We start from the raw sequence: 352,721 nt of genomic DNA, 5'->3' as shown, positions 1-352,721 counted from the left end.
GCTACATTGGCTACTATATTGTCAAACTCTGTTACAGAATAGTTGTATGTGTTGTTGCCATCTGTTAATTCGATATCACCATCTACCCATGCTCCAATTATTGGATTGCTTGATGTTGATACAAATACATTGGCTGATGTTTGGTCTTCAGAGAAAATTGGTAAAAATACATTGCCTGATTGAGCTTCTATTGTACTACAGTTTACATCTACTGTTCCAGTTACATCACATGCGCCTGGTCGTGTAAAGGTATAGTTGTATGTTCCAAAGGCTACATTGGCTACTATATTGTCAAACTCTGTTACAGAATAGTTGTATGTGTTGTTGCCATCTGTTAATTCGATATCACCATCTACCCATGCTCCAATTATTGGATTGCTTGATGTTGATACAAATACATTGGCTGATGTTTGGTCTTCAGAGAAAATTGGTAAAAATACATTGCCTGATTGTGCCTCTATCGTGCTACAGTCTATTACTACCGTACCTGTTGTATCACATGCGCCTGGTCGTGTAAAGGTATAGTTGTACGTTCCAAAGGCTACATTGGCTACTATATTGTCAAACTCCGTTACAGAATAATTGTACGTGTTGTTGCCATCTGTTAATTCAATATCACCATCTACCCATGATCCTATTATTGGATTGTTTGATGTCGATACAAAGACATTGGCTGATGTCTGGTCTTCAGAGAAAATTGGTAAAAATACATTGCCTGATTGTGCCTCTATTGTACTACAGTCTACTACTACCGTACCTGTTGTATCACATGCGCCTGGTCGTGTAAATGTATAGTTGTACGTTCCAAAGGCTACATTGGCTACTATATTGTCAAACTCCGTTACAGAATAATTGTACGTGTTGTTGCCATCTGTTAATTCAATATCACCATCTACCCATGATCCGATAATTGGATTGTTTGATGTCGATACAAATACTGGTGCATCAGTTTGACCGCATTGTCCATAACCAATAAAGGCTAAAAGGGAAAACACTATTACAAAGTAAAATTTTTTCATAATTAATTATTTAGGATTGTTGTTAGTATTATTTTTCTTTTCTATTTCTTCAAAAATTTTTGTCATCCCCACTTTTAAGGATTCATTTTTTTTGATTAAATCTTTTAATTCATTATCAAGATTTTTAAGCTCCTCTGATTCCTGTTTAGAAATCTTGGAATTTTTTGAGTTGTTTGATTTATCCAATTTGATTGTTGTTTTGAGTAAAACTATTTTAATCAATTGATAATGGAAGGGTAAAGGCTATTACAAAAAAGCTACAATTTGAAAAAAGTGTACTACAAAATCACTACAAGTAGTCGCAACTAATTGTTTTACAGATTTTTAAATCGTAATTTTTTTAATTAGAAAAGTGAGTAAAGTTTAAAGATTTAGAGTCTATTTTAGACTTTTTAGATAGGCAATAAGATTTTCATCTCTATCAATATGTAGCTTTTTACGTAATCTAAATCGAGCCATATTGATGCTTTTAACAGATTGATGTGTAATGGCTGATATTTCTTTTGTAGACATATTTAACCTTAAAAAAGCACAGATTTTTACTTCGTTCAATGTTAGGTCTGGGTGATTTTTATGTAGTTCATTATAAAAATCTTTATGCACTTCCTTAAATCGAATTTCAAATTCCTCCCACATTTTTGTAGAAGAATTTTGTCTTATTTCATTTATAATTTGTTGAATTAAATCTTTATTATCTTTTTTTGCATCAGGTTTTAGTTCAATAAGTTTTTTGGAAATAGAAGTTATGAATTCGTTCTTTTCCATGAGATACATCATATTAGAAACTAATTCTTTCTTTTTATATTCAAGATCCTGATTTAATTTTTTTCGTTCTAATAATAGATTTTCTTCTTTTAATTTAAGTTTGGCATTTCTGTTTCTCTGATTAATATACAATAGTATAAGAATTACTGCCAGTAAAACGGCAAATCCTGCAACTGCAATATATCGCAACTCTCGGTTCTTGTATTCTGCTTCTTTATAAATGCGTTCAATTTCATTCTGCTTTAGAATCTCATCGAATTCATTTTGCATTTTAAGCTTGGTTAGCTGTTTTACATCGTATTCGTCTTGATATTGCTCATTAAAATCTATATAAGTTTTATAATACACCAATGAAGAATCTACTTGCTTGGCTTTATCATAAATTTCAGCTAATATTTTAGCACTCTTGAAAATATTTATTTTGTACGAATTAGCTTTAGAGAGTTTTATTCCTTTTAAAGCATATTTTTTAGCTAAATTTAATTCGCCTTCCTTAAAATATAATTCAGCTGCATTAGTATATATTGAGGCTTCATAAAATGATGACGGTCCTGTATTAAAAGAATCACTTTTATCTTCAATAGCATTTAAGGCCATTTCCAAATATTCACGAGCCCTATTCGTATCATCGCTTTTTAAGTATATTTCAGAAATTGAGTTATAAACAGAAGCTAAACTAACCCAGTTTTCAGTTTTCAAATGATAAGTTGTTAAATTTAAATAGCGATTAATAGCATCTTCATCATTCCCTACTATACTTTGAATTAATGCTACATTATAAAGTGGATATACTGAATTGGCTTCATCGTTATTTTCTAAAAACAATTTGTAAGCCTCTTCAAAGCTATTTTTTGCATCATCAAAATCTTCAATTTGTTTATATACCAATCCAATATTATTATATAAATGAGGAATTAGAGATTTAAATTCGTTTTCTCTCGAAAGTTTTAAGCACTCTTGATATAATTTTAAAGCATCTATGTGATTATTCTGCGCAAGATTAATGTTGCCCAATCGCATAGTATTTTGCGTGTATGCAAATAAACTATCTGTTTGTTGGAAAATATTTCGAGCTTGATTGTAGTATACTTTTGCTGAATCTAAATTATTCTGCATTATATAATAGCGACCTAATTCAGCTGATTGCTGACCTTTTTCAACAGAACTTTTGGCTTTATACAATAGCGTGTGCAAACTATCTATCTGATTACCTTGGGCAAAAGTCAACAAACAATTTAACAGAAATAATAGACGAACAGTTTTCTTCATTATTTCAAATATAAAAAAAGAGCAGCTTTTGGCTGCTCTTTTATAACTGAATTAAAGTAAATCTATTTACTCAACATCAATAACTCGTTACAAATTATTTCTGTCATATAACGTTTATTACCTTCCTTATCTTCCCAAGAGCGGTTAGTTAATTTACCTTCTATGGCAATTTCTTGACCTTTAGTCACGTAGTTTTCAACCACTTTTACCAAGCCACCTTTTACTACGATATTGTGCCAATAAGCACGTTCTACTTTTTGGCCATTTTTATCCTTATAGCTATCATCTGTAGCTAAAGAGAATTTGGCCATTTTGTTTCCGTCTTGAAAGTTTACAATTTCTGGATCTTGTCCTAATCTACCAATCAACTGTACTTTGTTTCGTAATGCGTTCATAATTTTAAATTTTAATGTTAAACAGTTAATACTATTGAACCTTTATTGATTCAACACTGCAAATATGAGACAGCTTACAAGTTTTATTCGGTTGTTACCTATTTAAATTCGTTTGTAAATGTTTGTTGTCGTTTGTAAATGATTAATTTATTATATTTACTTTTTGTAGGTAATTTAACACATCTGCAATTTTACGTGTTTACTCAATCAAATGGACTATTTACTCATTCCGATTTTTTTTTGCTAAAACACCTGAATTAGATTTGATAAAGAATTATAGTAAATGAAAAAAACAGTCTTTATCTTTTTTTTGATAATTACCTCATTCTCATTTGGACAAAACCTTACCGAAAAAGTTGGAGAAATTGAAGTACAATTAATTTATCATTACTTCAAGACAGATTCATATGGCAAACCAACAAAGAAAAAAACAAATAGAAAAAACCGACCTCACACAAAAATGTATTTTGATTCAAACGGTATTTTATTGAAAAAAATTGGTTTTGGAAAACACCACAATACTGATATAAGATTAACCGATTTTATTGAAGTTTATAAATATGACAATAAAAAACTAACTCAAACAATTGAATATGAATCTGATTATCAAAAGCATATTTACCCTTATTGGAAAACGGAATATATTTATAATGAAAAAGGACAGTTAATAGATGACTCTATGTTTTATTATAAAACAGATTCTCTTTTTCATAAGACAACCTATGAATATGATTTAAATTCAAATAAAATCAAATCAATTTTCAATCCAACTTATTATTATCAAAGAGATTTTGACTCAATAAATAGAATAATTTCTTGTAAACAAATTTATGACAGTAAATTAAGGTGGGAATGGAACTATACATATTCTGACAATCAACGAATCGGAATTTTCCAAACCCATTATAATGACGGAAAAGATTACTCTAAAAAAGAAATCCAGACTTTTAATGAAAATGGACAGCTAATTGAAACACAAGAAAAATATATCTCAAAAAGTGGACTTGAAGAGAAAGTGAAGATTTTCTACGACAAAAATGGAATAATATCTAAAATTGAGCAATACGAAACATACGGAAGTGAATATGTATTTGTTTCTTATACAGATATTAAGATTAAGTCAAAATTAGAATTGAATTCAAATATTGCAGAAAAGATAAATGAACAAATTGAAATCGAATAAAAAACACTTACAACAATAACTATAATTCATCGCTTCGGTTTTTCACGCAACGAAATCATAGTCGAGACCGTATTTGCATTATATACAGGCTTTGGTTTTTACTAAAAAACTAAAAGCATCTTATGGATTAAAAGCATTTCTCTTAATCTATTAGTCACGTAAAGCCCTTAAATACAAATCATATTTCCAAGACATATATAGAAAATACGCAATAGCAATAACTATAAGTGCTATTACAAACCATTTGAGTAGCCAAAAGAAAATATCTATCAGTTTTTTACCGAGTTGCTTCATTGCGTTACTTATGGTATAAATTTATGATTTTTAATTTTTGTGGTAAATTGTATATAGATGCCTATATTTAGGCATCTAAACGTATAAAAAATGAAAAACCATCTTTTAATAGTACTCCTTTTTGTAAGTATTTCGTTTGGATACTCGCAAATCACTGAAAAAGTTGTACTAAACGACTCTGTAAAAACACTATTAAATGCTACGGTAAAAAATGGGCAAATTCCTGGCATAAGCTTTTCAATTATTGATAGTGATGGCAACATCAAAAACTATACTGCTGGTTTTTCTGATGTTGAAACCCAAACAGAGCTTACTTCACAAAAAACTTTTTTATCAGGCAGTATTGGTAAAACCTATGCGGCCACTTTAGTATTTAGATTGGTGGAATCTGGTAAAATTGATTTATTTAAAAAATATATAGATTACTTTCCGGGTACCAAATGGTTATCAGAACTACCAAACATAAACGACATTACGGTTGAAATGTTATTACAACACACCAGTGGCTTGCCACGCTACGTGTTAAAGCCCGAAATTTGGAATGCTTTACATGAAGACCCCAATAAGGTTTGGACATATGAAGAGCGTTTAAAAGTTATTTTTAAGGATCAACCTGTTCATGACGCTGGAAAAGGTTGGGCGTATTCAGACACCAATTACATTCTGTTGGGAATGTTAATAGAACATGTTACCGGCAACACTTATTACGATTTAGTACAAGATGTTATTTTAAAACCTTTGCAATTAACACACACTTATCCGTCAAACCAAAGGTATATTGAAAATTTAGCACAAGGGTATTCTAAATTACCACCTAGTTTTCATGTGCCACCAAAAACGGTAAAAGATAAAACCTATTACATGAATCCACAGTTGGAATGGACAGGTGGTGGTATGGCTTCAACTACTGAAGATTTAGCCAAATGGGCAAAAGATTATTACGAAGGCAAGCTGGTTTCTAAAACCAGTTTAAAAAGCATTACAACACCAAACCCAAACGGCAAAAATATAGAAGGCACCAGTTCTTATGGCATGGGAAGTTTTATTTACAAAACAAAACATGGCGAAGCCTTTGGACATAGTGGTTTTATGCCAGGCTTTAATGCGCTTTTTATTTACTACCCTAAATTGGGTATAGCTGCTGCCTTGAATATTAATTGCGATTACGCAGTAGGTGTTTTGAATATGAATACGTTAATGGATACTTTAGTTTCGATAAGCACTTCAGAGTGATAAAATGACTTTTAATTTAGAAAAATCGATAGAAGTTTTAGAGCGAACACCCAAAGCATTGCATATGTTACTAATAGGACTATCTGATGATTGGATTTACAGTAATGAAGGCGAAAATACTTGGAGTCCATTTGATGTTGTTGGTCATTTGATTCATGGCGAAAAAACCGATTGGGTCCCTAGAATAAAAACTATTCTAAACATATCTGAAAATAAAATGTTTGAACCCTTCGACAGGTTTGCACAATTTGAGGATTCTAAAAATAAACCCTTACATACTTTGTTAGGTGAATTTGAAATGTTACGATACCAAAATTTAACCTATTTAAAAACATTAAACATTTCTAACGACCAGTTGTGTTTAAAAGGGCAGCATCCCGAATTAGGTCAAGTGACTCTTGAGCAATTAATTGCAACTTGGGTAACTCACGATTTAGGTCACATAACCCAAATATCTCGCGTAATGGCTAAACAGTACAAAAATAATGTTGGCCCTTGGATACAATATATCTCCATCTTAAATAACTAATTATGCAAAAACAATGTCTTGAATGTGGTGAAAAAATTGTAGGACGAATTGACAAAAAATTCTGCAGTGATGGTTGTCGCAATACCTATAATAACCGTATAAATAAGGATAGTAAAAACCTGATTAGAAACACCAACAATTGGCTTCGTAAAAACTATCGTATTCTTGAAGAGCTTAATCCAGATAAAAAAACAAAAACGTCAAGAGCTAAACTTATTGAAAAAGGATTTGACTTTAATTATATAACAAGCATATATACCACAAAAGCTGGAACCGTTTATTACTTTGTGTACGATCAAGGTTATTTACCTTTAGAAAATGATTTTTATGCTTTAGTAAAACGCGAGTAATAAGCTACTATTTCCAGTTTTGACCTTTAAGTTCTAAAGCTGCTTTTAAAATATCTTTTTGGCTAATCTGCCCAACCAATTTACCTTCTTCAACAATTGGGAAACGGCGTCTTTTAGAGTCTAAAAATTTTTTGGCAGCATCAAAAACATTCATGTTACCATCAATGGTTTCTACATCCTTAATCATTCGTTTTTCAACATTGTCACTTTCCATTGGCATGTTGTAATAACGGCTATCACTAATTTGTTTTAAACAATCACCCTCTGAAATTATTCCTATCAGCTCATTCTTTTCATTAACAACTGGTCCACCAGAAATTTTGTTCTTAATAAGTATATCAATAACCTCTTCTACAGATTGTTCTGCTTTAAAAGTTATTAAATCGCGTGTCATATAATCGCAAACTCGTAATGGTTTCTCTATAGTATCATTATTTTGTTGCTTTCTTGCTCCTTGAAAACTTTTTATACCCATAATCTTAAATTTACTTGTAGTCAATATACCAATTTTTAGACTGTTTTCCTATTGCAAGTTTTCAACACAACAAGCCATGTTAAAATTGTTTACTTTTATATCAAACTAATGCGCTAATAACATGTCTAAACGAATTATAGCTTTTTTGTTAATTGCTCTAGCCGTATACTGGAGTTTTTCGGTATTACTCCCAAATACCATTTCAGATATTGACACACCAGACTCAAAATTTTCTACACACCGCGCTTTGGTACATTTAAAAGCAATTTCAAAGCAACCTCATTATGTTGGTAACGCCAATCACAGTGAAGTTAGAAATTACCTCATTTCAGAATTGGAAAAATTGGGTTTAAAAACACAAGTGAAAGAAGGGTATTCCATGGGACCTTGGGGAAATCTATCAAAAGCAAAAAATATTTTAGCGCGTATTAAAGGAAATGATTCCGAAAAAGCCCTACTCTTATTATCACATTATGACAGTAACCCACACTCTTCTTTTGGAGCCAGTGATGCAGGTTCAGGTATTGTTACCATTTTAGAAGGTGTTCGTGCTTTTTTGGCTGAAAACAAAACTCCAAAAAACGATATTATTATTTTATTTAGTGATGCTGAAGAGTTAGGATTAAATGGTGCTGATATTTTTGTAAATCAACATCCCTGGGCAAAAGATGTTGGGCTCGTTCTAAATTTTGAAGCTCGTGGAAGTGGTGGCCCAAGCTATATGCTTATTGAAACCAATCAAGGTAATGCTAGTCTCATGAAACATTTTGTTGAAGCCCATCCTGAATATCCTGTGGCTAATTCGTTGGCATATAGTATTTACAAAATGCTACCAAACGACACCGATTTAACACGGTTTCGTGAAGATGGGGATATTGACGGTTTTAATTTTGCTTTTATAGATGATCATTTTGACTACCATACGGCTTTAGACACCTATGAAAGACTGGATAGGAACACATTGGAACATCAAGGTAGTTACTTGATGCCTTTACTATATTATTTTGCTGATGCCGACTTAACCAATATAAAAAACAACGAAGATTATATCTATTTTAACGTGCCTCTGTTTAAAACAGTAATCTATCCATTTTCATGGATTATGCCCATGCTTATTTTGTCTATTGTACTATTTGTTGGCCTATTAGTTTACGGACTCAAAAAAGAAAGCTTGTCATTAAACCAAATTGGCAAAGGGTTTATTGCCTTTTTTACTGCCTTAATTCTTTCTGCTGCTAGTGGGTTTGTATTATGGAAATTACTTTTAAAACTTTACCCACAATACCAAGATATGCTTCATGGGTTTACCTATAACGGCCACACCTATATTGCTGCATTTACATGTTTGGCATTGGCCATATGTTTTATGGTTTACCATAAGTTTTATGCTTCAGAAAACACAGCCAGTTTATTAATTGCACCTCTTGCTTTCTGGATAGTAATATGCGGTATAGTCGCTTTTGCGTTAAAAGGTGCTAGCTTTTTTATCATTCCAGTTTTATTTGGCTTATTAAGCCTGCTTGTTTTAATTAGGCAAAAAGAACCCAATATATATGTATTGGTGTTTTTAAGCCTACCTGTAATTACTATTATGGCTCCTTTGGTTAAAATGTTTCCGGTAGGATTAGGCCTTAAAATTTTATTTGTATCCTGTATTTTAGTTGTGCTGATTTTTGGGTTGTCAATAAGTGTTTTTGGGTCTTTCCCAAAGAAAAATAGGTTAGCCTATCTGTTTTTAAGCCTAACTATTGCCTGTTTGGCTGTATCGCATGGTCGAGCTTCTTTTTCAGAAGACAGACCCAAACCTAACAGTTTGCTATACGTACTCAATAGTGATGATAAAACTGCTGTTTGGGCAACCTATGATAATGTGTTAGACGATTGGACGAAGATACATCTAACCGATAGTCCTGAACCGGCTTCAGAATTACAAGAAAACACAATTGGCAGTAAATATAAAACTGGTTTTACATTTACCAACAAAGCCGAATTAAAATCTCTTCCAGAACCTTCCATCACTATTTTGCAAGACACGGTTATTGGAGACAATCGTGAAGTTGCCGTTCAAATAAAATCTAATCGTCAAGCAGAACGTTTTGAAGTATTTTCAGATTCAACCAATATGTTTAAACGATTTACAGTTAATGGTGTGTCTGCAAAACGGGAAAATAATTCTGATTATGTTTTTGAAAAACGATGGCAAAATAGGCTCTTTAGTTATTACGTTTCAGATAATGAACCGCTTGAGATGTATTTTGTTGTACCCAAAAATCAGCAGACTCGTTTCACGATTTACGAAGCTACTTTTAATTTGCTGGAAGATCGAAATTTTAGAGTTTCAAAGAGAAAGCCTAATATGATTCCAAAACCTTTTGTACTAAACGATGCCGTTGTTGTCAAAAAACAATTGACCATTAAATAATTAACCCGGTTTTAAGAGATTGATTGGCTATTTTTTATAGTTTTGGGGCAAGATTAAAAAACAGATACCTCATGAAGAAACTAGTAGTCATTCTTTTACTTTTTATAACAGCTAATACCGTAGGACAAACCAATCAGGAATTGCTGAAACACTACGAAGCTTATTATAAACAAATGAAGCAACAAGGTGATGTGCAAGGCGTAATAAATGGCCTAACCCATTTAGCAGTTTTGGAACCCAATCAAGCCAGAAAAGATACTTTGGCATTAATTTACATGAGCGAAGGCATGCATGTGCAAGCCTTAAACACCGTAGGTATAGAAAACAATGCAGCCGATTCTGAAATAGCTATCGAGGTAAAAGCCGTATCGTTAAAAGCCCTAAATGAAACCGAACGTGCTTTGGTGTTTTTTGAAAAACTGTTTAACAGAAATCCTAATGTTTCTGTGGCTTATGAATTGGCAGAATCGTATTTACAGACCAATCAATTGGAAAAGGCAAAAACCTATGCCGATTATGGTGCTGAAAATTCTACTGACAAAATGGGCAAAACCTTTTACGAATCGCAACAACCCTATCAAGTACCTTTGAAAGCCGCTTTTATGTATTTACAAGGTTTAATTACGTTTAACCAAGATAAAACTGCCAATATTGACGCTGCTGCTTCCATTTTAGAAGAAGCTATAAAATTGGCACCTAACTTTAATTTAGCACGATTAAGCAAAAACGCTATTTTAAACCAAAAGCCCAAACCAAAAGAAGATTAAAAAGACTTTTAAATAATAAAAAAAAGCAGCTTTAAAAGCTGCTTTTTTTATTGTAAAGAAATCACAATTTACCAAATTCGTACGCGCTTCTCTGGAGCAATATACATGCTATCGCCTTCTTTAATATCAAAGGCCTCATAAAACGCATCAACATTTAAAAGTGGCTGCACTGCTCTATTCATTCCTGGCGAGTGTGGGTCGGTTTTAATTCGAGTCTTCAAGGCATCGTCACGCATTTTAATACGCCAAACAGTTGCCCAGCTCATAAAGAAACGTTGCTCTGGTGTTAAACCATCAATATTCTCTGGCCTACCATTTTTTTCAAAGCTCATTTGCAAGGCATCATAAGCTGCTAAAACACCACCTAAATCACCAATATTTTCTCCTAAAGTAAATTTACCGTTAATGTTTACATCTGGTAATACTTCAATAGCACTATATTGGTCTGCCAACGCAGCTCCTAAAGCCTCAAATTGCTCTAAATCCTCATCGGTCCACCAGTTATTCAAATTTCCATCTTTATCATAACGTGCTCCAGAATCATCAAAACTATGCGATATTTCATGACCAATAACCGCTCCTATTCCACCGTAATTTACGGCGTCGTCTGCTTTATAATTGTAAAATGGTGGCTGTAAAATAGCTGCTGGAAAAACAATTTCGTTAAAAGCAGGATTGAAATAAGCATTCACAACTTGTGGTGCCATGTACCATTCGCTTTTATCTACTGGTTTTCCTAATTTATCTAAATCCTTTTTAAAGTTCCACTCTCTGGCATTCATATTGTTTTGTAGATATGAACCACCTTCTTCAACACTTTTTATTTCTAATGCCGAATAGTCTTTCCACTTATCTGGATAGGCTATTTTAATTTTTGTCGCTCTTAATTTTTCAATGGCTTTAGCTTTGGTTTCTTCGCTCATCCAATCCAGATTATTAATACGATGTTCGAAAGCTAAAATCACATTTTTAATCATGTTTTCTGCTTTTACCTTCGCTTCAGGCGGGAACATTTTGTCCACGTATAATTTACCTAAAGCCTCACCAATTGTACCATTTAATGCTGCCAAAGCACGCTCGTCTCTTGCACGTTGCTTTTTGGCACCATTCAAATCACGGCCATAAAACTCCCAATTGGCCTTTTCTATATCGGTACTTAAAAATCCTGCTGAACCTCTAAAACCGTTCCAGCGCAAATAAGCTTTCCAATCGGATACATTGTTTTCAGCAAGGATAGTTTGCAGCGTCTTAAAGTAATTGATATCACCTATAATAACCGTATCGATTTCTTTTACGCCAATACCGTTAAAAAACTTGTTCCAATCTACAGCCGGAACCATATCTTGAACTTGCTCAATAGATCTTGGGTTATAACGCTTACGCGCATCACGACGATCTACTTTATCCATTTTAGCTTCTGCAATTCGAGTTTCAAAAGCTAATATTTGTTCTGCTTCTTGTTTTGCACTCGTTTCATCTTCACCTAAAAACTGCAACATACGTGTAATATGATCGACATACATTTTGCGCTTTTCTTTAGAGTCTTCATCATCTTTTATATAATAATCTCTATCTGGCAAACCTGTACTACCACCTCCTAAATAACCAACATTCCTGTTACTATCTTTAGGGTCTGCTCCAACTCCAAAACCATAAAGGCCTCCACCTCCAACGGGTTCCATTTCTATCATATAATTTTGAAGGTCTTCAATATTCTGGATGGCTTCAATTTTGGCTAAATAAGGTTTAATTGGGTCCAAACCTTGTTCGTTTCTGCCAACAGTATCCATTATGGTTTGGTAGTAGTGTACTGCTTTTTCTTGATCTGAACCTGGTAAGATTTGAATTTTCTCGAGGTCTTTGTTGTCAGACATTGCTGACTCAAGAATACTTAATGCGTCGGCATCTGTTTTTTTGCGTAACTCGGCAAAGCTTCCCCAAGATGTTCTATCGTCTGGAATTTCATTGGTTTCCAACCATTTTCCGTTTACGTATTTAAAGAAGTCTTCGCTAGGCTTTACTGAAGTATCTACATAATCCATGTTAATTCCTGGAATAGCCTCTTCTTCAACAATAGCTGTTTCTTCTTTAGCATCATTTTTACAAGCTACCAAGCCCAAAAAGACTACAGCACTTAAAAATGACATGTTTTTTAAATTAGTTCTCATAAGTTTGTGTTTAATTTTCGAACCCTAATTTACTATTATTTAGGTCTTGAAAACCATGTTTTATAGCAGATTAACAAAACATTAAGATAAAAAAAGCGTCTTCTGAATTAGAAGACGCTTATGAGCAAATATAAAAGTATATTTTTAATTCAAAATAAGCTTTTTAGTTACTGTTGCTTTGTTAGACGTTAGTCTCAAGAAATAAACGCCGGAAGCATAATTACTCATGTCTAAAGCATAGCTGTCCCCTGATGGATTTATATTTCTATTTTGCATAATGCGTTGCCCTGAAATATTATACACTTCAAAATCAAACGTATTAGCTTGTTTCATTTTAATATTAAATACGCTACTTGATGGGTTTGGATAAATGCTGAATGCATCTGCAGAAAACTCATCTGTACTTAACGTACCGCGAACCACAAAATCATCTACTATAGCACCTTCTTCAACAACAGCAGCATCAGAATGGAACACAATTCTAAACATAATATTAGACTCATTTGTAAAGTTGGTTAAACTATAAACATACTCCTGCATTTGGAAACTTATTCCTGTCCATTGTGCTCCAGGACAGTTAAAACATGTATTGTTCTCTCCGGCTGTAGTATCGCTATTGTACCAATTTGGATCGTTTGCCGACCCTAAAAGATTCCAAGATATTCCTGAATCGGTTGAATACTCAACATAAACAATATCCCAATCTTCTTCCAATTCGTAAGCCATATAAAATGATAATTCTGGGCTAGATATATTGGTTAAATCGTAACAGTTGGAAATTAAATAGCTTTTAATACCATTGTCATGGTCGCCAGATAAGTTAGTGCCATATACTTTAGTTCCTGAATTTGTGGAACTTAAAAACCGGCCTGTTGGCACACCTTTTTCCCAGTATTGTCCCGAGGTGCCTTCATCGATTACCAATAATTGTTCTTCAGGTGTTTCAAATTCGTTTACTTGATTAGGTGTACCCAATTCATTGGCATAAATTAAAAACTGTTCTGAATTGTTGTTTAATTCATAAGCGTCATTTACAACAGTAGTACTTACATAAAAATCATGTGAACCACTACTTACTGTAAATTCTGGGATGTCAATTAGTTGGGTATTTCCTGGAACAATAGTCCCTGTCCAATCAAAACTTGTTGGTGTGTTATCAACAAAATAAGTAACCGAAACGGTATTAATGGTATTTTGCCCATTGTTTTCAACATTTACTTGAGCCATAATTGAACTATCACAACTTACAGATGATGTTAATCCTGTAACCTCAAGCAACTTCACATCGTCTGATGGGATTTCAACTGGAATTGGTGATTGCCAAATTCCACGACCATAGGTAGATGCTGTAATGGTATCATCAAACACATTGATTTCGAGATCAGTAACTGTAACATTAGGCAGATTGTTATTAAACAATTCCCAATCTCCAGAAGTGTCGTCATAACGATAAACTCCTAAACTTGTAGCTAAATACAAAGGGTTTTGAGAATGTAAATTTTGATGTTTAATACAATTCTTTGTTACGCTTGGTAAGCTACCTGTAATATTAGCGAAATTATTTCCACCATCTATCGATTTATAAACACGACCTGTAGATGTACCACTAGTGGTAACATAAACAATACTGCTATCATTTGTATTAACCTCAATTGACGTAATATTTGAAGAAAACGTTTCAACATTAGTAAAACTCAACCCTCTATTGGTGCTTTTACGCAGTGTATTATTAGTAGCCACATATATATTGTCTGGGTTTAAATCGTCTATTTCCAGCTGATCAATATTAGTCCCTAAACTTGATGAGACTGCCTGCCAACTTGAACCGTTTAACTTATATAGACTTGAAAAACCAGCATATAATTCACTATTACTGTTCATAACCAATGGTGTAACCCAATTCCCTTGCTCGCCACTTGGTGAACTAACTTGACTACTTAATTCACCACCAGCAGAAGTTGAAATATTTAACGAGCCTCCAAATTGGGTGAATCCGTAATAGGCATTTGAATCATTAGGGTCTATTGCTGTATCCATTCCGTCTGCACCATAGTAATTCTGCCATTGATTATTGTTAAAAGCATGACCACCATTATCTTGTAAACCTCCTACCATTTTATCTGATGATTGTTTTGAAACAGCAATTTTATAAAACTGACTAATTTGCATACCAGCGGTTAAATCAGAAAAACTGGCAGCGGAGTCTGTAGATTTATAGAATCCACCATCTGACCCAACAAATAGATTTCCATTATAAAAACGCAGTAAATGAATATCGGCATGAGTATAAGTTGAAGTAAATGGCGCATTCCAGTTATTAATTTTAGTAAAGGTTAATCCGCTATTACCTGTTTTCCAAACATTTAATACCCCAACATAAACTTCATCTTCATCAATATCAGATACAGCTAGAGCCATGTCATACCAAGCTTGTGTGCTCTCAAAAATATCGCCAACAGTACCTTGACTGGCAACAACAGTAAAATCTGCCCCCTCGTTAGAAGATTTATATAAGCCTTGAAAACCCCAAGAGTTATTCGCAGCTAAAAGATAAACCACAGCTGGATTGTCCGGTGTTATGTCAATAACCATTCTAGCAGAAGAAGTAGGTAGACCATGGCCTATAATAACATTAAAGGTATCTCCTCCATTAGTTGATTTGTAAAAACGATTAGTTGTTACCGCATAAATAATGTTAGGATTCGTTGGATGAATTTTTATGTCCTTAATATTTAAATTAGCTGTTCCATTAGAATTTGACCAAGTTGTCCCAGCATTAGTCGTTTTGTAAACACCACCACTTGTAGCAACCCATAATATATTTGAGTTAGTAGGATGAATATAAATATCGTTCATTGAACCTGGTGTGTTAACAGGGCTCAATCCTGTTGTATTCCATGTCATTCCACCATCAGTAGATTTCATAACACCAACACAAGAAGAATCTCCTGCATCATCATCACCAGTAGCAATATAAATAGTATTAGAATCATTATAATCTACAGCAATTCCAGATACACCTATTTGAGGTAGAGCATCTGTTGTTGTGCTCCATGTTGTTCCAGCATCTGTTGATTTCCACAAACCACCTGCTGGTGCACCACTATAGTAAGTGTTAGGGTTGTTGGGATCTACAATTATGGAGTTAACACGACCTTGACCAGATGACCACGATCCAGTATTGGTATGAGTAAAGGGGCCAACAGGTTGCCAATCACTTTCGTCAACAATTCTTCTGTTTTGGTTTTCATTCTGAAAATCTTGCCATGTATTCCACAACGCTTCTTCTGTTGGCAATACACCATTTTCATCTACAAAATTTTTCCAATAATTTTCCCAACGTTTAAAAGGTTTAAACCCACTGCCTTTTACATTGGGATCTCTAGTTTCCCAATACGTATTAAAAGCATCAACAATTTCTTGAAAAGTAACAGGGTTAGAGTTTCGCCTTTGCTCCACATTTAAATCTTTCATCCAAGGTGCATCTTGATTGAATTGGGCAAAAGTTATACTAAATGATAGCGCAAAAATTAGAAGTAGTGTCTTTTTCATTTTTAATTTTTTTAACTGAAGCAAGCCTTAAAAACTAAAAATGAAAATTTAGGACTTGATTCAAAATAAATTTGGTTTCCAAAAATAGCACAAATTGATATAAATAACAGCAGATAATCGTAAAAAAATGCTTTTAAACTTGCTAATTATTAAATGTTTACTGCGGTCTTTGGATATTTTGCGATTCTTTTTCCAGCTTTTTGTTCATTTGTAGATTAAAATTAGAAAAGGCAACCAGAACTTCTTTTATAGCATAAAGCACATTTTCTTTGTTGGCATTTGAAAGGTTAACATTGCTTTCTAATTTAAAAATTTTAGTTTCCAGAGCTATAATTCTAGCCATAACATGAGGAGAATTTACTTTTTCTGGAATAGTGGATTTTAACTCTTGAATTAAGGCAACAACAATTTCATTATTATCCCTTAAAAAGGTTAAGTTCCCTTCTTTAATATCAACTATTACTTTTTGAAGCTCATTGTATTTTTCCCAACCGCTAATAGCACGTTCTACTTTGGCATCTATTACAAACTCCGTATAATTCAAAGATTGGACATCGTCTTTAGAAACAACTTCAACTGTTGAGCTTAATGAAGTTTCTTCAACACTATCACTTTTAGAATCTTGGCATGAACAAAGTAGTATTATAATTAGAAAAGAAATAAATCGCATAAAAACTTAAATTTTCAATACAAATATATTGTATTAAGAGCTTTCATTTTAGAATAATAACAATACTTTAATTTTTGGTTCTTTTTTTACGTTAAAATTAGGGAAACATCATGAAAATCTTATTATTTTTGAAGTCCCTTTAATATTCAATTAATGAATCCGAAAATTTTAATCATTGGAGCTTGTGGTCAAATAGGTTCTGAATTAACCACAAAATTACGACATATCTATGGCGACAATCAAGTGGTTGCAAGCGATATAAGCTATAATAATTTAGATATTGTTAATTCTGGTTTATTCGAAATTTTAGATGCCCAAGACTATGCCAGCCTTAAAATATGTATTGAAAAATACGAAATCAATACCGTTTATTTAATGGCTGCCATGTTAAGTGCAACAGGAGAAAAATATCCAATGAAAGCGTGGGATTTAAACATGAATTCATTATTTCATGTTTTAAACTTGGCAAAAGAAGGATTTATTAAAAAAGTATTCTGGCCGTCAAGTATAGCCGTTTTCGGCCCAACCACTCCAAAGGTTAATACACCACAATATACTGTTATGGAACCCTCAACAGTTTATGGCATAACTAAACAAGTAGGCGAGCGTTGGTGTGAATATTATTTTAACAAGTATAATGTTGATGTAAGAAGCATTCGTTATCCAGGTATTATTAGCCACAAGACACTTCCTGGTGGTGGCACAACAGATTATGCTGTTGATATTTATCATAAAGCCCTTTCTGATGGCCATTATGAATGTTTTTTAACTGAAGAAACTGAACTCCCTATGATGTTTATGGATGATGCCATAAAAGCAACAGTGGACATTATGCAAGCACCTACTGAATCTATTAAAATTAGATCGGCTTACAATCTAGCTGCTATTAGTTTTACACCTAGAGAAGTTGCTGAATCTATTAAAAAACAGCTCTCAGATTTCACAATTTCCTACGCTCCTGATTTTCGTCAAGATATTGCAGATTCGTGGCCTAAAAGTATAGACGATAATGAAGCCAGAAAACACTGGAATTGGAGCCATGAATTCGACTTGGATGCCATTACCAATGAAATGTTAACTAATCTGGAAAAGAAAACACTTCAGAATTCTTAAGGCTAATTAGTTATTACCTGTTTTCCATTATTTTAAAAATACGTAGTTCGTCGTATATATTTAAAACTAAAGTTATTTTATATTGCAGTGCTTAATCAAATAACTATTATCATGAAAAACATTTTTTTTATTACAGTATTACTCGTTACTACATCACTAGCAGCCCAAAAATCTAAAGTCACTAAAGGTGACTGGATGGATTTAAAAGGTATAACAGAATACACTCTTGAATTTGACTATTCAGATTTAGAAATTCCAAAATATGATTCTGAAGAAGCCTTTTTAGAAGATAAAATGGCTGACAGAAATGAAAAAGAACCTGGTTCAGGTGAGAAATTCAAAGCCTCTTGGTTTTCAGATAGAGAAGAGTATTATGAGCCAAGATTTATAGAAACATTTAACGACAGGTATAAAGATGGTGCTGTAAAAGTTGACAGAGATTTAGGAAGTGCTGAATATACTATGAGAATTCACACAACATTTATTTATCCTGGTTATAATGTAGGTGTAGTTAGAAAGAATTCTAAAATTGAGGTTACTATAGATGTGTTTAAAAACGATAGCCCTGACGACATTATTTTTTCGGTAGATTATACTAAAGTAGAAGGCGCTGGAAATGGTGGTTACGATTTTAACTCTGGACAGCGTATTGCAGATGCCTACATTATTTTAGCACGAAAAGTAGTGAAAGATATGTATAAAAACACGAAATAAGACCTTTTATTTAGTGTCTTTATAAAGAAAGCGAGTACTAAACAGACTCGCTTTTTTCTTGCTCCATGTTGATGATATGTGCCATAGTTTTAACTAAACGGTCATGTTTAGTAACAAAAGGATTTGTTTTATCCCATACATAGCCTGCTAAAACGGCACAAATTTGTCTTTTAACTTCTGGGTTTTCTGGTCTATGAAAAAATAATGTTTGCAAATTACCTGTGTACCATTCCTTTACATAAGTTGCAAAAACATCAACTCCATATTTAATATAATTAGTATAGTCCTCCTCCCAATCTACTGTTTCTCCATTAAGCTGTTTTGATATTAATTTTGATGCTTGTAAAGCAGATTCTGTTGCAAAAGTAACACCTGACGAAAACACAGGATCTAAAAATTCAGCACTATTCCCAGTTAAAGCAAAACCTTTACCATAGAATTGCTTTACCGCAGAAGAATAATTTCTAATACTCTTTGGTTCGAATAAAAAAGGGGCGTCTTTAAAACGTTCGTGGTAATAATCAGATTCTTTAAGCATAGCTTTCAAACGCTCTTCTGTTGTGCCCTCAAAAGAGTCTATAAATTCATTTTTACCAACAAATCCAATACTTGTATCGCCATTAGAAAATGGTATAACCCATAACCAAGTGTCTTTACTCAATACATCAAAAGTAATAAGTGTACCTTCCTCACCTTCTGGCCTATTGATATCTTTTACATGACCAAAAATAGATGAATGCTCTGGAATTGTTGATGGCTTGTCTAAATCTAACAATCGAGGTAGAACACGTCCCCAACCACTAGAATCAACAATAAACTTTGCATGAATATTATAGCTATTTCCATGTTCGTCTTTCACTTCAGTTTTTGAATTTCCAGTTTCATCAAAATCAACAGCAACTACCTCATGTTCAAACGAAATATCTACACCTTTTCTAATTAATTCTTCAACTAATAAATTGTCAAAATCAGCTCTTGGAACTTGCCACGTCCAATCCCAACCTTTGGTATGTTTTTTACTAAAGTCGAAATTACATACAATATCATCTCTTAAAAAACGTGCACCTCTTTTAATTTCAAATCCACCGGCTTTCAGCGCACTTAATAAACCAACTTCTTCAAAATGGTCCATGCATCTTGGCAACAGACTTTCACCAATAACAAAACGTGGAAATTTACTTTTTTCAACTACTTTAATATCTAACCCTTTGTTATGCAAATAGGCTGAAGCAACAGAACCTGAAGGACCAGCTCCTATTATTAAAACATCTGTATTTACATCCTGCATAGTATAGTAGTATAAATTGATTTATTATTATAAATTTGCAATCGGAAATAACTGAATGAGTTTCAGTTGTTCAAATATAATACTAAAAACATACATGTTAAAATTTAAGGGCAAATTAGGAATAGAGGATTTTTACAAAGTAATTTTTGAAAACCAATCTATTCAAATTGAGGATGAAATTATTGAGCGTGTCAATAAAAGTTTTAACTTTCTTAAAGAATTTTCTGAAAACAAAGTTATATATGGTGTCAATACTGGGTTTGGCCCAATGGCACAATACAAAATTAAGGATTCAGAACGTATTCAACTTCAGTATAATTTAATACGAAGTCATGCCTCTGGAACTGGCAATCCAATTGACCCTATTTACGTTAAAGCAGCCATGCTTGCGCGATTAAACACCTTGTCATTAGGTCATTCAGGAGTGCATTCTTCAGTTATTAAATTAATGGCTGAACTTATTAATAGAGATATTACTCCGCTTATTTATGAACATGGTGGTGTTGGTGCTAGTGGTGATTTGGTACAATTAGCGCATTTAGCTTTGGTTTTAATTGGCGAGGGTGAGGTATTTTACAAGGGAGAAAGGCTAGAAACTAAAACCGTATTTGAAAAAGAAGGTTTAAAACCTATTTCTGTTGAGTTACGTGAAGGTTTAGCGTTGATGAACGGTACATCTGTAATGACAGGTATTGGTATTGTAAATGCTATTTATTCAAGACGTTTGTTAAATTGGATGACAGCTAGTTCGGCTTCTATTAATGAAATCGTAAAAGCTTATGATGACCATTTATCTTATGAGTTAAATCAATCCAAAAAACATTTAGGTCAGCGTGCTATTGCAGAAAGTATGAGAGAACATTTAAAAGACAGCTCATTAACCAGGAAACGTGAGCATCATTTATATTCTAACAACGATAATGTTTCAGTGTTTGAAGATAAAGTTCAAGAATATTATTCATTACGATGTGTGCCTCAAATTCTAGGTCCAGTATTAGATACTTTAAATAATATTGAAAGAATTTTAATTGAAGAAGTAAATTCAGCTAACGATAATCCTATAGTAGATGTGGATAAAAAGCATGTCTATCATGGTGGAAATTTCCATGGCGATTATGTTTCACTTGAAATGGATAAATTAAAGACTATAGTTACAAAATTAAGTATGCTTTCTGAAAGACAACTTAACTACTTACTCAATGCGCGTTTGAATGACATGTTACCTCCTTTCGTTAATTTAGGTAAATTAGGTTTGAATTTTGGAATGCAAGGTGTACAGTTTACGGCTACTTCTACAACAGCAGAAAATCAAATGCTGTCTAACCCAATGTACATACACAGTATCCCAAATAACAACGACAATCAAGACATTGTAAGTATGGGAACCAATGCCGCCTTAATTACCAAAAAAGTAATTGAAAACGCTTTTGAAGTACTAGCGATAGAGCTCATAACAATAGTACAAGCCATTGAACATCTTGAAGTTCAAGATCAAGTATCTTCAAAAACTAAAAAGATGTATAATGAAATTAGAAATATAGTTCCTATATTTACTGAAGATGTAGTTATGTATCCTTATGTCAATAAGGTTAAAGACTACATAATTAACCATTAAATGCTATTAATCATGAAAACAAAATGTCTGTTACTAATATGTTTAGTTACGGTAATAACTAGCTTTGCCCAAGAATTAGCTCTTGCTAATGCAGATGGAAAGTTTGGTTACATCAACTCAACTGGAAAATGGGAAATCGAACCACAATTTAAAGTCGCTAAAAACTTTTCGGGTGATTTGGCTGAAGCCATGAACGATAATAAAAAATGGGGCTATATCAACCGTAAAGGTGAGTGGGTAATTGAACCTCAATTTGATAAAACAAAAGAATTTAATTCTGGAATAGCACTTGTACATAACAATAAAAACTGGGGCTATATTAACACTAACGGAGAACCTATTCTTACCAACATATCATCAGATAAACTTTATGACTTTGAAAACGGCTACGCTATTTATAGAAAAGATGATGGTGTAGGGTTTATAGACACTAACGGCAAAGTAGTTGTAGAGCCTAAATTTAAAAAAGTTTTCAATTTTGAAAATGGATATGCCAAAGTACTTGAAGGAGAAAAATGGGGATTAATAGATGCTTCAGGAAATTATTTTGTTAAAACAGAATATGACGGTGTAAGCAACTATTATAATGGTAATGTTGTTGCCAATAAAGGTGAGTCTTATGGCTTAATTATAAATGGTGAGTTTAAAGAAATACCTGGAGCTGAAAAAATCTGGGATTTTTCTGTAAACGGCACCAATACTTATGCAAAAAAGAATGATAAAATAGGTTTTATAGATAACAAAGGCAATTGGATTGTTGAACCGCAGTACGATAAAGCAAGGGCTTTTATTAACGGTTTAGCTCCCGTTTTAAAAGGTAAAGAATGGGGCTATATAAATGCTTCTGGAGAAGTTGTTATTCCATTTCAATATCGTGACGCAGAAATATTTAGTGAAGATGGTTTAGCACCAGTTAAAGTCTCTAAACTTTGGGGTTTTATAAACGATAAGGGCGAAATGGTTATTGAAGACAAATACGATATTACAGCTGGTGGGTTTTCAATCTTTCAAAAAAATAATCAAAAAGGGTTTTATAATGGTTTAGCTCGTGTAAAAGACAAGAAGTCTTGGGTTTATATCAATACAAAAGGTGAAGTTCTCAATAATATGACTTTTGAAAATTTAGAACTTTTTAAATAACCCGTAATCAAAAATTACTTTTTTACATGAAATGCGCACTAGTAACTGGTGGATCTAGAGGAATTGGCAAGGCAATATGCGAACAGTTAGCAAAAGATACAGATTATCATATTTTAATTAATTATAATTCAAACGAGCAGGCCGCTTTAGACACTCTTAAAAATGTTGAAGCCCATGGTAATTCTGCTGAAATTATTAAATTCAACGTTTCAAATTCTGACGAGGTAAATTCGGCCTTAAACACCTGGCAAGAAAACAACAAAGATGCTGTAGTTGAAGCGATAATTAATAATGCCGGAATTACTAAAGATGGTTTGTTTATGTGGATGCCACAACAAGATTGGCAAGATGTCATAAATACTTCGTTAAACGGATTCTACAACGTTACCAATAATCTCATTCAAAAAATGTTACGTAACCGCTACGGAAGGATAGTTAATATTGCTTCTGTTTCGGGCGTTAAGGGAACAGCAGGACAAACCAATTATTCAGCTGCAAAAGGCGCATTGGTTGCAGCCACAAAAGCACTTGCGCAAGAAGTTGCCAAACGAAAAATAACTGTAAACGCTGTTGCTCCTGGTTTTATAAAATCGGATATGACAGCTGAATTAGATGAAGCTGAACTTAAAAACCTAATCCCAATTAATAGGTTTGGAGAGCCTGAAGAGGTTGCTCATGCCGTTTCGTTTTTAGTTTCAAAAAAAGCTTCTTATATTACTGGAGAGGTTATTAATATTAATGGAGGAATCTACTCTTAACTCAATGAATAGGGTTGTTATTACAGGAATGGGAATTTACTCGTGCATAGGTAAGAACCTCGCCGAAGTAAAGGAATCATTATATCAAGGTAAATCTGGTATTGTTATAGACAAAGAACGTATAGATTTTGGGTATCGTTCACCATTAACCGGTATGGTAGAGCCACTTAATTTAAAATCAATGCTTTCTAGAAGAGAAAGAATAAGTTTAGGACAAGAGGGTGAGTACGCTTATGTTGCTACAATTGAAGCATTAGAAAATGCTAAAATTTCACAAGAATTTCTAGATGCTAATGAGGTGGGTATTCTCTATGGCAATGATAGTACCGCACAATCTGTTGTTGATTCAGTTGATATTATTAAAGCCAAAAAAGATACAACACTTGTAGGTTCAGGTGGTGTTTTTAAAAGTATGAATTCATCGGTTACCATGAATTTATCCACCATTTTTAGACTTAAAGGTGTAAATTTTACTATAAGTGCTGCCTGTGCTAGCGGTTCTCATGCTATTGGTATGGGGTATTACCTTATAAAAAGTGGCTTACAAGATTGCATTATTTGCGGAGGAGCTCAAGAAATCAATCCCGTATCAATGGGCAGTTTTGATGGTCTAGGTGTATTTTCAACACACACTGAAAACCCGAAAGAAGCTTCCAGGCCTTTTGATATGAATAGAGATGGTTTAGTGCCTAGTGGTGGAGCGGCCAGTTTAGTTTTAGAATCTTATGAAAGTGCCATAAAGAGAGGTGCACCTATTTTAGGCGAGATTGTTGGTTATGGGTTTTCATCAAATGGTGAGCATATTTCAACACCAAATGTAGATGGTCCTACAAGAGCTATGAAAATGGCACTCAAACAAGCGCAAATAAGCCCTTCAGACGTTCAATATGTCAATGCCCATGCCACATCAACTCCAGTTGGAGATGCTAATGAGGCAAAAGCAATTTTTGAAGTATTTGGAAAAAACGGCCCTTATGTGAGCTCAACAAAATCTATGACAGGTCATGAGTGTTGGATGGCTGGTGCTAGCGAGGTAATCTACTCTATGCTCATGATGCAGCATGATTTTATTGCGCCTAACATTAATTTAGAGAATCCAGATGAAGATTCATCGAAATTAAATTTAGTTAGTAAAACAATAGATAAAAAAATTGATGTATTTTTGTCCAATTCGTTTGGATTTGGCGGAACAAATTCGGCGTTAATAATCAAAAAACAATCTGATGGTAATGGATAAAGAGGTTATTATTGAAAAAATAAACGACTTTCTTATTGATGAGTTTGAAGTTGAAGAAGAGAATATTGCTCCCGAAGCAAATTTGAAAGAAGCCCTTGAACTTGACAGTTTAGACTTTGTTGATTTAGTTGTTGCTGTAGAATCAAATTTCGGAGTAAAATTGGTTGGCGAGGACTTTGTTAATGTAAATACACTTCAAGATTTTTACAACCTTATCGAAAATAAATTAAGCTAAAAAGAGCACTAAATATGTATGGCTGCTGAATGGCAAGGAAAATCTAGAGGAACTGTTCTAGGATACAAGATTTTTGTATTTTCCATGAAGCATTTAGGTTTAAGAGCCGTATATTTTATCCTGTATTTTGTTGCCGCTTATTTCTGTTTTTTTTCTAAAAATAGTTCTAAATCAATCTACTATTATTTCCGGCATCGCTTACAATATTCCAAATTCAAAAGCCTTGTAAGTATTTACAGAAGTTATTATATTTTCGGACAAACCATACTAGATAAAATTGCCATCAATTCTGGTTTAAGTCATAAATTCACTTATGTTTCTTATGTTTCCAATTTAATAAATGAAGCCCTTAAAGAAAATAAAGGCGGCATTTTAATAAGTGCTCATGTTGGAAACTTTGAAGTGTCTGAATATTTCTTGAGCAATTTAGAAGTAAACACATCTGTTAGCATACTTACAACAGATGTGGAACATACAGCTATAAAAGAATATTTAGATAGTGTAAAGGAAAAATCTAGAGTTAACCTCATAATAATAAAAGAAGACTTATCTCATATTTTTGAAATAAATGCAGCGTTAGCACGAAACGAAATTGTTTGCATTACAGGAGATCGCTATGTTAAAGGATCTAAATATTTAACAGAAGAATTATTAGGAAAGACTGCTAAATTTCCTGCTGGCCCTTTTATGTTGGCCTCTAGACTTAAAGCACCTGTTATGTTTGTCTACGCTATGAAAGAAAACAATAGGCACTACCAATTATACGCCAGAAAATCGGAAGCTAAACATAGGGACGCACAAGCCTTATTAAAAGAATATACTGAAAGTGTTACATGGATGTTAGAAAAATATCCTTTACAGTGGTTTAATTATTTTGATTTTTGGGACGACTTAAAATAAGTTTTTAGAAGATGAAAGAAGTTTTAATTATTCATTACTCGCAATCCGGGCAATTAACTGAGATCTTAAACAATATAACCTCTCCTTTAAACGCTAAAGAAGTTAATATAACCCATTTAGAAATTGAAATGGAAAACCCCTTTCCATTTCCTTGGCCTAAAGCTGAATTTTACGGTGCCTTTCCAAAAACGTTTAAACAGGAAGCTCAAAAAATTAAGCCCATTCCAGAAAACATATTAAATAAAAAATACGATTTAATTATTTTCGGATACACCATATGGTACTTAACACCATCGTTACCCACAACATCTTTTCTAAAAACTCCAGAAGCCAAACAACTACTTAATAACACTTCTGTAATAACTGTTATTGGCTGTAGAAATATGTGGATAATGGCCCAAGAAAAAATGAAACGCCAACTTAAAGAGTTAGGAGCCAATTTAGTTGGCAATATTGCTTTGGTAGACAGACACATAAACCATATAAGTGTGATAACCATAGCACAGTGGATGTTCTCCGGAAAAAAGAAACGCTTTTTAGGCATTTTTCCAAAACCAGGAGTATCTCAAAAAGACATTAATGATTCTACTAAATTCGGGAATATTATTGCTAAACATTTGCACAGTAATGACTACCAAACACTTCAAAATGAGCTTTTAAAAGAAGGCGCTGTTAAAATAAAGCCTTTTTTAATTACTGTTGACAAAAGAGCTAATGTCATTTTCTCAAAATGGGCCCATTTAATCACCACTAAAAGTGAGGAAAACTCATCAAAAAGGGCTTTTTTAGTTAAAATGTTTAAATATTACCTATTATTTGCCATTTGGCTTATTGCTCCTATAGTTTTTATCTTATTTTTGTTGACTTATTTACCTTTGTATCGTCAAATACAAAAAGATAAAGTATATTACGCATCTGTTGCATTAAAAGAGTAGGCATTTTAAAATGAAGGAAGTTTATATTACTAAAATATCAAAATTTTTACCTAATCGTCCCATTAGTAATGATGAGATGGAAGAAAAGTTAGGTGTAATTAATGGGAAATCTTCAAAAGGGCGTCGTATTGTTTTGCGTAACAATCAAATAAAAACACGGTACTATGCTATTGATGATGATGGAAATATAACTCACAACAATGCGCAACTTACAAAAGAAGCAATTGCAAATTTATGCGAAGGTACTTTAGAGCCTTCAGAAATAGAACTATTGTCCTGCGGAACATCTAGTCCAGACCAAATATTACCATCGCATGCAGCAATGGTTCATGGGTTTCTTAAAAATGGAAACACAGAAATTAATTCGCCTTCTGGCGCATGCTGTTCTGGAATGAATGCTTTAAAATTTGGATATCTTTCTGTCAAGTCTGAACAAACAAAAAATGCTGTTTGTACTGGTTCTGAACGCACCTCTTCATGGATGAAATCTGATACTTTTGAAGAGGAACTAAAATATCTTGAAACATTAGAAGAAAACCCTATCCTGGCTTTTAATAAGGATTTTCTGCGTTGGATGCTTTCTGATGGTGCTGGGGCTTTTCTATTGGAAAGTGAGCCAAAAGGCAAGCAGCCTCTTAAAATTGAATGGATGGAAGGCTACTCTTACGCACACGAATTAGAAGCTTGTATGTATGCTGGTGCTGATAAGTTGGAAAATGGTTTTTTAAAACCTTGGAGCGAATATCCATCTGATCAATGGAGTAAAAAATCACTATTCGCCATGAAACAAGATGTAAAACTTTTGGGCGAAAACATCCTTAAAAAAGGTGTGGATAGTTTAAAACAAGCCTTAAACAAACACCATCTTAAGAGTACAGATATTGATTATTACCTACCTCATATTTCTTCAAATTTCTTTAAAGAAAAGCTCTATCAAGAAATGGTAGACCAAGGAACCGAAATTCCTTGGGAAAATTGGTTTATGAACTTAAGTAAAGTTGGTAATGTTGGAGCCGCTTCAATTTATATCATGTTAGACGAACTTGTTGATTCAGGTAAGTTGAAAAAAGGCGATAAAATATTGTTATCTGTTCCAGAAAGTGCTCGTTTTGCATATGCCTATGCACTTTTAACTGTTTGTTAAAATGGCATCACAAGTGTTTCCTATAAACGATATTTCTAATTTAATCCCACAAAAATCGCCGTTTGTAATGGTCGATTCATTATTGGATTTTTCTGGCAATTCCGTGGTGTCTTCCTTTAAAATATTAGAAAACAATCTGTTTGTAGAAAATGATTATTTGCTTGAACCTGGCTTAATAGAAAATATGGCGCAAACAGTAGCGTTACATACAGGCTATGATTTTTTTGTAAAAGGAGAAGTTCCCCCAACAGGTTACATTGGATCGATTAAAAAAGTTGAAATTTTCAACCTCCCTTTTTTAAACGACACTATAACAACTAAAGCTAACATCCTACACGAATTTAATGGTGTAACAATGGTTTCAATTCAGGTTTTTGATTCTGATGATAAAGAAATTGCCTCTGGAGAAATGAAAACCGTTATAGCTAATTAATGAATTTATCGTATCTAGATATTACCCGTTTTTTACCTCACAGACCGCCCTTTTTAATGGTCGACAACGTATTATCTATAGATAACGAACATGTTTCAACATCATTTAAGATTGAAACCGATTGTATTTTCAACGACAATGGTTTTTTTAACGAAGCCGGTTTAGTGGAAAATGCCGCTCAAACCTGTTCTTCTATTGTTGGAAAAAGTTATTTTAAAGAAGATGACTTTGAAGGGAAAGGCATTAAACTAATTGGTTTTATTAGTGCGATAAAAAAAGTAACCGTTTTTAGTTGCCCTAAAGTTGGAAGTACCATCATTACAAATGCCAAATTAAAATCTAGGTTTGATACCGATGAATATAGTATTTGCACTATAAATTGCTCAATAACTTCAGACGATAAAGAATTATTATCTTGTGAATTAAATTTGGTGATACAGGAACTCAAATAAATTCAGCATGAAAAAAGACGAAGTCCCTCAAGATAAAAGTAATTTAGAATCCGCTAATTTTAAGGAATTATGTTATGCTGTTGATGAAAATGGCGAGTACACAACTGTTAACAGCTCGGGTTGGGATCCTAAAACCATAGCTTTAAATAAGGCTATTGAAGAAATTAAAGAACGTGTGGAAAATGCCAAACAACGCGTTTTAAACAATAAAACAAGTCCTATTGAATACTATATGGAATTTCACAAAATGGACCTCCCAATTTTAGCAAGCTATGTTGGGCTATGGAAATGGCGAGTAAAAAGACATTTTAAACCTAGTGTCTTCAACAAATTATCAAATAAAACACTTGAAAAGTATGCTGATGTATTTGACATTAGTATTGAACAACTAAAAAACATAGAGCTTCATGCAGATTAATTTTACACACCACCAATCAGCTCATTGCGAAAACGGTGTGATTTCCAATTTAATGAAACACCATGGCTTTAATGTTAGCGAGCCTATGGCATTTGGCATTGGTTCAGGTCTTTTGTTTTGTTATATCCCGTTCTTAATGGTAAACCATGCACCTGCTTTTACATACAGAGCATTGCCTGGAATTATATTCAAGCGTTTTGCTAAACGTGTTGGTATAAAAATTAAACGCGAAAAATTTAAAAATCCACAGCTAGCAAAAGCACGACTAGATGAGAATTTAAAAAACAATAATCCGGTAGGTTTACAAGTAGGAGTCTATAATTTAGTTTATTTTCCAGATGAGTATCGTTTCCATTTTAATGCCCATAATTTAGTTGTTTATGGAAAAGAGGGCGACACCTATTTAATTAGTGACCCTGTTATGGAAACCGTAACCACCTTAACAGATAAGCAACTAGAAAAAGTACGTTTTGCTAAAGGCGCATTTGCGCCTAAAGGTCATATTTACTACCCTATTGATTTTCCCAAAGAATTAAACCTGGAAAAAGCGATAATAAAAGGAATAAAGCACACATGTCGAGATATGTTAGCTCCTATGCCGGTTTTAGGTGTAAAAGGAATACGTCATACAGCTAAACTCATAAGAAAATGGCCCAAGAAAAAAGGTATTAAAAAAGCCAATCATTATTTAGGGCAAATAGTTAGGATGCAAGAAGAGATTGGTACAGGTGGTGGAGGCTTCAGATATATTTTTGCTGCCTTTTTACAAGAGTCAAGTAAGGTTTTAAGCAAACCCGAACTATCTGAACTATCAAAAGAAATGACCGATATTGGAGATCTATGGCGTGATTTTGCTGTTGATGCCTCTAGAATTTATAAAAACCGGAGTGCTAAAGACGATGCCTACAACAATGTTGCCTCGCAACTTGAAGTTATTGCAGATAAAGAAGAGGTGTTCTTTAAAAAACTAAAGAAAGCTATAAAATAAGAATGATAAAAATTGAACAAGTTTCTAAAAAATATAAAGGTTCCGAGAATTTTTCGGTGTCTAATATAGACTTGTTGATTCATGAAAAAGAAATCTTTGGTTTACTAGGCCCTAATGGCGCAGGAAAAACCACATTAATCTCTATGTTATGTGCGCTTATCAAACCCACCTCGGGTACTTTTTCCATAGATGGTTTAACTTATCAAAAAAATAAAAACCAGCTTAAACAGCATATTGGTATTGTTCCTCAAGAATATGCATTATACCCTTCATTAACCGCTTTTGAAAACTTAAAATATTTTGGAAGCATGTATGGTTTAAAAGGAAAAGAATTAGACACTAAAATTAACCATACCCTCGAACATTTAGGCTTGCTTCATTTTGCCCATAAAAAAATAGATGCATTTTCAGGAGGCATGAAACGACGTGTAAATTTAATTGCAAGCATACTGCATGAACCTAAGGTTTTATTTTTAGATGAACCAACTGTTGGCGTAGACGTACAATCCAAGAATGTTATTATTGAGTTTCTTCAAGAGCTTAATAAAAATGGAACAACAATAATTTACACTTCGCATCATTTAAATGAAGCAGAAACATTTTGTACTCGAGTTGCTATTATAGATCATGGAAAAATAATTATTAAAGGACATCCCAAAGATTTAATTAAAAACAATGATGGTGCTCATAATCTCGAAGATGTTTTTATTAATTTAACCGGAAAAGCCTTAAGAGATCATGCATAAATTAATAGCTTCTACATATAAGGAATTTTTATTGCTCACACGTGATATAGGTGGTATTGCTATCCTATTTATTATGCCTCTTGTGCTTATTATTACTATTACTTTAATTCAGGATAGCACATTTAAAACAGTTACTGATTACAAGATTCCCATTTTAATTGTCAATAACGATAATGGCCATGTGTCAAAAACCATTTTAAAAGGCCTAAACGAGTCTAATACTTTTGAAATAAACTTAAAAGAAACCGAAAGTACAGCAAGAGATTTAGTGTTTAAAGGCAAATACCAGCTCGCCATTATAATTCCTGAAAACTTAAGCTCCGGTTTAGATAAAAAGGTATCACAAAATGTAGATGGCATTATTGAAAAATTCGGATTGGAAGAAACCACCGATAACCTTCAACAAGAAGTAATAAAAGGTAAAGAAGTTAAATTATACTTTGATCCAGCAACCCAATTAACCTTTAAGAATTCCGTTAAGAATGGTATTGACAAAATGGTTGCAAAGATTGAAACAGAATCCATTTACAAAGCATTTCAAGAACAGCTAACTGACGACCCATCAGAAGTTATTTTTGATACCGAAAGCTATATCACTTTTAACGAAATACTTCCTCAAAAAGACAATGAAGAATATATCCCAAATTCTGTCCAACATAATGTACCTGCCTGGACACTGTTTGCCATATTCTTTATAATTGTTCCGCTCTCAATAAATATTGTTAAAGAAAAAAGCCAAGGTACTTTTGTTAGACTCCGAACAAATCCCGTTTCCTATGCTATAGTATTAGGTGGGAAAACATTGGTTTATTTAATGGTTTGTCTAATACAATTTATTCTAATGCTTTTGGTAGGTTTATATGTTTTCCCAGCCATTGGTTTACCAAATCTAGATGTTTCAGGTCGACTGCCACTTCTTTTTGTGGTAGCCGTTTTTGCGGGACTGGCAGCAATAGGTTTAGGTTTATTACTGGGCACAATTGCTAAAACCCAAGAGCAATCGGCTCCATTTGGCGCAACCTTTGTTGTAATTTTAGCAGCTTTAGGTGGTGTTTGGGTTCCTGTTTTTGTTATGCCAAAAATCATGCAAACCCTATCTCAAATTTCACCAATGAATTGGGGTTTAAATGCTTTTTACGATGTATTTTTACGAAATGGGTCGCTATTAGATATTTTACCAGAAATTAGTCTGTTGTTACTCTTTTTTTTAGCAACCACTTTAATTGCAATAGTTTATAATGAAAAGAAAAATGCCTTATAACCCAAAAGAAATTACACACATTAGTGAAGTACGCGTTCGCTTTGTTGAAACAGATCCATTGGGAATTGTTTGGCATGGTAACTATATACAGTATTTTGAAGATGGCCGTGAGGCTTTTGGCAGACATCATGGTATTTCATATTTAGACCAAAAGAAGTTTGGGTTTGCAACACCTATTGTCAAATCGAGTACAGATCATAAACTACCATTGCGCTATGGTGATATTGCAACCATTAAAACAATTTATGTAGACAGTCCTTCTGCCAAAATGGTTTTTAGATACGAAATTTACAACCAAAACAATCAGCTCGTTTGTACTGGTGAAACCATTCAAGTATTTGTTGATAAAATAGGGGAAGGCGAATTGTGGTTAACTATTCCACCCTTTTTTAAAAATTGGAAACAAAAAGTAGGCTTACTAGATGAATAAAACCTATGTGTCATATAATAACATTATCTCATCACTGGGTTTTGATAGTGAGACTGTTGTTCAAAACATTCACAATGAAATTTCAGGCTTAAAACTGATAGATAATAAAACTTTTCTGCCAGAGTCGTTTTATTCTGCCTTAATCAATACTGAAGATTTAGAAAACGCTTTTCAAAAACTGAAGCCTAACCAAGATTATACTCGTCTCGAAAAAATGATGATAACCGCTTTACAAAAGGTTATTACCAAATCTGGCATAGAGTTAAACAAACGTGTCGGGTTAATAATTTCAACTACAAAGGGTAATATAGATGCTCTGGACGAAAACAATCCTTTTTCGAAAGAACGTGCATATTTAGATGAACTTGGAAAGTCTATCAAAACCTTTTTCAATTTTGAAAATGATGCCATTATCGTTTCTAATGCATGTGTTTCTGGAGTTTTAGCAGTAGCCATTGCAAAACGCTTTATCTTACAAGATGTTTACGACCATGTTTTTATAGTAAGTGGCGATGTTGTTTCAGAGTTTATATTATCTGGATTCAATTCATTTCAGGCCTTAAGCAATGAGCCTTGTAAGCCCTATGATAAAAACAGAACAGGTATTAATATTGGTGAAGTAGCTGCAAGTGCTTTGGTAACTAATAACAATACTAATCTTGCTGAAGAGGCTGTTGAAATTCTTGGTGAAAGTTCATGTAATGATGCCAATCATATTTCAGGACCATCCCGAACTGGAGAAGGACTCTATAGAAGTATTCAATCTGCCATAAAACAGGCAAAAATAAGACCATCTGAAATCGATTTTATTTCAGCTCATGGTACAGCAACAATGTTTAACGATGAAATGGAAGCTATCGCCATTAATCGTAGTAACATTCAAAGTGTCCCTTTAAATAGCTTAAAAGGTTATTTTGGACATACATTAGGCGCATCTGGATTGCTAGAAACTATTATCGGGATGCATTCATTAAAAAACAATGTGCTTTATTCATCAAAAGGTTTTGAAACGTTAGGAGTTTCAAAACCTTTAAATATTATAAAACAAACGACAAAACCAACCAAACCGTTACAAACGTTCCTTAAAACCGCTTCTGGCTTTGGAGGATGTAATACGGCTATAATTTATAAAACGCTAACATAAAATGACGACAATGACAAAAAAACCAATTAGGGCTATTGATGCCGTTGAAGAAGCTGAAAGAATTGCCTTTGCTCCATTCGTATTTCAAGCTGTAGTAGCCCTACGTAAACTAGGTATTTTTAATTTAATTTTTCAGTATAGAAAAAAAGGCGGTATTACTATAGAGAAATTAGCAGAAGAATTAGAACTCAGTGTTTATGGTATTGGTGTTTTATTAGAAATAGCTGAAAGCTATAGAATAGTAGACCAAGATGATTCTGGTAATTTTGAATTAACAACAACAGGTTACTTTTTAGCTTTTGATAGAACAGTTGATGTCAACATTAACTTCACCCAAGATGTATGTTATAAAGGTCTTTTTCATTTAACCGATGCCATTAAAACAGGTAAACCTTCAGGTTTAAAGGAACTTGGTAACTGGAATACTATTTATGAAGGCCTTTCTGTGCTTCCTAAAGATGTTCAAAAAGCTTGGTTTGAATTTGATCATCATTATTCAGACGATGTGTTTCAGGAAGCTTTAGAATTTGTGTTTAGAAACAACCCAAAAACTATTTATGATGTTGGCGCAAACACAGGTAAGTTTGCCATTAGTGGTAGTAAATATAATGACTCGGTTACTATTAAAATGATTGATCTGCCTGGCCAATTAAAAATAGCACGTGCCAATGTTGAAGCGGCCGGTTTCGGAAATCGCGTAACACATCATGAAATAGATTGGCTGTCTGAAAACCCACAATTACCTCAAGGTGCAGACGCCATTTGGATGAGTCAGTTTTTAGATTGTTTCTCTGAAGATGAAATATTAACCATTTTAAAAGCTTGTGCCAATGCTGTAAATGAGGATGGCGAAGTGTTAATCATGGAAACATTTACAGATAGACAACGTTTTGACAATGCTAAATTTGTTTTAGAAGCTACATCATTATACTTTACGGTTATGGCAAATGGAAACAGTAAAATGTATCCATCAAAAGTGTTAATTAGACTAATAGACGAAGCAGGTTTGGCACTAATAGAAGATATTCAGGTTGGGGAATATCACACCATTTTAGCATGTAAGAAAAAATAAAATTGAAAAACAACTATTACATATCTTCGTATTGTCATATCAAAAACAATTCTGTTTGGCTAGATGGAAATGATGTTTATCAGGATAGTTCGGAAACCTTTTCAGAGTTTATTAAGAACCTATATCGAGCAGAAAACACCAAATATGCCAAGTTTTTTAAAATGGATAACTTAAGCAAGTTGGCATTTATGGCGGCAGATATACTATTAAAAAATGAAAACCTCAACACGAGTACTGACAATGATATAGCATTGGTTTTTTCAAATAAAGCTGCTAGTTTAGATACGGATCGTAAGCATCAAACTTCCATACAAGATAAACTAGACTACTACCCTAGCCCTGCGGTATTTGTATACACGTTACCAAATATTTGTTTAGGCGAGATTAGTATTAAATATAAGCTGTTTTCTGAAAATAGTTTTTTTATCTTTGACAGCTTTAATGCAGACCATTTATTTAACTATTCAAATAGTTTATTAGATTTAAATAAATCTGAAGCTGTATTAAGCGGGTGGGTTGATTTTGATGATACTAATTATGAAGCATTTTTATATTTAGTATCTAAAACAGGAGATACAATACATAACAAACAAAACATAATAACATTATATAACGGATAATATGGATGCTTTAAAACAGGAATTAAAAGAAAACATCATAGAACAATTAAACCTTGAAGACATGACACCAGCTGATATTGCTGATGATGACATGCTTTTTGGTGATGGTTTAGGTTTAGACTCTATTGATGCCTTAGAACTTATTGTAATGCTTGATAAAAACTATGGTATTAAATTAACAGATCCTAAAGAAGGGCGCACCATTTTTGAATCAATAAATACAATGGCAGCTTATATTACTGAACACAGATCTAAATAAGCTTTATTCACTGGTGCAGGGAATGTTATGAGTAAAGGAGTCGCAATAACTGGAATGGGTATAATTTCTGCCATTGGAAACAATGTCGCAGAAAATTATCAATCTCTCATTTCAGAAACTAAAGGAATTTCAAGAATCTCAAAGATTGAAACTACGCACCAAAATGATATTATGGTTGGCGAAATAGACTATACCAATCAAGAACTTGAAGATCTTTTAGGCCTTACTCCAGACAACAACTATTCTAGAACCGCATTCCTTGGTGCCATTGCAGCTAAAGAAGCGCTTAATAACGCTAATATTTCTGATATCAACAAATACAAAACGGGTTTGGTTTCGGCTACTAGTGTTGGTGGAATGGATATGACTGAAAAGTATTATTATGAGTATCTAGAGAATAAAGCACATAGAAAATATATTGCTGGTCACAACGCAGGAGATTCTTCTCAAAAAATTGCAGAACAACTAGGTATTGAGCAAAGTTTAGTTACCACAATAAGTACCGCTTGCTCTTCAGCTGCGAACGCTATCATGTTAGGTGCTAGGCTCATTAAATCAGGACAATTAGATCGTGTTATTGTTGGTGGATCAGACTGCTTATCAAAGTTTACCATAAACGGTTTTAAAACTTTAATGATCTTATCAGACACTTACAATACACCTTTTGATGATAATAGAAAAGGATTGAATTTAGGTGAAGCTGCAGCATTTCTGGTTTTAGAATCTGATGCTGTTGTTAATTCAGAAAACAAAAAGGTGCTAGCATATGTAAAAGGTTATGGTAACGCTAATGATGCTTTCCATCAAACAGCATCGTCAGATAATGGTGATGGCGCCACTTTAGCCATGGAAAAAGCATTACAAGTTGCTAATTATTCACCAAAAGATATAGACTATATTAATGCGCATGGTACTGCAACCGGTAATAACGATTTATCCGAAGGGCGTGCAATAATTCGTGTGTTTGGAGAGGACGTTCCAGATTTCAGTTCTACTAAAGCTTATACAGGACATACGCTTGCAGCTGCTGGAGCTGTTGAAGCTGTGTATTCCGTTTTAGCGCTTCAAAATAATGTTATATTTCCTAATTTGAATTTCAAAACCCAAATGCAGGAATTTTCTATAACACCTCAACTCACACCAAAAGAAAAACCGTTACAAACCGTAATGTCCAATTCATTTGGGTTTGGAGGAAACTGTTCAACCGTTATATTTTCAAAAGTAGGGTGATGAAACGTGTTTATATAAATAGTGTTGGGTCAATTTCAGCTCAAAAAACGTATGAAAATAATAATTTCCTTTCGGAAATAATTGAATATAACGATACCGTAATACCTGCTCTAGATCCTAATTACAAAGATTATATTCCTCCTGCTGCAGCCAGACGTATGGCCAAGGGTATAAAAATGAGTATTGTAGCATCAAAAATAGCACTTCAAGATGCCGGTTTAGAACAAGTTGATGCCATAATAACTGGAACAGGCATGGGTTGCTTACGTGATTCAGAAAAGTTTTTGAGTAATATTTTAGATAATGACGAACAATATTTAACACCTACACCATTTATTCAATCAACACATAATACTGTTGGCGGCCAAATAGCTTTGGAGTTGCAATGTAAAGGATACAATTTCACATACGTACATGGTAGCAGTTCATTTGAGTCTTGTTTAATAGATGCTAAACTACAACTCGAACAAAACGAAGCTCAAAATATTTTAGTTGGTGGTGTAGACGAAATTGGCGAACATACTGTTAAGCTATTAAAATTAGTTGATCAAATAAAAACAGAACCTGTTAAAAGTAGCGAGCTACTACTGTCTAATACTAAAGGTGTTGTTTTTAGTGAAGGCGCTAATTTCTTTGTGTTCTCAAACCAACAACAATCATCTACTTATGCCGAAATTGTAGGTGTCAATATTTATAATACACTACCTAAAGATGGTATTTCGTATACTGCGGAAAACTTTTTAAAGGACTATAATTTAAGTGTTGATGACATTGATTTAGTTGTTCTTGGAAATAATGGCGATGTAAGATATGATGATTATTACAGCACATTAACTTCTGGCATTTTTAAGGAAATACTACAAGCTTATTACAAACATTTAAGCGGTGAATTTCATACGGCTTCCTCTTTTGGGTTCTGGTTGGCTGCTAACATTTTAAAAGCACAATCGCTTCCAGATTTGGTGAAACTGAATGACAAAAACATTTCTCAATTTAAAAACATACTTTTATACAACCAGTATTGTGGAGAAAATCATAGTTTCACTTTACTTCGTAAATGCTAAATTTTAAATCAATAAACATAACCGCAATAGTTATCTTTATAGGTTTACTAGTATTGTTTCTGTTTTACCACATATCACTTTGGTGGTTTGGCCTACTACTTTTAATTTGGTTTAGTATTACTGCATTAGGTTCAGCTATTATAGGCTGGAACTACCATGTCAAGAGTTTAAACAATAATCCCGAAACACTTAAAAATCATATTGCTATTACTTTTGATGACGGCCCTCATCCAGAATTTACTCCCCAAGTTTTAGCCCTATTAAAACAGTATAATGCAAAAGCTACGTTTTTCTGTATTGGAAAACATGTAAAAACCTACCCTAATGTTTTTAAACAAATTCTAGCTGAAGGGCATACCGTTGGAAACCATACATATTCCCATAATAATTTGTTTGGCTTTTTTAGCACTAAAAAAGTAGTTGACGAACTGCAACAAACTAATAGAACTGTTAAAAATCTAACTGGATTGTCACTACAGCTTTATAGACCTGCCTTTGGAGTAACCAACCCAAGAATTAAAAAAGCAGTTAAAGCATTAACATTATATTCTATTGGGTGGAATAAACGATCGTTTGATACGACTTCCATTAGTAAACAGCAAATACTAAATAGAATTACCAAAAACTTAAAGAAGGGCGATGTTATTCTGCTACACGACTCTAGTTTAAAAACTGTAGAAGTTTTGGAACAGTTATTGTTATTTTTACAACATAAAAATTTAAAAGCGGTTACAATTAATGAACTTTTTAACATTAAAGCTTATGCATAGATTATGCTTTATTTTAATTCTATTCAGTACGACAATAATGGCTCAAACCCCATTAAACGATTCTGAATCCAAAACGCTAATAAAGCGTGTTAAGGATAAAGCTTTAACAACAAAAACCATATTAAGCAATTTTACCCAATACAAGCATTTAGATTTTTTAACCAACGATATTATTACTAATGGTAAACTTTCATTTAAAGCTCCAGATTTAGTTAAATGGGAATATACCAATCCTTATAGCTATTCGGTTATTTTTAAAAACGAAACACTATATATTAATGATGAAGGTAATAAAAGTGAGGTCAACATCGGGTCAAGCAAACTATTTAAACAATTAAATAACCTTATAATAAAAAGTGTAAAAGGTGATATGTTTGATGACTCAGAATTTAATATTTTCTACTTTAAAAATGACAATCAATTTATTGTGCATTTCAAACCCAAGGATAAAAAATTTGCTAAATATATAAGTGATTTTCATATTTCCTATAATCAAGATGGCGATGTAGAAGAAGTAAAAATGATTGAAGCTTCAGGCGATTATACTAAAATTGTTTTTAGCAAAAAAGTTTTAAATAAGCCAATTGATAATGCGGTATTTAATAATTAGTTTGCTCGTGTGCTTTGCAAGCTGCGCATCGTATTCAAAAAAACAAGGCTTCACTCCAATTACAAATTCAACACAAACTGTAACAAATCCTTATTTTTCTGACTCAACCAAAGATTATGTTTACAAAGCCAATATAATGGTTTACGATCGTGATTTTAGCGGGTTACTTATTGTAAAAAAAATAAATTCTAATTCCCATCGTGTAGCTTTTACAACAGAAATGGGAAATAAATTGTTTGATTTCTCATTCACAGAATCAGATTTTAAGGTTAATTACATTCTTGATGAGTTAAATAAAAAAATGTTGATTAACATTTTAAAATCGGACTTTCAAACACTTACAGACGAAAACTTTAAGGTTAGTCAAGTATTTACTAAACAAGACGATTTAGTGTTCAATAGCGTGGTGAACAACAAACATTACTACCTTTATAAAAAAAATGATATATATAAAATTATTAGAACAAATAAATCAAAAGAAAAAGTCGTATTTACGTATTCAGAAATAAATAATAGCTTTGCAAACAACATAACAATCGAACACAAAAACATAAAACTCAACATCACCCTTAAATCAATTTCGCAATGAAAAAACTCATTTTATCTTTTGCAGTAATTATGATAACAGCTGCATCATTCTCTCAAGTAAAAGTTCGTCCAGGAATTAGAACTGGAATAAACGCATCAACTATAACCGATTTGAATAATTCATCTAGAAAAATAGGTGTTAACGGAGCTATTTTCGTGAACTTAAGATTAGGTGGTTTTTATGAATTACAGCCTGAATTCACTTACTCAAATCAAGGTTGGTCCCAAGATTTTCCAAATGTTGAACCCTATAACGATCCTGTTTATCAAAATAATAATGATGGTGATGTAAATGTTCATTATATTGGAATGGCGATAACTAACAAATTCTATTTCGTACCAAATTTAGGGCTTCATTTTATAATTGGCCCTAGTGTTGAAGTTAACATATCTGACAACTTGTATTATGATGACCTTACACCAATTGACTTTGCTCTATTTGGTGGACTAGGTTACGAATTCCCTATAGGGCTTGGTATAGAAGCACGTTATAAGCAAGGGCTTATTGACGTTAGAGATGGTTATTATGACTATTACTTTGATGACAACAACAACGATTATTATAACGGAAGCAATAAACTAAATTCTGTGTTTCAGTTTAATGTCTATTATAAATTTGGTTGGTAATGCTTTTAAAAGATTTCTACAAAGTAAATGAATTAAATTTTTCTGATGGCCAGGCCAATGCTAGCATAACCATTAATAAAAATCATGACGTTTTTAAAGGGCATTTCCCTGGAAACCCTGTAACACCAGGTGTTTGCATGATGCAAATCATCAAGGAATTATCAGAGCAGGTCCTAAACAAAAAATTATTTATGGAATCGGCTAGTAATGTAAAATTTATGGCCATTATTAACCCAGAAAAAACACCAGATTTACAGTTAACTTTAAACATAAGCGAAACCGATTCTGGCTATCGTGTAAAAAACAGTACCGCTTTTGGAGACACTATGGCATTAAAATTGACAACTAATTATAGAGTCCTTTAATAATGTTATGAAACACTTTTTTTTAATACTAATAGCTTATTCCTTTATATCTTATAATATATCCTTACCCGAAGTACGTGAGGCTTATAAGGCGGCTGCCAACGACAAAACTAAAGTTGAAGGGTTTTTTAACATGTTGTCTGAGATAACAAAAAAAGACAAAAGCACTTTAGTTGCCTACAAAGGGGCTTCAATAGCTTTGCAAGCAAAATATGCTAAAACTATTAAAGAAAAAAAAGAAGGGTTTATCAATGGTGTTAGTTATATAGAATACGCTATAAAAACCGACCCTAATAATATTGAGCCACGTTTTGTACGTCTAGGCATACAAGAAAATACCCCTAAATTACTAAAGTATAAAGACGCCATAGATGAAGACAAACAATTTATTCTCAAACAGTTTCAATATATTAAATCTAACAATCTAAAAGAACATATTCGCGATTACATCTTGCAATCCAGTATCTTTTCATCAGAAGAAAAAAAACTAATTAAAAATCAATAATTAAAAATGAAACAACTAACCACCCTAATTCTTTTCTTATTTAACCTATCATTATACGCACAAGATATTATTGTAACCTCGAATAATGAAGAGGTTTCTGCTAAAGTTGAAGAAATTCACATAGAAACCATTTCATATAAGAAACCAAATAATTTAACAGGCCCTTCTTACCATATAAAGAAATCTGAAGTTTCAAAAATTATTTTTGAAAATGGTACTGTTGAAACTTTTGATGTAAAGCCAACAAACAATAAGAGTGATGTTACTTATGAAGAAACACAAGCTTTTTTAGTTGATTACATTGGCAAATACTGTTATGACGACAACGGCTATTTAAAGAACAAATATGTTGCAAAGTTTGAAGGTGATTATTTACGATTAATAGTCATGAATAAAAACCAAACAAAAGAAATAAGTTCTATTCTATACGATTTTAAAAGTGTTTATTCCTTTAGAATGCCTGATAAAAGAGATAAAGAATTAGCTTTTATTAACATACATGCTCCTTATTTAGCTAATGAGAAAAAAGACAAATGGGAACGCCACAAATTAGTTATGAGCGTTAAAGGCCACGAGAATGCAGAATCTATTGTAAACGCCTTAAAACATTACAACTATCTTCTAAAACAGAAAAGTAAAAAACCTGGCCAAAAATTTTAGGCGTTTTTATTTCACAATCCCTTTAATTAAGCAGAAAAATCAGTATTTTCGAAACTATAACATTTTAAGGCTCTTTTAGTTGAATACTGAACTTATTAGACAAAAAATTTCGGATTTAAACGTATGTGTAATCGTTCCCACATACAATAATCAACATACCTTAAATCGTGTTTTAAATGGTGTTTTAGAGTACACCTCAAATATTATTGTAGTAAATGACGGTTCAACAGATTCTACCTCAACCATTCTAAAAGAATATGAAGGTATTGAACTAATCCATTTCCCAAAAAACAGGGGAAAAGGAATGGCCCTTCGTGAGGGCTTTAAACATGCTATAACATTACATTACGACTTTGCACTTACAATAGATTCAGATGGTCAACATTTTGCCAGCGATATTCCAGCCTTTATAAAAACACTGGATGAACACAATGCAACCGATATTTTAATTATTGGAGCCCGAAATATGGATCAAGAAGGCATTCCTGGCAAAAGCAGTTTTGGTAATAAATTTTCAAATTTTTGGTTCAAGTTTGAAACTGGCATTAAACTACAAGACACACAATCGGGTTTTCGGCTATATCCCTTACGGATTATAAAAAACATGACCTTTTTTACTACTAAATTCGAATTTGAAATTGAGGTTATCGTTAAATCGGCTTGGCGAGATGTTCCTGTACTAAATATTCCTATTCAAGTATTATATGACGAATCTGAACGCGTATCGCATTTCAGACCATTTAAAGATTTTACCCGAATTAGCATATTGAATACCTGGTTAGTAATTTTGGCGTTGTTGTATTATAAGCCAAGACAAGTTTTTAGGGATTTTAAAAAAAAAGGGGTTAAACGTTTCTTTAAAGAGGATGTATTAGGTAGTAACGACTCTCCCAGAAAAAAAGCCTTGTCCATTGCTCTTGGTACATTTATTGGCTTTTCTCCCCTTTGGGGTTTTCATACTTTTTTGGCAATTACTTTGGCTATTTTTTTTAAGCTTAATAAAACCATATCATTTGCATTCTCAAATGTTAGTTTCCCGCCTTTTGTGCCTTTTGTTGTTCTTATGAGTTTAGAATTAGGACAGCTAATTTTTAATGAGCCTCTAACATATTCCATAACTGAAGCATTGGAAAACTTTGAGGCCTTAAAAAATATAAAACTTTACATTGTTGGTAGCTTTGCATTGGCGATAATTGGCGCTGTTTTATTTGGTGGAATAAGCTATATTATTCTTGAATACCTGCAGAACAAAAAACAAGCTACTGTAAATGGTTGATTTATTCTACAGGACATATCAATTCATTAAATCTAACACACTAGTGAGTCTTTTGGGTTTTATGGTAATCCTTTTAGGTTTAATATTTTTAGCTACAAGAATTGAATTTGAAGAGGATATTACGAAACTTATACCAACTTCTGAACAAAATGCAGATGCACAAAAAGTTCTTAAGACCGCCAATTTTGCTGATAAGATAATAGTTAACATAAGTCGCGAATCTCATGCTTCGGTTGAAGACTTAACGGCTTATGCCTCTCAATTTATTGATAGCTTAAATAAAAACTCCAGTAACTATTATACCCAAATTCAAGGTCAAATTCCTGAAGAAACAGTTTCTGATGTTCTCAATTTTATTTATGAAAATTTACCACTGTTTTTAGATACTTCTGATTATGAAACTATTCAAAGGAAACTCAATAAAGACAGTCTTGAAGCAATAACCAGAGCCAACTATAAAGCATTAATATCTCCTTCGGGCATTATAGCCAAAGAAACCCTTTTAAAAGATCCATTAGGGTTATCTTTTATGGCTTTAAAAAAACTTCAACAATTAAGTTTTGGAGATGATTTTATTTTAGAAAATGGCTATCTCTTAAGCAAGGATAAAAATCATATTCTACTATTTATTACACCCAAACACAAATCAAGTGAAACAGCACAAAATGCTGTTTTTGCCGAACAACTTTACAAGTTAAATAGCGATTTAAATACCAGCTTTAATGGTAAGGTTTCCAGTGAATACTTTGGAGGTGTTCTAATAGCGGTTGCCAATGCCAAGCAAATTAAGCAGGACATCCAGATTACGGTTGGCATAGCCATGAGTATCTTATTGCTCATACTTATAGTGTTCTATAAAAAATTGAGTATTCCATTAATACTATTTACACCAACTGCTTTTGGGGCTTTATTGGCAGTAGCCTTACTTTTTGTAATTCGTACAAAAATATCAGCCATTTCATTAGGAATAGGTTCAGTACTATTGGGTATTACTTTAGATTATGCCTTGCATATTTTAACTCACATTAGGAGTAATAACAATCCTAAAACCTTATATACCGATATAACAAAGCCTATTCTAATGAGTAGTTTAACAACTGCCCTGGCATTTTTGTGCTTGTTATTCTTGAAATCGCAGGCCTTGCAGGATTTAGGCATTTTTGCTGCTATAAGCGTATTAGGCGCATCGGTATTTTCATTAATTTTTATTCCGCTTGTTTATAAAACAAAAGTGGTTGTTTCTAGTAAACAAACACTGTTAGATAAAGTCGCTCTTTATCCTTTTCATAAAAACAAATGGTTCATACTCGGTGTTGTAGCACTGTTAATATTAAGTGCCTTCACTTATAATAAGACGCAATTTAATAACGATATCTCTCAATTAAACTACGAACCTCAAGAATTACTTGATGCACAAAACAGGTTAGATGCGCTAACAAATATCAGTTCAAAGTCTATTTATTTGGCAGCTTATGGCAATAGTGTTCAAGAAGCTATTTCAAATAATGATAGTATATTTTCTAAATTGCAAAGTCTAAAACAGAGTAATGAAATTATAGATTTTAGTTCAATAGGTGCTTTAATTCAATCTCATAAAAAACAAGAAAACGATATTAAGGCTTGGCAAAATTTTTGGTCAGATGTTACTATTCAAAAAACAAAACTTCAACTTATTGAAAGTGGCGAAACCCTTGGTTTTAAACCAAATACCCATCAAAGTTTTTACAATCTTTTAAATACAGATTTTAAACCATTGTCCTTAAATGAGTACAGTGCCATTAATACCATTTCCATTGATGACTATATCAGTACTCAACCAGACTTTACTACAGTTACATCATTGGTTAAGGTGAAAGACAATCAAATCGAGAATCTGTTGCAACATTTTGAGGGTTTTCCAAAAACATTGGCCATAGACAGAAAGCAAATGAACGAAACCTTTTTAGGTGGCCTAAAAACCGATTTTAACCGGTTAGTAATGTATTCCCTCATTGTTGTTTTACTACTCCTATTATTGTTTTATAGAAGCGTATCATTAACATTGGTTACGAGTTTACCCATAGCTTTAACCTGGCTTGTAACTATAGGTTTAATGGGTGTTTTACAGGTTCAGTTCAATATTTTCAATATTATTATTTCTACTTTTATTTTTGGTTTGGGAATAGATTACAGCATATTTATAACAAACGGGTTGCTGCACGAATTAAAAACAGGAGAACGCGTTTTACCAACTCATAAAACCTCAATAATATTATCGGTAATCACAACAATACTAGGTGTTGGCGTTTTAATATTTGCCAAGCATCCAGCTTTGTATAGTATTTCATTAGTTTCTCTAATTGGCATATTATCGGCCGTCTGTCTGTCTTTTATTATTCAACCTATCATATTCAAATTTTTTATTGGAAGTAAATCTAACAGGCCTTCGCCAATTTTAATGTTTATCCTCTCTAGTATTTCGTTTACTTATTATGGTTTAGGCGGATTAATATTATCCTTTTTAGGAATTGTTTGTATGAAAATCATTCCGTTGAGCATGAAAATTAAGATGAAATGGTTTCACAAAATTATGTCTCGATTTATGAAATCGGTTTTAGACTCATACCCGTTTTTTAAAACGCGTGTTCTAAACCCACATAACGAAACCTTTGAAAAACAAGCCGTAATTATAGCTAACCATACATCATTTTTAGACATTTTAGCCATAGGAATGTTGCACCCAAAAATAATTTTCTTGGTTAATGATTGGGTCTATAACTCCCCTTTCTTTGGAAAAGCCGTAAAACTTGCTGGATTTTACCCTGTTTCAAGCGGAATAGAAAAAGGTATCGATCACTTACAAAAAAAAGTAGAACAAGGGTACAGTTTAATGGCATTTCCAGAAGGTACTCGATCGTATACCAATAAGATGAAGCGGTTCCATAAAGGTGCTTTCTTTTTGGCAGAACAGTTCAATTTAGATATCGTTCCTGTAATTATTCACGGTAATTCTGAAATTCTACCAAAAGGGAATTTTGTTATAAAATCTGGAATTCTATCTATAAAAATCCTCGAAAGAATTGCCATTAATAACCCTAAATTAGGCACAACTACCCGAGATAAAACCAAATACATTAGTCAAGCGTTTAAAAAACAGTTTAAAACTTTTAGACAAGAACATGAAAGCGAAACGTACTTCCACAAGGTTGTGTTAGAAGAATACCGATACAAAGGCGACCTTTTATATAAAACTGTTAAGCACGATTTAAAAGCCAACAAAACCGTATATAAAACGGTTATGGAATCCATAGGCGAAAAGGAGAGCATTACGCATTTATCTAAAGATCAAGGTCAATTAACTTTTTTATTGGCGTTAGATAGCCCGAGTAGACGAATAACAACATGGCTAGAAAATGATAGCAACCGAAAGCTTGTAAAAAGCAGTTATATTACTAATAACCACTACAAAATTACGGTTACAGATACTATTGAAGAATCGTTAAACTCAATTTCAGATGTATTGATAATCGACTTCAATTTAACATCAAACCATCAACTTGAGTCTATTTACAGCCTGGACTATTCTAAAATAATACTTTTAAAATCCAGTCTACATTTAGAAACAGCTTTTGTTTCTAGCAATTACAAAATTGTACAAAAAAGTACAGCTATAACTTGTCTCATTAAAACGGATAACACTTGAAACCTAAATCTAAATACGATATTGTAATTGTTGGCAGTGGTCTTGGCGGACTTGTTTCTGCAGTTATTCTTGCAAAAGAAGGGTATAGCGTATGTGTTTTAGAAAAAAATCAGCAGTTTGGCGGTAACCTTCAAACATTTTCTAGAGACAAATCTATTTTTGACACTGGCGTGCACTACATTGGCAGTTTGAGCAAGGGCCAAAACTTATATCAATATTTTAAATATTTAGGTATAATGGATAGCCTTTCACTCAAAAAAATGGATGAAGACGGATTTGATATTATATCTTTTGACGATGACAAAAAGGAATACGCTTATGCGCAAGGGTATAAGAATTTTAAGGCTCAACTAATCCAAGACTTTCCAGCTGAAGCTAATGCGATACATGCTTATTGTGAAGAAATGCAGAAAACCTGCGACAAGTTTCCATTATATCGTTTACAGTCTGGCATACCATATGCCGATGGCGTTTTTAGGCTTCAAGTAAAATCTTTTTTGGAATCCATAACGTCTAACAAACGTCTTCAAGCGGTTCTTGCAGGAACTAATTTCCTATATGCAGGAGATGGTTATAGAACACCTTTTTATGTCCATTCCCTTTCAGTAAATTCATATATCCAAAGCGCTTATCGCTGTGTAAATGGCGGCAGTCAGATTACAAAACTACTCATAAAACGACTTAAGGAACATGGCGGCGAAGTTTTTAAATACCATGACGTTATTAATTTGGAATGTCAAGACAACGAGATAAAATCAGCTATATGTAAAAATGGGAATCGTATAAAAGGCGATATTTTTATTTCTAATATTGAACCAAAAGTTACATTGGATTTAGTAGGGAAAGAACATTTTAGAAAGTCTTACACCAATAGGATAGATCGTATAGAAAGTACTGTTGCGTGTTTTAGTTTATATCTGGTATTAAAACCAGGTTGTTTTAAATATTTGAACAAAAACTATTACCACTTTAAAACCAAAGATGCGGTTTGGAACGCGCAACACTATACCCAAAATAGTTGGCCAGAAAGCTATATGCTTTCTATGGGAGTTAAAAAAAATCAAAACGAATATGCCGATAATTTAACCGTTATGACCTATATGCGGTATGAAGAAGTAAAGCCTTGGGCAAACACATTTAATACCACTGCCCATAAAAATGACCGTGGTCAGTCGTATGAAGAATTTAAACAGGAAAAAGCAGAAAAAATCATTCAAGAACTGGAAAAAAAATTTCCTAATATTCGGGAATGTATTGAAAACTATTATACCTCATCACCGCTGTCCTATCGCGATTATATTGCCACAAACAAAGGTTCCATGTATGGTTACGTGAAAGACGTCAATAAATCTATGCAGTCGTTTATTCCTCCTCAAACAAAAATTCCTAACTTGCTTTTTACTGGGCAAAGTTTAAATATGCACGGCATTTTAGGTGTAACCATAAGTGGTGTGGTTACCTGTTCAGAAATTTTAGGACAAGAGTATCTATTAAATAAAATTCTTGATGCAAATAAGTAAGGTATATATTTTAGTAGTTTTCGTTCTCGTTTTAACATCATGTGGTGTTAAACCATCTCTTCTTGATACACCTGATGTGAGTGCCTATAACCAGAACACACCAGAACGCCAAAAAATTACAGATTCCTCATATACTACCAAAAACGGATATTTGTCAAAAAACCAATACGGACAATGGGAATTGTACGTCTCTGGAGATCCTTATCAAATAGGCTTGCAAACAGGCAGTCTAACTCAAGAACTCTTTCTTAAGCAAGAAGATGCTTTTTTGGGAAAAGTAAATGAGTTGGTCCCTTCGGAAACCAAACAAAAAATACTACGAAAATTATTGGCTTGGTACAACCGCAAAATGTATTTACACATTCCCGAAGAGTATAAATCTGAAATTTTAGGCGTATCGCAATATGCTGGTGATAAATACGATTATGTTGCTGATGACTACTTACGCATATTATATTTCCATAGTGCTCACGATATTGGTCATGCCTTGCAAGACCTTATGCTAGTTGGTTGTTCGTCATTTGCAGCTTGGGGAAACAAAACCGAAGATGGTGATTTAATTATTGGAAGAAATTTTGACTTTTATGCAGGTGATGACTTCGCAGAAGATAAAATAATAGCCTTTTTAAAACCCACAGAGGGGCATAAATTTATGTCAGTTACTTGGGCTGGAATGATGGGTGTGGTTTCTGGTATGAACGACCAAGGACTTACAGTTACTATTAATGCAGGAAAATCCAGTATTCCGTGGGTAGCCAAAACGCCCATTTCCATTTTAACGCGTGAAATATTGCAATATGCTTCCAATATTGATGAAGCCATTGCCATAGCCAAAAAACGTCAGGTTTTTGTATCAGAATCTATTTTTATAGGCAGTGCAAAAGACAATCGTGCCATTACTATTGAGGTATCTCCAAAGAATTTTGGTGTTTATGAGGTTGAAAATTCTAATCAACTCATCTGTTCCAACCATTTTCAAAGTGAAGCATATGCCGATGATGAAAAAAACCTAAAGCATAAAGCTGAAAGCCACTCGCAATATCGTTACAAGCGTATGGAAGAGCTTTTAAGCGAATCGACGAAAGTTACACCTAAAATTGCCGTAGATATTTTACGAAACAAAGAGGGATTGCACGACAAAGCCATTGGTTATGGTAATGAGAAGGCATTAAACCAACTCTTAGCGCATCATGGCATTGTTTTTAAACCTAAAGATGGCTTAGTTTGGGTTTCGGCCAATCCGTATCAACTTGGTGAATTTGTGGCTTATAACTTAAATACCGTTTTTAGTGAAGCGCCAGAAAACAGTAAAGCAATGTCTCTACACAATGGCAATTTAACCATTGAAAAGGACCCGTTTCAATTTACAGAAGCTTACAAAAACTATGAAGACTACCGTATTTTAAGACGAGAAGTGATTGCTGCAATAAATAATGATATGCATTTGTTACCTTTAACACTTCAAAAGCTTCAAGATTCCAATCCTGAATATTGGGAAGCTTATTATTTAGTTGGAAAATACTATTACGAAAGAAAGTATTATACAGCAGCATATAATGCATTTGAAATTTCAAAAACAAAAGAAATTACAACCGTTACTGACCAAGAACAAGTAGATTTGTACCTAAAGAAAATTAAAAGGAAATTAAACCAATGATTCCTGAAATAGAAAAAGCATCAGCTTCAGAAATTAAAGCTTTTCAAGAAAAAAAACTTAAAACCCTATTGACGTATTTAAACACCAATTCTAAATACTATAAACAGATATTTAAAAGGCACACCATCGATGTGAATAGTGTTAATACTCTAGAAGATTTAACTAAAATTCCACCAACCACTAAAGATCACCTCCAACAGTTTAATGATGATTTTCTATGTGTTGAAAAGTCAAAAATTATTGATTATGTCACGACCTCTGGAACGCTTGGAGATCCGGTTACCTTTGCCTTGACGGATAACGATTTGGACCGATTGGCTTATAACGAAGCTATTTCATTTGCCTGTTCTGGGGTAACAGATCAGGATGTCATGCAACTCATGACCACAATAGACAGGCGTTTTATGGCTGGACTAGCCTACTTTTTAGGTGCTAGAAAATTAGGAGCTGGTATTATTCGTGTTGGTGCTGGAATTCCAGAATTGCAATGGGATTCCATTCTGAAATTTAAGCCGACCTACTTAATAGCTGTTCCTTCCTTTTTATTAAAACTCATTGAGTATGCCAGACAGCATGATATTGATATCAATCAATCGGGTGTAAAAGGTGCCATCTGCATTGGTGAACCTTTACGCAATCAGGATTTTTCATTAAATGCCTTGGCCAAAAAAATTACGCCTGATTGGGATATTGAACTGTTTTCCACTTACGCATCAACCGAAATGAATACGGCATTTAACGAGTGTGAAGCACAGCAAGGTGGTCACCATCATCCAGAACTCATTATTGCTGAAATTTTAGATGAAAACGACAATCCTGTTAAACCTAATACGGTAGGCGAACTAACTATAACAACGCTAGGTGTTGAAGGTATGCCTTTATTGCGTTTTAAGACTGGAGATATGGTTATGGCTCATACAGAACCTTGCATATGCGGTAGAAATACTATGCGTTTAGGTCCTGTTGTGGGCAGAAGAAAACAGATGATAAAATACAAAGGCACCACATTATATCCACCTGCAATGGATAATATTCTAAATGATTTTAACCAAGTGGAAAGCTATATTATTGAAATATCTACCAACGACATAGGGACCGATGAAATTTGCTTAAAAATCGCTTCAAAAGAACAATCAACAAAATTACTTCAACAAATAAAAGATCATTTTAGAGCTAAACTTCGTGTGACACCTAAAATTGAATTTCATGATAAAAAAACCATACAAAAACTACAGTTTCCTGCTATGAGCAGAAAACCTATTAAGGTTATTGATAAGCGGAAAACAGAGTAATCCAATACGTTAACAGCTGTTAAAAAAGTAGCTTAAAATAGTTTTTTTACGTAATTTAAAAGCATGAAGCTGTTTAAAGTATTAATCGTTTTATCTTTTGTCTTTGTATCAACCTGGCAAGTACAGTCTCACCCGTCATGGGGAATTGTTGTTGATGAAAACGGTTGCATTTATTTTGCCGATGTTATGCACAATGGCGATGGTACCCTTTGGAGGCTAGACCCAACAACCAATGAATTGGAAGCTGTTTTTACCAATTTTCATGCCCATCATATCTATTTACATAGTCCAAACGAAATCATTGCGGGAATAGCCAAATGGCGATCAGGTGAGATTGAAGGCGAAGGCCATAACTATTTATTCAAATATGACACCCAATTAAAGAAATTAGATACACTATTGTTTACTGATGATTGGGACGAATATCATGGTCAGGTATTTTCAATGTCAAAAAATTTAAAAAACGTGTATTTTGCCATGAACAAGCAAATACACACAAAGCCACTTGATGGTTCTGTAAAACCATTGCTTGACAGAAAATTCGAGCGAATATGTACATTAGCTTCAGATACATCAGGTAACCTCTACATTTCTGATGCCAATTACAAACAAGGGACTCTTTTTAAATGGAATGAAACTCAAGGATTGGTTGAACTAGCCAACAACCTGATAGAACAAAACCCAAAACACCCCATATTTGAAGAAAAAAGATTCCAATTATTTTACGGTATTGCGTTCTCAAAATATAATAATCCGCTTATTACTGAATGTGCTGGCAGAACAATAAAAGAAATTTCAAACAAAGGCTCTAGTCTAATTAGGTACACTTCTAAAAAAAATTGGACTCCTAATGGCGTATATTATTACAAGGATAGATATTATATTATGGAAACCGGTTATGACAGTCAACACTTGGGTCCTCGCATCATAGTAACGGACTCTAATTTCAAAGTATTAAAAACATTAGAAATAAATTTCAATTCAAAAAAAGTTAAATAATTTAGAACTTGACCTCTTGTCACTTTTAATGTTATTTAACTTTTTGACGACTCTTTTTTTTACCGTAAGTTTATATGGTTATTGGTAATAATTAATGAGCTTCAAAAAACATCTTTTTTTGGTCATAGTATATGCGTCATGTTTTGGTTATGCGCAACAAGGTAATTACAAGTTTAATAATTTTGGTAATCGTTCAATATTATTAACCGGAAATGTTACTGGTAGTGTGTCTGATTTAGGACTAACGTATTACAATCCCTCATTCTTGGCAAAGGCAGAAAATGTGGGGTTTTCGTTAAATGCTAAAGCTTATCAGTTAGTAGATATAAAAATAGAAAATGTATTAAACGAAAATTCAAAATTAACAAGCTCACGCTTTAATGGCGCTTCAACCATGGCTGGTGGTATTTTTAACTTGTTGGGTACACGGTTTGCCTACTCTTACCTTACAAGGTCTAATTTTAATTTCAATGTTAATTATGGCAGCTATTATTTAAACGATAATATACTAGCATTATTTCCTGATGCAGAAAGACATTATGCCAACATTGGTTTAAACTCTAGAACAAAAGATGATTGGACAGGGTTAACCTGGGCCTATGCCTTTGATGATAAATTCAGTGTGGGAATTTCTGGTTTTGCCTCGATATACAGTTATAGTGGTGGTTCAGATTTAAGCCATACTGTTGAATCTACAGGTAACGAAGTTGCGTTTTACCAAAACACTATTAGCTTTAGACAAAAATCCTATGGGTTGTTTCTAAAAATCGGGGCAAGTTATGTGCTTAAAAACATTGAATTGGGTTTAAATATTAACCTGCCCTTCATTGAAGTTTACAATGAAGGTACTTATAGCTACAACGAGGTTGTTGCAGGTATGGGGCCTAATTACAATAATTTTGTAGATAATTACTTTGATGACCTTTCCGGTAAACGCAAAGAACCTTTTGGTATTTCTTTAGGAGCAGGAATACCTATCAAAAAAAGTAAATTACACCTCAATGTCGATTATTATAGCGGATTGGGTGAATATAAACGATTGGACATTCCTGATATCGATACTGGAGACACAAGTTTAACTCCTGTAAGTTTTAATGAAGAGCGTCGTGCTGTATTTAACTTTGGTGCAGGTATTGAATTTTACTTGTCGGAACAATTTAAGGCTTATGGTGGTTTTTCTACTGATTATAGTGCTTTTAAAAGCAGTGCCAATGTTTTTAATCTATCATCAACAGATAATAAAGATATAAATATTGGCTCTAATTTTTTTCACATGAGTTTAGGTGTTGACTGGAAGTTATCGTGGTCTAGTATAGTTGTGGGTGCAACCTACTCTAGCAGTTCAGACAGTTTTGCCAATCCCTATACCCTAAATGTTGATGGTTTTGAAATAGAGAATACCCTAAACCCTGAATTAAAATATACACGTTGGCAATTTGTAATTGGAATCGATATCCCTATTCTAGGTAAAAAAGTAAGCAACATATTTAGTAAGGATGACAATGAAGAGGAAAACTAATTACATAATATCTAAATAAATAGACAATAAAATAAAGTTGTCTACCTTTTTAGCTTGCTAAAACAATCTAACCTACAGAAAATTTCAAATTAAAAAATTGTACCCTATTTGAACCCTGCCTTTGTTTTATATCTAACAAATTTTAGTTTTATTTGTGAAGAGACTTGTCATGACCCCAACGTTGCTTAAAAAAGATATTTTATTATTTGCACTACTCTATTTTTGTAGTTACTTGTGTATTAGCGCTCAAAACTATGATTTTGATAAAGATAGTTTAGATTTTGAAGCGTTTTATAAAAATGGGCGTAGTTTTTCGCAAGATTACGAGAAAACAAAAGAATTTTTTGAAGTAGCTATTAGAAAGCTTGATACCCTACAAAATAAATATCCGAATAAAGAATTTATATTAAGACGTCGTGCAGACGTATTTCATAAGTTAGCCATTCCTGAAATTAATTCAGGAAACTTTGCAGAGGCTTTAAATTACCTTGAAGAATCTATTGAATCGAGAAAGCAAACCAAAAACCCTGACGATGCCGCATTTGCATATTATCTTAAGGGTATAGTTTGGGTAAGGCAAGATAGATATAGCAAAGTAAAGACAGCTTATGATTCGGCTTATGCTATGACAGAACGCCTTATAAAATCTGGAAAGAATCGTCATGCATTTAAAGCCAACTTGTTGAGCGCATATGCAGGGCATTATGCCAATGTAGATAGTATAGATAAAGCGGAGTTCTATTTTAAAAAAGCCATTAGTTATGCCGATTCTATAAACGATAAAAATGCGAGCGCTACTAATCGTATTCAATATGCAGAAGTGCTAATTGGTGAGCAACAAAACTATAGCGAGGCTCTTAAATTACAATCCAAGGCAATGGATCTCTATAGAGAATTGGGATATAAAGATGATCAGATGAATACGGCATCTGAAATGGCAAGAAGTTATAATGGTCTTGGAAATTACAAAAAAGCACTCCAACTAAAACAAGAGTTTATCGATCATTTGCGTGAAACTGGACGTAAAGATCGACTACTACTAGAGCTTGATAATTATGTTATTATCCTTGAAAACAATAAACTATTTAAGGAGGCACTTATACACCAACGAGAGCTAACAAACCTTAGAGACTCTCTTCGCAATGAAAAAAACTATAAAGAATTAGCTGACTTAGATGCCAAACTAAAATACGAATCCAAAAAGTCTTTAGATAGTTTGAATATCATTTCAGAACGTAAGCTTATTGAAGCTGAAAACGAAAAGAAAGCCAGTGTGCAATTTTGGATAGTAGTAACTATATTATTGACCATTCTTGGCGGCATAGCTTTTTTCTACTTAAAAAATAGACAGAAAATAAAAGAGCAGGCCTATCAAAATATTTTGCTTAATAATAAAGTTGCAACCAAAACTGAAGAAATTAACGAACTTCTTACTGAAACCATTCAGCATATAAAATCTAAAGAACGCATTGCTGAAAACCTTCAAAAATTGTCAAACGAAAATGAAGGCATCACGTTAAAAAGCATTATAGCAGATTTAAAAGCTAGTAAAGCAGATAATGCGAAATTAATGTTGATTAAACAAAATATTGAGCAGGTCAATTTTGAATTCATAAAACATTTAAAAAACCGACATCCAGAACTTACCAAAACCGATGTAGAAATTTGTTCCTTAATCCGAATTGGTTTAAGCCGAAAAGAGGTAGCAAATCTTCGTAATACATCGCTAGAAGCTGTAAAAACATCCCGTTTTCGTATTAAAAAGAAACTCAATCTCTCCGCAGAACAAAGTCTTGACGACTACATTAACTGCTTGTAATACAATTAAATAAAGTTTTGAACCCTATTTTGAACCCTATCCTTTTTAGGTTTTTAGGTTCCCCGTTCAATAGATTTGTTTTCAGAATCAATAAATACGTATTTGGAAAACAGCATCAAATTGAAACCACAAAAAAGAGATAAGCATAAACCTAATCAAGATGTTTTTGAAAAGGATATATCCTGTATTAAAATAATGCAAAACCAAGCCGATTTTTTAAAACAACATTTAGCCGAGTTAAAAAAGTTAAATAATAAAATAAAGGGAATAAAATAGTGTCCCATCAAACTTAAAATACAATAAAACCAAACCTAAATAAAACCCAAATGAAAACAAAACTACTTATTCTGGCCTTTCTAATTTTTTCATTTAAAAATTTTGCACAGCAATGTGGTGCCTTAATGGAACCTGTATCGCTTTCGCAGCGTGTTACAGAATCTACCCTTGTTATTGAAGGAGAAGTAATCAATAGCCAAGGCTATTGGGATGTCAATAATAAGAACATCTACACAGTGTACACTATAAATGTTTACACCAATATGAAGGGAAACAGTTCAACAACGGTGAAAATTGTCACATTAGGGGGGCAAGTTGGTGATGCAATCCAGGTAACTTCAAGTGAAGCCAATTTACAAGTTGGCACCATTGGAACCTTTTTCCTTAAGGAGTTTACGGGTAACTTAAATGTTTCGGGCACATTATACCAAATGGTAGCAGCCGCTCAAGGTATAGTTAAATACAGTAGTCACTCAGAAAAAGCTTCTGATGTTTTCAATACGTATAATTCTATTGAAAATGAATTATACAATAGCATTCAACTAACAACTGGAAGACGTTTTCAAACTATACAAGAACGACCTGCACTATCCAATACTAACAGAAGTCAGAGGGCAACACCTATTGTCTACAGTTTTTCGCCACTAACGGCAACAGCAGGCACTGAAACTGTGTTTACCATTACTGGAGTGAATTTTGGATCTAGTATGGGTAGTGTTGGTTTTTCCAATGCATCAGATGGTGGTGCAAGCCATATTAACGCTGCAGATTCACAAATATTAAATTGGTCTGATACCGAGATACAAGTAGAAATACCCTATTCTGCAGGTACAGGAAGTATTTTGGTAACCAATACCGATAACCAAAGTCATGAAACAACAGTTCCGCTTACTATAACGTATAGCCACCTTAATGCTTCTGGCAGTAGCGCTGTTTATCCATCCGTTTTGCAGGATGATGATGACAATGGTGGATATACATTTCAATACCACACAGATTTTAATACCAGCAGTGCCAAAACATATTTTGAGGCAGCTTTTGAGCTTTGGAACTGCGAATCAGATGTAAATTTTACGTTCAGTGGTACAACCACTACAGACGAATCTATAAATGACGGCATTAATATTGTTCGATTTGATAACGGTAGCGAATTGCCAACCGGAGTACTTGGGCAAGTAACCACTCGTTTTCTAGGAACGTGCCCAACGACCAACAGAGCCATTGTAAACGAAATGGATATTACCTGGAATGATAGCACGAATTGGTATTATGGTTCTGGAACACCTTCCATTTCACAATACGATTTTAAAAGCGTTGCCTTACACGAATTGGGTCATGCTCATCAATTAGGTCATGTTATAGATTCTGATGTCATTATGCATTACAGTATTAGTAATGGCGAAAGCAAGTATTCTTTGGACCAAAATGATATTGACGGTGCCGTTTACACAATGGGGCTTTTTACACAATCAGTAGGTTGTGGTATTTCGCCAATGACAGAAAACATACAATGTTGCGATGATATTGTTATAACAACACAACCACAACATACTACTGTAGAAGCAAACAACGGTACAGCTCAATTTACAATTGTAGCTGAAAATTATGATACAGTGCAATGGGAAGAGTCTATAGATGGAGGCGACACTTGGCTCACAGTAAATGATGGAAATGCTGATGGCACAACTTATTCAGGAAGTGAAACGACTACCCTTTCGATTACAAATGTTCCTGAAACCACAGACTTGTATTATCGTGCCATTTTAACAAATGCATGCAGCGATAGCCTAACTTCAGATGAAGCTAATCTAATGTCAATAATATATACTCAAATTCCAGATTCAAATTTTGAATCTGCACTGGAGGCTTTGGGCTATGACGATATTTCTGGTGATGGACAGGTGCCAACAGCATTAATTGAAGTGGTAACCTCATTAAACGTAAACAGTCAAAGTATATCTGATGCTACAGGATTAGAAGATTTTGTGGCTTTAGAAGAACTCTACATAAAAAGCAACAATTTAACAAATCTTGATCTTTCTACTTTGGTAAATCTTGAGCGTATTTGGGCGCTAAATAACAGCTTAATATCTCTTGACCTATCAAACAATCCATTAGTTAGAGATATACGTGTAGAAAACAATGTTTTAACCTCAGTAGATTTTAGCACCTTAACCCAATTGACCATTCTTCAAATAAATAGTAATGAATTAAATGAAATTGATTTAAGTAACAATACCTTGCTAGAGCGCGTTCGATTACAAGACAATAATCTTGAAGAGCTTGATTTTTCCAACCATCCAAACATTAATGAATTAAAAGTTAATAATAATAATTTAACTTCATTTAATGCCCAAAACGGCAACAATACCAATATTTCAAATTTCTCTGCATTTAGCAACCCGAACTTAAAATGTATTTTAGTAGACGATGCTTCCTACAGTACAGTAAATTGGACTAGTATAGATGCTCAAACTAGCTTTAATGAAACATCTTGCAATTATGTAATGGTTGATATCGATGTCCTTTTGCAAGGCGCTTTACTAAATCCTTATACTGGTGAAGAAACTTTAATGCGTGATGATTTAAGAGCTAATGGAATAATTGATAACGATTCTCCATACTCCGATGGTCAGGTCATTACCGAAACCATTAACCAAGATGATAATGGTGAAGATTCTATGGTAGACTGGATTTGGGTTGAATTGCGAGATGCTACAGATCCAACAATAGTTATAGCGGGACAATCAGCCATTTTACAACGAGATGGAGATGTTGTATCTAACGTGAATGATTTGTCAACTGCGCTAACATTCAACGTTAACCCAGATAATTATTATGTGGCTATATCGCACAGAAATCACTTGGGTATTATGACAGCGAGTGCTATAGCTTTAAATCAGTCTGAAACAACAATCGATTTTACCGATGCTAACAACCAAATCACTCAAGGTAACAACGCTCAAACTACCTTTGGCATGCCTAATAATGTGGTAGCCATGTGGGCTGGAGATGTAAATGGCGATGGAATTATTCAATATTCTGGAACAGAACCTGATACGCCTAGCATTTTATCTGAAGTACTAAACGATTCGGGTAATTTCTTAAGTTTTCCAACCTACACCATAAACGGATATAATAATTATGATACTAATATGGATGGTGAAACCCAATACTCTGGAACCAATCCTGATGTACCCTATATTTTACAGAACGTATTAGCGCACCCGAGCAATTTCTTGGGCTTCAGCACTTACCAAATAACAGAACAACTACCTTAAAAAAATGATACCTAATCTATTAAAAACAATAACAATGAAAACAATTACTTTACCTACAATTTTTCTAATAAAATTGAGCCTTTACACAATAAATATTAAGGCTCAAGATGGATATACATACACGTTACTCCATAATGGCGGATATGATTTTATTGTACAGGCTGTACCAAATAGTAGTTCCAATAATTTTGCTACTTCGGTGCAGAGTTATGGTTTTACTATTATTTTACCAGATGGTGTTACCATTACACAAACGTCTTCTTTAGGTAATGGTGCTGATACTACTTTTTTTGATGGCACAAACGTTGGAATGTCTTCAATTGACGGTTATTTAATAACTGAAACCTTAAGCAGTCCTATTGCATTATTGCCACCATCTTCCGCGACTAATTCTGATGTGTTCAGCTTTACGGTAAATGGTAACCCATCGAGTGGCGAATTATATATCCTGGAGAACAATTCCACGCTAGCCACAACAGTGACACCTTTAAAATCCTTTATGCAAGCCGACATGGTTGACGATAGTGTAACTATTTATACCAATGTTGTTGATGCTAATGGTTCTGCCGTATCTGGGATGAGCTCTTTTAGTTTTGATACACTAGGAATAAACACACATGTAGTTTTTGATGTGTCTATATCACCAAACCCAACAACAGGAATCGTAAATATTAAAGGTGTAGAAAACTTAAAAAAAGTAACGGTTTACACAATAAATGGCCAATTAATAAAATCTTTTACCAATAATCATAATATTCAACGTATTGATATTGGCACATTACCGTTAGGTATTTATGTATTGAATATCCACACAGAATCTGGCATCAAGAACATAAAACTTATTAAACGCTAGCTTGAAGCTTTCTATTTATTATGGGAAATTTATTAAGGAGTGGAAACACTCCTTTTTAATTGATTTAATTCCTATTAAAATTGGATAAAATCGTTTATTCTTGTTGTTTCATTTCCAACTGTTTTGAGTTAAACAATTGGCATACAAATCAGCTTAAAAATGGGATACCCAGCCTTTTGGAATGGGATACCTATAGGGATACCTTTTTTAGAAAAAAAGTTGGCAAGTTGACTGTTTGAGTAGTTTTGCATATAATGCAGTAAATGCAAGTATATCAAGCATTTAACTAAAAAAGCCTCTACATTTCTGTAAAGGCTTTCTGTTGTTAAGCTCCCCCTCTTGGGCTCGAACCAAGGACCCTTTGATTAACAGTCAAATGCTCTAACCAACTGAGCTAAGGAGGAGTGTTATTCGCTTTTGCGAGCGCAAATATAAAGTATTTATTATTTACTACAAATATATTAATTAAAAAATCTACTTAAAATTTTAATTAAATATAGCTTTATAAATATCATTGCCATTAGCAAATAATACCAATGCTATTAAAAGAATAAACCCAATAAGCTGAGCGTATTCTAAAAACTTATCGCCAGGTTTACGCCCAGAAATCATTTCATATAATAAAAACATAACATGACCACCATCTAACGCTGGAATTGGCAACAGATTTAAAACACCCAACATAATAGATAAAAAGGCTGTAATGGCCCAAAAAGCTTTCCAATCCCAACTAGGTGGGAACATATTCCCAATGGCGGCAAAACCTCCAACTTGTGAAGCGCCTTTTTTTGTGAAAATATATTTAAACTGCGCCAAATAATCTTTAATAGTCCAATAGCCTAATGAGGTGCCCTGAAATATGGCCTCACCAAACGAATAGTCCTTGTGATTGGTAACTATACGTTCTGTCTCCAAACTTACAATTCCGATGGTGGCATCTTCGGTTGGCTTAATCTCTAAATTTACAATCTTATTATTTCTTTCAACTCCAAGATTTAATGTGTTGTTGCCATTGCGTTTTAAGCCGTATTTCAAATCGGTAAAATAATTAACAGCCTCTCCATTTAAACTCACAATTTTGTCTGTAGGCAACAATCCAGCTTTATCAGCAGGAGAATCAGATGCAACCGAATCTAATTTAAATGGTAAACGAGGTGACATTGCAGGTAAATCACCAGCTTCAAATAATTGTGTGCCAATATCTTCAGGAACACTTAAATCTTCTATTTCTCCTGATTCGCGTTCTACTTGTATCGTATTAATATCTCTAAATAACAAATACGAATTAATATCTGTAACTTCATTAAAAGGCTTACCATCTACAGACACTATTTTATCACCTTGCTGAAAACCATATTTTTCCATAGTTTCCGATACACCAAACCCATAGGTAATATCATCTTTATTGGAGTAATCGGTTCCCCAAACAAATAATATCATCATATAAATTAAAAAGCCTAGAATAAAATTCACAATTACACCACCAAGCATGATAATTAATCGCTGCCATGCTGGTTTGGTTCGAAACTCCCAAGGTTGCGGTGGTTGTGCCATTTGCTCTTTATCCATACTTTCATCAATCATTCCGGCTATTTTCACATAACCGCCTAACGGCAACCAACCAATACCATAAACGGTTTCGCCAATTTTCTTTTTAAACAATGAAAATTTTATATCGAAAAACAGATAGAATTTCTCTACACGTGTTTTAAAAAGTTTAGCGGGAATAAAATGTCCTAATTCATGAAGGACTATAAGGATAGACAAGCTTAAAAATAATTGCGCTGCCTTAATTAATATAACGGTCATAAAATCTGTCTTCTTTTAAATAACGCACAAAAGTAGTGTTTTTTAACTCAAGAATAAAACATGAATCAAAGCACATTGGCATTTAACATATAATTATAGTCCTGAATTGTTTATTGGCTTCAAAAATCAATGTATTTTTGCAAAAGCAATGCCAACAATACTGCCTTATGCTATCGTTTTTTAAAGACTACAAATATTTCGCCATTGTATTTGCTATTATTTCAATTATAATAATTTCAATAATTTTTAATATTCTAAATGTTGATAAACCACTTCCTATTTATCAACCTACAATGGTAAACTCTGAATTGGTTGACAGCACACTTTTAGATGTAAAGAAATATCATAAAATTGCTGATTTCAGTCTCTTAAATCAAAATGGCGAAATTGTAAACCAAGACAACTATAAAGACAAGATTTATGTTGCCGATTTCTTTTTTACCACATGTCAAACCATTTGCCCAATAATGACCAATCATATGGTAGACATTCAAAATGAAATTTTGGATGATACTGATGTCATGCTACTTTCACATTCTGTAACTCCAGAAATAGACTCTGTGGCGCAATTAAAAAAATATGCTTTAAAAAAAGGAGTTAACGATAGTAAGTGGAATTTAGTTACGGGTGACAAAAAACAAATCTACGATTTGGCTCGCAAAAGCTATCTAGCTGTTAAAGATCAAGGAAATGGTGATCAATATGATATGATTCATACCGAGAATTTCATGCTTATTGATAAAAAACGGCAAATTCGTGGTTTTTACGACGGAACCAATCCTGAAGATATTGAGCGTTTGCTAAACGACATTGAAACCCTAAAAAAAGAATATTAATAGTTTTTCTACGCAAAGTTTTTGCCTTATTTTTGCTTCTTTAAAATCAATCTAAATAAGCTTGAAGGTGACTTTAGCAGATATTAAACGTGGTGAAAAAGGTATTATTACTGATGTTTCATCTATTCATATCCCTCTTAAATTATTAGAAATGGGTTGTCTTCCCGGTAATTCAGTTGAACTGGTCCAGGTTGCTCCTTTTGCAGATCCCATGTATCTAAACATTAATGGAAGTCATCTTGCTATTCGTAAAGAAACAGCTATTCACATTTTAATAGAGATTTCCAATGGGTAAACAAATTAATGTTGCACTTATAGGAAATCCAAATACAGGAAAAACTTCGGTATTTAATGCTTTAACCGGCTTAAATCAAAAAGTAGGAAATTATCCTGGTATAACAGTTGAAAAAAAAGAAGGTATATGTAAGTTACCTCGTGGAGTAAAAGCACATATCATAGATTTGCCTGGCACCTATAGTTTAAATGCTTCATCTCTTGATGAAAACGTCGTTATAGAACTGCTATTAAATAAAAAGGACAAAGATTTTCCCGATGTGGCTGTAGTGGTTAGCGATGTTGAAAACCTTAAGCGCAACCTTCTTTTATTTACACAAATAAAAGACCTTCAAATCCCTACAATATTAGTCATTAACATGGCCGACAGAATGGCCTATAAGGGTATTTCGTTGGACATTCCGTATTTAGAACAACAACTTGAAACGAAAATTGCTTTAATAAGCACAAGAAAAAACCAAGGTATTTCAGCCCTCAAAGATCTTATAGCAAATTTTAAAGAGCTATCTGTTAAGCCTTGTTTAAATGCTTCTGAAATTGATACCGAGTATTTCGATAACTTAAAAAAAGCTTTTCCTAATCAGTTATTATATAAACTTTGGTTGGTAATTACTCAAGATGTTAACTTCGGAAAAACAGACAGAAATGAAATTGATGCCGTAGCCGATTTTAAAACCAAATCTAAAGCCGATTTAAAACGTCTGCAGCAAAAAGAAACCATTAAACGCTATCAATTTATTAATGATACGCTAAAAAAGGGGCAGACTATAGATTTAAGTACGGCTAAAGATTTAAGAATAAAACTAGATAGGATAGTAACTCACAAAGTTTGGGGTTATTTAATTTTCGGTATTATATTATTGACCATTTTTCAAGCTATTTACGATTGGTCTAGCGTACCAATGGACTTTATTGATAGTACTTTTGCATCGTTTAGTGAATGGACAAAAAACGTCATGCCTGAAGGTGCTTTTACCAATTTAATTGCCGAAGGCATTATTCCTGGCCTTGGAGGTATTGTTATATTTATTCCGCAAATTGCCTTTTTATTCCTTTTTATTTCTGTTTTAGAAGAAAGTGGTTATATGAGTCGTGTGGTTTTCCTAATGGATCGCATAATGCGTCGTTTTGGTTTAAGCGGAAAAAGTGTTGTACCTCTTATTTCTGGAACTGCATGTGCAATACCAGCCATTATGGCTACTCGAAATATAGAAAGTTGGAAAGAACGCCTCATTACGATACTTGTTACACCGTTTACAACGTGCTCTGCTAGGCTTCCTGTTTATCTTATTATAATTGCATTAGTTATTCCTGAAGGGCGTGTTTTAGGATTGAGCTATCAAGCATTAACGTTAATGCTGCTGTATTTAATTGGTTTTGGAGCTGCTGTAGGTTCAGCTTATATTTTAAATAAAGTTCTTAAAATAAAAAGTAAAACCTTTTTCGTAGTTGAAATGCCTAACTACAAGTTACCGCTGTTTAAAAATGTTGCTTTAACCGTTATTGAAAAAACCAAGTCGTTTGTTTTTGGGGCTGGTAAAATTATTTTAGCTATCTCTATTGTGTTATGGTTTTTAGCATCCTATGGTCCAGGGGATAATTTTAATAATGCCGAAACTATAATTACCGAGCAATATGCTTCACAAAATATTTCTCAAGAAGATTTACAACAAGAAATAGCTTCATATAAATTAGAACACTCCTTTATTGGTATTACTGGAAGAGCCATTGAACCGCTTATCAGACCTTTAGGATACGACTGGAAGATTGGTATTGCCATTGTAAGTTCATTTGCAGCACGAGAAGTATTTGTTGGTACCCTTGCCACTATTTACAGTGTTGGTAGCGACGAAGAAGAAACTATTAAAAATAGAATGGCTGGAGAGGTTAATCCAATTTTAGGTGGTCCCTTGTTTAATTTCGCTTCAGGTATTTCTTTATTGCTCTTTTATGCGTTTGCTATGCAATGCATGAGCACTCTGGCCATTGTTAAACGGGAAACTAATAGCTGGAAATGGCCTACCTTACAATTAGTAATAATGAGTAGTTTTGCTTACATTGTAGCTTTAATTGCCTTTCAATTATTAAAATAATGAACATTGTTATTCAAAACATATTGGCCATTACAACACTTTGCATAGCCCTTGTATATCTGGTAACTAAATTCTTTTGGAGACCAAAACAATCTAAATCAAAACATTGCAGTTCAGGCGATTGTGGCTGTCATTAATCAGTTATAATTATTAATTGAAGATAATAATCAGCTTTATTAATCTTAAAAGTATATTCGGGATACGGTAAAACATTATAGATTTCTACTGTTAGGCTTTCGCATTCTAGAATAACTGGATAGTCATTTTGAAGATAAGTGCTAGGCGTAATAGTAGCTACTTCATTTTTAATTGTTTCACCATTTTTAGCGACTTGATATTTTACTTTAGCTTCTCCTGCCCTGACACAGTTAACATATTTTGGGCAACGTGAATCATTTGATACATCTTTAAACTCAATATCAAATTCTCCAAGCTGTATTTTATTACCTAATAAAAGTTTAGTAACAATTTTAGGGCTTTCAACATGAACATTTATAGTGTCTTGAGCACTTATAGCCACAGAAAGCATTAACATTAGTGTAAATAATTGGTACTTCACAATTCCATTTATAAGGTATTATACCAAAGTAATAAAAATTTGCAACTAAATTTAATTTAATTATATTTGAAAATATTTTTAAGTATACTTAAATTTTATTTAAAGCAAATATAAATGTCTATAGCTATTGAAAATTTCGTTAAAGCAATTTATAAAAATGATAAAAACGACAGCAATAATACAAAGCCTGGTAACATTGCAAAAAAACTAGGCATATCTAATGCAGCTGCAACGGATATGGCAAAAAAACTAGCTTCAAAAGATTTGCTTCACTATGAAAAGTATCAGGAACTTCAGCTTACCGACAAGGGAACGCAAATGGCCTTGAATATCGTAAGAAAGCATAGACTTTGGGAAGCGCTTTTATTCAAACTATTTGACATGTCATTACATGAAATTCATAAAGAAGCCGAATTACTTGAGCATCAGACATCAGATTTTTTGGCCGATAAGATTAGTGCTTATTTAGGTAATCCTAAATTTGACCCTCATGGTGATCCTATTCCTAATGCTCAGGGTGAAATTACAACTGTGGATAATTCAGTAGCCTTATCGCAAACAAAGGCTGGCGAAACCTACATCATTTCTAGATTAATGAGCGACGATAAGGAATTCTTTGATTTCTGTGCACTACATGGCCTAAAGTACGGCAATAGGATAATGGTTACCAACCAATTCCAAAACAATAAAATGACTCAAATTTCAATTAACCACAATACCATTTTACTAAATGAAGATTTCACTAATATTATCTATGTCAACGAGATTAATTAAAATTAAATATCAAATTATACTTGGGCTTTTACTATGTTCCTATTCTGTATCTTTTGCCCAAGAGGAAAAAAATTTAGGCGCTTTGGAAACTGACAGACCTGATGCGACCGAAGCCTCAAGCACAGTCCCTAAAGGCTTTTTACAGGTTGAAACTGGTGCCTTTTTTGAAACTTTTGAGCGTAACCAAATAAAGACCGAAAACTTTACCTATAATACTACATTAGTTCGCTATGGTTTGTCAGACAATTTCGAATTGCGTTTAGGATGGGATTTACAAGAAGATGTCACTCACAAAAACGGTCAGAAATTAGAAGATGTTTCAAGTGGATTTAGTCCCTTGTTGCTAGGAATGAAAGTTTATATTACTGAAGAAAAAGGGTGGATTCCAGAAATCAGTTTAATAGGACATGTTTTTCTACCATTTACTGCAAGCACAGATTACAGACCTGAAACTACAGGTGTAGATTTTAGATTTTCGTTAGCACATACATTAAGTGAGAAATCCAGTTTAGGATACAATTTAGGTATGGCTTGGGGAAATGATTCACCAGAAGCCAATTACATTTATACAATTGCTTATGGTTATAGTATTTCTGAAAAGTTTGGTGCCTATGTTGAATTATATGGTGACCTTCCAGAAGATAGTAAAGCAAATCATTTATGGGATGCTGGTATGACTTATCTGGTTTCAAATGATCTACAATTAGATATGTCCTTTGGAACTAGTATAACAGAAGGTCAAGATATATTATTAAGCGCAGGATTAAGTTTTAGAATTCCAGTAAATAACAATTAAAAATGAAAAAATTAACATTACTTATATTAACACTTTTATTCAGTATTTTAAGCTGTAAAACCGATGTTAAAGAGAATGAAAAGCTCAATATAGTTACTACAACAACCATGATAACAGATCTGGTTAAAAATATTGGAGGTGATGCCATTAACGTAAAAGGTTTGATGGGAAGTGGTGTCGATCCGCATTTATACAAAGCCAGTGAAGGAGACGTTTCAAAACTAGCAAATGCCGATTTAATTTTTTACAACGGATTGCATTTAGAAGGTAAATTAGTTGAAGTATTTGAAAAAATGGGCAGTCAAAACATTAAAACAATTGCTGTTTCTGATGCAATAGACAAAAGCACTCTAATTGGTTCAGAATATTTTGCTTCAAATTACGATCCGCATATTTGGTTTGACATTACGTATTGGGAGCAAGTCACGCAATTTGTTGTTGATAAACTATCTGAAGCTCTACCATCAGAAGAAAATACGTTTCAAGAAAACGGAAATCGATATCTTAAGGAGTTAAGTGATTTAAAAGCTGAAATCAATACAACAATCAATACGTTACCAGAAGATAAACGTATATTAGTAACGGCACATGATGCCTTCAACTATTTTGGAAAATCCTTTGGCTTTGAAGTTGTTGGATTACAAGGCTTATCAACGGCTACTGAAGCTGGTGTTCAAGATGTGCAAAAATTAGCAGCATTTATCATTGAGAAAAAAGTAAAAGCAATTTTTGTTGAAAGTTCAGTGCCAAAACGAACCATTGAAGCCTTGCAAGCTGCTGTAAAATCCAAAGGTCATGATGTTAAGATTGGCGGAACACTATATTCTGATGCTTTAGGTGATGCCGGAACCATTGAAGGCACGTATATTGGCATGTTTAAATATAACGTAAACACTATAGTTAACGCTTTAAAATAATGAGCAAAAAAACAGCAGTCCAAATAGACGATTTAACTGTAGCCTATAACTATAAGCCAGTGCTTTGGGATATTGATTTAGAAATTCCAGAAGGGGTACTAATGGCTATTGTTGGCCCAAATGGTGCTGGAAAATCTACACTTATAAAATCTGTTCTAGGTATTTTAAAACCAATTGCTGGAAGTGTTAGTATCTATGGTAAATCATATGAAAAACAACGTTCTCTTGTGGCTTATGTACCACAAAAAGGTAGTGTAGATTGGGATTTCCCAACAACAGCTTTAGATGTTGTTATGATGGGAACCTATGGCAGTTTAGGATGGGTAAAACGTCCTCGACAAAAAGAAAAAAAGGCTGCTCTTGAAGCGTTAGAGCAAGTAGGCATGTTACCTTTTAAAAATAGGCAAATAAGTCAATTATCTGGCGGACAGCAACAACGTATATTTTTGGCACGTGCTTTGGTACAAGATGCATCTATTTACTTTATGGATGAACCCTTTCAAGGTGTTGATGCAACCACTGAAATTGCCATCATCAATATTTTAAAAGCATTACGAAAAGCCAATAAAACGGTAATCGTTGTGCATCATGACCTACAAACAGTTCCCGAATATTTTGATTGGGTAACCTTTTTGAACGTAAAAAAAATAGCCACAGGGCCTGTAAAGGATATTTTTAATGATGACAATCTAACCAAAACCTATGGTATTAATTATAAAGTGAGTATACAAAAATAGAATTCCTGTGAAAGCAGGAATCTCCAATCTATAAACTAAAATAAACATAATAGATTCCGCATCAAGTGCGGAATGACAAAATGGACTTACTAGAATACATAGAACTCGTAATTAACGATTACACCTTAAGAACCATAACGCTTGGTACTGCTATACTCGGTGCTGTAACTGGAATGCTAGGAAGTTTTGCTGTACTACGTAAACAAAGTTTATTGGGAGATGCCATTTCACATGCCGCTTTACCTGGCATTGCTTTAGCGTTCTTACTAACTGGAGCAAAAGAAAGCAATACATTACTTCTTGGTGCGTTAATAAGTGGATTAATAGGGACGTTTTGGATAAGAGGTATTATTACTAAAACACATTTAAAATCTGATACCGCTTTAGGGTTAATTTTGTCTTTATTTTTTGGTTTCGGAATCTTATTATTAACCTTTATTCAAAAACAACCCAATGCTAATCAAGCTGGATTAGACAAATACCTATTTGGACAAGCTGCAACATTAGTGGAAAGTGATGTTTGGCTTATGGCAATTGTAACAGGTTTATGCCTAATTGTTTTACTCCTATTCTGGAAAGAATTCAAAATTTTATTGTTTGATAAAGATTATGCCAATACCCTTGGGTTTAACACCAAAACTATAGACATTTTAATTACCTCTTTTATTGTTTTGGCTATTGTTTTAGGCCTACAAACAGTTGGTGTGGTTTTAATGAGCGCCATGCTTTTGGCTCCTGCCGCTGCTGCAAGACAGTGGACAAACAGCTTGAGTATGATGGTGTTTTTGGCAGCGCTTTTTGGTGCTTTTTCGGGAGTTTTCGGCACGGCAATTAGTGCCACTCAAAATAACCTATCAACTGGGCCAGTAATAGTTATTGTGGCTTCAGTTTTTGTGATTTTTTCTTTTATTTTTTCACCCAATCGTGGTTTGTTGTTTCGCCAAATTCGGTTTATAAAAAATCGTCGTGATTTAGAATTGCATAAGACCCTATCCTTTATGTTCAATATTGCGAAAACACACGAAAATATTTCGCATCCACATACCATAAAAATCCTTAATAATTTTCAAGGGTACACCAAAGGCACGCTTAAAAAACTGGTTGATAAAAACTATGTGACATTAAATGGAAACATGTGGAGCTTGACTCAAGAAGGATTTGAAACGGCGTCTAATTTATATAACCAACAACTAAAAAAAGATGAGTAGCGCACAACTTGAAATACAACTCATTGCTAGTTTGGTTGCCATAGCCTGTGCTATTCCAGGAACGTTTCTGGTATTGCGCAAAATGGCTATGATAAGTGATGCCATTAGTCATTCCATTTTACCGGGAATTGTTGTTGGATTCTTTATCACACAAGACCTCAACTCGCCATTATTGATTGTTTTAGCCGCACTAACAGGTGTAATAACCGTGGTATTGGTAGAACAAATTCAAAAAACAGGATTGGTAAAAGAGGATACTGCCATAGGATTGGTTTTTCCTGCTCTGTTCAGTATTGGTGTCATTATGATTGCTAAAAATGCTAATGATGTGCATCTGGATGTTGATGCGGTTCTTTTAGGTGAATTAGCTTTTGCGCCTTTTGATAGACTACTCATTTCAGGAGTTGATGTCGGACCAAAATCATTATGGATAATAGGTAGTATTCTTGTGATTACTGTTGCGCTTCTATTCGCATTTTTTAAAGAATTAAAATTAAGTACTTTTGATGCTGGCCTGGCTGCTTCTCTAGGATTTTCACCAGTTATTATTCATTATGGATTAATGACTGTTGCATCTGTTACAACTGTTGGTGCTTTTGATGCCGTTGGAGCTATTTTGGTGGTTGCACTTATGATTACACCTGCAGCTAGCGCCTACCTTTTAACAACAGATTTAAAAAAGATGCTTTTCCTCTCTATATTTTTTGGTGTGTTTAGTGCTATTTCTGGGTATTGGGTTGCGCATTGGTTGGATGCTTCCATTGCTGGTTCAATAACCACTATTTTAGGTTTACTGTTTTTAGTTGTTTATTTATTTGCACCTAGCAAAGGTTTGATAGCCGTAATGTATCGTGAAAAACAGCAAAAAATTGAGGTGTCTCTATTGACCTTCCTGCTTCATTTAAAAAATCATACCGAAGAAAACGAACGCCATGTTAATCATTTACGCGAGCATATCAATTGGCAAAAGATAAGAGCCAAGACAGTTGTAGATTTAGCATTAAAAAACAATATGATTACCATAGATAAGCATATTGTTTCTTTAACTGAAAAAGGTGATGACTTTACCTCTCAAGCCATTGACTATATCATTACTAATGAAGATGCCCAAATTGAAGACATGAAAGATGACTTCTTTTTGTTTAGGGGTTAATCAAAAAAATCATTCAGTTTAACCATTTCATGTTTCAATTCTTCAATTGTAAGGGGCTTAAACTCAAAATCCAGTTCTGATATATCTTCAATTTTTGTTTCTTTAATACCCAAGTAAAAGGTGTCGTTTTCCTTTTTAATGGCAACCAAAACAATTTCTTCATCTTTAGGGACTAGTCCAAAATCTACTTGATTATTTACTGTCTTACTAGGCAAGATTGAGTTTAAAGATTTAAAGACCATTTTTACGTTTGCCCCTTCAGCATTCTTGATTTTAAACTTATATTTTATTTTATTTTTCCAACCGTTCACAAATCGGTCGCAATTAATCCAGCCTAAATTAGTATTAGAAAATGCATAAGAAGACATATCTGAAGAGCTGACTCTTACACTATCTTTGCTAACTATACGTTCTTCAATACCATTAATGTCGTTAATAATCACACTTGCCCTAGGCCTTGTTTTACCTTCCATCATCGTTTCAAATGGAAAGAAATAAGGGACAGTTACTACTTGGCCTCTTTGTAAAGCGGGTTGCATTTTAGGAAACGTTTTTAACACACGTATAGCTTCTCTTCCTAATGCAGCGTCACTAGCTCGTGTTCTAATATCGGTAATTTGCCCTTCTTCATTAATCTTGAAAAAACTGTTTACGAATACCTTTCCTGTTAAATTTAAATCTTCGGCGATTTTCAAATTGAACTTCTTGAAAAATTCCTCTTGAATTTTATCGTTAAAGCATTGCTTCCGTTCGGCATTGGTAGAAAATTCTTCACAACCAGGAAATAATGGTACATTTTCAACAATGTTAAATGGTACTTCAACATTAAAATCTAATGACTCTAGAGTCTCGGCTGTAATTTTTCTATTACCATTAGGAATCCAATTAATGTTACCATCGTTTTTTTTGCCCGAAAACAACTGCATATCTGGTTTGGGCTTGGTAAACGGAAAGGCTAACGAAATCTGTTTTTGCAGTTTTAGCTTTTTACCGTTTTTGGTAGCATTAATATAAAGCATTCCCCCTGTTTCCAAAGCTTCGCCATTTGATGTGGTTGATAAATTTCCTAAAAGCATATCAGAAAGCTTATAGTACTCTGTAACCTCTAATTGAACCCTGCCACGAACTAACCGATTTGTTTTCTCGTCAACAAAAGCATGTTTTGGTATTGTAATTGTCGTTCCCTCATCAAGGGTAAGGGATGTTTTCTCTTCAACATGTATTTCAATAACCTGTGGTTTCTTTTTAACAGCTTCAAAAAATGAATTCAGGGATTGATGTCTTGTGTTGACTGCATCTACAGGCTCATTTTCAATTAAAGAATCGTTTAGAATTGTGGCCATTTCTTCTGTTTCTTCAACTTCTTTTTTTATTGGATTTTGTTCTACCTCATTTGCTAAATCACTAGATTTCATATTGGAGATAGTAGGCTCGTCACTTTTTATCGTATCTGTTTGAACATTTAAAACTTCAATTTCTGGCGCAGAGGAAGTTTCTATTTTGGGCGCTTCTTCTATTTCTAAACTTATGTTGTCTTGAATAGGTGTGGGTTCGGAATTTGGTTTGTTGAACCATAAAGCTCCTACTACAATTAAAGCCAGAATAACGGTTCCTGAAACACCAATAATTTTCAACCATTTCGCCGTAAAATAACGTTGCCTAGCAATAGCGATATCTTCTTTTAATCCGGCACGCTTAATACCTTGAATTATTGTTTTCTGTTCGTTAAACAATTGCTTGAAATCGATATCCGTACGCAAACGTTCTTCAAAAGCTTGTGATTCGGAAAGGGTAAGCTCTCCGTTTAAATATCTTGTAATTAGCTCAATATGTTTTATATCTGTTTTCATGATTTCTGGAATTTAGGATTGGACGGTTTGTTGTTTATTCTTGTAAATACCTCGAGCTTTAGATAAGCACTTATACTTCTGGTTTTTGGCAATTTTTTCAGTAGAAAATTGCATAACATTGGCGATGTCTTTAAAAGACATCCGCTTGTGATAAAACAGCAGCAAGAGTTTTTTACAGCGTTCTCCTAATTCAGAAAAAGCTTGTTCGGCTAATTGAAATTGTTTGTCTTCATGAATAGTTTTTGTAATGGTTGCTTCGTTTTCATTCAGTTGGTTAGAAAGTAGTTTAGATTCCTTTTTTTGCACATCGCTCCAAACAAATCTTGAAACAGAATACAAGTAGGTGTAGAATGATGACGTAAGCTTGAAGTTCGATTTTTCTAAATTCCGATACAGAATTATAAGGGATTCCTGAAAAACATCAGATGCATCCTGTTTTTGACCTCCTTTAGACAATACCAGTCGTTCAATTTTAGGATACAGCTGGTACAACTTCTTAAAAGCCTTTTCGCGTTGACCATTTTTAAAACACTGTAAGATTTTTTGATCGTTCATAAAACGTTTTATTACTTAATGGTCAAATTTTAAAAAGGTCACCTGAAAAATTTCTGTTTTTTTATCGCGCACAATTCACGCACAAAAAACTTTCAGGACGAATAAGTATTCTTCCAACGGGAATTGGGTTTTGACATTTTAAGCAAATGCCAAAATCGTCATCCTCAACTTTTGATAAGGCTCGTTTAAGATTTGTAAGTTTGGTTTCGGCCTGTCTCAATGAGGCTTCATTAACACTTCGGTTGTTAATGGCGTCCATTCGGCTTACCCTACCAATAGCATTATTTGGCGAAATGGGTTTGGTCAATTCTTTGTAGCCTACAATAGCTTTTTCTGTTTTCGCAATTTCATCTATTATAGTTTGCTTTATCTGCTCTTTATCCATAAAGATTAAAATTTACGCTCTTTTTGTATTTGTTCGTAAGCCTGTTGCACCTGTCTAAACTTTTCTTCTGCTCCTTCTTGGTGCTCCTTACCCAAATGAACCACTCGATCAGGATGATATTTTTTAGCCATTTTTCGGTAAGCCGCTTTTATTTCAGTTACTGAAGCGCTTTTGTCTATTTCTAAAATCTTATAAGCATTATCACTGCTATTGTAAAACATAGCTTTAATGCTTTCGTAGTCACGCGAACTGATTCCTAAATACCCTGAAATAGTATAAATTTGCTTAACCTCATCTTCCGTAACATGCCCGTCAGCTTTAGCAATTCCGAACAAAAAATGAAGCAATTGCAAACGCGATGGGTGATCCATCATCTGCCGGATTTGCAAACAAACCTGACGTACAGGAATTTGTTGCTTATTAATGTTTTTAAATAGCTTAAAGGCATGGTTGGCACGTTCTTTACCATACATACCAGCAAATTGTTGCCTTACAAAATCCAATTCTCTTTGATCTTGCTTACCATCAGCCTTTATAACAATTGAAGCTAATATTAATAAACTCACTTCAAAATCACCCGATTGGGTTCTTACACTGCTTCTGCCTCTGTCTTGTGCTCTTCTATACTGTTCTTGACCAAAAATGGTTTCATTTCCATTACCAGATACAGCATCAACAACACCTCCCAATGCCATTCCTATTATGGCTCCTATTGGACCACCAAATGACCATCCTAATGCTGCTCCAATCCATTTTGAAAAACTCATGTACCTATCAATTTTATTTATGGGTAAATATACTATTTGTTAGTAGATTGCCTGCTTAAATTGTTACACAATTGGTATCTTTGCACCATCTAAATATTAATCTTAAAATTTAAAATATATGTATCCAGCGGAATTAGTAAAACCCATGCGAGAAGATTTAACCAATGTTGGTTTTGAAGAATTACAAACTGCAGAAGCTGTTGATGCCGCTTTAGCAAAAGAAGGCACTACATTGGTTGTCGTAAATTCGGTTTGTGGTTGTGCTGCAGCCAATGCACGTCCAGGTGCTAGAATGAGTTTGCAGAATGCCAAAAAGCCAGACCATATTGTGACTGTTTTTGCAGGCGTCGATAAAGAAGCCGTAGATAAAGCTCGTGAACATATGATACCATTTCCACCGAGTTCACCTTGTATGGCTTTATTTAAAGATGGTGAATTGGTGCACATGTTAGAGCGTCATCATATTGAAGGTCGTCCTGCTGAATTGATTGCTGAAAATTTAGTTGATGCTTACAACGAACATTGCTAAAAAAACGCAACCCTTAAATTATAACCACGATTCTATCGTGGTTTTTTTGTGCTTTAATCTTATTGGTTAATTTTGTTTATTAATTCATTTTCATGCGAAAATTACTAGCTTACATACTAACCTCAATTTATGCGTTTTTTTTCTTACTCACGCTAGTGGTCTTTCAACCTATTCAATGGTTTTGTTTTAATGTTTTGGGTTATCAGGCACATAAAATAAGTGTAGATTGGTTACAGTTTTTTATCATGAGGTGTTTGAACTTACTAGGCACACGGTTTTCTTTTGAAAACAACTTTGATATACCCATTAATAAGCCTTTGATAATTGTTGCCAACCATCAAAGCATGTATGATATTCCACCCATTATTTGGTATATGCGAAAACATCATCCGAAATTTATCAGTAAAAAGGAATTGGGAAAAGGTATTCCTAGCGTCTCCTACAATTTACGACATGGCGGCTCGGTATTAATTGATAGAAAAAATCCGAAACAAGCATTACCTGCCATTATGAAGTTTGGTGAATATATTGAAGAAAACAATCGTACCGCAGTTATTTTTCCTGAAGGAACCCGAAGTAAGAATGGTGAACCCAAACCTTTTCAAACTAAAGGGTTGGATATGTTGTTCAAAAAAATACCATCAGCAATAGTAGTTCCTATAACAATTAACAATTCATGGAAAATGTTGCGTTACGGAAAATTTCCTATGGGAATAGGTAATCATTTAACTTTTAAAGTTCAAGAGCCCATTTCTTTAAAAGATTATAAAGGCGATAATTTGATTTCAAAAATCGAAAATGACATAGTTAAAGATATTGTAAATGACTGATGTTAAACTCATAGAAAACACTATAGCTTTTGTAAAAAAAGAATTAAAAGATGCTGAAGGTGGACACGATTGGTTTCATATTGAGCGCGTCTATAAAAACACAATTAATATTGCTAAACAGGAATCTGTTAATTTAGAAGTTGTTCAACTTGGTGCTTTACTTCATGATATAGCTGATAGTAAGTTTCATAATGGCGATGAAACTATTGGACCCAAAAAAGCACGTGAGTTTCTATTCAGTCAAAATGTATCATCCGAGGTCATTGAACATGTGGTTAGCATTATAGCCAATATGTCTTTTAGTAAATCATTGGGTAAGGGTGGTTTATTTACATCACCCGAACTGGAAGTGGTTCAAGATGCCGATCGTTTAGACGCCATTGGCGCCATTGGTATTGCAAGAGCTTTTAATTATGGTGGTTTTAAAAACAGAGCGCTTTATAATCCAGATATAAAACCAAATCTGAATATGAGTAAAGCCGAATATAAAACCTCGACAGCTCCAACCATCAATCATTTTTACGAGAAGTTGTTACTTTTAAAAGACAATATGAATACTAAAACGGGTAAGCGTTTAGCTGAAAAGCGACACAAATTTATGTTGCAATATCTCGATCAATTCTATGCGGAATGGGATGGAAAAAAATAATATAACATATACTCCTCTAAAAGGCTCACTAAACGACGGCTTACTAAATTCGGTTTTAGACTTGTATAAAGACCTCTTTATTGATGCTGACTGTGATTTTTTTAAGGAAAGGATACAAACTCAAACACACGTGTTTTCTGTTTTAGCATTTAGTAATGATGAACTTATTGGTTTTAAAATTGGTTATCCTAAAAACATGGAAACCTTTTACAGCTGGATTGGTGGAGTAAAACAAAAATATAGAAATCAAGGTATTGGTAAAGAGCTAGCCCAACTCCAAGAAATACATGCTAAAGAAACGGGTTACAAAATTCTTCAGACAAAATCCATGAATCGTTTTAAACCTATGATGATATTAAACTTAAAAAACGGGTTCAACATCACTAAAGTTTACACAAACGAAAAAAGGCAAGCCAAAATTATTTTTGAAAAAAATCTGGGTTAAAACAACCGTAACTGACCATCTTTATACGCTTCATGAAGTTGGGTGTTTAATCTAGGCATCTCTTTATCCTTAAAATATTTTTGTCTGGCCAGTTTTATCAAATCATTGATTTGTTTGGCAATCTGACCCTCACCTCGCATACGTGTTCCATAACGCGAATCGTTAAGTGTTCCGCCATGGCAGTTTTCTATTTGATGAATAACCTTATCGGCTCTGTCTGGTAATGCTTTTTTAATCCATTCTGTAAAAATTTCACCAATAGCACCATTTAATCGTACAATGGTATGCGCTATGGACAATGCACCTGCTTGATCAGCGGCTTTAGACAAAGGCAAAATTTCATGACTGTTAATTGATGGAATAATGGGCGCCAACATCACATTGACCGGAATTCCGTTTTCAGAAAGTACTTTCACCGTTTCTAAACGCTTTTTAATACTTGCAGTTCGAGGTTCTAAAATACGTCTGGTATCTTCTGATAATGATGTTATGGAAATATTGACAGCAACTAAATTGTCTTTTGCCAGTTCCTTTAATACATCCAAATCACGAAGTATTAATGCATTCTTGGTAATAATTCCAACTGGATGTTTATATTTTAAAAACATCTTTAAACATTCCCTTGTTATCTTAAATTGTTTTTCAGCTGGTTGATAACAATCGGTATTCCCAGACATGACAATTGGGTAAGCTTGCCAAGACTTCTTTTTAAGTAACACTTCCAATAATTTTGGCGCATCCTTTTTTACTAAAATACGGCGCTCAAAATCCAACCCAGCACTGTAACCCCAATATTCGTGGCTATTTCTGGCATAGCAATAAACACAACCATGCTCGCAACCTTGGTACATGTTCATGGAATATCCCATACCCACATCTGGGCTTGTAACTTTATTGACTATAGTTTTAGGAAAAACAGGTAAATACAGTGTTTTATTTTTGTCGGCTTCTTCTCCTTCTTTAGCACAGTACTCTAAAAAATCGTTTCGTTGTTCATGGCTCAATTCAAAAAAACGGTTAGGCACGTTGTGTTGGGCACCACGCCCTTTTATAAAAGACTTAGGGTTCATATAGCTAAAACTTGTGTGAATGGAAAAACCTGACACCTTAAAATTAGCTTATTTTTTAGCCTAAAAGTGTTAAATCAAAAACGGGTTATTAACAAAAAATTTAGTCATTAATTTTAAAAAGACTAAACTTGTCATTATTCCTGGCAATTAACAAATGGCTTTTATCGCCTATGTTTATAGGTAATATTTGACATACATGTCCCGGTATTTTAAAGCCACTTTTGTAAGCTGGAACAACCTCTAGGTTATTATCCCCTTTATTGAGTATAACATCTCCTATTGAAGCATCATAACGTCCAAACTCGGCATCTGTTTCATAAAAATTACCACCAGATACAACATCCATATTACCATCATTATTAATGTCTAACGCACTACAGGATTGTAAAACGGATGTTTGTACATTTCTAGGGAGTTCTTTGGCCATAAAGCCTTTACCTTTTTCATTGGTATACAGAGTGTGGGACAAATGGTTTGCTTTTAAGACCTTTACATCTTTAAGCTCTTCTGAAGTGAAAATATCATTTACAGTTGCCCTAGCATAGGGATCATAACGCGTAAAACGCTTTTTAAGCATTACCATTTGGTTTAACAATCTATCCCTACCGTCAACTGGATAACTCACGCCATCAATATATGAACAAAGAATAGCATCAAGACTGCCATTACGGTCAAAATCTTTGTAATATAGTTCCAACGGTTCTTTTGTAGAAGCTTTAAGAAACGAATTTAGTCCTAAATTCCCTCCAATAATATCTGCATATCCATCATTATTTAAGTCTTCAACCGTTAGCGAATTCCACCAGCCAATCTTGCTATCCAAACCATAGTCATGGGTTTTGTTTTTAAAAATACTTTCCTCAAATTTAAAAACAGAAATTGGCATCCACTCTCCACATAAAATTAGTTCATTAACACCATCATTATCTATATCATTAAACGCAGCATCAGTAATCATTCCAATTTTTTGTAAGTCTTTAGACCATTCTAATGTTACGTCTGTATAAACACCGTTATTGTTTTTTAACAAATAACTTTTTGGTGCCTCTGGATATCGGCCAGGAACAACTCTTCCTCCAACAAACAAATCCATCTGCCCATCACCATCAATGTCGTTAGCTTTTACTACTGAACCACTTGAGCTTATTTTAGGTATGGCTTTGTGATCTCTTTTAAAGTTTCCTTTTCCATTATTTATATAGAGTCTATCTTGGTATAATGAGCTATTACTATCAAATTCGCTTCCACCACTCACCACATAGAGATCCAAACTTCCATCTCCATTGGCGTCAAACAGCAATGCAGAAACATCCTCATGGTCCTTATCCTTTTCAAAATCTAAAATTTCGTTGGCATTAAACCTTCCTTTATTGTCTTGAACAAATAGTTTAGCTGCAAATCCCGATGCACCTCCAACATAAATATCATCCAACCCGTCACCATTTACATCTCCAACCGCTAAACCAGGTCCTTCAACACTAATTTTATGGTGAAGCAAAACTTCTCTTTTGAAATCTATATACGTATTTTCCTCATGCCGCATATTTTTTGGCAGCTTATCTGAAACATCTGTCAATAGTGTTTTTGGTTTTGACGACTCTTTAAATTTACCATTAGGGTTTTTGACAACATTCATGATTTGATTTGGAATCGGATTTTCAAAAGTTTGCATATTTCTATCTGGCCAAATAATTTCTAGCTTATCAATAGTGAGATCATTAGAAAACCCAAAATGTAATCGATGTTGGGATGATGACAAAAATCCTCTTGTAGGGTAAAGGACTTCTGTTTGAACTGTACCATTAGACAAATACAACTTGGCTTTTGTACCTAATTGTGTTTCGTTTGGTATGGGTTCAAACTTTATGGATAAGTAGTTATTGTTTGTAGAATTTGCTCCAGTATTTTTCATTATAAATGGATGATCGTTTATATTGCTAACAACCAAATCTAAATACCCATCATTATCTAAATCGCCATAGGCTGAACCATTTGAAAATGCTGGTGGTCCACTATTCCATGTTTTTGAAGCATCCTTGAATGTAACTTGACCTTCATTTTTAAACAAAAACGATGATACTGGTACACTTGGAATATTTTCTATCCAATCTTTTAATGTAATTTCCTTTGCATTAAACTTCTTTTGAAGAATATCCATATCATAACGTGCGTAATCATTGTTTGTTACATCGCGTTTATAGCCATTTGTAATATGAATATCCTTTAGCCCATTGTTATCAAAATCAGCCATTAAAGCACTCCAACTCCAGTCTGTTTGAGCTAGGTTATCTAAAAAAGCAACGTCAGTATAAAACCCAGTCCCTGAATTAAGCTGCAAGGCATTTACAGAGTATTGCGCACCATAGTCAAACAACTTCATCTTTTCGAACTTATCATAGTTTTGAGCCATCATAAGCATTTTTCTTCTGTAATTATCTCTTGGAGACATATCAAGAGTTATTAAATCTGGGTGTTCATCATTGTTTATGTCTGCATAATCAGAACCCATTGAAGAAAATGAAGTGTGGTTAAAATAATCATAGATATGATCTTCAAAAGTGTTATTTCCAGTGTTTAACAACAATCTATCTGGTTTAATATAATCGTTACAAACATAGATGTCGGGTAAAAAATCATTATTAAAGTCGGCAATCACAGCACTCAAACCAAAAGCGATATCTAAAACACCGGCTTTTTCAGATATGTCAACAAATTTACCTCCTTTATTTTCATAGAGTCTATCGGCAATATGCTCGAAGTTTTTAGGTTTAGCAACCTCTAATTCCCCTTTATCATTTTGTGTGACTTTTATAGAATTAGCTTCACGCATATCACTAGGATGATTCAATACGTAAACATCTAAATCCTTATCTCCATCCATATCAAAAAAATAGGCTTGAACAGAAAACCCTGAATCGTTCAATCCCAATTGTTGAGCACTCTCTGTAAATGTTAAATCTCCATTATTGATATAAAGCATATTCTGTCTATAAGAAGCATCGGCAATTGCAGATTTACAAACATAAATGTCCAACAGGCCATCATTGTTAACGTCTGTCATGTTTACTCCCGTTTTAAACCCTTGACCTCCTGATACACCAGCGCTTTCACTAATATCTTCAAATTTAAAATCGCCCTTGTTTAAATATAACCTGTTAGAAACTGTATTCCCAGAAAAGTAAATATCCAATAACCCATCATTATTAATATCGCCTAAAGCTACACCTCCACCATTATATAAATACTCATATAGAAGCATATTAAAGGTATCTGTCTCGTTGATACTATTTTGGAAGGTAATATTGGTCTCACTTGGAGTTAAAAATTCAAAAAGTTTGTTTTCTGTTTCTACTTTACTTTTTGAAGCATCGTTTTCTTCCGAAGATATTGTTTTCTCTTCTTTTTTTGCACATTGAAAGAAGCAAATAAAAATTAACAGAATACTTATGCTATATTTATTCATTGTATATTTTCTTTAAAATAGCACTTGCAACAAAAGCACCTTGTTTTGCACCTTCTTCTACACCTTGCATATAATGAATACCTCCATAGAAACGACTTAAATTCACTTGATCCGCCGCTTCTTTAAACGATGAGAAAGAGCGTTGTTCTAACCCAAACCGCAATTGTGTATTATCGGTAAATGCGTAATTATCGCCATAAATAGACGTTAGTATTTCTGCCGCTGAAGCCGATGTAGCACTATGTCCACTTGTATATTCTGGGAAAGGCGGTGTTTGCAATACAGGTTCCCAATCTGGATCAATAAATTCTTGGATATATGTTATTGGCCTTACAAGATCGGTAGTATATTTTATATGCCAAGAACATATTATGGCATCAAACATAGCCATAGAAGTTAGAGTATATGCTTTTGTGGTTGTAAAATAATCAGATGCTTCCTTCTGTGAAACTTGAGTTATGATATTCATCCAATGTCCAGGTGGTGGATATTTATGAATAGTTGTCATCATATGCCCTTTATGTACGGTAAGTATAGGGTTACAATCCCAAAACCAAGCAATTTTACCTTTCTCTTCGGTGGTGTTTAAAGATTCATCATAAACTTCTTTTACCATTTTAAAGAAATCAGAATCTTCAGCCGTATCGTATACTGGTAAAGGTTTTGGTTTATAGATATCTGGATTGTCTATAACCAATGGTCTAATCTTATTCCAATGCGGCTCTAATGCCGTAGCATAATCTGGAGGTGTTTCTCTCCAGTTCTCTGGCTTTTTAGTACTGGTAAATCTATCGTAAGTTCGCGTCTCAATATACATATCCTTATCTATCCAAGCACTTAATTGTTTAGATACTTTATTGGCATATTCTAAAGAGGCATCTATGGTTTCTTGAGATAACCCATAATTTAAGGCTTTAATCTGCAAGGTGTCGATGTGGTCATTAAAAAAATGCTCTGCATAAATTAATTTTTTACCGATATTGGAAAAAGCCAATAAGCCTGCTAACTCTGGATTTACATTCTCTTTATTTTCCGGTATGTCTAGCTTGAGTCCGTTTAATTTTGAACTTATATCTACTAAACTGTCTTTATAAAAAGATTGGGTTATAATATAATTAGCTAGATGGCTATAGGCATAAATCCTACTTGCTACAGGTGGCGAAAATGCTCCATCCATAACACCTTCAAGTAGTACCGTATTGGTTTGTCTTAAATCTTGAGATGTAAAAACTTGTTCTGTTGATGTTGATGTCTTTTGGCATGCTGTTACCATTAACACCAAAATAACGGCTATGGCTCTGAATTTCATAATTTGGAAGTTAGGGGGATAAAATTAATCAATTTTATTAATTAGAAAAATTACAACTTTAAAACACAGTAACCTTTTCAATAGCAGGAATAACATGCTTGGTTATATTAAAAGATAAAGTAGTAATTCGTTTAACCTTAATACCTAAACCTAATTTTAAAAATAATCTAGAAACAGATTGATTGAACAATTCAATACTTACTAACATATTGTACATGAAGATATTAAGGTTGATTAAACTTCAATTACAAATTGTTTATAAGATAAATTAACTATTGTCTATAAAAACAAGTTCAAAATCACAGCTAATCAGCAGTTTAAAAAATTCTTATTTAGATTTATTATAAATAATTTGGCTGTTTCAAGTCGCCTAAATATTTTTGTCGAAAATAATTATTTGTATTAAGTCTAAATAAAAATAAATGAAAAACATATTTCCTTTTTTAACACTTTTGATACTAACAAATTTAACATTAGCACAAAACTCTACCATAACCGGAAACATCACAGACAATAACCTAAAGCCTCTTGTTGGTGTAAATATTTCAATAAAAAAACTCTCTAAAGGAACACAAACAAATGAGAGTGGTTTTTTTGAAATAACAGATCTAACAGAAGGTAATTATACACTTCTTGTATCTTATTTAGGATTTAAATCTAAAGAAATACCCGTTTCAACTTTCAATAACCAAAATACCGATTTAGGAACCGTATTACTTTATGAAGGAAACGAAATTTTGAGTGAAGTGGTTATTCAAAGTGAACGTCGAAATAAATTTTCAAGAAGAAAAACGGCCTATGTCTCCAAGCTACCGCTAAAAGATATTGAAAACGCACAAGTTTATAGTACAGTTACCAACGAGCTTTTAGAATCCCAAGTTGTTATCAATTTTGATGATGCCTTAAAAAATGCCACGGGAGTAGAACAGTTATGGACATCTACTGGTCGTGGAGGCGACGGCGCTGGGTACTATTCACTTCGTGGGTTTTCAGTACAACCGCAATTGGTAAATGGCTTACCAGGATTAACCAACGGAACCATTAACCCTGCAAATATTGAACGTATTGAAGTACTTAAAGGTCCATCGGCAACTCTTTTTGGAAATGCAGTGAGTTCTTATGGTGGTCTTATAAATGTGGTTACCAAAAAGCCTTTTGTTGGAACAGGAGGTCAATTGTCTTATACAACAGGTAGTTATGGTCTCAATCAAATTGTTGGCGATTTCAATACAGCCTTAAGCGTTGAAAGCAACCTATATTTTAGGTTAAATACGGCCTACACTACAGAGCAAAGCTTTCAGGATGCAGGTTTTAGAAAATCGTTTTTTATTGCACCTTCATTATCTTATAAGGTAAATAACCGATTATCTTTCTCTTTCTATGGCGAAATTACACAGGCAGAGCAAACCAATCCAACCTTTTTATTCTTAAATCGTAGCGCACCAACCGAAGCATCAAACCTTGAGGAACTAGGGTATAACAACAAACTATCTTTTACCAGCAACGATTTATCCCTGAAAAACCCTACACAAAATTACAGGGTTGAAATGGATTATAAACTATCCGATACTTGGCAATCGCAAACCCTACTCTCTAGAAGCACCACATCAACCAAAGGTTATTATTCCTACTTGTTTGACTATGGCATTTTAGAAGGTAATACTTATTCGCGTTTTATCAATAAGCAAAATGCCAACACACAAACAACTGATATTCAACAAAACTTTATTGGCGATTTCAAAATTGCAAGCTTAAGAAACAGAGTTGTTATTGGGCTTGACTATTTTAACGAAACACAAACCAACAATAGTACAGGTTATACTTTCTACGGAAACATTACACCAAATGGTGGATCAAATGGCGACAATCCATTTACACCTGAAATAGAAGATGATGCCTATCCGCTTTCAACATCTGGCGTCGATGCTGCTTTGGCCACTCAAGGTGTCAGCAATGTAAAATCTAAATATCATATTTATAGTTTGTACGCTTCAGATGTTATTAATCTCACCGAAACCCTTTCTGCTATGGTAGGTTTACGATTAGATCATTTTGACAACGAAGGCAATTTGACAAATCCTGATGATGATTACAAACAAACAACTCTCTCTCCTAAATTTGGTATTGTTTATCAACCCATAAAAGATAAGCTGTCGGTTTTTGCAAACTACCAAAACGGATTTACAAACGTAGCACCACAATTGGTAGGGAATCCTGATGATGGCCCACAAACTTTAAAAACTTTTGATCCAGAGCAGGCTAACCAGTTAGAATTTGGTATTAAAACCAATTTGTTTAACAACCGATTGAATGCCACCATTAGTTACTACGATATTAAAGTGAAAGACCGTGTAATTACCGACCCTTCTTCTCCATTTAATAAAATTCAAGGTGGTGAGGTTGTCAGTAAAGGATTTGAAATTGAAATCAATGTCAATCCATTAAACGGGTTAAACATTAGAGCAGGTTTTAGCAACAACGATAGCAAAACAACAAAATCTGATAATACCGAAATTTTGAATCGAAGACCCCTAGAAGCAGGACCTGAAACCTTGTATAACTTTTGGGCAAACTATGAATTTCAAAGCGGTAAATTAAACGGCTTTGGTCTTGGCTTGGGTTTTAATGGTGCCAGCGAGCGTTTTGCCATAAACTACGAATCAACAGGCGAATTTATACTACCAAGTTATACCATTTTTAATGCCTCTGTGTTCTATCAAGCCAACAAATACAGAATAGGATTAAAACTTAACAATGCATTCAACAAAGAATACTACAAAGGGTGGTCTACTACCAATCCACAACAACCTAGAGCTTTGTTAGCTAATATTTCTTATCAATTTTAATTAGTCAAAAAAAGGGTGGTTTTTCTAAAAACCACCCTTTATCAAGTAGTATCATGACCTTTAAAAAATTTATATTTCAGCTTCATAAAATTTTAGGCCTCACCACAGGTTTGGTTGTCTTTATTGTTGCCATAACGGGCTGTTGTTGGGCTTTTAGAGATGAAATTGAAAGTACCTATGACGATTACAAAAAGGTACAACCTCAAGACCTGTCTATTTTAACACCAACCCAAGTAAAAGAACTTGCCAAAGCTGTTTTTCCAAACAATACCATCCATGGAACTGTTTTTAAAAAAGCAGATGATGCCATTGAGGTCATTTTTTATGATGCCGAACCCGAATTTTATCAAAGTGTGTTTTTAAACCCTTATTCTGGAAACGTCATAAAAGTAGACAACCATTTATCCGGATTTTTCGCGTTTATTTTAAAAGGCCACATGCGTTTATGGTTGCCCAAAGCTATTGGTGAGCAGGTTGTAGGTGCTTCCATTTTAATCTTTATCCTTATAATTATTTCTGGGTTTATATTGTGGATGCCTAAAAAGCGTAAAAACATAAAACAGCGCTTAAAGTTTGATTGGAAAAAAACTACCCGTTGGAAACGCAAAAACTTTGACTTGCATACTGTTGTTGGGTTCTATGTTTGTTCGCTGGCTCTATTATTGGCTTTTACAGGTTCCATAATTTCCTATAATTGGTTAAAATATGTTGTCTACAAATCTGCTGGTGGCGATAAGGTTCCTGCTTTTGTCATTCCAGAAAACAATAGTACACCTACTGAAAATGACAGCATTATCCCAATGGATTACCTAATTGTAAAACTACAGAAGGAAAACCCAAATGCTGAAGCTTTTGAGCTGCATTACCCAAAAACAAAAGAAGAAAGTGTATATGTTGAAGTTTCAAACAGCAAAGGTTTATATTACGATGCCGACTACCGCTTTTTTGACCAAAACACTTTAGAGGAAATAGAAACACCTGGTGTTTACGGAAAATATAAAGACACCCAATTGGCCGAAAAAATTCTACGAATGAATTATGATATCCATATTGGAGCCATAGGTGGATTGGCTGGAAAAATTATTGCTTTTTTGGTCAGTCTGCTAACAGCAAGTTTACCCGTAACAGGAATCTTACTGTGGTACGGTAGAACCTACAAGAAAAAGCAGAAAGCACAGAAGCAATAACAGCTTCCTTTGTTGATTAAACACTTGACTATGTAAAATAAAAAGCCGAACTTCGTTTAACTGCTTATATAAACAATTGAAACGGTTCATATCAAAACATTCCTACAATTAAAAAATGAACGCACTTAAACCAACTTGGAAAGTATCTGAAAAAGAGATTTTAAAAAACTTCTCTTTTCTGCAATCTGAATTCGGTTTTCCCAAGTTTAAGAAAAAATGGGTAAAGGACGAATATTTGATTACTACGAGAAAAGCTGACATCGAATTCTCTTGTTTGATTTTTAAATTTGACTCAAGCACTCCATCTATCGGAATTATAAACCATTCAGAGCCCGTAAATTTTAAACATGAAATTTATCCGACAAATTTTTATTGGATTCATAATCTAGACGAAACTGGTGAACTCAAAATGATGACGGAAAATGGACGAGATTTTGTTGAGATTTATATTTCTGAATGCGCTGACCTTTTAAAAACTAAACCGTGCATATTGAACGGCATTACAACTGATTTCAAAGAATAAAAACTGTAGGAAAAACAGTAAAAAATAATTCAAACTTGAAAAATCACTCCCCCGGAAAATCAGCTTGGCGCTTTTCTAAAAATGCGGTAGTACCTTCTTTAAAATCGGCTGTACCAAAACAGTTTCCAAACTCGGTGATTTCTACATTAAAGCCATTTACACCATCTTGATAATTGGCATTAACGGCTTTGATAGCGCCTTTAATGGCAACCGAGGAGTTTCGCATAATTTTACCAGCTATTTTTTCAGCCAATGGAATCAATTCTTCTTGAGTAGTAACATGGTTAACCAATCCGTAATTATGGGCAGTTTGGGCATCTATCATGCCAGCTGTCATGACCATTTCCATAGCGCGACCCTTACCTATCAACTGTGGTAAACGTTGGGTGCCACCATAACCAGGAATAACACCCAATGATACTTCGGGTAATCCCATTCTGGCATTGTCGCTAGCCACTCTAAAATGACAAGCCATGGCCAATTCCAATCCGCCGCCCAATGCAAAGCCATTTACTGCTGCAATAACAGGTGTGCCTAAATTTTCCACAAAATTAAATAACAGCTCCTGACCTTTGGCCGCCAAGTTCTCACCTTGTTTTACATCGAAATCGGCAAATTCAGAAATATCTGCACCAGCAACAAACGCTTTTTCACCGCTACCCGTTACAATAATAACTTTAGTGTCTTTATCGGTATCTGCTGCTTCAAAAGCATCATGCAATTCTTGAATGGTCGCCTTATTTAAGGCATTCAATTTACTCGGTCTGTTAATGGTAATATATGTGATTCCGTTTTCTGTTTTAGATAAGATATTTTCGTAAGTCATTTTGGTTTTTTTTAGATCCCTGTATTCATTTCGACAAGCTCAATGTGACACACAGGAATGACAATTATATTATTCTTTAGGAAATGTCACTTTAAAAGTTGTACCCACTCCTTCTTGAGATGTAAAGGTAATGTTTCCGTTATAAGTTTCCACAATATTTTTTACCATAGCTAGTCCCAATCCCATACCACTGGTTTTAGTGGTAAACTTGGGTTCAAAAACTTTTGGTTTATTTTCATCTGAAATACCTTTCCCGTTATCAGAAACAATTATATTAACCGCTCCATCACTGCTTGTAACCTCAACTATAATTTCTGGTACTCTTTGTACATTTTCTGGAATTGCCTGAATGCCATTTTTCACCAAATTGGTAACAACCCTAATTAGTTGTGTTCTATCGAACTTGGCAATAATTTCGTCTTCTTCAGCCTTAAACATAATATAGTCTTCATTGAAAATGTCTAATGCCAATTTCACAATTTTTACCACATTAAGCGTTTCGTTTTGTTGAGCCGGCATTTTCGCAAAATTTGAAAAAGCCGATGCTATAGAGCTCATGGTATCAATTTGCTGAATAAGTGTTTTACTAAACTCGTCTACCTTTTGATTAATTTCTGAGTCTTCAGGGTTAAATTTCATCTGAAAACTCTGAACACTCAAACGCATTGGTGTAAGCGGATTTTTAATTTCATGGGCTACCTGTTTTGCCATTTCACGCCATGCTTGTTCACGCTCGCTAGTAGCTAATTTTACAGCACTTTCTTCTAGCTCATCAATCATACTATTATAGGCTTGAACCAATACCGATATTTCTTCGCTGGTTTTATCTAGATCAATTTTTTTATTGCGTTTTTCCAAACGTGTTTCGTTCATTTTATCACTAATAGTTTTTAGCGATTTGGTAATGTACTTCGACAGAAAATAAGCCATAGCTACTGCTATAAGCAGCATAATAAAATAAGCATAACCCAAGCGTTCTAGAAATTCGTTTAACTCTTTATTTAAGAAATCGTCATTTTCTAAATAGTGTAAATGTAGAATGGCTAAAGGTTTAAATTTATGGTCTGTTATTACCGAATACGACGATAAATAACCTTCTCCGTTTTCAATGGTTTTGGTAACGTACCGCTTTTCCAGCGTATTGGATAGGGTATTTAATATATTGGCATCTAAACATTTTGGTATAGAATCTGCAGCAAAACTGGCCTTTGATGATTTAAGTAAACTGCCTTCTAAATCATATAAATTAATTTCCATGTTGTGAATGGTTGCAATCTCATAAATCTCATCTTTAAAAATAAGTGCTACATTCTCTCTTATAACTGGATACGTTGTTTCCTTTATGGTATACTCGACACTGGCTTTTATGTTTTCCTCTTTACGGTTTAACCTATCTTGATGATAATCATGCGCTTCTTCGTTATATTGATAAATGGTAACTCCTGCAATTAATATGGAAGCCAATAGAACCAGGAGGATCATGGCTAGGAATATGCGAAGTCTTAAAGAAAGTTTAGCTAATTTCATTTAATCTATAAAGTCCACTAAATATAACAATAATCAAGCCAAATGGTTTAGACATTAGGATTTTTACTGCGAATGTTTTTATAGATTTTGAAACCTAGCATAATTAGTAATCCCAATACAAAAATTCCTATGACCCCAAAAATCCAGTTGAAAGCACTTTTCAATATCACCAAGAATACCACAGCAAACAGAATAAAGGTGGCGCCTTCATTCCAAAGCCTCATGAAGTTAGATGTTTTGCGAACATCATCGTTTTGCAGCTGTTTATAAAACTGATGCGTTTTCAGATGGTAAACAATCAATAAAACCACAAAACCTAACTTAACGTGCATCCAGGGTTGTTGTAACCAAGACGGCATTAAAATTAACAACCAAACAGCAAACAGGGTTGCTAATATTGCCGATGGCCAAGTGATAATATTCCATAAGCGCTTTGCCATAAGCTTTAATTGCTTACCTAAAATTTCTTTTTCAGGTGAAGGTTTATGATAGGCTTCTATTTGATAAACAAATAGCCTAGGAATATAAAACAAGCCTGCAAACCAGGTTATGACAAAAATGAGGTGTAAGGATTTAATATAATTGTAATACTCCATTAGTCTTCAAGGAATAAATAGTTTAACTGTTTATTATTGAATGCTGTGTTAAACGCTTTAATTTCTTCTGAAACCAATAAATTAAAAGCTTGTAATTGTTTGTCAATTTTTTCTGTTAATTCATTTTTTACAGCAATATCTTGATCTGTTGGCCCAAAATCTCCCATACCAACCAATGCGTTTAAATGGCCCAATTTGTTAGTTAAACGAATTGGGAAATTCAATGGATCTTGACCACTTCTATTTTTGGTTTGATATAAAGCTTTTTCAATTTCAGAAAATTGTTCACGAAGTGTTTTTGACTTTTCAATTAAATCTGAAACGCGATCATCATCTTTGTATTGTGATTCAAAGGCTGACAACTGTTTATCTATTTTACGAATTTTTTTTATGGTCTTGTGTGCTTCGTCCATAGTTTTATTCACGTCTGTTATGAACTCGAATTGCGCTTTCATATCTTCCAATGAGCTTTCAGAGCGTGGATCTGCTAAAATTGTGAATGGTTTTGACAATACCTCATCATTAACTTTCAATTCTACCCTATAATTTCCTGGTACGGCTTGAGGTCCGCTTAAACTTGCCCACCATAAAATCATTCCATCTAACTTTTCTGCGCCATCATACGTCATATTCCAGTTAAATTGATTCATACCTTTTTTAACTTCAAGTTTATCTTTCTTTTGATTTGTTGTGCTAAAGGTCTTAATGGTATCACCTTTCTGGTCGAAATAGGTTAAACTAACCACATCGTCTTCGTTGTAATCTTTCAAATTGAAATACGTCATTACACCTTTTGGATGATTGGTTCCTGATGTTTTACTTCCAGATCGTCCGTTGCCATCCATGCGATAGGTGTCTTTTGGTTTAAAAAGCATGCTTTCATTTGTGTTGGAATTATACAGTTGATGGAGAACCGTTAAATCATCAATAATCCAAAGACTTCTACCTTGTGTTGCGACAATTAAATTATTATCCTTAATTGTTAAATCGGTTATGGGAACTATTGGTAAATTCAACTGAAATGGTTGCCAATTTTTACCATCGTTAAACGAAATATACATACCTGTTTCGGTTCCTGCATATAACAAGCCTTTTTGTTTAGGGTCTTCACGAACAACTCTTGTAAAATGTTCTGGATTTATACCATTGGTGATTTTTGTCCATGATTTGCCATAGTCGGTTGTTTTGTATAAATACGGCTGAAAATCGCCAGTTTTATATTTAGTTCCTGCCACATAGCAAGTCCCTTCATCAAAAGCACTTGGTTCAATACTATTAATCATCATCCATTCAGGCATACCTTTTGGTGTAATGTTTTCCCACGTTTCGCCTCCATTTTTGGTAATGTGAATTAATCCGTCGTCACTACCAACCCAAAGCAAGCCTTCTTTTAAAGGTGATTCTTGCGCAGCAAAAATAGTACAGTAATACTCAACACCTGTATTATCTTGTGTAATTGGCCCTCCAGACGATTTCATCTTTTCAGGATCACTTTTGGTTAAATCTGGGCTTATAATTTCCCAAGATTGTCCTTCGTTTTCAGTAACATGAACATATTGAGAAAAGGTATATAATCTATCAGAATTATGCTTTGAAAAAATAATAGGAAAATTCCATTGAAAACGATATTTCATACCTTCAGCTCCATAACCCATAGGATTATCTGGCCAAACATTTATAGCTCTAACCGTTCCTTTTTTGTGATTTACACGCGTTAGAAATCCGCCATAACTTCCACCATACACGATATCACTGTCATCTGGATCGATAGCAATATGCGCCGATTCTCCTCCAGCAGTGCTTTCCCAATCGTCTTCGGTTATAGACCATCCATCTGTGCGATGTGGAATTCTTATTGTTGAATTATCTTGTTGAGCAGCATAAATACGATAAGGAAAATGATTATCAGTAGTTACGCGATAAAATTGAGAAGTTGGTTGGTTATGATAAGTGCTCCAAGTTTCGCCACCATCGTAAGTTACTTGAGCGCCACCATCGTCTCCAATAATCATCCGATTTGGGTTTTCTGGTGCTATCCATAAATCGTGATGATCACCATGAGGTGCATTATAGGTATCGAAAGATTTTCCGCCATCTGTACTTTTATGATAACGTACATTTAAAACGTAAACCACATCTACATCTTTAGTATCGGCATAAACTCGTGTATAATACCAAGCACGTTGTCTTAATTTACGTTCACTATTGACTTGATTCCATGTTTCGCCACCATCATCACTTCGGTATAAACCACCTTTATCTTTGTTTTCAACCATAGCCCAAACACGTTGATTATTTACTGGAGACACGGTTACACCAATAATGCCGAGTGTGTCTGTTGGGAATCCTTTGTTTGCTGAAATCTCTTTCCAGGTTTCACCTTTATCGGTACTTTTCCAAAGGGCTGATCCTTCACCTCCAGAACTTAAACTATAGGGTGTACGTTGTACGCGCCATGTTGACGCATATAAAATTCTTGGGTTAGTTGGGTCGACCAATAGGTCAACTACACCTGCATGCTCATTTACAAATAGTGTTTTGCGCCATGTTTTTCCGCCATCTTCACTTTTATAAACACCTCTCTCTTGTGTCGGTTTATAGATATTTCCTAAAACACCTGCGTAAACCACATTATGGTTGGTTTGATCTATTGCGATTCGAGGAATATGTCTTGACTTTTCCAGTCCAGACTGTTCCCAAGTTTTTCCAGCATCAACACTTTTCCATATCCCATATCCAGATGACACGTTGCCGCGAACAGTTTTCTCTCCACCTCCGGCATACAAGACATTTGGATCGCTTTTTGAAACTGAAATGGCACCAATACTTCCACCAAAAAAGCCATCTGAAATATTTTCCCAAGTTCTACCGCCATCTGTTGTTTTCCAAATTCCACCACCTGTTGCTCCAAAATAAAACAAGTTGGGTTTATTGGGAACACCAGTAACGGCTGCGCTTCTTCCACCACGAAAAGGGCCTAACAATCGATACTCTAAAGCATCGTATTTTGACTCTTCAAAAGTTTGAGCTGCAATATTAAAAGGTAATAACAGTATGCATAAAAGAAATAATAACAGTCGCATAATTTTTTGGGTTTTGGTTAATGAGGACTAAAAATACGGATTATTAAGCACTATTCTTTTTCAATTTTAAATTCATTTTAATTTCTCTGTTTAAGAAATATGCCGTCACAATAGTTGCTAAAACATCAGCTATTGGGAAGGACATCCATACACCTAATTCGTTATAAAATATTGGCAAAATGAAAATGAGTGGAATAAAGAAAAATCCTTGTCGTGTTAATGTGAGTAGAAGCGCAGGTGTTGCTTTACCAACAGCTTGAAAATAAGCCGCTCCAATAAGTTGTAAGGCAATTATTGGTGTAGCCGCAAATACCCAGCGCATAGCACTTGGGGTTTCTGCAATTACATCTGGATTTGTGGTAAATAATTTTGTAATCCCTTCAGGAAATATCATCAATAAAACAAATACCAATGTAGCTAAAGCCATAGCATACTTAATGGCTGTATTGATGCTTTCTCGAACGCGGCCATATTTTTGCGCACCATAATTATAACCTGCAATAGGCAAAAACCCTTGCGTAATACCATAAACTGGAAATAATGCAAACATGAGCATGCGCCCAACTATGGCATAAGCTGTTACTGATGTTTCGCCACCCAACTCAAATAGAATATTATTCATAAATAGGTAGGTTATACTAACTACGGCTTGTCTTGCCAAGGTTACAAAACCAAGCGAGCTAATCTCTTTTATAATAGAAAGATTCAGTCCAAAGTGATGCCATTTTATTTTTAACTCTGAATTTTCAGAAAGGAAAAACCATAAAATAAAGGCAAAGCATAACAAATACGATCCAGTAGTTGCCCAAGCTGCTCCAACCATTCCGTAGTCTAAAACATTGATAAATAAATAATCTAAAAGCAGATTACCAACAGATGGAATCATCATAGCATACATAGCAAACTTTGGCTTGCCTTCTGCTCTAATAACCGTATTTCCCATCATGCATAAGGCAAGAAAAGGAACACCATACAATACAATTTTATAATAGATTTTTGCAGGCTCAAAAATATTCCCTTTTCCACCAAACGCAGGAATAATATCATTAACATAATACAATCCGAAAGTAATCATGGTAACTGTTAACAGGAGTGTTAGAGTTAACTGATTACCAAATGTTTTTAAGGCCTTGTTAGAGTTATTTGCACCTAATGCACGTGAGATTATTGAAGAACCTCCAATACCAATACTCATTCCTAAAGCTGCAATAAAAAAGGAAACAGGCAACACCACGTTAATGGCAGCAATGGCTGCGGAGCCTATCCAGTTACCCACAAAAATGGTGTCCACTAAAATGTTCAAGGACATCACCAATATTCCAATAGAAGCTGGTACAGCCTGTTTAATAAGTAATTTGCCTATGGGCTGTGTTCCTAAATCAACTGATGAAGATTTTTTCATTCAGATAATACAGTTTGGGAATCTGCCCATTCGTTTATCCAATCAGCTAGAATACGAACCCATGCATCGTCATCATTTAAACATGGTACGGTTGTAAACTCATTCCCACCTATTTCATGAAATATTTCTTGTCCTTCCATAGCAATCTCCTCTAAGGTTTCCAGACAATCACTAACAAAAGCTGGTGTTACAATAGCCATGTTTTTTATACCATCTTTTCCTAAACGTTCAATAGTTCTATCTGTGTAGGGTTGCAACCAAGGGTCAAATCCTAATCGCGATTGAAAGCTGGTTGAATAGGTTCCATCCTCAAGGTTTAATTTTTCAGCAACTAAACGAGTTACCTCAAAACATTGATGCCTATAACAAAACTCATGAGCACTTGATGGTGTTTTACAACAACTGCCATCTATTTTACAATGCGATTTAGTAATATCACTTTTTCGAATATGACGCTCTGGAACACCATGATAAGAAAATAACAAGTGGTCCATGTCTTTTCCTTCCAAATGACGTTTTATAGAGTTAGACAATACTTCAATATATTCGGGTTTGTTGTAAAAAGCTGGTAAATCTGAAATAGTTAAGTTTGGAAAATATTGCTTTCTAACCTCTTCGGCTAAAACCAAAATGGTTTCGGTTGTTGCCATGGCAAATTGCGGATATAATGGAATTAGCAGAACTTCTTCAACGCCTTTATCAACTAATTCTTGCAAGCCATTCTTTATGGTCATACTGCCATAACGCATGGCCAAAGCAACTGGAAAATCGACTTTTTCTTGAACCTTTTTCTTTAAACGTTCTGACAAAACAATTAAAGGCGAGCCTTCTTTCCACCATATTTTTTTATAGGCTGCCGCTGATGCTTTAGGTCTAGTGTTTAAAATGATTCCTTTTACCAAAAGGTTTCTGGCCCAAAGCGGTACGTCAATTACACGTTCATCCATTAAAAATTCACCTAAATACCTTTTTACATCTTTAGGATTGGGACTATCTGGAGAACCCAGATTTACTAATAATATTCCTTTTTTCATATCAATTATTTGCCCTGAAATTAATTCAAAGACATCACATATTTTTTTGGTGTGGTACCATATTTCTTTTTAAATGCCGCTATAAAATGACTCGCTGTACTATAACCTACTCGCAAACCAACCTCATTTACATTGTGGTCACCTGATTCTAATAGTTTTCGGGCAACTTCCATTTTATAATCAAATAAAAAACTGAATACAGAATCGCCATAAATTTCCTTGAAACCTTCTTTTAATTTTTTCAAGCTCAACTGAATTTCATCTGCCAGTTCTTGAAGAGTTGGTGGTTCAGCCATTCTAGAAATAATTATATCTTTTGCTTTACGAATTTTTATAACGTTGGTTTCATCGGCTAAAAACGGACATTGCTCAATATTGGCATCTTCACTTCTATTAAAATATAGGCTTAACAACTCATAAGCTTTCCCTTTAAAATAAAGATTCTTGATAGACTGATTTAAATTATAATTCACCAATTGATTGAGAACGATTGCCATAGACGGTGTAATGCTTCCATCTTTGTAATATTTTTTATGGCGATTATCTTCACTTAAAAACGTAATGTAGTCAGCTTCTAGTGAAAATAGGCGGTGGAACTTTTTTATGGAAATTAAAACGGAAACCAACCAAGAATTTGGGTTAACATCCATATAAATTGGTAAATCACGTTCAGGATTATATAATAGCAATGACGTTTCTTCCTGAATATTTAGGGTGTAAGTTCCGTTATTGAACTGAAACGCGCTAGAACCCTTAATGCAAAAGTGAAATTGTATATAACTGCTATCTATCTCACGTTCAACCGTTTTAATTTCGTTTGAATTATTTTGAAATGTTAAAACTATAAAACCATCGTCAATAAATGATTCCTCAAAAGATCCTTTAGCGATACTTTTAGGCTGGCTATTTTCTTGCATAATATTGTTTTTATTTAGAATGGTTCTAAACTAAATTAATCAAAAGTATTGATATTACAGCAAAAGTATGACAATTATCATATTATTTAATATTTATTGATTAAAAAACTACAAGCGATACTAAAAGTTCTTTTGGCGTTATTTTTATTAATATATCCATTCTATTTTTGCTTGGTAAATTCCAAGTCAGGTAATGGAGCGCTACAATATTTCAAAAGGAAATTCTTTTTATGCTATTGGTTTAAGTTATAAAAAAGCCGATGCAGAAATTCGTGGTCACTTTAGCCTGGATGCTGAAGCCAAATCCAAATTATTGGAACAGGCCAAAAATGAAGGCGTTGAGAGTTTAATAGTAACTTCTACTTGTAATCGTACAGAGATTTACGGCTTTGCGCAACATCCTTTTCAGCTTATCAAATTGCTTTGTGATAATACTGTTGGAACCGTTGAAGAATTTCAAAAAGTGGCTTTCGTTTACAAAAACAGCGAAGCCATTTCGCATTTATTTCGAGTAGGTTCAGGGCTTGATAGTCAAATATTAGGTGATTTTGAAATTATAGGTCAGTTAAAACAGGCTACAATAGCTTCTAAACAAAAAGGGTTGTTGAATGCTTTTTTAGAGCGCCTTATTAACGCTGTAATACAAGCCAGTAAACGCATTAAGACAGAAACAAATATTTCAACTGGTGCTACTTCTGTTTCATTTGCATCGGTTCAGTATATATTGAATACTGTTAAAAATATCTCAAGCAAGAATATTTTACTTTTTGGCACAGGAAAAATTGGTAGAAATACCTGTGAAAACTTAATAAAGCATACACAGAATCCGCATATTACACTTATAAATCGTACCAAAACGAAAGCTGAAGCTATTGCGGGAAAATTCAACTTAACTGTAAAGGATTATGCCAATTTACAAGAGGAAATAAACGCTTGTGATATATTAATAGTGGCTACTGGAGCTCAACATCCTACAGTTGATAAAGACATTATTCAAAGCAATAAGGAGTTACTTATTTTAGATTTATCTATTCCCAAAAACGTGAATGAAAATGTTTCGGATTTAGATACCGTTAAGCTTATTCATTTGGATTATCTTTCAAAAATTACCGATGATACATTAGAAAAACGCAAACAGGACATTCCGTTAGCTGAAAAAATAATTCAAGACGTTGAATCTGATTTTAATGCATGGTTGGAAACACGTAAATTTGCACCTACCATTAAAGCACTAAAAAATAAACTTCAGGATTTTAAAGTTGCTGAATTGGATTCTCAACGTAAGAAATTAGCTAACTTTAATGAAGAGCAAGCCGAAATTATTAGCAATAATATCATTCAAAAAATAACCAATCATTTTGCCCATCATTTAAAAGATGATGCTATTTCTACTAATGATAGTTTAGAGCTTATAAAAAAAGTGTTTCAATTAGAAGAAACTACCCACCATGTCTAGAACCATCCGAATAGGTACCCGCGATAGTGAGTTAGCCTTATATCAAGCCAATATTGTAAAAAGTCAATTAGAGCATTTAGGTCATAAAACCGAATTAGTACCTGTTAAATCAACAGGTGATGTTGTTTTAAACAAGCCGCTTTACGAGTTGGGCATTACAGGTATATTTACAAAAACGCTTGATATTGCCATGCTCAACAACGATATCGATATTGCTGTGCATTCCTTAAAAGATGTACCAACGCTTTTACCTAAAGGTATAGTTCAAGTCGCTGTTTTAAAGCGTGGGAATGTTCGTGACACCTTGGTTTTTAAAAACAATGAAGAATTTTTAGGTGCCAAAAATGCTGTTATTGCTACAGGTAGTTTAAGACGTCGCGCACAGTGGCTTAACCGCTATCCTACCCATACCGTTGAAAATTTAAGAGGTAACGTTAATTCCCGTTTACAAAAATTGGAAGAAAACGAACATTGGAACGCTGCTATTTTTGCCGCGGCAGGTATTGGTCGTATAGGACTACGCCCAGCTAATGCCATTAACTTAAATTGGATGATTCCTGCTCCTGCCCAAGGCGCCATAATGATTACTGCTCTTGAAGAAGATGAGGACATTAAGGCAATCTGTTCCGAATTAAACCACGAGGAAACTGAAATATGCACAACCATTGAGCGTGAGTTTTTAAATAAACTGGAAGGTGGTTGTACAGCTCCAATTGGTGCTTTGGCATTTATTAAAGATGAAGAAATTACACTTGAAGGCGTTTTATTGAGTACAGATGGTAGTAAGAAAATTGAAGTTAAACGTTCTGAAAAATTAGGACATCATCACGATTTGGCTAATTTTTGTGCTAATTATATTATTGAACGTGGTGGAAAGCGCTTAATGGATACTATTAAACGTTCTTCGGTTGGGACTAAAGTGTATTCTACCAAATCGCTTACTGAAGATCAGTTACAATTATTTAATGAAAATATAGGTGTCGATAGTTCCGATTTTGTAAAAATTAGTCTCAACAGAATAAAGCCACAAGTTGTTAGAAAACCGATTCAAAATGTAGTTATAACTAGCAAAAATGCTGTGGAAGCTTTATTACATAATTTTTCGGCCACTGAATTACAGTTTCAGAACATTTATTGCGTAGGCAGACGAACCAAAAAACTTATTGAAAACCGTATAGGCCCTGTTAAGCACAGTGAAAAAAACGCCCAAAAATTAGCTGAATATTTAGTTGATTATATTGAAGGAACCGAAGTAACCTACTTCTGTAGCGATATCCGGTTAGATGCCTTGCCTTCCATTTTAGAAGAAAACAATATATCGGTTACTGAAGTAGAAGCCTATCAAACGAAATTCGATGCTGTGAAACTCAAAGATTCAGTTGAAGGGGTTATGCTCTATAGTCCATCAACGGTACAAAGCTACAGACAAGAAAACAATGCTGAAATTATTGCCTTTTGCATAGGCGAAACAACCGCCAAAGAAGCTAAAAAACATTTTAAGGATATACGCATTGCAAAAGTCCCTACAGTTGAAAGTGTTATAGAATTGGTAAACGAAAATTATATTTAAAATCTCACGACTTCGCTCGAGGTGACAAAAATTGTCCGGTCGAGCGGAGTCGAGACCTAATTACATAAAAGTCAAATTAGTTGTCATTCCTGCGAAGGCAGGAATCCAGTAAAAGCTATAATAATTTAAAAAGATTCCTGCCTTCGCAGGAATGACAAAATATGATAAAAAACGATTTATTTTTAAAAGCCCTAAAAGGAGAAACTGTTGAAAGACCTCCTGTATGGATGATGCGACAAGCTGGTCGCTACCTTCCAGAATTCATGGAAATTAAAGCCAAGTACGATTTCTTTACGCGCTGTCAAACGCCAGAATTAGCCAGTGAAATAACGGTTCAGCCAATAAGAAGATTTGGTATGGATGCGGCCATTTTGTTTAGTGATATTTTGGTTATACCTCAAGCCATGAACATTGAGGTACAAATGAAACCTAATTTTGGGCCTTATCTACCGAATCCAATACGCTCTCAAAAAGATGTGGACAACGTTATTGTTCCTGATGCTAAAGACGCACTTAATTATGTGTATCAAGCTATAAAAGCAACCAAAGAAAAATTAAATGATGAGATTCCTTTAATTGGTTTTGCAGGTTCACCCTGGACTATTTTATGCTATTGTGTTCAGGGACAAGGGAGCAAGAATTTTGATAAAGCCAAAGAATTTTGTTTTACAAACCCAATAGCTGCACACCAACTATTACAGAAAATTACAGATACTACTATAGCTTATTTAAAAGAAAAAGTAAAAGCAGGTTGTAATGCTGTTCAGGTATTTGATTCTTGGGGAGGTATGTTATCGCCAACCGATTATCAAGAGTTTTCTTGGCAGTATATCAACCAAATTATTGAGGCATTGCATGAGGATGCTCCAGTTATAGCCTTTGGAAAAGGGTGTTGGTTTGCCCTAAACGAGATGTCTAAAAGTAAGGCATCGGCTTTAGGTGTTGATTGGACCTGTTCTCCAAGAAATGCGCGCTATTTAACTGGTGGAAAAATTACACTACAAGGAAACTTTGATCCTACCAGATTGTTTTCTCCGCCTTCAGAAATTAAGAAGATGGTAACCCAAATGATCAATGAGTTTGGGAAAGATAAATACATTGTAAACTTGGGTCACGGTATTTTGCCTAACATTCCGTTAGATCATGCTAAAGCCTTTATTGATGCTGTAAAAGAATATAAAAGTTAAGTTTGAAGCCTGCGAGACCTGTCAGGTTTAAAAAACCTGACAGGTCTCGCAAAACTCGCAAAAAAAAGAAATCACTGTAATCTTATTAAATGAAACTTGAAAAAATAGAAAAAGACCATTACTATCATATTTTCAATAGAGGAATAAACAGCTCTGTTCTTTTTGAATCTGAAGATAATATGACTTATTTTCTAAAACTCATAGACAAACATCTTAAAGATAAGGTTAGTATTGCTGCCTATTGTTTACTGAACAATCATTTTCATTTAGTTGTTAAAATTATTTCTGAAGAAAAAATAGCTATTCAAGCATTTTCAAACCTTTTTAATGCCTATGCGAAAGCATTCAATAAACAAAAAAATAGAACTGGTACTTTATTTGAAAGACCTTTTAAGCGTATCAAAATCAATGATGAATCTTACTTAAAGAACCTCATCTTATATGTTCATAAAAATCCTGAAAATCATAAATTGACTAATAAGTTTTATGAGTATAAATTTACATCCTACAACAATTACTTTTTAAACGAAAAAACTCTTATCAGTAATGATAAACCCTATATCTTAACACTTTTTAATGATTTAGACAATTTTAAACACGCTCACCAATTAGACCTGTCAGGTTTCAAAAACCTGACAGGTCTAGGGCCAACCTCCAAATACAATTCAGATATCAAAGACACATTCTATCAATACATACAAGATTTACAAGATACCATCACTTCTAAATTAGAAACTGTTGATGGCAAAGCACAATTTCAAGAAGATATTTGGAAACGCCCTGAAGGTGGTGGTGGAAGAACACGCGTGATTGAAAATGGTAATGTTTTTGAAAAAGGCGGTGTGAATATTTCGGCAGTTCATGGCGAACTGCCCGAAACCATGCGTAAGCATTTTGGTGTTTCTGAAGCGGACTTTTTTGCCTGTGGTTTGAGTCTGGTTTTACATCCAAAAAACCCATTTGTTCCGACTGTTCATGCCAATTGGCGTTACTTTGAAATGTACAATCAAAATGGCGACATTGTTGACCAATGGTTTGGCGGCGGACAAGATTTAACTCCATATTACTTATTTGAAGAAGATGCCAAACATTTTCATCAAGTTTGTAAAACAGCTTGTGATAAGCATAATCCAGATTTTTACGAAACCTACAAAGCTAGGTGCGATGAATACTTTTACAATTCGCACCGAAATGAAGCGCGAGGCATTGGTGGTTTGTTTTTTGATTATTGCAAGACTACCGATACTATGTCTATGGAAAAATGGTTTAACTTTGTTACTGAAATTGGTGATAGTTTTTTAGAAGCTTATATTCCAATAGTTAAAAAACGAAAGGATTTACCTTTTTCTAAAGAACAGCGCGATTGGCAAGAAATACGTCGTGGTCGTTATGTGGAATTTAATCTAGTTCACGATAAAGGCACCTTGTTTGGCTTAAAAACCAACGGCCGCATTGAAAGTATTTTAATGAGTTTACCGCCTCATGTACAATGGGTTTACGACCATCATCCAGAAGTTGGTAGTAAAGAAGAAAAACTTTTAAGTGTTTTAAAACAACCAAAATCATGGGTCTAAAAAATAGTTTGCTTTCTATTCTTTTATCTACATTACCATTATTGTGCTTTTCTCAAGAAACTAATGAAGAAATTATTTACAAAGAAGAAACTGAATACAAGGTTTCTTATCCTAACAGAATAACGGCTAGGGCTTACTATGTTAATACTTCTAATTCGCTTATACTTAAAGATCGTAATTCTGATACTTTCTTTAATCTTGAACCTAACAAACAAAACCGTATTGGTGCTTCAATCTCTTTTAGAGGCATAACAGCTTCCTATTCATTTGCCCCGGATTTCTTGGCTAAAAATGAAGACAATAAAGATTCTAAACTTTTTAACCTTAACTTAAGAACCTTTTTTGGGAAGCACTTTATGCAAACCTTTGATCTTTTCAACGAAAAAGGTTTCTATTTAAGGGATGATAATATTTCGGTCTATTTACCAAAAACCAGAAATTTTAAAATTGGTGGTGCAACATCCTATATCTGGAATGAGAATTTTTCTTTTCGTGCTATAACGTCCCAAGACGAAAAACAGCTTAAAAGTGCAGGAAGCTTTATTCCAAGCATTATATATTACTACTCTAAATTCAATTTTAGAACAGATTTGGTGAACCCTCCAATTGATGATGATTATAAGTCTTTCGATATTGCTTTTGCACCTTCCTATTATTACAATTTTGTTCCTACAAAAAACATATTACTTTCGGCAGGGGTTTCTGCCGGAATTGGGCTGAATTATTCAAAATACGATGGTGAAGACTCATTAACTACATTATTGACCGAATTGAACTTTAGGGCTTCGGCTACCTATGATATTGATAATTTATATTTAGGTACACACTATAGCTACCTAATTTTGAATCATAATGCAGACAGATCAACACGAGTAAATGATAACATCCCTTACTTTCAAATATTTGTAGGCTATCGCTTTAGGGCGCCGAAATCTTTGGTCGCTTTTGCTGATAAGATGCAAAACAAATTGAATGAAGAAATTGAAAAAATAAAAAACTAAACATGTATCCTTTAAGAAGAAATAGACGCTTAAGAACCAGTGAAGCCATCAGAGGTTTAGTTCGTGAAACCATTATAACTCCAAACGATTTTTTAGTACCATTATTTGTTGTAGAAGGTAAAGGTGTAAAAGCGGAAATCGCTTCCATGCCAAGCTACTTTCGCTACAGTTTGGATTTATTGGAGCAAGAAGTAAAAGAACTTTGGAATCTTGGTCTAAAGTCAGTTCTGCTTTTTGTAAAAGTTCCAGACAATCTAAAAGACAACCAAGGAAAAGAGGCCTTAAACCCAGATGGTCTTATGCAACGTGCTATAAAAACAGTTAAAAATGTTTGTCCCGAGATGTTGGTCATGACTGACGTCGCTTTGGATCCTTACTCGGTTTATGGTCATGACGGTATTATTGAAAACGGTGTAATTGTTAATGATATTACCATTGATTTTTTAGCCGAAATGAGTGTGTCTCATGCTCAAGCTGGTGCGAATTTTGTTGCGCCAAGTGATATGATGGATGGTCGTATTTTATCCATTCGCGAAGCCTTGGAAGATGAAGGATTTACTGATACTGGAATCATGAGTTATTCGGCAAAATATGCTTCTGCATTTTATGGACCGTTTCGTGATGCTTTAGATTCAGCCCCTGTTGACATGGTTAATATTCCGAAGGACAAAAAAACTTATCAAATGGATCCTTCCAATCGATTCGAAGCTATTCGTGAAACCGAAATGGATATCGATGAAGGCGCCGATATTGTGATGGTAAAACCAGGGTTATGCTATTTGGATATTGTCCGTGAAATTAAAAACGAAGTGGATGTTCCGGTTGCTGTATATCAAGTTTCTGGTGAATATGCTATGCTTAAAGCTGCTGCCGAAAAAGGTTGGTTAGACCATGACGCCGTTATGATGGAACAAGTAACTGCCATAAAGCGAGCAGGTGCGGACATTATAGCATCGTATTTTGCCAAGGATATTGTGAAATTGATTTCGTAAATTAGCTCCAACTTAATTTAACATTAATGAGTGCATTAATTTTCTGGGCAACCATTTCCATTTTCTTTTCTTTTTTATGTTCTATTCTTGAAGCTGTGCTTTTAAGTGTTACGCCAACTTTTATAAACGTCAAAAAACAAGAGGGCAAAGATTATGCAATAACGCTTGAAAATCTAAAAAAGGATGTTGACCAACCGCTGATTGCTATTCTTACTTTGAATACTATTGCACACACTTTAGGCGCTATGATGGTTGGTATAGAGGCTGAAAAATTACCCTATAAAGTTGAGGTATTCGGCATTAATACAGTCGGTATTGTTTCTGCAATTATGACACTTTTGATTTTAATTGCTTCAGAAATAATACCCAAAACCATTGGTGCCACCTATTGGAAACAATTGGCCAATTTTACCTCAAAGGCCTTAACTATTTTAATCTTTCCTCTAAAATGGACAGGTATTTTATGGTTACTACGTCTGACTACAAAACTTATTGGAGGTAGTGCACATGGCAGTGTGTTAAGCCGTGAAGGCTTTATGGTAATGACAGATATGGCTCACGAAGAAGGTGTTTTTCAAGAAAACGAAAGTAAGGTTATAAAAAACTTGTTAACGTTTAAGGATGTCCGTGCTAAAGACGTTATGACGCCCAGAACAGTTATGAAAACCGAAAACGAAAACTCTACCGTTGAAGAATTTTTCAATAAAAATCTCAATTTACGCTTTTCGAGAATACCTATTTATGTGGATACGGAAGACAATATTAAAGGACTTGTTTTAAAAGATGATGTTTTTAAAGAAATGGCGCTTGATAACAATTCCAAAAAATTATCTGAATTAAAACGAGAAATCATAATTGTTGATAGAGACTTGTCTATTCCAATATTATTTGAAAAACTTGTTGAAAGCCGAAATCATATGGCTTTAGTTGTAGACGAATACGGCTCTGTAAGTGGTTTGGTGACCATGGAAGATGTCATTGAAACATTACTAGGGCTTGAAATTATGGATGAAAGTGATAACGTTTCTGACTTACAATTACAAGCCCGTAAAAACTGGGAAGCTCGTGCAAAGAAACTTGGTATTTTAAATAATCCTGAAACTGAAGAATAATGGAATCCTGTATCATTCAATCGCCTCTTGGGTATACTAAAATTATTGGTGATGAAAATGGTATACAAACTGTTACAGTTTTAAATTCAGACGAAATGTTTTCTGATATTATTCCAGAAACTTTAGAGGACTGTGCCTACCAACTAAATGAGTATTTTAATGGTAAACGCCAATCATTCGACTTAAAATTAAATCCCCAAGGTACCGATTTTCAAAAACAGGTGTGGAACGAACTATTAAAAATTCCTTTTGGCAAAACGGCATCTTATCTAGACCTTTCTAAAAAGCTAGGTGATGTAAAAGCTATAAGAGCGGTAGCAAATGCTAATGGGAAAAATCCTATTTGGATTATTATTCCGTGTCATCGTATTATCGGCAGCGATGGTAGTTTGACTGGATATGCTGGCGGTTTACACAGAAAACAGTGGTTATTGGAGCATGAAAGTCCTTTTAAGCAACAGCGTTTGTTTTAAACTTTGATAATCATATCAAAATCGGCTGCTCTTTCAATTACTGTGTTTATTTTTTCTTCAGTTATAGATTCTTTTTGAGCATTGTTATCACTTACAGGAACACCTACAAACTCAAAAAAACCTCGAAATCCTTTAGGGCTGTGTACATTGATCCACTTACATGTTGAATCGCTTCTGTTTGTAAATGTATGAAGGGTTTTCGGAGGTAAATCAACCAAATCGCCAGCTTTAACGTTTTTTATTTCACCATTTACCATAAACTCCATTTCACCTTCAGTTATTAAAAACGTTTCGGAAAGTTCGTTGTGTAGATGTGGTGGTGGCCCTTGTGTATGCGCTGGTGTTTCTCCCAAAGCAAAATCATAATCGCCTGTTGTACTATAATTTGTAACCTTATGTCCTAGTACCCAAAAAGTTTCTGCTGTTTTCATTTCGTGAGATTTTTGTCTCACAAATGTATTTGTTTTTTTTGAGCTTTCAAAATTTTATGAGATATTTGTCTCATGAAAAATATATCACTAGATACAGGTAGAAAAACTCAAAAGAAGAAAACACGTCAAAAGCTTCTTGAAACTACCCAAAAGTTACTCTCTACAGGTAAATCTTTTACTCTTGAAGACGTTGCGAAGCACTCAAAAACCTCAAGAGCTACTGTGTATCGCTACTTCTCAAATATTGATATTTTATGTTCCGAAGCAGGAATAGATATCAATACAAAGTCTCCAGAGTCTTTAGTTGAAGCATGTAAAGACCTGCCCATTATTGACCAAATACTTTTTATACAGGATTATTACAATCGACTATCCATTAACAACGAAGCTGCTTTTAGAAAATATTTAAGCGTATATCTAAAAGAAGATTTTTCTGTTTCAAAAAAATCTGTTCGAGGAGCAAGGCGAACAGCCACACTAAAACTAGCTTTACAACCATATAAAAGTCAACTTGGAGAAAATTATCAAAATATAATTGCTTCAGCAACTGCTTTAATGGGAATTGAACCAATGATTACTGCAAAAGACGTGTGTAAACTAAATAACACTCAAGCTCAAAAATCTTTGTCCTGGGCTTTAAAAACATTACTGCAAAATTGTGGTCTTAAAAATTAAAAATAAATTCATTTTAGTATATTTAGTCTTCTAAAACTACTACATGAAATTTTTAAAGAAAATTCTTAAATGGGTAATCATTATTTTTGGACTACTCATAATAACACTCTACTTAACGGATACGGATTATTTACTTAAAGCAGTAAGGACCATATATTTTAAAGGTTATACTACAGCATATCTTGAAGATTATAAAGAATTTGATAATGCTGTTATTGAAAACAACATGCCTCAACCTTGGCCAAATCACAAAGACTACAACACCGTTGAAGCAACAGAAACTTTAAAAGAAATCCATAAACAAAACGGCACTATCGCCTATGTCATCATAAAGAATGATAGCATATGGTATGAATCATATTATGATGGTTTTGACGAAAATGCAAAATCAAACTCCTTCTCCATGGCAAAAAGTTACGTGTCTGCCTTGTTAGGAAAAGCTATCATGGATGGCTATATAAAAAATTTGGACCAACCGGTTTGCGATTTTATTCCAGAATTTTGCGAAGGCAAAGATGATAAAGCTAAAAAAATGACCGTTGGTGATTTGTCTTCCATGGCATCAGGCACCAATTGGGATGAACGCTATTATTCGCCATTTTCAATCACTACACGTGCTTATTTTGATGACGATTTAGACAAAGTAATGTTAGGTCTTGATGTGGTTCGTGAACCTGGAACGAGTTATAAATATGCCAGTGGTGATACACAAATGCTAGCCATGGTATTAGAACGCGCTACTGGTAAAAAGTTATATGATTATTTAACTGAGAGTTTCTGGAAGCCTTTAAATTCAGAAAACGCCACGTTATGGCAAGTTGATAGTGAAGATCATGACATGGTTAAAGCCTATTGTTGTATAGCCAGTAATGCTAAAGATTTTGCGAGAATGGGTAAGCTCTATAAAGATTATGGTAAGAGGAATGGTCAGCAACTTTTAGATTCTTCATTTATAGCTAAATCCATTAAACCAAGGTTCCCAGAAAGCCCAGAATATGGCTATGGTTGGTGGCTAAAAAAGATGAATGGTAAATCCTTTTTTATGATGCGTGGCCATTTAGGGCAATATGTAATTGTAGAGCCAAATGATAATGTTATAATTGTTAGACTTGGTCATTCAAAAGGACCAGGAGATGCCATAGCTACATTTACACCAGACATTACAACATATATTGAAGAAGCTTATACCATGCTGAATAAAACAGAATAAACAATGATTAGTAAACTAAATCTTGAAAACATACTTTTTTTGGACATTGAAACCGTTCCAGAGACACAGCATTTTTCAGATTTAGACAACACCAAACAAGCCCTTTGGGAAGCCAAGTCGCAATACCAACGTAAAGACGATTTTACAGCCGAAGAATTTTACGATCGTGCTGGAATCTGGGCTGAATTTGGCAAAATAATCTGCATTTCTGTTGGATATTTTAAAATGCAAGGTGATGTTAGAACATTTCGGGTCACATCATTTTATGGTGACGAAGTAAAAATATTGAAGGACTTTAAAAATCTTCTTATAACGCATTTTAGTCAAAACAAGCATTTATTATGTGCGCATAATGGTAAGGAATTTGACTTTCCTTATATAGCCAGACGTATGATAATTCATAATATTGAATTACCTTATAAATTAAATCTCTTTGGTAAAAAACCTTGGGAAGTACCACATTTGGATACATTAGAACTTTGGAAATTTGGAGATTATAAAACCTTTACCTCTTTAAAGCTATTGACGAATGTTTTAGGAATCCCTTCCCCAAAAGACGATATTGATGGTAGTGAAGTTTATAGGGTATATTACGAAGAAAATAACATTGACCGTATTATTACCTATTGCGAAAAAGACACTGTAGCGGTTGCGCAAATATTTTTACGATTGCGAGGTGATGAACTACTCCACGATAGCGAAATTGTTCACATATAAAAAAGTCCAGATTTTTAATCTGGACTTTTTCAAATAGTATAACAAATACTTACTGTTTGATGAACTTTTTAGTAATAACTTCCTCACCTTCATTCACTTTAATAAAGTAAACACCAGCTTCCAGGGTACTCACATCTACATTTGAAATGGAGTTACCCTTCGAAACCGTTTGACCTAACATATTAACTATTGTATAAGTCGCATCTTGATTTCCTGGTAGCTTTACATTAAGCACATTTCCTTTTACTGGATTTGGATACACCATAATTTCTTGATCTCCAAAATCATCATCAACATCTAAAGTATTTAACGCAATTAGTTGATTAATTTCACCTCTACTAGAGTTAGTACCAGTTATAGTAACTTGATCTATGTAAATCTGATCATTATTACCTGAAGCATCACATTGGAATCTAAATCCAGCATTAGATACAAATGCATATTGAGAAGGCGTAATTGTAATTGTACCTTGATAGAACGTGTTGTTATTAATACCTGAACCACTAACATAAGTTGCTACTGTATTCCACGATGACCCGTCAAAATAACGAAGCCAAAAATCCTCTCCATTTTCCATACTTCTGACGTAGAAGTAAAAATCTATGACAACTTGAGAAAAAGAAGTGACATCTATATTTGATAAGGTCATAGCTGAAGCAGTTCCAGAATTATCTCTAATTCTTATAGAGTAACTTCCTTCATATGAATAAGAACCTGAATATCTGGCACAATCACTTCCTCCATCTGCCCAGCCATCCCAGCCAGTTTCAAAATAACCTTCATTTAAAACAACATCTGTAACTTGACATGGTGCACAAAATGATCCGCCACAATCTACACCAGTTTCATCGCCATTCTGGATACCGTCGTTACACGTTGGCGCAGCTAGTGTTGTTACATTTACGCTATTACTTGCAGATGAACTATTTCCAGCTGCATCATTAGCAATCACATAAAATATATAATTTGTACTTTCAGAAAGTCCCGTAACCTGATACGTTGTTCCTGTTACATTTGTAATAAAACTTCCATCCTGATACACATCATAATCCGTAACTCCAACATTATCAGTTGCACCAGACCAAGATAAATCGGTTGTTGTTTCGGTAGTGTTTGAAGCTGAAAGAGTTGGTGCAATTGGAGCTTCAGTATCTGGTCCAGCTGGTCCTGAAATGCTCACGCCATCGATTGCAATATCGGCTTGCCAAGTGCTTCCAACAAATCTGTTAAAACGCAATTGTATTCCTTTACCTACATAAGTATTTAAATTAATATTTACATCTAACCAAGCATTACCCTGATTACCTGTTTGGTTCCAAATACTTGTCCAAGTTGCACCATCATCATCACTAATTTCTAAATCAATTGTACCCATGTCTGAAGCTCCATACATATGATATGAGAAACTAAATGTAGCTTCTGTCATGCTTGATAAATCAAAACATGGTGAATTAATAATAGCGCGTTTATCTGGATAACCTGTACCATTTCCAGAAGCTTCAACATAAATATAATATGTGCCATCGTTTGCGCTCGAAGGTCCTGTATTGGATGATGGTGTTCCATTAGAATTTATAGACCAATTCAAATCATCAGCAGATGATTGCGACCATGCTCCTAAAGTGTTTTCAAAACTTTCATTGTAAGGGAAAGATGAAATACCGCCTGAACAACCATTAGATGGTTCAGAAACATTTACTGTTCTTATTACTTCATCGGCTGCATTTCCAGACGAATCACTTACATTATAAGTAATTACATAAGTTCCAGCAGTATTTGTATCTACTGAATCTCCACCAACGACAATGTTGGCTGAAATATCACCATCCAAATTATCGGTTGCTGTTGCTCCCAATTCAGTATAAGAATCTCCTACTGTTAAGTTAACTATAGAAGAACCGTTTAGGCTAATTACTGGAGCTGTTGTGTCAGGATTTACATTAACAGTACGTGTTACTTCAACAGCATTATTCCCAGCTACATCACTAACATTATAAGTAACCAAATAAGTCCCAACAGTATTTGAATCTACTGTATCTCCACCAATTACAATATTTGCTGAAATATCGCCATCCACATTATCAGTTGCAGTAGCACCAAGTTCTGTATAACCCTCTCCTAATTCTAAATCTATTGTTGAAGCTCCATTTAATGTTATTACTGGTGGTGTTGTATCTGGACCGCTTCCCTCAATAATTACAGTATAATCTTCTACTTCACCATACTGGAACGTTTCGCATGAACTAGGAGTTCCATTATACTTCATTGAAACACGCATTCTTGTTGCATTTTCAACAGCATTGGATGGAATAGTAAAACTACCACTAACAGGTGTTGACTGCGTAGCCGATTGTGTCCAAACCTGTTCGCCGGCATCATTAAAATCTCCATCTCGGTTATAGTCAATCCAAACTGCATAGCCTTCAGAATAAACTGTACCAGTCCAAGTTGGTGTAACTGTAATTGTGTATTGGGTGTCTTTTGTTAAAGTAGTTGAAATACTTGTGAAATCTGTATAAAACTGTCCGCCAGATGAATTATCTATAGTATTTAATTGCACTCTACCTATGTATTCATCATTGATGTTTGTACTTGCTGAACTGCAGTAATTCAATTGTACATCTGTAGTTGTGAAATTAATTGTGCTACTATAAGCTGAAGTTGATGTATCTGGACAAACACTCTGAACTTGAGCTTCATATTGTGTTAAAGCACTTAATCCTGAAAGTTGAGTTGATACACCTGCAACATTTACCGTTGTCCAAGAACCTGAACCCACTTCACGATATTGTAAATTGTACGTTGCTCCAGGAACAGCATCCCAACTTAAGGTTGCTGAACTATCTGTTAAACCAGAAGCATTTAACCCATTAGGAACTGTGGCATTACACACTACTTGTCCAGCAATCGTAAAGTTTGTGTTAGAAATATCAAAGAAAATATTATTCGATCCTCTTACCATTACACGGTTTTGAGTTCCTTGATTATTAGGAACAATTATATCATGGGAACCATCATTAGGAACACCTGCTGCTAAAGCTATTGGGTATGTGTCTCCACCATCTGTTGATAAGAAAATGTCAACATTTGCTGCATTAACACCATTCCCTGTTGTTCCTGCTACATTCCAAGTAACTGTTTGCGTTGACCCAGCATTCCAAGTCACATTTGTGTTAGGCGAATTCACAACAAATGGTCCAGCTGTACCATTTACAGTAACGACCATATCGTCACTATTATTAGTTCCTCCTCCAGCAACATTATCTCTTACCGTTAATCTAAAATTTAACGTTCTTGCCACATTAGGAACGGCTTCCCACTGCCAAGACGTAGCACCAGATTTTATAGTTGATAATCTTGGAAAATAACGCTTACTATCAGATGTTGGCTCATAAGCCCTAAACGCAACTCCAGAAGTAGCCGTCGTGCTTGGGTAGGTAGTAGATGCGTTGTTTTCATCCATTTGTTCCCAGGAGTAAGACAATACGCCTCCATCAGCATCTGAAGCAGAACCTTCAAGAACAAACGCTGTCCCTTTTGGAATTGTATAATTTGCTCCTGCATTTACAGTAGGAACTGAATTTCCTGTATTGGTATTTGTTTGGCAACTTGTTGTTTTTATATAATCTGTTACTTGTTCAATTGAAACAGCATGAAAATTTGGATGCACATTATTCTGAACATCAGTAGCCCCAGTAATTCCTGCATAACTCATTATGGTAGAACCACTGCCTGGTTCTACTTGTACATTAGTCCCCTCGTTACCATTAAATGTCCATGTATGATTAGCTCCGAATTGGTGACCCATTTCATGAGCCACATAATCAACGTCAAAAAAATCACCTTCTGGAACAGTAGCTGAAGTCCAACCACTACCTTTTTGTCCATTAACACATACACAACCTATACAACCAGCATTTCCGTTATTCTGTAAGTTTGCGAATAAATGTCCTATGTCGTAATTTGATTCTCCAATTACTGAAGTTAAAGTGTTTTGTAAAGCAGAATTATAACCACTTGTAGTATTACCGTAAGGATCAGAATTTGTACTTGTGTAAATCACATCATCTGTATTAGCAATAAGTATCATAGTGACATTAAAATCAACTTCAAAAATTCCATTTACACGTGTCATTGTATTATTGATAGCAGCCAAAGCTTGGGCTTTAGTGCCGCCATGATATTGTGTGTACTCACCTGTAGCAGAAACTGCTAACCTATAGGTTCTTAATATGCTGTCGTCAGCATTGCGCATCATTGATGAACCATGAACTTGCTGATTTAAACTTTCCGAAATTTCGCATTCAAACTGATTCTGCCTATTTATGCGTTCAGCACGAGTGAAGGCAGTATATAATTGCCCATCTTCAGAAATAGATTCAATAAAAGTCGCAGGACTATTTGCTGACAATCTCATACTTTGGAAGCCCAGAGACGACATACTAAATCTTATAACAGCAGACGGATCATCAATACCTTGACCAGCATAGGAACGGATATCTGGATATCTAGCCTGTAAATCTGGATGGAGATTTGATGCTTCAAATATTCTGAAGCGTTCCATTACGCCTTCTGAATTGGGGAAAGACAAAATAACATTTGATTGCCTTCTAAATTCTTCCCGTTTAGGGGATTGAAGTAGTGCTTGTTTCAATCCTTCTATGTCTAAAGTAAAGGTTTGGGCTTTAGGCAAAGCTTGTTTGCTTTCCTTAATTGAAACCGTAGGTTTTACAGTCTCTCTCTTCCAAAAAGATTTGTTTTGAGAAAAAACAAACCCTGTACTCATTAAGATAATGAATAGTAGTATTTTTTTCATGATTGTTTAGAATTTTGGTGATTTTATTGAATAATTGATTGTGAAAATATTAATAAATTATTAATATGAAAATTTTTACGGGCTATTTTCGATTAAAAACTATTAAAAAAAAATAAGTACGGAAAAACCGTAAAATAAAATGTGAAAATAGCTACATTTACTCATGCAAATGGAACCTGTACTCACCGTAAAAAATTTATCCATTTCTTTTTTCAGCAATCAAATTGAAAAGGAAATTATTCACAATATTTCATACGCTTTAAATCCTAACGAAATTCTTGGGATTGTTGGTGAATCGGGTTCAGGAAAATCTGTTTCTACATTGGCTATTTTAGGATTGCTTCCAAAAAACATTTCTAAAATTAAGAATGGTGAGATAAACTTTAGAGGTGAAAATTTAACGAAACTATCTCCAAAAGCATTTCAATCAATTAGAGGGAATGACATTGCGATGATTTTTCAAGAACCTATGAGTTCCTTGAATCCATCCATGAGATGTGGAGAACAAGTTCAAGAAATTTTACAGCTACATACATCACTTTCTAAACAAGAAATAAAAGTAGAAACACTACAGTTGTTTCAAAAAGTAAAATTGCCAGACCATAATCGTGTTTTTAAAGCGTATCCGCATGAAATTTCTGGAGGACAAAAGCAACGGGTTATGATTGCTATGGCCATTGCTTGTAAACCAAAAATTTTAATAGCCGATGAGCCAACTACTGCTTTAGATGTAACCGTTCAAAAAGAAATAATATTGCTGCTAAAGCAACTTCAACGGGAGGAACAAATGAGTGTTTTATTTATATCTCATGATCTTGCTTTGGTTTCCGAGATTTCTGATCGTGTTCTAGTTATGTATCAAGGTCAAGTAGTTGAGCAAGGCCCAGTAACTGAAATCTTTAATAACCCCAAACATACGTATACTAAAGCGCTTATTAATTCAAGACCACCTTTGGATGTTAGATACAAGCGATTGGCGACCATAAAAGATTTTATGGATGAAACAGTTGATAAAACTATTGTCACCAAAACACAACGCGAAGTAAATCATGAAACGTTATATTCTAAACCGCCACTTCTTGAGGTTATCAACCTAGAAAAGGAATATCTATCAAAATCTGGTTGGTTTTCTAAACCTGAAAGTTTTAAAGCCGTTAACAGAGTTAGCTTTAAATTATATGAAGGCGAAACCTTAGGACTTGTTGGTGAATCTGGTTGTGGTAAATCTACGTTATCAAATGCTGTTTTGTTGTTGGATAAAGCAACTAGTGGTACAATTTTGTACAAAGGGGCTAACATTACTAATTTATCAAAAAAAGCCATCAGAAACTTAAGAAAGGATATTCAGATTATATTTCAAGATCCTTTTGCTTCCTTAAATCCGCGAATTCCTATTGGAAAAGCTATTCTAGAGCCTATGAGAGTTCATAATATTGGAACTTCGGATAAAGAAAGAAAAAATCTAGTTTACGAATTACTGAAAAAAGTTGGATTGGATTCAAGTTTTTTCAATAGATATCCGCATGAATTTTCTGGCGGTCAAAGGCAACGTATAGGTATTGCTAGAGCTATAGCCTTGCAGCCTAAACTAATTATTTGCGACGAATCAGTTTCTGCATTAGACATTTCGGTTCAAGCCCAAGTTTTAAACTTATTAAATGACTTGAAAGAAAATTATGGGTTTACCTACATATTTATTTCACACGATTTAGCTATTGTAAAATATATGTCAGACAATTTAATTGTAATGAATAAAGGAGAAATAGAGGAAATGGGCGATGCTGATGTAATTTATGACCATCCTAAAAACGATTATACCAAAAAACTTATTCATGCTATTCCAAAAGGACTATAGCATGAACAACTTTTTAGTAAGATACATCAAGCTCTTAATGAATCGTTTGGTCTGTTGTACTTTCACATGCAAACCATTTTCATAAGTAGGTTGTTCTGGTAGATTTGATGCAAAATTCATAACGTAGGTTTTTGGTAGATTTGGGTTTCTTTCTTCTATATGAATTATAATAGATTTGGGGAAAATTATAATCCAAATTTCCAAAAGAAATAGGTTAATCTGTTCAATAAATTTGGGACTGCTAATATGAAACTTATTTTCAATAAACCAGTTTAAAAGCATTATTTTTCGATGAAACGCATGTTTTTTTAACATTTAACACGATTTTAAATCTTTTTTCTTACAATTTTCATGTTCCTAATTTTATTTTTTTACATTTAAATAAAAATTGTGATGAAAAAAATATTCTTTTTTGCATTAGGTCTGTTATGCCTAAACTGCACTACTATACAATATGATGTATCTACTCGACTGGTATTTGAAGGTCAGGTTAACGACAGACAAGGTAATCCAATATCAAATAACGACATAGAGGCATGGATTAAGAACGCTAGTGATATTGACCTTATTGGGTTTACAACAACAAACTCTGATGGACATTTTGAATTGGTAATTCCAAGTCCGAAAAACGAAACTGATTTTGAAATTACAGTAAAAGGTAATTCAATATACAGAGGAAAAAAATACATAAATATATACCGTACAGATTTCCAAGATTATTATTTTAACGTTGGCGAAATTACACTTCTTGAGCTTGAAGATATTTCAGAATTAAGAATAACGCTTAACCAAACAAATCAAGAAAACACCATTACCGACATTCAAGTTTCTGGTGTTTTGGCAGATCAGACCATATGGGTAAATCCAGTGCAAGAAGAATATCCAGAACACTACCATGATAGTTATTACAAACAAGTGGCCAAAAATCAGGCACTTAACTTACTTTACGAAGTGCGTAACAACACAAGTGGACAAACCAATCAATTTAATGAAATTATAAATGTAGGATCTGACGATACTACACCATATGTTATTAATTATTAAGCATGAAAAAAGTTCTTTTTTTATTAATCGTTTTACCTCATTTATTGTTTTCTCAATCAAAAAATGATAATGCAGATCAGGAAGTAGAACAAACTTTCTTTCATAAACCACAATTTTATTTTTATATCAGTCATCATATTAACAAAGGTGAACATTTTTTAGCAGATGGACATAAACCTGATTTTTTTGGAGGAGGAATTCAAATTAATTTTATAAAGTATCACAACGTAAAATTTGGTCTAGGTTGGGAATATCATGAATATAATGTAACTGATAAAAGCACTATTGGAAATATTAACAGTTCATTTTACCACGCTGCATTTGCTAAATTTCAGTATCAATGGGATATTTTAAAAAGGTGGTCTATCGAACCTTATCTAGGTTTAGGAGCGACGCGAATTCAACAGCGATATATTAATTCTGCCAGAGATGATTTTTATGGTATGAATTTTTACGCAGGAGGTAATTTTACTTTTAAGTTAACCAAATATCTATCTGTTTTTACAGGAATTAATTATAATAATATCCGATTTAATATCAATACTAATAGCAATTGGAAAGATTACTTTAATAAAGTCAATCAAATACAAATGCAGTTTGGAATTATATTAACAGTTGATGGTAATAAAGGGTTATAGTTTCATTTCTGGAATATCCCCTTCAACTATCAAGGTGCCTTCTGTTGCTTTTTGAATGTCTTCTACTGAAACATCTGGAGCACGTTCCAATAGTTTAAAACCTGAATCGGTAACTTCCAAAACTGCTAAATTGGTAACTATCTTTTTAACGCAGCCCACACCTGTCAGAGGGAGTGAGCAACGCTTTAATAGTTTAGACTCGCCTGCTTTGTTGGTGTGCATCATGGCCACAATAATATTTTCAGCACTGGCTACCAAATCCATGGCGCCACCCATACCTTTTACCATGCGCCCTGGAATTTTCCAATTGGCTATATCGCCATTTTCAGCAACTTCCATTGCCCCTAAAATAGTAAGGTGTACATGTTGGCCTCGAATCATAGAAAAGCTCATAGCCGAATCAAAAAAACTAGCTCCAGGTAAAGTTGTTATGGTTTGTTTTCCTGCATTTATAATATCGGCATCTTCTTCACCGTCAAAAGGAAATGGCCCCATTCCCAAAACCCCATTCTCACTTTGAAATTCTACTTCTATATCATCTCGAACATAATTGGCAACTAATGTGGGAATACCTATGCCTAAATTTACGTAGTAACCGTCTTGGACTTCTTTTGCTATACGTTTAGCGATTCCGTTTTTATCTAAAGCCATGTCTATTCTCTTTTTCTTACAGTTCGTTGTTCAATACGTTTCTCATACTTTTCACCTTGGAAAATGCGCTGTACAAATATTCCTGGAATATGAATTTGGTTAGGATCTAGTTCACCAACTTGAACTAATTCTTCAACTTCTGCAACTGTAATTTTTGCAGCACCACACATATTAGGGTTAAAATTTCGGGCAGTTCCCTTAAAAATTAAATTTCCTGCAGCATCACCTTTCCAAGCTTTTACAAATGCAAAATCAGCTTTAAAAGCATGTTCCAATACATACATTTTACCATCAAACTCACGGGTTTCCTTACCTTCTGCAACTTCAGTCCCGTAACCTGCAGGTGTATAAACAGCCGGGAAACCAGCTTGCGCAGCACGACAGCGTTCGGCTAAAGTACCTTGTGGAATAAGCTCTACATCCAATTCACCACTTAACATTTGGCGTTCAAATTCATCATTCTCACCCACATATGATGATACCATTTTTTTTATTTGATGTTGATGTAATAATAAACCTAAACCAAAGTCATCTACTCCTGCATTATTAGAAATGCATGTTAGACCTGTTACACCAGATTTCACTAATGCTGCTATGGCATTTTCAGGTATGCCACTTAAGCCAAAACCACCAAACATGCAGGTCATATTATCTGAAACACCTGCGATGGCTTCTTGTACACCCGATACTTGTTTATTAATCATTTTTATTCTGTTTTTGCTGTGGAAAATTACAAAATAAAAAAGCCATTCGGAAGAGAATGGCTCTGATTTTAATTGCTATATAACTAAAAATCCAACTCGTCTGGAATTTCTTCATCTGGTAGGGAATCATTAACTTCTTGTTCGTAAACTTCGCAATCAACTTCGATGGTTAAGTCCTTGGGCTTTACAAATTCTTCTTGAGAAATATCCAACGTTTCGTCAGCATAGCAAGCTTTCATATACAATCCCCAAATTGGCAGTGCCATAGCTGCACCTTGTCCATAAGTTATGCTTCTAAAATGAGCTGCCCGATCTTCTGCACCAACCCAAACACCTGTTACCAAATTAGGCACCATACCCATAAACCAACCGTCACTTTGGTTTTGTGTGGTTCCTGTTTTTCCTGCAATTGGGTTTTTAAATTCGTAAGGATATCCTGTAACGACTTCTCTATAATCTGCTCTGTATTTATCTGCTCCTTTAGTGCGCAATCGAACACCTGACCCTCCATCTGTAACACCTTCCATAAGTTTAACGGTTACATAGGCTGTTTCTTCACTTATGACATCACGAGATTCTGGTGTAAATTGATACAATATTGTTCCGTTTTTATCTTCAATATGTGTTACCATTACAGGTTTTGTATACACACCTTGATTAGCAAAAGTGGCATATGCCGCAACCATTTCGTAAACACTTAAATCGGGTGTTCCTAATGCAATGGATGGCACAGCTGGAATATTAGATTCTACACCAAGTTTCTCAACTAAATCAATAACTGGTTGTGGTCCAACCTTATCCATTAATCGTGCTGAAATGGTATTAACCGAACTCGCTAATGCTGCTTTTAAAGTTAACTCTCCTGCATAATCACCATCATCATTTGATGGTGTCCAAGACTCCATTGCACCATGCCTTCCTGCTTCAATGGTAATTTGAGAGCGTGGCATTTTATAGCATGGTGATAAATGCAATTGATCTATAGCTGTAGCATAAACAAATGGTTTGAAAGTTGAACCTACTTGACGCTTACCTTGCTTAACATGGTCATACTGAAAATGTTTATAGTTCATGCCGCCAACCCAAGCTTTTACATGACCTGTTTGAGGATCCATAGACATCATACCAGGATGTAAAAAGGACTTATAATACCTCATAGAATCTATGGGCTTCATTACGGTATCTATTTCTCCTTTCCAAGAAAAAACAGTCATACTCGTAGGCTTATCAAAAGAGGAAATAATTTCTTCATCTGTTTTTCCCTCGTTTTTCATGACTCGCCAACGTTCAGATTGACGCATGCCACGTTTCATTAAAGCATCTATTTCACTTTGACTCAGCTCTAAAAATGGTGCTGTTGGATTTCTATCTGGTGTGTTTTGATGGTCAAACTCCGCTTGCAACCTTGGCATGTGTTGTTGTATGGCGTCCTCGGCATATTGCTGCATACGCGAATCTATGGTTGTATAAACTTTTAAGCCATCGCCATACAAATTATACTTTTCGCCATCTGGTTTTGGATTGTTCTTAATCCAATCTTTCATAAAGCCGTCTAAATAGGCTCTAAAATAAGTAGCAATGCCATCGCGATGCGATTGTGGTGAATAACGCAAACCTAAATCCAAACCTTGGAGCGAGTCTTTGGTTTCCTCTGAAATATAATCGTACTTCTCCATTTGAGATAGCACTACATTTCTTCTATTACGCGTACCAACTGGGTTACGATGTTCTCTTGGGTTATACAACGATGAATTCTTGAACATTCCAACCAACATGGCTGATTCCTTCACATCCAATTCATGCGGTTCCTTATCAAAATAGATACTAGCGGCAGAACGGATACCATCGGCATTGTTACCAAAATCATAAATATTGAAATACATCGCTATGATTTCTTCTTTGGTATATTGACGTTCTAAACGAATGGCAATAATCCATTCTTTGGCTTTTTGTAAAACACGTTCAATTATGTTAGACGAGCCTTCTCCATGGAATAATTGCTTGGCCAATTGTTGGGAAATGGTACTTGCTCCTCCGCCACTTCCTAGTTTTACCACCGCTCTTAAAGTTCCTCGTGCGTCAATTCCTGAATGTTCAAAAAAACGAGCATCTTCGGTTGCAACCAATGCATCTACTAAATGCTTTGGCAGCTCGTCATAACCTACGGGAGTTCGGTTATCATTAAAATAAAATTTACCAAGTGTTTTGCCATCTGAAGAAATAATTTCGGTAGCTAAATTAGTTTTTGGATTTTCTAGAACCGTGTGGTCTGGCATTTCTCCAAAAACACCCCATGAAGCCAATAAAAATAATAGCACAATAAATAAAATACCTCCTAAAAACAATTTCCAAAACCATCGTACATAGGTCTGGAAATCTTGAGCTTGTTTTACTTGTTTCTTTTTAGCCATAAATTATTGCTCTAATGGTTTTTCAATTCTAAATCCAACATCCGTAATACCTTGTAAATTGACAACTCCGTTTACTTTGCCATTTTCTCGCATGGCGTGTTGGATATTAATAGTATATTCTCCAGACTCGTTAAAAACAACGCCTTCTTTATACCATAGTTTATTTTCTTTAACATCGGTAAAACCTGTTCCTAGCAATTCGCCATTTGGTTTTGCCATGCGATATTGTAAGGTGTCTTTAATGGTTTTTCCGTGAGGAAAATTCATTTCAACAATTAAATACAGGTTGTTGTATTTGTAATCGTCGTTATTTCTCAAATTCACAAACAAGTTATACGGTTTTATGGAATCTGGCGGATTAATTTTAAAACTTACCACAGAATCTTTATGCCACTGATTTGGAATAGATTTATATACATCGTAAACCCGATTAGAATCGCAGGACACTAACAGTAAACAGCTTAAAATTAGGGCTACAAAAAATTTATTTCGCATTATTTTTCTTGCTTTGCGGTTTACGACGACGTTTGTTTTTATTTCCCCTATTACTTTTACGTTTATTTTTACGTTTTGGACTATCAAATCGCGTTAAACTATCTTGACCAACAACGTTTTCAAATTCAGTTTTAGTATCTTCAACCAAATCTGCTGCATATTCTTCAAGGCTCGCTACCTTTTTCTTTTGTTTATTTAATGCCAGTATTTCGTTGGCTTGGTCTTTGGTTATTTTGTGCCAATTCATCCATTCGCCTTCATAAGCAAACCACATATGACCTTTAAAAATATCTGTTTTTTGGCAAACTGCAGTTCCTTTTTCCGTATAGAGTTTAACATCAGATTTTGGAAAATCTTTTAAGGCATCTAAATAGGTGTCTAATTCGTAGTTTAAACAGCATTTTAATTTACCACATTGCCCAGCTAACTTGAGTGGGTTTAACGATAATTGTTGATATCGCGCAGCAGAAGTACTAACAGATCGAAAATCTGTTAGCCAAGTAGAACAGCATAATTCACGACCACAAGAACCTATTCCTCCTAAACGGGCGGCTTCTTGGCGAAAACCAACCTGTCGCATTTCAATTCGTGTTTTAAATTCTTTAGCGAATAGCTTAATAAGCTCGCGAAAATCTACACGCTCTTCTGCTGTGTAATAAAATGTTGCCTTACTGGCATCGCCTTGATATTCGATATCAGAAATCTTCATTTGAAGTTTCAAGTCAATAGCAAATTGTCTTGCTTTAACTTTCATAGGCTCTTCCTTATCTCGAGCAGCAGACCATACATCAATATCTTTTTGACTGGCTTTTCGATATATTTTAAAAGCTTCAGGATCATCTTCAGATAATTTTTTACGCTTCATTTGAACACGAACAAGTTCACCTGTTAAGGTAACCATTCCTATATCATGACCATATTCGGCTTGTGTTGCCACAACATCGCCTATACTTAAAGTTAAATTTTCGATATTTTTATAGTAGTGCTTTCTACCGTTTTTAAATCGGACCTCAACCCAGTTGAAAGGCTCTACTCCGTTGGGTAATTCCATATTGGCTAACCAATCAAAAACAGTTAGTTTGTTACAACTATCGGTACCACAAGTTCCATTATTCTTGCATCCTTTTGGCTGACCATCTTTTCCTGTTGAACATGTTCCACAAGCCATAAATTAAAGATATATATAGATTCTGAACGTAAATTCAGAAGACGATTAATACTAAAAATAAAACGTAAAGATAAGATTATTCTAATGACTTTAAAAAGCTATTATTTAATTGAATTCTATTTCGTAATTCAATCGGTTTGACAGCGATTTAAGAGTCGCTTTAGACTTAAAAGCATTCTTAAATAAGGTATTGCTCCATCCTATTTTTTTTGAATAGGCATTAAAGCTTTCATTTTTCCAATCGAAACCATCTTTCCAGAATTTTTGAGGCGAAATGTAGCAAAAGGTATAATCAAAAATTAGACTGGATTCGTTGGTTTCGTCTTTTGTTGGAATTTCTTCTGAAGCTAACAGCATAATATTATTGGCCTTACAACTTGCCTTAATATTTTGAATGAGCTTCGGATAATCATCTCTAATGGATTCTAAATCGAAATCGTTATACTCGGTATTACCAATTTTTTGAATAGGTCGAATTTGAAGAATGTCAAAGCTATTCCCATCAAAATGCTGAAAAAACTCTTGAAGTTCGTAAAAGTTATCTTTATTAAATGTGTAATTGATACGTACTTTAAAATTGTATTTTGATTTTAGTTTTGCAAAAGCCTTAAAGGCGTTATGAAACTTTTCATAACTCGCTTTCTTCATGAAGCTTTCATAGCTTTCTTTAGTGACTCCATGAAGAGAAATGGTGAACTCGTTTAAACCTGCTTTGAGTAGCTTTTCAATTTTTTCTTCGTCCAGTAAATTGGCATTAGTTGTTATGGAAATATAGGGTACATTATACATTTTACCCAATGCCACAACTTTCTCCAAGTCTTTATATAATGTAGGCTCTGTACCGCAGCCTATTTGAAGTTTTAAAGCACGATTAAAAATGGTTTTAGCTACTTGATTAAGTTCTTCCTCTTTAAACTGCCCTCTTAATGTTTTTACGTAATCTGCATCTGTAAAGTAGCACATCTTGCATCGTAAATTACAAGCCATAACCGGATCTAAGTTTACAGCTAAATAGCGTTTGTTGAATTTATGCAGTAAGTATAACCCTAGAAATTTAATTCTATGGCTCTTAATACGTCTGTTTAATTTTAGAAGTTTGTAAATGTTCATTAATTCAACTTTACACTAATAATTTTTACCGGACAAGCTTTAGCAGCGTTATCACAAGCATTGTAAATTTCATTATCATTAGATTTTACGGTATAAAATCCTTTTTTGTCTTTAGCGTGTAGCAATACTGTTTTACCGTCTTTTTTTGACATTTGAAACATTTCTGGTGCCATTTCCACACAGTAGTTGCACCCAATACACTTATTACGTTGCAAGGTAACAATAACCATTAGGCTTCTACTTTATTTTCAACAATTTTATAAAGCTTATCTGAAGGTCGAATTCTAAAGTCTAGAGGTATTGTTACTAAATCGCCTTTTTGACCTTTGTTGTTTTTGGCATCATTGACCATTAAATCTGAAACCTCACATTCTTTGGCGCCTGTGGTTGGCCCTGTGACCAAAATAGTGTCTCCAATGGCTACATCAAATGCTTCAATTTTAAATTCTCCTATTTTAGCTTTAGGATAAAAATGTGTGCCTTTACCAATATAAACTTTCTTTTGGGTGGCATGAGATCCTGAACCTTTACTCCATTCGCCTAATTTCTGTCCTAAATAGTAACCGCTCCAAAATCCGCGATTATAGACTTTTTCCAATTCCTGCATCCAAGCAATAACTTTTTCTTTATCATATGTACCATTTGCAACACTATCTATTGCATCACGATAGCATTTAATGACTTTGGCTACATATTCTGGAGCTCTTCCACGACCTTCGATTTTTAAAACTTTAATACCTGAATCTGCAATTTGGTCAAGGAAATCAATAGTACATAAGTCTTTAGGAGACATAATGTACTCGTTATCCAATTCCATTTCAATACCAGTTTCTTGATCGATTACCGTGTATTTTTTTCTACAGTTTTGCTTACACGCTCCCCTATTTGCAGAAGAATTATAGGCATGCAAACTCATATAGCACTTACCTGAAACTGCCATACATAATGCCCCATGACCAAATATTTCTATCTCTACCAGCTTGCCTGAAGGGCCTTTTATTTGTTCTTTTTCTATCTGTTCAGTTATTTTCTTTACCTGACGTAAACTCAATTCACGACTCAACACCATGGTATCTGCAAACATGGTATAAAACTTAACCGTTTCAATATTTGTGATATTGATTTGAGTGGAAATGTGTACTTCCATATCAAATTCACGAGCAATGGCTATCACGGCTTGGTCCATTGCAATTACTGCAGTAATGCTTGCCTCTTTAGCTTTTTTCACTAGAGTTTTTACAATAGACAAATCATGGTCATAAATTATAGTGTTCAAAGTTAAATAGGTTCGAACACCTTTTTCTTGGCAACGTTTAGATATTTCAGGTAAATCATCTAATGTAAAATTAATAGATGCTCTTGCTCGCATATTCAATTGTTCAACTCCAAAATACACTGAATCTGCACCATTATCTAAAGCTGCCTGAAGTGATTCAAAATTCCCGGCTGGCGCCATCAATTCAATTTTTTGCATGATATCAACTTTTAGATTCCTCAGGTTTCTTTAGCACCTCAAATATGTTACGCAAGTCTTTTTTATAGGGTAAATGGTCTGCACGACCTTTCTTAAAAATGTCGTTGCTGTTACCTTGTCCTTTACGTAAAGCTTTTTGCTCATGGTAAGGTAAGTGAATTATTTCCTTGCAATTGGTTGAACAACAATTCTCCATTTTCTCTTTACATGCCTCACACTGAATAAACAATAAATGGCAGGCATCGTTTGCACAGTTGGTGTGTAAATCTGCAGGTTCTCCACATTGGTGGCATTGTGCTATAATATCGTCTGTAATACGTTCTGAACGCCTTTCGTCAAAAACAAAGTTTTTACCAATAAACTTATTCTCCAAGCCTTTTTCTTCAACTTGACGTGTATAATTAATTATACCGCCTTCTAATTGAAATACTTGTTTAAAGCCTTTATGTTTGTAATAAGCACTTGCTTTTTCACAACGAATGCCACCTGTACAGTACATAACAAGCTTCTTATCTTCTTTATGGTCTTTTAAATCTTCTTCAATAATATCAAGAGACTCTCTAAATGTATCAACATCTGGTGTTACGGCGTTTTTAAAATGTCCTATTTCACTTTCGTAATGGTTACGCATATCTACCAAAACCACATCAGGGTCTTCTATAAGTTCATTAAATTGCTCGGCTTGAACATGGATGCCTTTATTTGTTACATCAAAGGTTTCATCGTTTAAACCATCGGCTACAATTTTATCACGTACTTTTACTTTTAATTTAAGAAATGCAAAGTTGTCGTGCTCTATGGCAATGTTTAACCGAACGTTTTCTAAAAATGAAATGGTATCTAAATGCTTCTTAAAGGTCTTAAAGTTTTCTGCTGGCACTGAAAGTTGCGCATTTATACCTTCGTTGGCGACATAAATTCTACCTAAAACATCTAGCTTATTCCATTCAATGAATAAACTGTTCCTGAAATCTAAAGGGTTTTCAATTTTGGCGTATTTATAGAAAGAGATGGTAAGCCTGTCTTTTCCGGCTTTTTCAATTAATGCAGCTCTTTCTTTAGCGCTTAAGTTATTGTACAGTTGCATGCTATACTAATGTGTTAAGGTTAAAGATATATTTTGCGCAAAAGTACAACTTTTATAATGAATGTATGTTTTCTATTAAAAATCATAAAAAAAAGCGTCCTGTTTTTCAGGACGCTTTTAGTAGACTAACTCGTTATTAATATTTTTTTCATTCTTCTAAATCAAAAAATACAATAAGAGCTAACCTCCATCGGCTTTACAGCTGCTGTTTATAAATACAACCGCTGAAACGCCTAACGCGTTAATTAATAATGTTTTTTTAATAAATCTCATCTGTTCAATTTTTAGTTATTAAAAAGGGCAGATGGAATTAATGCAATGGAATTACAATCGATTTCATAGCAAAAGTTTCCCACTTTATATAGTAGATGCAAAAAGTGCAAAAAGGTTGCGTCAGAAAATTGTAATATGATAAAAGTTGTAGTATTTTAGCTGTCCATTCAGCAAAATTTAAGAGAAAATGAGCAACGAAAAAGACGCAAAATTAAAAGCACTAAAACTTACTTTAGATAAATTAGATAAAGCCTACGGAAAAGGAACTGTAATGAAAATGAGCGATCAAGCAGTGGTTGATGTCGATTCAATCCCTTCTGGTTCATTGGGACTAGACATCGCTCTTGGTGTGGGAGGCTATCCTAGAGGTCGGGTAATTGAAATTTACGGACCAGAATCGTCTGGTAAAACAACCTTAACGCTTCACGCCATAGCTGAAGCCCAAAAAGCTGGAGGTATTGCAGCTTTTATTGATGCAGAGCATGCTTTTGACAGGTTTTATGCTGAAAAACTTGGCGTCGATATTGACAACTTAATTATATCGCAACCTGATAATGGTGAACAGGCATTGGAAATTGCAGATAACTTAATACGTTCAGGTGCTATTGATATAGTAGTTATTGACTCCGTAGCAGCTTTAACCCCAAAAAGTGAGATAGAGGGCGAAATGGGAGACTCTAAAATGGGTTTACATGCTCGATTAATGTCTCAAGCTTTAAGAAAATTAACAGCGTCAATTAGTAAAACAAATTGTACTGTTATTTTTATTAATCAGTTACGTGAAAAAATTGGTGTTATGTTTGGCAACCCTGAAACCACAACTGGAGGTAATGCCCTTAAGTTTTATGCTTCTGTGCGTTTAGACATCAGACGCTCTACGCAGATTAAAGAAACCGATGGGAATGTAGCCGGAAATAAAACACGTGTTAAAGTGGTTAAAAACAAAGTAGCGCCTCCTTTTAAAACAGCAGAGTTTGATATTATGTATGGGGAAGGTGTTTCTAAAGTTGGTGAAATTTTAGATATCGCCGTTGAACATGAAATAGTTAAGAAAAGTGGTTCGTGGTTTAGCTACGAAGACACCAAACTTGGACAAGGTCGTGATGCTGTAAAAGCTTTAATTAAAGACAATCCAGAACTAATGGATGAACTTGAAGGAAAAATTCGAGCCATTTTAAACGAATCCAAATAAAAAAAATCCCGAAGCTTCGGGATTTTTTTTGCTTTTAGACGCAACCTTTTTAAACTTTGTGCATCTAAAGAGTAAACATGTATATAAAACATTTGAATTTAACCATGAGAAAGCTTGTTGTTTTACTCTTTTCCCTCTTTGTATTATCGTGTAGTGTAGATGATGGCAATGAAAGGATCTACAATGTAATACTTCCTGTTGAAGAGGCAGTTGTCCCAACAGAATTTGAGCGCGGTGAAGTTTATGATATTTATCTAAAGTACCTTCGCCCAACATCCTGTTACGCTTACAATGATGTATATTATGTAAGAGAAGGTAATGAAAGAATGGTGGCTGTTGTTAATACTGTATTTGAAGGCGATTATGAATGTGTTGACGTAAATGAACTACTTGACGCTTCTTTTTCCTTTAAAGCAGGCGAGGAAGACTCTTATGTGTTTAAGTTCTGGCAAGGGGAAGATGATAATGGAGACAGTCAGTATTTAATTATTGAAGTTCCCGTTGTAGATTAGTAAATGTTTAATTAATAGGTGTGTCATGTGAGTTTAAAACAACTCATAAAAAAATGTAGTAAAAATGATACTCAAGCTCAAAGCGAATTATACCACCTCTTTTCGAGTAAATTATTTTCGGTATGCTTGAAGTATTCAAGAAACTATGCTGAAGCAGAAGATAATCTGCAAGATGCATTTTTGACTATATTTAGTAAAATTGCACAGTATAGAGATAAAGGTTCTTTTGAAGGTTGGCTTAAACGTATTACAATCAATACCGCCTTACAGCGATATAGAAGTCAAGGTGTTTTTGAAATTGTAAACGAAGATTTTATTGAAGATGTTGAATTAGATATTGACGACGATGATATTTCAATTGATTTTTTGTTGAAAATTATTCAAGAATTACCTGATCGGTATAGATTGATATTTAATATGTATGTTTTAGATGGGTATTCCCATAATGAGATTGCAGAAATGCTATCAATAAGTCCCGGAACATCTAAATCTAATTTAGCTAGAGCCAGAAAGATACTAATAGAGAAAATTGAAGATTATAAAACGCGTTTGAACTCGCAATCATTATAAATGAGTGATAAAAAACATATAGATAGAGTTTTTCAAGAAAAGTTAAAGGACTTTGAGGTTTCTCCTAATCCTGAACTTTGGACAAAAATTCAAAACGAACTTAAGTTAGAAGATAGCCAACCTAAAAAGGTATTCCCTATTTGGTTGCGTTTAGCTAGTATTGCTGCTGTTTTAGCGGTACTATTTACTATTGGCTCTTTTATTTTTGATAACAATGAACCAAAAAGTGATGAGCCAACAACCAAATCAGTAGAAAACAACACTACGCCTTCTTTAGAAAACAATTTAAAGGAATCAAACAATAAGCTACTAAAGAGTCCAGAAACATCAACAGCAAATATAGATGATAATAAAGGCAATAATAGCGATATAAATAGTTTAGAAAGCTATCCTAAAAATTCCAACACGTCTATTTTAGATAATGATAATACCGCAAACAAAGTCGCTTCAAAAAATAACAATAGTAGCCTCAATAAGCCATACAAAAACAACAAAAATGAGCTTTTAAACGCCGAAACAAAATCGGCTCAAGTTTCAAATGTTAGCTCACCCAATAACAATAATCAGAATGGTGAATCATCTGAACTAAACAATGCTGTTTCTGATACCAGAACAGCTTTAAGTGACCCAAATTCTACCAATATCAATACTATAAATAATGTGTCTTCAAATCCTGAAGCAAATAAAACTCAAACAGCACAAGCAAAAAACAATTCTAATCCTGAATTAGATACAGATGCTGCCAATCGTGCTTTAGGAAAAGAAAACACTCAAGATGCAATTGCCTTAAATGCTATGAAAGGCAATAACCCTCATAATGAAAAAGAAAAAGAGGAATCCTTAAAAGTAGGTGATTCATTAAACAATGAGTCACCTTCTATAGAGGAAGCAATAGCGCTAGCTGAAGAATTAAATGAAAAAGAAGAAGAAAAAGAAAAATTAGTAAACAGGTGGCAAGTTTACGCAAATGTTGCGCCTGTTTACTATAACTCTTTTGGTGAAGGTTCTCATATTGATGAACAGTTTGTTTCTAATTCAAAAAGTGGTGAGGTAAATATGAGCTACGGTGTTAACGTTAGTTATGCTTTAAGTAAGAAGCTAGCCGTTCGATCAGGAATAAGTTCTTTAAATTTAAGCTACGATACTGATAATGTTATTTTATATGAGAGCCCTAGTAGTAGTACTGGAAATCCTATAAACCCAATGCGAAATATTAATTTGGCCCCAGGAAGTCAGTCGTTAAATGCCTTTAGCGGTGAAAATTTAGGCTTTCAGCAAATAATAAGCGATTTATCTAATGCAGCCATTAGCCAGCGCTTAAGCTATTATGAAGTTCCTGTTGAGCTTGAATATAAATTGGTTAACAACCGTTTTAGCCTTGGTGTAATTGGCGGTGTAAGTACGTTCTTCTTAGACGATAATGAAGTTTATTCAGAATTTGAAGAATACACAACTTATATTGGCGAAGCCAACAATGTAAACAGTGTTAGTTTTAGTACCAACTTAGGCATTGGAATGAATTATAATTTTTCAGAAAAGTTTAGATTTAACTTAGAACCTACTTTTAAATACCATTTAAATGCGTTTAATAATACCTCTGGTAGTTTTAGACCGTACATAATTGGTCTTTATACAGGTTTTAGTTATAAATTTTAGTTTTTTAGTTGGTTAGATTGATTGCCTTTCCAAGTCTTAATGGAAAGCAATGATGAACAAAAAGTCGCTCTTCTGCAGAGCGACTTTTTAATTTAAATCATCCTGTAATGTCTTTAAAATTACTTCTCGAGACTGGTTATTAAGCTGTTTAGTATCGGCTATGGTCAATCCTTTAGTCTGAATATGTGAATGCCCAATTACACGCATTTTTCCAGGGCCACCACTAAAAAACGTATAACTAAATCGTTTTTTATTATCAAGAAAAACTAGAGGCACAATAGGAACCTGATGATTAATGGCCAGCCTAAATGCACCATCTTTAAAATCGTCAAGAATTATATGTTCTTCTGGCACGCCTCCTTCTGGAAAAATACATATACTCAAGCCCTGTTTTAAACGCTTTTGAGCTCTTAAAAAAACAGCCTTTCTGCTCTTTTCCGAACTTCTGTCGACTAATATACAGGTACGCTTATAAAAAAATCCAAACAAAGGTATCTTTGCCAATTCTTTCTTGCCTACAAACACAAAAGGGTTTTTACTAGTAACAAGCATAAGCATAATATCTGCCATAGAGGTGTGATTGGCAATAAACATATAGCTCGCTTTTTTTTGAGGCTCCTGTTTCAAATTAATCTTCACTCGAAAGCCCATGCCTATTAAAATAATGTAAGCCCAAAAACGTGCGAGCTTAAAAAAAAAGGGATACCAGGATTCTCTAGAAATTGAAACCAATAATATTGGGAACAAAATAACAATTGGTATAGCTACCAAAATATAAAACCATATACGATATAAAATCCAGAATAGGTATTTGAACATAATCATAAGTGCCAAAAATAATGATATATATTTATTATCTTTAGAAATACTAACTTTTAAAATTAAACTATTATGAGTTTACTTTATGCATTACTTATTGGCGCTATAGCTGGATGGCTGGGCGGAAAATTAATGAAAGGTGGTGGGTTTGGATTACTAATAAATATCATTTTAGGTATTATTGGTGGGATTGTAGGGAATTGGGCTTTTGGAGCGTTGGGAATTTCAATTTCCGATGGTGTTTTAGGCGATATTATTACAGGTGCCGTTGGTGCTGTAATTGTACTTTTTGTAGCTGGGTTATTTAAAAAATAACCTTGCTAATAAAAAAACTTTAATATATAAAGTGGTTAAAAGCCACTTTTTTTTGTTCACAACTATAAGTACATTTGTCCTATTGATAATCTAAAAAGATTTCTGCTTTCGCAGAAAATGTTATGGCAAGAATATTAACAGGAATACAAAGTACAGGAACACCGCATTTAGGAAATATTTTAGGCGCTATTATGCCTGCAATTGAAATGGCGAATAACCCAGAAAACGATTCGTTTCTCTTTATCGCTAATTTACACACGCTTACACAAATAAAAAATGCTGAAGAGTTAAGACACAACACTTACTCTGTAGCAGCTACATGGTTAGCTTTTGGATTAGATATAGAAAAAACAGTATTTTACAGACAAAGCGATGTGCCTCAAGTTACAGAACTTGCTTGGTATTTAAATTGTTTTTTTCCGTTTAAAAGATTGCAATTAGCTCATGGATTTAAAGATAAAGCCGATAGATTAGACGATGTAAACTCTGGCTTATTTATGTATCCTATGTTAATGGCTGCAGATATTCTGTTGTATGATGCCAACCTTGTTCCTGTTGGAAAAGACCAGTTACAGCATATTGAGATGACACGTGATGTAGCTTCACGTTTTCATGCCAAAATGGGAGAAACCTTTGTTTTACCAGAAGGAAAAATACAGGAGAACACCATGCTTATTCCAGGAACCGACGGTGAAAAGATGAGCAAGAGTCGTGGTAATATTATCAATATATTTTTAGATGATAAGAAGCTGCGTAAACAAATCATGTCTATTAAAACCGATAGTACACCTTTAGAGGATCCTAAAGATTGGAAAACCTGTAATTGTTTTGCGTTATACAACATTTTGGCTTCAGATGATGAGGTCGCTAAAATGAAAGCCAATTATGAAGCAGGTGGTTATGGTTATGGGCATGCCAAACAAGCCCTTTTTGAATTAATAGCTGAAAAGTTTGCCGAACCTCGCGAACGCTATAATCATTACATGGCGAACCTAAACGAAATAGATAAAGCTTTACAGATTGGTGCTGAAAAAGCAAAAATTGTGGCTGATAATGTGCTTAACCGTGTTCGAGAAAAGGCTGGATATTAAATAACCTCAAAATATTTCCCTGGCAACGGTCTAACAACACCTTTTAGTTCTAGATTAAGTAACACACTTGCGACTTTAAAAATAGGCATGTTGCAGTCTAATGCTATGATATCCAACTGTTGTTTTTCTTCAGTTTTTAAGTAATTGTAGATAATCTTTTCCTCATCAATTAGTTCAACAAACAGCTGCTTTTGAATAGTTGGTTTTTCTTTTGTTTCCAACTCCCAATTTAACATATATGGGATATCCACGGAGTTTGACAATAAATGCGCTTTTTGAAATTTAATCAAGTTATTGCAGCCCACGCTTTGTGTGTCAGTCGTTCGACCAGGCACAGCAAACACATCGCGATTGTATGAGTTGGCTATATCAGCAGTAACCAAACTACCTCCTTTTTCAGCAGATTCTATGACTATAGTAGCTTCACTTAAACCAGCAATAATTCGGTTTCGTTTTAAAAAATTATTCCGGTCAAAAGGATCACTGCTCCAAAAATCGGTAAAAAACCCACCATGCTTTTCAATATCGGCAACATACTTTTTATGCGTTTTAGGATATATTTGGTTTAGACCATGGGCCAAACACCCAATGGTTTGTAAATTGTGTTTCAATGCAGCTTTTTGTGCTGTAATATCTGTACCATAAGCGAACCCAGAAACAATAACAGGATTAAAAACTGCTAACTCTTCAACCAACCTCTTACAAAAATCCACACCACTACTCGTAATTTTTCGCGTGCCAACAATACTTATTATACGTTTGTTTTTTAGGTTTATATTACCAGTCTGAAACAATAAAATAGGGCTATCTATACAGTGCTTTAAACGTTCAGGGTAATTGCTATCAGTAAAATACAAATAAGCAATATTATTTTCTTTAATAAAACGTAACTCTTCTTCAGCCGCTGTAAAATGTTGTTTGTTAAATACATCACGCATCACAACACTTCCAATACCATCAATTTTTAAGAGGTTTTGTTTTTTCTCTTTAAAAATGGCTTCGGCAGACCCACAATGATTAATCAGTTTTTTAGCAGTAATGTCTCCAATATTAGGTATATGCTGTAAGGCTAAAATAGATAGCAACTGATTTTCTGTCATGGTATTTACTTGATTTCTAAACTACAAGAAAAGAAATTTTAGGATGTTAATAAATACTTAAGTGCTGTTTTTGTTCGCATTTAAATTTTTTTAACTTTGTTTTTATGCAATTAGAACCTTACATCAGCGATTTATTGTACCGTTACGAATGTGTTACCATTCCTGAATTCGGCTCGTTTTTAACGCGTCGTGTTTCGGCTACCATTCATGAATCTACTCATGCGTTTTATCCGCCAAAAAAGATATTGTCGTTTAACGAGCAGATTCAAAAAAATGACGGCTTACTAACGCATTATATTGCAGATGTTGAAAAGATACCTTACGAAGAAGCTTCTCAACGAATTAAAAAACGTGTTAAGTATTTAAAATCGTATTTAGTTGAAGGCGAAACTTTAGATTTTCAAAACATAGGCAGTTTATCGTTAAATACCGAAGGTAAAATATTATTTGAGCCATCATATCATCTTAATTATTTAACTGATGCTTTTGGGTTATCACAGTTTGTCTCTCATGAAGTGACTCGTGAAACGTATAAAGAATCGGTTGAAGACATAGAAAAAGTAGTTCCTATTGCTGTGACTCCTGAAAGACGTAAATCGCGTCCTTATTTAAAATATGCGGCTGTAGCACTAATAGCATTAACAGTTGGTGGTTTAGGTGCTTCTAAATTTTATGTAGACAACATAAATGAGCACAATAAATTGGCTCAAGAACAAGCTAATGAAGCGTTAGAGAATAAAATTCAAGAGGCGACTTTTGTAATTGATAATCCGCTTCCAGCTGTTACCCTAAATATTACCAAACAATCTGGCAACTATCATATTATTGCTGGTGCTTTTCGTATAGAAGAAAATAGCGACAAAAAAGTTTCACAATTAAAAGACCAAGGTTTTAAGGCCCGTAAAATTGGTGTGAACAAATATGGCTTGCATGAAGTCGTGTATGCAAGTTATGAAGATAGACTTGAGGCGCTAGCCGCTTTACGAGATATAAAACGCACCCATAATTCTGATGCTTGGCTTTTAGTTAAGGAATTAGATTAAACTCAAAATTTCACTTGTCCTGCTGAATTTAGTTCAGCATTTAATAATTATTCCGCTTTCAAAGATTCTTCGCTACACGTTGTTGCGCTCTGAATGACAGACAATATTTTATAGCATAAAGCTATAACCATAAGCTTTTTTCGTCTTACCTTTGCAGCTCAAAACAAGAGCTATGCAAGCAAAAACACCAGAACAAACTAAAACCATAATGACCGACTTGGTTTTGCCAAGTGAGACCAACCCGTTAAATAATTTATTTGGAGGTGAACTATTGGCCAGAATGGATCGCTGCGCCAGTATTGCTGCCAGACGTCACAGTCGCCGTATTGTGGTAACAGCTTCGGTAAACCATGTGGCTTTTAACCGTTCTGTACCATTGGGAAGTGTGGTGACCGTTGAAGCCAAAGTATCACGTGCTTTTAAAACCTCTATGGAAGTGTTTTTGGATGTTTGGATAGAAGACCGCGAATCTGGACAACGCACCAAAGCCAATGAGGCTATTTATACTTTTGTAGCTGTTGATGAAACAGGGCGCCCTGTTGAAATTCCTGAAATTACGCCTGAAACCGACTTGGAAAAAGAGCGCTTTGCAGCAGCTTTAAGACGTAAGCAATTAAGCTTGGTATTGGCGGGCAAAATGAAGCCTAAAGAAGCTACGGAATTAAAGGCGTTGTTTGAATAAGGCTTTTTTGAATTATTATTAATTATTCTTGATAGGTATAAGTTACTTCAACTAATAAATTACCGTTTGAGTATTCTTTTGATGTTAAAGGATAACCTGCTTCGTTATATGTATATTCAATATTGATTTCACTTGTTGAAAATTCATCTGTACGACTCCTTCTTATTATGTTATTAAAGTTATGTCCTACAACTTTATTCATTTCTTGATTTTCAAAAACGGTTTTAAGCGGATTATTATAGGTATCATAATCAAAAGCATAGTCTATAATCTCTGTTCCAAAATCGCGTTCGTCATGCTGACTTTCAATATTACCATTTGCATCGAATAAAAAATCTGATGTTGAAGATTCTTCATTATTTGAATTAAAAAACTGCTTGTTTATTAGTTGGTTGTTGTTATTATAATTATAAACTGTACGTAAAACATTCCCATTAATAGTATGTCTCAATGAAGAAGTAATTAAACCGCTAGTAAAGTTAAATTCAGTATATTCTGTACTATTGTCTACAGCAATGGTAACCTTCCAAATTTGCCCTTCAGAATTATAAGAATATGTATAGGTGGCTTGTAAGTATTGTGAAGTAGTCCATCCTTCTTCAAGTGCACTTTCAACTTTCCCATCTGAATTAAAAAAATATGAAGTACTAGTACGTACATCTTCTTCTGGGCGAAAAATTTCTATTTTAACTAAAGTCCCAACATGCACATTGTTTTGAGATGGATTATCGGAATCATCACTATTACAAGCTGTCACAAACAATATAAGGGTTACAATAATAAAAAGATTTTTCATTGGTAAATTTTTCACCAATATAAAACTTTTAAACAAGACTTTACATCCTATAAATCCATTCGGCTGGATTAACCGTTTTGGTTTCTTTAAAAATGGAGAAATTTAAAATAGTTTCACCATTTGAAGGATTGGTAAAAACTTGACCAATAACTTCTTTTGTAGAAACCTTATCGCCTTTTTTGACATATATTTTTGCCATGTTGGAATAGGCGGTTATATAGTTACCATGCTGTATTAACACCGTTGGATTACCATTTTTTGAGGTGATGATGCGCATAACTTCACCGTTAAAAATGGCACGAACATCAGCATTTTTTTCGGTGGCTATACGTACACCATTACTTTGTATGGTAACCGTTTTAACCACTGGATGTGGTTGTTTACCGTAACGTACTTTAACAACACCTTTTTCCACTGGCCATAATAATTTACCTTTATTAGACACAAAATCTTTAGCCAATGCTTTAGCTTCAGGTGTAAGCGCAAAGCTTGTAGATGTAGCAGTCGATTTTCCTGCCTTTTTGTTTGATGCTGCTATGGCCTCACGAATTATTTTTTCAATCTCGCGATCAATTTTATCGGCTTCGCGTTGCTTCTCTCGAATTTGAGCGGTGTAATTATTTAAATTTTTATTAATAGCAGCCATCAACTCTTGCTGTTGGGCTAATTCGGTTTCGAGTTCGCGCTGTGCAATACGGTTTTCTTCAATAAGTTTTTGCTTATCGGCTTTTTGTCTTAATAAATCTTTATTGGTTTCTTGCAGTTCAGCTGTTTTAGTTTTTATAGCTTCGCCTTGTTCCTTTTGATAATTGGCATACTGATTTAAGTACTGGATACGCTTGTAGGCTTGTTTAAAATTAGTTGAGGACAATAAAAACATCACGCGACTTTGTTCACTTTTACTTTTATAAGACGTAACAATCATTTTGGCATAATTCTCTTTTAAAACTTCTAGCTCATCACGTAATTCGGTTATTTTATTTTGGTTATCGTTAATCTCTCGTGTCAATAAATTGGCTTGTTGGTTGGTAACCATAATCAAGTTTTTACGCACGCTAACCTTGTAGTTTAAATCTTCTATTAAAGTAGTTTGCGATTTTTTCTTCGATTTATCCTTGAATAGTAATTCATTGATTTGCTTAATCTCATTACGCAATTCTTGACGACGTTCTTCTAATTCTAATTGTTTTTTGCTTTGTGAAAAAGACAATGTTGTTGTTAAAAACAACACCAGGAATACGCATACTATTTGGGTTGGTCTATGCATGGTTATTCTAGAATTATTTCTTCAAATCCTGAAGGTATTTTAAACGGATACCGTAAGTTTTCGTTTAAACTAACCGATTTAAAACCTATTTCAATAGTGGTTTCTTCATCGCCTTCCAATACAAATATTTTTAAGTTTTCAGGAACGCTCTGTTTGTCTACCATTTGATAAGATAAATAGTCTATTTCCAAAAAGCGTGCTTCTTTGGATTGTGAAAGTTGCTGCGAATCCATTTTAAAGTGTGCAGGGTTTATTATATAAAACAGCTCAAAAATACGCATTTGGTTTTTAGGCTGAAATAGATAAGCTTCGTTATGAACAGACATGTTGTACGTTGTTTTATCTAACTCAAACAAGGCATCGCCCAACAACAAATTTTGTACTTTTTTAAAATCCAGTTCTGTTCCCAATAACTGGCTTAAATATCCGAAATCGCCATCAAAATAGGTGTTGTCCAGTTTATTATAAAAGCTCACTTTTTCAGGAGTAATTTTCGCCCGAATTAGGTTTAAAGCCGAATTTAGCCAAATAACCTCATCTTTTTGCATACGCATAGTAATGGTATGCGATTGTGATTTGTTGTCTTGTGTATAAACTACCTTTATTTTGCACTGTAAGGTTTTAAAATTTGGCGATTGCTTGGTATGGGCTTTAATGACCTCTTTTGTAGATAGTGATAAATCACTAGCCCCTGGAGCTGTAACAGATTTTGTTGATTTACAACCTACAATAGCTAAAAAACAGAGCGCAATTGTACTTTTAAAAAAGGTGGTCTTATTCATTAATTTGAGGATTCCAATTGTTTTGCTTTATCACTAAACGTTTTTGCTTTGCTTGTATTGTTCAGCAAGGTATAGGCTGTACTTAATTGATTATAAAATTGTGCTTGCATTTTAGGGTCTTCAATTATATAATCCTGTCCCATTTCTAAAGCATCAATAGCATCTTTTGGTTTGTTTAGTTTGTTAAGAGCCACTCCGTTTATTAAATAAAATAAGGGTTGCGAAGGAAACTTTTCAAGTGCATCACGACTTTGTATTTCGGCTTGTTCGTAATTCTCCAAATCTATTTGCAGCAATAATATATTTCTTAAAATACCATAACTATCGCTATTTAACGCTAATGCTTTATTATAATACTCAAGTGCTTTGACTTTATCATCTTTCTTTAAAAAATACTGAGCAACTTCTAAATATGAGGTTTCTGAATTTTCATCGGTTATCATGGCTGTTGCCTCAACTAAATCAGCTTCATATTGCGGATTTTGAGAAACAAAATTTACAAAATCAACTAGAACCAATGTTTTTGCTTCAGGTTTGATATGCGAACTTTGCAATACAATTTTCATAGATTCGATAGCCTTTTCAGGATCATTGTCGTCTAAATAAAACTTATATAAAGCCAAATGAACCAATTGAGAATTGGGCTTAATTTCCAAAAGCTTTTTAGCTGTTTCAAAAGCTTTTTCTTTTTCATCATTCTCGCTGTAACGATAGATAAGCGCTAAATAATTTGACTCCTCATCAGGGTTGTCTTCAACACGGTCTTCAAGGTTTTCAATTTGCTCTTTTTTGCGGCCAGTGAGCTCATAAATTTGATTTCTCAATAAATCGCGTGTTGGTGATAGTCCGTGTTCTTCATCCATTTCGTCTAGAATTTCTAGAGCATCATCATATTTTTTAATTCGAACATAGAGCGTAGCCAAATCTTCTTTGTAATCTGGATGGTATTTAACCAATTGCTTAACTGTTTTTATCGCTTTATCATATTCATTCTGCTGGGCATAAATATCATAGAGCTCATCTAAATACCATTCGTTATCAGGCTCCATTTTTACGGCTTTCTTTAAAGCGTCTTCTGCAGCTCCAAAATTTTTAAGCTTATTGTAATTTTTACCTAATTCAAAGTAAAAAACCGATTTGGAGTCGTCTAAATCTATACATTTTAGCAAAGCCGTTACTGCACGATCATAATTTTCAATACCTTTTTGTTTTAGGGCTTCAAAAAAATATTCTTGCTCTAAATCTTCTACTTCTCCTAAATCGTCATCTGGTGTTTTGTTATAATCTATTTGGGCATAACCCATTTGAGAACAGAAAACTATTCCTAGCAGTAATAGCGTTATGTAGATTTTTTGTTTCATTTTTTAGGGCTTCATTAAGCTCGACAGGCAAGGGTATATCAACTTTTATTCCAATGTGGTATAATCGCCTAAACTCACTTTAGTAAAGTTACCATCGAAAGTCGCATGATTCCCAATCATTGCTTCGTCTAAATTAGCATTTTTGATGGAGCTATGACTTTGTATTAAGCTATTTTTAACGGTTGAAGCCTCAATTGTAGTATTATTCCCAATAGATACATGAGGACCAATTGTAGCATCATTAAGCACAACATTTTCACCAATAAAACATGGTTGAATAATTTTTGAGTTTTTTATCTCTACGGAATCAGCAATTAGCTTTTCATTATCTTCAAACAAGAAGTTAAGCATTCTAGCATTTGTTTCTACAGTTACTGTTTTGTTTCCGCAATCCATCCACTCATCAACCTTTCCGGTCTTAAAAACTTTGCCTTTAGCCATCATGCCCTTTATACCATCATTTATTTGATATTCGCCACCATTGACAATATTGTTATCTAAAACATGTTGCAATTCATCTTTTAAAACGGAAACATCTTTAAAGTAGTATATACCGATAACGGCTAAATCACTTACAAAGAATTTGGATTTTTCAACTAATTCAACAATTTCATTGTTATCGTTAAGTTTTACAACACCATATGCTTCTGGGTTATCTACTTGCTTTACCCAAATTACAGAATCGGCTTCCTCATCTAAATTAAAGTCGGCTCTAATCAACGTATCGGCATAGGCGATGACTGCAGGACCTGATAACGAGTCTTTGGCGCACATAATGGCATGGCCTGTCCCTAATGGTTGGTCTTGTCTATAAATAGTTGGTTTAGCGCCAAGGGATTTAGCTAAATTTTCGAGACTTTCAACAACGTCATCACCAAAAAAAGCGGGATCGCCTAAAACAAACGCTATTTCTTCAATAGGTTGGTTTAAAACTTTTGCTATGTCTTTTACCAATCTATGGACAATAGGTTCTCCTGCAACAGGTATTAACGGTTTTGGTACAGTTAAACTATGAGGCCTTAAACGAGAACCTCGTCCTGCCATGGGTACTATTATTTTCATATTTATTAAGATGTTAGACCGCTTTGCTATTAGATATTAGAGTTTAGACGGTCTTGTTTTGTACTCTATTTAATTTATTTGATTGATTTTCAGACATTCAGTTTCCCATTGAATGAGGTTCCTGCTTTCGCAGGAATTTGTCACTTTACTCCTGTACTACCAAATCCACCTTCACCACGCGAAGTTTCTGATAAACTCTCCACTTCTTGCCACTCGGCACGTTCGTGTTTGGCTATAACCAATTGGGCGATACGTTCACCATTGTTTATTACAAAATCTTCATTTGATAAATTTACTAATATAACACCTACCTCACCACGATAATCGGCATCAATAGTACCAGGTGCGTTAAGTACTGTGATTCCTTTTTTTGCTGCCAACCCACTTCTTGGTCTTACTTGTGCCTCTATGCCAACTGGAAGTTCAATAAACAAGCCTGTGCCAACGATGCTTCTTTCAAGTGGTTTCAGAATTCTAGGTTCTGAAAGGTTAGCCCGTAAATCCATACCAGCAGAAGCAATGGTTTCATAGTGTGGTAAATCGTGATTGGATTTGTTTATGATTTTTATTTTCATGATTCTTTGTTCAATAACTTTTTTAATTGGTTTCTTTCAAGCAAATATACTATAGTTAAAAATACAATTAACAGCGAAAAGCCAATGATATAGTTATCTTTAAATTTATAAAAACTTATAAATGAGAATAAAACTGACACTACCATATACAAACTTATTTTTTTTAGATTGTACGGTATTGGATAGTATTTTCTACCAAAGTAATAGGACAACAACATCATTGCAGCATAAGCAGATAAGGTAGCAATTGCTGAAGCTTTATAGCTAAATGCTTTAATAAACAGTAGGTTTATAGCCAGTGTAATTAATGCGCCTACAACGGAAATATAAGCGCCAAATTTTGTTCTATCGGTTATTTTATACCAAACCGATAAGTTGTGATAAATCCCTAAACAAAAATTAGCCAAAAGGATGATAGGCACAACCCACATGGCTTCCCAATAAGCTTCACTTCTTACAATAAATGGTTTAATTAAATCGGCAAAGACTACAACAGCTAAAAATATTACAGAACCCGCAGCAACAAAGAACTCTAAAATTCGAGCATAGTTTTTTTGAGGGTTTTCTGAACTGGCATGACTAAAGAAGAAGGGCTCGATACCTAGTCTATAAGCCGTTGCAAAAAGTGTCATAAACAAAGCTAATTTATAACAGGCAGAGTACATACCTATTTCTGTTTCTGCTATATCATCAGGCAATAGTTCTTTTAACAAAATACGATCAAAAGTTTCATTAATGGAAAAAGCCACACCTGCAATTAACACAGGATAGGCATAACGCATCATTTGCTGCCATAGTTTTTTGTCAAAAATAAATTTGACCTTAACATAAAAAGAGGCCATTAACACCAAGGTTAATGCGCTTGCTATTAAATTGGCTATAAATATATAACTGATTTCAAAGTTAGGTTTATAAATCGTTGACAATATATTATTTCCTTGAGCCAGATCTTTCAATACCAATAAGAAAAACAGATTAAGGCCAAGATTAACTGCGACATTCAATATTTTAATAATAGCATAACGCATGGGTTTTTGCGTGGCACGTAACCAAGCAAAAGGAATAATAACCAAAGCATCCAACAAAAGAATCCAAATAACAAGTTTTATGTATTTAACATCGATGTCAATAAAATTGGCTATCTGATTTTGAAACAACATAGCCACTATAAAGAAGCCCAAAGAGGAGACTATTAGGGATATTGTTGAGGTACCAATAACCTTTTCTTTGTCTTGCTCTTTGTTGTAATACCTGAAAAATGCTGTTTCCATACCATAGGCCAACACGACATTAAAGAGCACAAACCATGAAAAAATAACATTAACTTGACCGTATTCAGCAACAGAAGACAATACGCCTTCAGTGGTATAAAGAGGTACTAACAGAAAACTTAACATTCTAGGTAATACAGTTGCTAAACCATATATGAACGTTTGCTTGAAAAGTAATTTGAGTCCGCTCAAAGTTTCCTTAATTATGACTCTAAATGTATTGAATTACCAACACCTATAAAAGTATTTAACTATTGTTTTTGGTTGTCGCTAGGAGCGTTTGGGTAATATTCCGCTTGTTTTTCAACAATGTCTTTTACTTTATAATACTTGGTATTACCATTCTCTGTATATTGAATAACACATTCATTATCTTGTAATACAAACGGAAAGTGATTGTCATTTTTAGGTAATTTATTTCCATATTCTTGTTTAGAATCACCATCCATAACCATATTTTCTTTTTGGTTTAAAGGTGTTATAAAACTTGCTAGATATCCCATTTTTCCCAATTGCATTTTGGCTTGCATACCACGAAAGTAAACAGTGTCAAAAACAACATGATTTTTATTTGTTTTTACTATAACGTACATATGAATTCCCGAACCTCCCCCTTGAAATCCTGCTACCCATTTTAGAAAATATACTTGCTCTAATTCAAACGATGATTTTTCTTCTAAAATAATGGTATTGGTCTTAAAAGCCTCTTTCGTGCTTTTGCAACTATAAAGCATTACAGCTGTAATAAAAACAGCAAAAACGGTTAGTGTCCTCATGATATGAATTGTTCCTGTAAAGATAACCATTCAAATTTGATGCCATGTATATCAATCGTATGATGTAATGACCTCTGGCGGACCATCTTCGTAGTAAATTCCCTCTTTTTCGGCAATATTAGAAACTTTAAAGTATTTCTTTATCCCGTTTTCATAATAACTTATAACACATTCGTTATCTAAAAGTTTAAAGGGTATATCAACAACAGTTTTTGAAGTATCGTATGGCGATTTGTTTTTTAGCGAGGCTACGTATGAAGCCCTATCCTTTACTAACTTCCCTTTCAAGTTTCTGAAATAAACACTATCGATAACTACGCTGTTGGCACTGTTTAAATTGGGGAAGAATAAATTAATTCCTGTTCCTCCAACATGTATACCAGCAAACCATTCTTGGTAATAGCTTCTATCGAATTGAAAAGATACTGAATCTTCTAAACTGTATTTATTGCTAGCGCAATTAAAAATTATAGTCAGAAAAAGGCACGATATACATGCAATGCATATTCTTTTTAAGAGTTTCATGACATTGTAGGTTAAGATTTGGGCTACTAAATATAAAGATAAATTTTTAAGTGCATAAAAAAGCCTCACTTTTCAGTGAGGCTTATATTATTTTGTTGAGATAATGAAAGACCTTTCGACTCCGCTCAAAGTGACAATTTCACTTGTTTAAAGATTAGCTACGCCTAATTATTAAGCGCTTCAGCTCCTCCAACAATCTCTAAAATCTCATTAGTAATGGCTGCTTGACGTGCTTTATTGTATGTTAATTTCAACTGATCTCTTAATTCAGTGGCATTATCAGTTGCTTTATGCATTGCTGTCATACGTGCACCATGCTCACTTGCAAAAGAATCTCTAATGGCTTTAAATAACTGTGTTTTTAAAGATTTAGGAATTAACTGCTCCACAATTTCTACTTTTGATGGCTCAAAAATGTAATCTAAATTTACATTAGCATCGCCTTCAACAGGAACAATTGGTAAAAACTGTTCTCTAGTAACAATTTGCGTAGCCGCATTTTTAAATCGATTATAAACAATCTCAATTTTATCAAACTCGCCTTCAACAAATTTATCCATGATCATTTGAGCAATTTCTGCTACATTATCAAAAGTTAAATCGTCAAAAATTTCGCTATTGTTGGCAATAACTTTATTTGATTTCTTAAAAGCATCATTAGCTTTTTTACCTATTGCCAAATACGACACATTCTTGTTGGCATAAGTTTCTGAAGTCAATTTTGTTACTTCCTTGATGATGTTAGAGTTAAATGCTCCAGCTAAACCTCTGTTAGACGTTATTGCAACGATAAGTACATTGTTAACCTCACGTTGTTCGGAGAATTTACTTCCAGAATCTGCATCTAAAGTTGCACTTAAGCTTTGTAAAAGTTCAGTTAACTTATCTGCATAAGGACGCATGGCAGTAATAGCATCTTGAGCCTTCTTTAGCTTTGCAGCCGATACCATTTTCATGGCACTGGTAATCTGCATGGTAGAAGATACCGATGATATTCTGTTACGTATTTCTTTTAAATTTGCCATATTAGTCTTTAGTTAATAGTCTATAGCCTTAGTTGACTAACGACCAAAGTCTAGTTATGCTCTATATTTACCTGATAAATCTTTTGCTACAGCTGTTAATGTATCTGTAACCTCATCAGTTAATTTTCCTGATTTTAAAGTATCTAAAATACCTCTGTGTTTAGCATTCATGAATTCAATAAAATCACGCTCAAATTCTTTTACTTTTTCAACAGGCACATCTCTTAATAAGTTTTTAGAACCTGCGTAAATAATGGCGATTTGGTCTTCAACTGTATAAGGATCGTTTTGTGCTTGTTTTAAGATTTCAACATTACGTTTACCTTTTTCAATTACATTTAATGTAGCCGAATCTAAATCTGAACCAAACTTCGCAAACGCTTCCAGTTCACGGAACTGTGCTTGGTCTAATTTTAAGGTACCTGCAACTTTTTTCATAGACTTAATCTGTGCATTACCACCAACACGCGATACAGAAATACCTACGTTAATAGCTGGACGTACACCTGAATTGAATAAATCTCCATCTAAAAAGATCTGTCCATCAGTAATAGAAATTACGTTTGTTGGAATATATGCTGATACGTCACCTGCTTGTGTTTCAATAATTGGTAAAGCTGTTAACGAACCTCCACCTTTTACCATTGGTCTCAATGTGTCTGGTAAATCGTTCATTTCTTTAGCAATACTATCATCGTTAATTACTTTTGCAGAACGCTCTAATAAACGAGAGTGTAAGTAGAAAACGTCTCCAGGATACGCCTCACGTCCTGGCGGGCGACGTAATAATAATGATACTTCACGATACGCTACCGCTTGTTTAGATAAATCATCATAAATAATTAAAGCTGGACGACCAGTATCTCTAAAATACTCACCAATTGCAGCACCTGCCATAGGCGCATATACTTGCATTGGAGCAGGATCTGATGCGTTTGCCGCAACAATAGTAGTATAAGCTAATGCGCCTTTTTCTTCTAATGTTTTAGCAATGTTTGCTACTGTAGATGCTTTTTGACCTACGGCAACATATATACAATATACAGGCTCGCCTGCATCATAAAACTCTTTTTGATTGATAATGGTATCGATACAAACTGTTGTCTTACCAGTTTGACGGTCACCAATTACCAACTCACGTTGTCCACGACCAACAGGAATCATTGCGTCAATAGACTTAATACCTGTTTGTAATGGCTCGGTTACTGGCTCACGGTAAATAACACCAGGAGCTTTACGCTCTAATGGCATTTCATAAGTTTCACCAGTAATAGGACCTTTACCATCAATTGGGTTACCTAAAGTATCTACTACACGACCAACAATACCTTCACCTACGTTAATAGATGCAATACGGTTAGTACGCTTTACTGTAGATCCTTCTTTAATTTCCTTTGAAGGGCCTAATAATACGATACCAACATTATCTTCTTCTAGATTAAGTACAATTCCTTCTAATCCGCCTTCAAATTCTACTAACTCACCATATTGTGCGTTAGATAATCCGTAAGCACGTACAATACCATCACCAACAGTTAATACTGTTCCTACTTCGTCTAGAGAAGCTCCTGCTTCAAAACCCGAAAGTTGTTGTTTTAAGATTGCTGATATTTCAGCTGGTTTTACTTCTGCCATCTTTATTTAGATATTAGACGTTAGAGGTTAGATGTTAGACACCTATTCTAACTATTTTTAATTTAATGTAAATTCTCTTTTTAACTTATTTAATTTATTTTGAATACTTGCATTGTACTCAACGTCACCAACACGTAAAATGAAGCCTCCTAATATATCTTCATCTATAATGTTTTCTACGGTAACCGCTTTATTAGTTAGCTCTTTAATTTTAGCCAACACTTTCATTTCAATATCACTTGTCATTGGAATGGCTGTTGTTACAACTGCTTTTTCCTGACCGTTTTGTATATCGAATAACTCTGAATATTTTGCAGCAACTTGCTCAATTAACTCCATGCGCTTATTATCCATAAGCACATTAAAAAGTTCTTGAGTAATTGTGTTTGCGTTTGGGAAAGCTTCTAAAAGAATTGTTTTCTTTACTTCAGCCTTTACAATTTCACTTTTTAGTGCGTTGCTTAACTCATTATTTTCTGAAATGGCATTTGCTATAGCTTGCATATCACCATTAACAGCATCAGCAGACTGCTTATCAGTTGCTAAACTTAAAACCGCTTTCGCGTATCGTATTGCTGCTCTTGTTCCTGCCATTATACTTTAGTTTAAAGTTGCTTCACTTAACATAGACTCTACCAATTTCATTTGCTTGTCTTTGTTAGATAATTCTTCGCGAACTACTTTTTCAGCAATTTCAATTGATAAACTTGCCACTTGAGATTTTAACTCTGCTATAGCAGCCTTCTTTTCAGTTTCTATAGATGCTTGAGCTGCTGCAATTAATTTGTTAGCTTCTTCTTTAGCATCTGTTTTAGCATCTTCAATCATTTTAGCTTTCATTTCACGTGCTTCTTTTAACATGGCTTCACGTTCCAATCTAGCTTCTTTTAATAACTTCTCGTTGTCAGCTTGAAGGTTTTGCATTTCCAATTTGGCCTTCTCTGCAGAATCCAAGGCGTTTTTAATACCTTCTTCTCTACTATTAACTGAATCTAAAATAGGTTTCCAAGCAAATTTCTTTAGTAATAAAATAAGTGCTATAAACAACACTGCTTGCCAAAAAAACAACCCTAACGAAAAGTCTTCAAATAATTTTTCCATAATATATTATCTCTAAAATATTTCTGTTTAATTTTTAAGGAACAGCTATAACCAACCGTTATAGCTGTTTCCTTTTTTGTGTTGTTAAACTGCGAATAACGCAGCAAATCCAATACCTTCAATTAAAGCGGCTGCAATAAGCATCGCTGTTTGAATTTTTCCTGTAGCTTCTGGTTGACGTGCAATTGCTTCCATTGCAGAACCACCGATCTTACCGATACCGATACCTGCTCCAATTACTACTAAACCTGCTCCTACGATAGCTGGAATTTCCATAAAATATATAATTAAAAATTAAACATTCAATTTAAAAATCACTTGCTAGTGATGGTCATGCTCTTCAACAGCCATACCAAAGTATAATGCCGAAAGCACAGTAAATATATACGCCTGTAATGCCGCTACCAATAATTCTAGAATAGCTAAAACAAACGCCAACAAAAATGACAATCCGCTTCCTAACCAATTTTGGAATAAGAAAATCATACCTATAATACTCATTATAACAACGTGACCTGCTGTAATGTTAGCATACAAACGAATCATTAGTGCAAACGGTTTAATAAATGTCCCTAACAATTCAATAGGTGCTAAAATTATTTTCATTGGTACTGGTACACCAGGCATCCAGAAAATATGCTTCCAGTAATTCTTGTTACCAGAAACTGTTGTTATGATATATGTAATTAATGCCAAACACAGTGTAACAGCAATATTATTAGTTACATTCATACCAATTGGTGTTAAACCAAATAAGTTTACAATCCACACGAAAAAGAATACGGTTAACAAGTAACTCATGTATCTTTTGTAATGTTTTTCTCCAATGTTTGGTCGAGCAATTTCATCGCGAACGTAAAGTACTATCGGCTCTAAAAAGCGCCCCATACCTTTTGGCATGCCACCATTTTTCTTGTAAGATTTTGCCATGCGGCTAAACATGAAAAACATGATAGCAAACACCATCATAATCAACAAAACATTCTTGGTAATTGAAAAATCTAATGGTTTTTCATTCGTAGCGTGATGCTCATTATCATAAGTAATTGTGCCTTCGGCATCTGTCTTATAAATCTTACCGTGGTAATTTTTATAGTAATTCCCGTCTACTTCTGCAACGGTCTCACCATGGTGAAATTTAGATGATGAAAACACCTTTAATCCGCCATCCCATAAAATTACAGGCAATGGAAATCCAAAATGCTTTTCTTCGCCAGAATCTGCTGTCCAAGAAAATAAATTAAAGTCGTAAGAATCTTTTAAGTGATGCTGAATGTAAGCTTTTACTTCAGACGCTCTATCACTACCAGAATCGGCATGTCCATGCTCTTCTTGTCCATAAGTAACAAACGATACTAAAAGTAGTAATAGGGTAATTGTTTTTACAGTTATTTTTCTTCGCATATCAAGCTTTCTAATAGTGGCTTAAAAATCGCTGCAAAGGTAGGTTTTTATCTCAAAAACAAAAACTATTTTTTATTTTATTTTAAGTGTTGATTTTTAAGGGTTTTTACCCGACTTATTTAACCATTTTGAAAGGCTTGATATTTCCATAATTAAACACAACGCATAAGGAATAAAAAACACTGCAAATTCAGTTTTGGTAATGTTACCATCAATTTTAAAAAACGGATAAAAGACTATAAAGAAAACTATAAATTTTAGGAAACTTCCAAACATAAAAATGAAACCTAACTGGTTAAGGTACTTATGTCGTAAACCGAGCATTACAACATAAATAACGAACGCCAAAACATAATTTACAAGGTAGCAGGCAATTATTCTGTCTGCAAATAAAGGTAAGTCTAAAACGTATAACACCAGAATATGCAATGTAAAAACAGAACATAATACAACTAATAGTAATACTGAAAATTTTAAAACAGCCTGTAGCATTAATTTTTAAGTCTGTTAACTTGCTTTAGCACTACATAAAACGAAATGGCAACACCAAGCAAGGTTAAAATAATTGTGTAGAGTTTTTCGCCATTATTATATTCGGCATCTAGCCATTTACCTAAAAGTGCAAACAGGTAAATCGTTATACCCATTTGAAAGGCAATTCCAGATAATATAGCCAAATTTTTAAGCTGTTCTTTCGGACCCTTCTGACTGTTTTGTTTGTGAGGTTTGTCGGTCACCTGGTTTTATATCTTTTACTGCGCCTTTCATAGCACAATTAACATTAAAGGTTGCTCCTGGCTCTACTGCTAACTTACCTAAAATAACTTCGCCTTCAATATGTGCTGATGATTTTAAAGTAAGTGTTCCTGACAATGTGAGCTTTCCTGAAAATTTTCCTTCAAAATAAGCATCTGTTCCCACTAAAGTTCCTTTAATAAACCCTGATTTGCCTACAACAATTTTTCCAGGAGAACGTAAGTTACCCTCTACTTGACCATCAATTCTAAAATCGCCTTCACTAACTAAATCGCCAGTTACTTTTGTACCTTGAGCAATTATATTTTGATTTGAATTTGTTTCCATAGGTGATTTATCTTTTTTGCTGTCTGAAAACATAATTTACTGTTTTAAACTCGTTATTCAATATTTAAATACGCATCCATGTTTTTATGAACCTGAATGGTTTTATAATTAGAAGATGAAATGGAAAAATGAGGGTTGGTTATTTTGTTCTTTTTCTTTTCTTCTAAAGATTGTGCATATCCTAAAGCACCATTTTTACTAACAAACCCATGGACAATAACAAAGGTTGTTGTTGGGTTATAAACATCAACAGAAATAGACAAATCATATACACGCACTTCCTTGATTTGATTCTCTAATTTCTCCTTAAACTCCGAAATGGCTTCAGTAGTTGGTTTGTCAAAATAGTAAACCAACTTGTAATTGTTTTCATTTGGGTCGGTTGTAAATTCTTTAGAACTTAATTTAGATAAGGTTTCATTGATAATACGTTGAGCTTGTTCCCCTTCTGGCGTATTGGCATAGTTATATGCCACAAAGTTTAAAGCTTTTGTGTAAGCTTCATAACCGTACAATCTACCTGTTGCGGTTGCTTTAAGTAATTCGAATTTTGGAACCATTGGCTCCCCTTCAAACATGGTAATGTATTTTTCCGTATTTGTTATAACCTCCTGAAATTGCTGATTTTCCAATTTTACATACAACTGCTCGTAAATACTTTCAGGGCTATTTTCATCTTTGGTCAACCCTACTTCTGGATTATTCAAAATAGCTGCATAACGTGAATCCGGATAATTATTAATTATCTCATTTTTAGCAATTAGGGCTTCATCGTTTTCGTTTTGCAAAACATAAATTTTATACAAATTATATTTAGTAGGTAGGATTAATTTTTCGTCTGGATTCATAGTCAATAAGGTTTGAAACCTATCTTTTGACAAATCGTACTCTTTAAACTTTTCCTTATAAATAACTCCCAATTGATAATAAGCATAGTTGCGCTCTTTAGCTATACTATCTATTTGCTCTTGTTCTGTAGGTATTTGAGCCATATAAAACTCTGGGTCAAACAATTCGTTTTCGTCTACTGTTTCAGCTACCAATTCTTCGTCTTTTGCAATATTTGTTTTTGCTTTTTGAGACCAACGCCAATTATCTTCCAACTTGCGATCACCCCAAATTTTTATAAACTCATTTTTACCATAAGCTGCTGTGGTAGTATTGTAAAAATAAAAGGTTGAAACTTTTCCAGGATTTGGTCCTCTAGCTGATTTAACTATGGAGTTACTGTTGCCAAAGGCATTGTCGTTATTAACCGTAACAAGACCTTGGTTGCGCTTTAACTCTTCTTCTTTGGCTTGGGCTTCTTCATATTCTTGACGCAGTTGTTCTGTGTAATCGTTAAAATAGGTTTTGCGTTCTGTATCAGACATGGCAACCAAATCTAAAATACTATCGTTGGCGTAAGCTATATCCTCATAATAAATAACATCGTCAAGGTTTTCGCGTTTACGCTTTATAATTCTGAAGGGTTTACTGTTTTCCTTCATGTTAAGCATGGTACTATCGTAATAGGCTCCTGCTATTTTATATTCGGCGTAATCGAAAAAGATATCACCCAAATTCTCATAGTTTTTAGAAACCAAAATCTTATCTGGAGAGTTTGTTCGTAATGACTTGTTATAATACTCAACAGCAAGAGAATCATTTTGGTTTTTGATATGATATTCAGCTATTTGATGATATATTTTTCCTAAAAAAGGTCTATTCTCCCTATCGTCTTCCAATTCATAAAGCAATTCAATTAGGGCTTGTTTATCATCTGTAGTAAAATCGAAATTACGCGCTTTACCAATATAGGCCGCAATACGATAGGTACGCGGTGTTTTTCTGTTTAAATCTATGACCTTGTCAAAAGCAATATTGGCACTATCAGTATGATTAAGTCGGTTGTATAACTGCCCTTGAATAAACAAGTAACGTCCACGTTCTTCGTCATTCTTTGTCTCTACAGCTGCAATTTTCATTTGTGTAACTGCACTGTCCAACGCTTTAATATTTATATATGCTTGGGCTAGCATGGATGTTGCATCAGCTAAATCTTGATCTTTTACTTCTTCTTGATCGAGCAAACGCTTTAGGTTTTTAATGGCCAACTCATTATTCTCTAAACGAATATTGGTTTTTTCGCGCCAAATTTTTGCTTGAATAATTTTATCGCTAGCAGGATACTTATAGAGTATGTAATTAAATGCCTGTATAGCTGGCACAAAACGTTGGTCGAAATATCTGGACTTACCTAAAAGCAGATAGGCTTCGTCTATTTGCGGGTTTCTTTCTTTACCCTTAATATTCATACCATGCTTTTGAATGGCTTTAATGGCTTTTTCTTCAGCACGTTCAAAATCTTGATTTTTGGATTGGCCAGGTAGAATGATATCTTCGGAAATCTGCATGCGCTCTATGGGCAGTATTTCCCAATAGTTGTCGTCGTACGATTCAATTACGCTTCGTTTGCCATCCTCTAAAGCTATATAACCATTGTACAAGGTATTGTACTTGGTGGACATGGCATGATAATTTCGGCTTAAGAAACTGTCCTTTTTTCTTGAACAACCAGAAAAAACGATAGCAGCAACCAAAAAAGTGACAATTATTTTATAAGATGCTTTCAACGTTGGTTTGTTTATTCTTATTAACTGTAAACACCTGCTATTATTATGCAGAAACGTAAAAATAAACATCTTTTTTAATTAACCTATAAAATTAAAGGACTTTTACTCAACCACAACGCCAGAGAAATGGGCTTCTAATTCCTTTAAAGTTTCTTTACTGGTTATTAGGTCTTTTACAATTTTGCCTTTTTCCAAAACCACAATTCGTTCGCAAACATCAGTTACGTGCAATAAATCATGACTAGAAATAAGTACTGTTACGCCCTTTTTTTCCGCAAGGTCTTTAATAATTGCTTTAAGCCTAATTTGAGTAGTAGGGTCTAAATTGGCAAAAGGCTCATCAAGTATAATAACTTCAGGGTTTCCAATAAGAGCTGCTACAATTCCAGCTTTCTTTTGATTTCCTTTACTTAAATCGCGCAAATATTTTTTCTGATTTAAAATTTCTCCATGAAAGAAATCCTCAAATTGAGCAACCAGTGCATCGACATCAGATTTGTTTTGACCACGAAGTTCTCCTATAAAGTAAAAATACTCCTCTGCTGTAAGATAGCCAATTAAGAAACTCTCATCAATAAAAGCAGACGTAAATGGTTTCCAGTCTTCGCTTTCATGAACCAATACATTATTGTTTTTTATTTGACCTGTTGTAGGCTTTATTAAATCTAATAACAAACTAAAATAAGTAGTTTTACCAGCTCCATTATTCCCTACTAAACCAAAACTTTGACCTTTAGGAATATCTAGGCTTTCAATATTTAAAACCTGTACGTCGTTATATTTTTTTGAAAGATTAGTAGTTACTATCATTGCTGTAAGTTGTTTAGCGTTTTGTTATTTTTTTTCACCGAATGCGGCAACCGTTTTATATTTTCCCGTTTGATATACCTGTTCTATTTTACTTAAAAAGAAACCTTTAAAAACAATACCTAAAACACCACTCATAGCCAAAACTATAAGTCCTGCTTCAAAATTAAAAAGCTTGTAAGGAATATAAAACAAGCCCATTGGTAGCAAGAATTTAGGTAAAGCAATTAACATTTGTGTTGGATTAAACCCATTTGTGTTACTAAAAGCTTTTGCCTTAACATTAAGTTCAATTGGCACGCGATTTAACGCTCCGCCAAACAAAGTGATAAAAGAGTTAAGACCAATATTAAACAGTGCTCCAGCGGCAATCATTCCAAAAATTTCCCATCCAAAATATAGGTATGGCGTGCTTAATACAAATGAAATGGTTACTGCCACAACCATTAAGTACCATTTAGATTCTAAATACTTTCTGTACGGAATGTTTTGGCTCATTAACATTTTATAATATTCGCTATCCCAAGATGGCACTAATTGACCAAATGTCATTAAAAATCCACCTGTAACAAACATAGAGGCAAAAGCCAACATAGCAGGCATTTCTCGGTAAACTTCTTGGGTATAGAAAATAAGTCCATAAAATAAAAACAGAAATGACATCATCATAACCTGTTTTGGACGTGCATTTCGCCAAATGAGTTTCATGTCATTTTTAAGAAAAGGTGCTATACTTCCAAAACGGTTCATCCAGGATAAGTCTGTTGCATTAACTTCTTTTACTTTTTTTGAAACCGCGTCATCTAAATAAAAACCACTTTTAATGTATTTGAAGTTTAAATAATATAGCGCAACCAAAAGAGCTATTGGAACAACAATTAAAAACGGGTTGTTGTACAACGTATTAAAGGCAACACCTATTGGCTCTGACAAAGCATATATTCCATAATACTCCAACCCAATTGCTGCAAAAAGCACAACCACAATAACATAAAAAACGGTATTACTCTTATTGACTAAAAAATTGAGATAATTTATGGATAGTGTTAAGCATATTATGGACAAAAACCACAGTGCCACATTGAGAACCGCATATCCTTTAATCAATAAGACGATACAAAATGGCAAAAACAGAAACACTGACAGAAAATTAAAAAATGATAAGGTGGTTTTTCCTAACAAATAATGTATTACAGTATTTCGTTTTATTGGAATTGTCATTAATGGTTTTACATTCATTACGGGTAGCTGCTGCATGAAATATCTAATTAGCATTTCAAACAAAAACCAATAAATAATAAAGTTGTTTACTGAAACTATTGGGTCTACATCTGGTATGGCTTTCTTAAGTATAAAGAATAAACCAATACCCATAAAAATGGCAATACCGCCAAAATAAAGTGCTGCTAAAATGAGTAGGATTTTTATGGCTAACCCCTTTTGAAAATACGAAGCTCTAAAAAATTGTTTCCACTCTAATCTAATAAACTGTTTTATCATGGTTTTGGTAGTTATGTAAACATTAGTATGCAACACTAACATTTTGTTACAATTGTCTGTAAAATACTAACTCTATTCTTTATTTTTGCCAAAAATAATCAATACATGTCACATTTTCATACACTAACCATAAAGGACCTAAAACGCGAAACCGATAAAGCTGTAACCATTAGTTTTGAGGTTCCAAATAATTTGCAAGAAGCCTTTTCTTTTAAAGCTGGACAGTATATCACCTTAAAAACCACCATTAATGGTAATGAAGTTCGTAGAGATTATTCGTTGTGCGTAGCTCCAAAAAGTGGCGATTTAAAAGTAGCTGTAAAAGAAGTTGTAGATGGTACGTTTTCATCTTACGCTAATAATACGTTAAAAGTTGGAGATACTTTAGAAGTTGGCACACCAACAGGTCGTTTTATTTTTGAGCCTAATGATAAGAAAACCAAAAATATTGCTCTTTTTGCGGCTGGTAGTGGTATTACTCCTATTTTGAGTATTATAAAATGTGCATTAGAGGAAGAAGTACACAGCAAGGTTATTTTAGTTTACGGTAACAAGTCTACTCAAGAAACCATGTTTTTAAATGAATTGTTGGAATTACAACACACTTATAAAGACAGGTTCTCTATTCAGTTTATTTTTAGTCAAGCTGATGAAGCTGATGCCATGTTTGGACGTATTGAGAAAAGTACCGTAAATTTTGTAATGAAAAACAAATACAAGCATATTGATGTAGATGCTTACTACTTATGCGGCCCAGAAGCCATGATTCATACAGTAAAAGATGTTTTAATTGAGCACAATGCGCCAAGTGACCGTATTCATTTTGAATTGTTTAAAGCGGCCAAGCCTGCTGAATTTCCGGCAGATGGTTCTATTCCAGAGGGTAGAACCCAAATTACTGTTGTTGTAGATGATGAAGAAAGCACTTTTGAAATGTCGCAGAAGCAAACCGTTTTAGAAGCCGCTTTAGATGAAGATTTAGATGCGCCTTATTCTTGTCAAGGTGGTATTTGTAGTAGTTGTCTAGCTCGTGTAAAAGAAGGTGAAGCGACTATGCGCCAAAATAATATTTTAACCGACAACGAAGTTGCCGAAGGGTTGATTTTGACGTGTCAAGCGCATCCTACCACACCAAAAATTGTCGTGGATTATGATGATATTTGATTTAATAATAGTTGAATAACATAAGGTGATAAGTGACTATTTTGACTCAATACCTGTCTGAATCATTGATTTCATGTCCACCAACATTTGTTGTTGTAATATTTCTACAGTTATCAAAACATTCAAACCCTTTCTTGTTTCTCTTTTTTGTGCTTAATGTAAAATATCTATACAAACAACGAACATCAATACCTTCAATTTCATTTTTATTAATGACATCCTTAAATATTCCATCCTCTTGATAATTTAAATCATTTATAAAAGTATCAATGTCTATTGTGTCAAATCCACCAATTCTATAAAAACGAGAATTAATAATATTAAAAGCTAAATAGTAGCTACACTCTCTTGAAAACGTAACAATATCTCCATTTATAATTCTGTAAGGTTGGTTAAATTCTACCTCTATAAATAAAAAACTACTATATAATGTTTTTAAAAATAATGCATTTTGATTTTCAACATCATTAATTATTTGTTTAATATCAAGACCTATTCCATATTCGCTAGTTGTCAATAATTTTGCCTTAAATAAAATTTTAACTGAATCCTTTTTTGAAAGTATATTTTGTCCTTTCGTTGAGAAAGACATTAAAATTAAAAATATCCATAAATATTTCTTCATCTTTTAAAAATATTAATAGGTCCCTACCTACTCAGGAATGACAGCTTTTATTTTGTTAACAACCGTTTCAACAGCAATACTTCCTGCAGCATTTTTATAGTTTCCTGGAAATTTATTGCCATAAACAGAGGTTGGAATTTTTGGGTATTGGGTTCTATCTGCCAGCAAACAATAATCTGCTGGTTGATTAAATGGTGCAAAACCAGCATAAGGATGGGTGACACCCCAAATGGTAACGGTTTTTACCCCTAACATGGCTGCTAAATGTGCATTACCAGAATCCATAGACAGCATAACATCTAAATTAGAAATAACATCCAGTTCCTCATCAAGGCTTAATTTTCCAGCTAGGTTAATAATACCTTTTTTTTCCGATTCGAAATAGTTTAAAATCTGTATTTCCTTTTTACCGCCTCCAAATAACAGTACTTGATAATCTTTAGAAAGTTTTTCAATAACCTGTTCCATCTGCTCTAAAGGATACATTTTACTGTCATGCGCTGCAAATGGCGCAATACCAATACGTTTTTTGTTTGGTTTCCCAATAAGTTTTAAGCAGTTTTCGTTAAGCTGTGAAGCTTCTGGAAAAGTTGGATTACTTAAATCAATTGGGTAACCCATGGTTTTAAAAACATCGGCATAGCGTTGATGCGTGGTTTTCAATGGCTTGAAATCTTTGCCTTTTATTAATCGCTTTTTTTCTTTTCTGCCTTTGTTAATGGTAGCCACTTTGCGAATACCCAACATAGGCTTTAATACCTTACTACGTAAAACCTTATGTAAATCGGCCACAGCATCGCACTTTAGTGGTCTAATTTCTCTAGATAGTTTATATAGTCCTTTTAAACCTTTATGTCGGTCTTTAACATGGGCAGGATAAACCCTTACATTTTCTAAATCTCGAAACAGGGGTTTAAAAAAATCACGAGTTAAAACGGTTAGTTTAACATCGGGATGTTGTTTTGTAAAAGCTCGTAACACAGGAATAGTCATGGCAACATCTCCCATTGCTGAAAGACGAATGACTAAAATGTGTTTTGGTTTTTTAGACATAATATTATTATGTCATGTTGAGCGCAGTCGAAACATCTTTTTAAAGATTCTTCACTTCGTTCTGAATGACAGTTTTATTTTTGGGAACGAAGAACTGGGTTTAGTTCGTCGTCGTTGTACATTTTCATTTGCTTGTACACTTTCATATACTTATCCCCTTTTTCAATATCTGACAATAAGGTGTCAATAGCTGTCGATAAATCGACGCGTTGTTCCAGTAAAACATCTAATTTTTTCTGGCAGGCTTCACGATGGGCTTCAGAAGCATCAGTTCGTGTTGCTTCTTCATTCATGTGATAGATTTTTAAAGCTAAAATTGATAATCTATCAATTCCCCAAGCTGGACTTTCTGTATTAATCGTAGCGTCAGCTTTTGGTGTAACATCTTTATACTTTTCCAGAAAATAGCTATCAATATATTCCACCATATCTGTTCTGTCTTGGTTAGAAGCATCAATTTGGCGTTTCAGTTTTAATGCTGCAACAGGATCGATTTGTGGATCGCGAATAATATCTTCATAATGCCATTGAACGGTATCTATCCAACATTTTCTGTATAATAAATGCTCAATTAAATTAGAGTCTTTATCGTAAGGGTTTGTAAAGGGTTGGTCAACGGTATTAATTACGTGGTATTTTTCAATAACCTCTTGAAATATTTTGTTCGCTTGTTCTGTAAACATGATATTGGATTTTAAAACGCAAATATAAACCTATTTATTAACTTTACGATTCATCTTAAACATCAAAAGCAACCATGCATATTCATAATTTATCTCTTAAAAATTCTATACTCAATACCTTTATAGCAGAAATGCGCGATGTGGATATACAAAAAGACGCCATGCGTTTTAGGCGTAATATAGAGCGTACTGGTGAAATTTTAGGCTATGAATTAAGTCAATCGCTTCAATATAAGAGCACTTCGACAAAAACACCTTTGGGTGAAGTGAGCACGTCGTTAATTTCAGATGATATTGTTTTATGTTCCATTTTACGAGCTGGCGTTCCCTTGCATAACGGTTTGTTAAATTATTTTGACACCTCTGAAAATGCTTTTATTTCGGCTTATAGACATCATAAACACAATCCTGAAAGTTTTGAAATAATTGTAGAATATTTGGCTTGTCCAACCTTGGAAGGTAAAACATTAATTTTGGCTGATCCTATGTTGGCCACAGGACAATCTATGGTAGCAACCTTTGAGGCTTTAAAACCATTTGGAACACCAAAATCTTTGCATTTAGTTAGCGTTATTGGAGCTCAAGAAGGCGTTGGTTATGTATCAAAACATTTTGATTCTGAAACGCATTTGTGGATTGCTACAGTTGATGAAAAGCTGAATGAAAAAGGCTATATTGTCCCTGGTTTAGGTGATGCTGGCGATTTAGCTTTTGGTGAGAAATTACAAAATTAAATTAGCCAAAGAAGCTACAATTAATATCCAAATTAATACTTCCTTAAACCACTTCTCTGAAATAAGTTCTACATAATTTGTAACTATAATAGCCAATGGTGCCAAAACAAAAATGAACTCTGAACCCGATTTGTTTGGCGCAATAATAACAATTACAAACGCTATAAGCGCAGCAAATAAAACAAGTAAATATGATGGCCTATAGCTTTTAGATTTGTTTTTTAGGTTGTTCAAGTAATAGAATAAAGACCATAAAAAATAGCTAAACAAAATAGTAGCTCCAATAATAATGTTTCTTTGATTAAGACTACTGAAATCGAAACTTATATACGTATTAAACCGCAAAGTATAATCTGTCAGGCTGATGTTTAATACAATTAACGATGCGTAAGTTATAACAGCCACTAATAGTATTCCAATAAGTGGGATGAACCAATTTTTAATATCAGAAATTTTATAAAGAAACAAAGCAGCAAAAATTAAAACAAAAAACAGCCCGCTCCAGAAATAGAGCAATGTTGCAAGGCTGATCCAAATAGCAGCATCAAGAATTTTCTTTTTTTGATGTTTTTTTGATCGTAAGCTAATAATACGCCTTAAGGCAAAAAGCACTAATAAGTTTGCAAGCAACAAATTAGATTTTAAAAAAACTTGAGGAATTAACATGCAGAATAGTGCAAAAAACAGAATCTGATAACTGTTCTTTTTTGTAAGCTTATTTTTAGAGACCAAAAAGTCTAATATAAAAACAGAAAACAAGACAATGCCTAAAAGAGCAATCTGTTTTAAAATATACCAAATATCAATAGCAATGCCTTCTCCATAATGGATTTTAATAGTCGAAAAAACTAAAAAAAGTACCACAGCAATGATTACAAAATGTATAGGGTTAGATTTACTAAAAAACTTTGCAATCATATAATTTGACAGATTTCTGAAATTAGAACTAGAATTAGCAAGGGTAAATTACTAATATTCTTCTCAATTTATTAAAATTTAATTCTAAAAAAATGTAATTTTGCCCAACATTAGATAGTTAATTATACGCTTTATACTCAATAAAGCCATAAATTGAAATACAATGAAAGACTTTTTTTACGCTATACAAGATTTATTTGTTGATGTTTTATTTGCCCCTTTTGATGCCTTAAGAACACTGGAATTAGACAATTGGTTCGCCGCAAATTTTGTTAGCTGGTTATTTATAATTATAGGTTTTGTTGCCTTTGTTTATTGGATGTTACAACTAAAGTCGTTTAACGATAACAACGAAGAAGATAAGAGCATTACATCACACTCTTATCTATAAATCAAAACCTATATCTCTACGATAATACATCTTATCAAAATGTAGTTTTTCTATATTTTGATAAGATTTTTTTATGGCCTCATCGTAGGTTTTACCATAACTTGTTATAGCCATAACACGACCTCCTGATGTTACAATTTTTCCTTCTTTAAGTATTGCTCCAGCATGAAACGGAATAGAGCCTTCAATATTCTCTAAACCTAAAACTTCTTTTCCTTTTTGATAGCCTTCAGGATAACCACCAGAAACTAACATAACAGTAGTTGCTGCGCGTTCATCAATTTCAATACTAATGCTGTCTAGTGTTTGATTGGAGATAGCTTGAAAAATCTCAACTAAATCGTTTTTTAATCTTGGCAAAACAACTTCGGTTTCAGGATCTCCCATTCTAACATTATATTCAATAACCTTTGGGTCATCGCCAACTTTTATCAAGCCAATAAACACAAACCCTTTATAGGGTAAGTTGTCTTTTTGTAAACCCGTTATAGTTGGCTTAACAATTTGTTCTTCAATTTTATTTAAAAAATTTGATGTAGCAAACGGTACTGGAGAAACCGCTCCCATACCTCCAGTGTTTAAACCTGTATCGCCTTCGCCAATGCGCTTATAGTCTTTTGCAGTTGGAAGAATTTTATAGTTTTTACCATCAGTTAAAACAAAACAACTTAACTCAATACCATCTAAAAACTCTTCAATGACAACTTTAGAACTTGCATTTCCAAATTTGGCATCAACCAACATGTTTTTTAATTCGGTTTTAGCTTCATCTAAATTGTTGAGAATTAACACACCTTTACCAGCTGCTAAACCATCTGCCTTTAATACGTAAGGAGGTTTTAACGTTTCTAAAAAGGCACAGCCTTCTTCAACATTATTAGCATTAAAACTTTGATATGCTGCGGTAGGAATATTGTGGCGCATCATAAATTCTTTTGCAAATTCCTTGCTACCTTCCAATTCTGCAGCTGCTTTTTCAGGGCCTATAACTGCAACGTGCTTTAATTCAGAATCGTTTAAAAAGAAGTCATGGATGCCCTGAACCAAAGGATCTTCTGGGCCAACTACAACCATATCTACTTGCTTGTTTAAAACAAGGGTTTTAATTGCAGGAAAATCTGTTACTGAAACATTTATATTTTCCGCTATTTCTGCTGTTCCTGAATTACCAGGCGCCACATAAAGTTTATCACATAATGCACTTTGTGCTATTTTCCAAGCAAATGTATGCTCTCTTCCTCCTGATCCTAGTATTAAAATATTCATGTTGCGTTTTGTTTGGTGCAAAAATAATTGCTTTTACGCTGAAAAAATAATTAGTTTTGGAAAAAGATTTTATGCCTTTTTATAACGCTTTACTAAAACATCTTATCTTACCCATTGGTGATGTGGTTTTTGGAGGCACCTATTTAAAGCACTTAAAGACATGGCGTGAATATGACCATAAATCGGAATCGGAATTGTTATCAATCCAAAAGGAAAACTTAAGCGCTATTTTAGATTATGCGAAAAACCATGTCCCTTATTATAAACAAAGTAATGCAACCGATTTAAGCGAATTTCCCATTCTTACCAAATCTATTTTAAGAGACTCATACAATGAACTCATTTCCGATGACTACAAAATTGAAAATTTAGATAAACATTATAGTAGTGGGAGTTCGGGTATTCAGTCGTTTACTTTTATGACCAAAGACCATACGTTTTTTTTGCGAGCGTTGCAGACGCATTGGTGGCAATGGAGTGGTTATAATATAGGAGACAACTTACTGCAATTTGGAATTTCTCAAAAACGTTCTTTTTTAAAAAAGTTAAAAGATGTTTTTTATAAATGTACTTATGTTAAGGCGTTTGGATTATCAGAATCTGAATTGAAGGAAACACTTGTAAAAATATCAAAAAAAAAGCGGCTGTTTATTGCTGGATATCCTTCGGTTATTAATCAGTTATCTAAAGTTGCTATTCAAGAAAACATAAAACCTGACATTTCGGGAGTTATATGTTTTGGTGATAAACTGTTTGAATCCTACAGGGGTAATATTCACACTGCGTTTAGCAACAATATTTCTTTAGTGGACACATATGGCTGTGCTGAAGGATTATTAATGGCTTGTAAGCATGAGCTAGATTATTATTCCATTATGTCTCCTCATGTTTATCTGGAAATTGTTGATGACCTTGGTAATCCTGTTAAGGATGGCGACATGGGCCATGTTTTGGTTACTTGTCTAACCAATAAAGCCATGCCGTTAATTCGCTATAAACTAGGTGATTTAGCCATTAAGCTTCCAAAAGAAAATTACCCAAAAAATAGAACTTTAAACTACCCATTATTGCAAAAAGTAATTGGTAGAGAGACCGATATTGTTAAAACCAATAAAGGCATTACACTTAACGTACACAGTTTTACTGGTGTATTAGAGTATTATCAGTCCATAAAACAATATAAAATAATTCAGAATAATTTAGAAAGCATCATTATTGAGTATATTGTTGATGAAAAATATAGTTTTGATGATTCTGTCCTTATCGATGTCAAAAACAAACTAAATACGTTAACTCATAATTGTTTAAATATCAACTTTAAAAAAGTTTTAAAAATAAAGCCCACAAAATCAGGAAAACCTCAAATAATAGAGTCTAATTTGAAGCCAAAATAGATGAAAGAAGTATTAATCGTTACTAACTACTTCCCGCCGGAAACTGGGGCCGCATCTAATCGTATGTTTCATTTGGCTTCGGGATTACAAAAAAGAAATTATAAAGTTTCGGTCTTGACGCCTTTGCCGAATTATCCCACTGGAAAGATTTTTAATACCTACAGAGGCAAGTTTCATGTTTTTAGCAAGGAAAACCAAATAAATGTTAATAGACTATGGATATATGCAAGCAATTCAAAAAACAAGCTTATGCGTTTGATTGCAATGTTATCTTACAGTTTTAGCTTAGCTTGGTACTTTGTCTGGAATAAAATACCTAAAACAGTAATTATACAATCTCCTCCTTTGCTTGTAGCTTTTACATGTATGCTATTTCTAAGAAAAAAAAAACGCAAAATAATTTTAAATGTCAGTGATTTATGGCCACTGGCTGGTTTAGAACTAGGCGTATTTAAAAAGAACTTTAGTTATACATTTTTAGAGAAAATTGAATTTTTCAATTATAGGAGAGCCGATTTAATTCTAGGACAAAGTGAGGAAATATTATCTCATATAAAAAATAAGTTGCCCAATAAACAAACCTTCCTTTATAGAAATTACCCTGATTTTGAACCTCCCACATACACACTTCATGAACCTTGTGAAGGTAAACTTAAATTGGTTTACGCTGGTTTGTTAGGTGTGGCGCAAGGCATTTATAAGCTCTGTAACGAATTGGAGTACAATAATATTGAATTTCATATTTATGGTGCAGGTTCTGAACAAAAATTAATTGAAAACTTTATTCAAAAAAATAATGATTTACCGATTTTTTATCATGGTGAAGTTTCAAGAAATGAATTACATTCTAAACTCATAAATTATGATTTAGCTATTATTCCGTTGCTCAATCGAATTTATGGTTCAGTACCTTCAAAAATATTTGAATACGCAAGATTAGGGCTTCCTGTTCTTTACTTTGGAGGTGGTGAAGGCGAAAGCATTATTAAAGAGCATGCTTTGGGTTGGATTGCTGAATCTGGAAATTATGAGCACTTAAATAAAGTAATCTCTTCAATTAAGGTGGCAGACCTGAAAATAAAGGACAAAATCAGGAAATCAGCCATTAAGGTTTTTGATTTTAATGTACAACTCGAAGAACTATCAAAAAAACTTTAATAGGCTTTATCTTCTCCCTTTACAGCATTAAAAAAAGTTTTGGTTATAATTTTCAAGTCTAGTAACAACGACCAGTTTTCTATATAAAAAATATCATACTTCACACGGCCAATTATATCCTTATCCGTTTCAACCTCTCCTCTAAAACCACTTATTTGCGCTAAACCAGTAATACCTGGTTTAACAAAATGTCGAACCATAAATTTGTCTATTTTTTTAGCATACATATTGGTATGACTTACCATATGAGGTCTTGGGCCTACTACAGACATATCTCCAAACAACACATTGAAGAATTGCGGTAATTCATCTATACTAGTCTTTCTTATAAACTTGCCTATTTTTGTAACACGTTGGTCTCCTCGAGTTGCTTGATAAATGTGCGCATCCTTATTAGGGGTCATTGAGCGAAATTTATAACAGTCAAATTCTTTATAATTAAATCCATTTCTAGATTGCTTAAAGAATACTGGCCCTTTTGATTCTAGCTTAATTAAAATTGCAATAATTGGAGTAAGCCAGGATAAAATAAAAATTATAACGAATGAGGAGAAAATAATATCAAATGCCCGTTTTAAAAATTGATTTACCGAATCGTCTAAAGGGATGTCTCTTAAAGAAAGTATTGGTATGTAATCGTAATACTCATACTTGAGTTTTTTAGAATAGATCTCCTTATTATCTGGTAAAAATTTTAATATTTTTAAATTATTATCAGCAAAGTGAATAATTCTAGTCATTTGTTGATTAGTGAGTTCGGAAATTGAACAATAAATTTCGTCTATTGATTGTTCGCCCATGAACTGAAAACATCTATCTAAATTAAAATTATCTTTGTCTCTAACATTAAAGGTTTTCTTATGCGTATATCCATATTCTGGATTTTCATTAAAAAAGGTTTCTAATGCAATTGTCTGTTTATTTCTTCCTATTATGGCTGTTGTTCTATAGTTTCCTCCAAATGCAGTCCTATACTTTTGTAAAAGGTAATAAAAAGCAAACTTAAATAACCCAATTAATAAAAACGAATAAGCCACATATTTTAAAATCGTTTTGGGCTGAATGTTAAGCTCATAATAAAAACCCGAATAAGCTAACATAATCATTGCAAACAAAACCATTTGCCTTAGAATTAAAGACAAGATTGTTATTTCTCTAGTATAGCGATAAACTTCATAAAATTTTGAATACAATGAAAGCAAAACCCAAGATACCGATATAATCAAACAAAACTTAAAAGGGTTAATAAAATCGAAAAACCAAAAAATAGCCAAACCATTTATAATACCTAAATCTATTGTATAAGAAATAGGGCGAATATAAATTGAATATCTACCATGCCTTATTTGACTCATCAGTTTTTTATATGCTTTGAAAAATCTTTATGCTCTCTCTTGTTAAGCTCTTCAGGTGATAACTTTTTAAAATACTCAAATGTTCTTTGCATACCTTCTGCTCTTCCAATTTTAGGGGTCCAACCTAATAGTTTTTTAGCTAGAGATATATCTGGTTGACGTTGTAAAGGATCATCAACAGGTAGTTCTTTATAAATTATTTGCTGTTTGGTTCCTGTTAATTTTATAATTTCTTCTGCAAAATCTTTAATTGAAATTTCATGAGGATTTCCTATATTAACTGGATATGAGTAATCACTAAAAAGTAATCTAAAAATCCCTTCAACTTGATCATCCACAAAACAAAACGATCGTGTTTGAGAACCATCTCCAAAGACTGTCAAGTCTTCTCCTCTTAATGCTTGACCCATAAAAGCAGGAATAACCCTTCCGTCATTAAGCCTCATTCTTGGTCCATAAGTATTAAAAATTCTAACTATTCTAGTTTCTAAACCATGAAACCTATGATATGCCATGGTTATCGACTCTTGAAAACGTTTCGCCTCATCGTAAACCCCTCTGGGTCCTATAGTATTTACATTACCATAATACTCTTCTGTTTGTGGATGAACTAATGGATCGCCATACACTTCAGATGTCGATGCTATTAAAATTCTAGCTTTTTTGGCTTTGGCAAGGCCTAATAAGTTATGGGTTCCTAAAGACCCAACTTTTAATGTTTGAATAGGGATTTTTAAATAATCTATTGGGCTTGCAGGCGAAGCAAAATGCAGAATATAATCAAGATCATCATCAATACTTACAAATTCTGTTACATCGTGTTCTACAAATTGAAAATGATTATTATTTAACAGATGATTTATGTTTTTTTTATCTCCGGTAATGAAATTATCCATCCCAATAACAAAAAAGCCTTCGTCAATGAAACGGTCACATAAATGAGAGCCTAAAAATCCTGCTGCACCTGTTATTAAAATTCTTTTCATTAACTAACCGTTTGACGCCCAATTGAGCTGTAATAAAATCCTTCGTTTTTCATTTCATTTATATCATACAAATTCCTTCCATCAAAAATAACTGGATTTAACATTCTAGATTTTAACTCCATAAAGTTTGGTGTTCTAAATATACTCCATTCGGTACATATAATCAAAGCTTCTGCATTATCAAGGGCGTCATACATGTTTGTAGCAAACTGTATTTTGTCTCCAAATTTTCTTTTAACATTGTTCGCCGCTTCTGGGTCAAACACTGTTATTTGAGCTCCTTTATCTAATAATTCTTCTATTATGTAAAGCGCGGGTGCCTCTCTAATATCATCTGTTTCAGGCTTAAAAGCTAGCCCCCAAATTGCAATTTTTATATTTTTTAAGTCATTATTAAAGTACTTTTCTATTCTTGGAATTAAAACTTTCTTTTGGGAATTATTAACTTCAATTACGGCGTCTAAAATTGAAAAATCATAGTTGTTTTCTTGCCCAGATTTATACAATGCTTTTACATCTTTAGGAAAGCATGAACCTCCATAACCTATTCCTGGAAACAAAAAACGTTTTCCTATACGAGAATCTGTTCCCATACCAACACGCACTTTATCTACATCTGCCCCTACTTTTTCGCAAAAATTCGCTATTTCGTTCATGAATGTAATTTTTGTCGCCAGAAAAGAATTGGCAGCATACTTTGTTAATTCTGCAGATTTTTCATCCATTACAATAATTGGATTTCCAGATCGAACAAAAGGCTTATAAAGCTTTTCCATTAAGCTTGTAGCTTTATCTGAACTAGAACCAATTACAATACGTTCTGGTTTTAGAAAATCATCTACCGCAAAACCTTCGCGTAAAAACTCTGGGTTTGATACCACGTCAAAATCGACCGATGTTTCTTTAGAGATTGCACTTTTTACCAAATCTGCTGTGCCAACTGGAACTGTACTTTTATCTACAATAACTTTGTAGTCAGTTATTAGTCGTCCTATATCTTTAGCGGCTCCTAAAACATAAGATAGATCTGCAGAGCCGTCCTCGTCTTCTGGTGTAGGTAAGGCAAGAAATATAATATCACCATGGTTTAGCCCTTCTTCAAGCGATGTTGAAAATTTTAAGCGTCCTGCCTTTATATTTCTTTCAAAAAGGATATCGAGGTGAGGTTCATAAATTGGAACAATGCCCTGTTGCATTTTTTCCACTTTACCTTTATCTATATCTATACATAAAACATTGTTTCCTGTTTCTGCTAAGCAAGTTCCTGTAACTAGACCTACATAACCTGTTCCTATTACTGATATGTTCATTTATTTGTTTTTAATTGTGACAAAAATAGGGAAGTAAATTTATTTAGCTATCTGAATTGCAGATAGAATACTGTTGTTTTTTAAAATCATTTTGCAATTTTATTTTTAAAGAACTTGGCTTTAAAAACCAGCAAGATAAACTTCGTGTTTCCTACTAAATAACGTTTCCACATACGCTCAGGCTCTTGTATAAGTCTATAGAACCATTCCAATCCTGATTTTTGCATCCATAAAGGTGCTCTTTTTACTTTTCCAGCAACAACATCAAAACTACCGCCAACTCCCATGATAAAATTAACATTTTTAAGCAATTCTCTATTATCAAATAAGAAGTTCTCTTTAATCGGAGAGCTAATAGCGACAAACAGCATATTGGCACCGCTATCCGATATTTGTTTTGCTATTTCTTTTTCATCTTCCTTCTTGAAATACCCATTTCTATACCCTGCAATAATTTCATCAGAATACTTTTTGCTATAAGTATCAACAACTTCTTTTACAACTTCTTCTTTAGCCCCAAAAAAGAATATTTTATATTTTTTTTCATGAGCTATTTTTACTAGATTTATCATTAAATCAATTCCAGAAACTCTTTCTTTTAGCGGCTTCCCCAAAATCTTTGATGCCCATACTACTGCTTGACCATCTGCATTAATCAAATCAGATTCGTTAACACTATTTCGAAGTTGCAAGTCGTCTTGCATAGCAACAATTTTGCCTGCATTAACAACAACATGATGAATTTGTTGCTTATTTACAATTGCTTGTTGCACTTTGACAAGTGTTTCTTGCATACTCAAGTTGTCTATATATGTATTGAGAAAGTTGTGTTTATTCATTATTATTTAGAAGCAATCTGTCTTTCTTATAGATTGTATTATTAATTAAAAAAGTTGCGAAAAAAGTATAAAACGTTATCCCTTTATGTACGTTTAAAATAGATTCGGTTAAGCATACCCCAGATATAACGAGCGTAAAGGCTAGTAAAGTTGGATTTTTTTTTCGTAATGCAACTATAAATGGCCATAAAAAAATAGTTGTTAAGCATAAGCAGCCTCCTATCAATCCATTTCTAGCAATATTATCTAAGTATTGGTTGTGAGGGTTGTATCTGTATTTATACCCCATAACAAAGTCCATGTTTTCATATTCTTTTACAAGTTCATCTATCAAATCTCCTGTACCTGTACCAAACCATAGATTATCATTTATAACCTTTAATGAAGCTTCAATTTTTCCGAACCTTGAAGAAATACTTTGGTAGTTGTTCTTGTCAAAACCAAACTTTTCAATTTCGGTCAATTGATTGAATTTTTGATTTATAGAAGGAACGGTAATTGCAAATAAAACTCCAATTGAAGAAACTATAGATAATATAATTAGTCTTTTTATTTTAGATTTTATTAAGATAAAAATCGTTACACATATTGAAATTATTGACAAGACAAAAATAATTCTTGCTGATGTTATAATGGCAGAGATTAGAAAAAATACAGCTAAAAAACCAAACAATGTTTTGTCTTTTTTGTAAAACACCAAAATGCAAATCCAATATGCTAACAGATTATACATACCTAAGTAAGTTGAATGATAAATATCGGTCGTTATTATCATGTAAAAATTAGTGCCAAAATTAAAGTAATAGAAGAAAAGATAAAACAAATACAGGTTTACTACTATTAACCCAAGTAAATAGACCTTGAATAATTTTTCATTATTAATATGGTTGCTTAAGCTCCAAAAAATGAAGGGAAAGGCCAAAAAGCTTAAATTCTTCACTAAAAAATTTAAGCCATAATCCAAATTTAAAGAATTAAAAAGACCTATAGCGTAGACAATTAAAGGCAGAGAACTGATGAAAATATTGTAACTCTTTTTTTTGTAGGTTAATTTTTCAAAAAAAAGAAGGTTGATAACACTAAGTATTATTAAAATAATAATTACCCCACTACTGTAATTGAGCTTTACTGGAAGGACAGTAAAAAGAATAAATAGGGCTAAAAAAAAATTAGTCGATTTTAATATTGTTTTTCTTAAACTCATACATTAAAACTAAAATCAATGTAATATTAAATGGAAAATTGACTATCGCATTCCCAAAAAACATTGGTATGGCCATTAAAATAATTATATTTAAATTCTTACCCATAACTTTATAAATGTTTTTTAAGAAATTCAAAAATAAAAGAAAGCCTAAAACTCCGTATTCTAATAATACTTTAACAAAATCATTGTGAGGATCCTTGTCCATAAATGAATAAGGCATATTGCCCTTTGTTAAATGGTCTACACCTACACCAAAAACTATTTTTAAAAACGCTTCTGAAAAAAAAGTAGCCATTAATTTAGACCAGTATATAATTCGCCAAACAAAAGAACCATGCCCTCCTGCTCTATTTACCCCATCTATCGTATAAGTGTTAATTCTTTCTTTTAAAAACTCCCATGAAATATAGCCAATGGAATCAAGTTGATATGCTATTTTATCTGAAAAACTTACAGTTAAAATTATTGCCATAAGAAGTAATACTACAAAGGTCAGTTTCTTTAAAAAAGATATACGTTTAGAGTTCAGAGCGTTATATCCCAACAAAACTAACAGCACCAATAATCCCCCTGTCGATTTGGTTAAGATTAAAGATAGTAAGAGTCCAATGAGGCAAACTATTTTAATAACTTTGTTCTTAAAAGGATTATGAAAAACCAAAAAATATATACTCATTGACAAAACATAGGCCAAATGATTTGAATGATCAAAAATGTTTTGGTTTCGGCCGCCTTCCCAACCTAAAAACTGATGAAATCCCAATGGTATAGTTAGGATAAAATATAGTATAATAATTATAAATGCATATTTAATATCTTCTTTCTTCATATAAGAAATTAATACCGCAAACATGAAATAAGCCACAAACCTTAACCAGCCCTTTACAGAGAAAATCTTAATGTCAAAATATAATGCGGTTTGTATTACTAAAAATCCAAGAACAACAAAAACCACATGCAAATAAATCTTACTTATAGGGTTTAAGGTTAATTTAGATTTTTTTTGAGTTGATATGTAAAAAAGAGATATAAAGGGAATTAAAACATATAGCCCTTGATGAAAAAAGGCAGTGAGTATAAAGCAAAGTAGTATTATAACAATATTCACTATTAATATCTATTAGTAAGCTTATTAAATAAGTAATATCTAAAATATTTCCTTACTTCTTGGTTTTCAACTCTTGGTTTTTGATTGATAATTGCGTTTAAATAACCCACAAAAAATTCATATCCCATTTTTGCTCTGGATTTAAACATTACCAAATACATTGATTTCAAAAAAACGTAAAACAAAGTATGCCCTCTATAATAAGCATGATAGCCTTTGTTTCGTGAGTTAGCAATTCTAACATTCACCTCTCGTGATACAACTCTAGCAGATTTTAAAGTTACAGTTTTCCAACCTTTTAAATGAGCCAGTGCAATAGATACAGTATCTGCCGTATAAGCAATTATATAGCCGGCTTGGTCTAAACAATCCTTTTTCCACAATCTACTATTCCCTCTTACGAAATTAGGATCTGCTATATGCAATTGGCCTTCTTCGGTATAAGTTAGGCCACTAGATATTCCTATTTTAGGATTACTTTTTAAAAAATTAGTTATTTTGTAATAGTATTCTTTTTCAGGAAATACATCACAATCTAAAATACCAATATAATCTAAAGAATTATAAAAATCTTGTTTTTTTAGGTATTGAAATCCAGTATCAATAATCGTGGCGTATTTCTTACCAACTCTATAGGTTTTGTCCTCAAAATTAATATTAATGACTTTAAATTGACTTACATTTTTAATAGAGGATATTTTATCTAAATATTCTTTGCTGCCATCTGTACTGTCGTTTTCAACAATTACTAAACATTTTATAGGAGTGCTTTGACTGGCAAGAGAATCTAAAAACTTATCAATATTGTTAAATTCATCTTTTAAAGGTGTTACTAAAGCAATATTAGGAATTGGATTAGTCATTGTAAGTATTTACTTTATTTAATATTAAAGGAGAGCCCATTTTTTGTTTTCTTCCATTTTTTTCTTGGTATAGGTAAACCTTCATTTTCTTTATTTGATCTTCTTTAATATTAATTCGCTTTAATATGTATTTATAGCCTTCTACTTCAATTAGATTGGGTTTAAAATCCCAATTTTCAATTCTCTTTTGTGCATTCTTTCCTATAATCCATACCCTTACACCAAGAAAGACATCCTTACTTAACAAATCGTTCATTGAAGTGTTTTCATTCAATTTAAAAACTAAAGTCTTTGTTCCTTCCTTTTGATCTCTTATAACACCAACTTCTTCAATAATAATTCCATCGTACAAATCAAAATTTACATTCACTTTGTTACTTAAAATATCTAGCCCTCTTTCTAAATACAACTCGGTTTTGGGCTTACATCCAAAAGTTAGTGCTAAAAGGTAAAAAAGCAGAATATAACTCTTTTTATTATTCATTTATTTAGGCCTTTTGTTCTCTCCTTTTCTTTCTGAACTTATTCTTTAAGTATGAATATAATTCACTTAATATCATGATTCCTTTTTGTTTGGCACTTATTTGATAGTTAGTGTTTTGTGAAATACTATAATCGAAAACCTTCATAATAGATTTACATTTTGATTCAATTATTAAAATATCTTCAAATGAAAGTTCGTTTTTCCATTTTTCTATCCTATTTTGATCTAATTTTTTTCCAACCAAAACGTGTTGAGAAGCAGTATACCCAGGGATTATAAAACCTTTACCATGTATCATAGAATCATTATATTGGATATTTATAAAATCACATAACCGCTTTAAATGTAATTCTGGGCTTGTTAAAATATCTTCATATTTTACCAAACATATCCTGTTTGGAAATAATTTTTCAAAACAAAAATAGTATGTTACGTATTCATTCCAAATTTCACAAAGTTTTAATGCTGTATTTGCACCCCAATCTAGATCTTTTACTGAAGCATAAACTGCTCTGGGATCTCTTATAATAAAAATGAACTTCGATTTTGGGAACTGATCAACCAAAATATCAAAATACCTTATACTGCTTGGCGTGTGGTCTATTCTTAATAGCCCTTTGTTAGAGTCATTTAATTGTTTTTCAGCAAATAAACTTACAGTGTTTTCAACTAGGGTTTTAAAATTAGTAAAATTTACTTCTTCAGGAAGTTCTTTAATTTTCTCTGTTTCAATTTGCCACTGCTTAAACCTATAGTTTTGATTTAAAAACCTCAAATATTTGGAAATCTTAACAGAATCAGATTGTTTACTTAAATATTTATATATAAATTCGATAAAAAAATCGGATTCAGGTGTTACAATGCTGTTAGAATCACTTCCTAACATGCTTGCAAGCATTGTTGTTCCGCTCCGGGGGCACCCTGTAATGAATATGTGCTTCATTGCTTTCTCTTTCTGATTTTTTTCATTAATATATTTATCTCGTCAGAAATTCCAAGAACCGCTTTAAAACGCAAAACTACAATTAATAAAAAGCAAGACACCAATAACAAATATAAAAATTCAGTAATTATAATATTAAATGTTAATAATCGTAAAACTCTTAATATGATATAGGCAAATAAAAAAACACAAATTGACAAGATTAATGGTTTTATGTGAATTTTAATAAATCTGCCCCAAGTCTCATTAAACTGCAATAGGCTTAAATGAGTCATAAAAATGAAGTTAAAAAAAATGGCCGTAAAAACTCCAATTGCAACACCTTCTATACCCCAAAAATGACCAATGTAAGAAAACAAAAAAACACATGTTGCATATATTATTTGGATTATTGCTCGCTTATGAACATCTCCAAGAGCCTTTATTAAGGAGTCACTTATTTTATAGCTCATTCTAAATATTGTACCAACTGCTAATATTTGAAAAGGAACAATTACTTCGATCCAATTTCTCCCCAATAAGATTAAAACAATCTCTCTTGCATTAACAAATAAAATTGCAGAAAACAACAATGAAGCGTAAGCAACAAGTTGGGTTGACTTAAAATAGGCTCTTTTAACTTTTTCTTTATCTGTTTGTATTGAAGAAAGTGCCGGGAATAAAACTACATTTAAAGATTGGCCAATCAACCTTACTGGGGCTACCATAAGTTGATAGGCTCTACTATAATAACCTAGTGCATCCGCAGATAACGTTTTGCCAATAACCAAGTTATCTCCCTGACCTGCAAAATAGTTTGCAACTTTGGCGATAGTATGCCCGCTACCAAAGAAAAATAATTCTTTAAAGCTCTTTTTATCAAAAAATGGAATAATTGAATGCGGTTCTAAAAACGAGACTATAATGGCTCTTACTAAAGCTTGAACTATATATGCATAAACCAGAGCATAAAGACCATAATCTAAAAAAGCAAGTGCCACCCCAACAAACCCGAAACCTACTAAATAAGAAATAAGCTCTGATAATGCAAAAAATTTCATTCTTAAATTACGTTGAAGCAAAGATTGGGATACAGAAATAAAACTGTCTATAATAAATATACTTGAAATATACTTTAGAACTTTTGAAAGCTCCGGCATGTTAAAATATATTGCAAAACTATTAGAAAGAAATATTGCTAATACACAAAAAAAAACACCAATAATCAAAGATGTAGTATAAGCTGTTCTTATGTGTTCAGTTGTAATAGCTTTTCTTTGAACAATTGCTGCTCCCATTCCTAATTGGGAGAAAATTTTTGAAAAGCCAAGAAATATTATAGCAATGCTAATAACCCCAAATTCTTCTGGGGCTACTAGTCGAGCTAAAACCGATAGAACTAAAACCTGTAAAGCTGTTTGTGAACTACTTCCAGCTAGCAACCAGAAAAACCCAGTAAATGTTTTCTTTTTTAAATCTTTAGACATAAATTTTTTATAGTCTAGTTCCAATTAAATCGCCTACCTATTATTTTATAAAGAGTTTCGTTATGTTCCTTATAAAACTCTTTTAATTCAGAGTATAATTGTTCTTCTCTTGGGTCTTTAATATTATTTCCAACATTAAAGCGCTTTTCGGTTTTGATATCAAAATTTTTATTCACACCTACAAACTCTAATACTTCTTGAACAGTGCTTTTTGTTTGTTTAAAGAAATCTTTACTATCAATGATCAAAATATTGCTTTCTTTAAAATTTTCTTTAATAGCTTTTATTTGATTTGCATACAAACCACGTGATTTATAAGAAAACCTTTGATAATTATTACTAATATAATTGGGATTTATTTTAAACCTATCCTGTTCTCCCTCTAACCTCTCTTGCTCTGCGTCGAACGCTTCTCTCATTCCTAACTTTTCTCTACCTTTTCTAGCTTCGTGATAGTAATGAGAAATTGCCCTGTTCGCCGGATCCCTTAATAATACAATTATTTTCATATTAGGATTAAACTCTGCTATTCTTTTTATCGCAAACGGATGAAACATATAATACGGTGATGCTTCTCCAGTAATTTTTTTGTTATTTCTTTCTAATGGAAAAAAAGACTTATACCATGATAATGGTTTATCGTAATTTAAATCAAAATAATGGACCTCTTTTAGTAATGTTGGTTTAATTTCGGGATGTTGTGTCAAATATTTATACAATGACGTTGTTCCTGCTTTTTGAGCACCTACTATAATAAAACTAGGGTTCATTCTATTTCCGCCAACCAACTGTCTAAATTTAAATTGAACAGGAAATAGAAACTTCTTTACCGTGTTTCTTAACTTATTATCTGACATCAAATGATTTTAAAATGCTTAATTATAATATGATTTGTACCACTCTATGAATTTTGGAATTCCATCTTTAATTTTAATTGAACTTTTGTAGCCCAATTTTTCAAGTTCTGAAATATCTGCCCAAGTTTGTGGCACATCACCTGGTTGCATAGGTAGTAATTCTTTTTTTGCTTTTTTACCTAACCCCTTTTCAATAGCATTAATAAAATCCATTAAAGATTCTGGACTACCATTACCTATATTAGATAACCTATAAGGTGCATGCTTATCCTCTTTATCCTTCAACTCGGGAGGATTGTTCAATACAATTTTTATTCCGTTAATAATATCGTCAATATAGGTAAAATCTCTACTCATATTTCCTTGATTAAAAACTTTAATAGGCTCTCCTTTGTCTATGGCTCTAGTAAACAAAAACAAAGCCATGTCTGGTCTTCCCCAAGGGCCATAAACAGTAAAAAACCGTAAACCTGTTGTAGGGATATTAAAAAGATGGCTATAAGTATAAGCCATGAGCTCATTACTTTTTTTTGTTGCCGCATATAAACTTATAGGATAGTCCACATTATCAAAAACTGAAAATGGAGTTTTTTCGTTTTCACCATAAACACTTGAACTACTCGCGTATAACAAGTGTTTTATGTTATTATGCCTGCAGCATTCTAAAACGTTTAAAAAACCTACAACATTGCTATCAACATAGGTATACGGATTCTCTAAACTATATCTAACACCAGCCTGTGCCGCTAAATTACAAACCACATCAAAGCCTTGTGATTCGAAAAGTTCAGATAGGTTTTCACGATCTTCAAGATTCATTCTTAAAAATGAAAAGTTCTTATAACGTGATGATGTTGCGAGCTTATCAAATAGTTGAGCATCTGTTTGTAAAATACCTAACTCCTTAAGTCGGTCATATTTTAATGACACTTCATAATAATCGTTAATATTATCTAACCCAACAACTTCGTGATTTTCTTGTAGTAATTTCTCACATAAATGAAATCCAATAAATCCTGCTGCTCCTGTTACTAATATTTTCATTTTATAAATGTCCTTATATTTTGTGGTTTCTACTAACTACTTTAGTTTTAAATATTTTTTACTTACAACTATTTCTTTGGGTGCTTTGTCTCCTATGGCTATGCTCAAATTTCGTACTTCTGAAAAAGGGCAATCAACAATAACGACTTTAAACTCACTACCTTTATAGTTATAACCACTGTACAGACCTTCATTTTTTAAATTTTCCAACTTTTCTTTCACAGAAAATCTATCTTTTTTAATTTTCCTTTGTATGTCTTTACCGAGTTGTCGTTTCTTGTTTGTAGCTACATCATAAGCAACTTCAATAGAAATATCTTTTAAAGAGTCTCCTGCTAATAAAATTTCAAGCCTACCATAAAGATCTTTATAAAGTATTAGTTTTTCTACTCCTGTTTGCTTATTTATTTTAGGGTTTTCTATTTTCTTATATAATACTGCACCATTTTTTTTAGGATTTTCTAAAAGCGCATATCTATTTTTAGAGAGGTCTATTGAACTATTGGTGCTTATATTATAATTCTTTTTAATATATGTTGCTAAATGTTGAGACACTTTTAAAGCTCCATTTGTATTGAGATGTGTGTCATCTTTAAAGTCAAATAAATGTAGTGATAAGCTATCCCAATAATCATTTAGGTCCAAAAAATTAGCACCCTTCTGTTTTAAGTATACTTTTATTAAGTCTTGATAATTAAAATCTTTGTTGTTTATATACTTTTTATGTGTTGGCGCACTAACAAACAGCAAAGGTACATTTGCCTTTTTAAATGTTTCTATTATATCATCAATAATCTGCTTTTCCCCGAGTGATAATTGATATTTTGAGTCTATTTCATTTGATTTATTTTCAATTTTCTTATCATTTACCAAATTTTTCCAAACGTTATTATTAAAATATAGTGGAGGCTTAAACCCCTTATAATAGTCAATATCAGTTTTTAAATAGTAATTTGATTGAAAAACCCTGTCTTTCCATAAGGCATGGTCTCGAAGTGTTGGAAATATATTTAATAAACTATCCCTTCCAAAGATTTTATTAAATAATTGAATTTTTTCAAAAGAAAAATCCATATAATCAATAGATTGAAGTTGAAAACTGGAAATACGATTTGAAAACGGTGGTTCGCGCAATGTTTCCCAAAAAATATCAACTATACCAAGTTTTAGGTTTCTCTTTTTTATTTCTTGTTTAGCTATTGCTAGTGTTGTATGAAGGTTTTGAGCTGCTACTCCGTAATTATAAGCGCTTAATTGTAGTTCATTTTCAAAAACTCTAGGGTCGTAGGAACAAAAAACATGTGATGATCCAAAAAAGCCTATATCAAAATCTCCTTTTAGCATTTTATATTGTTCGCTTCTGAAAGATTGTACATTGCTTTTATTTAAAAACAACTTTCCAGAGCATAATACAAGTAAAAAAACAATAGTTGAGAAAATTATAGTCTTTATTGAGAATTTAATCATATAAGAGAGGCTTAAAATTGAAAATAAATAAATTCTTTAGGTGCCATATCTCCATACACCCCGAAAATTATTAAAGTAAAAACAATCATTAAATAAAAACACCATCTAAAAAGGAGGGGTTGAGCAGCGAGTTGCTTTGTAAAACTTACGTTTTGATGTGTCCATTCAAAAACAACTAATAAAACTATAGCAAAAAAGGCAGTCCAAAACTCCTGCGCATTTAAACCTAAATCATAAAAATTAAGGACTTGAGACCATTTCAGGTGAAAACCATTTTGTATTATAGTTATAGCATCGCTTAAAGTATTGGCTCTAAAAAACACCCATGCAATACATACTATTGAAAATGTAATTATTATATAAAAAAGTTTTCTAGAAACAGTGTTAATTTCAAAACCTAAAGCTTTGGCAATGGTTCTGCGTTGTTTTGAGAATGATTTTTCTACTACAATAATAACACCGTGAATGGCACCCCAAATAATAAAGGTCATTGCCGCACCATGCCAAAGACCACTTACAAAAAATACCAAAAAAAGGTTTCTATAGGTTTTATACTTACCATCTCTACTGCCTCCTAATGGAATGTAAACATAGTCTCTAAACCATGTAGAAAGAGAAATGTGCCATCGTCTCCAAAATTCAGTAATAGATTTCGATAAGTATGGGCTTCTAAAGTTTTTCATTAAGTCAAAACCCATGGTACGTCCCACTCCAATAGCTATATCAGAATATCCCGAAAAATCACAATAAATTTGAAATGCAAATAAAATGGTTGCCAATATTATTTCATAACCTAGATATGCTTCAGGACCATTGTATACTTGATTGACCAAAACCGATACCCTATCTGCCACTACTATTTTCTTAAACAATCCAAAAGCTATTAACAACAGTCCGGATTTTACTTGATTGTAATTAAACTTATAGGTTTTATAAAATTGTGGCAACAAGTGCGAAGCCCTTTCAATTGGGCCAGCAACTAATTGCGGAAAAAAAGCAACAAATGTAAAAAAGGACAAGACATCCTTTGTAGGCTCTAATTGCTTTCTGTAAATATCTATGGTATAACTTAAGGTTTGGAAGGTATAAAAACTAATACCTACTGGTAAAATAATATTAAGGGTCGACACTTCAAGCTCTTTTCCAAATAACCTAAATGTATCCACAAAGGTCTCTATAAAAAAATTGGAATATTTAAAATATACTAAAAACCCTAAATTAACCAATAAGGATACCATTAAAAATCCTTTTCTTTTCTTTTTGTTTTCTGTTTTATAGATTTTTTGACCAACGACAAAATCTACCAATGAGCTTATAAAAATCAAAAACAAAAAACGCCAATCCCACCAACCGTAAAACACATAACTTGCAACTAAGAGCAAAATGTTTCTAGATATTTTATGTTGGGCTACAATCCAGTATAAAATAAATACTACAGGAAAAAAAATTGCAAAATCTAAAGAGTTAAAGAGCATACAAATAAATTAAGTATTATACAATCATCCCAGCGGCAACTGTCTCATTAGTTGCATCGTCAACAAGAATGATACTCCCTGTTGTTCTATTATCTCTATAAGAATCAACCATCAAGGGTTTGGTGGTACGTATTTTAACTTTAGCAATATCATTCATGGCTAAATCGCTGTCTTCACTATTTCTCTCCAAAGTATTTATATCATACTTGTAAACTACTTCTTTAATCATTGCCTTTTGATCATTAGACGTATGTTTAATAGTATACTTTGCTCGTGGTCTTGCAGGACTATTGTTTAACCAACACAACATAACTTCAATATCTTGTGATGCTTCTGGTTTATTATTAGACCGTACAATCATATCACCACGACTAATGTCTATATCGTCTTCTAAAGTAATAGAAACTGACATTGGCGCATAAGCTTCGTCTAATTCTTTATCGTGAAGGGTTATACTTTGTATTTTAGATGTAAATCCAGATGGCATTACTGTAACCTCGTCTCCTTTTCTTAAAATGCCACTAGCCATGCGACCAGCATAACCACGATAATCTATAAAGCCTTCGCGTTGTGGTCTTATCACCGTTTGTACTGGAAAACGGGCATCTACTTTATTAATATCACTACTAATATGCATAGTTTCTAAAGTATGTAGCATTGGTGCGCCTTGATACCAAGGCATGTTTTCTGATTTGTTTACCACATTATCGCCTAAAAGCGCTGACATTGGTATAAAACGAACGTCTTTAACAAGCATTTTAGAAGAAACCTCTTCAAACTCTGAAACAATATTGTTAAAAACATCTTCAGAAAAATCAACCAAATCCATTTTGTTTACACAAACAATAATATGAGGTATTTGTAATAGCGATGCTATAAACGCATGTCTTTTTGTTTGTTCAATAACACCATGACGGGCATCAATTAATATGGTGGCCACATTTGCTGTTGATGCTCCTGTAACCATATTTCGTGTATATTGAATATGTCCTGGTGTATCAGCAATAATAAATTTACGCTTTGGTGTAGTAAAATATCTGTATGCAACATCAATGGTAATACCTTGCTCTCTTTCGTCTCTTAAACCGTCTGTAAATAGCGCTAAATCTACACCATCATGACCTTTTTTCTTACTTGTGTTTTCAATAGCTTCAAGTTGGTCTTCAAATATAGATTTAGAATCGTATAGCAAACGCCCTATTAATGTACTTTTTCCATCATCTACACTTCCTGCGGTTGTAAATCGTAATAATTGATTGTTATCTAACATGTTCTAGTCTTAATGTGTCTATTTTAATAATTTTGACATTATTGTTTTTTTTATTTTTTATAAAAACATTAAAGTCATATACTTCTCCCATTGGAATAGGGACTCTAACTATAAAATATTGTTTTCCTCCATATTCAATACTATCATCTAATTTAAAATTGCTCAAATACTTATTATTATTGAGTTTAACTGGTAAAGCCCTAATAGAATATTTGTCTGTATAAGCTCCTGTTTTGTAAGTAATTTTTACTTTAAGATTTTTAGAAATTTCTTTACCTTTTTCAACAACTAACTCAAGATATTGATTATTGATTTTATATATGCCAACACTTTTTATTTCGATTTTCTGTTGTAATTTTTTGCTAGCTTTAAAATAATGTAATCCATATTCAAAACTTTTATCAATGTGAAAATATCTGTTTTGATTAAAATTAATTTTTGTGTTTGAGGGAATTGAAAACTCACTTTTAATGAAATTCGTTAAAAATTTTGTGACTTTCAATGCGCCACTACTGTTTAGGTGGCTGAAATCCCTAAAATCTTTTTTTGTTAATCCGATTTCGTCATAATGCGCATTTAAATTGATATAAGTAATACCTAAAGACTTTAAAAAAGTCTCTAACAAATTATTATATGTGTAAAATTCATTTGATTCATAGCCTTTAAAAACAGCAGCATTAACAAAAATAACTTGCGTTTGGTTTTCCCTAAAGAACCCCAACAAGTCTTTAATTAATGCTTTATTTGAATCACTTAATTGAATTGTATCTAATGTTTTAGGGTTGTTATTTAACTTTGTATTTTTAGTTATTTTTTTCCAAAACCTCGCGTTAAATGAGGTATTAGTATAAAACCCTTTATAGTAATCTTTGTCTTCAGCTAGTTTAAAATAATCTTGAAATAATTTTTCATCCCATAACGCATGTTCACGAAGTAAAGGAGTATTGTACAAAGCACCTTCTGGTCCGTAAATATTTTTCAGTTGTACTATTTTCTTTAGAGATAAAGGCATATAATCAAATGTTTTAAGTTGAAATGCATTTACATTATCATTATATGGGGGTTGCTCCATACTTGCTTGAAAAACATCTATAACTGCTAGATTAATACCATAATTTTTTACGGTAGTTTTTATTAATGGAATTGCAGTAACTAATCGTTGGTTGGCATAGCCAAAATTAAAAGCACTATTCTTAATTTCATTTTCAATCACTCTCGGATCATAACTACATAAAGCATGTGAGGATCCAAAAAACGCCACATCAATTTGGTTAGACTTACTGAAAGAAGATTTGTACTCTTCACTTTTAAACCAATATATTTTTTTATTTATAAAAATATCATTAACAAAAAACGCAACGACAAAAAAAACAAAGGAAAATAATAATATTTTTAATAATGCTATTCTCATTGCCTTAAAAATACCCTTGACGCTTTCGGTCTTCCATTGCAGACTCTGAACGCTTATCGTCACTTCTGTTTCCACGCTCGGTATTTCTCATACCAGCAACTTCAGCAGCAATTTTCTCTAATGAATCAGCATCAGATTCTACACCGCCTGTAATAGTAATATCACCTAAAGTTCTAAAGCGTATTTTTTTAGTCACCACTTCTTCATGGTCTTCTAATACTAAAAATTCAGAATTTGGAATCCATGAGTCTTGTCTCCAAACCACTTCTCGCTCATGGGCAAAATATAACGATGGAATGGCAATATTCTCGCGTTTTATGTAGTTCCAAACATCCATTTCTGTCCAGTTACTTATAGGGAAAGCTCTAAAGTGCTCTCCTTCAAAATGCTTTCCGTTGAATATATTCCACAGTTCTGGTCGTTGGTTTTTAGGATCCCATTGTCCAAAATCATCTCTATGAGAGAAGAAACGCTCTTTAGCTCTTGCTTTTTCTTCATCACGACGTCCACCGCCAATAGCACAATCAATCTTATTTGCCTCAATAGCATCAAGAAGTGTCGTAATTTGAAGTGCATTACGTGTTGCGTTTTTTCCTTTTTCTTCAGCAACACGTCCTTCGTCAATAGATTCTTGTACAGAACCAACAATAAGTTGAGCGCCCAATTCATTAATAATATTATCTCTAAACTCAATCGTTTCAGGAAAGTTGTGACCAGTGTCAACATGCATTAATGGAAAAGGTATTTTGGCAGGATAGAATGCCTTTTTTGCTAAATGTGTTACTAGGATAGAATCTTTTCCTCCTGAAAATAAAATCACTGGGTTATCAAATTGAGCCCAAACTTCACGTAAAACAAAAATAGCCTCACTTTCTAATTCATCTAAATAATTTAAATAATACTTGCTCATTATTTGTCTTTTTCTTCTAATAGTATATCCTTAATAATTATAGTACCTAATCTCCCTGAAGCTTTCCAATCCCTTCTTTTGTAAATGTATGCTTCAATACTATCAAAATATCTAATACCATTAATCTTTTGATTTAGTATAATATATTTTGCCCCTTGCTTTTTTGTGATTTTAGGTGAAAAATCTCTTTTTAAAGAATTTACACTATCATTTAATTCAAAACTATATGATCTTAAACCTATACTATATTTTTTAACTTGTTCTTCAGTAACATTTTCATCTAACCTTAATATTAGAGCATAAACACTATCGTTCTTTTTTTTAGCGCCAAATCTTTTTATTTTAAATGAGTCATTAAATTTAACATTAACGTCTTTTAGGCTTAATAACGATTTTTCAAAGTTGTTTACCTCTAATTCTTTACTGGGTTTAGTTTCTTGAACCCCTATGTTTTGTGTTTTCTCTTCATTTTTACAAGAAAAGATAATTAGTATTAAAAAAAAATACGTTAAACTATGTTTCATTAATCTTATACTTAAGTTTTTTTTGAATGAACTTTAATATTTTTTCAGCTGCTTCATCAACTGTTGTTTCTTCCGTTTTTATTTCTATGTCTGGGTGTACTGGTGCTTCATAAGGCGCAGAAATCCCTGTCATGTTTTCTATTTCTCCTAATCTAGCTTTTTTATAAAGCCCTTTTACATCACGACGTTCGCATTCTTCAATGCTCGTGTTGATGTAAATCTCGACAAAGTTAACATCTTTAACGATAGTTTTAATGTTCTCCCTGTCTTTTTTATATGGTGACACAAATGCAGCTAAAGTAACGACTCCTGCATCAATCATTAAACTGGCTACTTCGGCAATTCTTCTAATGTTTTCAGTTCTATCTATTGGAGAGAAGGATAGGTCTTTATTAATACCTGTTCTAATATTATCGCCATCTAAAGTATAGGTGTGAATTCCTAAATTATATAATTTTTGTTCAACAACATTGGCTATTGTAGATTTTCCAGATCCTGAAAGTCCTGTAAACCACAATAAAAACGCATTATGTCCTTTGAGCTTTTTGCGTTCTTTACTTGAAATTTGATAATCATGAGGGACAATATTTTTACCCATTGTTTTTAATTTTTCTTAAAGATTTTACGAATTTTGCCTAATGGTAATTTAAGCCACATTCGTTCATGAAAATAGTATAATACAAACTTCGTAAACAATTCTGTAACAGCTATATATAAGGCAATTTCATCATAAGCATTTAATATTGCACCTGATATTATGAATGTCATAGTTGTTGCAACTACTCTCCAAGATATAGTTTTAAATAATGTTTTTCTTGAAGTTACTCTACCATTCCGCACAAATTGCCAAATACGTTCATGGACGTAATAAACCAAAAATTTAATTAAAAATTCTGCAGCTCCAATTTTAATAGCATGATCAATACTACAGTTTCCTGTAATACAGGTTACTAAAAGAACCACTAAAATAGTATCTGTTGTCGCTACTATTCTCCAAGAAACACCTTTTATCAAGCTTCTTGCGTGAGATTCTTTTTTATACTTTGCCATCTTTGATTATTTTGAAACAACAAACCAAGGGTTTAGTAAGTTTTCTTTGTTGTATAACAATGGTTCGTTTGTTTCATACGATAAAACATCTATACCAACAGCATTACATATAGCCTGACCTGCTGCAGTATCCCATTCCATTGTCGGTGCATATCTAGGATATACATCTGCGTTACCTTCAGCTACTAGGCAAAATTTTAGCGAACTTCCTTTTGAAACAATTTCTACAGACTTACCTTTTTTCTTAATTTGTTCAATAAAACCTAAAGTTTCTTGGCTCATATGAGAACGGCTTCCTACAACCTCAACCTTATCTGAATTGCCATTCTTCGGTTGTAAAGGTTTTGCTAATTCCACTATGGTTTCAACTGTAACATCATGAGATTCTAAATGTGTTTTAAATGCTTTTTTCTCTTTTACATTGGCAAAGTATAAAGTTTTAACTGCTGGCACATAAATAACGCCTAAAATTGGTTTCCTGTTGTTTACTAATGCAATGTTAACAGTAAATTCTCCATTACGTTTTATAAACTCTTTGGTGCCATCTACTGGGTCAACAATCCAACATGTTTTCCATGTTTTTCTAACGGTGTAATCTGTTTGCTTATTTTCCTCTGAAATTATTGGGGTTTCCGTAGGAGTTAGGAACGAATTTATAACATCATTTGCTCTTTTATCTGCTTCTGTTAAAGGTGATTTATCATCTTTTAGCTCTACATCAAAAGCGGTATCATATACCTGCATAATAGCTTTTCCTGCTTTTAACGAAGCTTCTATGGCTGTTTTTAATTCACTGCTTACTATCATTTATATTTTATTTTGAATGCCGCAAAAATCTAATACAACTTTGTCTTCGGCTATATTTAGTGTTTTGAATTCTTTATGGGCTACTAAAAACACTATGATATCTGCTTTATCAGCAGCATGTTCGTAATTCGTTATCTTAAAAACTTTATGCTCTTCAATATTAGGCTCTACAATAAAATATTCCTCATTGTTAGCGTTTTGAAGTACTTTTTGGACAATGTACTTGGCTGGAGATTCTCTCAAGTCATCAATGTCAGGCTTAAAAGCAAGTCCCATTAAGGCAATGCTTGGTTTGTATCCATGCTTCAATTCAAACTCTAACTTTGCCGTCTGGACTTTTTCTGCACACCAAAATGATTTATAATTGTTAATTTCTCTAGCTTTCCCTATGATTTGTGACTCCATTGGGTACTCAGACACAATAAAATAAGGATCAACAGCGATACAATGCCCTCCAACACCACATCCTGGTTGCAAAATATTAACCCTTGGGTGTTTATTTGCCAATTCAATTAGCTCCCATACATTAATATCTGCTTTGTCACAAATAAGAGATAGCTCGTTAGCAAACGCTATTTGCACATCACGAGAAGAGTTTTCGACCAACTTACACATTTCTGCTGTTCTGGCGTTGGTTTTATGTAAGCTGCCCTTTATAAACTGCTTATAGAAAGCAACAGCTTTTTCTGTTGATTTTTCATTTACACCTCCAATTACACGGTCGTTATGCACTAACTCATACATTACATTCCCAGGCAAAACCCTTTCGGGGCAATACGCAATGTTTATCTTATCTTGTAATTCTGGTCTTTCAGAATAAATAAGGTTCATCATTTTTTCAGTAGTGCCAACAGGCGAAGTAGATTCAATTATATATAGGTCATCTTCTTTTAGCAAAGGTAAAACTGCTTTTGTGGCTGCCTCTACAAATGAAATATCAGGTTCGTTTTTCCCCTTAAAGGGTGTTGGAACAACAATTAAATACGTACTTGCCTCTACTGGATTTGTTGCGGCCTTTAGGTATCCGTTTTTTACTGCTTCTGCTACTGCTGTGTCTAATTCTGGCTCTACTATATGGATTTTTCCCTCGTTAATAGTTTCAACAACTTGTGGGTTAATATCTACCCCATGTACAAAGGTTCTGTGTTTTGCTATTAATGCTGCGGTAGGCAATCCTATGTACCCTAAACCAACCATCACTACGCTTGGGTTTATATTCATGTTTTATAAATTAGAAATAAATTCAACTATTCTTTTGCAAGATTTTCCGTCGCCATAAGGATTGTGTAACTTACTCATTTTAGAATAATCGTCACTATTTTTCAATAGCTTATTCGTTTCTTGCACTATTTTATTTGTATTCGTACCAACCAAAACAACAGTTCCTGCTTCGACAGCTTCAGGTCTTTCTGTGGTGTCTCTCATAACCAAAACAGGTTTTCCTAAACTAGGCGCTTCTTCTTGGACGCCACCACTATCTGTTACTATGATATAAGACTGACTCATCAACCATACAAAAGAAGGATATGATAATGGAGCTATTAATTTAATGTTTTCAATATCTGCTAAAAGTTCGTATACAGGTTTTTGTACCTTAGGGTTAAGATGAACAGGGTAAATTATTTGAACATCAGGATTTTCAACAGCTATTTGCTTAAGGGCATTACAAATATTTATAAAACCCTGACCATGGTTTTCTCTCCTATGCCCCGTTACTAAAATAACTTTCTTTGATAAGTCTACATTGGTTTTTAAATTTTCAATTTCTTCATCTGTATAGGATCCAGAAGTTACTTTGTTTGAGCTATAACGAAGTGCATCTATTACAGTATTACCAGTAACTAAAATACTAGAATTAGCTATGTTTTCATTAAGCAAATTTTGTTTAGAAGTTGTTGTTGGGGCAAAGTGATAATCTGAAACCGATCCCGCAATACTTCTATTTATCTCTTCAGGAAATGGAGATCGCTTATTAAATGTTCTTAAACCAGCTTCAACATGACACACTTTGGCTCCAGAATAAAACGCTGCAATACTTGCTGCCATTGTTGTTGTTGTATCTCCGTGCACATATACATAATCTGGTTTGAATTCTTCCAATACAGGTTTTAAATGTGTTATTATATCTGCAGTTAATGAATATAAGCTTTGATTAGGTTTCATTAAATCTAAATCAAAATCTGGGTTTATTTCAAAAAAAGACAAAACTTGATCTAACATTTCCCTGTGTTGAGCTGTAATACAAACTCTCGTTTCAAAAACATTTGAATACTTGTTGAATTCTTTTACTAAAGGAGCCATTTTTATGGCTTCAGGACGAGTTCCAAAAATGATAAGGTTTTTCGTCATTTAACGTGTTTGATTTATTAAAAATTCCTCTTTACTGTTAGTCAGCAAAAATACCATAATAATTCGTTAATCCTAGCTTAATGAAATTAAGATACGGTTACTTAACTATACTATGCAAGCACTTTATTAAACTCGCTTCGAACGGTTTAGATTTAAAATAAAAGGTATTGTGGATCTTTTGAGTGTTTAGAACTGAATATTGAGGTCTTCTAGCTTTAGAAACGTATAGTGCTGAAGAGATAGGCAATACGCTACAACTAGTCTCTGTTTTTTCAAAGATTGCTTTTGCAAACTCAAACCAACTAATGCTTCCAGAATTACAATAATGATATATGCCAAACGCTTGTGTAGTCTTGCATATAATTTCAAGAATAGCTTGTGCCAAATCAGGTGCATAAGTTGGACAACCCAGTTGATCGTCTACAACAGAAATCTCTTTTCTTTCATTAGATAAACGTATCATGGTTTTTACAAAGTTGTTACCAAATTCAGAATACACCCAAGAGGTTCTTATAATATAGTATTTATCCAGAATACTTTGTACAAATTTCTCGCCTTGTAGCTTAGAAGCACCGTAAATATTAATTGGATTAACCTGATCTGCCTCTAAATACGGTTCTTTTTTTAATCCATCAAAAACAAAGTCTGTTGAAATATGAATGAGTATAATATTATGTGCTTTACAATTTATGGCTAAAAACCTAACGGATTCGGCATTTATTAAAAAAGCTTCCTCTTTTTCCTCCTCGGCCTTATCAACAGCTGTATAGGCTGCACAATTTATACAATAATCGAAAGTGTTTTCTTTAAAAAAAACTTTTAGTTCTTCTTCTTTTGAAATATCCAGTAAATCTTTGTTGGCAAATACAAAATCTAGGTTGTAATTATTTTCTTTTGCTATCTTTTGAATACTTTTCCCTAACTGGCCATTAGACCCAGTAACCAATACCCTTTTATTCATTTAAAAATGATTCTAATGATGGTAATACTTTGTCCTTTTCAGACAGTAACAACTGATCTTCGGGTAACTGCCAGTTAATATTTAAGCTTGTATCGTTATAAATTATTCCGCCTTCTGATTCTTTGTTATAAAAATTATCGCATTTATAGGCAAAAAGTGCCGTTTCACTTAAAACCACAAAACCATGTGCAAATCCACGCGGAACAAAAAACTGTTTCTTGTTTTCTCCAGAAAGCTCAACTGTTTCATATTGACCGAAGGTTGGAGAGTTTGGTCTTAAGTCAACAGCTACGTCTAAAACAGACCCTTTAATAACACGAACAAGTTTAGCTTGAGCATATTTACCTTTTTGAAAGTGTAACCCTCTCAATACGCCTTTTGAAGAATACGTTTCATTATCTTGAACAAAATTAACATTAAACCCTATTTTGTCATGAAATGTTTTTAGATTGAACGTTTCGAAAAAATAGCCACGTTTATCTTCATGAACTTTAGGTTCGATTATAAAGCAATCCTTTAATTTAGTTTCTAAAACATTCATTTCTTTTTATTAAGCATTCCTAAAAGGTTTTTTCCGTAGCCACTTTTTAGCAACGGTTTTGCAAGATTAACAAATTGTTCTTCCGTTATATAACCCATTTCGTAGGCCGCAGCCTCTATAGAGCCAATCTTTAAACCTTGGCGTTCCTCGATTACCTCAACAAACTGTGCTGCTTGCATTAAAGAGTTAAATGTTCCCGTATCTAACCAAGCTGTACCTCGATCTAGAATACTTACACTTAAATTGCCTTGATTTAAATAGGCTTTATTAACGTCTGTAATTTCAAGTTCTCCTCTAGAACTCGGTTTAATGTTTTTTGCTATTTGAACTACCGAATTATCGTAAAAGTAAATTCCAGGAACCGCATAATTTGATTTTGGGCTTTCAGGTTTTTCTTCTATTGAAATAGCTTGACCCTCATGATTAAATTCCACAACACCATAACGTTCTGGGTCATGGACCCTATAAGCATATATAATGCCTCCGTTTGGATCATTATTACTTTGCAAAAGTGCTGATAGGCCTGAACCATAAAAAATGTTGTCTCCTAAAATAAGAGCCACCTTTTCATCTCCTATAAATTCCTCTCCAATTATGAAGGCTTCGGCTAAACCGTTAGGGGCTTCTTGAACTGCATATTGAAAATTACATCCATATTTTCTACCATCTCCCAATAAATCCTGGAACAAAGGTAAATCTTTAGGTGTCGATATAATTAAAATATCCTTAATACCAGAATACATTAATGTTGAAAGGGGATAATATATCATAGGTTTGTCATAAACAGGCATTAACTGTTTGCTTATTGACAAGGTTAAAGGATGAAGACGTGTTCCAGACCCTCCTGCAAGTATTATTCCTTTCATCTTTTAACTATATTGTTTTTGGTAATAATCTTGATAAGCGCCGCTAGTAACATTTTGTAACCATTCATCGTTATCTAAATACCAATCGATTGTTTTTGACAACCCTTCTTCGAATGTTACAGAAGGTTTCCAACCTAGTTCATTTTTAATTTTTCTTGCATCTATAGCATATCTTAAATCATGACCCGGTCTGTCTTTTACATACGTTATTAGCTTTTCTGAAGTTCCAACTTCTTTGTTTAGTTTTCTATCCATTTGCTCACAAAGAAGTTTCACTAAATCTATGTTTTTCCACTCATTAAACCCACCTATGTTATAGGTTTCTGCATTTTTACCTTCATGAAATACCAAATCTATCGCTCTAGCATGATCAACTACATATAACCAATCCCTAGTATAATTACCATCTCCATAGACCGGCAGTGGTCTTTTGTTTAATATGTTGTTAATAAATAGCGGAATTAGTTTTTCTGGAAATTGATTTTGTCCATAGTTATTTGAGCAATTTGTAATAACGTATGGAATTTTATAAGTTTCTCCATAAGCCCTTACAAAATGATCTGAACTAGCTTTTGAAGCCGAATAAGGTGAGTTCGGATCATAAGGTGTGGTTTCTGTAAAAAGCCCCGTTTCTCCTAATGTGCCATAAACCTCATCTGTACTAATATGATAAAAACGTTTTCCTGAAAAATTGCCTTCCCATGTTTTCTTAAAAGCATTTAGTAAGTTCATTGTCCCTATAACATTTGTTTTTACAAAAGCCAATGGGTCTTTTATTGAACGATCGACATGCGATTCTGCTGCTAAATGAATAACTCCTTCAAACCTATGCTCTTCAAAAAGAGAGTTAATTACCTTTTCATTTACTATATCGGCTTTTACAAATGTATAATTAGGTTTGTCTTGAATGTCTTTTAAGTTTTCTAAATTGCCTGCATATGTTAAGGCATCTAAATTAAAAATATGGTAGTGAGGGTATTTTTCAACAAAAACCCTTACAACATGAGACCCTATAAACCCTGCCCCTCCAGTAATTAGAATTTTTTTATGCCTCATAGTTTTTAACATACTGAACCGTCTTGTTGGTTAAATAAAGTAGACATAATAATATGAAGGCAAGGATTGGAAATATTAGCATATACTTTTGATGCCATTCTTCATGCTTGGTTCCAACTTCTTGAAAGCCTGAAATAACATCAAAAACCACATCCTCATCAACTTTCTTTTCATCTAACTTTTTTAATTCATTTCTCAATTCAATTTCTTTATTCAATAACTCATATTCTCTCGTTTTAGTTTTATCATTACTTAAAGAAAAGCCTTCTCCTCCTAAAGTAATTTCTGTTGATTTAGACTTAGATTCCTCCTCCAAAACCCTTATATATATTTTTTGAAGTGAATCTACTTGAGATAATTGTTCTAAAATATTCTTTTTCTGAATAGTAATCAATGAATCTCTTTTCTTCATCTTTTTCGATGAGTATTTATTAGAGAACGAATTGTTCAATCCCTCCTCAAGATCCTTAAAAATATTATTCTTAACTGAAAATGCGCTTATTTGAAATAAATCTCCACTGTAAATACTTCTATTCTCTATGTAATCTTCAAAACTAACATCTTGCGCTCTAACACTGTCTATAGATTTAACAAACCTATCATATTGAAGAATTCTATCATTTTCAGTCTCAGGTCCAGACTCAACTTCAAATGCAATGATTTCTTTTGCGTTTTTTAAATCAATATCAAAAACCTCGGCAAGAGACTCGTAGTTTTCATTTGCTATTAGTGCGTTATAATAGCCTATATTATTTATAAGCTCAAACTTAGAATCGAAATATGGCCTAACCAACATTGAAGAGGTATAAACATTAGGGCTATATTTCTGTAAAGCAAACCCTAACACTCCAGCCAAAACCATAGTTATTATAATTATTTTAAAATTAACTATAATTGCTTTTATACTATAAATTATGACAGAGAATATACTCTTAAGTATTGAAAAAATAAAATCGAAAAATCTTTCAAATAAATTACCAATCATTTTAAAAAGTTGACCCAAATCTACTTCTTCATTAGTGTTTTGTTGTGCTGAATTATTGCTCATAATAGTAGTTAGTTGTTAAATATTTGTTGCAATATTTTTCTAGTTATTAAATAAGTTGGTTTGACTCCTGATGTCCCAAGCCCGCCCGAAGCTAAAGTGCTTCCTGTTTCCAACGGGTTATCACTTGCATAATATGCGTAACGAACTTTCACATTTGGATTAATTGATTTTCTGACCTTTGATGCTGCTTGAACCGCTTTTTGGTAATGCGCGCCTTCCATCTCCAGTCCGATAACATTCCATGTTGAGTTGTGAAAAAACTTTAAAATATCTTTATTCTGTAATGAAGTTCCTAAAACAGTTATCATACTGCCTTCAAAAACATTAACCCCATTGCCTTCCAAATCAGATTTAGAAAGTTCATTTTCAAATGGATAATTGTCGGCTGTGCCTTCAAAAATATGGGCAGAAGGGATCATGATATCCCCTTTGCCTCCTTCTAAAATACCTGCCTTACCCATAATGGAAATTGATTCTACATTTAAGCACGTATGTTTTCCCTGAATTGAAAATGGTTTAAGCAACTCATCTATAGTCTCATAGGCCTGTTCGCCAAAAGCATAATCCATGACAAATATAATAGGTTTTTGCAAAGTTTTTACTTTTGCTTCTAAACCCAAATCACATAAAGAAATATCTAATTGTTCCGTATCAAAAATTTGAACATCAATATTAGTTCCCGATGTATCTTGAATATATATCATGCCCTTTTGCAACGCCTCTTTTGTTACTTTATTGCGCAATGTTTCATTTTCTTTTTTACTCAACTCTTCATAGACTTGAAAAATTGATTTTTTAGACAGCATCGTCTTTAATGCGGAAGGAGCAAATAATGTGTTCATTACGCTGTGCATGTTGGCACTAATAATATGAATTGGTCGCTCTAGAAGGCCTTTCTCGTTTAATATCTTCTTTATGTTGTCTGACCAAATTTCACCATGAATATGATGCCCTAGTCGCTCACGTAAAACAGGGCTAAATGTTACGGTTCTTTTATTGTTGTTTATAACTTCTTCTATTGCTAATTTTCCTAACCAATAAACCAAATGAAGTAACCGTTCTGGTTGATTTGGAGTTTTAAAGTGCCCATAAACTGAACTCAACTCATTAAATGTCCTTCCCAAAATATTTGCTGTATGCGTAATAGCAACTTCTCGTTCATTTTGAGTCAATTTCTTTTTGGACAAAACAGCTTCTTCAAGTTTTATCCAATCACGGGTTGTGTTGCCTTTTTCGTCAATTAAGACCCGCTTTGAAATTTTATGTGACTCAACAAACAGAAAGGTTAAATGTGTTAAAATATCATAGATTTCTGAGCGTCCTCTGGTGATTTCAATATTCATTTGCTCCTCATCTATGCGGTAGCAATTACGCCTCCTCTTTGGTGGGATGATTGGTTTAAAATGCGAATTGGCATAACCTTCATCGCTGGTGAGGTTAATAAAACGACATTCTTCTATGCCTTGTGGTAGCCTGTCAATCACATAAAGCAATCCGTCCAGTTCTGCTTTTTCATCGCCAATTGATCCATAAATTTCTGGACGCAATAGCAATAATGCTTCGCGAAGTGTTTCTCCTGACACTCCCATTGGCTTATAAAAGCCTCGGTTAAATAAGTGTCTCATAGTAATGTACATTCTCTCAATAGCATTCGAGCTTTCTTGAGCTCTTGTTCTAGCATGATGTTTTTTACTACTCATATATTAAATTTGGACTCCAAAGATACTATTATTTAGTCAATTTTAAATCGTTTAATGCATCTGCAATTTTCCGATCGTTTGAGAGTCTTGGTAGTTTGTTCTGACCTCCTAATTTACCTATAGATTTCATGTATTCATGGAAGCCGTTTTTCTTTACTTTTGTAATAACCAATGGTCTTAATACTTGACCATTAATTAAATCGAAATAATAGGAGTTTTGGCGCTGTAATGACTCATCTATTTGTTTTGAGATTTCTGATAAATCGTCTATTTCAGCTTCAAATTCTATAAACCATTCATGATATGGTAGTCCACTTGTAGGATTGATCTGTGGTGCGACCGTAAATTCTGAAACCTGTGCTTTTGTGTTCGCCAATCCTTCCTGCAATGCTTGCTCCACTTCCTTCCCGATAACATGTTCTCCAAAAGCTGAAATAAAATGTTTAATTCTTCCAGAAACTATTACACGATAGGGTTGAATTGACGTAAACATTACAGTGTCGCCAAGATTATAAGCCCAAAGGCCTGCATTGGTAGAAATAATCATAACATAGTTAATGCCTAACTGAACATCCTTTATGGTGTATCGATTTGGGTTTTCATTATAAAAGTCTTCAGCTTTTATAAATTCATAAAAAATACCCGAATTAAGTTGTAACAGCATGCCTTTCTCACTTTGCTTGTCTTGAAAAGCAAAAAACCCTTCACTTGCTGGAAACAACTCAATACTATCAACCGGTCTCCCTATAAGGTTTTCAAATTTAGAACGATATGGTTCGTAATTTACGCCTCCGAAAATAAACAGATTGAAGTTTTTAAAAACATCTCCAACCTTTTTGCCTGTTTTTTCTTGAATCTTTTCAAAATACATTTGAACCCATGACGGAATACCAGAAATTACCGTCATATTTTCGGGTAATGTTTCTTCAACAATAGCATTTACTTTCGTTTCCCAATCTTCAATACAATTTGTCTCCCAAGAAGGCATCCTGTTTTTTTGAAGATATTGTGGCACATAATGCGCCACAATACCCGACAGCCTTCCTAATTGTACACCGTTCTTTTTTTCTAGAATCGGGCTACCTTGAAGAAAAATCATTTTTCCATCTACAAATTTGGCATTACCTGTTTCATGGATGTATAATAGAATGGCATTTCTTGCAGCCTCAACATGAGTTGGCATGCTTTCTTTGGTTATTGGAATATATTTAGATCCTGAAGTAGTTCCTGATGTTTTTGCAAAATAAATTGGTTTACCTTTCCACAAAACATTCTCTTCACCTTGTACAACTTTGTCTACATAAGGTTTTAAGCCCTCATAATCTCTCACGGGAACACGCTTTATAAAGTCGTTATGGTTATTAATACTTAAAAAATCGTGGTCTTTTCCAAATTTTGTGGCTGTAGCAGTAGCTATGAGCTCCTGAAATACTTTTTCTTGTGTTTCAATAGGATTGTTGACCCACTCTTGAGTTTTTATATAAACCCATTTAGCAAAAAGCTTTGCCAGAACCGATTTTATTGTAATCATTAATTGAAATCTATAAAGTTGGTTGGGTTAATAGGATAGCCATCACTCCAAAGCTCAAAATGCAAATGAGGCCCAGTTGTTAAATCTCCCGTGTTTCCTGTAGTAGCAATAACTTCTCCAGATTTTACCAAATCGCCTTGAGTTTTTGTTAATAAACTATTGTGTTTATAAACCGAAATTAAGCCTTTGCTATGCTCTATAATTATTACATAACCTGCTTCCGTTGTCCATTCGGCAAAAATAACAGTGCCATCGGCCGTTGCCTTTACCGGAGTTCCTTTTTCGGTTATAATATCTACTGCAAAATGTTTTTCTTTAATGTTGTAGTCTTGCGATATGGTCCCGGTTACAGGTGGAAACAATACAAAACTCGTGTTTAATTTGGCTGAATCAAACAAGTTGTATTTATCTTCCTTTTTTACTTTTTCACGCAAAAGTGAATCGGCTTTGTTTGGTATTAAATCTTGTTGATCAACTTCACTTTTTGTGGCTTCAATAATAGAGTCTCGATTAAAGTCTACAGAACTCACTTCACCATAAAGCACCTTTTTGATGGATGAATAGTACTGCTCGTTAACTGCTATTACCTGCATTAACGAGTCTGTTTTATAATTCAACTCTGTAGCTTGTTTTTTAAGCTCGGTTGATGAGTATCCTGGAATGTATTCCCGTAAGGAGGTGAAAGCAATGAGAATGATTGTGGCCACTACCAAAAAAATTGACGATAACGATATTAACACAAACACATTTAGTCGTGTTAATCTGAATGATAAGCGCTCCTCAAATGTATCTTCGTTTAGGATAACCAAACGGTATTTATTGAGTAGTTTTTTGGTAAACTTTTTTGGTTTTTTCTTTTTATTGCTCATGTTGCAAACAAAATTAATTAAAAATAAATCATAAGCTTGCCAACTTGATACTAAAGTTCCTGAATAAACGATTATATTAAACTTTAATTATTAACTTTGTGGTCTAAATTTTTATAAAATGAGTTTATATATTTTACCATTAGCAATCGGGCCATGGCAAATAGCACTTATTGTTGTTATTGTACTATTGTTATTTGGCGGAAAGAAAATACCTGAATTAATGCGTGGTTTAGGTAGCGGAATTAAGGAATTTAAAGACGCCAGTAAAGATGAAGAAAAAGATAAAAAGGAGTGAAATATTTCTTTTTTAATAAAATAAAAAACCCAACTAATTAGTTGGGTTTTTTATACTTTTAATTGTTTTTCTACTCGAATCTTATGGATTTAATAATAGATTCCAATTCAAACATATAATCGCGTTTCTCAACTGATGGCGCAAAAGCAAAACCCTCTACAACTAATAATCTATTGTTCTGTTGATCTTCAATTATATAATTCACAAATGGCCCAGACATAAAAGCATTCTTTACATCCCAAAGTCCTCTTGTTTCGTAGGCTGGTTTATCATCAATTGTTGTTTTAGAAATAAATGGCGCATATTTGTTTTCAGTAATCATAAATGAGCCATCTAAAGGGCCTGGTATATGAACTTTTCCTATGGAGTCGCGCATTCTTATAATCTGATTTACTAAACTATCATTTTCTGTAATAGAGCCATAAGGCATTTCATAAACCATTAAATTGGTTGTTCCTGTTGTTATGTCTTTTCTTATCCAATAAAAATCATTGTCTTCTTTTGCGATACGATAGGCAGAAGGAAACTCTATAGAAATGCCTAAATTTTCTTTTATGGAATTGTTTTTATGTAAGGATATTTTAGTACGTCGCTGTCTTTCTTTTATTTCTTCGCTTTTAAGAGCAGAAACTATTCTGCTGGCATTTTCTTTTAACTGGTTTACTATTTCATCATCCGTCAAACCAGAAACCACAACAACTTTTTGTGGTCTTGCAAAAACATCTTTTGCTATTTTAACATCGGCTTCATTGCCTTTTTCAATTTTTAAAACGATTCTGCCGCGCTTTGCAAACCCAGTAAAAACTGATGGAGGCATCTGACTTAAATGAAATAATGGTTCATCTTGAGGCAAACCATAAACTGGCGCAGCCAAAACATCACGAATGCCTTCTCCTACAGCACCTTCCCATAAGTCATTATCAACAACTACCGCTAAATCGTTTATTTTACCTGAAGATTCTGAAAGAATGCGTTGGTTTTTAGATTTGTCTTTTCCGCAGGAAACAATAAAAAAGATTGAGGCAATAGCAATTAGAATGTTACGCATAATGTTTGTCTTTAATAAGGAGGCTAACTCTTTGAGATTTTAAGTTTCATTCCCGGTTTTAATTTGTTACCGCTAATATCGTTCCAATCTCGAATATTTTGAACAGAAACTCCCGGAAATTTTTGAGAAATACTCCAAAGTGAATCACCGCTTTTCACGGTATATGTTTTTGAAGTATTGGTACTACTTGAATTTGATGTGCTAGAACTAGCTGTTTGGTTAACAGCTACAGGTTTTCTTGGATAAATAGTTAATCGTTGGCCAATTCTTAAATTATTGCTTCGTAACCCATTCCACTGTTTTATTTGACTTACTCTTACGCCATACTTCCTTGCTATTCTTCCCAAATAATCTCCTGATTTCACACGATATCGCACCTTGCTATCGCTATCAAAAAACTGTGGCAATGGTTTCTCTCGCGCATCAAATTCAGCTTGTGCCGCTGCATAAATGGCATCTTCATTATTCACAAAAACACCAACAGCTGAACGTGGTAAGCGTAAGGCGTAGTTTTCACCTTTTATTAACGGAATAATATCAAGTTTATACGACGGGTTTAAAAACTGCAACTCTTCCATGTTGACACCTGTGGCCTCAGAAACCTGATCTAGTGTAATCATTTGCTTCACTACAATTGTATCTGTTTCTATATGATGAAAGGCTGGTTTTTCTGAAACAAAACCATGCTCCTTTGCATATTCCATAATATACATGGTTGCCAAGAAAGCAGGAACGTAGCCAGCTGTTTCACGTGGAAGATTATGTCGAATATTCCAATAGTTTTGATACCCTCCTGAACGCCTGATAGCTTTTGACACATTTCCAGGTCCAGAATTATAGGCTGCCAAAGCCAAATCCCAATCACCAAAAATAGTATATAAAGATGCTAAATATTTAGCGGCTGCTTCTGTTGACTTTATAGGATCGGAGCGTTCATCAACATAACTGCTAACATTTAATCCGTACATTTTTCCAGTAGTGAACATAAATTGCCACAAACCCGTAGCACCCACTCGTGATTTGGCACGTGGTTTTAATGCAGACTCCACTATGGCTAAATATTTAACTTCTAGTGGAACATTATGGTTGTCCAGTTCCCTTTCAAACATGGGGAAATAAAAATGGCTCAAACCCATTAATCGTTCAAAATATTGCCTCCTGTTCTTTAAAAAGGATTTTATAACACTTTCTAGCGATGGGTTATATTCTATATTAAATGGTGTTTTTGCATTAAGCAATGCTAATCGCGCTTTAAGTGTATCGGTTGGTAGTTCTGGGTAGTAAACTTCTTTGTAATCTAGTTCAGTAATGGTATTGTAAATAGTATCGAAAAGGTCATTACTATATAGTTCATCTAACCACTTTTGGTCCAATTCAACTGCAAACTCATGGTCTTCCAAAGCTTTTATGTTAGTCGAATCAGCTTCAATTTGAATTTGCTTTTTGTAGAACTCTTTACCATCAATAATGGTATCTAATTCATATTGCTCCCCTGCAACGAGTTTTTCTTGAGGAATTCTATTTGTACTAGGGATAGAATCTTGTGCCGACAAATTGAAAGTCAGAACAAAAAATACAACACAGATTAACGTAGGTTTATACATTGCTATTAATTTATTTACCATAAAACGTTAATGCTTTAAATTTCTTATAAACCTAACATTGTGTATGGCTTAAACATTGAGGCTGAACGAAATATACTAAATTATTCTAAAATGGCTGCAATTCCTGGTAAGATCTTACCCTCAAGGCTTTCTAACATGGCTCCACCACCAGTACTTACATAGCTTACCTTATCTTCAAAATCAAATTGCTTAACAGCCGCGACCGAATCGCCTCCTCCTACTAATGAAAAAGCACCGTTTTCTGTTGCTTCAGCAATTGCATAGCCTAAAGCAATAGTACCTTTTGCAAAATTTGGCATTTCAAAAACACCTAAAGGCCCGTTCCATAAAATAGTTTTAGAATCGCGTATTACATCTGCAAACAGAGCTTCTGTATTTGGCCCAACATCAAGACCCATCCACCCATCAGGAATTTGGTTCACTGGGCATGTGTTAGTTTTAGCATCATTACTAAATCCATTGGCAATAATGGCATCGACAGGTAAATGTACTTTTACACTTTTCGCTTTAGCTTTTTCTAAAATTGAGTTTGCTAGATCCAGCTTATCTTCTTCAACTAAAGAATTTCCTATTAATCCACCTTTCGCCTTAATAAACGTGAAGGTCATTCCTCCTCCAATTATTAAATGGTCTATTTTATCGAGTATGTTGTCAATAATAGTGATTTTAGAAGATACTTTGGCGCCACCCAAAACAGCACATACAGGTTTTTCTCCTGTTTCCATAACTTTCTTGATACTTTCTATCTCCTGTTGCAACAAGTATCCAAAACATTTTTTATCTGGAAAAAATTGTGCTATAATAGTTGTTGAAGCATGTGCTCTGTGCGCTGTACCAAAAGCATCATTAACATAAATATCTCCCAATTCTGAAAGTTGCTTGGCAAATGCTTCATCGCCTTTAGTTTCCTCTTCATGAAAACGAAGGTTTTCCAACAATAGAATCTCACCAGGTTGTAAACTATAAGCTGCTTCTCTCGCTTTTTCCCCTATGCAATCTTCAGCAAATTTAATTTCGACACCCAAAATGTCTTTAGCAGTATCTACAATGTGTTTTAGCGAATATTTATCTTCTCGCCCTTTTGGACGTCCTAAATGCGACATTAAAATGCAACTTCCACCATCTTCCAAAACCTTAATAATTGTTGGTTTTGCAGATTTAATTCGTGTAGCATCGGTTACATTAAATTCTTCATTTAATGGCACATTAAAATCTACTCGAATAAGGGCTTTTTTATTTTCAAAATTAAAGTCGTTTAGGGTTTTCATGATGTAATTAATTAGATTGACAAATATAATTTTTTCATTTCAGAAAAACAGTAGTAAATCTGTTATCTTTACCCCATGTTATTTAGTGAGATTTTAGGACAAGAACATATAAAAGCACATCTTACACAAAGCGTGAATAATGGTCGTATTGCTCATGCACAATTGTTTGTGGGTCCTGAAGGTTGCGGAACTCTACCAATGGCTATTGCCTATGCGCAATACTTATTATGTAAGAATACCGAAAATGAAAATACTGGTGGCAACGAATCCTGTAATTTAAAATTCAATAATCTATCGCATCCCGACTTACATTTTGCTTTTCCTGTAGCCACTAATGGTGTTATAAAAAGCCACCCTGTTTCCAGTCATTTTTTAGCTGAATGGCGAGAGCTCATCGATGAGCAACCTTATGGTAATTTATTTGATTGGTATAAAAAAATTGGCATTGAAAAAAAGCAAGGTCAAATAGGTGTTGATGAGGCTCAGGACATTGTTAAATCTCTCTCGCTAAAATCTTATGAAGGCGGTTACAAGGTTATGATTATTTGGATGGCCGAAAAGATTAACACGCAAGCTGCCAATAAACTTTTAAAGTTAATTGAAGAGCCGCCCAAACAAACTGTTTTTATTCTTATTACTGAAGACGAGGAACAAATAATTAACACCATTAAGTCACGTTGCCAAGTTTTACATTTTCCTCCACTTTCAGAGGAAATCATTAAGCAAGGATTAATAAATAAGTATTCTATTGCAGAGGATGTAGCAGGTAAAATAGCCCATCAAGCCAATGGAAATTTTAATAAGGCTAGCGATCTGGTTTACCAAGATACTGAAGACACCCAGTTTGAAGAATGGTTTGTGTATTGGATTAGAAGTGCATTTAAAGCAAGAGGCAACAAAAATGCCATTCACGATTTAATTTCCTGGAGTGAAGATATTGCCAAAACTGGTCGTGAAACGCAAAAACAGTTCTTACAATTTTGTCTCAACTTTTTTAGGCAGGCCTTATTAATGAATTACAAGACAGACGAGTTGGTTTTTATGGAGCCTAAATCTGCAAACTTTAAATTGGAAAAGTTTGCACCTTTTGTCCATGGCAACAACATTATTGAAATTTCAGACGAATTACAAGACGCCATTTATCACATTGAACGTAATGGTAATTCAAAAATTATCCTTACAGATTTATCTATAAAACTTACTCGATTACTACATAAAAAAGCCAGTTAAAAGACTGGCTTTCAATATATTATGTTGTTTTTTTAATCTTTTTTATAATTTTCGTTTAAGGCTTTTAATATCGTTTCAGATATATCATTTTCTTCTTTTCCATATAAAACACTTGATGCAGCATCGCTGGTTCCTAGCACATAAGTATAGTTATTTTCCTTACCATGCTTTTTAATAAATGTTTTTACCTTTGAAATTAATGAATCTATTTCTGTTTGACTTTCTTTAGCAATTTGCTGTTCTTCCATTTGAAATTGCTGTTGGTACATTTGTTGTTTTTGTAACAACATTTGGTATTCTGCTTGAGCGTCTTTTTCTGGTAGAGATTTAGACTTTAACTGAAATGACTGGTATTCCAATTGCAAGGCTTGACCAATACTATCGCGTTTCTTATTATAAGCCTCAACTTTTATTTTGTATTTAGCTTCAATATCTTTTCTTTCTTGATATTCATTAATAACATAACTATTATTCACAAAAACTATCTTGTCTTGATTACAAGATGTCAAAGTAACAAAACCCAATAGTACTAATATTATTTTTTTCATGTTTTAAAAAAATTTAGATGCGCAAATGTAGAAAAGTAATTAGTATTTCTAATTCTTGTAAGGAAATAATTAACTATAAGGAATAATTATTATTTTCGATACTTACAATAAGTGTTAGCTATGAAATATCGCTTCAAATAAAGCAATTTAAGCGCGTTTAAAAAATGCTTCTGTGGTTTTGGTTGTTCTATTAATAAAAAAGCAATAGATGTTCTTAAAACAAAAAAATTACTTTTTAAGGATGTAAATGTGCGATGAATACTCTTTTGAAGATTTTGCTTTGATATTTGACAACAATCCAATCCAAAATGCTCGTAATGGATTCATCGATCCCGTTTTATATTTTTCAGATAATAAGCTTACATAAAACGAATCGAACACCATAGGTTTAATATCTGTGACTGAAAAACCTGCTTTTTGAAATAATTTTGAAATTGATGTTTTTGAAAAATGCCACAAATGTCTAGGTACATCATAAGCTGCCCAAAACGATTTATAGTATGCTGCATCGTAACTTTTAAAATTAGGAACTGCTATAATTAATGTGCCGTTAGGTTTTAACAACCCGCTTAACGTAGCAGTATACTTTTCTAAATTTGGCAAGTGTTCCAATACATGCCATAATGTAATAACATCATACTGACTGCTTTTTAGATCAAATAAACATGGCGAATCCATTACAGCGCTATCTGTTTTTGAATTAGCAATAGCTCTTGCATCTCCATTAGGTTCGATTCCGGTAATTTGCCAGCCATTTTTTTTTGCTGTCTGTAGAAAATCGCCTGTGCCACATCCAATATCTAAAAGGGTTTTTTCGTTTTTGGCGTATTTACTTATCAGCTTTACCTTACGTTTTAATGTAAACTGACGAACAGTATGGTAAATGTATTCCATAAGGTTGCGTTTGGAATCTGTGTGCGATATATAGTCTTCTGTTTTATAGTAATTACCCAGCTCATTTTCCAAAGGCTGCGGATGTGTCTCCAGCATATCAAGGTCGGCATTGTAAAACAACTGAAACTCTTCTCCTGTAACGGAGTAATCTTTTACGTTAAGAAACCGGTTTTTTTCTTTCATTTATAGAGATGTTCCACGTGAAACATTAACGACCCATATAGACCAAAAGTACAGAAACATCACTTGGAGAAACACCACTAATTCGAGATGCCTGTGATATGGTTACAGGTTGAATTTTACTTAACTTTTCACGGGCCTCCATGCTCATTGATTTGAGTTTTGAGTAGTCAAAATCCTTTGGTATTTTTATATTCTCTAACCTAGAAAGTTTGTCGGCATTGTTTTTCTCCTTCTCAATATAACCGGAATACTTAACCTGTATTTCTGTTTGCTCGATAACCTCGTCATCTAATTTATGATCTACTATATAATTATTAACCGATTCCACCCTACGCATATCGCCTATCGTAATATTTGGCCTTGCAAATATCTTAAACATCTTGTCTGATTGCTTCATTAACGAGGAATTATTAGCCTCTAATATCGGGTTAATCTCTTCTGGTTTGACGCTCGTGTCTTTAAAAAACTGAACAAAGGCATCTGAAGCTTGCTGCTTTTCTTCCATGCGTTTTAAACGTTTTTCTGACGCCAATCCAACGTTATAGCCTTTTGGTGTTAATCTAAAATCAGCATTATCCTGACGCAATAGCGTTCTATATTCTGCGCGCGAAGTAAACATTCTGTAAGGTTCTTCTGTGCCTTTTGTAATTAAATCATCAATCAAAACACCGATATAAGCCTCACTTCTAGATAGGGTAAACGGGTCTTTTTCCTGTACTTTTAAGCTCGCGTTTATTCCAGCTATTAAACCTTGAGAAGCCGCTTCTTCATAACCAGTTGTGCCATTAATTTGACCTGCAAAATATAATCCTTCAATCAATTTTGTCTCTAATGTATGCTGCAATTGAGTTGGGGGAAAATAATCATATTCAATAGCATATCCAGGCCTGAAAAATTTCACGTTTTCAAATCCAGCTACCGAACGCAAAGCTCTAAACTGTACGTCTTCTGGCAGGGATGTAGAAAAGCCATTTACATAAACCTCAACCGTATTCCAACCTTCTGGTTCAACAAACAATTGATGTCTATCCTTATCTGCAAAACGATTAATCTTATCCTCGATTGATGGACAATAACGCGGCCCTAAACTTTTAATTCTACCATTAAACATTGGTGAGCGCTCAAATCCTTCTCGAAGCAAATCATGCACTTCAGGACTAGTATAAGTCATATAACAGGAACGCTGTTCTGTAAGCGGTTTCGTAATATCCAGATATGAAAACTTTTGCGGGTTTTCGTCTCCTGGTTGTTCGGTCATTTTAGAATAATCCAACGATCTGCCGTCAACACGTGGTGGTGTTCCTGTTTTCATTCGTCCAGAATCAAAACCAAGATTAACCAGTTGTTCTGTTATTCCTGTTGCCGCACGCTCTCCTGCTCTACCGCCTCCAAAGTTTTTATCTCCAATATGAATCAGGCCATTTAAAAAAGTACCATTAGTTAACACAACAGACTTGGCTTTTACCTCAATCCCTAGAGATGTTTTTACGCCTATTACACGATTATTCTCAATCAATAAACCAGAAACCATCTCTTGATAGAAATCTAAATTAGGAGTCTTCTCCAAAAGCAAACGCCAATCTTCAGCAAAACGCATACGGTCACTTTGAACTCTAGGGCTCCACATAGCAGGTCCTTTAGACTTGTTTAGCATTTTAAATTGAATTGCGGAAGTATCACTTACAATTCCGCTATAACCGCCCAGCGCATCAATCTCCCTTACTATTTGACCTTTAGCTATTCCTCCCATGGCAGGATTACAAGACATTTGCGCAATGTTCTGCAGGTTCATAGTAACTAACAAAGTTTTACTTCCCATGTTGGCAGCAGCAGCGGCAGCTTCACTGCCCGCATGGCCAGCACCAACAACAACAACATCATAAATCTCGTTAAACATAACTTAAGTTTAATTACCATTAGTAAAATTGTTTCACGTGGAACAATTTCATTCATTTTAATTTAAGGGTGCAAATATACGACGAATTAGTCAATTTGTTTTAACAGTTCTAAATACTCGTTTTCCTTGTCTCTCATTTGGGTTGCTTCTTCTTCAGATTTATCTTTATACCCACAATAGTGCAGTACGCCATGAACCATAACGCGATACAATTCGTCATCAAATTGCTGTTTAAAATCTATAGCATTGTCCCTAACACGATCGACTGAAATATAAATATCTCCTTGTAATATTTTTCCTACTGAATAATCAAAACTAATAATATCAGTTAAGGTATCATGATTTAAAAATTCGACATTTATTTTATGCAAATAATCATCATTACAAAAAATGTAATTTATGTCTTCGTACTTAAACCCTTCTGTTTCAATAACAGTTGCAATCCAATTAGACAGGCGATTTTCATTGTCTAATTCAAAATCGGTTTCGTAGTTAAAACTTATCATCGCTTTCCTTAAAGTATTCTTGCACCTTCTTTTTATAAACTGGTTGCAAAGGTAAGGTCTGCCTATTTAATATTTCAGTAGTATTAAAATATTCTTTAGCGGTTGGTATTTTGTTATTCGTATTATTATCAAAATCTGCGTTATTGGTTTTGGACTTACGTTTATTGTCTTGTCCTTGTTGAAATGTAGCATTCTCAAGCTTTAACAACTGATGCTGCAAGTTCATCATTCGCTGCAAAGTTTGGTTGGTAAAGCCTTTATTAAGAAGATCCAATTCTATTTGTTCCATTTGCTTGATTAAGTTTTGCCCTACCCCATTCTTGCCTTCTTTTGCTAACTTGTCTTCTAACGCTTGTCTAATCTGTTGTTGTTGTTGGTAAATTTTAAACAACTCGCCGTTTAACTCTTCAGAACCTTCTCCGTCTCCTTGCTGTTTACCACCCTCACCTTGTTTGCCGTTTTCACCATTTGGGGACTCTGGGCCTTCCTGTCCTTCTTTTTCACCCTTTTCACCTTCCTTGCCTACTTCTCCATCTTTTGGTTTCCCTTCTTGGCTTTTTTTCATGCCATCTTGCATTTGCTTATTAAGCTCTTCTTGACTCATTATAATGTCTGGCAATCCAGGCTCTGGTTGTCCTCCTTGTCCTGTACCAGAAGCGCTCATTTGCATTTGCATATTATTTAGCATCTCACTTAAAAAATCGGCTAAATTGTTTGCTGCCGTAATGGTGTACTGTTGATTGGCGATACCTTGGTACATCCGGTTTTCAGAAAACTGGTCCAATGATTTGTCTATATTAAAAAAGACGTCGGAGATTTCTTTGTTTATTTTTTCTGAAATTTTTGGCTGACGCAACGATAAAGCAAATAAACTATCATCTATATGTGAAAAATGCTCTTTTAAATTACTCTGCTTAACTAAATAACTTGCATACTTATTGTGATTAATCTCAATGCTCTTAAACTGATTCATTAAAGCTTCCTGATCAAATGAAAACAACACCAAATTGTCCAAAATTTGTCGTAACATTTCCATGTCTTCCTGCATTTGTTCTGCGCCTCCCATTTGCATTGCCATTTGCATCTGTTGGCTCATTTGTTTCATTTTTTGAGCAGCCTGTTTTTGTTTCTGCTTGGCTTTATTGCTATTCTCGTTAGCTTTCTCTTCGTTGTCTTGTTTTTGATTCTCTTCTTTATTTCCTAACTCGTCTGATGCTTCCTGTTGGTCTTTATCAATAGCCTCCTGTTGCTTTTCGTCTCTAGGAACATCTAAAGGTTGTTTAAGGTCTTGATTGTCTTTTTCAAGTTGTTCCATTTCCTCTTTAAAATCATCAAACTTTTGGTTTAATGAATCTTGGGCTTTCTTGGTGTTATTTTCATCTGATGCTTCAGAAAGCTCTTCTTGCTCTTCAGCTAATTTATCTAGTTCTTGCTGTAATTTTTCAAGCTTTTTAGCAACATAGTAGCGTTTGGTTAACTCTAATAACTGTTCCAAACTGCGTTTCTGGTTTTTGTTTTGCTTGGCTAATTTTTCAAGCTTTTCTGTCAGCTCTTCTTTGTTTATTTTTTCTTGTAATTTTTCTAACTCTTCCAGTAATTTTTCGTCTTCTTTAAGCTGTTGTTCGTTTTCTTCCAGGCGCTCTTTTAAATCTTCCTTAAATTGGTCTTCTTCTTGGTTTTCTTTCTGAAATTCTTCTAAATTTTCTTTTAACTTCTTGTTGAAGTTTTGCATCATCTCTTCCTGTTGTTTTTGACGTTTTAAGAAGTTTTCGAATTTCTTTTTATCATTAAAATTTAATTCTGATTTTTCTTTTTGTGTTTTAGAAAACTCTTCTAATTCTTTTTCTCTGGTTTCCATTTTCTTCAAAGATTCGTTCAAATCCTGAATGGTTTCATTTTGTTGTTGAAGCTGTTTTTCTACTTCTTCAGATTGTGTAAGCTTTCTATAGGTATAAATATTGCTTTTTGTGCTCTTGTAATTATTAATAGCATCATTGTCGAATACTTGAAAATACAATTCGTAACTAATACCTTCTTCTAAATTAAGATTGTTGGGAAATGTAGAGATGAAATCGTCAATATTATCATTTGCTATAGGAATTGCTTCGACTTTAATATTTTCTACATTGTTTAGTGGATAATATACAAGTTGCAATTTGCGTAATCCATAATCATCACTGGCCTGACCATAAAAATACATGGTTTGCTGGTCTAGGCTATCCAATTCCATTTTCACATTGAGTTCTGGAAAATCATCTTTAATGACATCGATATTAAAATTCAAGCGTTCATAATCCTGAACAAAATCATTGCTCGTGGCAATGGTGTAATCAAATGTCGAAGCAGCGCGCTTGGTTGTTTCGTAAACGTTTTCTGTATCCATATTAAAAACAACCGTGTCATTAGCATATAGATTAACAATATTGGTTGATTTTGTTTTAACACGCCACGTAATTTGCGTGCCTTGAGGAATCGTTGCGTTCCCGTTGCCTTTTAAAGTTTCGTCTGTTTTTTTAGTATAGCTTGGATAATCTAAAACCATTTCGAAACCTAATATTGATGGTACTTCCGAAACCTTAAGTGTATAAGGTTTTGAGATTACTGTATTGGCTGATAAGTTAAACTCTATGTCATTTTTTGGTTTAGTAAACACATATTCAAATGCTCCTGGTGCAGTTTGTTGTAAGAAATATGCTTCATTGTTGTATTGAATTTTTGCGTTTTCTGGAACAACATTCCCAGCTGTTTTTACAATCAGTTTAAAATCTTTGTTTTCAGTGGCATTTAAGTTTTCGTTTACTACAAAAAACTGAAATGGCGCAGGGGGCTCGTAGGCCGTTTGGTAATTTACAACACGTTCATAACTATCGCTGAACCAATCTATTTTCCCAGAGAAATATGAAATCAATAAAATTAAAACCGGTATGGCTGTATACTTTAAGTATCTGGTGTTGTCTTTAAAATTAACAGCTAGCTTAAAGGGTATGGGCTGTAATTCAGTTGATTTTTGATTAATACTGGCCACCAATAGCTCTGATTGCTCATTATCCTGATTAAGTTGTAAAACATTTAAAAGTTTATCGTTTACTTCAGGAAAATGCATGCCAATAATCTGTGCCGCTTGGTTGTAATCTATGCCTCGTTTTAATTTAAAGAGTTTGGCTAAAGGAAAAGCTATATATTTTACAAACAAGGTTAATTCCACCACAACAAACAACCAAAACAAAATGGTTCTTAAAGTTGAATTCAACCAAAATACATATTCAATAAAAAGTGTCAATAAAAAGTACGTAAATCCAATGGCAACAAATAACAAAGCGCCTTTTATAAGCTCATTAGTGTAATACCGCTTTACAAAGGCTTCAAGTTTGTGTAATATGTCTTTAAATTCTGCCAATTTCTTGTAAATATGTAATTAACTTACTAATCTACAATTTTATTTTATACCCTATTTCCTTAAATTTGATAACATTCTGTTAAAAATATAGTACCCTAATGAAAGATTTAAAATATTTAGCAGCACTTTCTATTCCTTTAACCGCTTTAATCGGATTACATTTTAAAGGTCTTTTGTGTTTTTTAACTCCTGTATTTTCTTTTTGTATAATCCCTATATTGGAATTAATTCTACCCGAAGACAATACTAACTATTCGGAAGCTGAATTACAAAACAAAATGGTTAACAAGCTCTTTGATTGGATGCTATATTTAAACCTTCCAATTGTTTACGGACTAATAATTTGGTCCTTAATTACGGTTACAACCGTTCCTTTGGAAACTTATGAGTTTGTTGGCTTGGTTTTAAGTTTGGGTATGGTTTTGGGAACAAACGGCATAAATGTTGCCCATGAACTGGGTCACAGACAGACTTCCAACGAGCGTTTTATTGGCAAGGCTTTACTCCTGCCGTCATTATACATGCATTTTTTTATTGAGCATAACTATGGGCATCATTTACATGCCGCAACAAAAGAAGATCCTGCTACAGCTCGATATAACCAACATGTCTATTCCTTTTGGTTTACCTCAACCGCTAGGCAATATATAAGTGCATGGCGTATTCAACTAAAATTGCTAAAAAATAGTGGTAAATCCTTTTTTTCTGTAAAGAACGACATGTTTTGGTATAGTGTTATTCAAATTATCTATTTAGTAGCTGTGTTTTCTGTCTTTGGGAACACAGGATTATTGTTTGCAATTGTCGCTGGAATAACAGGATTTTTATTACTTGAAACCGTGAATTATATTGAACACTATGGACTATTGCGCTTAAAAACAGCATCTGGTAGATACGAACGTGTGAAGGAAAACCATTCTTGGAACTCCAACCATGTGGTTGGCAGAATTGTACTTTACGAATTAACGCGCCATAGTGATCACCACTACAAATCTTCAAAAAAATATCAAATATTGGAATGCCATGAAGAAAGCCCGCAAATGCCATTTGGCTATCCTACCTCCATGGTTTTGGCGCTTATTCCGCCTTTATGGTTTAAAATTATGAATAAGCGGGTGCCAACTTATATGATTTCGGCTTAAAATTGCTTTAAAACTAATTAAGGTTTTATCTTTGCGCAAAATTTATTTGCATGAGTAATCCGGTTCGCGTGCGTTTCGCACCAAGTCCAACAGGACCTTTACATATTGGAGGTGTTCGTACTGCCCTATTTAATTATTTATTTGCCAAAAAACACAATGGAACCTTTGTGCTTCGTATAGAAGATACAGACCAAAACCGTTATGTTGAAGGTGCTGAAGACTATATAATTGAATCGTTGAACTGGTGTAACATACCGTTTGATGAAGGCCCAGGAAAAACGGGGGAGTTTGGACCATACAGACAAAGCGAACGCAAGCATTTGTATAAGCAATATGCCGATGAGCTGGTTGCTAAAGGCAGGGCTTATTATGCTTTTGATACCGCTGAACAACTGGATGCGCACAGAAAAGATCATGAAGCCCAAGGCAAAACCTTTATTTACAATTGGCACAATCGTGAAAAAGGCCGTTTGGTAAATTCTTTAGTGCTTTCTGCTGAAGAAACCCAAGCTAAAATTGAAGCTGGTGAAGATTACGTGATTCGTTTTTTATCACCTCAAGACGAAACCCTGCATCTTAAAGATATTGTTCGAGGTAATATTAAAATAGATACCAATATTCTGGACGACAAAGTCTTGTTCAAAAGCGATGGCATGCCAACCTATCACTTGGCTAATATTGTTGATGACCACTTAATGAAAATTACACACGTAATTCGTGGCGAAGAATGGTTGCCATCATTGGCACTACACTATCAATTGTACGAAGCTTTTGGATGGCAATCACCTGAATTTGCCCACCTACCCTTAATTTTAAAACCTACAGGAAAAGGCAAATTAAGTAAGCGTGATGGCGACAAACTTGGTTTTCCGGTGTTTCCTTTAGAGTATACATCTCCAGAGGGTGATATATCCAAAGGTTATAGAGAAGATGGTTATTTTCAAGAAGCTGTTATAAACTTTTTAGCCTTTTTAGGATGGAATCCTGGTACCGAACAGGAAATTTTCAGTCTTGAAGAATTGGTAAATGCCTTTGATTTATCTAAAGTCAATAAATCTGGAGCGCGCTTTGATCCTGATAAAATTAAATGGTTTAACCACCATTATATGCAAGAACAAAACAATGATGATTTGGCTATTGCTTTTCAAAGAAGTCATGACCAATTACAAGAAATTGATGTTAACTATATAGCTCTAGTAATTGGATTAATAAAAGAACGCGCAACCTTTGTAAATGATTTTTGGGATTTAGGCCATTTCTTTTTTGAGGCACCAAAAACCTATGAAGAGAAAGCTTTTAAAAAGGCCATTAAAGCGGATACAAAAGACATTATGGGCACAGTTAAGTCCATTATTAGCGGCGTAGACAATTTTGAAGTAGAAACGCTTCAAAAGGCTGTTAAAGGTTGGATTACAGAAAATGAAATTGGTTTCGGTAAGGTTATGATGCCTTTGCGTTTGGCCTTGGTTGGAGACTTAAAAGGCCCTGATGTTTTTGATATCATGTTTATGGTGGGTAAAAATGAAACGCTTAACCGTATTGAATGTTTGGTGAATAAATTGGGGTAACGTTCGCATAAGCAAAAATAGTTCAGTGAGTTATTCGTTACCCTTTATATAATTCCTCAATTAAAGAGTAATTTTCATTCACAAAATACTTCAAATATTTTAGGGATTTTTCAAAACTAACAGACCAAATATCGTCAACAACCATTTGTCCTTTTTCTCCTAATATTCCAAATAGAACTTTTATTTTTTTTGGCCTATTATACCATAATGAAAATTCAAGTTTTTGGTCACTATCGTAATTAGCAGTCAAACAGAAACTTTTACCATTTTCTATGCAAATAAAATCAATAGAAGGGTTATAGTGAATGTCTTTGGGGTTTAATGAATTTAAAAGCTTTAGCTTATCTATCCAAGGGTAATTTTTAGCTACTTCTAAAACTTCATTTTTGGATAATGGACTATTTAAATATTCTATATCTTCTTTTTCTGGGTGACAAATAGAATATTTATATGTCATATATTTTTGTTTTGATGGTGATGAGTAATATCAAATAAAAAAAATTCAATGGTTTTATCCTAAAACGAAATCATTAAAGAAAATACAAACATAGATTGGTTGCCCTTAAATTTATTAGTGTTGGTACCTATATTTAGGTTATTGTCATTCAACTTATCAAACGTATTTAGAAAGCCGTAAATATAAGCTGCTTTTACCCTAAAATGACTGATTCCTGCAGACAAACCTACGGTACCATCAATATTGAATTTTGAAATATCAGAAATGTCTTGGGCTAGCAAAGCATCGTAGTTTTTTATAAAGTAGTTTTCTTTGGTATCATCCTTTAGCTCCATCTCGCCATTATATTGCAGCATAGGGCCTAAATCTAATGTTAAATAAGGCCCAATAATTTTTACATGCATTAACAAAGCAATTTGAGCTGTAAAAATTTTATAATCCAAAAACTCTTCAGTTCCTAAAGGAACTTGACTTGCGGCAATGCCCACATTATTTTCGGCTATTTGAATCATATAACTGATATTGTACCATTTGTGCGGAATATCAACCGTTGCAGAACCCGCAACAGCCCAGCCGTTTCCAGCTTTGGTTTCAAAATTGTCGGTTTGAAAATCAAATTGCGTGATCCCTCCCGAAATACCTATACCGTTAACAATAGGAATGGTACCATGAGGCCGTCTTTGTGCGTAACTAGTTGTAACAAAACCTATAGAAATAGCTACTAATAAAATAAGTCGTATAAATTGCATGCTTTTGAGTATGTGATTGCAACAAATATAACTTAAATTAGTACAACTTATTTTTTAACCATTAAATCTCATTGCTATGCCTTTTTATTTGATTCCTTTTGTCGTTTTTGGACTTCTTATTTTAATATCGTCATTCTTCATTGTTAAACAACAGTCGGCTGCCATAATTGAGCGCTTTGGGAAATTTCAAAGCATTCGTCATTCTGGACTACAAATGAAAATTCCTTTGGTAGATAGAGTAGCTGGACGATTGAGTTTAAAAATCCAACAACTGGATGTGATTATAGAAACCAAAACGTTAGATGATGTGTTCGTACGCTTAAAAGTTTCGGTTCAATATAAAGTTATTAAAGACAAGGTTTACGACGCTTTTTATAAGCTGGATTACCCACACGACCAAATTACCAGTTATGTATTTGATGTGGTACGTGCCGAAGTTCCTAAAATGAAATTAGATGATGTTTTTGTAAAAAAAGATGATATTGCTTTAGCCGTAAAAGCCGAATTGAATGATGCTATGTTGGATTATGGATTTGATATTATTAAAACCTTGGTTACAGACATTGATCCTGATGCACAAGTAAAGGCGGCTATGAACCGTATTAATGCATCGGAGCGTGAAAAAATAGCCGCACAATTTGAAGGTGATGCCGCACGTATTTTAATTGTTGAAAAAGCTAAAGCCGAAGCAGAAAGTAAGCGTTTACAAGGTCAAGGTATTGCCGATCAACGACGTGAGATTGCTCGTGGTTTAGAGGAGTCTGTTGAAGTGTTAAATCGCGTAGGTATAAACAGTCAAGAAGCTTCTGCACTGATAGTGGTTACACAACATTACGATACGCTACAATCACTTGGCGAGGAAACCAATAGCAACCTTATTTTATTGCCTAACGCTCCTCAAGCTGGAAGTAATATGCTAAATGATATGGTAGCTAGTTTTGCAGCTAGTAATCAGATTGGAGAAGCTATGAAAGAAGCTAGAAACAATAAAAAAGAAAAATAATTATAACTTCAATTACAGAAATGATAAGCCTCTTTTTTAGAGGCTTTTTTTAATGCTCTTCTTTGTATTTTTTAATTAAGTCTTTTAGACTTTCTAAATAGTCTTCAAGTTCGCTTGCATCCACTTTCGGATGTTCCATATTGGGAATTGTTACTGGATTTTCATCTAAATACTGATAAACTTCAGGGTAATTCGTTTCTATATCTCGAGTAACTTGTGTGATTTCGGTAAGTAATTCCTGAACATTTTTCATAATATCTGTTTATACTATAAAATAATGAAAACTAAAAGGATATCAAAATCCTGCTCTAAAACTGTTTATATTATTTAAAAGGATGGCGCTCCTCCCAGTCTTGTTTTGGGTTCATCAATTTAAAAATAGCCTTTAAAAGGGTGTTCATAATCCAATTTGTGTGTTTTAAGTACATAATCATTTTTTTGGGCTTGGCTCCCACCGAGCTTTTAATAGCCATGGCTGTACGTGCGTAAACTATGGCTTTAAAATTATGTTTTATGCCAAATTGAAGCATGTCATACAACATGTTTAAATACAACTGGTGTTGGTATTGGTATTTAGGGTTGTAACCTAAAAAGTACGTTTCTAGATTCTTGCCGTTTAAAATAAGGGTGTAAAATCCTACGATTTGATTATCAAGATAATAAACATAGACCCTAAAGGCTTTTTCTAAATGTAACTTAAACTCTAAAAAATGGTTTTCAGGAAGAATAAAGGTGTTAATTTTAGCATGATCTGAAACGTTTTTATATAGCCTATAAAGCAATTTAGAATGTGTTTCTATGTCTTGATTATAAAGTTCCTTTTTTGAAATTTGTCTAGCTTTTCTTCTAGCCGTTTTATAACGATCACGATACTTTTTATTTAAATCTGAAATATAATCATCAAAAGTATTCCAGTGTGGCTTAACATCTAAAACCATGTTGGGTTGAACCACAAGCTTATGGAAACCAAAAGCCTTTAGTTTATCTGAATATAATGGTAGTGGGTTTTCAATAAAATAGTCTTTCATTAAATATGCCCGAATAGACTTGTTGTATTGCGCTTTAATGTTTTGCTTTAGCAATAACAAGGCTTTAAATAGGGCTTCAGTAAAATCGTTAATAGAATACTTTGTAGTGTTGAAATACACACCATGCTGGCCAGTGTGTGTTATATTGCCAGCGACAAGTATGTTGCCTTTTAAAACCTTTGAAACAAGGTTTTTAAACCGTTCCTTAAAACACGTGTCGTTATGATTCCTAAACATGTCGTTTAAGTATAATTCTACGCGCTGTACTATTGTTATGCCAATTAATTCTGAATGACTGTAAAAACCAATATAATAAAGCGATATATTTTTAGGAGAGGATTTTTCAAGGGCTTCTAAATAGGTTGTTTGCAAAAACAAATCGTGATGTGCAATAGCGTTCCAGTTGCTCGGCAGTTTGTTAGCATGTTTAAAAATCTGAAAATCTATCACAATATCATGAAAAAAGACTGATTGGTTCAATCAGTCTTTTATATTTTAAGTTCATTACAAATTATTTCCAGGCGCAAATAATTCCACCCATTATTCCTAAAGTTACAATCCAGTAACCGCTGTTAATAAAAATGTATTTAGCGCTTTTACGTTCAAATAAAGCATTGGTTCCTAAAATTGGTAACGCAATAAACACACCTGTTAACACACCATGTAAAACACCATGCTTAAAGGTTCTAAAAGCATCTGAATAGTCAGAAACAAAAGCTTCATAAGAAGGTAGCGCTGCAGCTGGGTCGCCACCCATTAAGCTAAAAGCACCCATTTGATGGATTACAATACCTGGTAAAGCAGTAGATAACATAAAAGCAAACAACAGTGCTAAACCAAATATTTTAGCCATGTTACCGCCTTTTATTTGCTCGTCTGTCATACCAGCGGCTTGCATCCAAGCATTACCAAAAACTTTTGGGTTATACCATATAAAGCCTACAACTAAAGCAGAAACTGCCGCGACCAACATGGCAAGAGGGTTTAAATACTCCATAGTCAATAAATTTTAAGTTAGTGCATTAAATATAACTTAAAAAACTGATTAATAGGATTATTTAACGTTTGTAATAATAAATTATGCTTCTTGTGCTTCTGATACCAAAAGCTCGTTCTTATCTTCTAAAGCCTTTGAAATAAAGTCATTAATTGAATTATTTCGCTCTTGACCATTGTTTAATAACACTTTTAAAGCAATCATAACAGCAATACGGGTTCCTGCTTTTTTTACTGCAGTATTAAATAGCGGTTCTAGCTCTTCATAAGAGACCTCTTTTGCTAATTGTTGTATTTCTGCTTTTACTTTTTGCTGTTTTTCTTCTGGATAATTCGTGTATTTTTTACCCAGTTGTTGAATAACACTAATTGCTTTTCGTTGCTGTTGATTATTATTCTGTTTGGGCTGGTTGTTTTGAGATTTTGGTTTTTGCTTTGCCCAAGAATCACGCAATCCAACAGTTTTATTAAACACCAGGTGCTCTGATGTAGAATCATCATCAACATTAAAATACCCTAAACGCTGAAATTGAAAACGTTCTCCAGGTTTTACATCTTTTAAACTTGGCTCAACGTAGGCGTCGATTACTTTAAGCGAATTAGGGTTTAAAAATGCCATAAAATCCTTACTCTCATGACTATCTGGAGCTTCATCCATAAACAAACGATCATATTCTCTTACTTCAGCTTTAATAGCGTGTTTTATGGATACCCAATGAAGCGTACCTTTAACCTTTTTAGAGGTATCTTCTGAATACGTACAATGAATTTCTGCTATTGAACCGTCAGGATTTTTAACAACATTTTCTGCTTTAATGATGTAAGCATTTTTTAAACGAACCTCACCTCCTAGTTTTAATCGGAAGAATTTGCTACTGGCCTCTTCTTTAAAGTCTGCCTTTTCAATATATAACTCCCTTGAAAACGGCACTTTTCTAAAGCCAGCACTATCGTCTTCTTGATTGTTTTCTGCTTCAAGCCATTCCTCCTTATCTTCAGGATAATTGTTAATAACCACTTTTACAGGATCTAAAACAGCCATAACACGTGGTGCGGTTTTGTTTAAATCCTCACGAATGCAAAATTCCAACAAAGAAACATCAATAACATTTTCACGTTTGGCCACACCTACTTTCTCAATAAAATTTCTGATAGAACCTGGTGTATAACCTCGACGCCTTAACCCCGAAATAGTAGGCATTCTAGGGTCATCCCAACCGTTGACAATGCCATCTTCAACCAATTTAAGAAGCTTACGCTTACTCATAATGGTGTAACTTAAGTTTAGGCGCGCAAATTCACGCTGTTTAGGAAGCATAGGTAAGGCTTCTGGTTGATATTTATATACTTGTTCCTTAAACCAGTCGTAAAGCTCTCTATGTGGCTTAAATTCAAGCGAGCACAAGGAGTGTGAAATTTGTTCAATATAATCGCTTTCACCGTGTGTCCAATCGTACATAGGGTAAATGCACCAATCATTTCCTGTTCTATGGTGTGCTTTCTTTAAAATACGATACATAATAGGGTCACGCATTAACATGTTAGGATGCTGCATATCTATTTTAGCGCGCAACACGTGGGTTCCTTCATCGAATTCCCCATTTTTCATGCGTTCGAACAAATCTAGATTTTCTTCAATACTTCGGTTACGATACGGCCCATCTACACCTGGTTGCGTAGGTGTTCCTTTTTGTTCTGCCATAGCATCGCTAGATTGCGAATCAACATAGGCCTTGTTTTCTTTGATAAGCAATACAGCCCAATCGTACAATTGCTGAAAATAGTCTGAAGAATACAACTCATTAGCCCACTTGTAACCAAGCCAAGAAACATCTTCTTTAATAGCATCTACATACTCCTGCTCTTCTTTGGCAGGATTGGTATCATCAAAACGTAAATTTACAGGTGCGTTATATTTTTCACCCAAACCAAAACTAATACCAATAGCTTTAGTGTGACCAATATGTAAATAACCATTAGGTTCAGGAGGAAAACGAAACCGTAAGGCTTTTTTGTCCAACCCATTAGCTAAATCGTCTTCTATAATATGCTCAATAAAATTGAGTGATTTTGTTTCTTCTGACATCATAATTTCTGCATCTAAAATGAGACGCACAAAATTAGTCATTTTTAGGTGTAATTGTAACATCTAGAACGTTTTTCATACTAATTAATAAAACCCTTTAAACATGCAACATAGAAACTACGAATGTCCAAAATGCCATAATCGTACGTATCAAGTCGATCAAATACAGGCTACTGGTGGTTTATTTACAAAATTGTTCAATATTCAAAATAAGCGCTTTACCACTGTAACCTGTGAACGCTGTACGTATACTGAATTTTACAAAACCAAAACCAGTACCATTACGAATATTTTTGACTTTTTCACCAACTAGTTCCTCTTGATATAAATTAATTTTAGAATTTCACCTAAAGTGACAATCTGAATATTATTTTTGCCGTATGGGAATAATTAAAGTTGAAAACATACGTGTTTTTGCCAATCATGGCTGCTTAAGCGAAGAAACTAAAATAGGCAGTGATTATCGTGTTGACTTAGAGGTTAAAGCCAATTTACAACCTTCTGCAAAATCGGATTTGTTGCGGGATACTGTTGATTACGTATTTCTTAATCGTATAATACGTGAAGAAATGCACAAACCGTCACATTTATTGGAAACAGTTGCGAGACGTATTTTAGACCGTATTTTTAATGAAGATGTATTAGTTAAAAAAGCTACGGTTTGCATCAGTAAAGTGAATCCGCCTATTGGTGGTGATGTGGAAATGGTAACGATAAAAATGACCGACAAACGAAAAAACTATAAGTAAGTAGTGTAAAAAACTTATTTTTTTTACATTTGCTGTCGAACAAGGTGTCGTGGCCGAGTGGCTAGGCAGTGGTCTGCAACACCATCTACAGCGGTTCGAATCCGCTCGACACCTCTAAAAAAACCTTCAACAGACGTTGAGGGTTTTTTGTTTTTAAATTTTAGGAAAATTTAGAGTAAGATTATTACAGCGGTTCGAAATATAACTTACTACACAATCAATAACCTTCTACTTTCATTGAAGATTTTTTATTTCTAATTTTTACAAAAAATTAATTAAAGTAAACAACACCATCTACAGAGGTTCCCGAGAAGCTTCGGGACACTCGACACCTCTAGAAAGAGTTAAAATTTTTTAACTCTTTTTTTTATTTAATATTTGTAAAAAGAATTATTGTGGCTAGTTTTTTATTTTTTTTATTTAACTCAACTAAAAAAAGCTTAGTTGGTGTTTTTGTAATGTTTCTTTTCCTTGTTTCTTGTGAAACAAATAACACACATAAAAAAGAACTTAAATTTATGTCTACTAAAGACAGTAATAATGATTTTATTTCTTTTCAAGAAGTTGGTTTAATAAAGATTAAAGATGAAATCTTTAAAGAGGATGTTTTATTGCTTAAAGAACATATTGATTATAATTACTTTTACGAGATTTTTGATAATAGGTATTTAATAGTGTCTGTTCAAAAAAAGGGGTTAACAACTTGGTCGGGTTGGGATACTGTACCGAAAGATTCGGTTTTAATAACAGATATTGCTGTTAATGTTAAAAATATAAAAACCAAATATTTTTCTTTACAAAAAGCTTTTTTTGCTAGAAATAAAGAAGAGTTAACAAATAAGTATGATTATTCTGAAAATATTAAGTTAAATACAAATTATACCTATCATTATGCTATTGAGGATATTAAATTTGATAAAAATGAACTATTATTAATTCATCCTGACTTAACTGTGAAAAAGTATATTTTAAAATAAAATTAATTGACTAATCCAAAGGATTTATCTGTTCCAGTTTATCCTTAATCATTTCCTTTTCTTTTGGGAAGAAGCCTTGCACCAGTAGTAATATTCCAAAACCCAAAATAACCAAGGCAACAATTTTTTTTGTTTTAAAGATGCGTCGTGGCGTTAATTTGTTTTTAAGTGTTTTGGCTGCTGCAATCTTTAACAAGTCAACTAAAAAATAAACTGCTAAAATGGTGGCTAAAAACACCCATAGCTCTTGACTGGTTTCAGTTAGTGAATTACCAATTACAATAAAACCCAACCAACCCAACAACACACCTATATTAATAAAGTTTAATAAAAACCCTTTAATAAAGAGCTTGCCAAATTTTTTCTTTATTTCTACTGTATGAAAATCACGAACTATAGAACGAAATGATTTTGAGGTTTTAACAAACGAAATAAAGCCATAAACCGCTAATAAAACACCACCAAAAATAAGAAAACTCGGGTCGTCCTTAACCTTATCCAAAAGTTTACTTGTACTGTAAAACGCCACCAAAATAAAAAACGCATCGGCTAAAATAACGCCTAAATCGAACATAATGGCACTTTTAAAACCTTTGGTAGCACTGGTTTCTAAAAGCACAAAAAAAACAGGTCCTATGGTAAATGATAGAATTATTCCAAAAGGTATGGCCGCTAATATGGCATCAAGCATAAACGTTATTAGTTTTCACAAATTTATGAAAACTTGTAGGATTAATCCATACGTTTTACGGTTCCTCCCATGGCTTTGCTTTCGTTTACTTCTTTTGGGTTGCCATAAATATAAATGTTTCCACCTGCTGTAATCTTGACATCAGCCAATTCTGTAGCATGAACAGATGCTTCTCCTCCTGCCTTAACCTTAACTTCGGTAGTTTCTGAAATTAAGTTCTTGGCCTCGTAAATACCGCCAGCAGAGACTGAAACATTTTGGTTTTTTGATGTTCCCTTTGCTTTAATATGTCCGCCAGTATACGCTTTTATGGTAGCGTAAGAAGTTTCTAATTCTACATCTATTTTAGCACCTTCTTGTGCGCTTAATTCTATATCAAATTGCTTAATAAGATCATTAGAGTAAATATAAGATCCTTCATTACCATCGATAATATCACAACCCGTGTAGTATAAGGTTACTTTGGTTTCATCTCCATTATAAACTTCCTCGATATCCATTTTAATCTTGAGCTTTCCATTTTTATTTACAAACACAACTTTATCGGTGTGTTTTCCTGTAATTTCAATTTTATTCTCTGAAGATTGAACCAGTTTAACTTGTATTAAATCGTAAACTTTAAGTTCTTTAAATTCACCTATTTGTTTTTCAACTATGTCTTGTGAAAATGATACTGTACTTATCATTAAAAAGATAATAATGAGGGATTTTTTCATGATACTATTTTTTAGATTTCCATTTTCATGGGATTACAATTAAAACTCCGATGCAAAGCACCGAAGAATTTTTCTATATTAAAAATTATTCATCTAGCTTTCCTAATAAGTTGAAGTCTAAATGTTTTTTAACCAAATCGGTATTTTTAACCTTTACAACGACTTCATCTCCTAATTGGTACATGTTTTTTGTATTTCTTCCAATTAATGCAAACTCGGTTTCATCAAAGTCATAGTGATCATCTGTAATATCGCGAACACGAACCATGCCTTCACATTTGTTATCAATGATTTCAACATAGATTCCCCAATCTGTTACACCTGAAATTACACCCACAAATTCTTCGTCTTTATGGTCTTGCATAAATTTAATCTGCATGTATTTAATAGAGTCTCTTTCGGCTTTTGTTGCTAGATATTCCATATTACTGGAGTGTACACACTTGTCTTCGTAAACCTCTTCATTAGCCGATTTTTCTCCATCTAAATAATGTTGCAACAAACGGTGTGCCATAACATCTGGATAACGACGAATTGGCGAGGTAAAGTGACTGTAATAATCAAAAGCTAATCCGTAATGTCCAATATTGTGTGTGGTATATTCCGCTTTACTCATACTTCTAATAGCTAATGTATCAACTAAATTCTGTTCTTTCTTACCTACAACATCCCTTAATAAATTATTTAACGATGCTGTTGTGGACTTCTTATCTTTAAAATTAAGTTTATACCCAAAACGAGCCACAATGTTTTGAAGTGCGGCTAATTTACTATCGTCTGGTTCGTCATGCACTCGATATATAAATGTTTTAGGCGGTTTTTGTTTCCCCACATATTCGGCTACTTTTCGATTTGCTAATAACATAAACTCTTCAATTAATTTATTGGCATCTTTCGACGTTTTAAAGTAAACACCTGTTGGGTTGTTATCTTTATCTAAGTTAAATTTAACTTCAACCTTATCAAAAGAAATAGCACCAGAACTCATACGCTTGCGACGCATAATTTTTGCAAGTTCGTCAAGTTTCAGAACAGCAAGAGCAATGTTTTTATCGGTTTGATATTCTTTTCCGGTTAAGGAAACATCTTTTGGAATGGTTGAATTAATTTGAGACCTCTCGACTTCGCTCGTGGTGATATTTGAATTATTTTCAATAATAGCTTGAGCCTCTTCATAAGCAAAACGTGCATCACTATATGTAACAGTCCTACCAAACCATTGGTTAATTACTTCGGCTTTATCATTCAGTTGAAAAACTGCCGAAAAGGTATATTTTTCTTCATGAGGTCTCAATGAACACGCATTATTAGATAAAATTTCAGGAAGCATAGGTACAACCCTATCCACTAAATATACAGATGTGGCGCGTTCATAAGCTTCTTCATCTAAAACTGTATTTGGTTTTACATAATGTGATACATCTGCAATATGAATACCAATCTCATACAAACCATTTTCGAGTGTTTGAAAAGATAAAGCATCATCAAAATCCTTGGCATCTTTAGGATCAATAGTAAAGGTTAAAACCTCACGCATATCGCGACGTTTGGCTATTTCTTCTTTTGTTATGGATGTGTCTAATTTATTCGCATAATCCTCCACTTCATAAGGAAATTCATAGGGTAAACCATATTCGGCTAAAATGGAATGTATTTCTGTATTATGCTCACCAGGTTTTCCTAAAACTTTAAGTACGCGTCCACTAGGGGAATCTTGAGTTTCTGGCCATTCATCCAAGGAAACCAAAACCTTATCACCCTCTTCAGCTTTGTTAACTTTATTAATGGGTACAAAGATATCCTTATACATTTTTGTACTATCAGGAATTACAAAAGCATAATTATCATGTACTTGAATTACACCTACATAATCATTTTTTGCCCGTTTTAATATTTTGGTAATTTCTCCCTCTCGTCTACCGCGTTTTAAGCGTTTATAAACATAAAATTCTACTTCATCACCATCTAATGCACGATTAATATTATTTGAAGCAATGTAAATATCCTCTTCAAATTCATCTGATATTATATAACCAGACCCTTTATGCGATAAATCTAAAATTCCGGTATGATAATCAGTAGTAACTATAGCTTTAAACTTGCCGCGCTCTACTTCTTCTATGTCGCCTTTAGCTTTTAACTGGTGAAGCTTCTTAATAATTTGATTACGGCTACTGGTATCATTGACACCAAGTTTTGCTGCAATTTGTTTATAGTTAAAGGATTTGTTTCGTTCTTTTTTTAATATACTTAAGATTGTATTTGTAAGGTTGGAAATCTTGTTTCTTGATGATTTCCTTTTTTTCTTTCTTGTCATGTAATTCTTTTCATATTCTGGTTCCAAAAGTCAGGAACGTGTAATTAATAATTTAATACCGAGGCGAAGTAAACTGTATTAAACTTCTACAAAGCTACGTTTTTAAAATTAAATCATATTATATGTAAGATTAACTTAGTGTAAAATTACTTATCCACATATACTAATATATCATCTTTTGTTTTTAAAAATTTAAAAAAATAATTTATGATTATTATAGCTTGTTAATAGTCATAATAACTTTTTCTTATTTTATTTTGAAAACACATAATTTACAATTAATTGATATTTAGTTAACATTAAAATTTATTATAACATATTCATTTTTAAGCCTATTTTAAAATCTATTAACAGCTGTTTATAACCTTTGTTAATAGCTTAATATTTATAAAAAAGTTAAATTTTACTGTTTATAAACCTGAATTTTGATGCTTAAAAAACAGCTAAAAAAATAGTGTAATTTTTTTGCTCATTTCATTGCTGTTTTTGTTTGTAAAATAAATTGAATTTTAAAAATTTTTCTTTTAGAAAAGAATAAACAGTTATTAACAAGTTATGAGATAAAAAATAAAATACTATTAACAGGACTATTTAGTTATTTACTGTAAAGCATGTAACATCATTTTGTAACTTTACACCATAAACAACACAACAAAAAAATGAAAATATCTATTGGAAACGATCACGCAGGAACCGAGTATAAATTCGCTATTGTTAAACATTTAGAAAGCAAAGGATACAGTATTTCAAATTATGGTACAGATAGTACTGATAGTGTAGATTATCCAGATTTTGTACATCCGGTTGCACAAGATGTTGATAGTAATAAAGTTGATTTTGGAATATTAATTTGTGGAAGTGCAAATGGTGTAGCCATGACTGCCAATAAATATCAACATGTAAGAGCAGGAATCTGTTGGATGAATGAAATTACAGAACTTACGCGTCAACATAACAACGCTAATATTATATGTATTCCTGCACGTTATACAGCCATTCCTCAAGCTATAAAAATGGTTGATACGTTTTTAGAAACTCAATTTGAAGGCGGACGTCATCAAAATCGCGTAGATAAAATACCTGCAAGCTGTTAATATCAATTGAATAGTAAATACCAATTTAGTATTGGTATAATATGGGACACGCGCATTCACATAACCACAATCATCCACAGTTAAAAGATAGAAATCTAGTAATTTCTATTTTATTAAATGTACTAATTACTGCATCACAAGTCATTGGAGGTTTAGTATCTGGAAGTTTAGCCTTATTAAGTGACGCTCTTCATAATTTTTCTGATGTTGTCTCTCTTGTCGTTAGTTTTGGAGCTTCTAAATTATCAAAACGTAAAGCATCCATACACAGAACCTTTGGTTATAAACGTGCCGAAATACTAGCAGCTTTTATAAATGCTTCTACATTGGTAATAGTTGGTATTCTGTTAATTATTGAAGCTGTTAAACGTTATCAAGGTCCACAAGAAATAGAGTCTAATTTGGTAATATGGTTATCAGCAGTTGCTATTTTGGCTAACGGATTTAGTGTGTTGTTATTAAAGCGCGATGCCGATTCTAATCTGAATATGCGCTCAGCTTACTTACACCTTTTAACAGATATGATGGCGAGCGTTGCTGTGTTAATTGGCGGTTTGTTAATGAAATATTACGAGATTTTCTGGGTAGATAGTGTACTAACCTTATTAATTGCATTGTATTTGGTTTGGGTTGGCTACGATTTATTGAAGAAATCAACTAAAATACTTATGTTGTTTACACCAGACCAGGTTAATATAAAAGAAGTATTACGAGTTGTACATAAAATACCCAAAGTAAATAAACTACACCATGTACATGTATGGTGTTTAAATGATGATGAATTACATTTGGAAGCGCATTTAGATTTAGTAGAAGATATTTCAATAACTGAATTTAATTCGGTTTTAAAGCAAATTGAAGATGTATTGCATGATACGTTTGAAATCAATCATGTAACCATTCAACCCGAATTTAATAAAGCAGATTCTAAAGACGTAATAGTACAAGATTAAAAAATTAATTGAGATGTTTAAGGTTTATACAAAAACTTTTAATGAATTAACATTACAGGAATTGTATGATGTATTGCAATTACGTGCAGAAGTTTTTGTGGTTGAACAAGACTGTGTGTACCAAGATGTAGATGGAAAGGACAAAAAAGCATTACATATTTTAGGTTACAAAAAAGATACATTAGTAGCTTATACACGAATTTTTAAACCAGGTGATTACTTTAAAGAGGCTAGTATAGGTAGAGTAGTTGTTAAAGCGAATGAACGTAAACACAAATACGGTTATGCTATTATGGAAGCGTCAATTCAAGCTGTAAAAGAAAATTTTAATGAAACTTTAATTAAAATTTCAGCTCAAACCTATCTTAATACATTCTATAACAATTTAGGTTTTAAAGCCATAGGAGAGGAGTACCTTGAAGATGGTATTCCTCATGTGGCAATGGTTAAATCTTAATTACCTTCTCCAGCATAAGTTACCAAAATTTCAACACGTCTATCAAATTTAGGGTCGCCACCTAGAGGAAATTTTCTACGCATTCCTACATATTTCATACGCCGTTTATCTACACCTTTTTTAGCTAAATAATCGTATATATATTTTGCTCTGGCTACAGATAGATTACGTTGGTTGGTTTTTCTATCAACAGCATCTCGGCTGTTTTGCGTACAACATACATGGCCTTGAATGGTAAAATAAATGTCTTTTCGCTCTAAAAGGGTTTCGGCAATTTTTTCAAGGGTTTTTTTTGATTCAGGTAAAAGTATACTGTAACCGGTTTTAAATAGTATGTTTTGTAATAAAAACTTATCACCTGCTTTAATATCACCTTTAATAGCCTCTGTAAATTCTTTTTGTTTAGGCTTTTTAATTTCTGCTTCGGTACGTGGTGGCGAATACGGTTTTACACGAATTTCTACTTTACGATTTAAACCTCTAATTTTAGCTACATCTTCCTCTTTTACCAATGTAAGCAATACCTCACCTTTACCATCAACATTGGTTATAACGGTTTCGTCAAATTCGTTTTTTGAGAATACTTCTTTAATAGAATTAGCCCTATACTGCGATAATAGTAGATTGTAATCATCACTACCACGATCGTCACAAAAACCGTAAATGGATATTTTTTCAATATCCAATGATTCTATTTCAGACAGAAACAACATTAACCTACTTTCTTCAGTAGGAACAATATTGTATTTATCCGTTTCAAAGAAAACAATATGTGTACGCTCTTTTTCTTGTTCAGATTGTGACCAAGCCACAGAACTTAAGCATATTAAGAAGAGCGCTATTAATCTTTTCATAGTAGGCATTGAAATATAAATACAATATACTTATTTTTTTAAAACGCCCAATATTGAGGTTTATTATCTTAAATAACCATTGTATTTATTAGGGTTTGATAAGATTTCAATAGCTTTTTTAATTTCTTCGTTATGATCTACATAATAATCGTACAATCCTTCTCTATATACATAACGTTTAACAATCTCGTCTGTAAGTAAAGCTAAAATTTCGTCTTTATTCTCGTCAATAGCCAACGCTTTGGAGTTATTAAGGTTGGTAATAAGCGTATTGTAATCCTTTTGTATATTATCATCCAACTCTTCTTTTTTGGCGCTCTCCAAGACTTTAGTAAGTGCTTTTTCGGTTTCGGTTTCAAAAGTAAAATTGTTCGAATTTAGATAGGATTTAAAATTTTGAAAATCTGAATTACCAAGCTCTAAATCAGCTACATTAAGATTAGGGTGTTTATAATAATAATCGGTTGCATAATCGAAAATTAGAAAATCACGTTGGATAGCTTTGGTGATTTCAGAGTTTTTCGTGATTTCTAAAGATTCATCAGGAAATACTCCACCACCATCAAAAACAGGCCGTCCGTTTCTGGTTTTAAATTCGTTGTAATTATCTTTTTTTATACGAACAGCATTCCCTTTATCATCTCTATTCCAATAATCTAAAGCTTGAATACATCGTCCAGAAGGTGTATAATATCTAGAAATAGTTATTTTAAGCTGTGTTCCATAAGCCACAGGTTTTGGTCGTTGTACTAAACCTTTTCCAAAACTTCTAGAACCTACAACAACGGCACGATCTAAATCTTGTAACGAACCTGAAACAATTTCACTAGCAGAGGCACTACTTCCATTAATTAAAACCACAATTGGAATTTCAGTATCTAAAGGCTCACGTTGAGTATAATACGAACGATTAAACTTTTTAACTTTTGATTTTGTGGTAACAACCAATTGGCCTTTAGGAACAAATAGATTAACAATATTTACGGCTTCTAATAATAAACCACCAGGATTGCCACGCAAATCTAAAATAATACGTTCTGCACCTTGAGCTTTTAAATCCTTTAAGGCGTAACCTGTTTGAGAAGAGGCTTTGTTATTAAACTTACTCAAAACTATATATCCTGTTTTGTCGTCAACCATAGAAAAATGTGGTACTGCATCAATTTCAACTTCAGAGCGTGTAATAGTTGTAGTATATTCTTTTCCTTGACGTAAATAGGTTACAGTAACTTTAGTATTGTTAGAACCATTCAATAAATCACCAGCATCTTCTTTATAATCAGCAATAACAGTATTTCCAATTTTAATAATTTCGTCACCAGCTTTTAAACCTGCTTTATCTGCTGGATAATTTTTATAAGGCTCAATAATAACCAATTTATCTTTCATGGTACGTACATTAGCACCAATACCAGTATAATCGCCAGTACGTCTAATCTTTTCAGCTTCAACATCTTGTTCATTATAAAACTGCGTGTAGGGATCTAAATCTTTAAGCATACTTTTAATGGCGGTATCCATTAAATCGGCAGGATTGGTATCGTCTACATAATTCATATTTACTTCTTTGTAAAGCGTTGTAAATATTTCTATTTGTTTAGCAATTTCAAAAAAGTCGTTTTGAAAAGCGGTTCCTGTAAACAATATAACTACAGCTAAAACAGGAATTATAATTCTTTTTTTAAGAAATTTTTTCATCATCAGAAAGTATTTTTGTAGCCTTAATAAATTTGTCAAAAAGCTTGACGGTTGCAGACTCTACATCACTAAATTTGGGTTTCTCGTTACCAATGTACAAAATCATTAACGCATATTGTGTTGTAATGTTGTTAAAAATAACCGTCTTATTTAAGCGATAGGCTTCACGCATTAAGCGTTTTATTCGATTTCTGTCAGGTGCTTTTTTAAAGTGGCGCTTTGATACCGAAACACCAACATTTAACCGACTATCACTATTTAATTCTGTTGCTAAATACACCATACGAAGCGGGTAAGATGAAACCGATTTTCCTTCAGAAAAGAGGATATCTATAAGCTTTTTGCTTTTAAGTTTTTCTTTTTTAGAGTAGGTAGGCCTCATATGTGGTTAAATAGGTTACGAAAATAGTGATTCCATTTTATTGCGAGCAAATTTAGGCTATGACATAAATCATATTTTTGTAATTTAAGAAAATGTAACTTACATAATTATTATGTTATAAATATCAGGTTATGGGTAATTTAAATGTCACACGATTAACATCTAAAGCAGAGAAGGCTGCTTTTATTCATCAATTAACACAAGATATTGAGGCTTTAGAAATTATGCTTAAAGAAGGTTTAATTGAAACTGAACCCATTAGAATTGGAGCAGAACAAGAGTTTTGTATTGTTAATAACGACTTTTACCCAAATGATAATTCATTGGCCCTACTAAATGAAATTAACGACGATCATTTTACAACTGAAATTGGGAATTACAATCTTGAAATTAATTCCGATCCTTTAACCCTAAAGGATGATTGCTTTTCACAATTACACAAACAATTATCAGATCTTTTAGACAAAGCAAGGAGTGTTTGCGAAAAGCATAACACAAAAGTAATTCTAACAGGTATATTACCCACATTATCACTCAAGTATATATCTGAAGATAATATGACTAAAATACAACGTTATAGTGTTTTAAATGAAGCTATTAAAGATTCTAGAAAACAAGATTTTAGTATTCACATAAAGGGGGTAGATGAATTAAATTTATTACACGACTCTGTAATGCTGGAAGCCTGTAACACCAGTTTTCAAGCCCATTTACAAATTCATCCAGATAATTTTATCGATGACTATAATTGGGCTCAAGCCATTGCCGGACCCGTTTTGAGTATTTGTACCAATTCTCCACTTTTATTTGGTAAAGAATTATGGAATGAAACACGTATTGCTTTGTTTACTCAAAGTGTTGACACACGAGCAAATTCATTTATATTAAACGAAAAACAATCTCGTGTTAGCTTTGGAGCTAGTTGGGAAACAGGAACCGTAGTTGATATTTTTAGAGACAGTGTTTCACGATTTAGAAGCCTTGTAACATCTGAATACGATAAAGACAGTGTTGATATGCTTAAGGCTGGAGAAATACCAAAATTAAAAGCCTTAAGCCTTCATAACGGAACGGTTTATAGGTGGAATAGGGTGTGTTATGGTGTTGGAGGTGGAAAACCACATCTACGTATTGAGAATAGGTATATTCCTTCTGGACCTACCTTATCAGATGAAATTGCCAATATGATGTTTTGGGTAGGGTTGATGTTGGGTAAACCCAAAACGTTTGAAAATATACATGAAAAATGGGATTTTAAAGATGTTAAAACCAACTTCTTCAATGCCGCCAGATACGGTATGGGTACACAGTTTATTTGGAACGGAGAATACATATCAAGTCATAATTTATTATTGGATTATTTGCTTCCAATGGCTTATAAAGGGTTATACAAAGTAGGTATTTCACCAAAAGATGCTGAAGAATATTTAACCATAATAGAAAACCGTATCAAATCTAATTGTGGTTCTCAATGGATGATAAAAAGTTATAGAAATTTACAGCAGAAATATAAACCGTATTCAGCAGCTCAAGTTTTAGTGGCTAATATGTACAAAAAACAGGAACAAGATTTTCCCGTAGGTAGTTGGAGCATTTTAAGCGGTAGGGAATCATTGGGCTTTGATTCAGAAAAAACGGTAAAACACGCTATGAGCACTAAAGTTTTTTCAGTTGAAAAAAACGATAGTTTGAAATTGGTTTTAAGCATTATGAAATGGAAAAACATCCACCATATGCCAGTAATTAACAAAAAATTGAAACTTGTAGGGCTATTATCATGGAACGATGTTTTAAAATATATTAACGATACAAATATAAATTCTATATCAATTGAGAAAGTTATGCATAAAGAGCCCATAACAACAACAGAATGGATGCCTTTATCAGAAGCAAAGGCTTTAATGGAAGCTAACAATATAAATAGCCTTCCTGTAATTAAAAATGACAAATTAATAGGAATAATAACTTCAAAAGATATGTAATTGCATGGTAGAAGTTAGTAGTCCAGCATTAAATAAATCTGTTATTCTTAATCGAATTATCGGCAAGATAAAAGGTCATAATTCAGGTCCTACCATGGTTTTTTTTGGAGGCATACACGGTAATGAAACGGCCGGAGTTTTTGCTCTAAACCATGTTTTTAACAAACTTAACCCTAAAGATATATCAGGAACGCTTTACGCTATTACTGGTAATACCCAAGCCTTAAAACAAAACAAACGCTATTTAAAAAATGATTTGAATAGGCTATGGTTTAAAGAACGCATTAACAGCATTAAAAGCAAGTCTGATTTAAATTATGAAGAACAAGAGCTTCTTGAATTACACGCCCTTGTTCATCAGATTATAGAAGCTGAATCTGGCCCTTTTTATTTTATAGATTTTCATACCACTTCCAGTAAAACCATACCATTTATAACCATTAATGATGCTTTAATAAACCGAAAGTTTTCATCACTGTTTCCGGTTCCTATTGTTCTGGGTATTGAAGAATATCTAGAAGGTCCTTTATTAAGTTATATTAATCAATTAGGCTATGTGTCTTTAGGTTTTGAATCAGGACAGCATGATGAAAAAGATGCCGTAATTAATAGTCAGGCTTTTATTTATTTATCACTTGTTTATGCCAAAGCCATGAAGGCAGAATCTGTTATTGGTTTTCAAATGCATTATAAACAACTACAGGAACAAAGTTATAATATTCAAGATGCTTTTGAGGTTACGTATTTACATCGCGTAAAACCAGAAGATCATTTTAAAATGGTTAATGGCTTTCGAAGTTTTGAAAAAATAGAGAAAAAAATGGTCCTGGCTAATGATATTAATGGAGAGATAATTTCAAAACACAATGGCCGAATTTTTATGCCTTTATATCAAAAAATAGGCGAAGAAGGGTTTTTTATAATTCAACCCATAAAACCATTTTTCCTTAAACTCTCTGAATTTTTAAGACGCATTAAGTTTGATAGTTTTTTAGTGGCTTTACCAGGTGTTTCTTGGGAAGACAAGCACAAACATGTGTTGCGAGTTAACTTGAAAACGGCCAAGTTTATGGCTAAATCGTTTTTTCATTTATTAGGTTATAGAAGCCAGAAAATTGATGCCACACATTTAAGACTGTCAAATCGTGAGCGCGCTTCAAAAAATAGTATGTATAAAAATGAAGATTGGTATTAAAAAAGCCACTCGTTAAAGTGGCTTTATAGCGTATTCTTGAAGTTTTTTTAATTCCTGATCTATTTTATTTCGCCATTCAGCAATTTTATCTTCAGATTCCCAACCGTTGTTTGAAGCTTTACTAAATTCAGATTGGTATTCTAAACAAGCTTTCCACAGTAAATTATATTCATAATTATACATGGAAAAACGTCTTTCCTTCTTTTCTTTGAGTTCTTCAAAACGCCTTCTAATTTTTCTGGCGTACAATTCGGCAATGTCAAAAGTTAATTGTTCAAAGGGTAATAAATCTGCTTCATATTCGGGATTGAAATGTGATTTATCCATATGGAATTCTGCAACAACAGTTAAATTTTCATAACCTTGAATATAGTCGTTGGCATCAACCAAAACCTCTGATGGATAAAACTCTATCTTATAGGCTGTATGAGAATAACTATCATTTGCTTTTCTCGGTTTTTGATAGTCTTCAACGCGTAGGCTATAGCCTTCTTGCCATTGCAGCACGTTTTCACTGTTAACCAACTTATCTTGAGCAACAATAATTTGAACCGAAAACAGTAAAAGAAATAAAATAGCTAAACGCATTATTTTTCCATTACGTTATTATCGCGATTGATGTCCGCCATACCTTGTTTAGGATCTATATTAACCGATTTTACAGGTTTTGAAGCTTCAAATGAGTAGCTTGGGTTTGCCCAAGCCCAATCTGCAATAATAGTTGCAGAGGTTGGTTTTTCACCACGCATCATTTGTAACGGAATGTAGAAATCTTCACGTGTTCCGTCAGTATAAGTCACAGTCACGTCTAATGGCATTGGCATTAAACCAATACGCTCTAATTCAATCGTTTTATCAGTTATGCTTTTTATACCATAGTCTATAGTGTTCGTAGTTTGAGCAAAATCTATTAAATACCAATCCAATTCAAAATCAGTTACTTTTTCGGCCGAGCGTATGATATCTATAGGTCTTGGATGTTTAAAAGCAAAGTCGTTAAAATATTTTTTAATAGTCTTCTTTAAATTGTCTTCACCAATTACATAACCCAATTGTGCCATAAAAACAGCGCCTTTCGCATAGGCCGAAATACCATAGGCTTGGTTGAACTCATAGCGATCGGCATGGGTTGTTAAAGGCTGTTCTTTTCCAGATTTAGCTAAATATAAATAACCTGCATACGAATTTGCAGATGGATTTTCTTTACCTTCATCCATAATTTCATTCATAGCATGATCGCTAATATAGCTTGTAAACCCTTCGTCCATCCACTCATGCTTGGCCTCATTAGTAGCCAATAAAAACTGAAACCAAGTATGTGCCATTTCGTGTGCAGTAACTCCAACAAGGCTACCTAAAGAGCGCTCACCAGTTATAAGTGTACACATAGCATATTCCATACCACCATCACCACCTTGAATAACTGAATATTGATCGTAAGGATATTTACCAATGTGTTCGCTAAAATATTGCATAAGTTCAACCGTTTTAGGCTGCAGTTTTTTCCAGTTGTCTTTCTTTTCGGCATCTAAAGTACTTTTATAGTAGAAGTGTAGCATTGGACCATCAGGAACCTGCATGGTATCATGAATATACTCCGGATCTGCAGCCCATGTAAAATCATGTACTTTAGGCGCTACAAAGTGGAGGGTTTTTTTATCGCCTCTTGTTTTAACATCGTCTTGTAAATAACCTGTTCCACCAACCACATAATCTTTATCGATAGTTAATTTTACGTCAAAATCACCCCAAACACCATGGAATTCACGACCGATATAAGGGTCTGCGTGCCAACCTTCAAAATCGTATTCAGCTAATTTTGGATACCATTGCGTCATGGATAGCGCAACACCTTCTTTATTATTACGTCCAGAACGACGAATTTGAACAGGCACCTGTGCATCAAAATCCATATTAAAAGTTACAGATTCACCAGGTTGGATAGGCTTTGCTAATGTAACTTCTAATACAGTACCTACGGTTTCATGATTTAATAGTGTTCCATTTTGCTTTAATGAGTTTACTTTAATGTAACCTATTTCATCTGGTTTAAGCTTACTAATTCTGTCACCAACACGGCCGTCAGGATCAGCAATAGTTCTTGAACGAATATCCATTTCGCTTCCGGGCTGAAAAGCATTAAAGTACAAGTGATAATACACACGATTTAAAACATCAGGTGAATTATTGGTGTAAACCAAAGTTTGTTTTCCTTTATATTGATAGGATTCCACATCCATATCAATTTCCATTTTATAGTCTACATGTTGTTGCCAATAACAGGCATTATTATCATTTGTTGAGCTTTGTGCTATAACTAGAGAATTGCTTCCGCATGAAAGCACAAGCATTAACCCTAATGTTAGAAATACTATTTTTTTCATTTGATTGAAGTTTAAAAAAAATCCTATCACAGTTGGATAGGATTTTTTACGTTTTTAAATTGTTTTATTTCATTTGGCTAGCCATGATTAATGCGTTGTAAGCATTTACCATTTTGCCAGATTTTGTTAAATCACCAAACGGTCTAACATCTTCAGGGTTTCCGCCCACAACAACGTTAGTTTTAACCGCAAGTCCAGAATCTAAAATAACCTGCTTAACTTGTTCGGCAGATAATTTTGGATAGTAAGAACGAATTAAAGCAGCAACACCAGCTACTGCAGGAGCAGCCATAGATGTTCCACCTTTAGTATCGTATTCGTTTTCTGGAGTAGTAGAATATACTTTTGCTCCAGGAGCAAAAACATCTACATTGTATTTTCCATAATTTGAGAATCCCGCAATCATTCCTGAACCGTATTTTGGCTCTAAAGCACCAACAGTAATAAATGTTTTAGAAACTTCTGGACCTGTACCAATAGCATCGTTTGGAAATACGTCTTTTTTATCGATATCAATACCTTCGTTTCCAGCTGCATTAATAAACAATACATCGTTATCACTAGCATATGCAATAGCATCGCGCACCCAATCGCTATGTGGTGAGTAGTATTTACCAAAGCTACCATTGATAATTGTCGCACCATTATCAACAGCGTAACGAATAGCCAAAGCAATGTCTTTATCGTACTCATCGCCATTTGGTACAGCTCTTAAGCTCATTATTTTTACGTTATTAGCTACTCCATTTGCACCCAAACCATTGTTGCGTTCCGCAGCAATAATACCAGCTACGTGAGTACCATGACTTTCGCCTTTTTCAGAAGGTAATACGTTACCGTTACCATAACCAACATCAGATAAATCATCAGGGTCGTCACCAGTTGTTCTACCTTTAAGGTCTTTGTTTAGGTTAACGTTTAATTGATCTGTAAAGTATTCTACACCACTTTTAATAGCTTCAAGCGCAGCTTTGGTATCATCAAAACCATTGGCATACATGTTTTGAAGCATGGCTTTTGCTTGGTTTACATTAGCATCGTCAGATGAAATACCACCAACATCTTCTTTTGTATAGTCTTCTTTGTTTAAATGCTTTGAAATTGTTTCATCGGCACTTTTAACCATTTCATAAATCTGGTCATAACGTTGCTTGTTAGCTAATGCCTCTTGATGTTTTTCTTCGTATTCAGCAACTGCAGCATCGTATTGCGGGTTGCTTTTGTCTCCTTTTACGATAATACGAACAAACTCCAATTGCTCATCGTAAGCATCGCCTAAAAAGTTCCATCCATGAATGTCATCAACATAACCATTTTTATCATCGTCAATTCCGTTACCTGGAATTTCATCTTCGTTTGTCCAAACAACACCATCTAAATCTTCATGTTCAATATCAATTCCAGAGTCAATAACAGCAACTATAACCGCTTTTCCTTTTTTATCTTTTATTATTTCGGCGTAGGCCTTGTCAACGCTCATTCCAGGAATAGTATCGGTCACTAGATCTAAATGGCCCCAATTATGCTTTTCTTTTTCGGTTAGCTCCGTTTCTTTTAAAGGAACATTATCAATGTTTTCAACTGGTGTTGATACTATGGCCGAACCACCACAGCTAGTTAAAACGGCTGCAGTAATTGCCGTCAATAAACATGCTTTAATTAATTTCATTTTTCGTTTTTTAGTTAAAAATCTCATTACAAGTATAAACGTTATCCAAACGCACGCCTTTTTCTGTGTTTTTTACAGTAATAATTTCATTGTGTGCATCGTGCTCCAAAAATAAGTAATAATTATTATTTGCAGCTAAACTTAAGAATTTTTCTTTTTCGTCTAAAGTTAGTAGTGGTCTAGTATCGTAGCCCATTACAAAAGGAATTGGTAAGTGTCCGGCTGTTGGCAATAGATCTGCCATAAAGCAAATGGTTTTATCTTGGTATTGAACCATAGGAATCATTTGTTTGTCGGTATGACCATTTGCAAAGAAAATATCAAATCCCAATTCAGAATTTTCTAACAAATCATCATTAGGAAGCGAAGTAAATTTTAACTGTCCACTTTCTTCCATAGGCAAGATATTTTCTTTTAAAAAAGAGGCTTTTTCTCGTCTATTAGGCTGTGTTGCCCATTTCCAATGATCTTGATTGCTCCAAAAATTAGCATTTTTAAAAGCGGGCTCAAAACCTGTTCTATCTTTGTTCCATTGAATACTTCCGCCACAGTGGTCGAAATGCAAATGTGTCATAAAAACATCGGTTATATCATCTCGATGGAAACCATACTTTTTTAATGATTTGTCAATGGTATCATTACCCCAAGGAAAGTAATAGCCAAAAAACTTCTCGCTTTGCTTATCACCCATTCCGGTGTCAATTAGTATTAATTTGTTACCGTCTTCAATCAACAAACAGCGCGCAGCAATATCAATCATATTGTTATTGTCTGCGGGATTTGTTCTTGTCCATAGCGATTTTGGCACAACACCAAACATGGCGCCACCATCTAGTTTAAAATTTCCTGCGTTTATGGGATATAAATTCATAGTTGTAAAATTACAAAAGCGTTAACACAATAAAAATGAAAGTTAAATCTATAACTTCATTTTAACATTTAGCCTTAATGGTATTATTTTATTATTTTCACGAAAAATTAAAGCATGTTAGAATTAGCGGGAATAATTATACTAGGAATACTTGCACAATGGGTTGCATGGCGTTTAAAAATACCAGCCATTTTACCTTTAATTTTAATAGGCTTACTTGTAGGCCCTATTTCTGCAGAGTTTTTTAGCGAAGATGGTGCAAAATGGATAGAACCTATTTGGAATGGTGAAAAAGGATTATTTCCAGGAGATGGCCTGTATTACTTTGTGTCTCTAGCCATAAGCGTTATATTATTTGAAGGAGGTTTAACATTAAAACGAGATGAAATACGCAATGTTGGACCTGTTATCACTAAACTAATTACACTTGGCGCTATTATTACATTTTTTGGAGGCGCTATTGTGGCACACTATGTGTTTTACTTAAGCTGGGAGGTTTGCTTTTTGTTTTCGGCTTTAATTATCGTTACTGGACCAACAGTTATTACGCCCATTTTAAGGAATATACCCCTAAAGAAAGATGTATCGGCTGTCTTGAAATGGGAAGGTATATTAATTGACCCAATAGGCGCTTTAGTGGCTGTTTTGGTTTTTGAGTTTATAAGTGTTGGAGGTGATAGTGGCTTTACAAAAACAGCCTTTATTGAATTTGGTAAGATTATACTTTTTGGAACCACGTTTGGGTTTACATTCGCCCATGCTTTAAAATTTGTCATTAACAAAAATCTGATTCCGCACTATTTATTAAATGTAGTTTCATTATCTACTGTTTTATTGGTTTTTGTTGAGTCTGATATTTTTGCGCATGAATCAGGCCTGTTAGCAGTTGTTGTTATGGGAATGGTCTTGGGGAATAGCAAGCTTCAAAACCGAAAAGAATTATTGTATTTTAAAGAGTCTTTAAGTGTATTGTTGATATCAATTTTATTTATACTATTAGCGGCCAATATTAGTGTTGATGATATGATGCTTTTGTATAACTGGAATACAGCAGTACTTTTTGGAATAGTTGTTTTTGTAATTAGACCGCTAGCAGTTTTTTTAAGCACAACAGGATCTAAATTAAAAACTAACGAAAAGACCTTTATAAGTTGGGTTGGACCTCGTGGTATCGTAGCCGCAGGTATTGCTTCGCTTTTTGGAACAAAACTCATAAAGCAAGGGGTTGAAGGCGCAGAATATATTACGCCTTTAGTATTTATGATTGTGTTGGGTACTGTTTTATTAAATGCAACGACAGCTCGTTTTGTTGCTAAAATTTTAGGCGTTTTCTTAACAAAAAGCGAGGGCATTTTAATTATAGGAGCCTCTAAATTTGCACGTGTAATTGGGCATTATTTGGAGTCCAACGGAAGACATGTGGTTTTGATTGACAACAACCAAACCAATATTGAAAAATCTTTAGAATTAGGTTTAGAAGCTCTTAATGTAAACATATATTCGGAAACCCTGACAGATAACATAGAACTGAATGATGTTGGATATTTAATGGCTATGACTGCTAATTCAGACATTAATAAGTACGCTATCGACAAGTTTAGTAAACAGTTTGGGGAAAACGGTAGTTTTAGATTGGTAACTCGTGAGGAAATTAAAAATATAAACGATAACCCAAAAGAAGGACTTTTTTCCCATACTGATGATTTTGTAAAACTAACAGAAGTGACTCGCAAAAATCCAGTTATTAGCGAAATACCCTTGAAAGACAAAGACCATTATGATAAGCTTATAAAGATAACGAATAGCGATGATGATATCGTTCCGCTATTTGTGAAAGACGAAGAAGGCGAACTCCATATAATATCTTCTTACAACAAGGATGCTAATAAAATTAATAAAAACTGTAGCCTAGTCTATTTAGGAAAAACGCTTAAAGCCGAAGAAGTATCCTAATTTAATCGTTTAACTTTAAGACAGCCATAAATGCTTGTTGTGGAATTTCAACATTCCCAACTTGGCGCATTTTCTTTTTACCTTTTTTCTGCTTTTCAAGAAGTTTACGTTTTCTTGAAATATCACCTCCATAACATTTAGCTGTTACATCTTTACGGAGTGCTTTTATAGTTTCACGAGCAATAATTTTAGCTCCAATAGCTGCCTGAATAGGAATATCGAATTGCTGTCTTGGTATTAACTCTCGTAGTTTTTCAGTAATCTTTTTACCAATTGTATAGGCGTTGTCTGCATGAATAAGTGCCGAAAGCGCATCGACGGGTTGAGAATTCAAAAGAATATCTACACGAACCAATTTGGAGGTTCTCATACCAATTGGTGAATAATCAAAAGAAGCATAACCTTTAGAAACCGTTTTTAGTCTATCGTAAAAATCAAATACAATTTCAGCGAGTGGCATATCAAAAGATAGCTCCACACGTTCTGTGGTTAAATATGTTTGATTGGTAATAACACCACGCTTATCAATACATAACGACATAACATTGCCAACAAAATCTGCTTTTGTAATAATGGTGGCTTTTATGTAAGGTTCTTCAACACGATTTAGAGTTGAAGGCTCTGGTAAATCGCTCGGATTATTAACGATTATTATGTCGTCTGGATTCTTGTTAGTAAAAGCATGGTATGAAACGTTAGGAACAGTTGTAATAACGGTCATATCAAACTCTCGTTCTAAACGCTCTTGAATAATTTCAAGGTGCAACATGCCTAAAAACCCACATCGGAATCCGAAGCCTAAAGCAGCAGAACTTTCAGGAGTAAACACCAAAGAAGCATCATTTAATTGAAGTTTTTCCATAGAGGCTCTTAAGTCTTCATAATCTTCAGTATCAACAGGGTAAATTCCAGCAAAAACCATTGGCTTTACATCCTCAAACCCACTAATTGCATTTTTAGTAGGGTTTTTGGCATCAGTAATTGTATCACCAACTTTCACTTCTTTTGCTTCTTTTATACCAGTAATTAAATAACCTACATCTCCTGCTTTTATCTCCTGTTTTGGTTGCTGTTTGAGCTTAAGTGTTCCAACCTCATCAGCATAATAATTTTTATCTGTTGCTATAAACTTGATTTGCTGCCCTTTTTTAATGGAACCATTAATAACCCTAAAATAGGTTTCTACACCACGGAATGGGTTGTAAACAGAATCAAAAATTAAAGCTTGAAGCGGCTCATCTACATTGCCTTTTGGCGCAGGAACACGCTCAATTATAGCTGTTAAAATATCTGCAATACCCAAACCAGTTTTTGCACTTGCAGGAATAACTTCTGAAGGGTCACAGCCCAACAAGTCAACAATATCGTCAGTAACCTCTTCTGGGTTTGCGCTAGGCAAATCTACCTTATTTAAAACAGGAATTATTTCTAAATCGTTTTCTAAAGCTAAATATAAATTTGAAATGGTCTGCGCTTGGATACTCTGTGCGGCATCAACAATAAGTAAGGCTCCTTCACAAGCTGCAATTGATCGTGATACTTCATAAGAAAAATCCACATGACCAGGCGTATCTATTAAGTTTAAAACGTATTGCTCATCATTATGGATATAATCCATTTGTATAGCATGCGATTTAATGGTAATACCACGCTCACGCTCCAAATCCATATTGTCCAACAGTTGATTTTGTTTTTCACGTTCTGTTACCGAACCTGTAAAATCCAACAAACGGTCAGCAAGGGTGCTTTTACCGTGATCAATATGCGCAATAATGCAAAAATTTCTAATGTGCTCCATAACCTGTAATCTAGCATAACATAACTAGTTTGCAAATATAATTGTTTTATTATGCTTTAAATATTTAAAACCAACAATATTGTTGTACAATTTTCATTTACGGTAAAACCGTAAACAAAAGTTTAAAACAATTTTTATATTGCAATTCCAAACTAACTCAATGAATTTCACTTTTAGAGCCAGCCTTATCATTATCAGTGCTTTAGCATCTTCCATGCTTTATTCACAAGATTTTCTGGTTTCTGGAAATGTAACAGATTCTCAACAAAATCCGGTTAGTTTTGCCAATGTGGTATTACTCTCTGTAACTGATTCTACGGCAGTAAAAGGAAGTACCACTGATGAAAAAGGTCTGTTTGAGATTAAAAATGTGAGTTCAGGCTCCTATATTTTAAAGACAAGTTTTATAGGTTTTAAACCTGTATACCAAAATATTTCAGTTGAAGACAATGACAAACAGCTTAATAGTATTGTTTTAGAGGAATCTGCCGAATCGTTAGAAGAAGTCTCCATAATTGCTAAAAAGCCAACTGTTAAAAAAGAATCCGATAGATTGGTTTTTAATGTTGAAAATACGGCTTTAAGTGAGGGTAATGTTATGGAGGTTATGAGAAGCACACCAGGCGTATTGGTTTTAGACGGCTCGTTATCGGTTAAAAATACTGCACCAACAGTTTACATTAACAACAGAAAGGTACAGCTTAGCAATAGTGAGTTAATGAATTTATTAGAAGGCTCGCCTGCTAGCAGTATAAAGTCAGTTGAGGTTATTACAAACCCTGGAGCAAAGTACGATGCGTCTGATGGAATTGTTATAAACATTGTAATGGGTAAAAACCTCATTACTGGTTATCGCGGCACTGTGTTTACTAATTATACACAAGGTGTTTATCCTAGGTATAATGCCGGAACTACTAACTTCTACAAAAACAATAAAATAAATGTTTTTGCTAGCTATAGTTATAACAACGACAAAATTGCACGCGTAAGTGATGAACAAGTCAATTTTATTGATACCAATGATGCTGTTTACGAACGATGGGATTCGGATTTTGATAGAACAACCAAGTCACAAACTCATACCATAAACACCAATTTTGATTATTTTATAAATAACAATAACACGTTAAGCTTTTCGTCCAACTTATTATTTCTGCCCAATTTTGATTATAAAATTAATGGACAGACCAATGTTTTTGACCCTAATTATAATCCATTATATAATTTTGACAATACCAACAACTCTTCTGATAACAAGCATAACTTGGGTTTTGATTTAGATTATGTAAGCAATTTTAGCAGCGGCAGCAAACTGTCTTTAAACGTCCACTTAACAACTTATGATTATAACAGGGACCAAAAAGTTAATAGTAACTATTACTTCTCTGATAGTAATCTAAACTTTTCGAATGCTTTTGAAACGACATCAAAGCAAACCACCTTAATCAATACCGCTCAAGCTGATTACAGTTTGCCATTTTCAGAAAACACAGCATCACTTTCCTTTGGAGTAAAAGGATCTTTTGTGAATACTGATAGTGAAATTAACCAATATAGTATTGTAAACGGGAATCCTTTTTTTGATCCTAATAACTCAAATGCGTTTGATTATAAAGAAAATGTATTGGCGGCTTATAGCGAATTTGACAAAAGCTGGGATAGGTGGGATTTAAATCTAGGCGTACGGGTTGAACAATCAGATATTAAAGGCAAATCAATAGTAACCAACAACAGCTTAATACAAGATTACTTTAATTGGTTTCCTACAGCGAGCTTAAGTTTTCAAGCCTCTGAAAAAATAAGTGTTTATTCAAATTACAAGCGTAGCATTAAACGACCAGACTATCAGTCATTAAACCCGTTTAGGTTCTTTTTAAACGACAATACTATTGTAACCGGTAATCCTAATTTACAACCAGCCCTTACAGATCACTTTGTCGTAGGAGGATCTTTAAATTACAGTTTTTTTGTAGAAGCCTATTATAAAGACATTCAATCTAATTTCATGGAGTTACCATTGCAGGACAATGATAACAACTTATTAATTTATACACCTACAAACCTAGAGAGCACTATAGATTTTGGTTTTGATTTTCTGGCCTATTTCGATTTGACATCATGGTGGAATGTGTACTTTGCAACGTCTTTTTTTAATATTGAAGAGCAAGCCATAATTAATGACAGTCTTTTAAAAAAGGATACTTGGTCTAATTATTCAGAATGGAGCAACTCCCTTTCATTTTTAGAAGACAATAGTTTATCGCTTACTTTTACATTAGTATACATTAGTAAAAACCAACAAGGTTTTCAAATTGTGGATGCACAGCTTTATAGTGATTTGGCCATAAAAAAGACAATTCTTAATAAGCGTGGTTCAATAAGCTTATCTGCTGCCGATTTATTTAATCAACAGGATTATAATGTTAGAACAAAATATTTAAGGCAGGATAATTCACGATTCTTAAATTTTGACAATAGATACATTAAACTAGGTTTTAGCTACAAGTTCGGTAATACTGGTTTGGAAACCAACCAAAGAACTAAAGCAAGAAAAGAACGGGATCGACTGGAAAAATCTGACAACTAATTAATCTTGCCATTCGGCAATAAACAAGTTGGTATCGCGACCACCACCATTATTCCTATTGGATGAGAAAATAAGCTTTTTACCATCGTTTGAAAATACTGGAAAGGCATCAAAAGTGTCGCTATGCGTCACACGTTCTAAATTCTTCCCATCGATATCAATTAAATACAAATTAAAAGGGAAGCCTCTTTCTGATTCAAAATTTGAAGAGAATAAAATTTTCTCACCACTGGGATGAAAAAACGGACTCCAATTAGCATTACCCAAATCTGTAAGCTGGCGTAAATCACTACCATCGGCATTACAAATATAAAGTTCCATTTGTGTAGGCTGAACAAGGCCTTCAGCCAGTAAATCTTTATATTCTTTAATTTCTTCTTCTGTTTTAGGTCTAGATGATCTGAAAATAATTTTTGTGCCATCTGGTGAAAAGAAAGCGCCACCATCATAGCCAAGCTCGAAAGTAATTTGTTTCACATCACTACCGTCAAGGTTCATAGTGTACAATTCTAAATCGCCACTTCTATCTGAAGTAAAAACAATTTTATCACCTTGCGGAGAAACTGTAGGTTCAGCATCGTAACCTTTTTCATTGGTTAGTTGGGCTGTAATATTACCTTCTAAATCGGCTACAAAAATATCGTAGGTATCATAAATTGGCCATATGTATTTACCGTTTTTTCGAAGAGGTGTTTCTGGACAATCATCACCACCTAAATGGGTTGAAGCATAAATAATGTGTTTGTTATCTGGTAAAAAGTAAGCGCAGGTTGTTCGGCCTTTTCCTGTACTTATCATTGGAGGCATGTTATCTTTAAAAGTTTCGCCAACATTCATCAAAAACATTTGATCGCAATTAACATTCCACCCTTCATTATTCGATTGAAACACCAATTGTTTGTCATCAAAGCTCCAATAGGCTTCTGCGTTATCGCCACCAAACGTAATCTGTTTAATAGATTTGAAATGGGTTTCCTCAGGATAAATTAGAGAATCGACCCATTTTGTAGCACCAGAATCAGCATCTGTAGTTTTGTTTTTGTCAGTTTTACAAGAAACGGTTATGATTAATATTAAGATATAAATATAATTTTTCATAAGGTTTTCAATAGATATATGTGCCAATTATTGCTTAATTTCGCCAAAAATAAGATTATTACCATGAAGAAAATATCGCTATTGGTTCTTTTTATAACGCTACTGGGTTGTAAAAAAGAGTATTTATATGAAAACAAAATACAGGAAGATGTTTCGTTTTTGGCTGACGACAAATTGGAAGGGCGTGAAACAGGAACGGTAGGTGAGCAAAAAGCTGCCGAATATATAGCGAAACGGTTTGCTGAAATGGGAATTGAACCTAAAGGAACTGAAAAGTATTATCAAGCTTTTAGCTTTAAGCCCTCAAATGATCCTCATGGCGAAGTCGCCTTTACAAATATAGCTGAAGACGGCACAGTAACGGGAACAAATGTTATTGGATTTATTAATAATAATGCTCAAAACACTGTAGTTATTGGAGCACATTATGACCATTTGGGGTATGGCGGAGAAGGTTCTTTGTATAAAGGTGAAAAAGCTATCCACAATGGTGCTGACGATAATGCCAGTGGTGTGGCCGTTATGTTAGATTTGGCAGGAAAACTTAAGGGTGTAAATACAGAAAATAACTATGTATTTGTTGCTTTTTCTGGAGAAGAAATGGGCTTGTTAGGCTCAAACTATTTTGTTAAAAACCCAACAATTGATACTAAAGCGGTGAGCTATATGATAAACATGGATATGGTTGGACGCTTAAAGCAAGACAGCACATTGGCTGTTTATGGAACAGGAACATCACCTATATTTAAGCAGACATTAAGCTCTCACAATGATAGGTTTAAATTAATTGAAAAAGAATCTGGAATAGGCCCAAGCGATCATACATCATTTTATCTGGCAGATATACCGGTACTGCACTTTTTTACTGGTCAGCATGAAGACTACCATAAACCAGGTGATGACCTTGATAAGTTGAATTATAAAGGTATGGATATTATTTCTGGATATATTTTTGAAATTATATCCGATTTAAACAATAACGGCAAACTAGCTTTTAGAAAAACAAAAAATGAAAGTGAAGAAACACCTCGCTTTAAGGTTGGTCTAGGTGTGGTTCCAGATTATTTATACGATGGTACAGGAATGCGTATTGATGGTGTTAGTGAGGATAAACCAGCTCAAGCAGCAGGACTTTTAAAGGGAGATGTTGTTGTTCAACTTGGTGATAGCGCAATTGTAGATATGATGAGTTATATGCGTGCATTGTCGGTTTTTGAGCCTGGAGATTCTACAGTAGTTCGTGTTGAGCGTAAAAAAGACACTTTGGACTTTAATTTAATTTTTAAATAATTGGTAAAAATAGGCGACATAGAACTTCCTGATTTTCCATTGCTGTTAGCACCTATGGAAGACGTAAGCGATCCGCCTTTTCGCGCTTTGTGTAAAGAACAAGGTGCTGATGTCGTTTACACTGAATTTGTTTCTAGCGAAGGACTCATTCGTAATGCAGCAAAAAGCGTTATGAAGTTGGATATTTATGAGAAAGAAAGGCCTGTGGGCATTCAGATTTTTGGTGCAAACCTAGACAGTATGCTACAAACTATCGATATTGTAGAAAAGTCTAATCCCGATATTATTGATATCAACTTTGGTTGTCCTGTTAAAAAGGTAGTAAGCAAAGGTGCTGGAGCAGGTATTCTAAAAGACATTTGCTTAATGGAAAGCTTAACGGCCGAAATGGTTAAACGAACGAATTTACCAGTTACTGTTAAAACACGTTTGGGTTGGGATCACGATTCCATAAAAATTGTTGAGGTTGCCGAACGTTTACAAGACGTAGGCTGTAAAGCCATTTCTATTCATGGTCGCACACGTGCCCAAATGTATAAAGGGAGTGCAGACTGGAAACCCATAGCCGAAGTAAAAAACAATCCTAGAATGCATATTCCGGTTTTTGGGAATGGTGATGTGGATTCGCCAGAACGTGCTATGGAAATGCGCGACAGCTATGGATTAGACGGATGTATGATAGGCAGGGCAACAATTGGAAATCCGTGGTTTTTTAAGCAAGTGAAACATTATTTTAAAACCGGAGAGCATCTTGCACCAATTTCGTTAACAGAACGTGTTGATGCAGCTAGGCGTCATTTACAAATGGCAATAGATTGGAAAGGGGAGAAGTTAGGGGTTTTTGAAACGCGGCGTCATTATACCAATTATTTTAAAGGCATTCCAAATTTTAAGGAATATAGAATGCGTATGGTAACTAGTGATGATTCAAAAGATGTCTTTAAGGCTTTTGATGATGTTCTAGAAAAATTTTCCGATTACCAATTTGCCTAATTAGAAACTAGGTTTTTAGTAATTCTTGACGAAGCAATTTTTGAAGCGGCTATCCCTAAAACGCTTATAGTTATAAACACAATAATAATATTTTCCAGTTTAATAGAAACAGGATAGGGTAAAGATTGGGTAAGCATGATAAACCCAAAGGTTTTTTGTAACCAAACCAATAACAGTGCAATTAATAACCCAATAGATCCGCCAATCAAGGTCATTAAACTACCTTGAAGGAAGAAAATCTTTTTAATGTCCTTAATAGTTGCTCCCAGATTAAATAAAGTGTGTAGTGTTTTTTTCTTGTCTAGTATCATCATAATAATTGAACCCACAAGGTTAAAAAGCGCAATGATTAGAATTAGGGTGAATATTAAATAAACGGCTAAATTTTCAGTGTTTAGCATTTTATGAAGCGCATCATTAAGTTCTGATTTATTTTTTAAAACAACAGCATCGCCAAGAACATTTTGTATAGCTTCACGGGTTTGATTTTCATCGGCATCTGGAACCAGCTTGAATTCAATTGCTGAAATTTGATTACTATCATAGTTCACTAAATGTTGAGCCATTTCAATAGGTGCGTAAATATATTTGTCATTTAGAGTCTCGTTTACATCAAAAATGCCAACATTTACAGCATTCACAGAATTGAAGGCTTTTTTTATATCAGTAATCTGCCCCTTACCAGGTTTTGGGATGTATAAATCTACTGTTTTGCCATAATCTAAAACACCAACAGATAATCTATTGGCAATTCCCCAACCCGTAACAATTTGATTGGTCTGGGAGGATAACCAACTTCCAATAGGAACTACAGAATCTATTCGTGTAACTTTTTCGTAATTAGAATCAACACCTTTTATAAACGCATTAGGATAACTTTTACCATCAAAAGATATAAATACGCGCTCTTCCACAATTTTTGAAAACGAAACTATTTCGGGAATGTCATTTAAGCCTTTAATTTCAGTTTCAGAAAGACTAAATGATTTGCCGGCAGCAGATTCCGCCTTAAGATCTGGGTCAATTAAAGAGGTAAATTGTAATGTGAAATCTTTTAGCCCAGCAAATCCAGATAATACAACAAATAAAGATAACGCACCAATAATAACACTAAAAGCCGTTATAAGTGTAATAAAGTTTATAGCATTGTTACTGCTTTTTGAAAGCAAATAACGTTTGGCTATATATAAAGAGAAATTCAATTACGATTTTTTTCGTTTATCTAAAAGATCAGGATCATCAATTGGGTTGTCTGAACCTTTTAGGGATTGCTCTATTTTGTCAATGTATTCCAGTGAGTCGTCAACAAAAAACTCTAAATGAGGCATGCGTCTTAATTGATTTTTAGTGCGTTGAGCCAGTTCGTGTCTAATTAAAGGTGCATTAGAGCGAATACCAACAATAAGCTCTTGAGCCTTATTGTTAGGAAAAATGCTTAGATAAACTTTTGCTACAGATAAATCTACCGTAACTTTTACTTTAGAAACCGATATAAGAACACCATGCATACCGCCTTGCGTGGCAGCTTTTTGTAAAATATCTACAAGGTCGCGTTGTAAGACTGATGCTATTTTCTTTTGTCTTTGACTTTCTTCCATGATGCAAAAATAACGGATATTTAAAGATTATCTTACTTTTGCAATCAAAATTCGTAACTTACTTATCATGAATAAGATTGAGCATATTGGTATAGCGGTTAAAAGCTTGAAAGAATCTAATGATTTATTCAAGAAATTGTTTGGAGAGCCGCACTATAAAATAGAAGAAGTAGTAAGCGAAGGCGTAAACACGTCTTTTTTTAAGGTTGGTGAAAACAAAATTGAACTTTTAGAAGGCACTAATCCGGATAGTCCAATTTCTAAATTTATAGAAAAACGAGGAGAGGGCATTCATCATATAGCCTTTGATGTTAATGACATTGAGTTAGAAATTAAAAGATTGGAAAACGAAGGATTTATTGTACTTAACAAAACTCCGAAACAAGGAGCAGATAACAAGTTGGTTGCGTTTTTGCACCCAAAATCAACTAATGGTGTTTTAATTGAGTTATGCCAAGATATAAAGGAATAAAAATTCTTGTAGAGTTTTAAAATATGTAGTAATATTGCACACTCTTTAAGCAAGAGTGCATTAGTAATCAGCTAATAGGTCCTATAACTCAGTTGGTTAGAGTATCTGACTCATAATCAGAAAGTCCCTGGTTCGAGCCCAGGTGGGACCACTTTTAAAAGCCTTATAAACGTCAAGTTTGTGAGGCTTTTTATGTTTTTTGGGTATACCTTGACAATTTATTAATCCTTTTACAGTTTTATAAAGGTCATGATTACAATTATTTAAAACCTAAACGGGTAATAATATTTAAAAAAAATATATATTTGAAATCGAATAGTATTAATAGCGAATTTACTAACAAAGATGTATTTAATCGATGTTTTTTACACTTAAAAGGCATAAGATAATGTTTTTGTTTTGTTAAGTCGCTTTTTTTTATACATTTACCGACCAATGAAAATGCAAAACAAAAAAATATTTGCCTCAATCTTATTTTTGCTAATAAGCTTTGTTTGCGTTGCTCAAACTGGACCACCACCACCGCAACCACCACCACCACCAGGATTGCCTATTGATGGAGGCGTTATATTTACTTTAATTTTAGGATTGTTTTATGGTGCTTTTAGGTTCTTAAAAGCAAAATAAGTGCAATTTTATTTATTAAGCTCAAATAGCTTTTTTACATATTTACCCACAACATCAAATTCTAGATTTACAATACTGCCAATTTTTAAGTGTTTAAATGTAGTGTGCTCATAAGTATAAGGAACAATAGCAACACTAAATGTACTGGCTTTTGAATTTACAACAGTAAGACTTACTCCGTTAACGGTAATAGACCCTTTTTCTATAGTAATGTTGTGAAGGGTTTCATCGTAAGAAAACGTAAAAACCCAACTACCATTAGACGACTCAATTCCCTCGCAAATAGCAGTTTGGTCTACATGCCCTTGAACAATATGTCCATCTAACCTATCGCCTAATTTCATGGCGCGCTCTAAATTAATTGAGTCGCCAATAACAAGGCTATTTAAGTTTGTTTTGGCTAAAGTTTCTTCAATTGCCGTAACAGTATATAGTTTATCTTTAATAGAAACAACTGTTAAGCACACACCGTTATGGGCAACGCTTTGGTCAATTTTAAGTTCAGGAGTAATATCTGACTCAATAGTTAAGTGAACATTTGATTGGTCTTGAGCCAATTCTTTTACTTTTCCAATAGTTTCAATAATTCCTGTAAACATCTGTTAGGATTATTTAGTTAAATTTGCGAAACAAAATTACAAACTTAAGTTGCAATCTAAATGAAGAAAGACGAAAATGTTATTGTAGGAATATCAATAGGTGATTTAAATGGCATTGGTGGCGAGATAATTTTAAAAACTTTAGAAGATAATCGAACACAAGAGTTTTTCACGCCTGTTATATTTGCATCAGTAAAAACGATATCGTTTTTAAAAAACCATTTTAAGTTTGATGTGACCTTCAACGGCATCAATAAGTTAAGTGAAGTTATTCATGGCAAAATCAACGTATTTAATGTTTGGCAAGAACGTGTTGAAATTAATTTTGGCGAAGAGGATGTTAAAATAGGTGAGCTCGCCATTAAGTCTTTTAAAAGCGCAACCAAAGCTTTAAAGTCTAACGAGATTGACGTTTTGGTTACTGCTCCAATAAATAAGCACAACATACAATCTGAAAAATTTAAATTTCCAGGCCACACAGATTATTTAGCACAAGAACTGGAAGGGGATAGTTTAATGTTCATGATCTCTAACAACTTAAGAGTAGGTTTATTGACCGATCATGTACCTGTTAAAGACGTAGCTAACCATATTACCAAAGAACTAATTAATAAAAAAATCAATACAATTTATAATACGCTTCAAACTGATTTCAATGTTAGACGCCCCAAAATTGCAGTTTTGGGCATTAACCCTCATACTGGCGATAATGGTGTGATTGGTAAAGAAGATGATGAGGTGTTGAGACCAGCACTGCAAGCATTAGTCGATAACGGTAAATTGGTATATGGCCCTTATGCAGCAGACAGCTTTTTTGGTTCAGGTAATTATAAGAATTTTGATGCTATTATTGCGGCATATCATGACCAAGGATTAATTCCGTTTAAGACACTCTCTTTTGGTAAAGGGGTTAATTACACTGCTGGTTTATCAAAAATTCGCACATCTCCAGACCATGGTACAGCTTACGAAATAGCAGGAAAAGGCGAAGCGAACGAAAGTTCATTTAAAGAAGCAATCTATTTGGCTATTCAACTTTACAATAACCGGTTAGAAAACAAACAGTTGAGTAAAAATCCTTTAAAAGTAGGTCAGAAAAAGATATAAACAAAAAAATGTTTATAAGTAAGCAAAAGCTAAAGAATATTTTATATATTTGCAGGCTCAAAATAGATGGAGAATGAAGGAATTGAAAACATTTACAATACCTTTTGTAGGGCTAAAAGAAGGAAAACATCAATTTGAGTACAAAATAGACAAAACGTTCTTTGATTTTTTTGATTATCAAGATTTTAATGATGCTTCTGTTGAAGTACAATTAGAACTGAACAAAAAAACAACCTTATTAGAGTTGAACTTTGATATTGCTGGATATGTAAACGTGCACTGCGATTTAACCAATGAGCCTTACAATCAAGACGTTCAAAGTAATTTTGATTTAGTGGTTAAATTTGGTGAAGAATTTAACGATGAGGAAATAGACCTATTGGTTTTACCTCATGGGTCATATGAAGTTAACGTACAACAGTATATTTATGAACTTATTGTATTGGCCGTTCCAAGTAAAAGAATTCACCCAGGAGTAAAAGACGGCACATTAGGTTCAGAGATACTTGATAAATTGGAAGAATTAAGTCCAAAAACGGATAAAACAAAAGATTCGGATTCTGAAACGGATCCAAGATGGAATACATTAAAGAAACTATTAACGGATAAACAATAATAAAAATGGCACATCCTAAAAGAAAAATCTCAAAAACTAGAAGAGATAAAAGAAGAACACATTATAAAGCAACTGTTCCGCAGATTGCTACGTGTCCTACCACAGGAGAAGCGCACTTATACCACAGAGCGCATTGGCATGAAGGGAAACTTTATTATAGAGGTCAAGTATTAATTGATAACTCTGAAGAGGTTGAAAATTTAGCATAAGTATTATGCATGCATATAATAAAACGCTCATTTATGGGCGTTTTTTTTATGATAAATTTTTAAGTAACGCAAAAACCACTTAATTTGCATTAAATTAGACTAGAATCTAGCTGGTTTTGTTGTTTTTTATACAAAATCAGTGTTTTTTTACGATTTTAGTGAAATATTTATTTTAGTATGAGTAAAATCTCAGCAGCCATTACAGCAGTAGGTGGCTATGTACCAGAATACGTGTTAACCAACCAAATTTTGGAAACAATGGTTGATACAAATGACGAATGGATAACTACAAGAACTGGTATTAAAGAACGACGCATTTTAAAAGAAAATGGAAAAGGCACTTCATACTTAGCCATTAATGCGGCAAACGATCTTATAAACAAAACAGGTTTAGACCCAAAAGAAATAGATTTAGTAATTGTTGCAACAGCTTCTCCAGACATGAAAGCGGCATCAACAGCAGCTTATACTGCAACCCAAATTGGAGCAACAAACGCTTTTTCTTTTGATTTGGAAGCAGCTTGTTCAAGCTTTTTGTTCGGTATGTCAACAGCTTCAAGTTATATTGAATCTGGGAGATATAAGAAAATATTACTTATAGGTGCTGATAAAAACTCTTCATTTATAAATTACAAAGACAGAGCTACTTGTATAATTTTTGGAGATGGTGCCGGAGCTGTATTGTTTGAACCTAATGAAGAGGGTTTAGGCCTACAAGACGAATACTTACGTAGCGATGGAGCAGGAAGAGAGTTTTTACAAGCCACTTATGGCGGCTCGTCTTATCCTTCAACACCCGAAGCGGTTGCTGAAGGCAAGCATTTTGTTTTTCAAGACGGAAAGACGGTTTTTAAAAATGCGGTATTTAACATGGCAGATGTGGCCGATAAGATAATGACACGAAACAATCTATCCAAGGATGATGTGGCTTGGCTGGTTGCACATCAGGCCAATAAACGCATTATTGATGCTACAGCCAACAGAATGGGTTTAGATGAGAAAAAAGTAATGATGAATATTGAAAAATATGGCAATACAACATCTGCAACCTTACCTTTATTACTTAACGATTATGAATCACAGTTAAAAAAAGGCGATAATCTTATTTTTGCTGCTTTTGGTGGCGGATTTACTTGGGGTTCTATATATTTAAAATGGGCATATAATTCCTAACTAACAAACACTAACAATTTCTAAAAATTAAATTATTATGGATTTAAAAGATATTCAAAATTTAATAAAATTTGTTGCTAAATCTGGCGCAAGTGAAGTCAAGTTAGAAACTGACGATATTAAAATTACTATCAGAACAGGTAGTGATGAAAAAGAAACAACAACATTTGTTCAACAAGTTCCAGTAAACGCACCTGCACCGGTTGCACCAGCAGCACCTGCACCAGTTGCACCAGCAACTCCTGCAGCAGAGGCACCAGCGACTTCTGATGACTCAAAATATATTACGGTAAAATCGCCTATAATAGGTACGCTTTATCGTAAACCTTCTCCAGACAAACCGGTGTTTGTAGAAGTTGGCCAAACCGTTAAAGAAGGTGATGTCCTTTGTATTATTGAGGCCATGAAGTTATTCAACGAAATTGAGTCTGAAGTTTCAGGTAAGATTGTTAAAGTATTGGTAGACGATTCGTCTCCAGTAGAATTCGATCAGCCACTTTTCTTAATAGACCCATCATAACCATTTAAAGATTCCAATTCTTATCCTAAATTTTTGGGCCAAAAATCCTACTTACGGAATTTGGAACTTGGAATTTGAAATTTTTAATACAGTAAGTTATGTTTAAAAAAATATTAATAGCCAATAGAGGGGAAATAGCTTTAAGAGTTATTAGAACCTGTAAGGAAATGGGTATAAAAACCGTAGCGGTTTATTCAACAGCAGATGCTGAAAGTCTTCATGTAAAGTTCGCAGACGAAGCTGTTTGTATTGGTCCAGCACCAAGTAGTGAGTCATATTTAAAAATGTCGAATGTTATAGCTGCCGCAGAAATCACCAATGCTGATGCTATTCATCCTGGCTATGGGTTTTTATCAGAAAATGCCAAGTTTTCAAAAATCTGTGAAGAGCATGGCATAAAATTTATTGGAGCATCAGAAGAAATGATTGCTAAAATGGGAGACAAAGCTACAGCCAAAGCTACAATGAAAGCAGCAGGAGTGCCTTGTGTGCCTGGAAGTGATGGAATCATTGCTGATTTTGAAGAGTGTGAAAAATTAGCTGTCGAGGTAGGTTATCCAGTGATGCTAAAAGCTACTGCGGGAGGTGGAGGAAAAGGAATGCGCGCTGTTTGGAAACCAGAAAATTTAAAAGCCGCTTGGGATTCAGCCAGACAAGAATCTAAAGCCGCATTTGGGAATGATGATATGTATATGGAAAAACTTATTGAAGAGCCAAGACATATTGAAATTCAGATTGTAGGCGATTCAACCGGTAGAGCATGTCACTTATCAGAAAGAGATTGTTCGGTACAGCGTAGACACCAAAAATTAACCGAAGAGGTACCATCTCCATTTATGACAGATGAGCTTCGTGAAAAAATGGGTTTAGCAGCGGTAAAAGCTGCCGAATACATTAAATATGAAGGAGCTGGAACAGTAGAGTTTTTAGTAGATAAACACAGAAATTTCTACTTCATGGAAATGAATACGCGTATTCAGGTAGAACATCCAATTACAGAACAGGTAATAGATTTCGATTTAATTAGAGAGCAAATTTTAGTTGCAGCCGGTGTACCTATTTCAGGCAAAAACTATACGCCTAATTTACATTCCATTGAATGTAGAATTAATGCCGAAGATCCTTTTAATGATTTTAGACCGTCACCAGGACGTATTACAACCTTACATGCCCCAGGCGGACACGGTGTTCGTTTAGATACACATGTTTATGCAGGTTATATGATACCACCTAATTACGATTCTATGATTGCCAAGCTTATAACCACTGCTCAAACAAGAGAGGAAGCCATAAACAAGATGAAACGTGCTCTAGATGAGTTTGTAATAGAAGGTGTTAAAACTACTATTCCTTTTCATAGACAACTTATGGAAAACCCTGATTATTTGGCAGGCAATTATACCACAAAATTTATGGAAGATTTTGTGATTGAACAATCACAAGAAGAATAAAAAAAGCCCCTGATATCAGGGGCTTTTTTTATTTCAAATATCTCACAAATGTACCTGTAATTTGAGGACTCATCTTTGCTGAAGTTTATATAAACAGAGTGTTTATCTTTATTAAGCTTTTCATATTATAAAATATATAATTTGTTTTAGACCTTAATACTTGTTAATTAAAGCATCAAGCGTTATTTTTATAGCACATTATTAACAAACACCTTATTAGTTATGAAAAAGAAGTACATTAGAATTTTTTCAGCTATAACATTACTATTGGTTTTTACCACATTGAGTTTCTCTCAAAATAGAGGAAGTTTGTGGACAAAAACCACAAAAGAACGTTTTGTAAATGCTAAATTAGTTGAACGAAAAGCTATTCCGAAACAAGCCCAATTTTATGAATTAAATTTGGAGCAGTTAAAGCAAGAATTGATAAATGCACCAAATAGAGATATTTCAAATGGACCGTCAAGCTTAATTTTAGATTTCCCTGATTCAGATGGAAAGCTAGAATCGTTTAGAATTAAAGAAGCTTCAATATTGGCTCCAGAACTACAACGACAAGTACCAAATATTAGATCTTACGTAGGAGTAAGTGTTGACAACGCTTCTACAGTTATCCGTTTTAGTGTAACACCTCAAGGCTTGCATACTATGACGCTTTCTTCAGAAAAAGGCACGCAATATATCGATCCTTATGTAAAAAACACTAATGTGTATGCTGTTTATTCACGTAAAGACTTGCCTATTGAAAGTAAAAGCTTTGAATGTCAGTTTGAAGAAGAAGGGTTACAAATTGATATTCCAAACGTTAGTGAATCTGAATTCAGAAATGCCAATGATGGGAAGATGAGAAATTTCAGATTGGCTCTAGCTTGCACTGTAGAATATGCTGAGTTTCATTGGACAGCAGCAGGTTTAACAATAGCAACGCCTATTGCAGAACGTAAGGATGCTGTATTGGCGGCTATGGTAGTTACCATGACTCGAGTTAATGCCTTATACGAAAGAGAGTTGTCATTAAACATGACTATAATACCTAACAACTTGGATATTATATATATAACAACTGATCCTTATACAAATGATAATGGCGGTATGATGCTTGGCCAAAACCAAACCAATTTAGATAGTGTAATTGGATCTGCCAACTACGATATTGGCCACGTGTTTAGTACTGGTGGTGGAGGTGTAGCTACCTTAAACTCTCCTTGTTTGGCTGGATCTAAAGCTAGAGGAGTAACAGGATTACCGGCTCCTGTAGGAGATATTTTTGATTATGAATATGTAGCTCATGAAATGGGTCACCAATACGGTTCACCTCACACTTGGAATTCTGACGTTAATAATGGATCCTGTCCTTTAAGTCAAAGATCTTCAGCAGATGCTTATGAGCCTGGAAGTGGTTCTACTATTATGGGTTATGCAGGATTATGTGGAGATCAGAATGTTCAAACATTTACAGATATTTATTTTCACCAAAGAAGTATACAGCGAATTTGGTTTAACCTTATAAGCGGAAATAGTCAATGTGGAGATGAGACAGATACAGGTAATTCTGCTCCAACTGCCGACGCAGGAGCCGATTATGTTATTCCAAGGTTGACACCATATAAATTAACAGGTTCAGCGACTGATTCTGACGGAACAGGAACACTAACTTATACGTGGGAGCAATTTGACCTAGGTCCTGCAGGTGTGCCAACAGAATCTACATCATCAGGCCCACTTGTTCGTTCATTTGAAGGCACATCAAATCCAACAAGATATGTACCTAACCTTCCAGATTTGATGGATAGTAATGGCTCAACAGATTGGGAAAAATTACCAGGAACAGCAAGGAGCATGAATTTTCAGTTAACAGTTCGAGATAATGATGCTCGAGGAGGACAATCAGATTCTGACGCTATGGTGATAGATGTTGCATCAGCAGCAGGACCGTTTATGGTTACTTCTCAAGCCGTGGCGAATTCAATTGTATGGACTCCAGGTGAAACTGAAACCATAACTTGGGATGTGGCAGGAACAACAGGTTTGGGTATTAATACCGCTAATGTTAATATTTTATTATCTACAGACGAAGGACAAACCTTTGATACTGTATTAGCATCTAATGTACCTAATGATGGTAGTCATGATATTACCGTACCTAATGTAACAGCTCCATATTGTAGAGTAATGGTAGAGGCTGTTGGCAACATTTTCTTTTCAGTAAACGAACAATTCTTTGCTGTTGGAAACTATACTTATGGACCAATAGATCAGTGTACTGACTATACATTTAATGCTGGAATTACCATTCCAGAAAGTGATACCCAATATTCTGGATGGTTATTGACTATTAATGATTCTTTTACAATTACAGATTTAAACGTTAATGTAGATATTACACACAATGATAATGCGGATTTATTTTATGGAATTAGAGCACCTTTTCAAGCAACAGGTGTAGAACGTTTGGCTTCTGGAATATGCTCAGGAACAGCTGACGTTAATTTAACTTTTGACGATGAAGGAAATGCTGTAGATTGTGGTAATACAACGAGTGGTGCTGATACATTGCCTCAAGACCCTTTAAGTTTTGCAGATGGTCAAAACTCTGATGGGCAATGGATATTTTTTGCAACAGACATTAATGTAGGTGATGGTAATGAAGCAACATGGAATAGTGTTACTATTACATTGTGTGAAAGTGGAACAGGGCCAATCTTAAGTGTAGACGATATTAGTTTAGAAGATACGTTCTCTGTTTACCCTAATCCAAACAATGGCCAATTTACAATTAAACTAAAATCTAATTCAGGAAAAGATATTAATGTTGAGGTTTTTGATATCAGAGGACGTTCTATACTGAACCAGTCGTATAGAAACACAGGTGATTTTAATCAAACTATAAGTTTAGATAATGCGCAATCAGGAATGTATTTGTTAAACATAAATGATGGCGATAAAAAAGTAACCAAGAAAATTATAGTAAACTAATTATTCTATTTAATCTTTATCAAAAGCTCCTAACTTCTAGGAGCTTTTTTTATTACATTTAAAGAGTTAATAAATACATGAATGTGGCTTTATCCTATTGGGAAATAAAATCGTGGCTTAACAATGTTGATTATACTATAGTTGGAAGTGGAATAGTAGGCTTAAACTGTGCACTTCAATTAAAAAACAACAATCCAAAAGCAAATATAGTTGTGTTAGAACGCGGCATATTGCCCCAAGGCGCTAGTACTAAAAATGCAGGATTTGCCTGTTTTGGTAGTGTGAGCGAAATACTTGAAGATCTTAAATCACATACTGAAGATGAAGTTTTTAATCTTGTAAAAAAACGAAAAGAAGGGCTTGATTTGTTACGACAAAATTTATCGGATACCAATATTGATTACAAACAGTTTGGAGGGTATGAATTGTTCAATAATAATGATCAAGAGCTCTATGAAATTTGCCTATCAAAGAAGGATTACGTCAATAGTTTGTTAGAACCAATTTTTCAAGAGCCTGTTTATAGTTTACAGTCTAATCATTTTAAGTTTGAAAACATTAAATCGAATTATATGTATAATCAGTTTGAAGGTCAAATTGATACTGGAAAGATGATGAAGAACCTACTCTTTAAAGTACAGTTAAACGGGATTAAAATTTTAAATAATATTTCAGTCGAAAATTATTTGGAGTCAAATACCCAAGTTGAGATTCAAACGAATCACTTTACTTTTAAAACGAAAAAGTTGTGTATTGCAACCAATGGATTTGCAAAACAATTTTTAGATGAAGTAGTTAAGCCAGCTAGGGCACAAGTTTTAATTACCAAACCTATAAAAGACCTTCATATAAAAGGAACGTTTCATTTAGATAAGGGCTATTATTATTTTAGAAATATTGATAATAGAATATTGTTGGGTGGCGGCAGAAATTTAGATTTTAAAGGTGAGGAAACCACTGTAATGGCAGAAACTGACTTAATTCAAAACAAACTAGAAGAACTTTTAAAAACAACTATTTTACCAAGCCAATCTTTTGAAGTTGAACACAGATGGAGTGGTATTATGGGAGTTGGTAATCAGAAAAAACCGATTGTCAAGCAAATAAGCAACCACGTTTATTGCGGTGTTAGGCTAGGAGGTATGGGAGTAGCTATTGGAAGTTCTGTAGGGATTGATTTAGCAAATTTAATGGGTTGAACATGAGAAGAATAGTTAGACTTATATGGAGGTTTTTTTTGGGATTAATTCTGTTCTCTCTATTTCTTGTTTTTCTATATAAATGGGTTCCAGTAAAAATAACACCTTTAATGGTTATTAGAAGTTTTGAGAACTATCAGAAAGGGAGTAAAATAAACATTTATCATGATTGGGAGTCATTAGAGAACATATCTAAAAACTTACAATTAGCTGTTGTTTGTAGTGAAGATCAAAATTTTTTGACACATAATGGATTTGATTTAAAAGCAATTGAAAAAGCCTTTGAAAACAACAAGAAAGGCAGACGGATAAAAGGAGGAAGCACTATTAGCCAACAAACAGCCAAAAACGTCTTCTTATGGCCAGAACGTTCTTGGTTAAGAAAAGGACTTGAGGTTTACTTTACATTTTTAATTGAACATATTTGGGGTAAAGAACGTATTATGGAAGTGTATTTAAACAGTATTGAAATGGGCAAAGATGTTTATGGAGCAGAAGCCGCATCACAATATTGGTTTAAAAAATCAGCTTCTATATTATCGGCTTCAGAGGCCGCGGCAATAGCTTCTATATTACCTAACCCAAGAAAATATAAGGCAAGACCCGCTTCTAGTTATATTCAAGGACGTGTGAATTGGATTGTTAGGCAAATGGGTTATTTTGGAAAGCTAAATTACGATATAAACCATGTCAAGTAGTTTAAAAATCAAACCAGAATTACTTGAACAATGCCATGCGTTTTGTCAAGCCAACTTAAAAACCATTCAATTTCAAATTCAAGAAATAAATAAGGCTTTAACAAGTGAAACAAAAAGTAGTGCTGGAGACAAACATGAAACAGGACGGGCTATGCTACATTTGGAACGTGAAAAGTTGGGAAACCAATTAGCAGAACACAAAAAACTCCAAGAAATTCTTTCGAGAATACAGGTTAACAGAATCTCCGATGTTGTTGGTTTAGGGAGTGTTGTTTATACTACTCAAGCCAATTATTTTGTAGCTATAAGCGCTGGTGAACTAGAGGTGGGTGGTACTATTTATTTTGGAATTTCCACTCAAACACCAATAGGAAAATTATTGCTAGGTAAAACGGTTAATCATGAAGTTGTATTTAGGGATCAAAAATTTTCTATCAAAAGGGTTATCTAGTAATATCAATAAAAACACGAGCGCTCTTATTCAAGGCATTATTATGCTGAAAATAGATTGCTTTTTCTTTGTATTCAGCTTCAATTAAATAGTAATTTCCTTTAAAATAACTGTTGGTTACCACTACTGAAATATCAGAAACATCAACTATTTTTAATTGATGGGCATAAACAATTCCATAAGGATCAATGGTACTGAATTCTCCAAAAAAAGCAGCTATTAAGGGTTGTCCCGGCATTCTATAAAGAGTTTCAGGTGTTTCATTCGCTAGAATTTTAGAATCATTTAATACTATTATGTTGTCTGAATATCCTAAAACATCTTCTTTATCGTGAGTAGCCACTAAACACGTAATTTTTTTTTGTTTTAAATATTTAAAGAGGCGTCGTCTTAAATGGTGTTTTTTAAAATTATCAATATGACTAAAAGGCTCATCCAACAAGATTAATTCAGGATCTCTTGCTAGAGCCCTAGCCAGAGCCACACGCTGCTTTTGGCCACCACTTAAAAATTTCACTTTGGTTTTTGCAAAATCCGTTAATTCTACCACATCAAGAAGTTCTAATATTCGCTCTTCTTTTTCTTCTGGAAAGAAATTAGACAAAAATTGGCCAACGTTTTCGGTAACACTTGTAAAAGGCATTAAATCGAATTCTTGGGCCACATATTTAATAAAATCATAACCAATTACAAGATTATATTTTGGGCCCAATATTTCAGTTTTGTTCCAAAAAATTTGACCGTTATTTAAATCATACTCACCATATATAAGTTTTAACAAGGTGCTTTTTCCAGAGCCACTTTCTCCAATAATGGAAACGTGCTCGCCTTTTTCTATTGAAAAATTAAGGTTTTTTAAAACAAGCTTATTGGTATAAGCAAATGTTAAATTTTTTACTTGAAGCATTATACAAAAATAGGGCAAAAAAAATTCGCTCAATATTGGAGCGAATTTTTTCTTTATAAAAACTGTTATTTATTCTTTAATGAGTTTTCTTGTAATTGTTTTTCCTTGATTCTCTAATCGCAATATATAGATTCCTGTTTGAAGATTAGATACATTTAAAGCGTTTTCTTCTAGCTTTTTATTTAATACTTTTCTACCATTAATATCAAAAATTGTAGCGATACGGTTGGTGAGATTAACAGGTGTTTCAAAATGAATAACATCTCCTACTGGATTTGGATGGATAACCAGGTTAACCAAAGCTTCATCCTCAACCGATAATGATTGCCCTTCAATAATAACAAGGTGTTCGTTTATATTAGGGTTTGGTATGTTATCCACAATACCAGATGGCCAGTAGACAACAATGTTATCAATGGTAGTTTCAGTACCTAGCCCAAAATGTGTGTTTAATGTGCTCATGTAACGAAACCCTTCACCACTTCTAACGTCTCTGATTTGAATGCCGGAAGGGGTGTGAAGTTCCACTCGAGCCCCAATTCCGTTAATGTTACTATCGGTACCCACTGTATTTATTGCAATCCAATTGTTGGCATTGCCATCATTATAGTAAATAGTGTCGCTATTAAAGCCATCAATGAATCCATCATTGTTTAGGTCACCAAAAGATCCGACAGAAATTTGATTTGTAAAGACAGAGAAGGTCATATCACCGTTTCCAAACAATATATTTCCATTGGATGCGATATCTAAATTGCCGTCATTATCAAAATCATATGTAGCATTTTCTATTCCAGTGGCTGTTAATGCTGCAACACCAGAGGACGCAGTTACATCTACATAATTGCCACTATCATTGCGCATTAATTTATGCGTACCGGAACTAGCTCCAACAAACACATCCATATCACCATCATTATCAAAATCGCCCCAAGCAGAAGACCATGTTTGCATTGGATCGTCAAGCCCAATAAGACTGGCAATTTCTGTGTAAGTACCGTCACCGTTATTAATATGCATTTGGTTCATGCGCCTAGCTTCTTCACCGCCACATTTTGCTATAAACATATCTAGATTGCGATCGTTATTAAAATCTATCCATATTGAACCATAATTACCTCCAGATGAATAATCTCCTAAGCCGCCCTGATTAAATGTTAAATTGCCGTTACCATCATTAATGTAATACACATTTGGTGCCACATCATGACAAACAAATGCATCTAAATGGCCATCATTATTAATGTCAGCAAAATTAGACCGTTGGGAAAAAACATATTCGCTTCCAGAAACTTCGGTAAATGTTCCATCTCCATTCGAGCGCATAAAAGTTACTCCAGACCCACTACCATATAATAAATCTGTAAATCCATCGGCATTGTAATCGGCAGCAGCTAAACTCCAAGAGGGTGAATAATCTGCAGTAGTGGTACCAACATTTACTTCTTGAAAACCACCTCCGGATTGTTGCTCTTGAATATTGATGTTAGTACTGGATATAGAAACTATGTCATCTAAATAATCACCATTCATATCTACTACGGCTCTATTCGTGCCTGTTGTAGATATATTTTGTGTTGTAAATTCTACTGGAGCGGTTGGAGGTGGAGGCGGAGGGTCTCCTTCTATTAACTCGAAATCAAATCCACCATCATTCCACCTATCGTCAAAAACAATATAATATGTTTGACCACCCGTAACATCAAGTGAGGCGATAGATAAATAACCATTTCCAATAAAACCACCATCATCGTCACCTCCTTCGCAAACTAGAGCACCACAAGTTCCACTGTAAATGTGAACTCGAGTATCACCTCCTGAATTTTGAGGAAGATCTGTGGTTATTGTCATATAAGTGTCTTCTGCAGGAATGTATCTGTACCATTCGCCCACAGTAACATTAGTAGCATTACCAACACAATACGTTGGAGGAGTTTCACTACCATTAATTATATCTACTGTAAACAAGCCAGGTGCGGTAATTGCTTCTTCTTCATCAGCTAATTGGCATGTGTCCGAACTATTTTGAGCCGAAAAAAATGTAGTAGAAAAAAGAAATAAAATGAGTAAAGTTTTTTTCATAATTGTTTAAAATTAATCAGGGGTTCATTTATTAAGTTTCCTAAAATAGTGATTTTTAACAAAATACTTGCTAAAAGTTTATTGTAAATAATAAAAAAGCCCCTAAATCATGAAAATTTAGAGGCTCATTAGAAGTTTAGATTATAATTATTTTTTTAAAAATTTTCGATTTAAAACCTTTCCATTCGATTCTATTCTTAAAAAGTAAAGACCACTTTGTAAGCTAGAAACATCAACAGTTTGGTTTGTCAATCTTTTATTCAGAACGCGCTTTCCGTTAATGTCAAAAACGGTTGCAATTTTATCTGAAATATCATTTGTAGATTTAATATTTAAAGTATTGCCAGCTGGGTTTGGATAAATTATTAAATCTGAAATAGTACTGTCTGGAGTACTTAAAGTATTTTCTCCTTCAATAATTGTTATAGGTTGATTAATTGCTGGGGCTAATATCTCATCAATTACTCCAGATGGCCAGCGTACAATTATTTTTGTAATGGAGTTGTCTTCACCAATACCAATATGAGTATTTATAGTACTCATAAAAGCAAAACCTTCACCACTTCTAACATCTCGTATTTGCACTCCAGAAGCTGTATGTACCTCTACCCTTGCACCAATACCATTAATATTACTTACAGTTCCTTTTGTATGAATTTTTATCCAATTATTGGCGACAGTATCATTAAAGTAAATAGTACCAGTGCTGCCTTGAGTTACTGCATCTATGAAACCATCGTTATTTAAGTCTCCAAATGATCCGTTTACATAAGGGAAAATATTTTCGTAAGAGGTAAAAGTTAGATCGCCGTTTCCAAATAGAATATTTCCATTGGAAACAATATCTAAATTACCATCATTGTCAAAATCAAATGCTAGGTTTTCATGCCCTGTAGTACTTAAATCCAACACATTTGAGCTTGCTGTAACATCAATAAAATTACCTGTTGTATTCACATCGTTTCTCATTAATTTGTGAGTTCCAGAACTAGCCCCAACAAATAAATCCATGTCGCCGTCGTTATCAAAATCACCCCAAGCAGACGACCAAGTTTGCATTGGGTCATCCAGCCCAAGTGAAGCAGCAACTTCGGTAAATGTATTATCACCATTATTGCGAAACATTTGATTTTTACGTCTAGCTTCTTCACCACCGCATTTGGCAATGAACATATCTAAATCGCCATCATTATCATAATCTATCCAAATAGATCCATAATCGCCTCCAGAAGGATAAGACCCTAAACTGTAAGGCGCACCGGGTTCATCAGATTGATAAAAAGTTAAATTACCAGAACCATCATTAATATAATAAACATTAGGCGCAACATCATGACAAACAAAGGCATCTAGATGCCCATCATTATTTATATCAGCAAAATTAGAACGTTGCGAAAACACATAATCACTTCCTGATACCTCTGTAAAAGTGCCATTACCATTAGATCGCATAAAAGTAACACCAGAACCACTACCATATAACAAATCAGTAAAGCCATCTGCATTATAGTCTGCTGCAGCCATACTCCATGAAGGCGAATAATCAGGAGAGGGTGTAGTAATATTAGTAGAAGTAAATCCACCACCCGAGTTTTGATATTGTACATTAATAGTTGTCGAACTGCTTGTTCTTACAGTTACTATATCATCTAAATAATCACCATTCATATCTACTACAGCCCAATTTATTGAAGGGGACCCTAGAGAATTAAATGATTGAGTTGAAAAGGTTACTGGTGCGGGAGGCGGAGGTGTAATATCTTTTAATTCTAAACAAAAAGCAACATCCGATAAACCGGTTCCTTGATAATCATAAATTTGAATGAGCAAATTATCTCCCAAATCCCAACCCATTAATGTTTCGTTAGCGAATGTAGAAGCACAAGTAATTTGTGTAGTTCCTGTTGCGTCCCATATAGCAATCCCGGGATTTCCTGGGCTTTGAGAATCAAATTCTAATGCTAAAGTTGTGGCCGTCCATGTAAAGAACTGGTCTAAACCAGAGGCATTACAGGTACTTTGTAGACCGCTATCAGTAGTACCATCTGTAGAGAATGGCAATGAGAATTGCGCAGTTGCACACCCCGTACCTTCTGGGGAAGGTGTTATAGGTATAGCACCTCCAGAATTGTCATTACTTGGCTGAGCAAAAAGCGACATGCACGTAATAAAGCATGTAATAAATAAAATGTGTTTTTTTGATTTCATGATTAATAGTATTATTGACACCTGTCAGTTAATGAATTCATCCACTCACGGACCAATTCAACACCTTCAGTATGTTGTAAGGTTCTACCTAAAAGCGGCATTCTATATTGTTCTTCAATGGAGCTTATTCTGAACATAACTACAGATGCATCTGCATCACCGGGATTCATAATAAACGGATATTCATTTCCAATGTTAGTATCTGGTTCTACACAAACACCCATGTTGGTTAAATCATCGTTAGAATTAAACGCAAAGCGCATAGGTCTGTATTCGCAATAACTTTGTTCAGAATGGCAATGCGCGCAATTGATATCGATATATGACCGAACTCTTAAGTCAAGTGGCTGTGATTCATCATCCCAAGCAACAGTAGTATCTATATTATCGGGATAATCTTCATCCAAGTATCCAAATTCGGCCCATTTATCAAGTTGATTTTTTGTACCTTCTGTATAATCGTAATTTTTATTTAAGTTTTGTGGTTTTGGTCCAATAGGAATTGGCTCGCCAAATTTATTATGGCATGTAAAACATTCTTGCCTTGAAGGCACACGGTAGTTTACACTTTTTGTTTCATTGTTGTCATCAATCCAATCAAAGCTCACAAAACTTCCTTCGTTAGTAAAAAAAGCTTCAGTTAAATCATCATTCCAAACATATTTAGCAAACTCCCATTGATCTTCTAGTTTATACATTAAGCGCGTTTCAATTATTTTGGTGTTACCAGAAGGCAAAACATTATCATAATAAAAGGATTTAATTATAATTGTTCCAACGGGAAAATCTAAAGGTGAGTAATCATTTTCATAAACGGCTTTTACTCCACTTGGTATCCAAACAAAACGCTTTTTATGGGCATAATCTGTAAATAAAGCTGAATTGATATCGTAAGGAATAACACCATAAACAGGATTTAAGTCTTTCAAGTCACCTTCAAAGAAATTGTATTCACTTAAGGTGTCATAAGGGAAAGCACCAAGATTAAAATTAACTGGGGAAACAGGCAAAACGCTAATTGTTACAGTTGCAGTAGAGCAACTGTTTTCAGCAGAACAAATGGTGTACTGAAATGTATCTGTTCCTGAAAACGTTCCGTTTGAGGTATACAGAATCGTATCGTCACTAGGGTCGCTAGGCGTATCGTTGTCAAGTACTTCAATTTGGGCATATTGTGAGCCGCCTACTGTTAAAGCACCAGATTTTGGCACATTTGAATCATTAGCCAAGACATCAATTTCTACAAAAGTATTTTGAAACACTTCACCAGAATCGGGTTGGGCATCTATAATAACAGGTGTATAGTCGTCATCAGATTTACAAGAATTAAGGATTATTGCAAAACAAATGACAATTTGGAGTAAGTAATTTTTTCTCATAGTAGGTTTTAAAACGTCTACTAAAATAGAAAAAACCTATAAATTACTTATTATTAATTAGTTGTAAGGTTGTAATTAATCTATAAATGGCAACTAATTATTTATACTAGTTGATGGTTTATAAGATATTCAGCGATTTGAATGGTATTGGTAGCAGCTCCTTTTCTTAAATTATCACTAACAATCCACATGTTTAATGAATTTGGTTGCGATTCGTCACGTCTAATTCTACCAACAAATACATCATCTTTTCCGTTGGCGTAAATAGGCATAGGATACGTATTTGTATCTGTATTATCTTGGACAACAACTCCTGGGGTGTTGTGTAAAATTTGTCTCACATCATTAATTTCGAAATCATTCTCAAAAGCAATATTAACTGATTCACTATGTCCGCCAGCAGTAGGAATTCTTACCGCAGTTGCAGTAACCGCAATTGTTTTATCGTTAAGTATTTTTTGGGTCTCGCGAACCAGTTTCATTTCTTCTTTTGTATAGCCGTTATCTTCAAAAACATCACAATGCGGTAGTGCATTTTTATGAATAGGATAAGGATAAGCCATTTCTCCGGCAACACCAGCTAGCTCGTTTTCTAATTGCTTAACAGCTTTTATACCAGTACCGGAAATAGATTGATATGTTGAGACAACAATGCGGCTTATTTTATACTGTTTGTGAAGAGGTGCCAGAGCCATCACCATTTGTATGGTTGAACAGTTTGGGTTAGCAATTATCTTATCGGCTTTGGTTAACGTATTGGCATTGATTTCTGGAACAATTAGCTTTTTGTCCAAATCCATACGCCAAGCAGAAGAATTGTCTATAACAGTTGTTCCAACGGCAGCAAATTTTGGTGCCCACTCTAGAGAGGTGCTTCCGCCCGCAGAAAATAAAGCAATTTGAGGTTTTAAGCCCACGGCAGTATCTAAACCAACCACTGTAAGTTCTGTACCTTTGAAAGGAATTTTTTTTCCTACCGACTTTTCTGAAGCCACTAGAATTAATTCCGATACTGGAAAATCACGCTCTTCAAGGACTTTCAACATAACCTCTCCTACCATTCCGGTAGCGCCAACAACTGCTATTTTCATTTTTTAAATTTGCTACAAAAGTAAATAATAAATCAACGTTTGGAATTAAAATAAACATAAAAAAACCACCTCCTATTTGGAAGTGGTTTAAGGTTAATATTATGTAGCGTAGCGGTGAGCTATCTTACTTTTTAAGTGAATCTCTAATTTCAGTTAATAAGTCTATTTCTGAAGGGCCAGCAGGTTCTTCTGGAGCAGGCTCCTCTTTTTTCTTCATCTTGTTAATGCCTTTTATAAGCATAAACATCACAAAAGCCACAATTATAAAATCTATTACGTTGGTTACAAAAGCTCCCCAAAGCACAGCAACCTCGCCTTCAACAACACCTTCAGCATTCATTGTGCCTTCGGTAATAATGTACTTGAGATCTTTGAAATCGGCGTTAAAAATTAAACCAATTAATGGTGAGACAATCCCTCCTGTAAAAGCAGTAACCACTTCTTTAAAAGCGGCACCCATTACAAAACCTACTGCAATATCAACAAGGTTTCCCTTCATTGCAAACTCCTTAAATTCTTTTAGCATATTAATAGTTTTTAGTTAATGTTCTGATTCCTAATTTAGAAAAAAGTTTTTAGATTAGATATATGCGATAAGCTATTTTAAATACACACGTTTAATACGCTGTGAAATAGCAGTAATTATTTCATAAGAAATACTGTTGACCGTTTTTGATAACGCTACAGCAGTTGGCGATTTCCCAAAAACTATTACTTCATCGCCTTCTTGACAATCAATATCGGTTACATCTACCATAATCATATCCATACAAACATTTCCCAAAATATATGCAGGTTGATTATTGATGGTTACAAATCCTTTGCCATTGCCATATTGCCTGCCAATTCCATCGGCATGGCCAATAGGTATTGTTGCCGATCGCATAACTTTGTTTGCTGTAAAAGCACGGTTATAGCCAACATTTTCACCAGGTTCAATGGTGTGGATTTGTGAAATAATCGATTTTAATGTGGCAACAGGTATAAAATGAGAATCTTCCTGTTCAGAATTTCCAAAACCATAAAGACCTATTCCTGTGCGAACCATATCTAAATGAGCATTGGGATAATTTAAAATTCCAGAGGTATTACAAATATGATAAATAGGTTTGTAATTTAATTTTGATTCTATTTCAGAACTGATAGCTTTGAAACTATTAATTTGATTGTTAGAGTATGCGGTTTCATTTAAGTCTTCACTGGCGCCAAGATGTGAAAAAACAGATTTTACTTGAATAGAATCAGAATGGTTTACTTTAGAAATTAATGCTTCTACATCTGGTGTTTTAAAACCCAATCTATTTAAACCGGTGTTAAATTTTAAGTGAATAGGGTAATTGTTTTGATTGTTTTGTTCAGCAATTCCAATAAAAGCATTTAAAATATTGAAACTGTAAATACTAGGCTCTAAACAACGTTCTATTATGGTTTTAAAATTTACAGGTTGTGGATGAAGCACCAATATAGGTGTTCGTATTCCTGCATCGCGTAAAGCAACACCTTCATATGTGTAGGCCACAGCAAAGTAATCGACACCTAATTCCTCAAGATATTTAGCAATTTCGTTAGCGTCACTACCATAGCCAAATGCTTTAACCACAGCTAACAATTTGGTGTTAGATTGTAGTTTAGATTTTAAGAAATTAAAATTGTGCTTTAAGGCCTTTAAATCTATTTCAAGAATGGTTTCATGCGCTTTTCCCATTCGTTTTTTCGGTATTGGAGTCTATTTCTTCGGGATCGTTTACTTTCATATTGCGTACTTTATCACGAAGCATGGACTTATAAAATGCAGCACGACTTAAGGGTTCGTATTCGTCAACTTCACCTAGCAGGACTAAATCGTCACTTTTGGATTTACGGTAACTGTATTGTGCTAAATTTCCTGTTTTCGTACAAATGGCGTGTACTTTGGTAACATATTCGGCTGTAGCCATAAGGTTGGGCATTGGTCCAAACGGATTGCCTTTAAAATCCATATCTAATCCAGCCACAATTACACGAATGCCTTTATTGGCTAAATCATTACATACGCGTACAATCTCATCATCAAAAAACTGGGCTTCATCAATACCAACCACATCACAACCATCGGCCAAAATAGGAATATTGGCTGCAGCAGGAACAGGTGTAGAGCGAATTTCATTAGCATCGTGAGACACAACCATATCTTCGTCATAACGCACATCAACAGCCGGTTTAAAAATCTCTACTTTTTGCCTGGCAAATTGTGCACGTTTAAGTCTGCGAATCAATTCTTCTGTTTTACCAGAGAACATGGAACCACAAATGACTTCAATCCAACCAAATTGTTCTTTATGATTTACTGTATTTTCGAGAAACATTTTGTAATTTTAACACTAAAACAATGCAATCTTTCGTTTTGTATAAAGGTGGCGTAAATTTATTAAAAATCAAAAGCATAAATTCGTTTTTAAAATAAAAAGTTATGAAGAAGAAGTTGGAATCAGAATTAGTTAGCATAGCACATAGGATTCTGAAGTTAAAGGGTAAGGAAGATGTTATAAAAATGCACCAAGAAGTTTCGGTTTTATTCGAAAAGCTTTCGGTTTTAAAATTCGCTCAAGAAAATTTTGAAGATGATATTCCAACCATTGGTAACGATTCCTCGTTTTTCGATATGTTAGATGTTGCTTTTAACAACAAGGTTAGTGACAACATTGAAATTGAAGATAAAATATATATCAATTTAGACGAAAGAGAGCATGAAGCCATCATGGAACCTGCCATTGAAAAAATTAAGGATATGGTTGCACAAATGCCACAGGAAGCACAGATTGTGGATACCATGATTGAAAAAGCAGTTGCTTCGAAACCCCAAGTTCACAAAGAGGATTTAGATGAGTTAACAGCAGATTTTATTGACGAACCTATTTTTGAGCCCGTAAAGAAAGCAGATTCAGAAGGCAAAAAATCTTTAAATGACAAACTAAAATCAGGAGGGCTTCAAATTGGATTAAATGATAAACTAGCATTTATAAAACACTTATTTAATGGCGAAACAGCAGATTATGATCGAGTGCTGTCGCAATTAAATACTGTATCTAGCTTTAAAGAAGCCAAAATGTTTATTGATAACATGGTTAAGCCCGATTATAACAATTGGCTAGAGAAAGAAGAATACGAAGAACGCTTTATGGCAATAGTTGAAAGTAAATTCAATTAATGAGTAAACTCTACATTGTCCCAACACCAATAGGAAACCTTAAAGACATGACCTTTAGGGCTATTGAGGTTTTAAAGGAAGTCGATTTGATTTTGGCCGAAGACACGCGTACATCAGGCAAACTCCTAAAGCATTTTGAAATCAATACACCCACGCAGTCGCACCATATGCATAATGAGCATAAAACCGTTGAAGGCTTGATTAATAAGTTAAAAAGCGGTACAACTATAGCCTTAATAAGTGATGCTGGCACACCAGCTATTTCGGATCCTGGGTTTTTATTGACAAGGGCTTGTATTGAAAGTGGCATAGATGTAGAATGCTTGCCTGGTGCAACAGCTTTTGTTCCAGCTTTAGTAAATAGTGGTTTGCCAAACGATAAGTTTGTATTTGAAGGCTTTTTACCAGTTAAAAAGGGCAGACAAACACGATTAAAGTTGTTGGCAGAAGAAACCAGAACCATGATTTTCTACGAAAGCCCGCATAAACTTATAAAAACACTCACGCATTTTTGTGAGTATTTTGGTGAAGACCGACCAGTTTCTGTTTCTCGCGAACTCACCAAATTGTATGAAGAAAACATTCGCGGAACTGCCAAAGAGGTTTTGGATTATTACACCAATAAACCACCAAAAGGTGAAATCGTGATTGTGGTTGGTGGGAAAAAATAACGTCAGTTCGAGTGTCAAGCTTTGCTTGATGTATCGAGAACCAATTTATGCAAAATTTACTTAATGACATACAGCACTGCACTATCTGCAAAGACCATTTACCATTAGGTCCAAGACCTGTTGTTTCGGCTGATATAGATTCCAAAATTGTAATTGTTGGTCAAGCACCTGGAACCAAAGTTCACGCTTCAGGGATTCCTTGGGATGATGCCAGTGGTAAGCAATTACGAAATTGGCTGGATGTGACACCCGAACAGTTTTATAACCCTAAAAACTTTGCCATTATCCCAATGGGATTTTGCTATCCAGGAAAAGGAAAAAGTGGCGATTTACCACCACGACCAGAATGTGCACCGCAATGGCATCAAACCTTATTTGATAACATGAATCAGGTTGAATTGGTGCTTTTAATTGGAATGTATGCACAACGTTACTATTTAAAAGAGCAGGCTAAAAACACCTTAACCGAAACAGTTAAAAACTATAAAGACTATTTATCTAAATATTTACCCTTACCGCACCCAAGCCCGAGAAATCGCTTTTGGCTGACTAAAAACCCTTGGTTTGAGATTGAAGTTTTGCCGGAATTGAGGCAAACAGTAAAATCATTTACATAATCATTTTACGTGACTTCCAAATAAAAAACCTAAACTTCCTGTGATTATATACCCCAATGTTTGAAATAGATTTGCTTCAATATTGGTTTTAAATATTAAGGCTGACAAGCAATAAATCAAAATCACCAAAGCAATGAGGTCTTTATAGTTTTTTTCAAAAAATTTCATACAAAGTTATATTTTCAAGCTAAAGTATATCAATCGATTAGTTCGTGCTGTGACACGGTTTTTCCAAGAAAAATACTTTAGTTTAATTTTAATATTTCAAAAATGAAAATTTTATCATTTTTAAAATAGGACAGTTAACTTGACTATAAAAATAGTGGAGGAAGAACTAATAAGAGGCAAACTTATTTAAGCTTAAACAAAAAACCTCACTATTTCTAGCAAGGTTTCTCTATGCTCCAATTGTGAATCGGTCTTTTATCTATATTCCTGCCTTCGCAGGAATGACAAGTTAATACTGTGAACCATCGTGTTTCCCAGATTCCCAACCATGTTTTCCTAAATATTGATTTCCACTTTCCACCGCACCTTCTTCAATAGATGTTCCCATACTATCGTTCCAACGGTTAAGGTATCCAAACAATGAAATCACACCCAACATTTCAACAATTTCACCTTCATTCCAATGTTCATACAGACGCTTTTTAATGGTTTCATCAACAGCATTAGGCACTTGACTTGCTGCCAAGCTAAAGTCTAATGCAGCACGTTCGGCATCACTAAAAGCTGGATGTATTCTGTATTCCCAAATGTTATCCAGTTGTTCCTGTTCCGCACCATAGCGTTCAGCTGCACGAATAGCATGCGCTTGACAATAGCGACATCCAGTGGCATTGCTACTTACCCAAGCAATCATACGTTTTAAGGCAGATGTCACACGACCTTCGTTAGCCATAACGGCTTTGTTGAGGTTTATAAAGGCTTTTGAAATCGCTGGTCTGCGTTGCATGGTCAATACCGAATTTGGACAAAACCCTAATGTTTCATTAAAGAATTCTGCCAATTCCTTGGTCTCTAAATCGTGTTCTGGTGATAATGGTGTTACTAATGGCATAGTCTATTTTTTATTGGTATTTTTGAGTTAACAATAAACGAAAAAATTAAAGCAATGGCAACAAATAAAGTCACCACACATTGGAAAGGAAATATGCAGTTTGAATCAGATAACCCTAATGGTAAAACGGTATTAATGGATACGAGTCCTGAACATGGTGGGCATAATTCAGGTCTATCACCAAAGGCGATGATGTTATCAGCTTTAGCCGGTTGTTCAGGTTTAGACGTGGTCTCTATTTTAGATAAAATGAAAGTGAAACTAGCCGATTTTAGAATGGATACTTATGGCGAATTGACCGAGGAACATCCTAAATATTACCACACAGTTACAGTTGAGTATCATTTTTATGGAGAAGACTTAAACACGGGCAAAATTCAAAAAGCGGTTGATTTATCCATAGAAAAATACTGTGGTGTTATGGAAATGTTTAGAAAGTTTGCAGACGTGAAGACGTCAATCCATTATCATAATAAGTAATTTACTATTATGTCAGGTCGAGCGGAGTCGAGACATTGTTAAAAAGTAGCTAATGCAAATTATATTGAGATACTTCGACAAGCTCAGCAGGACACTTAAGATTTAAAATATGCGCTGGACGCTAAAACCAAAACCAGACTCTAATAAACTAAAAGCGCTTCAAGAAGCCTTGAATGTAGATGCTATTGTTGCAACACTTTTGTTACAACGCGGTATTGAAACCTATGAAGATGCTAAAACGTTTTTTCGTCCTAGTTTAAACGATTTACACAATCCATTCTTAATGAAAGACATGGATAAAGCCGTATCGCGTATTGAACAGGCTCTGGAGAATGACGAAAATATTTTGGTTTACGGTGATTATGATGTTGATGGAACTACTTCAGTAGCTTTAATGAGCTCCTACTTAAAAACGAGAACCCCAAATGTAGCCACTTACATTCCAGATCGCTATGACGAAGGTTATGGTGTATCCTTTCAAGGCATTGACTTTGCAGAAGACAATGGTTTTACCTTAATTATTGCTTTGGATTGTGGTGTTAAAGCTATTGACAAGGTGGCTTATGCCAATGAAAAAGGTATCGATTTTATTATTTGTGACCATCACAGACCAGGTAATCAATTACCAAATGCGGTTGCTGTTTTAGATCCCAAGCGAGAGGATTGTCACTATCCCTATAAAGAACTTTGTGGCTGTGGCGTTGGTTTTAAACTTATTCAGGCTTTGGCATCCAATCAAGGGCAATCGGTTGAAGATTTAGTTGCATATTTAGATTTGGTAGCTACGGCTATTGGTGCTGATATCGTCCCTATTACGGGAGAAAATCGCGTCTTGGCATATTTTGGATTACAAGTGATTAATGGTAATCCAAGACCTGGCATAAAAGCCATTATTGCTGAAGTTAAAAAAGAAGAATTGACCATTACCGATGTGGTTTTTATAGTAGCGCCCAGAATCAATGCAGCAGGTCGTATGAAACATGGCAATCATGCTGTAAGCTTATTAACTGAAACCGATTTTAATACAGCAGTTAATTATGCTGTTGAAATTGACACTTTTAATACCGAAAGACGTGAAACAGATAGACAAATTACAGAAGAAGCTCTTCAGCAAATTGAAGAACAAAAAGAACAGGAATGTTTTACTACTGTTGTTTACCATGAAGCTTGGCATAAAGGTGTTATTGGTATTGTGGCTTCTAGACTAACCGAAACCTATTACAGGCCTACTTTAGTATTTACTAAAAGCGGTGATAAACTAGCAGCTTCGGCACGATCGGTTTCTGGTTTTGATGTGTATAATGCCTTGGAAGCTTGTAGCGAACACATTGAACAATTTGGCGGGCATAAATATGCAGCTGGATTGACATTAAAGGAAGAAAACTATGAAGCTTTTAAACAAGCTTTTGAAGACGTGGTTTCAAAAACTATTGACACCAAATTATTAACTCCAGAAATTAAGGTTGATTTATCCATTGAATTATCTGAAATTGATGCCAAGTTATGGCGCATCATTAAACAATTTGCACCTTTTGGTCCTGGGAATATGACACCCGTTTTTATGAGTGAAAATTTGCGTGATACGGGTTATGGAAAATGTGTAGGTGAAGATGAGTCCCATTTAAGATTAACCGTTATGTCCCCTCGAGCGGAGTCGAGAGGTCAAAAAATTGTAGCTATTGGCTTTGGACTTGGAGATAAATATGATTTGATTTCGGATAGAAAACTGTTTAAAGCTGTTTATACCATTGACGAAAATCATTGGAATGGAACCGTATCACTTCAATTGAAATTACGGGATTTAAAATAATGAATAGCCGATTTTTCATACTAGTTGTCTTGTGTTTTCAACTCACCTTATCACAAAACTTAGTTTTAAACCCCAGTTTCGAGGAACATAAAACATGCCCGAGACTCATTGGAGGGTTTAATCACAATGTTCTTGATTGGAATACACCAAACTTTGGATCAACCGATTATTTTAATGCCTGTAGTAAGGAAGTAGGTGAGACCAATTTTTTTGGGGAACAAAGTCCTAAAACGGGAAAAGGTTTTGCTGGGATGTACGTTTTGGCACCTGATAATTATCGAGAATATGTTCAAGGGCAATTATCAAGTCCATTGCTTATTGGTGAGACTTACACCATGACATTTTACATCAGTTTGGCTGAAAACTGCAGTCATGCCATTCGCGATTTAGGCGTTTTGTTTCTAAAAGAACCTTTTAAGCAAAATTCCGATAAACTATTGAATCTAAATCAGGTTTTAAATGAGGTTTCTGATAGTTATTTTGTGTTGATTAATAGCCAAAGTCACTACATAGAAAAAACAGGTTGGGAAAAAATATCGTTTGAATACACTGCCAAGGGATTTGAATCAAATTTTATTATTGGAAACTTCGATAAGAACAGTAAAATTTCCAAAATAAAGCTGCACAGTACAAAAGATCCAGATGCTTCCTATTACTTTATTGATGATGTCAGAATAGAGCCTTTACATTCTGAAACAATAACTCATTCAGAGTCGCAAACTATTGAAGACAATCAAGAATTAGAGAACGATAAAGTGTATACCCTTCAAAATGTTCTTTTCGATTTTGACAAACATGATTTATTGGAATCCTCAAAAGCAGAATTAAATCAGCTTTATAAATATCTAAATGCCAATAAGCGTTTACAAATCGAAATTTATGGTCATACCGATGATGTAGGAACTCAAAAGCGAAATGATGAATTGTCCTTATTACGAGCCAAAGAAGTCGCTTTATATTTAATATCAAAAGGTTTGCGACCAGAACGTATAACAGCAACAGGATACGGGAACAAATTTCCAGTTGCCAACAATGATACTGAAGCAGGTCGTGCTCTCAACAGGCGCGTGGAATTTAAACTAATTTTTAAATAATCTATGCAGAAAAATGACCCTTACGCAGCATTACGAATCAAAGAATTCAACATCTTTTTGGTTTTGCGTTTTGCATTGGTTTTGGCTTGGTCCATGCAATTTGTTGTTATTGAATGGCAAGTCTATGCTTTAACGGAAGACCCGTTGGCTCTTGGAATCATTGGGCTTTGTGAGTTTTTACCTGCTTTTTTATTAGCGCCTTTTGCAGGTCATATTGTCGATAAAAAAGAAAAGCGAAATCTTTTCAGACTCTGTATTACATTATTTTCATTGATAAGTTTCGGCCTTTTTTGGTTGACATCAGAAACCATTGAATCGTCATGGAGCACCAGAGCTATTTTATATAGTATTTATAGCCTAGTGTTTTTTGGAGGGGTTTTGCGAGCCTTTTTTGGACCAACTATCTTTTCACTTATTGCCTTATTGGTTCCTAAACGCGTGTATCCAAATGCAGCCACATGGAGTAGCAGTACCTGGAAAGGCGCCAATGTATTTGGTGCACTCTTGGGCGGTTTTTTAATTGCCTGGATAGGTGTTCACATTACATTGGGTATCATATTTTTATTGGTCCTATTAGCCTTGTTTTTGGTTTTTCAAATAAAACAGAAACCTATTTTAAACAAAGAAGTTTATGAATCTGTAAGAGATAGTTTAGAAGCTGGAATACGATTTGTATTTAATGACAAAGTCATTTTAGGCGCACTGACTTTAGATATGATTGCCGTGTTGTTTGGTGGTGCTGTTGCCATTTTTGCTGTGTTCGCAAAAGATATCTTGGATGCAGGTCCCAAAGGATTCGGGATACTAAATGCCGCGTTGTCCTCTGGGAGTATTATTACCATGTTGGCAACAACCTATATTCCCATTACCAAGAATACCGGAAAAAAATTACTGATTTCAGTTTTTGGATTTGGTGTATTCATGATCATATTTGGAGCCTCAAAACTGATGTGGTTAAGTGTTTTAGCCTTGTTCTTTTCTGGTGTTTTTGATGGCATTTCTATGGTGGTTCGACAAACCATTCTACAACTCAAAACACCTGATGATATGCGAGGCCGTGTAGGTGCTGTTAACTCTATGTTTGTTGGGTCTTCTAATGAACTTGGAGCATTGGAAAGTGGGATTGCTGCCAGATTGTTTGGAGCGCCATTGGCGGTGATGTTAGGAGGCACTGTAACGTTGGTGGTTGTGGCAATAATGGGTGTTAAAAACAAACCATTAAGGGAGTTGGATTTGACTAAAGATATTGAAGAGCATGAAAAAGAAGAAGTTTAAAACTTCTTTAATTCAAAATTTTTCCCATCAAAAACGCCGTAGGTATAATAGTTTATCCAATCGCCTAGATTGATATATTTGGAGGTTTGGTTGAGGTTAATTTCTAATGGTAGATGTCTGTGTCCAAACACAAAAAAATCACGATGTTTATCTTCTAACTTGCGTTTACAGTATTGTACCAGCCACTCATTATCCTCACCCAAAAATTTGGCATCTTCATCACCAGATATCAACTTGTTTTTTACTGATAAATGCTGAGCAAGCCTAACACCTAAATCAGGATGCAACCATCTGAATAACCACTTGCTGAACGGATTGGTAAAAACCTTTTTCATACGCTTATAGCCTTTGTCTCCAGGGCCTAACCCATCACCATGACCGATAAAAAAGGTTTTGTTATTAAAGGTGTATTCTTGAGGTTTATGGTATACAGGAATATTGAGTTCTTCTTCAAAATAACCATTCATCCATAAATCGTGATTGCCTACAAAGTAATATATCGGTATTCCAGAGTCTGTGATTTCGGCTAATTTACCTAGTGTTCTGGTAAACCCTTTAGGAACAACAGTTTTATACTCGAACCAAAAATCGAATAAATCGCCCATCAGGAAAATAGCTGCTGCATCGTGTTTAACCTCATCTAACCAAGCTACAAATTTCAGTTCACGTGGTCGCGAGGCCTCTTGTGTTGGTGCACCCAAATGGTTGTCTGATGCGAAGTAAATCTTTTTTCCTTGTGGGATATTCATGTAGTAAATATAATAGATGCTGAAACAACTTCAGCATGACAAATTAAATTAATTGTCACTGGCATACCATTCTGCAAAACTGGTTTCGGTTTCTTGTAATTTTAATGAATGTAACACAATATGATTAGGCAAATGCTTTTTTATCTTTTCAGCAAAATCAATCACCATCATCTCGCTTGTTGGCTGGTAATTTACTAACAGTACATTATGCCCTCTATCCTCCAGTTCTTTGGCCAATTCAACATGAGGCGTATTTTTATTAAAAACGGTAGCATGGTCAAATACGTCCACGATTTCATGTTTTATTATCTTCTTCAGATCGCCAAAATCTATTACCATACCGTATTTTACATTGCCTTGGTCTGATATGGGTTCTCCAATAACTGTTACCGACAATTTGTAGCTATGCCCATGTACATTTTTGCATTTCCCGTCGTAGCCATAAAGCGCATGGCCAGTCTCGAAAGAGAATTGTTTAGTGATTCTAATGTTACTCATAATATGATTTTTCATTACAAAGATAATTGTTTTGTAAAAGCAATTGATTTTTAGATTACATTTGCGCGCTTTTTTAAAAATTAGTGACTTATGGATCAATTATTTGAAGCCATTGATTTTGTTGAAAATTCACTTTATGAAAAGATCATAAACGACATTTCAATGCAACAATACAGCATTGTCGAGAATTTTTTTTCGAACGATGAAGTTTCTATTTTAAGAGAATCGTTGTTAAACAAACATGAAGAAGACACCTTTAAAAAAGCAGCTATTGGTAACCGCGTTAATGAAACTATTGCAAAGTCTATTAGAGGTGATATGATTCTGTGGATAGATGAATCTAAAGCAGATACAAAAGAGAGGTTGTTTTTTGACAAAATAAATGATCTGGTTCTTTATTTAAACAAAACCTGTTTTATGGGGATTTTGCAAAAAGAATTTCACTACGCACTTTATCCAGAAGGCACGTTTTATAAAAGGCATTTAGACACGTTCCAAAATGATGACAGACGCAAACTGTCTTTTGTTTGTTATTTAAATGAAGAAGGATGGTTGCCGGAAAACGGAGGCGAGTTAGTATTATACTTAAATAATGACAGACAAGAAACCGAAAAGGTTATTTATCCATTTCCTGGACGCGTGGTTGTTTTTGAAAGTCAAATTTTAGAGCATGAAGTAAAACCTGTAAAAACAGAACGCATGAGTATTACAGGTTGGCTAAAAACACGGTAATTAACGGCGTTTGTTTCTATTGTAAACGTAAATAATGATTAGTACTATTGCGAGTACCAAAAAAAGCATATTTCCTCCCATATTAATCCTTATTAATTTTGTTTTTATTGTATCTGAAAATGGCGTAAGCGATAATTACTAAAACTACAAACGGCAACATAGAGCCTATAAACACACCTATTTCATAAGAACTATCAGGCGCTTCTTTTATTTTCTCTTCAATATTTGCTCCTTGTAGTAAGGGTAACAGCGTTAACATATACAACAATTTATGACCAAAGTTAATAGTTTTGTGAGAGCGGTAAAAATTCTTTTCTAAATTTTATGATGAGTGGGAGGCCTCGTGCAATAATCCATAAAGTAAAAGCTGTGAAAATGGCATACAACTTGTAATTCATTGAATCCAACCAAAACAAGATAGGCACAAAAACTAAAAATGTAGAAAACAAAAGTACATTACGAAGCGTTTTCATTTTCCCTAAACCTTTGAACATACCATCAAAAATAAAGGCCAAAGCACACAATGGCTGCATGGCGAGTACCATCCAATACACGTTGTAGAATTCATTGAGAACAGCTTCATCTTTTGTAAAAAGAGATCCAACAGGATAATAAATAAGCGCTCCTATTATAGCCATAATAGCACCTACAATAACACCATACTTAATGAGTTTGTTGCTCAGTGCAATTAGTTTTTTATAATCTTTGGCGCCATATAACTTTCCTGAAAGTATATTACCAGCACTGGCATAACCATCAATAATAAAAGCGCCTAAAAACCACAGATTAATAGCTATGGTGTATGCTGCAATATACTCTTTGCCGTAACTGGTTGAAAAGGCACTTGCATAATATAAGGTGACATTGAGCGCTAAAGTTCTAATAAAAAGATTCACAATCATAAGTAAGAATCGCTTTATTTCGCTGTTAAAAGGCAAACTGAAGCGTAAAGGTATTGTAGTTTTTGTCAGTAAATAATAAGCAGAAACCAAAGCCATTAACAACTGCGCAATGACACTGGCATAAGCTGCTCCTTTGATATTCATGGCAGGGATAAACCCTTCAATACCAAACACTAAAACAAAATCTAGAATAATGTTGGCTGATGCACCTACTATAGCAATTATCATAGGGTAAAATGTATTTTGCAACCCTCTAAAAGTTCCAAATACAGCTATTGTAAATAGCGTGAATGGAAAGCCAAACACGCGAATTCTATAATATTCCACACTGTAGTCTAAAATTAAATGGGAAGCATTATAAAGTTTAAAAATTGGTTCAGCCAAAGGATAGGTAATGAGAATAATAAGGATACTTAAAGAGGTAATTATAAAAATGGCTTGAGCAGGAAGATTTTTCACTTTGTCTAAATTATTGGCGCCAACATATTGCGATACTATTGAGGAAATTGCGCTTCGGGTTTGACCTAAAACCCAAATAAGCATGGAAATAAAGGCACCTACTATACCAACAGCAGCTAAAGATTCGGTGGCATCAACTGGCATGTTTCCAACTATGGCAGTATCTGTTATAGACAAAATAGGTTCAGACACTCCAGATATTAATGCTGGAATGGCTAATTTGTTAATATGTTTTAAACTGATATCGGTACTCAAACCACTAATTCATAACAATAAAAGGGATATTTACTTTGCTTTAGAAAGAAAATTTCACCTAATTTTTTATAACCGCGAAGTTCGTAAAACTTTTGATTTCTTATGTTCTGTGAAAAAGTATCTAACCTTATGGAATTATAACTATTTTCTATAGCAAGTTTCTCTGCAAAACTCATGAGTTGTTGAGCAAAACCTTTTCCTTGGTGTTTAGGAAGGATAGCCAATCTATGAATATAAAAGCTGTTATTACTTTCAGTTAACCACTTTACCGCATGATATTCTTCATCCATATAGGTGGAAATAACAATGCAACCCACAATATCATCATGATTTTCAAGAACATATAGTTCACCTCTTGAAACATCCTTTTCAAACACTTTGCGATTAGGGTAAGATGCATTCCATTGATAAATACCATTCTTTATCATAAACAACGCACAAGCATTGGTAATATCTAAAATGGTATCAATATCAAGATTTGTTGCTTTACGAATCATATTTAATGTTTACTTTTGCATAGATTTCTCGTAAATTTAGTTTTAAATTATTGATTATGAAGAATATTTTAGTTCCAGTTGGGTCATCAAAAAATGCGGTTAGCCATTTACAATATGCAGTTGATTTTGCACAGGCATTTGGAGCCAAGTTATATGTTGTTCAGGTATATAATGTTTACACCAAAGCAGGAACTATGATTAAAGTAGATCATATTTTAGAACGTGAGAGCTATGAATTTCTTAAAGCTCATGTCGCTAAAGTTGATACCAAGAATGTTGATGTTGTTATTAAAACGTTTAAAGGTAAGTTGGTTGATACCCTTGAATTGGTTTGTCAATCCTTGGATATAGATTTAATTATGATTGAGCCGCGAACTAACTCTGTTAAAGATGAGGTATATTTGGGCAAGACTTCAGGTAAAATTATTAAGCAAACGAATATTCCAGCGCTTATAGTTCCAGAAGGATTAAAATATAAGCCTGTTGTATACATATTAATGGCGTTGAAATCGGCGATAATGAAAAAAGAGGAGGCTTTAGTACCATTAATTAATATTAAAAATCAATATAAGTCCATAGTAAATTTGTTGTTGGTAAAAACTCCTTTCTATAATGAAGGTGATTTTGATATTAATGAAGCTTTACAAAGCATTATTACAAATACAACATATTCTGAAAATGCCACAACATTCCAAGGTGTTTTAGAGCATTATAAAGATAACGATCCAGATATGTTATGTGTAGTTAGGCGTAAGCGCGGATTTTTCAGTAAATTGTGGGAGAAAAATACGATATTAAAAAAAGATTTTCAAAGTACAACACTTCCCGTTTTAGTATTAAGCGGATTGAAGTAAAATGGGGCATTAGCTCAGTTGGCTAGAGCGCTACGCTGGCAGCGTAGAGGCCATCGGTTCGAATCCGATATGCTCCACATCAAGTAGAAAATACCACACGAATGTGTGGTATTTTTGTTTTCGAAAAAAGCGAAAATATATTTCAGGTTTTTTTCGAAAACAATAATGATCTTTTTTTGAAGAATATTTTCTATTTGCAGTATTGAAGCCTGAGGAAAACTTTGCTAATCCGATATGCTCCACGATAAGTTCTCATTTTTAGAGTTTTTATATTTAAGATAGGTTTCAGTGAAGACGTTAGTCTTTGAATAAGTAATCACTAATAAAACATTTTAATGATTAAACTTTTAACATAGATTTTACATCATAGTCAAAAGACAATAAACAGTTAATTATCAACTCTTAAAAGCCATTGTTTTTTTCTTTCCAAAAAATCTTTTCTGTAGTCAGATTCTGTTTTATTTCCAAATAAAAAATCACCTGGTTTGATGCCTTTTTTAATTCTTCTTAAAAAAAGGCTGTCATTATATATTTTTAAAGTATTATCATCAATAAACTTTACAGATCCAATTGCCTCATCTTTATCTTTTGATAAAAAATATAGTGTATCATTTTTCAATAAATATTCAATATTCGGAAGCAATCCAGCGTCCTCATTGTATATGTATAAATTTGTGTCGTCAATATAAAACTCTGAATAATTCTCTATTTCAGCTAAATTTGAGTCAGTATACCAATTCCCATTAATTGATTGTTGCTTATCTAATTTACAAGGAAAAAGAAAAACTAATAGAAATAAAAAAATTAATTCTTTCATTATTTTATCGTTATTAATTGTTTTTTTAAATCGGTAATGGAATTGACGTTATTCAAATCTTTATTGTCAATTTCATATAGGTCTGCGAAGGTTGTAAATGTTGTTTTGTCAAAACGGGTTCTTGTACTCCCTTTAGGATAGAAACGGCGTTTTTTTATAAATTCATCTTTTGAAATCCAACCGCAAACAGTCAGAACTTGCTTAATTTTATGGTAACTACAAAAAATGTAGATTTCGGTTTTAAAGTAATCCTGAAGTTTTAAGAAGTTATTGGTGTAACCTGATTTTACAGTTGTTGTTCTTCCCATGGTTTTTACATCAATAGTCTTATTAGCATAAACCAAATCCACACCTTCATCAAATCCCGAAGAGCCATCTACATAGCCTTTATCAAAGAGTTCCATGATTACTGATTGACCAATTAAGCCTGTAAGTTGTTGCTCTTTGGTTCCATTTGCCGTAAAACGTTTGCCAAAGTCATGTTTAGCAACCATGGCTTTGCAATGTTCAATAATATGTGAATCAACAGATACTGTAAACATAGATTATTGTTTAAGTTCTTTCTCTAAAAATGGAATGTCTGGATTACAAATTTCTATTATGAGTTGTTTAAGTTCTCTGGTGAAGTTAGCTAAAATTTCTTGGTCAATGTATTCTATTTTTTTAGCATACGAACCTGCTCTATCTTTCTTCGCGAACTTTAAAAACCCTTGATTGAGATTTTTAAAGGAAATAATTCCGGCCTCTACCTGTTCATGAGGTTTTTTTTGTGTTTCCATCATAAGAGCATAAGATAGTACCTGAAATGATTTACTGTACTTATCATAATCTGTTGTGATATCTTCCCAATTAACAACTTCAACTTTCCCTTTATCTACTTTGCCAGATTTGTAGTCAATAATTCTAATCACACCATTTCTTTTATCTACACGATCTACAGTACCTTTTAATAATACCGGAAAAGGCACTTCAGGAATATCTAGCCCTATTTTGTTTTCTAATTCAACAGCTAGTATCTCAATAGTATTTCCGTGCTTTAAATCATCTAATTCCAAATCTAAAAAATTAGAGATATAGCGCTTGGCAATTTCAAAAACGATTAAATTTTTACCTTTTGAAATAAAGCCCTCCAAATACAAATTTTTAAAATGCTTTGTAACGGTTTCATCAATTAGGGACTTCATACGCTCTACATCTTGTACCTGAATTTCGCGGTTTATAAAGGGTTTGTAAAAATCTTCAAGTGTATTATGTATAACGGTTCCTAAAGTATTGGCAGCAATGGTTTCCTCAACATCCTCATGCTCTTTTATTTTCAATATTTTTTTATAATAAAAGTCTAAAGGGTTTCTAACATAAGTTGTTAGCGATGATGGTGAAAAACCATTCTCTGATATTTCTTTCAAACGATTCAAAATATCAGGAGTTTTATCAATTTTGTTTAAATCTTTATTAATCACAGGAACTTTAGGAGCAACCAATGTGTGTTTAATATTGTGGATGTTTTCAATTTCTAACTGCTTAATAAATCTGCTTTTTTCTCCGCTAGACAGGGCATCAATTTCAGTATTGTATAAGATAAATACATTTTTAGCACGATTTAAAACCTTATAAAAATGATAGGCGTAAATGGCATCTTTCTCTTTATAGGTAGGAAGTTTGTTTTCTACTTTAACATCAAAAGGGATAAACGAGTTTTGGGTTTTTCCTGATGGTAAAATACCTTCATTTACAGACGAAATAATTACTGTTTCAAAATCTAAAACCCGACTTTCCAGCATACCCATTATCTGTAATCCCTCAAGAGGCTCTCCTTTAAAGTCTAAAGTTTCTGAACTCAACAACTCATTGTAAACACTATGTAATGTACTAATGTTGTTTATGTAGTTATGAGATTCACCAAGTTGCTCAATTTCGTTGAATAGCTGATGAAATCGGAACAAATATTCTAAAGCCAATACATGGTTTTGTTTGTTGCTTTCAAAACTTAATTTTATCAATAGAATAAGATCGAGGCACTTTTGTAAACCAGTTTTAGCGTTGTCCTGCCAAAAACTAAACAGAACAGAAATAATTTGACTATTGTTTGGCGATAGTTTTAGAAGTCGTTCTTCATCTAAATAGATTATATTATTTGTTTGAATGGTATGTATTATTTCAGAAACTTCATTAGAGTTATTCACATTAAATAAGGGACTTACAAACTCATGAGAGAGTATTGTAATAGCATCTTTATAATAGAACGTAGCCGTTTTTTTCTTATGAATGTAGAATAGCTTTTCAAAGAGGGAAGCTAATGGAACAGTTTTTAATTCTAATCCCATAGTGACATTTAAAGTATCTATATCTTTAGGGATTGAGTTAAGTACTGGTAATAGCAAGGTTTCATCTGAAAGAATCACGGCTGTACTATTCAATGAATTGTTTGACTCTTGCAAATTGCTTAAAAGAGTCCCTATGTGTTTGGCTTGCCCTATGTTTTTAGGAATACCATAAACTTGAATGTTTTTTTCTTTTGAATAATTATGTGATACCCAATTAAAAGGATTGTTTTTAAAAAAGTTCCAATTTTTAGAATACTGCTTAACAAATAAAGCAACATCATGGTTTTTAGATTCATAAAAAACACGATCAATATCCCAATAAATATATCCTAAACCGTTTTGAAGTATTTCTTGTATTATAGTTTCTTCGGCAGTATTTAAAGCATTAAACCCCAAAAAAACATGCTTTTTTGCAGAATTATTTTCAATATAACTTTGAATATTTTCTAATGCTTCTCTATAGATCAAACCTTGATAACCCTTGCCTTCAGAAATTAAAGCGTCTTTAAATTCAAAGTAGTAGTTTTTTAAGCGTTTCCAGAATACCAAATAGCGATTAACTAGTTCTGTTTTATTGGATTCTACCGACCAATGATTGACCTCTTTAATGGCGCTTAAATAATCGAAAATACTATTTTGAGGAATTAAATGCCTATCAATTTCATTGAAATCTTGAATTAAAATCTGTGCCCATTTGGAAAACTCTTCAAATGAATAGACATCGTTATTTGTATGAACTTTAAGATAGCTTTTATAGAAGATAAAAAGTAATTCTATATTTGAAACCGATTTTAAATCGGAAAGCTCTTCAACAAATTCTTCAATACTGAAAATTGATGGTGAAAAAACAGGTTCATCTAAAGATTGAGAAATATAGTGTTTTAAAAATATGCCTGCACGTTTGCTAGGAAGGATAAATACTAACTCTGAAAGCTTGAGTTCATTACGGTCTAAATCGCTTAGTACATCTTCAATAAACGTTGTCATGTTATAAAAATAAAAAACGCCTCGAAATTTCGAGGCGTTTTTCTATAAATTTAAGTTGATTGATTATTTAATTAAATTAATTTCAACTCTTCTGTTATTCGCTCTACCAGCTCTAGTTTTATTCGTATCAATTGGTCTTGACTCACCGTAACCTGCATGCTCTAATCTGTTAGAAGCAATTCCGTTTGTGATTAGGTAATTCATAACAGAACTAGCTCTTTCTTTAGAAAGTTTTTCATTAGTAGCTTCACTACCAACGCTATCTGTATGACCTTCAATCATGAATCTTGCATTAGGATATTCTTTTAAGATATCAATGATGTTTTGTAATACTTCAGCTGAAGAATCTTTAATAGTTGATTTCCCTGTATCGAATAAGATAGTTTTAGCGTAAGCATTTAAAGCTTTCTTAACAGCTTCAGTTACTTCAGGACATCCGTTGTTAGCAACTGTACCAACTTTGTCTGGACATAAGTCATCTTTGTCTGGAACACCATCACCATCTCTGTCTGGCCAAGGGCATCCTTTGTTAGCTGCAGGACCAGCAACAGTTGGACACTCATCATCTTTATCTGCAACACCGTCACCATCTGAATCTGGGCATCCATTTAATTCTTTTGAACCAGCTTCTGTTGGACAAGCATCGTCTTTATCTGGAATGCCATCACCATCTGAATCTGGGCATCCGTTGAATTCAGCAGGACCAGCTTCTAGAGGACAAGAATCTTTACTGTCTTCTATACCATCACCATCTGTGTCAGGACAACCGTTAAATTCAGCTAAACCAAATACTTCTGGACAAGCATCGTCTTTATCGTAAATGCCATCACCATCAGTATCTTTTCCACCAAACTGAACAGTAACACCTAGAGTATGTTGGAAGTGAGTAGATAAGTAATCTTCGAATGCATGCTTATAAGCAGATTGAGCAGTTAGACCAATATTTTCTGTAATCCAGAAATTGATACCAATAGTACCATTTAATGTTCCAGCTCCAATTGAATCAACCCAAGTGTAACCACCACCAACTCCTAAATAAGGATCTAGCCATGAGTTATTAATCATTGAGCCAAACTTGTACATAACAACACCGTCTAAACCAAAATAAGAAGCTCCATTGTAAGTTGTATCGTCATCACCAAAGTAATCTATTTTGTTAATAGAAGCAGTAGCACCTACAGTAAAACCACTATTGATATAACGATAAACTGAAAGAGTAGATAATGAAGGTAAAATATTCCAATGGTCTTCGGCATTAAAATACTCATCTAAAAAGTCACCTAGTGGAGGATCTTCACCAGTTGGATAAAAATCAACCGCGTTTATTCCAAAGGTAACAGCCCAAGGGTTGTTTTCATCTTGTGCGTAAGTGTTGCTTAAACCTAACATAAGCAACAAAGCGAACAATAATCTGCTAAGATTTTTCATATTCAAAAATTTAATTTTTAAGTGTTAATTGTAAGCAAAAGTAAGTTGTTAAATATTATTAACAAAGACAAATATAGAAAAATATTGGATATTTCCCCTAAAATGTACCACTTTGTCAAAAAAAATCAAATTATTTCTAAGGCCTTACCAACTTTTTTAAAAGCTGTAATTGCTTTATCGAGGTGCGTTTTATTATGAGCGGCAGAAAGTTGAACTCGTATTCTTGCTTTTTCTTTTGGGACAACTGGGAAAAAGAAGCCAATGACATAAATGCCTTCGCTTAACAACATGTTAGCCATTGTCTGTGAGAGCTTTGCATCGTAAAGCATGATTGGTACAATTGCAGAATCACCATCAATAATGTCAAAACCAGCTTTTTGCATTTCGGATTTAAAGTAGTTGGTATTCCATTCCAATTTATCTCGCAAAGAGGTGTCATTTTTTAACAAGTCGAATACCTTTATCGATGCACCAACAATTGCTGGCGCTAGCGAGTTTGAAAATAAGTATGGTCTAGAGCGCTGTCTTAACATTTCAATGATCTCTTTTTTACCGGTGGTATAGCCACCCATGGCACCACCCAACGCTTTTCCTAATGTACCAGTAATAATGTCTATTCGGTCCATCACACCTTTTTCTTCTAATGTTCCGCGACCTGTTTCACCAATAAATCCAGCAGCGTGGCACTCATCTATCATAACTAATGCATCATACTTGTCGGCTAAATCGCAAATTTGATCTAAAGGCGCAACTAGACCATCCATTGAAAAGACGCCATCTGTTACTATGATTTTAAATCGCGCACCATTTTTGTTGGCTTCAATAAGTTGTTTTTCTAAATCTGCCATGTCATTATTTTGATAGCGATAACGCGCTGCCTTACATAAACGAACACCATCAATAATTGAAGCATGGTTTAGTGAATCTGATATGATGGCATCTTCAGGTCCTAATAACGGTTCAAAAACACCTCCATTGGCATCAAAAGCAGCTGCGTAAAGAATGGTGTCTTCAGTTCCGTAAAAATCAGCAATTTTACTTTCAAGTTCTTTATGGATATCTTGTGTTCCGCAAATAAAACGAACCGACGACATTCCAAAACCATGTGTATCCATAACATCTTTTGCGGCTTGAATAACCTCAGGATGAGCAGATAGGCCTAAATAGTTGTTGGCGCAAAAATTCAATACTTTTTCACCAGTATTTAATGTGATTTCTGCTCCTTGATCAGATGTAATTATGCGTTCGGTTTTAAATAAACCATTGTCTTTTATGGTTTGTAATTCGTTTTCTAAATGTTCTTTTATTTTGCCGTACATGAGTTTTGTTTTTTGCAAATTTAAAATTCTTTTACTTCAATTCCATCATTTATATAAACAAGTATTTGCTTGACAACTTTAAGCTTCATTTTTGTTAAAACAGTTTTGTATTCGTCTAGTTGTAATATATGTTTATTGTCTGCCTGACCCGATTTGTAATCAATTATTACAACATCGTTTTTGTCATTTATATTCAACCTATCTGGGCGTAATATTTTTCCAGTTTCAGAAATTATATCCCGTTCATTGTAAATATTGTAATTTCCTGTAAAATAACCAGCTAGTTGAGAATGGCTTACTATACTTCTTACCAAGGGTTCTATTAGCTGTATTTGACTGATGTTGTAGGTTTTGTCGTTTTTAAACTTACTGATAGCAAGATCAACATCGTCTTCAGTTTTTATGAATGACATAATTTGGTGCACAAGATTTCCTTTTTCAATAGCTTTACCTTGAGTGGTATCCCATAAGTAACCAGAATTGGTTATGATTTTAATGTTATGACTTTCTTTGGAAACACTTATGTACTTCAATTCTTCTAAATTGTTGGGTAAATGTTTTTTTATAGAGGTATCTCTTTTTTCTTCCCCAAAATTATAGCTTGATTTAGCTTCATTCCATACATTTAATTCTTTTAGATAGCTTATAAAGAAACCAGCATATGTGTTTGGGTTTTCATCTCCTTTTGAATTTATGTCTCTTTTTGAAATAATATATAGCTGCTCAATGGGTCTTGTTAATGCTACATATAAAAGATTGAGATTGTCTAATTCCAATTCAGACTGGTGCTTGTTGAATATAGCTTGGCCTTTGTCGCCAAAATGTTCAAATTGTTTTGAATAGTTCAGCAAGGCATAGTTAAAGCCGTTATATTGATCTGAATCTAATTCAAACCATTCTTTAGGTTCTTTTTCTTGATAGATATTGAGATCTGCATAAGGAAAAACAACAACAGGAAATTCCAACCCTTTGGATTTATGAATGGTCATGATTTGTACCGCATTGAACCCTTGAGGGGAAACAATACTTAATTGAGATTTTTTGGATTCATAATAGTCTAAAAAGCCCACGATGTCTGCTTGTTTTTTACGGGTGAAATCTAAAACCACATCCATAAAATACTGAACAAAAGCATCAGAGTCAGGCACGAGGCTAAACTCTCTAATAAGTGTTTCGGCGAGTTCGAATACGGAAAGCTGGGACAAAGATGTTAGGTTCGTTTTGTAACCTAAAGCTTGAAACAATTCGGTATTGGCAATGTTTAAATAAGTTTTAAAAAACGCATGCTTGTCTGGACTGTTGTTTTTATTCGCTATAAAGTTGAGCACTTCAACTTTAATTTCTGTGTTTTCAGGCTGCGCAATTAATTGTAATACATGAATAATAAACCGGACATTTGGGGAGTTATTGATGAGCAAGGTTTCAGAAGACATAATGGGAATACCATTGTCATTCAAGTATTCTGAAACAGCAATACCTTCTTTCTTTTTTCTTACAAGAACACAAATGTCATTTAGTTCAAAACCATTGTTAAGGCAATTTAAAATAGTTTTATAAACTGCTTTGGAATAGAGTTCATCTTTATCAAATTCAGTATTCGAGTCAATCTCAAGAAAGTTCAAATTAACATAGCCTGCTTGCTTTTTTTCAATGTTTTGATCTATGGAGGAATAAAGTTTTTGATAATTTGTATTGCTAAATACAGAAGAGGAAAGGAACTTAAAAAAGCCATTATTGAAAGTTATAATCTCGTAACAGCTTCTAAAGTTTGAAGCCAGCGATATAATTCTCGGCTCAACAGGAAACGGATTTTTTGTTTTGTTGAATAAATCAATAAATTGCTCTGCTTGGCCTCCTCGCCAACGATAAATAGCTTGTTTGGCATCTCCAACCAACATAGCAGTTCCATTTTCAGCAGATAAAGCATTGTCTAAAAGCGGAATTAAATTATCCCATTGTAATTGTGAAGTGTCTTGAAACTCATCAATAAAATAATGTTTGAATTTCTCGCCTAAACGCTCATAGATAAATGGTGTGGGTTGACCTTTAATTTCATTGCTAATCAAGGTGTTGAATTCTGAAATTAGAAGCAGGTTTTCTTCAGCTTTTAATTGGGTTACTTCTTTTTGAATTTCATTTAAAACTGATAAAGGTGTGATGTTGCTATAAATGCTTTTTAAAAACTTATACAAATAAAATAAATGACGTGTTTCGTTAAATTGGGCAACAAGTGTTGGTTTTATATCGTCTAGGATTGTTTTAATGTTTTCAGGTGTTTTGGATTCAGGGTATAAGGGTTTTTCTTCAAGTTTTTGAATCCAAGCTTTATCATAATCATAATCTAGATTTAAATCTTTTAATTTTAAAAAATAGTTTGGCAAATAGGCTCTGCTGCCACCCAGAAAATCGGCAAACTCGAGGCCACATTCTGAAATAAGTGTTAATGCAGATTCTGAGATATTTACTAGGGTTTGCCCAACCTCGTGAATTTTATTTCTAATAGATTTTTTAAGCACTTTAAAATCTTGAGGCGTTTTACTTTTTAAATTGTTGAGAAAAGGCCAATCGTTTTCATTGGTTAAAAGCTTGGCAATCTTGTTAAAGTCGAAGGAAATGTCCCAACTTTTGTCATCATCTGCTTTTTCAATAGCAAAATCCACAAGTAGTTTGGTCAATTCCTTTTCTGTTCCCGCTTTTGCTATAAGTCTGTCTACAGCCTCGTTAAGTATACGATCGGTGTCCAGTTCAACTTCAAAATTTAAAGGGATTTTTAAATCGTAGGCAAATGTTCTAATTAATTTATGTGTTAGGCCGTCAATGGTTGAAATGTCAAAAGCAGCATAATTATGCAAAATCTCATCAAGTATTGTTTTACTCTTAGCATGGATGTCTTTTGCCGACAGATGCAGTTCATTACTTATTAAGTTGAATAAATCTGTTGGGTTTTCTAAAATGGAAGGGGAAGAAAATTCAGTTAGAGCCTCAAGAATTCTAGACTTCATTTCACCAGCCGCTTTGTTGGTAAAGGTAATGGCTAAAATGTGTTTGAAATGAGTAGGTGATTTGGCTTGAAACAATAATGATAAATACGACTTAACAAGCGAAAAGGTTTTACCACTTCCTGCCGATGCATTGTAAATTAAAAACGAGTTGTCTGAAGACATTAAATGAATTTTGATACAAGATAAAAACTATCAATGATTTGATAGGTATTTATTATTTTTAATTGCTACCTATTATCCTTAAATTTGGGGGAATTTAATATTAACAAGTAAAAATAGAAATTATGGCTTTCGAATTACCGAAATTAAAATATGCTTATGATGCTTTAGAGCCTCATATAGACGCACGTACAATGGAAATACATCACTCAAAGCACCATGCTGGTTATACATCTAAATTAAATGCCGCAATAGAAGGAACAGATTTAGAAGGTAAGACCATAGAAAATATTCTAACCAATTTAGATATGACTAACATGGGTGTTAGGAATAATGGAGGAGGTTTTTACAATCATTCACTGTTTTGGGAGGTTATGAATCCTGAAGACAGAGGGTATCTTTCAGGTGAATTAAAAGATGCTATTGAAGCAGAGTTTGGTTCTAAAGATGCTTTTGTTGAGGCTTTTAGTAAAGCTGCCGCTACACAATTTGGTTCAGGTTGGGCTTGGCTTTGTGTGCATAAGGGAGGCAAAGTTGAGGTGTGTTCAACACCTAATCAAGATAATCCTTTAATGCCAGGTGTCGCTTGTGGTGGAACTCCTATATTAGGTTTAGATGTTTGGGAACACGCCTATTATCTTAACTATCAAAATAGACGTCCTGATTATATTGATGCTTTCTTCAAAGTGATTAACTGGAACGAAGTTGAAAGGCGTTATGCAGAAGCAAAATAAGCCGAAATTAAAACGCACAAAGGGCGAACTAATTAGTTCGCCTTTTTTATTGTCTTGTAGTTTTGAAAAGAGTAAAAAGGTTTGAGAATTTTATATTGAAAATGAAAAAAGGTGAACAGAAGTTCACCTTTTTTGCCCCAAATCTACCATAAACTTAACCTACTTATGTTATGGTGGAGCAAATATAACGTTGCTTTTCTTAAAAGAAAAAAATTAATAGATAAACGACTAATAAATTGGCTAAAGGAAACAAAATGAAGTTTTTAACTGCAATTGTTGTGCAAAAACATAAGTCAAATAAAAAAAGGCGAACGAAAGTTCACCTTTTTTTGCCCCAAATCTACCATGAACTTAACCTACTTATGTTATGGTAGTACTAATGTAGATTTTATTTATTTAGAAACGCATAAAAAATAGATAAACTGCATTTTTTTTAGCTTAAAAGCATATTTTATCAGATAAACTGCATATTTTCAATTACTTAATAAGCACGCTCTTTGTTGCCTTCAAAGAAATTAATAAACGCTTTATTTACTACCCTGTTACCCCCAGAAGTTGGATAATTTCCTGTAAAATACCAATCACCTAAATTTTTAGGGCAGGCTTTATGTAAATTGTCTACAGATTGAAAAATAGTTTGCACTTCTGCATTAACAGTATCGTCGCAAATTAATTCTGCAATTTTATTAGAGATTTCTTCATCAGTAAATTCTGCATACAAGTCCTTAACAAAGTTTCTTACATCTTTATCTTCTAACTCTACTTGGGCCTTACATTTGTTATAAACCTCTTGTACCATATGGTATTTGTTGTTCTCTTCTAATAAATCCAACATGGCTCTAAAGGCAATTAAATCTTCAAGTCGGGCCATGTCTATGCCATAGCAGTCTGGATAACGTATTTGAGGTGCTGATGATACCACAACAATCTTTTTAGGATTAAGGCGATCCATCATTTTTATAATACTCTTTTTTAGAGTTGTACCTCTTACAATACTGTCATCAATAATCACAAGATTGTCAGTGGGTTTAATTACGCCATAGGTTACGTCATAAACGTGGGCAACTAAATCGTCACGACTGCTATCTTCAGTTATAAAGGTTCGTAGTTTAACATCTTTAATGGCTATTTTTTCAATGCGCGGTCGTTCAGACAAAATATCGGTTACTGTTTCGGCGCTTAAGCCTCCTTTCCCATCTAAAATAGCCTGTGTTTTCTTTTGGTTTAGATAGTCTTCAACCGTTTCAACCATACCAAAAAAAGATGTTTCGGCAGTATTTGGTATAAATGAAAACACGGTGTTTTTTGTGTCGTTATCAATAGCCTCAAGTACTTTTGGCATCAACAGCTTTCCAAGTTCTTTGCGTTCCTGATAGATTTCGGCATCACTTCCTCTTGAAAAATAGATGCGTTCAAACGAACAGGCTTTACGCTCTAATGGCTCAATGATTTTATGAATAGAAACATCGCCAGATTTTTTAGTAATAATGGCATGACCAGGTTCCAATTCTTTTACATCATCAAAATCAACATTAAAAACAGTTTGAATTACTGGTCGTTCTGAAGCAACCACAACAACTTCATCATCTTTATAATAATATGCAGGTCGTATTCCGGCAGGATCGCGCAAAACAAACGAATCGCCATGGCCCAATAAACCAGCCATAGCATAACCACCGTCCCAGTTTTTGGAAGCACGTTTCAATATTTTAGCAACATTTAAACGCTCTGCAATTAGCGGTGAGCATTCACTTTTACTATAGCCTTCCTTTTTTAATTTTTTGTAAGCTTTAGATACGGCATCATCAAGGAAATGGCCTATTTTCTCCATAATAGTAATGGTATCGGCTTTTTCTTTTGGATGCTGCCCTAGGTTTACCAAGCCGTCAAATAATTCATTGACATTGGTCATGTTAAAATTACCAGCAACAATTAAGTTTCTATGCATCCAGTTGTTCTGACGCAAGAACGGGTGCACACTCTCAACACTGTTTTTGCCAAAAGTACCATAACGTACATGGCCTAGTAATACTTCACCTATATATGGGATATTCTTTTTTTGAAGTTCAACATCATTGGCATATTCAGGGTGTTCTGTAAATTCTTTGTTAATACGCTCATTAATTTGGGCAAAAATATCTTGTATAGGTTGTTGCGCAATAGATCTTACACGGCTTATATAGCGCTCACCTGGCTTGGTGTCTAATTTAATACTTGCAAACCCAGCACCATCTTGACCGCGATTGTGCTGCTTTTCCATCATTAAATACATTTTGTTTACGCCATAAAAGGCACTACCATATTTCTCCTTGTAGTATTCTAATGGTTTAAGGAGTCTTATTTGTGCAATTCCACATTCGTGTTTTAATGCGTCACTCATTGTTTTAGTTATGTAATTAAAAAACGCGCTCGTTTTTGAGCGCGTTAGTTTATGTTAATTCAATTTCAAATTGTGTCAAATTTTTAAACTGCTGTAAGCGTTTAAGAACTTCAGGGTCATTTAAATCTTTCATGCGTTCTGTCCCAAATTTTTCTACGCAAAACGAGGCTAATGCCGAACCAAAAACAACCGCGTTTTTCATGTTCTCGAAAGACACATTATCTGTTCTGGCAAGATAACCAATAAAACCACCGGCAAATGTGTCACCAGCTCCTGTCGGATCAAACACTTCTTCTAATGGTAAAGCAGGCGCATAAAACACATTGTCATCATGAAATAATAAAGCGCCGTGTTCGCCTTTTTTTATCACCACGTATGCTGGTCCCATTTCATGAATTTTTTTAGCAGCAACCACCAGAGAATATTCGCCTGTAAGTTGTCTGGCCTCTTCATCATTAATGGTTATAACATCTACCTTGCTTATTACTTTATGTAAATCTTCAAGAGCATTATCCATCCAAAAGTTCATTGTGTCTAAAACCACGAGTTTAGGTTTGTGGGTCATTTGCTCCATCACGCCTAATTGAACTAAAGGATGCAGATTACCTAACATTACATATTCGGCATCTTTATAATCTTCTGGAACAACGGGATTAAAATCTGCAAGCACATTTAACTCTGTTGCCAATGTGTCACGTGTGTTCATATCGTTGTGATAGCGTCCGCTCCAAAAAAAGGTTTTACCATCCTTTACAACTTCAACACCAGAAATGTCAATGTTTTTCTTTTCTAATAGATCAAGATATTCTTTAGGAAAATCGCCTCCAACAACAGAAACAATAGACATATCAATATCAAATTGCGATGCGGCAAGACCAATGAAAGTGGCTGCACCACCAAGTATTTTATCGGTTTTTCCAAAAGGCGTTTCAATAGCATCAAAAGCAACGGTTCCTACAATTACTAGCTTGCTCATAAAATAGTTTCAAAATTTGCAGCAAATATACGGTTTTTTAACAGTTCACTATTATAAAATAACCACTCACTACTTTTTATTTTTTATTACGTTGTAAAATTATGAGGTTTGGTATAAATAAATTTAATAACTCTAGATGAAAAAATTAAAAAAAGCATTTTTATTTGCTCTAATTGTTAGTGTAGCTCTTAATGGCTTTGGATTTTTAATTGCCATTTTAAATTCGAGTTTTGAAAGCGCCTTTTTTGATTTTAAAAGGATATTTCCAATAAGCATTTCAATATTATTTATCCCTTGCTTTTTATCAGTGATATTCTTTAAACCGGATTTATTTAAAAATAAATTTAAGGCTTTGAAGCAGTTTTTAAAGCCTGCTTTAATATCATTTGTTCTTGTTTATGTAATTGTGTTTTTTAGTTTACTTCCAGATGCTAAACCCACTCATAAGTCTTTGTATATAGTTGCTTTATTCAACAGTATATTATCTGTGGTAATAACACTTTTTAGTATGCTGATATATTATCTTTTAAATACTAAAAGAGCTCATGTTAAAACTCATTTAGCAATTAAGCCATCAATAATCAAGACATTCCTCATTTTCTTTTTAATATCTATTGTTTTTAATATTCTCATTTTTTCGTTTGGAAATTCATCATGGATAAATTTTAAAGTCCCTTTTCATCTTTTTACTAAAGGCCTATTAATTACCATGTTTTCTTTTTTTGCTTTTCAGTTTGTTTTTAATAAAGGAAGAAAAACGTATTTAATTATTATGGTATATGTTGTAGGAGTTTTGTTAATTCCATTTGTCTTTACGGAATTGTATTCTGACTTTTCTTTTGAAAATTTTATTAAAAAGCTTAATGTAAATTTATCTATAATTGCACCTTATTTTTTATTAATAATGTTGGCAATTCATACTTATTTTATTGTTTTGGCTAATAAACTTGAAAAAGAATCCTTAAAACTAACTAGTGTTTCGGTCAACATAAAATATCAGCAATTAAAGGCGCAATTGAGTCCGCATTTTTTGTTTAATAACATAAGTGTTTTAACAGGTTTAATTGAGGAAAATCCTGAAAGAGCTGTTTCTTTTTCTGAAAAATTATCAGCTATTTATCGCTATTTTTTAGATCAAGAAAACAAAGATTTAGCGTTTTTAGATGAAGAAATATCGTTTGGCAAAAAGTATATGGATTTATTACAGATACGTTATGAAAATGCCTTAAGCGTCACATTTAATTTAAATGACACTAACAACTATTATATTTTACCATTTGCCTTGCAACAGGTTTTTGAAAATATAATAAAACACAATATAATATCAATTGAAAAACCCATGAGTGTTCAAGTGAATTTAGAAAATGATTATCTGGTTATTATCAATACACTTAACTTAAAACCAGATGAGAATACAAATACTAAAACAGGTTTAGAAAACTTAAAAAAAAGATATTCGTATTTTTCAGATCGATTAATTCTCGTCGATTCTGATACTGAAACTTACAGTATAAAATTACCTTTGCTTAAAGCTTAATTAATATGCAGGTTGTAATTGTTGAAGACGAATTGGTGTCGAGTAGACGCCTTGAACGTATGCTTGCCGATTTAAATTGTGAAGTATTGGCATCAATAGTATCAGTAAAATCGGCAATAAAATGGTTGCAAACTCACAAACACCCAGAAATTTTGTTTTTAGATATTCAGTTATCTGATGGCATATGTTTTGAAATTTTTGATGAAGTTAAAGTTGAAAGCGCCATTATTTTTACAACCGCATTTAGTAATTACAGCTTGAAAGCTTTTGAATACAAAAGCATATCCTATTTGCTTAAACCAATTAATAAAGAACAACTTCAAAAAGCTATTTTAAAGACGAACACATTTTTAATAAACAATAATGAAATATCAGATTTAAAAGAGCACATAACAAATAAACAAAACAACAACTATAAAGATAATTTTACAGTAAAAGTTGGAAACAAAATTAGAATAGTAGATGTTAAAGATATTTCATGTTTTTACAGTTTAGATAATGCTTCATATTTGCATGCAGAAGGAAGTAATTATATTATAAACTATTCACTTTTAAGTTTGAATGATGTTTTAAATCCAAATCATTTTTTTCAAGTAAGTAGAAAGTGTATTATAAATAAACAGAAACTAGAGAGCTGTCATCGTATAAAAGTCAACAGATTTAAAATTGAAATGGAAAATTTTAATGAATTTGAAATATTTGTAAGCAGAGAACGAATTAAAGCTTTTAAGGATTGGATTGAAGCTTAATTATTTTCTGCCAAAATCTGCTGGAATTTCTCCCCAAGCTTTGGTCTCCCATTTTACAATGGTTGTTGTGTAGTTATTGGTTTTTAACCAAGTGACGGCTCGGTCTACCAGTTCAAAAAGAGGTTTGTTTTTGTCTGTCCGTTCTAATTTGGTGTTGGCTGTTTTCTTTTTTATCCAACTGATGGCTGTTTTAGAGTCGGTGTAAATAATACGATTGCTGTTTTGTTTTTTAAGAAAAGCTAATGCATGTACTATGGCTAAAAACTCGCCAATATTATTGGTGCCCTCTTCAAAAGGACCTTGATGGAACAAACGTTTTTTGGTTTTGGTATCAACACCTTGATATTCCATTTTTCCGGGATTGCCACTAGAGGCTGCATCAACCGAAACGGAATTGTAATTGGGTTGCCCAATTTTTTTTAGCTGTTCGTCAGATAGTTCGCTAACAAATTTTTTAGTCTTTCCAATATAGTCTTTGTAATTGCCTTTATAGGCTTTTTTAGCGGCTTCAAAAGAAGTGAATGATTTGTACTGGGCACCTTCAAAGTCTTTTATTTGTGCTTTGCAATCTTCCCAACTTTCAAAAACACCGGTGTGGTGCCCTTTCCAAACGGTATAGTATTTCTTTTTCTTTTTACTCATATTCTTCCCATGAAAGTGGGAATCTCTTTAATTCATTAACTGTTTATTAGATGCTTCGACAAGCTCAGCATGACAACATAGGCTTTATTTATTTAATAACTTTTCAACTACTTTAGGAAAATGCTCCATTTCCAGTTTATGAATTTTTGCCGCTACATCATCGGCCGAATCGTTTGAAGAAACTTCACATTTTGCTTGAAAAATAATAGCACCTTCATCATAGTTTTCGTTCACATAATGAATGGTAATTCCAGTTTCTCTTTCGTTGTTTGCAACTACGGCTTCATGCACATGCATGCCGTACATGCCTTTGCCTCCATATTTGGGTAATAACGCAGGGTGAACATTAATGACTTTATCAGGGAATTCATTTAAAATACGCTCCGGAAATTTCCATAAAAAACCAGCTAGTACAATTAAATCAGGATTGTTATTTTTTAAAATATTCAACACATCATCAGTTTCTGTAAAGGCTACTCGGTTGAAAGACAGCGCACTAACCTTAAGGTTTTTGGCCCTGTCAAGAACTTTGGCACGAGGATTGTTGGTAAGCACTTGAATAACAGATACATTATCGCTGTTGTGAAAAAACTTAATTAAATTTTCAGCATTAGTACCGCTTCCGGACGCAAAAATTACAACTCGTTTCATTTTACAGAAAATAATGTTCATTAGTTCGAACAAAAAAAAGAATAAATATTAACAATTAGAAGGCAAAATTGAAATACTTCAATCTAATTTTAGTAAATTACAATCACATTTTTAAACTAAAGGTGTGTTTTAAAAATAAAGTTTTTTATTTTTGCCCACTAATTAAAACTTAAAATTAAAAGATTATGTCAGACATTGCATCAAGAGTAAAAGCGATTATCGTAGACAAATTAGGTGTTGATGAGAACGAAGTTGTTACTGAAGCAAGCTTCACTAACGATTTAGGAGCAGATTCATTAGACACTGTAGAATTAATTATGGAATTCGAAAAGGAATTTGATATTCAAATCCCAGATGATCAAGCTGAAAACATTGCAACAGTTGGTCAAGCTATCTCTTACATAGAAGGCGCAAAATAATTCAAAAACAATTTATGGAGTTAAGGCGAGTAGTAGTTACTGGTTTAGGAGCATTAACACCTATAGGCAATACCAAAGATGAATATTGGGATGCGCTTATAAGTGGTAAAAGTGGTGCTGCGCCAATAACGTATTTTGATACTGAAAAGTTCAAAACAAAATTTGCTTGTGAGCTTAAGAACTTTAACGCAACCGATTTTCTAGATAGAAAAGAGGCTCGTAAAATGGATAGGTTTACACAATACGCTATGGTAGCATCTGACGAAGCTATTGCAGACTCAAAACTTGATCTTGACAAAATAAATAAATTACGTGTAGGCGTTATTTGGGGTGCCGGAATTGGTGGATTGGAAACGTTCCAACAGGAAGTTTTAAATTTTGCCGATGGTGATGGTACACCTAGATTCAACCCATTCTTTATTCCAAAAATGATTGCGGATATAGCACCTGGTAATATTTCCATAAAGCATGGTTTTATGGGTCCAAATTACACAACAGTTTCAGCATGTGCCTCTTCGGCAAATGCTATGATAGATGCTTTGAACACGATACGTTTAGGACATTGTGATGTTGTGGTAACTGGTGGTAGCGAAGCTGCTGTTACTATTGCTGGAATGGGAGGTTTTAATGCTATGCACGCTTTATCGACTAGAAATGAAAGTCCAGAAACAGCCTCAAGACCTTTTGATGCTACCAGAGATGGGTTTGTATTGGGTGAAGGTGCTGGAGCAATAATTCTAGAAGATTACGAACACGCAAAAGCAAGAGGTGCAAAAATATATGCTGAAGTTATTGGAGGAGGTTTATCTTCTGATGCGTATCATATGACGGCTCCTCACCCAGACGGTATTGGTGTTATTGCTGTAATGAAAAATTGTTTAGAAAATGCTGGTATTCAACCAGAAGAAGTGGATCATATTAATACGCACGGAACATCAACACCTTTGGGCGATGTTGCAGAGTTAAAAGCCATTTCTGAAGTGTTTGGAGATCATGCTAAAAACATTAGTATTAATTCAACAAAATCAATGACAGGTCACTTGCTAGGTGCTGCAGGAGCTATTGAATCCATTGCTTCAATTTTAGCTATGGAACATGGTATGGTGCCACCTACAATAAACCATGAGGTTGTTGATGAAAATATTGATCCAGAACTTAATTTAACATTAAACAAAGCACAAAAACGAGATGTAAAAGTTGCTATGAGCAACACATTTGGTTTTGGAGGACACAACGCTTGCGTACTGTTCAAGAAATTAGATTAATTCTCGAATGAAAAACATTCGTAACATATTGAATTCCCGTTCTAAAAAAGGCGGGAATTTTTTTGTATCTGTTCAAAATATTTTAGGGTTTAAGCCTAAAAATATTAATTACTACAAAACAGCCTTCACACATCGCTCCATGAACATAAAGGATGATGAAGGCCACCCTATTAATTACGAACGGTTAGAGTTTTTGGGAGACGCGATGTTGGGTTCAGTTATTGCGTCGCATTTGTATATGGAAGTTCCTAGTGGAGACGAAGGCTATCTTACAAAAATGCGCTCAAAAATTGTTAGTCGCGAGCATTTAAACGAACTTGGTAAAGACCTTAAATTAGTCGATTTGGTTGAAAGTAAAATCCCTAAAGGTCAATTTGGCGACAATATTTACGGTAATTTATTTGAAGCATTAATTGGAGCTATCTTTTTAGACAGAGGGTATAAGTACTGCGAGAAGTTTATTTATAAAAAAGTTATTATACCGTATGTTGATATTGAAAAACTGGAAGGTAAGGTTATCAGTTATAAAAGCTTATTAATTGAATGGTGCCAAAAAGAGAAAAACACTTTTGATTATAATGTTTATGAAGATACTGGGAATGATGATATTCGTCATTTTTCAGTTAAACTATCTATAAATGATAAAATAGTATCGAAAGCGCGAGCCACTTCCAAAAAGAAAGCCGAAGAGAAAGCTTCCAAGCGTGCTTATTTTGTTTTTCAAAATCAAATTTCACGGGCAATTTAGTTTTTTTGATCCATCTGTAAAACCGCTCTCAACTATAACGTTTTCGTAATATTTAAGGGTTAACTTTAAACAAAAGTTAATTTATTTATAGGTTTTATGCACTATATTTACAATTAATTAGTAACCCATAATGGCAACTCAAAAGTTAGTTCTAGACAATTTTATTGACGAACAGGAATTTACTTTAATAGGAATTCATTGTGCTATAGAAAATTACAGATTGGCTTATTTATTAAACCAATATTGTAATTTAAAGTTAGCGCGAAAATCTAAAGATTTAGATTTTATATATAAGGCTCAATATCCTATTTATGAATGGTGCGATACCAAAAAGCTTACAACCTGGAATTTGGTATCAAACAATTGTAAGGTTCGTATAGATTTAAATCAAGGATCTGGAACACTTTTTACAGAATCGGGTTCAGTAAAGAATTATTATTTAATTCCTGAATATCAAAAAGTAAATTATTTTTTAAAAATAAGTTCAGATACGATAAATGATAGAAAACTAAAACTTATTTTAAACAAGATTCAAAACATTCCCCAAATAGTTACGGCTTACTCGGTTAAGCCAGATACGTTAAAGTCAAAAAATAACTTAATATTTTATTAATGCCTAAAAGAAAGAAAACAAAAATAGTAGCCACATTAGGACCGGCAACAAGTTCTAAATCTGTTTTAAAAAGCATGTTGGATGAAGGTGCCAATGTATTTCGAATTAATTTCTCCCATGCTAATTACGACGATGTGAAAGAACGCATAAATATGATACGTGAGTTAAACGAAGAGTTCGATTACAATGCAGCTATTCTTGCCGATTTACAAGGTCCTAAATTGCGTGTTGGTACTATGAGAGGTGAAGTTGTTGTTAATGAAGGCGACGAAATTGTTTTTGCTACAGGCAAACGTTTTGAAGGTACCAAAGAGCGTGTGTACATGACCTATGAAAGTTTTCCCCAAGATGCTAAACCTGGCGAGCGTATTCTTTTAGATGATGGCAAACTAATTTTTGAAGTAGTGTCAACCGATAAAAAAAGCGAAGTAAAAGCTCGTGTTATTCAAGGAGGTCCATTACGCTCAAAAAAAGGCGTGAATTTACCAAATACCAATATTTCGCAGCCAGCACTAACCGAGAAGGATATAGAAGATGCTCTTTTTGCCATTGAACAGAAAGTAGATTGGATAGCCCTATCCTTTGTTCGACATGCCGAAGACCTTATGCAATTGGAAGAGCTAATAAGTGAACATAGCGACCATAAAATACCAATAATAGCCAAAATTGAAAAACCGGAAGCTGTTGAAAATATTGACAAGATTGTAGCGTATTGCGATGGATTAATGGTAGCTCGTGGTGATTTGGGTGTTGAAATTCCTGCTGAAGAAGTTCCGCTTATTCAAAAAAAATTGGTGCTTCGTGCCAAGCAAGCTAGAATCCCAGTGATTATTGCTACGCAAATGATGGAAACCATGATTTCCAGCTTAACGCCAACACGAGCCGAAGTTAACGATGTTGCCAACTCGGTTATGGATGGAGCAGATGCCGTTATGCTTTCTGGAGAAACGTCTGTTGGTAGTTACCCTGTACAGGTTATTAAACAAATGTCTGATATTATAAAGAGCGTAGAAGACTCCAGCTTAATTAAAGTACCGCAATTACCTCCGCATATTCGTACCAAACGATACATCACCAAATCTATTTGCTACCATGCAGCCAACATGGCAAACGAAATTGATGCCAAAGCTATTTCTACATTAACTAATAGTGGCTATACAGCGTTTCAGATTTCGGCTTGGCGACCAAGTGCCCACATTTTGGTGTTTACCTCTAACCGTAGAATACTAACCCAACTTAATTTACTTTGGGGCGTTAAAGCGTTTTATTACGATAAGTTTGTAAGCACCGATGAAACTATAGAAGACGTTAATGCTATTGCCTGTAAAAAAGGTTATTTAGAAGAAGGAGACATGTTGGTAAGTTTAGCTGCCATGCCAATTCAAGACAAAGGTATGGTAAATACGTTACGGGTTACCGAAATTACAACCTGTAGTTTTTAGATAGAAAGACAAAAATAATAAACGCGTTAACTGGGCAATGAATTAACGCGTTTAAACAAGCGGTTAAGTTATTGTGTTAAGCTACCACACTCAACTTTTCTATAACTGTTTTATTTGTTGAAGTGCCTCCAAATTGATTTGAGGTATTTTTTTCGCCACCAGCCTTTAGGGCTTTGTCGCCAGCAAAAAATGTTTTGTGGTCGTCTCCCAAATCTGAACCTGCCATACGCTGGTGTTTCACACAAGACACACCTTTTCGGATTTCTTGTCTTTGCACGTCTTTCACGTAGGCTAGCATACCTTCCTCACCAAAGTAAGTTTCCGTTAAATCATTCATGTGTAATGCCGTGGTGTGATAGGTAGGCAACGTGATTAAATGATGGAAAATGCCAGCTTCTTTTGCTGCATCACTTTGGAAGGATTGAATTTTTTGATCTGCACGGAAACTTAACTCCGAGTTATCATATTCAGGATTCATTAAATCGTTCAAATCATAAGCGGTCATGTTTTCGCCTTCAGCCATCATCTCTTCGTAAACTTGATTTCTAAAATTCAAGGTCCAATTGAATGATGGGGAATTGTTGTAAACCAATTTAGCATTTGGTACAACTTCTCTAATTCTATTGACCATATGAGCTATTTGCTTAATATTTGGAGTAGGCGTTTCAATCCACAATAAGTCGGCACCATGCTGTAAACTGGTTATGCAATCTAAAACGACTCTGTCAATATTGGAACCTTCTTTAAATTTATATAACCCGTTGGAAAGCCTAATAGGTTTTACTAGTTTACCATCTCTTTTTAAGAGCACCTCATCTTCCTTGGCATCCTGAAGGTTTATGTCTTCAGCTTCAACAAACGCCAGGTATTGAGACGCCAAATCGCCGGGTTCTTGACTAACGGGTAGTTTTTGTGTCAGTCCGGCACCTTCGGAATCCGTTCGTGCTACAATGACGCCATCTTCTATGCCCAACTCTAAAAAAGCATAGCGTATGGCGTTTATTTTGGCAATAAAATCTTCATGTGGCACGGTTACTTTCCCATCTTGATGCCCACACTGTTTAGCATCTGAAACCTGATTTTCAATTTGAATGGCACATGCTCCAGCTTGTATCATTTTTTTGGCCAATAAATAGGTAGCTTCCTCGTTTCCAAAACCAGCGTCAATATCAGCAATGATTGGCACGATATGCGTATCAAAATTGTCTATTTGGTCTTTTACATCCTCACCATTTTCAAGTCGTCTAAATAGGTCATTTAATTCTATAGCATCTGCCTGGCGCAGAAAATCATAAATTTCTTCAATTAAAGCAGGTACAGCTGTTTTTTCATGCATAGATTGGTCAGGTAATGGACCAAATTCAGAGCGTAAAGCTGCAACCATCCAACCAGAAAGGTAGAGGTACTTTTTATCTGTGGTTTTATGATGTTTTTTAACGGCAATCATTTTTTGTTGAGCCACAAAACCATGCCAGCACCCTAAAGATTGTGTGTAATTTGTAGAATCGTTATCGTATTCAGCCATATCTTTTCTCACAATGGCAGCCGTATATTTGGCTATGTCCAATCCTGTTTTAAAACGGTTTTGAATAGTCATCCTAGCGGCATGTTTTGGATTTATTGCCTTCCAAGTTTCACCGTGTTTTTCTTTAAGGGTTTTTACGGCTTGATAAGCAGACTGATACTTGCTGTGAACTAAATTTTCCATAATTTTGTAATACGTTATTTTAATTAATAATTAAATCCTGTTGATTGTTGCAGCAATCGCAGGATTGTTTTTTTAGAGATATTTATAAGCGGGAATGGTTAAAAATTCTTCGAATTTGTCTGATAGAACCAGTTTGTCAAATAATTTTATGGCCAATTTAAACTTCGTGTCTGCGATATTAGATTCACCGACTTCGGTGATAATCTTTTCAATCTCATCATCAAATAACTCCATGTAAAGCTCAAGGGTTAGGGTTCTACCATCTTCCAAGACCACTTCGTTTTTTAACCACTGCCAGAGCTGGGTTCGTGATATTTCAGCCGTAGCGGCATCTTCCATGAGGTTATAGAGAGCCACAGCACCATGGCCTCGCAACCAGGCTTCTAGATAAAGGATGCCAACATTGATATTTTTTCTAATACCAGCTTCAGAAACAGTACCTTCTGGAATTTCAAGTAATTGAGCTTCGGTAATGAGAAAATCTTCTCGTTTGTTGTGAATTTGATTATCTGTTGGCATGTATTTGTCAAACTCGCCCAATGCCACTGAAACTAGAGCAGGATGTGCTACCCAAGTGCCGTCATGACCATTTCTAACCTCACGTTCCTTGTCTAATCTTACTTTTTCTAGAGCAGCGGCATTTTCTTTCTCATTGTTTTTTATGGGAATTTGGGCAGCCATACCACCAATAGCTGAAATGCCTCGTTTATGACAACGCTGTATGACCAATTTAGAATAGGCATTCATAAAAGGTGTTGTCATAGTTACCTGATCGCGGTTTGGCACGGTAAAATTTTTATGGTTTCTGAATTTTTTGATGTAGGAAAAAATATAGTCCCAACGTCCACAGTTTAGACCTACAATATGGTCTTTGAGTTCATAAATAATTTCATCCAACTGAAAACTCGCCGTAATGGTTTCAACTAAAACGGTAGCCTTGAACGTACTAATAGGAACATTCAAAAACTCTTGAGCAAATTCAAAAACCTCATTCCACCATCGAGCTTCTAGATAGTGTTCCAGTTTAGGCAAATAAAAATAGGGAGCTGTATTTTGTTTTAATAAGGTTTCCGTATTGTGGAAAACATACAAGCCAAAGTCAACTAAACTGGCTGAAGCCTCATTATCATTAACTAATAGGTGACGCTCATTTAAATGTAATCCACGAGGTCTAACTAATAGTACAGCTGTATCATTTTGTAACTGATAGGTTTTTTCACGAGCATGGTCTGCTAGGCTAATGGTTTTATTATTGGCATCTATAAGATTTTGCTGTCCTTCCATACAATTTTTCCAATTAGGGGAATTGCTGTCTTCAAAATCCGCCATAAACGTTTTTGCACCAGAATTTAAAGCGTTGATAATCATTTTTCGGTCAACAGGGCCTGTTATTTCAACACGCCTGTCTTTTAAGTCATGGGGAATTTCACCAGCCACCCAATCACTTTTTCGCAAGGTTTCCGTTTCACTGGGAAAACACGGTAACATGCCAGAATCAAAACGTTTTTGCTCTTTTTTACGAGCTTCCAGTAATGCTAATCTTTTGTCATTAAATCTCTCTTGCAGTATGGTAATAAACGCAATGGCTTCATCGGTCAAAAGTTCGGGATAGTAATTTTTTACGTTGTCGGCAAATTGAATTTTAGGCTGTTTTAATAGTGTGTTTTCCATAATCGTATTGTTTTACAAGACAATATTAGAATAAAGTTTTTAAAAAAACAAGCGAACGTTCGCTAAAAATGTATTTTCGCTTTTTATTTTGTTTTCGCAAAATTGACTATTTTTGTTTTTAGACATGGAACAAGACTATATTAAACTCATATTTGGACTCAAGCTGAAGCAAATTCGAACGGATAAAAATTTATCCTTATTTGGGTTGTCCAAACTCACAGGATTATCAAAATCTTATTTAAACGAGATTGAAAAAGGGAAAAAATATCCCAAACCAGATAAGATTGCGATTCTATCAGAGAAATTGGACGTACCCTATGATCAATTGGTATCCCTAAAGCTTGATAAAAATTTAGCACCCATTGGGGAGTTGTTGCAATCTAAAATCTTTAAGGAAATTCCGTTGGATTTGTTTGGGATTAAAGAAAGTGACCTGATAGACATCGTTGCCAACGCACCAGCGAAAGTCAATGCGTTCATCAGCACCATTATTGAAATCGCGCAGCATTATAATTTTAGTCGAGAGAGTTTTTTCTTGGCATCCGTTCGCTCATTTCAGGAAGCCAACAATAATTATTTTGATGATTTAGAGCAAAGTGTTTTAAAATTTTCAAAAGCTTATCAAGTTGATTTATCAAAACCCATATCATCTAAAGATATTGAGGAAATACTAATTGAAGAGTATGGATACACCATTAATGATAATGAGTTGAAAAAACATCAAGCTTTGGGTAGTCTTCGCTCGGTTTTTGTTCCTAAAACCAAAACATTACTGTTGGCTTCGGGTATTGATGAAGCACAACGCATCTTTATTTATGCCAAAGAAATAGCATACAATTATCTTGGAATAACCGATAGGTTATACACATTTCCATGGATTAAATTTGAAAGTTTCGATCAAGTCCTTAATAATTTTTATGCCTCATATTTTGCAGGTGCCTTAATTATTCCAAAGGCTGAATTGTCCACTCAATTGCAAAAACTTTTTGAGATGAAGACCTTTAACAACTCGCGATTTATGAAGCTCATGGCAAGTTTTAATGCTTCTCCAGAATCATTCTATCAGCGCTTAACTAATGTTTTGCCAAAAGCATTCAATATTCAGGATTTGTTTTTTTTACGGTTCACCCATAGAGCAGGAAGTGAAAAATTTCACCTCAAAAAAGAACTTCATTTGTCCCATCAGCACTCACCAAGAGCCAACGAAACCAATGAGCATTATTGTAGGAGGTGGGTGTCTTTAAACGTTTTAAAGAACATCGGCAAGAGTGATAAATCACATGAATTTAGTGTTCAGATTTCAAATTATGTCAATGATGACATGAAGTATTTGGTGCTGTCTTCGGCCACCAAAGATCCTTTTAGAGATAATCAATATCGAAGCATTTCCGTAGGGCTATTAATAAATAAACAATTGGAGCGAAAACTTAATTTTTTAAAAGATAAAAACCTTATTACCCATGAGGTTGGAGTCACCTGTGAGCGTTGTGCCATTAAGGATTGCAAAGAACGTCAGGCTCCTGCTTTGGTGTTAGATAGAGTAGATAAGAACAAACAAATAGCGACTATTGTTGAAACTTTAAACAAGACGTTTTCTTAAAACTCAAACTGCAATTGCACGCTGACTTCTTTTTTAGACTCTGTTTGTTTTGGTTTTTTTTCGGTGTTAAGGTTAGAGAGAGAAATACCTAAAAGCCTTACGGAGTTTTGTAGTTTTTCTTGATACAATAAATCTTTTGCAGTTTCCAGAATAATGCTCTTATCGCTTATAAAATAAGGCAAAGTTTTGCTACGGGTTTGTAGCGTAAAATCACTATACTTTATTTTTAGTGTCACCGTTTTTCCAGCCACGTCACTTTTCTGTAAACGCCGAGAAACTTCTTCGGCAATATGGTCCAATTTTTCTAACATAAAAACCTCGGAAGATAGGTTTTCACTAAAAGTGCGCTCTGCAGCCAATGATTTTCGTGTACGGTTGGGTTTGACTTCGCTATTGTGAATACCGCGTACGACATAATAATAGTACCTGCCCGATTTGCCAAAATTCTCATCGAGGTATTCCAAAGATTTGCTTTTTAAATCCTTACCTGTAAAAATACCTTTTTGATACATTTTTTCAGCTGTTACTTTACCAACGCCATAAAATTTGCGGATGTCTAAATCTTCTAAAAATTGAATCACTTCTTCTGGATTAACTGTTTTTTGACCGTTGGGTTTGTTGTAGTCACTAGCTACTTTAGCTATAAACTTATTAATCGAAATACCTGCTGAAGCGGTTAAGCCAACATCCTTAAAAATGCGTTCACGAATTTCTTTGGCAATGCGTGTTGCGCTGGGATTTCCTTTTTTGTTTTCGGTTACGTCAAGGTAAGCTTCATCTAAAGATAAAGGTTCAACTTTGTCGGTATAATCATAAAAAATCTTGCGAATCTTTTTGGAGATGTCATGATATCTATCAAAACGCGGTCTTACAAAAATAAGTTCTGGGCACAAACGCCTGGCTTTTACACCACTCATGGCACTTCGTACACCAAATTTTCGCGCTTCGTAGCTTGCTGCACTTACAACACCACGTTTGCCACCACCACCAACAGCCAAAGGTTTACCTTTTAATTCTGGGTTATCCATTTGCTCTACAGACGCATAAAATGCATCCATATCCACATGAATAATTTTCCGTATTGGTAAATCGTTTTGCATAACGTAAATTTAGACATTAAATGTCTTTTATTTTTATGACAGAAATAGAACGTAAGTTTTTAACACAATCAGATGCTTTTAAAACTGAAGCCTCACGAAGTTTTAGAATTAAACAAGGCTTTTTAAACACAGATCCCGAACGAACAGTTAGGGTGCGTTTAAAGGGTCAACAAGGGTTTATAACCGTAAAAGGAAAATCATCTGAAGATGGTTTGTTGCGTTTTGAATGGGAAAAAGAAATTTCTAAAACTGAAGCTGAATCGCTATTATTGTTATGTGAAAGAGGTGTGATTGATAAAATGCGTTACGAGGTTCCCTATGGAAACCATATTGTTGAAGTAGATGAGTTTTTTGGAGATAACGTTGGGTTGGTAGTAGCAGAGATAGAGCTAAATCACCCTACAGAGATTTTTAAAAAACCGCAATGGCTCGGTGAGGAAGTTACAGGACAAGTTAAATATTACAATGCACAATTAAGTAAAGAACCATATAATACCTGGAAAAAATGAAACAGATTAGTTTGGCACTATTACTATTATTGATAGTAAGTTGCAAGAACGATAAAACAACCGACTTAAAGACTGAAACTATCATAAAAACCGATACGGTTTATGTTGAAACTTACAAAGGTGAGCCAGTAAAATCAGCCAAAGCACTCAAAGCTGAACTTACAGAAAGGGGTTATCAAACCTTTGACTATGTTGATGAAAAAACTCAAGATACGGTTTTGATGCAGCAATATTTTATAGCATTTTTAAAATCAGGTCCAATTCGCTCTCAAAATGAAGAGGAAGCTGCCAAACTTCAAAACGAACATTTGGCTCATTTAGGGCGTATGTACGAAGAAGGTTATGCTGATATTTCTGGTCCTTTTGGTGATGATGGTGAGATTCGTGGTATCACCATTTACAATGTACCAACCCTTAAAATGGCTGATAGTTTAGCAAATTTAGATCCTATGGTAAAAGCAGGACGATTGGTGATTGAAGTTCACCCATGGTGGGCAGCAAAAGGTTTTCCTTTGCGTTAATTATTCTGAAATAGTGATTTGGCATTTGGTTTCTGTTCCAAACTCATCTACAACGGTAATGTAATGCTCTCCTATGGTTGGGATAATGGCTAAATCATGAATGCTTTTTGTTGAGCCAACAAAGGTGTTATCTACATACCAAAACAAGGTGGTGTTTGGTTTAGAGTGGGCTATTTTTAATATAAGCTCATTGGTATCTCCATCAAAATCTTTTGGTAAAAAAATAGTGTTATTGTCTTTAGGGTATATAAATTCCATTGTAGTTTCAGAATCGCTTATGCAATCAGCTCTAAATTTTGGAAGTTGTTTATAGAACGGATTTTTTGTTTTATAAAAATGTGCCATAAGAGGTGGTAATACAAACCAAGATTTGTGTTTAATATTATTAACATCTTCACATTCTGAATTTACTTGATAGCGTTCAGTTTCGTCAACGTGTACAAGAATATGATAAGGACATGGCTTTGTTTTTAATCCGCTTAATTGTACAAACTCTTTTGCAATCACTTCACAGTATTGAGAAGCTCTGTAACCACTTTGTTTGCAGATTTCTATTTGCTGCATTTCATCAAAAGGTTTAGCAAACCAATTGCTTTGAGGTAATATTTTAAATATATCAAATAAAATTGGAGCAGCTGTTTGAACACCTACCAATCCTGGTCTTCCTTCACCATCGGCATTACCAACCCAAACACCAACCACATAATCTTTTGTCGTACCAATAGCCCAAGCATCACGAAAACCAAAACTTGTACCTGTTTTCCAAGCGATTTGTTTTGAACTATCAAAAAACTCCCAACTTTCATCACTTTCAGGTCTATTCACTTCTTTTAAGCTTTCATAGGTTAAGTAAATTGAAGCAGCATCATATAAGATTTTATCATCAACTGCTTTTCCTTTATTTGTTTTATCTGAAGTTAAAAAAATGGGCTCACTAAATTCATTTGAGAAATACTTGCTGGAACTTTCGGTATAGTGATTTAATGTTGCAGACATAGCAGCATAACTTTTACATAAATCCCAAAGATTACTTTCTGCACCACCTAATATAATTGATAATCCGTAGTGATCTGTTTTATATTTTAAATCTTTTAAGTCAAGTTGTTTTAAATAGTGTCGGAATTTATCTAACCCAAACTCCTGAAGCATTCGAACTACAGGCACATTTAACGAACGCGATAAGGCACGACTTGCAGGAACTGCACCATCATACGATTTATGATAATTTTCAGGAGTATAACTGCCAAATTGTGTTGGAATATCTGCTACTAAAGTATTAGGCAATAGGTCTCCAGAATCCAACATGGCAGCATACAAAAACGGTTTTAAAATACTGCCTGTACTCCTTGGTTTGTTTATAATATCGACATCCTTTTGATGTTTTTTATCTGTTGGCGTATTACCAACATAAGCTAAAACACGTCTGGTTTCAACATCTAAAACTAAAACAGCAGCATTGTAAATTTCGTTTTGCTGTAATTGGTTATAGTGATTTTTTATAATGGTATTTACCTGATTTTGAAGTTGAATATCTAGGGTTGTCTGTTTTCGTTGCCCTTTATTTGATTTAGCAACACGCTGTAATAAGTGAGGTGCTAATTGTGGTAGTGGATATGGTTTTTGAGGTAAGGATTCTTCAATAGATAATTGATAAGTTAAGGAATCAATCTTTTTTGAATCGAGGAGTTTTTTTAAAAGGCGATTTCTTTTTTGCAGTAATTTTTGTTGATTTTTCCCTGGGTAAATCAAGCTTGGAGCATTTGGCAGTACAGCTAGTGTAGCACTTTCTGCCCATGATAATTGATAAGGACTTCTATTAAAATAACGCCATGAAGCCGCATCAATACCTACAACGTTTCCTCCAAAAGGTGCATGACTAGCATAAAGAGAAAGAATGGTTTCTTTAGATTCCCTAAATTCTAATCGGGTTGCAAGAATAATTTCAATACCTTTTTCGAAGTAAGTACGTGATTTGCCTTTTCTGGAAAGCCTAATAACCTGTTGCGTAATAGTACTGCCTCCTCTTTTTATCTCCCCTGAACTTATATTTTCTTTCAAAGCTTTTGCTATTGAAATAGGGTTAAATCCAAGATGCTTATAAAAATAAGCATCTTCAAATTGAAGGATACAGGCTTTAAATTTTTCTGGAATGCTATCGTTTTGTGGAAATCGCCATTGGCCATCAGTAGCTATTTGTGCACCAAGTAATTCGTTGTTTGAACTTGTAATGACTGTTGCTGTTGGGTCTTTAAACAATTGTTTTGGTAAACAGAAATAATAAGCTATTAGCAATATTAAAACTATTGCCGATTTAATTTTATTGCGTTTTATATAGTTTATTGTTTTGTTCACGAACTAAACTCATACTCACGTTCTACTTTGCAAATTTTCACATTGTACCAACTGTACCAATCTTGTCTGCCTTTTTGTTGCGCTACTAGATGATCGGTGTGCTGTTTCCAGTTTTTTATAGCTTCCAGACTTTCCCAATAGCTCACTGTAATTCCAACTTCGTTTCTTGCGCTATCCATACCTAAAAAGCCGTCTTGAGTTTTGGCAAGTGCTTCCATTTGGTTTGTCATTTCTGCATAACCTTCAATATGCTCTTTTTGAGTTGAAGTGAAAATGACTGCATAATATGGTTTAATCAAATTTTTCATTTTTTACGAAAACGATTTCGTTAGGTTTTTGGCGTTAATCATTTACTAATATAAAATTTTGCAAGCTTAATATCTATCTTTATAACGTGAAACATTGCACAATTTTTCTTAAAGTTATCCTAATTCTATGCTTTTATTTTTCTACTAATAGAAGTAGTGCTCAATTAGGATTTTGTGGAGGTAATTCTGGCGATCCTATTTTTATAGAGACTTTTGGGACAGGGACATCCTTTAGTTCTTTGCCAATAGGAACAACTACTTATCCGTTTGCAAATCAATATCCTGAAGATGGATTTTATACAGTTTCAAATAGTACATTTGGTAATGCATTTGATTGGCATCAAATTCAAGATCATACAGTAGAAGATAGTAATGGGAAGTGCTTGATTGTTAATGCAGGATTTTCTGCTGGAGAGTTTTACAGCACCAATATTTCTGGTTTATGTGAGAATACAACTTATGAATTTTCCGCTTGGTTGATTAATCTAGTTATAGCAAATAGTTTTTGCTCTACTCAGCCAACAGGAACAATACCTATAAATGTTGGGTTTGAAATTTGGGATAACACTAACACAAATTTATTAGCATCAGGAAATACGGGAGACATTTATGAAACAAATAATCCTAATTGGGAACAATATGCTTTGGTTTTTCAAACACTTCCAAATCAGACATCTGTAATTCTAAAAATGATAAACAACGGTGTTGGTGGCTGTGGAAACGATTTAGCTATTGATGATATCGTTTTTAAAACCTGTGGTGATTTTATATCGATTGAAGATACTTTTTCTAACACAAGCATTTCAGTTTGCCCTTCTGAAATACCATACTCAACAACTCTTGAAGCTATACCAGATTTTTCAGTTTTTAATTCACATTTTTATCAATGGCAGGAGAGTATTGATGGAACTAATTGGTCCGATATACCCAGTGAAACCAATCAAACATATCAAGTAAATAATATTTTAACAACTCAATATTATCGTGTAAAAGTAGCAGAAAGCCCAATTAATTTAGCTAATGATTCTTGTAATACTATTTCAGAAGTTTTTGAAATTGTTGTTCAGCCTGATATTGATCCACCTGCTAGTAATGGAGATGTTTTGTTTAATTGTGATATCAATCAAGCTATATTATCTGTTTCAGCTCCAAATGGTTTTACAGTAAATTGGTACGATTCACCAACTAACGGAATTCTATTGCAAGCCAATAACACTATATATTATTCAACAAGTGAATCAGGTACATTTTATGCTGAAACTGTAAACGTTTCAACAGGTTGTAGATCTTTAACAAGAACAGCTGTAAGTATTAGTCGAATAGACCCTGATTCTCCTATAAGTAATGGTGATGTTGAATTTAATTGCACTACTAATCAGGCAGAATTATCGGTAACAATTCCAAATGGAGTTACTGTAGATTGGTATGATTCACCAATAGATGGTAATCTCTTATTAGCAGACAGTTCAACTTTTACAACCTCTATTGGAAATGCTACTTTTTATGCAGAAGCATTAGATAACACTACAGGTTGCATTTCTTTAATTAGGACTCCAGTTTCGGTTTCAACTGTGAGGCCTAATGCTCCAATAAGCAATGGTGATGTGGAATTAAACTGTACAACAAATGAAGCTATTTTAACTGTTACAGTACCTTCTGGGATTTCTGTAAATTGGTATGATAATAATGGTACTTTATTGTTGTCTGATAGCCCTGTTTATTCGGCAACAAGTGCAGGCTTTTATTTTGCTGAATCCATTATATTAAGCAGTGGATGTACGTCAATTAGTAGCGTACAAATTGAAGTTTTTAACACTAGCCCTAATCCACCGATTAGTGAAGGGGATATTGGTGTGAGTTGTAATACGTCTACTGGAGACTTGAGTGTTTCAGTTCCATTTGGCGTTAGAGTAGATTGGTTTGATGAAGCTACAGGAGGAACGCTTTTAGCAAGTAACAGTGCAACTTATACTACAAGTACTCCAGGAACTTATTATGCCGAGGCATTTGATGAAGTAACAAACTGTAAATCAACAACACGAACAGCTGTGAGCCTGATTGCTGGAAACGAATTTCCTGATGTAGAAGATGAATTTCTAACATTTTGCGAAGACGATACCATTATTTTAGATGCTAACATTTCAAATGTAACTTATTTGTGGAGCACAGGAGAAACTACTCCACAAATAGAAGTAGATACACCAGGCACTTATACTGTTGTAGTGACAGATAGTAATAATTGCTCTTCAACAAAAACAATCGAATTAACTCAAATAAATAATCCAGTTATTGAATCTATAAATTCAAATGGATTTCAAATTGAAATTTTAACAACAATTGTAGGAAATTTTGAGTATTCTTTAGATGGTATTTCATATCAAGCTAACAATATTTTTGAAGTTGAGAGCGGTTTGTATACAGTATATGTTAGAGAAAGGGATGGTTGTGGTCAAGCTTCATTGGAATATTTACATTTTGTGATTCCAAAGTTTTTCACGCCAAACAATGATGGTCAAAATGACATATTTACCCTAAAAGGAATTGAAAGCTACCCTAATTCTGAAGTTACTATTTATGATAGGTACGGAAAGCTCATAAAGCGTTCAGTAAACCAAGCTTTTTCATGGGATGGCACTTTTGAAAATCAATTATTGCCAACATCTGACTATTGGTATGTTATTCAAATTGAAAACCAAATATTCAGAGGTCATTTTACCTTAAAACGTTAAAGTTATTTTTTTATACTAATCCATTGCCCTTTTGTTCTTACTAAATAATCATTATCATACATGGCTTCAGCTTGAATACCAGGTAGATAATATTTGCCTAAATATGACGCATTGAGCATGACTTGAAACGTTTTACTACCGTGTTTTCCTTTTTTAGGAAGGTCGAAATAGAAATTAACACGATCGTCTCTTATATCTGTATATCGTGCTTGACTTACAGTCGAGTCGCCAAAATCTGTGAATCGTGTATTGACAATTTCCCAACCTGAAGGGAATATTTGGGTTAAGGCAACATCATTCACAGCATTGTTTTTTAAATTACTTACAGTAACAATAGCAACAAAATCTTGGCCTTGTTTAAGGTTGGAAATGTTTATGGAATTACCTCGTAAATCTTTGTACCTAATAGATACGCTCAAACCTCTTTGTTCGGTAAGTTCTTTACCTAAAGGTAGTTTTCCAGAGTTCAATACCCTAACATAAACCACATTGTCTTGATTGTTTTTTAAACTTACGGTATTTCTTCCTTGTTCTATAGTTAAATCTCTTTGAGCAATAGCAGAATTTGATGTTATGGTTTCAGTTTTACCGTTAATACTGTAATTAATATTTAAAGACTTTCCGCCATTACTCTCTATCATTTTTGCAATGGACAATAAACTGTATGCAGTTGTTTGAGTGCTCATCCAATTATCACTTGACAATTCTTTTGCAATGGAAACTGCCAGTTCTCTAGCTCGAGAATCGTTAGTAATAATCATAGTTTCCAAAGCCATGGCACGATTTCTATCTACCGAGCCATAGGTGTAATAATTGTTTCTTTTTGAGGTGAATTCAATGTTAGCCGTTCTTGAAATTTTTTCACTGGCTTCTTTTTGACCAACAAGGGCATAAGCAGCTGCCAATCGCCATTTGGCTTCATTGGAAAGTTCAGAAAACTCTCGTAAACGATTCATGGATGCTAAATCGGGACTTCCAGCCAATGCCAATGTGTAAAGTCTATAAGCTTGTGCCAAATCTGAATTGTAATTCTGATACCTTGGGCGCCAGTCTCTTGCCTCTTGCTTTTGATATTTTATCCAATTGTTTTTAAATGTAAGTGGTAATACAAAACCTTTCTTTTCGGCTTCAATCATGAAGTGTCCAGCATAACTGGTTCCCCAATCATTAGCTGTGTTTTCACCAATCCAATAACTTAAACCACCATTTGGGTTTTGAAAATGCCCCAATCGCTTAATACCATCTTTAATGTTGTTTTGTATGTCTTGTTTTTTTCTTTGGTCTAGATCGAAAATATCATTGAGGAACAATTGAGGAAACACACTTGATGTAGTTTGTTCCACGCAACCATGTGGATATTGTATTAGGTATTGTAAGCGTCTAGAGAAATCGATTGGAGGGATAGTAGATAGCTCAATAGTTGCTGAATTGCTTCCAATAACACCAAAGGTAGAAAAACTAATATCGCCAGAAGCATTGGCTTGTATGGTTTTGTCTATTGAAACAGATGTAATTGGGTTTGTGTTTTCAACATCAAGTTCTACTTTATATGTTGATTTTTCACCATTACCGCTAGCTATAACTTCAACAGTATTAATGCCTTTGGCTTTACTAACATCTAGTTCAAAATAAGTCATTTTCTCATCAGGTTGCGTAAATGTTAGGGATTTTGATTGGTCTCCTAATACTTCGATACCATTACTTAACTTAAGGCTTATATTGACCTGTTTTACGTTTTCTTCCATTGCAAAAACGGTAACAGGAAGTGTTACTTTTTCACCAGGACTTAATTTACGTGGCAAAGAGGCTAAAACCATTAAAGGTTTTTTTACTTCTACAGACTTATCAGTACTGCCATAGGCTTCACTAGAGCTGTTTCCAGCAACAACCATTGTTCTCACAGAACCTATGTAGTTAGGCATTTTTATTTTATGGGCACGTTTTTCGCCAGATTTTAAAGAAAAAGGACCTAAATAAGTTACTACTGGTTTAAAACGGTTTGCTTTTTTGTTTTTGCCTGCTAATGCACTACCATCGCCACCAATAGCGAACACTTGATCAATGCTTCCGCTATAAGCACCAATAACATCATCAAACACATCCCAAGTTTTAACACCTAAAGCTTCGCGAGCATAAAAGGCATTCCAAGCATTTGGTGTTTTAAAGCGTGTTAAATCTAACAGTCCTTCTTCAACCATAGCTATAGTATAGGTCATTGTTTTACTATTTTTTTCAGACACTTCAACTTCAAATTCTTGTTCAGGTTTTAAGGTATTTGGCATTTTTAAAACGGGTTCTAGCTTGGTATTTGGGTCTTCAACAAGTACAGGAATAACACCATAAAGTCTTATTGGCAAATCGTTTGCTGAAATGGCATGAGGCTGCAATAATGATATGTTTACAAAAATGTTTGGAGCCATTTCTTTGGTGATAGGAATATCTACAACCGTTTCTCCTTTTGATGTTTTAATCCAAGTATGACTCAAAACTTCGGTTCCGTTTTCAATACTAATTAAAGCGCGTCCTTCATCACCAGATTGGAATGTTACTTTAGCTGTTTCATCAACATTATAGGTTTCTTTGTTTGCTGAAAGCACTAACATTTTAGCTGCTTCTTTGTCAGCAGTTGGTGCCTTTTGCCACCAATTTTTATAGAAGTAAGCTGTTCGTCCGGTGGCATGACCACTTACTGGATCTGTAACTCTTATTAGGTAACGACCACGTTCGTTATCTGGAATATTAATTTTAAAACTACCTTCTCCTTTTGAATTGGTATTAACAGTTGTGTCTAAATACGGTCTATGATAGGTACTCGACACATAGCTTGATAAATTATCGTAAGAGGAATTCCACCACCAACGCCATTCTATTTTATAAATTTTTACTTCAAGGCCATCGCGTTTTACAGGATTTCCTTGAGCATCAACCACTACTATATCAAACGTGTTATTTTCATCTGTAAAATAGGAGCCATAAGCATTACCTTTTGGCGAACGCAATCCAACAAAAGAATCGTAAGGCGCATAGGGTTTAGTAAAGGCATCCATAGAAAAGTCGCCACCATTTTCAAAAGCACGTGTTAAAAAGTGAACATTTAGCATTCCAGGAGCATTTTCACCGACTTCAATTTTTGTGTTAATATTGGCAATACCATTACTATTTACAGAGCCTTCAAAAACAGTAATTTCTTCAGATTTGAATTCACGTGTTGGGTCGTTAAATACGTAATTAGGATATTTTTTAAAGCTAGAATGTTGACTTGTGAATTTTGCCTTTATTTCAGCTTTTAAGTTTTTAGCAGGTGCACCATGAAGCCATTTTACATCCAATGTTCCTTTTTGAAGTGTCTTTCCTGTTAGGATATCGTTTTCAAAATCTAGTTTTATTTTTAAACGGTTTGGTTTAATGGTTTCAACCTTTAAGCCTTTATAAAATGAAGCACCACCAACAGATACTTTGGCACTATAATTTCCGGTTTTATCATTAGTTGATGTAGGTACGGTGAATTTATAAAAGTTATCAGTATTGAGTTTTGTAACCTCTTTAAAAACAAGTTTTCCGTTAGGGTCTGTAACTTCCATTTTTACGGGATGATTTTCAGGAAGTTTATTGCTGTTGTCGTTTAGAATGAATGTTAAATGAAGCGAATCACCAGGTCTCCAAACACCGCGTTCTCCATAAATATAACCTTTTAAACCACGTTGTAATTTGTTACCAGAAACATCAAACTTACTTAATGATAAGGAGTTGCCATCAGCTAGTTTGACATAAGTTTTGTTTTTACCTTTTGAAACAATTGCAAATGCAGCATGTTTATCAGAATCAATTATAGTTAATCCTTGTTCATCTGTGTTTGCATTGCCAATTGGTTGTTGCTGGAAGTTGTATAGCGTGATTTTAGCATTAGGTTCAGGGTCAGTATTTAGGATATTGGTTACGGCAAAATAATAAGAATTATTTGCGCCTTGTTTAGCAATAACCCCTAAATCTGAAGCCAATAAATTTTGAGAAACTATTCGGTTTTCACTGTAGTAAGCATCATGGCAAGGATTGTTTCTTTCACGCCAATTATAGTTATAGTCTTTATACCTGTAAGCTAAATTATCCCAATAGGCTTCTTCACGCAGGTCATCATCTTCAAGTGATGGTTCATTATAATCATAATTGACTTCTTCGTAGTATTCATCATATTCATCTGAAGTGTCATTGTTTTCATCACAAGAATAGAGAGAATAACTTCGGTTATAGCTTAATTCTACACGGTAAATGGCGCCTGGATCGGCTTTAAAGAATTTAGATAAGTCAATACTGTAGGCTTTCCATTTTCTTGAATTATTATTTTCGTCTTCAAGTAAAATAGTTTGCTTGGCTATTCGTCTACCAACTTTTTTTATGTTGTAAGAGTTATTGCTGTTAAGTGTATTGTCCTGTAAAAATTGAAGTATGTTATCTTCAAAAATTTTAATAATTCTCACATCAACGGCTTTTAGATTTACCGCTTCGAAATTGAATTTTAATTCTTTAGAATTCGGTAAAATCGTTCCGTTATTTATAAGTCTTACTTGTGGTTTTAAATCTTCGAAATTGATGGTTTGAGAAAATGGGTTTTTAAGTTTATAATCTTCACTATTTAATACACCTTGAAAAACATCAACTTTTACATCGCCAACCAATCTGTTATCTGGATACACTTTTAGTACATTACCATCTATCACATATTTTGGGTTTTTTACATTTTGAATGGTTATTAAACCGTCTAAATTTTGTTGCGCTTTTAACGGATCTGAAAAGTTTATTGACAAATATTGTTCTGGATATTGAATAATATTTAAATCGATAACCGAAAAATTATTTATGCCAGGAATTTCAAATGTTTGCTCACCGCTATTTTCTGTTTTAATAGCTTTTCCATTCCATTGTATTAAAATTTCTGAATCATCAATGGTTCGATGAATGCTATCAATTTTAAACTCAAAAACTTTAGTATTTTCTTCAATTTCATTAAATACAATGGAGAGATTTTTATTGTTTTGTGTAGCTTTAACCAATTGTTTGGCATTATTTAATGAAATAACATCGGCAGAATGAATAACAGCATTTAAGTATTGCCATTCTTTTGCTTCATAAGATTGTAAGGTGTTAAGCTCAACTTTAAAATTTGGAGCAATGGTTTTAAATTGAAATGAATAAGATTTAAAATCATTAGAAATGGTTTTATGAAGCTTTTCTAAATTTACAGTTACTGTATATTCTGTATCCGGTTCTAAATATTCATCAGGTATAAAAACAAGTGTATGTTTATTTTTTAATGTTAGTGAACCCTCTTCATGTGGATTAATTGCAACTATTTTGTCAGAGATTTCTTCGCCAACTTCATAGCCTACAACATCATTTGCTAAATTGATAGTTATAGGTTCTGCAATAGAAGTTAAACCAGAAGAGGTATAATTTATATAATCTCTATATTTAAATAGGTTATCTACTTCAACATCTTTCTTTTTACATGATAAAACTATCGCGAAAAGTAATGCAATAGTAAGGTGTTTTTTTAATGACATAGTTGATGATTTTATTTAAATGAACTTCAGAAAAAGAAAGTGTAGGTTGTTTCTTATAATTATAACTACGCTTTTGTAGAGATGTTTAGTCTTTTAAAAATGTTAAAAAACACTTAAAGTTTAATTTTTATAAATACCTAAATGAAGTTCTCCTTTATCGTTCATGGTTGCTCGATACATTCCAGCAGTGTTAAATTCCATAACAACATTACCATATTTATCAACTGCTATAATACCACCATCACCACCTAAATTCGGTACTTTTTTCTGAATAACTTCTTTTGCAGCATCTTTTAAACTTAAGCCCTTATATTCCATTAGAGCCGAAATATCATGAGCAACCATAGCACGAATAAAAAACTCGCCCCAACCAGTACTGGAAACAGCACAAGTATTATTGTTAGCATAAGTTCCAGCTCCAATAATAGGAGCATCACCAACTCTACCCCAACGCTTATTGGTCATGCCGCCAGTAGAAGTTCCAGCCGCGAGATTACCATATTTGTCTAGTGCCGCACAACCTACAGTTCCAAATTTTGAGTCTTGAATAGTTGAGTCATAAAAAGCTGTTTTATCATCCAATTGTTTTTTGGCTTCATAGTCTTTAACACGTTGTAATGATTGAAAACGATTTTCCGTGTAAAAATAACTGGAGTCAACAATTTCCAATCCTTGTTCCATAGCAAAAGTTTCTGCGCCTGTACCAGACAACATAACGTGAGGAGATTTTTCCATGATTGCTCGCGCCAAATTTATAGGATTCCGTACAGTTTTTGTTCCTGCTGATGCTCCTGCATTCAAGGTTTTTCCATCCATTATGGATGCATCTAGTTCATTAGTTCCAGCATTGGTAAAAACAGATCCTTTTCCAGCATTAAAAAGCGGTGAATCTTCCATTACATTTATGGTTTTTTCAACGGCATCTAAGCTAGATCCACCGTGTCTTAAAATGTTATATCCAACTCGTATAGCTTCTTCTAATTTAGCTTTGTAAGCAGCTTCCTTTTCTGGAGACATATTTTTCCTTAAAATAGTACCAGCACCACCATGAATAACAATAGCAAATTCTGAAGTTTTTTGTATTTCTGTTGAATCTGGAGCGTTTTCTTTTTGGGAAATTGCTCTTAACTCTTCTTTGTTTTTGCAACTTGAAAATGTAATAATTACAGCAAATAGTAGGATGGCTTTTTTCATTTGTTTAGTGAGTTTTTGTATCAATAAAGTTACAGTTTTTAGTAAAAAAGGGCTTAATTAAAAACAACATTTTATTGTTATCTTTGCATCTCATTTTATAAATCGTTAAAAACAAACATATATGGAAGCACTTGCTACCGATTTTGGAATAGATCAAGCTCTACAACAATTAGGTTTAAAAGAAATTAATGACGGAACATCAACAGGTTCCAATAACTTTTCTAATGGTGAAATTATTGAAAGTTACTCACCAGTTGATGGAAAGTTAATAGGGAAAGTTAAATCAACAACCAGGGAAGATTATGAAAAGGTTATGGATGCTGCCACAAAAGCATTTTTATCCTGGAGAGACGTGCCAGCACCGCAACGTGGGGAGATTGTGCGTCAATTTGGCAACAAGTTACGGGAGCTAAAAGAACCATTAGGAAAGTTGGTTTCTTACGAAATGGGAAAATCTTTACAAGAAGGATATGGCGAAGTTCAGGAAATGATTGATATCTGTGATTTTGCTGTTGGTTTGTCTAGACAATTAAATGGTCAAACAATTCCATCTGAACGCCCAGGACATGTTATGAGAGAGCAATGGCACCCAATTGGTGTGGTTGGAATAATTTCAGCATTTAACTTTCCAGTTGCCGTATGGTCTTGGAATACAGCATTAGCTTGGATTTGTGGTGATGTTTGTGTATGGAAAGCTTCTGAAAAAGCGCCATTATGCTCTATTGCCTGTCAAAATATTATTGCAGACATCTTAAAAGAAAATAACTTACCAGAAGGTATTTCTTGTATCATTAATGGTGACTATAAAGTTGGAGAATTCTTAACAACCGATTCTAGAATTCCTCTAGTATCTGCAACAGGATCTACAAGAATGGGACGTATTGTTGGCAAAACTGTTGCAGAACGTTTTGGTAAATCGTTATTAGAGTTAGGAGGTAACAATGCTATTATTATTACACCATCAGCAGATTTAAAAGTGGTTGTTCCTGGTGCAGTTTTTGGAGCTGTAGGAACCTGTGGTCAACGATGTACTTCTACTCGAAGATTAATTATTCACGAATCTGTTTATGATAAAGTACGTGATGCCATTGTTGGTGCTTATGGGCAATTAACTATTGGAAATCCTTTAGATGAAAAAAACCATATAGGACCATTAATTGACCACGATGCTGTAAATACGTATTTAGCTGCTATTGAAAAAGCTAAAGTTGAAGGCGGAAATGTATTGGTTGAAGGAGGCGTTTTAGAAGGAGAAGGTTATGAATCTGGCTGCTATGTTAAACCTGCAATTATTGAAGCTGAAAATCATTTTGAGATTGTTCAACATGAAACATTTGCGCCAATATTATATTTGATGAAATATTCTGGCGATGTAGAGAATGCTATTGCTTTACAAAATGGTGTAGCCCAGGGCTTATCATCTGCAATTATGACAAACGAAATGAAAGAAGCTGAAAGATTCTTGTCTTATGCTGGTTCTGATTGTGGAATTGCCAACGTTAATATAGGAACATCAGGAGCTGAAATTGGAGGTGCTTTTGGCGGTGAAAAAGAAACTGGTGGCGGGCGTGAGTCTGGCTCAGATGCTTGGAAAGTTTATATGAGACGCCAAACAAACACAATCAACTATTCAGACGAGTTACCACTTGCACAAGGAATTAAATTTGATTTGTAAGCTTTACAACAAACATATTTTAAATATTCTTAATCGGTTAGCTTTTGTTAACCGATTTTTTTTGAACTATAAAAAACTGTTATGATTGTTCGGCATTTTTTAATACCTTAATAGTCACTAACTAAAAACCACTAACTAAAAACCACTAACTAATGAGCAAAAAAACACTATATCTTTTAGGTATTTTGTTTACAATTGTTGTTGGTACAATTCTGAATTATAAACTATGTAATGAAGATTGTTTCTTTTCCTCAAGTAACACTGAAAATTCTGAAATAGCGGATGAGCCAATAGACAATTCTACCAAAACACCATTTGTTTTACAAGACAATTCTGGAAGTTTAAATGTTAACATTAATGAAAGCTTAAACTTTAAAGCCTCAAGTTTTGAAATTTTAGAACCGCTTTCTAATGATGTAAATGACGGGATTATTAAAATTAAAAATTATATGCTTGAAGATTCTCTTAAAGCATTACATATTACCGGACTTTACACAGGAAAGGAGTTTAACAATTCTGCATTTCCAAATTTAGGTTTAGCACGAGCTAGTGCTATAAAAAACTATTTTGTTTCTACAGGCATTCCTGCAAAACGAATAGACGTTTACAGTGAGATTGATAATAGTTTAATTCCAGATAATACGGGTGTTTATTATGGTCCATTAAAATTGTCAATGTCTGATATTGATGATGAACACTTGGCAAAACAAGAAGCCATACTAGCGTTAGGAGAAGACATTAAAAACAACCCTATTGTTTTGTATTTTGACACGGCTTCATCATCTGTAGAATTAACTCCAGAGCAACGTATTAAATTTATTAATATTTCAAAGTATGTTGACAAAGCAGATAATGCTCAAATCCACATTATAGGGCATACAGATAATACGGGAGATGCTGCGAGTAACGAAAAACTAGGACAAAAACGTGCCGATTTTATCAAGCGTTATTTTATGGGGAATGCTATTTTAGAAAGCCATATTATAACGTCTTCTAAAGGACAATCCGAGCCAATTGCTGATAATTCCACAGAGGAAGGACGATTGCAGAACAGACGGGTTGTCATTACAATTACTAACTAACTTAAAAAATTTATTATTTATGAACTGGTGTATATTAATTCCTTTATTAGTTGGCTTTATTTGCGCGATATTAGGATACTTATTGGGCAAGTATTTAGGAAAAGAAGAAAATGAAAAAATTGATGTAGATGTTTGGAAAAACAAAGTTGCTAAATTAGAATCTGATTTAAAAGCTTGTAAAGAACGACACGACTTAATTCCCTTTAATGCTTCTGAAGCTAAAGCTATTTTTGGCAGAAAAATAAGAGAAAATGATTTAACAGTCATTGAAGGTATTGGTCCTAAAATTGAAGAGCTCTTCAATAACCAAGGTGTAAAAACATGGAAAGAACTATCTGAAATGAGTGTACAAAAATGCCAACAAGTGCTAGACGATGGTGGAGAACGATTTAAGATTCACAATCCAGGTACTTGGCCAGAGCAAGCAAAAATGGCTTACGAAGGTAATTGGAAAGAGTTGCTGGAATGGCAAGACGAACTTAAAGGAGGCAAATAAAATAGTAATTAAACTAATTTGATAAAAAAATCGTTTTGGAAACAAAACGATTTTTTTAATTCATTGGGCTTCATTCAAGTCAAAATACAATCACATTCTTAAAATGGAATTGTTTTTGATGATTAAAAATTAAACCTTTATTAAAAAGTGTTGTCAAAATATTATGGACTCCAAAGAATTAAAACATCTTTATTGGCGATCTGGATTTGGAATAAATCTGCAGGAACTGAATGCACTTTCCAATTTCAGTAAAAAGCAGATTGTAGATAGATTAATTTTGGAATCGAAACAATTTATTCCATTACTTATAGATGTTAATTCGCTAAAAAACTTGTCATTTCAAGAGATTAACAAGAGTGAAGTTTTTAAACGGGATTTTTTAAAAAAGAGTCGTGAAAAGCTAAAGGTTTTTAATTTAGAGTGGATTTATAGAATGACAAATTCAACAGCAATGTTAAGAGAGCGTATGACATTGTTTTGGGCTAATCATTTTGTGGTAGAGGATAACAACATACTACATTTTCAAAAATATAACAATACGCTTCGAGCACATGCTTTAGGAGACTTTAGAGTGCTTGTAAAGGCAATCTCTAAAGAAGCTTCAATGATTAAGTATTTAGATTTGAAGCAAAACAAAAAAGATTCACCCAACGAGAATTTTTCAAGAGAGCTCATGGAATTGTTCACGTTAGGAGTGGGTAATTATGCAAATTATGATATAAAAGAAGCCTCAAAGGCATTTACTGGATACAGTTTTGAATTTAACGGTAAGTTTAAGTACGATGAGCGTAACCATGATAATGGCTTCAAGCACCTTTTTGGAAGATCAGGACGTTATGATGGTGATGATGTCATAGATATTATTTTAGATCAAAAAGCGTGTGCACAATTTATATGTAAAAAAATCTATGCTTATTTCGTTAACAAAAACATAGTTCAAGAACATATTGACAGCATGGTTTCTGTTTTCTATCCGGATTATAATATAGAAGACTTGATGCGTTTTGTTTTTATGGCAGATTGGTTTTATAATGAAGAAAATATAGGGACTAAAATAAAATCACCAACTGAACTATTAATAGGAATCCAAAAAGTCATCCCTATTACTTATGATAATCCTAATGAATTGATTAAAATTCAAGGCTTGCTTGGGCAAGCTCTATTGAATCCACCAAATGTTTCGGGTTGGGAAGGTGGAAAATCCTGGATTACAAGTAACACTGTTTTATTTCGATTAAAAACAGCATCACTTTTATTAAACAATGGACTTATTTCGGTTAAAGAGAGTGGCGATTTTTACGATAGATACTCTGAAGCATATACTAAACGCATTAAACGGCAATTTTTTAAAGTATCAGTAAATTGGGATGATTTTGATGAAAGTTATAAAAACATGTCGTTTGAAGGTATCAAAAACCAACTTATTTTAACCAACTTAAATCTAGAAACAGAACAGGTATTAGATAATTTAAGTCATGCTTCTAAACGAGATAGTTGCATACAAATCATGTCGTTACCGGAATACCAAATGTGTTAGTATGAAAAGGAGAAGTTTCATAAAAAATACATCGTTAGCCAGCGGATTATTGTTCGTTCCTAGTTTTATACAAGCTTTTGAAAACACCTTGTCATCAAAGTTTGGTTATAAAAGATTAGTAATCGTTCAGTTAAGCGGAGGTAACGATGGGCTAAATACTGTAATACCGTTTAGAGACGATATCTATTTTAAATCTAGGCCTAGTTTAGGTTTGAACCCTGAAGCAGATTTGTGCCTAACAGATGATTTAAGGTTTCATTCTAGTTTAATGCCATTAAAGGAATTGTATGATAACGGATACCTTACCATTATTAACAATGTAGGTTATCCAAACCCAAACCGCTCTCATTTTAGGGCAATGGATATATGGCAAACAGCTAGTGGGTCAGATTCCTATTATCAAAACGGATGGTTAGGGAGATATTTAGATGCAGAAGGAGAGCACCCTTATAACGCTATTGAAATTAATGACAATCTCTCATTAGCATTAAAAGGCAAGCAATTAAGCGGCATAGCTGTTAAAAATCCAGAAATGTTGTATAGGTTGTCTCAAGATCCTTTTTTAAAACGAATATCAAAAAATTTTAATGATGCCCATCTTAATGAACACAACCTAGGGTATTTATATAAGACCATGATTACGGCAGAATCATCTGCAAAATATATACATGAAACAAATAAAATTCGGTCATCAAAAATTGCTTATCCTAACACTGATTTTGGAAATCAATTAAAACTAATCGCTTCGTTTATTAATTCCCGTTTAAAAACAAAAGTCTATTATGCTTCGTTAGATGGTTTTGATACCCATGTTAACCAACTCAAGGTGCACAAACGCTTATTAAGTAAATATGCAGAATCAATATCAATGTTTGTTAAAGATCTTCAGACTCAAGGCACATTTGATGATACGCTAATTCTGACGTTTTCAGAATTTGGACGACGTGTTAAACAAAATTCTGGTAGGGGTACAGACCATGGTTCAGCCAATAATTTATTTGTTATCGGAAAACATTTGAAAAAACCAGGTGTTTATAACCAATTGGCGAGCTTGAGTAATTTAGATGATAATGGTGACATTAAGTATGAAATAGATTTTAGAACTATTTATGCTACTGTGCTTAACAAATGGTTGGATGCAGATACCACTAAAATCCTGAAAGGAAGTTATAAACCGTTAGACTTTTTATAAAATAAAAAAGCCTTGAAAACAATAGGTAACTACTGTTATGATCAAGGCTGATTTGGTTTTTGATTAATAGCAATACAAAAATACAGAATTAGAAGTTTCAAGTTTTAATTAATTTATAATTGGTTATATATTTCGTATGGATGGTATCTTTTAATGTATAATCAACAAGTTAATTATACCTTACCTTTCTTAAAATTCTCATAGCTTCTTTATATAATTGATATACAACGGAATTATGTCCTTTTAATAGTGGTTTTGCTTCTTCTAATTTAGCCATAGCATCAGAAAAATCATTCAAGTAACAAATAAGATAGGTAGCTGGAAGGTTTTTTAAATCGGCTTCTTCATTAGGATTAAGTTGCAATCCCTTTTTTAATTTCCGAAGCAGGGTGTTATTGGCATTAAAGATATGATGCAATACTTTTTTATCGTACTGTGGCGGTTCAAAAATAAGGTTTGTTTCAATATTGTAGCTTACATTTTCAGCAAAGTGAATGGTTGTTTCTTCCAACGGATAATATTTAAATGCATTTTGTAACCCCAGATTTACAAACTCGATGATTTTAAAGGAATCTTTCGTGATATCTATTGAAACTTCGTCCAAGGCAGAGTAAAAAAGCTTCACTTGCTCATTAATAAGTCCAATGTCAACTCTAGAATAAAACGTTTTGTTTTTAACCACTTTTTTCTTTCCTGCCCAACACACCACAAAATATTCTTTAAACACTTTGTATTGAGGTTCGTAATCTTGACGTTTGTTCAAAAAATCGAAAACACCATCAAGAGTATGTTCAATATTATTTTGGGCATGGGCTTCAATGGCCTCAACTATTTTCGAGTTTACATCCTTTATCTCAATATCAAAAACTTTGGGCATACTCATACTGCCATCTCTAAAAAATACTGAACCACCATAATATTTCCAGATGTTTTTGCGTAATGAGGTTATCTCGTTATTTGGACGAATAGTTACTAGTCCCACAACTTTATCATCTGGTAAATGCGGAAATGAAATGTTTTCGTATTGAACAATAGGCGGATTGGTTAAATAGGCATTGATGAGATTTTGAATTTTGCTATCGTCAAAGAAATCGACACCAACAATATTATTGTCTTCGTCTTCAACACCAATTACGATATAGGAATTGTTTTTAGGATTGCTGTTTGAAAGTGCACAAATATGTTTTAAAAATTTGGCCTTACCTTCTTTAAAACTAATGTCAATTTTACGCTTTTTATCATAAAAACTGTTCTCATCATTGTGAGCGAGTAAGTTTTTGATAAGTAAGCGTTTATTAATCATACTAATTTCCTGTGAGGCAGGAATCTATTTTGTTAAAGCCGTTCCAATTCTCTTTCAATATTTTCCCGTGCTTGATTTTCATATTTTATACTGAATTCTTCTGAAAAATACAGTGCTTCTCTATTTAAGAATTGTTGCAATACTTTTTTTCTCCCAGGGTTATACATAAAATTAGGATATATTTTGTATTCTTTTCTGATGTTTTCAACATACTTTTTATAGACGTCCCAATCTGTTCCCAAAATCGATAAATCTAAATCAAGCATGTAAGCATTATCATTGTTTTCGTATAAAATAAGCTCATGCTTTTTAGTTGAAATTATTAAATCATTAACGCATTCTATCCTTTTTTCATCAAAACTGAACTTCCTCAAACTGTTTTTGGCTGAAAGTGCACTTTTTTCTTCATTGTCTTTTCTTGTGGGTCTGTAAACAATATCATGATACCAAATTGAAAATTGCAACATTTCAAAATCCTCAATCAAATTTTTAATTTTTTCTGATTGAATCAGCATATTGTAAATATGTTTAAGATTATGATAATGCCTAACGGATTCAGAGTAATTTTTTTCTATATCAAACCAAAGAGCTCCCACCAAGTGATCATCTTTAGTGTATTTTGATGCAAGGTTAGACCACTCTTTTTGAAGCCAATTTATCATAATTTCTTTTTCACAATTGTACTACTGGCTTGGGCAGTACAAAACATTAAAACATCGGCAATGTTTACGTGACTTGGTCTGGAAATTGCGAAATAAATGACTTCAGCCACATCTTCAGGCTGTAGGGCTTTGTAGCCTTTATAAACAGTTTCGGCCTTTGCATCACCTTTAAAACGCACTTTTGAAAACTCAGTCTCTACCAATCCTGGATTAATGGCTGATACTTTTATGTTATACGGATTTAAATCCATTCGCATACCTTCGGTTATAGCCAAAACTGCATGTTTACTCGCGCAGTACACATTGCCTTTAGGATAGACTTCTTTTCCTGCAGACGAACCTATATTGATAATGTGACCCGATTGCCGTTTAATCATTTCAGGCATAATGGCCTTGCTTACGTATAGCAAACCTTTTACGTTTATATCCATCATGGCATCCCAATCTTCAATATCTCCATCGTGAATAGGATCAAGTCCGTGTGCATTTCCTGCGTTATTGATTAATATGTCAATGGTTTTAAATGCTTCAGGTAAGCGATTTATAGCCTCTATAGTTTTTTCCTTATCTCTAACATCGAAGTTTAAGGTGTGGACGTCAACCTTTTTGCTCAATGCATTCTTAATGGTGTTGAGTCGTTCCTGCCTTCTACCACATAAAACAAGGTTAATGCCATGCTTGGCGAATTCATGTGCAGTTGCTCGGCCAATACCACTTGTGGCTCCTGTTATTAAGGCTGTTTTTTTTGTCATAATATTTAGTTTAAGGCACTTTATGGCCTTGTGATGCAACTAACAATTTAAACCAATCCTCTAATTCTAAATCAATCTCTACAGCTTGAACTGCAAGAGATAGGCGTTTACTATTTGTAGTGCCGACAACAGGTTGAATGTTTGAAGGATGTTTTAAAACCCAAGCCAATAGCAGTTGGTCTTTAGTAGCATTGTATTTTTTAGTTAATGTGCTTAAGAGGTCATCTATTCGTTTGGTTTGCTCGTCTTCAACTTTAAAAACAGCACCTAAAGGTGACCAAGCCATAGGCGTAATACCATGGGTCATCATATAATCCAAAATACCATCGTGCATAGCTTGATGTGCAGTTAATGAAAATTGAATTTGATTCACATCTATTTTTTGAAATTTTGCTATTAATTCCATTTGACTTGTAGTGAAATTTGAAACTCCAAATTCACGAATTTTCCCAGAGGATTTTAAAGTTGAAATGGCTTCAGCAATTTCTTCAGGATTCATTAAGGGGCTTGGTCTATGTAATAGTAACAGATCTAAATAGTCGGTTTGTAGTTTTTTAAGTGATTCTTCAACTGCCCAAATGATGTAATCTTTACTATAATCGTAATGTTTAACGGTATTATTTCTATTTTCACTTAAATATTGAATACCGCATTTAGAAATAAGCTTAATAGTTTCTCTTTTTATTCCAGAATCCTTAAAAGCGTTGCCAAAATCGGTTTCCGTGGTGTAGCTGCCATAAATATCAGCATGGTCGAAAGTTGTAATTTGGTTTTCTAAACAATGATGCATAAGTAATATCATATCTTTTTTAGAGAGTTGTTTGCCCCAACTTCCCCATGTCATTGTTCCAGCAATTATTTTTGAATATGTCATAAATAGTTTTAAGATTTCTGTATAAAAATACTTATTCGCTCTTTAAAAATAGAGTCAGTTAACAATTATTTATTGCAAGATTTTCTGTCATTACGTACTTATATTCCATTTAAAAATGGTTCTAAAATACATTTAACATTTTTTTATCATTCTAAATGATACTTCTAAACCACTTGTTTTTCAATTGTTTAAAAGGAATGCATAGAAAACAAACAATGGATACCACTATGATTTTACGGAATAAAGCATCTATTATGCATAGTCGCCACGTATATTTTCATGAACCAAAATCTATAATATTTATGAATACATTAAAACAGCTTAAATTAGTGTTACTAACAATTTTAACTATTACGTTTTTTAGTTGTAGTGATGACGATAGTAACAACACACCCTCTCAAGGAACTTCGACTATTTCAGTAAAATTAATGGATAGACCTGGAGACTACGAACATGTTTATGTGGATGTTGTAGATGTTAGAGTAAAAGTAAATGACGCTAGTGATGATGACAATTGGGTAAGTCTGGAAGCCATAAACACAGGTGTTTATGATTTATTGGAGTTAACAGGCGGTATTAATGTGTTGTTGGTTGATGATTATGTTATTCCATCAGGAACCTTAAATCAAATTCGTTTAGTTTTAGGCGATGACAACTCTGTTGTGATAGATGGTGAAACATATCCATTAAATACACCAAGTGCTCAACAGTCTGGTCTAAAAATTCAAGTTAATGAAGCATTGGCACCTAATATAGCCTACACGTTTTTATTAGATTTTGATGTTGATGAATCTATTGTAGAGGCAGGATCATCAGGTAATTATAATTTAAAACCTGTAATTAGAGCAAGTGTTGAAGTACAAACGGGAGCTTTAAGTGGCAGCATAACGCCAATTGACGTTCAAACAGAAGTTACGGCTACAAATGGTGTTGATACTGTTTCGGCCTATGCAGATGCTGAAGGTAATTTTGTTTTAGCTGGTTTGTCAGCAGGCTTATATACTGTAACCGTTACACCAGATCCAGATTCTGGATTGCCAATTCAAGTTATTGAAGATGTTGAAATCATGGTTGGATCCACAACCGAATTAGGCATAATTTCCCTAGAATAGGAATAAAAATATTTAAAAACACTTAAGAGCAGCACTGATAAGTGCTGCTTTTATTTTTTAACCAATTGTTAACAGCAATCAAGCAAAAATTTTAACAATTTAGCCGTGCTAAAATAAATCCTATTTCAAATAGAATTTTTAAACACACAAATGATGGAAGAAACGAGTGCTATTGATATTAAAGCAATTAACGAAAAGATTGAAAAAGAGAGTGCTTTTGTTGATTTACTAACGCTAGAAATGAACAAAGTAATCGTGGGTCAAAAACATATGGTCGAACGCTTGCTTATTGGTTTGTTGGGTCAAGGACATATTTTACTGGAAGGTGTTCCTGGTTTAGCAAAAACACTGGCTATTAATACGTTAGCCCAGGCGGTAGACGGATCGTTCAGTAGAATACAGTTTACGCCAGACTTGTTGCCAGCCGATGTTGTGGGAACATTGATTTACAATATTAAAGAAAACGATTTCACAATAAAAAAAGGACCAATATTTGCCAATTTTGTTTTAGCTGATGAGATAAACCGTGCTCCAGCAAAAGTACAATCGGCATTATTAGAGGCCATGCAGGAGAAGCAAGTTACTATTGGTGATGAAACTTTTGTTTTGGACAAACCGTTTTTAGTTATGGCAACCCAAAACCCAGTTGAGCAAGAAGGAACTTATCCACTCCCAGAAGCACAAGTGGACCGTTTTATGTTAAAAACAGTTATTGATTATCCTAAACAGGATGAAGAGCAACTGATTATGAGAGCCAACATGAAAGGCGCTTGGGATAAAGTTAACCCAGTGGTATCTGTTACTCAAATCTTAAACGCTCAAAAAGCGGTAAGAGAAGTTTACATGGACGAAAAAATTGAAAAATACATTCTAGATATAATCTTTGCTACACGTTATCCAGAAAAATATAAATTGGCAGATTTAAAGCCTTTAATTTCGTTTGGGGCTTCACCACGTGGTAGTATTAATTTAGCAACTTCGGCCAAATGTTATGCGTTTATTAAGCGTCGGGGATATGTTATTCCCGAAGACGTTCGAGCTGTAGTACATGATGTATTACGCCATAGAATTGGCATTACCTACGAAGCCGAAGCAGAAAATGTCACTTCAGAAGACATCATCAATAAAATTGTAAACGAGATTGAAGTACCATAATAGTTCACAGTATTCAGTCATTGTACACAGCTAAATGTGTAAGTGCTACTAAATAACACCATCTGAAAACTGAAACTGCAAACTGTTAACTGTAAAATGGATACTAAAGAATTACTAAAGAAAGTTCGAAAAATAGAGATTAAGACACGTCGGTTGTCTGATCATATTTTTGGCGGCGAATATCATTCGACCTTCAAAGGACGTGGTATGACATTTAGTGAAGTGCGTCAGTATCAATACGGTGATGATGTTAGAAATATTGATTGGAACGTTACCGCAAGAACCAACGAACCGCATATCAAGGTTTTTGAAGAAGAACGAGAATTGACCATGATGCTTATGGTTGACGTTTCTGGTTCTGAATTTTTTGGGACAGCTTCCCAGTTTAAAAACGAAGTGGTTACTGAAATTGCAGCAACTTTAGCATTTTCAGCAACGCAAAACAATGATAAAATAGGACTCATTTTATTTTCAGATGAGATAGAACTTTATATTCCACCAAAAAAAGGGCGTTCGCATGTACTTCGAATTATTCGTGAACTAATTGAGTTTCATCCTAAAAGCAAGAAAACCAATGTTGCAGAAGCTTTAAAGTTTCTATCAAATGTTATGAAGAAAAAAGCTATTGTCTTTGTGCTTTCAGATTTCATAGCTGATGATTATCAACACACTTTAAAAATTGCGTCTGGTCGCCATGATGTTACAGGAATTCGCGTGTATGATAAACATGAAGAAAGCATCCCAAATTTAGGGATGGTTCAAATGCAGGATGAAGAAACCGGTGAATATATGCTGGTTAATACTGCTTCTAAAAAAATACGGATGAATTATGGTAAATACTATAGTGAAAAGGTAGATTATTATAAAGATAGTTTTTCAAAATCGGGAGCAGGAACTATTAATTGCCGAGTAGATGAAAGCTATGTTAAAAAATTACTGGGCTATTTTAAAAGAAGAGGATAAAAGCGAATTATGAATTACGAATTGATACATACAAATTTAAAAATGAAACAATTAAGAAGTTTTGTTTGGACTCTTTGCTGTATTCTATTTTCTGTGTTCTCTTACGCCCAAGTCAAATCATCAATCGATACTACAAACATAAAAATAGGTGAACAAATAACCTATAAGATTGAAGTGGATACAGATTCCACAAACTTGGTAGTTTTTCCTGAAGGACAAACCTTTATGCCTTTGGAGGTTATTGATTCATATGATGTTGATACCACAAAACAAGATGCTAAATTTAATCTGATAAAAAAATATGGTCTAACACAGTTTGATTCTGGCGCTTACACCATTCCCAGACAGAAAGTAGTCATTGGAGACAGAACCTTTTTTACAGATTCTTTAAAAGTGATAGTAAATCCTGTAGTTGTTGATACCACAAAGCAAGGACTTTACGATATAAAACCAATAATTGAAGTTGAAAAAGGTAAAAGTAACTGGTTGCGCAATCTTTTAATTGTTCTATTGGCCATAGGTTTAATAGCATCGTTGTTTTATTGGTTTATTTGGCGTAAAAAACCATTGACAGAAGAAGAAAAAATAGCTTTATTGCCACCTTATGATAGAGCGAAACTAGCTCTTGAAAAACTAGATAAGAGCAACTATTTAGAGCAAGATGAATTTAAAGCTTATTATTCTGAATTAACTTTGGCAATCAGAAAATATTTAGACGAAAAGGTTTACGATCATGCTTTGGAAAGCACAACTGACGAACTGATATCTAGATTAAAATTGTTGAAAGACGGTAATCAAATAGATTTAAGTCAGGACACAATAAAAAACCTGGAGAGCATTTTTAAACGTGCCGATTTGGTAAAGTTTGCCAAATCAGCTCCAGATAAAGAATTGGCAAAACTAGACAGAAAAACAGTAGCGGTTGAAATAGACCACGTTAAAGAGGTATTGCCAGAGCCAACTGAAGAAGAAAAGCTTTTAGACCAGCAGTATAAAGAAGCTCAAGAACGCAAAAAGAAACGTAAAAAAATAATCATTACAGCCGTTGTTGTAATTGGAATTATGGCAGCTACATTTGCTGGTTTTGGAATAAAATACGGGTTCAAATACGTCACAGATACGCTATTACGAAATGATAATTTAGAACTCTTGGAAGGCGAATGGGTACAAAGTGCCTATGGCTTTCCACCAATTACTATTTCAACACCTGTAGTTTTAAAACGAATAGAAACAGACAGTCTTAACATTGTTGACGCACCAGTTACTTTTACGGAATTTAGATATGGTGATGTATTGGATGATTTAAGCATTAGTTTAACAACGGCGAGTTTAAAGAACCACGAAGCTAACGAAACCATTGATTTAGTAGAAGTTTCAGAAAAAGCCATTTCACAATTGGAGGATAAGGGCGTTGAAAACATTTTGGTTAAAACGGACAAATTTATAACACCAAATAGTGCTGAAGGACTAAAAACCCACGGTTCAGCGAGTTTCCCTTATCCTAATTCAGATAAGTTTGTTGATGGCGAATACATTATGCTGCATTTCACATCTCAAAATGTTATACAACAGATTATGATTACGTATCATAAAGAAGATGAATATGCCCAAGAAATTGTAAATAAAATTTTGAATTCTGTCGAACTTAAACCCGCTGCCGAATGATGTTTGAAGGAATTGAATTTTTAAATAAAGAGCTCTTTTGGTTGTTATTGCTATTGCCACTAGCGATAATTTGGTATGTTTTTAAATTTCAAAAACAAACTGCCGAATTAAAAATATCAAGCTTAAAAGGTTTTAAGGCAACACCATCTATACTGCCAAAATTCAGACATTTTTTGTTCTTATTACGTCTACTGGCTTTGGCAGCTTTAATTACGGCTATAGCTAGACCTAGAACGGTTGATGTAAGCACCAAGACCAAAACAACACGTGGTATAGATATTGTTATGGCAATTGATGTATCTGCCAGTATGTTGGCAAGAGATTTAAAACCAAATAGACTGGAGGCTCTTAAAGAGGTTGCAGCCGAATTTATAAAAGGCCGTCCAAACGATAGAATTGGCTTGGTTGAATATGCAGGAGAAAGTTATACTAAAACACCTATTACAAGTGATAAGGCTATTGTGTTGCGCTCTTTGGATGACATTCAATACAATACTATTATTGAAGGTGGTACTGCAATTGGTATGGGGCTAGCTACTTCAGTCAATCGTTTAAAGGACAGTAAAGCTATAAGTAAGGTAATTATTTTACTTACAGATGGTGTGAACAACACCGGATTTATTGACCCGAAAATTGCTAGTGAGTTAGCCGTTGAATATGGCATAAAAGTCTACACTATTGGTTTAGGAACCAATGGTATGGCACTATCACCCATAGGTATTAAATCTAATAGGCAATTTCAATATGGTCGGGTTCAAGTTGAGATTGATGAGGAATTGCTCAAGGAAATAGCCGATGCAACTGGTGGAAAATATTTTAGGGCAACAAACAACCAAAAGCTCGCCGAAATTTATGAGGAAATCAATAAGCTAGAGAAAACAGAAATCGAGGAATTTAAATACTACAATTACGAAGAAAAATATAGGCCGTTAGTCATTTTAGCTGGATTGCTATTATGTCTGGAATTATTAATGCGTGTAACTATTTTTAGGAGTTTTATTTAAGCATGTATCAATTAGAAGAAAAAATATGGTTTTGGATTTTAGCAGCGATACCTGTAATATGGCTGATATATATCGTTTTGCATCTTTGGAAAAAAAGCGCACAACGAAAATTTGCAGATAAAGACCTTTTAAAGCGCTTAAGCCCAAACCAATCGGTATTTAAAACAGTACTAAAATTGGCGATTGTAAGTTTGGCAATTGCTGCATTGGCTATTGCATTGGTAAATCCCAAAATAGGCACAAAATTAGAAACTGTAAAACGTGAAGGTGTTGACATTGTTTTTGCTGTTGATGTTTCAAAAAGCATGTTGGCCGAAGACATTGCGCCAAACCGATTGGAGAAGTCAAAACAGTTGGTAACCCAAATCATTAATAATTTGGCAAGCGATAGAATTGGAATAATTGCTTATGCTGGGAAAGCATTTCCACAATTACCAATTACAACAGATTACGCCTCTGCCAAAATGTTCTTACAGAGCATGAACACCGATATGCTTTCCTCACAAGGAACCGCTATAAATGAAGCTATAGAATTGGCAAAAACCTACTATGATGATGAGGAGCAAACCAATAGGGTGTTAATAATCATTTCAGACGGTGAAGACCATAGCGAAGTGTCGGCGAGTATTGCAGAAGAAGCTAGTGAAGAAGGCATTCGCATATTTACCATTGGTGTAGGAGATGAAAAAGGCGGGCCAATTCCTATTAAGCGTAATGGTATAATTCTAAATTACAAGAAAGATCAAAATGGTGAGACGGTTATAACCAAGCTTAATGAAAAAACCCTTATGGATATTGCCGAGGAAGCCAACGGTGTTTATATTAACGGGCGTAATACCAATGAAGTTGTAGAGTCTATTAGAGACATTTTAAATAACATGGATAAAAAGGAATTTGAAGCTAAACAATTTGCCGATTTTAAAGATCAATTTCAGTGGTTTGTGGGCTTGGCTATTTTTTTGCTATTCATAGATGTTTTCCTTTTAGAACGAAAAACAGCATGGTTAAAAAAACTTAACCTATTTAATGAGAACCTTTAAGAAGATTAATTTTATAAAATTATTAACGCATTCAAAACCAGTAGTTTTATAATTTAGTTGTTTGTATGAAGCACATAGTATTGTACATAGTGACCTTTTGCACGCTTAATGCCTTTTCCCAAGACAATGGGAAAGAGCAATTAAAGGCTGTTGAGCAAGCTAAAGAGTTAGTTTACGAAGGCAATCAATTAGCCTCTAATGATGATTATATTAGTGCTGAAATGGAATACCGTAAGGCTATTTCAAAAGAACCCAATATGGCTGTTGGAAATTATAATTTAGCCAACTCCTATTACGAAAAAGGCAATTTTGACGAAGCCTTTTACCGATTACAGCAAGCTGCTAAAGCAGCAAATACCAAAGAAGAAAAACATAAAGCTTATCACAACATAGGCAATGTGTTAATGCAAAATAAAAAGTGCAAAGAAGCTGTCGAAGCGTTTAAAAATGCGTTGAGAAACAATCCTTCTGATGAAGAGACCCGATATAATTTTGCATTAGCAAAGCAATGTGCTGAAGAACAACAAGATCAACAAGATCAGGAAGACGAAAACAAAGATCAGAACGATAAGAGCGACGAGAATAAGGATCAAGACGAGAAAGAAGAAGATCAAAAAGAAAACGAAGACGAAAACAAGGAAGACCAAAAAGATAAGGGAGATCAAGATAAGAAAGAAGGCGAAGACGAAAAAGATGATAAAGGCGATCCAAAAGACGAGAAAGATAAAGACGGAAACCAGGAAAGTAAAGAGCAAGACCAAAAAAAGCCTCAACCTAAACCAGGGCAATTGTCGCCTCAACAAATAAAGAACTTATTGGAGGCCATGAATAACCAAGAAGAGAAAGTTCAAGAAAAGATAAATGCAGAAAAAACAAAAGGAGCTAAAGTAAGATCTGAAAAAGATTGGTAAAACACCATTTTAGATTGTATTGAAGTTTATTTTGATTTAAGGAATTATGAAACCATTAAAACACTTCCAGGTACTTTTGTTTATGCTTGCCACAACGTTGGTAAGTGCACAAGTAACATTTGAAGCCAAGGTTAGCAAAAAAAAATTGGGTATAAACGAACGTCTTCGTGTTGATTTTGAAATGAACAAGGATGGCGATAATTTTAATCCACCAGATTTTGCAAATTTTATGGTGGTTGGTGGGCCTAACCAAGCTGTTAGTAATTCATGGATAAACGGAAAACGGTCGTATTCTAAAACCTATAGCTATTTTTTGGCACCAAAACGCCAAGGTACCTTTACCATAAAGCAGGCTACAATAGAGATTGATGGTGAAATTTATAAAACAACACCTGTTCAAGTTACGGTAACATCGGCTGTAGAAAAACCAAAAGATGGTAACAATGCTGAATATATTGCTTCTGAAAACATTCATTTAGTAGCTGAAGTCTCAAAATCCAATCCGTATTTAAATGAAGCTATTACAGTAGTTTATAAATTATATGTGTCCCCAAATACAGGTGTTAGTAATTGGCGTGAGATAGATAATCCAAAATACAGTGATTTTTGGAGTCAGAATATAGATATTAAAGGGCTTAAAGTTCTTAACGGAACTTATAAGGGAGAAGATTACCGTTATGTAGTCTTAAGAAAAACGGTACTATATCCACAAAAAACAGGAAAATTGGAGATAGAACCTTTAAGTCTTGATATAACAGTTGATGTGCCTACCAATAGGCGCGATATTTTTGGAGCACGATTATTGAATCAGGTTCATAAAACGGTATCAGCCGGTAAAAGGACAATTAATGTAAAGCCACTACCTGAAAGAGGCAAGCCAATAGATTTCACAGGGGCAGTTGGCGATTTTAATTTTAAGGTTACTACTTCAAAATATGAACTTAACGCTTCAGAATCGCTACAAGCAAAAGTTGAGGTCTCTGGAACTGGAAACTTAAAACTCTTTGAGCTCCCCAAATTGAATTTACCAAGTTCTTTAGAGGTTTATGAACCCGAACATTCCGAAAATGTCCATACAAATTTAGACGGAATGAAAGGTTCAATTTCGGACAGTTATACGGTTGTGCCTCAATACAAAGGAAAGTATCCTATTCCTAGTATTTCTTTTTCGTATTTCGATTTAAAAACAGAATCGTACAAAACCATTAATTCCAACGAAATTGTAATTGATGTCCTAGAGGGTCCAACAAGTAACAGTGCTCAAGATATTACATCAGTAAACGGGAACAAACAACGCGTTGTGCTAAATGATAATCAATTTGCCTTTGTTAAAACAAATACAGCTTTTACGTCTATAAAACCAAAGCACTTTTTTAAATCAACCGCTTTTTGGTCGGCTATGATATTACCATTTTTGGCCATTCCATTGGTAATAGTCTTTAAAAAGCAAAAAGAGAAAAGGCAAGCTGATGTCTTTGGGAATAAAATTAGAAAAGCTGATAAGTTAGCCAAAAAGTATTTGAGTGAGGCCAAAAAAGAACTGGGAAATAAAGAGGCCTTTTACATTGCTTTAGAGAAAGCCTTACATAACTATTTGAAAGCTAAACTCCATATTGAGACTAGTGAGTTTGCAAAAGACAAGATTACTAATTTATTAAATGAAAAAGGCGTTGACAATAACACAATAAAAGATTTTATTGGTATTCTAGAAAGTTGTGAACTAGCAAGATACACGCCAATTACCCAGGTTGAAATGCAGAAAGATTATGATTTAGCAGCTAAAACAATTGCAGTTATTGATAAGGAGGTTAAGTAAGGATTATGAAACAGTATTTATACATAACAGTATTTTTGTTCAGTATTTTAGGTTTTTCTCAAAATATGGCCTTATTTGAACAAGGAAATACTTTCTATAATGAAGGAAAGTATCAAGACGCCATTAAAAAGTATGAAGCCATACTGGAGACTGATGAGCATTCAGCCGAATTATATTTTAATTTAGGTAATGCCCACTATAAATTAAACCATATTGCGCCAAGTGTATACTATTATGAAAAGGCACTACAATTAAAACCTAATGATTCTGAAATAAAAAACAACTTGAATTTTGCAAAAAACATGACTTTAGATGCTATTGATGTTATTCCTGAAGTGGGCATGTCTAAAGTTTTAAACAATGTATCTGGTGTTTTAAGTTTTGATGTTTGGGCAATTATAGCTATTTGTTTTGTAGTGTTAAGCGTTGTATTATTCATTAATTACATAATGTCTGAAGGAACTAAAACCAAACGGTTTTCATTTACTTTTGGGTTTGCCTGTTTGTTTTTAATGTTGGGTTCATTGGTATCGGCCTTTCATAAATACAATTTAGATAAAGCGGATAATCCTGCCATAGTTTTTACTCAAGAATCAAAAGTAAAGAGCGAACCTAACTTACGGAGCGAAGAAGCTTTCAGGCTCCACGAGGGAACCAAAGTACAAGTATTGGACACGGTTGAAAACTGGAAAAAAATTAAACTAACTGACGGAAAGATGGGATGGATCCCGTCTAATGATATTAAGTTGTTAAATAGATTTTAATGGTAATTTAACAGTATTCCCAAGCTGAAATAGTATATTTGTATTTCAAGTTTACTATATGAGTAAGAAAACTATTGCAATTTTATTCTCTATTTTGTTTTTGGCGTTTATTACAGCGCCAACAATAATTATTGCAGTAGATGATTCAGTAGATGTATCCATTTTCTATAGTGTTACCGAAGAAGAAAACGAAAATTTAAAATTGGCATTTACCGACAATAATTTTGAATCAGAGAATATATCTATTGCTGTTGTTCAAGAAAATTCAGGATATTTTTTTAAAAATTACCAAAAACCTCATCTTAATTTAATTTCTCCACCTCCCGAATTAAGCACTTTATAATTTCGTTTTTAAGAAGGGTTTAACCCAATCTATTTTTTTAATTGTGTCAGTCTATCAAACAATAGGGTGACTAAAAATCTTTATTATAAAATGTTTAAGTATATTAAAAGTGACTTGCCAGCGAGTATAGTCGTGTTTTTTGTTGCCCTACCATTGTGTTTAGGTATTGCTCTAGCTAGTGGAGCGCCATTGTTTTCAGGACTTATAGCCGGTATTGTTGGAGGTATTGTTGTTGGAGGATTAAGTGGGTCCAAAATTGGAGTAAGTGGGCCAGCTGCAGGTTTAGCAGCTATTGTATTAACAGCAATTGGCACTTTAGGTGGCTACCAAAACTTTTTAGTTGCAGTTGTTCTAGGAGGTGTTATTCAAATAATTTTTGGCGTATTAAAAGCAGGGATTATAGGCTACTATTTCCCTTCTTCGGTTATTAAAGGTATGCTAACAGGAATAGGAATAATAATTATTCTTAAACAGATACCCCATTTTTTTGGTTATGATTCTGACCCAGAAGGGGATTTTGCATTTTTCCAGGTTGATGGAGAAACTACTTTTTCTGAAATAATAAACGCCATAAACCATATTACACCAGGCTCTGCATTAATAGGAATAATTGGACTTGGAATATTATTACTTTGGGACAAGGTGCTTTCTAAAAAGGGTAAGTTTTTTCAACTAGTTCAAGGCCCTTTGGTTGCTGTTATTGTAGGTATTATTTTCTTTGTGTTAACACAATCAAATGATATATTAAGAATTGAATCATCACATTTAGTTAGTGTGCCAGTTCCAGAAGACATGGATTCTTTTTTAGGTCAGTTTAGTTTTCCTAATTTTTCTATTATTACCAATCCAGAAGTTTGGATTGTAGCTTTTACAATTGCTTTGGTAGCTAGTTTAGAAACTTTACTTTGTGTAGAAGCAACGGACAAGCTTGACCCTCACAAAAATGTCACACCAACAAACAGGGAATTATTAGCTCAAGGTACCGGAAATGTTATTTCAGGACTTATTGGCGGATTACCTATTACTCAAGTGATTGTGAGAAGTTCTGCAAATATTCAGTCTGGTGGTCGTACTAAAGCATCGGCTATTATTCACGGATTCTTTTTGCTTATTTCAATAATTCTAATACCTAGATTGCTAAACATGATTCCTTTGTCGGTACTAGCGGCAGTTTTATTTATAGTTGGATTTAAATTAGCTAAACCCTCATTATTTAGGCAAATGTATAATTTAGGATGGAAGCAGTTTATACCTTTCACTGTAACAGTAGTCGGTATAGTTTTCACCGATTTATTAGTTGGAATAGGTCTTGGATTAGCTGTAGGGATTGTTGTAATTTTAATTAAAAGCTATCAAAACTCACACTTTTTGCATATTGAGGATAAAAGTAATGGAAAGCACAAAATTAAAATGACGCTTGCAGAAGAAGTTACTTTTTTCAACAAAGGAGCTATTTTAAAAGAGTTAGATAGTTTACCTATGGATACCTATTTAGAATTAGATGTTAGAAAGACCAGGTACTTGGATAATGACATTATTGAAATTCTAGACGATTTTGCTTTTAAAGCTAAAGAACGAAACATTGATATTCAATTAGTGTCTGAACGAGGTGTTGTTGAAAACCCTGAAAGTTTTATCGAATTTTTTAAGTTAAGACCTAAAAGTGCTTAAATCTATTGACAATGAAAAACCAGAAATATAAAATTTTGGTGTTGTCAGATTTAAAAGACACTACCAATAATGTACTGAAAAACACAGCAAATCTATCTAAAGTGATAGACGGAGAAATTAATTTTTTTCATGTAAAAAAACCAACCGATGTTGTTGAAAGAGAAAGTCAATTATCGACTTTTAGAACAATTAGCGAAAAGCATACTATAACCAAAAAAAGAATAGAGGAATTTGTTAGTCATACAAAGGGGAATTATGGTGTAACCATCAATTATAGCTATACTTTTGGTAATGTAAAAAATGAAATTGAAGATTACATTAATAAGCACAACCCAGACATCATTGTTTTGGGAAAAAGAAAATCAAATCCTTTCAGACTAGGAGATAATGTAACAGATTTTGTGTTAAACACATTTAAGGGAATTATTTTGATTTCAGGGAATGAAAGCACAATAGAGTTTAATGACCAATTATCCCTAGGCTTTCTTGATGGTAAGAATCCTTTTTTAAATATTGACTTTGTCAATGAGCTCTTCGAGCGCACAAAAAAACCGCTAAAATCTTTTAAGGTTGTCAGTAAAGGTGATAACTTGCTAGAAAATAATACGACAACAGAATTTAAAACTGTTGAATATGTTTTTGAACGTAGTGGTAATACAGTTCAGAATTTGACAAATTATCTGTCAAAAAGCAAGGTCGATTTACTTTTGATAGATGGCAACTTCAAAGAAAACAATAATGAAGGCTTAAATCAACCAGATATTAAAAGTGTAATTAATCAGTTAGATATTTCACTATTAATATCGAATCAAAAAAACTTTTCAAAAACCATTTAATAATAATATTATGAAAGCACATACTAAAGAAACACAAGCGACAATGACTCCTGAAAAATCATTGCAATTTTTAAAGGAAGGAAACTTAAGATTTCAAAATAATTTAAAAGCAAACAGAAATTTATTGGAGCAAGTTAACGATACTAGTGATGGTCAATTTCCTTTTGCAACTATTTTAAGTTGTATAGACTCGCGAGTGTCAGCCGAGCTGGTTTTTGACCAAGGTTTAGGCGATATTTTTAGTGTAAGAATAGCTGGTAACTTTGTGAATGAGGATATTTTAGGTAGTATGGAGTTTGCCTGCAAATTAGCTGGTACAAAACTAATAGTAGTATTGGGACACACGAGTTGTGGCGCTGTAAAAGGCGCTTGTGATGATGCTAAACTAGGAAACTTAACAGGCATGTTGGGTAAAATTAAACCAGCTGTAAATGCTGTTTCAGAACCTCAAGATCCAAGTTTAAGAAACTCTAAAAATGCAGAGTTTGTTGATAATGTTTCCGCCAAAAATGTACAATTAACAATAGATAGAATCGTGAAAGAAAGTGAAGTTTTGGCAGATATGCAGAATAAAGGCGAGATTATGATTATTGGTGCCATGTATGATATTAATACTGGTGAAGTTACTTTTTATGAATAGAATGAAATAAAATTGCTTAATACTATAACTTAATATTAGGCAGTTCCTATTAATAATAGGGGCTGCTTTTTTATTTTAATGGAAGGTGAAAACAATAAAAAAACTGTAAATTGGGGCAAGACTTAAGTCAACTTTAAATGAATAAACTATTTTCAAATTTAAGAGGTGATGCCTTTGGGGGCATTACCGCAGGAATTGTTGCCTTACCACTAGCTCTAGCTTTTGGAGTTTCGTCTGGTTTAGGACCTGATGCAGGACTTTATGGTGCAATTTTTATTAGTTTTTTTGCAGCTCTTTTTGGTGGTACAAACACACAAATTTCTGGCCCAACCGCTCCTATGACTGCTGTTAGCATGGTTGTCATTGCTGGGATTATTGCTAATAACGATGGTGATGTAGATAAAGCCTTGCCAGCTATATTAACCGTTTTCTTATTGGCTGGACTCATGCAAATTGGTTTAGGAGCCATTGGTTTGGGGAAATACATTAGATATATTCCATATCCTGTAGTTTCTGGGTTCATGACAGCAATTGGCGTTATTATTTTACTTACTCAAGTACTACCTTCTTTAGGTTACTATCCGAAAGAAGACATGGAATTTGTTCAGCAATTTAAACCAGAAGCAGAAGAATTAATCCTTGAAAATATTTTACGTGAAGAAGCCGGTGAAGGTATTTTGGTTCTTGAAGATTTTAAGGAAACCATTGATCGTGCACACCTTATTTCTGAAGAAGAAATTTTAAGAGAGTCACAGACTTTGGCAGCTAAAGAAGCGTCAGGTGCTTTAGGAGCAATTAAAGTAATACCAAGGGCATTACAGAATATTAATTTGTTGGAATTGCTGTTGGCAATAGGAACAATTATAATTATTTATGGTTTTAAACGAATAACAAAAGCAGTGCCAAGTACTTTGGTAGCTTTAGTTGTTATGTCTGGTATAGCAATGGGTTTTGCACTAGACTATAAACCTATAGAGCAAATTCCTGACGGCCTGCCTATACCAAACTTGGGAATCATTACAAGCTTTAAACTCAAAGCAATTACGCCATATATATTTACCGCACTTACTTTGGCTTTGTTAGGAGCTATAGATTCATTGTTAACAAGTGTTGTTGCAGATAATATGACCAAAACCAAGCACAAACCTAACAAAGAATTAGTTGGGCAAGGTATAGGTAATTCTATTGCAGCTTTATTTGGAGGCATACCAGGTGCAGGAGCAACCATTAGAACAGTAGTTAATATTAATTCTGGAGGAAAAACAAGACTTTCAGGAATGATAGCTGGTATTCTGCTATTGTGTATTTTGTTAATTCCTGGATTACCCAATTTGGCTTCAAGAATTCCGGCAGCAGTATTAGCAGGAATTTTAATTACTGTGGGTATAGGTGTAATGGATTATAAAGGCTTGAAAGCAATTCCTAGTTTGCCAAAAGACATTAAGTTAGGACCTATTAAATTTAGTTCAGAAGTTGTTATAATGTTGGTAGTTCTTATATTATCTACTTTTTGGAATCTGGTATATGCAGTAGGAATTGGATTAGTATTCGCATCACTTATGTTTATGAAAAAAATAGGTGATTTAACAGCCGAACGTTCTGATGTTAAGCCTTTAAAAGAAGAAGCTTGGGCTGATGAATCTGAATTCCCAAGTAATCTTAAAGAAGAAGTGTTCATTAAACACGTAAAAGGACCTTTGTTTTTTGGATCTACAAGCGATTTTCAACAGCTAGCACTTCAAATACCCAATACGGCTAAAACTGTAATTTTAAGATTAGGACGTATGCAATACATGGACCAGTCTGGATTATATGCTATGGAAGATATATTACAAGATTTAAGCAGTAAAGGTATTACCGTCTTATTTGTAGACTTACTCAAGCAGCCAAAATATATGATGGAACGCATTGACATTATTCCAGATATGATACCTAAAGAACATATTTTTAAGAATTTTAAATCCTGTTTAATCTGGATAAAAGAAAATATTAAAGACACATATTAGGCTAGAAAGCATATGAACATTGATAAAGTTTTTGATAACAAAAAAAATGGATTCTGGAGAAGCTGAATGTCAAGAGTAATTATTTTGATGAATTAGGAAAAGGCCAGAGTCCTGATTTATTATACATAGGTTGTTCAGATAGTCGTGTAACGGCCGAAGAACTTATGGGAGCAGAACCTGGAGAAGTGTTTGTACATCGTAATATTACAAACATGGTTTCAGGAACTGATTTAAATGCTATGTCAGTGGTAGAATATGCTGTTTCACATTTAAAAGTAAATCATGTTGTAGTTTGTGGCCACTATGAATGTGGAGGTGTTAAGGCTGCTATGCAATCTGCAGATTTGGGCGTTTTAAATGGATGGTTAAGAAATATTAGAGATGTTTATAGGCTTCATAAAGACGAACTAAATGCAATTCAAGATGATGAAAAGAAGTATGATAGATTGGTAGAGCTTAATGTTAAGGAACAATGTGTCAATCTTATTAAAACCGCAGCCGTTCAAAAAGCATATAGAGATCGAGAGTTAAAAGTTCATGGTTGGGTTTTTGATGTTCACAAAGGGAAAACTAATTGACCTCAATATTAATTTCGTAAAATACTTGAAAGATATTATGGAGATTTATCATTTAGAGTAAACTAAAAGTCACTAAATATTGACTTTTTTTATTCTGCTTCCGTTTCGTCTTGATTGTCTGTGTCATCCGCCTTAATAATAGTT

320 protein-coding genes, 4 tRNA genes and 1 pseudogene (1 of these 325 running past the window's edge) are annotated in these 352,721 nt (G+C 33.9%); 163 read left to right on the top strand and 162 right to left on the bottom strand.

Annotation, left to right across the window (positions count from 1 at the left end; genetic code table 11):
• The 4 genes from MTX13_RS07415 to MTX13_RS07400 form a co-directional block, all read right to left on the bottom strand.
• Nucleotides 1-1,019 (bottom strand): hypothetical protein (locus tag MTX13_RS07415; protein ID WP_250433842.1); only part of this gene is annotated, 1,019 nt, incomplete at its 3' end.
• 6 nt (nucleotides 1,020-1,025) lie between these two features.
• The gene (locus tag MTX13_RS07410) at nucleotides 1,026-1,205 is read right to left on the bottom strand and encodes a hypothetical protein (RefSeq protein WP_250433840.1); all 180 of its coding nucleotides are present in this window, start codon (nucleotides 1,203-1,205) and stop codon (nucleotides 1,026-1,028) included.
• Nucleotides 1,206-1,397: 192 nt separating this feature from the next.
• Complete coding sequence (locus MTX13_RS07405; RefSeq protein ID WP_250433839.1) at nucleotides 1,398-3,053, bottom strand: tetratricopeptide repeat protein; 1,656 nt, start codon at nucleotides 3,051-3,053, stop codon at nucleotides 1,398-1,400.
• Between the two features lie 62 nt (nucleotides 3,054-3,115).
• Entirely contained in the window at nucleotides 3,116-3,448 is a 333-nt protein-coding gene (locus MTX13_RS07400) for a single-stranded DNA-binding protein (RefSeq protein WP_250433838.1), read from the bottom strand.
• A gap of 283 nt (nucleotides 3,449-3,731) precedes the next feature.
• On the opposite strand from MTX13_RS07400, the gene MTX13_RS07395 reads away from it, so the two are divergent.
• From MTX13_RS07395 to MTX13_RS07380, 4 genes are all read left to right on the top strand, one after another.
• Complete coding sequence (locus MTX13_RS07395) at nucleotides 3,732-4,631, top strand: hypothetical protein (protein ID WP_250433837.1); 900 nt, start codon at nucleotides 3,732-3,734, stop codon at nucleotides 4,629-4,631.
• A gap of 384 nt (nucleotides 4,632-5,015) precedes the next feature.
• Nucleotides 5,016-6,158, top strand: coding sequence for a serine hydrolase domain-containing protein (locus MTX13_RS07390; RefSeq protein WP_250433836.1), 1,143 nt, complete (start codon nucleotides 5,016-5,018; stop codon nucleotides 6,156-6,158).
• Between the two features lie 4 nt (nucleotides 6,159-6,162).
• Entirely contained in the window at nucleotides 6,163-6,687 is a 525-nt protein-coding gene (locus tag MTX13_RS07385) for a DinB family protein (RefSeq protein ID WP_250433835.1), read from the top strand.
• Between the two features lie 2 nt (nucleotides 6,688-6,689).
• Nucleotides 6,690-7,037: a hypothetical protein gene (locus tag MTX13_RS07380; RefSeq protein WP_250433834.1), complete on the top strand. Its 348-nt coding sequence runs from the start codon at nucleotides 6,690-6,692 to the stop codon at nucleotides 7,035-7,037.
• A gap of 7 nt (nucleotides 7,038-7,044) precedes the next feature.
• Here MTX13_RS07380 and MTX13_RS07375 read toward each other — a convergent pair whose 3' ends face one another.
• The gene (locus MTX13_RS07375) at nucleotides 7,045-7,512 is read right to left on the bottom strand and encodes a CBS domain-containing protein (protein ID WP_250433833.1); all 468 of its coding nucleotides are present in this window, start codon (nucleotides 7,510-7,512) and stop codon (nucleotides 7,045-7,047) included.
• A 121-nt stretch (nucleotides 7,513-7,633) separates the two neighbouring features.
• Here MTX13_RS07375 and MTX13_RS07370 point away from each other — a divergent pair, with 121 nt between their 5' ends.
• Both MTX13_RS07370 and MTX13_RS07365 read left to right on the top strand, forming a co-directional pair.
• Nucleotides 7,634-9,934, top strand: a complete 2,301-nt coding sequence (locus MTX13_RS07370; protein ID WP_250433832.1) for a M28 family peptidase — start codon at nucleotides 7,634-7,636, stop codon at nucleotides 9,932-9,934.
• A gap of 71 nt (nucleotides 9,935-10,005) precedes the next feature.
• The gene (locus MTX13_RS07365) at nucleotides 10,006-10,701 is read left to right on the top strand and encodes a tetratricopeptide repeat protein (protein ID WP_250433831.1); all 696 of its coding nucleotides are present in this window, start codon (nucleotides 10,006-10,008) and stop codon (nucleotides 10,699-10,701) included.
• A 68-nt stretch (nucleotides 10,702-10,769) separates the two neighbouring features.
• On the opposite strand, the gene MTX13_RS07360 is transcribed toward MTX13_RS07365, so the two are convergent.
• From MTX13_RS07360 to MTX13_RS07350, 3 genes are all read right to left on the bottom strand, one after another.
• Nucleotides 10,770-12,869 carry a M13 family metallopeptidase gene (locus tag MTX13_RS07360; protein ID WP_250433830.1) on the bottom strand — a complete coding sequence of 700 codons (2,100 nt, stop codon included), beginning with the start codon at nucleotides 12,867-12,869 and terminating at the stop codon, nucleotides 10,770-10,772.
• Between the two features lie 144 nt (nucleotides 12,870-13,013).
• Nucleotides 13,014-16,421 carry a T9SS type A sorting domain-containing protein gene (locus MTX13_RS07355; protein ID WP_250433829.1) on the bottom strand — a complete coding sequence of 1,136 codons (3,408 nt, stop codon included), beginning with the start codon at nucleotides 16,419-16,421 and terminating at the stop codon, nucleotides 13,014-13,016.
• 157 nt (nucleotides 16,422-16,578) lie between these two features.
• Nucleotides 16,579-17,091 carry a hypothetical protein gene (locus tag MTX13_RS07350; protein WP_250433828.1) on the bottom strand — a complete coding sequence of 171 codons (513 nt, stop codon included), beginning with the start codon at nucleotides 17,089-17,091 and terminating at the stop codon, nucleotides 16,579-16,581.
• A 153-nt stretch (nucleotides 17,092-17,244) separates the two neighbouring features.
• Here MTX13_RS07350 and MTX13_RS07345 point away from each other — a divergent pair, with 153 nt between their 5' ends.
• Nucleotides 17,245-18,204, top strand: a complete 960-nt coding sequence (locus tag MTX13_RS07345) for an NAD-dependent epimerase/dehydratase family protein (RefSeq protein WP_250433827.1) — start codon at nucleotides 17,245-17,247, stop codon at nucleotides 18,202-18,204.
• 111 nt (nucleotides 18,205-18,315) lie between these two features.
• Nucleotides 18,316-18,918, top strand: coding sequence for a hypothetical protein (locus MTX13_RS07340; protein ID WP_250433826.1), 603 nt, complete (start codon nucleotides 18,316-18,318; stop codon nucleotides 18,916-18,918).
• 37 nt (nucleotides 18,919-18,955) lie between these two features.
• Here MTX13_RS07340 and MTX13_RS07335 read toward each other — a convergent pair whose 3' ends face one another.
• Nucleotides 18,956-20,206 (bottom strand): NAD(P)/FAD-dependent oxidoreductase, encoded by a 1,251-nt coding sequence (locus tag MTX13_RS07335; protein WP_250433825.1) that lies wholly within the window; start codon nucleotides 20,204-20,206, stop codon nucleotides 18,956-18,958.
• A gap of 94 nt (nucleotides 20,207-20,300) precedes the next feature.
• On the opposite strand from MTX13_RS07335, the gene MTX13_RS07330 reads away from it, so the two are divergent.
• The 39 genes from MTX13_RS07330 (at nucleotide 20,301) to MTX13_RS07140 (ending at nucleotide 60,586) form a co-directional block, all read left to right on the top strand.
• The gene (locus MTX13_RS07330; protein ID WP_250433824.1) at nucleotides 20,301-21,821 is read left to right on the top strand and encodes an HAL/PAL/TAL family ammonia-lyase; all 1,521 of its coding nucleotides are present in this window, start codon (nucleotides 20,301-20,303) and stop codon (nucleotides 21,819-21,821) included.
• 12 nt (nucleotides 21,822-21,833) lie between these two features.
• Nucleotides 21,834-22,961 (top strand): WG repeat-containing protein, encoded by a 1,128-nt coding sequence (locus MTX13_RS07325; RefSeq protein WP_250433823.1) that lies wholly within the window; start codon nucleotides 21,834-21,836, stop codon nucleotides 22,959-22,961.
• 26 nt (nucleotides 22,962-22,987) lie between these two features.
• A complete protein-coding gene (gene fabG / locus MTX13_RS07320; protein ID WP_250433822.1) occupies nucleotides 22,988-23,719 on the top strand; it encodes a 3-oxoacyl-ACP reductase FabG in 732 nt (243 codons plus the stop codon).
• Nucleotides 23,720-23,723: 4 nt separating this feature from the next.
• Nucleotides 23,724-24,956, top strand: a complete 1,233-nt coding sequence (locus MTX13_RS07315) for a beta-ketoacyl-[acyl-carrier-protein] synthase family protein (protein WP_250433820.1) — start codon at nucleotides 23,724-23,726, stop codon at nucleotides 24,954-24,956.
• Nucleotides 24,949-25,191 (top strand): acyl carrier protein, encoded by a 243-nt coding sequence (locus tag MTX13_RS07310; RefSeq protein WP_223032175.1) that lies wholly within the window; start codon nucleotides 24,949-24,951, stop codon nucleotides 25,189-25,191. Before MTX13_RS07315 ends, MTX13_RS07310 begins: the two co-directional genes overlap by 8 nt.
• 18 nt (nucleotides 25,192-25,209) lie before the next feature.
• Nucleotides 25,210-26,091 carry an LpxL/LpxP family acyltransferase gene (locus tag MTX13_RS07305; protein ID WP_250433819.1) on the top strand — a complete coding sequence of 294 codons (882 nt, stop codon included), beginning with the start codon at nucleotides 25,210-25,212 and terminating at the stop codon, nucleotides 26,089-26,091.
• Between the two features lie 11 nt (nucleotides 26,092-26,102).
• Nucleotides 26,103-27,026, top strand: a complete 924-nt coding sequence (locus MTX13_RS07300; RefSeq protein WP_250433818.1) for a dialkylrecorsinol condensing enzyme DarA — start codon at nucleotides 26,103-26,105, stop codon at nucleotides 27,024-27,026.
• Between the two features lie 10 nt (nucleotides 27,027-27,036).
• Nucleotides 27,037-28,170, top strand: coding sequence for a beta-ketoacyl-ACP synthase III (locus MTX13_RS07295; RefSeq protein WP_250433817.1), 1,134 nt, complete (start codon nucleotides 27,037-27,039; stop codon nucleotides 28,168-28,170).
• 1 nt (nucleotide 28,171) lies between these two features.
• Nucleotides 28,172-28,603 (top strand): hypothetical protein, encoded by a 432-nt coding sequence (locus MTX13_RS07290; RefSeq protein WP_250433816.1) that lies wholly within the window; start codon nucleotides 28,172-28,174, stop codon nucleotides 28,601-28,603.
• Nucleotides 28,603-29,055 (top strand): ABC transporter permease, encoded by a 453-nt coding sequence (locus MTX13_RS07285; RefSeq protein WP_250433815.1) that lies wholly within the window; start codon nucleotides 28,603-28,605, stop codon nucleotides 29,053-29,055. The genes MTX13_RS07290 and MTX13_RS07285 overlap by 1 nt, the downstream gene beginning before the upstream one ends.
• A gap of 7 nt (nucleotides 29,056-29,062) precedes the next feature.
• A complete protein-coding gene (locus MTX13_RS07280) occupies nucleotides 29,063-29,473 on the top strand; it encodes a hypothetical protein (RefSeq protein ID WP_250433814.1) in 411 nt (136 codons plus the stop codon).
• Nucleotides 29,463-30,461, top strand: coding sequence for a BtrH N-terminal domain-containing protein (locus tag MTX13_RS07275; RefSeq protein ID WP_250433813.1), 999 nt, complete (start codon nucleotides 29,463-29,465; stop codon nucleotides 30,459-30,461). Before MTX13_RS07280 ends, MTX13_RS07275 begins: the two co-directional genes overlap by 11 nt.
• Before the next feature lie 2 nt (nucleotides 30,462-30,463).
• Nucleotides 30,464-31,207 carry an ABC transporter ATP-binding protein gene (locus MTX13_RS07270; protein ID WP_250433811.1) on the top strand — a complete coding sequence of 248 codons (744 nt, stop codon included), beginning with the start codon at nucleotides 30,464-30,466 and terminating at the stop codon, nucleotides 31,205-31,207.
• Entirely contained in the window at nucleotides 31,200-32,468 is a 1,269-nt protein-coding gene (locus MTX13_RS07265; protein WP_250433809.1) for an ABC transporter permease, read from the top strand. Before MTX13_RS07270 ends, MTX13_RS07265 begins: the two co-directional genes overlap by 8 nt.
• Nucleotides 32,446-32,898 (top strand): acyl-CoA thioesterase, encoded by a 453-nt coding sequence (locus MTX13_RS07260; protein ID WP_250433808.1) that lies wholly within the window; start codon nucleotides 32,446-32,448, stop codon nucleotides 32,896-32,898. The genes MTX13_RS07265 and MTX13_RS07260 overlap by 23 nt, the downstream gene beginning before the upstream one ends.
• Complete coding sequence (locus MTX13_RS07255) at nucleotides 32,891-34,042, top strand: beta-ketoacyl-[acyl-carrier-protein] synthase family protein (protein ID WP_250433806.1); 1,152 nt, start codon at nucleotides 32,891-32,893, stop codon at nucleotides 34,040-34,042. The genes MTX13_RS07260 and MTX13_RS07255 overlap by 8 nt, the downstream gene beginning before the upstream one ends.
• Nucleotides 34,043-34,052: 10 nt before the next feature.
• Nucleotides 34,053-35,114, top strand: a complete 1,062-nt coding sequence (locus tag MTX13_RS07250; RefSeq protein WP_250433805.1) for a methyltransferase — start codon at nucleotides 34,053-34,055, stop codon at nucleotides 35,112-35,114.
• Nucleotides 35,115-35,116: 2 nt separating this feature from the next.
• Nucleotides 35,117-35,734: a 3-oxoacyl-ACP synthase gene (locus MTX13_RS07245; RefSeq protein ID WP_250433804.1), complete on the top strand. Its 618-nt coding sequence runs from the start codon at nucleotides 35,117-35,119 to the stop codon at nucleotides 35,732-35,734.
• 1 nt (nucleotide 35,735) lies between these two features.
• Complete coding sequence (locus MTX13_RS07240; RefSeq protein WP_223032189.1) at nucleotides 35,736-35,993, top strand: phosphopantetheine-binding protein; 258 nt, start codon at nucleotides 35,736-35,738, stop codon at nucleotides 35,991-35,993.
• A 27-nt stretch (nucleotides 35,994-36,020) separates the two neighbouring features.
• Complete coding sequence (locus MTX13_RS07235) at nucleotides 36,021-37,223, top strand: beta-ketoacyl-[acyl-carrier-protein] synthase family protein (RefSeq protein WP_250433803.1); 1,203 nt, start codon at nucleotides 36,021-36,023, stop codon at nucleotides 37,221-37,223.
• Nucleotides 37,223-38,287, top strand: coding sequence for a beta-ketoacyl synthase N-terminal-like domain-containing protein (locus tag MTX13_RS07230; RefSeq protein ID WP_250433802.1), 1,065 nt, complete (start codon nucleotides 37,223-37,225; stop codon nucleotides 38,285-38,287). The genes MTX13_RS07235 and MTX13_RS07230 overlap by 1 nt, the downstream gene beginning before the upstream one ends.
• Nucleotides 38,281-39,057, top strand: a complete 777-nt coding sequence (locus MTX13_RS07225; RefSeq protein ID WP_250433801.1) for a polysaccharide deacetylase family protein — start codon at nucleotides 38,281-38,283, stop codon at nucleotides 39,055-39,057. The genes MTX13_RS07230 and MTX13_RS07225 overlap by 7 nt, the downstream gene beginning before the upstream one ends.
• A complete protein-coding gene (locus tag MTX13_RS07220; protein ID WP_250433800.1) occupies nucleotides 39,050-39,667 on the top strand; it encodes an outer membrane lipoprotein carrier protein LolA in 618 nt (205 codons plus the stop codon). Before MTX13_RS07225 ends, MTX13_RS07220 begins: the two co-directional genes overlap by 8 nt.
• Complete coding sequence (locus tag MTX13_RS07215) at nucleotides 39,648-40,256, top strand: hypothetical protein (RefSeq protein ID WP_250433799.1); 609 nt, start codon at nucleotides 39,648-39,650, stop codon at nucleotides 40,254-40,256. The genes MTX13_RS07220 and MTX13_RS07215 overlap by 20 nt, the downstream gene beginning before the upstream one ends.
• Nucleotides 40,253-40,882, top strand: a complete 630-nt coding sequence (locus MTX13_RS07210; RefSeq protein ID WP_250433798.1) for a porin family protein — start codon at nucleotides 40,253-40,255, stop codon at nucleotides 40,880-40,882. Before MTX13_RS07215 ends, MTX13_RS07210 begins: the two co-directional genes overlap by 4 nt.
• The gene (locus MTX13_RS07205) at nucleotides 40,882-41,247 is read left to right on the top strand and encodes a 3-hydroxyacyl-ACP dehydratase (RefSeq protein ID WP_250433796.1); all 366 of its coding nucleotides are present in this window, start codon (nucleotides 40,882-40,884) and stop codon (nucleotides 41,245-41,247) included. The genes MTX13_RS07210 and MTX13_RS07205 overlap by 1 nt, the downstream gene beginning before the upstream one ends.
• A gap of 7 nt (nucleotides 41,248-41,254) precedes the next feature.
• Nucleotides 41,255-41,752, top strand: coding sequence for a hypothetical protein (locus tag MTX13_RS07200; RefSeq protein WP_250433795.1), 498 nt, complete (start codon nucleotides 41,255-41,257; stop codon nucleotides 41,750-41,752).
• Nucleotides 41,753-41,758: 6 nt separating this feature from the next.
• The gene (locus MTX13_RS07195) at nucleotides 41,759-42,412 is read left to right on the top strand and encodes a hypothetical protein (RefSeq protein WP_250433793.1); all 654 of its coding nucleotides are present in this window, start codon (nucleotides 41,759-41,761) and stop codon (nucleotides 42,410-42,412) included.
• A gap of 79 nt (nucleotides 42,413-42,491) precedes the next feature.
• Complete coding sequence (locus MTX13_RS07190) at nucleotides 42,492-43,688, top strand: DUF2062 domain-containing protein (RefSeq protein WP_250433791.1); 1,197 nt, start codon at nucleotides 42,492-42,494, stop codon at nucleotides 43,686-43,688.
• Nucleotides 43,681-47,370 carry a 1-acyl-sn-glycerol-3-phosphate acyltransferase gene (locus MTX13_RS07185; RefSeq protein ID WP_250433789.1) on the top strand — a complete coding sequence of 1,230 codons (3,690 nt, stop codon included), beginning with the start codon at nucleotides 43,681-43,683 and terminating at the stop codon, nucleotides 47,368-47,370. The genes MTX13_RS07190 and MTX13_RS07185 overlap by 8 nt, the downstream gene beginning before the upstream one ends.
• Complete coding sequence (locus tag MTX13_RS07180; RefSeq protein WP_250433787.1) at nucleotides 47,367-48,890, top strand: phytoene desaturase family protein; 1,524 nt, start codon at nucleotides 47,367-47,369, stop codon at nucleotides 48,888-48,890. Before MTX13_RS07185 ends, MTX13_RS07180 begins: the two co-directional genes overlap by 4 nt.
• Complete coding sequence (locus MTX13_RS07175; protein WP_250433785.1) at nucleotides 48,877-50,547, top strand: C45 family autoproteolytic acyltransferase/hydolase; 1,671 nt, start codon at nucleotides 48,877-48,879, stop codon at nucleotides 50,545-50,547. The genes MTX13_RS07180 and MTX13_RS07175 overlap by 14 nt, the downstream gene beginning before the upstream one ends.
• On the top strand, nucleotides 50,544-51,839 hold the full coding sequence (locus MTX13_RS07170) for a phenylacetate--CoA ligase family protein (RefSeq protein ID WP_250433784.1): 1,296 nt from the start codon (nucleotides 50,544-50,546) through the stop codon (nucleotides 51,837-51,839). Before MTX13_RS07175 ends, MTX13_RS07170 begins: the two co-directional genes overlap by 4 nt.
• Before the next feature lie 63 nt (nucleotides 51,840-51,902).
• Nucleotides 51,903-52,838, top strand: coding sequence for an NHL repeat-containing protein (locus tag MTX13_RS07165; protein WP_250433783.1), 936 nt, complete (start codon nucleotides 51,903-51,905; stop codon nucleotides 52,836-52,838).
• Nucleotides 52,839-52,956: 118 nt separating this feature from the next.
• The gene (locus tag MTX13_RS07160) at nucleotides 52,957-54,357 is read left to right on the top strand and encodes a hypothetical protein (RefSeq protein WP_250433782.1); all 1,401 of its coding nucleotides are present in this window, start codon (nucleotides 52,957-52,959) and stop codon (nucleotides 54,355-54,357) included.
• A 169-nt stretch (nucleotides 54,358-54,526) separates the two neighbouring features.
• The gene (locus MTX13_RS07155) at nucleotides 54,527-56,176 is read left to right on the top strand and encodes a tetratricopeptide repeat protein (RefSeq protein WP_250433781.1); all 1,650 of its coding nucleotides are present in this window, start codon (nucleotides 54,527-54,529) and stop codon (nucleotides 56,174-56,176) included.
• Between the two features lie 120 nt (nucleotides 56,177-56,296).
• Nucleotides 56,297-56,452, top strand: coding sequence for a hypothetical protein (locus MTX13_RS07150; protein ID WP_250433780.1), 156 nt, complete (start codon nucleotides 56,297-56,299; stop codon nucleotides 56,450-56,452).
• 50 nt (nucleotides 56,453-56,502) lie between these two features.
• Entirely contained in the window at nucleotides 56,503-59,733 is a 3,231-nt protein-coding gene (locus MTX13_RS07145) for a matrixin family metalloprotease (protein WP_250433779.1), read from the top strand.
• A 34-nt stretch (nucleotides 59,734-59,767) separates the two neighbouring features.
• Complete coding sequence (locus MTX13_RS07140; RefSeq protein WP_250433778.1) at nucleotides 59,768-60,586, top strand: T9SS type A sorting domain-containing protein; 819 nt, start codon at nucleotides 59,768-59,770, stop codon at nucleotides 60,584-60,586.
• Nucleotides 60,587-60,916: 330 nt separating this feature from the next.
• Here the strand turns inward: MTX13_RS07140 and MTX13_RS07135 are convergent.
• Together MTX13_RS07135 and rseP are read right to left on the bottom strand one after the other, a co-directional pair.
• Nucleotides 60,917-60,990: transfer RNA gene (locus tag MTX13_RS07135), tRNA-Asn, on the bottom strand.
• Between the two features lie 82 nt (nucleotides 60,991-61,072).
• Complete coding sequence (rseP, locus tag MTX13_RS07130) at nucleotides 61,073-62,395, bottom strand: RIP metalloprotease RseP (protein WP_250433777.1); 1,323 nt, start codon at nucleotides 62,393-62,395, stop codon at nucleotides 61,073-61,075.
• Between the two features lie 167 nt (nucleotides 62,396-62,562).
• Between rseP and MTX13_RS07125 the strand changes: the two genes are divergently transcribed.
• The 3 genes from MTX13_RS07125 (at nucleotide 62,563) to feoB (ending at nucleotide 65,618) form a co-directional block, all read left to right on the top strand.
• Complete coding sequence (locus MTX13_RS07125; protein WP_250433776.1) at nucleotides 62,563-63,231, top strand: SCO family protein; 669 nt, start codon at nucleotides 62,563-62,565, stop codon at nucleotides 63,229-63,231.
• Nucleotides 63,232-63,292: 61 nt separating this feature from the next.
• A complete protein-coding gene (locus MTX13_RS07120; protein WP_250433774.1) occupies nucleotides 63,293-63,526 on the top strand; it encodes a FeoA family protein in 234 nt (77 codons plus the stop codon).
• A complete protein-coding gene (gene feoB, locus MTX13_RS07115; protein ID WP_250433773.1) occupies nucleotides 63,519-65,618 on the top strand; it encodes a ferrous iron transport protein B in 2,100 nt (699 codons plus the stop codon). The genes MTX13_RS07120 and feoB overlap by 8 nt, the downstream gene beginning before the upstream one ends.
• A 133-nt stretch (nucleotides 65,619-65,751) precedes the next feature.
• Here the strand turns inward: feoB and MTX13_RS07110 are convergent, their stop codons facing one another.
• Nucleotides 65,752-66,177 (bottom strand): hypothetical protein, encoded by a 426-nt coding sequence (locus tag MTX13_RS07110; protein ID WP_250433771.1) that lies wholly within the window; start codon nucleotides 66,175-66,177, stop codon nucleotides 65,752-65,754.
• Between the two features lie 114 nt (nucleotides 66,178-66,291).
• On the opposite strand from MTX13_RS07110, the gene MTX13_RS07105 reads away from it, so the two are divergent.
• The 6 genes from MTX13_RS07105 to MTX13_RS07080 all read left to right on the top strand — a co-directional run bounded on the left by MTX13_RS07105 (nucleotide 66,292) and on the right by MTX13_RS07080 (nucleotide 71,762).
• The gene (locus MTX13_RS07105) at nucleotides 66,292-66,951 is read left to right on the top strand and encodes a metal-dependent transcriptional regulator (protein ID WP_250433769.1); all 660 of its coding nucleotides are present in this window, start codon (nucleotides 66,292-66,294) and stop codon (nucleotides 66,949-66,951) included.
• On the top strand, nucleotides 66,932-67,747 hold the full coding sequence (locus tag MTX13_RS07100; RefSeq protein ID WP_250433768.1) for a transporter: 816 nt from the start codon (nucleotides 66,932-66,934) through the stop codon (nucleotides 67,745-67,747). Before MTX13_RS07105 ends, MTX13_RS07100 begins: the two co-directional genes overlap by 20 nt.
• A 2-nt stretch (nucleotides 67,748-67,749) precedes the next feature.
• Nucleotides 67,750-68,664 (top strand): metal ABC transporter solute-binding protein, Zn/Mn family, encoded by a 915-nt coding sequence (locus MTX13_RS07095; protein WP_250433767.1) that lies wholly within the window; start codon nucleotides 67,750-67,752, stop codon nucleotides 68,662-68,664.
• On the top strand, nucleotides 68,664-69,401 hold the full coding sequence (locus MTX13_RS07090; RefSeq protein ID WP_250433766.1) for a metal ABC transporter ATP-binding protein: 738 nt from the start codon (nucleotides 68,664-68,666) through the stop codon (nucleotides 69,399-69,401). The genes MTX13_RS07095 and MTX13_RS07090 overlap by 1 nt, the downstream gene beginning before the upstream one ends.
• Nucleotides 69,402-69,481: 80 nt before the next feature.
• Complete coding sequence (locus MTX13_RS07085) at nucleotides 69,482-70,609, top strand: metal ABC transporter permease (protein WP_250433765.1); 1,128 nt, start codon at nucleotides 69,482-69,484, stop codon at nucleotides 70,607-70,609.
• Nucleotides 70,602-71,762 carry a metal ABC transporter permease gene (locus tag MTX13_RS07080; protein ID WP_250433764.1) on the top strand — a complete coding sequence of 387 codons (1,161 nt, stop codon included), beginning with the start codon at nucleotides 70,602-70,604 and terminating at the stop codon, nucleotides 71,760-71,762. Before MTX13_RS07085 ends, MTX13_RS07080 begins: the two co-directional genes overlap by 8 nt.
• Here MTX13_RS07080 and MTX13_RS07075 read toward each other — a convergent pair.
• The 4 genes from MTX13_RS07075 to MTX13_RS07060 all read right to left on the bottom strand — a co-directional run bounded on the left by MTX13_RS07075 (nucleotide 71,759) and on the right by MTX13_RS07060 (nucleotide 75,319).
• Nucleotides 71,759-73,612 carry an energy transducer TonB gene (locus MTX13_RS07075; RefSeq protein ID WP_250433763.1) on the bottom strand — a complete coding sequence of 618 codons (1,854 nt, stop codon included), beginning with the start codon at nucleotides 73,610-73,612 and terminating at the stop codon, nucleotides 71,759-71,761. The two genes, MTX13_RS07080 and MTX13_RS07075, sit on opposite strands and share 4 nt — an antisense overlap.
• A gap of 12 nt (nucleotides 73,613-73,624) precedes the next feature.
• Nucleotides 73,625-74,167, bottom strand: coding sequence for an RNA polymerase sigma factor (locus MTX13_RS07070; protein ID WP_250433762.1), 543 nt, complete (start codon nucleotides 74,165-74,167; stop codon nucleotides 73,625-73,627).
• A 61-nt stretch (nucleotides 74,168-74,228) separates the two neighbouring features.
• Complete coding sequence (locus tag MTX13_RS07065) at nucleotides 74,229-74,552, bottom strand: TraR/DksA family transcriptional regulator (RefSeq protein ID WP_223032230.1); 324 nt, start codon at nucleotides 74,550-74,552, stop codon at nucleotides 74,229-74,231.
• 5 nt (nucleotides 74,553-74,557) lie between these two features.
• On the bottom strand, nucleotides 74,558-75,319 hold the full coding sequence (locus MTX13_RS07060; RefSeq protein WP_223032231.1) for a TerB family tellurite resistance protein: 762 nt from the start codon (nucleotides 75,317-75,319) through the stop codon (nucleotides 74,558-74,560).
• 118 nt (nucleotides 75,320-75,437) lie between these two features.
• On the opposite strand from MTX13_RS07060, the gene MTX13_RS07055 reads away from it, so the two are divergent.
• The 4 genes from MTX13_RS07055 to MTX13_RS07040 all read left to right on the top strand — a co-directional run bounded on the left by MTX13_RS07055 (nucleotide 75,438) and on the right by MTX13_RS07040 (nucleotide 77,772).
• Entirely contained in the window at nucleotides 75,438-75,848 is a 411-nt protein-coding gene (locus MTX13_RS07055) for a BrxA/BrxB family bacilliredoxin (protein WP_250433760.1), read from the top strand.
• A 92-nt stretch (nucleotides 75,849-75,940) separates the two neighbouring features.
• A complete protein-coding gene (locus MTX13_RS07050) occupies nucleotides 75,941-76,678 on the top strand; it encodes a lysophospholipid acyltransferase family protein (protein ID WP_223032233.1) in 738 nt (245 codons plus the stop codon).
• Nucleotides 76,671-77,327, top strand: coding sequence for an HD domain-containing protein (locus MTX13_RS07045; protein ID WP_250433759.1), 657 nt, complete (start codon nucleotides 76,671-76,673; stop codon nucleotides 77,325-77,327). The genes MTX13_RS07050 and MTX13_RS07045 overlap by 8 nt, the downstream gene beginning before the upstream one ends.
• Entirely contained in the window at nucleotides 77,314-77,772 is a 459-nt protein-coding gene (locus MTX13_RS07040; protein ID WP_250433758.1) for a GNAT family N-acetyltransferase, read from the top strand. The genes MTX13_RS07045 and MTX13_RS07040 overlap by 14 nt, the downstream gene beginning before the upstream one ends.
• On the opposite strand, the gene MTX13_RS07035 is transcribed toward MTX13_RS07040, so the two are convergent.
• From MTX13_RS07035 to MTX13_RS07020, 4 genes are all read right to left on the bottom strand, one after another.
• On the bottom strand, nucleotides 77,769-78,842 hold the full coding sequence (locus tag MTX13_RS07035; RefSeq protein WP_250433757.1) for a PA0069 family radical SAM protein: 1,074 nt from the start codon (nucleotides 78,840-78,842) through the stop codon (nucleotides 77,769-77,771). The two genes, MTX13_RS07040 and MTX13_RS07035, sit on opposite strands and share 4 nt — an antisense overlap.
• Nucleotides 78,843-78,942: 100 nt before the next feature.
• Entirely contained in the window at nucleotides 78,943-82,305 is a 3,363-nt protein-coding gene (locus MTX13_RS07030; RefSeq protein ID WP_250433756.1) for a VCBS repeat-containing protein, read from the bottom strand.
• The gene (locus MTX13_RS07025; protein WP_250433755.1) at nucleotides 82,298-83,614 is read right to left on the bottom strand and encodes a vanadium-dependent haloperoxidase; all 1,317 of its coding nucleotides are present in this window, start codon (nucleotides 83,612-83,614) and stop codon (nucleotides 82,298-82,300) included. Before MTX13_RS07025 ends, MTX13_RS07030 begins: the two co-directional genes overlap by 8 nt.
• A gap of 58 nt (nucleotides 83,615-83,672) precedes the next feature.
• Complete coding sequence (locus tag MTX13_RS07020) at nucleotides 83,673-83,831, bottom strand: hypothetical protein (protein WP_250433754.1); 159 nt, start codon at nucleotides 83,829-83,831, stop codon at nucleotides 83,673-83,675.
• A 205-nt stretch (nucleotides 83,832-84,036) separates the two neighbouring features.
• Here MTX13_RS07020 and MTX13_RS07015 point away from each other — a divergent pair, with 205 nt between their 5' ends.
• The 3 genes from MTX13_RS07015 to MTX13_RS07005 all read left to right on the top strand — a co-directional run bounded on the left by MTX13_RS07015 (nucleotide 84,037) and on the right by MTX13_RS07005 (nucleotide 88,170).
• Nucleotides 84,037-86,460 (top strand): TonB-dependent receptor, encoded by a 2,424-nt coding sequence (locus MTX13_RS07015; protein ID WP_250433753.1) that lies wholly within the window; start codon nucleotides 84,037-84,039, stop codon nucleotides 86,458-86,460.
• 53 nt (nucleotides 86,461-86,513) lie between these two features.
• Entirely contained in the window at nucleotides 86,514-87,647 is a 1,134-nt protein-coding gene (locus MTX13_RS07010; RefSeq protein WP_250433751.1) for a PepSY-associated TM helix domain-containing protein, read from the top strand.
• 115 nt (nucleotides 87,648-87,762) lie between these two features.
• Complete coding sequence (locus MTX13_RS07005) at nucleotides 87,763-88,170, top strand: hypothetical protein (RefSeq protein ID WP_250433748.1); 408 nt, start codon at nucleotides 87,763-87,765, stop codon at nucleotides 88,168-88,170.
• 43 nt (nucleotides 88,171-88,213) lie between these two features.
• Here MTX13_RS07005 and MTX13_RS07000 read toward each other — a convergent pair whose 3' ends face one another.
• The 7 genes from MTX13_RS07000 to MTX13_RS06970 form a co-directional block, all read right to left on the bottom strand.
• A complete protein-coding gene (locus MTX13_RS07000; protein ID WP_250433746.1) occupies nucleotides 88,214-88,996 on the bottom strand; it encodes an enoyl-CoA hydratase/isomerase family protein in 783 nt (260 codons plus the stop codon).
• Nucleotides 88,997-89,065: 69 nt separating this feature from the next.
• Complete coding sequence (locus MTX13_RS06995) at nucleotides 89,066-90,478, bottom strand: sensor histidine kinase (protein ID WP_250433744.1); 1,413 nt, start codon at nucleotides 90,476-90,478, stop codon at nucleotides 89,066-89,068.
• Between the two features lie 92 nt (nucleotides 90,479-90,570).
• Entirely contained in the window at nucleotides 90,571-91,119 is a 549-nt protein-coding gene (locus MTX13_RS06990; RefSeq protein WP_250433742.1) for a CopD family protein, read from the bottom strand.
• Nucleotides 91,119-94,202 (bottom strand): VPS10 domain-containing protein, encoded by a 3,084-nt coding sequence (locus MTX13_RS06985; RefSeq protein WP_250433740.1) that lies wholly within the window; start codon nucleotides 94,200-94,202, stop codon nucleotides 91,119-91,121. The genes MTX13_RS06990 and MTX13_RS06985 overlap by 1 nt, the downstream gene beginning before the upstream one ends.
• Before the next feature lie 43 nt (nucleotides 94,203-94,245).
• Nucleotides 94,246-95,604: an MATE family efflux transporter gene (locus tag MTX13_RS06980; RefSeq protein WP_250433738.1), complete on the bottom strand. Its 1,359-nt coding sequence runs from the start codon at nucleotides 95,602-95,604 to the stop codon at nucleotides 94,246-94,248.
• Entirely contained in the window at nucleotides 95,601-96,638 is a 1,038-nt protein-coding gene (hemH, locus tag MTX13_RS06975; protein ID WP_250433737.1) for a ferrochelatase, read from the bottom strand. Before hemH ends, MTX13_RS06980 begins: the two co-directional genes overlap by 4 nt.
• Nucleotides 96,639-96,658: 20 nt before the next feature.
• Nucleotides 96,659-97,555, bottom strand: coding sequence for a helix-turn-helix transcriptional regulator (locus tag MTX13_RS06970; protein WP_250433735.1), 897 nt, complete (start codon nucleotides 97,553-97,555; stop codon nucleotides 96,659-96,661).
• A 193-nt stretch (nucleotides 97,556-97,748) separates the two neighbouring features.
• Here MTX13_RS06970 and hemA point away from each other — a divergent pair, with 193 nt between their 5' ends.
• The 8 genes from hemA to MTX13_RS06930 all read left to right on the top strand — a co-directional run bounded on the left by hemA (nucleotide 97,749) and on the right by MTX13_RS06930 (nucleotide 106,920).
• Nucleotides 97,749-99,011, top strand: coding sequence for a glutamyl-tRNA reductase (gene hemA, locus MTX13_RS06965; RefSeq protein WP_250433733.1), 1,263 nt, complete (start codon nucleotides 97,749-97,751; stop codon nucleotides 99,009-99,011).
• The gene (gene hemC / locus MTX13_RS06960; RefSeq protein ID WP_250433732.1) at nucleotides 99,004-100,581 is read left to right on the top strand and encodes a hydroxymethylbilane synthase; all 1,578 of its coding nucleotides are present in this window, start codon (nucleotides 99,004-99,006) and stop codon (nucleotides 100,579-100,581) included. The genes hemA and hemC overlap by 8 nt, the downstream gene beginning before the upstream one ends.
• Nucleotides 100,582-100,742: 161 nt before the next feature.
• The gene (gene hemE / locus MTX13_RS06955; RefSeq protein ID WP_250433731.1) at nucleotides 100,743-101,768 is read left to right on the top strand and encodes a uroporphyrinogen decarboxylase; all 1,026 of its coding nucleotides are present in this window, start codon (nucleotides 100,743-100,745) and stop codon (nucleotides 101,766-101,768) included.
• 671 nt (nucleotides 101,769-102,439) lie between these two features.
• Nucleotides 102,440-103,342 (top strand): oxygen-dependent coproporphyrinogen oxidase, encoded by a 903-nt coding sequence (hemF, locus tag MTX13_RS06950; protein ID WP_250433879.1) that lies wholly within the window; start codon nucleotides 102,440-102,442, stop codon nucleotides 103,340-103,342.
• Nucleotides 103,333-104,343 (top strand): DUF4421 domain-containing protein, encoded by a 1,011-nt coding sequence (locus tag MTX13_RS06945; RefSeq protein ID WP_250433730.1) that lies wholly within the window; start codon nucleotides 103,333-103,335, stop codon nucleotides 104,341-104,343. The genes hemF and MTX13_RS06945 overlap by 10 nt, the downstream gene beginning before the upstream one ends.
• Nucleotides 104,344-104,345: 2 nt before the next feature.
• Nucleotides 104,346-105,335: a porphobilinogen synthase gene (hemB, locus tag MTX13_RS06940; RefSeq protein ID WP_250433729.1), complete on the top strand. Its 990-nt coding sequence runs from the start codon at nucleotides 104,346-104,348 to the stop codon at nucleotides 105,333-105,335.
• Nucleotides 105,336-105,361: 26 nt separating this feature from the next.
• Complete coding sequence (locus MTX13_RS06935) at nucleotides 105,362-106,447, top strand: CNNM domain-containing protein (protein ID WP_250433728.1); 1,086 nt, start codon at nucleotides 105,362-105,364, stop codon at nucleotides 106,445-106,447.
• A complete protein-coding gene (locus MTX13_RS06930) occupies nucleotides 106,447-106,920 on the top strand; it encodes a methylated-DNA--[protein]-cysteine S-methyltransferase (protein WP_250433727.1) in 474 nt (157 codons plus the stop codon). The genes MTX13_RS06935 and MTX13_RS06930 overlap by 1 nt, the downstream gene beginning before the upstream one ends.
• Here MTX13_RS06930 and MTX13_RS06925 read toward each other — a convergent pair.
• Nucleotides 106,917-107,351, bottom strand: coding sequence for a cupin domain-containing protein (locus tag MTX13_RS06925; RefSeq protein ID WP_250433726.1), 435 nt, complete (start codon nucleotides 107,349-107,351; stop codon nucleotides 106,917-106,919). The two genes, MTX13_RS06930 and MTX13_RS06925, sit on opposite strands and share 4 nt — an antisense overlap.
• Before the next feature lie 72 nt (nucleotides 107,352-107,423).
• Between MTX13_RS06925 and MTX13_RS06920 the strand changes: the two genes are divergently transcribed.
• From MTX13_RS06920 to MTX13_RS06910, 3 genes are read left to right on the top strand one after another with little or no spacing between them, the layout of a single operon-like run.
• The gene (locus tag MTX13_RS06920; protein ID WP_250433725.1) at nucleotides 107,424-108,026 is read left to right on the top strand and encodes a TetR/AcrR family transcriptional regulator; all 603 of its coding nucleotides are present in this window, start codon (nucleotides 107,424-107,426) and stop codon (nucleotides 108,024-108,026) included.
• A 43-nt stretch (nucleotides 108,027-108,069) separates the two neighbouring features.
• Nucleotides 108,070-109,236 carry a serine hydrolase domain-containing protein gene (locus tag MTX13_RS06915; protein WP_250433724.1) on the top strand — a complete coding sequence of 389 codons (1,167 nt, stop codon included), beginning with the start codon at nucleotides 108,070-108,072 and terminating at the stop codon, nucleotides 109,234-109,236.
• Nucleotides 109,237-109,239: 3 nt separating this feature from the next.
• Nucleotides 109,240-109,953, top strand: a complete 714-nt coding sequence (locus MTX13_RS06910) for a 3'-5' exonuclease (protein WP_250433722.1) — start codon at nucleotides 109,240-109,242, stop codon at nucleotides 109,951-109,953.
• Nucleotides 109,954-110,002: 49 nt separating this feature from the next.
• On the opposite strand, the gene MTX13_RS06905 is transcribed toward MTX13_RS06910, so the two are convergent.
• Entirely contained in the window at nucleotides 110,003-114,769 is a 4,767-nt protein-coding gene (locus MTX13_RS06905; RefSeq protein ID WP_250433720.1) for a reprolysin-like metallopeptidase, read from the bottom strand.
• A 169-nt stretch (nucleotides 114,770-114,938) separates the two neighbouring features.
• Here MTX13_RS06905 and MTX13_RS06900 point away from each other — a divergent pair, with 169 nt between their 5' ends.
• On the top strand, nucleotides 114,939-116,624 hold the full coding sequence (locus MTX13_RS06900) for an ABC transporter ATP-binding protein (protein WP_394801240.1): 1,686 nt from the start codon (nucleotides 114,939-114,941) through the stop codon (nucleotides 116,622-116,624).
• Here the strand turns inward: MTX13_RS06900 and MTX13_RS06895 are convergent.
• Nucleotides 116,619-116,939 carry a hypothetical protein gene (locus MTX13_RS06895; protein ID WP_250433716.1) on the bottom strand — a complete coding sequence of 107 codons (321 nt, stop codon included), beginning with the start codon at nucleotides 116,937-116,939 and terminating at the stop codon, nucleotides 116,619-116,621. The genes MTX13_RS06900 and MTX13_RS06895 overlap by 6 nt on opposite strands.
• Nucleotides 116,940-117,017: 78 nt before the next feature.
• Between MTX13_RS06895 and MTX13_RS06890 the strand changes: the two genes are divergently transcribed.
• Complete coding sequence (locus tag MTX13_RS06890; protein WP_250433714.1) at nucleotides 117,018-117,668, top strand: peptidase associated/transthyretin-like domain-containing protein; 651 nt, start codon at nucleotides 117,018-117,020, stop codon at nucleotides 117,666-117,668.
• A 2-nt stretch (nucleotides 117,669-117,670) separates the two neighbouring features.
• A complete protein-coding gene (locus MTX13_RS06885) occupies nucleotides 117,671-118,306 on the top strand; it encodes a hypothetical protein (protein WP_250433713.1) in 636 nt (211 codons plus the stop codon).
• On the opposite strand, the gene MTX13_RS06880 is transcribed toward MTX13_RS06885, so the two are convergent.
• From MTX13_RS06880 to trhO, 9 genes are all read right to left on the bottom strand, one after another.
• Nucleotides 118,301-118,957 (bottom strand): 3-oxoacid CoA-transferase subunit B, encoded by a 657-nt coding sequence (locus MTX13_RS06880; protein WP_250433711.1) that lies wholly within the window; start codon nucleotides 118,955-118,957, stop codon nucleotides 118,301-118,303. The genes MTX13_RS06885 and MTX13_RS06880 overlap by 6 nt on opposite strands.
• Nucleotides 118,958-118,959: 2 nt before the next feature.
• Nucleotides 118,960-119,661 carry a CoA transferase subunit A gene (locus tag MTX13_RS06875; protein WP_250433709.1) on the bottom strand — a complete coding sequence of 234 codons (702 nt, stop codon included), beginning with the start codon at nucleotides 119,659-119,661 and terminating at the stop codon, nucleotides 118,960-118,962.
• Between the two features lie 83 nt (nucleotides 119,662-119,744).
• Nucleotides 119,745-122,072, bottom strand: a complete 2,328-nt coding sequence (locus MTX13_RS06870; RefSeq protein ID WP_250433708.1) for a penicillin-binding protein 1A — start codon at nucleotides 122,070-122,072, stop codon at nucleotides 119,745-119,747.
• A gap of 3 nt (nucleotides 122,073-122,075) precedes the next feature.
• A complete protein-coding gene (locus MTX13_RS06865) occupies nucleotides 122,076-122,567 on the bottom strand; it encodes a gliding motility lipoprotein GldH (protein ID WP_250433707.1) in 492 nt (163 codons plus the stop codon).
• Nucleotides 122,557-123,735 (bottom strand): PSP1 domain-containing protein, encoded by a 1,179-nt coding sequence (locus MTX13_RS06860; RefSeq protein ID WP_250433706.1) that lies wholly within the window; start codon nucleotides 123,733-123,735, stop codon nucleotides 122,557-122,559. The genes MTX13_RS06865 and MTX13_RS06860 overlap by 11 nt, the downstream gene beginning before the upstream one ends.
• A 105-nt stretch (nucleotides 123,736-123,840) precedes the next feature.
• On the bottom strand, nucleotides 123,841-124,845 hold the full coding sequence (locus MTX13_RS06855) for a radical SAM protein (RefSeq protein WP_250433705.1): 1,005 nt from the start codon (nucleotides 124,843-124,845) through the stop codon (nucleotides 123,841-123,843).
• Nucleotides 124,845-125,075, bottom strand: a complete 231-nt coding sequence (locus MTX13_RS06850) for a ferredoxin (protein ID WP_250433704.1) — start codon at nucleotides 125,073-125,075, stop codon at nucleotides 124,845-124,847. Before MTX13_RS06850 ends, MTX13_RS06855 begins: the two co-directional genes overlap by 1 nt.
• A complete protein-coding gene (locus MTX13_RS06845) occupies nucleotides 125,075-126,319 on the bottom strand; it encodes a peptidase U32 family protein (protein WP_250433703.1) in 1,245 nt (414 codons plus the stop codon). Before MTX13_RS06845 ends, MTX13_RS06850 begins: the two co-directional genes overlap by 1 nt.
• Before the next feature lie 4 nt (nucleotides 126,320-126,323).
• Nucleotides 126,324-127,406, bottom strand: coding sequence for an oxygen-dependent tRNA uridine(34) hydroxylase TrhO (gene trhO, locus MTX13_RS06840; protein WP_250433702.1), 1,083 nt, complete (start codon nucleotides 127,404-127,406; stop codon nucleotides 126,324-126,326).
• Between the two features lie 460 nt (nucleotides 127,407-127,866).
• On the opposite strand from trhO, the gene recA reads away from it, so the two are divergent.
• From recA to MTX13_RS06820, 4 genes are all read left to right on the top strand, one after another.
• Nucleotides 127,867-128,871 (top strand): recombinase RecA, encoded by a 1,005-nt coding sequence (gene recA / locus MTX13_RS06835; protein WP_223032269.1) that lies wholly within the window; start codon nucleotides 127,867-127,869, stop codon nucleotides 128,869-128,871.
• 104 nt (nucleotides 128,872-128,975) lie between these two features.
• Nucleotides 128,976-129,383, top strand: a complete 408-nt coding sequence (locus tag MTX13_RS06830; RefSeq protein WP_250433700.1) for a hypothetical protein — start codon at nucleotides 128,976-128,978, stop codon at nucleotides 129,381-129,383.
• A gap of 27 nt (nucleotides 129,384-129,410) precedes the next feature.
• On the top strand, nucleotides 129,411-129,953 hold the full coding sequence (locus MTX13_RS06825) for an RNA polymerase sigma factor (protein WP_250433699.1): 543 nt from the start codon (nucleotides 129,411-129,413) through the stop codon (nucleotides 129,951-129,953).
• Nucleotides 129,954-131,609 (top strand): hypothetical protein, encoded by a 1,656-nt coding sequence (locus tag MTX13_RS06820; RefSeq protein WP_250433698.1) that lies wholly within the window; start codon nucleotides 129,954-129,956, stop codon nucleotides 131,607-131,609.
• Between the two features lie 87 nt (nucleotides 131,610-131,696).
• On the opposite strand, the gene MTX13_RS06815 is transcribed toward MTX13_RS06820, so the two are convergent.
• Nucleotides 131,697-132,434, bottom strand: coding sequence for a lysophospholipid acyltransferase family protein (locus MTX13_RS06815; protein ID WP_250433696.1), 738 nt, complete (start codon nucleotides 132,432-132,434; stop codon nucleotides 131,697-131,699).
• 66 nt (nucleotides 132,435-132,500) lie between these two features.
• Here MTX13_RS06815 and MTX13_RS06810 point away from each other — a divergent pair, with 66 nt between their 5' ends.
• Both MTX13_RS06810 and trpS read left to right on the top strand, forming a co-directional pair.
• Nucleotides 132,501-132,743: a GlsB/YeaQ/YmgE family stress response membrane protein gene (locus tag MTX13_RS06810; protein ID WP_223032274.1), complete on the top strand. Its 243-nt coding sequence runs from the start codon at nucleotides 132,501-132,503 to the stop codon at nucleotides 132,741-132,743.
• A gap of 122 nt (nucleotides 132,744-132,865) precedes the next feature.
• On the top strand, nucleotides 132,866-133,834 hold the full coding sequence (trpS, locus tag MTX13_RS06805) for a tryptophan--tRNA ligase (protein WP_250433695.1): 969 nt from the start codon (nucleotides 132,866-132,868) through the stop codon (nucleotides 133,832-133,834).
• Here trpS and dprA read toward each other — a convergent pair.
• The gene (gene dprA, locus MTX13_RS06800) at nucleotides 133,831-134,934 is read right to left on the bottom strand and encodes a DNA-processing protein DprA (protein WP_250433694.1); all 1,104 of its coding nucleotides are present in this window, start codon (nucleotides 134,932-134,934) and stop codon (nucleotides 133,831-133,833) included. The genes trpS and dprA overlap by 4 nt on opposite strands.
• A gap of 104 nt (nucleotides 134,935-135,038) precedes the next feature.
• Here dprA and MTX13_RS06795 point away from each other — a divergent pair, with 104 nt between their 5' ends.
• Together MTX13_RS06795 and MTX13_RS06790 are read left to right on the top strand one after the other, a co-directional pair.
• The gene (locus tag MTX13_RS06795; RefSeq protein ID WP_250433693.1) at nucleotides 135,039-135,977 is read left to right on the top strand and encodes an HU domain-containing protein; all 939 of its coding nucleotides are present in this window, start codon (nucleotides 135,039-135,041) and stop codon (nucleotides 135,975-135,977) included.
• A gap of 172 nt (nucleotides 135,978-136,149) precedes the next feature.
• The gene (locus MTX13_RS06790; protein ID WP_250433692.1) at nucleotides 136,150-136,659 is read left to right on the top strand and encodes an acyl-CoA thioesterase; all 510 of its coding nucleotides are present in this window, start codon (nucleotides 136,150-136,152) and stop codon (nucleotides 136,657-136,659) included.
• A gap of 22 nt (nucleotides 136,660-136,681) precedes the next feature.
• Here MTX13_RS06790 and MTX13_RS06785 read toward each other — a convergent pair whose 3' ends face one another.
• The 20 genes from MTX13_RS06785 to MTX13_RS06690 all read right to left on the bottom strand — a co-directional run bounded on the left by MTX13_RS06785 (nucleotide 136,682) and on the right by MTX13_RS06690 (nucleotide 156,244).
• Nucleotides 136,682-137,455: a hypothetical protein gene (locus MTX13_RS06785; RefSeq protein ID WP_250433691.1), complete on the bottom strand. Its 774-nt coding sequence runs from the start codon at nucleotides 137,453-137,455 to the stop codon at nucleotides 136,682-136,684.
• A gap of 40 nt (nucleotides 137,456-137,495) precedes the next feature.
• Nucleotides 137,496-138,722, bottom strand: a complete 1,227-nt coding sequence (locus tag MTX13_RS06780; RefSeq protein WP_250433690.1) for a murein hydrolase activator EnvC family protein — start codon at nucleotides 138,720-138,722, stop codon at nucleotides 137,496-137,498.
• Between the two features lie 2 nt (nucleotides 138,723-138,724).
• Nucleotides 138,725-139,504, bottom strand: a complete 780-nt coding sequence (locus tag MTX13_RS06775) for a DUF4292 domain-containing protein (RefSeq protein ID WP_250433689.1) — start codon at nucleotides 139,502-139,504, stop codon at nucleotides 138,725-138,727.
• Nucleotides 139,504-140,865, bottom strand: a complete 1,362-nt coding sequence (locus MTX13_RS06770) for a tetratricopeptide repeat protein (RefSeq protein ID WP_250433688.1) — start codon at nucleotides 140,863-140,865, stop codon at nucleotides 139,504-139,506. The genes MTX13_RS06775 and MTX13_RS06770 overlap by 1 nt, the downstream gene beginning before the upstream one ends.
• A gap of 45 nt (nucleotides 140,866-140,910) precedes the next feature.
• A complete protein-coding gene (locus MTX13_RS06765) occupies nucleotides 140,911-141,927 on the bottom strand; it encodes a sugar phosphate nucleotidyltransferase (protein WP_250433686.1) in 1,017 nt (338 codons plus the stop codon).
• A 140-nt stretch (nucleotides 141,928-142,067) separates the two neighbouring features.
• Nucleotides 142,068-142,502 carry a dUTP diphosphatase gene (dut, locus tag MTX13_RS06760; RefSeq protein ID WP_250433684.1) on the bottom strand — a complete coding sequence of 145 codons (435 nt, stop codon included), beginning with the start codon at nucleotides 142,500-142,502 and terminating at the stop codon, nucleotides 142,068-142,070.
• Nucleotides 142,499-143,965: an oligosaccharide flippase family protein gene (locus MTX13_RS06755; RefSeq protein WP_250433683.1), complete on the bottom strand. Its 1,467-nt coding sequence runs from the start codon at nucleotides 143,963-143,965 to the stop codon at nucleotides 142,499-142,501. Before MTX13_RS06755 ends, dut begins: the two co-directional genes overlap by 4 nt.
• Before the next feature lie 59 nt (nucleotides 143,966-144,024).
• Nucleotides 144,025-144,549, bottom strand: coding sequence for a hypothetical protein (locus tag MTX13_RS06750; RefSeq protein ID WP_250433682.1), 525 nt, complete (start codon nucleotides 144,547-144,549; stop codon nucleotides 144,025-144,027).
• Nucleotides 144,550-144,600: 51 nt separating this feature from the next.
• Entirely contained in the window at nucleotides 144,601-145,074 is a 474-nt protein-coding gene (locus MTX13_RS06745) for a hypothetical protein (RefSeq protein ID WP_250433681.1), read from the bottom strand.
• 164 nt (nucleotides 145,075-145,238) lie between these two features.
• Complete coding sequence (gene atpG / locus MTX13_RS06740; RefSeq protein WP_250433680.1) at nucleotides 145,239-146,099, bottom strand: ATP synthase F1 subunit gamma; 861 nt, start codon at nucleotides 146,097-146,099, stop codon at nucleotides 145,239-145,241.
• 54 nt (nucleotides 146,100-146,153) lie between these two features.
• Nucleotides 146,154-147,734: a F0F1 ATP synthase subunit alpha gene (gene atpA / locus MTX13_RS06735; protein ID WP_250433679.1), complete on the bottom strand. Its 1,581-nt coding sequence runs from the start codon at nucleotides 147,732-147,734 to the stop codon at nucleotides 146,154-146,156.
• Between the two features lie 57 nt (nucleotides 147,735-147,791).
• Nucleotides 147,792-148,328, bottom strand: a complete 537-nt coding sequence (gene atpH, locus MTX13_RS06730; protein ID WP_250433678.1) for an ATP synthase F1 subunit delta — start codon at nucleotides 148,326-148,328, stop codon at nucleotides 147,792-147,794.
• 6 nt (nucleotides 148,329-148,334) lie between these two features.
• Nucleotides 148,335-148,835 (bottom strand): F0F1 ATP synthase subunit B, encoded by a 501-nt coding sequence (locus MTX13_RS06725; RefSeq protein ID WP_250433677.1) that lies wholly within the window; start codon nucleotides 148,833-148,835, stop codon nucleotides 148,335-148,337.
• A gap of 84 nt (nucleotides 148,836-148,919) precedes the next feature.
• On the bottom strand, nucleotides 148,920-149,111 hold the full coding sequence (gene atpE / locus MTX13_RS06720) for an ATP synthase F0 subunit C (protein ID WP_076698954.1): 192 nt from the start codon (nucleotides 149,109-149,111) through the stop codon (nucleotides 148,920-148,922).
• Nucleotides 149,112-149,156: 45 nt separating this feature from the next.
• The gene (atpB, locus tag MTX13_RS06715; RefSeq protein WP_250433675.1) at nucleotides 149,157-150,239 is read right to left on the bottom strand and encodes a F0F1 ATP synthase subunit A; all 1,083 of its coding nucleotides are present in this window, start codon (nucleotides 150,237-150,239) and stop codon (nucleotides 149,157-149,159) included.
• Nucleotides 150,240-150,730: 491 nt separating this feature from the next.
• Nucleotides 150,731-150,916, bottom strand: coding sequence for an AtpZ/AtpI family protein (locus MTX13_RS06710; RefSeq protein ID WP_262920447.1), 186 nt, complete (start codon nucleotides 150,914-150,916; stop codon nucleotides 150,731-150,733).
• A gap of 4 nt (nucleotides 150,917-150,920) precedes the next feature.
• On the bottom strand, nucleotides 150,921-151,355 hold the full coding sequence (locus tag MTX13_RS06705) for a bactofilin family protein (protein ID WP_250433673.1): 435 nt from the start codon (nucleotides 151,353-151,355) through the stop codon (nucleotides 150,921-150,923).
• 20 nt (nucleotides 151,356-151,375) lie between these two features.
• Nucleotides 151,376-153,937 (bottom strand): type IX secretion system periplasmic lipoprotein PorW/SprE, encoded by a 2,562-nt coding sequence (gene porW / locus MTX13_RS06700; RefSeq protein ID WP_317238874.1) that lies wholly within the window; start codon nucleotides 153,935-153,937, stop codon nucleotides 151,376-151,378.
• 102 nt (nucleotides 153,938-154,039) lie between these two features.
• Nucleotides 154,040-154,747: an ABC transporter ATP-binding protein gene (locus MTX13_RS06695; RefSeq protein WP_250433671.1), complete on the bottom strand. Its 708-nt coding sequence runs from the start codon at nucleotides 154,745-154,747 to the stop codon at nucleotides 154,040-154,042.
• Between the two features lie 24 nt (nucleotides 154,748-154,771).
• Nucleotides 154,772-156,244, bottom strand: coding sequence for a DUF5687 family protein (locus tag MTX13_RS06690; protein ID WP_250433669.1), 1,473 nt, complete (start codon nucleotides 156,242-156,244; stop codon nucleotides 154,772-154,774).
• Nucleotides 156,245-156,349: 105 nt separating this feature from the next.
• On the opposite strand from MTX13_RS06690, the gene MTX13_RS06685 reads away from it, so the two are divergent.
• Nucleotides 156,350-157,408, top strand: a complete 1,059-nt coding sequence (locus tag MTX13_RS06685; RefSeq protein WP_250433667.1) for a ferredoxin--NADP reductase — start codon at nucleotides 156,350-156,352, stop codon at nucleotides 157,406-157,408.
• 46 nt (nucleotides 157,409-157,454) lie between these two features.
• On the opposite strand, the gene MTX13_RS06680 is transcribed toward MTX13_RS06685, so the two are convergent.
• The 3 genes from MTX13_RS06680 to MTX13_RS06670 form a co-directional block, all read right to left on the bottom strand.
• The gene (locus tag MTX13_RS06680) at nucleotides 157,455-158,033 is read right to left on the bottom strand and encodes a hypothetical protein (protein WP_250433666.1); all 579 of its coding nucleotides are present in this window, start codon (nucleotides 158,031-158,033) and stop codon (nucleotides 157,455-157,457) included.
• 27 nt (nucleotides 158,034-158,060) lie between these two features.
• Nucleotides 158,061-159,086, bottom strand: coding sequence for a glycosyltransferase family 9 protein (locus tag MTX13_RS06675; protein WP_250433664.1), 1,026 nt, complete (start codon nucleotides 159,084-159,086; stop codon nucleotides 158,061-158,063).
• Nucleotides 159,087-159,160: 74 nt separating this feature from the next.
• Nucleotides 159,161-159,769: a DUF4254 domain-containing protein gene (locus MTX13_RS06670; protein WP_250433662.1), complete on the bottom strand. Its 609-nt coding sequence runs from the start codon at nucleotides 159,767-159,769 to the stop codon at nucleotides 159,161-159,163.
• Nucleotides 159,770-159,843: 74 nt separating this feature from the next.
• On the opposite strand from MTX13_RS06670, the gene upp reads away from it, so the two are divergent.
• On the top strand, nucleotides 159,844-160,503 hold the full coding sequence (upp, locus tag MTX13_RS06665; protein WP_250433660.1) for a uracil phosphoribosyltransferase: 660 nt from the start codon (nucleotides 159,844-159,846) through the stop codon (nucleotides 160,501-160,503).
• Here upp and MTX13_RS06660 read toward each other — a convergent pair.
• A complete protein-coding gene (locus MTX13_RS06660; protein ID WP_250433658.1) occupies nucleotides 160,492-161,421 on the bottom strand; it encodes a DUF6427 family protein in 930 nt (309 codons plus the stop codon). The genes upp and MTX13_RS06660 overlap by 12 nt on opposite strands.
• 163 nt (nucleotides 161,422-161,584) lie before the next feature.
• Between MTX13_RS06660 and MTX13_RS06655 the strand changes: the two genes are divergently transcribed.
• Nucleotides 161,585-161,812: a DUF6341 family protein gene (locus MTX13_RS06655; RefSeq protein ID WP_250433656.1), complete on the top strand. Its 228-nt coding sequence runs from the start codon at nucleotides 161,585-161,587 to the stop codon at nucleotides 161,810-161,812.
• On the opposite strand, the gene purD is transcribed toward MTX13_RS06655, so the two are convergent.
• Complete coding sequence (gene purD, locus MTX13_RS06650; RefSeq protein WP_250433654.1) at nucleotides 161,807-163,078, bottom strand: phosphoribosylamine--glycine ligase; 1,272 nt, start codon at nucleotides 163,076-163,078, stop codon at nucleotides 161,807-161,809. The two genes, MTX13_RS06655 and purD, sit on opposite strands and share 6 nt — an antisense overlap.
• A gap of 56 nt (nucleotides 163,079-163,134) precedes the next feature.
• Here purD and MTX13_RS06645 point away from each other — a divergent pair, with 56 nt between their 5' ends.
• Together MTX13_RS06645 and MTX13_RS06640 are read left to right on the top strand one after the other, a co-directional pair.
• A complete protein-coding gene (locus MTX13_RS06645) occupies nucleotides 163,135-164,472 on the top strand; it encodes a phenylacetate--CoA ligase family protein (protein WP_250433652.1) in 1,338 nt (445 codons plus the stop codon).
• Nucleotides 164,473-165,630, top strand: a complete 1,158-nt coding sequence (locus MTX13_RS06640; RefSeq protein WP_250433650.1) for a glycosyltransferase family 4 protein — start codon at nucleotides 164,473-164,475, stop codon at nucleotides 165,628-165,630.
• Here MTX13_RS06640 and MTX13_RS06635 read toward each other — a convergent pair.
• The 31 genes from MTX13_RS06635 to MTX13_RS06485 form a co-directional block, all read right to left on the bottom strand.
• Complete coding sequence (locus MTX13_RS06635; protein WP_250433649.1) at nucleotides 165,627-166,985, bottom strand: undecaprenyl-phosphate glucose phosphotransferase; 1,359 nt, start codon at nucleotides 166,983-166,985, stop codon at nucleotides 165,627-165,629. The genes MTX13_RS06640 and MTX13_RS06635 overlap by 4 nt on opposite strands.
• Complete coding sequence (locus MTX13_RS06630; protein ID WP_250433647.1) at nucleotides 166,985-167,971, bottom strand: UDP-glucuronic acid decarboxylase family protein; 987 nt, start codon at nucleotides 167,969-167,971, stop codon at nucleotides 166,985-166,987. The genes MTX13_RS06635 and MTX13_RS06630 overlap by 1 nt, the downstream gene beginning before the upstream one ends.
• Entirely contained in the window at nucleotides 167,971-169,281 is a 1,311-nt protein-coding gene (locus MTX13_RS06625) for a UDP-glucose dehydrogenase family protein (RefSeq protein WP_250433646.1), read from the bottom strand. The genes MTX13_RS06630 and MTX13_RS06625 overlap by 1 nt, the downstream gene beginning before the upstream one ends.
• Before the next feature lie 86 nt (nucleotides 169,282-169,367).
• Entirely contained in the window at nucleotides 169,368-170,075 is a 708-nt protein-coding gene (locus tag MTX13_RS06620) for a WecB/TagA/CpsF family glycosyltransferase (protein ID WP_250433645.1), read from the bottom strand.
• 37 nt (nucleotides 170,076-170,112) lie between these two features.
• On the bottom strand, nucleotides 170,113-171,324 hold the full coding sequence (locus tag MTX13_RS06615) for an O-antigen ligase family protein (RefSeq protein ID WP_250433644.1): 1,212 nt from the start codon (nucleotides 171,322-171,324) through the stop codon (nucleotides 170,113-170,115).
• On the bottom strand, nucleotides 171,290-172,156 hold the full coding sequence (locus MTX13_RS06610; protein WP_250433643.1) for an O-antigen ligase family protein: 867 nt from the start codon (nucleotides 172,154-172,156) through the stop codon (nucleotides 171,290-171,292). Before MTX13_RS06610 ends, MTX13_RS06615 begins: the two co-directional genes overlap by 35 nt.
• 281 nt (nucleotides 172,157-172,437) lie before the next feature.
• The gene (locus MTX13_RS06605) at nucleotides 172,438-173,298 is read right to left on the bottom strand and encodes a glycosyltransferase (protein WP_250433642.1); all 861 of its coding nucleotides are present in this window, start codon (nucleotides 173,296-173,298) and stop codon (nucleotides 172,438-172,440) included.
• Complete coding sequence (locus tag MTX13_RS06600) at nucleotides 173,291-173,782, bottom strand: hypothetical protein (protein WP_250433641.1); 492 nt, start codon at nucleotides 173,780-173,782, stop codon at nucleotides 173,291-173,293. The genes MTX13_RS06605 and MTX13_RS06600 overlap by 8 nt, the downstream gene beginning before the upstream one ends.
• 4 nt (nucleotides 173,783-173,786) lie before the next feature.
• The gene (locus tag MTX13_RS06595; protein ID WP_250433640.1) at nucleotides 173,787-174,725 is read right to left on the bottom strand and encodes a sulfotransferase family protein; all 939 of its coding nucleotides are present in this window, start codon (nucleotides 174,723-174,725) and stop codon (nucleotides 173,787-173,789) included.
• Complete coding sequence (locus MTX13_RS06590) at nucleotides 174,722-176,191, bottom strand: lipopolysaccharide biosynthesis protein (protein ID WP_250433639.1); 1,470 nt, start codon at nucleotides 176,189-176,191, stop codon at nucleotides 174,722-174,724. Before MTX13_RS06590 ends, MTX13_RS06595 begins: the two co-directional genes overlap by 4 nt.
• Nucleotides 176,192-176,205: 14 nt before the next feature.
• Complete coding sequence (locus MTX13_RS06585) at nucleotides 176,206-177,048, bottom strand: sulfotransferase family protein (RefSeq protein WP_250433638.1); 843 nt, start codon at nucleotides 177,046-177,048, stop codon at nucleotides 176,206-176,208.
• A gap of 18 nt (nucleotides 177,049-177,066) precedes the next feature.
• On the bottom strand, nucleotides 177,067-178,092 hold the full coding sequence (locus MTX13_RS06580; protein WP_250433636.1) for an NAD-dependent epimerase: 1,026 nt from the start codon (nucleotides 178,090-178,092) through the stop codon (nucleotides 177,067-177,069).
• 36 nt (nucleotides 178,093-178,128) lie between these two features.
• Nucleotides 178,129-179,559 (bottom strand): hypothetical protein, encoded by a 1,431-nt coding sequence (locus MTX13_RS06575; protein ID WP_250433634.1) that lies wholly within the window; start codon nucleotides 179,557-179,559, stop codon nucleotides 178,129-178,131.
• A gap of 11 nt (nucleotides 179,560-179,570) precedes the next feature.
• Nucleotides 179,571-180,941, bottom strand: coding sequence for an MBOAT family O-acyltransferase (locus MTX13_RS06570; RefSeq protein ID WP_250433632.1), 1,371 nt, complete (start codon nucleotides 180,939-180,941; stop codon nucleotides 179,571-179,573).
• Between the two features lie 109 nt (nucleotides 180,942-181,050).
• A complete protein-coding gene (cysN, locus tag MTX13_RS06565) occupies nucleotides 181,051-182,304 on the bottom strand; it encodes a sulfate adenylyltransferase subunit CysN (protein WP_250433630.1) in 1,254 nt (417 codons plus the stop codon).
• Nucleotides 182,294-183,790, bottom strand: coding sequence for a hypothetical protein (locus MTX13_RS06560; RefSeq protein WP_250433628.1), 1,497 nt, complete (start codon nucleotides 183,788-183,790; stop codon nucleotides 182,294-182,296). The genes cysN and MTX13_RS06560 overlap by 11 nt, the downstream gene beginning before the upstream one ends.
• Nucleotides 183,720-184,625 carry a sulfate adenylyltransferase subunit CysD gene (gene cysD / locus MTX13_RS06555; protein ID WP_250433625.1) on the bottom strand — a complete coding sequence of 302 codons (906 nt, stop codon included), beginning with the start codon at nucleotides 184,623-184,625 and terminating at the stop codon, nucleotides 183,720-183,722. The genes MTX13_RS06560 and cysD overlap by 71 nt, the downstream gene beginning before the upstream one ends.
• Nucleotides 184,625-185,149 carry a hypothetical protein gene (locus tag MTX13_RS06550; RefSeq protein WP_250433624.1) on the bottom strand — a complete coding sequence of 175 codons (525 nt, stop codon included), beginning with the start codon at nucleotides 185,147-185,149 and terminating at the stop codon, nucleotides 184,625-184,627. Before MTX13_RS06550 ends, cysD begins: the two co-directional genes overlap by 1 nt.
• The gene (gene cysC, locus MTX13_RS06545; RefSeq protein ID WP_250433622.1) at nucleotides 185,139-185,747 is read right to left on the bottom strand and encodes an adenylyl-sulfate kinase; all 609 of its coding nucleotides are present in this window, start codon (nucleotides 185,745-185,747) and stop codon (nucleotides 185,139-185,141) included. The genes MTX13_RS06550 and cysC overlap by 11 nt, the downstream gene beginning before the upstream one ends.
• A gap of 5 nt (nucleotides 185,748-185,752) precedes the next feature.
• Entirely contained in the window at nucleotides 185,753-186,199 is a 447-nt protein-coding gene (locus MTX13_RS06540) for a DUF2061 domain-containing protein (protein ID WP_250433621.1), read from the bottom strand.
• Nucleotides 186,200-186,205: 6 nt separating this feature from the next.
• Nucleotides 186,206-187,006 carry a 3'(2'),5'-bisphosphate nucleotidase CysQ gene (gene cysQ / locus MTX13_RS06535; RefSeq protein WP_250433620.1) on the bottom strand — a complete coding sequence of 267 codons (801 nt, stop codon included), beginning with the start codon at nucleotides 187,004-187,006 and terminating at the stop codon, nucleotides 186,206-186,208.
• Nucleotides 187,007-188,227, bottom strand: a complete 1,221-nt coding sequence (gene wecC, locus MTX13_RS06530) for a UDP-N-acetyl-D-mannosamine dehydrogenase (protein ID WP_262920446.1) — start codon at nucleotides 188,225-188,227, stop codon at nucleotides 187,007-187,009.
• A gap of 3 nt (nucleotides 188,228-188,230) precedes the next feature.
• Nucleotides 188,231-189,355 (bottom strand): non-hydrolyzing UDP-N-acetylglucosamine 2-epimerase, encoded by a 1,125-nt coding sequence (wecB, locus tag MTX13_RS06525; protein WP_250433619.1) that lies wholly within the window; start codon nucleotides 189,353-189,355, stop codon nucleotides 188,231-188,233.
• Between the two features lie 97 nt (nucleotides 189,356-189,452).
• Nucleotides 189,453-190,316: a dTDP-4-dehydrorhamnose reductase gene (rfbD, locus tag MTX13_RS06520; RefSeq protein ID WP_250433618.1), complete on the bottom strand. Its 864-nt coding sequence runs from the start codon at nucleotides 190,314-190,316 to the stop codon at nucleotides 189,453-189,455.
• Complete coding sequence (gene rfbC, locus MTX13_RS06515; RefSeq protein ID WP_250433617.1) at nucleotides 190,309-190,857, bottom strand: dTDP-4-dehydrorhamnose 3,5-epimerase; 549 nt, start codon at nucleotides 190,855-190,857, stop codon at nucleotides 190,309-190,311. The genes rfbD and rfbC overlap by 8 nt, the downstream gene beginning before the upstream one ends.
• On the bottom strand, nucleotides 190,854-191,723 hold the full coding sequence (gene rfbA, locus MTX13_RS06510) for a glucose-1-phosphate thymidylyltransferase RfbA (protein ID WP_250433616.1): 870 nt from the start codon (nucleotides 191,721-191,723) through the stop codon (nucleotides 190,854-190,856). The genes rfbC and rfbA overlap by 4 nt, the downstream gene beginning before the upstream one ends.
• 3 nt (nucleotides 191,724-191,726) lie before the next feature.
• On the bottom strand, nucleotides 191,727-192,779 hold the full coding sequence (rfbB, locus tag MTX13_RS06505) for a dTDP-glucose 4,6-dehydratase (RefSeq protein WP_250433615.1): 1,053 nt from the start codon (nucleotides 192,777-192,779) through the stop codon (nucleotides 191,727-191,729).
• The gene (locus MTX13_RS06500) at nucleotides 192,769-193,827 is read right to left on the bottom strand and encodes a hypothetical protein (protein ID WP_250433614.1); all 1,059 of its coding nucleotides are present in this window, start codon (nucleotides 193,825-193,827) and stop codon (nucleotides 192,769-192,771) included. The genes rfbB and MTX13_RS06500 overlap by 11 nt, the downstream gene beginning before the upstream one ends.
• A gap of 8 nt (nucleotides 193,828-193,835) precedes the next feature.
• Entirely contained in the window at nucleotides 193,836-195,527 is a 1,692-nt protein-coding gene (locus MTX13_RS06495; protein ID WP_250433613.1) for a DUF6909 family protein, read from the bottom strand.
• A 28-nt stretch (nucleotides 195,528-195,555) separates the two neighbouring features.
• The gene (locus MTX13_RS06490; RefSeq protein ID WP_250433611.1) at nucleotides 195,556-197,058 is read right to left on the bottom strand and encodes a GH3 family domain-containing protein; all 1,503 of its coding nucleotides are present in this window, start codon (nucleotides 197,056-197,058) and stop codon (nucleotides 195,556-195,558) included.
• The gene (locus MTX13_RS06485; RefSeq protein ID WP_250433609.1) at nucleotides 197,058-197,927 is read right to left on the bottom strand and encodes a M23 family metallopeptidase; all 870 of its coding nucleotides are present in this window, start codon (nucleotides 197,925-197,927) and stop codon (nucleotides 197,058-197,060) included. The genes MTX13_RS06490 and MTX13_RS06485 overlap by 1 nt, the downstream gene beginning before the upstream one ends.
• A 118-nt stretch (nucleotides 197,928-198,045) precedes the next feature.
• Here MTX13_RS06485 and MTX13_RS06480 point away from each other — a divergent pair, with 118 nt between their 5' ends.
• Complete coding sequence (locus MTX13_RS06480) at nucleotides 198,046-198,222, top strand: Sec-independent protein translocase subunit TatA/TatB (protein WP_223032337.1); 177 nt, start codon at nucleotides 198,046-198,048, stop codon at nucleotides 198,220-198,222.
• 70 nt (nucleotides 198,223-198,292) lie between these two features.
• Here the strand turns inward: MTX13_RS06480 and MTX13_RS06475 are convergent, their stop codons facing one another.
• The 3 genes from MTX13_RS06475 to MTX13_RS06465 all read right to left on the bottom strand — a co-directional run bounded on the left by MTX13_RS06475 (nucleotide 198,293) and on the right by MTX13_RS06465 (nucleotide 202,163).
• A complete protein-coding gene (locus MTX13_RS06475) occupies nucleotides 198,293-199,270 on the bottom strand; it encodes a DUF4837 family protein (RefSeq protein WP_250433607.1) in 978 nt (325 codons plus the stop codon).
• 23 nt (nucleotides 199,271-199,293) lie between these two features.
• Nucleotides 199,294-200,874, bottom strand: a complete 1,581-nt coding sequence (locus tag MTX13_RS06470; protein ID WP_250433606.1) for a lytic transglycosylase domain-containing protein — start codon at nucleotides 200,872-200,874, stop codon at nucleotides 199,294-199,296.
• A 101-nt stretch (nucleotides 200,875-200,975) separates the two neighbouring features.
• Nucleotides 200,976-202,163, bottom strand: a complete 1,188-nt coding sequence (locus tag MTX13_RS06465; RefSeq protein ID WP_250433603.1) for a phosphoglycerate kinase — start codon at nucleotides 202,161-202,163, stop codon at nucleotides 200,976-200,978.
• Between the two features lie 75 nt (nucleotides 202,164-202,238).
• Here MTX13_RS06465 and MTX13_RS06460 point away from each other — a divergent pair, with 75 nt between their 5' ends.
• On the top strand, nucleotides 202,239-203,393 hold the full coding sequence (locus MTX13_RS06460) for a DNA polymerase III subunit (protein WP_250433602.1): 1,155 nt from the start codon (nucleotides 202,239-202,241) through the stop codon (nucleotides 203,391-203,393).
• Nucleotides 203,394-203,425: 32 nt separating this feature from the next.
• Here the strand turns inward: MTX13_RS06460 and MTX13_RS06455 are convergent, their stop codons facing one another.
• From MTX13_RS06455 to MTX13_RS06435, 5 genes are all read right to left on the bottom strand, one after another.
• Entirely contained in the window at nucleotides 203,426-203,941 is a 516-nt protein-coding gene (locus MTX13_RS06455) for an OmpH family outer membrane protein (RefSeq protein WP_250433600.1), read from the bottom strand.
• A 228-nt stretch (nucleotides 203,942-204,169) separates the two neighbouring features.
• Entirely contained in the window at nucleotides 204,170-205,018 is an 849-nt protein-coding gene (locus MTX13_RS06450) for a class I SAM-dependent methyltransferase (protein WP_250433598.1), read from the bottom strand.
• Nucleotides 205,019-205,043: 25 nt separating this feature from the next.
• Nucleotides 205,044-206,915, bottom strand: coding sequence for a tRNA uridine-5-carboxymethylaminomethyl(34) synthesis enzyme MnmG (gene mnmG, locus MTX13_RS06445; RefSeq protein ID WP_250433596.1), 1,872 nt, complete (start codon nucleotides 206,913-206,915; stop codon nucleotides 205,044-205,046).
• An 86-nt stretch (nucleotides 206,916-207,001) separates the two neighbouring features.
• A complete protein-coding gene (gene ybeY / locus MTX13_RS06440; RefSeq protein WP_250433594.1) occupies nucleotides 207,002-207,421 on the bottom strand; it encodes an rRNA maturation RNase YbeY in 420 nt (139 codons plus the stop codon).
• Nucleotides 207,408-210,818 carry a DUF4175 family protein gene (locus MTX13_RS06435; RefSeq protein WP_250433593.1) on the bottom strand — a complete coding sequence of 1,137 codons (3,411 nt, stop codon included), beginning with the start codon at nucleotides 210,816-210,818 and terminating at the stop codon, nucleotides 207,408-207,410. Before MTX13_RS06435 ends, ybeY begins: the two co-directional genes overlap by 14 nt.
• Before the next feature lie 98 nt (nucleotides 210,819-210,916).
• Here MTX13_RS06435 and MTX13_RS06430 point away from each other — a divergent pair, with 98 nt between their 5' ends.
• Nucleotides 210,917-211,960, top strand: a complete 1,044-nt coding sequence (locus tag MTX13_RS06430; RefSeq protein ID WP_250433592.1) for an alkane 1-monooxygenase — start codon at nucleotides 210,917-210,919, stop codon at nucleotides 211,958-211,960.
• A gap of 50 nt (nucleotides 211,961-212,010) precedes the next feature.
• Nucleotides 212,011-213,528, top strand: a complete 1,518-nt coding sequence (gene gltX, locus MTX13_RS06425) for a glutamate--tRNA ligase (protein ID WP_250433591.1) — start codon at nucleotides 212,011-212,013, stop codon at nucleotides 213,526-213,528.
• Nucleotides 213,529-213,565: 37 nt separating this feature from the next.
• Here gltX and MTX13_RS06420 read toward each other — a convergent pair whose 3' ends face one another.
• Together MTX13_RS06420 and MTX13_RS06415 are read right to left on the bottom strand one after the other, a co-directional pair.
• A complete protein-coding gene (locus MTX13_RS06420) occupies nucleotides 213,566-213,985 on the bottom strand; it encodes a hypothetical protein (RefSeq protein ID WP_250433590.1) in 420 nt (139 codons plus the stop codon).
• 59 nt (nucleotides 213,986-214,044) lie between these two features.
• Nucleotides 214,045-214,734 carry a hypothetical protein gene (locus MTX13_RS06415; protein WP_250433589.1) on the bottom strand — a complete coding sequence of 230 codons (690 nt, stop codon included), beginning with the start codon at nucleotides 214,732-214,734 and terminating at the stop codon, nucleotides 214,045-214,047.
• A gap of 76 nt (nucleotides 214,735-214,810) precedes the next feature.
• Between MTX13_RS06415 and MTX13_RS06410 the strand changes: the two genes are divergently transcribed.
• Nucleotides 214,811-215,737, top strand: coding sequence for an SPFH domain-containing protein (locus tag MTX13_RS06410; protein WP_250433588.1), 927 nt, complete (start codon nucleotides 214,811-214,813; stop codon nucleotides 215,735-215,737).
• A 49-nt stretch (nucleotides 215,738-215,786) separates the two neighbouring features.
• Here MTX13_RS06410 and MTX13_RS06405 read toward each other — a convergent pair whose 3' ends face one another.
• From MTX13_RS06405 to MTX13_RS06390, 4 genes are all read right to left on the bottom strand, one after another.
• Nucleotides 215,787-215,990, bottom strand: coding sequence for a hypothetical protein (locus tag MTX13_RS06405; protein ID WP_250433587.1), 204 nt, complete (start codon nucleotides 215,988-215,990; stop codon nucleotides 215,787-215,789).
• A 70-nt stretch (nucleotides 215,991-216,060) separates the two neighbouring features.
• Complete coding sequence (locus tag MTX13_RS06400; RefSeq protein WP_250433585.1) at nucleotides 216,061-217,215, bottom strand: GNAT family N-acetyltransferase; 1,155 nt, start codon at nucleotides 217,213-217,215, stop codon at nucleotides 216,061-216,063.
• A gap of 61 nt (nucleotides 217,216-217,276) precedes the next feature.
• Nucleotides 217,277-217,762: a DUF1761 domain-containing protein gene (locus tag MTX13_RS06395; protein ID WP_250433583.1), complete on the bottom strand. Its 486-nt coding sequence runs from the start codon at nucleotides 217,760-217,762 to the stop codon at nucleotides 217,277-217,279.
• A gap of 81 nt (nucleotides 217,763-217,843) precedes the next feature.
• Nucleotides 217,844-219,847, bottom strand: a complete 2,004-nt coding sequence (locus MTX13_RS06390) for a glutamine--tRNA ligase/YqeY domain fusion protein (RefSeq protein ID WP_250433876.1) — start codon at nucleotides 219,845-219,847, stop codon at nucleotides 217,844-217,846.
• Nucleotides 219,848-219,950: 103 nt separating this feature from the next.
• Between MTX13_RS06390 and MTX13_RS06385 the strand changes: the two genes are divergently transcribed.
• From MTX13_RS06385 to MTX13_RS06370, 4 genes are all read left to right on the top strand, one after another.
• Complete coding sequence (locus MTX13_RS06385; RefSeq protein WP_250433582.1) at nucleotides 219,951-220,160, top strand: zinc ribbon domain-containing protein; 210 nt, start codon at nucleotides 219,951-219,953, stop codon at nucleotides 220,158-220,160.
• Between the two features lie 67 nt (nucleotides 220,161-220,227).
• The gene (folB, locus tag MTX13_RS06380) at nucleotides 220,228-220,596 is read left to right on the top strand and encodes a dihydroneopterin aldolase (protein WP_250433581.1); all 369 of its coding nucleotides are present in this window, start codon (nucleotides 220,228-220,230) and stop codon (nucleotides 220,594-220,596) included.
• Between the two features lie 43 nt (nucleotides 220,597-220,639).
• A tRNA-Cys gene (locus tag MTX13_RS06375) sits at nucleotides 220,640-220,710 on the top strand.
• Between the two features lie 281 nt (nucleotides 220,711-220,991).
• Nucleotides 220,992-221,573, top strand: a complete 582-nt coding sequence (locus MTX13_RS06370) for a hypothetical protein (RefSeq protein ID WP_250433580.1) — start codon at nucleotides 220,992-220,994, stop codon at nucleotides 221,571-221,573.
• A 10-nt stretch (nucleotides 221,574-221,583) separates the two neighbouring features.
• Here MTX13_RS06370 and MTX13_RS06365 read toward each other — a convergent pair whose 3' ends face one another.
• The 3 genes from MTX13_RS06365 to rnr all read right to left on the bottom strand — a co-directional run bounded on the left by MTX13_RS06365 (nucleotide 221,584) and on the right by rnr (nucleotide 225,297).
• Nucleotides 221,584-222,264: a LysE family translocator gene (locus MTX13_RS06365; protein WP_250433579.1), complete on the bottom strand. Its 681-nt coding sequence runs from the start codon at nucleotides 222,262-222,264 to the stop codon at nucleotides 221,584-221,586.
• Nucleotides 222,265-222,305: 41 nt separating this feature from the next.
• The gene (locus MTX13_RS06360) at nucleotides 222,306-222,980 is read right to left on the bottom strand and encodes a head GIN domain-containing protein (protein WP_250433578.1); all 675 of its coding nucleotides are present in this window, start codon (nucleotides 222,978-222,980) and stop codon (nucleotides 222,306-222,308) included.
• An 85-nt stretch (nucleotides 222,981-223,065) separates the two neighbouring features.
• Nucleotides 223,066-225,297, bottom strand: coding sequence for a ribonuclease R (gene rnr / locus MTX13_RS06355; protein WP_250433577.1), 2,232 nt, complete (start codon nucleotides 225,295-225,297; stop codon nucleotides 223,066-223,068).
• 659 nt (nucleotides 225,298-225,956) lie between these two features.
• On the opposite strand from rnr, the gene rpiB reads away from it, so the two are divergent.
• The 3 genes from rpiB to MTX13_RS06340 are packed head-to-tail and all read left to right on the top strand — an operon-like array spanning nucleotide 225,957 to nucleotide 227,801.
• Nucleotides 225,957-226,391, top strand: a complete 435-nt coding sequence (gene rpiB / locus MTX13_RS06350) for a ribose 5-phosphate isomerase B (protein WP_250433576.1) — start codon at nucleotides 225,957-225,959, stop codon at nucleotides 226,389-226,391.
• Nucleotides 226,392-226,432: 41 nt separating this feature from the next.
• On the top strand, nucleotides 226,433-227,344 hold the full coding sequence (locus MTX13_RS06345) for a cation diffusion facilitator family transporter (protein WP_250433575.1): 912 nt from the start codon (nucleotides 226,433-226,435) through the stop codon (nucleotides 227,342-227,344).
• Between the two features lie 13 nt (nucleotides 227,345-227,357).
• A complete protein-coding gene (locus MTX13_RS06340; RefSeq protein ID WP_250433574.1) occupies nucleotides 227,358-227,801 on the top strand; it encodes a GNAT family N-acetyltransferase in 444 nt (147 codons plus the stop codon).
• Here MTX13_RS06340 and MTX13_RS06335 read toward each other — a convergent pair.
• From MTX13_RS06335 to rnpA, 3 genes are all read right to left on the bottom strand, one after another.
• Nucleotides 227,798-228,655 carry an OmpA family protein gene (locus tag MTX13_RS06335; protein WP_250433572.1) on the bottom strand — a complete coding sequence of 286 codons (858 nt, stop codon included), beginning with the start codon at nucleotides 228,653-228,655 and terminating at the stop codon, nucleotides 227,798-227,800. The two genes, MTX13_RS06340 and MTX13_RS06335, sit on opposite strands and share 4 nt — an antisense overlap.
• 63 nt (nucleotides 228,656-228,718) lie before the next feature.
• Entirely contained in the window at nucleotides 228,719-230,353 is a 1,635-nt protein-coding gene (locus MTX13_RS06330) for a S41 family peptidase (RefSeq protein ID WP_250433875.1), read from the bottom strand.
• Complete coding sequence (rnpA, locus tag MTX13_RS06325; RefSeq protein ID WP_250433570.1) at nucleotides 230,337-230,735, bottom strand: ribonuclease P protein component; 399 nt, start codon at nucleotides 230,733-230,735, stop codon at nucleotides 230,337-230,339. Before rnpA ends, MTX13_RS06330 begins: the two co-directional genes overlap by 17 nt.
• 131 nt (nucleotides 230,736-230,866) lie before the next feature.
• Here rnpA and MTX13_RS06320 point away from each other — a divergent pair, with 131 nt between their 5' ends.
• The gene (locus MTX13_RS06320; RefSeq protein ID WP_250433568.1) at nucleotides 230,867-232,717 is read left to right on the top strand and encodes a CBS domain-containing protein; all 1,851 of its coding nucleotides are present in this window, start codon (nucleotides 230,867-230,869) and stop codon (nucleotides 232,715-232,717) included.
• 4 nt (nucleotides 232,718-232,721) lie between these two features.
• Nucleotides 232,722-233,912: a succinylglutamate desuccinylase/aspartoacylase family protein gene (locus MTX13_RS06315; protein ID WP_250433566.1), complete on the top strand. Its 1,191-nt coding sequence runs from the start codon at nucleotides 232,722-232,724 to the stop codon at nucleotides 233,910-233,912.
• Nucleotides 233,913-233,924: 12 nt separating this feature from the next.
• Here the strand turns inward: MTX13_RS06315 and MTX13_RS06310 are convergent, their stop codons facing one another.
• The 4 genes from MTX13_RS06310 to MTX13_RS06295 all read right to left on the bottom strand — a co-directional run bounded on the left by MTX13_RS06310 (nucleotide 233,925) and on the right by MTX13_RS06295 (nucleotide 238,836).
• Nucleotides 233,925-234,500: a hypothetical protein gene (locus MTX13_RS06310; RefSeq protein ID WP_250433565.1), complete on the bottom strand. Its 576-nt coding sequence runs from the start codon at nucleotides 234,498-234,500 to the stop codon at nucleotides 233,925-233,927.
• Nucleotides 234,500-236,296 carry a M1 family metallopeptidase gene (locus MTX13_RS06305; protein WP_250433564.1) on the bottom strand — a complete coding sequence of 599 codons (1,797 nt, stop codon included), beginning with the start codon at nucleotides 236,294-236,296 and terminating at the stop codon, nucleotides 234,500-234,502. The genes MTX13_RS06310 and MTX13_RS06305 overlap by 1 nt, the downstream gene beginning before the upstream one ends.
• A gap of 64 nt (nucleotides 236,297-236,360) precedes the next feature.
• The gene (locus MTX13_RS06300) at nucleotides 236,361-237,965 is read right to left on the bottom strand and encodes a S8 family peptidase (protein ID WP_250433563.1); all 1,605 of its coding nucleotides are present in this window, start codon (nucleotides 237,963-237,965) and stop codon (nucleotides 236,361-236,363) included.
• Between the two features lie 10 nt (nucleotides 237,966-237,975).
• Nucleotides 237,976-238,836 (bottom strand): MBL fold metallo-hydrolase, encoded by an 861-nt coding sequence (locus MTX13_RS06295; RefSeq protein WP_250433562.1) that lies wholly within the window; start codon nucleotides 238,834-238,836, stop codon nucleotides 237,976-237,978.
• 114 nt (nucleotides 238,837-238,950) lie between these two features.
• Here MTX13_RS06295 and MTX13_RS06290 point away from each other — a divergent pair, with 114 nt between their 5' ends.
• The gene (locus MTX13_RS06290; RefSeq protein WP_250433561.1) at nucleotides 238,951-240,789 is read left to right on the top strand and encodes a cation:proton antiporter; all 1,839 of its coding nucleotides are present in this window, start codon (nucleotides 238,951-238,953) and stop codon (nucleotides 240,787-240,789) included.
• A gap of 1 nt (nucleotide 240,790) precedes the next feature.
• Here MTX13_RS06290 and lepA read toward each other — a convergent pair whose 3' ends face one another.
• Nucleotides 240,791-242,587 carry a translation elongation factor 4 gene (gene lepA, locus MTX13_RS06285; protein WP_250433560.1) on the bottom strand — a complete coding sequence of 599 codons (1,797 nt, stop codon included), beginning with the start codon at nucleotides 242,585-242,587 and terminating at the stop codon, nucleotides 240,791-240,793.
• Between the two features lie 160 nt (nucleotides 242,588-242,747).
• Between lepA and MTX13_RS06280 the strand changes: the two genes are divergently transcribed.
• The gene (locus MTX13_RS06280) at nucleotides 242,748-245,174 is read left to right on the top strand and encodes an outer membrane beta-barrel family protein (protein WP_250433559.1); all 2,427 of its coding nucleotides are present in this window, start codon (nucleotides 242,748-242,750) and stop codon (nucleotides 245,172-245,174) included.
• Here MTX13_RS06280 and MTX13_RS06275 read toward each other — a convergent pair whose 3' ends face one another.
• Complete coding sequence (locus MTX13_RS06275) at nucleotides 245,175-246,272, bottom strand: TolB family protein (protein ID WP_250433557.1); 1,098 nt, start codon at nucleotides 246,270-246,272, stop codon at nucleotides 245,175-245,177.
• Nucleotides 246,273-246,335: 63 nt separating this feature from the next.
• Here MTX13_RS06275 and MTX13_RS06270 point away from each other — a divergent pair, with 63 nt between their 5' ends.
• On the top strand, nucleotides 246,336-247,562 hold the full coding sequence (locus tag MTX13_RS06270; RefSeq protein WP_250433556.1) for a M28 family peptidase: 1,227 nt from the start codon (nucleotides 246,336-246,338) through the stop codon (nucleotides 247,560-247,562).
• Nucleotides 247,563-248,555 (top strand): tRNA dihydrouridine synthase DusB, encoded by a 993-nt coding sequence (dusB, locus tag MTX13_RS06265; protein WP_250433555.1) that lies wholly within the window; start codon nucleotides 247,563-247,565, stop codon nucleotides 248,553-248,555.
• Here dusB and MTX13_RS06260 read toward each other — a convergent pair.
• Nucleotides 248,552-249,757, bottom strand: a complete 1,206-nt coding sequence (locus MTX13_RS06260; RefSeq protein WP_250433554.1) for an ABC transporter permease — start codon at nucleotides 249,755-249,757, stop codon at nucleotides 248,552-248,554. The genes dusB and MTX13_RS06260 overlap by 4 nt on opposite strands.
• The gene (rbfA, locus tag MTX13_RS06255; RefSeq protein ID WP_250433553.1) at nucleotides 249,758-250,153 is read right to left on the bottom strand and encodes a 30S ribosome-binding factor RbfA; all 396 of its coding nucleotides are present in this window, start codon (nucleotides 250,151-250,153) and stop codon (nucleotides 249,758-249,760) included. It abuts the gene before it with no gap.
• Nucleotides 250,154-250,220: 67 nt separating this feature from the next.
• On the opposite strand from rbfA, the gene mce reads away from it, so the two are divergent.
• The 3 genes from mce (at nucleotide 250,221) to MTX13_RS06240 (ending at nucleotide 251,252) form a co-directional block, all read left to right on the top strand.
• Nucleotides 250,221-250,625: a methylmalonyl-CoA epimerase gene (gene mce / locus MTX13_RS06250; RefSeq protein WP_250433552.1), complete on the top strand. Its 405-nt coding sequence runs from the start codon at nucleotides 250,221-250,223 to the stop codon at nucleotides 250,623-250,625.
• A 77-nt stretch (nucleotides 250,626-250,702) separates the two neighbouring features.
• Nucleotides 250,703-250,776: transfer RNA gene (locus tag MTX13_RS06245), tRNA-Ile, on the top strand.
• Between the two features lie 290 nt (nucleotides 250,777-251,066).
• Nucleotides 251,067-251,252, top strand: a complete 186-nt coding sequence (locus MTX13_RS06240) for a hypothetical protein (protein WP_250433551.1) — start codon at nucleotides 251,067-251,069, stop codon at nucleotides 251,250-251,252.
• Nucleotides 251,253-251,260: 8 nt separating this feature from the next.
• On the opposite strand, the gene MTX13_RS06235 is transcribed toward MTX13_RS06240, so the two are convergent.
• A complete protein-coding gene (locus tag MTX13_RS06235) occupies nucleotides 251,261-251,851 on the bottom strand; it encodes a riboflavin synthase (protein WP_250433550.1) in 591 nt (196 codons plus the stop codon).
• Between the two features lie 60 nt (nucleotides 251,852-251,911).
• On the opposite strand from MTX13_RS06235, the gene pdxA reads away from it, so the two are divergent.
• The 10 genes from pdxA (at nucleotide 251,912) to MTX13_RS06185 (ending at nucleotide 262,251) form a co-directional block, all read left to right on the top strand.
• A complete protein-coding gene (gene pdxA, locus MTX13_RS06230) occupies nucleotides 251,912-252,958 on the top strand; it encodes a 4-hydroxythreonine-4-phosphate dehydrogenase PdxA (RefSeq protein WP_250433549.1) in 1,047 nt (348 codons plus the stop codon).
• A gap of 73 nt (nucleotides 252,959-253,031) precedes the next feature.
• On the top strand, nucleotides 253,032-253,574 hold the full coding sequence (locus MTX13_RS06225; RefSeq protein ID WP_250433547.1) for a YceD family protein: 543 nt from the start codon (nucleotides 253,032-253,034) through the stop codon (nucleotides 253,572-253,574).
• 5 nt (nucleotides 253,575-253,579) lie between these two features.
• Complete coding sequence (gene rpmF, locus MTX13_RS06220) at nucleotides 253,580-253,783, top strand: 50S ribosomal protein L32 (protein ID WP_250433545.1); 204 nt, start codon at nucleotides 253,580-253,582, stop codon at nucleotides 253,781-253,783.
• 177 nt (nucleotides 253,784-253,960) lie between these two features.
• Nucleotides 253,961-254,956: a beta-ketoacyl-ACP synthase III gene (locus MTX13_RS06215; protein ID WP_250433543.1), complete on the top strand. Its 996-nt coding sequence runs from the start codon at nucleotides 253,961-253,963 to the stop codon at nucleotides 254,954-254,956.
• Between the two features lie 37 nt (nucleotides 254,957-254,993).
• Nucleotides 254,994-255,476 carry an acetyl-CoA carboxylase biotin carboxyl carrier protein gene (accB, locus tag MTX13_RS06210; protein ID WP_250433540.1) on the top strand — a complete coding sequence of 161 codons (483 nt, stop codon included), beginning with the start codon at nucleotides 254,994-254,996 and terminating at the stop codon, nucleotides 255,474-255,476.
• 98 nt (nucleotides 255,477-255,574) lie between these two features.
• Nucleotides 255,575-256,927 carry an acetyl-CoA carboxylase biotin carboxylase subunit gene (gene accC / locus MTX13_RS06205; RefSeq protein WP_250433539.1) on the top strand — a complete coding sequence of 451 codons (1,353 nt, stop codon included), beginning with the start codon at nucleotides 255,575-255,577 and terminating at the stop codon, nucleotides 256,925-256,927.
• A gap of 222 nt (nucleotides 256,928-257,149) precedes the next feature.
• Complete coding sequence (locus MTX13_RS06200) at nucleotides 257,150-259,903, top strand: zinc-dependent metalloprotease (RefSeq protein WP_250433538.1); 2,754 nt, start codon at nucleotides 257,150-257,152, stop codon at nucleotides 259,901-259,903.
• 83 nt (nucleotides 259,904-259,986) lie between these two features.
• A complete protein-coding gene (locus MTX13_RS06195) occupies nucleotides 259,987-261,102 on the top strand; it encodes an NAD(P)/FAD-dependent oxidoreductase (RefSeq protein ID WP_250433874.1) in 1,116 nt (371 codons plus the stop codon).
• Nucleotides 261,103-261,104: 2 nt separating this feature from the next.
• Nucleotides 261,105-261,800, top strand: coding sequence for a monofunctional biosynthetic peptidoglycan transglycosylase (mtgA, locus tag MTX13_RS06190; protein ID WP_250433536.1), 696 nt, complete (start codon nucleotides 261,105-261,107; stop codon nucleotides 261,798-261,800).
• Nucleotides 261,790-262,251 carry a GreA/GreB family elongation factor gene (locus MTX13_RS06185; RefSeq protein ID WP_250433534.1) on the top strand — a complete coding sequence of 154 codons (462 nt, stop codon included), beginning with the start codon at nucleotides 261,790-261,792 and terminating at the stop codon, nucleotides 262,249-262,251. Before mtgA ends, MTX13_RS06185 begins: the two co-directional genes overlap by 11 nt.
• On the opposite strand, the gene MTX13_RS06180 is transcribed toward MTX13_RS06185, so the two are convergent.
• From MTX13_RS06180 to MTX13_RS06145, 8 genes are all read right to left on the bottom strand, one after another.
• Nucleotides 262,244-263,158: an ABC transporter ATP-binding protein gene (locus tag MTX13_RS06180; protein ID WP_250433532.1), complete on the bottom strand. Its 915-nt coding sequence runs from the start codon at nucleotides 263,156-263,158 to the stop codon at nucleotides 262,244-262,246. The two genes, MTX13_RS06185 and MTX13_RS06180, sit on opposite strands and share 8 nt — an antisense overlap.
• Before the next feature lie 69 nt (nucleotides 263,159-263,227).
• Entirely contained in the window at nucleotides 263,228-265,240 is a 2,013-nt protein-coding gene (locus MTX13_RS06175; RefSeq protein WP_250433530.1) for an FG-GAP-like repeat-containing protein, read from the bottom strand.
• A 147-nt stretch (nucleotides 265,241-265,387) separates the two neighbouring features.
• Nucleotides 265,388-267,448 (bottom strand): FG-GAP-like repeat-containing protein, encoded by a 2,061-nt coding sequence (locus tag MTX13_RS06170; protein ID WP_250433529.1) that lies wholly within the window; start codon nucleotides 267,446-267,448, stop codon nucleotides 265,388-265,390.
• Between the two features lie 11 nt (nucleotides 267,449-267,459).
• Nucleotides 267,460-268,827 (bottom strand): Ig-like domain-containing protein, encoded by a 1,368-nt coding sequence (locus MTX13_RS06165; RefSeq protein WP_250433527.1) that lies wholly within the window; start codon nucleotides 268,825-268,827, stop codon nucleotides 267,460-267,462.
• Between the two features lie 101 nt (nucleotides 268,828-268,928).
• On the bottom strand, nucleotides 268,929-269,918 hold the full coding sequence (locus MTX13_RS06160) for an aspartate-semialdehyde dehydrogenase (RefSeq protein WP_250433525.1): 990 nt from the start codon (nucleotides 269,916-269,918) through the stop codon (nucleotides 268,929-268,931).
• A gap of 124 nt (nucleotides 269,919-270,042) precedes the next feature.
• Nucleotides 270,043-270,444 carry a large conductance mechanosensitive channel protein MscL gene (gene mscL, locus MTX13_RS06155; protein ID WP_223032396.1) on the bottom strand — a complete coding sequence of 134 codons (402 nt, stop codon included), beginning with the start codon at nucleotides 270,442-270,444 and terminating at the stop codon, nucleotides 270,043-270,045.
• 72 nt (nucleotides 270,445-270,516) lie between these two features.
• Entirely contained in the window at nucleotides 270,517-271,623 is a 1,107-nt protein-coding gene (gene alr / locus MTX13_RS06150; protein ID WP_250433523.1) for an alanine racemase, read from the bottom strand.
• The gene (locus MTX13_RS06145; protein ID WP_250433522.1) at nucleotides 271,607-272,263 is read right to left on the bottom strand and encodes a thymidine kinase; all 657 of its coding nucleotides are present in this window, start codon (nucleotides 272,261-272,263) and stop codon (nucleotides 271,607-271,609) included. Before MTX13_RS06145 ends, alr begins: the two co-directional genes overlap by 17 nt.
• Before the next feature lie 104 nt (nucleotides 272,264-272,367).
• Between MTX13_RS06145 and MTX13_RS06140 the strand changes: the two genes are divergently transcribed.
• The 3 genes from MTX13_RS06140 to MTX13_RS06130 are packed head-to-tail and all read left to right on the top strand — an operon-like array spanning nucleotide 272,368 to nucleotide 274,393.
• The gene (locus tag MTX13_RS06140; protein WP_250433520.1) at nucleotides 272,368-273,105 is read left to right on the top strand and encodes a hypothetical protein; all 738 of its coding nucleotides are present in this window, start codon (nucleotides 272,368-272,370) and stop codon (nucleotides 273,103-273,105) included.
• Nucleotides 273,105-273,776 (top strand): 16S rRNA (cytidine(1402)-2'-O)-methyltransferase, encoded by a 672-nt coding sequence (gene rsmI, locus MTX13_RS06135; RefSeq protein WP_250433519.1) that lies wholly within the window; start codon nucleotides 273,105-273,107, stop codon nucleotides 273,774-273,776. Before MTX13_RS06140 ends, rsmI begins: the two co-directional genes overlap by 1 nt.
• A 47-nt stretch (nucleotides 273,777-273,823) precedes the next feature.
• Complete coding sequence (locus MTX13_RS06130; protein WP_250433517.1) at nucleotides 273,824-274,393, top strand: uracil-DNA glycosylase family protein; 570 nt, start codon at nucleotides 273,824-273,826, stop codon at nucleotides 274,391-274,393.
• A gap of 457 nt (nucleotides 274,394-274,850) precedes the next feature.
• Here MTX13_RS06130 and MTX13_RS06125 read toward each other — a convergent pair whose 3' ends face one another.
• Nucleotides 274,851-275,453: a carboxymuconolactone decarboxylase family protein gene (locus MTX13_RS06125; RefSeq protein ID WP_250433516.1), complete on the bottom strand. Its 603-nt coding sequence runs from the start codon at nucleotides 275,451-275,453 to the stop codon at nucleotides 274,851-274,853.
• A 54-nt stretch (nucleotides 275,454-275,507) separates the two neighbouring features.
• Here MTX13_RS06125 and MTX13_RS06120 point away from each other — a divergent pair, with 54 nt between their 5' ends.
• From MTX13_RS06120 to MTX13_RS06105, 4 genes are all read left to right on the top strand, one after another.
• The gene (locus tag MTX13_RS06120) at nucleotides 275,508-275,933 is read left to right on the top strand and encodes an OsmC family protein (RefSeq protein WP_250433515.1); all 426 of its coding nucleotides are present in this window, start codon (nucleotides 275,508-275,510) and stop codon (nucleotides 275,931-275,933) included.
• A gap of 109 nt (nucleotides 275,934-276,042) precedes the next feature.
• On the top strand, nucleotides 276,043-277,743 hold the full coding sequence (gene recJ / locus MTX13_RS06115) for a single-stranded-DNA-specific exonuclease RecJ (protein WP_250433514.1): 1,701 nt from the start codon (nucleotides 276,043-276,045) through the stop codon (nucleotides 277,741-277,743).
• Nucleotides 277,743-278,837 carry an OmpA family protein gene (locus MTX13_RS06110; RefSeq protein ID WP_250433513.1) on the top strand — a complete coding sequence of 365 codons (1,095 nt, stop codon included), beginning with the start codon at nucleotides 277,743-277,745 and terminating at the stop codon, nucleotides 278,835-278,837. The genes recJ and MTX13_RS06110 overlap by 1 nt, the downstream gene beginning before the upstream one ends.
• 3 nt (nucleotides 278,838-278,840) lie before the next feature.
• On the top strand, nucleotides 278,841-280,112 hold the full coding sequence (locus MTX13_RS06105; protein WP_250433512.1) for an MFS transporter: 1,272 nt from the start codon (nucleotides 278,841-278,843) through the stop codon (nucleotides 280,110-280,112).
• Here MTX13_RS06105 and MTX13_RS06100 read toward each other — a convergent pair.
• The gene (locus MTX13_RS06100; protein ID WP_250433511.1) at nucleotides 280,109-280,861 is read right to left on the bottom strand and encodes a UDP-2,3-diacylglucosamine diphosphatase; all 753 of its coding nucleotides are present in this window, start codon (nucleotides 280,859-280,861) and stop codon (nucleotides 280,109-280,111) included. The two genes, MTX13_RS06105 and MTX13_RS06100, sit on opposite strands and share 4 nt — an antisense overlap.
• 48 nt (nucleotides 280,862-280,909) lie before the next feature.
• Entirely contained in the window at nucleotides 280,910-281,359 is a 450-nt protein-coding gene (locus tag MTX13_RS06095) for a 6-pyruvoyl trahydropterin synthase family protein (RefSeq protein WP_250433510.1), read from the bottom strand.
• Between the two features lie 90 nt (nucleotides 281,360-281,449).
• Between MTX13_RS06095 and MTX13_RS06090 the strand changes: the two genes are divergently transcribed.
• Complete coding sequence (locus tag MTX13_RS06090; protein ID WP_250433508.1) at nucleotides 281,450-282,091, top strand: 2OG-Fe(II) oxygenase; 642 nt, start codon at nucleotides 281,450-281,452, stop codon at nucleotides 282,089-282,091.
• A gap of 82 nt (nucleotides 282,092-282,173) precedes the next feature.
• On the opposite strand, the gene MTX13_RS06085 is transcribed toward MTX13_RS06090, so the two are convergent.
• The 3 genes from MTX13_RS06085 to MTX13_RS06075 are packed head-to-tail and all read right to left on the bottom strand — an operon-like array spanning nucleotide 282,174 to nucleotide 284,204.
• Nucleotides 282,174-282,350 carry a hypothetical protein gene (locus tag MTX13_RS06085; RefSeq protein WP_250433507.1) on the bottom strand — a complete coding sequence of 59 codons (177 nt, stop codon included), beginning with the start codon at nucleotides 282,348-282,350 and terminating at the stop codon, nucleotides 282,174-282,176.
• Nucleotides 282,351-282,372: 22 nt separating this feature from the next.
• Nucleotides 282,373-283,707, bottom strand: coding sequence for an MATE family efflux transporter (locus MTX13_RS06080; protein WP_250433506.1), 1,335 nt, complete (start codon nucleotides 283,705-283,707; stop codon nucleotides 282,373-282,375).
• Nucleotides 283,704-284,204: a GNAT family N-acetyltransferase gene (locus tag MTX13_RS06075; protein ID WP_250433505.1), complete on the bottom strand. Its 501-nt coding sequence runs from the start codon at nucleotides 284,202-284,204 to the stop codon at nucleotides 283,704-283,706. Before MTX13_RS06075 ends, MTX13_RS06080 begins: the two co-directional genes overlap by 4 nt.
• A 56-nt stretch (nucleotides 284,205-284,260) precedes the next feature.
• On the opposite strand from MTX13_RS06075, the gene MTX13_RS06070 reads away from it, so the two are divergent.
• Together MTX13_RS06070 and MTX13_RS06065 are read left to right on the top strand one after the other, a co-directional pair.
• Nucleotides 284,261-285,058: a universal stress protein gene (locus MTX13_RS06070; protein ID WP_250433504.1), complete on the top strand. Its 798-nt coding sequence runs from the start codon at nucleotides 284,261-284,263 to the stop codon at nucleotides 285,056-285,058.
• Between the two features lie 3 nt (nucleotides 285,059-285,061).
• A tRNA-Ala gene (locus tag MTX13_RS06065) sits at nucleotides 285,062-285,135 on the top strand.
• 311 nt (nucleotides 285,136-285,446) lie between these two features.
• Here the strand turns inward: MTX13_RS06065 and MTX13_RS06060 are convergent.
• The 6 genes from MTX13_RS06060 to MTX13_RS06035 all read right to left on the bottom strand — a co-directional run bounded on the left by MTX13_RS06060 (nucleotide 285,447) and on the right by MTX13_RS06035 (nucleotide 295,097).
• Nucleotides 285,447-285,875, bottom strand: coding sequence for a hypothetical protein (locus MTX13_RS06060; protein ID WP_250433503.1), 429 nt, complete (start codon nucleotides 285,873-285,875; stop codon nucleotides 285,447-285,449).
• Nucleotides 285,875-286,417 (bottom strand): hypothetical protein, encoded by a 543-nt coding sequence (locus MTX13_RS06055; protein ID WP_250433502.1) that lies wholly within the window; start codon nucleotides 286,415-286,417, stop codon nucleotides 285,875-285,877. Before MTX13_RS06055 ends, MTX13_RS06060 begins: the two co-directional genes overlap by 1 nt.
• 3 nt (nucleotides 286,418-286,420) lie before the next feature.
• Nucleotides 286,421-289,186 carry a PD-(D/E)XK nuclease family protein gene (locus tag MTX13_RS06050; RefSeq protein WP_250433501.1) on the bottom strand — a complete coding sequence of 922 codons (2,766 nt, stop codon included), beginning with the start codon at nucleotides 289,184-289,186 and terminating at the stop codon, nucleotides 286,421-286,423.
• A 63-nt stretch (nucleotides 289,187-289,249) separates the two neighbouring features.
• Nucleotides 289,250-290,614 carry an OmpA family protein gene (locus tag MTX13_RS06045; RefSeq protein WP_250433500.1) on the bottom strand — a complete coding sequence of 455 codons (1,365 nt, stop codon included), beginning with the start codon at nucleotides 290,612-290,614 and terminating at the stop codon, nucleotides 289,250-289,252.
• 125 nt (nucleotides 290,615-290,739) lie between these two features.
• A complete protein-coding gene (gene kbl, locus MTX13_RS06040; RefSeq protein ID WP_250433499.1) occupies nucleotides 290,740-291,933 on the bottom strand; it encodes a glycine C-acetyltransferase in 1,194 nt (397 codons plus the stop codon).
• A 20-nt stretch (nucleotides 291,934-291,953) separates the two neighbouring features.
• Nucleotides 291,954-295,097: a UvrD-helicase domain-containing protein gene (locus tag MTX13_RS06035; protein ID WP_250433498.1), complete on the bottom strand. Its 3,144-nt coding sequence runs from the start codon at nucleotides 295,095-295,097 to the stop codon at nucleotides 291,954-291,956.
• 122 nt (nucleotides 295,098-295,219) lie between these two features.
• Between MTX13_RS06035 and MTX13_RS06030 the strand changes: the two genes are divergently transcribed.
• The gene (locus MTX13_RS06030) at nucleotides 295,220-295,828 is read left to right on the top strand and encodes a superoxide dismutase (protein WP_250433497.1); all 609 of its coding nucleotides are present in this window, start codon (nucleotides 295,220-295,222) and stop codon (nucleotides 295,826-295,828) included.
• A 481-nt stretch (nucleotides 295,829-296,309) separates the two neighbouring features.
• Here the strand turns inward: MTX13_RS06030 and MTX13_RS06025 are convergent, their stop codons facing one another.
• Nucleotides 296,310-298,208: an amidophosphoribosyltransferase gene (locus tag MTX13_RS06025; RefSeq protein ID WP_250433496.1), complete on the bottom strand. Its 1,899-nt coding sequence runs from the start codon at nucleotides 298,206-298,208 to the stop codon at nucleotides 296,310-296,312.
• 49 nt (nucleotides 298,209-298,257) lie between these two features.
• On the bottom strand, nucleotides 298,258-299,184 hold the full coding sequence (locus tag MTX13_RS06020; RefSeq protein WP_250433495.1) for a PfkB family carbohydrate kinase: 927 nt from the start codon (nucleotides 299,182-299,184) through the stop codon (nucleotides 298,258-298,260).
• Nucleotides 299,185-299,320: 136 nt separating this feature from the next.
• On the opposite strand from MTX13_RS06020, the gene MTX13_RS06015 reads away from it, so the two are divergent.
• Together MTX13_RS06015 and MTX13_RS06010 are read left to right on the top strand one after the other, a co-directional pair.
• Complete coding sequence (locus MTX13_RS06015; protein ID WP_250433494.1) at nucleotides 299,321-300,721, top strand: sensor histidine kinase; 1,401 nt, start codon at nucleotides 299,321-299,323, stop codon at nucleotides 300,719-300,721.
• A gap of 5 nt (nucleotides 300,722-300,726) precedes the next feature.
• A complete protein-coding gene (locus tag MTX13_RS06010) occupies nucleotides 300,727-301,470 on the top strand; it encodes a LytR/AlgR family response regulator transcription factor (RefSeq protein WP_250433493.1) in 744 nt (247 codons plus the stop codon).
• On the opposite strand, the gene MTX13_RS06005 is transcribed toward MTX13_RS06010, so the two are convergent.
• Together MTX13_RS06005 and purN are read right to left on the bottom strand one after the other, a co-directional pair.
• Entirely contained in the window at nucleotides 301,471-302,112 is a 642-nt protein-coding gene (locus MTX13_RS06005; protein ID WP_250433491.1) for a ribonuclease H1 domain-containing protein, read from the bottom strand.
• A gap of 84 nt (nucleotides 302,113-302,196) precedes the next feature.
• Nucleotides 302,197-302,763, bottom strand: a complete 567-nt coding sequence (gene purN / locus MTX13_RS06000; protein WP_250433490.1) for a phosphoribosylglycinamide formyltransferase — start codon at nucleotides 302,761-302,763, stop codon at nucleotides 302,197-302,199.
• Nucleotides 302,764-302,948: 185 nt separating this feature from the next.
• Here purN and MTX13_RS05995 point away from each other — a divergent pair, with 185 nt between their 5' ends.
• The 5 genes from MTX13_RS05995 to pyk all read left to right on the top strand — a co-directional run bounded on the left by MTX13_RS05995 (nucleotide 302,949) and on the right by pyk (nucleotide 307,250).
• Nucleotides 302,949-303,182 carry an acyl carrier protein gene (locus tag MTX13_RS05995; protein ID WP_223032432.1) on the top strand — a complete coding sequence of 78 codons (234 nt, stop codon included), beginning with the start codon at nucleotides 302,949-302,951 and terminating at the stop codon, nucleotides 303,180-303,182.
• A gap of 14 nt (nucleotides 303,183-303,196) precedes the next feature.
• Entirely contained in the window at nucleotides 303,197-304,447 is a 1,251-nt protein-coding gene (fabF, locus tag MTX13_RS05990; protein ID WP_250433489.1) for a beta-ketoacyl-ACP synthase II, read from the top strand.
• A gap of 7 nt (nucleotides 304,448-304,454) precedes the next feature.
• Nucleotides 304,455-305,195 carry a ribonuclease III gene (gene rnc, locus MTX13_RS05985; protein ID WP_250433488.1) on the top strand — a complete coding sequence of 247 codons (741 nt, stop codon included), beginning with the start codon at nucleotides 304,455-304,457 and terminating at the stop codon, nucleotides 305,193-305,195.
• A 130-nt stretch (nucleotides 305,196-305,325) separates the two neighbouring features.
• Nucleotides 305,326-305,808, top strand: a complete 483-nt coding sequence (locus tag MTX13_RS05980; protein WP_250433487.1) for an IPExxxVDY family protein — start codon at nucleotides 305,326-305,328, stop codon at nucleotides 305,806-305,808.
• Entirely contained in the window at nucleotides 305,808-307,250 is a 1,443-nt protein-coding gene (gene pyk, locus MTX13_RS05975; protein ID WP_250433486.1) for a pyruvate kinase, read from the top strand. The genes MTX13_RS05980 and pyk overlap by 1 nt, the downstream gene beginning before the upstream one ends.
• A gap of 76 nt (nucleotides 307,251-307,326) precedes the next feature.
• Here pyk and MTX13_RS05970 read toward each other — a convergent pair whose 3' ends face one another.
• Complete coding sequence (locus MTX13_RS05970) at nucleotides 307,327-308,958, bottom strand: isocitrate lyase (RefSeq protein ID WP_250433485.1); 1,632 nt, start codon at nucleotides 308,956-308,958, stop codon at nucleotides 307,327-307,329.
• Nucleotides 308,959-309,030: 72 nt separating this feature from the next.
• Nucleotides 309,031-310,629, bottom strand: a complete 1,599-nt coding sequence (aceB, locus tag MTX13_RS05965; RefSeq protein WP_250433484.1) for a malate synthase A — start codon at nucleotides 310,627-310,629, stop codon at nucleotides 309,031-309,033.
• A 124-nt stretch (nucleotides 310,630-310,753) separates the two neighbouring features.
• On the opposite strand from aceB, the gene MTX13_RS05960 reads away from it, so the two are divergent.
• Nucleotides 310,754-312,229 (top strand): helix-turn-helix domain-containing protein, encoded by a 1,476-nt coding sequence (locus MTX13_RS05960; protein ID WP_250433482.1) that lies wholly within the window; start codon nucleotides 310,754-310,756, stop codon nucleotides 312,227-312,229.
• Here the strand turns inward: MTX13_RS05960 and dinB are convergent.
• Complete coding sequence (gene dinB, locus MTX13_RS05955; protein WP_250433480.1) at nucleotides 312,226-313,329, bottom strand: DNA polymerase IV; 1,104 nt, start codon at nucleotides 313,327-313,329, stop codon at nucleotides 312,226-312,228. The two genes, MTX13_RS05960 and dinB, sit on opposite strands and share 4 nt — an antisense overlap.
• A 35-nt stretch (nucleotides 313,330-313,364) precedes the next feature.
• On the opposite strand from dinB, the gene MTX13_RS05950 reads away from it, so the two are divergent.
• Complete coding sequence (locus MTX13_RS05950) at nucleotides 313,365-313,838, top strand: CYTH domain-containing protein (RefSeq protein WP_250433872.1); 474 nt, start codon at nucleotides 313,365-313,367, stop codon at nucleotides 313,836-313,838.
• Nucleotides 313,835-314,359, top strand: coding sequence for a YciI family protein (locus MTX13_RS05945; protein WP_250433478.1), 525 nt, complete (start codon nucleotides 313,835-313,837; stop codon nucleotides 314,357-314,359). Before MTX13_RS05950 ends, MTX13_RS05945 begins: the two co-directional genes overlap by 4 nt.
• Here MTX13_RS05945 and pbpC read toward each other — a convergent pair whose 3' ends face one another.
• A complete protein-coding gene (gene pbpC, locus MTX13_RS05940; RefSeq protein ID WP_250433477.1) occupies nucleotides 314,360-316,711 on the bottom strand; it encodes a penicillin-binding protein 1C in 2,352 nt (783 codons plus the stop codon).
• Nucleotides 316,708-317,019, bottom strand: coding sequence for an antibiotic biosynthesis monooxygenase family protein (locus tag MTX13_RS05935; protein WP_250433476.1), 312 nt, complete (start codon nucleotides 317,017-317,019; stop codon nucleotides 316,708-316,710). The genes pbpC and MTX13_RS05935 overlap by 4 nt, the downstream gene beginning before the upstream one ends.
• An 86-nt stretch (nucleotides 317,020-317,105) precedes the next feature.
• Between MTX13_RS05935 and MTX13_RS05930 the strand changes: the two genes are divergently transcribed.
• Nucleotides 317,106-319,748 (top strand): T9SS type B sorting domain-containing protein, encoded by a 2,643-nt coding sequence (locus tag MTX13_RS05930; RefSeq protein ID WP_250433475.1) that lies wholly within the window; start codon nucleotides 317,106-317,108, stop codon nucleotides 319,746-319,748.
• A gap of 2 nt (nucleotides 319,749-319,750) precedes the next feature.
• Here MTX13_RS05930 and MTX13_RS05925 read toward each other — a convergent pair whose 3' ends face one another.
• Nucleotides 319,751-325,306, bottom strand: a complete 5,556-nt coding sequence (locus MTX13_RS05925) for an alpha-2-macroglobulin family protein (RefSeq protein ID WP_250433474.1) — start codon at nucleotides 325,304-325,306, stop codon at nucleotides 319,751-319,753.
• A gap of 120 nt (nucleotides 325,307-325,426) precedes the next feature.
• The gene (locus MTX13_RS05920; RefSeq protein ID WP_250433473.1) at nucleotides 325,427-326,500 is read right to left on the bottom strand and encodes an isoaspartyl peptidase/L-asparaginase family protein; all 1,074 of its coding nucleotides are present in this window, start codon (nucleotides 326,498-326,500) and stop codon (nucleotides 325,427-325,429) included.
• A 121-nt stretch (nucleotides 326,501-326,621) separates the two neighbouring features.
• On the opposite strand from MTX13_RS05920, the gene amaB reads away from it, so the two are divergent.
• From amaB to MTX13_RS05895, 5 genes are all read left to right on the top strand, one after another.
• Nucleotides 326,622-328,175: an L-piperidine-6-carboxylate dehydrogenase gene (gene amaB, locus MTX13_RS05915; protein ID WP_250433472.1), complete on the top strand. Its 1,554-nt coding sequence runs from the start codon at nucleotides 326,622-326,624 to the stop codon at nucleotides 328,173-328,175.
• A 152-nt stretch (nucleotides 328,176-328,327) separates the two neighbouring features.
• On the top strand, nucleotides 328,328-329,257 hold the full coding sequence (locus tag MTX13_RS05910; protein WP_250433471.1) for an OmpA family protein: 930 nt from the start codon (nucleotides 328,328-328,330) through the stop codon (nucleotides 329,255-329,257).
• Between the two features lie 19 nt (nucleotides 329,258-329,276).
• Nucleotides 329,277-329,753, top strand: coding sequence for a hypothetical protein (locus tag MTX13_RS05905; RefSeq protein WP_250433470.1), 477 nt, complete (start codon nucleotides 329,277-329,279; stop codon nucleotides 329,751-329,753).
• 163 nt (nucleotides 329,754-329,916) lie between these two features.
• The gene (locus MTX13_RS05900) at nucleotides 329,917-331,290 is read left to right on the top strand and encodes a DUF1800 domain-containing protein (protein ID WP_250433469.1); all 1,374 of its coding nucleotides are present in this window, start codon (nucleotides 329,917-329,919) and stop codon (nucleotides 331,288-331,290) included.
• A 1-nt stretch (nucleotide 331,291) separates the two neighbouring features.
• Entirely contained in the window at nucleotides 331,292-332,482 is a 1,191-nt protein-coding gene (locus tag MTX13_RS05895) for a DUF1501 domain-containing protein (protein ID WP_250433468.1), read from the top strand.
• A gap of 169 nt (nucleotides 332,483-332,651) precedes the next feature.
• Here the strand turns inward: MTX13_RS05895 and MTX13_RS05890 are convergent, their stop codons facing one another.
• The 4 genes from MTX13_RS05890 to MTX13_RS05875 are packed head-to-tail and all read right to left on the bottom strand — an operon-like array spanning nucleotide 332,652 to nucleotide 336,073.
• Nucleotides 332,652-333,785 (bottom strand): ATP-binding protein, encoded by a 1,134-nt coding sequence (locus MTX13_RS05890; RefSeq protein WP_250433466.1) that lies wholly within the window; start codon nucleotides 333,783-333,785, stop codon nucleotides 332,652-332,654.
• A gap of 32 nt (nucleotides 333,786-333,817) precedes the next feature.
• Nucleotides 333,818-334,447, bottom strand: coding sequence for an HD domain-containing protein (locus MTX13_RS05885; RefSeq protein WP_250433465.1), 630 nt, complete (start codon nucleotides 334,445-334,447; stop codon nucleotides 333,818-333,820).
• Nucleotides 334,444-335,199, bottom strand: a complete 756-nt coding sequence (locus tag MTX13_RS05880; RefSeq protein WP_250433463.1) for an SDR family NAD(P)-dependent oxidoreductase — start codon at nucleotides 335,197-335,199, stop codon at nucleotides 334,444-334,446. Before MTX13_RS05880 ends, MTX13_RS05885 begins: the two co-directional genes overlap by 4 nt.
• 10 nt (nucleotides 335,200-335,209) lie before the next feature.
• A complete protein-coding gene (locus MTX13_RS05875; protein WP_250433461.1) occupies nucleotides 335,210-336,073 on the bottom strand; it encodes an aldo/keto reductase in 864 nt (287 codons plus the stop codon).
• A gap of 302 nt (nucleotides 336,074-336,375) precedes the next feature.
• On the opposite strand from MTX13_RS05875, the gene MTX13_RS05870 reads away from it, so the two are divergent.
• The 15 genes and pseudogenes from MTX13_RS05870 (at nucleotide 336,376) to MTX13_RS05800 (ending at nucleotide 352,638) form a co-directional block, all read left to right on the top strand.
• A complete protein-coding gene (locus tag MTX13_RS05870) occupies nucleotides 336,376-337,185 on the top strand; it encodes a DUF4382 domain-containing protein (RefSeq protein ID WP_250433460.1) in 810 nt (269 codons plus the stop codon).
• 153 nt (nucleotides 337,186-337,338) lie between these two features.
• Nucleotides 337,339-338,340: an AAA family ATPase gene (locus tag MTX13_RS05865; RefSeq protein WP_250433871.1), complete on the top strand. Its 1,002-nt coding sequence runs from the start codon at nucleotides 337,339-337,341 to the stop codon at nucleotides 338,338-338,340.
• A 96-nt stretch (nucleotides 338,341-338,436) separates the two neighbouring features.
• Nucleotides 338,437-339,303 carry a DUF58 domain-containing protein gene (locus MTX13_RS05860; RefSeq protein WP_250433458.1) on the top strand — a complete coding sequence of 289 codons (867 nt, stop codon included), beginning with the start codon at nucleotides 338,437-338,439 and terminating at the stop codon, nucleotides 339,301-339,303.
• A 42-nt stretch (nucleotides 339,304-339,345) separates the two neighbouring features.
• On the top strand, nucleotides 339,346-340,968 hold the full coding sequence (locus MTX13_RS05855; protein WP_250433457.1) for a hypothetical protein: 1,623 nt from the start codon (nucleotides 339,346-339,348) through the stop codon (nucleotides 340,966-340,968).
• Nucleotides 340,968-341,972: a vWA domain-containing protein gene (locus MTX13_RS05850; protein WP_250433870.1), complete on the top strand. Its 1,005-nt coding sequence runs from the start codon at nucleotides 340,968-340,970 to the stop codon at nucleotides 341,970-341,972. Before MTX13_RS05855 ends, MTX13_RS05850 begins: the two co-directional genes overlap by 1 nt.
• A gap of 2 nt (nucleotides 341,973-341,974) precedes the next feature.
• Nucleotides 341,975-343,012, top strand: a complete 1,038-nt coding sequence (locus MTX13_RS05845) for a VWA domain-containing protein (RefSeq protein ID WP_250433456.1) — start codon at nucleotides 341,975-341,977, stop codon at nucleotides 343,010-343,012.
• Between the two features lie 65 nt (nucleotides 343,013-343,077).
• The gene (locus tag MTX13_RS05840) at nucleotides 343,078-343,923 is read left to right on the top strand and encodes a tetratricopeptide repeat protein (RefSeq protein WP_250433455.1); all 846 of its coding nucleotides are present in this window, start codon (nucleotides 343,078-343,080) and stop codon (nucleotides 343,921-343,923) included.
• A 46-nt stretch (nucleotides 343,924-343,969) separates the two neighbouring features.
• Nucleotides 343,970-345,739, top strand: coding sequence for a BatD family protein (locus MTX13_RS05835; RefSeq protein WP_250433454.1), 1,770 nt, complete (start codon nucleotides 343,970-343,972; stop codon nucleotides 345,737-345,739).
• A 5-nt stretch (nucleotides 345,740-345,744) separates the two neighbouring features.
• Nucleotides 345,745-346,503 carry a tetratricopeptide repeat protein gene (locus MTX13_RS05830; protein WP_250433453.1) on the top strand — a complete coding sequence of 253 codons (759 nt, stop codon included), beginning with the start codon at nucleotides 345,745-345,747 and terminating at the stop codon, nucleotides 346,501-346,503.
• Between the two features lie 58 nt (nucleotides 346,504-346,561).
• Complete coding sequence (locus tag MTX13_RS05825) at nucleotides 346,562-346,846, top strand: hypothetical protein (RefSeq protein WP_250433452.1); 285 nt, start codon at nucleotides 346,562-346,564, stop codon at nucleotides 346,844-346,846.
• 90 nt (nucleotides 346,847-346,936) lie between these two features.
• On the top strand, nucleotides 346,937-348,517 hold the full coding sequence (locus MTX13_RS05820; RefSeq protein WP_250433451.1) for a SulP family inorganic anion transporter: 1,581 nt from the start codon (nucleotides 346,937-346,939) through the stop codon (nucleotides 348,515-348,517).
• A gap of 11 nt (nucleotides 348,518-348,528) precedes the next feature.
• Nucleotides 348,529-349,353, top strand: coding sequence for a universal stress protein (locus MTX13_RS05815; RefSeq protein ID WP_250433450.1), 825 nt, complete (start codon nucleotides 348,529-348,531; stop codon nucleotides 349,351-349,353).
• A gap of 10 nt (nucleotides 349,354-349,363) precedes the next feature.
• Complete coding sequence (locus MTX13_RS05810) at nucleotides 349,364-349,993, top strand: carbonic anhydrase family protein (protein ID WP_250433448.1); 630 nt, start codon at nucleotides 349,364-349,366, stop codon at nucleotides 349,991-349,993.
• 137 nt (nucleotides 349,994-350,130) lie between these two features.
• Nucleotides 350,131-351,999 (top strand): SulP family inorganic anion transporter, encoded by a 1,869-nt coding sequence (locus MTX13_RS05805; protein WP_250433447.1) that lies wholly within the window; start codon nucleotides 350,131-350,133, stop codon nucleotides 351,997-351,999.
• A 12-nt stretch (nucleotides 352,000-352,011) separates the two neighbouring features.
• A pseudogene (locus tag MTX13_RS05800) lies at nucleotides 352,012-352,638 on the top strand (carbonic anhydrase).
• A 28-nt stretch (nucleotides 352,639-352,666) separates the two neighbouring features.
• On the opposite strand, the gene MTX13_RS05795 reads toward MTX13_RS05800, so the two are convergent.
• On the bottom strand, nucleotides 352,667-352,721 hold the final stretch of the coding sequence (locus MTX13_RS05795; RefSeq protein WP_250433446.1) for a CvpA family protein. 464 nt of this gene lie beyond the right edge of the window; the window shows 55 of its 519 coding nt (coding positions 465-519); its start codon lies beyond the right edge, outside the window — the gene reads right to left on this strand; its stop codon occupies nucleotides 352,667-352,669.

Source organism: Hanstruepera flava (assembly GCF_023634025.1).
Classification (GTDB): domain Bacteria; phylum Bacteroidota; class Bacteroidia; order Flavobacteriales; family Flavobacteriaceae; genus Hanstruepera; species Hanstruepera flava.
Note: the sequence above shows the minus strand (reverse complement) of the source record. Positions and strands in the feature narration are given on the sequence as shown.

Bases quoted from the DNA above. Each gene is read 5' to 3' on its own strand.
- MTX13_RS07370 (WP_250433832.1), top strand. From the start codon at position 7,634: ATGTCTAAACGAATTATAGCTTTTTTGTTAATTGCTCTAGCCGTATAC.
- MTX13_RS07210 (WP_250433798.1), top strand. From the start codon at position 40,253: ATGAAAAAACTCATTTTATCTTTTGCAGTAATTATGATAACAGCTGCA.
- accC (WP_250433539.1), top strand. From the start codon at position 255,575: ATGTTTAAAAAAATATTAATAGCCAATAGAGGGGAAATAGCTTTAAGA.
- MTX13_RS05830 (WP_250433453.1), top strand. From the start codon at position 345,745: ATGAAACAGTATTTATACATAACAGTATTTTTGTTCAGTATTTTAGGT.
- MTX13_RS06610 (WP_250433643.1), bottom strand. From the start codon at position 172,156: ATGAAGAAAGAAGATATTAAATATGCATTTATAATTATTATACTATAT.
- MTX13_RS06185 (WP_250433534.1), top strand. From the start codon at position 261,790: ATGTCAAGTAGTTTAAAAATCAAACCAGAATTACTTGAACAATGCCAT.
- atpH (WP_250433678.1), bottom strand. From the start codon at position 148,328: ATGGCAGGAACAAGAGCAGCAATACGATACGCGAAAGCGGTTTTAAGT.
- MTX13_RS07085 (WP_250433765.1), top strand. From the start codon at position 69,482: ATGGACTTACTAGAATACATAGAACTCGTAATTAACGATTACACCTTA.
- cysN (WP_250433630.1), bottom strand. From the start codon at position 182,304: ATGTTAGATAACAATCAATTATTACGATTTACAACCGCAGGAAGTGTA.
- MTX13_RS07400 (WP_250433838.1), bottom strand. From the start codon at position 3,448: ATGAACGCATTACGAAACAAAGTACAGTTGATTGGTAGATTAGGACAA.
- fabG (WP_250433822.1), top strand. From the start codon at position 22,988: ATGAAATGCGCACTAGTAACTGGTGGATCTAGAGGAATTGGCAAGGCA.
- MTX13_RS07225 (WP_250433801.1), top strand. From the start codon at position 38,281: ATGCTAAATTTTAAATCAATAAACATAACCGCAATAGTTATCTTTATA.
- MTX13_RS07250 (WP_250433805.1), top strand. From the start codon at position 34,053: ATGACAAAAAAACCAATTAGGGCTATTGATGCCGTTGAAGAAGCTGAA.
- MTX13_RS06130 (WP_250433517.1), top strand. From the start codon at position 273,824: ATGCAAAATTTACTTAATGACATACAGCACTGCACTATCTGCAAAGAC.
- MTX13_RS06385 (WP_250433582.1), top strand. From the start codon at position 219,951: ATGCAACATAGAAACTACGAATGTCCAAAATGCCATAATCGTACGTAT.
- MTX13_RS07390 (WP_250433836.1), top strand. From the start codon at position 5,016: ATGAAAAACCATCTTTTAATAGTACTCCTTTTTGTAAGTATTTCGTTT.
- MTX13_RS06280 (WP_250433559.1), top strand. From the start codon at position 242,748: ATGAATTTCACTTTTAGAGCCAGCCTTATCATTATCAGTGCTTTAGCA.
- MTX13_RS06315 (WP_250433566.1), top strand. From the start codon at position 232,722: ATGGTAGAAGTTAGTAGTCCAGCATTAAATAAATCTGTTATTCTTAAT.
- MTX13_RS07020 (WP_250433754.1), bottom strand. From the start codon at position 83,831: ATGTACAATATGTTAGTAAGTATTGAATTGTTCAATCAATCTGTTTCT.
- MTX13_RS06620 (WP_250433645.1), bottom strand. From the start codon at position 170,075: ATGCAAGAAACACTTGTCAAAGTGCAACAAGCAATTGTAAATAAGCAA.
- MTX13_RS06075 (WP_250433505.1), bottom strand. From the start codon at position 284,204: ATGATTCGTAAAGCAACAAATCTTGATATTGATACCATTTTAGATATT.
- trhO (WP_250433702.1), bottom strand. From the start codon at position 127,406: ATGCAACTGTACAATAACTTAAGCGCTAAAGAAAGAGCTGCATTAATT.
- feoB (WP_250433773.1), top strand. From the start codon at position 63,519: ATGGGTAAACAAATTAATGTTGCACTTATAGGAAATCCAAATACAGGA.
- MTX13_RS05855 (WP_250433457.1), top strand. From the start codon at position 339,346: ATGAAACAATTAAGAAGTTTTGTTTGGACTCTTTGCTGTATTCTATTT.
- MTX13_RS05960 (WP_250433482.1), top strand. From the start codon at position 310,754: ATGGAACAAGACTATATTAAACTCATATTTGGACTCAAGCTGAAGCAA.
- hemB (WP_250433729.1), top strand. From the start codon at position 104,346: ATGTATCCTTTAAGAAGAAATAGACGCTTAAGAACCAGTGAAGCCATC.
- dinB (WP_250433480.1), bottom strand. From the start codon at position 313,329: ATGCAAAACGATTTACCAATACGGAAAATTATTCATGTGGATATGGAT.
- MTX13_RS06360 (WP_250433578.1), bottom strand. From the start codon at position 222,980: ATGAAAAAATCCCTCATTATTATCTTTTTAATGATAAGTACAGTATCA.
- MTX13_RS06920 (WP_250433725.1), top strand. From the start codon at position 107,424: ATGAAAAATATATCACTAGATACAGGTAGAAAAACTCAAAAGAAGAAA.
- MTX13_RS07155 (WP_250433781.1), top strand. From the start codon at position 54,527: ATGACCCCAACGTTGCTTAAAAAAGATATTTTATTATTTGCACTACTC.
- MTX13_RS06490 (WP_250433611.1), bottom strand. From the start codon at position 197,058: ATGATTACAATAAAATCGGTTCTGGCAAAGCTTTTTGCTAAATGGGTT.
- mce (WP_250433552.1), top strand. From the start codon at position 250,221: ATGAATAAGATTGAGCATATTGGTATAGCGGTTAAAAGCTTGAAAGAA.
- cysQ (WP_250433620.1), bottom strand. From the start codon at position 187,006: ATGATAGTAAGCAGTGAATTAAAAACAGCCATAGAAGCTTCGTTAAAA.
- rpmF (WP_250433545.1), top strand. From the start codon at position 253,580: ATGGCACATCCTAAAAGAAAAATCTCAAAAACTAGAAGAGATAAAAGA.
- MTX13_RS05865 (WP_250433871.1), top strand. From the start codon at position 337,339: ATGGAAGAAACGAGTGCTATTGATATTAAAGCAATTAACGAAAAGATT.
- MTX13_RS07000 (WP_250433746.1), bottom strand. From the start codon at position 88,996: ATGACTTACGAAAATATCTTATCTAAAACAGAAAACGGAATCACATAT.
- MTX13_RS06785 (WP_250433691.1), bottom strand. From the start codon at position 137,455: ATGAAAAATCTTTTTATTATTGTAACCCTTATATTGTTTGTGACAGCT.
- fabF (WP_250433489.1), top strand. From the start codon at position 303,197: ATGGAGTTAAGGCGAGTAGTAGTTACTGGTTTAGGAGCATTAACACCT.
- MTX13_RS07215 (WP_250433799.1), top strand. From the start codon at position 39,648: ATGCGGTATTTAATAATTAGTTTGCTCGTGTGCTTTGCAAGCTGCGCA.
- MTX13_RS07030 (WP_250433756.1), bottom strand. From the start codon at position 82,305: ATGAATAAATATAGCATAAGTATTCTGTTAATTTTTATTTGCTTCTTT.
- MTX13_RS06985 (WP_250433740.1), bottom strand. From the start codon at position 94,202: ATGCGACTGTTATTATTTCTTTTATGCATACTGTTATTACCTTTTAAT.
- MTX13_RS07080 (WP_250433764.1), top strand. From the start codon at position 70,602: ATGAGTAGCGCACAACTTGAAATACAACTCATTGCTAGTTTGGTTGCC.
- MTX13_RS06635 (WP_250433649.1), bottom strand. From the start codon at position 166,985: ATGAGTCAAATAAGGCATGGTAGATATTCAATTTATATTCGCCCTATT.
- MTX13_RS06300 (WP_250433563.1), bottom strand. From the start codon at position 237,965: ATGAAATTAATTAAAGCATGTTTATTGACGGCAATTACTGCAGCCGTT.
- MTX13_RS06500 (WP_250433614.1), bottom strand. From the start codon at position 193,827: ATGAGCAATAATTCAGCACAACAAAACACTAATGAAGAAGTAGATTTG.
- rbfA (WP_250433553.1), bottom strand. From the start codon at position 250,153: ATGGAAGAAAGTCAAAGACAAAAGAAAATAGCATCAGTCTTACAACGC.
- rseP (WP_250433777.1), bottom strand. From the start codon at position 62,395: ATGACCGTTATATTAATTAAGGCAGCGCAATTATTTTTAAGCTTGTCT.
- MTX13_RS07040 (WP_250433758.1), top strand. From the start codon at position 77,314: ATGGAAAAAAATAATATAACATATACTCCTCTAAAAGGCTCACTAAAC.
- rsmI (WP_250433519.1), top strand. From the start codon at position 273,105: ATGAGTAAACTCTACATTGTCCCAACACCAATAGGAAACCTTAAAGAC.
- MTX13_RS05890 (WP_250433466.1), bottom strand. From the start codon at position 333,785: ATGATTAATAAACGCTTACTTATCAAAAACTTACTCGCTCACAATGAT.
- MTX13_RS07230 (WP_250433802.1), top strand. From the start codon at position 37,223: ATGAAACGTGTTTATATAAATAGTGTTGGGTCAATTTCAGCTCAAAAA.
- MTX13_RS05995 (WP_223032432.1), top strand. From the start codon at position 302,949: ATGTCAGACATTGCATCAAGAGTAAAAGCGATTATCGTAGACAAATTA.
- MTX13_RS07290 (WP_250433816.1), top strand. From the start codon at position 28,172: ATGGCATCACAAGTGTTTCCTATAAACGATATTTCTAATTTAATCCCA.
- MTX13_RS07060 (WP_223032231.1), bottom strand. From the start codon at position 75,319: ATGAGTTTTTCAAAATGGATTGGAGCAGCATTAGGATGGTCATTTGGT.
- MTX13_RS06925 (WP_250433726.1), bottom strand. From the start codon at position 107,351: ATGAAAACAGCAGAAACTTTTTGGGTACTAGGACATAAGGTTACAAAT.
- MTX13_RS07165 (WP_250433783.1), top strand. From the start codon at position 51,903: ATGAAGCTGTTTAAAGTATTAATCGTTTTATCTTTTGTCTTTGTATCA.
- MTX13_RS05870 (WP_250433460.1), top strand. From the start codon at position 336,376: ATGAATACATTAAAACAGCTTAAATTAGTGTTACTAACAATTTTAACT.
- hemC (WP_250433732.1), top strand. From the start codon at position 99,004: ATGTCTAGAACCATCCGAATAGGTACCCGCGATAGTGAGTTAGCCTTA.
- MTX13_RS05835 (WP_250433454.1), top strand. From the start codon at position 343,970: ATGAAACCATTAAAACACTTCCAGGTACTTTTGTTTATGCTTGCCACA.
- MTX13_RS07185 (WP_250433789.1), top strand. From the start codon at position 43,681: ATGGTTGATTTATTCTACAGGACATATCAATTCATTAAATCTAACACA.
- MTX13_RS07260 (WP_250433808.1), top strand. From the start codon at position 32,446: ATGAAAAGAAAAATGCCTTATAACCCAAAAGAAATTACACACATTAGT.
- MTX13_RS06225 (WP_250433547.1), top strand. From the start codon at position 253,032: ATGAAGGAATTGAAAACATTTACAATACCTTTTGTAGGGCTAAAAGAA.
- atpE (WP_076698954.1), bottom strand. From the start codon at position 149,111: ATGGAAATTCCAGCTATCGTAGGAGCAGGTTTAGTAGTAATTGGAGCA.
- dprA (WP_250433694.1), bottom strand. From the start codon at position 134,934: ATGACAGAAAATCAGTTGCTATCTATTTTAGCCTTACAGCATATACCT.
- rnr (WP_250433577.1), bottom strand. From the start codon at position 225,297: ATGACAAGAAAGAAAAAAAGGAAATCATCAAGAAACAAGATTTCCAAC.
- MTX13_RS06855 (WP_250433705.1), bottom strand. From the start codon at position 124,845: ATGAACATTTACAAACTTCTAAAATTAAACAGACGTATTAAGAGCCAT.
- aceB (WP_250433484.1), bottom strand. From the start codon at position 310,629: ATGGAAAACACACTATTAAAACAGCCTAAAATTCAATTTGCCGACAAC.
- recA (WP_223032269.1), top strand. From the start codon at position 127,867: ATGAGCAACGAAAAAGACGCAAAATTAAAAGCACTAAAACTTACTTTA.
- MTX13_RS07330 (WP_250433824.1), top strand. From the start codon at position 20,301: ATGTTAAAATTTAAGGGCAAATTAGGAATAGAGGATTTTTACAAAGTA.
- MTX13_RS06770 (WP_250433688.1), bottom strand. From the start codon at position 140,865: ATGAAACAAAAAATCTACATAACGCTATTACTGCTAGGAATAGTTTTC.
- MTX13_RS05980 (WP_250433487.1), top strand. From the start codon at position 305,326: ATGGCAACTCAAAAGTTAGTTCTAGACAATTTTATTGACGAACAGGAA.
- MTX13_RS07105 (WP_250433769.1), top strand. From the start codon at position 66,292: ATGTCTATAGCTATTGAAAATTTCGTTAAAGCAATTTATAAAAATGAT.
- trpS (WP_250433695.1), top strand. From the start codon at position 132,866: ATGGCAAGAATATTAACAGGAATACAAAGTACAGGAACACCGCATTTA.
- MTX13_RS06330 (WP_250433875.1), bottom strand. From the start codon at position 230,353: ATGAAAAAATTTCTTAAAAAAAGAATTATAATTCCTGTTTTAGCTGTA.
- gltX (WP_250433591.1), top strand. From the start codon at position 212,011: ATGAGTAATCCGGTTCGCGTGCGTTTCGCACCAAGTCCAACAGGACCT.
- wecC (WP_262920446.1), bottom strand. From the start codon at position 188,227: ATGAATATAAACCCAAGCGTAGTGATGGTTGGTTTAGGGTACATAGGA.
- MTX13_RS06815 (WP_250433696.1), bottom strand. From the start codon at position 132,434: ATGATTATGTTCAAATACCTATTCTGGATTTTATATCGTATATGGTTT.
- MTX13_RS07005 (WP_250433748.1), top strand. From the start codon at position 87,763: ATGAACGCACTTAAACCAACTTGGAAAGTATCTGAAAAAGAGATTTTA.
- MTX13_RS06345 (WP_250433575.1), top strand. From the start codon at position 226,433: ATGGGACACGCGCATTCACATAACCACAATCATCCACAGTTAAAAGAT.
- MTX13_RS06935 (WP_250433728.1), top strand. From the start codon at position 105,362: ATGAGTGCATTAATTTTCTGGGCAACCATTTCCATTTTCTTTTCTTTT.
- MTX13_RS05945 (WP_250433478.1), top strand. From the start codon at position 313,835: ATGAAACAGATTAGTTTGGCACTATTACTATTATTGATAGTAAGTTGC.
- pyk (WP_250433486.1), top strand. From the start codon at position 305,808: ATGCCTAAAAGAAAGAAAACAAAAATAGTAGCCACATTAGGACCGGCA.
- dut (WP_250433684.1), bottom strand. From the start codon at position 142,502: ATGAAAATAAAAATCATAAACAAATCCAATCACGATTTACCACACTAT.
- MTX13_RS06850 (WP_250433704.1), bottom strand. From the start codon at position 125,075: ATGGTTATTGTTACCTTGCAACGTAATAAGTGTATTGGGTGCAACTAC.
- MTX13_RS06235 (WP_250433550.1), bottom strand. From the start codon at position 251,851: ATGTTTACAGGAATTATTGAAACTATTGGAAAAGTAAAAGAATTGGCT.
- MTX13_RS06680 (WP_250433666.1), bottom strand. From the start codon at position 158,033: ATGAAGAAATATTTATGGATATTTTTAATTTTAATGTCTTTCTCAACG.
- MTX13_RS07065 (WP_223032230.1), bottom strand. From the start codon at position 74,552: ATGGATAAAGAGCAGATAAAGCAAACTATAATAGATGAAATTGCGAAA.
- MTX13_RS05910 (WP_250433471.1), top strand. From the start codon at position 328,328: ATGAGCAAAAAAACACTATATCTTTTAGGTATTTTGTTTACAATTGTT.
- MTX13_RS06640 (WP_250433650.1), top strand. From the start codon at position 164,473: ATGAAAGAAGTATTAATCGTTACTAACTACTTCCCGCCGGAAACTGGG.
- rnpA (WP_250433570.1), bottom strand. From the start codon at position 230,735: ATGAGGCCTACCTACTCTAAAAAAGAAAAACTTAAAAGCAAAAAGCTT.
- MTX13_RS06310 (WP_250433565.1), bottom strand. From the start codon at position 234,500: ATGCGTTTAGCTATTTTATTTCTTTTACTGTTTTCGGTTCAAATTATT.
- MTX13_RS06685 (WP_250433667.1), top strand. From the start codon at position 156,350: ATGTCACATTTTCATACACTAACCATAAAGGACCTAAAACGCGAAACC.
- MTX13_RS07125 (WP_250433776.1), top strand. From the start codon at position 62,563: ATGCTATCGTTTTTTAAAGACTACAAATATTTCGCCATTGTATTTGCT.
- MTX13_RS05840 (WP_250433455.1), top strand. From the start codon at position 343,078: ATGAAGCACATAGTATTGTACATAGTGACCTTTTGCACGCTTAATGCC.
- MTX13_RS06025 (WP_250433496.1), bottom strand. From the start codon at position 298,208: ATGAGTGACGCATTAAAACACGAATGTGGAATTGCACAAATAAGACTC.
- MTX13_RS07385 (WP_250433835.1), top strand. From the start codon at position 6,163: ATGACTTTTAATTTAGAAAAATCGATAGAAGTTTTAGAGCGAACACCC.
- MTX13_RS07395 (WP_250433837.1), top strand. From the start codon at position 3,732: ATGAAAAAAACAGTCTTTATCTTTTTTTTGATAATTACCTCATTCTCA.
- MTX13_RS06140 (WP_250433520.1), top strand. From the start codon at position 272,368: ATGAAGAAGAAGTTGGAATCAGAATTAGTTAGCATAGCACATAGGATT.
- MTX13_RS07195 (WP_250433793.1), top strand. From the start codon at position 41,759: ATGAAACAACTAACCACCCTAATTCTTTTCTTATTTAACCTATCATTA.
- MTX13_RS06200 (WP_250433538.1), top strand. From the start codon at position 257,150: ATGAAAAAGAAGTACATTAGAATTTTTTCAGCTATAACATTACTATTG.
- MTX13_RS07240 (WP_223032189.1), top strand. From the start codon at position 35,736: ATGGATGCTTTAAAACAGGAATTAAAAGAAAACATCATAGAACAATTA.
- MTX13_RS05815 (WP_250433450.1), top strand. From the start codon at position 348,529: ATGAAAAACCAGAAATATAAAATTTTGGTGTTGTCAGATTTAAAAGAC.
- MTX13_RS06605 (WP_250433642.1), bottom strand. From the start codon at position 173,298: ATGACTAATCCAATTCCTAATATTGCTTTAGTAACACCTTTAAAAGAT.
- MTX13_RS07255 (WP_250433806.1), top strand. From the start codon at position 32,891: ATGAATAAAACCTATGTGTCATATAATAACATTATCTCATCACTGGGT.
- MTX13_RS06660 (WP_250433658.1), bottom strand. From the start codon at position 161,421: ATGATTGCAAAGTTTTTTAGTAAATCTAACCCTATACATTTTGTAATC.
- MTX13_RS06335 (WP_250433572.1), bottom strand. From the start codon at position 228,655: ATGAAAAGATTAATAGCGCTCTTCTTAATATGCTTAAGTTCTGTGGCT.
- MTX13_RS06120 (WP_250433515.1), top strand. From the start codon at position 275,508: ATGGCAACAAATAAAGTCACCACACATTGGAAAGGAAATATGCAGTTT.
- MTX13_RS07275 (WP_250433813.1), top strand. From the start codon at position 29,463: ATGCAGATTAATTTTACACACCACCAATCAGCTCATTGCGAAAACGGT.
- MTX13_RS07145 (WP_250433779.1), top strand. From the start codon at position 56,503: ATGAAAACAAAACTACTTATTCTGGCCTTTCTAATTTTTTCATTTAAA.
- MTX13_RS06885 (WP_250433713.1), top strand. From the start codon at position 117,671: ATGAAAAAAGTTCTTTTTTTATTAATCGTTTTACCTCATTTATTGTTT.
- MTX13_RS06170 (WP_250433529.1), bottom strand. From the start codon at position 267,448: ATGAAATCAAAAAAACACATTTTATTTATTACATGCTTTATTACGTGC.
- MTX13_RS06895 (WP_250433716.1), bottom strand. From the start codon at position 116,939: ATGTTAAAAAAACATGCGTTTCATCGAAAAATAATGCTTTTAAACTGG.
- MTX13_RS06415 (WP_250433589.1), bottom strand. From the start codon at position 214,734: ATGCAATTTATACGACTTATTTTATTAGTAGCTATTTCTATAGGTTTT.
- MTX13_RS06060 (WP_250433503.1), bottom strand. From the start codon at position 285,875: ATGAAAGAATTAATTTTTTTATTTCTATTAGTTTTTCTTTTTCCTTGT.
- MTX13_RS06780 (WP_250433690.1), bottom strand. From the start codon at position 138,722: ATGCATAGACCAACCCAAATAGTATGCGTATTCCTGGTGTTGTTTTTA.
- alr (WP_250433523.1), bottom strand. From the start codon at position 271,623: ATGGGAAAAGCGCATGAAACCATTCTTGAAATAGATTTAAAGGCCTTA.
- MTX13_RS07315 (WP_250433820.1), top strand. From the start codon at position 23,724: ATGAATAGGGTTGTTATTACAGGAATGGGAATTTACTCGTGCATAGGT.
- MTX13_RS06290 (WP_250433561.1), top strand. From the start codon at position 238,951: ATGTTAGAATTAGCGGGAATAATTATACTAGGAATACTTGCACAATGG.
- MTX13_RS07235 (WP_250433803.1), top strand. From the start codon at position 36,021: ATGAGTAAAGGAGTCGCAATAACTGGAATGGGTATAATTTCTGCCATT.
- MTX13_RS05905 (WP_250433470.1), top strand. From the start codon at position 329,277: ATGAACTGGTGTATATTAATTCCTTTATTAGTTGGCTTTATTTGCGCG.
- MTX13_RS06495 (WP_250433613.1), bottom strand. From the start codon at position 195,527: ATGAGTAGTAAAAAACATCATGCTAGAACAAGAGCTCAAGAAAGCTCG.
- MTX13_RS06455 (WP_250433600.1), bottom strand. From the start codon at position 203,941: ATGAAAAAAATAATATTAGTACTATTGGGTTTTGTTACTTTGACATCT.
- MTX13_RS06970 (WP_250433735.1), bottom strand. From the start codon at position 97,555: ATGCAAGAAAATAGCCAGCCTAAAAGTATCGCTAAAGGATCTTTTGAG.
- MTX13_RS05810 (WP_250433448.1), top strand. From the start codon at position 349,364: ATGAAAGCACATACTAAAGAAACACAAGCGACAATGACTCCTGAAAAA.
- kbl (WP_250433499.1), bottom strand. From the start codon at position 291,933: ATGTACGGCAAAATAAAAGAACATTTAGAAAACGAATTACAAACCATA.
- MTX13_RS07360 (WP_250433830.1), bottom strand. From the start codon at position 12,869: ATGAGAACTAATTTAAAAAACATGTCATTTTTAAGTGCTGTAGTCTTT.
- MTX13_RS06600 (WP_250433641.1), bottom strand. From the start codon at position 173,782: ATGAATAATAAAAAGAGTTATATTCTGCTTTTTTACCTTTTAGCACTA.
- MTX13_RS06070 (WP_250433504.1), top strand. From the start codon at position 284,261: ATGAAGAATATTTTAGTTCCAGTTGGGTCATCAAAAAATGCGGTTAGC.
- lepA (WP_250433560.1), bottom strand. From the start codon at position 242,587: ATGGAGCACATTAGAAATTTTTGCATTATTGCGCATATTGATCACGGT.
- MTX13_RS06860 (WP_250433706.1), bottom strand. From the start codon at position 123,735: ATGGCTTGTGGAACATGTTCAACAGGAAAAGATGGTCAGCCAAAAGGA.
- MTX13_RS06845 (WP_250433703.1), bottom strand. From the start codon at position 126,319: ATGCAAAAAATTGAATTGATGGCGCCAGCCGGGAATTTTGAATCACTT.
- rfbB (WP_250433615.1), bottom strand. From the start codon at position 192,779: ATGAGGCATAAAAAAATTCTAATTACTGGAGGGGCAGGGTTTATAGGG.
- MTX13_RS06615 (WP_250433644.1), bottom strand. From the start codon at position 171,324: ATGAGTTTAAGAAAAACAATATTAAAATCGACTAATTTTTTTTTAGCC.
- MTX13_RS06340 (WP_250433574.1), top strand. From the start codon at position 227,358: ATGTTTAAGGTTTATACAAAAACTTTTAATGAATTAACATTACAGGAA.
- MTX13_RS06020 (WP_250433495.1), bottom strand. From the start codon at position 299,184: ATGAGCAAGCTAGTAATTGTAGGAACCGTTGCTTTTGATGCTATTGAA.
- MTX13_RS06695 (WP_250433671.1), bottom strand. From the start codon at position 154,747: ATGATAGTAACTACTAATCTTTCAAAAAAATATAACGACGTACAGGTT.
- rfbD (WP_250433618.1), bottom strand. From the start codon at position 190,316: ATGAATAAAAGGGTATTGGTTACTGGGTCTAATGGCCAGTTAGGGAAA.
- MTX13_RS07050 (WP_223032233.1), top strand. From the start codon at position 75,941: ATGCGAAAATTACTAGCTTACATACTAACCTCAATTTATGCGTTTTTT.
- MTX13_RS05950 (WP_250433872.1), top strand. From the start codon at position 313,365: ATGACAGAAATAGAACGTAAGTTTTTAACACAATCAGATGCTTTTAAA.
- MTX13_RS05935 (WP_250433476.1), bottom strand. From the start codon at position 317,019: ATGAAAAATTTGATTAAACCATATTATGCAGTCATTTTCACTTCAACT.
- MTX13_RS06930 (WP_250433727.1), top strand. From the start codon at position 106,447: ATGGAATCCTGTATCATTCAATCGCCTCTTGGGTATACTAAAATTATT.
- MTX13_RS06870 (WP_250433708.1), bottom strand. From the start codon at position 122,072: ATGGCTAAAAAGAAACAAGTAAAACAAGCTCAAGATTTCCAGACCTAT.
- MTX13_RS06595 (WP_250433640.1), bottom strand. From the start codon at position 174,725: ATGAAGCACATATTCATTACAGGGTGCCCCCGGAGCGGAACAACAATG.
- ybeY (WP_250433594.1), bottom strand. From the start codon at position 207,421: ATGATAAGTTTTAACTACGAAACCGATTTTGAATTAGACAATGAAAAT.
- accB (WP_250433540.1), top strand. From the start codon at position 254,994: ATGGATTTAAAAGATATTCAAAATTTAATAAAATTTGTTGCTAAATCT.
- MTX13_RS06305 (WP_250433564.1), bottom strand. From the start codon at position 236,296: ATGAAAAAAATAGTATTTCTAACATTAGGGTTAATGCTTGTGCTTTCA.
- MTX13_RS06365 (WP_250433579.1), bottom strand. From the start codon at position 222,264: ATGCTTGATGCCATATTAGCGGCCATACCTTTTGGAATAATTCTATCA.
- MTX13_RS07295 (WP_250433817.1), top strand. From the start codon at position 27,037: ATGAAGGAAGTTTATATTACTAAAATATCAAAATTTTTACCTAATCGT.
- MTX13_RS06110 (WP_250433513.1), top strand. From the start codon at position 277,743: ATGAATAGCCGATTTTTCATACTAGTTGTCTTGTGTTTTCAACTCACC.
- MTX13_RS06675 (WP_250433664.1), bottom strand. From the start codon at position 159,086: ATGTCTAAAAAACCAAAACACATTTTAGTCATTCGTCTTTCAGCAATG.
- atpA (WP_250433679.1), bottom strand. From the start codon at position 147,734: ATGGCAGAAGTAAAACCAGCTGAAATATCAGCAATCTTAAAACAACAA.
- MTX13_RS06910 (WP_250433722.1), top strand. From the start codon at position 109,240: ATGATTAGTAAACTAAATCTTGAAAACATACTTTTTTTGGACATTGAA.
- MTX13_RS06100 (WP_250433511.1), bottom strand. From the start codon at position 280,861: ATGAATATCCCACAAGGAAAAAAGATTTACTTCGCATCAGACAACCAT.
- MTX13_RS06015 (WP_250433494.1), top strand. From the start codon at position 299,321: ATGAAAAAATTAAAAAAAGCATTTTTATTTGCTCTAATTGTTAGTGTA.
- MTX13_RS06905 (WP_250433720.1), bottom strand. From the start codon at position 114,769: ATGAAAAAAATACTACTATTCATTATCTTAATGAGTACAGGGTTTGTT.
- mscL (WP_223032396.1), bottom strand. From the start codon at position 270,444: ATGCTAAAAGAATTTAAGGAGTTTGCAATGAAGGGAAACCTTGTTGAT.
- MTX13_RS07095 (WP_250433767.1), top strand. From the start codon at position 67,750: ATGAAAAAATTAACATTACTTATATTAACACTTTTATTCAGTATTTTA.
- MTX13_RS07200 (WP_250433795.1), top strand. From the start codon at position 41,255: ATGAAACACTTTTTTTTAATACTAATAGCTTATTCCTTTATATCTTAT.
- MTX13_RS06125 (WP_250433516.1), bottom strand. From the start codon at position 275,453: ATGCCATTAGTAACACCATTATCACCAGAACACGATTTAGAGACCAAG.
- MTX13_RS06270 (WP_250433556.1), top strand. From the start codon at position 246,336: ATGAAGAAAATATCGCTATTGGTTCTTTTTATAACGCTACTGGGTTGT.
- MTX13_RS07100 (WP_250433768.1), top strand. From the start codon at position 66,932: ATGTCAACGAGATTAATTAAAATTAAATATCAAATTATACTTGGGCTT.
- MTX13_RS06580 (WP_250433636.1), bottom strand. From the start codon at position 178,092: ATGAAAATATTAGTAACAGGAGCAGCAGGATTTATTGGATTTCATTTA.
- purD (WP_250433654.1), bottom strand. From the start codon at position 163,078: ATGAATATTTTAATACTAGGATCAGGAGGAAGAGAGCATACATTTGCT.
- MTX13_RS06625 (WP_250433646.1), bottom strand. From the start codon at position 169,281: ATGAACATATCAGTAATAGGAACAGGTTATGTAGGTCTAGTTACAGGA.
- MTX13_RS05885 (WP_250433465.1), bottom strand. From the start codon at position 334,447: ATGATAAATTGGCTTCAAAAAGAGTGGTCTAACCTTGCATCAAAATAC.
- MTX13_RS06405 (WP_250433587.1), bottom strand. From the start codon at position 215,990: ATGAAAAATGTTCAGGAATTACTTACCGAAATCACACAAGTTACTCGA.
- hemH (WP_250433737.1), bottom strand. From the start codon at position 96,638: ATGAAAAAAGGAATATTATTAGTAAATCTGGGTTCTCCAGATAGTCCC.
- MTX13_RS06655 (WP_250433656.1), top strand. From the start codon at position 161,585: ATGAAAGACTTTTTTTACGCTATACAAGATTTATTTGTTGATGTTTTA.
- MTX13_RS06705 (WP_250433673.1), bottom strand. From the start codon at position 151,355: ATGTTTTCAGACAGCAAAAAAGATAAATCACCTATGGAAACAAATTCA.
- MTX13_RS06085 (WP_250433507.1), bottom strand. From the start codon at position 282,350: ATGTTAACGCTGTTACCCTTACTACAAGGAGCAAATATTGAAGAGAAA.
- MTX13_RS06460 (WP_250433602.1), top strand. From the start codon at position 202,239: ATGTTATTTAGTGAGATTTTAGGACAAGAACATATAAAAGCACATCTT.
- MTX13_RS06390 (WP_250433876.1), bottom strand. From the start codon at position 219,847: ATGTCAGAAGAAACAAAATCACTCAATTTTATTGAGCATATTATAGAA.
- MTX13_RS07355 (WP_250433829.1), bottom strand. From the start codon at position 16,421: ATGAAAAAGACACTACTTCTAATTTTTGCGCTATCATTTAGTATAACT.
- MTX13_RS07380 (WP_250433834.1), top strand. From the start codon at position 6,690: ATGCAAAAACAATGTCTTGAATGTGGTGAAAAAATTGTAGGACGAATT.
- MTX13_RS06790 (WP_250433692.1), top strand. From the start codon at position 136,150: ATGCAAGCAAAAACACCAGAACAAACTAAAACCATAATGACCGACTTG.
- MTX13_RS07025 (WP_250433755.1), bottom strand. From the start codon at position 83,614: ATGAAATTCAGAGCCATAGCCGTTATTTTGGTGTTAATGGTAACAGCA.
- MTX13_RS06830 (WP_250433700.1), top strand. From the start codon at position 128,976: ATGAGAAAGCTTGTTGTTTTACTCTTTTCCCTCTTTGTATTATCGTGT.
- rfbC (WP_250433617.1), bottom strand. From the start codon at position 190,857: ATGAATGTTTTAGAAACTAAATTAAAGGATTGCTTTATAATCGAACCT.
- MTX13_RS06990 (WP_250433742.1), bottom strand. From the start codon at position 91,119: ATGGAGTATTACAATTATATTAAATCCTTACACCTCATTTTTGTCATA.
- MTX13_RS07365 (WP_250433831.1), top strand. From the start codon at position 10,006: ATGAAGAAACTAGTAGTCATTCTTTTACTTTTTATAACAGCTAATACC.
- MTX13_RS06995 (WP_250433744.1), bottom strand. From the start codon at position 90,478: ATGATCCTCCTGGTTCTATTGGCTTCCATATTAATTGCAGGAGTTACC.
- MTX13_RS07270 (WP_250433811.1), top strand. From the start codon at position 30,464: ATGATAAAAATTGAACAAGTTTCTAAAAAATATAAAGGTTCCGAGAAT.
- MTX13_RS06810 (WP_223032274.1), top strand. From the start codon at position 132,501: ATGAGTTTACTTTATGCATTACTTATTGGCGCTATAGCTGGATGGCTG.
- MTX13_RS06045 (WP_250433500.1), bottom strand. From the start codon at position 290,614: ATGAAAAATCTTAGCAGATTATTGTTCGCTTTGTTGCTTATGTTAGGT.
- MTX13_RS07035 (WP_250433757.1), bottom strand. From the start codon at position 78,842: ATGAACCCTAAGTCTTTTATAAAAGGGCGTGGTGCCCAACACAACGTG.
- MTX13_RS06090 (WP_250433508.1), top strand. From the start codon at position 281,450: ATGGATCAATTATTTGAAGCCATTGATTTTGTTGAAAATTCACTTTAT.
- MTX13_RS06585 (WP_250433638.1), bottom strand. From the start codon at position 177,048: ATGTCAGATAATAAGTTAAGAAACACGGTAAAGAAGTTTCTATTTCCT.
- MTX13_RS06945 (WP_250433730.1), top strand. From the start codon at position 103,333: ATGGGTCTAAAAAATAGTTTGCTTTCTATTCTTTTATCTACATTACCA.
- MTX13_RS06175 (WP_250433530.1), bottom strand. From the start codon at position 265,240: ATGAAAAAAACTTTACTCATTTTATTTCTTTTTTCTACTACATTTTTT.
- upp (WP_250433660.1), top strand. From the start codon at position 159,844: ATGCATATTCATAATTTATCTCTTAAAAATTCTATACTCAATACCTTT.
- MTX13_RS06980 (WP_250433738.1), bottom strand. From the start codon at position 95,604: ATGAAAAAATCTTCATCAGTTGATTTAGGAACACAGCCCATAGGCAAA.
- MTX13_RS06915 (WP_250433724.1), top strand. From the start codon at position 108,070: ATGAAATTTTTAAAGAAAATTCTTAAATGGGTAATCATTATTTTTGGA.
- MTX13_RS07310 (WP_223032175.1), top strand. From the start codon at position 24,949: ATGGATAAAGAGGTTATTATTGAAAAAATAAACGACTTTCTTATTGAT.
- MTX13_RS07305 (WP_250433819.1), top strand. From the start codon at position 25,210: ATGGCTGCTGAATGGCAAGGAAAATCTAGAGGAACTGTTCTAGGATAC.
- cysD (WP_250433625.1), bottom strand. From the start codon at position 184,625: ATGAGCAAGTATTATTTAAATTATTTAGATGAATTAGAAAGTGAGGCT.
- MTX13_RS05895 (WP_250433468.1), top strand. From the start codon at position 331,292: ATGAAAAGGAGAAGTTTCATAAAAAATACATCGTTAGCCAGCGGATTA.
- MTX13_RS06745 (WP_250433681.1), bottom strand. From the start codon at position 145,074: ATGAAACTCTTAAAAAGAATATGCATTGCATGTATATCGTGCCTTTTT.
- MTX13_RS05845 (WP_250433456.1), top strand. From the start codon at position 341,975: ATGTATCAATTAGAAGAAAAAATATGGTTTTGGATTTTAGCAGCGATA.
- rpiB (WP_250433576.1), top strand. From the start codon at position 225,957: ATGAAAATATCTATTGGAAACGATCACGCAGGAACCGAGTATAAATTC.
- MTX13_RS06395 (WP_250433583.1), bottom strand. From the start codon at position 217,762: ATGGAGTATTTAAACCCTCTTGCCATGTTGGTCGCGGCAGTTTCTGCT.
- wecB (WP_250433619.1), bottom strand. From the start codon at position 189,355: ATGACGAAAAACCTTATCATTTTTGGAACTCGTCCTGAAGCCATAAAA.
- MTX13_RS06750 (WP_250433682.1), bottom strand. From the start codon at position 144,549: ATGAGGACACTAACCGTTTTTGCTGTTTTTATTACAGCTGTAATGCTT.
- MTX13_RS06475 (WP_250433607.1), bottom strand. From the start codon at position 199,270: ATGCGTAACATTCTAATTGCTATTGCCTCAATCTTTTTTATTGTTTCC.
- MTX13_RS06010 (WP_250433493.1), top strand. From the start codon at position 300,727: ATGCAGGTTGTAATTGTTGAAGACGAATTGGTGTCGAGTAGACGCCTT.
- MTX13_RS06215 (WP_250433543.1), top strand. From the start codon at position 253,961: ATGAGTAAAATCTCAGCAGCCATTACAGCAGTAGGTGGCTATGTACCA.
- MTX13_RS07070 (WP_250433762.1), bottom strand. From the start codon at position 74,167: ATGAACGATCAAAAAATCTTACAGTGTTTTAAAAATGGTCAACGCGAA.
- MTX13_RS06875 (WP_250433709.1), bottom strand. From the start codon at position 119,661: ATGATTAATAAACAAGTATCGGGTGTACAAGAAGCCATCGCAGGTGTT.
- amaB (WP_250433472.1), top strand. From the start codon at position 326,622: ATGGAAGCACTTGCTACCGATTTTGGAATAGATCAAGCTCTACAACAA.
- MTX13_RS06630 (WP_250433647.1), bottom strand. From the start codon at position 167,971: ATGAAAAGAATTTTAATAACAGGTGCAGCAGGATTTTTAGGCTCTCAT.
- MTX13_RS05925 (WP_250433474.1), bottom strand. From the start codon at position 325,306: ATGTCATTAAAAAAACACCTTACTATTGCATTACTTTTCGCGATAGTT.
- MTX13_RS07375 (WP_250433833.1), bottom strand. From the start codon at position 7,512: ATGGGTATAAAAAGTTTTCAAGGAGCAAGAAAGCAACAAAATAATGAT.
- MTX13_RS05825 (WP_250433452.1), top strand. From the start codon at position 346,562: ATGAGTAAGAAAACTATTGCAATTTTATTCTCTATTTTGTTTTTGGCG.
- mtgA (WP_250433536.1), top strand. From the start codon at position 261,105: ATGAGAAGAATAGTTAGACTTATATGGAGGTTTTTTTTGGGATTAATT.
- MTX13_RS07075 (WP_250433763.1), bottom strand. From the start codon at position 73,612: ATGAAAACAGATATAAAACATATTGAGCTAATTACAAGATATTTAAAC.
- MTX13_RS06035 (WP_250433498.1), bottom strand. From the start codon at position 295,097: ATGTCTTCAGACAACTCGTTTTTAATTTACAATGCATCGGCAGGAAGT.
- MTX13_RS07300 (WP_250433818.1), top strand. From the start codon at position 26,103: ATGAAAGAAGTTTTAATTATTCATTACTCGCAATCCGGGCAATTAACT.
- MTX13_RS06575 (WP_250433634.1), bottom strand. From the start codon at position 179,559: ATGATTAAATTCTCAATAAAGACTATAATTTTCTCAACTATTGTTTTT.
- rnc (WP_250433488.1), top strand. From the start codon at position 304,455: ATGAAAAACATTCGTAACATATTGAATTCCCGTTCTAAAAAAGGCGGG.
- atpG (WP_250433680.1), bottom strand. From the start codon at position 146,099: ATGGCAAATTTAAAAGAAATACGTAACAGAATATCATCGGTATCTTCT.
- MTX13_RS06590 (WP_250433639.1), bottom strand. From the start codon at position 176,191: ATGTCTAAAGATTTAAAAAAGAAAACATTTACTGGGTTTTTCTGGTTG.
- MTX13_RS06180 (WP_250433532.1), bottom strand. From the start codon at position 263,158: ATGCTTCAAGTAAAAAATTTAACATTTGCTTATACCAATAAGCTTGTT.
- MTX13_RS06775 (WP_250433689.1), bottom strand. From the start codon at position 139,504: ATGAATAAGACCACCTTTTTTAAAAGTACAATTGCGCTCTGTTTTTTA.
- MTX13_RS07285 (WP_250433815.1), top strand. From the start codon at position 28,603: ATGAATTTATCGTATCTAGATATTACCCGTTTTTTACCTCACAGACCG.
- MTX13_RS07175 (WP_250433785.1), top strand. From the start codon at position 48,877: ATGCAAATAAGTAAGGTATATATTTTAGTAGTTTTCGTTCTCGTTTTA.
- MTX13_RS06050 (WP_250433501.1), bottom strand. From the start codon at position 289,186: ATGACAACGTTTATTGAAGATGTACTAAGCGATTTAGACCGTAATGAA.
- MTX13_RS05970 (WP_250433485.1), bottom strand. From the start codon at position 308,958: ATGGAAAATTTAGTTCACAGCAAGTATCAGTCTGCTTATCAAGCCGTA.
- pdxA (WP_250433549.1), top strand. From the start codon at position 251,912: ATGAAGAAAGACGAAAATGTTATTGTAGGAATATCAATAGGTGATTTA.
- MTX13_RS06465 (WP_250433603.1), bottom strand. From the start codon at position 202,163: ATGAAAACCCTAAACGACTTTAATTTTGAAAATAAAAAAGCCCTTATT.
- MTX13_RS05880 (WP_250433463.1), bottom strand. From the start codon at position 335,199: ATGACAAAAAAAACAGCCTTAATAACAGGAGCCACAAGTGGTATTGGC.
- MTX13_RS06430 (WP_250433592.1), top strand. From the start codon at position 210,917: ATGAAAGATTTAAAATATTTAGCAGCACTTTCTATTCCTTTAACCGCT.
- MTX13_RS06865 (WP_250433707.1), bottom strand. From the start codon at position 122,567: ATGCGAAATAAATTTTTTGTAGCCCTAATTTTAAGCTGTTTACTGTTA.
- MTX13_RS06160 (WP_250433525.1), bottom strand. From the start codon at position 269,918: ATGAAAATAGCAGTTGTTGGCGCTACCGGAATGGTAGGAGAGGTTATG.
- MTX13_RS06470 (WP_250433606.1), bottom strand. From the start codon at position 200,874: ATGTATAAACCTACGTTAATCTGTGTTGTATTTTTTGTTCTGACTTTC.
- MTX13_RS06420 (WP_250433590.1), bottom strand. From the start codon at position 213,985: ATGACATATAAATATTCTATTTGTCACCCAGAAAAAGAAGATATAGAA.
- MTX13_RS07350 (WP_250433828.1), bottom strand. From the start codon at position 17,091: ATGCGATTTATTTCTTTTCTAATTATAATACTACTTTGTTCATGCCAA.
- MTX13_RS07325 (WP_250433823.1), top strand. From the start codon at position 21,834: ATGAAAACAAAATGTCTGTTACTAATATGTTTAGTTACGGTAATAACT.
- MTX13_RS07205 (WP_250433796.1), top strand. From the start codon at position 40,882: ATGCTTTTAAAAGATTTCTACAAAGTAAATGAATTAAATTTTTCTGAT.
- MTX13_RS07265 (WP_250433809.1), top strand. From the start codon at position 31,200: ATGCATAAATTAATAGCTTCTACATATAAGGAATTTTTATTGCTCACA.
- MTX13_RS05805 (WP_250433447.1), top strand. From the start codon at position 350,131: ATGAATAAACTATTTTCAAATTTAAGAGGTGATGCCTTTGGGGGCATT.
- MTX13_RS07220 (WP_250433800.1), top strand. From the start codon at position 39,050: ATGCATAGATTATGCTTTATTTTAATTCTATTCAGTACGACAATAATG.
- MTX13_RS06900 (WP_394801240.1), top strand. From the start codon at position 114,939: ATGGAACCTGTACTCACCGTAAAAAATTTATCCATTTCTTTTTTCAGC.
- MTX13_RS07090 (WP_250433766.1), top strand. From the start codon at position 68,664: ATGAGCAAAAAAACAGCAGTCCAAATAGACGATTTAACTGTAGCCTAT.
- MTX13_RS06820 (WP_250433698.1), top strand. From the start codon at position 129,954: ATGAGTGATAAAAAACATATAGATAGAGTTTTTCAAGAAAAGTTAAAG.
- cysC (WP_250433622.1), bottom strand. From the start codon at position 185,747: ATGGGTAAAAATATTGTCCCTCATGATTATCAAATTTCAAGTAAAGAA.
- MTX13_RS07015 (WP_250433753.1), top strand. From the start codon at position 84,037: ATGAAAAACATATTTCCTTTTTTAACACTTTTGATACTAACAAATTTA.
- MTX13_RS06670 (WP_250433662.1), bottom strand. From the start codon at position 159,769: ATGTTTACAGAACAAGCGAACAAAATATTTCAAGAGGTTATTGAAAAA.
- MTX13_RS06690 (WP_250433669.1), bottom strand. From the start codon at position 156,244: ATGATAAAACAGTTTATTAGATTAGAGTGGAAACAATTTTTTAGAGCT.
- mnmG (WP_250433596.1), bottom strand. From the start codon at position 206,915: ATGTTTAACGAGATTTATGATGTTGTTGTTGTTGGTGCTGGCCATGCG.
- MTX13_RS06165 (WP_250433527.1), bottom strand. From the start codon at position 268,827: ATGAGAAAAAATTACTTACTCCAAATTGTCATTTGTTTTGCAATAATC.
- MTX13_RS06030 (WP_250433497.1), top strand. From the start codon at position 295,220: ATGGCTTTCGAATTACCGAAATTAAAATATGCTTATGATGCTTTAGAG.
- MTX13_RS06275 (WP_250433557.1), bottom strand. From the start codon at position 246,272: ATGAAAAATTATATTTATATCTTAATATTAATCATAACCGTTTCTTGT.
- MTX13_RS06320 (WP_250433568.1), top strand. From the start codon at position 230,867: ATGGGTAATTTAAATGTCACACGATTAACATCTAAAGCAGAGAAGGCT.
- MTX13_RS07405 (WP_250433839.1), bottom strand. From the start codon at position 3,053: ATGAAGAAAACTGTTCGTCTATTATTTCTGTTAAATTGTTTGTTGACT.
- MTX13_RS05900 (WP_250433469.1), top strand. From the start codon at position 329,917: ATGGACTCCAAAGAATTAAAACATCTTTATTGGCGATCTGGATTTGGA.
- MTX13_RS05920 (WP_250433473.1), bottom strand. From the start codon at position 326,500: ATGAAAAAAGCCATCCTACTATTTGCTGTAATTATTACATTTTCAAGT.
- MTX13_RS06795 (WP_250433693.1), top strand. From the start codon at position 135,039: ATGCAATTAGAACCTTACATCAGCGATTTATTGTACCGTTACGAATGT.
- atpB (WP_250433675.1), bottom strand. From the start codon at position 150,239: ATGCGAAGAAAAATAACTGTAAAAACAATTACCCTATTACTACTTTTA.
- MTX13_RS06055 (WP_250433502.1), bottom strand. From the start codon at position 286,417: ATGTTTACAGTATCTGTTGATTCACATATTATTGAACATTGCAAAGCC.
- recJ (WP_250433514.1), top strand. From the start codon at position 276,043: ATGCGCTGGACGCTAAAACCAAAACCAGACTCTAATAAACTAAAAGCG.
- MTX13_RS06725 (WP_250433677.1), bottom strand. From the start codon at position 148,835: ATGGAAAAATTATTTGAAGACTTTTCGTTAGGGTTGTTTTTTTGGCAA.
- MTX13_RS06295 (WP_250433562.1), bottom strand. From the start codon at position 238,836: ATGAATTTATATCCCATAAACGCAGGAAATTTTAAACTAGATGGTGGC.
- MTX13_RS06880 (WP_250433711.1), bottom strand. From the start codon at position 118,957: ATGGCTTTAGATAAAAACGGAATCGCTAAACGTATAGCAAAAGAAGTC.
- MTX13_RS05875 (WP_250433461.1), bottom strand. From the start codon at position 336,073: ATGACATATTCAAAAATAATTGCTGGAACAATGACATGGGGAAGTTGG.
- hemA (WP_250433733.1), top strand. From the start codon at position 97,749: ATGGAGCGCTACAATATTTCAAAAGGAAATTCTTTTTATGCTATTGGT.
- MTX13_RS06550 (WP_250433624.1), bottom strand. From the start codon at position 185,149: ATGAAACATAGTTTAACGTATTTTTTTTTAATACTAATTATCTTTTCT.
- MTX13_RS06485 (WP_250433609.1), bottom strand. From the start codon at position 197,927: ATGAGCAATAAAAAGAAAAAACCAAAAAAGTTTACCAAAAAACTACTC.
- hemE (WP_250433731.1), top strand. From the start codon at position 100,743: ATGATAAAAAACGATTTATTTTTAAAAGCCCTAAAAGGAGAAACTGTT.
- MTX13_RS05850 (WP_250433870.1), top strand. From the start codon at position 340,968: ATGTTTGAAGGAATTGAATTTTTAAATAAAGAGCTCTTTTGGTTGTTA.
- MTX13_RS05820 (WP_250433451.1), top strand. From the start codon at position 346,937: ATGTTTAAGTATATTAAAAGTGACTTGCCAGCGAGTATAGTCGTGTTT.
- MTX13_RS07345 (WP_250433827.1), top strand. From the start codon at position 17,245: ATGAATCCGAAAATTTTAATCATTGGAGCTTGTGGTCAAATAGGTTCT.
- MTX13_RS06480 (WP_223032337.1), top strand. From the start codon at position 198,046: ATGAGTTTATATATTTTACCATTAGCAATCGGGCCATGGCAAATAGCA.
- MTX13_RS05860 (WP_250433458.1), top strand. From the start codon at position 338,437: ATGGATACTAAAGAATTACTAAAGAAAGTTCGAAAAATAGAGATTAAG.
- MTX13_RS06095 (WP_250433510.1), bottom strand. From the start codon at position 281,359: ATGAGTAACATTAGAATCACTAAACAATTCTCTTTCGAGACTGGCCAT.
- MTX13_RS06240 (WP_250433551.1), top strand. From the start codon at position 251,067: ATGCAAAACAAAAAAATATTTGCCTCAATCTTATTTTTGCTAATAAGC.
- MTX13_RS06890 (WP_250433714.1), top strand. From the start codon at position 117,018: ATGAAAAAAATATTCTTTTTTGCATTAGGTCTGTTATGCCTAAACTGC.
- MTX13_RS07335 (WP_250433825.1), bottom strand. From the start codon at position 20,206: ATGCAGGATGTAAATACAGATGTTTTAATAATAGGAGCTGGTCCTTCA.
- MTX13_RS07055 (WP_250433760.1), top strand. From the start codon at position 75,438: ATGTATCCAGCGGAATTAGTAAAACCCATGCGAGAAGATTTAACCAAT.
- MTX13_RS06540 (WP_250433621.1), bottom strand. From the start codon at position 186,199: ATGGCAAAGTATAAAAAAGAATCTCACGCAAGAAGCTTGATAAAAGGT.
- MTX13_RS07140 (WP_250433778.1), top strand. From the start codon at position 59,768: ATGAAAACAATTACTTTACCTACAATTTTTCTAATAAAATTGAGCCTT.
- purN (WP_250433490.1), bottom strand. From the start codon at position 302,763: ATGAAACGAGTTGTAATTTTTGCGTCCGGAAGCGGTACTAATGCTGAA.
- MTX13_RS06410 (WP_250433588.1), top strand. From the start codon at position 214,811: ATGCCTTTTTATTTGATTCCTTTTGTCGTTTTTGGACTTCTTATTTTA.
- MTX13_RS07340 (WP_250433826.1), top strand. From the start codon at position 18,316: ATGAAAAACATTTTTTTTATTACAGTATTACTCGTTACTACATCACTA.
- MTX13_RS07045 (WP_250433759.1), top strand. From the start codon at position 76,671: ATGACTGATGTTAAACTCATAGAAAACACTATAGCTTTTGTAAAAAAA.
- MTX13_RS07170 (WP_250433784.1), top strand. From the start codon at position 50,544: ATGATTCCTGAAATAGAAAAAGCATCAGCTTCAGAAATTAAAGCTTTT.
- rfbA (WP_250433616.1), bottom strand. From the start codon at position 191,723: ATGAAAGGAATAATACTTGCAGGAGGGTCTGGAACACGTCTTCATCCT.
- folB (WP_250433581.1), top strand. From the start codon at position 220,228: ATGGGAATAATTAAAGTTGAAAACATACGTGTTTTTGCCAATCATGGC.
- MTX13_RS06765 (WP_250433686.1), bottom strand. From the start codon at position 141,927: ATGAAAATAATAGTACCCATGGCAGGACGAGGTTCTCGTTTAAGGCCT.
- MTX13_RS06450 (WP_250433598.1), bottom strand. From the start codon at position 205,018: ATGAAAGAAAAAAACCGGTTTCTTAACGTAAAAGATTACTCCGTTACA.
- MTX13_RS06005 (WP_250433491.1), bottom strand. From the start codon at position 302,112: ATGAGTAAAAAGAAAAAGAAATACTATACCGTTTGGAAAGGGCACCAC.
- MTX13_RS06105 (WP_250433512.1), top strand. From the start codon at position 278,841: ATGCAGAAAAATGACCCTTACGCAGCATTACGAATCAAAGAATTCAAC.
- MTX13_RS06145 (WP_250433522.1), bottom strand. From the start codon at position 272,263: ATGTTTCTCGAAAATACAGTAAATCATAAAGAACAATTTGGTTGGATT.
- MTX13_RS07280 (WP_250433814.1), top strand. From the start codon at position 29,063: ATGAAAAAAGACGAAGTCCCTCAAGATAAAAGTAATTTAGAATCCGCT.
- MTX13_RS07010 (WP_250433751.1), top strand. From the start codon at position 86,514: ATGACCTTTAAAAAATTTATATTTCAGCTTCATAAAATTTTAGGCCTC.